Below are 388,750 nucleotides of genomic sequence, written 5' to 3'. Positions count from 1 at the left end.
CCCCCCCCCCCCCCCCCCCCCAGAGAACGTGTACCAGATCTGCCGCCCTTATCGATCATGGCGGCAACGACCGGAACGTCCGGAAATGCCGACGACAGGAGGTTGCGCACTACGGGTCGTAGTGGTGGCAACTGTTACCGGCCATCGTCGATACGCTTCACAGGTGTCGACTGACGAGAACGCGCCGCAGGTGTTCCCCAATCGGTTCGCCGACGCCGTCGGAGCCGCGCCGGATGGGCTCGATCGGGATCACTGCCGGTGCGTCGGCTATTCGAAGACGACTCGACCGGTGACCGTCTCGTTCCATAAGGACACACAAGACCAAGCGGCAGAGGGCTGGCAGCACCTCCTGGCGCTGATCGACGAGGCTGTCGAGGATGGTCGGACGGAGTTCGCGCCCTTCAGGGGGATGAGTGCCGTGGAACGGCGGCAGATCATCACGTTGCCGTCCACGATCGCGAAGCTGACTGCGGTCACGCGCCTGGTCCTGTACGGAACGAACCTGGTCCGCCTGCCACCCGAGATCGGAGCGATGACCAGCCTTGAGGTGTTCGAGCCCTATACGTCGCACCGGCTGCACTGGTACCCGTATGAACTCACCAGGTGCGCAAGTGTCATCGACAGCACGGTGAGCACCCGTGTCCTCTACGGCAACGTCAAGTTCCGGCCACCGTTTCCGGCGTTGCGGCCGGTGACCCATGCCGACCAGGCGGACTTCGCCGAGCTCGATCCGGGCGTGTGGGGCACCACGGTCGTACGGACGTGCAGCGTCTGCGACAGGCTGATCGATCGAGAACTGCATCAGGTGTGGGTTTCCCGCCGGGTCGGTACCGACGTGCTGCCGCTGCTGGTGAACGCGTGCTCCGCGAACTGCGTGGCGACGCTGCCGACGTCGGCGCAAGGCTACGTTCCGACACCTCATACCGGCGGCCCGGACATCGTCCAGCCCGCTGGCCGCTAAGGACGAACCAGAGGGCCCGGGGCGAACCCAGCTGAACTCATGCTCGAGCCGGTCCTTCGGTTGAGTCCTCGGGCGAGGCCTTTATGGACTCCGCCCGCCGCACCCGCCGCACCCGCCGCGGCAGCACGGGACTAGTCGCGTGGCCAACATCCGCTCATGCCGCTGACCGCGCTGTCGCGAGGCGCGCATGTGCCGAGTTGAGGATGACGTCGGTAACGCTGCGGGCTGGGGTATTTGGTTTAAGGCAAAGGTTCGATACTTGTATCGTCCATGGCGTGTTGTCGTGGATATGCGGGGAGTGACGTCTGTGTCGGTTGACCTGCCGGTGGTGATGGCCGGGGTTGCGCTCTACGAGCACATTCGCCGGAATCTTGATCCGTCCGGGCGGCTGCCGGCAGAGGTGGGGTTGCCGGATGACGCCAGGGTGATGTCCGATCGGCTGCGGTGGGTGCCTGGTGCCATGGATGGGGTCATCGGTCACCATGGATCCGCCGATGGCACTGACCGCGCCACTGAGGTCGCACGCTTGCTGGCGATGGCGTGCCGGCGGCCATCGGCCAGGCAGCTCCGCAAGCTCTATGCCGGTGTCATGGATGACGACGTCATGGACTACGTCGACGCGTTGATGGAAAGGCTGGGCCGCGAGCGGCTGGACGGGAGGGCGCTGCATAGGGTTGGGAAGTGGCTTGCCGTCACGGCTCCCGATCGAGGGCCGGTCAAGCTGGGTATCGCACTGCTTGGTGTTACCGGGCTCGGAGACGATGTGGCCGTCGTGCGGACGCTCGGTGCACACGAAGAGTTCACCCTTTTTTGCGCAGTGGCCATCTCCAACGGGCTACCCGCCCCGGAGTCGGAGTTGTGGGCGCTGGCCGCGTCGGTGGATGGCTGGGGCCGGATTCATTGCGTGGAGCGATTGCGGGACACGACCGATCCGGACATTCGCTCGTGGATCCTGCGTGAGGGATTCCGAAACTCCATCATGTACGAGTACTTGGCCTACATTGCCGCCACGACCGGAGGTCTGCTCGAAGCTCTGCGCGGTGAGACGGTCGATCGAGGGTTGTTGACCTCCGCTGGTGAAATTCTGGAAGCGTTGATCACGGGTGGACCGGCGGAAGACGTCGACGACTACGAGTCCGGCGCCGACGCCGTGGAGGCGTTTCTCGCCACGATGACCACCCAGGCGCAGACCCTTCAGGACTTCTCGACCGTGGCTACGATCCGCTCCTTCCTCGCCCGCGAGACCGGGTGGGACCAGCGCAGCCAGAACGGCTGGACCGCCACCCGCCGACAAGCCTTCGAGCACGCCAGTGACCAGATCCTGAGCCAGGACTCATGGATCGGCCGCATCACCGCGGGGCTGGCATCAGACGACCCCGTTGAGTTCTCCCTGGCAGACCGTGCTGCCCGTGTCCGGGGCATGGACACCTTCGACGCACACCTCGAGAAGATCAAGACCGATCCGTTCGGCAGCGGGTGGTTCCACGCTTGGCAACAGGCAGACACCGGGCGTGCTCAGCAGTTGGCGGACCTGGCGCATACCCTCCTGCCGATCGACCAGATCACGACCGGGCCAGCCGACGAGCTGGGAATGGGCCCGCAATGGCGCGCCCACAATGCGCTGGACTGGACCCTGCAAGCCCTGCGCGACCATCCCGGCACCGGAGCCGATCTGCTGCTGGCTGGACTGCACAGCCCGGTTACTCGCAACCGGAACATGGCCCTGACAGCGTTCCAACAGTGGCCGCGAACCGCATGGCCGGCCGACGCTCGCGACGTGATTCACGACCTTGCACGTTCCGATCCCAACGACAATGCACGCCGGTTCGCCCTCGAACTGACTACCGGACAGATAGAGGAGGACGAGCAGCATGATCGGTAAGACAACCACCCTCCGCTGAAAATCCACATCTCGAAGAGAACGAGCTCTCCATTCGCACGCTCATGCCGATGAGCGGATAGGTCAGCGCCGATCTGGAGCGGGTACTGGGACCCGAGCGCCCCACAACTCCTCGATCCTTCGCTTCCTGGCACACCCAGTCCAGCGCTGGACTGGGTGGCCCTGTCCAGGGCGCTCGTCACGACTAGCCCGGATCCCATCAAGGTGACAAGGACCGATCACTGCTGTTCAGGCCATATCCGCCTGGAATATCCCGGGCACTACGGCGACCCCGATACGTCACGGCGATCCCAGGTGGTGTCGGCCAGCGTCGGTGCCGTCGGGAATGTCCATCCCTTGTCGCCCTTCGGGTTGGTGCCCTACCGTCCGGGGTGTGACCGTTTCCGATGAGGACGAACGACGACAACAAGTGCTCAGTGAGCTACGGCCACTGCTCGACCGGGTTTCTCTTCCTTCTGCCGCTATACGGGTCGGTGACGGGCCTCCGGTGTCGGCGACCGGGTCATTTCTCGCCGGGTATCCCTATCTGCCCGAGGGTGCGTCGTGGCCGATGTACAACGGTGTTCCGATGTTCAGTGTCGTTCAGATCAACTTCGCCGAGGTCGGGCCGTTGCCAGGTTTCCCCACGACGGGGGTGTTGCAGTGGTTCGTCGGCGCTGACAGTGAAAGTTTCGGGCGCACCTTCGATGAGACGGAGGGAAAGGCCGGTTTCGAGGTCCGCTGGTATCCCGACACGTCGGCACCGTCGATGGCGTCTCCGACGGCCCTGACCCCATGGCAGGCGGTCAGCGACCGGCCCGGGGTGTACGCGCCGTTCACTCCTACCGAGGCACGCGCTGTGACGTTCACGATCGGCCGGGCCTTGCCGCAGATGGCCGAGTTCTATGTCGACGAGGAGGGGGATCTGGCCCGGCTGGTCCGCGAACTGGCCACGCTCAACGGCGAGCGCAGCGACTGCGCGTCCGATCTCCTGCGCAACGGATGGAGGTTCCACGTACTCGGCGCTTACAGCCCGTTCGATGATGACGACTTCGTCAGCAGGAGCTCGCTGGGCGGCAGCGCCGATTTCACCCAGGAGGACCCACGCGGGCATGGCAACTACCCCTCGATCGGTGAGCCCGCCGGTCAGGTCCTGATCACCATCGACTCGGACGTCTACACCAGAGGGTGGGGTGACCACGGCATCGCGCACCTGTTCGGTGACCCGACCGCGGTGGCCCGCGGCGATCTCTCGTCAGTGACCTACTACTGGGACTGCACCTGAGAGGCGGCCACCGAGTGGCGGCCGCCTCGTGAGGCCGGTAGGACAGACACAGGGAGGCCCGGCCGGCGACGACCGGGCCTTCCGCTCTCATCTCAGTCGGGGCAGGTTCCGAGCAGTGTCCGCAACGCGTCTTTTTCGGTGATTTGCATGGTCAAGCCCCAGCGGAACTTCGAGTGGATCCAGTGCTTGGCGTATCCGCAGTGCGCACCTGTCCGTGGGGGGACCCAGTCCGCCGGATCCCTGTCGTTCTTCGAGGTATTGACAGTACTGGTCACCGCTCGAAGCAGTGGTCCCGCGAGATCGTTGGCGAAGTCACGGCGCCTGTCGACGGTCCACGTGCTGGCGCCGGAGCGCCACGCGTCGGCCAGCGGCACCACGTGGTCGATCTCAAGTTTTTTGGGGTCGGTGTGAATTAGGCCGTCGTATTCGCTGAACCAAATACCGGACGCCGGTTGACAGCCAGCGCCTAGCTGCACCGCCCTGCCGTCACGCCGGAGCACGGTCTGCCGCGTGCTGCACGTCTTGACCTCATTCCAATGCGGGAAGGACTTCACGCGGTCGTACCCCTCCATCGACCCCTCCGGGGTCGGGACGAAAGTATCCAGTTCCAGTCGTGCCTGGGTCGTGGGGACTCCGGGCTGGGAGACGCCATCGCCACGGTGGGCGTGGTCGCTGACGCTCACCGTCCGCCAGGCCGTGAGCACCATGCCCGGGTGATGCACGTTCGCGACGTCGGAGTCGGCCCAGTTCAGGTTGTAGCTCTGGATCAGCGACCACAGGGGAAAGTCGACCACGTCCGGTGAGTGATAGCTCACCAGCGGACCGCTGGAGTCGAAGCCGGTGACGATCATCGACCGGTTCTCTTTGGTTTTGGCCTCCGGCAGGGCCAGCTGCACCACGTCGCCGAGACCGACGTCACTCAGGTATTTGATCTTGGTGACCCGGCCAGATTTTCTCGCGAACGAACTCCAGGTCTCGGCGTTGACCCAGGACCAGGTGGTGGCGCCGACCCCGTTGCCGTTCCCCGCGTTTCCCCGGTAGTACCAGTAGTTGCTGCTTTGATGATCACCAGGCGCACCGTCGGCGGGTTCGTACCATTGCCAGCCGCCTGCGGCGAGAGCCTGGCTCGCGAAGTTCGGACTGTCACCACCCACCGCGGGTCCCCGGTGGTTCCAGTTCCAGTAGTTGCTGTTGTAGTTGCGGGCATGCGTCCGGGCGTAGGCGGCGGTCGCGTTGGGGTCGAACCCGGGCGCAGGACCGATCTTCGCCGGCAGTCCGGTGTCACCCTCGAGCAACGTCTCACCCAGCGCCTTGCCGACAAGGTGGTACCGGGAAGGCTCGAACCGCAGTGACCTCACCGCTTCGAGGTGATAGAAAAAGCCACCCTTTTTCCGCGTATGTTTCGCCTGTGGATTGATCGTCGCGCCGACCGCCGGATAGTTTCTCGACGCCTTGGAGCAGGCGGCGTCTCCCTCGAACACGCCGGCAGAAACTCCCTTGTGCCGAACCTTCTCGGCGAAAAGGCGGAGTTTGGCATGCGGCTGGCAGCTTCCGTTGCTGACCACGAGTTCCGGGTATCCCGCGCGTGCTTCGAAACCGTGTACTTGGGCCACATGGGTGGGGCTCCACGTACCGCCGGTGATGTCAGGGTGCCCGGTGGTGAAGTTGGTGTGCACTTTGTGGAACAAGCTCTCGTAGCTGCGCGCCATGTCGGATACCCGGCTCTTGGGATACTTCACCGGGTCGCGCACCTCAGTGCTGTTGTAACGGTGGGTACCCGCCATCGCGAACATCTTCCCGTCCAGGTCGACGAAAGTCTTGATGCCGAACTTGGCCGACAGCTCGTCGTGAATCGGGTGGGGCGCTTCGACCGCCAGGTTGGTGGGCGCCGATGTCGCATCATAGCGAAGTACGTACAGCCCCCATCCGCGGTTGAACGGATTCACCTCATAGAACAGAAGATAGCTACGGCCAGTGACGGTGTCGGTCATGAATTCGAGCTCGTAGCCAAACTCCTCCAGTTCCCTGTCTGCCTGTATTCGCCCCTCGGGTGTGCCGGTGTTCGCCTTCTTCATCGAGGTGATGATCTTCGCGATCTCACCGGCACTCGCGGCGTTCCACTCGAAGTCGTTGGTGTTCTCCGTTGCAGGGATCCTGGCCTGGTAGGCCAGAACGATCATCTCCAGATCACCTGGGATCGGCTGGTCGTCATCGTGCTCGCCTTCCTTGCAGGTCCCATCGTCGGCGAGGTGGTACTTTCTTACGTTGGAGATCCGCCCATCGGTTGCGTGTTCCCAGCCGGCTAGCGAGGCCCAGTCCCCTTCGCAGGCGGAAATGCCATTGCTGACATATAAATTGGTTCCGAGCGTGATCTCGCGGACCGCGCAATCTTTGATATTGTCCGTATACGGCAGCGCGACGGCGCAGACCTCGATGAACTGCCCCTGGCACTTGGCGACTTGATCGTCGGTCAGTCTGACCTTCCCGAACAGTCTATTGAGTGCCACGACCGAGAATTCGGGCAGTTCCACGCTGAAGTCGCTGCTGGTGCACACCTCAGCAGCGTTCTTCCTGGCGTCTCGCTGCGCCCGAGTCGAATGTTTCCCGCTGATCAACGCTTCGCGAACCCGCACCAGCGAATCGTCACGATCCCCAGCTCCTGCCGCCGTGCCAGCGGGCGAACTGGCCGGCGGGGCGTCGGCTTCTGTGTCCTCTTCCGGAGCTTGATCGTCCGTACCGTCCGCGGTGGTCTCAGTGGCCGTCACGTCCACCGGAGTCCCCACATCAGTATCGACGAGCGGCGCCTCCGTTGTCGACGTGGAGGAACCAGAACTACTGTTCGCCGGCCGGTCGCGGTCGGGTGCCGCCGCCACCGGCGCCCCAGTGAGCACGCTCAGCGCCATGACGGCCGCGGTGAACACCGCGGCCGTCCGGCCTCTGCGTTGCCGCGACGGACGGGTTACCGCCGTCGGTCTGCCGGAACGTCTCATAACAATTCCCCCTTGTGCTCGCATGTCAATAGAACAAATCACGTATCCACACGTAACCGCGCATCTCGGACGCGGGCGCGTGTACGGAAAGTGGGCAGACTGGAGGTAGGCAAGTTTGGATACCCGATATGTGGACGTTGCCAACGAACTACTATAAATTCCGTGGTTCGTGGTCATGAACGAATTCTGAACTCGGCAAGAATAGCGCGGCGGCACTACTTGTCGCCGGACCGATGTCGACAAGGTTGCAGCGGACATCATCGCCACATAAGCGGCATGAGAAAATGCGAATGTTTCGTTGCATGAAACCCCCACCAAAGCACGCCAGGCTTCCGCGCCCGTCGCCGTCAGGCTAGCGTCGGATGATCAGCATCCGGAAGCGAGAATGTTACAGACCACTCGAATGTCTCACACATCAAGAGCCCTGCTGCGCTATTCAGCCGCCGCATTTCCGGCGTTTGGAGCCATGCCGGCCAGGCGAGATGCTCATGCCCAGTGGCGCCGCAGGCATTTACGCCGCGACCCGCTGATGCGGTCGTGGTCGCCATTCCCCTTGGAGCGGCGGATTTCCGCGTGCTGGTCGAGACACGACGTCAAGTTCCCGGTCGGCGTCGGTGTCGCGCCAGGAGCGCCGACCGTGGCGCCCTTCCCGAGTTCCCGGCCACTGCGGGTGACTGGCCGCCGCGGACCTCATCGTCGAGGCGGGTCAACGCGACGGTGATCTCGCTACCGACGCGGTCGGGGAGCGCGGCCTGGTTCTCGTAGGCAAGGCCCATGGCGGCCGGCACCGGCGGGGGCGCGAACGGCCGTTGCGGGTGATGAAGGAGACGTACTCGGCGTGGGAGTCGTCGAGGATGTCCACCCAGCTGACGATGCACCTGATGGTCTACCTCGGGGCCCGCGTCCCCGAGATCTACAACCTCGACGCCGGTGACATCGGCTACTGCGCAGACAGCGGCGGAACCGAGTTCAGGTTGATTACACTGCTGAGGAAGTGCAACAAGATCCGCGTCCGGCCGATCCCGGTCCAGCTTGCCCCGTTGCTGGGCACCTGGCTCGCCCAGCGCATCGCCGACCCGCACGACACCGCGTTACTGGTCGACCGCGGCGGGCGCCGGATCACCCGATACCAAGTCGAGTACCTCGCGACGGCCTCCGGCGTCCCCGGACCCGCGCCAACCTGCTCGCTGCGCGCACGTCGACGGTGTCAAAGCCCTCGAGTGGACCGCGAGGGACGTGACCACTGCGGCGAACGTCTCTCGCGAGACGGCCCGCCTGCTCGCCTTGGATCAGGCCGGTCACAGCTACCACCCGGAGCTGTATCGGCGCGCGAAGGACGACGTCGCCCGCCAGGGTCGATATCCTGCTTCAGAACGGGATGCCGCGCGGTGCTCAGTGGGCGAAGGTCGTGGACGGGATAGCCGCCACTGCGGTTGCGGCGAACGCGGCCATCGAGACCGCCGCGCACGCCACCGACGCCGGTCCACGCCGACGCCGCGGTCGCCGAAGCCCACCAGGAAACGCCCGGCAATGGCTCCTGGCCGCCCCAATCCCCACGCGCCGCTGCGGCCCGCTCGGCCAGACCGCCAAGGACCAGGCCACCGGAAGGCGGAAGCCAAGCCCACCCAGTCCTCGGATTTAAGTCCGGTGTCCGACAGAGTGGTGTTGCTGGCGGCCCGCCAACTCGCTGAACTTCATCAACAGACAGCAACTCAAGTGCCCGATGAGCATCCGCTCATGCCGCTGACCGGTCCTCCGCCGGGCATGTCCCGTTCGCCTGAACTCGTCGGGAGACAACGCGGGCGACCTGTGGTTCGCCAACTAGGTCCGGACAGGTTGGCGTGCGTTTGTCCGGACCTAGTTAGTGGAATGCGGCAGCCCCTCGGAAGTCGTCGCCGAGGAGCGATCAGGCCGGCGCGGTCCCCGTCGTCCGCAAGGTCCGCAGCTGCGCCAAGGACAACTCCCGCGTCCGGTCCGACACGGGCGAGGATGTCCAGTCGTTCAGATGACGATTCGCCGTCACCTGGCTCGTGTCCGGGGTGACGTCGTGACCGTCGGAGGCCACGATCTTCTCGATCATCTCAGCGAACTTCCCGGGCCCACCGCCGCCATAGCCGACGCTGTAGCCCGCGCCGGTCTTCTCGGGTAGGAAGTGCAGCTCGCCGCGGTCGTTGCGCAGCCACATGACGCCAGCGTCCTGATCGATGATCAACCGCTCCAGCACCTGGCCCTCAGGCAGCGACAACGGGGAAAAGGTCCAGTAAGTCCACTCATCGATGTTCCCGCTGACCGTGCGGTAGTGCTGCTTCACCACCGGCATCCAGGTAAGCGGATCGTACAAGGTCGTCAGGCACAGGCAGCCGTCGCCAGCGATTGCCGACGGCGAGTCGGGATCGTCGAAAACGCAGGGATGCCACAGTCGCGGAGCGTCGTCATTGGAGACCAGGGCCATGTGAAGTGGGGTCGGCCCGGTGTCCTGCAACCGGCCAATCCATTCCTCCGTGTACTGGCTGGGTTTGCGCAGTTGCTGGGTGGCGTTGAGTGCAGATCCCCACAGCGTCGGTGTTTCGCTATAGAGCACGAAGTGGAACCATCCTCGCTGCGGGTCGTAGGTCAGGTTCAACTCGCGCTCAGGCTGGTAGGTCATCAGTCGGGAATCCCTTCCGTGGTCGGTTCCGCCAGCGTCCCATTCGTCGCCGACACGAGGGTTCGGCAGACCCCGGTTGAAGGGGACTTCAGCCAATCGGCGCAACCCCGACCACGGAGCCTCGGACGGCACTGACCAGGTCTCGGTCAGCGCACCCGCCGCTGACCGCCCTCATCGGCGTACGCGAGCTCCAGCCGCACGGTCAGCATGGCGGCGCCCCGCCGGCCCCGCCATGTATTCCCAATCCGCCACGACCTCCGCCAACTAGGTCCGAACACCGCCGCCTTCGTCGAGATACGACAGGATGCACGCTCATGCCGCTTATCGGTCGATCCGGGGCAGCGGCGTTCGCCAATCGATCGCACGATAACTTGTCCCTTTTTCGCGCTACTTTCGACGGTCCCTGTGAGGCTGGCGAAGTGGCAGTCCCGCACCGACGCACGCGACTCAGTGGAGCGCTCGTAGTGAAGCGGAGGCTGGACGACCTGGAGGTGCGTCGCGTACCGCCACGCTTAATCGCGGGCAACGCCACAGCGCGGTCGAAAGCGGCCGACATTGATCATGCCATGTGATCAACATGTGCGGCCAGAATTCACGGACATAATTAGCTGTCGGTAACGCGGTCCCCTACCCCCTTTGTTTGACGGCGGGGCGTACCTGATTACACGGCGATCAGGTCATGCAACAGGGCGCGGGTTTCGGCGTCGGTGGAGTAGAGCACGGTGCCTGCGGTGGCGCGGGTGAGCAGCACACGATAGGTGCGGCGCACCCACCGATCGACGTCAGCGGCCGTCGCGCCGTCGAGGGCGTCGTCGCTGTTGGCGGCGGGGTCGGTGACCCACCGGTCGTCGCGCCATAGGAGCTCGGGGCCGAGGATGACGCCGCCGTAGTAGTACTCGAAGCCTTGCGCGCTGTAGACGTTGCCGATCTGGCCGGCGCCCGCGGGGTCGATTGCCCACAGCGGCGAGGGCGGAAGGCCGTTGACAGCGCGCTGGCCCTTCACGCTCCATGGGCGGCGCCAGTCACCGATCACGATGTCCTTGGCCAGCGGATTTCCGGGCCTCGGGTCGCTCCAGGGCCAGCACAACCCGGCCGTGATCCGGGTGCTCGCTCCGACCTCGGTCTTCGCGCGCAGCAGCTGCTCCAGCTCTCCGGGGCTGTCGGCAACCCTCAGCTCGAACCGCCGCGCGGACTCTCCGCCTGGGTTCCATGAGGTCGGCGGGCACGGTGGGTCGTCGAGTGCGAGCAGACGACGGATCCAGCTGTCGTAGTGGGCGCTGTGATGGCGGTGCTGGTTCGTCAGCTCGGCGCAGTGCACGGTGGCGCCGCTGGCCCGGGCCGCTGCCGCGAGGTAGTCGCGGCAGCCGATCTGGCCGGGGCGGATCGCCTGGTCCTCGTCGAGGAGGAACACCACGACGCGGGCGGCCTCGAGCAGCTGTGCGGCCTGGGTGCGGTCGCTGCGGCGTGAGGCGGGGGTGTAGCGGGTGTTCGAGGTTGCCCGCAGCTGGTGCGCGTCGTCGCACACCAGAAGATCCAGCCCGTCGGGCTCGGTGTCAGAGGCGGTGCCGAAGTACTGGAAGAGCTTCTGGGTGGCGCGAGAGCCGTGTCCGGCGGTCTTGCGGAGCGCGGTGGTGAACGCCTGCGAGCCGGTGGCGTGCCGGGCGCAGTAGCCGGCGCGCAGGGCCTCGCCGAGCAGAGTCAGCGCGAGGGCGCTCTTGCCCGTGCCCGCAGCGCCGGCGACCACCACTACTGCTCTTGTGTCGCCCTGGTCGGCGAGGCCCTGTCTTACGTGGTGTAGGACGGCTCGCTGATCGTCTGTCAGGGCGAGTACGTCGGCGTGGGTGAGCGCGCGGGCTGCGAGGTCGAACAGTGTGGGCGCCGCGGAGCGCGAAGATGATCCGGTGGTCGGCATGAGGATTACGGTCCTCTTCTGTGCGGGACGAACCCTGCGCCAGGTCTCAATACTCGGCTGCCGCCGCGCCAGGATGTGGCACAGGGCGCGCAAGCTGGCGTCCTGTTCGCGGGTGAAACCTAACCTAGGCCAGGTCGTACCGGGTTTCCTTGTCAGATCAATGCCACGGCCGTGCGCACCTCACCCTCGGATTTCTCAGAGCAGCGTGGAAAAGTGCCTTTCCCGGCGCAGGCCGGGTCGCACCCGCAGCTCATTGATGGCTTTGGGCGGCCAGTACTTAGCCCGATCCAGCCGAGGTCAAAGGTGCCCGCGGGGCGAATCCAAGGCCAGTGGCGAGCGTGGTCATCGTGACTCTCCTTCGACAGTCCAACGGTGCGTGACGGGATCCCAGGTGGCCGTGGTCATCAAGCGGTTAAGGTCGGGCAGGCCAGGCCCGTACACCCACCCGAACTCGATGCATTCGGCTTCCCCGGGCCACAATCCGGACCACGTGTCCTGCGGACACTGGCATGTCTCGTCGTGACCGAGGCGCTGCAGCCCGGTGGCCAGACATCGGGCTACGTCGCACCCTTCGAGGTGAACATGCCCGATCCCGGCGTGACAGTCCGGGCATGACGGCTCCAGCGCCGGGGGCATGGCCTGGGAGCTCATGCCGACTTCCTGGTCGCGTCGTGCTTGGTCTTGAAGTACTCGTTCCACTGCTGTGTTTCGGCGCCCACGTAGGTGTCCTGCAGGCGGACGTCGGGGTTCGCGAGCAGGCTCCGGTGCGCGAAGACAAGTCCGGCTCCTGCGGTGGCGACCTCGGCAAGGCGCAGGTGCATGCGTGCCCAGTCGAGGCAGCGCTTGTACTCGTTCTGGTGATACGCGCGGCTGCTGAGGTCCGGGTATATCGCCCGGGCTTGAGCGAACAGGGACTCGGCGGCCGCGTAGTGCTCGGCGGCACTGCGTGGCTCGCCCACCTCTGCGGCGGCCGGGTCAGCGGGCGTGGCGTGTGACGACATGGGGTGCCCTTTCCAAGTTTTCGATGATGAGTACGCGGTGAACACGGCGCGAGCGCGGGAAGTCGGCCAGCGCCGGATACGTGCTGTGGCGGCGGTCGTCGGCGGCGAGCACGCGTACGCCGAAGCGGAGCGGCCCGCCGGAGCGGTCGGTCCAGCCGTAGAGGGCGGGTAGCTGGGCGAGCGCGTGCGCGGGGACGATGAAATCGCCCGCGGACCGGGCTCGCCTGATCTCGCCGAGCCCACCGCCGTTCCTAATGCCGAGGCGGACCGAGCCGAGCCACTCGGCGTCCGGGCCACACCCGAGGTAGAAGTCGTGCGTCATGCTGCTCATCGGGGATCACCGCCGATGATGGGCAGGTCAGCGGGCTTCTCTCGCATCAGAGGCATCGGCACCGACGGCGACGCGGCCGGATCCCGCAACCACGCGTACAGATAGGGCGGGCCGAGCGAGTCGTCTCCCTCGGGAAACCATGGGTTGAGCGGGTCGAGGCGGTGCCAGCGGACGCCTCCGCCCACCGTGGCGAACACCGCGCTGTCGCTGGGGGTCGAAGGTGATGATCCAGCTGCTGTTGTGGCTGGAATACCACGGCCACGGCCAGCCGCCCTTGCGGTGATACACGTGTCCGAGACTTTCTTCCTCCCACACGTCGAAAGCGTCGGCCACAGCCTCGCGGAAGACGGTCTCGTCGGTCGCTGTGATCGCCAGCCGCACAGGCGGGACGGCGAGGAAGTTCTCGGGATAACACTCCCCGTGCAGAGAGCCGATCCACTCGGCCTCATCGCCGCGTCCGAGGTAGAAGTCGGTGTTGCTCGACATCGCCAAGTCCTCCCTATCGTGACGCATCGGGATTCAGGCCAACAGGCACCGGGACACAGGCGTAGGGATCAGGCGGTGGATACGGCGGAGCGGCGCCGTTATGCGTGGCATCCTGCTCATGTTCGGTGGCGCGGTCGAGGATGTAAGCCAGCACGATCACCGGTGTCCACGGGCCGGGAAGCACCACGGCCAGCACTGTCCACATGAGTCGCTTCCTGTCGTGCATGATGTGTCGTCCTCTGGAGTGGAGAGGAAATGGGGCATCAGCTCAGTCGGTGGCGGGCGTATCGGGCAGGCGGTGCACCGGGAGGGGAACCGCTGGCGCCGCACGGGGGTCACGTAGCCACCTCGCGAAGTCCGGCGGTCCACACCGCAGCGGCGGGCGCGGGTCGTCGGGGTCGAGGCGGTGCCAGCGGTCCCCGCCGCCACCTGTCATGTGCGCGGCGCCGTCGAAGTGGGTGATGATCCAGTCGTTGCTGTGGCTTGTGTCCCAGCCCCACGGCCATCCGTTCCGGGGCTCGTGCGCCGCACCGAGGCGCTCGGCCGCCCACATCAACAGGAGGTCGTTCACCGCCGCCCGGTAGGCCGACGGTTCGCGCGCGGTCAGCGCGGTCCGGCCGTGGGGATCTTTGAGTAGGTTGTCGGGGTGGCAGGCGAACTGCAGGGACCCAAGCCAGTGCGCCGTCGGTCCGGTGCCGAGATAGAAGTCGGTGCGCGTGGCCATCACGAACTCCTCTCCTAGGGCGTCACAGGTCCTCGCGGACGGGGCAGCCGGGTGTGTGTCCGACGCCGAAGGTCAGTCCGGGCGGGCACGGCACCGGGGTCCCCGTGGCCTGTGCGTCGAGGTAGCGGCCGAGCGCGGCAGGATCGTTGGCCGCGAGCAGCGGCACCTCGGCAGCGCAATCCGGGCACGGCCCGAGGACACGTAGGTCGTCCACCGTGCCGTTGCAACAGGCGAGCCGGTACTCGGTGCCGCCGTCGGTGATGGTCACCCGGAACCAGTGCCACCCGCCGTGCTGACGGTCCGGGTCGTCGGTGACCGTCACCGCCGTCCTCGGCACGCCGAACTCCTCGGCCACGTCACGCCCCAGGGCTCGGCGGAGGGCAGCGCGCTTGAGGTAGGCGGGATCGCGGCCGAGGTCGAGACGAGGGTCTTGCCGTCGAGCCCGGTCGAAGGCCGTACGCGCTCGTCCAGCGAGCGTGGTATCTCCGCGAGCCGGAGGCTGTTGGTGGCCGAGAGTGATGGTGTGCCAGTCGTTCTCGGCGTTGTCGATGGCGACGACGCATTCGGGCAAGTACAGCACTCGCCCGCCGTCAAAGGTGTATGCGCTTTCCACATGGAGGTCCTTGCGCCGCCACGTCTTCCACGTCGCGAGGTCGTGATTGCAGCCCGACACCGCTGACCCGAACCCGCACATCGACCATGCCTCGGTCAGGGTGTCCAGCGCGGCATAGAAGTCGGTCTCGGTGGTAGCGGTCAAGAATTGCCGTCCGACAGGCAGCAAGGCGACGGTCGCGGGGATGGGTGTCTTGTCCGGGTATGCGGATTCGAGGTAGCCGACGTACTGGGTACGTGGGCCCGTGCCGAGGAAGACCTCAACGCGGGAGGCCTTGCGAGGATCGTGGGGGCGTGCGGGGGTGGCGTTGATCGTGGTCATGTCGTCTCCTGGGTTTCGGTCGGTGTGGACGGTGCGGCGGTGCTGTCATCGGCACGGAGTGCCTGTGCGAGCGCGGGAATGCGGGCGAGCGCGTCGTCGACAGCCATGGTCAGCGTGATGCTCACGAGGTCACCGCTCATGAAGTAGATGCGGGCGGGCTCGGGTGCCTGCGGGAACGCGCTCTGCAGCTGATCGGCGATCGCGCGCTCAGCCTCGTACTTGCGCGTTTGGGCTTCGAGGTGTTCGCGTCGAGCGGTCCAGGCGCGATCGAGCCACTGGTGGAAGGCCGGGATCAGCCGCTGGTGGATGTCGGTCGCGACCTCCGTGGCCGGAGCACCGACTGCGAACGTGGCTACGGGGAGCGGGTCTTTGCGGTACCAGAGCCACGCGTCGGCAAGTTCTCGCGGCACGTCCCCCGGAACGAGCCAGTAGCGCCACGCGCCCGGTCCTGGTACCGGCTGGAAGCCGACGCTGACCCCGGTGGCCAAGCACTCGACGTCGGCAACCTGGTCTCGGGCCCGGCCACGGCCGACCGTCCACTTACCCGGTAGCGCGGTCGCGACGTCGATCGCGGCGAGTGCCACCCTGTCTTCTTTGCTGATACGCGCGGGTTTGTCGGCCGTCTCGACTGTGGTCGTTGTCATGACAGGGGCTCCTTTCGGTGTCCCGCACGAAGTTCCGGTGCGTGTGCGGAGTAGCGGCAGTGCGGGTGGTGGGCGGGGTCGCCGTGGAATTCGAAGGGCGCGGTTTCGGAGAAGGGCTCCTCGGACTCGGCGAGGTGGGCGCCGAGGTCGGCGAGGCCGGCGACTCGCGCGATGGGGACCCGCGGTGCCTCGCAGTCCGGGCACGGGCCGAGCAGCAGCCAGGACCACATCACGAACCCGGACAGGTCGGGGATGAAATACCAGCGGCGGCCGTCGCTGGTGACCTCGATCAAATCCCCCGGGGTGAGGGCCCCGGGGCCGTAATGGCGGTCCGGGTCGTCCCGCACGAGCACGGTGTCGACAGCGACGCCGAGCGCGGCCGCGATATGGCTTGTGGTGATCGCGCGGCGATTCCACGGCGACCGGACACCGTGACGATCGGCGAACGCGCGCGGCGCTATGGCGCGGTGAAGGCGGGCGACGGTGATCGCGCGATCGGCCAGCGAGGCGGGTGCGTCGCTGGGTGTTTCGGCGGTGGTCATCACGACCACCCCAGCGCGTCGGCGACGGGCGCGGGCACGTATCCGACCTGGTCGCTCGCGCCGAGCCACACCAGGGGCTGATCGGCGCGATCCGGGGTGCACGCGACGCGCCCGAGCAGGTGCTCCAGGGGGTAGGTGGGTTGTGTCGCGAGCCGTACGGGGGTGGCGGGGTCGTAGTGGTCGAGGGCGGCGATCAGCTCGCCCATGGTGGCGATGGTGGTGTCGGTCATGGGTGGTCATCTCCAGTTCGTGGGTGGTCGTGGGCCCGGGCGGGGCGGGACATGAGGGGGAGGGTGTCCGCCCCGCCCGGGGTCTGTGGGTGGTTAGCGGGTGGCGCGGAGTGCGGCGGTGGCGGCTTGGCCGATAGCGCGGGCGGTGGCGGCGGGGTCGGTGAGCGTGTGATTCGTGACGCCGTCCATCGGCCGATTCCATTTGCTACCGCCGGGAAGCAGCCACAGAACCGCGCATCCGCTGGCACGTAAGCGATCGAGGAGCCGCTGGCCCGGGTCGCGGGTCTCGTCTTCGAAGTCACCGTCGGAGATGACCACCAGGAGGCGGGCGGCGTTCGGGCGGGACAGTTCCAGGGCGCCGTCGAGGGCTTCGATGGCGTCGTCGATGACGTGACCTGCTAAACCTGTGCCGAATTCGGTGATCCGGGCCGGGGTGGCCCCGGGGTGCGTGACCGGAGTGACCAGGCCCGAGCCGAAGGTCACGGTCGCGGTGGTGGCGGGCACGTCGGTGTGGTGGGCGGCGTGGGCGAGGATCCATGCGGCCGAGGCGACCGGTGCCGTGTAGGCCTTCATGGAATCGGTGACGTCGCAGGCGATGCCGAGCCGCAGTGGTGGCGCGGGCACGGTTTTGCGGGTGGTGCGTGTGAACGGTTCGGCGGTGGGGATGGCGCCCGCCGCGCGTTGCGCGGCGGCGGTCATCGCCCCTCGCACCCGCAGCCGTCCGGGTGGGATGGCCGAGGTGATCGTGGTGGTAGTGCGGTCACGTACTCCGGCGGTGGTCAGCGCGCGGCCGAGTTGCCGCGCGGCGGTGCGTTCGGCCGTGGTCGGCAAGCGGGTGCCCGTGATGTGGGTGGCGTACGGGCTCATCCCGCCGCCGAAGGTCGTGCTCGCCGCGCTGACCGCGCGGGCGCGAGCGGCATCCTCGGCCGCGCGTGCCTCCATGGCGTCGGTGACGGGGTCGGAGGGCGCGGGGTCGGCGGCAGCCGCGTTGACGATGGCGATAGCGGCGGCGGTGATCGCTTGCGTCAACGGTGTCGGGGCCCCGTTCCCGCTACCGGGCTGCGCGCCCGGGTCGGCGGCGCCACGCTGGGGCGGCGGCTGGTCGGGGTCGTCGCCGAGTGCTTCGCACCAGCGGCGCCCGAGTTCGATCATGGCGGTAGCGTCGTCGTCGGCGACACGGTGCGCCGTACGCCAGATGGCCCGCAATTTGGCGAGGGTGTCGTCGCCGAGAATGCCGCGCACGACCCGTTGGACCCGGGCAACTTCCCGCCCGTTGAGGACACCGCCGTCCACGCGTGCCAGCAGCAGCGCGGCGGACTGCGCGGCATCCAGTTTCGTCATGGTCGGTGCGGCGGCTGGGTCGGTGGCGCGGGTGTCGGCGAGGATGAGCTTCGTCGCGCTCCCGCGCAGCCAGTACCGGTCCTGCGGGCGGCGCCGCAGGTGCGCGGCTTCGATGCGGGACTCTTCCAGCAGGATCGCGGCCGCCGCCGCGCCCGGTGGCACCCCGGGAGGCTTACGCCACACCGAGTGTTGCGCGTGGGCGCATTCATGGGTGAGCAGCCCCCATGCGGTGCGGTAGCGCTTGCGGTCCCCGACCCGGTGCGGTTCGACGGTGGCGGGGTCGACCCCGCTGGGGAGGTGGGTTCCGTCGACTTCGATGGCGGCGAGGTCGGGGAAGAAACACGCGGGGGCGTCGTGTCCGGCCCCGGGGGCGACGGTGACCACGAGGTCGTCTCGGTCTGCGATGGCGGGCACCTCGTCCCCGAACCGGGCGGAGAGGGTCAGCCATCCCGGGGCGGCGGGGAACACGGCGGTCGGGGTGGCGGCGGGTGCGGCGATGTGCGTGGTCATTGTTGTGTCCTTTCCGGACGGTCGCGGGGCGGCGGGAACCGGTGGGGGCTAGAACTGTTCGCCGACGGTGAGCGGGGCGACGTGGGCGCCGAAGACGTTGCGGACCACGTCGGCGACGATGTCCTGGTCTTCTTCCGGCGCTGCGGCGATCAGGTTCCCGGCGGCGACCATCGGGTCCAGCGCGGCGGCGGTGTCTTTCGCGGCGAGGAGTTCGCGCATCTGTGGCGCCCACCCGATCTCGCCCTTCTTCTGCCGTCCGGCGAGGTTTTTCGCGACCCGCACCACTTTCGGGTCGACCCCGATCCGGGCGGCGAGGTCGTAGTCGGTGGTCACCTCGATTTTGACCCGGAACCGCGACGCCAGCGCGGGGCTGAGTACCGCGCCGTGTACCCCGGGGTTGTGCCCGCCCACGACGTAGAACCCGGGGGCAGCGTCGACACGTTCCCAGTTGTTGGCCTTGATCGTGATGTGCCCGCGCCCGTCCATGACCGGGTACACCACCGCCAGCACGGGTGCCGGGATGAGGGTGAAGTCGTCGATGAAGAACGCGCGCCCCTCACGCATCGCGGTCACCAGCGGCCCGTGCGCGAACGCGTAGGTTCCGCCCGACGTGGGCACGTACCCGCCCACGATGTCGTCCACCGTGGTGTCACTGTCGCCCGGAAGGGTCACCGCGTCACCGAACGCGGCCTCGACCAGCGACGTCTTGCCCGTCCCCGGGGGCCCGTACAGCAGCGAGGGAATTTTGTTGTGCCGCAACCGCCGCAACACCGTGACGTCCGAACTCCCCGCCAGCTTGCGCGGGTGGTAGAGCTGCCCGTTCGGGCGCCGTACCGGTGCGGTCACCAGCGCGGGCGCTTTTTTCGGCCCGGGGCAGCGTTTCGGTGTGACGGGCGCGGGCGGCGTCGCGGCGTCGGCCGTCGCGGGGTCGGCGGCCCGTGCGCTGATCACGGCAGTCGCGGCGGCCGTGGGGGTGTTGGCGTTGGCGCGGTAAGCGCGGGACGGCTGCCCCATGTAGTCCGCTTCCCCGCGCGTGGTCAGGGTTTCCAAGGCGTTGCCCACCGCGCCGGATGACCGGTTCAGGAGCCGGGCGGCGGCACCCGCCGTCAGTCCGGCATTGGCGGGTTGCCGGGTGAGCAGTTCGGCCACCATGCGGCGGAGTTCGCCATTGGGTAACCGATGTGCCGCGCCCGGGGCGGCGGGCGCGGCGCCCGTGGCCGGAGTCGTGGCGTTCGTGGTCATCGTGCTGGTTTCCCTTCACAGCAATGGGTTTCGGCGGACTTGGCGCGGCAGGGACCGGGTGTTACGCGCGTCGCAACGTGGTGGTGAGCGCGAGCACGGCATGCCCTTCGCTGGGGGCGGGGTATTCGGCGCCATCAGCGGTCACCACCCGCCATTCCGATTGCCGCACGATGTCGGCCGGGAAGTAGCTACCGACGAAACGCCCGTCGGGACCGGTTACCGTGCCGTACAACAGTTGTTGACGGTCGGCGGGATCGATCAGCACACCGGTGACGGTGCACTCGTTTTCGGTGTTGGCGCGGGTCACCACTTCGGGTTGCACGTCGCGGCTCATGGTCGGGTCGACCACGTACACCACGCGTTCCGGCGCGTCGTCGGTGTCATTCATCGTTGTTGCCCCTTTTCGGTGTCGGGTGCGGCGGGCGCGGTCAGTGAGTGGCGGCGAATTCGGCTTCCGCCGCTTCGGCGTCGCGCGTGTGGTTTTCGGCGGCCGCTTCGGCGGCGTCGTGGTCGGGGCACGGGTTGGACCAACCGCAATAGCAATGCGCGGTGGCGGTGCCGTCGGGGTTGGCGGTGGTGTCGGCGTAGCACATAGCGATCCCCAATCACGTGTTTGCGGGCTTCCGCTTTCCGGGGCCATTCGCGCCCGGCGCGGTTGATTTTCGCGGTTTCCGGTTTTTCCCGGTACCCAATAAAAGTAGCTCGACCCCGGGCGCCGCACAATAGTTTTTCGGGGTCAATTTCGGGGAATTTTGCCAATCTTTCGCCGCCAACAATGCCGCATTCATTTAATTGTTTGCGCAGGCCAGGCGCCCGCCAACCATTCCAACAACGGGAGCGCCGGCCACAGGCGAGCCCGCGGACAGAAATAGTTACAAATAAAAAGAGGCCGGAGAGAACAAGGGACGGCGAGCGAAGCGGACAGGTGAGCGCTGATGAAACAAGGACGAAGCCGCGCGACATCGCCGCCGGGCCTGATGTGTTCACCTGCTTGGTGTCAAGCGAGTCTGGGATACCGATGGATCCCCCTTCAGGGGGCGTAACCTGCGAGAACGGCCGACACGGGGGGATCCGACTTAGGCGGATACCGGAGGACGAGGCTGATAGGCCGGGTCGGTGGCCCCACGGTTGGCAGTCACGCTCCGCGTCGCCGGAGGCGACGGGGGCGTCACCGAGTGACCGCGCCGACGGCCCGGACCCGGCATGCAAGGTGGGGTCGCCACGGTGGCGTCGGAGTGTCTTTATGGCGCGCGGCTCTCGCCGATAACTCTCGGCGAGAGCCGATGTCGAAGATGCCGGGGAATGCGATTGTGCGCCCACGAAGTTCTTTTTCTTTGGCCTCGATGGTTGTGCTGCCACGGTCGACGCTAGCATCGGCACGGGCGCAATCATGGCGGGAAATCGAGGTATTTCACTGTTCCACACAAATACCTTTACCGCACAGTCAACTTGCTTCGATCCCCGAATGGACAGGTCGTGGTCGCGAACCGGTGGCGTGTTCATTCATGGCGCCGTGGATCGGGAGAAGTCCTCGACCGGGATCCCGGTGTCGCGGGCGCGTAACCGCTGGGCGAGGTCGACGGTGTCCGCAGTGGGCATCGTGTCGATTTCGGCGAGGCGGGTTCGCAGGAGGTCCAGAGTGCGGGAGATGGCGTCGTGCCGGCCGAGTGTGTGTTGCAGGCGCATGATGTCGCGGTAGATCAGTTCGTTGTGCGGGTCGAATGCCCGCGCGGTTTCCAGCAGATCCAAGGTGTGGTCGGGATCGGCCTCGACACGGGAGCGGGCGAGCGCGGCGACGGCATCGAGCGCGTCGCGCCGTGTCGCTTCCCGGGCCGCGGTGAGCCAGTCGGAATCCAGGCCCTCGGCCAGGGCTCCACCGTAGTGGGCCACGATCGCCTCGTAGGCGTCACGACGCCCCTCGGCGGTGCCGGCGGTGCGGCGACGTGTCACCGCGTCGGCGAACGACCAATAGTCCACCTCCACCACAGCTGGGTCGAGCCGGTACTGACCGTGCTCAGCCAGGACAAGGTCGCCGACGGTGCCGCGGGTGGCGATGTCGAGGGCGCGACGGATTCGGGAGCGGACGGTGCGCAGCACGCTGGCGGGGTTACGGGGCGGGTCGTTCGGCCAGAGGGCATCGACGATGGCGTCCCGGGATACTCCGCCGGGATGCACCGCGAGGAAGACCAACAGTTCGAGCGGGCGGCTGCTCAGCTCGCCGGACAGGTCACGCCGCTCGGTATCGGCTCGTGCAGGTTCGGTACACCAGTGCAGGGCTGGAGTTCCGAAGACCGTCAGCGCAAGCGGCGCGGGTGTCAGCTCGTTCCTGTGTGCCGCTCGCAGGCGCGGGTCGTCACCGGGTTCGTCGCCGTGGGCGGCGGGCGATTCTGGGGCGAGTGTTCCTGCGGTGATTTCCAGGCGTTGCGGGTCGCTTCCGGAGTTTTGCTGCGGGACGGGGGAAGTCTCGTCCGGTGGTGCCGTCACCTGACGGCGCGGGTCGGAGTCGGCGGCCCCGCTGGCGGTGCTGCCGCGGAGGTCAACGGTGCGCAGGAAGGCGAGTAGGTCGCGGGTCGCGGTTTCGGGCAGGGTGAAGGCGCGGGTCCCGCGTAGCGGTTCACCAAGGCCAGGGTCGGTGGCCGAGATGATCCCGCCAGCTGTGACGTAGGCCGTCACCCCGGCACGCCACTGCCCCAGCACAAGCGCGGTGAGCCCGTGCTGGCCGTGGTTGTCGAGCAGGTGCTGCAGCCGCGCGTGCTGATCGTGCTCGCCGGGAGGGGCGGTGACGAGGACAGCGGGCCGGCGCGCGGGCGCGTCGAGGTCGGTCAACGCGGTATCCAGGTCGGCCACGACCGTGATCGCCGCCGGCAGATCGATGGACGCTCTCGGCACGCCGAGCAGGCGAGCCAGATCGGCAGCGGGCACGTACACCGACGGCGCCGGTGCGTTCTCGGGGACGGTGGTGAGAAGAGTGAGCAGCAGGGCACGGGCGGCGGCGTAGCCGCCGGGGCCGACCACACCGAGCCCGTGCACGCGGGCCAGGTCCAGGGCGATCTGGGTTCCCTCGCTTGGGGCGGCGGTGTCGTCGCGCGCGGCTCGCGTGCTCGCCGCGAGCGCGACGTCGACGACGGACGGCGGTGTCGCCGGACCGCCACCGATCACGCGGACTCGAGACCCTCGCGCCTCTCGCAGAATCGGCTCGCCACCGGATTCAGGACCTTGCTCACGCGTGGCCGGGTCGTCGTCGGTCTCGGTATTCAAGTCGAGGTCTTCATCGTGGTGCTGGGCGCGCAGGTGGGCCAGGTGCAGCTGGTACACCACTGGGGCGACAGGAAGGTCGTCGTCGCGTCGGCCGCTGCCGGGCCGGTAGCGGGCGTGGTACCGGCGTCGCGCGAGGAAGAGCAGGGCGCTAACGGCTGCGGCCAGGCCCAGGCTGACGAACACCTCACCGCCGCCCCAGGTCACCGCACCTCCGGCGGACCTGTCCCCCGCCGGGTCGGCGGCGGGCTTCGCGGCCGCGCCTCCGGACGGAGCTGGAGCCCCCGTGGTCGGCGCTGGGGACGCTATGTCGGGCGCCGGGGACACGGGCGGTGTGGGCGGGGCAGGCGGCGGGCTGGTCGTCGGGACACGGAGGGTATCGCCGGGGTGGATCAGGTTGGGGTTGGCCAGGATCCGTCCGCCGGGCTGGGCGCTGCCCTGGTTGAGCGCCCAGATCTCGGGCCAGCGATCACCGTCGCCTAGGCAGCGCTGCGCGATCCGCCACAGGGAGTCGTGGACGCCGTTCTCCGGTGGCCGGGCTTGTTCGGTCCCCCCTTCGACGCGCGGCTGCTGGTGGGTGACAGGGACGGTCGACGCGGGGGCGGTCACGGCCACGAGGGCGTGGCCCGTGGGGCGTGCGGCGTCGGCGGGAGTGAGGGGCGCGGCGGTGGCGGTGCGGCCCAGCACGGCGACGAGCAGGGCGCCGACGAGCACGGCCGCGACGCGCCGCACCGGCCCTGTCTGCCGTTTCAGGGCCGGCAGCCCGCCGCGGGCGGCGTCGACCGCGCACGCGGCGAGGTCGAGAACGAACACCAGCCACAGCAGCCAGGCCAGACAGGCGAGGACGTCGAGCAGGAACCGTGCCGACATGGGCGTCATCAGCGCCGTGCCGATCTCGTCCAGGCTCGGCAGGTGATCTGGCAACGGCCAGCCCACGCCGTGGATCAGCGTCCACGGCAATCCCGTCACCAGCGCGGCCAGTAAGACGGCGGCGAGCAGCCCTCGCGTCACCCGGCTCAGCAGCCGCGTGGCGAGTGCGAGGGGCTCGCGGCCGAGCATCAGATGCTCGCCACGCTGACCGCTACTCCGTCATGGTCGGCGGATTCCGGTGCGGTGGTTCGGGCGGCGCGCGGGTCGGTGGTCGCCGGGGTGTCCTTGCCGGGGACGCCGTTGTTCTTCGCGGTGCCAGGGCGTTTGCGTTTGCCGCCGCGGGCGGGCTTGGCTGCCTGGTCTCGCCAGCGGGTGAGGTCGGCGGCGGGGACGTCGGTGACCTCGGCGAGCTCGGGCACGTCGATGACGTCGCCGGCCGCGGTGAGGACCTCGCCGAGTTCGCGTTCAAGGCCGGCGAGCCGCCCTGCCAGGTCGGCATGCCGGCGGGCCAGCTCGCCCACGGTGCCGGCCGCCTGGGCGCGGCGCGCGCTGCGCGCGGAATCTCGTTCCTCGAGGCGGCGGGTGATCTCGTCGTCGGTGGTGACCATGCCGGTGTTCTCCCTCCAGTACGTGCCAGCCGGGGTCAGGGCTCGATGCCGGTGACCCCGCGCTGTGGATGGGCGGCGCCGCGCCCGTGGGTGTGGATGTCGTCGATCCCGGCCAGCGACAGCAGCTGTGTCCGGTAGACGGCGGTGATCTCGACGGTCACCGTGTCCTCGGTGGCCGTGACGGTGCCGGTGGCGCCGACGCTGGCCAGGTATCGCTGCGCGAGGTCACGTGCCCGCACCGGATCGATGCGAACGACCCCGTTCGCGCGATATGCGGCGAGGTCGAGCGCTTGGGCGCCGGCACGGGCGGCGGACTCGGCCTGGCCGCCGGCGCGGACTTTGCTCGCCAGGGCGAGGCCGCCGTCCAGGCACAGCCCGGTCAGGGCGAGTAGCCCGAGCAGAAGGGCGAGCACGAACGCGGTCACCCGACCTTCATCCGCCCGCCACCACCAGCGCACGCGGTACACGGACGTGCCGCTGTCCGGCGTGCTTGCGGAGTGAGCAGAATGGGCGGCGTGACCGCGCCCGAGACGGAACCGCCCGACCTGGGCGAGGATCGTGTGACCGCGTGGCATGAGGCTGGGCACGTGGTCGTCTATCTGTTGCAGGGCCGGTCGCTGCGCTACGTGACGCTGCGGCCCCGCGGCACCGGCCGCGTGGGCTTCACCGCGGTCCGGCCGCGTCGCGTCGATGTGTCGTCGGTGGCGGTCGTCGCCCACGCCGGGCCGCTCGCCCAGGCCCGTCATGTCATCGAGGTGACCAGCGAGGCCGAACGGCTGAATGAGGGCGTGACCGCGGAGGACGTTCGCCTCGGCGCCTACCTGCACGGCGGGCACGACGATCTCGCCCTGATTGACGAAGCCCGCCGCGCGTACGGGCTCGCCGTCGATCAGCCCGATCTGTGGGCCGAGATCGCGCAGGACATCGTCGACCGGCACTGGGCGGACATCAGCCGTATCGCCGAGGCGCTGCTCGAGCACCGGACGCTGACCGGCGCCCAGCTCCGCGCTCTCGTGCCGGGGCTTCCGCTCGGGCGCTGACGACGTCATCGGGCACCGCCCGGGCGAGCTTGGGATCGGTAGGTGTCCACCATTTCGCTGGCGGACGATTCCAGGGTTCTCCTGCCGGGGACGCCGAGCAGCGCGGCTTGTCCGAAGTCGACGGTGCACCTGATGTGCACGGTCACCGCGGCGGCGGGAACCAGTGTTCCCGACAGCGTGGTGGCCACCTCGCGGCACACCACACCCGCCTGGGCCAGTGCGGCGCCGGCGGTGTCACGCGCGGCGGTGGCGGCGGCCGTGGTGGTGCGGTGCAGGGTGGCGGCGCGGGCTGCCTGGTGGGCGGCGTCGTCGAGCCGCAGCCGCGCGTCGACACCACGGTGCACCACCACGGCCAGCAACACCAGCAGCATGACCAGCACCGGCGTCACCAGCACGGCTTCGGCGGTCACCGAGCCGCGCTCAGCACACCACCAGACCCGGAGCCTTCCCATCTGTCGGCTCGCTCGCCGCGTCACGACGATCCCTCCCCTGCCTGGCCGCCGGCATCGGGCGGCTTGGTCGTCGCACGGTGAGGTGGGACCAGCGTCAGCCGGGGCCACTCCGTCGATGGCCGTTCCCAGGGGAATTCCCCAGTCTGGGTGAGGTCGCGGGCCGCGGTGACGTGAGCGAACACGTTCTGCGGTAGCTCTTCCGCGGCCTGGGTCAGCCGGCGAAGGTGGTCGTGGCCGGGCAGAGCTGCCAGGACATGACCGGTTCGGTGAGTCCAGTCGGTGCGCCGCAGTTTCGCTTCCCACGCTCGGGTGAGCAGCAGGCAGCCGTGCAGATGCCGGGCGACCTCGCCCAGGCCGTGGTCGATGGTGGTGACCGCCTGGTGTGCCGCGGCCACCAAGTCCTCGCCGGCGTCGGGATCGGTGGCGAGTTCCTCGGCGAGAGTGCGCGCGTCGCGGCTGCGGTCGAGACAACACAGGGCCTGCCACACCACCCGGTGCGCCTCACCGGGCAGCGCGGGGTCGATCCAGGCGCGGGCCGATGTGCGATGCAACTCCTCGACTCCGGCCAGCAGGTCTCGCACCTGCCTCGCGGTATCGGGCCCGAGGTCGGCGAAATCCTTGCTGCGCCAACCCTCGCCGCGGCGCAAGCGAGTCCGGGGAGTGTGATCGTGCAGCCCCCGGCCCTCGCGGACGGTGCACACGGCACGCCAGCCGGCCAGTACGACGATCAGGACCGCGGCGGCGAGGATGAACTTGCCAGCGAATCCGCTTCCCGCTACAAGGGCGAGTCCTACGCCGATAGCGCTGACAAGGCCTTTCAGGACGGTTTCAGGTCGCACGGCGGCGAGGGCCAGCCGACGCGGCCAGTGGCGCGCGGTGACGGCGGGATTCAGCAGCACGGTGTCGTGCCCGTCCGGGAACACACCATCGAGCACCGGCGACACCATGCCGGAACGACTGAGGTTGCCCATCAGCAGACTCCTGTCGGTCGTACACCAAACTCGGCTCTGGATAAGGAAAAGTCAGGGTGTTGTGCCCGTATCGGGCACGAAACGCTCGACCTCGCCGACGGTTTCGGCGTGCACGTGCAGCTGCACACCAGGCAGGACAGCGGCGGCCTCGCCACGGACACTCACCGCCACCGAGGTCGCGTCACGGGTCACGGTGAGCTGGGGCTCGCGTAGCGGGCCAGCAGCGAGGTCGGCGAGCAGCCGCTGTCCCGCGGCGTGCCCGGCGCCGGCGGTGCCGTGCTGGACACGGGCCGCGGCAAGGGCTTGCGAGGCGGCGGTCTGGGCGACGTGGGTCGCGTGGGACCACACGGCGAGCTGGATGATCGCCAGCAACGCCAGCAGCAGCAACGGTGTCGCGATGACCAGCTCGACGGTGACCTCGCCTCGGTCCCCGGACAGCGCGTGCCGGACACGGTGAGCCAGCGGGCCGCGAGTCCGCCGCGGCGAGGGGTTTCGGGCCGGCATGCTCAGCCGATCCCGAGGTTGATCGAATTGGCTTTCTCGGTCAGTTTCGCGACGATGATCGCGATGATCGCGATCGCGGCGATGGCCATCAGCGCGGTGACGATGACGGTGGTGGTGATCTCGCCACGCTCGGGTTCGGCTCGCAGCACGGCGATCCTCGCCGCGATCACTGCCCACACCGTACGGATGTATTGCACCATGACTGCCCTTCCTTTCTTTGTCGTATAGGACTTTTTTCGCCACACGGGCTGGGTATTCAGCGCGCGGGATGCGACGGCTTTGACCGGCGTTCTCTTGCCCGAGCGCATCCTGACCGGGACGGACTTGTTGGAAGATGCCCTGCTGATCACGAAATGCAGTGGTCCACATGATCGGCGGCGTGGTCGAATGCGTTGGTGGGTGGAGACCGAGTTCATCAGCGTGAGCAGCGGGATGCGGCACGGCGGGCGGAGGTGATGGCACTGCCCACGGTCCGGGCGCGTCATCATGCACGGCTTGTCTCGCCGCAGCAGGGTGACGTGCGGGTGACCGCATCGGTGGGCCCTGCGGGTGAGGTTGTCGCATTGTGGTCGGCGGCCGAGGACCACCCGGCGTTGACATCGACGACAACACAACCAGGATGGGCTACGTTCCCCGACTCTCATGCGCCGCGACCAGTGGCAGCCCGCGTGACAGTGCACGCACCGGACCTGACGAGCACGACACGGCTCCCCAGTCTTTCGCTGGCGCATCCCTTGGTGCAGTCGCTGCCGAACGGCCACGTGCTTGTAGTCGGCGCTCGAAGCAAATGGCGGCCGGAGGGCGCGGACCGCAACGCGATCGTGTACGACTCCGCCGGTGTAGTGGTTGCCGAGCACACCGTCGGAGACGGCATCGAACACGTGCAGGCCACCCCTCGAGGCGAAATCTGGGTGGGCTACTTCGATGAAGGGATTTACGGCAACTACGGCTGGGGCGAGCCGGACGGCGAACCTCCCATGGGGGCTTGTGGACTGACCCGGTTCTCCGCCGCTTTCACCCAGGAATGGCGGTATCCGTCGCATGTCGACAACACGTGGGGTGCAATCAGCGACTGCGACGCTCTCAACGTCGACGGCGACACCGTCTGGACCTGCTACTACAACAAGTTCCCCATCGTCAGAATCCAGAACGACACCCTGACTGGCTGGCACAACAACGTGTATGGAGCTCGCGCTCTTGCTGTCGGCGGGTCGGGTATCGCGCTGTTCGGTGGTTTCGGGCCCGAACATGACCGGCTGGTCGTCGGTGTTCTGAGCGACGACCGGTTCCTTGTGACCAGCGAGTATCGGCTCGTCCAGCCCAGCGGACAACCACTGCCCGCGACTGCGCACGTTGTCGGCAGAGGCCCTGATCTGCACCTTTTCGTCGACGACGACTGGTCGCGGCTCAACATCGACGACCTCGCCGTCGGACTGCCACACTGAACCGGGCAAGAGCCCACCACCTGGTCGATTCTGAGAGAACACGCCGCTTCGGGAACTCCTTGCGTCGGCCGAGGCTTGCCCGAGGCCATACAAGTCCGTTCTCGTCAACGCCTGCTTCAGGTTTTGCGAACCCATGGCCTCTCAACTCCTTCCTTCAGTTCCGTTTGGTCAGCGCTTCACGAATCGCGAACTCGCGGGTCTATCTAGAGGCCATTGAGGACTTGGATGACCGCCGGGTAGGCGATGAAGGCCAGGAAGCCGAGAAACAACAGGGTGACCGGCAGGGCCATGCGTTCGGTGGCGGCCTGGGCGTCGGCTTCGGCGTCAGTGACCTGGTGGGTCCGCAGCGCTTGGGCCTTTGCCGCCAGGGAGGCTCGGACGCGAGCGCCTTCGGTGCCCGCCAGCGAGATCGAGGCGGCGAGTTCGGCGAGCTCGGCGATGCCGAGTTCCTCACCGAGCCGGCGCAGGGTGACCCATGGGGTGGTGCGGGTCAGCTGCGCGGCGTACAGAACGCGGCGGATCTTGCCGAACGCCGGGCCGGTGCCGACGGTCGCGGCGTCGCCGAGCGCGGCTTCCACCCCTGCTCCCCCGGCGAGGGTGATCCACACCAGATCCAGGAAGGCGGACAGGGCGTCCCGGAACTCACGCCGAGACCGGGTCGCTTTGGCTCGCACCTCGAGATCCGGAGTCACGAACCCGAGCGCGGCGAGCCCGAGTCCGGCCAGCAACGGCACCTCGACCCCCAGCGACGAACCGCCGAGAACCAGCAGCGCCTGGAGCAGCCACGGCGCCAGCAGCCCGGCTACGGCAAGCACGGCCTTCGACGCCAGGTGGGTGTCGACGCCGCGGCCGGTGACCCGCAGATCGGCCTCGATCGTCGTGCCGGGCAGCCCGAGCATGCGCAGGCCAGGAACGAAAACACGGCCACCGGCGCGCACCCACGCAGCGTCGCTGGTGAGGACGATCGGCGTGGCCGGCCGCCTGGCACGGACCTGGGCGAGCTGGTCGCCCAGCGCGAGGCGAGGCGGCACGGCCCAGGCCAGGAGCAGCCAGAGCCCGGCGCCAGTACCTGCGCCGAAGACGAGCGCCGGGATCATGGACGCTCACCTCCCCCGGCGGTCACGCCCCCGCCGTCTCGCGCAAGAGTCGCCTCTGGGGTGTCCAGAGCGAGGACCCGTGGTTGCCGTCCGCCGGTGGCGATCCGGGCGAGCCAGGCGAACCCGGCGGTGAACAAGCTCCCGATGAGCAGCAGGATGAGCTGGCCGGTGGCGGTGTTGTAGACGTCGAGGTAGGCCCGGTTGAACAGCACGACCCCTGCGGCGAAGGCGAGGGTGGTGGCGACGATGACCCGTACCGAGGTCCGGGTGCGGGCGCGGCCGGTCTCCACGCGCATCCGCATCGCGGCCTGTTCGCGGGCGGTGGCGGCCAGGGAGCCGAGCAGGTCGCCGAGCTGGCGGGCCTGGTGCTCGGCCGCGAGGACGAGCGCGGCGAGGACGAGGTCCGCGGTCGGGTCGTCCAGCTCGCGCGCGAGAGCCCGCAACGCGGGCGCCAGGCGCTGCCCGCTCTCCAGCCTCGCGGTGAGGGTGGTGACCTCGCCGCGGATGGCCGCGGGCGCGAGGCCGGCGGTGGCGAGGATGGCTTGCTCGAGCCCCGCCGCGGCGGACAGGACGTCGCGCAGCATCTCCGTCCAGGACGCGATGGCCTCGATCCGCGCGACCCGGCGGGCGTGGGCGCGGTCCGGGCCGCCCAGCCGAGGTAGGAACCACGCTGCCGCCGCGGCCAGCACCGCGCCGACAACCCAGCCGGTCGCGGCCCCGGTCAGTGCGCCCGCGCCGATGGCCACGGCCAGGCGGAGCAGACCCCGCCGGTCTCCGGCCCGGTCGCGTGCGGAGCGCATCAACGCGTACGGACGCGAAGACGGCGGCACAGCCGCGGGCCGGCGCCAGACGGCCACGATCAACAGCAGGCCGATGGCGGCGCCCAAGCCGAGCGCGGCGGCGATCATGGTCGTGGTGTCGATGCTCATGGCGTCCACCACCCCTCCGGACGGCTCAGCAGGTCCGGGTCGAATCCGGCTGCGGCGAGGTCGTCGAGGGTGTCGGCGCGCAAGGCGCCGGCCACCGGGACGGCGCGGCGGTCCGGGCCGCGGCGGTAGACCTCGTTGGAGATCACCGCCCCGTCCTCGGCGTCGATCACCTCGCGGATCGAGGCGATCACCCGCGTCGTCCGGTCGACGGCTCGGTCGAGATGGACCACGAAATGGACCGCGCTGGCGACGAGCAGCGCGGTGGCTTCCAGCGGTAGCCGTTCCGGTCCTTGGGCGGCGTAGGAGGCGAGGCGGGTGAACGCGATCTTCGAACTGCTGGCGTGCAGGGTGGCCATGGAGCCGTCATTGCCCTGGGACATCGCGTTGCACATCGGGATGACCTCAGGCCCGCGGATCTCGCCGACGATGACCCGGTCCGGCGACATCCGCAGGCCCCAGCGGACCAGCTCGGCCTGATCGATGGCACCCTCGCCCTCGACGTTGGGTTCGCGGGCCTGCAGGGCGGTGACGTCGGCGTGCAGCTCGGGATCCCGGTCAAGGCCGAGTTCGAAGGCGTCCTCGACCGTGACGATCCGCTCCAGCGGGTCCATCTCCGCGGCCAGGCCCCGCAGGAGCGTGGTCTTCCCGGCGCCGGTGCCGCCGGTGATCAGCACGTTCTTCCGCGCCCGCACCATCGCGCGCAAGAACCGTTCCAGACCGATGTCGAGGGTGCCGCGGCGACGCAACTGCGGAAGGGTGGCGGTGAGGTAGCCGTGCCGGCGGATCGTGCACGCCGTCACCCCGCCCGCCGTCAGGCCGAGGACAGCGAAGAGCCGCTCGCCGCCGGGCAGCTGAAGATTCAGCGCCGGACTGCCACGATCGAATCTGCGTTCTTCCGACGACGCCCGCGCCGCGAGAGTGCGGATCAGGTCGGTGAATTCCACGTCCGAGGCCGCCACCGGCGCCACCTGGGCACGGCGACCGTCGTTGTACTGCACGAACACCCTGTCGAAACGGTTGACCGCGATCGTCTCCACCGACCGATCCGCCAGCAGAGGCTGCAGACCGCCCAAGCCGAACACTTCGTCCAAAACCTGGTCGACGACCCGCTGCTCCGTAGCCGAATCCACCAAGGCACGCCCGGCCAGGAGCTCGGTTTCGCTGTGCCCGGCGACCGCGGTGTCGAGGACCTCGCGGCCGATCTCGCGACGCCGCGCCACGCTCAACCCGCCACCGCTCGTACGGGCCACAGTCTCGACCCGGCCGGGCAGGTCCGTGGTCAGCGCCTGCCGGAGCCGGGCGCGTAACCGCTGCTCGGCATCCCTCTGGCCGGTCGCGGCTGCGGGCATGGCGGAGTGGTCTGTCTGAGTCATGCGCGGGGCTCCTTCCCTGCAGGGCTGGGCTGATTGCCGTTGCGTCGCGGATTCCTCGTTTGCGGCGGCGCGGACGCAGGTTGTGGACCGTTGCTGGGCGGGGTGATGAGCACGCCACCGGGCCGGCGCACCTGCTGGGCAGGGACACCCGGGACTCCGGCCGGTGTGGTCGCCGGTGGTGAGGCGATGGGAGTGGCGGGTTCGGCCAACGTGCGAGCGAGAGCGGCGGCGTGGCGGGCGAGGCCACCGTTGTTGCCGCGGCGGCGGGCCAGCGGCTGCCGATGACCGGTCAGCGTGGCGGCAGTGGCCGGTTCGTGCGGGAGACGCCCGATCGCAGGTATCCCCAGCTCGCGCTCGACATCCACGGTCGGATAGCCATCACCGGTCAACAGCAAGCCGGGACGCGGCGTCCAGCGCGCCAGCTCCCCCAGCCGCGCCGCGGCGTGAGCGAGGTCGTCGCTCTGAGCACCAGACACCAACACCAGAGCATCGGCGCGCCGCGCGATCGCCTCGGCCGGTGATCCGGGATCCACCCGCCCGCAATCCGCGAACACCACCACACCCGCGTCACGGGCCACAACGGGCAGCAGCGGCACGTCCGAGGCCGTGACCAGGGTCGACAGCGTGGCACGCGCATGCGTGCCGCCCGGTGGGGCCACCAACGCGCGGGCGCCGCCGGGCAGGGCCTGGGTGTGGTCCCACACCACCGCAGGATCACGGGTGCGGCGTGCCGCGGCGGCGAGGCTCACCAGCCCTGGAGCGGCCGGCAAGCCGAACCGCATCGCCAGATCGCCTCCAGACGGGTCGACCTCGGCGACCAGACGACGCATGCTCTCGGCATGCGGCCAGGTCATGGCCAGCGCGACAGCCAGGGTCGTCACACCCGGCGAGCCCTTCACCGAACACAGAGCGATCAGCATCACCGCTCACCGCCCGCCGGCTGCAGCACCAACGCCAGCTGCCCGGCCGGGACCTGAGCCAGTTGTGACGCCCCAGTGGTGTCGATGTCCAGCGACACCACGGTGGTCTGCTCCGATCCCGCTGGGGTGACCCCAACGACCGTGGCACGCCAGGACGTTCCTGGTGCTTGTCCGGTGGCCGAGGTTCCTGCTGTGGTGGCGGCGGTCACGACGACGGTCACCGGCGCTCCGGCGGCCATCTCGGGCGGGGCCTGCCCAGGCTTCACGACAACCGCGACCACCGCCCGACCCACCGCCGGGAGCGCGGCAGCGCCCACCGCGTCCGGCGTCAGCAGCGTTCCCGCGCCGAGGCTGGTCGCCATCGGCCTCCCCAGCACACTCGCCGCCCGACCCGCCGGTATCAATGCCACACCCGGCCCGGCGGACACGTCGATGCTGCGCAAGTCCGCAGGCGTCAGCACATGCCCGAGCGGGGCCGGCTTCGCCAGCGCCAGCACCGGAACCCGGTCCTGGGTGCTGGTCGTCCACCACACCGCGCCACCGACACACAGCACCACCAGCAGCACCCCCGCCACCAGATGCGGCAACCGGCGCCGCCGGCCCCGGCGCGCAGCCGACCTCGACGGCGAACCCGAGGAATCCAGCCACGACACCGGCCGCGCTTCGCCGGCCGCGCTGTCACCGCCCGCGGAACTGTCAGTACTGGTCACGAGAAACCCTCCAGGCAAAGCTCACCCGCACCACGTATTCACCCGGCCAGCAAATGCCACCGCGAATACACCGTCAGGAAAGGAAAGAGAAAACTGCTGATTCAGTTGAGAACGTCGTCCGGGTTATCCGATGCCCAAGGCTTGAGCTTCGGCAACCCGGAAGGACGCCGCTGCGCTGGTGGTCATGTCCGGGAACGTGCCCGACGCCCCGGCACCCGACCACGTGATCCGCCACGACACCGTCGCCACTGCCGGAAATCGCTCTCCCGGCGCACCGGCCGACGAACGCTGGTAGGTGTGGCCGCAATCCGGCGAAGCCGCCTGCGGGTCACCCTGAGCAGGAAAAGGAGTGCCCGGTCCAGCGCACGACACGGTGCTGCCATCGCCCATTACCCAGGCCACCCCGGTCGGGGTCGCGGTCGCGGTGACCGACACCCCGGGCACCGAAGCCGTCGCCGACTGCGGCCGCCACATCGCCCGGTCCAACCACAACCACGTCGGCAGCCGCACCAACTGGGTTCCGGCCGGACTTGAGCCAATCACCGGACTCGGCAACCGCAGCTGCGACCGCGCCCGCTCGGCCAACTCTTCGGGCGAGGGCAGCGGCGCGGCACCTGGTGCCTGACCATCGGGAATCCACACCGGGGCCCGGTATAGCGCGTCCCGCTGCCCCTGACCGGAACACTGATAGAGGTACCACGCGCCGCCTGGACCTGGCCCCTGCGCCGGAACCACATCCTGGGGTCGCGGACGAAGCGGCGACACGAACTGCACCCCACCAGAGCCCCAGCGGTGTCGGTGGAAACGGATCGTCTGCACACCGTTTGCCGGTGGCTGGTAGTTGCTGCGCACGTACGAGCAATCGGCTTGGTTGCCGTTGCCGCCGACAACCCGGTCGCCAGGGGGCGGAGCGGATTTGCCCTGTTCGCCTGCCGGCGATTTCGGGCCACCAGGTTTCGGGCCGGGTACTGGGCCCGGGATGGGAGCGGAGTGGCCGCGGCGGCCAGCGCCGAGATCGCAGGACGGGTTTCCGGCTTCACCGCATTTGACGTTGCCCCAACCATCGGCCAAAGCCGGGCCTGCCACAGCGAGAGATAGGACGATCGCCGCGCCCGCTGTCAGCGCGACCCTGCTTACCCGGTGCATGATCCGACCTCGTGTACCGCGAAGGTCGTCACTTTCCAAGAGCCGTCGACGGCCTTCTTCACCAACGCCTCGATCTGCCGGCGTCCGCTTGGCCCGTCGTTGGCTGGTTGACCATTGTCAGCCCGATACTTGAGCCAGTTCGTCGAGTCGCCGCAATCGGTGAGTGTGACCGAAGTCGGGTTGTCCAGTGGCTCTACCGAAGCTGGCTTCGGGTGATTGACAGGCTGTCCTTTGGTGACCAGGCCATTGTAGTGATCGGCGTACAAACTTCGGGAAATGGTCTGCAGCGCTTCGCCTGTCGCGTTCTGAGCCAGTTTCGGTGTTTGCCAGTCGGAGGTCATCGCGGCTTCGGCCATGTCGCTCCACATGCCCAGATACGCAGCAGTGGCCTTCTGCTTGGCGATGTCGGCGGGCGAGGCGGCCGTGGTGCTGGGCGCGATTGGCGGTGCTGACGTCGCGGAAGCCGGGGTTGCGCTATCGTCCGAGCTGCAGGCGCTCAAGCCAAGTCCGGCTGCAGCGGCAAGGCCGGTCAGGGCGAGGCGGGTGCTGCGGTAGTGGGTCATTACTCTCCCCCATTTCATCGACGATCGCAGGTCAGCGTGGGCGAGCCGCACCGCCGTGACGCTCCACTGCGGCAGGTTCGCCTCAAGACCGACCTTCGTGGTGATAGTGCTCCGGGCAGCAGCTCTCGCCTGAAGTTCACCCATTGGTTTGAGAGCCCGTCGGCCGGAAGATCGGGCGGGCAGGATGGCGTACAAGGTGATCGGGCGAGGGTCGGAGGAGTTGTGCAACTGACGGCGAGCAGCTGGTGGTGGATTGGCAGCGCGGCCGTCGGCCCAGTGCTCGGTGCGGCGGCGAGCGGACTCACGCGCCGGTTCCTGCGACAGGAGCGGAGGCTGGCAGGGGCATGGTGGTTCGGGGCGGTGCTCACGGCGGCCGCCCTGGGGTTGCTGGGCTGGAGTGTGGGAGGACGCGGCGAACTCGCCGTCTACGGCTTCGTGGCCGTAATGGCGGTTCCCTTGGCGGTAATCGACTGGTGCGAACACCGGCTTCCCCGGGCCTTGATATGGCCTCTGCTTGCCGGCGCCATGGCGGGTTTCGCGGTGCTGTGTTTGGTCCGTCGCGACCCCGCGCCGGGTGTACGAGCGCTTGCCGCACTCGCCGCAGCGGGTGGACTGTTCCTGGTCCTCGCCGTGGCCACCGGCGGGGGTATCGGTGCCGGCGACGTCAGCGCCGCCGCGGTAGTCGGACTGGTGACCGGCTGGATCGGCTGGGCCCAGGTCGCCGGGGCAGTGCTGACGGCCTCGCTGCTCGCGCTGGTCATGGTCAGTGCACCCGGCGTCCGACGCCGTGATGAAGACGGCGCCGTAGTGGTGCCGTTCGGGCCATGCCTTCTGGCGGGCACGCTGGCTATGGTGCTGGCGAACGGTTAGAACGCCTGTCACCGTGTGATGTGCCTCCACGGTTGTCTGGCTCGTCATCGTTCTTCCCTGCTTCCCTGACAACGCTTGTAGCGGGACTGTCCTACTGCTGGCTTGGTTTGCTTGCGGGGTTGCCGGGGTGGCGCTTGAGGGGAGGGGCGCCACCCCGGCGGCTTCCGTCGATCCCCGATGACACCGACGGAGCGCTTGCCGCTAAGCGGCCAGTCGAGGTGCGGCGTGACGGGCCAAACTGGGGCGGAGAGCTTGGATTCCCGCCACGCCGCGTCCGGGGTGCTGACTCCCCGGAGCACCAGAGCAACCCGCCGATCAGCAAGTCCCAGGCCGGCGATGACAACTCTGGCAGTTCTCGATCACGCTGGGCCGTAATAGCCCGGAATACAGCCGAAGCCCCCATTCCACCAGGCACCAGTTACCCGCCATCTGATGACCGCCTGGAGATCGGTCGTGCCGGGTCCGACACAGTAGCGGAAGAGACCACCAAAGATATCCTCGACGTCCAGCATCACAGTGGACCCGGTACCGCCATCGCAGTGCCGATACTTTCCCCAGCCGAGAAAGCCACATCCCTCGCTGACGGTGACAGGTCCGTCAGCCGCTGCTTCCCTTGCCATAGCAGCGTTTGCAGTCACACCCGACCCCGCGACCGCGAGCGCTGCGACCGCACCAGCCAAACCGTATCGAACCGCACGAGTCCTCGAAATTCCAATCATATCCTCACCCTTTAAGAGTAACGGAACTGAATATTCGAACAATTAGCCACTGATATCCACAAAATCGAAGAAATCGATCCGCGGCGGGTTGTGCTGTTCTGCTATTCACTATCCACCGCCACAAGAGGAGCGGGAACCCATCGGGCGAGCACAACGTTGTGCCGATTCTGTGTTGATTTTGTCATGACCCCGTCAAGGCAGCAACGATTTTCATTAACCACTCAGACCTGCGTCCCTTAGGAAGAGCACGGTCGCCCGGCGCCGAAACTAGCTGAGCCGCAGCCAGATCTAGCCTGACTGGGCTCACACTGAATGCCAGAATCATGAACTCGAGAGCGCGTGCCCGCTTGGCCACGCGGTAGGCCAGATCATCGAGTTCAACCGTGACTACGAATGCTTTACCGTGCCCACGAGGGAAAGTTCAGCACTGTGCCAGCTGGCTCGTTCTTCGCTGCCCACTCAGGTTTGCCCCCCAACGCGGCGCGCGCGCGAATTTCGTGTGCCCGTGAATCGCGGAGGCTTTCCAGCATGTCGGCTGCTTTTTCGTAGGCGGCCGTGGCCTGCGGACGAAATCCCAGGGCAAGCAGGGATTCTGCTCGGGCGATCAGCGTGTCAGCGAGGTTCCATCGTTGCCACGGACGTTGCCGAAGGGAGGCCGCGGCATCGAAGTGTGTAAGGGCGGCCCTATGTTCGCCTCTGCGCTGCAGCAGGATGCCGAGGCTGTGGTGCGCGAGGCTGTGGATGCCGTCGGAGTCGTGCCTTTGGGCGAGGCGTAGCGCCTCGCGCGCGGTGTCGACGGCTCGCTCGCGATCGCCGGCTTCGTGGAAGGCAAGGGCGGATGCCGCCTGGTTCATGACGACGCCGATGCCGTGGTGAAGCGCCTGGAACCGGTCGTCCGCCGCCAGGAAGTGGGCGATCGCTTCTCCGTGCCGTTGGCAATTGGTGAGAGTAAGCGCCAAACCGTGTGCGGTCCATGCTGCGGGCAGCTCGTCACCGAGTTCAACGAAGAGCTCGAGGGCTTGCGTGAGATGCGAGATGGCGTCTGATGTCCGGCCGAGGTCACGCTCGGCCCAGCCGAGGACTTGCAGGCTACGAGCAGTGCCTGCAGTGCTTTCCGCCGTGGTCGCGGCGTCGAGCCCGTCGTTGGCGGCGATGAGCCAGTCCGTCCAGCTTCGGGTGATGGCGAAGTACGGCAGGAATGCCGTCGGCAGGACCCAGAGGAGGTACTTTGCGAGGTGGCTGCGGGTGTTCTTCGCGATTTGCAGGGCGGTCGCGACCTCGGTCTGGCACCAGGACATCGCCTCATCGAAGCTAGGGCTGCCTTGGTCGTACTCTGCGAGCAGGCTGTCGATCGTCGAGTCACGCCAGTTCGGGATGAGCGAGTTGTTGGCGGACAGCGCTCGTGCCGTGTACCACCTGAGAACCCGGTCTTGGGCCTTCTCGACGTCGCGGAGGTGTTCCTCGACCAGCGCGCGCTGGTGTGCGTATGCCCGGAGGAGGTAGTCGATGCTGTAGCGGCCGTCCGGCATGGGCGTCACCAGGTGAGCCTGCCGAAGCACGGTAAGAAGTGACTCCGCAAGGTCGGGTTCGATGTCGGCGAGCACGGCAGCGGAGTCCGCGCTGACAGTGTACGCGGGGCTGATTCCCAGCAGCCGGAACAGTCGTGCCGCGGCCGGTGGCAGAGCGAGGTAGGACAGGTCGATCACGCCATGGATGTTGACCGTGGGGTCCGGCGAGGTGAAGAGGTCCAGTCGGTGGCGGTCGGTCGCCAGCTGGGCGGCGATCTTGCCCAGCGTGCTGTCGGGACGCTGTTGGAGGTGTTCTGCGACGATAAGGACCGCCATGGGAAGCCGGCCGCAGCGCCGTACGACCGCTTCAGCGGCAACGGGGTCCGCGGCGAGGCGATGACGGCCGACGCGGCTGGCGAGCAAGGTCAGTGCGTCGGCGGGCGACAAGGCGGGCAAGTCGATCGACACGCCACCGGTCCGCAGCAGCAGGCTGGCTTGGTGCTCGCGGCTGGTAGCGACGACGACGCTGCCACCGCCAGGCAGCAGATGCCGCACCTGGCTGTAGTCGGCGATGTTGTCGAGGACCACCACGGCGGGGCGTTCGGCGAGGATCGATCGGAAGCGTGCGGCCCGGACCTCAAGTGCGCCATTCAGGTCTGCCTGACCGGCGCCCAATGCTTGCAAGAAGCCATCGAGTACTTCCTCCGGGTTCCTGGGTGCCCCGGGGCCCAACCCGCGCATATCGGCGAAGAGGCAGCCGCCGGGAAACCGATGCAGGTTTTGGGTGACCCAATGCACGGCTAGGGCCGTTTTCCCGACCCAGAAGCCTCCTTCGATCACGACTGTGTGGGCACCCCCGCTCGCCTGGCTCGCGAGTGCGGCGTCCATCGCCCGCAGAACGTCTGTGCGGCCTATGAAGCCTGGGACGTCGGCGGGCAGTTGCATCGGCTTGTCCCCGACGGCCGAGCCTTCGGAGCGTTGTCGTTCGGCAAGGCGTTCGAGCTGCCCCTTCGCGTCGAGGACCGTGTCGATCTGGCGCACGACTTCCGGCAGAAGGCGCCGGTGGCCGTGGAGCAGCTTGGAAAGGTAGCTCGGGCTGTAGCGGGCTTTCGCGGCCACGTCACCCAGGCTCATTCCCCGCTCACGGCGCAGCCGGTGCACCGCCTCGGCAAAGCTGTTGATTTGTCGCATCTGCGTCTCCCCATCCGCAGAGCAATCGATCGCGCTAGACGCGAGTCGCTCTTGCCCCGCTGCGCCGGGGCGAGCCCGGACCTGCCTCCTGCACTGGCGCCATTGCGGTCACCATCAACTTCCTCGGACCTTGAGGCTCTACGCCCGCTAGCCCACCTGGGTGGCGAACTTTCTCCTCAGTTGAGGCTTTGTGGACTCGAGACTATTCTCAGGAGAAAGTTCTTTTCAACTGAGGAGAAAGTGATCACCCGATTGGGTGTCTCAACAATGAAGACACGACGGCTGTCATGGAGGCCTGGGGTGACAGGGCAAGCGACGCGAACGCTCGCCGCGAAGCTGAACGACCTCTTCGCGACGAAGAAGCGACCGGACGCCAAGGAGTACAGCAACGAGCAGGTCGCCGAATTCATTGTTGCCGGCGGACACGCCAGGACGGCATCTCAGAGCTACATCTGGGGACTCCGTAACGGCACGAAGACCAACCCGACGAAGAGCTACCTGGAAGGGCTAGCCGCCTTCTTCGAGGTCCCAGTCGCGTACTTCTTCGATGACGACAACGAGCTGGTGCGGCAAGTCGACCAGCAGCTGGAAGCGCTGAAGGCGGAGCGCGCCAAGATGGCCGGCCTTTCCGGTGACGAGGAGATTCAGCTGCTGGCGATGCGCGCCGGGCAACTGTCACCCGAACGCCTGAAGCTGGTGAAGGACATGCTCGAACTCGTCTACCAGCAAGAGCAAGCCGAGAGGCCCCCGCCACCCGATGGAGGGCTTCCAGACGTCTAGAACGGACTGGCCATAGCGATTTCTGCGATGCTGCCTGAAGTCGCTGCTGCGAAGGGAGGGTGCGGGTGTCTGAGCGGCGCATACGCCGACAATGCCGTGAGATGCTGAGCAAGCTCGATATTCGCCCACCCCTGGACGTGACCGAGCTATGCCGTCAGATGGGCGAGATCCGCGGTAAACCCATCCGCCTGATCGCCTACCCCATCCCCGTCCCTGGCCCTTTCGGCATGTGGATCTCCACCCGAGAAGCGGACTACATTCTCTTCCAGCAGGAAACGTCCAAACTGCACCAAGACCACATCGTCCTGCACGAACTCGGCCACATCCTCGGTGGCCATCAGGGTGCTCTCGACAGTGACGTACTTCCCGACGGGCTCACAACGCCAGGCACACGGTCGCTGAGCGAGCAGTACCCGGATATCGGCGAGGACGCGGTGAAACGAGCGCTCCGGAGAACTGCCTACGACACCGACCATGAACGGGAGGCCGAAGCAGTCGCGACGATCATCCTCGAGTGGGCGTCGATCCTGAATATCGCGGCCCCGCGGCCATCTGTCGGCGCCGCGCGCGGCATGGACACCGCTCTCGGTGCCCGGATCGGCTGGCTATGAGCTGGCTCATCAGTGCCGCACTGATCAGTTGTCTCCTCGGCGGCCTGATCTGGAAGGGCTATCAGCTCAGCCGACAGCCCTGGAACCTCCCCTTACAAGGCATCGTCGGCTTCCTCGCCTTCGCGCTCATTGGGCGCATCCTGCGTGATGTCGTCGGCGACGCGTCGCTCGTGCGCGGGGGTCCGGTGTGGTCAGCGGTCGCCTGGCACGCCCCTACCTCGGCCGCGGTTCTGTCCCTGCTGTTCTTCTTCGATGCGGCAACGCTGCCTCGACAGGTGGCCAAACGCCGCACTCGCCGGAACTTACTCGTCCTCCTCGCCGCCGAAGCCGTCATGATCGGTGCCGCCGCCCTGGCGCCAGCGCCGATGTCCGTCCCGTACATGTCGGTCATCTACTTCGCCGCGAACACCTTTATGGGCTGTGCGTTGGCCGCGTGCGCGGTCTCGGCTCTGCGCTACGCGCGCCAGGCCGAACGGCGGTTGGCCTTGGGACTCCGCGTCGCGGCCGTCGGCTTCTCGTTGACGGCGGTGACCAGCGGGATATTCGCCGCGATCGACGTCGAGTACTGGCTCACTGGCACGCTGTTCATGGACATCATCGCCGTGAACGGAACGCTCTCCTTCTCTGGCATCGTCGCTATCGTGATAGGCCTGCTCTATCCAGCGGCCCGTATGCGATTGGCGGCCATTCGTATCTGGTGGCGGCAGCGCAGCGCCTACCACGCGCTTGGTCCGCTGTGGACGGCTCTCCACCACGCGTTCCCTGAAGACGAGTTTCTCCGTGCCTCCACCACGCCTTGGGACTCCCTGCGCGTGTGGGACGTTCACCGGCGTTATTACCGACGCATGATCGAGTGCCGAGACGGGCTCGTACGGATCAGCCCGCAGGTCGCGGAACTCCGCAAACACCGCGCCGCGACCACACCGCTGGCCGACCTCATCAACGAAGCTCTCCAAACCGCCCCGGCCGACCATCCCGAGCAACGACGAGCAATCCCCCTCGCGATCCCGGAGATGAACTCTCCCCGCGACGAGGTGGACGAACTCGTGGCGCTCTCCCGCAACTTCGCCGCCCGGAGCCAGCTCACTTCAGCAGGAAGGACGTCGTGACCCACCACGCGATCATCGTCGGCGGCGGCATCGCGGGATCGGCGGCCGCCATCGCCCTGCGCAAGGCGGGTATAACCGCCGACCTCTACGAAGCGCGCCACGACGGAGGCGACTACACCGGCGCCGCTCTACGACTCCCCCGCAACGGCCTCAGCGCGCTGCGGGCCATCGACGCGCACGATCTCGTCGCCGATATCTCCTACCCCATCGCCAGCACCGAACTCAGCTCAGGAACCGGCCGCCACCTCGGAACGGTCTCCTTCGCCAGCGATGGGCACGGCGAAGTCCCTCGTACGATGCCCCGCGCTCGCCTCGCCCGCACACTGCGCAGCGCAGCAGAAGCCCGCGGAGCACGTGCCTTCATGAACAAGCGCCTGAGCAGGGCCGCCACCCGCGCCGACAGCGTCATAGCAACCTTCGACGACGGATCCACCGCCGAAGGCACCGTGCTCGTCGGCGCAGACGGACTCAACTCCACAATCCGTCGGCTCGTCTCCCCCACCGCACCAGAACCCCAGTACGCCGGCACCCACCTCGTCTACGGCTACGCCCCCGCGAACACAGCCGCACCACCTTCGCCAGACGCTTTTCACATCTACTGGGGAAAGAAGGCGACCTTCGGCTATACAACTGCCGCCGGCGAGATCTACTGGTACGCCAACATCGCATCACCAGAACCACTGGTGGCAGAACAACCGCGCGACACCGAAACCTGGCGTAAGCACCTCACCAAGCTCTTCCGACGCGACCGGACGCCGGCGATGAAAGTCATCGAGGCCGCGAACGTCATAATCCCCTCCAACACGCGCACACTCGGCCCCGTGCCGAGTTGGCACACCGCCCACATGGTCCTCATCGGCGACGCCGCACACGCCGTCCCACCCGCCACAGAACAAGGTGCCGCGCTTGCCATCGAAGACGCCGTCGTCCTAGCCCAATTTCTCCGCGACCAGGACGAGACAGCAACAGCGCTCGAGGCATTCGAAGCCGCACGCCGCGAACGGGTCACACGGGCCGGAGCAAGTCGCCGCAGCCGCACGACACACCGTCGAGGCACACCACGCTGGATCGAGCAACGACGCCGCGACAAGAACGTCGCTCAAGCAGTCCGAAGCGGCGCCATGAACCCGCCCGCATGGCTGCACGACCACCAAACATCCTGGAAGTAGCCGGGAGCCAACGACAACACCGCTCGACCAAGCCAGTCATGCCAGGCCGAACGGGGTTCACGCGCCAGCATCAGGCTTCCCGAAATCTCCAGTATGGCCCATCAGAGGAAGGGCATCGAGAAGATTCTCCCACACGAATGGGTCCTTCTTTTCAGCTGGCCGAACGAGCTCATTGGGAAGAATATTCACTCTCCAACTTTTCAGCCGGGACAAGCTTTCCGCGAATGCCGGATGCGCCGCCAAAGTACTCTTCGCGTACGGCATCGCATAGGTCGGCACCTTGAAGCCGAAGGTCTCGTTCAGTAGACCAAGCGCAGAGTTATCTGAAATACCTGCCGCCCACTTGTTAACAGTATTGAACGTCACTGGGCACGCCAGGATCAAGTCCGGATCCGGCAGGACAACCGGCTCAGCACCGGGCTGGCCGTTCCTTACCGGAAATCCGGTCTGCTCGGTGAGAGCGTCCGCATCTATCCATGTGGCTGCCGTCGGAGTGGCAAAGACGCAGACGCGCCAACCCACACGGTGAAGATGGGCGATCAGAGTACCAAGATCACGAACAGGAGGCGCGGCACTACCGACCAGGTAAACCACTCTGTCAGGCATCTACACCCGCCCTCAGGGCAAGCGCACGAAGTCCCGGAGTAGCACCGTGGCGTTCTCGGTCAAGCAATACTTGGATAACCTCGCGTGCACCGGCATTACGTGAAACAGCCTGCTTGGCGACCCGTTCCGCTTCAAGTAGATGAAGTACCGCCAGACTGTCGTCCGCGACGCTCATAGCCGCTCGCCCCAGATCCAGGTGAACCTGCGAGCGGCGCCCGACTAGCACATCCGGAAGCCGGTCCGTGTCCAGAAACGAACCGAGTTCGTAGGACCGCCGCGCCTCGCCAAGTTGCACAGTGACGGACAACTCGTGGATCGCGACATTGGTCGGCCCGAACCCCGTCCACAGGAAGTTGCCCTCGCAACCCAAGTCGGCGGCGAACTCGCCCGCCTGCCGCAGCCGTCTACGCGCGTTCTGACCGGCACCACTCCGGGCAGCCATGACAGCAGCCAGCAACGAGAGTGCGCCTTGTACGGAGATTTTCACTCGCACATCGTCGCCACCCTTCGCTAACCGCAGGTCTTCGATGGCTTCTTCGACGACTTCTTCGGCATCATCAAGGTGCCCATTCAGCAACAGTGCACACGCGACTTGATAACGGGCAATTCCGGCAAGCTCGGCACTCCCGGCGTCCAGCGCTGCCAGGTTTGCACGGTCCGCGGCAAGCCACGCCAAACTGCCGCTACCGAGTTTCGTCGCCAGCTTTGCAGCAGCAACGTAGCCACAAGCCTTCTGCATAGCCACCGTAGGGCTCGGCAACTGCCCATTGAGCCGGTCTATCACTTGCGGAAGCATCTTCGCGGCCGCCTCATAGTCGGCATGTTGATAAAGCCTGTGCGCTCGATTGACGGCCTGCATGAGCTGCCTCTGATCAGACGACTTCCCGGCGAGCGCTGACCGACCGATGATCGATCGCCGTAGGTCATCCAGCAGCGAGAGCTGGCTTAGGCGCGAACCAACACCAGGATCGGTCCACGCTGATTTCGTGGCCCGATGGCTTGACTGGGCTTTGACTGTACGAAGCAGTTGGTCGAGCTCCACGAGGGACAGGCGAAGAAGCTTGGCGAGCTTAGGTCGCGTGGTCGGAAGTGGCGCACTCGTACCAGTCTCCCAGCGGCCGACCGTGCTGACGTCGACGCCCAGTGCAAACGCGAACTTTTCCTGCGTGTACCCAGCAGCCGAACGGGCACCTGCCAAAACGGAAGACTTCGTCGCCATCAGTTTCCTTATCGCCACACATCGTTACAACAACACATTACCGCAGGTCAGCTGCCTGTGCGCAAGGTTCGTGCGTGGTAATTGCGTGGTTCGTGCCCTGGTCTACGCCACGTGGCCATACCAATGTCGTGACATCACGTCCCCAAGGAGCTGATGTCTGTGACTGCCGACTGCCTCGATCCGGTTGAGCGCACATCCCGAGGCCGTGCGTTGCCGGTACGCGTCGACCCGCGCCCCGAGCGGTTTACGCCTACGCGAGCCAGCATCCTATTCTCCACCTCCTTTCCGCTGCCGATCGTCACAAACCCCAGCTTGGCGCTGATGTCGCGTGTCCGTCAGGGCTTGTGTGAGTTGCGCACGGAGCTTGCCAGCACACCCTCATCGGCAGTCACGCCAACGGTATCCGCCCTATCTGCAGGTGATGTTCCGGTGCAGAAGAAAGCATTCCCCCAGGTATCCATGCCGTGTGACCTGTGCCTGGGAGACGTGCTTGCCCTCGACTGGGAAGGGTGGAGTGTGGGCCCGGATTCGGCCCCATTCGGCGAGGTCTTCGTCTACCGGTGGCCGGATTACGCGGACGTATTGGTCGTCACGAGGCACATCTCCGCCGAGGCCTACCGAACTCCCCTCACGAAGGATGCTGATCCGTTCACGCCTGAACTGATTTGCTGGTCGTTCGGCGGCAGGACCAAGGATTCCTTGCGACGGCTCCTCGCTCTTCCGCACCCAGCTGACAGCAGGGCTCCGAATTGGGGGCAACGGTTTCATGGAACCGCTCGTGTTCCGTCGCCCTGGCGCCAGGTCTTATGGCGTCGCATCGTTTTGTCCAGCCAGCAGCCTTGCAGTTGCGAGCCGTCGTCTGAACTAGGTGTATCTCCGGATTCCACCCGGTCCCGAGCGCGGCTGGACCGCTGACTGTCGCCTTACACCACCCGATTTGCAGCCCGCTCTCGCTCAGACCATCACAGGACTCCATCATGCTCGAAAAGCTTCGGTCTTCCCCTACGTCTGACACGTGCTCGGTGACCTGTGTCATCACGAAGGTCGAGCACCAGGTGGCCAAGGATAAGCGGGCTGCGGGTCGACCGAACGTCGGGATGACCGCGCTTTGCGGGGCGGTGATCCTTCCTCAGGTCGATGACTGGCCCTCGGGACGTGCCTGCCGAGAGTGCGCCCGGGTGCTCAAACGTCCCCGGGCTCAGGAGGCCCCGGCGGCGATTCCTCTCGATGTCCGAGACCTGTACGAGCGCGAAAAAAGGACCCCACCGCGACGTGGACGGGCCGGCCATCGACGACGCTGCGCCCTTGTCCGCCTTGTGCGGCGCCACTGCTGCACCACCACAACCCGGAGCGACATACCTGTGCCGAGGACCGGGGATCCGGTGACCGCCGATACGAACGAGGCCGAATGAACCCGGACCCGTCGCCTCAATCGGAGCGCCCGCGGAGCGTCGAAGAGTGCCTCTCGCATGATCGCGCGCCATTGCCAGCGGGTTCCATCCGCTCTACCCCGGCATGGCGGATCCACTTGCCGCCGCGTGGTGGTACGTACCGGTCGGCGAGAACGACACGGACGTTCTATTCCTGCTTCCTGGCAAGCGGGCCTGCGTTCACCTCTACCTCGGAGACCGGGTGGGTAAGGGACCTCGAGCTCGCGCCCAGCCGACTGCGGGCGGCTTTGCGGACGCGGTCGTCGACGCGGTCCTGGAGTGGTCTCGCGGGTAGGGCGATCGGGCGGCCTCATGACCCGGCACCACGCCCTGGATCCGAGGAACCGGTCCTGTGACCGGCGTGGCCGGCCAGGTGATGCGCGGACCTCTCGACGGGGCCTGGCCGGAGCTGGTCGAGTACTGGTTCTTCCGCCGCGTTGTCCTGCACCGTGTCCCGCCTCGCTATCTGCGTCGACTGCGTTACGGCCGGATCACCGTGAGCGTGAGCCACTGCGGGAAGCTCTGCGGCCCACCGTTCCCCACGGGCGAGCGGACAGTCACCTGGTGCGGCGTCTGCTACCCGCCGTCATCACAGCCATAGCCCCCGGCTCCCCAGGTCATCCGAGAACTCCAAGGCTCCGTGCCACCGCTCACACCCCGAAAGGAACAGAATCCATGTCCCACCAACCCACCGACAACACCGTCCTGCTCGAGACGGTCAGTGGTCGCGACTACGCCGAGGTCTTCGCGGCCGCGGCCGCGTGGTTCGCCGACTCCGCCCAGACCGACGTGGTCGTGTGGGGCCTCAACCTGGACGAGCAAGGCCCGCTGTACGTCGAGTCCGACGACCTGTTCTACCTGGAACTGTTCTACCAGCGCTTCGACAGGCCTCGCCTCGTGCGCGAGACCCTCGAATCAGGCATAGCCGTGATCCGGCATTAGTGGCGAAACCCCGCCAGAGCGGGCGTCGTACACGACGAAGCCCTCCAGTAACGTCCCGAGAATATCACGAGGAACTGCGAGCATGAGCAGGAAAAGCATCAATTCTTTATCCACCGCGAAGAGGAGAGAGCTGGGTATCGAGCTCCTGCGAATCCGCAAGCGGGCTGGGATCGACGGAGGGACATTGGGGGAATTACTGGATTGCAACGCGTCCACTATTTCACGTTTGGAGAACGGTCTCAGCAAGGTCGAAGATGGAAAAGTTGCGCTCTATCTGGCACGAGCCAACGCCACACCCGCCGAACTCGCGGAGCTCGTGGCGTTGGATCGCCGCGCAGACGACGGCTACCAGGTCAGGCCTCACCCCTCAGGCTTCCCGGACGAACTCCCCATCATCGACATGCTCGACCGCGAAAGTCCCTCCATCACGAGCTACGAGCCCATGGAGGTACCACGTCACCTCCAGATCGAACCCTACATTCGCGACACCCTCAGCCAGCACGGGCACGACAAGCAGACACTCGGCGCAGCGGCGATGACTCGACTCTCACGCCACCCATCCTCACTTCACCCGCCAGGCTCGTTCACCTTCTACATCTCCGAGGCAGCGCTCGGCGACAACACCGCAAATCCCGCGGTCATGCAACAACAGCTGACACATCTGATGACCGTGTCCTCGCTGCCACACTTCCGCATCCATCTCGTCCCAGCGGACGCACCCCTGACGGACATTCGGACCGGGTTCACCTTCTTCCGGCACGACGAGTACCGGCCCGTGCTGCATCACCAACTCCCTACCCTCAGCCTATTCCTTGAACACGAGGCCGAAGTCATCTTCTACGAGAGTTATGAGAAACGCATCACCGGTTTCGCCCTCAGTCGCGATGAGACCCGACTCTGGATTAAAGCACGGCTCGCGCAGCTGGATCACCACCTTCGCGATTGACCTACACCGACCGGACACTATCCAAGCAACGAGAGCTGGGCTCCGAACTTCGCCGAATCCGCAAACGCGCAGGCTATCTCGCCACCCACATGGCCTCCATGCTGGGCTGGGGTGAGCCTACGATTTCACACGCGGAGAATGGCTTTCGAAATCTCCCAGATGGGAAAATTGCACTTTATCTCGCACGAGCGAAAGCGACCACCGAGGAATTCGATCGCCTGGTGGCGCTCGATCGCCACCCCGACAACGGCTACCAGGTCAGGCCGCACCCGGCAGGTATTCCCGACGCGCTTCCCGCCATCACCCTGCTCGACGCCGAAAGTACGTCTTACTCAACCTATGACGCAGTCGACATCCCCCGCCATCTGCAAATCGAGCCATATGTCCACACCAACCTCGGCAAGCATGGCCATTGCCAGGGACCCGCGCTCGACGCCGCGGCGCAAGCACGCCTTACCAGGAACCCTTCTTCCACGCATAAACCCGGACCTTTTGTCTTTTATGTTCCTGAGTCAGTGCTCCTCGGCACCCTCGAGAACCCGGTCATCGCATGCGAACAGTTGGTGCACCTGATCCTGCTGTCGTCGCTTCCCCGGTGTCACATTCACCTTGTTCCCGCTGGCGCGCCGGTAGCCGATCTCGGTACGGGGTTCACTCTGTACCGGCACGAGGACCATCCCCCTGTCGTCCACCACCAGCTACCCACCGCCAGCCTCTTCTTCGAGAAAGAACACGACGTCGCCTACTACGAGCGATACTTGGAACAGCTCGCGGCTCTGTCACTCGGCCGGCGGGAGACACGAGAATGGCTCTCTCGAACGCAAGCAGATGCCGAGCGATGTTTGGTCGAGGCCCAACCGGTCGTGCTGAGCCGTTGCGCCACTGGGGCGGCGGCCGGGACATGAGACTCCCCTACGCCATCGACGATGAGCATGCTGCTGTCATCGCGGTCGGCCAGGAAATCAACCATCCTGACACCGCACGCTGGCGAGCGATGACCGCTGAGGATGACCGGCTCCGGCAGACTTACCGCGCGCTCGGCTTGCTGATCAAACAGGTCGAGGTTTCCTTCCTTAAGCGCAAGGCCGATCTGCGCGCCTTCGAGGGCACCCGCAAGGAGTATCGGCAAGCGGCAGCCGAATATGAGCACTGGAAGTCACGAACGGTGCACTTCGCGAACCGCGCGTGTGAACGCCGAGCCGAGCTGGAGGACCGGGTCCGCCTCCTCAAGCAGAGCCACGGGTTCGACGAGATCCGGACGGCGCTGCGGACGCTAGCGCAGGCTGTAGCCGACCACCGTGACACGATCCGTCGTAGCGGACGTCAGGAGACGACTGCGGACAGGATGTTGTGGATCCGGCTCGATCTGTTGCCGGGCGGTACCTTGGCAGACCACGCCTCCGAATCCACCGCCCCTTGATCTCGACCATAAGCGGCACGACGTCAGCACACCCTGGGCGGAGGTCAGGCGTCCTGTTCGATGCGTTCGAAGATGTCGATGTCGGTTGCCTGCTGCCACTCGGGCAGGGCGTCCCAGTCCGCGACATAGGAGGGTTTCGGGTCGGGGAAGTGTTTGAAGATCTGACCGATCCAGCACAGGGCGACGAAGCGGCCCTTCTGCTCTGGCGTGAGTTTGGTCGTGGCGCCGTTGGTGGTGGCGATGAAGGCGGCAACCTGGTCGTAGACGGCTGTGGCGGCGTCGCGTTCCCAGTCCGGTGTCTCGTCCCAGGGCGTGATGTAGCCGGGTTTCGGTTCGCCGGGGTAGTGCTTGGTGACTCCGGCGATCCAGGCTTCGCGGAACACTCGGCCACGTTCGTTGGACATGGGTTTCCTCCACTATGCGGCGTGGCCGCTGACGAGGTCGGTGATCTCGGCATCGAGTCGCTGAATGCTCTGGTCGCCGAGCATAGGGACAAGGTGTGGCTGGAGGTCGCGCAGTTTACGGGCGACCACTCCGGAGCCGGTCTTGCGAGCGGTGGCCAGAACGGCGTCGGCGTAGGTGACGACCTGCTCAGGATCGGCGCGGTGGACGCCGATCATGGCCAGGTCGGTCAGGACGCCGGCTTTACGCCGGGCGGTGAGAGCTCCGTTGAGCGCATCGGTCAGGGCCGCTTCGGCCAGATCGAGCCGGCCAAGTGTCACGAAGCAGGTCCCGCGCTCCTCGGCCAAGCGCGAGCCGTCGAAGCGGAGCCAGCCGCCGTTGTGCACCTGTCCTCTTAAATGCTGAACTTCCGCGGCGGTGTCGAGCGCGCGCTGGCAGGCGTCGAAATCGCCGAGTCTGGCGAAGGTTTCCGCCTGCACGGCGGCGACCCAGTGCCGGGTCGAAAGAGCGGTGTCACCCCTGTAGGCGAGGTTGGAGGCAAGATCGAGCAGAGGTGCGGCCTCGGAGAACTTGTGTTCGTAGACGGCGATGAACGCGTGCCGGGTCAGCGCACAGGCCCATAAGTCCGGCGCTCCGGCCTCCTTACTCGCGGCCGCGGCCAGGCTATAGCAGTGGGCCGCGTCGGTGTAGCGGTCACCATCGAAATAGATCTCACCGGCCAGCTGGAACAAGTCCGCGGCCAGCTGGCACAGTCGTTGCCGAATCGCGGGTGTCTGCGACTGGCGCAGGGCGTCGGCGAGCAGGCCGAGCTGAGTGCGCACGAGCGGCAGCACTTGCCGCTTGTTTGACGCCATGCCGTACACCCGCCACAGCTGGCCCGCGAACGCGGCGAATTCCTCCGCCCCCTCCGGGTCGAGAGCGCCGCTGCTCGCCGCCGCGACAGCCCGGTCGGCATCTACGGCCACCGGCAGCGCCAGCAGCGCCCCTGTCGCGCTGAACAAGCGCAGCAGGTCGCGACGGTTCATGTCGTCGGCCTCCGCAAGATCGGGTGGGACTACGGCTGCGGTCGCTGGGCACCGCTCCGGAGCCGACGCCTGCTCTAGCAACGTACCGAGTTCGTGCAAGGTCACGCCGAGCGCCTTCGCGATCCGAGGCCTGTAGGCCGGGCTCGGCGTCGCCTCGCCCCGTTCCCAGCGGCTCACGGTGGAACACTCGACCTTCAGCACGGCCGCGAGAGTTTCCTGTGTGTAGCTCATCTTTTTTCGCCGTGCGGCAAGCGCGACTCGTCGGCTGTTCATCGACACCACCCGCCCTGTTGGTCAGCGATCACGATAGCCACCCGGGGGCCAAGGTTAATTACCTCTCGGTGAGCTGCACCCGTTCGGACTACCACCTCGACAGCGACGTTTATGCAGGTCAGACGCTACATGCCTGGTTAATGCCTAGCCGACGCCGGGTTCTTGCTCTGGCTGCCGCGAGCCAGTGAGCCGTTGACTGAACTCGCAACAGCCAACTGTCCGTTCCGACATGGGAATGCCGCCACGGGCGCGAACCGACAAGGAGAAACGCGATGGACGTGGACGTGATGTTCACCGGAGAGCTGGTGCTCGGGGTGCCTTCGATGGACGGGCTCTACGCACCGAAGATGCCCGGCGATGCCGACGGTGCCGACAAGGGCGACCACTGCGCCAGCTGACCCGCCACCCACCGCTGCGGCTCGGGCGGTGTGTACTGCCCGAGCCGCGCCGCGGAAAGGAGCTACTCCGCAATGCTCTCGTTTCGCCTGACGCTCAACTCCGACATCGCCTCGACGTGGCACTGGGACACCGACCGATGGCGCCGTGGGGACTGTTGGATTCGACCGGTCGTTCATCCGGCACTGCGGCACGACATCGACGACCGTCTGGGGACCACCACGGTCCTGGTCCGTGACGCCGCGACCCGGTTGTCATTGCCGGAGGCGAGCCGTATCGGTGGCGGTACGAGCGTGATGGGTGACGCGCGGGGAGACGCCCTGCTACTCCAGGTCCGACCAGAACAGATCACCCTCACTGCGGGCATCGGTGGAACCGTGCCGCTCTACCTGGCCGTCGACGGAGACACCCTGCGCGGCACCTGGGACCTGCCCACGCTCCGCAGGCACACACAGCGGTCCAGCCTGCTCGATCGCGCTGTGGCCCGCGTTCTGACCAGGCGGCACCGCTACAGCAGCGACACGTTGTTCACCAACGTGATGGCGCTGACCGAACGCGCGGCCGCGACGTTCACCACGTCTGGTTTGAACATCACGTACCCACCTCCAGCCAAGCACGTCACCCGGGCACGGACGCTACGGCCTGGCGTCGACACCACAGCCGCACTCGGCCATCTGCTCGCCGACGCGATGCGCCCCTGGCAGGACAGCAGCTCCACGCTGGGCCTGGAGCTGTCTGGCGGCCTGGACTCCGCCACCATCGCGGTCGCCGCCCGCATGGCGTCCCCGGCTCCGCTGCGCACCTTCGGCCTCATCGTCGACGGCGCCCTCGGCGCGGAGCAGCACCGCCGTCGCGTGACGATCACCGAACAGGTCGGAGCGGTCGACGACATCGTCTCAGCTCACGACCACGCGCCTTTCTGCGAGAGCGGCATCCGCGCCAGCGGCGCCGCGCACGACCCGCGCGGCGAATTCTACCGCGAGGCGTTCGAAGCCCTCGTCGACAGAGCAACCTGCAGCGGCGTGGAGATCATGCTGACCGGCCACGGCGGCGACGAGATCATGGCACCCCGCATCGACGAGCTACCCCCACCAGCGCCCCTGTCTCTGAGCGACGTCTCCTGGCTCGGGCCACGCGCCCGCGATGCGGTCGCCCACATCGACGACAACCTCGCGCCCTCCGCCGTGCTACCGACACCGACCCTCATGGGGTTCGCCGTCCACCACCCGGCCTACTTGCGGTCGGGAATCTGGCCAGTTGCCCCCTTCACTCATCAGCCCCTGGTCCGGTTCGCCGAGCAACTACCGTTTGAACTCCGCAGGCACAAAAAGCTTTACCGCGACTTCCTCACCCGTGCCGGCCTACCGTCCCTGGTCACCCACCCGCAGCGAACCGAGCACTTCCGAGGCCTGATGCAACACGGCCTGCGACACAACGGACTCCAGCTGGCCGAGCGTCTGCTGGCCGACGGGATGCTCCTCGCAGACCACGACTTCATCGACCCCGATTCGCTCCGCCGCACCGTGCAGCGCGCCCGCCAGAGCGCTACCGTGCCGTCCGTGCTGTGCGACACCCTCGTCCTCGAAGTCGGCCTCCGATCACTGCAGGCCCCGACCACCACGCGGGCCGCATGAACCTGGCCGCCCACAACATCGCCTACCGGCGCCCCGACCTCTACGACGCACTCACCCGCAACAGCGCCACCGCAGCGACCTGCCGGCGCCTCATCGACCAGCACGGAACCGTAGCCACCGGCAGTCTCCTCGACCTCGGCTGCGGAACAGCCCGCGACCTCGCCCAGCTCGCGACCACCCACCGCTGCGTCGGCGTCGATCTCCAACCAGCACTCATCGAACACGCACGACAGCGGTATCCCGACCTCGAACTCCATATCGGAGACCTCCGCGACCTACGACTGAACCGCACGTTCGACGTCATCACGTGCCTCGGAAACACCCTCGCTTACCTGCACCACAACAACGACATCCAGGCCGCGTTCGCCACCTTCGCCGCCCACGCGCACCCCGGCGCACTGTTGATCATCGTCACTCAAATAGCACCCACCACCACAACCACACCGAGCCACGGCCGCATCGACGCAGCAGGACTCCACGCCGACGTCACCACCGAACACGACTGGAACCCCCGTACACAGATCGCCACCGTCCACCGCACCTGGCGACTCGATGACGGCACTACCGAACACGACCTGCTCCAACGCCGTGTCCTCTTCCCCCTCGAACTCGACCTCTACGCCACCCTCGCCGGTTTCATGCCCCTCGCACTGTTCACCGACCCCCACCACCCCACCGGGCCACTGACCAGCTCCACAGCGCACTTCGTCGCCAAATACACCCCGCGTGGCGGCCACGCCCACAGCTGAGTATCCGGCCGACGGCCAGCCGGCTGACTGAGACCGCGGAAACAGCCAAACGGGGCGAACTGAAGTTTTACCTCGGAGCCGCACCCGGCGTCGGCAAAACCCCCGCCATGCTCGGCGACGCGCATCGACGCAGGCAACGCGGTACCGATGTGGTGATCGGCTATGTCGAAACACATGGCCGCACGAAGACCGCCGGCCTGGAGGTCGTGCCGCGCGAACGGATCAAGCACCGTGGTCGAGTTCACGGGGATGGGCCTCGACGCGGTCCTGGCTCGTGCGCCCGAGGTCGTGGTGGTGGACGAACTCGCCCCACCGACGTGCCCGGCTCGCGCAACGCCAAACAGTGGCCGGACGTCGAGCAGTTGCTGACAGCAGGAATCGATCTGCTGCCCACGGTCAACCTCCAGCATCTGGAGTCGCTCAATGAGGTCGTCCAGTGCATCACCGGCGTCCAGTAGCGCGAGACGATTCCGGACGAGGTGGTTCGCCGGGCCGAACAGGTGGAGCTCGTCGACATTACGTCGCAGGCGCCGCGCAGAAGGTCGACGCCGCGCTCGCCAACTACTTCTGGGACGGCAATCTCACGGCCTTACGAGAGCTGGCTCGGCAGCGGGTGGCCGCCCAAGTAGACGTAACGCTGCAGCGCTGCCGCAGCGACCGATCCTCGGTACCGGGGAACCTCGTGAACGGGTGTTTCCCGCGATCACCGGCGGTCCCGAGAACGAGCCCTGCTCCGCGGGGCCCGACGCATCGCGCTGCGCGCCGGTACCGCGAGCTGCTGGAGGTCTACGTCATGCGCGGCGACGAACAAGCCGATGCTCCCCGAACAGGACGCTGGGCCGGCATGACCGCGAGTCTCAGACCACCGGAACCTTCGGGGTCAGCAATGCAATCTACGTTCCGTAGTGAACGTAAGGCCCGCCAGTGGAACCGATCTCCGTCACGCTGGTCCATGTTCCGTCCGTGCCGGAGTTCCAGGGCCGGCTTCGCCGACACCAGAACTAGGGTGGCGGCAAAACTTTGCTGTCCAGCACTAAACTCGTCGTTTAGATTTGCGCGAGCGAATTGCCGCGCCCAGTAGGGCGCCGATCGCGGCACCGATCAGGGGAATCCCGATCGAAGGAACCTGGTTGGCCCAAAATACGACTCCTGTTCCGCCCAGCACTATCAAGAAAATGTAGCCCGCACTGTTCTTTGACATATTCGTCCAATCTGCGGCTCGGGCAGCTCAGTCTGTGCTTGTCGAAGGGAGCATAGGTTGAGCCGTTGGGATTGTTGCAGCGATAGGTTACGGCGAGGCCGACTCCGCCACCTGCCAACCCGCTGCCCACCATGCCAAAGGGGACCGTGGGCGGCAGGGAGTCAGTCCCGGTCGAGCATTCCGGGGCCAAAGACCTCGTAGTGGATGCGCTCGGCGGCTAGGCCTCGGCGGATCAGCCCGGCGCGGATTCCGTGCATGAACGGCAAGGGGCCGCACAGGTAGGCGGTGGTGTCCGGAGGAAGCGGTAGCGCGTCGACATCCATGAAACCGGGCTGCGAGCGGTCGTCGTGGCCGGACTCGTACCAGTACAACTCGTCGACCTCGCCCAGCCCCGTCGCGGTCTGGGCGCATTCGCGGCGGAATGCGTGGTGGGCGGGCGAGCGGTCGGCGTGGGCGAGGATGATCTGCCGCGTCGGCTGGATGCGGGCGAGGAGATCCAGCATGGCGGCCATCGGGGTGATCCCGATCCCGGCGCTGACCAGGAGCACCGGTCCGTCGCCGGTGTCGAGGGTCGTCTCGCCCGCGGGCGGCCCGAGCAGCAGGGTCTCGTCTTCGGTCACGTGATCGTGCAGGTGGGTGGACACCGCGCCGTCCGGAGCGCCGTCGCGGCCGCGGACCCGGCGGACGGTGATCCGCAGCGAGCCTCCCGGGGCCGTGCGACAGCGAGTACTGGCGGGGCTGGCGACGGCCGTCCGGCAGGTCGACCGCGACCGAAACGTACTGACCGGGCACGAAGTCCGGGACGGCCGCGCCGTCGTCGGGCACCAGGGTGAACGACACCGCGTCGACGGCTTCATCAAGGCGCTTCGCCACCCGCCAGCGGCGCCAGAGACCGGCGGGATCGAGGTCACCACGTTCGTAGAGGCGGGCTTCGGCGGCGATCAGCCGGCACGCGAGCAGCCAATAGACCTCGTGCCACGCCGCGGAGATCTCATGGGTGACCGCGGCACCGAGTACCGTGCCGACGGCCGTGAGCAGATGGTGACCGACGATCGGGTACTGCTCGGCCCGGATGCCGAGCGACACGTGCTTGTGCGCGATCCGCTCGGCGACGTGTTCGAACGACGCCTCGCCGTCTTCGGCGAGCAGGCTCTCGGCGAAGCCGACCACGGCCGAAGCCAGTGCGAGCTTCTGGCTGCCGTCGGCCTGGTTGCCCTGGTTGAACAGGTCGAGCAGTTCCGGATGCGCGGTGAACATCGACGAGTAGAACTCACCGGTGATTTCCACGGCGTGCGCGCGTACGACGGGCAAGGTGGCACGAACCACCACGGCGGATGCTGGGGACAGCAAGGAGTTCTCCTTCTTCGGGAAGTAGGACCAGGCCTTGCGGAGGCCCCGATGCGGCCACGGCCGGGCTCCGCTCCGATCCTGCCGGGAACGGGGTACGGCACCAAGTGATCTTCGACGTACTCGGCTGGGGACCTTGGTCCTTCGAAACTCGCCGATCGGACCAGTCCCTCGTTCGCCCGGCCATGCCATCTGTGCGCAGGCACCATCCCGCAGAACGTCGTTATGGACACTTTCGAACAGCTGACGGGGGCTTTCTGCGAGTCGCCACCTGTAACGCCCGAAACCCGAATGGCGACTATCCGGCCGGTCGAGTTAGACACACTGCGCGGTCAACGACTGAGGAGATCGGATGCGCCTGCTGCTCAGGTATATAACAGGCGGTCCTGGCCATCCGCATACGGATGCTTCGAACGAAGGTGTCAGAAATGTTCTGGCCGGGCTGGGGTGGATGCCGTCCGACGTCAAGTTCTCGAAGGTGAAGCTGGCGGAAATCATCGACAGACTGCCATCGACGATCCGTGAGCAGGTGGCCGGAGCCAATCCGGTGCTCATCAGCACCAGGCCCGGAACCTGGGGCATCGTCAGCCACGAGAACCGCAATCGCCTGCATATCCGCCTCCTGCACGACGATCTGCAGACGTTGCGCGAGGAGGCCGAGGAAGTGGTCGTCAAGTTCCCGGACGCGTTCGGCGCCGAGTTCGAGCGCGATCTGGGATTCGAGCCGGAGGTGGTCATTCGCAGGTTCGACAGCGAGGAACGAATGGTCGCGGGCAGGGTCCGGCGTATGCGTGATTACGGATTCTGGCGTTACCTCAGAGAGGAGCGCAGGCGCGAACTCATGACAATATACATTCTGGCGCTGTTCACCCTGATGACCCTGATCGGATCGATCGCACTGTTCCTCGTCACTTCTTCGACGACCAACGACTATTGGCGAGGATTCCTCGACCGGGCTAGCACGACGTTCCTCACCGCGGTCTTGACCATTCTGATCAACATGATTCTCGAGTACCGCACATGGGCGAATTCGCGGGTACGCATCAAGTGGGCTTTCGAGTAGCCTCGCACGAACCGGACAATACCTCGGGCCGAAGCGTCCACTCCAGGTCTCAGCGCGACGCCTGGCTCGCGACGGCGATCATCAACCTCGCCATCGGGCTGGTCATCAAGCCGACCCCGAAATACGCGGACGCCGGAGTGACTGACCTTGGCGCCCGGCGGGCAGCGACTCACCGATCACTCACCCGGGACTTCGGGTACTCGCACGATGCCGCTATCCGGCTCCACCGCCCCGGAGACGATCGCTTCGCCCTGACCGAAGACCGCCTCGACGACCAGGCGGTCACGATCCCCGGAACGCGGATCCGCGGTGAAGATGACTCCGGAGCGATCGGCGGCGATCATCTTCTGCACCACCACCGTGATCGCGGGCTCCCCGCTGAAACCACGCCCGGCGCGGTACCCGATCACCCGCGGCGAGAACAACGACGCCCAGCAGTCGACGATCCGCTCCCGGACGGCGTTGCCACACACACGTTGGTGAAACTGGCGTTCATCCCGGCGAACGACGCTTCCGCGCCGTCCTCTCCCGTCGCCGAGGACCGGACCGCGATCGGTGTCGACTGCCCGAACCCGTGGTAAGCCTCGATCACGTCCGTCAGGACGCCGGCCGTCATCCCCGCCCGGTGGACCAAAACACGCAGCTCGTCGCACAACCCGGACAGCTGTTCCGGCGCATCCGCCGACGCGAGCGCCTTCTCGTGCAGCTCCGCGATCTCAGCGCGCACTCCTGCTTCGTCGAGCGAGGCCAGGTATGCCTCGCGGAGCACGACGAACCCCGGAGGGACGGAAAACCCCGCAGTGATCAGCTCGCCGAGATTCGCGCCTTTGCCGCCCGCCGTTTCGGCGTCGGCGAGGCTGACCGTCGACAGGTCGCGTACGTAGCTCATCGCTTTCCCTCCAGACGTCGCCTCTTTATGGAGTCCCTGTTCACCGGTTCGCCTCGTCGTCCCATCCGAACCGGACGTGATCGACGATCTCGACGACGCCGGCGATCCGACGCACCAACGCCGCCAGCAGGACAGCTTGACTTCGTCGCTCGACCTCACCGCGCAGGGTCACGGTCCCGTTCTCCACCTCCGCCCGCACCTCACCTCGCGACGGGCGACGGGTCAGTTCCGAGATGTCCCGCAGGACCTCGTCCCGGATCTCCGCGTCCGTCCGGACGAAGGCGTGCACGAGGTCGGCCCGGCTGACGATGCCGGTCAGCTTGCCGTGGCGGTCGACCACCGGCAGCCGCTTGACCCGGTGCCCCACCATCAACCGGGCCGCCTCCACGACCGGCCGACCGGCTTCGACGATCACAGCGGGGGCGCTCATCACGTCCTCCGCGGTTCGCCCGTCCGCTTTGGACCGGATGCCCGGCACTCTCGGCCTCGACGCGGTGACCGACTCGACGTGTTTGAGCAACAGGTCCGCCTCCGAGACGACCCCTATGACATATCGGTCGTCATTCACCACGGGGACCGCGCTGATCCCACGGCCGGCAAGGATCCCGGCGATATCCGCGATCAGAGTGCTCTTCCGCACCGAGTGGACGTCCCGGGTCATGACGTCGCGGACGGCCATTCCGGTCATCGGACGCTCTTCGTCCTCTTCGGACCGTTCCTCGCGCTTCCGCGCGCGATAGGATTCCGCGGCGAAGTATCTCCGCATCGCCGCTTCCGCCAAGTCACCCGAAGAGCGATACGAGCCGGATCCGGCAGCGATCGCGTCACGTGCTTCCTTGGCCGCGCGCGCGTTCTCGACGTCGTTCATGTTCTGCCTCTTTCCTTTGGGGTTGGCGACTCGTACCCGTGAGGCCCTCAGCCAGCCGCGGTCTGCATCAGCCGCGTGGCGAGCGTGGCTCCCCATGCCTCAGCGCGTTCCTGCTCGCCGTCGCACAGGACCGTGGCGTTCTTGCCGGCGTCCACGAAGAAGCTCTCCGGCGGCACCAAGGGAACGCCACGGCGCTTCAGCAGCAGCTTCCGCGCGCCCACCGCGGCGGAACCGGTGAGCCACCGAGCCCGGGGAAGCCTCGTGTCGAAAACCGCGAAGGGAACCCTCCGCGCCGCCGGCGGCAAGGAACCCAGCCACTCCCGCAGGCCGGTCGCCGAACGAACTCCGCCCTCGCCCTGGCGACCGTTCGCGTTGGGAGTCCGAAGACCTCGATCTCGTGGGCCTTTCGGCCCAATCCCGCACCGGGCCGATTGCCCTATCAGCCGCCGGGCGATTTCGCGGTTAGACGAGGTTCAAGCGGTCGACGCAGGGAGGGGTGTCAGACGCCGGGCGTCCGCATACTCCTGCTGCCGGCGGGACTCGCCGAAGACATCGGGCCTGGGTAGCCGTCGGGAGCGCCGACCACCCGTTCACCGATGACGTGGACTTCGAAACGGCCTGGATCGTAGCCGCCTGCCTCCCAAGCCATGTCGCTTGTCTCGACGCGCCACTCATGCCCGGTGGCACGCTCTCGCACCAGCCAGCTCAGCCCGCCCACCTCCTTGACCTGTGCTTCATACCTCGATCAACCGCGCACCCTAGCACGGCAATAGAACACATGTTCGCATGCGACTGACACTGTCCCGCTGCCCAAGACAGGGCTTGGGGAGACTGTGCGGACGAGCGGCGCGGACGTGCGGTGCCATCCAAGCCAGCCCGGAGAGCCACGGCACTTTTCCACAGTGCGCGAGCGCGTCCTCAATGGACTGTTTTCGACAGGGCGCAAAGTTCTGGCCGATTCCAGCCAGTCGCCATAGCCTCTTTGCGTAGCTGCGGGTGATCGGGAGCCTGCCACCATAGAGACCACTCCGGACAAGCTCGGAGAATCGCCGACACTGGGTCGGGAGAATAGTCCAGCGTGGTCAGTTCTCGCGGTCACGTCAAGCAGTGACGCTCCCGCTCACAGTCCGGGCGGTGGAACCAAGGCCTGCAACAGGGACACCACGCCCAGCTGGACAACGGAAGGAGATCAAAGTGAAAGCACTTTGCCTGCATAGCGGATGTGGGTAAGCGGGTTCAAGACCGACACAGGGTGCCTACAGGGTCGGGTCAGCATGATGGTGCCGGTAGCAATCGGCGGGATACGGGCCTCGGACGGCCGGCGCAGGAGGAGCACAGATGTCTTTCAAGGTCCAAACAGACGCACTACGTGATTTCTTCGACTTTCTCGACGAGTATGCTGGCGACGCGCAGTTCTTGGTGAACGGCAACTTGGACATTCCCAACTTGGACGTGCACGAGCAAGGGCTATTGATGTACCTCTCCGGCGCCTACGACGAGGGGTGTGACGAGATGTACGCACGCGCGTGTGAGCTGAAAGAGATAGCGCGCCAGTCGCGCGATGCCATCGGATTGGCCGCGAGGTTTTACGACAGCAAGGACAAGTCGAACGCCGCAGCACTGGACGCCAAGTACGACCCTGTGCCGGCGGGCGAGATTGATGCCCCGCCCGACAATTCCGCGAAGGCCAGCTTCAAGTACCACCCCTTGCACGACTTGAAGCACACCGACGAGGAAGTGAAGGACCTGAAACCGAAGGGGTGGTGGATAGAAGACGACTATCGGAGTCTGACCGAAAAAATCAGTGCCATCGGGAACCTTCGCTCGTGGATGAAGACGACGTTCGGCTGGGACCCGCTCACCTGGATGAACGAACTGTTCAACGGCGAGTGGGAGAAGTTCGCGCAGGCCGCACTCGAGTGGAAGATATGTGGCGCCGTCGCGAAAGGCATGGCAGAGAACCTCAACCCAGCGCTGCTGAAGCTCCCCGACGTATGGGAAGGCAACGCCGCCGACAACGCTATCCGGTACTTCACCGAGCTGCAGAAGGCGACCGAGGTCGAGGCGGAGACCTACCAGCTACGCTACGAGCTGGTAAAACTCTACGTTGAGTACGTGTACGAGCAGCAACAGGTGCTGAACGACCAAATCAACACGGCGATCGACCTCGCGGTCGACGCGCTGCTCCTACTGTTCACCGGCGCGTCACCCCCCGCCCTCGTGGACACCGTCAACAACCTCATCATGGTCGTCAACTGTGCTCTCGACTACGCAAAGATCATCGAAACCTACGTTGCCGCCTGGAACATGCAAGACTTTCCGGAGTGCACCTTGAGGAAGCTTCCCGCGCCGGACACAGATGGAGACAAGATTAAGGCATGGGAGCACCCGGATCCTGCCGCTGCCGACGAGTTGAGCCTGTCATGACCGAGATGCCCAGCGGTACGTCATTGCCAGCCGTGAATCCGGAGAAACTCCGGCAACTGCACGAGACGGCGCTCCAAGCGGCTGCGAAGAGTCGCCATCCGGTCATCGCCGAAATGGCACGCGAGGTACTCGCCGGTCGTCTGACGCTCCGCGAGGCGGTCACCGGCGCCGCATACCGCGAGGCGTTCACCGAAGCCAGCGATCGGGCCATGGAGTCCCTACAGGGCAAGACCATCGATGACCTCCGGCGGGCCGCGACGGAGGTTCCCCACGCCACACCCGACGATGAGCCCGCGGAGGGCGGACCACTGCCGGGCGACCGGCTCGCCGGGATCGCGGAGACCGAACCGGACGACGCGTACTTCGACCAGCCGATCATGTCTGCGCCTTCGACAAAGTCGCGGGCCGGCAGTACGCCATCGAACCCCGATCACCAACCGCCAACCCGGCCTCGTCGGTCCAGGTGGTCGCGCCCGCTGCGTGAAACCCGATGATCCGGACGAGGACGATGATCACTTCACCACATCGATCATAACCACTTCGGCAAAGAGCGTGAAGGGCGTTGCCTGAGCCGAAGGCTTCCTCACCTTCGCAAGAACTAGCGCGGGATCTGTCAATTTTGGACCACCGCATCATTGTCGACGCCGACCGGACCGCACTGGGCACCGCCGCCACGGCGGTGCAACCGCCGATCCCGATCCTGGACGAATGTCTGAAGTCACAATGCCGGATCGACCGAATGTCAGGCCCTCAGCCGGAAATTCTTTTGCCAGCAAGGAAAGACCTGGGCCTCGTTCCGGATCTGGCATGGGACTGTGGCCTCTCCCTGCGCGCATTCCGTGATGCACCAGTTCCGGCGTGACGCGAAGCCCTCGCGAGGGTTCTGATCGGCGCGGGTACGGTACAGCGTCCCATTCGGGAACGCGGGCAGTTCGGGGGGTACCGGTGAGCAGAACCTCGGCGAGCGGATCCTCCGGGGCTGCTCAATCAGGTTGGCGATCAGAGCGGTGCGGGTGAGGTCGTCGCCGAGCCATAGCCCGCGGCGCTCGGCGAGGGTGGCCAGAGCCTTATCGATCAACCGGCTGCAGCCGGGCGCAGTTCCCCTGAAGAGGTTCTTAAGCGAGATGGCAACTTGGATGCTCTCGGGTTGAGACCTGATCCCGAGAACGTCGACAGATCGACCCGGCGGACAGCGGCGACCGAGGATCCCGGTTACGGCGTGGACAGTGCCCAATTCGATCGTGGCGCCAAGCCCGAGAATCCCTACCAGTACATCGAGTACCCCGACTGCCGCGCGAACGACGACGCCGCCAGGCCGATCGGCTGGATCAAGAACAGGTTCTCGTACTGCCAGAAGTTCCTGTTCCCGATCTCGTACTACGATGTCACGACCGGCCTGACCAGCACAGCTACCATCCAGAACACGATCATCGGGTACGGCAAGATCGGCCCATACCCCGGCAATCCCACGCGGCGCTTCGCCGACTTCCGCTTCACCGCCCAGGTCCTCGAACCCAACGGGATCTTCCTCGACCCGCGCAGTGAGATGGAGATCGCCGTCAAATGCGCCGGCGAATACCGGGTCGACATCGGCATCGACAACGATCGGGCCTGCTACCCGAACAGTGCCCTGGAGCGCCACGACAAGAGCTTTATCGGATGGGGCCTCGACCCGCAAGTCCACTACGAGCTCTTCTCCGAAGGACAGAGCCCCAGCGTGCAGTACGGCGAACAGCTCGCCCAGGGAGTGTTCCACTTCGAGTACGACTTCGACTTCCCCGGCGTGAACACCGACCCGACCAAGAAGACCTACGAGGGTGGACTGCGTTTCGACAGCGCGTACTACCTGTGGGACAAACAAGGCAGCATCTTCGACCGTGCCGTGCCGGGAATCGCCTATTCGAAGAGCGACCCCAAGGTCGCACGCCACGCAGTGTTCGTCGACGAGGCACGCGCCAACCCCGGAGCCTCCTGGCCCCCCAAAGCAGGCAAGCGACTACTCGGCGGCAGTCCACTGCATGCCGACTCCCTGCACCGCGTGGCCGTGGCGAAAGGCCACGACATCATCCGCGACCGAAACCGCGCCACGGCACGCGACGTGTGCTACACACGGCCGAACATGCCCCCAGCGCTCCCCGAGGAAGGCCCGGACGTCGACTGCGACGAGTACTCCTACGCCACCACCTACGAAGGAGCCGCCGGCTGGCGTGACCCGGGAGGCGTCTTCGACCCGAACAAGTACCGGGATGAGTTCGCCGTACGGCTCGTGAACAGGGCACACAATCAGGAGGCCGGCAACCGGCTGAACTCCTTTACCAAACCCACCGGATTCTCGACGTGGATCGCCTCATCCCACCGTGGAATCAGGAATTGGACCCGAACGACCAAGAACGTTTCTGGGTTCCCATCACCCCCTAGACTGCCACGGTCGCCTGACTGACAAGGCGGGTGCGTCCCGGTGCGGCCGGACGCACCCCGCCCGCACCCCATTCGGATGCACGCCGACGAGAAGGTGGCATTTGTGACTGCACCGGTCGACCAGCTATGGCAGCAGATAACGACCTTGCTCCAGGAACACGCCCCAGCAACCTCGCGGGCGATCCGCCCAGCGGGTCCCGCGGAGGAGATCCGCGGTCTCGAGCGCGTCGTCGGACTGTCCCTGCCAGCGGATCTCGTCGACTGGTGGTCACTCACGGACGGCGTCGACGACCGCCACGACCAACGAGCCGGGACTCTGGTGCCGAACCGGTTCGTCCCCCTCTCCGCGAGCCGCGCCCGCGAGGAATACCAACGACTCTCCGAGTCGACCGCCACAGACCCCACCTGCTGCGGCCCAGACCAAACACACCAGAACCAAGCAGGCGAGGACGGCAGTCCCTTCTGCTCAGCACTGGTCCCCATCAGCACCGACGGCACCGGAGCCGCCCTCTGCGTTGACCTGCGCAGCGGCGACGACCACGGCATGATCATGATCATGGCACCCGGTGACGGCTTCAGCGCGACCCACTGGGGCAGCGTGACCGACATGCTCACCGAGATCACCGAACGACTCGACTCCTACGCCCACGGAACCGACCTTCCCTACGGCGAAAAACACCCAACGGTCACCACCGAGGGCATGCTCCACTGGGCCTAGAGACATCCAGCCAGCGTCCCAAGGATCGCCAGCGCGCCGCGCTAGGGGTTCACGGGGTTCCACACCCGCGCCCCGCGCCGGAATCGGTCGAGCCTGTGAGAGAGCATGCGCGCGCCGAGACGAGCGTCTTCAACAGGGGACGCTGCGTGGCGACTGGTCCCCTGGCGCTGGCCTCGCGTGCTCATCGACGATGCGGTGTCTCTCATTCACCGTCGTGCACACCGGATGGCTGCGCCGCAGGCGGTCACCGCGTCCGCGAGGGCCCGGGCCACCCGCACCTCCAGTGCCGACAGCACCGGCTCCTGGGTGTTCACCAGCATCAGAACACCCGCCTTCGCATCCTGCGTGCGTACAGGAATCGCCGTGACCGCGGCGACACCGGCCTCCCCGGCAGACCGGTCGAACCGTGGCCACCGCGGATCTCCCGAGCCGCATCTGACCGGCCCCAGGGCTTCCCGGCTGCGCATGCTGTCCCAGCACGGCCCCTCGGCCATCGCCAGCTGCGTCTCCAGCAGATCACGGCACAGGTCGGTCGACGCGACCGTACTGCCGGCCCGTCCCCGCCTGTCCAGCTGGGTGATAGCGACAGCCTGGACGGTCAGCAGATCGCGAACGTGAACAGTGAGACCACCGAGCAAGTCCAGGGCATCGGGCTCGCCCGCCCGATGGGAGAGATCGAGTACCGCGTCAGCGATGCGCACCTCGCGTTCAGTGGCCACCGCCGCCTCCCGAACACTCCGGTCATTTCTCCACTGCCCACATCGGGCGCGGGAAACTTGCAAGCTTCACAATGAGCTGGAGGATTACGTTAATGCACTGAGCACGCGGACACCATCGACACATTCTTCACAGAATAATCTGGTGATCATCCCCGCCGAATGCCCTGTCGGCCAGCAGGATGACATCACTTGCCCCCTGAGAATCCGTTTTCTTACGCTCTGTACCCGAAGTGAGGCCTTGCACCAGCCGTCACCAGAAGGCCCGCTCGCCTGGACACCGCCTCCGAGGGCTGTCGGCACGAGCCGCCACGGTATGCCTCACTCGAGGTTGGAGGACAGGATAACAACGAGCAGGATCGACTTCGCCTTGCTGGGCGTCGATGGGATCACCACATCCGTGACGACCGCCGCCACCGTCGAGATGACCTGGTTCAGTGACGAGATCAGCGCCCGGCTCGACGATGACCAGTTCACAACAGGAGAAGGACCGGTCTTCGACGCCATCACCGGCCACCGGCCGATCCTGTGTCCCTCCCTCGCCACCACCTCCCGCTGGCCGGGGTTCACCGCCTGCGCCCTGAAACTCGGCGTGCACGCCGTCTTCGCCTTCCCCGTGCTCCACGGACCGACCTGCGTCGGGGCGATGATGTGCCATCGAGGAGAAGCAGCGCCGATGAGCGACGTCCAGGTAGCCGCCGCCATGACACTCACCGACCTGCTCCGCTCCGACGTCATGGCCTGGGACACCGACAGCAGCGACCCGGACGCCCCCTCGTTTCACCGGGCGGTGGTGCACCAGGCCGCCGGGATCCTGTTTGCACGCCTCGCCATCCCGGTCGACGACGCGCTCGCACGCCTCAGGGCGCACGCCTTCAGCCACCAGCGAGCGATCACCGACGTAGCCCACGACGTCATCACCGGACACCTGCACCTCCCCCAGGACACCGCCTGACCCCATGTTGTGCCGTTCCCCGGCCGGTGCCGTTCTGAACGGGATTTCCCGGCACCTCTTTCACCTGCACCGATGGGACTTCCCGTCCGAAGTCGTTCGGAACCCCCTGCTGCCTTGCGACGACAGGCACAGTGATTCACCGACAGAACACCGACGGCTGGAGCACTCATGACCGGCAGCAGAGACCGCAAACCCCCGTAGCCTCGTCCACACCATCATCGGCGGGGTCGTCTCAGGAGTGGTGCGTGCCGCGCTGGGATGGCCCCGTTGTGGAACACCGACACTGATCAGCAGATCGGTGCCGCCACGGGCGGCACCGGCGCCGGGCTCGCGTTCAGCCCGGACGGCCGCACCCTCGCCGCCAGAGGAAGAAGCGGGAACTGGGCTACCCCGTCACGACGCCACAGCCTGGTGTCATGAACACCAGATCCGGCGACCGTCGCTGCTCTCATAAGCACCGCACCAGCAGTTCTTGATCATACGGGCGACAGCACCTTCTCGTCCGCGGCGAAACTACGGCCTCCATTTTCGCACGAGTACCGGGGGCCAAGAAATATCGAAATTGACCCAGCTCAGCGCGACACCCGAGTTACCTCCGAAGATCTTGAGTCGCTCGAACAGCGGAAACCTGACGAGCGAGAACCCGAATCTCATGACTGCATCGACGTGCTCGACCAAGTCCGCTTCGCTCAGCGCATGGGTCCCGCCAGGCTCAGGGCCGCGTTGACGGCTTTCGACACCCTGCCCGAGGTCGGCTGGTGCTCCTTCGAACTCGTAGGTGACGAACACGCCCGGCGCGGAGTCGATCGACAAGAACGCCTGCATCTCTTCGACGACGACCGTCAAGGTCGGACCGCTTCGACGCGCAGCGCTGACCCGGACGATCTGCGGAAGATTCGAGGCCTCGCTATTGACGACCGCTTTGAACAGCCCATTGGTGGTGTGCGCCAGTGCGTTTACCTCGCGGACCAGCGCTTCAGCCCACAGACGTGACATTTCGGCCGGCGTAAGCTCGTCGTCACCCATTTCAGTAACGCTTCGGCCCCTTCATGATGTGATAGTGCCGAAACCTTTTCGGCAGCCTCGAGTACGAGATACGGAACGTGGAGTTCTTCGGGTTCTTGCCGACGCTCCAGCCGATCCGCAGCTTCCGGTGCTTGTTGTTCCACTTTCCGCCGGGAAGTATCTTGTGCATCGACTGACGAACACGGTTCGGCATGGCACTGCTGTTTCCGAACCGTTTGCTCACGAACCCGAGCCTTCGAGAACGTGACACGACACTGCCGACGATGCGAGTGTAACGGGAGACACCTTGGGTAAGTGCGACCGCGGCGAAGCTGGCTGCCCGGGCCCAGTTGCCTTGGATCGCGTTACCCGCGGCCGCGATCCCCGCGGCGACGGTTCCGATCGGGCCCGGCACCCAGGAAACCCATTCAGCGACGGGGGTCACTACCCGGGCAACCGCCTTGACACCATTCCAGAGCGAGCCCCAGAACCCATGACCGTCAAGGTCGACACTGTTGATGGGATCGCCGGCGACGTAGTCGTAGTCGTTGGCGGAGCCGCCCTCTTCGGGGTCGACAGACAAGAACCGACCGAGCAGCGGGCTGTATGGGCGTGCGCCCATCTGCACCAAAGCCAGGGCCCCAGTGTGTTCGTAGGACCGCTGGTGCTGGCCCAGCCACCCGTAGTCCATAGAACCTGGTGAGTTGTCCGGGACGTTCTGCGGATCGACAGCACCCGCAGTGGTCAGTGGCTGGCCGTACGGGTCATACGAGCGCAGGTCGCCGACCTGGTGCCCGACCGCGTCGGTGGACAGGACCAGGTCACCCCGGACCGACGGGTGGTCATACGACGGGGTGAACGCGCCGTCGTTTCCGACCTTACTGGTGTACAGAACCCCACCCGGAAGAGTAACCGACAGCGACGTGAGACGGTTCTCGGCGTTGAGGGTCAGGTCGGCGGAGTCGCCGTCGCCAGTGAAGCCGTAGCGGACGACGGTGTTGTTGTCGCAGTCACGCGGGTCGCGGCGGACGATGCGGTCGGTGGCGTCGCGGGTATAGGCGATGTCCGCGTTCAGTGCGGAGGTGGGGCCGATGGTGCGGGCGCCGGTGTTGCGGTTGGAACCGTCCCAGGTCAGCGTGGTGGTGCTGCCGTCCGCGGACTTCCAGCTGGTGATGTTGCCGTCGACGTCGTAGGCGAATCCGGTAAGAGTGGTGGCACCTTCGGTGGCCAGGATCCGGTCTGCGGCGTCGTAGCAGTAGCGGGTTTCCGCGGTTCCGGCCGCGGTTTGGTCGAGCAGCCGCATCCGGTTGGTGTTGAGGCCCGCGTTCGCCTGGGTGCCGACGGGGCAGGTCGCGGACGCGGTGGAGGTGTAGTCGTAGGTGTAGTGATGGCCGGTGACGTAGGCCTCGGTCAGTCGGCCGGCGCCGTCGTAGAGGTAGTTCGGTGCGTTCGGGCGGGCGTCGGTCCCGGCGAGGGACTCGTCGATGATCGTGCCCGCCGTGGTGCGTCCGACCTGGGAGACGATGTCCTTGTCGTCACTGGTCTTCCAGCCCAGCGACAGCGCGCGGGCGGCGTTGTCTTTGCTCACCGAGGCCAGCGAGGTGCCGTTGGCGTAGGTGACGGTGGCGAGTTCGCCGGCGTTGTCGTAGCCGACCGTGGCCAGGGTCGTGCCGTCGAGCTTCTGGGTCTGCACGCGTCCGGCGTCGTCGTAGGTGAATGAGAGAGTCCGCGACGCGTCGGCGGTGTCGGGCGGGGTGACAGTGGTCGACGTGACGCGTCCGGCCTGGTCGTAGAGGGTGCCTGTGCGGACTCCGTTGACGTCGGTGTAGGTGGTGACCCGGCCGAGCAGGTCGGACGTGGTGGTGATGGTGCCTTTGTCGTCGGAGACCGAGCGGGTGAGCGGGTCCCCGCCGACCGCGTAGTCGTGCTTGACCGTCACTGCCGGCGAGGTCGCCGACGCCGGGACACGTATCTCGACGGGACGGTCACGATTGTCGTAAGTGGTGCAGGTCCAGCCACTACCGGTGGACTCGGCCAGCACCCTGCCGGTCGCGTCGTAGACCTGCTCGTCGACCCGCGCGGGCCCGGTGGCGGGTGCGGTGGAAGTGATCAGTTTGGCCATTCCGCCCTGGTTCACTGCGGCGCTGCCGGGAACGCACGGGTTCGCGCGCGTTTCGGTGTCGCCGTAGTAGGCGTAACCGGTCTTGGCGCCAGTGGCCATCGTTTTGCCGGTCTTGCGCAGGTATCCGCTGCCCGGCTGTTCATAGCTGACCGAGCCGTTGATCTTGAGCCCGCCCGGGTTGCCCTGGCCGGAGGTGGCGAGGCCGTAGACCGGGTCGAGCCCGTTCTCGTCGAATCGGGTGGTGCCGACCTTGTCCGCCACCCCGCCGGACTCGGCCGCGGTGGTGGAGGTGGTCAGTCCGTACCGCGGCTTGAGCTGCGCGCCGGGGACGGGTTCCTGTGTGCCGGACGGGGTGGTCCAGTGCAGTTCGAGCTGGGCGGTTTGATCGAACTCGTAGTAGTCGATCCGGATCCGCTTCGCCGCCCCCGGAGTGGTGTTGTTCACGACGCCGGTGCGCCACTTCGGAGTGGTGTTGACCCAGTCGTCGATGACGATCTGGTCGTCCACCCATACGCGGACCCCGTCGTCGGCCAGCACGCGCAGGGTGTAGTTCCCGGCGGCCGGGAACACGATGTCACCAGTGGCGCGCAGGGAGAAGTGGTCCGCGGGGATGCCGTCTGCGGGCGCGGCGGTGTTCCAGTTCTTCACCAGCTGCCCGCCGGGGCCGGCGATGCCGGTGGTGTAGGTCTTCGGGGCGCCGGAAAGGCTGTCATTGTCGTGATAGGCGACGGACAGGCCGTTGATGCCCTCGTCGTAGCCGGTGTGTCCGTGCGACATCCCGCACGTGCCGTTCGGCTGCTGGCCGTTGAAGCACGACGTCGGCGCGGGGCCGTAGGAGTCGGTGGCGCGGTCGGCGTAGTCGTAGACGGTGGTCGCCTTGCGACCGGCCGCGTCGGTGGTGGACAGGGCTTGGTCCTTCGCGCCCCATTCCTGCGTCGAGGTCTTGCCCGCGGCGTCCGTGGTGGACAGTGTGCGGTCGGCCTCGTCGTAGGTGACCTTGCTGGCGAACCCGGTGGCCGGGTTCAGGCCGGCTGTGTCGGTAAAGGACGTGCGGTTGGCCGGGTCGTAGCGGTAGGTCGTTTTCGGCCGCGGCTGGCCGGGTGCCGGAGCAGGTTCGGTGACGTTGACGACCTGGGTTTTGCCGTTCTGGTCGGCGTAACCGATGGTCGTGTAATAGTCGATCAGGTTGCGGCTCGCCGGGTCGGCGGCGACCCAGTCGGTGACCAGCGGGCTGCGGACGGCGGTGACTCGACCGCCGCTGTCGTAGAGGTAGTCGTTGTTCTCCGAACCCGGGTCCTCGATCCGGGCGAGGCGGCCTTGGGCGTACCACAGGAACGTCTGGCTGCCGTCCCAATAGGACACACGGCAGAGCATCTGCGACGGCGCGAGCGTGTCAGTCCCGGCTGGCGCGTTGGTGCCGCCGTAGCAGTCGTCGCCGGCGCGGTTGTAGTGCAGGGTGTGAACTCGGCCGGAGACCGGGTCCTTGATCTGCGTCAGCCGGGACGGGGTGCCGGTGTAGATGTTCTGCAGCGCCGCCGGCTTGCGCGAATCCGTGACGGAGGCTTGGGTGTCGAGCTTGCCGTCCACGCGGAAGGTGAACACGTCACCACCGTCGCGCAGGGTGACGCGGCCGGCAGAGTCGAGGCCGAGGACGCCGTCCTCGCCCACCGGCGGGGTGTATCCGCCAGTGGACTTCTTGGTCCAGGTGTGCTTGGCGCCGGTGGCGTCGGTGAGCACGATGTTCTGGTCGGTGACCTTGGCTTCGGTGTAGCTGGTGCCGTCACCGTCGAGGTCTGCCGAAAGAGTCCAGCCTTGCGGCAGCGCGGGCAGATCGCTGGAGAACAGCCAGTCCGCCGGGACGATCTGCGGGGCGACAGTGGTGTTGTCGCTGGTCCGAACGAACAGCCGCATCTTCGCCGCGCCCGTCGCCTCGGCGTTCTCGACCTTGATCGGGACACGCTGACCGGCGGTCAGGGTGACGTTGGTGGACTGGGTCCAGTTCACGTCGCTGGGAACACCTACGTCGTAGACCTTCGCGCCGTTTATCCACACCACCGCGCCGTCGTCGTGCACCCCGGCGAACTGGTAGGTCCCGGCGACCGGGGCCTGGAAAAAGCCCTCCCAGCGGGCGACGAACCAGTCCGCGGGCAACGCTGGCGCGAACGGTGAGTCGGTGCCCCAGTCGACGTTCACCTGCGGCTCGGTGCGGGTCAGCACGGGCTGCTGAGCGTCACTGATCAACCCGTTGTGCGACAGGTCGACGAAATAGGAGGCTTTGAGGCCCTTGTTCTCCTGCTGCTGTGAGTTGAAGGTGAAGTTCAGCCCGGCGTTACCGCCGACGGTGGTGAACGACGGGGTCTGCTGTGATAGCGAGGCGTTGCCGTTGGCGAGGTTGACCGTGACCGGCCCGGCGTCGTCGGTTGGGGACGGGCCGTGGTCACCGATGCGCTGGTCGACCTTGAGGTGCCCGATCCATGTCGGGGTGATCGTGGTCCCGCCGCTCGAGGTCATCGCCTGCCAGGTGTAGGCGACGCCGTCCTGCAGGATCCCCGCCGGAACGGTCCACGTCGGCGTCGGCAGACAGCCGGACTCGACCACGACACCGGACTTGCCGTCCGCGCCGGTCGCGATGCGGAAGCAATACTTCACCGCGTCACCATCGGGATCGGTGACCGGCTTCACCGACAACGTCGGCGTCAGAGTGGTCGACACCGAGTTATCCGCAGGGCCGACAAGTGTGGTCGCGGGGGCGGGACTGCCGGTGTCGACGGTGAGGGTGGCGTTGAGGTTCTTGTAAGTCCAGGTTCCCGGGTTCTCGGCGCCGATCAGCATGAAAAACACGCTGCCGTCGCGGGCGTTCACGCGGTCCCGGATGAAGCCGGTCAAGCCTTCACCGACGAAGCTGCCGACGTCACCGACCAGGGCGCTGGTCATGTAGCCACCGACGCCGTTGAAGTTGAACGCGGACGCGTGATGCAGGTTCGCGTTCCAGGTCTTCAACGAGCCGACGACGCTGGTGTTGCGGGTCAAGTCCATGCGGGCCCCGACGACGGTCTTGCCGAACAGCGGCGTGTAATCCACGTTGAAGACACTGCGGTTGTAGGTGTCGCCCTTGGCCTGGCTGTTGCCGATCCGCAAGCCACACGCGTCACAATTCGTGCCGTCCGAACGGTACGAATGGGACTCCTTGACCCCGTAGGTGAAGGTCGGATCCACATAGACCGGGTAGACGCGCTTGGGGTCACGCAGCCAATTCGCGTCGACGGCGACGGTGAGCCACCAGTCCGTCCCGGCCTGCTCGAGGGAGTAGGTGCCGCCTGTCATCGCGGGCGCGGACTCGCCGTTGCCCGCGGAATCCCAGGTCTCGATCGGCGGCATCACGATCTTCGCCGCCCCGGTCTGGTCAGCGAGGACGACGGTGCCGTTCTCCAGTTTCGGGGTCAGGCCACCGGTGTTGAGCTTGAACTTCCACGACGACCGGCCGTCAGCGGGCAGGCGCTTGAGCTTGATGGTCTCCTTGACCGCGCCCGGCGTGACCTCGTACTCCAGATCCGTCCCGGCCGCGACCTCCGGATACGTGACGGAATCACCCTTCACCGCGGCTGTCGATCCAGCAGCCTTGTCCATCGCGAGGCTCGCGATGTGCCCACCCGACTCGACCTGCAGCACCGCACCGTCGTCGGCCTTCGTCGCCAGCGACGGGCTCAGCGGATGCTGATCCGCGTCGGCGCGCTTGGTCGCGGGATCGGTCGACAGAGTGGTCTGGACCGGCTGCCAATTCCCCGCCGCGTCCTGCACGTTCAGCGGCTGGTTCGACTGCCGCACCGACCGGGTGCCGTCGGGGTTCTCGTACTCGGTCACGAACATCGACCGTGACACCGGCTTCGACCGCTGCGGATCGAAATGACTGCCCGCACCACCGTCAAGCCGGGACCTGGCACCGAAATCCGCCGTAGACGGCGCCTGTTGCGTGACCGGCGCGGCCGGTTCGGACGGCAGGACGCCGACCTCACGCGGATCGATCCGCTCGGCCGCCGCTGCCTTCGGCGAAGCCGAGACAGCCTCCGTGCTCCCGATCACCAGGACCGCGATCAACAGGAAGATCAGAGCTCTGATCCACCGAGTTCTTTCGATCTCACGGTGCAACAGGAACACGAACGCCCCCTCCATCGCGACGGCGAACGCCGTCGACGCAGTCTCGCCTCGGCCTGTCGGGGACCGGGGCGTGATCGAGGGGATGACCCGCCCGACCGAGCCGTTCATCGTCACGACCACGGGTAGTCGTTACATCACTTCCTGAGTTGAACCTCACTCTTGCCAAGCGCCACCAAGTCCCGTAAAGACACAGCTCACAGCACACCCGGAACGCAATCGGGCAGACCGCCCAACTCCGGAACGCGTGCTCACTCACCCCGGCAGGAGATTCGTGAATCAGTACGCCCCCGCTCGTCCCGCGGATACGGATGAACTTCCGCGCCCCGCGCAGGCCCGCCTGTGGCGGCGAAGTGGCCCGGTCGCATTGTGGCTTTTCGCGGTCGTCCCGTTCGGGCTTGCTCTCTTCACCGCCGTGCGAGCTCCGAAAATGCACGTGCTGCTCGATTACTGGCATGTACTGGCGAAAATCACCGACGACAATGGCGATCTGCTGTTCGGTCAGGTGTTCACCTATCACCTCGACCAGCCCTTCGTCCTGCCTTCGCTGTTGTTCTGGGCGGACGCGGCGTGGTTCGGCGGGGACAACCGGATCCTCACCATCCTCACGGTGCTGCTCACGGCCGGGATCGTGGCCTGCCTGTACTCGATGCTCCCGGATTCTCTTTCCACTACGAAGAAATCCGTTTCTCTGGCAGGCTTTTCGTGGTTGCTGTTCACTTCCCATGCGGCGGAGCTGTGGTTGCAGGGCACCAACGGGATCAGCTGGATCCCCGCGGTGTTCTTCTGCGTGCTCGCGATCGCCTGTGCGCACCGTGGCCTGAACTGGGCAGCAGGTGTCGCTGCGGCGCTGGGCTGCCTCAGTTTCGGCGCGGCGCTGCCGATCTGGTTCGTCCTGGCACTGATCGCCTGGCTGCGCAAGGACTCCCGCCTGCGGGTCCTCATTCCCGGCACGATCGGAGTTCTCGTTGTCACGGCGTGGTTTCTGACCAAACCGTCCGGTCAGCACTCGCTGGCCACGTCGGCGTTCGACCCCGACGGCAGGCTGTCCGTTCTCGCCGCCGCGCTCGGAGGACTGTGGTCGGCCGACGTCGCGGTCGTCGCGGTGATCGCGGGCGGGATCACGATCGCCGCCCTGGTTCACTTCGCCCGAGAAGCAAGTCCTCGAGTCTCTGGCTGGATCGCGCTCGCCACCCATGCCACCTTGCTCGCGGGCATGCTGGCGCTGGGTCGTACGACCGATCAGGTGCCCGGCGGCAATGTCGGACTCATCAGCCGATATGTCGTCATCGGCGCGCTCGCCACCAGCGCCCTGCTGGCATTGGCGGCCATCAACCGTCCACAATGGTCACTACGGCACCTGCTCATCGCCACTGTGACCGTCGCACTGGTCACTCACGCCATCGGCGGCGCCAAAGCAGAGCGCGTCCGGCACGACTACGCCCCCTTGAATCTCGCGGCCATCGCCCTGCGCGTGGACGCACCCACCGTCCTCGACACACTGCACATCCAACGCACGGCCGCGCCCGCGGCGCGCTCACTCGGCGCCTACCCCTTCAACGACACCTTCACCCTCGGCTGCGGCGGACCCGAACTCGGCACCCACCTCTCGACTCCGGCCCCACTCCCCCGTGGCACCGAACCCGGGAACACACGCGGCGAAACCGATATCTCACTGGCGGGAGACATGGTCCTCAGCGGCTGGGCCACCATCGGCGGCACGCGAGCCGACTGCGTTCTCGTCGTCGATCAGAACAACGTCGTCATCGGCGGCGGCCTCATCGGCCTGCCAAGTTCAGCCGCCAGGACGAAGACTCCCGCACCGGAAGGAATGGCCTGGCAAGCCGTCGCACCAGCCGGTACCGCGATCGGCGGGATTATCGCCGTGAAGGCGGGCGCACTCTACCGACTGCAACAACAAAAGTGATGATCACCGCGTAGCCGCGTCGGGCGACTGCAGGTCCGGCTCCGATTGCGCCCGCGAGGCGCCCGCGCAGCGTCCGAGGTATGCCGTGGCGGCCACTTGCAATACCGTGTCGTTACGGTTTGAGGGTTCCATGACCTCCCATGCTGAGCGGATACAGTCAGGCTTACGCCTGGGGAGGCGCACGTCACGCGTACTTGCGCTGACCTGTCGCGCTCGCTGATGCGCTATCCGCGGCAATATGGCTTTCGTTCCTCTCGGCGGATGCGCCCTCGCCGCATCCGCCGAGCAGAACACCCCCAGCAGGTGATGACTCAGCCTGGGTAGGCGCAGACGGTCGTGTAGTTCGCGCCCGGCCGTGTCGTTTCCAATCCACCTGTCCACGCACGTGCGCCGGTACCACGGTGCCGTCCCGCTCGACGCCGCAGTCGACAAAACCGCGACCGCGGCGGTGGGGTGTCGTCGGCGGCACGGTGGATTCCGTGGCATCGGATGTCGTGCGGCCCGCGGTCCGGGACGTGGTCCAGCCATTCGCGGGCGCGGCCAGGCCCACCACCCCGGTCGTGACCGGCCACCCCGGCAAAGGCCTCTCGGCGCGCGACAATCGGACGTGCGCATGCGGGGAGCACCCGTGGCTGGTGTGGTGTCGTACATGGTTCTCCGGATCATCCCCGCGCATGCTGGGAGCACAGACCGGTGGTGTGTGAACCGCGCGGCGCTTCCGGATCATCCCCGCACATGCGGGGAGCACGTCATCTGCTGCGCGGGGACAGCCCAGCCGCCGGATCATCCCCGCGCCTGCGGGGAGCACCGGACACCGATGCCGCGGTCGTCGCAGAGCTTCGGATCATCCCCGCGCCTGCAGGGAGCACCACGTGGAGGCGTCAGCGACGATGTCGACGCCGGATCCATCCCCGCGCCTGCGGGGAGCACTGGTACCGCGGCCTCATCCAGAAGAACCCGAACGGATCATCCCCGCGCCTGCGGGGAGCACGAGCGGACGGTGAGGGCGACGTCCGGAGCCAGCGGATCATCCCCGCGCCTGCGGGGAGCACACGATGAACTGGCTGGCGATTGGTCTTGTCAGGCCACACAAGCCCGCCGCAACTAACCATCAACGCCGAACATGTCGTGGAAGCAGACCTCGACGTTCCGGCCGGGGTTGTGTCAATCGTCGGCTGCACTCAGCCGCCGCGGGCCCGTCTCCCTGGGCAGGCTGATCCTGCTTCACAGAGACGCGCATTGGAATCTGCCACGTTCCTGTGAGCCACGTCCTCGTCGACGGCACTGCCGGAGTGCTTCTCGGCGGCTGGTCCGTCCGCGTGCCGCCGAGAAGCACCTGCCGTTACGCCGCTGCCTCACGTGCGACGAGTTCCAACACCACCACTGGAATGACTCGGCGGCTGTATGCCTCGTAGTTCCGGTACACCGGGGCAAGTTCGACCATCAGCCGCCACAGTCGCTCACGCTCCGTGCCCTCCGCGGTGCGGGCCCGGGCGGCGAAACGCTCGCCGCGGATCTGGACGCCGACCTCGGGGGTCGCAACCAGGTTCAGGTACCACTGCGGATGGGTGTGCGTGATCGCTGAGCCCGACGCCACCAGCACGTACCGGCCACCGTCCTCACCGTAGAACAGACCTGTGCGGTACAGCTTTCCCGATCTGCGGCCGCGGTGGGCGAGCACGAGGTTGGTCACTCCGCCCTCGCGGTAGCCGCTCTCACCGTTCGTCGCGAGATACCTGCGCACGTGTTCGGCGACGGACGGGTCCGGGCTGTCGAGCGCCTCGACCATCTCAGTGTCCGAGCCCTTGTGCGAGGCCGCCGTCAACGGCTAGTTCGACGTTCGTGGTGAACGTCGCTGTTTCGGCCAGGAAGAGCGCCGCCGCGGCGACCTCCTCGACGGTGCCCATGCGGCGCAGCGGGGTCGACTCGTCGCCCTGCCGTTCGAACTCCCTGCGCTGCTCCTCGGTCAGGTCGGTCACACCCATCGACGGGGTCTTGATGTACCCAGGCGCCACGCTGTTCACTCGAATCTTCCTGGGCAGCAGCTCCACCGCGAGCACGTGTGCGAACGCGCGCATTGCCTCCTTCGACGCCGAGTATGCGGCGAGCCCCGGGAATACGACGTCGTTGGCGACGGTGGTGAACACCACCGCGCCGCCGTCGTTGAGCAGTGGGGCGAGCCGCTGCACAGTGAAGAACGCACCCTTGGTGTTGACCGCGAAGTGCCTGTCCCACGCCTCCTCCGTCACCTCGGCCAGTTCGGCGAACTGCGCGATGCCGTGGTTGACGAAGAGGTAGTCGACGCTGCCGAGCCGCTCGGTGACGAGCTCGCCGAGCGCGGCGATGTCGGCCATGCTGGCCGCGTCGGAGCGCACCACGTGCGCCGCCTCGCCCTTGAGCGTCGTGCGTGTCTCCTCGAGGTTCCGCTCGTTGCGGCCCGTCAGCACCACCTCGGCACCGCGCGCGAGCAGTTCCCGCACGATCGCCAGTCCCATGCCGTGGGTGCCACCGGTGACTACAGCCTTCTTCATCGTTCACTCCGTTTCGTCGCTGACGAGGTGACTGTGCTCTGGCGGGCTGTCGGTCTGCCGTCGGTTCGCTGGCGGCTACCGTGGTCGCATGCGTTTCGGGGTGTTGGGACCGCTCGCGGTGTGGACGTCGGGTGGTGATCCCGTCACCGTTCTCGAGGCGAGGGTTCGCATGTTGCTGGCGCGCCTGCTGGTCGCCCCTGGGCGGGTCGTGTCCACCGACCGGCTGATCGACGACTTGTGGGGCGAGGTACTCCCGGCCAACCCCACGAACACTCTGCAGACCGTCGTGTCGCGCCTACGTCGCGCCGTCGGCACCGGTCTCGTCGTGCACCGCCGGCCGGGTTACCTGCTGGACGTGTCGCTCGACGCCGTGGACAGCGGCCGGTTCACCGAGCTCGCCGGCCACGCGCGGCGCGCGACCGACCCGGGCAGGCAGGCGGCGCTGCTCGCCGAGGCACTCGGGCTGTGGCGAGGCGAGGCGTTCGCCGGGTTCGCTGACGAGCCCTTCGCTGCCACGGCGTCCGCCACCCTCGACGAGCAGCGCCTCGTGGTCTGGGAGGACTACGCTGAGGCGCGGCTGCGGCTCGGGGACCATGCGGCGCTCGCCGGTGAGCTGCGCGAGCTCGTCGAACAGCACCCTCTGCGCGAACGCCTCCGCGCAGCACGCCTGCGCGCACTGCACCACGCGGGTCGGACCACCGAGGCGCTCGACGACTACCGCCGGCTGCGCGTGCTGCTCCGCGACGAGCTCGGACTTGAACCGGGCGCCGAACTCACGGCGCTGCACCAGCAACTGTTGCGTGGCGATGCGCCCGCGCCACCGACCCCGCGGCCACCCATCCCGCTGCCCACGCCGGCGACCGAACTCATCGGCCGGGACGGCGCCGTCGCCAACGTGCGCACCCTGCTCGGCACTCACCGCCTGGTGACGCTGACGGGGCCGGGTGGAGTGGGCAAGACCAGGCTCGCACTCGATGTGGCGCGCGGCGTCGACGAGATGCGCCTCGTCGAGCTCGCCGGCCTGCCCCGAGAGACCACAGTGGACGGGCTGGCGGACGTCGCCGCCGCCGCGCTGGACATCCGCGACGGCGGCGGGCCGAGTGCCCCCGTCGAGCGGCTCGCCGACGCGCTACGCGACAGGCGGTTGCTGCTCGTCATGGACAACTGCGAGCATGTCGTCGAGCCAGTAGCCGCACTCGTGCCCCACCTGCTGCGGGCACCGGGCGTGCGCGTGCTCACGACAAGCCGGGAGCCGCTCGGCGTCTCCGGCGAGCACCTGTGGGAAGTGCCGACGCTCGATGTCCCGGCACCGGGCACACCGCCGGCGGACGTGCTGCGCTCAGGGGCGGTGCGGCTCTTCGCCGCGCGAGCAGCGGCGGCCTCCCCCGGATTCGGGCTGTCGGCCGACAACGCCGAGACCGTCGCCACGATCTGCCGCCGTGTCGACGGAATACCACTCGCCATCGAGCTGGCGGCGGCTCGCGTCCGCGTCCTCGGCACGGCCGAACTGGCCGACCGCCTCAGCGACCGGTTCGCGGTGCTCACCGGCGGACCTCGGGACGCGCCACTGCGCCAGCGCACGCTGCGCGCCGTGCTCGACTGGAGCTGGGAACTGCTGACCGCGGCTGAACGTACGGTGCTGCGCAGGCTCTCGATCGTCGCCGACGGCTGCACGCTCGACGCCGCCGAAACCGTGTGCTCCGCCAACGGCGTACAAGGCTCGCAGGTGCTCGACCTGCTGGCGCGCCTGGTCGACCGCTCGCTGGTGGTCGTCGCACACACCACCGACGGCCCTCGTTATCGGTTGCTGGAATCGGTGTCCGCCTACTGCGAGCAGCAGCTCGACCCGGGCGAGCGGGACCAGCTACGGCACATACACGCCATGTACTACACCTCACTTGCCGAGGAGGCTGCCTCACACCTGTGTGGCCCGGACCAACAGCGCTGGCTGCGCCGCCTCGACACCGAGACCGGCAACCTGCGCCACGCTCTCGGCGATGACCGCCTCGCGCCACGCCTGACGCGTGCGCTGACCTGGTACTGGTTCCTGCGCGGACGACTCACCGAGGCGCGGCGAGCGACGGCAGCCGCGAGCGAGGCGGTGACCGCAGCCTGGCACGCCGGGTTCCGACTACTCACCGGCGAGCCCACGGACAGCCACGCCGCACCGCACCTACGCGACGCCGTCACTGACCCCCGCGAGCACGCGATGGCGGGCTGGTTCCTCGGCTACGCCGCGACCAGGTTCGGCGAGATGCCGGTCGGCGAGACGCTCATCGGTACGGCGCTCGCCGAGTTCACCGACCTCGACGACCGCTGGGGCGTCGCGGCCGCCCTCAGCGTGCGCGCCGTACAACGCCACGTCCGAGGCGACCTGAATGAGTCCACTATGGACGCTCGACGGAGCCGCGCGCTGTTCGACGAGACCGGGGACCGATGGGGGCAGGTCCAGGCCGGGGCGGTGCTCGGCAGACTCTCCGAGATCGCGGGCGACTACCCTGCTGCGACGGCCTGGCACCGCGAAGGAGCCGAGCTGGCCGAGGAACTCGGGCTGTGGCCAGAAGTGTCCACGCGCTGGTCCGAGCTCGGCCGCATCGCACTGCTCGAGGGCGACCACATCCGCGCCGACGAGCTGCACGAACGAGGACGGGCGCTGGCCGCCGAGCACGGCGACACAGCCGGCCAGGAATTCGCCGAAGTCGGGCTCGCACTGTCCGCACGCCGCCGCGGCCGGTTCACCGAGGCCGAAACCCTGCTACGGCCATGGCTGGCATGGAACCGCCAGTTCGAGGCGGACAACGGTGCGGCCCTAATCCTCGCTGAGCTGGGCTTCGCCGCCGAACAACGCGGCGACGCCGAAGCCGCGCTCGACCTACACGCACAGGGCCTCGCCGCAGCCCAGCGCACCGGGGACCCGCGAGCGGTCGCTCTCGCCATGGAGGGACTCGCCGGCGCCCACCTGCTCACGGGCCAACCCCAGCGCGCGAATGACCTGCTCCATGCGGCGACACGACTGAGGGAATCCACCGGCGCACCGCTACCACCCGGCGAACGCGGAGACGTCGACCGCATCCAGGCGACGCTGCACATACTCAAGGACACAGCGCAGCAGAGCGCCGACCACGAGCTGCAGGAGTACCGGTAGCGGAAGGCACCAGCAGACATTGCCGGCTCAGACCAAGCGCACGCCCGGCACGGACTTGCTTCTCGCAAGACTCCGCCCTTATCTCGCGCGGGCCCCCAGCCGCACAATGGATGTCCTGGCCTGCAACCTCGGAGGCTGCGGTCACATCACGCGGACAAAACCCCTGCCCGGTATCGAATGCTGGCCGGCCGAGCAGCGCAACATCTCCCGCTACGTATTCTGCCACCCGGCCGCTCGCGACCTGTTCGCCGAACGGGACCAGGTGCTAGGCGGGTGCGTAGCCCGCCTACGCGCCCTCGCCGGCATCGAGCCCGACGCCGCGGACCTGACCCAGCTCGTCAACGAGCTACTCACCACGAGCCCAGAGCTCACCCGCCTGTGGGAACTCTACGAAGTACGGCCTCCCGCCCCGACAGCCAAGAAGATCAACCACCCCGAGGCCGGGACACTCGCCCTCAGCTTCCAGTCCATGCAGATCGAAGACACACCCAGGCATCGGCTGGTGACCTACTACGCCGACCCCGGAACACGGGACCACACCGCGATGGTCCATCTCGACCGAGTCAATGACGAACAATCCGGAGAACCTGTCCAACCACAACTCAGCTGACCTCACCCCAGGCGGACTTCGATACGCCACTCCGGCACCCGTTCGAGAGGTTCTGCCATTACCCCGGATAGCCGTCAAGATTCTCGCCGCAGGCGGTTAGATACCAGCGCAATCAACGATCAACCACACGCATGAATCGCCGGCCCACGGGAACCCGACACTCAGGCTGCCGGTCTGCCGCGGACGACCGTCAGCCCAGGCCTCGCCGGTTGACCTACCAGCCGGCGAGGCCGATCCGTTCGACGCCCCTCCCGCTCGGCCCGCAACGAGATCATGCGACGAAAGGATGGCGGCTTGGTCGCTTGTGGTAGCCCTGGCGGCCCGCCGGACAGCAGTAGCAGCGGAGGGCCATCCCGGGACCCCAACCCGGAATCCGGATGCCGCTTCGTAACAGGGGATCAGAGTGCGAAGGTCACGGCATCGCGGGCGGGCCAGATCTGGGGCCGACCGTGTTCGTGGTCGTCATGAGGACCAGGCGATAAGAAGCGAGGCTCCCGCAGGGGATGACCTCGGACCAGTGTCGGCCGTCACACAATTTCACTAAATTAGTTAGTGACTTATCTAGTAGTCTACTGTCATGACTTCCTCTGCTCGCGGCTCGCGTCGCGCCGCCATGTCGCCCACCACCGGGCGGGACCGCCTGTCTGGTCGGCGGCCGGTCGAGTCCCCTGGCGCGGGCAACGCGGTGATGGAGCGTCTGCAAGAGGTAGGGGTGCTGACGCGGGTGGTCGAGCAGGGTCTGAGTGGTGCTCTGGGGATCAATGCCACCGACCTGGCGGCGATGGAGCATCTCACTACCGACGGCCCGCTGACCGCCAAGGACCTCGCGGACCGGCTGCGGGTGTCGACCGCGGCGAGCACGCACATCGTGGACCGGCTCGAGAAGGCCGGGCATATCGTCCGCCGCCCGCACCCCACCGATCGCCGCAAGGTGATGGTCGAGCCGGTCGCGGAGTCGATGGACCGGCTCTTCGGTCACCTGCGTCCGCTGCTGCGTGGTGTGGAGGGCCTCGTCGAAGCGCTGGCCCCCCGCGACAGGGATGTCGTGGAGGCATTCCTGGCCGGAGTCGTGCAGGTCTACACGGACACGGCGGACTCCTTCCCCCAGGGCTGATCTCTCGCCGCGGCAGGCAAGCCGCCACACCTACCCAGCGGGGGCGCGTTCGTTCCGCGCGGATGTCCTCCGGCGTACGAACACGCCCTGAAAACGGGCGCTATAACCAGAATCCGGAGAAAATCATGGCTGTATCAGAGAAGACATCACCGAGGGCGGTGTGGTGGCTGCTGGCCACCGTGCTCGTCGTCGAGCTGATGGATCTGCTCGACTCGACGATCGTCAACGTGGCAGGACCGTCGCTGGAAAAGTCCCTGCGTTCGAGCCCTGTCGGCTTGCAGTGGGTGATCGGCGGCTACGCCCTGACTCTCGGCGCAGGCCTCGTGCTGGGCGGGCGGCTCGGCGACCGCTACGGACGCCGCCCGATATTCCTGTTCGGGCTCGTGGCCTTCACTCTCGCGTCGTTGCTGTGCGCGATCGCGCCGAGCATCGAAACGCTGATCACCTTCCGGCTGGTCCAGGGCGTGGCGGGGGCGATGATGCTGCCGCAGGGCCTCGGCATCCTGCGCGACAACCTGGCTCCCCGCGATCTCACCAAGGCCCTGGCGATCTTCGGGCCGGTGCTGGGGCTCGGCGGTGTCCTGGGCCCGGTACTGGGTGGCGCGCTGGTCGACTGGGACCTGTTCGGTCTCGGCTGGCGCCTGGTGTTCCTGGTCAACGTCCCGGTCGGTCTCGCGGCGTTGGTGTTCGCCTGGCGGCTGGTGCCCCGCGGCGGCGGGACCAGGACCCTGCGCGTGGACGTCGTCGGAGCCGTGTTCGTCGCCGCCGCGTCCGCGCTGCTGGTCCTTCCGCTCAACGAGGGACAGGCCGCGGGATGGCCGTTGTGGACGTGGCTTTCGCTGTCCGCCGCCGCGCTCGGCTACGTCGGATTCGCGCTGTGGCAGCGCCGGGTCGTGCGCTTGGGCCGCGATCCGCTGGTCACCCCGGCCCTGTTCGGCAAACCCACGTTCACCGTCGGGCTGGTCGCGGTCGCGTTGTTCTTCGGCGGCATGATCGGCACCCAGCTGGTGTTGACGTTCTTCCTGCAGATCGGCCAGGGGTTCACCGCCGGACAGGCCGGGCTGGGCAACCTCCCGGTCGCACTGGGAACCGCCGTCGGCGGCACGATCAGCGGAGGCCTGCTCGCCGCCAAACTCGGCCGCCGGGTGTTGCAGGCCGGAGCCATCGTCCAGCTCGCCGGTGTCGCCTGGCTGTGGCTCGCCCTTGCCGACACCACCGACTTCACGATCTGGCGGATCGTGCCCGGCAGCGCCGTCGCCGGCATCGGCTCGGGAATCGTGATCGCCGCGGTGTTCAACACCGTGCTCGGTGCCGTCGACGATGACGAGGTCGGCTCCGCCTCCGGCGTCCTGTCCGCGGTCCAGTCCATCGGCGGCTCGGTCGGTGTCGCGGTGTTCAGCACCGTGTTCTTCGCCGGCGCCCTCAGCGGCGCGGTCACCGAGAGCTTCCGTGACGCCCTCGTGGTCCAGGCGATCGTCATCGGACTGTTCCTGCTCATCTCACCGCTGTTCCCCCGACGCGCCCGCCCGGACGACGCGGACCTCGCCGCCGGTACCGACGCCACGACACCGGCGGACATCGTGGACGCGGACACCACGCTGGCGAGCGCCGCGCCAGCGTCCCGGACCGCCGAAGGCTCCCGCTGATCAAGGGCACCGGTCACCGCACCCGTGCCCATGACCAGACCCCGCCACCCCTTCGCGAGGAGGACACCCATGTCCCGCACCGTCCTGATCTCCGGCGCCAGCATCGCTGGACCCGCACTCGCCTACTGGCTCCACCAGCACGGCATGACCGCGACCGTGATCGAACGCGCACCGGAACTACGTCCTGGCGGGCAGACCGTCGACCTGCGCGGCGCCGGTCGCACCGTCATCGAACGGATGGGCCTCGAGCAGGCCGCCCGCGACCGCGTCACCCACGAGGAGGGAGTGCACTTCGTCGACGACCGCAACCGGATCCGCGCGTCGTTCGGCACCGATTCCCTTGATGGCGACGGGTTCGTCACCGAACTGGAACTCCTGCGCGGCGAACTCGCCGGCCTGCTCTACCAGCGCACCCGAGACGACGTCGACTACGTCTTCGGCGACGAGATCACCGGGCTGACCGACACCGACGACGGCGTGGACGTCACCTTCCGAACCGGCGCGGACCGGCGATTCGACCTCGTCGTCCTCGCCGACGGCCTCCGATCCCGAACCCGCGACCTCGTCTTCGCCGACATCGCCCGCACCCGCTCATTCGGCCTCTACACCGCCTACTTCACCATCCCCCGCGCCGCGTCCGACGGCCGCTGGGCCCGCTGGTACAACGCCCCCGACCGCCGCGTCGTCCTCCTGCGCCCCGACAACCAAGGCACCACCCGCGCCTCACTGTCCTTCCTGTACCCGCAAGCCGGGCTCGAACGGCTGCAAGCCCCTGCACAACAGGACTTCCTGCGCCGCCACTACGCCGACGCCGGCTGGGAAACCCCACGCGTGCTCGACACCATGGCCGACTCCCCGGACTTCTACTTCGAATCCATCGGCCAGATGCACCTCAAGAAGTGGTCACGCGGCCGCATCGCCACCGTCGGCGACGCCGCCTACTGCGCCTCCCCGCTCAGCGGCATGGGCACCAGCCTCGCCCTCGTCGGCGCCTACGTCCTCGCCGGCGAACTCAGCCGGCACACCGACCACAGCAACGCCTTCCACGCCTACGAAACCCTCCTGCGGCCCTACGTCGCACAAGCACAGAAAGTCCCCTGGATCGCACCCCGGCTGGCCTCCCCGAAAACCCGCACCGGCATCCGGCTCCTCAACACCATCGCAAGCCTCGCCACCAACCCCAAAATCAGCCGCCTCGCCACCCGATTCACCAACCCACCCTCAGACGCCATCGACCTCCCCACCTACCCCCACACCCAGCCGACCCCGCCCTGAGCAACGCACGCCCCCGCACCGGACGCCGAGACGCGTCGCTGCGATGTCGGATGCACATAGCCAACATGGGCACCGGAAGCCGGCCTGCACCTACGCTCTAAGCTTTGCAGCCGACAAAACCCTTGGCGTGCCAGGATTATCCCTCCATACGCCCTATCCGGTTGGGACTGTTCCAAGATCGGTGTTTCCGGCCCGACACGCCGGGCTGAGGGCCGGCGGGATGGGCGCTGTGAGTGATGACATCGGAGCTTGTGAGTCCACATAAGCGTGAGTCCAGGTCGGCGCGGGAGCTGTCGCCGGAGCAGGCCGCCGCGGCGGCGATGGTGGCCGAAGCGAAGGCGCGGGGCCGGCATTGACCGGCCCGGATGGCTTGCTGAAGCTATTCACCAAGAACGTGCTGGAAACCGCACTGAACGAGGAGATGACCGAGCACCTCGGGCATGAGAAGGATCAGGCCGAGCCGGACCGTGGCTCGACGAATGTCCGGAACGGTACTCGGCCGAAACGGTGGTTTCGGACGCGGCGGGCGAGGTCGGTATCAACGTTCCTCGGGATCGGGAGAGCACGTTCGAGCCACAGATCGTGAAGAAGCGGCAACGTCGGCTTACCGAGGTGGATGAGATCGTGTTGTCGTTGTATGCGAAGGGAATGACGACAGGGGAGATCTCGGCGCATTTCGCTGAGATCTACGGATCCTCGGTCAGCAAGGAAACGGTCTCGCGGATCACTGACAAGGTTGTCGCTGAAATGAACGACTGGGCTAGCCGTCCGCTGGACGCGGTGTATGTGGCTGTGTTCATCGACGCGATCCATGTCAAGGTCCGTGACGGGCAGGTCGCCAACCGGCCTGTCTACGCGGCCATCGGCGTGACCGTGGAGGGCCGCAAGGACGTCCTGGGCTTGTGGATGGGTGTCGGCGGCGAGGGCGCGAAGTTCTGGATGAGTGTGCTGATCGACCTGAAAAACGGGGCGTGCGGGACGAGTTCTTCCTCGTCTGCGACGGACTCAAAGGCCTGCCCGACGTCGTGGCGAACGTCTGGACGCAGACCATTGTTCAGACCTGCCTCGTTCACTTGATCCGCAACACCTTCCGGCTCGTTTCCCGCCGGGACTGGGATGCGGTGAAACGCGAGATCACCGGCCCCGGCGGCGGACCGAGCGATTACAGCGGTCTGGTTTGGCTGACGGAAACGGATATACGGTCGCTGTCCTCGCCGCGGCTCGAATCCGCGTACGCGATGCACCTGCGCTTGGCCGATCCAGCAGGCGCACCGGCTTTCAAGCGCTCCTTCCGGCACGGTGACGACGTCCGCCTGCACCTTCGCGCTTGGCAGGACCTGTCCGCCCAGGACGCGAAAGTGTTCAGAGACACCGAACCGACGCTCTTGTGGGCGGCTGGCTGCTCGCGATGTCCGCCGAAGCCGGGGCCGCGGTCCTGGCCTCGCATCGGGCGTCCGAGCAGACCCGCCGGGCAGGCTTGCTCAAAGCGGTCGGCGCCACCCCCGGCGTGGTCAGCACGGTCTTGCTGGCCGAATACCTGCTCCTCGGGCTGACCGCGGCCGGGCTCGGCATCGCCACCGGCAGACTCGTCACTCCCGCGGTGGCCGGCCCCAACCCGGGTCTGCTCGACACCGACCTCCCGATCACGACCGGAACGGTACTACCGGTTCTGGTCCTGGCTTTGCTCATCGCGCTGGCCGGCACCGCCGGGCGGCCCTCCGCTCGGCGCGCACCGCCACGGTGCCCGCGCTCTCCGCACCGGCCCGCCCCGTCGACCATTCGACCTGGCTCACAGCGCTCGCGGGACGGTTGCCCGTGCCGCTGTTGCTCGGGTTCCGGCTGGTCGCCCGGCGACCGGCCCGTGCCGTGCTCAACGCCACCGGCATCGCCACCGTCGGCATCGCGGTCGGTGCCGCGCTGACCCTGCGGGCGCAGCCCCCGCACGGCTACGACCTCGGCGGCATCACGCTCGTCAACCTGCGTGACGACCAGACCGAGCGCGCCGTCCTGGCCGTCACCGCGGCGCTGCTCGCCCTGGCCGTCGTCAACACGATCATCATCACCTGGACCACGGCACGGGACGCGCGGCGCTCCTTGGCGGTCGCCCGGGCCTTCGGAGCCACGCCGGAGCAGGTCACCGCCGCGCTCGCGGTCGCCCAGATCCCGTCCGCGCTGGGCGGCGCCATCTTCGGCCTGCCGCTCGGGCTGTTGCTGCACCGAACCGTGTCCGCCGGTCCCACTCTGACTTCACCGCCGGCTTGGTGGCTGGCGGCGGCCGGGGCCGGCCTCACGCTCTCCGTCGCCGCGATCGCCACCATCCCCGCCGTCTTCGACGCACGCGTCCCGGTCACTCCGGTACTCAAAGCGGAAACCGCTTAGCAGCGCCACGCGAATCGGACCCGACCACACCGAAGGCCGAGGGCCACACGCGCCTGGCTCATCCACAGGTTTACCGTCGCTGACAACGGGAACCCGAGGTAGATGGCTGGTCACGAAGCCGACCCGAACACCCACACGTGGACGATCGACGTCAGCGGCAACGGGCCGTTCGCGATGTCCCGGGTGCGCCGCTGGCTCCGCCGCGCACTTCCCCCGAGCGCCGACGATGTACTTGAGGATGTACTCGTCGTCGCGGACGAGTTACTCGCCAATGCCTATGAGCACACTCCCGGTCCGCGTGAAGTGCGTTTGACCTACCTACCGACGCCATGCCGGGTGGTGGTCGAAGTCGACGACACTTCATCCGCGCTGCCGACACTCCACAACCCCGCTCCTCAAGACCTCCGGGGGCACGGTATGCGCCTGATCAACGACCTCAGCGACGCGTGGGGCGTCCATCGTGACGACTCCACGCCTGGCAAGACGATCTGGTCCCGCATCTCCCGCAACCCCTCCATCGGCTGATCATCCCAATCGAAATCGGCCGGACGAAACTCGTCGGGTCGCTTCGCAGTACGAAGCCGTCGTCGTGGGTATCACCACGGCCCCAACACCACGATCCGCGTGCAGTCACCCATGGTCAGCGGCGACGCAATCAGCCCCCGGCTCGGGCGCGACGCACCACACGGCTTCGGTCGTCTGTGGGCTATTCGCTGAACCGGACGTCGTGAACGGCGGCGGGAGCGGCGAACTCCAGTAGCCGCAGGGCTTCGGCTTCGATTGCTTCTCGGTCGGTAGCGGAGATCGAGCGCAGCGGTACGACCAGTCAAGGCGAGGTTGCGTCCGTTCACCCGGCCGAGGGTCAGGCTGGCCACCGCGCCGGCGTGGCCGATGAGCGGCTGATCCGCAGAGCCTATTCCGGGCTCTCCCCCACCGCTGTGAGGCATTCCCGCACCACGGTCACCACGGCTCCCTTCGGATCCGCCACTTGCTGTAAACCGTACCGGTCCAGCAGCAGGCCGCCGAGGAAGACGTCGACCATCGACGCCCCTACCTCTTCGGGGGTCTGGGGCCCCTTGGGGTCGAACCAGACCCACATCCATTGCACAGAGCCGAAAAGCTGCAGGGTGGTGACGCGGACGTCGATTTTCCGGAAGAGTCCGGCGTCGACGCCCTGCTGCAGTTCGGCTTCGGTCAGGCGCTGCATCTCGCCGCGCAGTTTGCGGACTTCCTGCATCGCCGGGTCATCCGACAGCTGCACGACCTCGCGCTGGGTCGCGACGGTGGCGTGGCGATCGACGACGTGCAGGAGAACCGAGGCGTAGATGATCGCGGCCACGCGCTCTTGCGGTTTCTCCAGGCGCTCCCACATTCCGTGGACCGCGTGAAGCTGGCGGCGCATGTAGTTCTCTTCCACTTCGCGCAGCATCTGGGCCTTGGTCCCGAAGTGGTGGACGATGGTGCCCTTGGACATGCCGAGTTCGTCGGCGATGTCGCCCAGGTTGGTCTGGTCGTAGCCGCGTTCGGCGACGTGCCGAGCGAACGTCTCCAGGATCTCTGCTCGCCTGCCGACTGGTCGGGGCACCGCGTTCTCCCTGTGTCTCGCTTGGTCACCGTACGGACGGTCGATCCTGGCCAGTCTAGAAGACCGGCCAGGATTCAGGGCAGGTAGATGGATTTGTATCGCTGGTACGCGGTCAGGCCTTCCGGGCCGAGTTCGCGGCCGAGGCCGCTGGCTTTGACGCCGCCGAACGGCGCACCGGGGTCCATGGTGAAGCCGTTGACGCCGATGGTGCCGGTGGCCACCTTGCGGGCGAGGGCGTGTCCGCGGTCGGTGTCGGTCGTCCAGACGGTGCCGCCGAGGCCGTAGTCGGAGTCGTTGGCGATGCGGATGGCGTCGTCGTCATCGGTGAAGGGGATGATCGCCAGCACCGGGCCGAAGATCTCTTCCCTGGCGATGGTGTGGTCGTTGGCGACGTCGGCGAAGATCGTCGGCTCGAGGTACCAGCCGCGGTCGAAGCCCGTGGGGCGGCGGCCTCCTGTGGTGATCCGGCCGCCTTCGGCCGTGCCTGTGGCGATGTAGGCCTCGACGCTGTCGCGTTGCTTCCGACTGGCCAGCGGGCCGATCACGGTGGCCTTGTCCAGCGGGTCGCCGACGGGCAGGGACGAGGCCAGCGCGGTGAAGGCGTCGACCACTTCGTCGTAGCGGCTTCGCGGGGCGAGGATGCGGGTGCTGATGAAGCAGCTCTGTCCCTGGTTGAGCAGGCAGGAACTGAACATCCCCTTCATGCTCACCGTGAGGTCGGCGTCGTCGAGGATGATCCCGGCGGACTTGCCTCCCAGCTCGAGGGTCACCGGACGCAGCAGCCGTCCACACGTTTCCGCGATCGACCTGCCCGCTTCGGTGGAGCCGGTGAAGGCGATCTTGTCCACGCCGGGGTGGCGTACCAGGTGTGCTCCCGCTCCGCGGCCTGAGCCGGGCACGATGTTGAGTACGCCGGGCGGGAGGCCGGCGGCGATTGCGGCGTCGGCGATCAGGAGGGCGTCGAGCACCGTCTCCGAGGAGGGTTTGAGCACCACGGTGCATCCCGCGGCGAGGGAGGGGGCGAGTTTGAAGAAAGTCAGGGACTGGGGGAAGTTCCAGGGCACGATCGCCCCGACCACCCCGATCGGTTCCTTGCGGACGGCGGTGGTGCCGCTGACCAGGGATGTCCGGAGCTCTTCGGGTGGCTGCTCGCGGATCAGGCCCGCGTAGTACCGCAGGAGGTTGGCCGGGACGAGCCCTTCGGTCTGCTGTGCGATGCGAATGGGCATGCCGTTCTGGCTGCTCACGTGCCGCACGATCTCACCGCTGCGGGCCGACAGTTCGGCGGCGAACCGTTCCAGGACTTCGGCCCGTGCCGCTGCTTCCCAGGATGACCAGCCGCGAGGGTCGTCGAAGGCGCGGCGGGCCGCGGCGACAGCGGCGTCGATGTCGGCTTCCACCCCGGCGGCGACGTGTCCGAGCAGTTCCTCGGTGCTCGCGGAATGGACCGCGATCCGCTGGGAGGTCGACGGCCGCGTCCAGCCACCGTCGATGAACAGGGCCTCGGCTTGGACTGTCATCACAGCTCCTTGGTCGGGGTGGGCAACAGGACGGGTTTCACGACGGAACCGGCATGCATCGCGGCCTCCGCGTCGTTGATCTCGTCCAGGGGGAAGGTGGTGATGAGCTTGTCGAACGGGAACCGGCCCTGCCGCCACAGCGCGATGAGCCGCGGAATCAGCAGCTTGGGCACGGCGTCGCCTTCGAGGATTCCCTTGACGGTGCGGCCGAGCGCGAACTGATCGGGCCTGATCGCGAGCGCCCCGCGCTGCACTCCGAGCAGCCCGCACACTCCGCGCAGGCGGAGCACGTCGATCGCGGTGGTGATCACCGTGGGGACACCGGTGGTGTCCAAGGTGTACTCGAGACCGCCGCCCGTGAGTTTCTTCAGGTGCTGGGTCAGGTCCGGGGTCGTGGCGTCGACGACGTGGGTGGCGCCCAGTTCTTCGGCGAGCCGCAACCGTTCCGGATTGAGATCGACCGCGACGATGGTCGTCGCCCCGGCGACGCGGGCGGCCATGATCGCGGAGAGCCCGACGGTTCCGGCGCCGAACACGGCCAGGCCGGTTCCGGGTCCGAGATCGAGGGAGTTGAAGACCGACCCGGCGCCGGTCAGGACACCGCAGGCCAGCGGGCCGAGCAGTTCCAGCGGCAGCGCCGGGTCGACCTTGATGGTGTTGCGCGCCGCGACGACGGCGTGTGTGGCGAAGGAGGACTGGCCGAACCACCGGCCTTTGACGGCGTTGCCCTCGGCGTCGCGGGCCCCCGTCGAGCGGTCGGCACGCTTGCCCGACATGTTGCGGGGCCAGAACGACTCGCAGTACGCAGGCTGGGCGGCCAGGCAGTTCGCGCAGTCACCGCAGGAGTCGAAGGAGAGCACGACGTGGTCGCCGACCAGCGGGTCGGCGACGCCGTCACCGACGGCCTCCACCACTCCGGCGGCCTCGTGGCCGGCGATCACCGGTGGCTTCACGACCGGCGTGCGGGGCAGCAGGTCGGTGTGGCAGAGCCCGACCCCGGCGATCCGCACGACGACCTCGCCGCGGCCGGGGGCGTCCAGGACGACGTCTTCGAGCCGGAACGGCCCGTCCGGTGTGCGGAGCACGGCGGCGGTCGCTCGCACGGTGCCGGTCGTGATGGTCATGGATACCCGTCTTCCTCGGTGAACGGCGGAGGTGTTCCCCCTCACTGTCTACAGACCGTACGTGCGGTCAGTCAAGTTCTCCGCTACGGTCGGGTGTAGTCGGGCAGCTCGGGTTCGGCGGGCAGCTTCGGCTGAGTCAGGCCCAGGATGCCGCCGAGAGCGCTGCCGACCGTGGGAATGGCATCGGCGAGACCGAGCAGGTTCACGTTGGGCAGGAAGGGTTTCCAGCATCGGGCCTTGATGCGGCTCGCGACAGCGGGGCCGTCGTGGGTGAGGGCGTCGGCGGCGATCTGCCAGGCGACGTCGTCGGCGAGCATCGTGACGTGGTCGGCGAGGCGGCCGGGACAGAAGTCCTGGACGGTGAAGTTCGCCGCGCCGTCGAGCCGTCCCGCTTGCGGCGCCGGGGTGACGACCTCGTCGAACACGGTCTGGACGGTGGTGTAGGACGGCCCTGGAGGGAGGGGGTCACGGGTCATCCTGGTCAGCAGGTTCGAACCGATCCGGGCCTGCCAGGAAATCGCCGTGCAGGGGCCTGCGCAGACGAGGTTGCCGATCACGGTGCCGTGGAAGTCACCGGACAGTGCGACCACGTCGTCGACCTTGCCCGGCAGGTCGGGCCAGAACCGCAGGGACCACAGGATGTGCGTGCCGCCCTGGCTGTGGCCCAGGAGGGAAACCTTGCGGCCGCTCAGGTCGTGGACGTGGCGGATGGCGTGGACGAGGTACTCGTTGGCGACGGGAACGCTGATCAGCGCTCGTTCCGGCAGCGCCACCGCGCACACCGGGACCCCCAGCGCGGGCAGGGCGCGTTCGTAGTTCCAGCTCCAGGACTCCCTCGGCGTCGAGCCGGTGCCGTGCACCAGCAGCACCGGGTTGGCCTTGGCGTCCTCGATGTCAGGGGTGCACGTGACGGCCGCGTCCATCGCGGCCTCCGGCGCCGCCAGCGGCGGGCCGGGGTCTTCGGCCGCCGCCGCGGGCACCCCGAAAAGGGTCATGGCCAGGACGGCGAACACCGCCGGGATCGTGCGAGCAACCATGGTGTCTCACCCATCTCGCGCTTCGTTGCGCGGTGAGGTCGGAGCACGTCGCAGCCTTCTGAACACCTCGGACGATGTATTGACTGTACGTGCGGTCGGGCTCATAGTTGCTCAAAGTCAACGTCGACACAAGGCGGCCGTCGCGCCGATCTAGGAGAGCCATGACCGAGCCCCTGACCTTTCCCGAGGCGTTCCAGCACACCGTCTCGGTCAAGCCGGACGCCGTCTCGCTGCGCACTTTGGACGACAGCCCGGACCTCACCTGGCGCGCCTACGGAGAGGCGGTACGCCGCATCGCGGGCGGGCTCGCCGCGCTGGGTGTCCACCGTGGACAGACCGTCGCGACGATGTTGACCAACCGCACCGAGTTCCATTTGAGCGAGACCGCCGCCTCTCATCTCGGAGCGACGACGTTCTCGATCTACAACACCAGCTCCCCGGAGCAGATCGGCTACCTGCTCGGCCACGCCGGCACGAGGGTGGTGATCTGTGAACGGCAGTTCGCCGGCCGGATCAGCGTGGCGGGCGGCCCGGTCGAGCATCTCCTGGTCGTCGACGACGGCGACCTCGACCGGCTGACACCCTCCCCCGGCTTCGACTTCGAGGCTTCCTGGCGTTCGGTGCGGCCGGATGACGTGCTCTGCCTGCTCTACACGTCGGGGACGACCGGGCCCCCGAAAGGCGTCGAGCACACCCACCGCGGCGCGCTCGCGCTGGCGAGGAGCTTCAGCTCGTCTTTTCCGATGGGCGACGACGACACGGAGATCTCGTATCTGCCCGCAGCCCACGCCGCGGACCGGTTCCTCAGCCATTACTTCGCCATGCGCTACGGCGTCGAAGTCACTCCGGTCGCCGATCTGCGGCAACTACCCGCCGCGTTGGCCGCCGTGCACCCGACGACGTTCGCGGCGGTACCGCGGGTCTGGGAGAAGATCAAGCTGGGACTGGAGATGCGGCTGCAAGCCGATCCCGGACTCGCCGCGGGCTTCCGGGCCGGTGAACCACGGGTACTGGCCGCCGTACGCGCCCAGTCCGGCTTGGACAAGCTTCGCTGGGCCCTGTCCGGCGCCGCCGCGATCCCGCCCGACGTCTACGCCTTCCTCGAACTTCTCGGAATTCCCGTCAGCGAGGCATGGGGCATGTCGGAGTGCGGCCTCGGCATCGGCTCGCCGCCCGCACAGGCTCGAGCGGGAACGATCGGTGCACCCCTGCCCGGACTCGAAACCCGCCTGACCGAGGACGGCGAACTCCTGGTGCGCGGGCCCTTCCTGATGAAGGGGTACCGCAACGACCCGGCCAAGACCGCCGAGACGATCGACCCGGAAGGCTGGTTGCACACCGGCGACATCGTGACCGTCGCCGACGACGGTCACATCACGATCGTCGACCGCAAGAAGGAGCTGATCATCAACGCGAGCGGCAAGAACATGTCCCCCACCAACATCGAGAACGCCATCAGCTCAGGCTCCCCGCTCATCGGCCCGATGATGGTGGTCGGTGACAACAAGCCCTACAACGTCGCACTGATCACCCTGGACCCCGACGTCGCCGCGGCCTTCGGCGAGAAACTCGGCCTCGAACCCGACCCCGCCGTCCTGGTCAAGGACGAGCGCATCCGGCACGCGGTCCAGGACGCGGTCGACACCGGAAACGCGAAGCTCTCGCGAGTGGAGCAGGTCAAGCAGTTCACCCTGGTCCCGGCGTTCTGGGAACCCGGCGGCGACGAGATCACCCCGACGATGAAGGTCCGGCGCAAACCCATCGCCCAGAAGTACGCGACCGAGATCGCCGAGCTGTACACCCGGCGCGCGGACGGCTGACCCACCCCGAAACGACGGGGGCACGCTCTTGCCTTTTTAACTGACCGTCCGTACGGTCATCCTAGTATCTAGGCTGCGGAGGAGACATGGCAGACACCTTGCCCACCGACGAACCCCCGGCGACCTTGCGCCGGATCGGGCACGTCGCGCTCATCACCTTGAACCGGCCCCAGGTGATGAACGCCGTCAACGCCGCGATGTCGGTGGCGGTGGAGGCCGCGGTCGACGAGTTCGCCGCCGACCCCGAGCTGCGTGTCGGTGTGCTGACCGGCGCGGGCCGCGCCTTCAGCGCCGGAGCGGACCTCAAGGAGGTCGCGGCCGGCCGTCCGCTCATCACCCGGGAGCAGCGCGAACGCGGCTTCGGCGGGTTCCTCAAGCGCCGGCTGGACAAACCGGTGATCGCCGCGGTCAACGGCTACGCGTTCGGCGGTGGCACGGAGCTCATGCTCGCCTGCGACCTGGCGGTGATGAGCGACAGCGCCGAGCTCGGGCTGCCCGAGGTCACCCGCGGCATCATCGCCGCGGGTGGGGGCCTGTTGCGGCTGGCCCGGCGCGTCCCGCTGGCGATCGCCCTGGAGGCCACCCTCACCGGCGCGCCGATCACGGCCGAGTCCGCGTTGCACTGGGGTCTGGTCAACCGGGTCGTTCCTCAGGAGAAGGTGCTCGACGAGGCTCTGGCGCTGGCGAACGTGATCGCGGCGAACGCGCCATTGGCGGTGCAGGCCAGCAAACGTGTCATTCACCAGATGCTCGCGCTCGGTTCGGACTGGGAGCCTGCCGCTTGGGAGCTGTCCGACGCCGAGGCGGTCACGGTCATGAAGACCGCCGACGCCAAGGAGGGGCCCCGCGCGTTCGCGGAGAAACGTAAGCCCAGCTGGGAAGGCCGGTGACGCGCATGGGTGGGACGGCGATCGCCGGACTCGGTCTCACCGACGTCGGCAAGATCTATGACCGCAGCGCGACCGACCTGGCCGCCGAGGCCGTACGTCTGGCCGCCGTCGACGCCGGACTGGCGATGTCCGAAGTGGACGGGCTGCTCGTCACCCCCGGTGTGCGAGGAGCGCCGCGGTTGTCGCTGCAGAAAGTCCTCGGGTTGACCGACCTGTGCCTGCTCGCCGAGATCAGCGCGCTGGGCGCCGGTCCGGCGGTGATGATCGCCCACGCCGCGGCGGCGATCGAGCGTGGCGAGGCGACCGCCGTCGCCTGCGTGTTCGCCGACACGCCGCTCAAGCCGCAGGGTTCCGGCCGGGACGCGTTCGGCGGGTCCGGGCGTTCACTGCCGAAGGGTTTCGCCGGGTATCACGCGGGAATCGGGGCGGTGACCCCTAACCTGTTCTACGCCTTGGCCGCGCGCAGGCACTTCGAGACCTACGGCACGACCAGCGAACAGCTCGGCGCGATCGCCGTGGCCCAGCGCGCGTGGGCGGCGGACAACCCCGACGCTCAGCACCGCGCACCGCTGACACTGGCCGAACACCAGAACTCGCCGCTCATCGCCGACCCGCTGCGTCTGCTGGACTGCTGCCTGGTGTCCAACGGCGCCGCCGCGGTCATCGTCACCAGCGCCGGCCGCGCCCGCGACCTCGCCCAGCCCCCGGTCGGCGTCCTCGGCTGGGGTCAGGCACATCCGGGGCGGGTGATGCACCGCGACTCACGCTTCGGCCTGCGCACGGGCGCCGCCGAGTCCGGGCCGCGGGCGCTGCGCATGGCCGGGGTCACCGTAGACGACGTCGACCTCCTGCAGCTGTACGACTGCTACACCTACACCGTCCTGGTCACGCTCGAGGACTACGGCTTCTGCCCGAAAGGCGAGGGCGGGAAGTTCGTCGCCGACGGACGGCTCGCCCCCGGCGGTTCCCTGCCGTGCAACACCGGCGGCGGCCAGCTGTCGGCCTACTACCTGACCGGGTTCACCCCCATCGTCGAAGCCGTGATCCAGGGGCGCGGACAGGCCGGAGCACGCCAAGCCGCCCGGCGGGACGTGATCATGGTCAGCGGCAACGGCGGCATCCTCGAACACCACGCGACCCTGATCCTGAGCGGAGCGGGCCGATGACCGAGCACGCCTGGCCTCCCATCACCCGTGACGCGAAGAGCGGCCCGTTCTTCGACGCCGCGGCACGGGACGAACTGCTGATCAAACACTGCGACCGCTGCGCGCAGGCGGCGGCACCGGATGCCGCCGTGTGCCCGGGCTGTGGCGGTATCGAACTGAGCTGGGTTCGCGCGGCGGGAACGGCGACGTTGGTGTCCTGGACCGTCGTGCACCGTGCACCCAACCGGGCCTACACCGACCTCGTTCCCTACACCGTCGGGATCGTCGAACTCACCGAAGGCCCCTGGCTCCACACACGGGTGGACACCGCCACGCCGTCGGCCGGGATGCCCCTGCGCGCCGGGTTCGTGCACGCCGACGGCAGCGAAAGCCATCCGATCTTCACCGCGGGAGTGTGATTCCGATGCCCGAACTGGACTTGGCGTCCCTGCACGAAGCCATCGCCGCCGAACTCGGCGACGAACCCTGTGTGATCGCCGACCGCGTGGTGTCCTGGCGCGAGATGACCGACCGCACCCGCAGGCTCGCCGCGGTCCTGAGGGATCACGGCCTGGGCCGCCGCGCCGAGGACGTCGAGGCGTGGGAGACCGGGCAGGACCATCTCGGGGTGTTGCTGCACAACGGATCCGAATACCTCGAAGGGGTGCTCGGCGCGCACAAGGCGTCCGTGGCGCCCTTCAACATCAACTACCGGTACACCCAGGAGGAACTCGCGTATCTGCTGCGCGACGCACACCCGAGCGCGCTGCTGTACGCGGCCCGCTTCGCCCCCGCGCTCGCGGAGGTACTTCCCCGGCTCGACCACTCGCCGCTCCTGCTGCAAGTCGACGATGGAACACCCGGACCGCTGCTGCCGGGCGCGCTCGACTACGAGACAGCGCTCGCCGGGGCCGACCCGGCCGACGGAGCGCCGGAAACGAGCCCGGCCGACGCTCACCTGCTCTACACCGGCGGTACAACCGGGATGCCCAAGGGCGTCATCTGGCGGGTCGGTGACCTGGTCGCCGGGCCGATGGGGGTGCGCGACCGCGACGGCTCCGCCCTCACCGACGTCGAGCAGGCCGTCCGCCGGGCCCTCGCGATCCGAGGCCGCGTCCTGCCCGCTCCCCCGCTGATGCACGGCGCCGGCACCGGTATCGCGCTCGGCGGCTGGCTCAGCGGTGCCACCGTGGTGATCCAGCCCCGTCCCGAACACTTCGACGCGGCCACGCTGCTCGAGACCTGCGAGCGCCGGCACGTCACGTCGCTGGCCATCGTCGGCGACGCGTTCGGTGCTCCCCTGGTGGCCGAGCTCGAACTGCGGCCGCGGCCGTTGCCGGACCTGCGGCTGATCGTCAACAGTGGAGCGGCCCTGCGCGAGGAAATCAAGACCCGCCTGAAGGAACTGCTGCCACAGCTGCGGATCACGGACATGCTCGGCTCCTCCGAAACGGGGCTGCACGCCAAACGGGGCTCCGGCAACCGGTTCGCGGGCAAGGGCAACGCCGTGGTGCTCGCCGACGACCGCGCCCGTATCCTCGCCCCCGGCGATGACGAGATCGGCTGGCTGGCCCAGGGCGGCCACATCCCTCGCGGTTACCTCGGCGACCGGGACAAGACCGCCGCCACCTTCGTCACCGTGGACGAGACGCGGTACTCGGTGCCGGGTGACCGGGCGCGACTGCTCGCCGACGGCGGCATCGAGTTCTTCGGCCGTGAGGCCACCACCATCAACACCGGGGGCGAGAAGGTCTTCGCCGAGGAAGTCGAACAGGTCCTCCGGGCCTTGCCGGGCGTCGCGGACGCCCTGGTCGTGGGACGCGCCAGCGAACGCTGGGGCCAGGAAGTCGTCGCGCTCTACCAATCCGCCACCGAGGTCCCCCCGACCGCGGACGAGCTCGCCGCGGGCTGCCGAGAACGGCTCGCGGGCTACAAGGTCCCGAAGGAATTCATCCGGACCGACAAAGTCCACCGGCACGACAACGGCAAGGCCGACTACACGTGGGCCCGCGACGCCGCGGAGACGAGGAAGGGCGGGACGCCCGCCTGCTCGGCATCGGCGGCGGCGCGAACGAAGTCATGAACGAGACCATCGCCAAGAACCTGAACCTCGACACCATAGGGAGCGCGCGATGAAGATCGTGCTGGACAGGGGCCGCTGCACCGGCCTGGGAATCTGCGAATCGCTGGCGCCGGACCATTTCGAGATCGACGACAACGGCGATCTCGTCCTGCTCGACGAGGTCGCCGAGGGGGACGCGCTCGCGGAGGTCGAAGCGGCCGTGGCGGGTTGTCCCACCGAGGCGTTGCGGCTGGAGCACTGAGGTGGGCGGCCTTGTCGTGGTCGGCGCGTCACTGGCCGGGCTGCGCGCGGTCGAGGCCGCCCGCAAGACCGGCTTCGACGGGCCGATCACCCTCATCGGCGCCGAAGAACACCTGCCCTACGACCGGCCCCCGCTGTCGAAAGCCTTTCTGGCAAAGGAAGACACCGCGCCGCCGATGTTCCGCGACGAGCAGGTACTGCGCGACGAACTCGGCGTGCACCTGGCCCTCGGCCGGCCGGCGTCCGGTGTGGACACCCGTCGCAGGACGGTCCGCGTCGGCGACGAGGAGTACGGGTACGACGCGCTGGTGATCGCGACCGGTGCCCGCGCCCGCACCGTCCCCGGCTGGGACACGCTGCGCGGCGTGTACACCCTGCGCACCCTCGACGACGCGATCGCCGTGCGCACGGCCCTCACCCCCGGCACGAACCTGGTCGTGGTCGGGGCCGGCTTCATCGGCTCCGAGGTCGCCTCCAGCGCACGGGACCGCGGGCTCACGGTGACCATCGTGGAAGCCCAGCCCACTCCCCTGGTCCGGGCCGTCGGCGCGCACATGGGCGCGGCGTGCTCGTCGCTGCACGCACGCAACGGCACCACGTTGCGCTGTGGCGTCGGTGTGGCCGCGATCGAAGGCGACGGCGCGGTGGAACGGGTCCGGCTTTCCGACGGCACAGTGCTCACGGCGGACATGGTCGTCGTGGGAGTGGGCGCGTCCCCGGCCACCCAGTGGCTGGCCGGTTCCGGCCTGACACTGGAAGACGGCGTGGTCTGCGACGAGACGCTCCACACCGGAGCTCCCGGCGTCTACGCCGCGGGCGACGTCGCCCGCTGGCACAACCCGATGTTCTCCCGGCACATGCGGCTGGAGCATTGGACCAGTGCGGCCGAACAGGGTGCGCTGGCGGCGCGCAACGCACTGGATCCCGCCAACGCCCGGCCGTACGCGACCGTGCCGTACTTCTGGTCGGACTGGTACGGCAGCCGCTTCCAGTTCGTCGGCATCCCGGCGAGCGACGAAGTACGCGTCGTCGACGGCGACACCGACGGTGCCGGCTTCACCGCGCTCTACCGCGAAGGCGACCGGCTCGCCGGGGCACTCACCCTGAACCGGCCGCGGGACATCATGAAGTACCGCCGGCTCATCGCCGGAGAGTCCTCCTGGGACGACGGCCTCGCCTTCGCGAAGACTCGCACCACTTGACTGACCGTCCGTACGGTCATAACCTCATCCCTGCACGTCCATACGACTTGAGGAGGCGGCGTGACACTTCCCGACCTGGGCGATCCCGACACGTATCAGGACGGCTTCCCGCACGCCTTGTTCGCCCGCTTGCGCCGCGAGAGCCCGGTCGTGTGGTGCCCTGAACCGGCCACCGACGGCTTCGACGGCGGCCCCGGCCTCTGGGCCGTCACCCGTCACGCCGACGTCGTGGCGGCAGGCAAACGCACCGAGGTGTTCAGCTCCCACGAGGGCGGCACGTTCATCCGCGACAGCAGCCCCCGGGAGCTGCGCGACATGCGCCGCGCGATGCTCAACACCGACCCACCGGAGCATTCGAAACTGCGCCGGATCGTCAGCAAGGCGTTCACCCCGCGCGTCGTGGCGGGGATGAGCGAATCGATCACCCGCCATGCCCGCGATGTGGTGGACAAGCTCGGCGACGGCGGCGATCTGGACTTCGTCGAGCACGTTTCGGCCGAGATGCCTCTGCTCGTGCTCGCGGACATCCTCGGTGTCCCACCCGGCGACCGCCATCTGCTCTACGACTGGACCAACCGCATGGTCGGCTTCGGTGACCCGCAGGTCGGCGATCCCAAGTCGTATGTCTCGGCGTTCATCGAGTTGTTCGCCTACGCCGCGGAGCTGACCAAGCGGAAGCGGGCGCATCCGACCGACGATGTCTGGAGTCTGGCGGTCAACGCCGAGGTCGACGGCGAACGGCTGTCCGACGACGACCTCGACCGGTTCTTCCAGCTGCTGGTCATCGCCGGCAACGAGACCACGCGGAACCTGTTCAACGGCACCATCCTGACGCTGTCACAGCACCCGGACCAATGGCGGCGGCTGCGGGCCGACCCCGGACTGCTGCCGACCGCGATCGAAGAGATCCTGCGCTACTTCCCGCCGGTCACCCAGTTCCGGCGGACCGCGGTGCAGGACATCGAATTGGGTGGGCAGCGGATCCGGGCGGGCGACAAGGTGGTGCTCTGCTACGCCTCGGCGAACCGGGACGAGGACGTCTTCACCGAGCCCGACCGGTTCGACATCACCCGTACCGAGAACCCGCACGTGTCCTTCGGCGCCGGCCCGCACTTCTGCCTCGGCAACGCCGTGGCACGCCTCGAAGCACGGGCGCTGCTGCCGATCCTGTTCGACCGGTTCCCCACCATCGAGGTGATCGGCGAACCGGTGCGCGCGCGATCCAACTTCATCAACGGGATCAGCGAGCTCCCCGTCCGCTTGTCCACCGCAGTCGGCGCTCTCGCCTGAAGACCTAAAAGGACATCCACTATGGACATCACAGGAACCGTCGCGGTCGTCACCGGCGGCGCCTCCGGGCTGGGCCTGGCCACCGCACGCCGCATCGTGCAGGCGGGCGGGAACGTCGTCCTGCTCGACCTGCCCTCTTCTTCCGGTGAGCAGGCCGCGCGGGATTTGGGCGCCACCGCACGTTTCGCCCCCGCCGACGTGACCGACGAGACCGCGGTCGCCGCCGCGCTGGACGTGGCCGAGCAGCTCGGCCCGCTACGCGCGGCCGTCAACTGCGCCGGAATCGGCAACGCCTACAAGACCGTCGGCAAGGACGGCCCGTTCCCACTGGCCCAGTTCCGCAAGGTCATCGAGGTCAACCTGATCGGCACGTTCAACGTCACCCGGCTCGCCGCCGAGCGCATCCTCGCCCACGACGCGGTGGGAGGGGAACGCGGCGTGATCGTGTGCACCGCGTCGGTCGCCGCGTTCGACGGCCAGGTCGGCCAGGCCGCGTACTCCGCGTCCAAGGGCGGGATCGCGAGTATGACCCTGCCCATCGCCCGCGACCTCGCCGCCAAACAGGTCCGGATCATGACCGTCGCACCCGGGCTGTTCGACACTCCCCTGCTGGCCGGCCTGCCCGACGAGGCGAAAGCTTCACTGGGCGCACAGGTGCCGCATCCCGCGCGGCTCGGCGACCCCGACGAGTACGCCGCGCTGGTCGAGCACATCATCGCCAACCCCATGCTCAACGGCGAAACGATCCGGCTCGACGGAGCCATCCGCATGGCCCCGCGCTAGCGCCGTGTCAGCCCACCCGTCACGCCACCACACACCCGCTACGACACCCCCTGAGGTACATCCATGAGCCGCGAACCCGTGCGCCTCGACTGCGGGGACGGTGTCGCCCGCATCGGACTCGCCGTCCCCGAACGGAAGAACGCGATCGACCTCGAGCTCGCCACGGCGCTGGCGGAAGCTGTCAGCACGGTGGCCGCCATGCCCGATCTCGGCGCCACCGTGCTCTACGCCGAAGGTGACTCATTCTGCGTCGGCGGCGATCTCCGCACCTTCGCGGACACCACGACCCCGGGAGCCCTCGTCGGAAAAGTCGCCCACGCCGCCCACGCCGCCATTCGCGGCCTTCGTGCGCTGAAGATGCCGGTCATCAGCGCCGTCCAAGGAGCGTGTGCAGGCGGCGGTCTCGGCATCGCGCTCGCCGCGGACATCGTCATCGCCGGAAGCGACGCCCGCTTCCGCACCGCCTACACCGCGGCAGGGCTCTCACCCGACGGCGGCGTCTCCTGGATCCTGACCAGAACCCTCGGCCCCGCCCGAGCCGCCGACCTCATCCTCACCAACCGCCAACTCGACGCCGGCACGGCCGAGCGCTACGGCCTGGTCAGCCGCGTGACCGACAACCCCCTCGATGACGCCTGCAAGTTGGCCCACTCGCTGGCCCGTGGGCCACGGCAGGCGCTGGCCGCGTCCGCCCGCCTCGTCCGCGAAGCTCCGACTACGACACTGGAGCCGTATCTCGACAACGAAGCCCGTCAGATCGCCGCATTGGCCGATACCGCGGAAGGATCGGAAGGGATCACCGCGTTCCTCGAACACCGGCCGGCCGATTTCGGCAAAGCCAGAACGAGAACCCAAGCAGGGCACCGAATGTCTGAGGTACCTGGCAAGCTCAGGAAATCCTGGGATCTGGTGGAATAGCGGTCAGTCGCCCGGCTGGCTGCGTCGGGAAGGCAGAACCGCAGCGTATCGGTGGCTGTGTCCTACTGCGGGCTTTGCCCATTTCGCTGCGTCGTCGGGCAGATGCCGAGCAGGTTCGCCAGGACGGACGCCGGTGGCTGTTCGGCGAGGGCGAACGTGGCACTGTTGCCCCCAGCCATCCCCTGACTGACGGACTTGGAGTCCGGCCGGCGCACGCCGGGCGAATTGCTGCCCGGTGTCGGTGTTCGCAGGCGTGTGCACGCTGAGCTGGGCTTTCACGATGGCGTGCACGGAAGTTCGGGGCTGTGCGTTGTAGGGTCTGGTGATCGACACAGCGTCGTGGAGACGGTTCGGGAGTGGTCCATGTCGGCAGTCGTTCAGCCGGGCGGGGCGCGTGGTGTGCCGGTGGCCGTGACCACCTATGTGGGTCGTGATCGTGAGGTCGCCGAGCTACGCGCGCTGTCGAAGGCCAAGCGACTGGTGAACGTGGTCGGGCCACCCGGGGTGGGTAAGACTCGGCTGGCCGCGCGGGTCGCGACCGAGCTGGCCGGGGAACTGGCGGACGGCGTGGTGTTCGTCGAGTTGGCCGAGTTGCGCGACGCCGCACTGCTGGCGAACACGATCACGGTGGCGCTCGGGCCGGCCGGACAGGCCAGATCCGAGGAACAGGTGTTGATCAACTATCTGCGGGACCGGCAAGTCATGCTGGTACTGGACAACTGCGAGCACCTGATCGACGCGTGCGCCGACCTGGCCGCGGCGATGGTGCGGGACTGCCCGCGGGTGATCGTGCTGGCCACCAGCCGCCAGTCGCTCGGCGTCGTCGGTGAGCATCTGTACCCGCTGCCGCCACTCGCGGTACCGGAACCGGACAGCCTGCGATCCCCTGCCGAGCTCCGCGGGTTCGACGCGGTGGCGCTGTTCGTCGATCGGGCGACTTCGGTGGTGCCCTCGTTCGAGATCACCGAGGACAACTACCACGATGTGGCACGGGTGATCCGCCGCCTGGACGGCATACCGCTGGCCATCGAGCTGGCGGCGGTGCGACTACGGTCGTTGTCCGTTCGCCAGCTGGCCGAGCGGTTGACCAGGCGACTGCCGCTGCTGACCGGTGCGCCGCGGACCGCTTCGTCACGGCACCGGAGCCTGCATGGCACGCTGGACTGGAGTTTCGCGCTGTGCACGCCGGACGAGCAGCTGGTGTGGGCGCGAGCCTGGGTGTTCTCCGGATCGTTCGACCTGACCGCGGCCGAGCAAGTGTGCGGCGGCGACGGGCTCGCCCCGGACGCGCTGCTGGACGCGATCATCGGCTTGGTCGACAAGTCCGTCCTCATCCCGCGGCAGCACGCCGGGGACATCCGGTATCGCATGCTCGGCGTGTTGCGCGAGTACGGCCGAGAACAGCTCTCCGCCGGGGAGGTACTTCGACTCGGCCGACGACACCGGGACTGCTATGCCACCCGGTCCGCTCGCCTGCGCGAGGCGCGCGGGACAACGGACGCCGTGCCATCGTGTCACCGGATGCGGCCGGATCACCCGAACCTGCGGGTCGCCCTCGAGTACTGCCTGACCACGCCAGGCGAGGCCGATGCCGGACTCGCGATCGTGAACGACCTGAACCTGTACTGGCAGCTGTGGCGCCTGCGCGCCGAGGCCCGCACCTGGCTGGACCGCTTGCTGCGGAAAGCCTCGCCCGATACGCCCTTGTCGGGCCTAGCCCTGATCCACGACGCCAACTATTCGCTGTTCGAAGGCGATCTGGCCCGGTGCACCGAGTTGCTGGCCGAAGCCGACGGCGTCGTCACCCGCACGAACGAGGGATCCCTGTTGTCCAGGGCCAAAGTCTCCGCCGGCCTACTCGCCGAGTACCAGGGCGAGCCGGACCGGGCCGCCGGCATCTTCGCGGAGTTGGTGACAGAGTTCCGCGCGACGGGTGACCGGCCACGTGAGCTCGTCAGCTACTACCACCACGGCTGGTGCACCGGCTTCTCCGGCGACCCGAACGGCGCCCGGGTCATCCTGCGGGACGGCTTGGCGCTCAGCCGCGAGTACGGCGACCTGAATGCCCGGCGTTTCCTGCTGGAGGCGCTGACCATGATCGAGGCGGAATACGGAGACGCGGCCACCGCCGTCCACTGTCTGCGGGACATGCTGACGGCCGCAGGCGACGCCGGAATCGAGCTTTTGGACGGCGAAGCCCTGGCTACCGTCGGCTGGGTCGCCGACAGCCAGGGTCACCACGCTCGCGCGGCCACCCTGTACGGGATCACCGAAGCCGCCAACCGGAAAGCAGGCTACGCCCTGCACACGTCGGCCATGATCGAGGAACGACACGTCCGCCACATCCAGCGAACCCGCGAAGCCCTCGGCGACGACAAATTCGAGGCCTGCTTCACCGCTGGAGCCGCCATGTCCGAGGCGGACAGCATCCGCTACGTCTTCGGCACCCCGCAGGCCCTGCGCCCACCACCCGGCGCCGACCGGCTCACCAGCCGGGAGTGGGAGATCACCGGCCTGATCCGCCAGGGTATGACCAACCGCGAGATCGCCGAGCACCTGGTCATCTCCACACGCACCGCCGAAGCCCACGTCGCCCACATCCTGGCCAAGCTCGGCCTGAGCAGGCGCTCCCAGGTCGCGGTCTGGGCTGTCCGCCAGGACACCACCGATCCAGCCTGAACCGCGTCCCGGCCCGCCCGCAGCGCGCAGGCGGCACCGAGCACCTCGTCCGCCTGCGCGGCCGCGACGCGACCACGATCAACACCGGCGGCGAGAAGCAGTAAGCCGACAAGGTCGAGGCCGTCCTCCGCGGCCTGCCGGGCGCCGCCGACGCGGTCGTCGTCGGCAGGCCGAGCGAGAGGTGGGGCCAGGAGGTCGTCGGCCGCCGCCAACGAGTTACGCCCGCTGTGGACGCGCCGAGCCCACCGATTACAAGGCCCCAAAGCTGTTCATGTGTCGACGAGGTCAGGCGGCACGCCAACGGCAAGACCGACTACACCTGGCCGTACGGGCCTAGCGGCGTGCCCCCTCTGCCGAACGACCAGATGTCCCGGGCCGATCGGTCGAGGTCAGTCTCTGGAAGGCGTCACACGCCGTGAAGGGTTTTAGCGCGACCGCGTGCGCGTCTCCGTGTGGAAGGGATTGCCGAGATGACCTTATGACGCGTTTCTCCGCAAGGTCCTCACCGATCCTCGTCGAGCGTTACGCCTGCTTCCGTTGACGAAATCGTTGAAGCGGTCGACTGTCCAGATAATGCGAAGCCCCAACGGGCTCATCATCAGCGGGCGCGGGAACTTGGGCTTCTTCTGCCACAATCCCGCCAGGTCTTCGTGTCGCTCGCCGTCGACGATCAGGTCGGCGATGAGGGAGCCGACATAAGGGGCCTGAGCCAGACCGTGGCCGTTGCAGGCGATCGAGTAATAGACGGCGTCGTCGATCTGTCCGGCGACGGGCAGCCAGGACGGCGTGATCGCGATCCATCCTCCCCACGCGCGATCGATCGCGACATCGGACAGAGCCGGAAACCGTGTCGCGAAGGCTTCGGCGAGTTCTTCGACGAGCGCCGGGTCCGGTTCCTTCTGCGGGAGAGGGTATGTCCGGCCGCGCTCGAGCCGCCGGACGCCGAAGACGATGGTGTTACGCGGTGTCAGGTGGTAGTTCTCCATGATGTTGTGCTGGGTCACGAGTCCGGAGCGGCTGGTCCACCCCAGCGCCGTCAATCGGGCGGGGTCGATGGGCTCGGTCTCCACCTCGATGACCCAGATGGGCACGGAGAGCCGCGGCGGCGTGATGTCCCACTCCCCCGCGTACGCGTTCGTCGCCAGCACCACCTTGTTCGCCCGCACTTCACCCCGAGGGGTGGTGATGACCACCTGGCCGCGGTCGCGCGCGACGTCGGTGACCTTCGTCCGCTCGAAGACTCGCGCAGGCGTGCGGAGCAGGACACGTCGCAGCCCCAAGGTGAATCGGCCGGGATTCATGATCCCACCGACCTTTTCGCGCATACCGCCGAGGAATCCGCGAGGGATCCCGAGTTCTTCGCTCGTGCCCAGTTCCACGTCGGCGCCGGCCCGCTGAAGGATCTTGGTCACCCGGCGCACGCGGCCCAGCTGGCCACGGGACGTCGCCGCGAAGACATTGCCCGTCCGTTCGTAGTCGCAGTCGATATCGTGCTTCTCGATCAGGCTCTCGACGTGGTGTGCGGCACGCTCGGCAAGGCGGATCATTCCGGGCATCTTCTTGCGGTAGAGGAGATTCAGCAGCTGAAGATCCCCGCCCGGCGCACCCGCCAGCTGCCCGGCGTTACGGGAGCTGGCTCCGTGCCCGCAGAATTCGGCCTCCAGCAGCACCACGTCCTGCCCGCGGTCGGCCAGCCGCAGCGCCGTCGACATGCCGCCGATTCCGCCGCCGACGACCGCGACATCGCAGACGAGGTCCTCGGCCAGGGGAGGCAGGACGTCCTCGGGCGGATCGACCCAGCCACTGAAGGTGGTGTACTCGACGTTGTCGGTCTTCATCGCTCAGGCCCTCGCCACGCTCGGCCGGCTCGACTCCGGCTCGACACCCGCCGCCACGTTGTGGTCGTGCAGGGCGCGATAGGCGAAGAAGCACACGAACATCTGGAATCCCCAGGTCGCCAGCGCCGCGGTGTAGAAGAGCGTCCGGTGCGCGTCGTCGCCCGGGATCGGGAAGAAGTCATACGTGATCGCGATGACGGATCCCGCGAGGGTGACCAGCGCCGTGGCGAGGGCCAGCTTTCGGGCGCCGATGCGCCAAAGCCGCCATACGAAATAGGCGAGGAAGATCGTCGTGAGCACGTTGACCACGACGTAGAACGTCGCCGGACCGAGGTGCAGCTTGTCGGCGCGGAACTGCTGGAGGTACAGCCCGGCGGCGGCGGCGAGCGCGAACACGCCGATATCGACCGCCACGGAGGGCTTGTACCGGTGCGTCACGCGCATCAGGCCCAGGACGAGGATGAGGGTGATGCCCACGGAGCGCGAGAAAGCGTCGAAGAAGTACGCGATGGTGTAGAGAAAGCTGTCCTCGTCCCCGCCAAGGAGTGCCCACAGGAGAAAGTTCGAGCCCGACGTGGCGACGATCATCCATTCCAGGCCGAGCAGGTAGTTGCCGTAGCGCCGGATGAATTTCCAGCCGAAGAAGAAGCCGGCGAAGATCATCCAGAGATCGGCCAGCATGAAGAGCATTTCCTTCATGTCCTTGTTTCCTTCGAGTCGTGCCTTCACCTCTGAGCTGAAGGCGGTGTTCGGGCCGGCGGCCGGAGCCCTGGAGACGCTGCGCGGATTTGTGATCCGGCCCATAGCGTACGCCCCACTTAGCCATCCGATCAAGTCGCTTGACTAAGAACTTCCACTGCTAGGCTGGCGTTGACTTAATCAAGCGTCCAACTACGTGCACCGGGAGGATTTCGTGCCTCGGATCTCCGCCGCCCAACGGCGCAGCGACTTCATCAAGGCTGCTGTGGAGGTCATCGCGACCTACGGCATCGAGGGCGCGACGACCCGGCGGATCGCCGAGCAGGCTCAGGCGAACCTGGCGATGCTGCACTACTGCTACGACTCCAAAGAGGATCTCTTCGCCGATGTCTACGAGTTCGTGGCGGGCAGATACCGCGACGCGCTCGAGAACAACGACTCCCCCGGCGACGTGGCGGAGACGGCTCGACGGCTCCTGCGCGGAGTCATGGAGTGCTATCTCGAGTCGGCCAGTTTCACTATGGCGGCGATGGAACTCATCAGCTGGGCCCGGCGCCAGCACGGAGACCGCGGTATCGAGGTGTACGACAAGGCCCTCGAGACGGTGCGCACCGCGCTGCGCGATGCCGGTTCGGACCAACCGATCGAACCGGAGATCGTCGAGGAGATCGCCTTCGTCATCGCTGCCTTGGCCGACGGTTTCGCCGCGAACTGGTTGACCTACGGGGATCGCTCCGCCGCGCTGGGCCAGATGGAGCTCGCCACGTCAGTTCTCGACAGCTGGCTCGCTGCCCGGCTCGGCTCCACGCCCGTGGCACCCTCACAACGGTAAGTCGGGCGAATCGACACCGACGACCCGGTCGCCGCAGAAGACGCGCACCGACTCCGCCGGCCCATGCCCGCCGATGCCGGCCGGGCCCCAGAAGCTCTGAGCCGAGTCGTCACCGAGGTCGGCGATCTTGGCGCCGTTGACACGCACCTCGCCGGACAGGATGCGGGAGCCGACGTCTATGGCGCGATCGGTGTCGGTGCCGAACACGTAGGCGTCGAGTCCTGAGGGGCTGGCATTGGCGATCCGTAGCGCCTGTTCGTCGGAGTCCACGGCGTGCAGGGAGACGACCGGGCCGAACAGCTCGGCCGTCGCCTGAGCCGGGTCCGCGCCGACCGCGATGGTCGGTGACAGGAAGTAGCCGCCGAGCTCGGGCAGCCGAGCGGGCCGGTGGATGGCCGCCCCGAGGTTCCGCAGCCCCTCGATCCTGTTTTGGAGCGTCTGGAAGTGCGGGGCGTTGGAGATCGGGCCGATCCGGACGTCCTCGTCGAGCGAGTGGCCGACGACGAGCTTGGAGATCCGCTCGGTCAACGCGTCGAGAAGAGGTGCGACCAGGCTTCGGTGGGCGAGGATCTTGCCCGGCCCCTCACACCACTGACCGTTGAGCTTGGTCATGCCGTCGAGGATGCCGTCCGCGGTGACGTCGAGGTCGGCGTCGTCCAGTACGAGCACCGGGTTGTTGCCGCCGAGTTCCAGTTGCAGGACCTTGAAGTCCTCCGCGCCCGCTCGCGCGATGGCGCGCCCGGCGGCGGGTCCGCCGGTGAACGAGACGATCTTGACGCGCGGGTCGGCGGTCAGCCTGGCGCCGACGTCGCCCGCGCCGTGCACCAGTTGCAGGGCGCCGCTGGGCAGTCCCGCTTCGAGGAAGCACTCGACGATGATCTGCGCGCTGCCGGGCGCGTGTTCCGAGGGCTTGAGGATGACGGGACAGCCCGCGGCTATCGCGCTGGCGATCTTGGCCGCGGGGATGAAACTCGGGCCGTTCCACGGGGTGAGGATCGCGGCGGGTCCCCATGGCACTTTGTAGAGGCGGACGTCCCTGCCACCGGCCGCCAGCGCGGTGACGCGCGGGATGGTCACCAGGTCCGCCGCCGCCGCCCGGATCCGCGCGGGCAGGAAGGCCGCGACCTTGCGCGTGACGCCGATGGGCGTACCGCTGGTCAGTGAGTCCGTGCGCGCGATGTCCTCGACACGGCTCTCGACGATGTTGGCGACGCGCTCGAACATGTCAGCGCGTTCACGCCGGGCGTCCTCGTCCCAGCGACCGACGTCGTACACGCGCTCCGCGTGCCGAAGCGCGCGCTCGACGTCGTCGGGTGCCGTCGTGACAGTGCGGTGGATGGGCTCGCGCGTATTGGGGTCGAGGTTCCACGCGTCGGGGACGGTCTGGCATTCGCTCCAGTCGTCGGCGATGTAGTTCACCGGCCGGGGAATCTCGTTGCTCATCTTCACGTTTCCTTCGCTGGTCAGGACTGGAGATCGACGACGATGCGGGTCACGTCACCGGATTTCATCGCCTCGAAGCCCTCGTTGATCTCGCCGAAGGGGATGACGCGCGTGACCATCTCGTCGAGCAGCAGGCGTCCCTGCTGGTACAGGCGGGCGAGTTGCAGGATGTCCTGCCGCGCCTGCCCTGAGCCCATGTAGGAGCCGATGAGCCGCTTCTCCTCGAAGAAGAAGTCCGACGCCGGGACGCAGAGCTCGGTGCCTCCGGGCGCGATCCCGACCAGGCACGCGGTCCCCGTCGGGCGCACGAGGGCCAGGGCCGTCGCGGCGGTGCGGGCCGAGCCGACCGCCTCGAAGGCGTAGTCCACTCCGTCCCCGAGCAGGCGGTGGAGTTCCGCGACCGGGTCGCCGTCCCCGCCGTTGACGACATGGGTGGCGCCGTAGCCGCGTGCGGCCTTGAGGCGCGCGTCGTCCAGGTCGATCGCGACGATCGCCGAGGCGCCGGCGAGCCTGGCGCCCTGGATGATGGCCGATCCGACGCCGCCGCAGCCGACGACCGCGACCGTGCTGCCCGGGCGCACCTTGGCGCCGCGGAACACGGCGCCGACACCGGTGATGACACAGCAGGCCAGGAGACAGCCGACGTGCAGCGGAACGTCGTCAGGAAGCTTCACCAGCGAGTTCTCACGCATGAGGACGTGCCGGGAGAACGCCCCGATGTCGCCCAGCCGCTCGATCGGCTCGCCCGCCGTGGTCTGGAACGCGGGCCGGGGGCGACGGCGGATCTCCTCCACCCGTCCACACTGGGTCGACCGTCCCGCCTCACAGTTGGCGCAGCGGCCGCAGGACGGCGTCAGCGCGCCGACCACGCGGTCCCCGGGACGCAGCCCGGACACCTGCGCACCGACCGCCTCGACCACACCCGCCACCTCGTGGCCGACCACGACCGGCAGGCCGGTCGGCACCGTTCCGGTCATGTAGTGCAGATCGCTGTGGCACAGCCCCACGTTCGTGACCGCGACCCGCACCTCGTGCGGCTCCGGGTCGTCCACCCGGATGACGGTCAGTTCGAGCGGTTCGCCGACGGCGGTCAGCACCGCGGCCTGGGTGTCGATCATGTCGACGCCTCCTCTTTGGATTCTCTGTCAGTGGACAAAAAGCCCTCGATGCCCGCGGTCAGAAGCCCGCTCTCCCACGCCTGGGCCGCGGCGAGGTCTTCCCGGGCGAACGCCGCTTCGACGTCCTCTGCCCGCGGACGCAGGAGCGCGAGATGAAGGGCCGTCGTGTTCCCCTCGGGCGTCCACTCGATGACGATGTCGACGGCGCGGCCGATCAGGGCGCCGGGCTCGACGATCTCGTCGAGAAGGCCGATCCGTAAGGCTTCGTCGGCCGGGAGACGGGGGGATCCGAGCACCACGCGCATCGCGTGGTTTCCGACGAGCCGCCTCAACAGCACACTGGACGCGTTCGAAATCGTGATGCCCCGGCCGTTTTCCGGTTGGTAGTACTCCGTCGCCGGGGTTCCGATGCGGGCGTCGCAGCACAACGTCAGCTCCGAGGCTCCGCCGACCGCGAGCCCGTTGACGGCCGCGACCACGGGCACCCGCGTCTCCAGGATCGCGCGGGTGATGTCGTGGAAACTCGCGAACGCTTCCCGCATCTCGGCGCCCGAGGACGGCGTGCTCTGGAGATCCATTCCCGCGGAGAAGGCTCGCCCCTCGCCGGTGAGCACGATCCCGCGCACACGCTCACCGGTGCCCAATTCGCGGATGACGGCCGCCAGCCGCAGCCGGGTGGCGACATCCAGGGCGTTGAGCTTCTCGGGGCGCCGGAGTGTCAGCACCGCCACGTCCCGGACGAGGTCGACGCTGACGAATCCCCGTCGTGTGCCGAGGTCGTAGGTCACGCCGGGATCGGCCGCGGCACGGGCCTTCAGCGCCGGTTTGGAAACGCGTTCGGACGGAGTGCGGGGGAATTCGGCGACGAACTCGATGTAGCGCGGCACCTTGAAACGCGCGAGTTCCTTGCCCGCCCGCTCGACGATCCGCTCGGCCGTCGCACGACAGGAAGGCACTCCGGCCGCCAGCTGGACAAAAGCCTTGACCTCCTCACCGAGGGTCTCGTCGGGTTCGGCGACGACGGCGGCCGAGACCACCAGGTCGTCCCGCTCCAGGGCGGCTTCGACCTCGACGCTCGCGACGTTCTCGCCGCCGCGCCGGACCATGTCCTTGATCCGGCCGACCAGCCGGATTCCGTCGTCCGAGTGGCGGATGACGACGTCGCCAGTGTGGAGCCAGCCGTCCCGCAACACCCTGGCGGTGTCCTCCGGACGATTCCAGTAGCCGTTCATCATCGGCGTGCCCGCGATGACCAGCTCCCCAGCCTCGCCGTCAGGCACCTCGGCGCCATCGGGATCGACGACGCGGACCTGTTTCGTCGGCACCGGACGCCCCAGGCTCCCGCTTCCCACCGCGCCGGCGTCGGCGAAGGGGCTGAACAGGTCGATCCCGGACTCGGTCATCCCGTAGATCTCGCGCCACGGCGCTCCCCAGCGCTCCTCCAGCCGGGCGTGAAGTCCGACCGGGATTCCCGAGCAGAACACGAGACGGAGGTCGTTGTCGCGGTCTTCGGGGGTGGGCGGCTGTTTGAACAGCAGCGTCGGCATGGACCCGAGGACGTAGAAGAAGGTCGCGCGGTGCCTCCGGACGTCCGCCATGAAGGTCGACGCGGAGAACCGGGGCAGTACGACCAGCGGGGCGCCGACCGTGAGGGCCAGCGCGGTGTTCCACTGGGGATCCATGTAGGAAAACGGTTGCGCTGTAAGAAGAACGTCTTCGGGTCCGAGCCCGGTCGCCGACGCGCAGATCCAGCCCAGCCGCACCCAGTAGTCGTGGGTGAGCATGCACGCCTTGGGGAAACCGGTCGTGCCGGACGTGTACTGCAGGTTCGCCAGTGCCCCGCCGTCGATCGGCACCGCCGGAGGTGTCGCCGGAAACGGCTCCGCCCCGTCGTCGGCGACATCCACGACGCGGATGTCCTCACCGGCGACGACACTCGCGATCAGATCCGAGCGGTCGGCGTCGGTGAACACGACACGCGCACCGGAGTCCCGCAGCACGAAGGCGAGGTCGGCGCGCTGGTAGGAACTGTTGATCGGTACTGCGATCGCGCCTGCCTTCAGCGCGGCGAGCCACACCACGGGCCAGTGCACGACGTTCGGGAGCATGATCGCGACCCGGTCGCCCGGCTGGACACCGTCGACCTCGATCAGCCGGTGCGCCAGCCTGGAGGTCCAGTCGTCGATCTCGGCGAAGCTCCAGGACCACTCGCCGAACCGCAGGAACTCCCGTTCCGGGGAGTCCCGCGCCCGATGCGCCAGCAACTCGGTCACCGTCGGGACGGCGGGATCGTCGCCCGCCTGTCCGGCCGTCACTTTCGCGGTCATGGCAAGCTCCTCTGCCTCTTCGCCGCGGCCTGCACGATCCACGTCATCGCCGGGTCCTCACTCTTCATCCACTCCGGATGCCACTGGACTCCGAGCACCGGGGCACCGGGCAGCTCGACCGACTCGATCACGCCGTCACTCGTCCGCCCGGTCACGACCAGCCCGGTGCCGCAGCGGTCGACGGCCTGGTGGTGCCAGGAGTTGGTCATCGCGTGCTCGCCGAACAGGCCGGCGGCGATCGAGCCTTTTTCAAAGGACACAAGGTGATCAGCGGTGCCGTCGGTGGGCGCGGCCTCCGCCGACAGATGACTCACCCGCCCCCGTGGGAGATCGGGGACGAGTGTCCCGCCGAGGGCGACGTTGAGCACCTGCATGCCGCGGCACACGCCCAGCACGGGAATCCCCCGCCCCAGAGCGGCCCGGGCGAGCTCGATCTCATACTCGTCACGCACCTCGTCGTGGGCCATCGGGTCCAGTCTCGGATCGACGTCACGGACCACTCCCGGGTCGCCACCCCAGAACGCCGGGTGGACGTCCTGCCCGCCGGTGATCACGACCCCGGACAGCCGCTGACAGATCGCCGTCACGTCGGTGTCGTAGGACAGGTGCACCGGAAGCCCGCCGGCTTCCGCGATCCGGCTCGCGAAGTCCGACATGTAGCTGTCGAGACAACGGTCGCCGTACCGTTCGTCGGCTCCCTTGATCAGCTCCAGCCGGAACCGCCTGCCGGTGATGCCGATCAGCGGACGCGCGCTCACGGGAACTCGAAGTAGCGGGTGGACTCCCACTGGGAGAGTTCGGCGAACGGATCGCCGCCTTTGGTGTGGAACTCCATCCACTCCCATCGTCGCGACGCGACCCAGAAGTCCACGAACTCGTCACCGAGGTACTCGCGCAGCAGGGGATCGGCGTCCAGGGCGGCACCCGCCTTCGACATCGTGTCGGGAATCCGGGGCACGCCCTCGGGCAAGCACCAGGCCATGTCCGTGACCTGCTCCGGCGGCTCGATCTCCCGCTCGATGCCTGCCAGCACTCCGGCAAGCACCCCCGCCAACGCGAGGTACGGGTTGACGTCGGCACCGGGAAGCCGGTACTCGAGGCGCGAGTACTTGGAGTGGCCGGTGATGGCGCGCACCGCGGCCGTCTTGTTGTTGACGCCCCAGCTCACGGTGGTGGGCGGTCCGGTGAAGTCCACCAGCCGCCGATAGGAGGTGATCTGCGGCAACGCGAGCGAGGTGTTGCCCTCCATCGTGGCCAGCAGTCCCCCGACCGCGTGCCGCATCAGCGGGGACGGGCCGTCTTCGGCGAAGAACCGGTTCACTCCGTCGCTCTGGAGCGAAAGGTTGATGTGGGCGCCCTGTCCGTAGCCCGCCGTCGGCTTGGCCATGAAGGTCACCGTGTGGCCCTGGTCGAAGGCAACCTCGCGCATCACCTGCCGCGTACGCGCCCAGGAATCGGCCAGCGTGATCGGATCCGCGGGCGCCAGGTTCAGTTCCGTCTGGCCGGCGGCGGCCTCGTCGGTCCACGCCTCCCAGACGATGCCGACCCGATCGAGGCGATCGACGACCGCTTCCATGTAGTCGACCCAGTCCTTGGACCTCGCCAAGTGGTACGTGGCTCCCGCGCCGCCGCCCAACGGCGTCAGCTCCCGGTACCCGCGTTTTCGCGCCTCCTGAACGGACTCCTCGAAAAGCGTCGCTTCGATCTCCACGGCGATCGTCGCGGTGTACCCGAGAACCGCCAGCCGGGCCACCAGCTTCCGCACGAGGTTCCGCGGGCAGATCGGCACAGGTGTGCCGTCCTTCAGCCAGTAGTCGCCGATGACCGCATCCAGCCCCGGTTTCCACGCGACGAGGGTCGACAGGTCGGGGACCATCTGGATGTCGTAGAGATTGCCGCGCCAGTCCGGAAAAGCGTCACCGAGGACGATCTCGTTGCCCAGATCGATCGCGAACAGGATGTCGGCGAAGGCGAAGCCGGATTCTTTGCCCGAGGCGAACTTCGTCATCGACACGTTCTTGCCGAGAAAGCTTCCGTCGTGATTCGTCGCCTCGAGGCGAACAGCGCGTGGATCAGACATCGAAACGAACCCTCCAGGAAGCGGCCGTCATGACCGACATCTGCGACAACGTGCCCTTGACCCGCAGACCGGCTCCCAAGGACGCGACAAAATCGTCCGCGCCGCTGAAGACACCGGCGAGAACGTCGGGCGGTCCCGCCATCAGGTACTCGGTCGCCCCGTCGCCGAAGCGGTGCCGTTCCGGACCGCCGGGACCGTCGGCATCGACGATCAGAACCTCGGGAATTCCCGGTATTCCCCTTGTCACCGCCCAGAAATTCCGGGCGGCCTCGCGCCAGTGCGGTAGCGGCGGCGTCAACGCGCGCAAGATGCCGGTGGCCAGGACGACATCACCGGCGGGCTCCCGCGCGGAAGCGAAGCGCGCCCGCAGGTCGACCACGACCGTCGCGTCCGGCTCGGCCACGACTCCACCGGTCACCGTGATCGTCTTGCGGCCGAAGGAAATCGTCGCGGCCTGCGGTGTGTCGTGGGAGCGGATCGCCACGGTACCGGCGGATCGGCCAAGGACCTCCGGCGCGTAACCGATCCGCGCCGAGTCACGCAAGGTGCGTCCGATCAGCCGGACGACCGGACTCGCGTCGTCTTCGATCGTGATGGAGAAAGTCGAGCCCTCCCTCACGGGCGCCTCGGGGAACGTCATGATCTCGGCCATCGCGGGCCCTTTCGATCTTGGCGAGTGTCGCGTCATAGTTAGTCAAATGACTCGATCAATTGACGAAGATGATGGGCGCCTGGTCGCGCGTTGTCAACAGCCCCTTTCGGGCGAGCACCTGAACCGCCCCTTGACGAGAGATGAAAGTTGTCACACACTCGGCCAACTGACTTAATCGGATGACCTACTCGGTCAGGAGCTCTCATGAAAGTCATCCATCGGCGCTACGTCGCCTACTCCGAGGCCCACTACGCCGGCAACCTCGTCGACGGGGCGTTCGGCCTGGCGCTGTTCGGCGACGCCGGAACGCATCTCGCGATCGTCACGGACGGCCACGAGAGCCTCTTCGCGGGTTACTCGTCCGTGGAATTCCTGGCGCCGGTGCGTGGCGGCGACGTCATCGAGGTCGAGGCCCGGCTCGCGGCGAAAGGCAACCGGAGCCGGACGGTCGACTTCGAGCTGCGCGTCATCGCCAGGGCCATCGACCGCACGGGCCGAGCGGAGGTCCTCGCCGAGCCCATCATCGCCACCCGGGCTCGCGGGACCGGCGTCGTCCCTGCCCTCCCGCAGGACCAAAACCCAGAAGGAAGTGCAGCATGAAGGACACAGGCGCAATGGAGTCCGCCGACATCGTCGTCATCGGCGCCGGCATCTCCGGGATCGGCGCGGCCCGGCATCTGATGGCCGACTTCCCCGACAAGAAGGTCATCCTGCTGGAATCCCGCGACTCGATCGGCGGCACCTGGGACCTGTTCCGCTATCCGGGCGTCCGGTCCGATTCCGATCTGCACACCTACGCCTACGAGTTCAAACCGTGGCGGCACCGGAGCGCGATCGCCGAAGCGCCATTGATCCGCGAATACCTCGGCGAGACGGTGAGCGAGTTCGGCCTGGACGAGGTCCTCCGGCTCCGGCACCGGGTGACCTCCGCCGACTGGTCCACCGACGAGGCGCGGTGGACGCTACAGGTGACCGTGACCGACGAGGCCGGCACCGAACACACGAAGACCATCAAGGCCCGCTTCGTCTTCAGCGCCACCGGTTACTACCGCTACGAATCCGGGTACACGCCCCACTTCGAGGGTCGCGACGATTTCCGGGGAGACATCCTGCATCCCCAGCAGTGGCCCGAAGACTACGACCACAGCGGCAAACGCGTGGTGATCATCGGTAGCGGCGCGACGGCGGTGACGATGCTCCCGGCCATGCTGATGGGGGACGGCGCCGCGGCACACGTGACGATGCTCCAGCGCACCCCCAGCTACATCGCCTCCCAGCCGAGGGTCGACGGCATCGCCCTGAGGCTCACCAAGCTGCTCGGGGCCAAGCTCGGCTACGCGGCCACGCGCCGCAAGAACATCTGGATCGACTTCCTGCTCGTCAGCACCCTGCGCAAGTTCCCCGACTTCGGGCGGAAGGCGCTGCGCAAGTGGACGCTCAAGGAGCTTCCGGCGGACGTCGACGTGGACACCCATTTCAATCCGCCGTACGCGCCGTGGGACGAGCGCCTCTGTGTCACGCCGGACGGCGAGTTCTTCAAGGCACTCCGCGACGGCGACGCCGAGGTGGTCACCGACCGGATCGACCGCTTCACCGAGGACGGCATCCTCCTGCAGTCGGGCAAGACGTTGAAGGCCGATCTCATCGTCACCGCGACCGGCCTCGTCATGCAGATGCTGGGCGGCATCCAGCCCACAGTGGACGGTCGTCCGGTGAAGATGTCCGACGCCGTCCTCTATCGCGGCGCCCTCATCTCCGGGATGCCGAACTGGGCCATGATGCTCGGCTACACGAAAGCGTCGTGGACCCTTCGGCTGGGCAACGTGTGCCGCCTGGTCGGCGACGTGCTCCGCCGCATGGACACGAACGGCTACGACATCGCGGTCCCGGTGGTGCCGGAAGGACTCGCCACCACGGATCTCCTCGACCTCACCGCGGGCTACATGCAGCGGGCGAAGCCCGAACTCCCCCGGCAGGGCACCGAATTGCCGTGGCGGATGCACACGACGTTCGTGAAGGACAACCGGCTGTTCAAGGGACGGCTGGTCGACCGGAACATCCGTTTCTCCGTCCGGACACCCGCCGCCGACCTCACGAGCGCGGCGGCTGACTCATGACCGCGGCGAACCTTACGCTGGGCCAGCGCCTTCAGCGAGCCTTCGTCATCGCCCTGAGCCGTACCCCGGCCCCGCTCCTCAGGCCGCTGGTCCGCCCGCCGGTCAACAGCGCAGGCGATCGGATGGCCGCCGACGTCGCCTTCCTGATGAGACTCACGGAAGCCGGTGACGACTACAGCGACCTGCCGGTCACGGCCGCCCGGGAGGTGACCGAACGCGACGCCGCCTTGTTCGCCGACCGGATCGACCCTTGCGCGGTCGAGCAGGAGGTCGATCTCGGCGAGGGGTTGCAGGCGACCCGCTACAGCACCTGCACCCCTTCCCGGGGTTTGATCCTTTTCTTCCACGGCGGCGGTTTCGCACTGGGGAGCCGCGCCGGTTACGCCGCCCCGGCGCGGATGCTCGCACGGGGAACGGGCACCGACGTCCTGTCCGTCGAGTACCGGCTCGCACCCGAGCACTCGTTCCCGGCGGCGCACGACGACGCGCTCGCCGCGTGGCGGTACGCCGCCGAGCACGCGGCCGACTGGGGTATCGACCCGCACCGGATCGTCGTCGCCGGTGAAAGCGCCGGAGGGAACATCGCCGCCGTGCTCTGCCAGCGGCTTCGTGGCGAAGCCGTCCAGCCGATGATGCAGGTGCTCATCCAGCCGGTCACCGACATCTCGGAACGGCGTCCCTCTCAGCACGAGTTCGCCGGGTCGCCCGCGTTGTCGGCCAAACAGATCGCGTGGTTCATGGGGCACTACCTCCCCGATGGGACCGACCATCTCGACCCGCGGGTCTCCCCTCTACTGGCAGGCGATCTGACAGGGCTTCCCCGCGCCATCGTGACGGTCGCCGGTTTCGATCCGCTCCGCGACGACGGACTCGCTTACGCGGCCGCGCTGACGGCGAGCGACGTTCCCACCGAGGTGATCCACGAGCGCGAGCTCGTGCACGGCTACATCTCCTTCACGGCAGTCAGCCGGAGCAGCAGGACCGCCACGAGACGCCTGGTCCGAGCCATCGCCACGGCACTGACATCGACACCGGAATGGAGCAGCACATGACCGAGTCCCTTCACGAGCACGCAACGGAAGTCGTCGTGGTCGGCGCCGGAATGGCGGGATTGATGGCGGCGACCACCCTGTCCGATCGAGACGTCGTCGTACTCGAAGCCTCCGGCCGGGCCGGCGGCCGCGTGGAGTCAGTTCGCCGCGGCGACTACTGGATCAACCTCGGAACCCAGTTCACCGAAGGCACCGGAACACTGATCGAAGCCCTCGAACGCCATCAGGTCAGCATGGGTACGTTGGCCGGCAAGACGGTCGCCCTCTCGCTCCACGGAAAACAGGTCGACACCTCGAATCCGTTCGGCTTGATGTTCCGCTCCCGGATGACCTTCATGGACCGGGTCGGGCTGGCAGCCGTCGGCGCCCGCATCCTCGCGGCGACACCGTTCCTTCAGATGAACCCCGAGAACTGCCTGGCGAAACGGGTCCGCGCGAAGCTCGACACGCTCTCCGCATCATACGTACTGCGAGGAATCGGCTCCGAGGTCGCGCGGGACATGGTCCGGTCCTGGTCCGGGCAATGGATGGGATGCGAACCCGAGGAGACCGCCGCGACCCAGTTCGTCATGTCGATGGGCATCCTCCTGACCGACCCGGCGAAGGTTCCCAACCTTTCCTTGCCGGAAGGGGGAAATCAGACCCTCACCGACATCCTGGCGGCCGACCTCGGCGATCGCCTGCGGCTGAACTCGCCGGTGACGTCGGTCGAGCGGACCGAGGACGGCGTCGTCGTGGACTACGAGGACGAGAACGGGCCGGTGCGGATTCGTGCCCGCCGTGCGATCGTCACCGTTCCCGGCGACGTGGCCGTGAAGATCCTGCCGAGCCTCCCGGCCGGGTACCGCACAGCGTTCGACGACATTCGCTACGGCCGGTACGTGGTGGTGGGCTTCTTCACCCGCGAAGAAGGCCCTCAGCGGTGGGACGACTACATCGCCGTGTCGACGCCCCAGCTCTCGTTCCAGGCGATGTTCAACCACGCTGCGGCGTTGCGCGGTTCTGGCCCGCGGAAGCCGGGCGGCGCGCTGGCCTGCTTCGCGGGCGGCGCCGTGGCCGACAGCCTGTTCGAGCTCACCGACGAGGAGATCGTCAGCCGGTTCACCGCGGACCTTCTCTCGCTTTACCCCGAGCTCGAAGGCAAACTCGACGAGGGAATCGTCCGGCGTCACCACCGGGTCGTGCCGTTCTGGGCACCCGGCGGACGTGCCTCGCTGCCGACGCTGCGCCGCAATCTCGGCCCCGTCCACCTGGCCGGCGACTACCAGCTCGACATGCCCTCACTCGCCGACGCCGCCGCATCGGGTGAACGGGCCGCGAAGCAGGTCCTGGCGAGCCTGCCCCGCGGACGGTTCAGCTGATGAAGCCCACCGAAGAAGCCGAGCACAACAGCAAGACCGCGACCAGACCAGCCGCCTAGCCACCTCTACACCGGATCTCGGTTGTCACAGTGAATCGTGCTGACCCGCCTGCCTCCCAACCATTTCGCTCATGGAAGTCCAGTGGGTACCACTCTCGCTTCGGACCTGATATGTGCAGGCATGCGGGGGGACTGTAAAACGCTTGGCTCTGGCGCACTTTCGGTGGTGGTGCTGTGGATCCCTGGCCGGATGGACTGCCACCGCTACCACCAACAGACCGGCTCTCACACCAATTTTTCTGGAGCAGATCTGGAGCAGAACGCCGCCTGCAACAGCGCCCAACAACGATGATCCGCACTGAACGGAGCACAACTACGCCAGCCGACCAGCGGGTTCTCTATAACCGCAGGTCAGCGCCTTGATCGAACCTGACTGGCAGTGAGGGGGTCACGAGTGCTGTTCTTGCAGGTCAGGTGCTGTCGCTGACATCGCGCTAAAAGCATCCAAGACGGCACGCACAAAGTACTGATCGACGTCTATCACTATTGGTTGCACATAGTCGGTAGACACTGCCAAAGGATCGGCGCGGTCAGTGTCGCCCCACTAAAACCGTGTACGTCACTGGCCTCCTGCTCGAGAACACGGATCACACCCAGCCGACTGCGACCACACCCAGCTTGTCCAGCTGTGGAAGCAAAGAACTCCGGACCTGCTGAAGTCCCCACCGCAACGGCTGTGGCGAGGAGGCAAAAGTTGCTACGCCACCAACCGGCTCCGCGGAGCACTTCGCCTGCTATTGGCACACCGGAGCAAACGGAGACATAACGGAGCCCAGCCGCAATTAACGCCGAGGCGAAATTGACATCGAAGGACCAACATTCCTGCAGGTCAGCAGCGATGTTGATGTTGTGGGCCGGGTCGGGCTCGAACCGACGGCCAAGGGATTATGAGTCCCCTGCTCTAACCAACTGAGCTACCGGCCCCAACGGTGCCCTGGCACCTCCGCGGGAGCCGTCCCCGCCCGAACAGCGGGTTTGCGAACGCACAGAAGTCCCAGTTCGCTCCAAGCTATCACAGCGTTCACCTGCCCCGATCGCCTAGGCCGATCAGCTGGTTTCCGGCGCCGGGCAAAGCCGGCTCGTCTAGGTTTCAGGGACCAGCGCCGGGCGGCTCGCCGTCCGGGCCCATCGGGCAGGGAGGCGCTCGTGGCGAATCCGGTCGCCATCGGGCTCGGTGTCGTGGTCGTCATCGGCATCGTGTTGCCACTGAGGGCGAGCATCCGGGTACTGCGGCGAGCCGGTCTCCGGATCGACGTGATCCTGTCCGACGAGCTGGACGACCGGCCGCCGCAGTAGTCGATTACTTGTCCTTTTTGGACAGTCTGCCACCCGAGCCCGAACCGCCTCCCGGAGGCGTAGTGCCAGGGATAGGCGTCTCACTTGTCGGAGGCGTCGTAGTCGGCGCCTGTGTCGCGCTGGTCGGCGTCGGCTTCGGCGTTGTCGACGGCGGAAGCTTCGTCGGTGTCGGACTGGTCGTCACCGGCGCCCCGCCATAGGCCGCATAGTTGAACCAGATCGCCCCGCCCACCTTCGGCGTGGTCTGGTCGAACATCGCCCGCACCTTGAACGTGGTCGCCGTGTACGAACCCTGCACCGTGTTCAGCATGTACGCGTTGAACTGTCCCGGCGTGTTCGCCGAGACGACCACCACCGCCGGGACCGCGCCCAGCGCGTGCTGCACGGTGCACATCCCGGCGCCGTCGGTCACACACGACGTCTCCGCGGCCTGCACGCTCGGCGCCGGCGACGGGCCGACGGCGCCGGACGTGCCGGCGAACACCGTGCCCCCGGCCGCGGCGACGGCCAGCCCCGCCACGGCGAGCGCGGCCTTCTCCCTGGTCCTCATGTTCGTCCTCCCTCACTCGGAACCCGAAGGCAAGGGTCGGCGGACGCGTCGCGACCGTTACGCCACCCCGAGCCGCCGCAGCGCCGGTCGCCACCGGTTCCCGCCGGTCGCCAGCCCCAGCGCCACGAGGCCCGCGCAGTACTTGCTGACCGACTGCTCCCGGATCCGCAGTTTCGCCAGAGCCTCGGTGACGCTGTTGCGCTCGGAAGCCGACTTCACCTCCAACAGCACCAGGTCGTCCCCCGCTGCCAGACTTCGCGCGCCGGAGCGCCAGACCAGCGACGTGTCGCAGGTAATCCGCGTGTCGGCGGTGACGAGGGTGGTCCGCCGGTAGTCGGTGACCAGCGCCGGGAGCAGCGGCCGGGGCGCGGGGCGGCCGTAGGCGGCGGTGAGGGCGTCGTCCAGGAACGTCAGCGCGGGCGTGGTCAGGCCATGCGCCGCCTCGGCCGGATGCGGACGGCGGACCTTGACCGTTTCGTCGCGCCGTCCGCTGACCTTGAGCTCGCAGTAGGTGTCGGCCGAGTCGGTGTAGGTCCGCGTGCGGATCTTGAACCGGCGACGGCGATCCTGCCGGTGCGCGCGGAAGATCGCCAGATCCGGCGTGTCGAAATAGGTCGACGAGTAGCCGAACACCCGTTGCCCGCCGATTTCCAGGCAGCGGAGCGACAGCACGTCGGTGACGGCCAGGAAGTCGTTGAGCGACAGGACGTACTTGCGGTCCGTCCGGCTCATCAGCCCGCTCGTGGCGACGACTTCGGTCAGCGACAGCGAAGGAAGCTTCTTCGCCACCGCGGCGACGGTGGCCGTCCCGCGCGCGTTCACCGGTGCCCCGCCGGAGCGCCGTGGACGACGGCTGCGGTGTCCGGCCGGAACCGGACGTCGACGACGGTGACCTCGCGAACATAGTCCACTTCGGACACACTGTGCCGCACGACCGTTCCGCCGAGCCGCGCGCGCAGTTCCATCAGCATCGTCTGCTCGTCGGGATACACGGTGTCGAGCACGACCGTCCGCCGCTGCGGACCACGAGTGCGCGACGGGTGGTCGGCGACGTACATGACGGCCAGCAGCAGCACGTTGAAGACGGCGACGATCCGCCAGTCCGCGGACGGCAGCCCGTTCACCAGGCCGAGCACCAACGCGACGAAGTAGTACGCGACCTCCTGCTGGCTGATCGAATCGGACCGCAGCCGGATGATCGACAGTACCCCGAAAAGGCCGAGCCCGAGCGCGCTCGCGGTCGACACGGACAGCAGCACGGCGACCGAAACGCAGACGCCGACGTTCAGCGCGAGATAGGCACACGCGAGGTCACCACGATGATGGCGACGGGCGTAGATGCCGTAGGCGAGGATCACGGCGGCGACGAGGTCGACGGCGAGATGAAGCAGTGTCGTGGTCATGGAAACCACTGTGCCGCCCGAGAAAGAGACCGTCGTGAGAGCGCGATGAGAACCGTCTCATCAGGACTCACCGAGACGGTAGCCCATCCCCCGCACGGTTTCGATCCGCTCGGCGCCGATCTTCCCGCGCAGGTAACGGATGTAGACGTCCACCACGTTCGAGCCCGGATCGAAATCGAAACCCCAGACCCCGCCGAGCAGTTGCTCGCGGGACAGCACCTGGCCGCGGTTGCGCAGCAACGTCTCCAGCAGCGCGAACTCGCGGGCGGTGAGATCCTTCTCCTCCCCCGCCACCGAAACCCGCCGTGTGCGCAGGTCGAGGGCGAGGTCCCCGGCTCGCAGCACCGCCGGCTCGACTTCGGTATTTCCCCTTAGCCGCAACCGGATCCGCGCCAGCAATTCCTCGAAGGCGAAGGGTTTCGCCAGGTAGTCGTCGGCGCCGCCGGACAGCCCGGCGACCCGGTCGACGACACTGTCCCGCGCGGTCAGGATGATCACCGGCACCGTCCGGCCCGCCGCGCGCAGGGCCCGCAGCAGATCCGAGCCGTCGAGGTCCGGGAGACCGAGGTCGAGGACGACGAGGTCGTGCGCGCCGGTCAGCGCCTCGGTCAGGCCTTCGGAGCCGGTCTTCACCCAGCGGGTGGCGAAACCCTGCGCCCGCAGGCCTTTCTCGACGAAGGCACCGATCCTGGCGGAATCCTCCACCACGAGCACACTGGTCACCGGTCCGCACCTTCCGCGACGGGGATCTCCATGGTGAACGTCGCTCCTTCGCCGGGCACGGTGTCGAGCAGCACCCGGCCGCCGTGCGCTTCGGCGATCGCGGCGACGATCGCCAGGCCGAGCCCGGCTCCGTCGTCACCACTGGAGTTGCTGCCGCGTTTGAACCGGTCGAAGATCCGGCTCCTCGAATCCGGCGGGACACCCTCGCCGGTGTCACGGACCCAGAGCCGCGCCGTCGTCGCCGTCACCTCGGAGCCGAGGGCGATCTCCTCGCCGGGCGAAGTGTGCCGTACGGCGTTCGAGACCAGCTGCAGCAAGGCCTGCGCGAGCCGTTGCCCGTCCGCGCGGACCTTCACCTCGGCCACCGCGTCGAGCCGCCAGACGCGGTCGGCCAGCGGACGGGATTTGGCCAGGGTCTCGACGGTGAGATCGGCGAGGTCGGTCTCACCGGGTGCGAGGAAGCCGGGGTTGCCGGATTTGGCGAGCACCAGCAGATCGTCCACGATCCGTTGCATCCGCCCGAGTTCGTCGAGGACCAGCCGCCGCGTCTCCGCGTTCTCCTCGGGATCTTCGCCCATCAGCTCGATATGGCCGCGGACGATCGTGATCGGTGTGCGCAGTTCGTGCCCGGCGTCGTCGATGAAGTCGCGCTGCCCGGCGAAGGCGCTTTCGAGCCGGTCCAGCATCGTGTTGAAGGTGCGGCCGAGCGCGGCGACGTCATCCGAGCCCCGGACCTCGATCCGGCAGGCAAGGTCGGTTTCGCCGATCTGCTCGGCGGCCAGGCGCACCTCGCGGACCGGCGCGAGGATGCGGCCGGCGACCAGCCAGCCGATCAGCCCGGCCAGTACCAGCGCGGCGCCCGACATCGCGGCCATCACGCCGACGACGTCGTTGATCTCACCCGCGGCGTGGTCGACGAACTCGACGATCACCAGCGCGCCACGGCCCGGCGAGCCTTCGATGGTCACCGGGACGACGCCGTAGCGCGCGGACCCGACAGCGGTGGTGACCGTGCCGTACGCCGGGCTCGTGGCCCTGGAGAGTTCGGCGACGAATTTCGGGTCCGTGTCGAGGCGGACCGGCGGCTCGATCGCGCTCCGCCTCGACGCGGCACCGTCGCTGATCGAGAAGAACGTCTCGTACTTCTCGGGCAGGTTCCGTTCCAGGTGGCGGCCGAGGACCGCCTCGACGGTGGCGGGCTGCCCGGCCGGACGGGCATCCGGCGACGCCAGGAAGGCGCGGAGTTTGCCGGTCTCGTGCGCGATCTCGTTGTCGAGGCGCTGGTCCAGCTGGTTGTGCAGGACGGTCCGGGTCGCCAGCAGCGAACCGGCGAGCGCGAGCAGCACGACCAGCAGGACCCACGCGAGGATCCGGGCGCGGGCGCTCATCGGCCCCGCTCAGTCGTCGAGGTCGAAGTCGAAATGGTCGTCACCGTCATGGTCTTCACCATCATCGACGTCGTCGTCGTGCCCGGCCAGCCGGGGCGGGACGACGGCGGGCGGGGCGCCCGATTCCCCCGCTCCGGAGACCGCGCGGCCCGCGGGGGCCACCACGGCAGGACCGAGATCGGGCGGCGAGACCGCGGTGGCCGCGATGACGGCGAACGTGCCGGTGGCCGCCACCACGGCGGCGGCGACCCCGGCCAGGACGATGATTCGGACTCGCATACCCCCAGGCTGCCCGGACCGGGTGAGCCGCCGATGAGGGCTCGATGAGAACTTTCTCATCGAGCCCTCCCGCTCATTTGAACGCCGCCGCGTTCCGTGCCGCCCATTCGGCGAACGTGCGTCCCGGCCGGCCGAGGACCTTTTCGACGTCGGGGCTGACCCGCAGTTCGTCCTCCGTGGGCGCGCCGAGGATCGAGAGCGTGGCCTCCACGACCACCGGCGGCATGAACTCCGACATCGCGGCGCGGGCCTCGTCCTCGCTCAGCTCGGTGAATCGCAGCGGCTCGCCCAGCGCCTCGCCGAGGTCGGCCGCCTGCCGACGGGGCGAGATCGGCTCGGGTCCGGTGAGCACGTAGGTCCGGCCGTGGTGGCCGGGTTCGCGCAGCACTGCCGCCGCGACGTCGGCGATGTCCGCCGGATCGATGACGGGCAAGGCGATGTCGCCGAACGGAGCGGCGACCACTCGGTCGGCCCGGATCGCCGGCGCCCACTGGAGGGCGTTCGACGCGAAACCGCCGGGCCGCAGCACCGTCCATTCAGGACTCGACGCTTTGACCGCCTCTTCGAACGCGGGCGCGTGCCGCCCGGACCCGACACCTTGGGAAGACAGGAGAACGATCCCCGCTCCCCCGGCCGCCGCGACGATTTCCGCGACGTCACCACCCGCCGCCATGAATTCCCCTGAGGTCAACAGGAAAATCCGATCCGCGCCGTCGAAGACCTGCTTCAATCCGTCGGACCTGGCGAGGTCGGCCTGCACGGTCCGCACCCCGTCGGGCACGTCCGCCGCCGAGATCCGGCGCGACACCGCCGTCACCTCTTCTCCCGCCGCGGCAAGGGTTTCCACCAACAGCCGTCCCACGTTCCCGGTCGCTCCGGTCACCACGATCATGGTCTCTCCTCGAATCACGTTGCGTTGACGCGACCGAAGCTACCTTCCTGGAGATAGTAGGTACCTAGAGGAAAGTATTGGGTTCGTGAGCGCGATCACAACTTCGAAGACGCGAAGGTCCGCTTAGGGTCGGGCCATGTCCGAAACCGCACTCGGCCCGCTCCGCATCCTCGATTTCTCGCGGGTGCTCGCCGGCCCGTTCGCCACCATGCTGCTGGCCGACCTCGGCGCGACGGTGATCAAGGTCGAGCGGCCGGGCACGGGCGACGACACCCGCAGCTGGGGCCCGCCCTACGACGCGGCCGGTCAGGCGACGTACTTCCAGTCGGTGAACCGGAACAAGACGAGTGTGGCGCTGGACCTCGGGAATCCGGACGACCTCGCCCAGGCCCGCGCGCTCGCGCTGGAGGCCGACGTCGTGGTCGAGAACTTCCGGCCAGGCGTGATGGAGCGGCTCGGCCTCGGCCCGGAGGTGCTGCTGGCGGCGAACCCCGGCCTCGTCCTCTGTTCCGTCACGGGTTTCGGCTCGGGCGGCGGCGCCGCGCTGCCCGGTTACGACCTGCTCATCCAGGCCGTCGGCGGGCTGATGAGCATCACCGGCGACCCGGCGGGCGAGCCGCAGAAGGTCGGCGTCGCGCTCGTTGACGTCCTGGCCGGGCTGTTCGCGAGCGTCGGCATCCTCGCCGCCCTGCGCCACCGCGACCGCACCGGGCAGGGACAGCGCGTCGAGATCGACCTGCTGTCCAGCCTGCTCGCCGCCCTGGTCAACCAGGGCAGCGCCTACACCTCCGGCGGGACGGTCCCGGCGCGGATGGGCAACCGGCATCCCAGCATCGCCCCGTACGAACTCGTCCCCTGCGCCGATCACGAACTCGCGCTCGCCGTCGGCAACGACCGGCAGTTCGCGGCGCTGTGCGAGGTCATCGGCCTGCCGGAACTCGCGGAGGACAGCCGGTTCGCGACCAATCCGGCGCGGGTCGCGCACCGGACCGGGCTCCGCGCGCTGCTCGAAGACCACTTGGGCAAGCGGCCCGCGGCCGAGTGGGCGGCGGAGCTGAGCGCGGCAGGCGTTCCCGCCGGGGAAGTCAACGACGTCGCGGGCGCGTTCGCGCTGGCCGAACGGCTCGGCCTGAACCCGACGGTCGATCTCCCGCGGCCCGACGGCACCTCCGTGCGGCTGACCCGCAACCCGATCGGGCTGTCGGCGACACCACCGCGCTACGAGACGGCGCCGCCGGACGCCCCTGGGCAACTCACCCTTCCCCTGCCCGGCTGGAGCTGACGAGGAGCGGTCAGCGGACTGTCAGTGCTTCGTCAACGCCGGCCGTGAAGCTCCTGCCATGACGAACAAGACAGTCCTCATCTCCGGCGCCAGCATCGCCGGTCCCGCGCTCGCCTTCTGGCTCTCCCGCCAGGGTTACGCGGTCACCGTCGTCGAACGGTCGCCGGAACTCCGGGGCGGCGGTCAGGCCGTCGACTTCAAGGGCGCCACCCACCGCGCCGTACTCGAGCGGATGGGCATCCTCGACGAGATCGAGCGGCAGCAGACCGGCGGGCTCGACCAGACCATCGTCGACGCCGAGGGGCGGCCGCTCGCCGTCCTGCCCGGTGAGTTCACCGGCGGCGACGTCGAGATCCGGCGCGGCGATCTGGCCCGGATCCTGTACGACCGGACCTCAGCGGACTGCGAGTACGTCTTCGGCGACTCGATCACTTCGCTGACCGCGACCTCCGACGGCGTCGACGTCACCTTCGAGCGCGAAGCCCCGAGGCGGTTCGACCTCGTCTTCGGCGCCGACGGCATCCACTCGACCGTGCGACGGCTGGCGTTCGGCCCGGAAGCCGGCTACGTGCAGCACCTCGGCCACTACTACGCCCTGGTCGAGACCGGCGAAACCGACGGCGGCCCGGCCGTGATGTACAACGAGCCCGGCCGCATGGCCGCCACCGGCGGGCCCAAGGCGACCGCTTTCTTCGTGTTCGCCTCCCCGGAAATCAGCTACGACCGGTACGACACCGGCCGGCAGAAGGAGATCCTGGCCGCCGCGTTCGAGGGCGGTGGCTGGCGGCTGCCCGAGCTGATGGAGATGGTGAAGCGCTCGGACGACATCTACCTGGACTCGATCGCCCGGGTGACGATGGACGGCTACTCCACCGGACGCGTCGCGCTGCTCGGCGACGCGGCGTACGGCAACACGCTGGGCGGCTTCGGCACGGGGCTCGCCGTCGTGGCCGCGTACGTCATCGCGGGCGAACTCGCCGCGGCGGACGGCGACCACGAACTCGCCTTCCGCCGGTACGACGAGAAGTTCCTCGGCTACGCCAAGATCGCCCGCAACGCCAACGCCGGGCCGTTCCTCGCACCGCCGACCACCCTGCGGATCAAGCTGCGCGACCAGATGTTCAAGCGCCGGTTCCTGCTGCGCGGGATGCTGTGGGTGACCGACAGGTTCGCCACCGACATCACCCTCGACGAGTACCCCGCGCTCGCCCGGCAGGGCTGATTCAGAGCGGCGGCGCGGCCCCGTGTCCGCGTCCTTCCCCGGATCCGTGTTCGGCGACCTGGAGCAGAAGTCCCGCCGCCACCCGCACGATCTCGCGTTCCGCGGGGGTCAGTGTTTCGTCGAGGGCCCCGGCCAGCCAGCGGTTGCCGTCGCGGACGTGTGCGCGCAGGGCTTCGCGGCCGTCGTCGGTGATCGCGATCCGCTGAGCCCGGCGGTCGTGCTCGTCGGGACGCCGGGCCACGCGGCCTTCCGTTTCGAGCGCGTTGAGCACCCTGGTCAGGGACTGCGGCTGCAATCCCTCGATCGCGGCGAGCGCGCTGACGGTCGACGGCCCGCTGTGCCGCAGGTTCGCCAGCACCGACGCGGCCAGCCTGCTCAAGCTCCCGTCTTCGCCGGGCTGCTCGGCCCGGAGCCGGGACGACAACCGCGAAACGGCCCAGCGAACCGACTCCGCGGTCTGCGTGGCTTCATTCATGATGCAACGCTAACACTTCGCAACATCGGGCTAATTTCACCGAACGAGCGGATATAAGCAAGCGTAAGCTTCGTATATGACCCCGGACCCGTGGCGCGTGTTCTGGGGGCTGCTGGAACACGATCTGCTCATCACCCGGAAGCAGCTCGGCGGAGTGCTGGCGCAGGTGCTCATGCAACCCCTGCTGATGCTCCTGGTGTTCGGAAAGGTCCTCGGCGCGCTCGGCTACACCCCACCCGGGTACGCGCGGCTGCTCCTGCCCGGTCTGGTCGCGCTGAACGCGTTCTTCGCCGCCGCTCAGAACGCGTCCTTCCCGCTGGCCATGGAGTTCGCCACCCGCACCATCGAGAACAGGCTGCGGGCACCCGTGCCGCTCGCCTGGATCGTCGTCGAGCGGATCTTCGCGGCGGCGTCGCGGGGCCTGGTCACGGCCGTCCTCATGGTCCCGGTCGGCGCGCTCGTGCTCGGCGACCTGTCCTGGCGGGCCGCCGGTCTCCCGGCGGCGCTCGGGTACACCGTGCTCGGCGCGCTGGCGGGCGGCGCGGCCGGGGTGACTATCGGCTCCCTCGTCTCCCCCGCCCGGATCGGGATCACCTTCTCACTGGTGATGCCGCCGTTGCTGTTCACCGGCTCCGCCCAGTTCCCGTTCCCCGAGCTCACCGCCGTCCCCTGGTTCCGCGCCTTGTGCACACTGAATCCGATGACCTACGTCAGCGAGGGCCTGCGCGGCGCACTGACCCCCGAATTCGCCCACCTGCCCGCGTGGCTCTGCGCGCTCGCGCTGACCCTCGCGCTGGTCGTGCTCACTCCCGCGGGTCTCTGGGCGTTCCGCCGCCGGGCGATCACCTGACTTCGGCGTGCGCGATCCGCCGTGCCGTGGTCGGCTGGATCGGGTTTCCCGCGTGACGTTTCCGGGGAAGCGGTGTCTTAAGGGTGACCACCTGCCCGGGTGGGGTGAAGGGAGCTTCGGCATGACGGCGCTGCACAGGTGCGCTCGATGACGACTTCAGCGAGAACAGAGCCGCTCGCGGCCGGCGAAACGGTGCTGGACGACGCGACGCTGGTGGCGCGCGCCCGCGACGGCGAGATCCGCGCGTACGAGCAGCTCGTCCTGCGGTTCCAGGGGCCGATGTACCGGCTGGCGCTGCGGATGCTGGGGAACAAGGGCGACGCCGAAGACGTCGTCCAGGAGGTGTTCCTCGTCGCCTGGCGGCGGCTCGACCAGTTGCAGGAGGACGCGGCGTTCGTCGGCTGGCTCTACCGGATGACGACCAACCGGTGCCTGAACGTGATCCGCGCCAGGAAGCCGGTGGCCGACGTCGAGCTGGACCAGCAGGAGTCCACCGGTTCGGCGGGCCGTCCGGACCGCGCGGCCGAGACGAGCGCGCAGATGACGGCGCTCACCGGGGCGCTGGACCAGCTGACCGCCGAGCAACGGGCCTGCTGGCTGTTGCGCGAGGTCCACGGTCGCTCCTACGAGGAGATCGCGAAGGCGATCGGGGCGACCACCACCGCGGTGCGCGGACGCATCGCGCGAGCACGAGCACAGTTGGCGGAGGTGATGGCGCCATGGCGATGAACCACGCGACCCGCGACTACCTGCTGCCGTGCGGCCGTGATGTGGAACAGGTCTGGGAACGGCTCGACGAGGTCGACGCCGGCCGGGCGGACGCGCACGAACTCGACTGCCCGCACTGCCGGGCGACCCGCGAAAGCCTGCTGGTGCTGCGCGGGCTGACCAGGGAGCTGGCCGACGACGACGCCGAGCCGTCGCCGGACCTCACCGGCCGCATCATGTCCGCGATCCGCGCCGAGGTGCGACGTCGCGATCTGGTGCCGCTGGCGAGCCCGGAGCCGGGCGAGGTCCAGGTGAGCGATCAGGCGGTCGCGGCCGTGCTGCGGTTCGCCGCGGACTCCGTCGACGGCGTCCGCGCGCGGCGCTGCCGGGTCCTGCCCGCACCCGACATCACCGACCCGCTGGCCGTGAACGTGGAGCTGAACCTGGCGATCGCGCATGATTTCGACGGTGACTCGCTGGACGTCGTCCGCGAGCGGGTCACCGCGGCGGCGGGTGCCAGGGTCGGCGTCCGCCTGGCCCGGCTCGATCTGGTGGTGGAGGACCTCTATGACGCGTGAGCAGGCACCGGCCCGGCACCTGGTCGAGACGGTGATCGCCCCGCCGGTGATCGCGGCGGTCGCCGCGCACGCCGCGGCCCGGGTCCCCGGCGTGGTACGCCTGGAACCCGGGCTGCGCGGGCTGGCCGGTTCGCTGACCAGGATCGCGCGGCAGCGGATCAAGGGCCTCGAACCGGCGCCCACGGAAGGGGTCCGCGCGTTCGTCGAGCACGACCCGCCGGACGTGCGGGTGGAGATCGACCTTTCGCTCTCCGGCCTGGACCAGGCCGCCGCGACCGCACAGGCGGTGCAGCGGGCCGTGGGCAAGGCGGTCACCGAGGCGACCGGGCTCACCCCGTCCGCCGTCTCGGTGTCCATTTTGGACATCGAAATCCGTGGAGGACTGTTGTGACCGCACGTTCCGAACTGACCGCTTCGCTGCTCAGCGCTCTCCGCGAGATACCGGGACTGCGCGCGGCCACGCCGTCGACCACGGCCGCCGCGTCGGCGGTGCCGTGGGATCTCGACGTGATGGCCGTCGACATCTCCGAGGACGTCGTCGAGATCCGCGTGGTCGCGCTGGAGGTGCCGATCCCACCGCTCACGGAGGTCGCCGGGGCCGCGTTGCGTGCCGTGCTGACCGGAACCCCTTGGGAGAACGCGAGTCTGCGGCTCGTGGTGACCGATGTGGACGCCGCCGCGCTCGTTCCCTGACACGAAGATCGCGGTAGCCGCGCCCGAAGGCGTGGCCACCGCGATCGCCGGGGCGGGGACCTAGTTCTTGTTGGTACCCGGGGTCAGCACCTTGTCGATGACGAAGACGGTGGCGTTCTTGGTGGGGATGTTGCCGCACAGGATCTTCGCGCCGTTGACGGTCATGTTCTCGCCGGAGCCCTCGATCTTGACCGGGCCGCCCGCGGTGTTCAGGCTCTCCACGGACTTGGCGGACTCCAGGCCCTTGGCGTCGTAACGCTTGCCGACGACGTGGTACTGCAGGATCGGGGCCAGCTGGTCCGGCTTGCCGGCCAGCTCGGTGAACTTGGCCTCGCCCAAGGCTTCGAAGGCCGGGTCCGCCGGGGCGAACACGGTGATGGCCTGCTGGCTGTTGAGCGTGTCCACCAGGTTGGTGGCCTTCACCGCGGCGACCAGCTTGGTCAGCAACGGGTTGGTCGAGGCGGCACTGGCGACCGGCTGCGGGCCCATCGAGTCCAGCGAACCCGGCGCACTGCCCTGCGGCAGCTGCGAACAGGCCGGGCCGAACACGTCGGCGTTGGTGGTGACCCCGTCACCGGAAGCGGCACTGGACATCGGGGCCGACATCGACGAGGACGGGGCGGGCGCGGGGGCGCTACTGGAGCTGCCGGACGAAGCGCTGTCGTTGCTGCTGCAGGCGGCCAGGGCCAGCGCGGTGACCGCGGTGAAACCGATTCCTGCGACGCGAAGCTTGCTCACGGAAAATCACTCCATTTGTTTTTCGGACTCTTGCCGGGTATTCGGAACCACGGTGAAATCGGATTGCCACCCATTCGAGTGACGCCGATCACCGCGCGGTGAAACTGATGACGTGCCAGCCGGTCGCCCCGTCGGGAACGGTTCCGGCGCGCGCGTCGGTCTGGGTGTAGCCGGATTTGTCGACGGCCCGGACGGTGACCTGATGGCTGCCTACCGGAACGTCGAATTCGGTCCACCACATCCGCCAGGTGTTCAGCCCCACCTCACGGGAAAGCGTTGCGGGCAGCCAGCTTCCGTTCGCGCCGAGCCGGACTTCGACCCGCTCGATCCCGGTGTGCTGCGCCCACGCGACACCCGAGACCCGGACCTTGCCGGCGGGCACCGTTTCGAATCCTTTCGGACTGTCGATCCTGGACTGCGTTTTGATCGGGGCCTGCTCACCCCAGCCGCGATCGAGCCAGTACGCGCGGCGCGCTTTCCACGTGGTGATCTCCAGGTCCTTGACCCATTTCGTCGCCGAAACATAGCCATAGAGGCCGGGGATGACCATGCGCGCGGGAAATCCGTGTTCCACCGGCAGTGGTTCGCCGTTCATCCCGATCGCGAGCATCGCGCCCCGCTCCGGATCGAGCGCAGCGACCACCGGGCTGCCCGCGGTCCAGCCGTCGACACTGGTGGAGAAGATCTGCTCGGCACCGGGCAGGATCCCGGCCTCCCGCACCAAGTCCCCGAGGTCCACGCCGATGAAGTTCGCGGTGGACACGTACGTCCCGCCGACCTCGTTGGACACGCAGGTCATGGTGATCGTGCGTTCGATCAGCGGCCGGTCGCGGATGTCGTCGTAGCTGAACCGTTTTTCCTCACGCACCATGCCGTGCAGCCGGAGGCTCCAGTCCTCGGCCCGGACCTGCGGCACCGAAAGCGCCGTGTCGACGCGGTAGAAGTCGCGGTTCGAGGTGAGGAACGTCGGTGTGCCGAGTTTCGCGAAGTCCGCGTCGGCCGGAATGGGCGGCGCCGGCTCGGCGGGAACGAGCCGCCCGACGGCCGTCCGCGAGGACTCCGCGTCTCGCGTACCTGCGAGAAGCTGTCCTCCGGCTCCCGCCGCTCCTGCGGCCACGACGGCACCGGCTCCGGCCAGCAACACCGACCTGCGCGAGGGTGTGGCGCCCGCGACTTCGTCCCGAGGACCGGCCGAGGCCAGGCGATGCAACCAGAAGAAGACGCCGACCCCGGCGATCAGGCTGGCCAGCGGCGCGAGCAGCGCGACCGCCGAGAGGTCGGGCCGCAGCGCCACGGCGAGCCCGCCCAGCAGGCCGAAGGCGGCGATCAGCACGATGCCCGGAACGGGTGACCGGCGCGAGGCGATCCCGGCCACGGCGGCGGCGAGCACCATCACCACGGCCATCCCGCCGAGCAGCACGAGCTTGTCGTAGACGCCGAACGTGCGGACCGCGAAATCCTTCAGCCCGACCGGCGTCAGATCGATCGCCCCGTTGCCGACCGCGAGGTACGGCGAGGCGTTGGCGCTGATGAACCCGGCCACCAGATGGCCGGCCGCCAAGGCCGCGGCGAGGGCCACGACCCCGATCAGCGCCGCCCCGAAGAAGGGAAGGCGTGGTTGCCGAGCGGCCCGCGAAGTCTCCATGCCAGGTATTCGAGGCGGCCGGGCCGGCGGACAGGTCGCGTGGGTCGTGAGTGGCGATTCGGGTTAGAACCAACCGTGTCCTGAGTACCTACTGGCGGTCTTGCGTGACTGGATGGACGACACACGTGATCCGACGGACGACACGCGTGTCTGGACGGACGACTCACGGCGAAAGCTTCACCGCGAGCGTGTCGTCCATCTGATCACGTGTGTCGTCCGTCGGATCACACGTGCCGTCCGCCCAATCACGCGAAGCCACCGTCTCGGTACAGGTGGTCGTGAGTGGCGATTCGGGTTAGAACACGAAACGCCACTCACGACCCACGCGAGCACCCACCCGAGTTGCGCCGCTCACCCCGGCTTGCATGGTCATACACACCTATGCATATACTTCCATCATGTCCAAGGTACTCACCTCTCTGCCTGTCGGCGAACGCGTCGGGATCGCCTTCTCCGGCGGCCTCGACACCTCGGTAGCGGTCGCGTGGATGCGCGAGAAGGGTGCAGTGCCGTGCACCTACACCGCTGACATCGGCCAATACGACGAACCCGACATCGCGTCGGTCCCTGGCCGGGCGAAGGCCTACGGCGCCGAGATCGCGCGCGCCGTCAACTGCAAGGCCGCGCTGGTCGAGGAAGGTCTCGCGGCGCTGTCCTGCGGCGCCTTCCACATCCGCAACGGCGGCCGCACCTACTTCAACACGACCCCGCTCGGCCGCGCGGTCACCGGCACCCTGCTGGTGCGCGCGATGCTCGAGGACGACGTCCAGATCTGGGGCGACGGCTCCACCTTCAAGGGCAACGACATCGAGCGGTTCTACCGCTACGGCCTGCTCGCGAACCCGTCCCTGCGGATCTACAAGCCGTGGCTGGACGCCGCGTTCGTCAGCGAGCTCGGCGGCCGCAAGGAGATGTCCGAGTGGCTGCAGGCCCACGGCCTGCCGTATCGGGACAGCACCGAGAAGGCCTACTCCACCGACGCGAACATCTGGGGTGCGACGCACGAGGCCAAGTCGCTGGAGCACCTCGACACCGGCATCGAGATCGTGAACCCGATCATGGGCGTCCGGTTCTGGGACCCCGAGGTCGAGATCGCGACCGAGGACGTCACGATCGGCTTCGAGCAGGGCCGCCCGGTGACGATCAACGGCAAGGAGTTCGCCACCGCCGTCGACCTGGTCCTGGAGGCCAACGCCATCGGCGGACGGCACGGGCTCGGCATGTCCGACCAGATCGAGAACCGGATCATCGAGGCCAAGAGCCGCGGTATCTACGAGGCGCCGGGCATGGCGCTGCTGCACGCGGCGTACGAGCGGCTCGTCAACGCGATCCACAACGAGGACACCCTCGCCAGCTACCACAACGAGGGCCGCCGCCTCGGCAGGCTGATGTACGAAGGCCGCTGGCTGGACCCGCAGGCGATGATGCTGCGCGAGTCGCTGCAGCGGTGGGTCGGCGCGGCCGTCACCGGCGAGGTCACCCTGCGGCTGCGTCGCGGCGAGGACTACTCGATCCTCGACACCACCGGCCCGTTCTTCAGCTACCACCCGGACAAGCTGTCCATGGAGCGCACCGAAGACTCGGCGTTCGGCCCGGTGGACCGGATCGGCCAGCTCACCATGCGGAACCTCGACATCGCGGACTCGCGCGCCAAGCTCGAGCAGTACGCCGGGCTCGGCATGGTCGGCGGCGGGCACCCGACGCTGATCGGCGCCGCGCAGGCCGCGTCGACCGGCCTGATCGGGGCGATGGACGCGGGCGGCGCGCAGGCGATCGCCTCGCGCGGCAAGGCCTCGGGCGAGGACGAACTGCTCGACCACGCCGCGATCGAATCCGGTACGGACTGACCCGAATAGACGGGACGCGAAAGCGCCGGGCGCGCGGCATCGAAGCCGTTCGCCCGGCGCTGTTTCTTTACTTGCCGCCGAGCTGGGACCGCCGCTGTCCCAGCTCGTCCACGAGCCGGGTGATCTCGACCTGCCCGATCGCTTCGGCCAGCACGGAAACCGAGGCGATGCTCTCGATCTGGTACTGGACCGGAACGCCGCCCGACGCCCGCGACCGCGCTTCCGCGTCCGCCTTCTTCTCCGCCTCGACGGCCGAGAAGACGCTGCCGGCCCCGCCGTTGACGCAGCTGATCGAACCGGAGCCGTTCAGCGGCAGTGTGGCCGTGTTCCGGCAACTGCCCGCCGAGCGGCCGCCGATGGTGACGTTCGCGGTCATCGTGGCGTTGACCTGGCCGGTGACCTTCCCGCCACTCGCCGAGGCGGAACTCGAGACGTTCGCGGTCACCGTGCAGCCCGAGGCACTGCACGCGACCGTGGCCGCGCCGTCCATGTCGAACCGCACACCGGTATTGACGGCACCGGTCAGCTTCTTGGTGTTCGACGTCAGTTCTTCGTAGACGGCGTCGGTCTCCTGCGGCGACAAGGCGTCCACATCGGAGTCACCGAGACCGGCGCCCGACGGCAGCTGCGGCCGCGAACCCGCGCCGGGCAGGGAAGGCATGCCGCCGGGCATCTTCACGGAGTACCGGAGAAGCCGGTGCGGCGCTTCCTTCGACACGTACAGGTCACCGGCGGGCGTGCTCGCCTTGAGCGCCGGGACGTCCCGGATGTTCGGGCCCTCGGTGATCTCATCCGCCCGCTCCAGCGCCTCGCGCAACCGGGTCGCGAGTTTCTCCGGAGACTCGAACTGTTGCAGGACGGGGCCGAACAGCTCGTCCTCACCGGTGATCCACCGGTCCTTGAGCTCCTCGGCCGACTCCGCGGACGCCCCGGGCAGCATCCCGTCGGGCGCCTTGAAGAAGACCTTGCCGCCGACGACGAGGATCTCGATCTTCTTGCCCTGGAAGGACATCGTGCCGGACGTCTCGCCGTACGCCGTGGTCTTGACGTCCGTCTCGATCATCCCGCCGACCGCGGAGGTGCTGTTCCGGACGGCGGGCGCCGAGGAAAGCCCGGCCAGTGCCTGCTCGAAGGGTTCGTGGCCGGCTTTCGACGGCCACAGCAACCAGGTCGTCAGACCCGCGAGGAGCACCACCACCAGCCCGGCGATCCCCGCGAACAGCGGCCACCGGGGTTTCCGGACGGGTGGCGCCGGTACCGGTTGCGGGACCCAGCCCTGCGGCGGCGGCCACTGCGCGCCCTCGGGTGGGAATGATTGCTCCACGTCGCCCTCCATCACTGAATTCACCGAACGAACCCAAGCTATGGAGGGAGGATGAAAACTTGATGAAACGAGATCAGGTCCCCTGCCGCGCCGGGCGGACGCGGCAGGGGAAGCCGGTTCAGCCCTTGCGCGCGAACGAGATCCGGTGCAGTCCGCCGGGCTGTTCGTCGGCCAGGTACAGCTCGCCGTTCTGATCGGTGCCGAACGTGGTGGCGTCGAGCGGGAACTGGCCGATCCGGGCGCTTTCGTAAGTGCCGTCGGCCTTCTTGCGGACGGCCCACGCCGTACCCTGGCAGAAGTCGGTGGCGAGATACGTCCCGCCCGCCAGCGAGGCGTACTTCCGGCCCCGGTAGACGTGCCCGCCGATCACCGCGCAGCCCTCCGCGCCGGAGATGTAGTGGAAGACCGGTTCGGTGTAGGTCACGCCGTCCTCGCATCGCGTCTCGTCGAACACGACCGGCCCCTCCTTGCAGGACCAGCCGAAGTTCGCGCCGCCCTTGCCCTTGGCGAGGTGGTCGACCTCCTCGAAGCGGCCTTGGCCGACGTCGCCGATCCACAGCGAACCGTCGGCCGGGTCGAAGGAGAACCGCCAGGGATTGCGCAGCCCGTACGACCAGATCTCCGGCCGCGCGCCCGCAACCCCGATGAACGGGTTGCCCGCCGGGACGCAGTACTTCAGCGGACGACACGCACGGTTGACGTCGACGCGCAGGATCTTGCCCAGCAGCGTGTCCAGCCGCTGCCCGCTGGCCAGCGGATCGCCGCCTCCGCCGCCGTCGCCGATTCCCCAGTACAGATAGCCGTCCGGGCCGAACGCCAGCTGGCCACCGTTGTGGTTGGGGAACTCGGCGTGCGGCTGGGTGATCAGCTCGGTGAGCTCACCGGTGTCGAACCGGACGCGGGACAACGTCACCGCGCTGTCGGACTTGCGGGTGTACGCGACGTACGCACGCCTGTCCTTGGCGATCGCGAGCCCGAGCAGCCCGCGTTCGACGTCCGCGCCGTTCACCTTGTCACTGATGTCGAGGACCGGTTTGGCGGCGAGTCCGGTCCTGGGGTGGTAAGCCCGGACGACTCCTCGTTTCTCCACGATGAGGATCCGGCCGCTCCCGTCGTCGAGCGCCGTGATCGCGGTCGGGTTCACCAGCCCGGACGCGACCTTGGTCGCCGTGGCGGTCAGCTCGCCGAGCGGAACACCCCGCGCTTCCTGGGTCTCCGCGCTGCTCGCGGCCGGGAGCAGCGCCCCGGCCAAGGCGAGCCCGGCCACCAGGGACAACCCCCGGCGGAGGTGCCGTCGCGTCATGAAGGACTCCAATCGCCAGTGAATGGTCTGGTCCAATTCAACAGCGGTCGGCGGAGCGGCGGTACCTCCATACGCGAGGTTCTCGTGGGTTTCTTTCCGGCGCGGAGCAGTCCTCTGAGGGATGGAGTTGCGGCAACGCACTCGCGGAATGGACACCATGCGCCCGCAAGCCGTCGGCGACCCGCCGCTCTCGACCGCCACCTGCGAGTCGAAACACTCGGATAGCGGTGTGGGATCCGGCGGTCATGCCGTTGGCTGGAGGGTCGAAATGGAGCCTGGGCCACCAGGGACCTCGCGTCGGACAACGATCGATCAGCTGTGCGGGCGGCGATGATCTGATGACCGAAGAAGATGACAGCCCCGGGGAACATACCGGCGCCACCGAGCGCGGGGACGACCTCGGCTCACTGAACGATGAGCTTGTCCGTCTTTACAACGACGGCGAGACGATCGAAGGTCTCGCGGCACGCTACGCGTTGAGTTATCACAAGGTACGCATCACCCTGCTGGCCGCCGGTGTCACGCTCCGGCCGCCGAAAATCCAACTCCCGCCCACACCTCCAGGCTTGGTCAACGCCTATCTGTCGGGCCGGAGCATTCGGCAGCTCGCCGACATTCACGGCATGAGCTACAACCAGACCCGCCGAATCCTTCTCGCCGAAGGCGTTACCCTGCGCCCACGAGGGCGACAACAGTAAGTCTTGCGACCAGCCCCCGAAGCCGGATACCCCGGGCGGGCAGTGCCGCGCCCGGAGACCCGAAGCCCTACTCACAGCGCACGACTTCGATCGTCACGCAGAGTACACAATCCAGATGTAGCGTTCCATTACGCTTGCCTGCTCCTTCCACGTCTCTCTTGGTGTGCGCCCACCCGCCCGATAGGGTCGCATCTTCAGGCTTGCGAAGAGCTCATTCGCAAATTAAGCAGGCTTGGATTGAAGGTCTCCTTGTGAGTGACGAGGGCAGCCTACAGCCACTCAGTCAGCCGCTTTCAGCGCCCCGTCACACCATTGCGCAACCGTCGCAGCAACACGCCACACGATGGGCTTGACGTGCGGTTTCTCTCTGCGCACACGCAAGTTCGACCACGTTGGCGCAAACGTCGGCGCATCGGTGCCACGCGCCGCGGGCAACGGCCACCGCCTCACCGAGATGCGCATCCGTGATCTACTGATCAGTAATCGCGGAAACGGCCTAATTCACGGAATTCACTCGCCACCAAAGAGTGTATGGATCGCCACGAAAGCTGCTTTGGGTAGCATTACACGGCCGGATATCCACACGTCCGATTGTTACCCAGCGGTACCGTTTGACGTCTCAGGAACGCTGGTCGCGGACGATCCGGAGATGCGGCGGAGGCATCGCCACGGTGTCTCCGTCACCTTTACGAGCCGCCGGGACGAGCGGCCCGTGCGCGTCCAGTTCCGCCAGCAGCGTCTCGATCGCGTCCGCCTTCGCCAGACGAGCCCGCCCGCGGTAGAGCTCCGCGGCCTCCTGCCACAGTTCCCGCGCGTCGTCGGGATCGCCGTGCTCACAGAGGACGGCCGCCAGTGCGGAAAGTGCCCGGGCCCGCCCTGTCGCGTGCCGGGTCCGGTTCGCCAACGCGACCGCCAGATGCGCGTGCCGGAGCGCCGCTCGGGCGTCGCCTTCCGCGTGCCGAAGCTGAGCGAGCACCGTATTGAGCTTCATGACCGTCGGAAGATCTTGGCTCGCCTCGATCAACGCTTGCCCGGCGGCGCACTCCGCCGACGCTTCGGCGAGCCTGCCGAGGCGAACGAGCAACGCGCCGAGGGCGGCGTGTGCCCGCATCAGTTCCGTGGCATCACCGGCCGCACGCCGATGCCTCAAGGCCTCCCGGTACAGAGTGAGCGCTTCCTCGTCGTGACCGCCCACCTCGAGCAGCGCGTCGGCGAAGCGGTGCTCCGCGCTGGCGCACAACATCGGCTCGCCCAGCGCGCGGACGGCCGGAAGTACCTTCCGGTACCTTTCGACCGCTTCGGCCGCGCGACCGGCATGGAAGTGCACTCGGGCCAGGTTCAGCCTGGTCGTCACACCGCCGATCGCGATCCCGTGCGCGTCGGCCAGTTCCAGCGCGCGCAGCAGACACCGCTCGGCCGCGTCGTCGGCGCCGGCGAGCATGTGCACGACTCCGAGATCGTTCAGGCACGATGCCAGCGAGCCCTCGTCGCCTTGCGCCGTCGCGGCACGGACGGCGATGGTGAGCCCTTCGACCGCGTCGGGGTATCTCCCCTGCAACAGGAAGAATTCGGAGGCCATCGCGGGCAGGAGATACGAGATCCCGTTGAGAACGCCTTCCGACGCCGCGCTGATGGCCATCAGAGACTTTCGTTCCCGCAACACCCATTGCCGCGCTTCGGCGACGTTCCGGAACCCGGGCGTTGGCGCCGTCCGCACCATCGGAGGCAGGTTCAGCAGCTCTTTGTGCGGGAACTGCAGGCGATACGCGTCGATGACCACGCGCAGGTAGAACTCGAACATCTTCCTTCGCGCGAGGTCCACATCGGACAATTGGGTGGCCAGGGACGCGGCATACAGATGGAGAAGGTCGTGCACGCGATACCGGTCGAGATCGGCGGGGTGTTCGATCAGATGCGCGGCGACCAGTATGTCGAGTGAGCGCCGTACCTCCGATGCCGGGCGCCCGTCCGCGGCGGCGATCACCTCGGTGGTCATCTCGGCGCTCGGGTGCAGGCCGATCAGGGCGAACACGCGCCGCTCGGCGGGTTCGAGGTCCTGGTACGAAAGGGCGAAGGCGGACCTCAGGCTCATCCCCGGCCAGTCGCCTTCGTCGCCGAGGTCCAGAAACAGGTCGGCGTCGCGCAACTGGCTCGCCAAGGTCCGCATCCGCGTGCCCGCGCGGGAGATGGCGCGTTCGGCCACCAGGGTCAGCGCCAGCGGGTTGCCCCGGCACAGCCGCACCAGCTCTTCCACTCCCTCCGCGTCGTCTCGTGCGCGGTGACCGATCCGCCGGGTCAACAGAGCGGAGGAATACCGGTCGGCGAGTGGGAACACCGTGATCACCGGCGGAGTCAGCTTCGCCGACAAGGATTTCAGGCGCCACCGCGAAACGATCAGCACCGTGCACGACGACAGGACACCCAGCAGCGGCGCGACCTGATCGGAACTGCGCACGTTGTCGAGGATCACGAGCATCGAGCGCCGGGCGAGCAGCGCCGACAGTTTCGCGGCGCGGGCGATCGGATTGACCACTTGGTCGACCGGAAAATCCAGCAACGACAAGAGGGTGTCGACTATCTCGCCGGCGTCGGCCTTCGCGGCCTGGCTGTCACCGCGAAGATCCAGCATGACCGCGCCGTGCCGGTACCGCCGTTCCGCACGGTGGGCCCATTTGGCCGCCAAGGTCGTCTTCCCGACCCCGGGTCCTCCGTTCACCACCACCGCGGCCCGTTTCGGCGCGCCCGCGGAATCGGTCGTGTAAGCGTCGAGCAGCGCTATCAGATCTACTCTTCCCGCGACATCGTCGACGTCCGGCGGTAAATGCCTTATCACGTGGTCGCTTTGGCCGGCGGAATCGAGGGGGGCCGGTTTGCGCCGCGGGATGACCCGATCCGGCCGGATCAGCACCTTGTCGTTGACGGCCCGCAGTTCGTCCGCGGCCCTTGTCTCCCCCGCCTCCCGGTAACGGGCATACGTCGCCCGGAAGAAATCGGCGGCTTCGGCGGGCTGGTCGGCTTCGGCCAGCGCCCGGATCTTCAATTTCTCGAAACTCAGTTCCCTCGGATGCGCCTGTTCGAGTTCCGCCAGTTTTCGCACCGCGGCGTCGGCTTTTCCGGTCGCCAAATGCTCCGCCACGACGAACGCGTTGGCGGGTATCCACGTATTGCGCTCCCATAAGGCGCGCCATGCGTCGGCACGCTCGGTCCGGAGATCGGCCATGGGTTCGTCCCGGCACAGCCGGAGGGCCGAAAGCGCTTCGACGAGCGCGCGGTCGTGCTGACCGAGTTCACGGAACCGGACGGCCTTGTCCATCATGACCTGGAAGCCGAAGTGATCGATCAGTGCCGGCTCGATCTCCAGCAGGCAACCGGCTTTGCCCACACTCACCTTCGCGGGCACGGAATTTTCGTCGAACGCCCGGCGGAGCTTGGTCGCGTTCTGGTGAAGCGTCGAGTGGGCGTCTTGTGGCGCCTTCTCGTGCTCTTCCCACACCCAGTCGACGACGACGTCCAGCGCCAATCGGCGGTTCGGGGCCGTCAGCAACGCGGTCAGCACCTGCCTCGGCCGAGGACCCGCCCAGTTCACATCCACATTCCCGTGCATTAGCATGGCCGTCTGCCCGAGAATTCCGAAAGCGATTTCCACGAGTGCGCCCCTTCCCCATGGCGAACCCGGGTTCGCCACCCCTGTCCCGCCGGATCATTTTTCCACCCGTCCGCGCATAAGGCCAGGTCATCGGCTTAATTGTCAAACTTCGGCGATCATCGTTGATCATCTGTCAATGAACTGACAACCGGCCGAAGCCGTTTTCTCCACGATCGCTCCCATGCTGACTGCGGATACCGGAGTTCGAGCGAGGGGAATTTCATGACCGAGTCATCGTGGGTCCGCAGTCCGGTCGGCGGTTCCGATCAGCACTGGGCGACACGCAAGGGCGTCAAATCCGTACTGGTGATGATCCCGCACATCGTCGCCGGCAATCGGCTCCTCGATCTGCTTCCGCTCTTCGAGGCCGACCACCGCGTCCAGGCGACCTTCACCGTCCCGGAATGGGAATCCTGGCGTGCCACTCACGACTTCGTGGAGGCACAAGGCGGAATAGTCCTCCCCTGGGCACAGGCCCGGCGCGGCGAGTACGACCTCGTCCTCGCCGCCAGCCAGCGCGGCATCGACGAGGTCGCGGGGCCGGTACTGCTGGTCCCGCACGGCGGCGGATTCGGCCAGTACCGGCCGTCGCGGCCTCCTGGCGCCGGCCCCGGCTGGAGTCCACAGATCGGGCTCGACGCGGGCCAGTTGATGCGGGAAGGTCGGGTACGCGCCGATTCGATCGTGCTCGTCCACGACCGCGAGATGGACGTCCTCGCCGAGACCTGCCCTCGCGCGGTGCCCGCCGCCGTCGTCGCGGGCGACATCGCGCTGGACCGGCTCACCGCCAGCCTTCCCTTCCGCGATCACTACCGGCGAGGGCTCGGCGTGACCGACGACCGGCGCCTGGTGGTCGTCACCTCGACCTGGTCCGACCGGTCGGCCTTCGGTCGTCACCACGACCTGTTCGAGCGGGTGCTCGGCGAACTCCCGCCCGAGCACTTCCGGGTGCTCGGTGTCCTGCACCCCCAGATCTGGTCGCACCACAGCCTTTGGCAGATCCGCACCTGGCTGGCCGACAGCCTGCGGTCCGGGCTCGAGCTTCTGCGCCCCGAAGGGAGCTGGCGGGCCGCCTTGATCGCCGCGGACCACGTCATCGGCGACTACGGCTCCGTGACCGGCTACGCGGCGGGCATCGGCAAACCGGTGCTCCTGGCCGTGGACGGCACGGAACCGTTGCTGCCGGGCACGCCCGGCGCGGTCATCGCCGAACACGCACCCCGGTGGGCGCCTGGTAGTTCCCTCCTCCCCTTGCTGTGCGAGGCGGAGTCCTCCGGTGTGGCCGAGCGGGTCCGCGAGTTGCTCTCGTCCCGGCCGGGCCGCGCCGGCGAGATCCTGCGCGCCGAGATGTACCGCCTCCTCGGCTTGCCCGAACCCACCAGGGCGGTCCCGTTGTCCCCCGTGCCGATGGCGGAGGTGCTGCCATGCCGGGCTCTGTAGCGGACAGTTCGTTCCTCTTGGCCGACGCGAACGACGGAATCCACGCCTCCCTCGCCGATGTGCTCGTCCACTCGGGACCGTGTCCGGTCGCGGACGCCCGCGCTGTGCTCGCGAGCGACTTCGACCGGTTGCCCGGCCTCACGGTCGTCGCCGTCGCGTGCTCCCCCGGGCGCTGTCTCGTCGGCGACCGCATGGGCGACGTGATGGTCCTCCCGTGCGTGTCCGCCGAACTGGCGGGCGCGGGAGCCTATCTGTGGCTACTCGCCGGCCGTCGGCTCGGGCTGTTGCGGATGGTCGCGCCGCGCGGCCAAGGCATCCAGCCGGGCACGGGCCCGCTGTACCCGCAGCCCGCCGGTCGGGCCGCACAGGTCGAGTGCCTCGATCAGCTGGGCACGGGCGGCACCGAAATCACCCTCGAGCTCAGCGATCTCGGCGAACGCCACCAGCACATCGGACTGATAGGCGGCCGAACCTGACGCGTCGAACACCGCGGCGGCGCGGGCCAGTTCACGTTTCGCCGCGGTGATCTCGCCCGCTCGCGCGTCGATCCGCGCCAGCGACAGGGTGACCTCGGCCTCGCCCTTCACATCGCCGATTCCCGTGAACAGCTCTCGGGCGAGACGCAGATGCCGGGTGGCGTCGGCGGTCCGGCCCGCCTGCAGCAACGCCTCGCCGATCCGGCGGTGCCGCTGGGCGACGCCTCGGTCGATCCCGAGTTCCCGCTCGATCACGAGGCTCTGGCCGAAGAACCCGACCGCCCGCTCGAAGTCGCCACGGCCTTGTGCCGCCATACCCAGCTGGTCCAGGGCCACGGACTCGTTGTGGCGGCTCCCGGCTCCCCTCGCCAGGTCCGCGGCCTTCAGACATTCGGTTTCGGCCGCTTCGAAGCGTCCCAGGTCCAGGTGGGCACGGGCCAGCTGGCAGCGCAACCGTGCTTCGGCGATCGTGTGGCCGCACCGGTGTGCCGCGGCGATGCCGACCTCGTGCGTCCGGAGCCAAAGCTGATAGTGCTTGCGGTAGAGGAACAGTTCCCAGAGGGCTTCGCACAGTTGCCAGGCGAGTTCGTCCTGGCCCAGCGCGGACGTCTCTTCGAGCACCTCGATGATGTCCGGCAACCGTTCATCCAGCCAGTCAAGGGCTTCGGCACCCGTGGCGAACAACGCGGGCGCGGTCTCGTACCGGGCGCGTGCGGTACCGACCGCCCACCGCATCGGGATCACCGCCAGGTTCGCCCGCGTCATCCGGCGCAGGTACCAGTCCGCGATACGGGCGACGACTTCGAACCGTTCGTCGTCCGGCAGGGCCCGCGCGTGCAACCGCACCAGATCGTGGAAGCGGTAGCCACGCTCGCCGACCTCCTCGAGGAGGCTGGCGTCCGCCAGTTCTTGGAGCCCGTCCGCGGCCTCGTTTTCGGAGACCCGCGCCGCGGCGGCCGCCGCCCCCACTTCGATCGTCAGCCCCGGATACTCGCCCGCCAGCCGGTAAAGCCTGGCCGCGTGCGGCGACAAGGCCGAATAGGACGAGTCGAAGGTGGCCGTCAACGACGCCTCCCCCACCGGCGACAGCTTCGTCAACCGCACCCGTTCGTCACGGAGCTCCGCCACCATCCTCGCCACCGGCCATTTCGGCCGCGACGCCAATCTCGCGCCCGCCACCCGGAGCGCGATCGGCAGCCGTCCGCACAATGCCGCCAGCGTGGTCACCTCCGGAAGTTCCCCCGCCACCCGCGATTCGCCCACCGAACGTGTCAGCAGCTCGACGGCGTGCTCCTCCGGCAGAGGCGCCATGTCGACGAACCGCGCGCCCTCCGCGTGCAGGCCGTCCAGCCTCAGCCTGCTGGTGACCACCACGACGCAGCCCGACGAGGCCGGGATCAACGGCCGCACCTGCGCGGCCGAGATCGCGTTGTCCGCCACGAGCAGCAGCCGCATCCCCGCGGTGGTGGTCCGGAACAGCGCCGCCTGCTCGGCCAGCCCGACCGGGACCCGCTCCGGCGGAACACCCAGTGCCCGCAGGAACGCTCCGAGCGCGTCCTCGGGCGGCACGGCCGTCTCCGGCGAGAACCCGCGCAGATCCGCGTACAGCTGGCCCGACGGGAAGCGTCCGGCGTTCCGCACCGCCCACGTGACCGCGAGCGCGGTCTTGCCCACTCCACCGGGCCCGACCACCACGGTCACCGCGGGCGACCGGTCGAGCGAATCGTCCTCCTGACCGGCGGCGGCCGAGTCGAGCGCTTCGAGTTCGGCGATCCTGCTCGTGAAGTGCGCGGGGACCGGAGGCAACTGACGGGGAACCGGGGTACCGGAGAGTGATCGCTCGACGGTCGCCGAGCCGACGTCATCTCCCATGACCACACCTTGGCGGGCGGCGATCCGAGCGTGAATTGCGCGGTCGCGGTTCTCCACGTTCGAGAACGGACTTCCACGACGAACAGAATCGTGGGTCACGCGTCAAAGATCGCATGCTCGTGTCTCCCCACACGGCCGTTTTCTTTTGTCCGCGCAATTCCCGGACCCGAGAACTCCCGGCAATGCCCGAACCTCCCTGTCTACCTCGCCGAGCGGGTTCCCTCCCGGCGAACGAGGTACATCTACCCGAAAGAACCAAGGCATCGACCTCCGCGCCCCCCATACGCCTCGATGCAGGAGGCATCGACGACATCACCACATACAGTGATCTCGGACACTTCCATTTCCGCGAACAATCGAAACCGGCCGACAAGAAAGAACGTTATCGGAAACGCTCCGGAATACCCGGGACGGTTCCGTTTTCGCGCGATTCCCCGGCCGGACGATCATGCGGCGGACCATCAGGCGGATGGTGACCGCCACGAGGCCCGCCGGCGACGAGGTCATCTACTCGCCCAAGATCGTTTTCCCGCGGTTCACTCTTCTTTCGGGGCAATTCGGACATGAGCCATACCCCCGAGTAGCCACTTGTGTGACTTCTGTATGCTCCGCTCTCGCTCGATGGGATTAGTCATCCCCCATCCGGGCGAGCCGTTGCGGTCGGGGCCTGTGGTCGCATGCGGCACTGGGATTCGTGGTCCGTATTCGGATGGGAGACACATGCACGGCAGGTCAGTTCTGGTTCGTGGCGGGATCGCGGTCGCCACCGCGGCCGTCGCGCTGACGATGGCCGCTCCGGCCGCCCTCGCCGACGACGGCGCGGCGCGGGGCCGGGTCGTCGAGGGTTCCGGCACCGAGGGTTTCAGCGTCAACTTCGAGGGCGGGCAGCACTACGTCACGAAGCTGTTCGGGCTGAAGCTCTCCGACGGCAGCAAGCTCAAGATGTACTGCGTGCAGGTCGAGGTCGGCATGCGCACCGATCAGGACATGATCGAACGTCCGTGGAACAAGTACCCGGACGCCGCTTCGCCGTTCAACAAGAACAACTCGAAGATCAACTGGGTCCTGCACCACGGCTACCCGGCCGTCGCCGTGAAGGCGCTCGAGGGCGCGCTCGGCAAGGACGTCAAGCTGACCGACGGCCTGTCCGTCGAGGAGGCGGTCACCGCGACGCAGGCCGCCGTCTGGCACTTCAGTGACGGCAAGGACCTCGACCGCAAGAAGCCGCTGCCCTACGAGAGCGCCGAAGAGTCCGCCGACGTGCTGGCCGTCTACGACTACCTCACCGGCAAGCAGAACGTCGGCATCGGGGCGCAGCCGAAGCCGACCCTCGACATCGGCCCGGCCAAGGCCTCCGGCGCGACCGGCTCCAAGATCGGTCCGTTCAGCATCGCCACCAACGGTGACATCACCGAGCTGACGAGCAAGCTGCCCGAGGGCGTCAAGGTCACCGACGCCGACGGCAAGGAGATCAAGGCCGCCGCCATCAAGGACGGCACCAAGGTCTACGTCGACGTTCCCAAGGACGCCAAGGACGGCAACGGCTCGTTCTCGCTGAAGGTCAGCGGCCACCTCGACACCGGTCGCCTGTTCGTGGGCGAGAACTACGCCAAGGTGCCCGCCCAGTCCCTGATCGTGGCGGAGTCCGAGAAGACCTCGGTCGTCGCGAACGCGACCGCGGCCTGGAAGCAGGGTGGCGCCCCCGCCACCGACACCCCTGCGCCCACCACCCCCGGTGGCGCCGAGTCGGGTGGCGGCAACGAGCTGGCCAACACCGGTGCCTCCGCGACCATGCCGCTGGTCATCGGTGGCGCGCTCCTCGGCGCGGGTGTGCTGATGGTGCTGCTGGTGCGCCGTCGCCGTAGCGAGGCGTAAGAAGCGAACGACGAAGCGGGGCCGGTCCATTGTGGACCGGCCCCGCTTTCGCGTTCACCGGTCGTAGTGCGTGCCCGGCGTGTGCCCGAAGGCGCGGCGGAAGACGTCGATGAACGCGCTGGTGGACGACCAGCCGCAGGCATGCGCCACCGCGGTCACCGAAGTGTCCTCGGCGAGGAGGACCAAAGCACGGTAGAGCCTCAATTGCGTGCGCCACTGCGGGAACGTCATGCCGAGATCGGCTTTGAAGAGCCGGGCCAGCGTGCGGTCACTGGCCCCGACCCGGGCGCCGAGGGCGGCCAGCGTCCGGTTGTCGGCCGGATCGGCGCTGAGGATCTCGCACAGTGCGCGCAGCCGCGGGTCGTCGGGCGTCGGCAGGTGCAGGGGTTGCTGCGGCGAAGCGCGCAGCTGATCGAGCAGGACCGCGCGCAGACGGCGGCGTTCCGGGGTGTCGTCGCGCGGCGGATCGGTGTACGCGCGGATGAGTTCGCGCAGGAGCGGGCCGACGGCCAGCACGCTCGGTTCGTTCAGCCGCAACGGGTTCACGGTGGCGGGCAGGCCGACCAGCCGGAGTTCGAGGTCGCCGTGCGCCTGATGGGCGTGCACGGTCCCGGCGGGCACCCAGATCGCCCTCGTGGCCGGGGCGACCCAGGAACCCTTGTCGGTCGTGATGGCCAGGACGCCACGGGCGGCGTAGACGACTTGGTGCTCGTCGTGGCGGTGCGCGTCGACGATCATGCCGGAGGCCAGGGACCGGACCTGGGTCGGCGCCGCGGGGAGGTGGCGGATTTCCGTCATCGTTTGTCATTTTATCGGAAGCGCGACACCGGCGCCCGCGACGAGCATGGCGGGATGCCGAAGATCAAAGCGATCGCCCTGCTCTCGGCCGGGCACGCGTGTGTGGATGTGTATCAAGGTTCGGTCGCCGCGCTGGTGCCGTTCTTCGCGGCCGAACGTGCCTACGGATACGCGGCGGTGTCGGGCATCGTGCTCGCCGCGTCGCTGCTGTCGTCGGTGGCGCAGCCGTTGTTCGGCGCGCTGACCGACCGCTGGGCGATGCCGTGGCTGCTGCCGTCGGCCACCCTCCTCGGCGGCCTCGGGATCGGGCTCGGCGGGCTGGTCGACTCGTACGCGCTGACGCTCGTTTTCGTCGCCCTGTCGGGAATCGGCGTGGCCGCCTACCACCCGGAGGCCGCACGGGTCGCGAGGATCGCGGGCGGCGGCGGTCATACCGCCATGGGATGGTTCTCCCTCGGCGGGAACATCGGGTTCGCCGCCGCTCCAGTCCTCGTCGCCGCGGTCATGGCGCTGGGCGGGCTCCGGATGTCGCCGCTGCTCGTCGTTCCCGCACTGGCCGGCTCCGTGCTCTGCCTGCCCGTACTGCGCGCCCTCACGCGAAAGGCCGGCAGCGGCGACTCGCGCTCGGACGCCGTCGGCGTCGACGACTGGAGGTCGTTCGCGAAACTGTCGGCGGCGGTCGTCTGCCGCTCGATCGTGTTCGTCGGGCTGAGCACGTTCGTCTCCCTCTACGCCCAGCAGCGGACCGGCGGCGGCACGACGACGGGCAGCGCCGCCCTGTTCGTGCTCTATGTCGGCGGCGCCGTGGGCACCCTCCTGGGAAGCAGGCTGGCCGGACGCCGAGGCCGGGTCGCCGTGATCCGCTGGTCGTACCTGGCCACCGTCGGCACGGTCGCGGGAGTCGTGTTCGTGCCGGGCCCGGCCTTCTTCGCCTTCGTCCTGCTGGCCGCGGTGAGCCTGTACATCCCCTTCTCGTTGCAGATCACCCTCTCCCAGGACTACCTCCCCACGCGGGTCGGCACCGCCAGCGGCGTCACGCTCGGCCTGACGGTCAGCATCGGCGGTCTCGCGAGTCCCGTCATCGGAACGGTCGCCGACCACACTTCTCTGCAGACGGCCTTGATTCCGTTGATCGCGCTGCCGCTTTTGTGCTGGATCACAACCCGCACCCTGTCCGAGCCGTGCTCCGTCCAAACAGGAGCGGGAGAAAGGTCAATGTCGCGACAATAAATGGTGTACTGCCCTGTACATCATCGGTTACCGGCTGGTAGGTTCCGGGAATCCAAACGTGATCCACTTCATGATTCAAAGGGGAGTCATGACCCGAAAGCCCGCTCGTCTGCTGGCCGTCGCGATCGCCCTCATCGTCGGTTTCGCCGCCGCGCCCGCCGCCTCCGCCGCCCCCGCCACCGATCCGTTCTACAGTTACGACGGCAGCGAACCGTTGTCTTCGTACAGCCCCGGGACCGTGCTGAAGACCCGGACGCTCAATTACCACGTCCTCGGCATTTCCACGCCGCTCAAGGTGACCCAGTTGCTCTACCGGTCCACCGACGCGCAGGGGAAGCCGTCCGCCAACGTCACCTCGGTGCTGCGCAGCCTCACCGGCGACAGCACCAAAGCCGTTTCGTACCAATCGTTCTACGATTCACTGAATCCCGAGCACGGCCCGTCGAGGGCGATCGCCGGCGACGTCTCGCTCGGCGGCCTGATCGCCAACGCGGAGTCGCTGTTCATCGCGCCCGCGCTGCTGCTGGGCTACAACGTCGTCATCCCCGACACCGAAGGCCAGAAGGCGAACTTCGCCGCCGGGCCGGAATACGGGACGAACACGCTCGATTCCATCCGCGCCGCGACGAGGTCGCCGGGGACGGGAATGAACGACAAGACCCGGTTCGGGCTCATCGGCTATTCGGGCGGCGCCATCGCGACCGGCTGGGCGGCCGCGCTCGCGCCGGATTACGCGCCCGAGGTCAACAAGAACCTCGTCGGTTTCACCGAAGGCGGAGTACTCGTCAAACCGTCGCACAATCTCAAATACGTCAACGGCAGTGTCGCGTGGACCGGTGTCATCCCGATGGCGCTCATCGGCGTCTCGCGGTCTTTCGACATCGATCTCAAGCCGTACGCGAATTCGTACGGGCTCCAGGTGCTCAAGGACATGGAGAAGGCGTCGATCGTCGACGCGCTCGGCCGTTATCCCGGGCTGACGTGGGAGAAATTCGTCAAACCCGAGTACACGAACCCGAACAAGGTGCTGCCGTACGTCGAGGCCGTGAACAAGATCAACCTCGGTTCCGCGCCGACGCCGACCGTGCCCGGCTACATCGCGCAGGGCAACAACGGTGTCGTGGAAGGCACTTTCGGCAATCCGCCGGGGATCGGGACCGGTGACGGCGTGATGGTCGCCGGTGACGTGCGCTCGCTCGCCCGGCAGTACTGCGACACCGGCAACAAGTCGATCAAGTACGACCAGTACGACCTGCTGAGCCACGTCGGGGCGGCCGTCGCCTGGGCGCCGCAGGCCATCGGCTGGCTCAACGACCGGTTCGCGGGCAAGACAGCGCCGTCCAGCTGCGGGAAGATCGCGCCCGGCAACTCCCTCGCCCCGGAGGTGCCGGTCAGCTGACCGCTCGGTCCGTGAAGGCCTCCTTGAGGGACTCTGGGTCCCTTAAGGAGGCCTTCACGGATTTCGGGGACCGGTACGGTGCCGCACGTGACCGAGCACCGCAAGCTGCCGAAGGGGCCGCACAACCTCAGCCGCGACGAGGTCGCCGGAACCCAGCGGGCCCGGCTGATCGACGCGGTTCTGGAGAACACCGGCAAACGCGGCTACGTCGCCACCACCGTCGGCCACGTCACCGCCACGGCGGGCGTGTCACGGACCTCGTTCTACGAGCAGTTCACCGGTAAACAGGACGCGTTCCTCGCCGCCTATCGCGAGATCACCACCGAGTTCATCACGCAGGGCGTCGCCGCGGGTGCCGAGGCCGCCACTCCGCTGGACGCCGTCGCCGTCTGCTGCGATTTCCTCGTCGACTACGTGCATCGGCGTCCCACCGCGGTCCGCGCCGCGCTGCTGGAGATCTACGCGCTCGGCGACGCGGGGCTCGAAGCACGAGAGAAGACCTTGCGTGCCGGTGAGGCCGTCTTCGATCGGACGGCGGAATGGTTGCGCGCCACCGATCCGGCGCTGCCGTCACCGCCGCCGTTCACCGCGCGGACGGTCGTCGCCGCCACCATCGAGCTGATCACGCAGGCCATCTGGATCGGCACTCCGGACGCCTACGGCCAGGCACGCGAGGCCGTCCGCTACACCTGGCTGCTCGGCCTGTTCGGGCACCGGAGCGTCGAGGGCTAACGGGCGAGGCGCCGCCGTTCGAAGTCGACGATCAGTTTCGGATACCGCCGAGGGAGCAACCGGACGAGCCGGTCGACCAGTTTCGCGTCGTTTCCGACGAGCACCCGCGGTTTCCCCGCCTCGACGCCGTCGACGATGATGCGGGCGGCCTGATCCGCCGGCATCTTCAGCAGCTTCTCGTTGTACACGCGGACGCGTTCCCGCTGTTCGGCGGTGGGCTCGATGCCACGCGCCTCGGCTTCCTTCAGCGCCGCCGAGGCGATGCCGGTCTTGACGCCGCCCGGATGGACGACCGTCACCCGCACCGGATGCCTGCCCGCGATCATCTCCGTGCGCAGCGCCTCGGTGAACCCGCGGACGCCGAACTTGCTGGCGCAGTAGGCGCTGAGCGTCGGCTGGGCCATGAAACCGTTGAGGCTGGAGATGTTCACGACCTGGCCGTCACCGGAGTCGATCAGATGCGGCAGGAAGGCCTTGGTGCCGTTGATGACGCCGAAGAGGTTGACCGCGAGTGTGCGGTCGTACAGCTCCCATTCGGCGTCGAGCACGGTCTGCCCGCCGCCCGCGATCCCCGCGTTGTTGTAGATCTGGTGCACCACACCGAATTGCCCGGCGACGGTGGTCGCGTACTCCTGCACGGCCGCCCGGTCGCTGACGTCCAGTGCGGCGCCCTGCACTTCCGCGCCGAGGGCCTTGACCTCGGCGACGGTCTCGGCCAGCCCGCTTTCGTCCACATCGGACACCGCGAGCCGCGCTCCGCGCCGGGCGAGTTCGAGCGCCAGCTGACGGCCGATGCCGGAACCGGCGCCGGTGACGACGGCGACCTTGCCGCGAACGCTGCTCATCGGGTTTCTCCTGCCGGATCGAGGGCCACTTCGGCGGTGAGCTCGACGAGCCGGTCGACGAGACCCAGGGCGATGTGGTGGCCCATGCCCGGGATTTCGACGTAGCGGGAGCCACTGATGGCCTTGGCGGTCGCGCGACCGCCGCTGTGGTGGACCATCCGGTCGGTGTCGCCGTGGACCACGACCGTCGGGCAGGTGATGCGGGCGAGTTCGGCGCCGCGGTCGCCGCTGGCCTGGATCGCGCCGATCTGGCGGGCGATACCGCTGCGGGCGCGCCGTCCCCCGGCACGTTCCCACAGCCCTTCGGCCCAGGCCGTTTCGACGTCCTTGTCCAGCGGGAACGTGGCCGAACCGAGGTGGCCCATCAGCGACAGGTGCCCCACCACGGATTCCTCGACCGTCCGGGCGGGCCGCCTCGCCATGCGCACCAACGTCGACTTCGCGGGCTGCCCGACACGGCGATGTCCGGTGGTGGAGAAGATCGACGTCAGCGACAGGACGCGGCCGGGATTCCGGGCGGCGACGGTCTGGGCGATCATGCCGCCCATCGACATACCGACCAGATGCGTCTTCCCGATGCCCAGGTGGTCCAGCAGGCCTACGGTGTCCGCCGCCATGTCGCCGAGGTCGTACGCGCCGGGCAGCGGTTTGGCCAGCAGTTGCCGGAGTTTGCCCGGGTTCGGCGCCTTGATGCGATCCGAACGGCCCGCGTCCCGGTTGTCGAACCGGACGACCCTGAAGCCGCGGCGGGTGAAGCCGTCGATCATTTCCCGCGGCCACGACGTGAGGTCCAGGCCGAGGCCGGCGATCAGCACCAGCGGCACCCCGTCGGCCGGGCCGTCCTCGCGGTAGCAGAGCCGCGGGCCGCCGGGGAGGTCGGCGAAGCTGTCGGTCACGAGCCCACCGCCTCACGGACCTTGGCACGGGAGAAGTGCAGCTCGGGATCGGTGATGTCCTCCGCGCGCAGCAGTTTGATGTCCGAGTGGTAGCTCATCGAAGTCAGCCACGGCATGCGGTCACCCTGACGCGGGAGCTGGTCGAGAGCGCGCTGCACGTATCCCGCGGCGAAGTCCAGGAACGGCTTCGTCGGCATGTCCGGATCGGCGAGGACGGGACGGCAGACGTCGTAGCCGTGGGTGTCCATATGCGTCAGCAGGCGGCAGAAGTGCTCGCACAGCAGGCCGATCTTGAGCGTCCACGACGAGTTCGTGTAGCCGATCGCGAAGGCGGCGTTCGGCACGTCGGAGAGCATCATTCCCTTGTACGCGACGGTTTCCGGCAGGATCACCGGTTTCCCGTCGACGCTGAGCTTCGCCCCGCCGAACACCTGGAGGTTCAGGCCGGTGGCGGTGACGATGATGTCCGCCTCCAGCTCGCGCCCGGATTCGAGCAGGATGCCCTTCTCGGTGAACGTCTTGATCTTGTCGGTGACGACGTCGGCCTGCCCCTTGCGGATCGCGGCGAACAGGTCGCCGCCGGGCACCGCGCACAGCCGCTGGTCCCACGGGTCGTACGGCGGGTTGAAATGCTCGTCGACCGGATAGTCCTTGGGAAGCTGCTTCTTGTTGACGTACCGGATGAGGCCGCGGGCGGTCTTCGGGAACTTCTGGCAGAACTGCCAGACCGCGAGTCCCTTGCGGATGTTCTTGCGGCGGGTGAGCGCGTACGCCCGCTCGTCGCCGAGGATCTTGCGCAGGCCGTTCGCGATCTTGTCCTCGCGCGGCACCGGCATCACGTACGTCGGGGTGCGCTGCAGCATCGTCACGTGCGCCGCGGTGCCCGCCATCGCCGGGATCAGGGTGACCGCGGTGGCGCCGCTGCCGATCACGACGACGCGTTTGCCCGCGTAGTCGAGGTCCTCCGGCCAGTGCTGCGGGTGCACGATCGTGCCGGCGAAGCGGTCGCGGCCTTCGAAGCGCGGGGTGAAGCCCTCGTCGTAGCGGTAGTAGCCGCCCGCGTTGAACAGCCAGCCCGCGCTGAGCCGAGTGCGCTCGCCGGTGTCGGTCCGCTCGATCTCCAGCAGCCAGCGCGCCTCGTCACTCGACCAGGCCGCCGAGAGCAGCTTGTGGTGGTAGCGGATGCTGGGCTCGATGCCGTTCTCGGCGATCGTCTCGCGCAGGTACGACAGGATCCGGGGCGCGTCGGCGATCGACTGCTTGTCCCGCCACGGCTTGAACTCGTAGCCGAAGGTGTGGAGGTCGGAGTCGGAGCGGATACCCGGGTAGCGGAACAGGTCCCAGGTGCCGCCGGACGTGCCGCGGGCCTCCAGGATGGCGAACGTCTTGCCCGGGTTCTCGGTCTTCAGGTAGCGCGCGGCCCCGATCCCGGAAATCCCGGCACCGATGATGACCACGTCGAGGTGCTCGACGGGTGTGCTCGTCGTCATGCGGTACTCCAGCCTCGTCTCGGTTCTCTCCACGATGCGGGGCGGACGTGGAGTTGCGCTAGCGCTATCTGCACCATCATGCTGCACTCATGGTGCAAAGTGCCGCATCGCCGTGGCCGACCCTGTCGCCCGAGGCCCGTGACCTCTTCCGGCAGGGCGCGGAAATCGTGCTGCATCCGCGCGCCGAATGGATCGAGGAGCTGCACGAAGCCTCCCTCGGCGGCGACAGCATGCGAGCGGTCGCCGAGGACCCCGTGCTCACCGAGGGGACCAAACGCGCGAATCTGGCGAATCTGCTGCACTGGGCGGCCGCCAACGTGCAGCATCCCGGCAAACGCGTCTCCGCCAACCTGAACCAGGAGGTGCTCGACGGCGCCCGCGACATGGTGCGCCGCGGCTTCGACTCCGGCGGCCTCGACGCCTACCGGCGGGCGCAAGGAGTGGCCTGGCGCCGGTGGATCGAGATCTGTTTCGACCTCACGTCGGATCCGGTCCTGCTCCGCGAACTGCTCGACGTCTCGTCGCTGTCCATCACCACGTTCATCGAGGACACCGTCGCCGCGGTGTCGGAACGCATGGCCGCCGAACGCACGGAACTGACCCGCGGCGCCCACGCCGAACGGCGGGCGACGGTCACGCTGCTGCTGGAAGGCGCGCCCATCAGCCGCTCGCGCGCCGAAGCCCAGCTCGGCTACCCGCTCGCCGGTCCGCATACGGCCGCGATCGTCTGGAGCGGCTCGGTCACCCCGTCGTCGCAGCAGCTCGAAACCGCCGCGGAAACGCTCATGCGCGCCAGCGGCGCCTCACACCGGCTGACCGTCGTCGCCAGCGCCGCCGCGTTGTGGGTCTGGCTGCCCGGCCGGACGCCGCCGCGCACGGACCGGCTCGCCGAAGACCTCGCGCCGCATCCCGACGTCCGGGTCGCCCTCGGGCGGCCAGGCAGCGGGATCGACGGCTTCCGCCGCAGCCACCTGGACGCCGCCGCCACCCAGCGGATGCTCGCCCGGCTCACCTCACCGCAGCAGATCGCGCGGTACCAGGACATCCAGCTGCTCGTGCTGCTCACCGGTGATCCGGCGCAGGCGGGCGAGTTCATCGCCGACACCCTCGGCGAACTCCGGCACGCCGACGCCGAGACCCGGGAGACCGTGCGGACCTACGTGCACGAACTGGGCAACACGACGCGGACCGCGGAACGGCTCTACACGCACCGCAACACCGTCGTCCGGCGGCTGGCGCGGGCCGACGAACTGCTCCCCCGGCCGTTGGCGGAGAACGCGGTGGACGTCGCCGTGGCGCTGGAAACGTTGCGGTGGCTGGGAAGCGGGGCTTGAGCCGTCACGATAACGGCAGGTCGAGGTTCCGGATCATGGCGCGTTGTTCCGCCGTCAGCTCGCCCTCGACCGTGATGGTGAACGGCGGCGGTTCCTCGCGGGAGCGCAGGAAGTTGCCCCAGGCGATCCCCAAGTTCGCCAGCCCGGTCAGGGAGCCGATGGACATGCAGATGACCTCGAAGAACTCGGGGTTCCGCGACCCCGCGAGGCTGATCGTCGCGGACCGCGTCACGTCGGCGTCGTCGCGGAGCCAGCTGTAGAACTCGGTCAGCGCTTGTTCGTCGCCGGCGGCGTTGATCGTCAGCTCCATGGGGCCTCCCTCGAACGTGCTATGCCTCCCAGTCGTGGCCTCGGCCCGGCGCGTAACAGAAATCCTGTCCTGAGATCTGACCGGTGGTCCCCGTTGACCATCCGGTGACGAAACCCGGATCATCAAAGGCATCCCAGCTCCGGCGCACGGCCGAACCCGAGGGCGGACAACGATGTCATCGCTGATCCATCTCGCGCTTTGCCTGATCCTGACGGCGATTCCCGCACCGGCGGGGAAACCGGTGACCACAGCGGCGGTGGTCTGTGTGCTGTCTTGCGACACCCTCGACCCATCCCGAGCCGGGGAGGACACCTTTCCGGTCCCGGACGCACTGATCAACGGAAGGCTGCTTCGCCTCCACGTGTCCGATGCGGACGGCATGGCCTGGGGCAGTATCGATCGGGGTACGGCCGGGGACGCGGTCTGGCTCGACCGGTCCTGGGACGGCGGCGCGACGTGGGAAGGGTTGCTGGGCAAGGCGAGCATTCCCGGCACCTGGACCGGCACGAGAACGTTGATGTACAACGTGACCGATCCCGGGAACCACCGGCGCGGCCTGATCCGCGCGTGCGGGGACGCCGCCGGAATCGTCTGTACTCAATGGATATACCCGAAGGTCTGCGATGTCGTCTGCGACGGCTCGACGCAAACGGACGGGGACACTCAGCCGGTTCCGCCGACGACGTTGTTCGGGCGGACGATCCGGCTGCACGTCGACCGGAACGCGATGGCCTGGGGCACCATCGAATCCGGCGCGCGGGGCGACGAGATCTGGCTGGACCGCTCCTGGGACGCGGGCGTGAGCTGGGCGGGCGGTTCCTCGCTCGGCCGGACGTCGGTCGCCACGGGGGCGAGCACCGGACGGACGGCGTCGTTCGCGACCCGAGATCCCCGCGGCCGCCACCACGGCGGCGCGGTCCGTGCCTGCGGGCGGGAAGCCGGGCACCAGGAAGGATCCTGTACGGCGTGGGCCCGTCCGGCGCCGTCCCGCGCGCAGGCAGCGGCCGACGCGCTCCTGTACTCCTACGATCCGTATCCGGGCTGGTGGCCGAGCAGCTGGTGGAATTCGGCGGCGACCTTGACGGCGGTCATCGACCACGCCAGGAGCACCGGGGATCGCCGATACGACTGGATCATCGCGCGGACCTTCGAGCGGAACCGCGGTGTCTTCGCCGCCGGTGAGCGGAGTTCCGATGCCATCGAAGGGAATTTCGCCAGCCGCGCCATCGACGACAGCGCCTGGTGGGGTCTGGCATGGGTGGCCGCCTACGACCACACCGGCGATCCGCGGTATCTCTCCATGGCGACCACGATCGCCGCCTACGTGCACCAGTACTGGGATCCGGGTACATGCGGCGGCGGTGTCTGGTGGGACCGGGAACGGACCTACAAGAACGCCGTCACCAGTGGTCTGTACCTGCGGCTCGCGGCTTCGGTCCACCGCCGGACGCCGGGCGACTCCTTGTGGCTGCAACGATCGCGGACCGCCGCGGACTGGTACCTCGCCAGCGGGATGATCAACGCGGCCGGGCTGGTCAACGACGGCCTGACACGCGACTGCCGCAACAACGGCCAGACGGTGTGGACCTACAACCAGGGGCTGGGCATCGGCGGTCTGGTCGAGATCTGGCGAGCCACCGGCGAGACCCGCTGGCTCGACGCGGCCCGGCGGCTGGGCGACGCGGCGGTGAACGGCACCGTGCTCACGAAGAACGGCGTGCTCACCGAATCATGCGACATCGGCCAGAATTCCTGTGACGACAACCAAAAGCAGTTCAAGGGCAGCTTCATGCGGTTCCTCGCCGATCTCGCCGCCGCGACGAACTCCACGGCTTACCGTGACTACACCCGGCGGCAGGCCGACACGCTGTGGGCGTCGGCCCGGGACCCGCTGAACCGGATCGGTCAGCGCTGGGCCGGCGGGACACCGACTCAGGTCGATTGGCGGACGCAGGCGAGCGGGCTCGGCGCTCTCACCGCCTCGTCGTGAGGCGGGCGAACCTCTAGATTGGAGGCATGGTTTCCACCGCCGAGAAGGCCACGCGGCTGCAGGAGTTGCACGCCGCCCCCGAACTGCTGCTCGTCGTCAACGTCTGGGACGCGATCACCGCGAAGGTCGTCGCCGAAACCCCCGGTACACAGGCGCTCGCCACGCCGAGCCACGGTATCGCCGCCGCCCGCGGCTATCCCGACGGCGAGGTGATCCCCCGCGACGAGATGATCTCCGAGGTCGCCCTGGTCGTCCGGGTGGCGGGCGATCTGCCGGTCACCGCCGACCTGGAAGCGGGTTACGGCGACCCGGGCGGCACGGTCGCCCGCGCGATCGAGGTCGGCGCGGTCGGCTGCAACCTCGAAGACCAGATGAAGCCGCTGGCCGAATCCGTCAAGGCCGTCGAGGCCGCGGTCGCCGCCGCCCAGTCCGCCGGGGTCGACTTCGTCCTCAACGCCCGCACCGACGCCTTCCTCCGGGCGGGCGACCGTGACCCCGAGGAGGTGCTTGCCGACGCGATCGCCCGTGGCCGCGCGTATCTGGACGCGGGCGCGTCGAACGTCTTCGTGCCCGGCAAACTCGACGAGAGCCAGGTCGGCAGGCTGGTCGAGGCGCTGGGCGAGCGCAAGGTGAACCTGATCGGCGTCCCGGGTTCGATCCCGCTGGCCACCGCGCAGAAGCTCGGCGTCTCCCGCGTGTCCTACGGGCCGTTCAGCCAGAACGTCGCGCTCACCGCGCTGGCGAAGCTCACCGAGGACGTCTACGCCGGCGGCGGTCTGCCCGCCGACATGCGCAAGCTGAACTGAGCGGGCCGGAGTCCGTCGAAGTAGGGTCCCTTCCATGGTGCGCGGTGTCGGCCGGACGGAAGGGACCCTGCTGACAGGCGCGGTGCTCGCGGCACTCGTGGCGACCGGCGTCCAGGCGAAATCCCCCGGCACGTGGCTGCTGGAAGTCGTCTGGGTGCTGATCGGGCTGCCGCTGGTGGTCGCGCTGCGCAAGCGCTTTCCCTTGACCCGTTTGCTGTGCTGGCTGCTGGTGCTGCACGCGTTCGTGCTGTGTTACGGCGGTCAGTACACCTACGCCGAGACGCCGGCCGGAGAGTGGTTCCAGGCCTGGATGGGCACTCAGCGGAACAACTACGACCGGTTCGCCCACTTCGTCCAGGGTTTCGTCCCCGCGGTCGCCGTCCGCGAGGTGCTGCTGCGACGGACGCCACTGCGCCCCGGCGGCTGGGTCGCGTTCCTGACCGTCTGTGTCTGCCTGTCGATCGCCGCCGGCTTCGAATTCGTGGAGTGGTCCAGCGCACTCCTCGCCGGCTCGGGCGCGGACGACTTCCTGGGCACCCAAGGGGATGTCTGGGACACCCAGTGGGACATGTTCCTCTGCCTGTGCGGCGCGGTGGTGTCCTTGCTGGTCTGGCGCAGGGTGCACGACCGGCAGCTCGACGGGCGATAGCCGGGCCCGGGGGCTTTCGAGGCGGCAGATACGGTCGTCGTCATGAATTTGCGAGCCGCGGCGGTGCGGCGTAAACCGGTCGCCGACCTGATCACCGAGGGTGATCACGGCACGCTGAAGCGCTCCCTCGGCCTCGGGCAGCTGACCATGCTCAGCATCGGCGCGACGCTGGGCAGCGGGATCTTCGTCGTACTCGGTGAAGCGGTTCCCGTGGCGGGCCCCGCGGTCGTGCTGTCGTTCGTGCTGGCCGGTGTCACCGCGCTGTTCTCGGCGCTCTCCTACGCCGAACTGGCCGGGATGATCCCGGTGTCCGGTTCGTCCTACTCCTACGCGTACGCCACGCTCGGCGAACTGGTCGCTTGGGTCTGCGGCTGGTGCCTGGTGCTCGAGTACGGCGTCTCGGTGGCGTCGGTCGCCGTGGGCTGGGGGCAGTACCTCAACGAACTGCTGCGGCTGACGTTCGGTTTCGCCATCCCCGACGCGTTGAGCCAGCCGCCGGGGTCGGGCGGGATCGTCAACGTCCCGGCCATCGTCGTCGTGCTGCTCGCCATGTTCCTGTTGTTGTCGGGCGCGAAGGAGAGTGCGCGGGCCAACGCGATCATGGTCGTGATCAAGGTCGGCACGCTGGTGTTGTTCTGCGCGATCGCGTTCTCGGCGGTGCGGGCGGCGAACTTCACCCCGTTCCTGCCGCTCGGCCTGGCCGGGCTGAGCGCGGGCGCCGCGAAACTCTTCTTCTCCTACATCGGTTTCGACGCCGCGTCCACGGCGGGCGAGGAGGCGAAGAACCCGCAGCGCGACCTGCCTCGGGCGATCCTGCTCTCGCTCGCCATCGTCACCGTGCTGTACTGCCTGGTCGCCGTGGCCGCGGTCGGCGCGTTGCCGTGGCAGGAGTTCGACGGCCAGGAGGCCGCGCTCTCGCATGTGCTCGGCGTCGTGGCGGACAACCCGTTGTGGGCCGGGCTGCTCGCGGTCGGCGCGATCGTGGCGATCTCCAGCGTGGTGCTGACCGTCCTCTACGGACAGACGCGCATCCTGTTCTCCATGTCGCGCGACGGCCTGGTGCCCGCCGCGCTGTCCAAAGTGGATCCCAAAAGCGGCACGCCCCGGATCAACACCCTCGTGGTCTCCGGTTTCGTCGCGGCGCTGGCCGCGTTCATCCCGCTCGGGAAGCTGGCCGACGCCACCAGCATCGGCACGCTCTTCGCCTTCGGGCTGGTGAACGTCGCCGTCCTGCTGCTGCGACGGCGGCAGCCGGAGGCACCGCGCTCGTTCCGGGTGCCGTTCTCCCCCGTCACGCCGATCCTGGGGGTGCTGTGCTGCGGTTACATGATGCTCAGCCTCGACGGCGCCACCTGGATCGTCTTCGCCGGTTGGATGGCGCTCGGCCTGCTGATCTACTTCGGTTACAGCATGCGCCGATCCCGGCTGGCCGCGGAATAGCCCGTTCGCCGCCATAATTCCTAGCCTGTCCAGCCGCAGTACGGGCCGGATCATTGAAGTGACGGTGATCGATAGGGGACACTTCCGTCCGACCACGGAAAACCCTACCGTGAACCGAGGAATTCATGCGCCGAAATCGCATTACCGTGCTGACCGCGTGCCTCGTCCTGTCCCTCTCCCCATTCCCCGTGTCCGCCGCCGCGCAAGAGACGGCGGCCCCCTTCTGTTATGAAGAACCCGTCCAGCCGAAAGCCGATGTAAGTGACATAAAGGCCGGTTTCCAGTCCACGAAGTGGCTTCAGACGATCCAGGCCGTGTACAAGCGGCGCTGGCCCAGCGGCGAAGGCCTCGCGACCGCCCAGGCCAAGGACAAGTACTTCAGCCAGTTCGTGAACAAGACCAGCTTCAACGCGCTCGCCGAGTCCCTGATGGTGGCGATCCACGAAGAGACCCACATGTGGGATCTGGATCCTTCGAGAACCTCTTGGGACGTCTATGTCTCCGCCTGGATCGACGCTTCCCGCAAGGCGATGAAGGTCCCGATCCACGGCGGATTCCCACGCCGCGAAATACTCCCGCTGATCACGGACGATCTCACGCGGTCGATGGACGACATCTACCTGCGCGACCAGCAGCAGGGTTCGTACCGGATCCAAGGTGTCATCGCGGAACTCAACGCCGGGCTCATGGGATTGCCCGCGGCGACCGTCGTCGCCGACTACATCCAAGGAGTGGGCGCGAGCAATTCCCGCGACATCGCGGCCACGAACATGCGCTACCTCCAGCTGTACCTGCGCGTCGCCAAGACGAAGCATCCCGATTACTGGGCCAAGATCAAGGCGCAGCCCGAATTACGCGAATTCGTGCTCATCGAGTTCCTTCGGACGGCCTACTGGCTGGATCAATCCGCGCCCCATGCCGCCAAACTCGGCAGTGCGGACGTGGCCAAGATCGTCGCCAAGAACTACGCCCCCGAGAACATCGCGATCATCGAGGAGTTCACCGGCGCCAAGGTGAACACCGGCACGGCCAGGAACTGCACGGTCTGACGCCGCACCCGGCTCGCCGGTGACGGGGCCCGTCACCGGCGAGCCGCCGGCGTCACGGCACGAACACCGGCTGGTCCAGCGCCCACAGCCAGGAGCCGTCCGGCTGACGGCGGGCGACCTCGACGGTCATCTCACCGGTGGTCAGCGTGGACGCGGTGAGCGCGAGGTCCCCGCTCACCAGCGCCGGGTGCTGCCTGCCCGGCAGGAGTTCCGGCGCGGCCGCGACGAACTCCTCGTACGCCTTGCGGATCTCCGCGTGCCCGGTCGCGACGTTGCCCGGCGGGAACGCCAGCACCGCGTCCGGTTCGTACAACGCCACCAGCCCGTCGACATCGCCCGCGTTGCCTCGTTCGATGAAGAATCTGCCCAGATCGTTCGGCTCGGTGGCCACAGTCCTGCTTGTCATGGGGATGAGCTTCGCAGCGAATACACGACATCCTGTGTCGTGTATTCCGCTAGGGTTTTCGCATGCGCGCCGACCGGCTGGTCTCCCTGGTGTTGCTGTTGCGGCACCGGGGCAGGCTGTCCGCGACCACGCTCGCCCGCGAGCTGGAGGTCTCCACCCGCACCGTGCTGCGCGACATCGAGGCGTTGTCGGCGGCGGGTGTCCCGGTGTACGCCGAACGCGGCAGGCACGGCGGTTTCGCGCTGCTGCCCGGTTTCCAGACGGAACTCACCGGGCTGAACCACGACGAGGCGCTCGCGCTGCTGATCGCCGGGTCGCGGCGTGGCGCGCAGGCGTTCGGCCTCGGTTCCGCGCTCGCGTCGGCCATGCTCAAGGTGATCGACGCGCTGCCGGAGGGCCAGCGGGACACCGCGGCGGGCGCGGCCCGGCGCCTGCTCATCGACCCGGAGACCGATCTCCTCTCGCGCCGGGTGGCCGGCGAGGAGGTGTCCGACGCCATCGTCGCCGAGGTCCGGCGCGCGGTGTTCTCCGGGCGCAAGCTGCGCATCCACTACGCGGCCTCGGGCCAGGCGGCTCGGTGGCGCACGGTGGACCCGATCGGGCTGGTCACCGTCCGGGATCAGGGTTATCTGCTGGCCACGAGAGCAGGCGAGGACCGTACTTACCGGCTGTCCCGGCTGCGGGCCGCCGAGGAACTCCCCGAACCCGCGGAACGACCGGAGCGCGTCGATCTGGACCGGACATGGCAGGAACGCAGCACGAGGTTCCGGACCGGCGGGGACCAGGTCGCGGTCGAGCTGCGGGTGGATCCGGCACGGCGGGACCAGCTGGTGGGCACCGCGCTGGCCGTCCTCGCGGAGGAAACCGACGAGGACGGCAGGCTGCGGCTGGAGGTGACCTTCCAGGACGCGCGGCACGCCGAATGGGCGCTGTGGAACCTCGCCGCGGACGCGGAAGCCCTTGCCCCGCCTTGGTTACGCGATTCCTTGCGGGACAGGGCGGTGGCGATCACGGCCCGCTACCCGTGAGACAAAAGTCAAGTTGAGCCCGCAGGTCGGGGCGGGATAATCCGATCATGACGAACGCCGCCCCGGGCCGGGCAGCCACGAGTTTCCGCGTGCTGCTGAAGGGTTACCGCGTCCGCGCCGACCTCACACAGGAGGAGCTCGCCGAGGGATCCGGGGTGAGCGTCCGCGCCATCAGCGACATGGAGCGGGGGATCGCGAAAAGCCCGCAACGCCGGACGATCGAAGCACTCGCCGCGCCGCTGTCCTTGACCGACGAAGAGCTGACCGGCTTGCAGAAGGCCGCGAGGCGGGGCCGGGCCCCCTCCCCCGGCATCCCCAAGACCCACCTGATCGGCGTCCTCCCGGCGGACGTCGACGACCTCACCGGACGCGAGAGCGATCTCGACGCGTTGCGCGCCCTTTCTTCGGATCTGTCCGACGGACGACGCCGGTCGGGACGGGTCGCGATCCTGAGCGGACCGCCCGGGACCGGCAAGACCACCCTCGCGGTCCGCGTGGCGCACAACCTCGCCGAGGAGTTCCCCGACGGCAGGCTTTTCCTGAAGCTGCGCGGCATGTCCGCCGAACCGGCGAACCCGGCGGACGTGCTGCACCTGATCCTGCGTTCGCTGGGTGTCGACGCCGTGCGCATCCCCGCCGATCCGGAAGACCGCGCGGGCCTGTGCCGGTCGCTCCTGCGGGATCGGGCCGTCCTGATCGTCTTGGACGACGCGGCCGACGAAGCCCAGGTCCGCCCGCTGCTGGTCGGCGGACCGCGATGTCTCACCCTGGTCACCGGACGTCAGATGTTGGTGGGGCTGGAATGCGCGAGCAGGCTCCCCCTCGACGTCTTCGGCGAGCACGACGCGGTCGCCCTGCTGTCAGCCGTCATCGGGGCGGACCGCGTCGCGCGTGAACGGCAAGCGGCACTCGAACTGGTCGAATTGTGCGGCAGGCTGCCGCTGGCGCTACGGATCGCGGGCAACCGGCTGGCGAGCCGTCCGACGTGGCCGCTGTCGCGCCTGGTGGAGCAGCTTCGCGACCGCGGCCGACGGCTGACCACACTGACCGCCGGCGATCTCTGCGTGCGCAGCGTGTTCGAACTGTCGTACCGCCAGCTCAGCCCGAACGCCGCCGCGATGTTCCGGCGGCTGTCGCTCGTCCCGGCCGCGGATTTCCCGGTGGGTGCCGCGATGACGCTCGTCGAAGCCTCCGACGAGGACGACGCCGCCGTCTTCCTGGAGGAACTGGCCGACGCGAGCCTGCTGCAGACGTCTCAGGAGAACGGGCGATACCAGTTCCACGACCTCCTGCGGGTCTTCGCGACCGAACGGCTCGCCCGGGAGGAATCCCCCGAAGTCGTCGCCTCGGCGGAAAAGCGGCTGAGCGACTGGCTGGTGCGCACCGCGACGGCGGCGGGCCGCTACTTCCACCCGACCGACGGGGTCAGCCCGCTCCCGGTCGCCACGCCGTCGTTCGGTGACCACACCGGCGCGGGCAGATGGCTCGAAGTCGAGCTGAAGAACTGGCTCGCCGCGGTCAAAAGCGTCGCCGCACGCGGTGACCATCGGCCGGTCCTCGACCTCGCCGAGTCGATGCACTGGTATTCGGAGATCGGCGGGACCGCGAGCGTCTGGTACGACGTGTTCGGGCTCGCGGTGAACTCGGCCATCGCGCTCGGCAGCAAACGGGACGAGGCGGTGCACCGGAACTATCTGTCCTGGGTGCAGGCTTCGCTGCACGACCGCGCGGAAGAATCGATCCGGATGGCCCGGCTGGCTTGGGACGCCGCGGTGGAGGCGGGCGACCGGCGCGAACAGGGCTGGGCGCGGGTGTACCTGACGAGCGCCCATGCCCGCGACGCCGACGCCACGACGTCACCGAAGCTCTTCGACGAGGCGGCGCGTCTGTTCGAGGAGGCCGGCTACCCGCTCGGAGTCCACGTGGCGCGGACGATGCGGGCTTCGTACTGGTACCGGAACGGCCGGTTCGCCGACGCCGCCCAGGAGTTCGACGTCTGCGTCCGCTACTTCGCGCAGGAGCACGGCGGCGCGCGGACCCCGGTGGACGACACCAACTACGCGTACGTGCTGCTGCGTTCGGCGCAGAACCTGGCCGCGCTCGACGCACCCGATCGGGCGCTCACCCAAGGCGAAACGGCGCTCGCCCTGTTCCGGCGGCACGGAGCCGCCATGGGCCAGGCTCGCGCGCTGCAGGAGACGGGACGGTTCCTGCGCCGTCAGGGCGACCACGCGAACGCGCACCGCCGCTTGTCCGAGGCCGAGGAACTCTACGAACGCATCGGGCTGACGCAGGCTCAGATCGACACACTCGGCGAACGAGCGGCTCTGGCGGACGAGAGGGGCGATCCGGCGTCGGCACGCGCGGACCGGGAACGTGCTCGTGGTCTCGGTGATCGGCTCGGCGGGGTCCCGTGAGGTGTGGCACGCCGTGGCCGGATCGTTGGTTCCGGCTCGGAGCCCGATGGCCGTGTCCGGGGCCATCGGGTCCGCGTCGCCGCTGAACGGCTGGTCCAAACGTAGGCCGGTGTGCGGGGCGGGGACCAGGCAGGTTTTCCGGCAGAACCGGGTGGGGATTTCTGCTGGTTTCGGGGTCAGCCCGGCAGCGGATGTCAGGTCGACTGCTTCGCGGATTCTCACTGCCTGACAGATGATGTTCCGAGCGCGATACTGGCCTTCATGACTCCAGCGAACCGCCCGGACAAAGTCCACTTGAGGGCGTTCACCGAGGCCGACCTCGCCTTTCTCGACCGTCTCTGCACGGATCCCGATGCGCTCGGCGAGTTCGAGTGGCCCGGATTCGGTGATCCGAGAGCACGCCGCAAGCGCTGGGAGAGCGACGGGTACATCTCCGCCGAGTCCGCGGCGGTCGCGATCGCGCGGGCCGACGACACGGTCATCGGCATCGTCAGTTGGAAGCCCCGCGGCTTCCCTTCGGGCGTCACCTACGAGATCGGTGTGGGGGTGCTACCCGAGCATCGTGGACAGGGGGTGGGCACCGTGGCACAGAGGCTGCTCGTGGACTACCTGTTCGGCCGCACGACTGCGAACAGAATCGAAGCCCTCACCAATGGCGGTAACCTCGGCGAGCAGAAAGCCCTCGAACGCCTGGGGTTCCGCCGGGAAGGGGTCATGCACGGCAGATCCTTCTACCACGGCGAGTACGTCGATGTGCTCGTCTACGGTCTGCTCCGCTCAGAGCATCGTCCCGGAACGCCATGAGCAACCTGTTCAGAGTGAGGTTGGAAAGGCTCAGTCACCGGCGCCGGGCATGACGAGGGGCCCGTCGCCGGTGTGGCTGGCGGGCTCCTCGGGTTCAGACGTGGTGCAGGGTGTTGCGTCTAGGTTTTCGGAGTGGGTCTCGGTATTGGGGTGGGATGAATTCCGGTAACCCGTCGGCGGCCATCCGTACTTCCCAATCACCGTGGTGGATCAGCCGATGATGGAAACCACACAATAGGACCAGATTCCGGAGATCGGTGGGCCCGCCGTCTGCCCAGTGCTCAATGTGATGAGCGTGGCAATTCTTCGGCTTCCGATGACACCCGGGGAAGGCGCAGCCACCGTCGCGGATGTTCAGCGCTCGGCGTTGACCTGGGGTGACGAACCGTCTCAGCCGCCCCATATCCAGCGGCTCACCCGAGGCACCCATCACCACCGGCACCATCAGGCAATCGCAGGCGGCGAGCCGGGCTTCCCGTGCCGTCATCGTCCCCACGAAGTCGTGGCAGGCGGTGCCGAGGCCGGATTTGAGTTCCTCAAGTCCGATGGTGACGTGCACCAAGGTGCGGTAGCCGCTGGTTCCGGGCTGATCGGGGCAGGCGATGGCCAGGTCGAGCAGTTCGGCCCAGGCGTCTCCCATGCGTTCGCACTTCATCCGCAGATCCGCCTGCCCGAACTCATCCACCGGCCGCGGCTGGGCGTGTGCTTCCAACGCGGCGGCGGTCCGGGCCCCGGTCTCGTCATCGAGCAGGCCGGTCAGCTTCCAGAAGCCGTCCTTGCGCCGTTCCAGGGTGATTTCCCGCCGTGGTTCCTTCGGCTCGGGATCTTTGGGTTCCTTGCCGTCGGGGTTCAGCAAGCCCTGCAGGTTCGCTTCAGCCTTGGCAAGCTGCCGGGGACCGGCACTCGGAGCGAGATTGCCGAGGATCTGCTCCGCACCCGCCCGCTCCTCAGCCGAAATGTCGGTGGGGAGGTTTTTCAGGATCTCCAGGATCTGATCGATCCGCTCATCCCCGACCAACCCCTGAGCAGCGACCGCAGCAGTCGCGGGCGCGACCGGCGGAACCTCCGTGCCATCCAAAGCACGCGTCGGGTTCAGCGCGATGGCCCGCTTCACGATCGGACCCGCCTCACCCCGCGACAACCCCGCAATCTCCGCGAGCCAGCTCGCCGTACTCCCATGCCCGTACAAGTCTTTGGCGCCCCGAGACTCGATCTCCGCCAGAAACCGCCCCAGACAAGCGGTCGCTATCCGGATCACCTGCAAGGACTGCTGCACGCCATGGGCAAGCTCCAGCTTGCCGGCGCGCCACAGCTCCTGCGGCAACTCGGGAAGGAAGGTCTCGGACACCCCTCCATAATACCCGAAGAAATCGAACACGTGTTCGTAATTTTAAGCAACAAGCCAACTCGCATCGACAACACTGAAGGGTGAAACAGTCGCCAACGCCGCATCACCCTGAGCGACTCGCATTTAGTCGACTAAATGCGAAGAGGACTCCCGCGCATCGACGGCCGCTTCCTTGCGTCGCCGATATTCGGCGACGCAAGCCTCCTGCACCAGCCCGCGAGAAACCCTCAACTCCCAGGCGCCGCACTACCGGTGTATTCCCCAAGCCCCGCAACCAACTCCGCCACATCCGGCACTTCCTCGAACCGTCGCCGATGCACGTCGGCGATCTTCGCGCCGATCTCCGGATCCGGATCGTCGGTGACGTCGTAAGACACGAACCGGTCGATCAGCGGCAACCCCGCCCGGTCCATCGCGAGATGCGCCGGGTGATTCATGTACTGCTCGTACCCCTCGATGTCTTCGAGCACGGTGACGGCGCCGTAGTCGAATTCACCGCCGAAATCGGGACCGACGACGCGTGCTTTGATCGCGGGAATCGCGTTGATGTGTTCGCCCATTTGCGCGAGACCCGCCGCTTTTTCCTCTTCGGAGACTCCGGGCTTGAGCGTGAACCGGATGCAGTGGTAGATCATCGGGCGGCCTCGAAGGCGGCGGCGTGGTCGCGGGCGAAATCGGTGACGTCACGCGCGGGGTGTCCGGTCAGGTCGGCGACGGACGTGTGCACTTCGGCGGCTTCGCCTCGGGCGTAATGGGCGTAGTCCTCGATGAGGCCGTCGAGCTGCCACGGCGGGAGCAGGCCGCTCAGCGCGGCGGCGAACTGATCGGCGGACGTGTCGTGGAAGACGACGCTCCGGCCCAGAACCGCGGAAAGTGCGTGGGCGATCTCGGTGTGGGTCACGGCGCGCGGGCCGGTCAGCGTGTACGTCCGGCCGGCGTGTCCCGGATCGGTCAGCACGACCGCGGCGGCGTCCGCGATGTCCCTGGTGTCGATCGCGCTGACGGCGGCGTCGCCGATGGGCGCGGCGATGAAGCCCTGCGCGATGGTGCGGGAGAAGGCGAGCAGCGCCTGCAGGTACAGGTTGGGGCGCAGGACGGTGTGGGCGATCCCGAGGTTTCGGACGTGTTCCTCGACTTCGGCGTGCCAGCGCAGGAATCGTACCGGCGAGTCGGCGTTCGCCGCGTACTGCGAGAGCAGCACGAGCCGGTTCACGCCGGCGTCCCGGGCCAGGTCGGCGAACCGGATCTGGTGTGCGGCGGCGTCGGCCGCGGACGGGCTGTTGAGGAAGGCCGCGTCGACGCCTTTCAGTGCCGCGGCGACGGATTCCGGATCACCCAGATCGGCGACGACGGTTTCGGCGCCGGGAATCGAGCGGCCCGGGTCCCGGGTCATGGCCCGGACGGCGACTCCGCGAGCTCGAAGGGCGGGGATCAAGGCGGATCCGATGGTTCCGGTCGCGCCGGTCACCAACACTGTGTCCATTGTGGAGTGTCCTTTCTAGCCGAGATCAACGTTTGGCGGAGGCGAGCGACACCGCGAGTGCGATGACGACGAAGGCTGCCTCGCCGAGGAAAGCGGTCGTGAACGAGATGTCGCCGTGTGTTCCGGCGGCGCCGATGGCGATTCCGGCGAGCGCGGCGAGGCCGACCGCGCCGCCCAGTTGCTGCGCGGCGTTGACCAGTCCGCTGAGCAGCCCCGCCTCGCCGTCCGCGCTGTCGCGGACCGCCATCGCGGTGGCGTTGACGGCGCCCAGCCCGAGTCCGGTGCCGATCAGGAGGAACGCGCCCAGCAGACTGACCGAGAAGCCACTGGTCGTCGGATCCCAGGCCAGCCACAGGAAACCGGCGAGCAGGACGGTGAGGGCGGTCGGCAGCGCGCGGCCGGGCCCGACGCGTTTCGCCAGTATCGGCGCGAGGACACTGCCGACGATGATCATGACGGCGAGCGGGAGCTGGGTCATGCCGGTCGCCAGCGGGCTCATCCCGAGCACGTCCTGCTGGTACTGGGGCAGGAAGAAGAACAGGCTCGTCAGAGTGCCGCCGATCAGCACCATCACCAGATTCGCGGTGACCACCGGCTTCCGGCGGAACACCCCCAGCGGGACCAGTGGCCGCGCTGAACGCCGCTCGACGACCACGAACGCCGCCAGCGAAACGAGACCCGCGGCGAGCCCGACGACCGTGCCGGGCGCGGTCCAGCCGGCGTCCGAGGCGGAGACCATGCCCAGCGCGAGCCCGGAGATCCCGATGGTGATCGTGACGGCGCCCAGCGCGTCGAACCGGCCTGGCCTGCCAGGCACCGGCGCCACCGCGCGCCACACGGCGAACGCGCCGAGGACACCGAACGGCACCGGCGTCACGAACACCGCCTGCCAGCCGAGCAGTTCGGTCAGTGATCCGCCGAGGAAGACACCGACGAGGCTGCCCGCCCCCGCGACGGCACCCCAGATCCCCATCGCCCGGGTGCGTTCCGCGGGCGACGGGTAGAGGCCGAGCACGAGCGAAAGCGCGGCGGGCATCAGGACCGCGGCCCCGATCCCCTGCCCGATCCGCCCGGCGATCAGCATCCCGCCGCCGGTGGCCAGCGCGCAGAAGGCCGTCGCCGCGAGATAGCCCGCCATCCCGGTCAGGAACACCTTCCTGGCCCCGAGCACGTCGGCGAGACGGCCGCCGAGCAGCAGCAGACCGGCGAAGGTCACCAGGTAGCTGTCCACGACCACGGTGAGCTCGGCGGGGCTGAGCCCCAAGCCCTGCCGGATCCTGGATCCGGCCAGGTTGACCATCGCGGCATCGAGGATGACCAGGAACATGGCGCTCGCCAGGCCGGCCATCGCCACCCCGCGCGAGATCCGTTTCGTCTCTCGTACTGTCATGCCGCAACGATCGCGCGGACCCGCCTCCGCTCGCGTCGGCGACAATCACCTAGTTCGCATCGCTAGGGTTCGGAGCATGCCTACGACGTCCTCCCGTCCGCTCGTCGGCAGGCGTGACGAGATCGATCGCCTCCTCGCCCTGGTCCGAGCGGCAGGCCGGGGCGAAGGCGGGGTGCTCGTCCTCCGTGGTGAGCCCGGCATCGGCAAGAGCGCGCTGCTCGACCACGTCGGGCAGGCCACGGCCGGGGAGTTCCAGCTCATCCGCGCGTCCGGGTCGGAGTTCGAGGGAGAACTGCCGTTCGCGGCTCTGCATCAGCTGTGCGTTCCGGCGCTGGCGCATCTCGACACGCTGTCGGCTCCGTACCGCGAGTCCCTCCTCGTGGCCTTCGGGCTGGCCGACGGCGCGCCGGACCCGTTCCGGGTCGGCCTCGCCGCGCTCGAACTGCTGTCGACCGCCGCCGGGACGCGTCCGATGCTGTGCCTGATCGACGACGCGCATTGGCTGGACACCGCGTCGGCGAGGGCGTTGACGTTCCTGGCGAGGCGGATCGCGGCCGAGCCGATCGCGATGGTGTTCGCCGCCCGCGACCGGGATCCGATCCGCGGCCTGGACGAACTGCCCGGGCTGACGGTCGGCGGCCTGACCGACGCGCACGCGCGCGCCTTGCTCGCCGGGGAGAAGACCGCGACGCTGGACGAGCGGGTCCGCGACCGGCTGCTCGCCGAGGCACGCGGCAACCCGCTCGCCCTGATCGAACTGCCGAAAGCGGGTGGCTTCGCGCTGCCGGAGCCGTCGCCGGTCGCGAGCCGGATCGAACGCAGTTTCCTGGCCAGGATGGCGGAACTGCCCGTGGACGCGCGAAGGCTGCTGATCCTCGCGAGTGCCGATCCCACCGGCGATCCCGGTCTGCTGTGGGCGGCCGCGCGGCGGCTGGACATCGAAGTGCCCGCCGCGAGCGCCGCCGCCGAGGCGTCCGGGCTGATCCGGTTCGACACACGGGCGCGCTTCTGCCATCCGCTGGCGCGGTCCGCCGCGTACCGGGCGGCCGAGCCGGAGCAGCGCCATGCCGCGCATCGGGCGCTGGCCGAGGTCACCGACGCGGAAACCGCCGGGGACCGGCGGGCCTGGCACCGTGCGCAGGCCACCACCGGACCGGACGAGGAGGTCGCGGCGGAGCTGGAGCTGTCGGCGTCGCGGGCGCAGGCGCGCGGTGGTGTGGCGGCCGCCGCCGCGTTCCTCGAACGGGCGGCGGCGCTTTCGCTCGATCCCGCCAAGCAGACCGAGCGCACCCTCGCGGCCGCGCGGACGACGCTCGAAGCGGGTGGGACGGAGGCGGCGGCGGATCTGCTGGCCAGCGTCGACACGGAGACTTTGGACGTGCCGCAGCACGCGTCCGTCGACCTGCTGCGCGGGCGGATCGCGTTCGTCCAGGGCGCCGAGGGCGCCGTCCGAGGTCCGGCGCTCATTTTGCGGGCGGCACAACGGCTCGCCGCCGTCGATCCGGAACGATCACGCGAGTTCTTCGTCGCGGCACTGGAAATGGGGCTCGTCGTCGGCAGGGCCGCGGGAGTGCTGGACCGCGTCCTCGACGCGGCCCGCTCGGCGCCTCCGGGGCCGCCGGACCTCCTCGACGCGCTCGTGCGGCTGACCGCCGAGGGACACCATGCCGGCGTGCCCGCGCTTCGCCAGGTGCTCACCGGCGACGACGCCGGCTGGACCAGGACGCCTGCCTTGGCCACCGTACTCGCGGGCGAGCTGTGGGACATCGAGCTGCACTCGACGATCGTCGACTGGCTGGTGCGGACCGGTCGCGACACCGGATCGCCGATGACCATCCGGCTCGGCCTCTCCCAGGTGGCGCTGCACGCGGTGCTCACCGGGAACTTCGGCCGGGCGATGGCCGCGATCGCGGAAGAGGAGGCGATCGCGGACGCCGTCGGCGACGCGCCGCAGCTCTACCCGCGAGTGCATCTGGCGGCCCTGCGCGGCCGTCGTGAGGAAGTGCTCGACCTGTTCGCCGAGGCGACGACGCGGGGCAACGGCCAGCTGACCGCGAACGCCCACTGGGCGACGGCCGTGCTGTACAACGGTCTCGCCGAATACCCGGCCGCGCTGGACGCGGCGACGCGTGCCGTGGCGAGCGGTGATCTCTTCCTCGCCGGCATCGCGCTGCCCGAGCTCGTGGAGGCCGCGGTCCGGTGCGGGGAGCACGCCGTCGCCCGATCGGCGCTGGGCTCCTTGACCGAACGCACGGAACCCGCCGGAACCGCGTTCGCCCTCGGGATCGCGGCGGCCGCGCGGGCCTTGGTCAGCGACGCGGAGGCCGATCACCTGGAAGCGTTGGGGCAGCTGGAAAACGGCCCGCTCTCGGTCCATCTCGCGCGGGCGCGTCTCCGGTACGGCGAGTGGCTGCGCCGAGAGGGCCGCCGTCGTGAGGCACGCGAACACCTGCGCACCGCGCACGAACGGCTCTCGGACATCGGGCTGGAGGCGTTCACCCGGCGGGCCGCCGACGAGCTGCGGGCGACCGGGGAGGTCGCCCGCAGCCGCACCGGGCATTCCTACGACCACCTGACCATGCAGGAGACGCATATCGCGCGCCAGGTCGCCGCGGGTGCGACCTCGAAGGAGGTGGCCACGCGCCTGTTCCTCAGCCCCCGCACGGTGGACGCCCACCTGCGCAACATCTTCCGCAAGCTCGGCATCACGTCGCGCAGGCAGCTGAGGGGCATGCCCGATCTGCTCGACGCGGGGGTCGCCTCTTGACGTTCACACCGCTCAGACCGGGATGTCGCCCGCTGTCCCCCATTGGGTGGTGAACAGGTTCAGGCCGTACCAGGTCCCGTTCGACGGACGCCACACCACGAAGTCCGCCCGCGGGTCGCCGCCGAAATCGCCGCCCAGGGGCACGTCGCCCGCCACCCCCCATTGCTGGGTGGCGATACCGAGCACGTACCAGACGCCGTTACCCGGCCGCCAAACGGCGAAATCGGCCCGGCCGTCCGCGTTGAAATCGCCCGCCACCGGAATGTCGCCCATGGTGCCCCATTGCTGGGTCGCGATTCCCCGTACGTACCAGACGCCGTCGCTCGGCCGCCAAACGGTGAAGTCGGTTCGGCCGTCCGCGTCGAAATCGTCCGCGACCGGAACGTCACCGGCAACACCCCATTGCACGGTGGCGATACCCAGCACGTACCAGGTCCCATTACCCGGCCGCCAGACGGCGAAATCGGAGCGGCCGTCGGCATTGAAATCGCCGGTCAACGGAACGTCGCCCGCCACGCCCCACTGCTGGGTCACGACCGCGCCGTTGCTGCTCTGGATGATGTACCAAATACCGTTGCCCGGCCGCCACACGGCGAAGTCGGCCCGATGGTCGCCGTCGTAGTCCGCGGCGACCGGCACGTCACCCGAGACACCCCACTGCTGCGTCACCACGCTGCCGTCGCTGCTGCGGATGACATACCAGACACCGTTGCCAGGGCGCCAAACCGCCTTGTCGGCGAACCCGTCGCCGTCGAAGTCCGCCGCGGTCTTCTGCGACGGTGGCGAGGCGGCGATCCGGACGTCGCCCTCGTCCGCGCCCGCCGCGGGTGCCACGAGCAGACCGGCCACCAGACCCGCCAGCGCCGTCCCCAGCCGAATGGATCTTCGCATTTTGCTCGAACCTCTTTCCGTTCGGTGGATGCACTCTTCCCAGTTCGCGTTTTTTGACCGAAGATACGCACCGGGACCGTTCCACCCTGACACCGACGTGTTGGCCTTGTCAGCAAGGTTTCCGTCCAGTGGACCGCGCGAGGGGATTTCAATGGAGACCAAGAGAAGACCGAGAAGCGTCCTCGAAGGCGCTTTCACCCTATTGGATGCCTTGGTACGACATCAAGGTGAAGCGGGATTGACCCAGCTGGCGAATTCGTGCTCGATACCGAAAGCGACGGCACATCGATTACTCGAGCAATTGACCGCGCTGGAGGTTGTCCAGCGCAGCGAAAACCGCTATCGAGTCGGCGCGCAGGCATTCCGGCTCGGCCAATCGTGGCAACCCTATCCGCGCCTGCTGGACCTGGCCCGCGGCGAGCTGCGGCGCCTGACCGCGACGACGCGAGCCAGTTCGGTGCTCGCCGTGCCCTGCGACGGTCATATCCTGATCGCCGCCGCCAGCCTCGCCCGACCGGAGGATCACCTCCTTTTCCGCCCTGGATCCACCGTGCCGCAGCGCATCGGCCGTTTCTGCCCCGTCTGGCAGGCGGAACACGAACTCGTCGCCATCGAAGCGGCCATCAGGTTGCCGACCGGCCGGGCGGTCGGTTCGATCGCGGCCGTGCTCGCGCCGCCGCAGCCGCTGGCCGCGCTGTCCGACACCGTCGCCCGCACCGCCCGCACGCTCGGTGCGGCGCTGGTGCGCAAGGCCGACGCCGTGTCGCCAATGTCCCTTTGAGCGCACAACGCGGTTTTCGGACGTCCGAGCCGCTTGCCCATTCGGGCAGACTTGCCCCGCCCCACCGGCGATCCCGGCACAGGGCGCCGGATCCGGCCGCGGTCGTGATGATTGAATGACAAGGTTGTCACCCCGGCGTCCCGATCACCTTGAAGCGAGGCAAGTCACGTGTCCAATCCGTTGATCGCGCCCACTCAGGATTCGACGAAGTGGTTCACCGGCGTCTCGTTGCTGGAGACCGCGGACGGCCTGAAGACGGCGATCGAATCCGGGGACTGGGCCGGCGTCGCGATGGGCGCGGTCGGGACCGCGCTGGACGCGCTGTCGATGGCGCTGGACCCGTTCGGGGCGATCCTGGCGGCCGGGGTGTCGTGGCTGATGGAGCACGTCGGCCCGCTCAAGGACGCGCTGGACGCGTTGGCGGGCAACGCCGACGAGGTCCAGGCGCAGGCGCAGACGTGGGCGAACGTGGCCAAGGAACTGGGCGAGGTCAGCGAGGAGCTGACCGTCCTGGTCAAGAAGGATCTCGAGTCGTGGAAGGGCGAGGCGGCGGACGCCTACCGCAAACAGGCGACCGACACCGCCACCGTCATCCAATCCGCGCAGAAGGGATCCGAGGGCGCGTCGTCCGGGGTGAAGACCGCGGGCGAGGTCGTCGCCGCGGTGCGGACCCTGGTGCGCGACATCATCGCCGAGCTGATCGGGCATCTGATCTCGTGGGCGCTGCAGGTGGTGTTCACCCTCGGCATCGGGCTGACCTGGGTGGTGCCGCAGGTGGTGGCGGCCGTGGCGAAGACGGCGGCGAAGATCACCGACCTGACGACCAAACTGGTGAAGGCGCTCAAGGCGCTGGTCCCGCTGCTGAAGAAGGCCGGGGACCTGTTCGACGACGCGGCGAAGGCCTTGAAGAACCTCAAGGGCGGCAAGGTCACTCCCTCGGGCAAGCCGAAGGACCTGGACACGAAGCCCAAGGGACCGCCCAAGGACAAGGACAAGGGCGGCGACGATTCCACCACGCCGTCGGGCGACCACTCCTCCCCGAAGAACGACCCACCGAAGAACGACCCGCCGCCCAAGAACGACCCGCCACCGAAGAACGATCCGCCGGACGGCTCGCGTGGCCTCGACGGTTCGCACGGCGACGGCTCGACCACCACCTCCGGCGCGAAAGGCGGTGGAGGCAAACGGGATCGGACCGAGACCAACGAACCGGGTTGCAAGGAAGGCAGCGGTGACCCGATCGACGTCCAGAGCGGGGACGTGCTGGTCACCGAAAGCGATCTGGTCGTGCCGGGACCGCTGGGCCAGCTCGTGGTCCGCAACCACGTCTCGTCCTACCGGGGCGGGCGCTGGTTCGGCCCGTCGTGGGCGTCGCTGGTGGACGAGCGGCTGACCGTCGCGAACGGGACGGTCACCTACTACTCCGCCGACGCGATGATCCTGCGGTTCCCGGTGCCCGCGCCGGGAACGGAGGCCACCGCCGTGCACGGCCCGCCGCGCCGGCTGCGCGGCGAGGGCGCCGAGTACTTCCTGACGGATCCGGGACGCGGCACCGAACGCCGGTTCGTCCCGGCCGAAGGCGACCCGGATCTGTTCCTGCTCAGGGAGATCCGCACCGAAGAGCACGCCTACGTCGAGCTGGAGCACGATGACGACGGCGCCCCTGCCAGGCTCAGGCACTTCGGCGGCGCCTGGATCGCCTTCGACGTCTCCGAAGGCCGGATCCGCGCCATCCGCGCGCTGGGCGATGCCACCGAAGTCCCCGTCGCCCGCTACGACTACGACACGCGCGGACATCTCAGTGCCCGCACGAATTCCTCGCCCCTTCCGGCCCGCTACAGCCACGACGCCGAGGGCCGGATCACCGGCTGGACCGACCACAGCGGCGCCTGGTACCGCTATGTCTACGACGAGCACGGCCGCTGTGTCCGGGGCGTCGGGGATCAGGGCTACCTCGACACCTCGCTCGGCTACGGCGAGCGGACCACCACCGTCACCGACTCCTTCGGCCTTCGCACGGTGTACGAGTTCGACGAGGACGGGAACACCGCGGGGCTGACCGACCGGCTCGGCGGCGTGATCCGGAGCGAGTACGGTCCGCGCGACGTGCTGCTCAACCGGACCGACCAGCTCGGCAGGCGGACGGAGTTCGAGCACGACGCGACCGGTCGGCTCCGCTCGGTGCTCCGCGCCGACGGCTCGCGCGTGGTGCTCACGGAATGGACCCACACCGAACTCGCGATCGAGGTGGCCGACGGCGACCGGGTGTTCCGGCGGCGGTACACGGCCCCGAACGTGCCGGATCCGTACACGGACCCGCTCGGCGTCACCGAGGACCAGCACCTCGAGGACTCCTACGTCGACGATCCCACCCCGGGTGAAGAGGTGCCCCGGCTCGAGGTCGATCTCTTCGGGCGGCCGCGCGCGGTCGAGGAGGCCGGCGGCCGGACCACGTACGCGTGGACGGTGGAAGGTTCCCTGCGGGAGGTCGTCGCCGCGAACGGGACCCGCCGCCAGTGGGCTTTCGACGGCGAGAGCCGGGAAACCGCCCGCACCGACGAACTCGGCAGGACGTCCCGTACCGAGAACGGCCCGATGGGCACGATCACCGCCACGATCGATCCCGGCGGCGCGCGCACCCTTTGGCGCTATGACACGGAATTGCGGCTCGTCGCGGTGACCAACCCCGCCGGGCAGACCTGGCACTTCACCTATGACGCCGAAGGACGGCTGCTCACGCAGCAGGATTTCGCGGGCCGGATCACCCGGTGCGATTACGACGCCGCCGGGCAGCGGGTGCGGCGGGTCAACGCCGCCGGTGAGACCGTCGAGTGGCGGTACGACCTGCTCGGCAACCCGATCGAGCGGATCAGCCCGTCGGGCACCGAGACCTACCGCTACGACCCGGTGGGACGCCTCGTGCGCGCCACCGGCCCGGACGGTGTCGTCGAGCTGGAACACGACGAGGCGGGCCGGGTCGTCCGCCAGGCGAGCACGGCCGGAGACACCGCCGTCGGTTATTCCACCGACACCAAGACCATGCGCACTCCGTCCGGAGTGGACGTCCATTGGGGACAGACCGAGGACGGGGCGGAGCTGCTGCGGATCGCGGGTACCGAACTGACCCTGCGCGAAGACGCCGCCGGTCGCACGGTCGCCGTCTCCGCCGGGGTGAACCCGTTGCTGCGGCAGGAATTCGACCCGGCGGGCAAGCTCGTCGCGCAGCACACCCCGGCCGGTACCAAGCGCTACCACCGGCGGCCTGACGGCAGTGTCGCCGCGCGGGAGGACCCGGCGGGCGGAGTGCGCTACGAGTACGACCACACGGGCCGGGTCACCGCGGCGCACCATCACGGCGCGGCCGAGCACTACGCCTACGACGTGCTCGGCAATCTGCTCTCGTCGTCGCTCGGCCCGGGCGTGGCGCGTTACGTCCACGACGGGCAGGGCAGGCTGATCCGGCGGACCCTGCCCGCGCCGGACGGGACCGAGCTGACCTGGGTGTTCGGCTGGGACGCGCACGACCATCTGGTCACCGTGCACACGCCGGACGGCGCCCGGTGGCGCTACCGCTACGACGCGCTGGACCGGCGTGTGGCCAAGGAGCGGCTGGACTTCGCGGGCGCGGTCGCCGAACGGGTCGATTTCACCTGGGACGGCAACGATCTCGTCGAAGCCCGGCACACCTTCGGCGGTGCCCCGGTGGAGACCCTGACCTGGATCCGTCATCCGTACGGGGACCGGGTGGTGGCGCAGGCGCGCACCCTGCCCGACGGGCGGACCGAGGTCGCCGCGGTGATCACCGACGAGATCGGCACCCCGACGGAGCTGGTCGGCCCGGTGGACGGCCGGGTCAGCCTGGTCCGGACGAGCGTCTGGGGCCTCGTCGCCCCCGGCACCCGCCCGGAAACGCCGCTCCGGTTCCCCGGCCAGTTCCACGACGCGGAAACGGGGCTGTACTTCAACCTCTTCCGCTACTACGACCCCGTCAACGCCCGCTACATCTCGCCGGACCCGCTCGGCCTGACCCCCGGGCCGAATCCGGAGACCTACGTCGACGATCCGTTCCTCGAAGCCGACCCCCTCGGCCTGACCAGGAACTCCGGCAAGCAGACCAACTACGCCGACGACCCGTACGCCTACCTCGACGACGACGCGACCTTCAACGCCCCGGCCCCGTGCAGAACGGCCAAGCGGCCCGCGGCGAACCAGAACCCGGGAGCGGGTAACGCGGGCAACGGCGCCGGTTCCGCCAAGAAGCCCAAGACGGGCAGGCACGAACCCCCGATCACCGGCGACGCCAACAAGTCGCACGGCAAGTCCGACCGCACGGTGATGGAAGGCGGCGGAAAGGAGGGCAAGGGAACGCTCGACGGCTCCGGAAAGGGCGAGTACCCCGGCGGAACCGACCCCGCGGGCAACCACCTCACCGACGTCGACGGCCTGAACGGCAAGGGCCACTCGAACTACGATCCGCGCCTGCGGGCCGAGCTCGACAAGCTGCGTTCGTCCGATCCCAACGACAAGATCGGCTACAAACCCGACCACCCCAACGGCTACTTCATCAAGGGGCACCTGCAGAACCAGGTGCTCGGCGGCTCCGGCACCGCGGACAACATGACCACCCTGTCCCGCAAGGCGAACGCCCAGATGTCGGGCAACTTCGAGGGGAAGCTCAAGGAGGCCGACATCAAGATCGGCCAGGTGAAGGAAGCCGTCGGCGGGATGAAGGACCCGGAGCTGCAGCGAAAGCTGGACGCGCTGGGCATCGACAAGACCCCGGCGCAGTTCCGGCAAGAGGCCAAGGGCCTGGAGGTGGACTACTCGGTCACCGCCAGCGACAAGGTCAAATGGCCGGACGCCGTCAACCCGGAGGAGCGCGGCATCCGGGACCACGTCGTGCTCAACGCCGAATACAAGAACCTGACACCCGATCTGCAGAAGTTCATCGATTTCCGGATGAAGGACGACTTCCTGACGAAATTCCCGCCCGTGGGCACGAAGATGGACACGATCAGCGGCAAGTTCGACCCGCCGCTGTGACCCTCGCAGGTTCCCGCGTCCCGTAGCATTCACTCCGGTAAGTGGAGGGAGCTCGGATGACGGAAGCCCGCAAGACGCGACAGCGCCGCGCGAACGGCGAGGAGTCGCGCCGCCGGATCCTGGACGCGGCCGCCGAGATCGCCGGCGAACGCGGCTACGACGGCACCAGCATCGCGCAGGTCAGTGAGCGCTGCGGGCTGCCGGCCAGCTCGATCTACTGGCACTTCCGCGACAAGGACGAGCTCATCGCCGCGGTCATCGAGCGCAGTTTCACCAGCTGGCTGGGCGCGTTCACGCTCCCGGCGGACGGCACGCGTCTCACGCTCGAAGCGTTCACCGAAGTCGCGACCCAGGTCGGGAAGACCCTTCTGGCCACGCCGGACTTCCTGCGCCTCGGCTTGATGCTGGCGCTCGCGCGACGCCCGGAAGAGCCGACGGCGCGCCGGAAGTTCCTGGAGGTCCGGGAGATCGCGCTTCGCCGGGTGGAGTCGGCCTTCGCCGCGTCCGCGCCCTGGCTGACCGAAGACACCGTGCGCCTGGTCGCCCTCTACGCGCTGGCCGCCGTCGACGGTTTCTTCGTCGCCAAGGAGATCGGCGGGGACGACGTCGACCTGCACCGGTTGCTGGCCTTGCACGCGCGGGCCGTGTTCGACCTCGTCGAGGGCGACCGGCCTTCGTGATTCATCCTTTCAAGCGTGGGAACAGCGCTTCGGAGTTCCCACGATCGATGGCGGCGCGCAGACCGGGATCGAGCGGGTATTTCTCGAATTGCTTGTTCAGGAAGCCGATCGCGACGGGCGGCGCGAACGGGAAGTCGCTGCCGTAGGTGATGTGGTCGGGTGAGGCGACTTCGAGCAGGCTGGGCAGCGCGGCCGGGCTCGCCGACAGGGCGACGTCGTAATAGAACCGCTTCAGCACCGAAAGCTGTTTGGGCACCTGGTGTTTCTGGTCGAGCAGCGTCCAGGCCTGCTGCGCCTTGTTCTTCTCGTTCAGCATGGCGAGCAGGATCCGGTAGGCGATGTAGGGCACGAATCCGCCCGCGTGGGCGAGGATGAACTTGATGCCGGGGTACTTCTTCATCGAGCCCGACAGGATCAGGCTGATCGCCGTGCGGGTGGTGTCCAGCAGGAAATCGGCGGTGAACGTCGGGATGCCGGGGACCTCCGGGGCGGGCAGCTCGCCGGGATGGACGAAGACGACGGCGCCGCGTTCGTGCAGGAACCGCAGCAGCGGCTCGAAGCCGGGGTCGCCGAGGTAGCGGCCGTCGTTGTTGGCCAGCAGCACGATTCCGTCCGCGTGCAGCACATCGAGCGCGTACTCGGCCTCGGCGACGGCCCCCTCGACGTCGGGAAGGGTCAGGGTGGCGAAGAACCCGAACCGGTCGGGCTCTCGTGCCACGACCTCGGCGCTGAATTCGTTGATCTCCCGCGCCCAGCGCCGCGCCTCGGCGACGTCCCCGAAGTAGACGCCCGGCGTCGACAGTGACAGCACGCCGGTCTGGATGTCGTTTCCGTCCATGAACTTCAGTGCGGCCCCTTCGGACCACGCGGGCAGGTCCACTCCTCCGGGGCGGATGCCTTTCTCGTGCATCCAAGCCGCGTAACGCGGCGGAACCAGGTGCTGGTGGGTGTCGATCCGGCGGGCACGGCTCATCGGTTTCCCCTTCCTTGACGTTTCGTCGCCTCGAGCTTACCGTAGCGATCGCTCCAATTGTATCGATCACTACAGGAGTGACGTATGACCTCGACTCGCACGGTCCGCGCCGGCGCCCGCGACGTCTTCCTCGCCGACGTGTCGCCCGAGGGCGGCCACGACGCACGGCGTCCCCCGCTGCTCCTGCTGCACGGAGGCGGGCCCGGGGCCACCGGTCTGTCGAACTACGCGCGCAACGTCGACGCGCTGGTGACGGCGGGACATCGGGTCCTCGTACCGGACATGCCCGGCTACGGACAGTCCACAAAGGACCTCGATCAGGGCGATCCGTTCGGCGATCTCGCGATCTTCGTTCGCGAACTGCTGGACGCGCTCGATGTCGAGAAGGCGCACGTGGTCGGCAATTCCTACGGGGGTGCGGCCGCGTTGCGGCTCGCGCTGGACCGGCCCGACCGGGTCGCGTCGCTGGTGCTGATGGGCCCCGGCGGTATCGGCACGACCCGGAAGCCGCCCACGAAGGGCCTCAACGCGCTCCTGGACTACTACGCCGGGAACGGCCCGAGCCGGGCGAAGCTGGCGACGTTCATCCGTGACTACCTGGTGCACGACGCCTCATCGGTGCCGGACGAGCTGATCGAATCCCGCTACCAGGCGAGCATCGACCCCGCCGTGATCGCCGCCCCGCCGTTGCGGCGGCCGTCCGGCCGCGACGCCCTGCGCACCCTCTGGCGGATGGATTTCACCCGCCAGAAGGCCCGGCTCGAACGCTGCGCGATCCCGACGCTGGCCGTCTGGGGAACCCTCGACAAGGTGAACCGGCCCTCCGGCGGGCCATGGCTCGCACGCACCCTGCCCCGCTGCGATCTGCATCTGTTCGCCCGGACCGGTCATTGGGTCCAGTACGAGCAGGCGGACCGGTTCAACCGGCTGCTGCTCGACTGGGTGAGCGCGGCATGACCCGCCCCGACATCTTCGGCGCCGCGCGGCTGGGCTACGTCGTCGTCGAATCCCGGCGGCTGACCGAGTGGAACCGGTTCGGCGCCGACGCGATCGGCCTGCACGTCGACGCGCTGACCCGCGACACGCTCCGGTTCCGGCTCGACGACCGCGAGTGCCGTTTCCTGATCCAGCGCGGTCCCGCCGAGGACGTCACCGCCGCGGGCTGGGAGGTCGACGACCACACGAGCTTCGAGGTGATCCTCGGCCGGGCCACGGCGGCCGGCCTGCCGGTCACGGAAGGAACTGCGGAGGAAGCGGCACTCCGCGGCGTCGAACGGCTCTGGCGTTTCCCCGGCCCCAAAGGCATCGCCACCGAGATCTTCACCCGCGCCCGCACGAGCACGACGTCGCCGCGGATGCTCAACGCCGCCTTCGTGACCGGGCGGAGCGGCATGGGCCATCTCGCGATCACCACCACCCGGCCCGAGCGGCTGCACGCGTACTGGGACGACCTGCTCGATCTGCGGTTGTCCGACCGGATCGTCGAACGGATCGGCCCGGCCAGGCTGAACATCCGGTTCCTGCGCAGCGGGCGACGCCACCATTCGATCGCGGTCGCCAACGTCGCGGGCCTCGCGATCGACCCCATCCGCACCTCGGTGCAGCACGTGAACATCGAGATCGCCACCCTGGACGACCTGCTCGCGAGCTTCCACCGGGTCACCGAACTCGGCTTCGCCATGGCGTGGTCGATCGGGCAGCACACCAACGACCGGGAACTGTCCTACTACTGCGTCACGCCATCGGGTTTCGAACTGGAGGTCGGCTGGAACCCCGTCGTCGTCACCCCGGAACTCGAACGCACCTGGGAACCGGCGACCTACGACGGCATCTCGATCTGGGGCCACACCCCCGCCGGCGTGCGCGTCGCCACCCTCATGTCCCGATTCCAGGCCGCGGTGCGGTCCCTTCGCGAAGGCTAGGAGGCACGACGCCGTGTCCGGTATTCCGCAGTACGACGTGGCCGTCATCGGCTACGGCCCCAGCGGGGTCACCGCCGCCAACCTGCTCGGCGCGCGGGGGCTCTCGGTGGTGGTGATCGAACGCGAGCCCGAGGTCTACGGCCGGGCGCGGGCCATCTCCACCGACGAGGAGGTCGTGCGGATCTGGCAGCAGACCGGGCTGGCCGACGAACTCACCCGCGACATGCTCGCCGGGCTGCCGATCGATTTCGTCGACGACCACGGCGTACCTTTCCTCAGCGCGGCCTTCGAATCCGCGGGGCACGGCCATCCCCCGCAGCAATTCCTGTACCAGCCCGCGTTGGAAGCCGTTCTCCGTTCCGGTGTCGCCCGCTTCCCGAACGTGGAACTGCTGCTGGGACACGAAAGCCTGCGCGTCCGGCAGGATTCCGACGGTGTGGAACTGCTGCTCACCGACGGCGACCGGCTCGACCGGGTCCGCGCCTCCTGGGTGATCGCCGCCGACGGCGGCTCCAGCGCCACCCGCGGTCAGCTCGGTATCGGCTTCGACGGCCGCACCTACGAAACCCGCTGGGTCGTCATCGACACCGCGGTCGAGAAGGAATGGCCGGATATCGGGCGGTTGCGCTTCCACTGCGATCCGCGCCGCCCCGCCGTGGACTGCCCGACGCCGCTCGGGCATCACCGCTGGGAGTTCCCGGTGCTCGACGGCGAGGACGAACGCGAACTCGTCACCGACTCCGCCGTCGGGAAACTGTTGGCACGACAGGGAATCACCTCGGAGCACGTCACGGTCCTCCGAGCGGTGGTCTACAACCATCACGTGCGCATCGCCGCGCGCTGGCGTGCGGGGCGGGTGTTCCTCGCCGGGGACGCGGCGCACGCCATGCCACCGTGGATCGGCCAGGGCATGGCCGCGGGCGTGCGCGACGTCGCCAACCTGTGCTGGAAACTGGCCGCCGTCGTCCGCGGGGAACTCCCCGAATCGGTACTGGAATCCTATGAGGCGGAACGCAAACCGCACGTTCGCGAAGTGACCCGCCGGGCCGTCCTGGTCGGCGGCCTCATCACCCAGCGCCGCCCCGTCGCCACTCGGCTGCGCAACGCGGTGCTCCGCCCCCTCGCCCGCCGCCGCTTCGTGCGCCGGACGCTGGTCAAGTACTCGTGGGTGCCGGAAGCCCGGTACCGCGACGGATTCCTCGGTCCCCGCACCACTCCCGCGGTCGGACGCAAGATCCCGCAACCGTGGGTCCTCGATTCCGGCGGCACCCGCCGTCGTCTCGACGACGTCCTCGGCGGACGGTGGGCCGTGCTGACGACCGGCGACGTGCCGCTCGACTGCGAGCGGGACGCCGTCCGGCTCACCGTCCTCCCGCCCGGCACGCGCCCGGCCGACGGCGGTGTGATCGACATCGACGGAACCCTGCTGGCGTGGCTGCGGCGGCATCGGTCCGGCGCGGTCGCGCTGCGGCCGGACGGCTTCGTCCACACGGCATCGGCCGGAAAATGACCGTACGCTTGGCCGTGACAACCTCCGCCGCCCGCGAACGTCTTGTCCCTCAGGAAGAACCACTACCGAAAACCTGGGGAACGCATGAAGAGACTTTCCGCCGTCCTGACCGCGATGCTGGTGGTACTCGCCTTGACACCTGCCACGCCCGCGGGCGCGACGACCCGTTTCGACCGGGAACTCCAAGCCCGCATCATCCGCGCCCAGGCCTACGCCGACAGCAGGCCCGGTGACACCGGGATCGTCCTGCGGGACCGGTGGACCGGCGCCGTCTACCGCAGCGCGGACGCCGGGACCCTCATTTGGGCCTGCTCCACGCCGAAGCTGGCGATGGTCGTCGACCTGTTGCTGCGCAACGATTCCGGCGCCGTCCAGCTGACCGCGGAAGACCGCGACCTGATGCACCGCATGCTCAACTCCAGCGACGACGCCGCCGCTCACACCCTGTGGACCCGCTACGGCGGAGAGGCCGAGTTCGCCAAGCGCTTCCCGTCCTACGGGATGACCGACATGCGGTTCACCGACCAGCACCCGCATCACTGGGGCTGGATCCTGACCACCGCGAACGACCTGGACCGGCTGGTCAACCATGTCCTGACGAAGCTCCCCCGCCATCACCGCGACTACATCGTCCACGAGATGCGCACCGTCGACGTCAACCAGCAGTGGGGTGTCTGGGGCGCCGGGCCCGCCGCCCGCCCGGGCAACAAGGACGGCTGGTCCGACGACAACGACGACGGCTCCTGGATCATGAACTCGGTCGGCTTCGTCGGGCCGCACGAGCGGTACACCCTCGCGTTGATGAACAACACCAAGGTCATCCAGAACGGCTTCGAAACCGGGCAGGAGACCACCATCAAGATCAGCGAGATCCTGTTCAAGGGCTATTTCAAGGGCTGACCGCGCCGCGCACGAAACCCGCGATGCGCGGCGTGACGACGGCGGTGCCGTCGTCGATCATGCCGCGCATTCCCGCGAGCACCCGCTCGTCCGGCGAGCCGTGCACCTGGAAGTCCACCACGGTGCAATGCGCCGACACGGCGTTGATCTGGTCCTCGGAAATCCGCCAGTGCTCGAGAACCGCGGCCGAATCCGCGTACATCTGGTAGCTGTAGGCCAGCATCCGATCGGCGTCGACGAAGGTCTGCACCATCACCTGCGGCGCGTTGTGCTCGACGAAGTCGATGGCTTCGCGGACCGCGGCGGTGAATTCCTCCAGGTGGCCGTCGGTGATCCGCATGGTGTTCCGGAACAGGAGCATTTCGTCCGCTTCGAGAGTCATGTCCCCATCCTTGAACCTCGACCGGACTAGAGGTCAACCCGCCTTGACTCGTGTCAGCATCCTGACATACCCTCGTCTATGTCAGGATGCTGACACGACGAAAAGGAGCACGACCATGCCCGCCACCGGCCCGGACTTCATCTCGCTGCAAGCGCGTGACCTCGACGCGTCGCAGGCGTTCTACGAGCAGTACCTCGGCCTGGTCCGCTCACCGGCCGGACCTCCGCACGCCGTCGTCTTCGAGACGAAACCGATCGCTTTCGCGCTCCGCGAGGTCGTTCCCGGCACCGATCTCGAATCCGTCGCGCAGCCCGGCATCGGCGCCGCGATCTGGCTCCACGCCACGGACGTCCAGGCGATTCACGACGCGCTCGTCGCCGACGGACGCACCATCGTCTCCGCGCCGATCGACGGCCCCTTCGGCCGGACGTTCACCTTCGCCGACCCCGACGGCTACCGGATCACCCTCCACGACCGCGGCTAAGACGCCGTCCAGTCGCGGAACGCGCTGACGAACTCCTCGGGCGCGTCGGATTCAACGTAGGTGCCGGCGCCTTCGACGATCACGGTCGTGTGGTCGATGAAGGTGGCTTCCAGACGTTCGCGTTCCTGGGGGCGGAATGCGATGTCCTTGTCGCCCCACACGATCAGCGTCGGGAAGTGGGCGATACCCGGAAGCCCGGCCTCGATCTCGGCGAAGAAGGCCCGGCTGGCGAGGACCCGATGGGGGAACATGGCGGAGGCGCGGCGTCGCTCAGGGATGTCCATGGGCCGCCGAAGACCCGGGCAAAGTACTCGAAGTGGAAGACACCGCTGACCGGCCAGGCCCAGGTGTTGGCGAGCACCAGCCGGATGAAGACGTCCGTCCACCGCTGCACATGCACCTTGTGCCGCCGAATCTGATGAGCGGACGTCGGCTGACTCCGGCCCCGAATCCGGGTCAGCCCCCTCGCACGAAGCAAACGTGACACGAGCCGGTCAAGTCCTAAGCCCACAGGCCCCCTTCCTGCCCCGGGCATACCAGCGCCAGGAACCACGTCTCCATAAGATCCTCGACCGGCTATATGCCCTGACTCCTATTCACGTACTTGCGCCATCGCTGACCCCGTTCAAAGCTGCCGCCTGGCCGACCGCGGCCGCGAACTCAACTCCCAAATCAGCCTCACCGAATCGGGCCATCGCGTCTTGCACCAACTTCGCCAGGGCGTCGAATTGGTCGCTGGTTAACTTCTCACCGAACTCCAAGAGTTTCTGAGCCGCTACGACCCAACCCGACCCAGGCGCCCACTGCGACACGACCTTGACGACCTCTTCGGGATCCACCAAGGGCATACCTGCGAGCCGCGGTGACGGTGGTATCAGTGAGAAGAGACGCGCGGCACCGGGATCTTTCAGGCACACGTCACGCAGAAAGTCCATGCGGGCTTTGATCTGCCGGTAAGCCAAAGCGTCGAGATGGATCTCGTGCCGGGCATGCTCTGCCTGACGAGCTGCTTCGAGCAAACCTACCGATATGTCGACGGTTACCACGGCATCGTGGATTTCGGCACCTGGGACCGCGAGCGGCAGCCTGTCGAGCAAGTGCGAGTACATTAACCGCCGGACGCGATTTTTCTGCAGGAGTGAGTGCGCGAGGGCGATTCCGTCGAATGCCCCACCGATCTTGTCCCCCACGGCCTCAGCCGGAGAGACAGCGGACCGGGCGTCAAGGTCCTTGGGGTAGCCGAGCAGCTCGATGGTCACGTCGAAGCTCAAGCCATCGTCTCTGCTCGGCAGATGATCCTCGTAACGCCAGACTTGCATCCGCGCTTTCGGCCGCCGCCACATCAGGTACACCCCAGGTGCAGGTCATCGGCACGGCCACGGAGGAAGTCGTCGTCAAGCCGCCGCGTAATACGGAAGTACAGTGCCTCTTTGGCCTGGTTTTCGCCATCCGCGGTACACCACTTGCGGGCGAGACCGGTGAGCCGAAAACGCTCTGACTCTTGCCCAGCGACCTCAGGTACCTGGGCAGCACGTGCCAGAACCCCGACGATGATGTCCTGCAGATGAGGCCGTGCCAAACCGGCATCGAGCCAGCGGGACAAGGTGGGCTCCAATTCCACATCGCCGTACGCCGGATTGAGCAGAGTGTTCCAGCCGTCGGCCAGGTCGGACTCAGTGGCGGTGTAGGCGTCGCCTGCCGATTCATCGACCAATAGCCAGGGACGTTCCGGCTCCGCGGGGTCGAACGCGTTGGCGAGGGTCGCGAACGAACGACGCCCGACGGCGGCCGTATCCGGCTCCCTGCACCAGGCGATCACCTCCGCGAACAGAGCCTGCCGTACCGAAGCGTCCCGCCAGAGCGTGAGCACAGCGGCTTGAACAGCCTCGATGACGTCGGTATCCGGTGATCCGGCGGCATGTTTCAGCCTCCGCAGGGCTTTGCCTGTGTGCTTGGACCCGAACTCCCTCGAGCAGACCTCGGCGACAGCCTGAGCTCGCGCCGGCTCGCCGGATTTCGCCCACCGCAGAAGCATCTCGTGGAGGTAGCCCGTTGAGGTCGGCTGTACCGCCGCGAGGTCCAACGTTGCGATGAACGTCTGCCATACCGGTTTACCGCGCCAAGTCTCCGCGACCGCCTCCAAGGGGAGAGCGCGCTTTTGCCGGACGGCCCACTGCACGGCCAATTGCGCGATCCGTGCCGCCAGCTCCTGACGCTGAGATTCGGTCAAGGATTCCAAGGCGCCTTGTTCCCGGGGCTTCACCACCGTACCGGCGAGCCACTTGAGGAACTTCGCACGCGAGAGGGGGCGATCGACCCAGAAGTACTCGAGCACGGCGTCGTCCCAGCCGACACGGTCGAATTCCACCGTGTCTTTGTCGGTCAAGTCGGCGACCGCCGCGTCGACCAGGTCGATGACACCGGGGTGCACCTGTGTTTCGAGCGGCTGCCCCTTGCCTTCCCCCAGCGCCTCTGCCAGCCGGACGGTGCCGGCGTAGACGTGTGCGACTGGCGCACCCGGTTGCGCCGCCGCCGATACCAGAAAGTTCCGCTGGAAACTGGTCCGGCCGTCCGCTCGGTGCCAGTCCAGCAGTTGCCTTCGCCAGTTTCGACGTGCGGCAACCACAGTCGCCACACGTCGGGAGAAGAACCGGTCACCAGTGTCGACGAGCGCCTCCCCCGATATCCGACGGTCGTCGTCACCGGCCACGGTGGGATCGTCCCTGCCGATCAGCTCACTCGGGTCAGCGTGCTGCGCCTTGAGCATCAGGTCGACGACTTCCTGCACTTCGGAAGGCGGCTGGCCGTTCAGGAGGCTGCTGATCTCACGCGTGCGAAGCCAGCGCTCGACCGGGAAGCCCTTGTCGCGGACTCGCAGAGCCCGTTCCGCTATGTCCAGTGGTTCAGCATCACCGAGTTGCGCGAGAAGGCCGTCCGGGGCCTGGGAGCTTGCTTGGAGCCACTGTTGCGGAGTCATCAGCATGACCATCCAACAGGGCTTGCGTTTGAGCGCATCCTGCAGCTTGGCCAAGCTCGAGCCGAACGACGAACTGAGCTTGAAGTCCTCTTCATTCGGCGGCACCTGGACCACGTAGGCCCACCCCTCCGGCAAAGGGAGCCTACTGGCCTTGAACTCCGTCCCACCACCGAATGGCAGAGCACCCACGGACACGTTCTCGCCACTCCACTTGCGGAGAGCAGCCAGGAAGGCGTGCCCGATCATCACCTGACCTGTGTCGGATTCACGAGCCACGACCAGCAAATGTGTGTCGTTTCGCCCCTTCTCCAGAGCGGAGTCGAAACCAGTGGGTGGCGCGAAGAGCTGCCGCGTCAGTTCCAAGTACTGATCGTTGGCTTCCAGATGCTCCAATGAATCCTGGAGGTAGTTGACGACCTTGAGCGCGTTGACGTCGCCACCGTGGTGGTTCTCCACCAACGCCGTGGCCTGGAAACTGCTGGTCGCGGCCATGGACGGCGGCAGATGACGCTCAGCTTCGGGATACTCGGCAGAGTTCGCCTGTCCCGTAGTCGTCGACTCCCCCTCACTGTGTTGCTCCAAGTGGCGGCTACCGCTGCGGCCGTCATCCGCCGGGCCGACCCCGACCGGGTCGTGGTCTTGCTCGTGCCCCTGGTTCTCGAACATCGTCATCCCAGGGTTCCCTCGATCCACATGCCGGTGACCTCCGCACCACGCTTGACGTCACGGTTCCGCACTTTGACGTCGGCGCTACCGCCTGCCGCGACGTCACCGACCCGCAAACCGGTGACCCCTCCGGTGACGTCGTCGTTTTCGACTTCCACCCGCACGCCTGGCCGACATTCTTTCTCCAGGTCGATCGGCTCGCCGAGAATTTTTTCGAGTTCCGCATGCACGTCTTCGAGGAGTCCAACGAGTCCAGCATCCTCCTTACTCAACGTCAGATTGTGCTCGCGATAGACGTTCAGCGCACGCATCGCCTCCTGGAGCTTGGCCAGCTCTTCCGGGGCATCCTTCGCCTGGTCTTGCTTCGAGTCGCCCTTCTTGGCCTCAGCTCGCCGATCCAGCACAGCGCTGGCACGATCGAAAAGAAACTTGAAGGAAGCCGTAAGCATCGAAGCGGTCATGGAAGCGAATGACAGAGAATTAGACATTACGTCGACGACACCTATTCATTCGGGAAATTCGACGGAGACGCAATATTCCCAAGGGTTCACCGCTGAAACAAGACTCAGATTCAAGATCCACCTGAGCGGTGTATTCCACGTTAAGTCTTGATCAACTGCGTATCTGCGTCAAACTTCAGCGCACAGCACATGCAGGCCGCCCCGGACGCATCGCGAGAAACAGGATTTCGCATCCCAGAGTGCGCAGCGAGCGCACTTCCAGTCAGTACACCGGCCGACAGGACGACGCGGTGAACTACGACACCCCTTGACCAATGTTCAAGCAGGATGCACACCCGCCCTGACTGCACCGACCGCCGACACGCCATCTTCGCCGCAGCAGGACTCCTTACCGAGGCCGCACCCGAGGCCTTGGGCTGTGATTTTCAACTCCTACGAACCCCGATGCTTGGCACACTGGGTTGAGCTCGCTACGCATTGCGATCGCCTGACTGAGAGATTCTTTCCGACACGCAAGTCGATCCAGCCCTCTTCAACGCATACAGCCGTGGGTTTCGCCACGCCAGACGTCCGCCAGGCCGCCCGCTCCCCTCCACCTAACGCCCCCGTGCACCAAGACAGCCAAGCCACTTAGCCGGCAAGCTCGGCCGTGGCTACAGCAAGCACAGAGTCGCCGCAGGTCACCAGCCACCGATTCGGCTTTGCTCACGAATCCAGGACCACCAGGCGACCGCCACCGAGCGTTGTATTTGCAGCTGTAGCGAACTACGCCCGTCACACGACTCCGTGACATGAACTCTTCCCGAGCCACTCTCGGACATACGCACGCTCGTTCGCCCTTGGTGGCGTCCAACCGCAGACACGCCCCCAAATGACTACACAGACAGTCGCTGGTCGCATCCCTCAACTGAGTCAAGTTGCCACGTCTTGCAACCAGTATTGACCACGGCTTGCCTGTGCAGGTGCACGTGCACGGGACGGAGGGTATAAACTATGAGTTGCAGACACACTGAGTGCGCACCACGTTACGGGGGCACGACATCCCGAGATGGCCGCTTTCTCACCGACATGACGCCAGAGCGTGATCGCACCTGCTAATGGGGTCCACCAGGAGTGAAAGTTGGTTACAACTCGCAAGTCGGTCCCAATAGCCTGAAACCGCTGGTTCGGATTTCTGCGCTAGGTCGCGTAAGTTAGGGTGCTCACAGTTGAAAAACTCAACTATGGAGTGTGACCGGCGACGCACGGTAGGGTTGCTAGACGGAAGCAACAACCGTACGGCGTTGGATCACTCGATCGGGGAGCGAGCGGATGGGCGCTGAGCCAGGGCCACCTGAGCCCGCCGGTTCTGCTGACGAATCCTCCGCTCTTGCGGATCAGGAAGTCAGCGCCGCACTTCCTTACTCCCTCGCGGATACGCCCAGGCAGCTACCTCCACCACCGCACAGGTTCGTCAACCGGACCAGCGAGCTCAAGGCCATCACAGACCGGGTCCAAACGCCGCAACAAGATCGAGCAGCCGTCGTAGTGATGAGCGGCCTTGGTGGTGTTGGGAAGACCGCCCTGGCTTTGCAGTGGGCACACAAGCACCTGAGCCTTTTCACCGGCGGGCAGTTGTACGTGGATCTCGCGGCCTATCGCCGACCGAATGGTGTGGAACTCGCCGAGGTCTTGGGGAGCTTCCTCCGTGCACTTGGGGTCAGCGAGGATTACATCCCGATCTCGTTGCCCGAGCGAGCAGCCCTGTTCCGGACCCGCACTCAGGCAAGGCGACTGCTCATTGTCATTGAGAACGCCGAGCAGGCTGCACAGGTGCGACCGCTGATCCCAGGCTCGCAACACAGTGTCGTGCTCGTGACCAGCAGACACAAGCTCGGCGGCCTGATCACCGAGGGAGCCACGTTCATCGCGGTCTCCCCCTTGGGGCCGTCCGATAGCACGCTGCTGGTGGCGCAGATGCTCCCCGTGCGCGCGGGGGCGCCTGAACCGACCGCGGTGAAAGAACTTGCTCAATTGTGCGGCGGTCTACCCATCGCCCTGTGCATCGCCGGCGCTCAACTCGCTCAGCACCGCACGTGGTCTGTACCACGACTCGTACGTTATCTGAACGACGATCACCGGCGCCTGGATCGCCTGTCCGTGGATGGCGAAACCGGACTTCGGCGAATGTTCGACGCGGTGTACGCCGATCTTCCTCCCGCAGCCCAGCGGATGTATCGACTGGCGGCATTGCACCCTGGGAGAGATTTCGCGGTAGGGATCGCGGCCGCTGCCGCGAACACGTCACCCGATGCGACCGACGACATCTTGGCGATCTTGTCCGACGCCAATCTCGTTGAAGAACTCTATGAAGAGCGCTACCGCTTCCACGATCTGGTGCGCCTTCACGCGCACCAGACAGCGTTTCGCGATGAATCCGGAGACGAACTAGACGCCGCTACCAGGCGGATGATCAGCTGGTATTTTGATCGGACAGCCGCTGCAGATCGCGCCATACTCGGCGATGGGCGTTGGCGGATTTCGAGTTACAAACCTATCTCGAATTTCGAAGAAACGGACCCCGCAGAGCCGATGAAATGGCTTGAGGTCGAGCAGACAAATCTGGTCCGCGCGGTGAGAATCGCATGGGAGCTGGAAGATTTCGAGCAGGTCTGGGCTTTTTGCGAATTCCTGTGGGCTTACTACCACAGTCACAAGGTATATCCAGACTGGGTGGAAACTCATCAATTAGGTGTTCAAGCCGCGTCGAAGTGCGGAAACCGGGTCGCCGAGGCTAAAATACGTAATCAGCTGGCTCGTGCTTATATCGAGCTACGTGATTTCGACTCCGCCGCCACTCAACTGAACGCCGCCGATGAGTTGGCTACGGATGACCTCTGGTCACAAGCGGTCGTTTCCGAGTCACTAGGTCTTCTCTACCGGGAACAGGAACTCTTCGACGAGTCCGCGGAGAAGCTCAAACGTGCCCGCGTGCTCAACGAGAAGCTCGGAAGTGCCCGTGGGGTCGCTATCCAGTCATATCAACTCGGCGACGTTCTGGTCAGAGCGGGCAAGGCCAGCGACGGCCTGCATCTACTAGTAGAGGCGCTTCAAGTAGCGCGCCGGATCGAGGACGAACTTTCGGCCGCCAGGGTCGGCATAGCGATGGGCCGTGCATACGAAAAGCTGGATCAATGGAACGCGGCTCAAGAGATCCTCGATCGAACAGCGGCTACGATGCGCGAGCGCCGCCAGCCGGTAAAGGAGGCTCAAGCTCTTGAATTACTCCTTGTCGTCGCACGCCACGGAGACGATCGCGGACAGTTCCACAATTACGCGGAAAGGTTGCTTCAGCTTTACGAGACCACCGGCAACCCTCGGAGCACGACCATCAGAAGCTGGCTCGACGACGAGGATCGATGGGTGAGCGCTTGAGGGGCAGCACCTCGATCGCCGAATTATGCTTCGAGCGGAGACATGTCGAGTTTGATCAGTTCCCCTCCGACGTCGACCTCCACCGTGAACGGCAAGTCGATCGGCAACTCCTCCTCCCGCCAGCGGTACGCAGCCGCCGCGGCGATGAGCACATCGCCGTGAGCGACGAAGAGCCCGGGTCCGTCGATCCACCTCAGCATGCAACCACCATTACCGACATAGCCGGCAAGCGTGGCAGTACGTCCAGTGAAGATTTCTGATGCCCACTGCTCGCCGTCCGCGGTGCGGAGGGGCCCCATGTGCAGCATTACATCGGTATTGTCACGGCATGCCCGATCTACCTCGTCCTGAGCCGTGACCGTCAGGTAGTACTCCGCCGCGTCGGCAATGCGCAGGGTTCTCTCTCGATAGGCGTCGACTTCCCTGGCGACGATCTTGGGCAAGCATCTGATTTCGATCACGGGATTGTTTTCGCGATACGCGAGTTTGGGTGACACTTTCCATGCGGTGAGGGACCGACTGGGGGACGGCTCTGGATCGTCGACGCGGATCATCCGGGGCCGCCCCTTGGGCAGAGGCCTCGCCGCGGCTTGGAGGATGGCATTCCGGAAGATCTCCCAGGAGCGGTCTTGTTCTTGGAACATCGCCTCGGTAATGGCAGCCGCTTTGGCCGGGTCGTGGGTGCTGAACGCGCGGTCGATCTGCGGTAGCAGATCCTTCGTGAGGTCGAGATGGTCACCTTCGCGGCACAGCCTCGCCGGCGGGGAAGCCGGGTCGAGCTCCTGGCTCCCGTCCGCGATCAGCAAGAGGGGTCGCCCCAGGGCGGCACCGTAGTACGACACACTTCCGTGGTCACCGAGCACGATGTCCGCCGCGATCACGGCTGCTTCCCAAGGGGTGCGCGGGGGGATGTAGACCAGCCCAGCGTCGCAGTAATCCTCCAGGAAGAGCTTGATCTCGGCGGGAGTGTGCCCTGCCCAGATGTTCGGGTGCAGGATGGCTGCCAAGCGGTACTCGTGGACAGGCAGCTGCACGAGCAGCTGGGGGATCAGATCGTCGTGACTGCCCAGCCCGCCATAGGGCCCCCAGGTCGAGCTGACCACCACGAGCTTCTGACGTCCCGTCAGCTCGAACCGCTGCCGAAATCGGTCCCGGGCAAACTCTGATTCCTTGATTCGATAGAAGACGGGGTCACCCAGGACCACCGCCCGCTCGGCGGCTTCAGGGCAACCGAGCCGCAACCGATCGATCTGCTCGGCATGCGAGACGAAGATGAGGTCGGGAATCACCTCACCACCTACCATGAGCTGGTCGCGTACGAGGCCCGTCGCGACGGTGTCGCTTCCGGTGGATTTCGGTACGAGCCTGTTATACCCCGCACCGTGCGCGCAAACGATCTTGAAGCCGTGCAGTTCGGCGAGGCGTTTCGAAGCCTGAGTAGCCAGGATCACATCGAAGTGTTCGTCCGTAGCCTCCTTCCACGAGAGAACCTCGAACCCCAAGCTCTCGATATGGCGCTGTAGCCCGAGGTCGAAGCTCGAGCCGGCGTCGATCGTGAACCGGATCTCGGGCACGTCCGCCCTGAGCACCTGCAACAGGCTGAGCGTCCGGTCCAGCGTTGCCCCGTTACGCACTACGAGCAGCAAGCGGTAGGGAGGCTTCCGCGTCCAACGACTGACGCGGTCACTTCCTTGATCACCCACAGGCTATGTCCCGATCCGTACGACCGTCGCCCGTTTGGTTGCTACCGGGCGGTATCTAGTGGTACTCCTTTACAGTGATTCCAATCTGCCATATAGCTGTCTGCCTGGTGGCTGAGAGGCCATGTGGCGTAATGCTAGCTGCCCGGACCATTGAAGCCTAGTGCGAGAAGGTGTCCTTCATGCCCAGGGGACGTAACCCGGTCGCTGCCCAGCGGAAACTACGCAGCGAACTACGCAGACGACGCTCCGTGAGCAAGCTGACGCAGAAGGAAGTGGCGGACGCGCTCTCCTGGTCGATGTCGAAGGTTATCCGCATGGAGACCGGCGTCGTCGGGGTGTCCATCACCGACCTCTGGGCTCTACTGAACCTCTACGGCGTGACAGACCCCGTCACGGTCAAGGAGATCGAAGACCTCGCCCGCATGGCCCGCGAGAGGGCGTGGTGGGACGACTACCATGAGTACGCATCGGCGGAACTGATCGAGTTCATCGCGACCGAGGCTTCGGCAGTGAAGATGGCTCAATACCAGTCGTTCATCGTGCCCGGGATCCTTCAGACCCCGGAGTACATCCGAAGCCTTGGCGTGGCTTTCGATTGGAGCGACGAGGACATCGAGCAAGGCATCAAGATGCGAACCTCGCGTCAGGAGTTGCTTACCGACCCGGACGGCCCGAAGGCTTCCTTCATCCTGGACGAAGCATCGATCAGCCGCTCCATCGGCTCACCCCACGTGATGCGCGAACAGTTCGACCATCTGAAGCATCTAAACCGGCTGCCGAACGTTGACATCCAAGTCGCCGCGTTCGCCAACGGCGTGACACATGGCATGCAGGTCCCCTTCACGATCTTCACGTTCGATGACGACCGCGAGGCGCCGCTTGTATACCTTGACCAGTCATCGGGTCCCACTCTCGCCCGAGGCAATGCAGTCAGTCGGCACCTTCGCATCTTCGACAACCTCCTCCAGCCCGAGCACTCCTCCCGGCCGGAACAACTGGACGAGGAACTGGACCGCGTCGGCGGAAATATCGGCATTTGAACCTGATCGTGCTCACCGCTTCACCTTCTTGGCCCAGATCAGCTCACCCAACCGTACGAAAATTCGCCCGCCCAGGCCATTGATCACCGAGTAGAATCGGACACTCCGGAACTCTGGGAGTGACTGGTCCGGGAGCCTGCGCTCCTGCACCGGTACTGCGGGTCGGGAGGGCCTAATGACCGGAGACATTCAAAGCGCCTTGGGTGACGCCGAAGGGGAAAAACTCACGTGGTTCAAGAGTTCACGGTGTCATCCGCGAACCGATCCGAACTGCGTAGAGGTCGCCTTCAGTTCAACCACCGTCCACATACGAAATTCGCAGTATCCAGACGGTGAAAAGCTCGCAATCTCACATCAAGCGTGGCGAGCACTCATCGCGACGCTAAACACGGACAGCTCGAAGAAGTAGCCTTCAGCCCGTGCACGAGGACGCGCAACCAAGCTGGCGTCCCTCCTTCGAAGGCGAATTCAAGTGTGAAGAACACTCAATGTTCACTGACGCCCACACCACGTCACATCGTGCTGTTCGACGGCAACGCCGAGGGCTCCGCCCCGCTTCGGCGTTGCCTGCGGCGCGCAGCGTCGAATCAACCCCTGTGGACACCCGGGTGACAGCCCTGTCACCTCAGCAGAAGCGACCCGATCGACCTCGATCGGACAGACGCCTTTAGCACGAGGCTTTCATCACCGCCATTGCGAACTGCCCGTTCCCAGCCGCAGGGCGCTCCGATCAGAAGTCCGCGCTTTGAAAGGGATCTCGAAAGTATCGAAAAGATGCACTATATGCGGACATAGCCGGGCAAAAGAGACTTGATCGTCCGCGCTGCACCGGTGATCTGACAGCCGGGGAGAATCTCGAACGCGACGTAACCATGAAGGCGTGAGCTTAATTCCCGAAGTCCAAAGGTACACGCAATCCGGCCATGGACGAGCCTCACATGCCCATCCAGATTCCGCATTTCCTCGATCTCAGCGGCCACGACGTCGGCTATACCGGCGCCTAGCCGGGATCTCGAAGCTCATGGAAGTACCCGTCTTTGAACGTCGCTTGGTCTTCACCTGAATGCCAGGCACTGCTTGCGTAGATGCCAATGCGCAGGTGCCGTACGCAGCGACGAAGAAGCTCAAGTGAGAAATTCGCCCCAAGGTAAATGATATCGGTTCGGTCATCGCAATCCCGGGAGATTCGTCCACATCCCGACAAGATGGATATTCGAAATCGACGAACGTAAGGCTATTACCAATGCCCGCAGCATGATAGGCCTTCGTATGTCACAATTCTATGCGCCGTACGAGTGCCCGCACTCCCATACTGAGCCGACAATAGCCTGTCGACGACGTGGTCGCGAAGATCAGACCGCCGAGCTGTTCAGGAGCCCAGACTGACGCCCATCTAACGCGACGCGGACCGTGGCAAGCCCCCGGAGACTCGGATACTTCCATCGGGCTGGCCTAGCATCGCGCGAATATCCCGGTCCGCTCGGCGATTCAGCCGTCGTGAAGGGCAAACCTCCGTTCGATCTCGCGGTTATCGATGACTTCTCCAGGCGGGCGGGTGAAGACTGTCATCAACCCCACGACGAGAGGTTGCTCGGGCGAACCGACCCATAACGCGCTCCAAGTACTTGACAGCTACATAGCGGACAGGAGCGATCAGTCGACTAGCTGCCCGCGCGGCAAACCACGGTAAATTGTCACATGTCAACAACGCATGCCCCCGTAAGGCAGCTTTGCGAGGCCGGTCCTACAAGACCGCCGGATCCGGATTGCCTATCGGCCCACCGCACTCCAGCGAGGAGTCCTGACGGCACTACTAAGCGTTATTTCTCCATGTCCGACACGATTGCCGCCCATCAAGAGGTTCTATTGCCTGACGCAGCCATATAAGTGCTCGGGCACCAGAGCGAGGCCTCGTGCCAAGCGTGACCCAACATTCCCCGAGACCTCGGTTGCGGAACGTCGGCAGATCACACACCGGCGACCATCCCGGGAGAGGAGCGGCTCAGCTGCCGATGACATTGGGCTGCGACCCGCGGTCAGCAGCACGACGAAGACGGCGTCTACCTGCGGACATAGGTCAGGTGAAAACCGCCGACCAGAACGCACCGAATCGCCCCACGACCCCGGACACGAAGAAGGCCCAGGTCGATGACCTGGGCCTTGTGCTCCCCCGCTTGGACTCGAACCAAGAACCCTCCGGTTAACAGCCGAATGCTCTGCCAGTTGAGCTACAGGGGATTGTGCTCCGTACCAGCCGGATCGCTCCGACCGATGAGAGAACTTTAGCCCATGCCCTCCGGCGGCCGCACACCCACCCCCCACTTTCGACATCACCTCGTCAAGCTCGCGTTTTGAGGGACAATGACAGCCGGAGCAAGATCGAACGGAGGCGTGGACTCGGATGAAGATGTTCCTGCTGGGTGCGGCCGCGGGCTATGTGCTGGGCGCGAAGGCCGGCCGCGGGCGGTACGAGCAGATCGTGCGGACCTACCGCAAGATCGCCGACCACCCCATGGTGCAGGGCGCCGCCGGGGTCGCTCGCGCCAAGGTCGGTGAGCGGTTCGGGCGGCCTCAGCGCTGATCCTGGGCCGAAGGGGCCTTTCGCCGCGTCTGACGTGGCGAAAGGGCCCTTAGCCCACGACGGCGACCACGAAGACGCGCCGGAACTCGAACCAGGTGGTCCCGTCGGGGCGTGGCGGGTAGGCCTCGTCCAGTTTGCGGGCGAGCTGCGCGCGGAAACGGTCCCAGTCGTCCCCGCGCAAGGCCTCCTTGACCGGCCGCAGCGCGGTTCCGGTGATCCATTCGAGTACGGCGTCTTCCCCGGCCAGCCGCTGCAGGTACGTCGTCTCCCAGGCATCGACGGCGCAGCCCGCGTCGGCGAGCAGGTTCCCGTAGCCGAGCGGGCTTTCGACGGCACCGTTCTCCCGCAGGACGACGTCGGCGAGGCGCGTGGCCCACTCTTCGGTGCGCGCGAGGGCACGGATCAGGGCGTGCGACGGGGCATCGAAGTTGCCGGGGACCTGGAACGCGAGCGTCGCCCCGGACGGCAGGAGCTCCACCCAGCGGCGGAGCAGGTCACGATGTTCCGGGACCCACTGGAGCACGGCGTTCGAGATGACGACGTCGGTGTCCGGTTCGGGCACCCAGTCGTTGACGTCGAGCACTCGCGCGTCGACACCCCGGGATCGTGCGGCTTCGACCATTTCGGGTGAACTGTCGCTCGCTTCGATGATCGCGTCCGGCCAGCGTTCCGCCAGGCCGGCGGTCAGGTTTCCGGGCCCGCAGCCGAGGTCGACGACGCGGCGGGGCGCCTCGGCCGGTATCCGCCCGACGAGGTCGTGGAACGGCCGTGCCCGCAGGTCGGCGTAGCCGAGGTATTTGACCGGATCCCACACAGTACGAGCGTACTGCTAACCGTTCGGCTTCGCCAGCTTCTTGGCCGCTTCCTCGGCAATCGCCTTGACCAGGTCGACGTCGGTGCCCGGATCGGGCCGTACCTGCAGCACCGTGCCGTCCTGACCGGGGACCTTGCGCTCGACGAACCACGCTCCCCTGGTCCCGAAGTCCTTGCGGTGCCGCCCTCGGACCGAGCCGTCCACGCGCTGCCGCACGAGGATCGGGACCTTGCCGGGCCGGGCGAGCTCGAACCGGACCGGCGTCTTGTCGGCCAGCAGCACGGCGTCCCCCGCCATGCCGGTCTCCTCGGATTCGGTCAGCGTCAGCACGCCGGTGGACCACGCCGCCTTGCCGACCAGATGCCAGCCGACCCGGCGCGGCCCCGGGATCCACAGTCCCAGCGGCGTGACCAGCAGATATCCGCCGCCTTCGACCGCCGCGCTCCCGACGACGTGCTCGCCGTCGGCCAGCGTGCCGTCGAAATCCGCCGGGACACGGTCACCCAGCAGGTGACGCAGCCAGCCCATGCTCAGTCCAATCCGCCGATGGCCTGTTCCTTCAGCGCCTTCCGGTACTGCTCGAGCGCGACGAGGTCGCCGAACAGCGCGCGGTAGTCGTCCGGCGCCTCGACCGGGGAAAGCCGCTGGAGTTTCGACTTGATCTCGTTGATCTGGCGGCCGACCAGGCTTTCCTGCACCGCCGCGAGCTGCGCGGAGATGTAGCGCGAGTCGACCTCGCCCTTGGCGCGCAACGGTTCCACCGAAAGCTCGCTGAGCACGCGCCGCACCGTGCCCTGCGGGCAGTGCGGCGCGGCCGCGTCGAGCAGGGCGGGGCCGGTCAACCCGGAGCCCGCTCCCCCCGCGGACAGCAGCGCCTTGTGGATGGCGACGTAAACCGGATGGGTGAACGCGTCCTCGGGCAGCGCGTCGTACTCGGCTCCGGCGATCATCGGCTGCTGCAGTGCCGCCTTGAGCGCCTCGCGCTGCGCGATGAACCGCGGATCGCCGGGTGCGGGCCGGGGCAGGTCCTCCTCGGCGGTGGCGGTCGCGGTGGCCGCGGCGGCCGGCCGCCGGACCTCGACGGTGGCGGAGCGTTTCGCCGCCGCCCCGGCGCTGCCGCGCACCCGGTTCACCACCTGCGCCGCGTCCTGCCAGCCGACCCACCAGGCGAGTTTCGACGCGTAGCCGTCGCGGCTGGCGCGGTCCTTGATCCCCGCGACCATCGGAACGGTCTTCTGCAGCGCCGCGACCTGGCCGTCGACGGAGTCGAGGTCGAAGGCCTTGAGCATGCTCTTGATCGCGAACTCGAACAGCGGGATCCGCCGCGCGACCAGGTCCCGCACCGCGGTGTCGCCCTTGGCGAGCCGCAGTTCGCACGGGTCCATGCCGTCGGGCGCGACCGCGATGTAGGTCTGCCCGGCGAAGGTCTGGTCGCCCTCGAAGGCCTTCAACGCCGCCTTCTGCCCGGCTTCGTCACCGTCGAAGGTGAAGATCACTTCGCCGCGGAAGGCGTCGTCGTCCATCATCAGCCGCCGAAGAACCTTCATGTGGTCCTCGCCGAACGCCGTCCCCGAGGACGCGACGGCCGTCGGGACCCCGGCGGCGTGCATCGCCATCACGTCGGTGTAGCCCTCGACGACGACGACCTGGTGCCGCTTCGCGATCTCGCGTTTCGCCAGGTCGAGGCCGAACATCACCTGCGACTTCTTGTAGATCGGCGATTCCGCGGTGTTCAGGTACTTCGCCGAGACCCGGTCGTCGTCGTAGAGGCGCCGCGCGCCGAACCCGACCACCTCGTTGCCGACGTCGCGGATGGGCCACAGCAGCCGCCGGTTGAACCGGTCCATCGGCCCGCGCTGCCCCTCCTTGGCCAGCCCGGCCGTGAGCAGTTCCTTGACCTCGAAGCCGCGGTTGAGCAGATGTTTGGTGAGCTTGTCCCAGCCCGCCGGCGCGTACCCGCAGCCGAACGTCTGCGCCGCGGCCGAGTCGAAACCCCGTTCCGACAGGAAGTCCCGCGCCGCACGCGCGTCCGGGGTGAGCAGCTGCTCGGCGTAGAACTCCTGGGCCGCGCGGTGCGCCTCGATCAGCCGGGCGCGGGTACCGCGATCACGCTGGACGCTTCCGCCGCCGCCTTCGTAGGTCAGCCGGAAACCCACACGATCCGCGAGCCGCTCAACGGCCTCCACGAACGAGATCAGGTCCATCTTCTGGATGAACTTGATCACGTCACCGCCTTCGCCACAGCCGAAGCAGTGGAAGGTGCCGTGGGTGGGGCGCACGTTGAACGACGGGGTCTTCTCGTTGTGGAACGGGCAAAGCCCTTTCAGGCTGCCCCCGCCCGCGCTGCGCAGCGCCACGTAATCACCGATGACCTCGTCGATCCGGTTGCGCTCGCGCACCTCCGCGATGTCGCTCTCCCGAATCCGTCCTGCCACGCTCATCACTCTAGTTCCCGCTCCCGGAGCGGTGTGCGGCACACTCGGGGAATGAGCACCGCCCTGGACGAACTCGCCGGGAACTTCGCCGCGCTGCGGCCTCATCTGGTGTCGGTCGCCTACCGGCTCACCGGCACGCTGTCCGACGCCGAGGACGCGGTCCAGGAGTCGTGGCTGCGTCTGAGCGGCATGGACGAACGCCGCCGCGCGGCCATCGAAGACCACAAAGGCTGGCTGACCACCGTCGTCAGCCGGATCTGCCTCGACCGGCTGCGGTCCGCGGTGGTGCGCCGCGAACGGTACGTCGGGGAATGGCTGCCCGAACCGGTCCTCGGCCCGCTGGGCACCCCCTCGTCGGAGGACCCGCTGGCCGTCGCCGTCCGCGACGACGGCATGCGCATGGCGGCGATGGTGGTCCTCGACCGGCTGACGCCGGAGCAGCGTGTCGCGTTCGTGCTGCACGACGCGTTTTCGGTGCCGTTCGGCGAGATCGCCGAGATCCTGGGCTGCACGACGGACGCCGCGCGCCAGCACGGTTCCCGCGGCCGCCGCGCGGTCGCCGACGCCGATCCGCCGCCGCGGACGGCGCTCGCCGAGCAGCAGCAGATCATCGAGAAGTTCATGGCGGCGATGCTGACCGGGGACATCCAGGCGGTGGCGGAGGTCCTGCATCCCGACGTCGTCCTCGTCGGCGACGGTGGCGGCAAGGCGCGCACCGCGGTGCACACGGTCGCCGGGTTCGACAAGGTCACCCGGCTGTTCCAGGGTCTCATGCGGATGTACGACCCGGCGGGGATGGACCAGGCGAGGTTCGCGCTGGTCAACGGCGACCTCGGGGTCTACCTGCCGCCGCAGCCCGGTTCCGAGCGGTACCGGGCGCTCGACGAGCACGTCGACGCGTTCTCCATCCGCGACGGGAAGATCGTGGCGATCTACGACATGGCGAACCCGGACAAGCTCACCGATGCGCGGACCCGCGTCGGCCTCTGACCGCGTTTAGTCCTCTGAATGCGCCTGGGCGCATTCAGAGGACTAAACGCGGGTGGTTCAGGGGAGCGGGATCTTGCAGGCATCGCCCGACGTGAAGCCCTGCGCGGTGATGTCGAGTGCGCTGTTCATCCGGGCGCGCATGTTCTCGAGGCCGATCTGGTAGGTCAGCTCGATGACGCCCTTGCGGCCGAATTCGCGTTCCAGTTCGGCGACCTGCTCGTCGGTGGCGGTCACCGGGCTCGCGGTCATCGCGTCGGCGTATGCGAGCGCGAGCCGTTCCTGGTCGGTGAAAGCGGGCGACTTCGCGTAGTCGTCGATGTTCTTCAGCCGTTCGATGTCGAGCCCCTCGTGCAGTTGCAGCATGGTCCCGAAGTCGATGCACCACGAGCAGCCGAGCTGGGTCGCGACGCGGTACACGGCCAGCTCGCGCACGTTCGACGGCAGCGTCTTGCTGGCCTTCTCGGCCATCATCTCGTGCATGCCGTTCGCCCGCAGCAGGGCGGGATGGTGCGCGTAGACGGCCATCGGCTCGGGCACGGCGCCGAAACGCTTGCCGGCGAACTTGTAGAACAGCTTCAGCAGGAAGCCGGCTTCGGCGGTCTTCACGGCGGGAATGCGCGGCATGGTGTCCTCCTCGTGCGAGTGCGTTCACCGACTGGACGAGGCGGCCCGCGCGGACGTGACAGCACCGTCGGTGACGCGCGCCACCCTCACTTTTTAGCCTTTTCGCCGGAACCGCCAGTCGATCATCAAAGGTACGCTGGTGAGCCGGCACTTTTCCTTCCACCGAGGAGGACCATGCTCGCCGTCGAGGATCCCGCCACCGGACAACGGATCACGGACGTCCCCGACTGCGGGCCCGCCGAGGTCGACAAAGCGGTACGCGCCGCGGCGGCCGCCTCCCCCGCCTGGCGCGCCACGGACCGGCGCGCGGCCTTGATGTCGTGCGCGGTCGTCGTCGAGGAGGCCGCGCCCGTGCTGGCCCCCGTTCTCACCGAGGAGCAAGGGAAACCGCTTCGCGAAGCCGAGGCCGAGTTCGCCGGGGCGGCGGCACGCTTCCGGTACTTCGCCGGGGTTCGGCCCGGCTCCCGGGTCGCCGGTGACGGGCCGGTCGCCGCTCTCACGCCGTGGAACTTCCCCGTGCAGCTGGCCGTCGCGATGCTCGCACCGGCGTTCGCCGCGGGGAACACGGTGGTGCTCAAACCTTCACCGCGCACACCGCTCACCACGCTGCATCTGGGGCGGATGCTCGCCGAAGTGCTGCCGCCGGGCGTGCTGACCGTGCTCACCGGCCAGGATCCCCTCGGCGAGCTCCTCATCGCCCATCCCGGGATCCGGCAGGTCGCCTTCACCGGCTCGGCCGAAACCGGGAAGCGGATGGCGGCCGCGCCGGAATGGCGACAGCTGGCGCTCGAACTGGGCGGCAACGATCCCGCGATCGTCCTTCCGGGCACCGACCCGGCAGCCATCGCGGAACGGCTCTTCTGGAGCGCTTTCGCCAACTGCGGGCAGATCGGCGTGGCGGTGGAACGGATCTACGCCGTCGGGCCGGTCTACGACGGTGTCGTCGAGGCGCTGGCGGCCGTGGCGACGGAAGTCGTGGTGGGCGACGGAAGGACGCCGGGAACGCAGATCGGCCCGGTGAACAACCGGCCGCGCCACGACCGCGTCACCGGTCTCACCGACGAAGCGCGGGCGAGCGGCGCGCGGATCGTCACCGGCGGACCGCTCGACGGGCCGGGGTACTTCTTCGCACCGGCGATCCTCGCCGAGGCGCACGACGGGATGCGGGTGGTGACCGAAGAGCAGTTCGGGCCGGTGCTCCCGGTCGTCCGATGCTCCACAGTGGACGAAGCCGTCGGGCTCGCGAACGCCACGGCGCCCGGCTTGTGCGGATCGGTGTGGGGCGCGGACGAGGAGCACGCCGCCGAAGTCGCGGCACGGCTCGTCTGTGGCACGGTCCGGGTCAACGAACACCGCGCCGACGAACCGTTCGCCGGCTCGCGGTGGTCCGCGAGCCGGGCGGGGCTCAGGGCGTGATCGTCCGGACGTCCCACACCCAGACGCCGTCGACGAATTCGGCGGGCTTCCGCAGCAGAAGGTCCACTGTGGTCCGGAAAGCGTCCTGGTGTTCGCGTGGGATCAGCACGAGTACGTCGGCGTTCCAGTACCGCAGATCCGCCAGAGCCTGCACCCGCTGCGACTCGGTGATCGTCGCGGGCACGCCGGTCTGCTTGATCTGGTCGAAGATGATCGACGTCGGCCGCTGGATGGCGCCATAGCGGCCGCGTTTGTCGTCGGGACCGCTCGGGCCCACGAAGTAGCCCTCCGGCATCGAGTAGCCGAGCCCCGCGTCGATCTGCCAGTGCAGCGGTTCGGATTCGCCGGAACTCGGCAACGGCACGGGCACCACGGTCCCGCCGGGCGCGACATAGCTCCGCCAGGTGCCGTCGGCGAGGAATCTGGGTGTCTGCGGCCGTTCCTTGACGATCAGCTGGGTCGGCGCGATCGGCAGCAGGACCGCGATGACGACGCCGATCCACACCAGCCGCAACGGGAATCGCCGCTCCCCCGGCACTTCGGGCAGTTTCGACGCGACCGTGTAGACGCGTTCGGTCGCCAGCGCGAGCAAGGCGCCGATGAGCGGGATGCAGCCCATCGCCAGCCGCGATTCCAGCAGCGACTCGAACAACGGCAGTTCCGAAAGCAGCTTCCACGGCCCCGGGATCCCGGTCTCCTCGTGCACCACGATCAGTTGCACGCCAAGGGAAAGCCAGGCCATCACGAACATGGAGATCGCCAGCGCCCGCGCGAACACCTCGCGCCACAGCCACGCGGTGATGACCACCATCAGCACGATCAGCGGCCAGCCGAAGAAGGCGTTCTCCTCGGTGCGGTTCATCGACACGTCGGCGGCGGCCTGCGGCTGCCCGGCGACGGACTGCGTCGCGAACCGGGTGAACGCGGCCGTGTCGTTCCCGACCGGGCCGTGTTCGATCGCCTGATAGCTCTGCGGGCCGAAGAACTGCCACCACAGCGGGAAAGCACACAGCACGAGCGCCACGAGCACCCCGATGCCGACGCCGATCCCCAGCGGTTTCGCCATCGGCGGGAACTCGCGGTAGTTCGTCGCGAAGTAGGCGATGGCGAAGATCGCGAACGCCATCGCGAAGATCAGCAGCGGTTCCTCGCCGAGGAAGATCTGGTACGCCGCCAGCAGACCGAGGAAGATCCCGTTGCGGACCGGGCGTTCGCCGCGCGCGATCTTGAAGACCTTCAACGCGATGAACGGCAGGACGAACCACGCGACGAAGTTCGGGTGCGCGTTGCCGTGCGAGATCATCGGCGGGGCGAAGCCGACGAACGCGCCGCCGATGGCCGCACCGACCCGGTGGGTGACCAGATGCCGTGAGAAGACCCAGTACCAGGCGGCCGCCGTGCCGGCGAGACCGCCGGTGAGCGCGATGGCCCAGGTGACCGTCGGTCCGAATGTGAGCGTGACCGGCGAAAGCGGGATGCCGATGCCGAGCATGGCCGTGTTGGCCATCAGGTTCACGCCGAGCGGATGGTTCTGGAAGTGCGAACTGAGCGGGTTCCTCAGGTGCAGCACGTTGTCCGCGGTGACGGAGAAGAACCACTCCCACAGGTTCTGATCCGACGCGCTGTTCCAGAGATAGCCTTCCTTGAGGTCGAGCCAGAGCCCGTTGTAGAGCAGGAAGGCGAACAGCAGGAAGCCGCCCATGATGGCGGCGTCGGCGGCGGCGAACCGGCGGGGTCTCGTGGGAGCCTTCCCGGCTTCCACATTCGCCGCCTCAGCCTGGAAAAGGCTCACTGACCGTCCTCACGGCTCGACTACGCGGGCGAGAAAGTAGATCACACCCGTCGAGGCATGCCTCACGAGCAGAAGGAAGGGCCGATCGACGGCGACTTCCAGGGGTTCGTCGACGATGAGCGACGTCAGCCGCATCAGCACCGCCGTCGCGGCGGCGCCTTCGAGGCCCTGCTCGTCGATGCGGAGCACGGACTGGTGGAGCACCTCGGACACTTCGAGCCGGTCGTCGTCGGCGAGCCCGGTGAGATCGGCGCCGGCGGTGAACATCGTCCGCACGCCGAGATCCTGGAGCTTCGCCGTCAGCGGGCTGTCGACGTCGAGGTCGAGTTTCGGCAGGGACAGCGCGATCGTCTTGGACCGCGTGTTCTCCAGCAGCCGCGCCAGCTTCCCCGCGTCGAGTTCGGCGTCGTCGAGATCGCCGTCGGGGAGCAGGACGATCGCCTCCACCCCGCCCTCGGCGCCGAGGCGGACGACCTGCCAGCCGTCCTCGTGGGTGTGGTCGAGCTGTTTTTCGAGCCACATCGTCGGCACCGTACGGGTGCCGGACGGCGCGTGGAAGTCCGCGGGCGCGGTGTTGTCACGCGAGAACGGGTTGGTCCAGGCGGTTTTGAGATACAGGGCGTTGACGATCGCGGCGACGGTGTCCTGTGCGACGGTCCCCGGCTTCAGGAGTTCGGGGATCAGCTCGCGGGTGGCCCGCGCGACGTCGGCGTTGATCAGCGCTCGCGCGGCCTCCGGATCGTCGCCGAACGGGGCGCTCTCGACCTTCCCGCCCGGCCAGGTGGCGAGTTCCTCGCGGAAGGAGTCTTCGAGCGGGAGCCCGTCCCAGGCCCAGAGCGTGTTCGCGACCGCGAGTTCGGGACCGTCTTCGAGCAGTGACGAGGCCTTGCCCAGCAGGTCGGCGAGCTCGTCCGGGTCGTCGAGCAGCGCGATCAGTTCTTCTCTGGTCTTCCCCTTGGCGGCCTGCGTCACCAGGCCGAGCGCGCTCGCGATCGAGTACGGCGAGAAGCACGCGTTCTCCGCGCGGCTCGCCAGCACCCGATAGAGGTCCAGACCAAACCGGAGGTGGCTTTCGACAGCTCCCATGCCGCAGACCGTACCGTGCACGGGCCCGTCCGTCTCCTGTCCGAAGGTAGGTGCCGTTTCGGTTCGGCGGTCGTGCGTGTGTGAGGGGACGGCGCGTGTGATCAGACGGACGACACGCGTGACTGGACGGACGACACACGCGTAGCCGGAGCCGATCCCCGAGCCGTCCGGCTGATCACGCGTGGCGTCCGGCTGATCACACGTGCCGGTCGTCCAGTCACGCGACACCGCCGTGGCGGCCGGTGTGCCAGGCGTGCCACGCGTACGCCTGCGCGTCCGTGAGGGACGCCACCTGGTCGACGACCACGCGCAGGCGGGCCGCGTCGTCCGCGGCGGCCTCCCAGGCCGGCAGGAACACGCCGTCGAGCGCGTCCGGGGCGCGGCGGCACAGCGCGCCGACCAGTTCGGCGAGCGTCTGACGCTGACCGTCCTGCATCGCGAGGCGCCGTTTGTCGCTCATCACGTACCGCAGCGCGAGCGCCTTGAACAACGCGACCTCGGCCGCGACCTGCTCCGGGATGACCAGGCGCGCGGCGTAGCGGCTCAGCGGTCCTTCGCCGTGCACCTCCCTCGTCGCGCCGACCACCGCCGTCGCGAACCGGCCGACCAGCTCACTCGTCAGCCGTTTCAACGCGACCTGCGCCTTGAGCGAGCCGTCGAGCCCCGGTTCGGTGAGTTCCGCGACCACGGGCAGATCGAGCAGTTCCTTCGCCGCACCTTCCAAAGTGGACTGGGACTGATGCGAAAACCTGCGCGCCGCCTCGGCCACCGCCGCGCGTTCCTCCGCGTCGGCCAGTACCCGCAACGAGATCCGGCCCGCCAGCACCCCGTCCTCGACGTCGTGCACGGAATACGCGACGTCGTCGGACCAGTCCATGATCTGCGCTTCCAGACTGGTGCGGCGCTCCGGCGCACCGGCCCGCACCCACGCGAAGACCTCGGCGTCGTCGGCGTACACGCCGTACTTCGGGTTGCCTTCTTCACGGAGCCACGGGTACTTCGTCGAGGCGTCGAGACAGGCGCGGGTGAGGTTCAGCCCGCCGGCGGCCCCGCCTTCGAGCAGGACCTTGGGCTCCAGCCTGGTCAGGATCCGCAAGGTCTGCGCGTTGCCCTCGAAACCACCGCACGGCTGCGCGACCTCGTCCAGCGCGCGCTCGCCGTTGTGCCCGAACGGCGGGTGCCCGATGTCGTGCGCAAGGCCGGCGGTGTCCACCAGATCCGGGTCCGCGCCCAGCTCGTCCGCGATGCCCCTGCCGATCTGGGCGACCTCCAGCGAATGCGTCAGCCGCGTGCGCGGTACGCCGCTGACCTCGGCACCTTCACCCGGGCCGACCACCTGGGTCTTGCCTGCCAGCCGCCGCAGGGCCGCCGAGTGCAGCACGCGTGCGCGATCACGGGCGAAGGCGCTTCGCCCGTCTTCCGCGCCCTCCAGCGCCGCGCCCTTGGGCCGCTCGGGCAGCAGACGCGCCCTGTCGGCCTCGGTGTAGGTGTCGCTCACCAGCCAAGCTTATGCGCGATCACCGACACTTATCGGGTTCAGACGTCCGCGGGGAACCTGGTGAGGCGGTAGTACAGCAGCGCGCCGGTCTCGCGGACGATGTAGCGCGCCTGCGTCTCGCGGGTCTGCACGATCGGGCCGCGGTGCGTGGGCGACGTCCAGGCATCGAGTCCGAGGTCGTCGGCCATCACCCGCGCGCGGAACGAGTGCCAAGGGTCGCTGACCAGGACGGCGGTCTTCCAGCCCCGCTGCTGCACCTGTTCGGCGACCGCGCGGAGGCTGCGCAGGGTGTCGCTGCCCTCGCCGACCGGCAGCGTCGCCGACACGGGCACACCCCGTTTGCGCAGCCATTGCGCGCCCGCTTGCCCCTCGGTGAAGTTGTCGTCGGCCTTCTTGCCGCCCGCGGTGACGATGACCTTGGCGACGCCCTGGTCGTACAGCGTCTTCGCCTTGGCCAGCCGGGCCTCGAAGATCCCCGACGGCCTGCCGTTGTACTGGGCCGCGCCGAGCACCACGATGACGTCGGCGCGGTCGCGCACGTCCTCCCGCGCCACCTGCCAGACCCGGAACGCCGTTCCGCCGATCAGCGCGACGACGATCAGCAGGAACCCCGCCAAGGTCCGGCGCACCCAGTTCGCGCGGGTGGGTTTGGTCCGTTCGGCGGTACTCACGGGGGTGATTCTCGCAGAGCCGCGAGGTGATCTCAGAGCCAGCCGTGCTCTTCCGAGAGCCGCACCGCCTCGGCCCTCGTCCTCGCCCCGGTCTTGCCCATCGCGGCCGAAAGATGGTTGCGCACGGTGCCTTCGGAAAGGTGCAGCGCGCGGGCGATGTCGGCCACCGTGCTGCCGTCCTTGGCTGCCTTGAGGACGTCGTGTTCGCGTCCGGTGAGCGGGCTCGCGCCGGTGGCGAGCGATTCCGCGGCGAGTGCGGGATCGACCACCCGGAGCCCGCCGTGGACCCTGCGGACGGCGTCGACGAGCTGCTCCGGCGGAGCGTCCTTGACCACGAATCCCGCGGCACCCGCCGCCATCGCCCGCGACAGGTAGCCGGGGCGGCCGAAGGTGGTGCAGATGATGATCCGGCACAACGGGAGCGCGCCGTGCAGTTCGGCGGCGGCTTCGAGACCGTCCTTGCCCGGCATCTGGACGTCGAGCAGCGCGACGTCCGGGGCGGTCTCCTTCGCCCGCTGAAGCACTTCGTCGCCCGAGCCGACCTGGGCGACCACCTCGATGTCGGCTTCGAGGCCGAGCACGGTGGCCAACGCCCCGCGCACCATCGCCTGGTCGTCGGCGAGCAGGACCCGGATCACGCGCAGCCTCCAGTGGGTTCGGAGAGCGGCGCAGCCACGTCGCTCCGCAGGGCGGACTCGGGTACGTCCGCCCGGACGAGCCATCCTCCCCCAGGTGGCGTGGTGGCGGTCAAGGTCCCGCCGACCGCGTCCAGCCGTTCGGTGAGGCCGCGCAGGCCGTTGCCCGCCATCGCCTCGCCGCCATCGCCGTCGTCCTCGACTTCCAGCCAGGTCTTGCCGAGACGGACCTTCACGCGCTTCGCCCCGGAATGCCGAAGCACGTTGGTGACCGCTTCCCGCAGCACGTAACCGAAAGTGCGCTGCAAGGCGGGAGCGACGTTGTCCACCGCGTGCGGCAGGTCCGCGTCGATCTCGGCCGCCCGCAACGCCGCCCGCGCCCCGGCGACCTCCGCCGACAGCGACACCTCGCGATATTCGGAGACCGTGGCGCGGATGTCCGAAAGCGCGCTGCGGGTCAGGCTCTCGACCTCGCGGATCTCCTGCAGGGCGCGGGAGTCGTCCTTGCCGCTCTCCAGGATCCGGCGGGCGAGCCCGGCCTTCACCGTGATGGTGGTGAGGCTGTGGCCGAGGATGTCGTGCAGATCCCGCGCCAGGCGCTCGCGTTCACCCGCCACCGCGAGCGTGGCGATCTCCTGGTTCGCCGCCTCCAGTTTCCGCACCGCACGGACCAGATTCGCCATGAAGAACATCGCCGCCGTGATCGAGATGACCGCGATGAGATCGCCGAAGTCGTATTTCCCGACCACTAAATGGACGGCCAGCACCACCAGCAGGGCGCCGCCGTCGAGGATCAGCGACCACGCCGGCGGCAGCGTGAAGGCCAGCACCGCCGTCGCGTAGATCAGGATGTACGGGTTGTTGTCGTGCAGGAACACCAGCGCGAGACCGATGAGCAGCATCAGCACCGAGAAGACGTAGGTCGTCTTCCGCCGGGAAGGCCGCAGGCTGAGCGGGAACAGCACGTAACAGGAGCCGTAGAAGAGCAGGAGAACGGCGATCACCAGCTCTTTCGCGGTCGCCCCGTCGGTGGCCAGATCGACCGCCGCGGGGACGAAGCCGGGCACGATGAAGGCGAGGCCGAAGAACACCCACCGCCTCGGCCGGGGACCCCGGCCGGTTCGCGGCGGCATGTCCGCCCACCAGTTCTCCCGGCTGTTCAAGCCCGTCTCGACCTTGCCCGGGTAGTCGCTCACCGGTTCACCCATCTCTCAGACCCGCGCACTGTCCTTACGGTAACGCCTGATCACCAGCGCCCCGAGGACCGCGGTCCACGCCGCCAGCACGCCGAGCGCGACCGGAAGACTCACCGTGAGATGGTCGGTGACCACCGGACGGACCAGCTGGATCAGCCAGTACGTCGGCGTCACCTGGGCGACGTCGGCCATCCACGACGGCATCCCGTCGATCGGGATCCACAGGCCGCCCAGGAAACCCATGCCCATCATGACGATCATGTTCAGCGGCTGCATCGACTCCGGCGTGCCGAACTGGCCCAGCAGCAGGCCGAGCAGCACCAGCGGGATCGCACCGAGCCAGCAGCCGAGCACCAGCCGCAGCCAGCCGGCGGCGTCGAGGTGGACACCTTCGAACAGGACGCCGATCAGCGGGACGACGAGCAACGACGGAAGCGCGACGAGCATCGCCGAGAGGGCCTTGCCGCCGAGATAACCGGCGCCGGTCAGCGGGGTCAGCCGCAACTGGCGCTGCCAGCCCGTGGACCGCTCGATGGCCAGTTTCGCGCCGCTCGTCATCGCGGCGGAGAAGGTGCCGAAAGCCATCATGTTCACCATGATCACGCCGGCGATGTTCATTTGGCCCGAGGCGAAAACGTTGGCCTGCAACAGGAACATCAGCACCGGGAAGGCGACGGCGAAGAGCACGAACCGGGTGGAACGGAAGGTGCGGACGATCTCGGTCTTGAGATAGGTCGGGTTCATCGGACGGTTTCCTCGGTGGCTTCGGTGGTCAGGGACAGGAACGCGCCTTCGAGGCCGACAGCGCCGATCTCGATGTCGTGCGCTTCGGGGATTTCGGCCAGCAACGCGCGCAGCGTGGCGTCGGAATCGGAACTGGAGATCGCGGCGCGGCCGCCGCGGAGTTCGAGCCCGGTGACCGCGGGCAGCCCCGCGATCACCGGCTCCGCCGCCGCGGGCACCACCGCGCGGATCGTGCGTCCCCCTGCCAGCGCACGGACCTGCGCGACCGAACCGTCCGCGACGATCCGCCCCGACCGCATCAGCACGACACGGTCGGCGAACTCTTCGGCCTCTTCGAGATAGTGGGTGGCGAACAGGACCGTGCGGCCGGTGTTCGTGTACGCGTACATGGACTTCCAGAACTCGCGGCGCGTGCCGACGTCCATCGCGGCGGTCGGCTCGTCGAGGATCAGCAGATCGGGATCGCTCACGAGCGCGACGGCGAACCGCACGCGCTGCTTCTGCCCGCCGGAAAGCCTGGTGGAGCGCCGGTTCGCGAGATCCTCGATCCCGGCGCGGCGCAACGCGTCCCGCACCGGCATCGGCTTGCGGTGCAACGCCGCGACCATGCCGACGGTTTCGGCGACCGTGAGATCTTCGACGAGCGCGCCGCCCTGCAGCATCGCGCCGATCATCCCGTCGCCGACCGCGTCCCCCGGCTCGCGGCCGAACACGGTCACGGTGCCGCTGTCGGGCACGCTCAGGCCCAGGATCATGTCGACGGTGGTGGATTTGCCCGCGCCGTTGGGGCCGAGGAGCGCGACCACCTCACCCGGCGCGATCGTCAGGTCCACGCCGTCGACGGCATAGACGTCGCCATAGTGCTTACGCAGCCCGGAAAGCCGTACCGCCGCCCCCGCGGTGATGTCTTGTTCTCGCATGCTTAGAGCTTGTCGCGGGAGAGGGTCGCGGACGTGGGCCGCGCGTCACGACCTGAGGGTGACAGTTGTCAGGGGTGGCCCACCCCCGAACGCCATGAAAGGTCCTTTCCTTGCAAATTTCGCAAGGAAAGGACCTTTCATGGCGTTGGCGAGGGCAGTGCGCACGGGCTGAAGGGGCCCATCACCGCATCCGATGCGGGGAAAGCTCCCCTCGCCCAGCTCTTGCGCTCACGCCCGCTTCAAGTGTCATGAAAGGGTCGTTCAGGACAAGAAACGTCCTGAACGACCCTTTCATGACATTGGCCCGGCGGGCGGCGCGAGTACGTGAAGGCCCCCTTCACTGCGCTAGACGCAATGAAGGGGGCCTTCACGTACTTCCCGAAAGCGGAACTCAGGCGCCGATCAGCCGGCCCGCCAGGTACGCCTCGAGCTTGTCGATCGCGACCCGCTCCTGCGCCATGGTGTCGCGCTCGCGCACGGTCACCGCGTGGTCGTTGAGCGAGTCGAAGTCGACGGTGACGCAGTACGGCGTCCCGATCTCGTCCTGGCGCCGGTAGCGGCGGCCGATCGCGCCGGCGTCGTCGAAGTCGACGTTCCAGTGCTTGCGCAGCGCCGCCGCGACGTCGCGCGCCTTCGGCGTGAGGTCGGCGTTGCGGGACAACGGGAGGACGGCGACCTTGAACGGCGCGAGCCGGTAGTCCAGCTTGAGCACCGCGCGGGTGTCGGTGCTGCCCTTGGCGTTCGGCACCTCTTCCTCGTGGTACGCGTCGACGAGGAACGCCATCATCGACCGGCCGACACCGGCCGCGGGCTCGATGACGAACGGGCGGAACCGCTGCTTTGTGGCCTGGTCGAAGAACGACAGGTCCACCCCGGAGTGGTTCGAGTGCGTCGTGAGGTCGAAGTCGGTGCGGTTCGCGATGCCTTCGAGCTCGCCCCATTCCTGGCCTGCGTTGAACGCGAAGCGGTACTCGATGTCGACGGTGCGCTTCGAGTAGTGGGAGAGCTTTTCCTTCGGGTGCTCGTAAAGGCGGAGGTTGTCCGCCTTGATGCCGAGGTCCTTGTACCACTCGGTGCGCGCGTCGATCCAGTACTGGTGCCAGGTCTCGTCCTCGCCCGGCTCGACGAAGAACTCCATCTCCATCTGCTCGAACTCGCGCGTGCGGAAGATGAAGTTGCCCGGCGTGATCTCGTTGCGGAACGACTTGCCGATCTGGCCGATGCCGAACGGCGGCTTCTTGCGCGCCGCGGTCTGCACGTTGAGGAAGTTGATGAAGATGCCCTGCGCGGTCTCCGGGCGGAGGTAGTGCACGCCTTCCTCGGACTCGACCGGGCCGAGGTAGGTCTTGAGCATCATGTTGAAGTCACGCGGCGCGGTGTACTGGCCGCGGGTACCGCAGTTCGGGCACGGCACCTCGGACAGGTCGTCCTCGGACACCTCCTTGCCCGAACGGGCGGAGAAGTCCTCGGCCAGCTGGTCGGCGCGGAACCGCTTGTGGCAGGAGAGACACTCGATCAGTGGGTCGGTGAAGACGTCCAGGTGACCCGACGCGACCCACACCTGGCGGGGCAGGATCACCGACGAGTCGAGGCCGACGACGTCGTCGCGGCTCTGCACGACGGTCTTCCACCACTGGCGCTTGATGTTGTCCTTGAGTTCGACACCGAGGGGCCCGTAGTCCCACGCCGACTTGGTACCGCCGTAGATCTCTCCACACGGGAAAACGAAGCCTCGACGCTTGCACAGGCTGACGACGGTCTCAATGGTGTTGGCGGGCACTCCACGCTCCGAAGCATGCGGGGACGGGTATGGGCTAGAAGGACAAGACTAACCGCCCGTCCCCGCGCGACCTCCGGCGAGGTCGGACCGCTCAGGGCCTGCTGACCAACGAGGCGGTGACGATGCGGTTGTCCTCGTAACCGTCGGTCCCGCCGACGTACTCGCCACCGCAGGTGACCAGCACCAGCCGGTGCGGCCCGTCCGGCCCGAACAGCTTCTCCGACTGTTCGGCGAGCTTCGTCTTGTGCACGGTGACGATCTCGCCGATCTTGTACACCCACTTGCCGCCGTCGGTGTCGACGACGTTGACCTCCTGGCCGGTCTTGAGCCGCCACAATTCGTCGAACGGGCCCTTCTTCCCCTTCCAGTTCACATGCCCGGAAAGCAGGGAAGCGCCCTGGTCGGCGCCCAGTTTCGCGCCCCACCAGGTGGCTTCGTCGAGTCCCTCGGGGATGGGGAGGGTCCCGTCCGCGGTCAGTTCCTTGCGGATCAGTTTCGCCGTGCCGCCGCCGGGGAGTTTGACCGTGCCGGGCGCCTGGCCCGTGTCGGCGGACGGTCGGGGTGTCTGCTCCGCCGAGGTGGCCGTCTGGTCCTGCGCGGCCGCGACGACAGGATCACTCTTTCCAGTGAAAACCAGCACCGCGACCACGGCCGCCACCACGAAGATCGCGGCACCGATGAGGATCAACCCCAGGCTGGAGCGCTTTCTCGGCTGCTCCTCGCTCGCCGTACCGTCGTCGAACTGTCCCACCATCGGGTATTACTCCTTGCTCGCGTCTGGCCGCCGGAGCGGCCGGTGTCGCTAGACACGCGACGCGAACGGAGAGAGGTTGCACCGACTTCCGCGGGGTCAGGCGGGCGGGCCGGAAACGGGGGTCGCGACGATCACCCGGTTGTCCCGGTAGCCGTCGGTCCCGCCCAGGTAGTCGCCGCCGCAGGTGACCAGGACCAGCCGATGCGGCCCGCTCTGCGCGAACAGCTTCGCCGCCTGCGCGGGCAGGTCGTTCTTGTGCACCGTGACGACCTCCCGCACGCGATAGACCCAGATGCCGCCCGCCGCGTCGCTGACGGCCACCTCCTGGTCCTCGTGCATCCGCCACAACTCGTCGAACGGCCCTTTGACACCGCCCCAGTTGACGTGCCCGGAGATCAGGGCCGTACCCGCTTCGGCGCCGAGCCGCGCACCCCACCAGGCCGCGTCGCCGAGCCCTCGCGGGATCGGGAGGACGCCGGTGGAGTTGACCTCGGAGCGCACGAGCCTTGCCGATCCGCCTTCGGGCAGGCGGATGGTGCCGGGCCGCTGCCCGCGTTTCGAACTGTCGGCGGGCAGCGCCAAGGGGGCGCCGTCCTCACCGGGCAGGACCGCGGGTTCCGCGAACGACACCGTCTGTTCCGGCGGGATCCAGGTCAGCACGATCACGCCCGCGGAGATGGCGAGCGCCGAGACGACGGCGGACAGTGCCGCCAGCCATGGCCGCACGGGGCCGCTACTTCTCCCGCACCGGAACGGGTTTGCGACGGCGGAGGAGCAGCATGGCCGCGGCGCCGATCACGATGCCGCCACCCAGCAGCCCCAGCCCGACCACGGTCCGCGTCGAGTCGGCGGCCTGCGGCGGGATACCGCCCGCGGGCACCGTCCCCGGCACCGCGGGCTGTTCGGGCGCCGCACCCGGGCCGGTACCGCCGGCGGGTTTCGCGACGAAGTTCTTCGGGATCGAGCAGCTCACGCCGCCGAGCACGAGCGTCGTGCGGGCCTCGCGCAGATCCTTGCCCGCGTCGTCGCGCACGTGCGTGACGATGTCCACCTTCCAGCCCGCCACCGCGGTCACGTCGCCGTTGCGCCAGCCGTCCTGCCGGATCAGCTGGTCGAAGGCGGTCACGCGGGACACGGTCAGGTCGGAGGTGGTCTCGTCCTTGCCGATGTTCTCGTTCTTGATGACCGACGGCGGGCCGAGCTTGAGCCCCTTGACGTCGACGCCCGAAGCGCCGGACGGCTTGAGCGCGCCGGTTTCGTCCCGCACCCAGATCTTGCCCACGCTCGTAGACGACGTCGCCTTGCTCGGCGACGAGCAGTCGACGGCGCTCTTCGCGCCTTCGAGCACCAGCACGGTGTTGTCGGCGGGCTTCGCGCCTCCGCGCCCGTTGTCGAGCAGGGCGTAGTTGCTCTCCGCGACCGCCGTCGGGACCGTGGTCTGCTGCAGCGCGGCGAGCACGTTGTGGTCGCGGCTGGCGATACCGGGCGGGAACGGGCTCTGGGCGCCGAAGCGGCCCAGGTTGACGGCCCATTTGTCGCCGAAGGTGTTCTTCTCGCCGTCGTCACGCGGGACGACGGTGCGGTCCGGGGAGAGTTTCGACTGGCCGGGCGTCAGCGGCGAGCGCTGGGTCTCGGTGATCAGCGATCCCGGGTTCCCGATGCGCACCGACGCCACATTCGCGAACGACACGGGGCCGGTCTTCTCATCGACGGCCTGCGTCGTCTGCGCCGAGGCGAGCCCCGGAACCGACGCCAAAGCGACGGCCGCCGTCGCGGCGGCCAGCTTCGTCACGAAACGAGTCATGTCTCCCCACTGCCTCTCCGGGCCCTCAGAGCGCGGTCGTCAGCGTACGAGAAGCGACGAAACGCTCCGCGACAACCTTGCACCGTTGGCGACCACATGCGAAGTGGAATGGTCATTTCTTTGCTAAGTCACCCGAATGGAGCAGTAACATCGCCGCCAAGTGGTCGCCCGGTCGGCGAACAGACCACCGGGGGCGGGAACACTAGGATGGGCAGGACTGTTACTGGCAATGACTTCGGAAATCATGATGGACATGGAGGCGGCGATGGCTACGGTGACCCCGGACTCTGCCGCCCCCGGCCTCTCGGAGGACCCCGGGCCGCATTCGTCGGCCCGTCCCCCCGCCGAACCCGCGACGTCGGCCTCGCCCGCCGTCCTCGCGGACGCCGGCGACCTGCTCAGGGCGCTCGCCGCGCCCGTGCGCATCGCCATCGTCCTGCAGTTGCGTAACGCGGACAGGTGCGTGCACGAACTGGTGGACACACTCGATGTCGCGCAGCCGCTGATCAGCCAGCACCTGCGGGTGCTGAAGACCGCGGGTGTCGTACAGGGTGAGCGACGCGGCCGTGAGGTGGTGTACCGGCTGGTCGACGATCACCTTGCGCATATCGTGGTGGACGCCGTAGCCCACGTTCAGGAGGGGAAGTGAGCATGAGTCCGACGACGGCCAACAGTTCCGCGCCGGTGCCGGGACGCCGGTCGACGAAACAGCGGGCCGCCGTGGTCGAGCTGCTCAAGGAGATCGACGACTTCCGTTCCGCCCAGGAACTGCACGACGAGCTGCGCAAACGCGGCGACGGCATCGGGCTCACCACGGTGTACCGGACGCTGCAGTCGCTGTCGGAGGCCGGCGAGATCGACGTCCTGCGCACGGACACCGGCGAGGCCATCTACCGGCGTTGCTCGTCGCACCACCACCATCATCTGGTGTGCCGTCTCTGCGGCAGCACGGTCGAGGTCGAGGGCCCCGCGGTGGAGCGGTGGGCCGAGAAGATCGCTTCGGAGCACGGCTTCTCCGACATCAGCCACACCGTGGAGATCGTCGGGACCTGCTCGAACCACTGACGAGCGCTATGAAAGGTCCTTTCCTGGCAAATTTTGCAAGGAAAGGACCTTTCATAGCATCCGGGTCAGCCCACAGTGAACCCGCCGTGGCCGGAAGTCTCGCGGAGCCAGGTGAGCCAATCCCGCCAGAGTTCGTCGGCCTCCAGTTCGGAGCGCAGCATCGCGGGCGCCGTTTCGTAGCGTTCGAGCGCTTGTCCGGTCTCCTGGTCACCGACGATCCACGGCCCGTTGCTCATCAGCTTGAACTCCGGGATTCCCACCATTCCCGCGACGGTCTGCGCCGAAGCGGCGCGCTCGGCGCGGTCATACTCGTCGCGACGGTCCTGCGCCGCGGACAGCCAGTCCTCGGTGTCGGCGAAAGGCCAGGCGGGAAACGGACGGTATTCCGCTTCGTAGGTCATCGCCGTACGTCGCATCCCCTCCCGGCACGCTGCCATCCCCATGATGTTCAGGTGGAACTGAAACGGCTCGGCCAGTTCGAAATACGAGCTCGAGCAGTGGGGGACGTGCACACAGCGGACAACACAGGCCTCGAAACGGTCCCGGGCGGCCGCGGCCGGCTCCGGTAGGTCTACCCACTCCAGGTCGTAGCCCATGACATCCGGCTCAGTACTCGTAAGGGTCCTTCGGCGCCGGCACCTGCCGCACCGAGGTGAGCGTCAAATCCGGCATGTAGCTGTTCTCCCGCACGGCGGTCCCCGGAACGACCGTCCCGGTGACCTCCAGCCAGGTGTCGTTCCCGAAGCCCGACACGCCGTCGCCCACCATCCGCACGGTGATCGGGAAGGCGTCGGCCGCGCAGCAGCCGATGACCATCCGCGCCAGCATCGTGTTGCCCTCGTTGTGCACGACGAAGCCGGACAGCCGCACCGTGCGCCCGTTCAACGAGCCACTGGAATCCCACCCCGCGCGGCTGACGAACTCGTTGACCTCCAGCGGGACCACGTCCCCGGCGGGCAAGGGCGGGAAGGCGGCCGCGTTGCTCGCCGAAGCGCTCTGTGGCGCCCTGGCCTCGGTGCGGGTGACCGAATCGGCGCCCAGCGCGGGCGGCGCGACCAGGAACACGGCCAGCACGGGCACCATCAGCAGCCAGGCCGAGCGGGTGTTGTGGTCGTGCGCGTGGACATCGCCGGACACGACGGCGGCGGCCCGCGCGGCCAGCAGGTCGCGGACGATCGCGACCGCGCCCAGCGCCACCATCACCGCGCCGCCCGCGATGATCCACGGCTGCTGGGCGGGTTTGACGTAGCGCAGGTAGTCGCCGTTGATCGTGATCTTCAGCAGCGCGCCGCCGAGCAGGATCAGCAGGATGTTCTGGGTCTCGCGTTTCACGCGCCACCTCCGAGGATCAGCACACCCGACACGACGGCGCACGACAGCGCGACCACGAACGTCACCGGCGCGAACCGGAGCGCGAAGGACTTGCCGAAGGTGCCGGTCTGCAGGGCGAACAGCTTCACGTCGATCGCGGGCCCGACCACCAGGAACACCAGTTTCGGCAGTAGCGGCATCGCGGTCAGCGACGCGGCGACGAAGGCGTCGGCCTCACTGCACAGGGCCAGCACGACGGCGAGCACGGCCATCACCAGCACCCCGAGCACGATCTGCTCCCCCAGCACCCCGAACCACTTGGCGGGCACCAGCACGTTCATCGCGGCGGCGATCATCGCGCCGAGCACCAGGAAACCGCCCGCCTCGACCAGATCCGCCCGCGCGGTCTCGGCGAAGGTCTTCCAGCGCGAACCGTGCTGAACCTCCGGAAGCCGCCGCAAAGCCCGCTCCGCGATCCAGTCGAGCTTGCCCCACTTCGCCCACAGCCAGCCCATCACCATCGCGGTGGCGAGCGAACCGGCGAAGCGGGCGAACACCATTTCCGGGTTCCCGGGGAACGCCACCGCCGTCGCGACCAGCACCACCGGGTTCACCGCGGGCGCGGCGAGCAGGAAGGTCAGCGCGGCCGCGGGCGCGACGCCCTGGCCGATCAAGCGCCGCGCGACCGGCACCGACGCGCATTCACACCCCGGCAGGGCGACCCCGGCCAGCCCCGCGACGCCGACGGCCGCACCGGCCCGGCGAGGGAGCACCTTCTCCAGCACCCGCGCGGGCACGAACGCCGCGATCGCGCCGCTGATCAGCACCCCGAGCACCAGGAACGGCAGCGCCTGCACGCAGACGGCGACGAACACGGTCGAGCCGGTCCGCAGCGCGGGCACGTCGAACACCTGCTGGAGCCAGCTCTGCCCGAGGATCGCGATCAGCAGGATCGCGCAGAGCACCTCGATCGAGGTGATCTTGAACCGCCGGGCCGGCTTCTTCTCCGGGGCGCTTCTGGAAATGGTTTCCATGCGCGCGATGATGCCAGGTGACCGTGCGTTCCGGCGGTCACTCCCCTCCAGCGGTGCCCAGCAGGTCCGAACGCAGCTGCGACGCGGTCGAGACGACCAGCATGAGCAGCGTTCCGAGCGGCGAGGGATCCATGCCCTCGGCCGGGAACGCGTACCTCAGCGTGATGTCGATGCCCTTCTCCGAACGCACGACCCCGAGCGTCCCGAACAGGCCCTGTCCGGCGCGTTCCGCCGCCGAGGCCGCGATCGCCGGGTCGTCCGGCAGATCCCAGGCCACCACGCAGGTCAGGCTCAGCACGGTCAGCCCTTCGGCCAGCCGGGTCGCCTGGATGACGCACGGGACGTCCGCGTGCGAGAAGGTCAGCGCGCCGTCGTCGTCGACGTGGACTTCGAGATAGCGTTCGAGCGCTTCCCGCGCGGAGGTGAGCAGGGCCGCCGTGTCCGCCGCCTCGGTATTCATGCCGCCTCCGCGGGAAAAAGTACGTCGGCGGGGGTCATGGAGTTCCTTCCGAAGCCTTGTCGACGGCCCCGCCGAAGCGGCGGTCCCGTTTCGCGAATTCGAGGCACGCCCGCCACAGGTGGGTGCGGTCGAAGTCGGGGAAGAGCGTGTCCTGGTAGACCATCTCGGCGTAGGCCGACTGCCAGAGCAGGAAGTTCGACGTCCGCTGCTCCCCCGACGGCCGCAGGAACAGGTCCACGTCCGGCATGTCGGGCTGGTACAGGTACTTGCCGATGGTCTTCTCGGTGACCTTGTCCGGGTTCAGCTTCCCGTCGGCGACGTCCTGCGCGATCCGGCGCATGGCGTCACCCAGTTCGGCGCGGCCGCCGTAGTTGACGCACATCGTCATGTTCAGCGCCGTGTTGTGCTTGGTCTTCTCCTCGGCGACCTGGAGTTCCTTGATGACGCTCGCCCACAGCTTGGGGCGACGGCCCGCCCAGCGGATGCGGACGCCGATCGAACCGAGGTAGTCGACCTGGCGGCGGATGGTGTCGCGGTTGAAGCCCATCAGGAAACGGACCTCCTCCGGGCTCCGCTTCCAGTTCTCGGTGGAGAACGCGTACACCGAAAGCCATTTGACGCCGAGCTCCACGGCGCCGCTGGCGACGTCGATCATCACCGCTTCACCGCGTTTGTGGCCCTCGATCCGCGGCAGGCCCCGCTGGTTGGCCCAGCGGCCGTTGCCGTCCATCACCAGCGCCACATGCTTCGGGAGGAGTTCCTTGGGGATCTCCGGCGGCCGGGCACCGGACGGATGCGGCTCCGGCGCGCGAAGTTCGAATTGTGACGCCTTGTTCTCGCGTCCCCTGCGCAGCACCTTCGAGCCTCCTGAACGAGTGAACCTGTGCCTGCGACCCTACTGCGCCGGAGTCGTGGTCTCCCGCGCACGCCTCTCCACCAGCGGCAGCGACCGCAACTGGCGCTCCAGATGCCACTGCAGATGCGCCGCGACCAGGCCGGACGCGTCCCGCCGCGGCACCGGCAGCGACGCCTCGGCCACCGGCCACTCGCCGTGCAGGAGCGCCGCGAGCAGCGTCAGTACCTCCTGGGAGGGGTGGACACAGCCCGGAACCCGGCAATCCGGGCACATCGAGCCCCCGGCGGACACGCTGAACGCCTTGTGCGGGCCGGGCAGGCCGCAGCGGGCGCATTCGGTGATCGCGGGCGCCCAGCCGGCGTAGGCCATGGCCCGCAGGAAGAAGGCGTCGAGGATGAGGGAACTGTCCCGTTCGCCGCCCGCCAGCGCCCGCAGCGCTCCGACGACGAGCATGTAGAGCTTGAGCACCGGCTCGCCTTCTTCGGCGGACAGCCGGTCCGCGGTCTCGGCGATGGCGCTCGCGGCGGTGTAGCGCTGATAGTCGGCGACCAGCGGCAGCGCGAAGGCGTCGACCGTCTCGACCTGGGTGATCACGTCGAGGGAGCGGCCGGTGTAGAACTGGACGTCGACGTGCCCGAACGGCTCCAGGCGCGCCCCGAAGCGCGATGACGTCCGACGCACGCCCTTCGCGACCGCACGGACCTTGCCGTGCCGCCGCGTGAGCAGGGTGACGATCCGGTCGGCCTCACCCAGCTTGTGCGTCCGCAACACCACTCCGGTGTCGCGATAGAGGTTCACCACCCCGACATCGTCCCACCTGGGACCGACATCGGGGTGGTGCGCCCCGGAATCAGCAGTAGCGGCCGTAGCAGCTCGGCACCGACGCTGCCGCGACGATCGAGATGATGATCATGACGATGGCGAACAGGCAGCCGAGGCCGCCGATGATCGACGCGATCATGCACATGGTCCGCGTGGACCTCGACGCGTCCGCGGCGGCGGCGTAGTTGCCCTGCATCTTGTACGTGTTGACCTCGTTGGACTTCATGATCGCGAAGATCGCGATGATCCAGCAGAGGAAGATGCAGCCGATCGCCCAGCCCTTGTAGTCCTTGATGGCGTTGATGTCGCCACCGCCGCCGGGCATGCCGCCCGGCGCGCCGTAAGGGGAAGGCTGGCCGTACGGAGCAGGCTGGCCGTAGGGGGCGGGCATGCCACCGGACGGCGGCCCGTAGCCAGGCTGCTGTCCGTAGGGCTGCTGCTGGCCGTAGGGGTTGGTCATGAAAGTGGTCCTCGTTGTTCTTTCGGCTACGGGTCGGGCTAGATGCTCGCGGCGACCAGGATGATCCAGAGAATGGAGAACAGGCAGCCGACACCGCCGATGATCGAGGCGATCATGCACATGGTCTTCGTCGACTTCGACGCGTCCGCGGCGGCGGCGTAGTTGCCCTGCATCTTGTACGTGTTGACCTCGTTGGACTTCATGATCGCGAAGATCGCGATGATCCAGCAGAGGAAGATGCAGCCGATCGCCCAGCCCTTGTAGTCCGGGATCGAGTTGATGTCACCGCCGCCACCGGGCATGCCGCCCGGCGCGCCGTAGGGCGCGGGCTGACCGTACGGCGCGGGCTGGCCGTAAGGCGCCGGCTGGCCGTACGGCATCGGGTTCGGGCCGGAGGGCTGGCCGTACGGCGCGGGCGTGGCGCCGGACGGGGGTCCGTATCCGGGCTGAGGCTGCTGGCCATAGGGCTGCTGCTGGCCGGGGCCGGGCTGCTGGCCGTACGGGTTCGTCATCGGGGTTCCCCACTTTTGTCGCATTTGCCGACGGGTGGATCCCGCCGGTTTTTCCTTACTGTTGCGGTGTTCCGGGCCCGTTCGGCCCATCCGCTCCGGGCAACTGCTGCCTCAGCTGCTCCGGGGTGATCTTCTGCGTCGGCTCGGCTTCGTCGAACCCTGACGGTGCCTGCTGAGGCTGCTGCCCCGGGCGGAGGACCTGGGTCGGCTCGGCCTCGCCCAGAGCCGGCTCAGGCTGGGACTCCGGTGACGGCGCCGCGGTTCCCTGCGGCGGCTGTCCGAAGGGCTGGGAAGGCTGCTGCCCGAACGGCTGCGGCTGCTGGGGCTGCTGACCGAACGGGGACTGCTGCTGCGGCGCGCCGAACGGCTGCTGCGGCTGTTGTTGCGGCTGGCCGAACGGGGCGGGCGGCGCGGGGAAGGACGGCGAAGACGACGGCGGCGCCGGGAATCCCGGGGTCTGGCCGAACGGTGCCGACGCGGCCGCTTCGCCCGGCACGACGACGGTGCTGAGGATCTTGTCCGCGAACGTCTGCTTCTTCTCGTCCCACAGCGGCCAGAGGTAGCCGAGACCGCAGACCCAGCCGTCCAGGTTGTGGCACAGGTCCCGGACGAACGCCATCAGCGGGCCGATCGGCTGGCCGTCGCTCTCGCGGACGAGCTTGATCTTCAGGATCTTCTTGCCGAGCGACTGGCCGGTGGTGCCCATCTTGAGCCACCGGTTGTAGACGGTCCAGGCGAACCCGGCCAGATAACCGAGACCGGCGATGAACAGGCCGACCGTGTCAGGCCCCACCGCCGAGATGATCATGCCGATGATCGGCAGCACGACGATCGGGCCGAAGTCGATGAGCGTCGCGCCCGCGCGCAGACCCCAGTGGGCGTAGTCGGTCCGCGGACCGAACTGGGAAGCCTGGTCGAACGGCGAGGCCTGACCCTGCTGCCCGAACGGGGACTGCGGCTGCGCGCCGAACGGTTGGCTCGGCTGCTGGCCGAACGGCGAAGGCTGGTCTCCCGACGGCGGCTGCCCGAACGGCGACTGCGGCCGCGGTGACTGCTGCTGCCCATCCCCGGATCCGGGCGGCGGCTGCTGTCCCGGCGGCTGCTGGCCGTAGGGAGTGGTCATCGAAATCCCCTCGCTGGTTCCTCGCCCCTGGCGCACGGGGCCTCTGCGGCGACCCGGGCTGAATGTACGGCATGGGTACACACCGAGCAGACCGGTGCGCGGGAGCGTACTCGGTACCACCGACGATCCGGGCCTCGGCCCGGCACTCACACGTAAAGCGAGGTGAACGGGGCGAAGGGCAGGTTACGGATGACGAACCAGACGACGAACACGACACCGAACGCGAGCGGCGTCCAGCGCCAGTGCAGCCAGCTGTCCACCGCGCGGCCGCGGAGCCTGCCGACCGCCCAGGCGGCGGTGCTCCAGATGAGCAGCAGAACGACCACAAAGGACACCGCGTTGTAGTGCAGTGCGGCGGGGATGTCCCCGTGCAGCGCGCTGTAGACCATGCGCATACCGCCGCAGCCGGGACAGGCGATGCCCAGCAGGGCCTTGGTGGGACAGACCGGAAGCGGCCCGCCCGGAGTGGTGGGATCACCCAGCCAGAGGACGACACAGCCGAGGCCGGCCCCGGCGGCGATGGCCAGGGGCGGCCCCAGCGCGCGGGCCTTGGCTTTGAACCCGCGCGCCGGGAATCCCGTGTAGACGGACGTCGTCACGGCGTGAAGCTTCCCGCCGACGCGCCGATGATGATCATCACCACGATGAAGATGATGTACAGCAGGAAAAGACCGCCGGTGGCGATCGCTCCCCACATGGACCACTTCTTCGCGTCGTCGGCGGCCTTCTGGGCTTCGGCGTGGAAACCCTGCGCCCACAACGTCTGCACCTGGCTCGACTTCACGATCGCGACGATACCCAGCGGCAGGCAGCACAACACCGTGCAGAGAATGGCCCACACCAGGTTGTTGTCCGGCGGGGGACCGTAGTTCGGCACGCCGCCGTAATACGGCTGCTGCGGCGGTGGCCCGCCCGGAGGCGGGTAGTTCGGGTACTGGTCGGTCATGAGGTCTCCCCCTCGAGCGCCGGGATCAGCGGTAGTTGTTCACGTCCACCGAGGCCGCGAAGACGCCCAGGACGACGACGAGGACAACGTACAGAACGATGATGACGCCACCGACGATCGCCGCGATGATCGACCACTTCTTGGCGGCGTCGGCCGCTTCCTGCGCGGCGGCGGGCTGGCCCTGCGCCCAGAGGGTGTTCACCTGGTTCGCCTTGACGATGGCGACGATGCCGAAGGGCAGGCAGCACAGGATGGTGGTGAGGATGGCCCACACCAGGTTGTTGTTGGGCGGCGGGCCGGGGTTGTTGAAGCCGCCACCGCCCTGAGGGTCGCCGGAGTAGTTGGGCAGGCCCTGGTTGTCGGTCATTTACCGCTTTCCCTTCACGAATGAGATGTCGAACTCCGACCCGGGCGCGCCGCCCGATCAGCGATCCCCGGAGTCAAGGGTTGAGACTCTAAGGTCACCCGTCCGGTTCCACATCATCAACCGGTCTCCGCGACCGAATCGAGACATTCCGTTCAGTCAGAAGCCCAGCCGTCGCAACTGACGGGGGTCGCGCTGCCACTCTTTGGCGACCTTGATGTGCAGATCGAGGTAGACCTTCGAACCGAGGAGCCCTTCGATCTGCTGCCGGGCGCGCGCGCCGACGTCCTTGAGCCGCTCACCCTTGTGCCCGAGGATGATGCCCTTCTGGCTCGGACGTTCCACATAAAGGAACGCGTGCACGTCGATCATGTCGTCCCTGCCCTCGTGGGGCAGCATCTCTTCGACGGTGACGGCGATCGAGTGCGGGAGTTCGTCCCGGACACCCTCCAGCGCCGCCTCGCGGATCAGCTCGGCGACCAGGGTCTGCTCCGGCTCGTCGGTGAGTTCGCCGCCCGGATACAGCTGCGGCCCCTCGGGAAGGTGCCGCACCAACAGATCCGAGAGCGCGCCGACCTGGAAACCGTCCACAGCGGACACCGGGATCAGCTCCGCGAACTCCATGACCTCCTGCAAGGCGAGCAGCTGCTCGGCGACCTGCTCGGGTTTCACGAGATCCGTCTTGGTGACGACGCCGATCACCGGGGTTCGCTTGGCGATCTTCTTGAGTTCGGCGGCGATGAACCGGTCGCCGGGGCCGACCTTTTCGTTGGCGGGCACGCACAAGCCGACAACGTCCACTTCGGACCATGTCGAGTGGACGATGTCGTTCAGCCGCTCGCCGAGCAGCGTCCTCGGCCGGTGCAGACCCGGTGTGTCGATGATCACCAGCTGTGCGTCGTCGCGGTGGACGATGCCGCGGATGGCGTGCCGGGTGGTCTGCGGTTTGCTGGAGGTGATCGCGACCTTGCTGCCGACGAGCGCGTTGGTCAGCGTCGACTTGCCCGCGTTGGGCCGCCCGACGAAGCAGGCGAAACCGGAACGATGCGGCTCGGCCATCAGTTCAGCACCTTGCCACTGGGGTCGGCCAGATAGATCGGGGCCTTTTCGGCGATGTCCCGGACCGCGTGCACGGACGCTTCCTTGAGCAGACCTTCGGCGGTGACCACGACCGCGGCCTCGATTCCTTCGGCTCCGCTCGAAACGGCGGCGGCGACGGCGGCCTGCAGCGCGGTGAGCTTGAACGACGGCTGGTCGACCGTGCTCGCCGCGTACGTGCGGCCGTCGGTGTCGCGGAGCGCGGCGCCTTCGGCGGCCTGGGTGCGGGCTCGCGCGGACCTGGCCAGGGTCACCAGCTTCTCGTCCTCGGCGTCCAGCTCAGGCATGTTCGACACTCCTGTCACTTTCATCGGGCTGCGGGACCCGGGTCCGGCGCCTGCCCTGGGCTGCGTCGGTCACCGCGTCCGCGTCGGCGGGGTGGACGACCACCGTGGTGATCCGCATCCGCCCGCGCCGGTCCTTACCGCCTTCGGCGAACAGCCGAAGTCCGGCGACCTCGGCTTCGGCCCCCGGCAGCGGGACCCTACCCAGTCGCTCGGCGAGCAGCCCGCCCACGGTCTCCACGTCGTGGTCTTCGAGGTCGATCCCGAACAGTTCACCCAGGTCGTCGATCGAGAGCCGGGACGAGACGCGGACCGCGCCGTTTTCGAGTTCTTCGACCTCGGGGCGTTCGTCGGCGTCGGATTCGTCGGTGATCTCGCCGACGATCTCCTCGAGGATGTCCTCGATGGTGAGCAGGCCGGCGGTGCCGCCGTATTCGTCGACGGCGATCGCCATGTGGTTGTGCGAGACCTGCATCTCCTTGAGCAGATCGTCGAGCCGTTTGGAGTCCGGCACGAAACTCGCCGGGTTCATCAGCTCCTCGACCTGCCGCTGCGAGCCGCCCTCGGCCATGTACGCGGGCATGAGGTCCTTGATGTTGACCACGCCCACCACGTCGTCGACGGAGTCGCCGATCACCGGCAGCCGGGTGAACCCGGTGCGCAGGGCCAGCGCGAGCGCCTGGCGCACGGTCTTGTCGTGCTCGATCCAGACGATCTCCGTGCGCGGCACCATGACCTCGCGCGCGACGGTGTCGCCGAGTTCGAACACCGAGTGGATCATCTCGCGCTCGGATTCCTCGACGACGCCGCGCTCCTGGGCGAGGTCGACCAGTTCACGCAGTTCGACTTCGGAGGTGAACGGGCCTTCGCGGAAGCCGCGGCCCGGGGTGATGGCGTTACCGAGGACGATCAGCAGCCTGCTGAGCGGGCCGAGGATCGACCCGAGGACGCGGACGGGACCCGCGACCACGAGCCCGATCCGGTACGGGTGCTGGCGGCCGAGGGTGCGCGGGCCGACACCGATGAGCACGTAGCTCACCACGACCATCACCCCCGCGGCGACCACGATGGCGAGCCACAGCGGCCGGATCCAGCCGAGGATGTCGACGGTGACCAGCACGGTGGCGGTCAGCTCGCAGGTCATCCGCAGCAGCAGGATCAGGTTGATGTGGCGGCGGCGTTCGGCGATGACCAGCGACAGCTGACGCGCGCCGGGGCGGCCGAGCCGGACGAGACCGTCGGCGCGGGCCTTGGAGACCGTGCTGACGGCGGCGTCGGCGGCCGCGAACACCCCGGCGAGCAGGATCAGCGCGATCGCGATGACCAGCAGGGCCGTGGGACTACCCATGTCCGCGAACCGCCTAGGCGGGGGGCTCTTCGGCGGGCGCGGCGGCGTCGAGGCCGGCGGTGCCGAGGAGCCTGTCGTCCGCGGAGCGCTGCGCGTCGCGCTTGTTGTGCGCGGCCACCGCGGCCTGGAACTCGCCGAGGATCCGCTTCTGCAGACCGAACATCTCGCGTTCCTCGGCGGGTTCGGCGTGGTCGTAGCCGAGCAGGTGCAGCACACCGTGCGTGGTGAGCAGGTGCAGCTCGTCCATCAGCGCGTGCCCGGCCGTCTTGGCCTGGTCCTTCGCGAACGCCGGGCACAGCACGATGTCGCCGAGCAGCGCGGGCGAGGCGTCGGGCGCGTCGGGGCGGCGCGACGAGTCGAGCTCGTCCATCGGGAAGGCCATCACGTCGGTGGGACCGGGCAGGTCCATCCACCGCTCGTGCAGGTCCTCCATCACCTCGAGGGTGACGAGCAGGATGGACAGCTCGGCGAGCGGGCTGACCTCCATCTTGTCGAGCGCGAAGCGGGCGGCCGACACGATCGAGGTCTCGTCGACGTTCACGCCCGATTCATTGGCGATTTCGATGCTCATGAACGGCGCTGACCCTTCCAACCGCTGCCCTGGTCCTTGCTGTCCTGCAGCGCCTGCCACTTCTCGTACGCGTCGACGATGTCGCCGACGAGCTTGTGCCGCACCACGTCCTGGCTGGTGAGCTGGGCGAAGTGCAGGTCCTCGACACCTTCGAGGATGTCGCGGACCACCCGGAGGCCGCTCTTCTGGCCGTTGGGGAGGTCGACCTGCGTGACGTCGCCGGTGACGACGATCTTGGCGCCGAAGCCGAGCCGGGTGAGGAACATCTTCATCTGTTCCGGCGTGGTGTTCTGCGCTTCGTCGAGGATGATGAAGGCGTCGTTGAGGGTGCGGCCGCGCATGTACGCCAGCGGCGCGATCTCGATGGTGCCCGCCTGCATCAGCCGCGGGATCGACTCGGGCTCGACCATGTCGTGCAGCGCGTCGTACAGCGGGCGCAGGTACGGGTCGATCTTCTCGTTGAGCGTGCCCGGCAGGTAGCCGAGTCGCTCACCGGCTTCGACCGCGGGGCGGGTCAGCACGATGCGGGTGACCTGCTTCGCCTGCAGCGCCTGGACGGCCTTGGCCATGGCGAGGTACGTCTTGCCGGTACCGGCGGGGCCGATGCCGAAGACGATCGTGTGCTTGTCGATGGCGTCGACGTAGCGCTTCTGGTTGAGCGTCTTGGGCCGGATCGTCTTGCCGCGCCGGGAGATGATGTTCATGCTCAGCACTTCGGCCGGTGACTCGTGGTCACCGGTGGAGAGCATGCCGACGGTGCGGCGGACGGTGGCCGGGTCGACCTGCTGGCCGCGTCCGGCGAGCGTCACGAGTTCGGCGAAGACACGTTCGGCGAAGGCGACGTCGGCGGGGGCGCCGGTCAGGGTGACCTCGTTGCCCCGGACGTGGACGTCGGCGGCGAGGAGCTCTTCGGCGACGCGGAGGTTTTCGTCCCTCGAGCCGAGCAGGCTGAGCGCGGCGGCGTCGGGGATGGGGAATCGGGACTGGGCCGCTTCGGTGATGGCGGCTTCATCAGCCTTCGTCGGGGTGACGTCCGCGGGAACGTCGGGTCGGGCGGCTTCACCCGGTACGGTTCCGGCCACGTGGCCTCGGGCCTACTTCCTGCGCTTACGCTGCGATTTTCAACGACAGTGACGAGTTCGATGTTACTGGTTGCGGGTGGCGGCACGCAGTCCGGTTTCCGCAGGCCGCGCGCCTCAGCGCCCGAAATGCCCCAGCTGCTCGCCGCCGAGCACGTGCGCGTGCACGTGGAAGACGGTCTGCCCGGCGTCACCGTCGGTGTTGAAGACCACCCGGTAACCGGACTCCGCGATCCCCTCGATCTCCGCGACCTTGCGAGCCGTCAGCGCGACGTCCGCGAGCAACTGCGGGTCGGCGGCGGCCATTTCACCGACGTTCCGGTACCGCTTCTTCGGCACCACGAGAACATGCACGCGAGCCTGCGGCGCTATGTCCCGGAACGCATACGTCGTCGCGTCCTCGTACACCTTGTCGGACGGGATCTCCCCCGCGATGATCCGCTCGAACAACGTCTCCGCGTCACTCATCCCCCCACCCTATCGCCCACGAGAGCCCCACGCGGGCGGGGCGAAGGGAACTTTCGCCGCGTCGCATGCGAGGAAAGTCCCCTTCGCGTCCACGCATCTCGGTCGGGGTGGCCGGGGTGGTCGTGAGTGGCACCCGCACTCACGTGATCGAAGCCGGAACTCGCGTGAGTGAAGCCGGAACTCGCGTGATCAGCGGCGGAACAGCCTGAGTGCGGCCTCCAATCACGCGAGTCACGTCCCTGATCACGCGAGTCACGCCGAAACCGAAGACCACCCCGCCGACCTCACCGTGGGGGCTCGGCCCCGATTCAACACGCGGCGGCGCGGATCTCGGGGCGCGGCAAGGAGCGAAGCGTCTTGCGAAGGGCCGGAAATGAAGATGCCGCGGCGCGGTGGGCCCTGGGGGTCGGCCCACCGCCGCCGCGGCTCCGCCGGACCGAGGGGGGAGGTGCCCGGCGGGGATTCACGCGCGCGACCGGGCTTCATCCCCAGTGGCGCGCCGAAACCGTGTGTTGCGCGTCAGTTAACGAGAGTAACGGCTGTTTGCGTGATCGCGCCATAACTCGCCGCAAATTAGTGGGGTGTTTTTTCACTTCCAGCGGTCGGTGAGAACCCCCAGTGCGCCGAGTGCCACGGCGGCGGCGGTGGAGGTGCGCAAAACGGTGGGGCCCAACCGGATGGCGGTGGCGCCGGCGTCGGTGAGGGTGTTCAGTTCTTCGTCGGTGATGCCGCCTTCGGGGCCGACGACGAGAAGGATGTCGCCTTGTGCCGGGAGTTCGATCTCGGTGAGGCGGGTGGTGATGCCGGATTCGAGGACGAGTGCGCGGGAAACGGTCTGCGCGAGTTCGGCGAGTTCGCTCGTGGTGGCGGGTTCGGCGACTTCGGGGACGTGGGCGCGGCGGGCTTGTTTGGCGGCGGCGCGGGCGGTGGTGCGCCAGCGGGTGAGGGCCTTGTCGCCGCGGGTGCCTTCTTCCCAGCGGGCGACGCTGCGGGCGGCGCGCCAGGGGACGATGGCGTCGGCGCCGGCTTCGGTGGCGAGTTCGACGGCGAGTTCGCCGCGGTCGCCTTTAGCGAGGGCCTGGGCGACGATGACGCGCAGCGCGGGCGGGTCCTCGATCCAGTGCTCCTCGATGGCCAACGTGAGCGCCGCGTCCCTGCCCGCCTGGACGGCTTCGACGACGCAGCGCGCCATGCCGCCTTCGCCGTCGGAGAGCACGAGACGTTCGCCGACGCGCAGACGGCGGACGGTGGCGGCGTGCCGGGCTTCCTCGCCGTCGAGGGTGGTGCGCCCGGAGCCGGGCAGCGCGGCGGTGAGGAAGACCGGCAGTGTCGTCTCGGGCACGGGTTACCGGTGGTTCTTGGTGCGCAGCTTGGAGAACAGCCCGCCGGGCTTAGAGCCGTTCGACGACAGTGAAGGCACGTCTTCGCCGCGCTGCTGGGCGAGTTCGACGAGGAGGTCGCGCTGGGCGTCGTCGAGTTTGGTCGGCACGACGACGTCGATGTGGACGTGCAGGTCGCCGCGGCCGTCGACGCGGCCGGAGGACCGCAGCCGCGGCATGCCCTTGGCGGTCAGCACGAGTTCAGTGGCGGGCTGGGTGCCCGGCTCGATGTCGAGTTCGTAGTCGCCGTCGACGAGGGTCTCGATGGGCACTGTGGCGCCGAGCGCGGCGGTGGTCATCGGGATGCGGAAGTTGCAGTGCAGGTCGTTGCCCTGCCGGACGAACACCTCGTGCGGCGCCTCGTCGATCTCGACGTAGAGGTCGCCGGCGGGACCGCCGCCGGGGCCGACCTCGCCCTGGCCGGAGAGGCGGATGCGCATACCGTCGCCGACGCCCGGCGGGATCTTGGCGGTGACGTTGCGACGGGCGCGGACCCGGCCGTCGCCGCCGCACTGGCGGCAGGGGTCCGGGATGACCTCGCCGAAGCCGCGGCAGACCGGGCAGGGGCGGGCGGTGACGACCTGGCCGAGGAACGACCGCTGCACGGACTGGACCTCGCCCGCGCCGCCGCAGGTGTCGCAGGTCTTGGTGCCGGTGCCTTCGGCCGCGCCGGCGCCGCGGCACAGGTCGCAGACGATGGCGGTGTCGACGGTGATCTCGCGGTCGACGCCGGTGGCGCACTCCTCGAGGGTCAGGCCGAGGCGGATGAGCGCGTCGGAACCGGGCTGCACGCGGCTGCGCGGGCCACGACCGCGGCCGCCGCCACCACCGGCGGCGCCGAAGAACGCGTCCATGATGTCGCCGAGGCCGCCGAAGCCCGAGAACGGGTCTCCGCCGCCACCGCGGGCGCCGCCGTCCATCGGGTCTCCGCCGAGGTCGACGACCTTGCGCTTCTGCGGATCCGACAGCACCTCGTACGCGGTGGTCACCTCGCCGAAACGGTGCTGGGCGTCCTCCGACGGGTTGACGTCGGGGTGCAGTTCACGGGCCAGTTTGCGGTACGCGCGCTTGATCTCCTGATCCGTCGCGTTCTTCGCCACCCCGAGAATGCCGTAATAGTCCCTCGCCACCGTCTTCGCCTTCTCCTTCTGACTTCGACCTCACCGTCGCGTTCAGCGACCGGAGAGGATCTGCCCCACGTAGTTCGCCACTGCGCGCACCGCGGCGATGGTGTTCGGGTAGTCCATCCTGGTCGGCCCGACGACGCCCATCCCGCCCAGCAGCAGGTCGTCCATTCCGTAGCCGATGGACACCACCGAGGTGCTGCGCATCTGCTCGTCCTCATTTTCCTCACCGATGCGCACCGTGATCGCACCGGGGTTGCGGGCGGCCGCGAGGAGCTTGAGGACGATGACCTGCTCCTCGAGCGCTTCCAGCACCTGCCGCAGCGATCCGGGGAAGTCCGAGACGTTGCGGGTGAGGTTGGCGGTGCCGCCGAGCACGAGCCGCTCCTCGGGGTGCTCGACCAGCGATTCCACCAGCACGGTGCACACGCGGGTGAGGTTGTCGCGCAGTTCGCCCGGCGACTTCTCGGGCAGTTCGGCGACCGCCGCTGCGGCCTCGGAGAGACGGCGGCCGGCCAGTGCCCCGTTGAGCACCGTGCGCAGCCTGCTCACGTTCTCCTCGGTGATGACGTCCCCGAGGTCGACGGTGCGCTGGTCGACGCGGCCGGAATCGGTGATCAGCACGAGCATCAGCCGGGCCGGGGTGAGCGGCACCACTTCCAGGTGACGGACGGCCGAGTTGGTCATCATCGGGTACTGGATGACCGCGACCTGCCTGGTCAGCTGCGCGAGCAGCCGGACGGACCGGCGCAGGACGTCGTCGACGTCGGTACCGCTGTCGAGGAACGCGGTGATGGCCCGGCGCTCGGCCGCGCTGAGCGGTTTGACCTCGGCGATCCGGTCGACGAACAGCCGGTACCCCTTGTCGGTGGGGATCCGGCCCGCACTGGTGTGGGGCTGTGTGATGTAGCCCTCTTCCTCCAGCGCCGCCATGTCGTTGCGCACGGTGGCGCTGGACACACCGAGGTTGTGCCGGTCGACGATCGCCTTGGAGCCGACGGGCTCCTGGTTGGACACGTAATCGGCGACGATCGCGCGCAGCACTTCGAAGCGGCGCTCTTCCGCGTTGGCCACCTGCACCTCCCTCGCTCGTCCTCACAACGAGTTTACGGAAGGTGGAGTGCCCGGCGAGCCACCGGACTTCTTCGGGCCCCTCAGCCGCGCCCCCGGAAGGAGCGCCGCCGCGGCTCCAAGGGCCTCCGGATCACCTTCACCGAACCCCACCAGGCGAAACCCGTGACGCGCAGCACCGGCGCGCCCGGCTCCGGACGCCGTCGCCCGGTCCCGCGGCCGGTGCCGAATCCGCCCATCAGGCCGAGTCCCCGGACGTCGAGGGCGAAGTCCTCGGGAACGACGATCTTGACGCCGCCCATCACCGCCACCGCCCTGATCGTGCAGGAGCCGGCGGCGATCCGGGCCCGCCGCAGATCGAGGCGCACACTGCCCCAGAACGCGCGGCTGACGTGACGGGACGGGAGCGGTCCGTCGAACCGTCGCGTGGTGCCGGACATGACGGCGAACGAGCGTCGTCCGCCTTGCTCCTCATCGCCGGTATGGGACAGGGCGAGCGCCCCGCCGGGCGACAGATCCGCGACGACGGGTTCGAATTCCGCGAAGGTCTTGGCCGCGTAGACCGCGTCCAGTCTCGTTTCCAGTTCACCGGCGGTGATCCGTCCCGCGCCCATGGCTTCGTACAGCAGTTGCGCGACGTTCTCACGATCGGAATCGGCCACTCGCATCGCCGACCGCTTCGGTTCTGACATGACGGCGACGATAACCGTGATCGGCGAATTCCGGAAAGCGCACGACCGCCGCACGGAAAGCCATGAGTGAAATCGGTTTCGCCACTCTGACGGGAATGACAATTCGACGACCGGCCATTGACCGTCCAGTGCCGGAAGGTCTTCCATCTAGGTCCCATGCGGAAGTTTCGTCCACCGGCCTCACTTTCCGACTCAGCGTGGAGCGCAGTAATGACTTCTTCCTTTCGCCATGTCCTGATCGCCGCCATGACCGTGACGTTGGTCGCGGTGGGCGCCCCGGCCGCGACCGCGGACTCCGATTCGGTATACACCACCTCTTCACCGCTTCCCGCCGGCGAGAACGGTGACATTGTCAAGTCGCAGCCCTCGACCTACAACGGGGCGAAATCGACCCGGATCCAATATCTTTCCCGGGACAACAAGGACAAGCAGGTCGCCGTGAGCGGCACCGTCCTGGTGCCGAACAATCCGTGGAACGGTCCCGGCGAACGGCCGATCGTGGCCTACGCGCCGTTCACCTTCGGCATGGGCCCGGACTGCGCTCCCTCGAAGACCCTCGCGGGCGAGGGCTCCTCGGATCTGGTCTCCGGTTTCCAAGGCGGTTTCGTCAACGCGTTGCTGGGCGCCGGATTCGCCGTCGCGCAGACCGACTACATCGGACCGTGGGTGGAAGGCGGCGGCGACCATCCGTACGTCGTCCGGCTGTCCGAGGCGCACACCGTGCTCGACGTCATCCGCGCCGCGCAGCGGCTGCCCGGAACGGGTCTGCCCGCCGACGGCCCGGTGGGCATCGCCGGCTACTCCGAGGGCGGCAGCGCCGCCGCGGCCGCCGCCGAACTGGCCGCCACCTACGCGCCCGAACTGAACGTCAAGGGCGTCTACTCCGGCGCGGCGCCCGCGGACAAGGCCGCGCTGTCCAAGTCGCTCGACGGCGGGATGTACGCCGGGTTCCTCGGTTACGCCCTGATCGGCATCAACCAGGCCTACCCCGAGGCCAGGTTGATGGACCTGGCCAACCCGGCCGGGGCCGACCTGTTCCTGAAGGCCCGGCAGACCTGCACGCTGAACGCGGTCTTCCAGTTCATGTACAAGCAGACCAGTTCGCTGACGAAGGAGGGCAAGCCGGTTTCCGCCTACCTGTCCCAGCCGCCGTTCGACGCGATCGTGGCGGAGAACCGGATCGGCACCGTCAAGCCCGCGATGCCGGTGCTGATCGAACACAGCCCGATGGACGACGTCATCCCGGCGGCCGTCGGGAAGCAGATGGCGAAGGACTGGTGCGGCAAGGGCGCCAACGTCCAGTGGAAGGACCTGCCGACGTTCACGCCGTTCTTCTCCCACGCGCTGGGCATGACGACCGCTTCGACCGACGCCGCCGAGTGGCTGAAGAGCGCGTTCAACGGCCAAGCGGGCAGCGGCAACTGCGGCCGGTTCTGACCCGCGCCGAAGTACATGAAAGCCCCCTTCCTTGCGCCTGGCGCAAGGAAGGGGGCCTTCATGTACTTCGGGAGCGAGGCGGCGTCAGCTGTTGCGCGGGAACCCGAGGTTCACCCCGCCCTGCGAAGGATCGGGCCACCGCGACGTGACGACCTTCGTCCGCGTGAAGAAATGGAACCCTTCCGGCCCGTAGGCGTGACTGTCCCCGAACAGCGAGTCCTTCCACCCACCGAACGAGTAGTAGCCGACCGGCACCGGGATCGGCACGTTCACGCCGACCATCCCGACCTCGACCTCGTTCTGGAACCGCCGCGCGGCCCGCCCGTCGTTGGTGAAGATCGCGGTGCCGTTGCCGTAGGGGTTGGCGTTGATCAGCTCCAGCGCCGCGTCGTAGCCCTCGGCCCGCGCGACCGCCAGCACCGGACCGAAGATCTCGTCGGTGTACACGGACATGTCCGGGGTGACCTGGTCGAACAGCGTCGGGCCGAGCCAGAAGCCGCCGTCCTCGCCGTCGACCTCGATGCCGCGGCCGTCGACGACGAGCCGGGCGCCCGCTTCGACCCCGGCCTCCACATAGGACTCCACGCGTTCGTGGTGGGCGGCGGTGACGAGCGGCCCCATCTCCGAGGTGGGCCGCATCCCGTCGCCGACGCGCAGCCGCTTGATCCGCTCGGCGATCTTCGCGACCAGTTCGTCGCCGACCGGGTCGACCGCGACCACGACCGACACCGCCATGCACCGCTCCCCCGCCGAGCCGAAACCCGCCGAGACGGCCGCGTCGGCGGCGAGGTCGAGGTCCGCGTCCGGAAGGACGACCATGTGGTTCTTCGCGCCGCCGAGCGCCTGCACGCGTTTCCCTTGCCTGGTCCCGGTTTCGTAGACGTACTTCGCGATCGGCGTCGACCCGACGAACGAGATCGCCTTGACATCGCGGTGTTCCAGCAAGCCGTCGACGGCCACCTTGTCGCCGTGCAAGACATTGAGGACGCCGTCGGACAGGCCCGCCTCGGCGAACAGTTCCGCGATGAACACGGCCGCGGACGGGTCCTTCTCACTCGGCTTGAGCACGACGGTGTTGCCGCACGCGAGCGCGTTCGGCACGAACCACAGCGGGACCATCGCCGGGAAGTTGAACGGCGAGATCACGCCGACCACGCCCAGCGGCTGCGAGATCGAGTACACGTCGACACCGGTCGAGGCGTTCTCGCTGAAACCGCCCTTGAGCATCTGCGCCGCGCCACAGGCGTACTCGACGTTCTCGATCGCGCGCGCGACTTCGCCGGCGGCGTCGGATTCGACCTTGCCGTGTTCGCTGGTGACGATCTTCGCCAGTTCGTGACGCCGCGCCGAAAGCAGCTCACGGAAGGCGAACAGCACCCGGGTCCGCCCCGCCAGCGACGTGCCGCGCCAGCCCGGCAGCGCCCGGGACGCGGCCGCGACTGCGGCGTCGACGTCGTCCTGCGCCGCGAAGGCGACCGTCGCCCGCACCTGGCCGGTGGCCGGATCGAACACGTCACCCGATCGTTCGCTCACGCCTTCGCACGGTTTGCCATCGATCCAGTGGTTGATGCGGTCGGTCACGGGTTCCGCCTTCCTGGTCCTGATACCTGCTCCCGGTCGAGTCTGGGTGCGCGCGCCACACCGACGCCATCGTCAACGTGTACGGACTCCCGGTCCCGCCCGTACAGTCTGTCTCCAGCGTTGTCGAACCGGGTGGGAGGCCGATGTACCCGACCGTCGCCGAGGTGCTCGCGCTGCCGGTGCTGCGTCAGGGCAGGCCCCATGTGGTGGCGGGGGCGGCGGGGCTGGACGCGCCGGTCCGCTGGGCGCACGTCGCCGAGGTCGCGGACATCGCCCCGTTGCTGCGGGGCGGGGAACTCGTGCTCACCACCGGGGTGGCGCTGCCCGACGACGGAGCCGCGCTGGCCAGGTACGTCGGTGATCTGGCGGGGATCGGGGTCGCCGGGATCGTCGTCGAACTGGTCCGGCATTGGAGTGAGAAGCTGCCGCCCGCGCTGGTCGACGCCGCGGACCGCCACGGTGTCCCGCTGATCACCCTTTCGCGCGAGACGCGTTTCGTGTCGGTCACCGAGGCGGTGAACGGGCTGATCGTCGACGCCCAGGTCGACGAACTGCGTGCGGCCGAGCGGGTCCACGAGACCTTCACCGCGCTCACGATCGCCGGCGCCGAACCGGGCGAAATCCTGCGGGAGGTCGCGAGGCTCACCGAACATCCCGTCGTGCTGGAGACGCTGTCGCACGAGGTCCTCGCCTACGACACGGCGGGGACCGATCCCGGCGAACTGCTGCCCGGCTGGCCGTCCCGGTCGCGCCCGGTGCAGGTCGGCGAGCGGACCGGCTACCACCAGGGCGCGGGCTGGCTGATCACCGTGGTCGGCGCGCGCGGGCACGACTGGGGACGGCTGGTCGTCGTCTGCGGGGATCAGCCGCCGCACCGGCACGTCGTGGTCGCCGAGCGGGCGGCGTCCGCGCTCGCGGTGCACCGGCTGGTCGCGAAGGACACCGACAGCCTCGAACGCCAGGCGCACCGCGCGATCCTGACCGAACTGCTGGCGAACCCGGTGCCGCCCGCCGAACTGACCGCGCGGGCCTCCGCGCTGGGTGTCCCGCTCACCGGGCGGCTGCTCGTCGGGGTCGCCGTGCGGCCCCGGATCACCGTGACCGCCAAGACCGCGCAGTCCACTCCGGTACTGCTGCGGGAACTCGCCGAGGCGACGGTGCTCGCCGCGCGGCACGCCAAGGTGTCCGCGCTGGTGGCCACCGACGACACGCAGGTGCGCGCGCTGATCGCGCTCTCGCCGGAGGCGGGGGTCGACGCGGTCCTGCGACGGCTGGCCACCGACGTCCACGAGGCCCGCGCCGGCGCGCCCGCCGTGGTCGCGGTCGGGACCACGGGGAGCGGGCCCGCCGAAGCACGGCGGACGCTCGTCGAAGCCGCGCAGGTCGCCGCCGCGGCGCTCGCCGAGAACGTCGAACGGGTGCTCCACCGGCTCGACGACGTCCGGTTGCGCGGACTGCTGCATCTGCTGGCCGGCGACGAACGGATCACCGCGTTCGCCGCGCGGGAGCTCGGCCCGCTGCTGAGCCGGGACGCCGCGCAGGGCAGCAGACTCGTTCAGGCGTTGAGGCATTACTGCGAGCACGGCGGCAACAAGTCCGCGGCGGCCGCCGCCGCGCACACCTCCCGCACCGCGTACTACCAGCAGCTGGCCCGGATCGAGCAGGTCCTGGGCGTGCGGCTCGAAGATCCGGAGTCGATGCTCTCGCTTTATGTCGCTTTGCTCGCCCACGACATTCGAAAAGCGGACGACCACACGTCCGGGTGAGTAAATCTCACCCGAGCGTGGAACACAGTGATCGGGCCACGTCAGCCGATAGGGTTGATATGGCTTTCTTCGAACCGATCGGCGCCTGCGTGCTCGCGTTGGCCTGTATGGCCCCGGCGCAACCCGCCGAATCCACGTTTCAGCTGACCAGCCACGACACCAGGGGCCGGATCGGCACCGTCTCGCTCACCTGCGGGCCCACCGGGGGTTCCCACCCCTCGCGCGGGAACGCCTGCGGCAAACTGTCCGAAGTGGACGGAAAGTTCGACAGGCTCCGCCCCGAACCTCGGGCCTGCACCCTCGAATACTCGCCGGTGGACGTCTCCGCGGTCGGCAAGTGGCGCGGCGAACCGGTCACCTTCCGCACCTCGTACGCCAACCGGTGCGTCGCCGACGCCGAGTCGGCCGGCGTCTTCACCTTCTGACCGAGGCACTTCCGTCGAGGTGACCGCCGGACCTCCCCCTCGGTGGCCCGGCGGCGCCGTTCACCGCCGCCTTGATCGCCCTCACCCCCAAAGAGGGCGATCAAGGCCGTGGGTCACGGCTCAAGGACGGATCACGTACCGGCAGCCGGTCCCGTCCTTCGCGGTGACGGGGGTCTGACGCGCGAGGGACCGGCTCAGGTTCCATTCGCGCCAATCATCTTCCGGGATTTCCCGCACGACCGGTCCGAGCACACAGGACCGCAGCGGCTCGGGGAGCCGGTCGGCCGACGGCACCACGTCGGCGGAAAACCGTGACAGGTAAGTGGTGTCGAGTGTCTTGCCGTGCGCGAGCCGGTCGATGTTGCGATCGGCGATGAACCGTTCCGGATCGAGCACGGCCAACCCCAGCAGCGCCGCGACGGCCGCTCCGATGGCCGCGCGCGGCAGCCAGGCCGACCGCAGCGGGATCAGGGACGCGAGCACCAGCACGAAGATCAGGCCGATCCAGAGCTCGCAGACCTCGACCAGCAGCCGCAGCACGGTGAACCCGTACGCCTGCTGGTATGTCCACATGCGACTCAACGCCGACGCGACCAGCACCAGGCTGAGCACGCTCAACGCGCCGAGCAGTCCGCGCTGCCAGGCCCGATCGGCCACCGAGGTCTTCGGCGCCCAGCGCAGCGCGGCGGCGACCAGCAGCAGCGTCAGCACGGTGATGGCGGATAGCTGCCAGAACCCGCTCCTGGCGTACTCGGCCGCCGTCAGGCCGCTCGTGGCCAGCAGGTATTCGGTGCCGCCGAACAACACGACCAGGCGGACCACGACGAAACTCGTGAACAGCAGTACCAGCACACCCAGCGGCAACGTCCATTCGAGCCGGTGCGCGAGCCGTTTGCGCGGTGCGTCGTCGGCGGCGGGCAGCGGGGGCGCCGCCAGCAGGTAACACGCCCCGGTGACGGCGAACGCGGCCACCACGAACAGGAAACCCCAGCGCACGAAGGTTCCCGGGTTCAGTTCGGGGATCACCGCGTCGACGACGCCCGCGAACGCGGCGTCCGCGCCCCGCAACAGCGGGACGAACACCAGCAGCAGCAAGGCACTCGCCAGCACGGGCACGAGGAACCTCGGCCGTGTCCGGCCTTCCTGTTTCTTGCCGAGCTTCGTGAGCCCGCGCCCGACCCACGGGATCGAAAGCAGCGCTTCGATGGGGACCGCGAAGACGTCGTAGACGATCGTGTTCACGGTGCGTTTCCCGACCACAGCGAGGGATCCCGCGACGAAGGCCGCCAGCACGCACAGGACGTTCAGCCACAACGACGCGCGGAACATCCCGACCGCGAGCAGGCCGAGGGCGGCCGCCGCCCAGACCGCGTTGACCAGCCCGAAATGCGGTTTGGCGTCGCCGCGGGCGCGCTTGTCGGCGAAGTAGACGGCCGCCGCGAAGGCGAGCCCCGCCACGAACCAGCCCGCGCCGGGGTCGTCCGGCATGACGAAGGCGGCGACCAGCCCGGCCGCGACCGCCGCGGGCAGCACGGAGGCGGGCAGCGGGACGATCGCCGACTTCGGCGGTACCCGCGGCCGCATCAGTATCGGCACCTGCGACACCGGCGGGGCGGGCGGCAGGGTGGTCGTCGCCGAGGGCGGCGACGCGTGCGCCTGCTTCTCCTCTTGCTCTTCGCTCATCGAATCCTCCAGTTTGCGAAAGCACATATCGTGGGGAAGGGGCTGAAAGCGTCCTTCGCCTCATGTCATGCGGTGAAGGACGCTTTCGCCCCATCGCATGCGGGGAAAGTCCCCTTCAGCCCCTACGGAACGGGGATCACGACGCGGATGACACAGCCCGGCCGTCCTTCGGGGGTGACGACGGCGATGCTGCCGTCGTGCAGGTCCACCACCCACCGCGCGATCGCGAGCCCGAGGCCGGTGCCCCCGCCACCGGCCCGCTCACCGCGGGTGAACCGCTCGAACACGCTGTCCCGCTCCCCCGGCGGGATCCCGGGGCCTTCGTCCTCGACCTCGATGACGACGTCGGCCTCGCGGGCCTCCGCCCGCACCCGGACCTCTCCCCCGGCGGGTCCGTGCCGGACGGCGTTGTCGAGCAGGTTGACCACGACCTGGTAGAGCCGGCCGCGGTCGGCGACGGCGGTCGCGCCGGGCGGCTGGACGTCGACGGAGAACCGCACGCCGCGACCGGTGACCCCGGCCTCGGTGGCGACCTCCTCCAGCAGCAGTTCGAGATCGAACTCCTCCAGCTGCAACGGGAAGGCACCCGCGTCGATCCGGGAGAGATCCAGCAGTTCCGAGACCAGCCTGCCGAGCCGTTCGGTCTGCTGCAGCGCGGTCTTCAGCGTCGCCGGATCGGGTTCGGCGACCCCGTCGACCAGGTTCTCCAGCACCCCGTTCAGCGCGGTGATCGGGGTGCGGAGCTCGTGGGAGACGTTCGCGATCAGCTCGCGGCGGCGCTGATCCGAGGCGTCCAGGTCGGCGGCCATCTGGTTGAAGGCGTGCGACAGCTCGCCGACCTCGTCGCGGGCGGTCGCACGGACCCGCCGGGTGTAGTCGCCCTTGGCCATCGCGCGGGCCGCGGCGGTCATCTCCCGCAGCGGCCTGGTCATCCCGTGCGCCAGGATCTGCGAGGTGACCACGGCCAGCACCATGGCGGCGATCGTGGTCCGCGGCGGCAACCAGCCGATCTGCCAGTTGAAGAAGGCGAACGCGATCCCGCCCGACGACACCAGCAGGATCGCGAGCTTGAGCTTGATGGAGCGGACCGGGTCGAGCGGTCTCGGGAGCGCGTCGACCACGCGGCCGAGCAGCGGGCGGAGCTTCACGATCCCACCTCCAGGGCGTACCCGACGCCGTGCACGGTGCGGATGAGGTCGGCGCCCAGTTTGCGGCGCAGCGCCTTGATGTGGCTGTCGACCGCGCGGGTGCCCGAACCGGTACCCGCGACGTCCCAGTCCCAGACCTCGCTGAGCAGCCGTTCCCTCGGCTGCACCGCCCTCGGGCGTTTCGCGAAGTGGACGAGGAGGTCGAACTCGATCGGCGTCAGCTGGGCCTGGGTGCCCGCCCGCGTGACCCGCCGCTGGTCGACGTCGATTTCGAGGTCGCCGAGCACGATCTTCGTGCCCGCGTCCTCGCCTTCGGCCCGTGCGGACCGTTCGACGCGGCGCAGCAGCGCGTGCACCCGCGCCGAGAGCACCCGCATCGAGAACGGTTTGGTGAGGTAGTCGTCCGCGCCGACGCCGAGGCCGATCAGCATGTCCGTCTCGTCCGAGCGGGCGGTCAGCATGAGCACCGGGACCGGGCGGCGGGCCTGGATCCGGCGGCAGACCTCCAGCCCGTCGAAGCCCGGCAGCATCACGTCGAGCACCACCAGGTCCGGCTCCCGCTCGGCGTCCGCCTCGACACCGGAAGGGCCGTCGTGCGCCAGGTCGACCGAGAATCCTTCGGCCCGCAAACGCGCGGCGATGCTCTCCGCGATGGTCACGTCGTCCTCGACGACCAGCACCCGGCGTCCTCCCAGTTCCATGGGGATGACTGTAGGCATCGGCCGTGGAGACCATCCGGGTGAGCTGTGGAGATCCTGTGGAGATGTTTCGGCCGGTTTGCCGGATTACTACGTCCGTGTGTGTGACGCAGGTCATGCACCAGTGGCCTTCGAACGCAATCGACAGTCTGCGTTCCGACACCCTCAACAGTGAACAGTCTGCCAGTCCCACCCGCGCGGCGCGGGCGAGCACGATTCCGCAATGGAGCCGACGGCACGCGGTACGCAGCACGTGCATCCTGATGGCCGGGTGGAACTCGGCGAGGTCGAGTCCTTGAAGGACAGCCGCTTCTACAACGAAGAACTCGCCCCGGTCCCGGTCGAAAAGCGGACCTGGACCACGTACACCTACTTCGCGCTGTGGATGGGCATGGCGCACAACATCCCGTCCTACGCGCTCGCGGCCTCGCTGATCGCGCTCGGCATGGACTGGGTGCAGGCGCTGCTCACCATCACCATCGGCAACCTGATCGTGTTGATCCCGATGCTGCTCAACAGCCACGCCGGGACGAAGTACGGCATCCCGTTCCCGGTGTTCGCCCGCGCCTTCTTCGGGATGCGCGGCGCGAATCTGGCGGCGTTGCTGCGGGCGTTCATCGCGTGCGGCTGGTTCGGCATCCAGACCTGGGTCGGCGGCGAGGCGATCTACATCATCGTCGGACGGCTGGCGGGTTCCGGGTGGAAGGACTCCGCCGTCGTCCTCGGCCAGCACTGGACACTGTGGCTTTCGTTCGGCCTCTTCTGGCTGTTCCAGATGCTCATCATCTGGCGCGGGATGGAGGCGGTCCGCCGGTTCGAGAACTGGACGGCCCCGCTGGTGTCGGTCGGTTTCCTGATCCTGCTGGGCTACGTGCTGGTCAAGGCGGGCGGGCTCGGCCCGATCCTGTCCGAACCCGGGAAACTCGGCTGGGGGCCGGACTTCTGGAAGGTGTTCGCGCCGTCGCTGATGGCGATGATCGCGTTCTGGTCGACGCTTTCGCTGAACATGCCGGACTTCACCCGGTTCGGCGGCAGCCAGGGCAAGCAGGTCCGCGGCCAGATCCTCGGCCTGCCGACCACGATGACGTTCATCGCGATCGTGGCCATCCTGACCACCTCGGGCGGCAGCGTCCTCTACGGCGAGCAGATCTGGGATCCGGCGAAACTGGCCGACCGGTTCGATTCCCCGGTCGTCGTGGTGGTCGCGCTGGTCGCGCTGGTGCTGGCGACCGTGTCGGCGAACCTCGCGGCCAATGTGGTCAGCCCGTCCTACGACTTCTCCAACGCCTTCCCGAAGAAGATCACCTTCGCGGTCGGCGGGCTGATCACGGGCATCATCGGCATCGTCATCCAGCCGTGGCGGCTCTACTCCGACCCGAACATCTACATCTTCGCGTGGCTCGGCTTCTACGGTGGCCTGCTCGGCGCCGTCGCCGGGGTGCTGGTCGCCGGCTACTGGGTGGTCAACCGCACCAAGCTGCGCCTGCGGGATCTGTACACCGAACGCGGCATCTACTGGTTCAACGGCGGCTGGAACTGGCGCGCGCTCGTCGCGACGCTGGTCGGCGCCGTGCTCGCGGTCGGCGGCGCGTACGGCGGGCCGTTCCCCGCCGACGGGCTGATCCCGTTCCTGAAGCCCCTCTACGACTACAACTGGGTCGTCGGCCTGGCGGGCGCCTTCGTCGTCTACCTGCTGCTGTCCCTGCCCGAACGCAAGCGCACCACCGATATCGAGGAGGATGCAAGTGAGCGACGTGGTCCGAGCCGGATTGATCCAGCAGCGGTGGACGGGTGACAAGGAGTCCATGATCGCGAACGCGGTCGATGCCATCGGCAAGGCCGCTTCGCAGGGCGCGCAGGTCGTCTGCCTGCAGGAGTTGTTCTACGGCCCGTATTTCTGCCAGGTGCAGGACACCGACTACTACTCCTACACCGAAGGCATCCCCGACGGGCCGACGACGAAGCTCATGCAGGAGGTCGCCGAACGCCACGGCGTCGTGCTGGTCGTGCCGATGTACGAGGTCGAGCAGCCCGGCGTGTACTACAACACCGCCGCGGTGATCGACGCCGACGGCACCTACCTCGGCAAGCACCGCAAGAACCACATCCCGCAGGTGAAGGGTTTCTGGGAGAAGTTCTACTTCCGGCCCGGGAACATGGGCTACCCGGTGTTCGACACCGCCGTCGGCCGCATCGGCGTCTACATCTGTTACGAACGGCATTTCCCGGAGGGCTGGCGCGCGCTGGGCCTGGCCGGGGCGAAGATCGTGTTCAACCCGTCGGCGACCAGCCGGGGTCTTTCGGAGTACCTGTGGCGGCTGGAGCAGCCCGCGGCCGCCGTCGCGAACGAGTACTACGTCGGCACGATCAACCGTGTCGGGGTGGAACCTTTGGGCGACAACGACTTCTACGGCCAGTCGTATTTCGCCGACCCGCGCGGCCAGCTCGTCGGCGAAGCCGCGTCCGATACCGAGGAGGAGATCGTCGTCCGCGATCTCGACATGGGCAAGCTCGCCGAAGTGCGGGATCTGTGGGCCTTCTACCGGGACCGGCGTCCCGACAGCTACGGACCCCTCGCGGAGGCGTGATGACCACCCTCATCAGCGGCGGGCGGGTGCTGTCCACGGCGGGCGCTTCGGCGGCGGACGTCCTCGTCGACGGCGAGACGATCTCGGCCGTCGGCGCCCCCGGCACGCTCGGGCCCGCCGACTCGGTGATCGACGCCACCGGGAAGTACGTCATGCCCGGCGGGATCGACGCGCACACCCATATGGAGATGCCGTTCGGCGGAACGCATTCCGTCGACACCTTCGGCACCGGGACGACGGCGGCGGCGTGGGGCGGGACGACCACGATCATCGACTTCGCCGTCCAGGCCAAGGGCACCTCACTGCTGTCCACTATGGACAAATGGCACGAGAAGGCCGACGGCAACTGCGCCATCGACTACGGCTTCCACATGATCGTCTCCGACGTCAACGACTCGTCGTTGAAGGAGATGCAGGCCTGTGTCGACGGCGGGGTCGGCAGCTTCAAGATGTTCATGGCCTATCCGGGGGTCTTCTACTCCACGGACGGCGAGATCCTGCTGGCCATGCAGAAGGCGCGCGAGATCGGCGCGACGATCATGATGCACGCGGAGAACGGCATCGCGATCGACCAGCTGGCCGCGCAGGCGTTCGCGGCCGGGAAGATCGACCCGGTGCAGCACGGGCTCACCCGCCCGCCGGAGCTGGAGGGCGAGGCGACCTCGCGCGCGATCCAGCTGGCCAAGGTGACCGGGGCGCCGCTGTACATCGTGCATCTCTCGGCGTCGCAGGCGCTGGCGGCGGTCGCGGAAGCGCGTGACGACGGGCAGAACGTCTTCGCGGAGACGTGTCCTCAGTATCTGTATCTGTCCATCGAGGACTTGGCGAAACCCGATTTCGAGGGCTCGAAGTACGTCGCCTCTCCCCCGCTGCGCGAGAAGTCGCATCAGGCGGATCTGTGGCGAGGGCTGCGGACCAACGATCTTTCAGTGGTGTCGACGGATCACTGTCCCTTCTGTTTCAAGGACCAGAAGGAACTCGGCCGCGGCGACTTCCGCGCTATCCCCAACGGGATCCCCGGCGTCGAGCACCGGATGGACCTGCTGCACCAAGGGGTCGTGGCGGGCGAGCTCACGCTCGGACGCTGGGTCGAGACCTGTTCGACCACTCCGGCGCGCATGTTCGGGCTGTACCCGCGCAAGGGGGTGATCGCGGCGGGTTCGGACGCGGACATCGTCGTCTACGACCCGGCGGCGAAGCAGACCCTGTCGGTCGAGACACATCACATGAACGTGGACTACTCGGCCTACGAGGGCATGGAGATCACCGGCAAGGTCGACACCGTGCTCTCGCGCGGGCGCGTGGTGGTGTCGCCGTCCGGTTTCTCGGGCAGTACGACGCACGGGAAATTCCTCTCGCGCGACCTGAACCAGTACCTGAACTGAGGCGGTGGCCATGGACTTCGGGATAGTTCTCCAGACCGATCCGCCCGCGCGCGACCTCGTGCGGCTGATGAAGGCGGCAGAGGACCAGGGTTTCCGCTACGGCTGGACGTTCGACTCGTGCGTGCTGTGGCAGGAACCGTTCGTCATCTACTCGCAGATCCTCGCGGCGACGTCGTCGATGATCGTGGGCCCGATGGTGACCAGCCCGGCCACGCGGGACTGGTCGGTGATGGCGTCGACCTTCGCCACGCTCAACGACATGTACGGCAACCGGACGGTGTGCGGGATCGGCCGCGGCGACTCGGCGCACCGGGTGGTCGGCATGCCACCGTCCACTTTGGCCACCGTGCGCGAGTGCATGCACGTGGTCAAGGAACTGGCCGAAGGGCGTGAGGTCCTGTTGCGGGACAAGCCGGTGCAGATCCCGTGGATCCGCAACGGCAGGCTTGAGATGTGGATGGCGGGTTACGGGCCGAAGGCGCTGAAGACCGTAGGCGAACACGCTGACGGCTTCATCCTGCAGTGCGCCGATCCCGCGATCGCCCGGTGGACCATCGGTTCCGTCCGCGAGGCCGCACGCGCGGCGGGACGGGATCCGGCCGGGATCACGATCTGCCTCGCGGCCCCGGCGTATGTCGGCGACGATCTGGCGCATCAGCGGGAGCAGCTGCGCTGGTTCGGCGGGATGGTCGGCAACCACGTCGCGGATCTCGTGGCGCGGTACGGCGATTCCGGGCCGGTGCCGCACGAGCTGACCGACTACATCCGTGAGCGGCAGGGCTACGACTACTCGCACCACGGGCGGGCGGGGAATCCGTCGACCGACTTCGTCCCGGACGAGATCGTGGACCGGTTCTGCCTGCTCGGGCCGTCGTCGGCGCACGTCGAACGGCTGGAGGAGCTGGCTTCGCTCGGTGTCGACCAGTTCTCGCTGTACCTCATGCACGACCAGCGCGAGGAAACCCTGAAGCGCTACGGCTCGGAGGTCATCAACCGCTGACACCCGCATTTCGTCCTCTGAATGCGTTCTTCCGCATTCAGAGGACGAAATGCGTGGGGTCAGGCGCCGAACCAGGTGGCGAGGGACTCACGCAGGCCCTCGGCGTCGTCGCCCGCCCAGGCGACGTAGCCGTCCGGGCGGATCAGGAGGACGTCGGCGGGCCTGTCCTCGGCCTTCGCGGTGTGGACGTCGGCGCGGCCTTGCGCGAGTTCACGCAGATCAGGCCTGCCCGCGAGGTCGAGCAGCACCGGCCGCGCCCCACGCAGCAGCTCGGCGACGCTGGTCGCGCCGTCGTCGGTCTGCAGCGCGAGGTCCGGGACGAACATGCCGACGAGCGCGTGCGAGGAGCCCGGCATCGGGTAGCGCGTGTCGGTCCCGGCGACGTGGGACGCCAGCCGTCGCGCGGCCTGCTCGTCGTCCAGCAGTTCCTGGAAGACCGCGCGGAGCGCTTCGGCGGCTGCGTCGTGCCCGCGCCGCAACCCCACCTGCGCCCGGGACTGCAGCAGCGCACGCGCACCGGCGGCGTGCCGTTCCGCGTGATAGGTGTCCAGCAGCCCTTCCGGTGCCCGGCCCTGGATCTCGGCGGCCAGCTTCCAGGCGAGGTTGACCGAGTCGGACATGCCGACGTTGATCGCCGTGCCGGTGGAGGGCAGCAGGTGGGCCGCGTCGCCCGCCAGCAGGATCCGGCCTTCGCGGTAGCGCTCCGCCTGGCGGGCGGAGAACTGGTAGCGCGAGAGGCGGACCGGCTCGCCCAGCGGGACGTCCCCGCCGAGCACCCGGCGGATGCTGTCCCCGAGTTCGGCCAGGGTCATCGGCACGTCGTCGTCGACCTCACCGGGATCGTCCTCCGTGGTCTGGATGAACAGGATCCCCGGCGTCAGCGAACCGAGCGCGAACACGCCGGTGTCGGTGCGCGTGAAGCCCGCCTTGATCCGGCCCAGCTCCGGCGTCTCGATGTCGCCGTTGTCGTGCACGGTCAGTCCCTCGGGGATCTTGACCTGCCCGATCCGGTTCACCTCGGGATAGGTGGTGCCGGGGAAGCCGATCCCCGCCATCGACCGGACGGGACTGCGCCCGCCATCGCACCCCACCAGATACGGGGCTGTGATCTCGTACGTCCCGTCCGGGTCGCGCACCTCGGCGGTCACCGACACGTCGTCCTGACGCACCCCGACGACCTCGTGCCCGCGACGCACTTCCGCGCCGAGTTCCGTGGCGTGCTCCTCCAGCAGCCGCTCCAGCGACTGCTGCCGGACCGAAAGCGCCTTCAGCGGCGGCTCGTCGAACTGGGTGAGGTCGACGTGGACCCCGCCGAAGGGAAAGCGGTGCGGCGGCACGGGATCGGTGACGAGCGCCCGTACCTTCTCCAGCAGGCCGCGATGGTGCAGCAGGTCCAGGATCTGCCCGCTGAGGCCGTGGGCCTTCGGAGTCTTCCCCTGTTCCGGCCGCCGTTCCAGGACCAGCGGGCGCGCACCGGCCAGCCGCAGTTCGGCGGCCAGCATCAGACCGGTCGGGCCGGCACCCACGATGATCACGTCGACGTCCGTCAAATCTTCACTCCTGTTCGGCCTGTTCTGGCTACGGCCGAGGATTCTGCGGTACCACCGGGGTCTTGCCGCAAGCCCCCCGGTGCGCTATATGTTGAACATGGAGGGGCGTACCCCACCATCTTTCCGGGTACGAGCACCAGGGATCGCGCGCCCGCGAGGCGAGACGCTGGTCCGGTGACGAGAATCCGCATCGCCGCCGCACTCACTCTTTCCGCACTCGCCGCCCTCACGATCACGCCCGCGGTTTCGGCCGCGCCGAGAGGTCTCGCCTGGGGCGCCTGTCCGTCCGGCTCGCCGCCGGGCTACGACTGCGCCGAGATCGAGGTCCCGTTGTCCTATCAGGACCCGGACGGACCGCGGATCACCCTCGCACTGGGCCGTCTCCCGGCGACGGACCGGAAGCACAAACGCGGCACCCTCTTCACCAACCCCGGCGGCCCCGGGAACCACGGCCGCTTCAGCAGATTCCAGACCCCGTCCCTGCACCGGCAATTCGACATCGTCGGCTTCGACCCGCGCGGCGTCGGCGCCAGCACACCGGTCCGGTGCTTCACCAGCGACGCGGAAACCGCTCCCCTCAAACGCATCCTGGGCACGTTCCCGATCACCGCCGAGCAGGAGTCCCGGCATTTCGCCGACGCCCGCGAGGTCACCGCCTCCTGCGGCCGCAACGCCGGGCCGCTGCTGAACCACCTGTCGACCGCGAACGTCGCCAGGGACCTGGACAGGATGCGCCAAGCCGTCGGCGAGCCGCGTCTGCGTTACTACGGGCTTTCCTACGGCACCTACGTCGGCGAGGTGTACGCCAACCTGTTCCCGCATCGGGTCGGCGCCTTGGCACTGGACGCCGTCGACGATCCGATCGCCTGGTCCACCGGGCACCGCCCGGAGGACGCGAACGTCCCGTTCAGCACCAGGCTCGGCGGTTTCCGGGACGCGGACCGCGCGCTGCAGGCCTTCCTCGACACGTGCGCGGCCGACGTCCGGTGCGCGTTCCGCGAACCGGGGACGGATCTGCGGGCCAAGTACGACGCGCTCCTCGACCGGCTCGAAGCCACACCGGGACCGATCACCTACCAGGAGGTCGTCCGGCGTACCCACAACGCGCTGACCGACGAGGCCAACTCCCCAGCGCTGGCGGAATTCCTCCAGTCCGCGACGAAAACCGTCGCGGCGAAGGCCATCCCGACACCGTTCGATTCCGCGATGGGTGGCGGCGGGACGATCTGCGCGGACACCGCGAATCCGCGTGACCCGGCCGCCTGGCCCCGGGCCGCCCGCGCGGCCGACCGGGAAGGCCGCGGTTTCGGTTCGTACGACACGTATCTCTCCCTGCCGTGTGCCTTCTGGCCCGCTACCGACAACGCGCGGTACACGGGTCCGTGGAACCGGCCGACCGCGCCGATCCTGTTGCTGGCCAACGGCAAAGGCGACCCGGAAACGCCGTACGCCGGGGCGAAACGCACCGAACGCATCCTCGGCAACGCCCGGCTCCTGACGCTGGACGCCTGGGGACACGGCGCGTTGAACCGCAGTGCCTGTGTCGACGCGGCCGTCGATGCCTACCTGACCCACGGACACCTACCGGCACGCGGCACCGTCTGCGCCCCGGATCACGTGCCTTTCGACGCCAGGTAGGCGGGCTTCCCCTCAGTCGATCAAGGCCTGATACACCAGGTTCCTCAATTCGACGCGGATCGGGTAGGTCGACGACGGCAGCAATTGGGTGAAGAACAGGACCGTGATGTCCTCGTCCGGATCGACCCAGAACGCGGTGCTCGCCGCGCCGCCCCAGGCGAACTCGCCCGCGCTGGCGAGGGTCTTGGCCTTCACCGGGTCGTCGAGGACGGAGAAACCGAGCCCGAAGCCGAAACCGTCGTACGGCGCCTCGGAGAACCCGGTCCGTCCGCAGGTCTCCAGATCCACGCCGCCGGGCAGGTGGTTGGTCGCCATGAGCCGGAGCGTGCGCGGGCCGAGCAGGCGGACGCCGTCGAGTTCGCCGCCACGCACCAGCATCTGGGCGAACCGGTGGAAGTCGCCCGCCGTGGAGACCAGCCCTCCGCCTCCTGAGAAACACGTGGGCGCGACTCGGCCGAGGGCGCCCATCTCGTCGTGACGGAACGGCTCCTTGGTGACCGGATGCGGCACGTAGAGCGCGGCCAGCCGGTCGAGATCGCCGGCGGCGGCCTGGAACCCCGTCTCGTGCATGCCGAGCGGCGTGAAGATCCGCTCGGCGAAGAAGACGTCGAGCGGCTGACCGGAGACGACCTCGATCAGCCTGCCGAGGATGTCCGTCGCGACCGAATAGTTCCATTCCGAACCCGGTTGGAACAGCAGCGGCAGCCGCGCGATCGCCTCGGAGACACCGGCCAGGTCGAGCCCTGGCGCGGTGCCGAAGTCGAAGCCGGCGTCGCGGTAGGCCGCGTCGACCGGATGCGTGCGGTGGAACCCGTAGGTGAGCCCCGCGGTGTGGGTGAGCAGATGCCAGAGGCGGATCGGTTCGGTGGCGGGCACGGTCGCCTGCTTCACCGACGAGCCTCCGGCGAAGACGCGCGGCTCCGAGAACTCCGGCAGCCAGCGGGAGATCGGATCCTTGAGGTCGATCAGTCCCGCTTCGACGAGCATCATCGCGGCGACCGACGTGACCGGCTTGGTCATCGAGTAGATACGCCAGATCGTGTCGGTCTCGACCGGCAGCCCGGCTTCGATGTCGCGCTGCCCGTTCGCCGCGAGATGCGCGACCTTCCCGTTCCTGGTCACCACGGCCAGATACCCGGGAAGCCGGTTTCGCTCCAGGTATCCGTCGAAGTGCTTGTCGATCCGGCGCAGCCGCTCCGCGTCGAAACCCACCTCGGCCGGGTCGACGTCCACCTTCAGCTCGATCATGCGACCGAGGCTACGCGTTCCGTTCGGCTTGTTTCTCCAGCCGCCACGCCTCGTCGGTCTTCCCGATCCGCCAGTATCCGGAGATCGACAGCAGGTCGCGCCGCATCCCCCGGTCGTCCAGCAGATGACGCCGCAGATCCCGGACGAACCCGGCCTCGCCGTGGACGAACGCCTGCACGACACCTTCGCGCCAGTCGAGCGCGCGGACGGCGGCCGCGAGGTCGTCGCCCCGGCTCCGGTGCAGCCAGGTGATCCGCGCGTCGCCCTTGGTGGTCAGCGACTGCTCTTCGGCCGAGTCCTCCACGAGGATGAACGCGTGCACGGGAACACCCGCCGGCATCGCCTCGAGGGAGGCGGCGATCGCAGGCAGGGCGCTCTCGTCACCGGCGAGCAGATGCCAGTCCGCCTCCTCGCCCGGCGCGTACGCCCCGCCGGGTCCGGAGATCAGCAGCTCGTCGCCGGGTTTCGCGGCGGCGGCCCACGGTCCGGCGACACCCTCGTCACCGTGGTGGACGAAGTCGAGCACCAGTTCGCCGAGATTCGGGTCGAACGCCCGGACGGTGTAGGAGCGCATCCGCGGCCACTGCTCACGCGGCAGCTCTTCGCGGATCCGCGCCAGGTCGAACGGCTCGGGATAGGTGACGCCGGGCACCCGGAAGTGCACCTTGACGTAGGCGTCGGTGAAGTCGTTGGGCTGGAACGACGCGATCCCTTCGCCACCGGCGACGATCCGGACCATGTGCGGGGTGATCCGCTCGGTGCGCAGCACCCGCAACCGGGTCGTCGACACCGCTCTCCGCGCCTCGGCCATCCACACTCCCTTTTTGTGACTTAGGTGAACCTAACCGAGCGTACGCCTCTCCCCGCCCGCCGGGGCGCCCGCGGCCGGATCGCTCACCCGGGTGTTCTGGAAGGACGCGACCCGCCAGCCGCCGGACTCCTCGACGAGGACGTACGTCAGCGTCGATTCCCGGCCCGGCTCGGGTGCCCCGCCCGAGAGCGACGATCCGCCGCCGGACACGACGATCGCGACGTCCGGCCGGACGAACCGGACCTTCGGCTCCCCGCCGCCCGAGACCAGTTTCGATCCCCGGAGCGGTCCCTCGAACAGGGCACGGTGCGCGCTTTCGATGATGGCGCGGCCCGGCATGTTCATCCCGAAGAAGGTCACGTAGTCGGCGTCTTCGGTGAAGTGCGAGGCGTACGCGGCCGCGTCGCCCTCGTTCCACGCGTCGGCGAGCTCGCCCAGCACGGCCAGCACTTCGTTCTGTCGTTCGGTCATGGCTTCCTCCAGTTAGACGAACACCGTTCGTTTGACGAACACCGTTCTACAGACGAACGGCGTTCGCGTCAAGTAGAGTTCCCGGCGAACCCCGGATCAGGAGGCGAACGAAGTGAGCAGGCCCCGGCGTCGCGCCGAGAAACCCGTGCTGTCCCAGGAGCTCGTGGTGAAGACGGCACTGGACCTCCTCGCCCGCGAAGGGCTGGAGGCGGTGAGCATGCGGTGTGTGGCCAAGGCGCTGGAGACCGGCCCGGCGTCGCTCTACGCCCATGTGGCGAACAAGGAGGAGCTCCACGAGCTGATGGTCGACCACGTCCTCGCCTTCGGCCCGTTCCCCGAGCCCGACCCCGATCGCTGGGTCGAACAGGCGAAGGATCTGCTGCGCGACAACGTGCGCGCGCTGACGTCGGTCCCGGGGATCGCCAAGATCGCGTGGGCCATCCCCGTCCCGGTCGGCGCGAACGCCCTGCAGCAGGCCGAAGCGATGCTCGCGGTCCTGCGCGCGGGCGGCCTCGACCTCAAGCGGGCCCTGTTCGCCGCCGACGCTTTATGGCTCTACGCCAAGGCTTTCGCCTACGAAGGCGCCGGCTGGCAACACGGCGACATCGACCTCGCCGAGCAGGAACAGCGCGGCAGGCGGATGGTCGAGTACATGACGTCGTTCCCGCCCGGCGCCTTCCCGAACCTGCTGGGCGCGGGCGAGTACTTCACCGCGGAGACCGCGCAGGAGCGGTTCGAGTTCGCGATCGACCTCTTCCTGCGCGGTTTGGCCTCCGCCGCCTCGTGAGCCTCAGAGCAGCGCGACCGCGGCCGCGTACTGCGGCACCAGACGCGCCCCCAGCGAGGCCTTCATCTCGGACATCTTCTTGCCGAACACCACCTGCGGCCGCCCGGCTTCGAGCGCCCAGCGCACGGCTTCGCCATAGAAGTGGAAGTAGAGATCGGGCCGTCCGCCGAGTTCCCGCGGCAGCGCCGCCCAGTGCCGGGCGACCGGCAGCGTCGGATGGTCGAGCAGGGTCGCGACGGCGACCGCCCGGCCGGTGGCGGTCTCGCGGTACTCGATGACCTGCACGTCCGGTTGCCGCAGCAGCCTGCCGAGATAGCCCACGAACGCCGGCAGCGGCACGATCGGCACGTCGTGGTGTTTGGTTTCGTTGTACCGCAGCAGTTCTGCGATCTCGACGGGATCGGCCTCGGCGCCCTGCCGAACGCGCACTTCGAGCGACTGATCGGCGTCGAAGGTGCGGAAGATCTTGCGCAGGTTCTGTTTGCGTTTCCTGGCCAGCGAGTGCATCCAGTCGTCCCGGCTCGAGAACGGCGTGACGTCGAGGACGGCGACGTCCTCCGTGCGGCGCACCATCTTCGGCCCGCCACGGACACTGTCCACTCCGGACTCGCCGACCTGGCGCACCAGCAGCGCGCGCAGGCCGAACCCGAGTTCCTCGCGTATGGCGGGGACGAAGGTGTCCAGCAGCCTGCCGACGCCGCCGTCGTCGTCCTCGCCGTCGAACCACCAGCCCGGCAACGCTCCCGAGCCCGGGGAGCGGACGTCGAGCCCGCCGAGCCGCCCTCGCCCCGCCGCGCGGGCGAACCGGTGCCGCCGGGTGAGCCCGGTGACCCACGCGGAACTGACCACGCCACGCGGTTCGCCGTCTTCGAGCAGGACCGTGACCGGCTGTTCGGTTCGTGCCGCCCACGCCTGGGCGGTGAGCACCTCCCAGCTCCAGTCCGCGCGCAGTCCCGCCTTGCCCCGCAACGACTTCCAGTACGCGGGCTCCGGGTCGCGGCGGGGATCCAGCACCTCGATCACCATCGCGTCACCGGTCTCGGCACGATGACCCCGAGCAGCGGGACCGGCTGGAAACCGAGCGTCGCCTTGAGGTCGGTCAGGCCCCGGCCCATCGACAGGGATTTCCGGTTGCCCTCGATCATGTAGCGCACGTTACGGACGACCGCCTCGAAGTAGAGGTGCTTCGGGCGTCCCTCCTCCGGGGCGAGCGCGGCCCAATGCTGGTGCAGCGGCGCGACGGGGTGGTCGAGCACGTTGGTGAACGCGAGCAGCCTGCCTTCGCCGTCGTGGTAGGTCGAAGTGATGACATCCGGCCTGCGCACGAGTTCACCGAGGTACTCGGCGGTGACCGGACCGCGCCGGTCGAATTTCACCGGCCCCATCCGCTCGCGGTGCTCCCGCAGCATGGTGGCCAGTTCCAGCGCGTCGAGGTCGGTGCGGCCGGCTTCGGTGCGGACCACGACATCCGGGTCGGCGGCGATCTTCTTCGACTGGCCGCGCAGGCTCAGCCGCCTGCTGCGGCGCAGGGACGCCAGCCAGCCGTCGACGTCGACGAACCGGTTCTCCAGCACCGACGTCGGCATCGTGTCGCGAACGGGCCTGCCCCGTCCGGCCAGCATGTCGAGCGACTCCGGTGGGACGGTGCGGTAGACGACGCCGAGGCAGCCCGGCCCGGTGAAGCGGCCGACGGCCCGCTCGAACCGGCGCATGATCTCCCGCCGGTCGGCCGCGTCGAGGCCGTCGGCGAACAACCACGGCGGGTATCCGGAAAGCCACGCGTGCTGCACCTCGACCCAGCGCGGACCCAGCCGCGCCATACCGCGCACGGCACCGGGACCTGACGGGGAGATCGGGGCGCACAGCATCGCCAGCACCGCGGCGACGATCTCGCCGCCGTCGCTGATCACGGTGAGCGCGGTGGGGCTGGGCGAAAACCGGGATTCCACCCGCAGCAACCCATAGTCCCACGGGACCGGGGCCTGCTGCGCATCGAGGAATCCGGACCAGCCCTCGGGTTCCGGATCGGTCCGCGGGTCGAGCACCCGCACGTCCCAGGTCATCGGCCCAGCACCGGTCTCGGTACGGCGACCGACACCAGGGACCTGGTGCCGAAGCCGAGCGGGGTCTTGTTCTCCAGCATCGCCCGGCCTGCGGTCAGTTCGGGGCGCCGATGCGTGATCATGTGTTCCACTCCCCTGGCGTAGAAGTCGACATAGAGCCCTTTCCGTCCGCCTGCCGCGCTCGGCAGCGCGGCCCACTGGTGCAGCGCGCATCCGTCGTCGGCGTCGAACAGCGTGCCGAAACCCAGCAGCCGTCCGGATCCGTCACGGTAGGTACGGGTGACGACGTCCGGGCGACGGATCAACGCGTCCAGATAGGACGGTGCGATCGGGCTCCGGGTGTCCATGTGCAGTCCGCCGAACCGCGACCGCTGCCCGCCCGCCCAGGCCCGGTCGTCCTGCCTGCTCCGGTGGGCGTTGAGCAGGACGGCGAGTTCGTGGCGGTCCAGGTCCCGGCGGGCGGTGGCCGCCTCGGTGCGCAGGTCCCCGTCTTCCCGCAGCTCGTGCAGTGTCTTCCGGGGCTCGTCGCCGAGCACCCGTTCCCAATCGTCCACAGTGGAGTACTCGTTGGTCAGCACGGCGGCCGGGTCGATCTCCCGGGACATCCGGCCCCGGCCTTCCAGGGCCGGGAGGAGCTCCGGGTTCATCGCCCGGTAGATCAAGCCCAGCAGTCCCGGGCCGAGGTGGGCGCACAGTGCCCGTTCGAACCGGCGCACCACTTCCCGCCGCTCGGCCTCGTCGAGCCGCTCGTCGAGCACCCCGGCGGGATAGCCGCTGAGCTGCCAGAGGTAGGCCTCGGCCCAGCGCGGACGGAACCGTCCACCGAGGACGGACAACGGTGCGAAATCGCCCGCGCGCCAGCTCCGGCACACCATCACGGTGAACGCGCCGACGATCGTCCCGTTCCGGCGCAGCACCGCGAGCACCGCGGGGTTCTTCGCCATCCAGGCTTCCCGGCGCAGGACGTCGTACTCCCAGACCGGCCACAGCTTCGCCCGCCGCTGGAAGCCGCTCCAGCCCTCGGGTTCGGCCGCGGTCCTCGGATCGAGCACCTCGGCCTCGAACACGGTGCTTCTCGCCGCCACCTTCATCGTCACCATCCCAGTACCGGTCTCGGCACGGCCGCGGCGTACACGGGGCGCGCCCGGAAACCCAGCGTGGCCTTGAGTTCGGGCAGCCCGCGCCCGGCGGTGAGCTCCTTGACCCCGCGCCGCGTCGCGTACCGCATGGCGTGGATGTAGGAGTCGAACAGCAGTCCCTGCCGCCCGCCTTCGTCCACCGGCAGGGTGCCCCAATGCTGTTTCGCCGGGCTGTCCGGATGGTCGAGCAGCGTGTTCACCGCGAGCAGCCTGCCGTCCGCGCCGGTGTAGGTCAGCGTGTGCACGTCCGGCCGCCGGAGGAACCGGTGCAGGAACGCGGCGGAAGGCGGCGTCCTGGTGTCGAGCGGGAGCTTGCCGTGCCGGTCGCGATGCCCCTGGATGAGGGTCGCGACCTCGGCGCTGTCGAGGTCCTCCCGGCCGGCACCACCGACGACCACCACACCCGGATCGTCGGCGATCCGGCGCCGCTGCCGTCGCAGCCCGCCCCGCCGCGACTTGGGCAGCGAGGCGATCCATTCGTCTTCCGAAGCGAAACGGTTTTCCAGCACCGCCACGGAATCAACGGCCTTCACCAGCCGCCCACGGCCCTGGAGGTCCTGCGCGAAATCCTGCCCCAACGCCCGGTACAGCACTCCGAGCAGGCCGGGGCCGAACCTCCGGCGCAGGGACCGTTCGAAGTCCCGGATCAGCGGACGACGATCGGCGGCGGCGACCTCCGGCGCGAACGCGAGCCCCGGGTAGCCGCTCAGCCAGGGCTGGCACACCTCGGCCCAGAACGGGCGCAGCAACCGCTGTCCCGGTGTCGGCGCGAAGCGGTGTCGCAGCCGGGGACGGCACACCAGCACCGAAAACGCCGCGAGGATCTTGGCACCGTCCGAGACGGTGGCGAGCACCGGTGGGTTCCGCGCGGTCCAGGCGTCGAGCCCCATCAGGTCGTAGTCCCACACCGGATGCAGGCGGGCGGCGCGGAAGAACTCCGGCCAGCCGACGGGAACGGGATCGGTGCGGGGATCGTGGAAACCCGTCTTCACGTGAGCACGACCGGCGTCCCGTGTCGCGGGCACGGCGCGATCTCACCACGGACGCCGCCGGCCGGGAGCACGTCCACGAACCGCGGGGAATCCTGGCGCAGCAGCGTGAACGCGAGTCCGCCGGTCGTCGGGCGCGCGTAGACACGCTGCCAGTCGAGGTGCCAGCGGCCGCATTCCTCGATCGCGCCCAGATACCCCAGCGCCGGATCGTGGAGCACCCCGTACGGGCCGGTGTCCATTGTGTCCAGTTCCCGTCGCGGTACGGATTCGACCCGGTACGCACGGTCTTCAGGCAAGGCGGCAGTGAAGACGGCCAGCTGCTTGTCGTCGCCGACCGCGAGCACGCGACGGCCGCGGCGAAGCGCAGCGGACACCTCCGCCAGCACGCTCGGCGCCGGGACGTCGGGATCCACCACACAGCAACGAACTCCGCGCGGCAGGTCCGACGGCGGCCGCGTCCCGTCCCCGCCGAGCACGACGACCAGCGCGTCCCCGCTCACCGAACGTGCCTTACGCAGCACGGGGCCCAGGCCCCGGCTCGGCTCGATCCGTTGCGCCCCACCGGCGAGCGGTACCAGATCGACGATCTTGTGCACCGCGTCGGCCAGTGGCGCCGCACCCGAATCCGTCCCGGTGCGACCGGGCACCAGCACGGGATCCGTTCTGCCGTCCAGAGCCCAGCGTTCCCGGTAGAACGGCACCGTCGCGAAGGCCGACCGCACCGACCGCCGATAGGCGGCCCGCCAGGCAGCATTCACCCCCACAGTCCACATGGCGCGCAAGCCTGCGTCATCGCCGGCGGTTTGGGAATACCCCGCGTCGGATTCATCCGGTTTTCGCCCGACTTCCCACCTTTTCGACTGAGCTGAAAGGACGAACTTGCGGATTCCGCTAGCGGCAGCAAAGCGAGTCTGCCTATAACACGGGAACTTTCGAGCCGGCACGACCTGCCGGACGCCTGGGGCCAAGGGGACTCATGAACCGTGAAAACACAACGCGTGACGCTACGAACACAATAGCGCACTCACCGCAGGGATTCGACAGATGAACCGGTCGACCCCCGGACCGGTGGAAAGTGGACTCACCGTAGTCGTCCCGTGCTTCAACGAAGTCGACAACGTCGAGCCCTCCTACCGGGAGATCGTCGCCGAGTTGGGAAATCTCCCCCTCGAACTGCTCTATGTGGACGATGGGAGCACGGACGGGACCCTGGACGTCATCCGGGCGCTCGCGCACACCGACCCCCGGGTGCGCTACCTGTCCTTCACCCGGAACTTCGGGTTCGAAGCGGCCTTTTCCGCCGGTTATCGGTACGCCGGGAAACCGTGGCTCCTGCACATGGACGCCGATCAACAGTTCCCGGCTTCCGAGGTGGAGAAATTGATCATGGCCGCCGAGGCGGGCAACGACGCTGTTTTCGGCGTACGCACCAATAGGCAAGATCCCTTACTAAGACGGTGGGGAACCGCCGCATTCCATTTCGTCGGCCGCCGCGTCCTGCGCATCGAAATCCCGCCCGGCGCGACGGCGTTCCGCCTGGTGCGCACGGAGCTCGCACGCAAGATCGTCGATCTCCGGCTGGGCACCCCGTACTTCCTCGCCACCGTGCCGAGGCTGACCAGCCGCTACACCACCGTCCAGGTGGCACACCGGGCCCGCGAACGCGGTGAGTCCAAAGTGGGCTTCGGCTTCCTTTCCTCGCACGCCATCGAGTTGTTCGTCGGCTTCACCCGGCGGCTGACGACGATGGCCTCGACCACGGCGGTGCTGACCGCCGGGCTCTCGGTGCTCGCCGGGATCGCGGCCGCCACCGGGCTGCTCGGGCTCACCGCCGCGTCGACGCTGACGTTCGTCATGTTCTCCGTGCTGCTGACCGTGCTCGCATTGTCCGTCCGCTACCTGGTCGTGGTCGGCGCGGGGCAGGCGCGGCCACGGCAGTTCTACATCAGGGAAGCCAATTTCCCGGTCGACGAGGACGACCGGCTCTACGCCTCGGCCATGGCCGAGATCCATCCTGGGGAAAGGCAAGCGGGAGTGAAGAACACCGAAGACACGGCGGCGGTACGGAGCCTGGTGATCCTGGGCGGCGCCGACGGTTCGGTCAGCACGTATCACCGGGCGCGGGAGCTCGGTTTCCGCACCATCTGCGTGGACGTCCGCGCGAGCGCGCCCGCGGTGGCGCTGGCCGACGAGTTCGTCCAGGTCAGCGTCCGCGCGCCGGAACAGATCGCGGCGGCGCTCGAGGGACGGGACGACATCTCCGGGGTGCTCTGCCCGGCCAGCGACGTCGGGCTGCCCGCGCTCGCCTGGCTCACCCGGCACTGGAACCTGCCCGACCCGTTGCCCGAAGCCGCCGTCGGCGCGTCCGTCGACAAGTCCGTCTTCCGCGAACTCTGCGACCGGCTGCGTCTGCCGACCTATCGCAGCGTCGGCGGGAAGCCCGGCCCGGACCTCGCGCTCGCCGCGCAGCAACTGCGGTTCCCGACGCTGGTGAAACCGGTCGACTCCTCCGGCAGCCGCGGTGTCGTCTCCTGCGCGAGCCCCGGCGGCCTCACCACCGCGTTCTCCGACTCCCTCGCGTTCTCACCGTCCGGCAAGCTGGTCGTCGAGGAACACCTCGACGGCTCGCACTACACGATCGAAGCACTCGCGGTCGACGGCCGGATCGTGTTCCACGCGGTCACCCGGCGCACGTTGACACCGCCGCCGTTCTTCGTGACGGCGTCGCATCTGCTGCCCGCCGGACTGCCGCCGGCCCTCGACCGCGCGCTGCCGGTGATGCTGGCCGCGTTGTGCGCCGAACTCGGTTACCGCACCGGGCCGCTCACCCTCGACGCCGTCCTGGGCCGGGACGGGAAGTTCTACCTCATCGAGATGGGCGCACGGATGGGCGGGAACGGCCTGGCCGAGGCGATCGAGCACAGCACCGGCGTCGACCTGATCGCCGCGGGGATCGCCGCCGCGACCGGCGGCGAGGTCGTGCTCTCCCCGCGCGACCCGCGGCCGACGCTCATCCACATCCTCGCCTCCGACCGCGGCGGCCGGATCGTGCGCATCGAGGGCGTCGACGAGGTCCGCGCCATGCCCGCGGTGCACAACCTGGAACTGTTCGCGGAGGAGGACTCCTACGTCAAACCGTACGAGCAGGCCGGCTACAAGATGGGGTACGCCGTGCTTTCGGCGCCGACCGTGCCCGACGTGCTCGCGGCGGAGGACGAACTGCGCGGCACGCTGAAGTTCCTGCTCGACGAGCAGGGTGCGGCGGTACCGCTCCCTTGACCGGCACTTCGCTCACCGGCGCCGGCACCGCGTCCATCGCGGCGCCGAAGCCGTCGATGGTCCTTCGCCTGCTCGCCGGGCGGGGCGTGTTCCGGCTGGCGATCCAGGCGATGGGCCTGGTGCTGGTCACCGCGTGGGGCGCGCACGACTACGGCCGGTTCGCCACCGCGCTCGGGCTGATGACGTGGCTCAACTTCGTGCCGTCGGCGGCGGAGAAGTCGGCGTTGAAATGCCTGCCGCGCCTGCGGATGACGCGGGACGCGGTCGCGGCGCTGGCCGTCCGCGTCGCCGTCGTCCCGGTGCTGGTGGTACTGGCGGCGATGGCGGTCGCGCTGATCGTCGCGCCGGATTCGGACGCCGCGCTGTACCTGACGGCCGCGGGCTGGTCGATCTCCGGTGGCCTGCTGATGACCGTGTCGGGCCTGCATCGGTTCACCGGAAAGTCCACTTTGGACGCTCTGGCGTTCACCGCGGGCGCGCTGGTGGTCGGTGCGGTGACGGTGGGGACGTGGTTCGTCCGCTGGTCGCCGTTGACGCATCTCGGCCTGTTGCTCGGCGGGATCCTGCTCATCCTCGGCGTCTCCGCGGCGCTGCTGCCGAAGAAATGGCTGCGGGTGGAGAGGGTCGACGGGCACCGGCTCCTGCCCGCCTTCGGCCGGACCACCGTGCTGCTCGGGCTGACCGAGGTGCTGGACGTCCTCGCGACGTCGACGGTGTTCGGCGTGCTGGCGCTGGCCGGGCGGACCGTCGACAGTGGACCGTTCTACGTCGCCTTGCTGGCCAGCAGCGCGTTCTGCTCGCTGCTGTTCTATCAGCTTCGCGTGCACCAGCCGACGATTTCGGCGCGGCTGCGCGGTGGCGGGGCAGCGGCGGGCCGGTCCCGTGCGGTCGAACTGCTGAAACTGGTCGAACGGGGCGCGCTCGCGTTCCTCGTCCTGGTGGGGATCGCCCTCGCGATCCCGGCGGCCCGCGCGGTGCTGACCGCCGAAGACACCGTCGGCGCGTACGTGGTCCTCGGCGTCTTCGTCCTGGTCGAAACGGTGCTGTTCGCCGTCCGGCTCTACGCGGGCTTCCTGATCGAAAACACCAACAGCAAGGTCCTCACGCTCACGGCGTCGGCCTCGATCGCCGGGCTGGTCGCCACCCCATTGGCCGCCGCCGCGCTCGTCCCGGCGATGGGACCGGTCGGCGGATTCGCCGCCCTCGTCTTCGCCATCGGCGTCCGGGCGACCGTCCTCCGTCGGCTGCTGCGCCGCCACCACCCCGAACTCTGAACGTCGCACTGGAGAAGGAACATGTACGTACTGGGAATCAGCAGGGTCCACGACTCGGCGGCCGCGCTCGTGCGCGACGGCGAGATCATCGCTTTCGCCGAAGAGGAACGCTTCACCCGCAAGAAGCACGACGGGGACTTCCCCGCGGAGGCGATCAAGTTCTGCTTGGAGCGCGGCGGGATCACCCTCGCCGACGTCGACCACGTCGCCTACTACTGGCAGCGCTGGCGTGAGGGCATCCACGCGGCGAAGGTGTTCGCGAAGTACTTCCCGGCCACGCTGGAGGTGTTCCGCAACCGGAACGGCGACGAGGGCGGTTCGTCGGCGGGCATGGTGGAGACGTTCAAAACCGGTGGCGGCAAAGGGGTCGACGACTACCACGTCGGCGGCGCGGTGCTCGCGCACATCAAGCGGTCCTTCACCCTCGAACGCGACGTGAAGGAGGCCGTGGGCTGGACCGGCCCGACGAAGTTCAAGACGCATCTGGTCGACCACCACAAGGCGCACGCCGCCAGCGGGTACTTCATCTCGCCGTGGGAAGAGTCGGCCGTGCTCACCTTCGACGGTATCGGCAGCGACGGCACCGCAACCTATCTGGGGCACGGCAAGGGAAACCGGATCATCGACATCCGGCGGATCAAGTTCCCGCATTCGCTCGGCGCGATGTACGCGGGCGTCACCGGCTATCTGGGCTTCTACCCCACCCGTGACGAAGGCAAGATCATGGGGCTGGCCCCGCTCGGCAACGACACCTACGTCGACGCGTTCAAGCAGCTGATCCACCTCGACGACGACGGCGGGTACGAGCTCGACCTGAGCTTCTTCGGGCACCACCGCACCGGCAAGCACGTGATGGCGAAGAAGTTCACCGACCTGTTCGGTCCGGCGCGGCCCAAGACCCGGGTCACCGCGGAGAACCCGGTGCCGCAGCACTACTGCGACATCGCCTACGCGCTGCAGGTCACCCTGGAAGAGGCCGGGCTGCACATCGCGCGCTGGCTGCAGCGGGAGACCGGGTCGCGGCGGCTGTCCGTCGCGGGCGGCGTCGCGCTGAACAGCGTGATGAACGGGCGGATCCTGCTGGAAACCCCGTTCGAGGACTTCTTCGCCCAGCCCGCGGCGGCCGACGACGGCTGCGCGCTCGGTTCGGCGCTGGAGGTGTCGGTCGGCAAGTACGGCAAGCCCCGTCCTCGCGACGGCTACACCTACACCGGCCCGGACTACACCGAGGCGGAGATGGAACTCGCGCTGCAGGACGCCGGGGTCCGCTACACCAAGGTCGACGACATCGCCGCGCACACGGCGAAGAAGATCTCCGAGGGCAAGATCATCGGCTGGGTGCAGGGCCGGATGGAATGCGGGCCGCGCGCGCTCGGCAACCGTTCGCTGGTGGCCGACCCGCGCGACCCCGACTCGAAGACGCGGATGAACGAGAAGGTCAAGCACCGCGAGGCTTTCCGGCCGTTCGCGCCGTCGTGCCTGGCGGAACGCGCGGGCGACTGGTTCGTCAGCGACTACCCGTCGCCGGTCATGCTGCTGGTGTTCGACGTCCTGCCGGACAAACGCGACGAGGTCCCGGCCATCACGCACGTCGACGGCACGGCCCGCGTGCAGACGGTGACCGAAACGGACAACCCGTTGTACTACCGGATGATCAGCGAGTTCGAGAAGCTCACCGGCGTGCCGATGGTGGTCAACACCTCGTTCAACGACAACAACGAACCGATCGTCGCCAGCCCGGCCGACGCGGTGGCCTGCTACCTGAAGACCGACGTCGACGCCCTCGCCCTCGGGCCGTTCTGGGCAGAGAAGGACGACCTGTGACCGCCACCCTGCCCGAAACCGACGGCTGGATCCCCGCGCTCTACCGGCGGCGCAAATGGCTGTGGCTGGTGGCCGCCGTCCCGGCCGTGGTGACCGCACTGCTGATCATGGTGATCCTGCCGCCGGACCAGACACTGGACAACGTCGCGGACTGGGCGTTCAAACTGTGCCCGTTCGTCTTCGCGGTCGTCACGGTGGCACTCTTCCCCCGCACCAAAGGGGGTCCGGCGCTGATCGTGCTCGCGGTGTTCGTCTACATGTCCTATTTGGACACCGAGCTGATCATGCGGATCCAGGCGTTCGCCAGGAACGCCGCCACCGACGAGGACGCCTTCCAGCCGGTGTACCAGTTCGAGCTGTTCATCGTGACGTTCATCGTCCTGTTCGGGCTGATGGCGTACCGGCTGGGCGGCGGCCGGACGGCGAACGTGCTCAAGGCCGGTGTCGCGTCGATCCTCGTGGTGATCTCGGGTGCGAACGACCTGACGTTCTGGGCGCTCAACGACGTCTGGTCCGCCGGGACGAAACCGACCGAGCTCAAATGGGCCTCGCATATGATCGTGTTCCTCGGCGGGCCGCCGAGTGTCCCGGTCGCGGTGCTGTTCATGCTGGTGCATCTGGCGCTGGCGGCGATCGTGGTGGCGCTGCCGGTGGGCCGATGGGTCGACCGGGCGCTGGGGCTCAGGTGAGCCGGCGCACCAGACCGTCGGCCAGCAACCGCCCGCGGTCGGTCAGCACCGCACGACCCTGACCGTCCAAAGCGGACTGTTCCAGCAATCCCTCGGCGGCGGCGGCACGGGCTTCGGCCCTGCCGTCGTCGTCGAGCGCGTCGAGCGGAAGCCCTTCGGACAACCGGAGTTCCAGCATCACTCGTTCCAGATGCCGGTCTTCGTCGGTGAGCAGTTCACGGCCCGCGGCCGGTGATTCACCGGCCGCGAGGGACGCGGCGTAGCGAGCGGGATGCTTGACGTTCCACCAGCGGACGCCGCCGACGTGGCTGTGCGCGCCCGGCCCGGCACCCCACCAGTCGCCGCCGCGCCAGTAGCCGATGTTGTGCCGGCAGCGGGCTTCCTCCGAAGTCGCCCAGTTGGACACCTCGTACCAGCGCAACCCCGCCGAGGCGAGGACGCGGTCGATCATCTCGTAATCGGCGGCCAGCACGTCGTCGTCCGGCGCGGGCAGTTCGCCGCGGCGGATGCGGCGGGCGAGCGCGGTGCCTTCTTCGACGATCAGCGCGTACGCCGAGACGTGGTCGACACCGGCGGCCAGCACCGCGTCCAGTGAAGCCTGGAGATCTTCGGTCCGCTCCCCCGGCGTGCCGTAGATGACGTCGAGGTTGACGTGGTCGAATCCGGCGGCGCGCGCCTCCTCGGCTGCCGTGACCGGACGGCCGGCGGTGTGCACGCGGTCGAGGATCTTCAGCACATGCCGCGCGGCCGACTGCATCCCGAGGGAGATCCGGTTGTATCCGGCGTCACGGATGCCCGCGAAGAACTCGGGCGAGGTGGACTCCGGATTGGACTCGGTCGTCACCTCCGCGTCCGGCGCGAGCCCGAAGGTGTCGCGAACGGCGTCGAGAACGCTTCGGAGCCCGTCTGCGCCGAGAAGAGACGGAGTGCCGCCGCCGACGAAGACGGTGTCGACCGCGGGCGGCGCCTTCAGCACACGCGCGGCCAGGTCGAACTCGCGCTTGAGGCCTTCGAGCCACGACTGCGGCGACGAATCGCTGTCCAGCTCTCCGGCGGTGTAGGTGTTGAAGTCGCAGTAGCCGCACCGGGTCGCGCAGAACGGGACGTGCACGTAGACGCCGAACGGTCGCGTGCCGAGCCCCTCCAGCGCGCTCTCGGGAAGCGCGGATTCGACGGGCGTGGTGGTTTCGGGCAGCAACGCGGGCACACCCCAGTGTCCCCCACGCCGTGAAGGCCTCCTTCCCGGGGGAAAGAGGCCTTCACGGAACGCGTCATCGGTCGGCGATGCGCACCTTGACCGAGGTCGACCGGGTGCCGTCGTCGAACCGCACCCAGACGAGGGTCTCCATGTTCAGCGAGTAGTCGTTGACCACGTGGTCGACCGACCAGTCGCCGTGCTCGTCCGTGACGGCGTCGCGGCTCATGGCGACCTCGACCAGCACCGTATGGGACAGGTGTCCCCGGGCGCCCGGCGAACAGCCGACCGCCTCGAACCGGTACGAGTCGCCCTTGTGCAGCACTGCCCCTTCCTCGGGCGAGACCAGCCTGCAGCCCTGTTGAGCCCCGGAAGCGGTGCCCGGGATCAGCAGGGACGCCAGCACCATCGCGGCGACCACCCATCGGCGCATGCGCAACTCCTCCGTCCTCTGTGGATCGGAGACCGAAGCTAGCGGCGACGGCGGCCCCGCGCGGCCCCACTCACCCGAAGCGGTATTAAGCCAGCCCGTTAGCGGCCAGCCACTCCGCGGACGGCGGGATGGCCTCGATGATGTCGATCAGGAAGCCGTTCAGGTCCTCGACGTAGAAGTGCCGCTGGCCGAATTCCTCGTCCACGAGTTCCGTCACGATCTTGACCCCCTCCGCGCGCAGGCGCTCGTACTCGCCCGCGGCGTCTTCGACCATGAACCCGACCATCGATCCAGCGGCTTCCTGCGCCCGCCATGGCGCCGGCGTGGCCTTGTGACCGCGCTTCACGAAGCTCATCTCGTAACCCGGCACTCCGGCGTTGAGGCTGGAGAACCAGTCCAGCTCGATCGTCACCGTCAGTTGCAGGTGCCGCTTCCACCAGGCGGTGGTCTCGGCGATGTCCTCGACGACCACGCAGGCGCCGAAACCGTTGAGTTGCATCCGGTGTTCCTCCCAGTTCGAACCACTTGATGCGTAGTACTATAGACATAGTGGTTTGACTGAGGCAAGGAGAATGTCCCGATGCGACAGAACCCGGAGCGCCGGACCGCGCTCACTGACGCCGCCATCACCGTCCTCGCCCGCGAGGGTGCACGCGGCCTCACCTACCGCGCCGTGGACGTCGAGGCGGACGTGCCGCCGGGAACGACGTCGAACTACTTCCGCAATCGGGACCAGCTGCTCGGCGAGGTCGGCGTCCGGGTGCAGGAGCGGCTGTCGGCGCCGGCCGAGGTGATGGCGAATCCGCAGGCCGAGTCGCCGTCCCACGACCGGGTCGGGGTCCTGCTCGGCGAGCTCATGGGACGGCTGACCGGCCATCGGGAGCCCTACCTCGCCTTGCTCGAGCTCCGGCTCGAAGCCACCCGGCGCCCGGATCTCTCGGCCGCACTGACCAAGACCGTCCGTGAAGGCATCGACATGAGCGTCGACTGGCACGTCGCGGCGGGAATGCCGGGCGGGCGGGCCGAAGTACTGCTGATGTACCTCGCACTGACCGGGCTCACCGTCGAACGGCTCACCCTTCCGGAGGTGCTCGCGGACGTCACCGACGAGGAGGTCATCCGGATCATCGTGGACCGCGTACTGCCCTCGTGAGCCGCGCGCGTTCTGCGTCACAATGCCGGGCCGCGAACCCGGGATTGACCCGCGAAGCATGCCCTTGACCAGGGAAAACAGTCGCCTTCGGACACTTTTCCCAGTATTCGGACCGGCCTAGACCACATAGTGGGCGCGTGGCACGCTGAATGAATGACCCGCGCCGGAATCAGCCTCGTGGCACGCCGCCACGTGGACCTCCGTCGTGTGGCGAGCGCGCTCTGTGCGACGAACCGCTGACTCCCCGCCACCACCACGATCAGCCGGAGGATTCCCATGTCGTCGCCCACGCGCGAGACCCCTGCCCGTACGCCCCGGGTCAAACAGAAACGGGGCGAGGGACAGTGGGCACTGGGGTATCGCGAGCCGTTGAACCCCAACGAGCGGTCCAAGAAGGACGACAACCCGCTCAACGTCCGGGCGCGGATCGAGAACATCTACGCCCGCGGCGGTTTCGATTCGATCGACCCGGGTGACCTCCGCGGCCGGTTCCGCTGGTTCGGTCTCTACACCCAGCGCAAGCCGGGGATCGACGGCGGCCGTACCGCGACGCTGGAGCCCGAAGAGCTCGACGACCGCTACTTCATGCTGCGGGTGCGGCTCGACGGCGGCGCGCTGACCACCGAGCAGCTGGCCGTGCTCGCCGAGATCTCGCAGACCCACGCCCGCGACACCGCCGACATCACCGACCGGCAGAACATCCAGTACCACTGGATCCAGATCGAGGACGTCCCCACGATCTGGTCGAAGCTCGAGAACGCCGGGATGACCACGTTGGAGGCGTGCGGCGACAGCCCGCGCGTCATCCTGGGCTCCCCCGTCGCCGGTATCGCCGCCGACGAGATCATCGACGGCACCCCCGCCATCGACGAGATCAAACGCCGCTACATCGGCGACCCGCGCTACTCGAACCTGCCGCGCAAATTCAAGACCGCAGTCTCCGGGCAGCAGGACGTCGCACACGAGATCAACGACGTCGCCTTCGTCGGCGTGAACCACCCCGAACACGGCCCGGGCTTCGACGTCTGGGTCGGCGGCGGCCTGTCCACCAACCCGATGATCGGGCAGCGCCTCGGCGCGTGGGTCTCGCTCGACGAGGTCCCGGACGTCTGGGAAGGCGTGATCAGCGTCTTCCGCGACTACGGCTACCGGCGGCTGCGCGCCCGTGCGCGGATCAAGTTCCTGGTGAAGGACTGGGGCGCCGCGAAGTTCCGTCAGGTGCTGGAAGACGAGTACCTCAAGCGCAAGCTGACCGACGGCCCGGCTCCCGAGGTGCCCGCCACCCAGATCGACCACGTCGGCGTGCACCCGCAGATCGACGGCAAGTTCTACGTCGGCGCCGCGCCGGTCGCGGGCCGCGTCTCCGGTGCCACCCTGCTGGCGGTCGCCAAGGCCGCCGAGCGGGCCGGGTCGAACCGCGTCCGCCTCACCCCGCACCAGAAGCTCGTGGTCCTCGACGTCCCCAAGGCCGAGGTGAACGGGCTGAAAACCGAACTGGCCGAGCTCGGCCTGCAGACCGAGCCTTCGCCGTGGCGGCGCGGGATCATGGCCTGCACCGGCCTGGAGTTCTGCAAACTCGCGATCGTCGAAACGAAGGCCCGCGCGATCGAACTGGTCACCGACCTGGAGAAACGTCTCGCCGACATCCAGGCCGAGATCGAGAACCCGGTGACCGTGCACCTCAACGGCTGCCCCAACTCCTGCGCCCGGGTCCAGACCGCCGACATCGGGCTCAAGGGCCAGATCGTCACCGACGAGGACGGCAAGCAGGTCGAGGGCTTCCAGGTGCACCTCGGCGGCGGGCTCGGCCTGGACGCCGGGTTCGGCCGGAAACTGCGCGGCCACAAGGTGACCGCCTCGGACCTGACCGCGTACGTCGAGCGGGTCGTGCGGGCGTACATCGCCGGCCGCGAACCCGGCGAGCGGTTCGCCCAGTGGGTCCTGCGGGCCGACGAAGGCGTCTTGCAATGACCGAACGCGCGACCCCGTACTACTGCCCTTTCTGTGGCGATGAAGACCTCCGGCCGGAGGAAGGCGGCTCATGGCTGTGCTCGGGCTGCCGCCGGGTCTTCACCGTGAAGTTCCTCGGACTGTCCTTTCCGGAGGTGTCGCAAGGATGACCGCCACTGCCGACTACAAGACACTCGCCGAACGAGCCTCGAAGGAGCTCGCGGAGGCGACCGCGACCGAGGCCCTGCGCTGGACCGCGGAGACCTTCGGCGACGACTTCATCGTCGCGTCGAACATGCAGGACGCCGTCCTGATCGATCTGGCCACCCAGGTCAAACCCGACGTCGACGTGCTGTTCCTGCAGACCGGCTACCACTTCCCGGAGACCATCGGCACCCGCGACGCGGTGCAGGCGGTGTACCCGGGCGTGCGGATCGTCAACGCCGAAGCCGAACAGAGCGTCGCCGAACAGGACGCGGAGTACGGCCCGAAACTGCACGAACGCGACCCGAACCAGTGCTGCCACCTCCGCAAGGTCGTGCCACTGCGGAACACGCTCGCGAAGTACTCGGCGTGGGTGACCGGCGTCCGCCGCGTCGACGCGCCGACCCGCGCGAACACCCCCATCGTCACCTGGGACGACCGCAACGGGCTGGTGAAGATCAACCCGATCGCGCCGTGGTCCGACGACGAGTTCAACGGCTACATCAGCGAACACGGGATCCTCGAGAACCCGTTGGTGTCCATCGGTTATCTGTCGATCGGCTGCGCGCCGTGCACCGCGAAGGTCGCTCCGGGCCAGGACCCGCGCAGCGGCCGCTGGGCCGGGCAGGGCAAGACCGAATGCGGCCTGCACGGGTGAGAAGGGACGAAATGACCACGCTCGAACCGGCCGCTGACGCCGCCCAGGACAATCTGGCGGCGCTGGAATCCGAGGCCATCCACATCTTCCGCGAGGTGGCGGGTGAGTTCGACCGGCCGGTGATCCTCTTCTCCGGCGGCAAGGACTCCACACTCCTGCTGCACCTGGCGATCAAGGCCTTCTGGCCCGCCCCGGTGCCGTTCCCGTTGCTGCACGTCGACACCGGGCACAACTTCGACGAGGTCATCGACTTCCGCGACCGCGTGGTCGAGCAGCACGGGCTCCGGCTGGTCGTGGCGAAGGTCCAGGACTGGATCGACGACGGCAGGCTCGAAGAGCGCGCCGACGGGATGCGCAACCCGCTGCAGACCACGCCGCTGCTCGACACGATCGCCGAGAACAAGTTCGACGCGGTCTTCGGCGGCGGGCGCCGCGACGAGGAACGCGCCCGCGCCAAGGAGCGGATCTTCAGCCTGCGCAACGCTTTCGGCCAGTGGGAGCCACGTCGGCAGCGACCGGAACTGTGGAACCTCTACAACGGCCGTCACCGCCCTGGCGAGCAGGTCCGCGTCTTCCCGCTGTCCAACTGGACCGAGGCGGACGTCTGGAACTACATCGCGCGGGAGAAGGTCGAACTGCCGTCGATCTACTACGCGCACCGGCGCGAGGTCTACCAGCGCGACGGCATGTGGCTGGCCGAAGGTCCGTGGGGCGGCCCGCGGCCGGACGAGGTCGTCCGGGAACTGACCGTGCGCTACCGGACCGTCGGCGACGGTTCGTGCACGGGCGCCATCGAATCGACCGCCGCCACGGTGGACGAGGTCATCGCCGAGGTCTCGGCCTCCCGGCTCACCGAACGCGGCGCCACCCGTGCCGACGACCGGATGTCGGAGGCGGCGATGGAAGACCGCAAGCGGGAAGGGTACTTCTGATGTCCAGCCTCCTCAGGCTCGCGACCGCGGGCAGTGTGGACGACGGGAAGTCGACCCTGGTCGGGCGGCTCCTGTACGACACCAAATCCGTCCTCGCCGACCAGCTGGACGCGGTCACCCGCGCCAGTGTCGACAAAGGACTGTCCACTCCGGACCTCTCGCTGCTCGTGGACGGCCTGCGCTCGGAACGCGAGCAGGGCATCACGATCGACGTGGCGTACCGGTACTTCGCGACGCCGAAGCGCAGTTTCGTGCTCGCGGACACGCCGGGCCACGTGCAGTACACGCGGAACACGGTGACCGGGGCGTCCACCGCGCAGCTGGCCGTACTGCTGGTCGACGCGCGCAAGGGCGTCATCGAGCAGACCCGCCGCCACGCCGCGGTGCTCGCGCTGCTGGGCGTGCCGAACCTGGTGCTGGCGGTGAACAAGATCGACCTCGTCGGCTACGACGAAGCGACGTTCACCGTGATCGCCGAAGAGTTCGCCGAGCACGCCGCGTCACTGGGCTACGAACGGGGTTCCGTGCTCGCGGTGCCGGTTTCGGCGCTGGTGGGCGACAACGTGGCCGAGAAGTCGGACAAGACACCGTGGTACTCCGGCCCGACCCTGCTGGAGCATCTGGAAACCGTTCCGGTGGCGCCGGATCCGCACGATTCGGCGTTCCGCTTCCCGGTGCAGTACGTGATCCGGCCGCGCACGGCCGACCATCCCGACTACCGCGGGTACGCCGGGCAGATCGCGGCGGGCACCGTGCGGCCGGGTGACGAGATCGTCGTGCTCCCGCAAGGGATCCGCAGCCGGGTCGAGGCCATCGACACCGCCGACGGGCCGCTCGCCGAAGCCGGCGCGGGCACCTCGGTGACCCTGTTGCTCGCCGACGACGTCGACATCTCGCGCGGTGACCTGATCGCCGCCGCCGACCGGCAGCCGACGGTGACCGACGAGATCACCGCGACCCTGTGCTGGCTCTCGGCCAAGGCGCTCAAACCGGGCGCACGGGTGCTGGTGAAGCACGGAACGCGGACGGTGCAGGCCCTGGTCGGCGAACTCCACGCCCGTTTCGACGAGCAGACGTTGTCCAGTGTGGACGATCCGGCGACCTTGGAGCTCAACGACATCGGCCGGGTGACGTTGCGCCTGGCCGAAGAGATCGGCGTGGACGACTACGGCGTCAGCCCGCGGACGGGCGCGTTCCTGGTCATCGACCCGAAGGACGGCGACACCCTCGCCGCCGGACTCGTCGGCGAAAGGTTCGCATGACGCCACCCCTTCTCGCCGTCGCCCACGGCAGCCGCGATCCGCGGTCCGCCGCGACCATCCGCGCCCTGCTCGACGTCTCCCGCGGGCTGGCACCGGGCCTCGACATCCGCGAGTCCTTTTTGGATCTTTCGGAGCCGCTGCTCACCGATGCCCTTCGCGGCCTGTACGCCGAGGGGCACCGCGAGGTCGTCGTGGTGCCCCTCCTGCTCGGCGTGGCCTACCACGCCCGGGTCGATCTGCCCGCGCTCGTCGCCGAGGCGACCGCGGACTGCCCGGGCCTCGACGTGCGGGTTTCCGGGGTGCTGGGCATCGACCCGCTCATCGAGACGGTCGCGCTGGATAGACTCACCGACGCGGGCGCCGATCTGGACGACCCTGGCCTCGGTGTCCTGCTGGCCGGTGTCGGCTCGTCGAACGTGGCGGCGAACGACGCCGTCGCCGGGATCACCACCCGCTGGCACCTGCGGCGCGGACTGCTCGCGACACCCGCCTTCGCCAGTGCCGCGCAGCCGGACGTGCCTGCCGCCATCGCACGGTTGCGGCTCAACGGCGCACGACGGCTCGCGGTCGCGGGCTGGTTCCTCGCGCCGGGACTGCTGCCGGACCGGATCGCGCGCCTGGCCCGCGAAGCCGACCCGTCGGTGATCGTCGCCGGACCGCTGGGGCCGGATCCGCGGATCGCTGGCCTCGTCCTGGACCGCTACGACGCCGCCGCCGCCCGGCTCGCCGCCTGAGTAGCATGCCGTGTCCCATTCGGACACTTGATGCCGATTTTCGGTGGGTTCCGTTCCCAGTTCCGTGACGCCCCGCGTATGGGAACGGAGATTTCTTGACGAGTTACTTAACTTGCCGGTAACTCTCTAATCGCTGCGCAGCTCCCTTTCTCCCCATCGAACCCCCAGGTAGGTGGAACATGAAGGCTGCCATCCGTGCCCTCGTCTGCGCTTCGGCCGTACTCGTCCCGATCGCCGGTCTGGCCGCGCCGGCTTCCGCGGCGACCACTGTCGTCTTCGACTGCGAGGCGAAGCCGCCGCTCGTCGGCAACAAGTACCTCAAGCTGAACCAGGACGCGGACGTCACCGCCCCGGCCACGGTCGCTCCCGGTGCCGCGCTCGACATCGTCATCGACCCGGCGCCCAACACCGTCCCGGCCGAGGTCAGCGGCTACCAGGTCAAGAACATCAAGGACTTCTCCCTGAAGATCCCGATCCCGGCGAACTCGACCTGGGTGAGCGCCGACCTCGCCGGCGGCTCCGGCATCGGCTCGACCCCGCCGAAGATCACCGTGTCCGGCAGCGTCGCGACGCTGAGCTTCCCCGGCCCGATCGCGGGTGGCTCGACGTTCGAACTGCCGACCGTGACCGCGCATCTCACCGCGGGCTCGTCCGGCACCATCGAGACGAAACTGGGCGGTTCCAGCTACAGCGACCCGGGTCTGACGTTCACCGCCGTGGTCAGCGCCGGTTTCGACGTCTCCGCCCCGACGGCGTGTTTCCCGAACCCGAGCCCGACGTTCACCACGACGACGATCGGCTGACCCGTGCCTGCGCCACCGTCGTGACGATGGTGGCGCAGGCCACTGCCCGGCCCGACTTCGCCCGTGCGAAGGTGGGGCATGGCTGACGAACTGGTGCACTACGACGTGGTGGGCGGCACCGCCACGATCACCTTGGACTCCCCGCACAACCGCAACGCGCTCTCCGCCCAGCTGCGGCGTGAACTGAGCGAATCGCTGGACAAGGCACAGGCGGACGACGCGGTGCGGGTCATCGTGCTCACCCACACCGGTCCGGTGTTCTGCGCGGGTATGGATCTCAAGGAGGCCCGCGGCGCCGGTGCGGGCGCCCAGGGCGTGAACGAGTTCCCGAAGATCCTCGAGCAGCTGTGGACCAGTCCCAAGCCTGTCGTGGCGAGGCTCGCGGGCCCCGCACGGGCCGGCGGGATCGGCATGGTCGCCGCGACCGACATCGCCGTCGCCGTACCCGAAGCGACCTTTGCCTTCTCCGAGGTGCGGATCGGCGTCGTCCCCGCCGTCATCTCGCTCACCGTGCTGCCGCGGCTCAACGCCCGCGCCGCGCACGAGCTGTTCCTGACCGGTGACACCTTCGACGCGAAGCGCGCCGTCGAGATCGGCCTGCTGAACTCGGCCGTCCCCGCCGACGAACTCGACGACGAGGTCGCCCGCTACGTCAAGGCGCTCGCGCTCGGCGGCCCGAAGGCGCTCGCGGCGACGAAGGAACTGCTCAGCAAGCCGCGCCCGGCGACACCCGCCGAAGGCTTCGAAGCCATGAACAAGCTGTCCGCCGGGTTCTTCGCGAGCGAAGAAGGCCAGGAGGGCATCACGGCCTTCGCGCAGAAGCGCAAGCCGAACTGGGTGCCGGAGGCATAGGCCGTGTCCTAGTCCGGCAGGACGACGGTGAGGCGCCGGGAGTCCGTCCGATCGCCGGACGGCCCCAGCGCCCGCTGCGCGTCGGAAAGCACGCTGCGGACGGCCAGGTACGCCTTCGGATCACGCTCCCGGAGCCCCGAGGAACCGGCCCAGATCAGGACGTGCTCGCCGGGCGGGAGCCAGGACAGGTCGGTGAGGCAGTCGTAGAGCGCGTCGAGGTTCTTCCCGAAGTAGTCCGGGAACGACAGCGCCTCCGCGATCGCGTCGAGCGCCGAGTCCTTGTCGACCGTCCGCGCGCCGTCGATCAGGTGCGGATACGCGCCGCGGGCGAACGCCTTGTCCGCCGCGTCCTTGCCCGCGCTCATCGGCTGGGGTCCACTACGACGAAGGACTTGTAGTGGTCCTCGGTGTAGTACAGCTCCTTGCCGCTCCCGGTCACGAGCCGCCTCGCCCCGCGATCCTGGCTGCCCGGCGTCTTCACCGTGTACTCCCGGTAGTAGCCGGAACCCTTGGCGGGCAAGACCTTCTCCCGGTTCTGGAAAGTGACGTCGTCATTGCGCGGGTACGGGTACGGCCCGCCCGCTTGGATGAGCTTCCAGGTGTCGGACGCCTGCGAAGGAAGCTTCGTCAGCGGCTTGACCGGGAGACCGGAATCCTCACCCGCGACCTTGCCCTTCGCCGCGGCGTCGCCCGACGGCGCGGCCGAAGCGGACGAACTCGCCGGAGCGCTCTTCGTGTCGTCACCGCTGATGCCGTCCTTGACGAACCAGCCTGCGAGCACCAGCACGATCAGGCCGATCAGGGCGGCGGTGATCCGCCTACGGTTGAACATGGTGTGCCAGCTTAGGACGGCCGGTCGGAGTCGTTCGCATCGCGGGCGGTGCCGAAGCGCCGGGCGACCTTTCCGAAGACCGTGTCGAGCACCCAGGCCGCGACCAGGCACAGCGGCACCACGACCGCCATGACCAGCACGAACTGCACGGGGAACGGGGCCTGCGCGAGCCACAGTTCGACGCCGTCCCACCAGTCCGCAAGCCCGTTGAACACAGTGTGAGCCTACGCTCGCATCCAGTGCCGTCACCCGTCAGGCCATGTAAGTTGCTGCCATGTTCGCCGTTTACGCTTCCGAACCCAACGCCGAAAAGCCGCTGGACTCGCTGGTGATCGGCGAGCGGCCCGAACCCGAGGTCCCCGAAGGCTGGGTGCGGGTCAACGTCAAGGCCGCCAGCCTCAACATGCACGACCTGTGGACGTTACGCGGCGTCGGCATCAAACCCGAGCAGTTCCCGATGATCCTGGGCTGCGACGGCGCGGGCACCCTCGACGACGGCACCGAGGTCGTCGTCCATTCGGTGATCAACGCCCCGGGCTGGCAGGGCGACGACACCCTCGACCCGAAGCGCACCCTGCTCACCGAGAAGCACCAGGGCACCTTCGCCGAGCAGGTCGTGGTCCCGGCACGCAATGTCGTTCCGAAGCCGTCGGGCCTGAGCTTCGCGGAAGCCGCGACGATGGGCACGGCATGGCTGACCGCGTACCGGATGCTGTTCGTGAAGTCCGGGCTGCGGCCTGGACAGACGATGCTCGTCCAGGGCGCCTCCGGCGGCGTCTCGACCGCGCTGATCCAGCTCGGGCGTGCGGCCGGATTCCGGGTCTGGGTCACCGGGCGTAGCGAAGAGAAGCGTGCGCTCGCCGAGAATCTGGGCGCACATCAGACCTTTGAGTCCGGCGCGCGGCTGCCGGAGCGGGTCGACGCGGTCTTCGAAACCGTCGGCAAGGCGACCTGGTCCCATTCGGTGAAGTCGCTGAAGCCGGGCGGCATCATCGTCGTCTCGGGTTCGACCAGCGGCCCGGACGCTCACGCGGAGTTGCAGCGCGTGTTCTTTCTGCAACTACGCATCGCGGGTTCGACCATGGGGACCAGGGACGAACTGAACGATCTCCTCGCCTACCTGGAGCTCACCGGGGTCCGTCCGCAGATCGGCGCCGAACTGCCGTTCGCGGAAGCCGAAACCGGGTTTAAGAACATGCTCGACGGGGAAACCTCCGGCAAGGTGGTCTTCACGCATTGATCGGAGGGGTGGGTTCGCCCCCTCGTCGTGATCAAGCGCGCACACAAGCGCACGTCCGCGCGTTCCACGCAGGTCAAACAGCCATTTCGCGGTCTTGTCAAGTGTCAAGAACGTTATGACTTGGCGAGCTTCTTACGACCAAAGTTCGACCAAAATCCGACCTCTCGCGGTTAGCCTGGAACCATGACCGCATCGCAGCGGCCCGAACCGGCGGACCCGGGGGGCCGGACCACCACCGACACCGACCCGATCCGCGTCTCGTTCCGGCGCTACGCCGGTGTCCGCACCAGAGTGCTCGAAGTCGGGCCGCAGCCGGTGGAATCCACCGACCGCAGCCCTCGGCGGATGCTCGGCAAACGGGCCACGGCGCGCGGGCAGGTCAAGCCGACCGCGCCGAGGCTGGTGCTGCTGCACGGCTACTGCGACAGCGCCGACACCTGGCGCCCGGTTCTGGAGCTGCTCGCGGCCGCCGGTGTTCCGGCGGTCGCGGTCGATCTGCCCGGATTCGGTGACGCTCAGCCACTGCGGCCGGGCCCGATGCTGCCGCAGCTGGACGCGTTCACCGCGGCCGTGGTCAAGGAGCAGGCCGTACTCGGCACGGTGGTCCTCGCCGGCAACTCGCTCGGCGGCACGATGAGCCTGCGTGCCGCGGAGAACCACCGGCTGCCGGTCGCCGGCGTGGTGTCGATCGCCGCGCCCGGTTTCGTGGACAGCTGGCTCATCCGCACCGTGGCCCGGTACCCGCTGCCGCTGCGGATGTACTCGGCCCTGCCGCTGCCGATCCCCGGCTTCCTCGTGCGCGCCGTCGCCGAGCAGGTCGTCCCCCGGCTCCTGTACGCCGACTCGGCCGCCGCCGACGCCGACCAGGTACGCCGGTTCACCTCGCTTTTCCCGGACTACCGCTCCACCACCACCAGGCTCGAGCAGGCGAGGCAGCTCGTCGAAGAGCTGGCGAACGCGTACCGCCTCGAAGAGGTCCGTGTCCCGCTCCTGGTGGTCGTCTGCGGCAAGGACAAGCTGGTCAGCGCCGCCTCCGGACGGCAGCTGCACGCGCTGGTCCCGCACAGCAGGCTGATGGTGCGCGAGGACTGGGGCCATTGCCCGCAGCTGGACGACCCCGTCGAGATCTCGGAGCTGCTCACCTACTTCTCCACCGGCGCCTCCAGGCCGTCGAAGATCGCCGCTCGCGTGGCCGCCGAAGTGAGCGAGGACACCGTCGCCGGATAGGTGCGAAGTCCCGACTCCCGCTACGGTGCCCTTCGGACTGTGACCCAGTCCGAAGGGCACAACCTGTTGGGAGACGACGATGTCCGCACCGCGCAGTCTGGGCTCGGGATCCGGGATATTCCGCCGCAAACCGATCGATCAGATCCAAGAACTCAGTGGAGGCGGAGGGCTCCAACGCACGCTGGGCCTGCGGCAGCTGACCGCGATCGGCGTCGGCGGCATCATCGGCGCGGGGATCTTCTCGCTGGCCGGCGCGGTCGCGAACAAGACGGCGGGCCCGGCCGTGCTCATCTCGTTCCTCATCGCGGGTATCGCCAGCGCCGCCGCCGCGTTCTCCTACGCCGAGTTCGCCGGCCTGATCCCCCGCGCCGGGTCGGCCTACACCTACGGCTACACCGTGCTGGGCGAGATCGTCGGCTGGTTCATCGGCTGGGACCTCCTGCTGGAGTACACCGCGATCGTGGCGGTGGTCGCGATCGGCATCTCCGGCTATTTCAATGAGCTACTCGGATACCTGAACATCGAACTCCCGACCTGGATGCTGGGTGCTCCGGGCACCGAAAAAGCCGGTGTAGAACCGGGCTCCTACAAGATCAACCTGTTCGCCGTGCTGCTGTGCCTGCTGATCGCCTTCATCCTCAACCAGGGCATGAAGAACGCGGCCCGGTTCGAAACGCTGCTGGTCTACCTGAAGGTCGGCCTGGTCCTGCTGGTGATCGTCGTCGGTGTCTTCCACATCAACACCGACAACTACTCGAACTTCTTCCCGTTCGGCCTCAGCGGCGCGTTCACCGGAGCGGCGACGGTGTTCTTCGCGGTCTTCGGATACGACGCCATGTCCACCGCGGCCGAGGAATCGACCGACTCCCAGAAGCACATGCCGAAGGCGATCATCTACTCGCTCGCCATCTCGATGGTGCTCTACGTGCTGGCCTGCCTGGTCCTGACCGGCATGGTCAACTACAAGGACATCGACAGCGAGGCCGCCTTCTCCAGCGCCTTCGCGGGCCTCGGGATGAAGTGGCTCGGCCTGATCATCGCCGTGGGCGCGATCATCGGTATCACCACGGTGCTGTTCACCTTCCTCATGGGCGCGAGCCGCGTCGGCTACTCGATGAGCCGCGACGGCCTGCTACCCAAGTGGTTCGGCAAGACCCACCCGGTGCGCAAGGTGCCGAGCCGGATGACCTGGGTGCTCGGTATCGCGTCGGCGGTCATCGCCGGACTGCTGCCCATCGGTGAGGCCGCGGAACTGACGAACATCGGCATCCTGCTCGCGTTCGTCGTCGTCTGCATCGCGGTGATCGTGCTGCGCTACAAGCAGCCGGACCTGCCTCGTACGTTCAAGACGCCGGGCATGCCGATCGTGCCGATCATCGGTGTCGTCTTCTCGATCTGGCTGATCACGTTCCTGAACCCGGAGACCTGGCTGCGGTTCGCGGTCTGGTTCGGCATCGGCCTGATCATCTACTTCGCCTATAGCCGCCGTCACTCGGTGATGAACGCGAACAACGGCGACGCGAAGCAGGTCAGCGGAGACGACCCAACCGCGTAGCGGCTTCGCGGGCTTCGGTCTGGAGGCGCTCGACGATCGACGCCGCCGGGCCGGAGCCCGCGAGTTCGTAGGTCTGCCCCGCGTAGAGGGACATGATCTCGGGGTCGCCCGCCTTGCCCGCCGCCGCCCGGATCGGCTTGGTCAGGTTGTTGACCTCCGGATACGCCGACGGCGCGGTGGCCGAGAAATCCGCGACCGCGCGATTGACCAGTGACCGGGCGGGACGTCCGCTGAACGCCCGGGTGAACGCCGTCGGCCTGCCTCCGTCTGCCAGCGCCTGCCGATGCGCGGGCTGGGTCCCGGCCTCGTCCGCCCGCAGGAACGCGGTGCCCAGCTGTGCCGCGACGGCCCCCGCCGCCAGCACCGCCGCGATGTCGGCGCCGTGCACGAGCCCGCCGGTCGCGACGAGCGGCAGATCCGTCCGCGCCGAGACCAGCCTGAGCAGGCTCAGGACCCCATACTGCGCACCCCCGCCTTCGGCTCCGGGCTCGTCGGTGAAAAGCCCTCGATGCGCTCCGGCCTCGAATCCCTGGACCACGAGCGCGTCCGCGCCGACGGCCACGGCCCGATCGGCCTCCGCCGGGCTGGTGACCGTGACGGCCACCTTGCTCCCGTTGGCGTGCAAGCGTTCGACGTCCTCGGCCGAAGGCGTGCCGAAGGTGAAGGAAACGACCGGCACCTTCCGCGCCAAGACGACCTCGAGCTTCGCGGCATAGGCGTCGTCGTCCCAGCGCGGCTCGCCGGGCTCGACGCCGAGGCGCTCGGCCTCCGCGCGCCAGCGCTCGATGTGCGCACCGAGTTCCACGTCGGCGGCGAAGCCACCCGATACGAAGAGGTTCACGCCGAACGGTTCAGCGGTCAGCTCGGCCGTCTTGGCGATCCGGTCCGAGAGGGCGTCGGCGCTCAGATAGCCCCCGGCCAGGAAGCCGAATCCACCCGCCGCGGTCACCGCGGCCACGAGCTCGGGAGTGGTCGGCCCGCCCGCCATCGGGGCCGCGATCAGGGGGAAACGCAGGTCTTCGAACACGTTTCCGACGATAGTCCCCTCTCGGTGACACGCATTGTGACGTTCGAGTCACTCCAAGGTTCGCTCATGGTGGTCTAGACCTTTAACGGCGAAGATGCGACGATCGGACGGCCGTGACGCGCGTCACGCCCTCGTCCCCCTTGGAGGCCCCGGTGAAGACCTTGAGAGCGCGGCTCGGTCGCGCCTTCGTGGGGGTGGCGCTGCTCGCCGGCGCCACCACCGCTGCCGCCCCGGTCGCCGACGCGGCCACCCCGCCGCTGCAGGCGATCGTCCCGGTCCCGGTCTCGGCCCAAGCGGTCACCGGCTCCGACCACACCTTGACCGCGAACACCAAGATCTACACCCAGGCCGGGTCGGCGCAGGCCAAGGCCGTCGGCGAGTACCTCGCCGGGATCTTCCGCACGTCCACCGGCTTCTCCCTGCCCGTCGCCGACGCGCCGTCGGGCACACCGGCCGACGGCATCTCGCTCCTTCTGTCCGGTGCGGACACTCGCGTCGGCGACCAGGGCTACCAGCTGAACTCCACGTCCGCGTCGGTCATCCTGCGCGCGACGACGGCACAAGGCCTCTTCGGCGGCGTCCAGACGCTGCGCCAGCTGCTGCCCGGCAAGATCGAAAGCCCCACGGTGCAGCAAGGTCCTTGGACGATCCCGGGCGCGAACATCCTGGACTACCCCCGCTTCGGCTACCGGGGCGCGATGCTCGACGTCGCCCGGCACTTCCACCCGGTCGCCACGGTCAAGCGGTACATCGACCAGCTGGCCCAGTACAAGATCAACAACCTGCACCTGCACCTCGCCGACGACCAGGGCTGGCGCATCCAGATCGACAGCTGGCCGCGGCTGACCACCTACGGCGGCAGCACCCAGGTCGGTGGCGGCGCCGGCGGCTACTACACCAAGGCGCAGTACACGGAGATCGTGAACTACGCGGCCTCGCGGTTCATCACGGTCATCCCGGAGATCGACATGCCGGGCCACACCAACGCCGCCTTGGCGTCGTACGCCGAGCTGAACTGCAACAACACCGCCCCTCCCCTGCGCACCGACACCGCCGTCGGCTACAGCTCGCTCTGCATCTCGAAGGACATCACGTACACCTTCGTCGACGACGTCATCCGTGAGGTCGCCGCGCTGACGCCCGGACCGTACTTCCACCTCGGCGGAGACGAGGCCCAGGCCACCAGCGACGCGGACTACCGCACGTTCATGAACCGGGTGCTGCCGATGGTGGCCGCCGCGGGCAAGCAGGTCGTCGGCTGGCACGAGATCGGCAAAGCCTCCCTGCCGGCCACCGCGACCCCGCAGTTCTGGGGCACGACGACGTCCAGCACGGAGGTCTCCAACGCCGTCGCCCGCGGCAGCAAAGTGATCCTGTCTCCGGCGAACAAGGCGTACCTGGACATGAAGTACAACTCCAGCACGCCGATCGGGCTCTCGTGGGCGGGCTACATCGAGGTCCAGGACGCCTACAACTGGAACCCGGGCGCGTACCTCTCCGGTGTGCCCGAATCCGCCGTCCGCGGCGTCGAATCCCCGCTGTGGACCGAAACCGTGGTGACCCCGGCGAACATCGACTACCTCGCCTTCCCCCGGCTCCCGGCGCACGCCGAACTCGGCTGGTCGCCGTGGTCGACGCACGACTGGAACACCTTCCGGGTGCGCCTCGGCGCGCAGGCGCTGCGCTGGCAGGCGCAAGGCCTCGACTACTACAAGTCGAGCCAGGTGCCTTGGGAAACCGGATCCGGCAACCCCGGCACCTGCACGCTGCCGGCGTGGGACCGTGCTTCGGTCTACACCGGTGGAGCGACCGTCTCCCACAACGGCCACAAGTGGACGGCCCAGTGGTGGACGCAAGGCGAAGAACCCGGAACGACCGGCCAATGGGGTGTCTGGCGCGACAACGGCACCTGCTGACCCCCGCCCCGTAGTCCCGCTCGGCCCCTTCACCAGCCGAGCGGGACTACGGTGGTCCCATGGCCGCAGACCTCGAACTCGTCCGCACTCTTTCCTTGCGTGAAAACGGACTCGCGACCGTCTCGACGGTCCGCGCGGACGGCACCGTCCACTCCTCGGTGGTGAACGCCGGGGTCTTCGAAGACCCGGTCACCAAGGCACCGGGAGTCGCCTTCGTGGCGATGGGCGGAGTGAAGAAACTCGACCTGTTCCGCCGGGCGGGCCACGCCACGATCACCTTCCGGCGTGGCTGGGAGTGGGCGGCGGTCCAGGGAAGCACCCACCTCATCGGCCCGGACGACCCGGACCCGGACTTCGACCCCGCCGGTCTCCCCAAGCTGCTGCGCGAGGTCTTCATCGCGGCGACGGGGACCCACGACGATTGGGACGAGTACGACCGTGTGATGGCCGCCGAACGCCGTGTCGCCGTCTTCGTCACCGCGAACCGGGTCTCCGGGAACCGTTGACACGAAAAGGCCGCCCGGACGGTGATCCGGGCGGCCTTCGCGAGTATCGGTTACTTCTTCTTGCTGCCGGCGTCCTCAGTGGACAGAGCCGCGACGAAGGCCTCCTGCGGGACCTCGACCCGGCCGACGGTCTTCATCCGCTTCTTGCCTTCCTTCTGCTTTTCCAGCAGCTTGCGCTTACGCGAGATGTCACCGCCGTAACACTTCGCGAGCACGTCCTTGCGGATCGCGCGGATGGTCTCGCGGGCGATGATCCGCGACCCGACGGCCGCCTGGATCGGCACCTCGAACTGCTGCCGCGGGATCAGCTCGCGCAGCCGCGTCGCCATCCGGTTTCCGTAGCCGTACGCGGCGTCCTTGTGCACGATCGCCGAGAAGGCGTCGACGGTCTCCCCCTGCAGCAGGATGTCGACCTTGACCAGATCCGCGACCTGGTCGCCGCCCTCCTCGTAGTCGAGCGACGCGTAGCCGCGCGTACGCGACTTCAGCGTGTCGAAGAAGTCGAAGATGATCTCCGCGAGCGGGATGTTGTACCGCAGCTCGACGCGGTCCTCGGAGAGGTAGTCCATCCCCAGCAGCGTGCCGCGTTTGGCCTGGCACAGCTCCATGATCGTGCCGACGAACTCCGACGGCGCCAGGATGCTCACCTTGGAAACCGGCTCGTGGACCTCGGAGATCTTCATCCCGGACGGCCAGTCCGAGGGGTTCGTCACCACGACCTCGCTCTTGTCCTCGAGCACGACGTTGTAGATGACGTTCGGCGCGGTCGAGATCAGGTCGAGGCCGAATTCGCGCTCGAGCCGGTCCCGCGTGATCTCCAGGTGCAGCAGGCCGAGGAAGCCGCAGCGGAACCCGAACCCGAGCGCCACAGAGGTCTCCGGCTCGTAGGCGAGCGCGGCGTCGTTGAGCTGAAGCTTGTCCAGTGCCTCGCGCAGTTCGGGGTAGTCCGAGCCGTCGACCGGGTAGAGGCCGGAGTAGACCATGGGCTTCGGCTCGCGGTAGCCCGCGAGCGGCTGCTCGGCGCCCTTGCGCTCGGAGGTGACGGTGTCGCCGACCTTCGACTGACGGACGTCCTTCACCCCGGTGATGAGGTATCCCACCTCGCCGACCCCGAGCCCCTTGCTCGCCTTGGGCTCCGGCGAGATGATCCCGACCTCGAGGAGTTCGTGGGTGGCGCCGGTGGACATCATCTTGATCCGCTCGCGCGGCGTGATCTTGCCGTCGACGACCCTGATGTAGGTCACGACGCCCCGGTAGGTGTCGTAGACCGAGTCGAAGATCATCGCGCGAGCGGGCGCGTCCGCGTCGCCCACCGGCGGTGGCACCTGTTTGACGCATTCGTCCAGTAGCTCGGTCACGCCCATGCCGGTCTTCGCCGACACGCGGAGCACGTCCGAAGGCTCGCAGCCGATGATGTGCGCCAGCTCGGCCGCGTACTTGTCCGGATCGGCCGACGGCAGGTCGATCTTGTTCAGCACCGGGATGATGTGCAGGTTCTTCTCGAGCGCCAGGTAGAGGTTCGCCAGCGTCTGCGCCTCGATCCCCTGCGCGGCGTCGACCAGCAGAATCGCCCCTTCACAGGCCTCCAAGGCCCGGGAGACCTCGTAGGTGAAGTCCACGTGGCCGGGGGTGTCGATCAGGTGCAGGACGTGGTCCTGGCCGTCGACCTTCCACGGCAGGCGCACGTTCTGCGCCTTGATGGTGATCCCGCGTTCCCGTTCGATGTCCATGCGGTCGAGGTACTGAGCGCGCATGGCCCGCTCCTCGACCACGCCGGTGAGCTGCAGCATGCGGTCGGCCAGGGTCGACTTGCCGTGGTCGATGTGCGCGATGATGCAGAAGTTCCGGATGAGCTCCGGGGGCGTGAAGGTCGTGTCGGCGAACGTCGTCAACGGGTTTCCTCGCGAAGGTCGGGGTGTGCCACCTCTATGGTCCCATGCCGCTCCGGGTGCGAGTGGGGGTCATCCCCGATGCGGCCCGTGATGAGCTGTGGTGCCCTCGAAGTATGAGTACTTCACTGTCCCAAATGCTCGACCGGACGTTCGGCCATCCCCGCGGACTGCTCGGCCGGTTCGGTGGGCGGGCGATGGCGCACGGCAATGCCGCCACCGAGCTTCGGGTCGTCGAGCTGGCGTCGATCGAGTCCGGCGAGACCGCCCTGGTCGTGGGCCCCGGCCCGGGAATCGGCCTGCAGGCCACGGCCGAACGCGCGGGCCGGGCGATCGGCGTCGACCCCTCGCAGGAGATGCTCGCCCGCTCTCGCCGCCGCTGCGGCGACAAGGTGGAGCTGCGACAGGGCACCGCGGACGCCACCGGTGTGCCCGACGGCAGCGTCGACGTGGTCCTGAGCGTCAACAACGTGCAGCTGTGGGACGACCGGGCGGCCGGGTTCGCCGAACTGTTCCGGGTGCTGCGCCCCGGCGGCAGGCTGCTGCTTTCGTCGCACGAGAAGTGGTTGCCGGTGTCCCGGCACGAGCTGGCCGACGAAGCGGCCGCCGCCGGCTTCGTCGACCTGCAGACCTGGACCTGGGACCCACCGGGCTTCGCCGCCTCCCTCGCCGCCCAGCTGCGCGCGATCAAGCCCCTCGCCTAGCGCGGATCAGTGCGCAGCGGGTGCTCGCGCGGTACTTCGACCAGCACGATCCTGGTGCCGTCCGGGTCGGCGATCCACGCCTCGTCCAGCCCCCAGGGCTCGCGCCGCGCGCCGCGAACCGGCTCCAAGCCCTTCTCCGCGAGTTCCTGGAGCGCCGCGGCCAGGTCCCGGACCTGGAGCCACAAGGCGACGTCAGGGGTCGGGCCGGTCTCTCCGGTACCGACGATCTCGATCGACCCGTTCCCGGCGAAGAAGACCGTCCCGCCGGGGAACTCCTTGTCGATGGCCAGGCCCAGGGTGTCCCGATAGAACGCCGTCGACACGTCGAGGTCCTTCGGGTGGATCAGCACCCTGCTGCTCAGCACGTCCATGGCTCAATCCCTACCGGATGGGTTCAGGCCATCGCAATCGCGGCGATACCCGCCAGCACCACCACCGACCCGGCCAGCCGGCGGACGGCGTTCGCCTCCCCCAGGACCAGCCAGGCGGCGACACCGCCCAAGACGATGCTCAGCTCTCTCGCGGGCGCGACGAGGCTCACTGGGGCGACTTGGAGGGCGTAGAGCACCAGGAGGTAGGCGACGGGTGAGAACACGCCGACGATGACGACCTCACGCCTGTGCTCGCGCCAGAGCCACGAGATCTCCTCGCGGTCCTTCAGCGCGTACGGCGCCATCAGCAGGCTCTGCACGATCGCGCCGGTTCCGAAGTACACGATCGGCGGGACACCGAGACCGGTGACCGAATGCGCGTCCCACAGCGTGTAGGCGGCGATCGTGAGACCGGTCAGCAGGCCGTAGAACAGGCCTTTGCGGCGAGCGACACGGTCGGCGGCGTCGGCGTGGGCCGGCGCCCGCCCGCTCCCGATCACCAGCACCCCGGCGACCACGAGGAAAGCGCCCACCAGGCCGAGGATTCCGGGCCGCTCGCCGAGCAGCAGGACGGCGGCGAGTACCGAGATCAGCGGCCCGGTACCGCGGGCGACGGGATAGACGACGGACAGATCGCCGACGGCGTATCCCCGTTGGAGGACGATGCCGTACGTGACGTGGAACACCGCGGTGACCACGGCGGCGAACAGCCAGGTCCACTGTGGACGTTGTGGTTCCACGGCCAGCGAGACCGCCATGACGGGGACGAGCAGGATCGCGGAAAGGCTGTAGTACGCCCAGACGAACCTGGCTCCGCCGCGGCGGATCCGCTTGGCGGCGAGGTTCCAGCCCGCGTGGATGACGGCGGCGATGACGACGAAGGACAGAGCGGTGGCGTTCACAGCGGACCTTTCACGTTTTCCGCGCATGCGGAAAACCCGGTCCTCCAGGCTTTTGTCCCGTCAGATGAACGGCGGTGCTTCCGGCTCCGCCGATGGTACCGCTCGGACCGGTCCCGTCTGCCCTGATTGTGTGTTTCGCTGAACGGGCAGGCGGCGGAACCCTAGGCACTACGATCTTCACCGTACCGCAAGCAGCCCGCCCGAGGCTGGCGCGAGCCGCGCCGGGACGGCTGTTAAGCTTGCCCTTCACCGTCGTGTGGCATTCCGTCATGGAGGAAACCCGCGCCGCTCTCACGAGCACGCAGGGCCGGTCACAGCGCGGCGGTGAAACCACCGAGAGATTCAAGAGGAGCGCCCCCGTGGCCAACATCAAGTCGCAGATCAAGCGCATCACCACCAACGAGAAGGCGCGTCAGCGCAACCAGGCGATCCGGTCCTCGGTGAAGACCGCGATCCGCAAGTTCCGCGAGGCCGCCGACGCCGGTGACAAGGCCAAGGCCCTGGAGCTGCAGAAGGACGCGGCCAAGAAGCTGGACAAGGCCGTGACCAAGGGCGTCATCCACGCCAACCAGGCCGCCAACAAGAAGTCCGCGCTCGCGAAGCGCGCGAACTCTCTCTGATCGGCTTTCGAAGGGCCCCGGCGACTCACGTCGCCGGGGCCCTTCGCCGTTCTCAGCGGCTTGTGCCGTGGGCGTCGACGACCTCCAGGACAGCCCGCTCCAAGGCGTACTCCGGATTGGCCGCGACCCCCTTGACCTCGGCGTTGAGCCTGGCGACCACCCTCATCGCGGTGGCCAGACCGTCCTGCCCCCAGCCGCGGGCCTGCCCTTGGGCCTTGCGCACCTTCCACGGCGGCATCCCCAGCTCGCCCGCCATCTGATTCGGGTTCCCGCGACCGGCGCCGGACACCCGCGCGATCGTGCGGACGGCGTCGGCGAGCGCGTCCGCGACCAGCACGTGCGGTACGCCCAGCTGCATCGCCCAGCGCAGCGACTCCAGCGCCGCCGCCTTGTCACCGGCGACGGCCTTCTCGGCGACGGCGAAACCGTTCACGTCCGCGCGGCCACGGTGGTAGCGCCGGACGGCCTGCTCGTCGACCGCCCCGCCGGCATCCGCGACGAGCTGGGTCGCCGCCGACGACAGCTCACGCAGATCCGAGCCGACGGCGTCGATCAACGCCAGCACGGCCGCACCGTCGATCTTCCCGCCGACCCGGCGGACCTCGTTACGGACAAAGGATTCCCGCTCGGCGGCCTTGGTCAGCTTCGGGCACTCGACGACCTCCGCGCCCGCCTTCTTCAAGGCGGCTGGAAGCCCTTTCGCGGCCTTGCTCCGGCCGCCTCCGCTGTGCACGACGACGAGCACGATGCCGTCGGCGGGCGCCTTGACGTAGGCCATCACCCCGTCGGCGAGCTCCTGCGAGATGTCGTGCGCGGATTCGAGGACGATCACCCTGCCCTCGGCGAACAGCGAGGGGCTGACCATTTCCGCGAGCGCCGGGACTGTGAGGTCCGACACCCGAATCCGGGTGAGATCCGCCGTCGGATCGGCCGCTTTGGCCGCGTCCGAAGCACTGCGGACCGCACGTTCGATCAGCAGCTCTTCCTCACCGAGAACCAGGACCAGCGGCGATGGGGCGGAAGCTTGCGTCGTCACGGTGACGATCCTGCCACTCCTCCTCTCGTGTGCTTTGTCCGGTGATGTGTTCCGGGCACGGTGGCCCCACCTGAGGCTCATGTCGTACGGTGTTGGCGAGGCGACGCGATGACACGCGTGCCGACAATCGAATACCGCTCATCCAGAGGGGCAGAGGGAACGGCCCGATGAAGCCCCGGCAACCGGCGTCAGCCTGTCATCCCGCGATCGCGGGATAGCTGACGAACACGGTGCCAATTCCGGCCCGCCACCGGCGGGGCAGATGAGGAAAGGAACCTCGCGATGACCGCAACCCTCGGCACGACCTCCACCACCAAGACCCCGGATCTCGGACCGGCCGTAGAACTGGTGTCGAAGGAAGAGGGACACCGGCAGCCGCTCGCCCCCGAATTCGTTTCCGCCGAGGACTTCTCGCCGCTCGAGGTCGCCTACGACTTCGGCCGCGTGCGCCGCGAGGACATCGAAGCCGGGCCGAAGAACATCTGGCGCTACAAGAAGCTCCTTCCCGTTCCGTCGAACGTCGAAGAGATCCCCAACACCGAACCCGGCGCCACCCGGCTCATCCAGGCCGACAGGCTCGCGAAAGCCTTGGGCGTCAAGAAGGTCTGGGTCAAGGACGACACCGGGAACCCCACCCACTCGTTCAAGGACCGCGTGGTCGCCGTCGCGCTGGCCGCCGCCCGCGAATTCGGGTTCGACGTGCTGGCCTGTCCGTCGACCGGCAACCTGGCCAACGCCGTCGCCGCCGCGGCGGCCCGCGCGGGCTGGCGGTCGGTCGTCCTGATCCCGAAGACCCTCGAACGCGCCAAGATCCTCACCACCGCCGTGTACGACGGCGACCTGATCGCGGTCGACGGCAACTACGACGACGTGAACCGGCTCGCCACCCAGCTCGCCGCCGAGCAGGAGAGCTGGGCGTTCGTCAACGTGAACGTCCGGCCCTACTACTCGGAAGGCTCCAAGACGCTGGCCTTCGAGGTCGCCGAACAGCTCGGCTGGCGGCTTCCCTCCCAGATCGTGGTGCCGATCGCCTCCGGTTCCCAGCTCACCAAGGTGGACAAGGGTTTCCGCGAGTTCGGTCAGCTCGGCCTCGTCGACGAGACGCCGTACAAGGTGTTCGGCGCGCAGGCCACTGGCTGCTCCCCCGTCTCGGCGGCCTTCCGCGCCGGGCACGACGTCGTCCAGCCGGTCAAGCCGGACACGATCGCCCGGTCGCTGGCGATCGGGAACCCCGCCGACGGTCCCTACGTCCTCGACGTGGTCAACCGCACCGGCGGCGCGATCGAAGACGTCACCGACGAAGAGGTCGTCGAGGGCATCCGGCTGCTCGCCCGCACCGAGGGCATCTTCACCGAGACCGCGGGCGGCGTGACCGTCGCGACGGCCAAGAAGCTCATCGAGACCGGCAAGCTCAACCCGGACGAGGAGATCGTCCTGCTGATCACCGGCGACGGCCTCAAGACCCTCGACGCCGTCGAGGACAAGATCGGCCCGAAGGCCACCGTCAGCGCCTCGGCCGACGCGGTCCGCGAGGCTCTGGGTATCTAAAGCTCGGGCATCTCAGTTCCCGCCGGCCCGCCTCAGGAACGAGGCGGGCCGCGGGGCTCACCCCGGCGTACCAGGGCGAGGCCTCGCCCGTCCGCGACCACCGCGGTGTCGCCGTCCGTGTCCGTCCTGGCGACCGACGCGCCGACGGCCACCAGGCTGTCCAAAGTGGACTTGTTCGGATGACCGTAGGTGTTTCCGGCACCGACGCTCACCAACGCGGCCCGCGGTGCGACGGCGTTGAGGAAGTCCGGTGCCGTGTAACGACTTCCGTGATGCGGGACCTTCAGGATCTCGGCACGCAGATCGGCACCCTCGGCCATCAGGTCGGACTGCGCGGCGAGTTCGATGTCGCCTGTCAGCAACAACCGGCCCGCCGGGGTCCCGGCGCGCAGGACGACCGAACCGTTGTTGATCACCGTGCCGTCCTGTTCACGAACCGAGCGCCGGGTGACATAGCGCGGCCCCAGTACGTCGATTGACAACGCCTGCCATTCCAGCCGTTGTCCGATCTCCAGCTCCAGCAAGGGAATCCCGCGGCGCGCCGTCTCGTCCGCGACCTGCTGCCACGCCCAGGCCGGAGCCCGTCCCGGGCCGACGGCGACCGCTCCGACCGACCGGCCCTCGAAGACGGATCCGAGACCGCCGATGTGGTCGGCGTGCAGATGACTCAGCACGATCAGCGGCACGCGGTCCACGCCGAGCCTGCTCAGGCATTCGTCCACCGGTCCCGGTTCCGGCCCGGTGTCGACCAGGACCGCCCTGCCCTGCTCACCTGTGGCGAGGACGACGGCATCGCCCTGTCCGACGTCACAGGCGACGGCGTTCCACGCCGGCGGTGGCCACGCCGGTGCCAGCACCCGCACCGGTACGAAGACGACCAGCCCGGTGGCCAACGCGATCGCCAGCAGGATCCGGCCGTGCCGCAACCGGATGACGACGAGCAGCACGGCGAGCAGTCCGGCCGCCAAAAGCCCGCCCCACCAGCCATCCGGCCAGTCCACCACGGCTCCTGGTGCCCGGGCGCCGTGGCGGGCCACGGTGATGAGCCAGCTCGCCTCGGGTTCGGTCAACCGGACCAGCAGCCGACCCGCCGACGGCCACCACGGTCCGACGGCGGTGGCGAGCACGCCGAACACGGTGGCCGGGGCGACCACCGGTGCGGCGAGCACGTTGGTCAGCACCGAGACGAGACTGACCGATCCCGCCATGCCCGCGATGACCGGCGCCGTCATCACGAACGCGGCCAGCGGGATGGCCAGGCCCTCGGCGTAGCCGGCCGGAACACCGCGTCCGACCAGCCACTCCGCCCATTTCGGTGCCAGCAGTACGAGCCCGGCCGTGGCGAGCACCGAAAGCGCGAACCCGAAGTCGGCGGCCATCGCCGGATCGGCCACCACGAGCCCGGCCACCGCGAACGCCAGCGCGGGCAGCGCCGAACCCCGGCGCCCCAGTGCCAGCGCCAGCAGCCCGACCGCCCCCATCACCCCGGCGCGGAGCACGCTGGGCGCGGGCCCGGCGAGGACCACGAACCCGGCCAGCCCCACCGCGGCCGCGGTGGCGGAAGTCCGCGGCCCGACCCGGAGCACTCTCAGCAGCAGGAGGATCGAGCCGCAGACGATCGCCACGTTCCCACCGCTCACGGCCATCAGGTGGGACATGCCGGAGTCGGTGAACTCGTGTTCCACCCTCGGGGAGAGCGTGCTCGTGTCCCCCACGACCAGTCCGGGCACGAGACCGGCCTCTTCCTCCGGGAGGACGGTGCAAAGCTCCCGGAGCCCGGTGCGCAGCGATTCCGCGGCTCGCTGCCACCAGGGCGCCGGTCCGGCGTCCGACGGCGGGCCTCGCACCGAGAGGACCGCGACCGTCAGTTCGGCCCCCTTCGCCGGCGCGAGCCGCCCAGAGGCGGTGACCTGCTGCCCGGGCAGCAGGTCCTTCCACCCCTCGGCGGGAGCGAGCAGGAGGATCCGGCCGGCCGAATCCACCGCCCGCTCACCCGTCACCGCGGCGTCCACCGTCGCGGCGACGACCACCAGGCGGGTGCCCGCCCGGCGATCGGCGTATCCGGCACCGCGGACCGGACGTGGCCGCTCGGTGACCACCACCCTCGTGGTGGCGTCGCTCCCCCGTGCGGCGGCGGCACGGAGGTCGTCGTGCTCGGCGGCCCGGATCCGCAGCGCCACCGGGCCGGCGGTGAGCACGCCGAGGACCGCCAGGGCACCCAGGCCCGCCACCCACCGGGACGCCGTCCGGCGGGCACGGACACCGGCGATGATCGCGAGCACCACGGCGGCCGCACCGCAGAGCATCGTGATCCACCAGCCGGCGAGAAGTCCGGAAAGAGTGCCGAGCCAGGCCGTCGCCGCGGCCGGTAACAGCCGCAGGTCCTGACCTCGCCACGACGCGGTGTCCACTTCGGACGGATCGGCGGACGGGTTCATCCGACGGACACCAATTCCCGGAATTTTCGATACTTGCTTTCGCCGATCCCTTCTACGTCACGGAGTTGCTCGACGGTGGTGAACCCGCCGTGCCCGGACCGCCAGTCGATGATGCGTTTCGCCATCACCTCGCCGACCCCGGGCAGCGTGTCGAGTTGCTCGGCCGTGGCCGTGTTCAAGTCGAGCTTCCCCGCCGGTGCCGCCGTTCCGGCCGCGGCCGGAACGGGGACACCGACGGCCACCTGCTCACCGTCGGTGAGCCGCCGGGCCAGATTCACTCCGGTCAGATCCGTTCCGGGCTGTGCCCCACCGGCCGCCGTGAGGGCATCGGCGACCCGTGCGCCCGGAGGGATCGTGACCAGGCCGGGTCTGAGTACCCGGCCGACGACGCTGACCACTAGAGGCGCCTTGCCCGCCGCGGCGGGGACGTCTCCGGCGGCCTTCGCCGACGGCAGGGGCGGCACGGTCTCCGCCCCTGGCCGGTGTCCGACAAGGCGATCGCTCCGGCCACGATCACGGCCACCGCGATCAGCACGGCCACCACGGCGAACCACCGCCGGTTCACCGGAATCCCGTCCGCCGTGAACCGGGCGGGCACCCAGCGGCGTACGAGCCTGCCCGCGGGCGGGCCCTGGGTGGGCGACGACAGCTGCGCGGCCAGCCACGCCAGCCTGGCGTTGACGGAGGGACCCGGTGACCGGGCGGTTTGGTCGAACACGTGAACGACGCTACGGAGCGGGGACGGCGGGCGGCAGTGGAGAATCCCGAGGCTGTGGACAAGTGGGGTGTTGTGGACAACTCGGCCGCGGCCGAGGCCGGATCACCGTTTTCCGTCGGGACCGTATGGGACGCTGGCGGGTTTCCCTAACCCGCTCGCTGGATCACCACACCGAGCACCCCGGGTCCGGTGTGGGCCCCGATGACGGCGCCGATTTCCGAGACCACGCACCCTTCCGGGCAGTCGATGGACTCCTCGAGCCGGTTGGCCAGCTCGACGGCACGCTCGGGCGAAGCCAGATGGTGGACGGCGATGTCGGCGAGCCCGCCTTCGGCCGCCTTGACGGCGAGTTCGACCAGCCGCGCCACCGCGCGATTCATCGTCCGCACCTTTTCCAGGGGCTGGATCCGGCCTTCGGACATGTGGAGTACCGGTTTCACCGCGAGCGCCGTGCCGAGCAGGGCGGCCGCAGGGCCGATCCGCCCGCCGCGGCGCAGGTATTCCAGGGTCTCGACGGCGAACAGGGTCTCTGAGCGGCTCACCGCGTCGACCGCGGCCGCCTCCACCTCGGCCGGATCCGCTCCGTCCGCGGCGGCGCCCGCCGCGCGCAACGCGGCGAACCCGAGCCCCATCGCGGTGCTGCGCGAATCGACCACGCGCACCTTGTCCGGTCCGACCTCCTGGGCCGCGAGCACCGCCGCCTCCCAGGTCCCCGACAGCTCCCGGGACAGGTGGACCGACACGACGGCGTCCGCGCCGTCGGCCAGCGCCGCCCGGAACTCCTTGACGAACTCGGCGGGTGTCGGCCGGGAGGTCGTCACCAGGCTGCGTTTGCCGAGCGCCTCGGCCAGGGCCGCGGGCCCCATCTCGACGCCGTCGAGGAAGACGACGCCGTCCACGAGGACATGCAACGGGACCACCCGGATCCCGTTCCGTTCGGCGAAGCCTTCCGGCAGGTGGGCGGTGGAATCCGTGACTACGGCGACCGACACGGCAGCCAGCCTACGTTGCCGAGGGGCGGAGCACCGGGGCCATCAGGCGGGCCATTTCCGCGCCGACGGCGGCATGTCCTTCCCACCCCCAGTGCATCCCGTCCGGATTGCCCCGTCCGCTCAGCACGTGGTCGCCGACGACGGCACCGAGATCCAGCAGCGGGACGTCCGCGCGACGACCCCACGCGGCGATCGCGGCGGCGGCACCGGCGCGGGCGGTGTGCACGCGGCCGTAGGCGTCGGACCGGTGGACGGACGGCAGGATGCCGAAGACCGGCAGGTCCGGTCGCAGCGCCCGTAAGGCCCCGACGGCGGTGTCGAGGTACTGGACCGTGAGCTTCGACGGCAGGACCGCCGGCCGTCCTCGAAATGCGATCGCGAGCCGCGGCTGGGCGGCGAGATACGCCTTGCGCGCCACTCGCCGCAGCGGGTCGGGCCGCAGATACCGCAGTCCGGTGCGCAGATAGGTGGGCAGCGGCGAGGGCAGCGTGTCCATGCTCCCGACGGCCAGGACGACGGCGTCGACGTGATGGAGGTCCGCCCAGACGCGCGGGTCGCCGATCAGCGACCACCAGGCGTCACGGGCGGTCCAGCCGAACCCGGCGACGAGATCCACGCCACCACCACCGAGTGCTTCGGCGGCGACGTTGGGCCACAGGCGCGCGTCGTCGGCGGCGTGCGGGCCGTCCGGGCCGTGGAAACTGAGGGAATCGCCGAACACGAGCAGGCGCGGGGCCATGGATCAGCCGGTGATTCCCGCGTTGTAGGCGGCCAGGCGCCAGTTGCCGTCACGCCTGGTCAGCTCGACCCAGTGGCAGTTCGCGATCCCGCCGAGCGACGGCCACGACTCGACCGGCAGGCCGAGCAGTTTGGCGGTCAGCGCGATGATCAGGCCGCCGTGCGTGGCCAGCAGTACCGCGTCACCGGCGTCGGAATTGGCCTGATCCAGGTCCGCGACGACCTCGAGCGCGCGTTCGGCGACGTCGACCCGTGACTCGCCGCCGGGCGGCGCCCAGGTCGCGTCGACGCGCCAGCGGGCACGTTCGCCGGGATACGCCTCGTCGACCTGCTGGCCGGTGAAGCCCTGCCATTCACCCAGATGGGTTTCCCGCAGGCGCTTGTCGATGCGCAGCGGGACGCCGATGGCCTCGGTGAGCACCGTGGCCGTGTCGGTCGCGCGGCGCAGATCCGAGGCGATCACCAGATCCGGGGAGAACCGGGCGAGCGCGGGAACGGCGAACCTGGCCTGGTTCCAGCCGACCTGGGTCAGCGCGGAGTCCAGATGCCCCTGCATCCGGCCCGCCGCGTTGTAATCGGTCTCGCCGTGGCGCCAGAGCACCAGCCGCCGCGGGCTCACGAGGCGCCTTGCGCGTCGGCGGGGTCCTCCTCGGCGGGTGTCTCCAGACCGGCGACCTCGATCCGCGGGCAGTCCTTCCAGAGCCGCTCGAGACCGTAGAAGGAGCGTTCCTCCTGGTGCTGGACGTGGATGACGACGTCGACGTAGTCCAGCAGGACCCAACGGCCCTCGCGGGCGCCCTCACGGCGGACGGGCTTGTGCCCGCCGAGCCGCAGCTGCTCCTCGACGTTGTCGACGATGGCGCCGACCTGGCGTTCGTTGGGCGCGGACGCGATGACGAAGGCGTCGGTGATGACAAGCTGGTCGGACACGTCCAGCACGACCACGTCGCTCGCCTTCTTGTCCGCCGCCGCATGGGCGGCCGCTACGGCCAGCTCTCGTGCCTCGGACGTGGCTGTCACAGTTCTCCTCAAACAGATGGCTTTACTCGCGGGTGCGCCCGACGAGGGTACCCGGTGGGGAACCCCGGTCTTTGCGATAGAGGTCCTTTTTGGCGATGTAGCGCACTACGCCGTCAGGGACGAGGTACCAGACGGGCTCCCCGCCTTCGACTCGTTCACGGCACGCGGTGGACGAGATCGCCATCGCGGTCACCTCGACCAGGCTCACCTTCCCGCTCGGCAGATGCTGCGAGTTGAGGCGGTAACCCGGCCTGGTGACGCCGATGAAATGCGCGAGGTCGAACAGCTCGTCGGCGTTGCGCCAGGTGAGGATCTGTTCGAGCGCGTCCGCGCCGGTGATGAAGAACAGCTGGTCGTCCGGGTATTCCGCGCGCAGGTCGCGCAGGGTGTCGACGGTGTAGGTCTGCCCGACGCGGTCGATGTCGACGCGGCTGACCGAGAAGACGGGGTTGGACGCCGTCGCGATCACCGTCATCAGATAGCGGTCCTCGGCGCGGGTGACCACCCGGTCGGACTTCTGCCACGGCTGACCGGTGGGCACGAAGATGACCTCGTCGAGCGCGAACCGCGACTGGACCTCACTGGCCGCGACGAGGTGCCCGTGGTGAATGGGGTCGAACGTGCCGCCCATGACCCCGATCCTGCGTGGTGACATGGGTCGTGAGCCTATACAGCGCGCGAGGCTCCACGCTCGGGTCGCCGGACCCACCGAACAGGCGTGATCTGGATCACATTACAGTCGGTTCCATGGATGAACGGTCCGTTCACGACTTCCCGGTCGCGACTTCGTCGGTGGCATGGGGTAGAGGTGGGGACGTGGACACATCGACTCTCCGGGATCGTGCCGAGACCCTCCTCCAGTCGTTGGCGGGCGAGGGCGCCCGGCTGCGTGACGACCAGTGGACGGCCATCGAGGCGCTGGTCGCGCACCGCCGTCGCGCGCTCGTCGTGCAGCGCACCGGGTGGGGCAAGTCCGCGGTGTACTTCCTGGCCACCGCGTTGCTGCGGGAGCGGGGCAACGGCCCGACCGTGATCATCTCGCCGCTGCTCGCGCTGATGCGCAACCAGATCTCCGCGGCGGCGAGGGCGGGCATCCACGCGGCGACGATGAACTCCGCGAACCCGCAGGAGTGGGATCAGGTCCAGGCCGCGATCGCGGCGGGCGAGGTCGACGTCCTGCTGGTCAGCCCGGAACGGCTCAACAACCCGGACTTCCGGGACACCGTCCTGCCGAAGCTGACCGCGAGCGCCGGCCTGCTCGTGGTCGACGAGGCGCACTGCATCTCGGACTGGGGGCACGACTTCCGGCCGGACTACCGGCGGTTGCGGACGCTGCTGAAGGATCTGCCCGACGGCGTCCCGGTGCTCGCCACCACCGCGACCGCGAACGACCGCGTGGCGACCGACGTCGCCGAGCAGCTCGGCATCGGCAACGGGGGCGACACCCTCGTCCTGCGGGGCAGCCTGGACCGCGAAAGCCTGCACCTGTCGGTGGCCAAGCTGCCCACGTCACAGGCCCGGCTCGCCTGGCTGGCCGAGCATCTGGAGGAGCTGCCGGGCTCCGGCATCATCTACACGCTCACCGTCGCCGCCGCCCACGACGTGGCGGGCCTGCTGACCGAACGCGGCTATCCGGTCGCCGCCTACACCGGGAAGACCGACCCCGCGGACCGGCAGGCGGCCGAAGACGATCTGTTGAACAACAACGTCAAGGCACTGGTGGCCACTTCGGCGCTGGGCATGGGGTTCGACAAGCCGGATCTGGGCTTCGTCGTCCACCTCGGGGCTCCGTCCTCCCCCATCGCGTACTACCAGCAGGTCGGCCGCGCCGGACGTGGCGTCGATCGCGCCGAAGTGATCTTGTTGCCGGGCCACGAGGACAAGGACATCTGGGCGTACTTCGGCTCGCTCGCCTTCCCGGACGAACTGCGGGTGACCCAGGTGCTCAACGCCCTGGCGTACGCGGACCGTCCACTCTCGACACCCGCGCTCGAACCGTTCGTCGAGCTGTCCCGGTCCCGGCTGGAGATGGTCCTCAAGGTGCTGGACGTCGACGGCGCCGTCCGCCGGGTGAAGGGCGGCTGGGAAGGCACCGGCGAGGAGTGGCGGTACGACAAGGAACGGTATGCGCGGGTGAGCGCGGCGCGGACCAACGAGCAGAACGCCATGCTGGCCTACCTCGAAACCGACGGCTGCCGGATGGAGTACCTGCGGAAGCAGCTGGACGATCCGGAGGCGACGCCCTGCGGACGGTGCGACAACTGCACCGGTAAGCATTGGGACACCACGATTTCCGACGACGTCGTCGACGCCACCCGGCAGCGGTTGCGTCGTCCGGGGGTCGAGGTCGCGCCGCGGAAGATGTGGCCGACCGGGATGGCGGGGCTGGAGGTCCCGCTCTCCGGACGACTGCCGGCGGGCGAGCAGGCCGAAACCGGCCAGGTCGTCGGGCGGGTGACCGACGTCGGCTGGGGCACGCGGCTGCGCGAGCTCGTCGGACCGTCCGCAGTGGACACCGAACTCCCCGATCCGGTCTTCCAAGCCTGCATCGAGGTGCTCAAGGGCTGGCAGTGGTCCGAGCGTCCGGTCGCGGTGGTGGAGGTGCCGTCCGCCACCCGGCCCCAGCTGGTCCACAGTCTGGCGACGAAACTGGCGTCCATCGGGCGGCTGAACTACCTGGGCGCCATGACTTCGACGGGGCCGCCCCCGCGTCAGGCGAACAGCGCGCAGCGACTGGCCGACCTCTGGAATCGCCTCGACCTTTCCGAAGGGCTCGCCGCCGAAGTCGCCTCGGCGGAAGGCCCGATCCTGCTGGTCGACGACCTGATCGACACCGGATGGACGATGACCCTGTCCGCACGCTTGCTCCGCCAGGCCGGGGCTCGCGCCGTTCTGCCGTTCGCTCTCGCGAGCACCTCGTAACCGAGGATCCCGATCCCGACATTCGACAGGTTCTTTCCCGCGCGGGAACTTTCTGGCAAGGTTCCGTCCACGCGCGAGTACGGAGGTGCCGATGGCGGACGCAACGACGGAGCGGCTGAGGCATCGGCTCCCGGTGAAGAAGTTGTTCGCCGCCAGTGTCGGGAACGCGCTGGAATGGTTCGACTGGACCATCTACGCGACCTTCAGCATCTACTTCGCCAGCGAGTTCTTCCCGAAGGGCAATGAAGCGCTGGCGTTGATCAACACCTTCGCCACGTACGCGCTGGCGTTCTTCTTCCGACCGCTCGGCGGGATGTTGCTCGGCCGTTTCGCCGACATCAAGGGCCGGAAGCCCGCGATGATCCTGACCATCGTGCTGATGGCGGGTGGTTCGGTGGCCATCGGTCTCCTGCCGACGTTCGACCAGGTCGGCTGGCTGGCCCCGATCCTGTTGTTGCTGGCGAGGGTGGCGCAAGGACTGTCGCTCGGCGGCGAGGTATCCAACGCGTCGGCGTACCTCGGCGAGATCGCGCCACCCGCCCGCCGCGGGCGGTACTCCGCCTTCTTCTACATCTCGACCGGTTCCGCCGTCCTGATCGCCTCGATCCTCGGCTTCGTGCTCGCAAGGACGATGTCGAAGGCGGATCTGACGGCGTACGGCTGGCGGATCCCGTTCCTGCTCGGCGGCGTTCTCGGCATCATCGGCCTGTGGCTGCGCCGCAGTCTCGCCGAGACCGAGATCTTCGAGGAGAAGAAGTCGACGGCGCGCCGGGTCGAGCGACCGCTGCGCACCACCCTCCGCGAGCACCCGCGGGCCGTCGTGCAGCTCGTGGGTTTCTCGATGCTGTCGACCCTTTGCTACTACACGTTCTTCAGCGCGCTGACCTCGTTCGCGGTCAAGACCCGCAAGGCCGACGACGTCGACGTGTTCCTCGCGTTGTCGATCGCGACGGCGCTGTTCGTCGCGCTCCAGTACCCGATGGGCGCCCTGTCCGATCGCTTCGGCCGCAAGCCACAGCTGCTCGTCTGGGCGGCGGCGACCGCGATCCTCATCGTCCCGCTGTCCACTTTGGTCCGGCCGGGCCTGCCGGGTCTGCTGGTCGTGTTCTGCGTCGGGCTCTGCCTGTACACGGCGATGACGTCGATCGCGCCCGCGATCATGAGCGAGCTGTTCCCCACCGAACTGCGTGGCCTGGGCATCGGCGCCTGGTACAACCTGACCGTCGCGTTGTTCGGCGGGACTGCTCCCCTGGTGCTCACGGCGCTGTCCGACGCCGGGCTGTCGACGCTGTTCTTCTGGTACGTGGCCGCCGGAGCGGTGATCGCGTTCTTCGTCATCCGGACCCTGCCGGAGACCAAGGGCAGCGACCTGCGCTGAAACTCCGTCGCCGACGACGCGGGTAGTGGCTACCCTCGCGCTCCTACGACGAGCGCGAAGGAGGGACACCGTGTTGTTCGGCGATGTAAGCGAGGAATTGGCGCGACGCGTGGTGAAGGCCCTTCGCCACGTCACCGACTTCGAACCGCCGTCCGCCCTGGTGCGGGTCTCCGCGCAGAGTGGCGTCGACTATCAATGCGATCTCGCGATGAGCTTGGGCAAACGCCTCGGCAAGCCGCCGAGGGAGATCGCCGCAGACATCGCGGCACGCCTCGACGTCGCCGATCTCGCCGAACCACCGGAGGTCGCGGGGCCGGGCTTCCTCAACTTCACCCTGCGCTCGTCGTGGCTGGCCGAACGGACGACCGCGCTCAACGGCGACCCACGGCTGGGTGTCCCGGTGACGCCGCGGCCCCGGCGGATCGCCGTCGACTACAGCAGCCCGAACGTGGCGAAGGAAATGCACGTCGGACACCTCCGGTCGACCGTCATCGGCGACGCGATCGTCCGGCTGTCACGCTTCGCCGGACATGAGGTCGTCCCGCACAACCATCTCGGCGACTGGGGCACTCCGTTCGGCATGCTGATCGAGCATCTGCTCGACGAACGCCCGTCCGGCCCGTACGCGATCGGAGACCTCAATGGCTTCTATCGAGCCGCCCGGGCGAAATTCGACACCGACGACGGCTTCGCGACCCGCTCGCGCGAGCGGGTGGTGCTCCTGCAAAGCGGCGACGAGGAAACGCTGTCGTTGTGGCAGCGTCTCGTCGACGAGTCGACACGGCATTTCACCCAGGTCTACGACCTTCTCGGGATCGGCCTGACGCGCGAGGACGTCTACGGCGAGAGCTTCTACAACCCGTTGCTCGCCGCTGTCGTGGACGATCTGGACACCGCCGGGCTGACCGAGATCAGCGACGGCGCGGTCTGCGTCTTTCCCGACGGTTTCCGCAACCGGGAAGGCGATCCGCTGCCGCTTATCGTGCGGAAGCGGGACGGCGGTTACGGCTACGCGGCCACCGATCTCGCGACCCTGCGGTACTGGACGGAACAACGCGAGGTCACCGATCTGCTCTACGTCGTCGGCACGCCGCAAGCACAGCATTTCGCGATGGTGTTCGCCGTGTGCCGGGCCGCCGGCTGGCTCCGCGAGGAGCACCGAGCCGAGCACGTCGGGTTCGGCTCGGTACTCGGCGAGGACGGCCGCGCCATGAAGACCCGGGCGGGCGAGTCGGTCCGGCTTTCCGATCTGCTCACCGAAGCGATCTCCCACGCCGCCGAAGTCATCGACGACCGGGCCGACCTCTCCCCCGAAATCAGGGAAGAGGTCGCCGAGGCGATCGGGATCGGCGCGATCAAGTACGCCGACCTTTCCGGTGATCGCGAACGTGACTACGTCTTCTCCTGGGACCGGATGCTCGCCAAGAGCGGGAACACCTCGGTCTATCTGCAGTACGCCAACGCGCGGATCCGTTCCGTGCTGGCGAAAGCGGATCAAGACCTCGCCGGCGCGCGGGTCCTGCTCGGCCACCCCGCGGAGCGTGCTTTGGCACTCGCGCTGACCCGCTTCCCCGAAGCGGTCGGCGCGGCGACCGCCGGACATCTCCCCCACAAACTGTGCACGTATCTGTACGAAACCGCGGTCGTCTTCTCGCGGTTCTACGAACAGTGCCCGGTGCTGGACGCCGAAGGCCCCGGCGTCCGCGACTCACGCCTGCTGCTGGCCGAACTCACCTCGAAGACGCTGACGCTGGGCCTGTCCCTGCTGGGCATCTCCACTCCCGCCCGGCTATGAGTCGCCGTGGTCGCTGAAGACCTTGCGCTTCAGCGGAGGGACCGCCTGGAAGAAACGGAACATCCCTCGTGCCATCGTGCGGCCCGCCCGGTTCTCCGACACGAACTGGCGGGCGCTGCGCTCCGAGTCGCGCACCGCCGCGAAACCGTAGTCACGCATCCTCTGCTCGTAGTCGGCGACCGCGGAGCGCACCCCGCCGGTCTTGCGGGCTTCGACGAGGTTGCGGCACAACAGTTGCGCGTCCCGGAGCGCGGTGTTCGCACCGATCCCGCGGAACGGTGTCATGCTGTGGATCGCGTCGCCCAGCAACGTGACGTTGCTCGTCGGCCATGGCTCGACGGGCTTCGAGGTGAAGATCGGCAGCCGGGACACCGCCTCCTCGGGCGAACCGGCGACCAATTCCTTGAACGCGGGATCCCAGCCGTCGATCAGGTCCAGCACCAGGGCGCGCAGCGCGGCACCGTCCAATGAGGACAGGTCGCTCGGGTAACGCCGGTCGTCCGCCGCATACGCCCACATGACGTAACTCGAGGTGTTGTCGAACAGAACTGGGTCGTGGGCCGCCGTTTCGTCGTTCACCGACGAGGCTCCGGCCAGCTCGTGCGGCGCGGTGAACAAGCCCGCCCCGGTGCGCGGCATCACCATGCTCGGACCGTCGGTGAGCCGGGCGGGCAAACGCTTGCGGGTCTCTTCGGTCAGCGGGTGCTTGCCCGCGATCGCGATGATCCCCGTGTCCACTCGCTCGGCGCCGGGAAGAAACTGTTCGCGCACGCGGGAATTGGCCCCGTCGGCGCCGATGACCAAGTCGGCTTCGACGATGCTGCCGTCGGCGAACTCGCAGACGACCACCTCGCCTTCGCGGCGATAGCCGACGAACTCCTTGCCGTGGTGCAGAACTCCTTCGAGCCCGTCGGACAGCACCTGGTGCAGGCTGATCCGGCTGACCGAATGATGGTCCGACGCGGGATCGGGGCTCGACGTGAGCTCGGCGTCGATCACCATCAGGTCCCGCAGCCGCTCGGTCACGAAGGAGAACGGGCCACCCGTGGTGCCGGTGGTGTCCAGGAACCGCTGCCAGAGCTCGGGCGGCAGGCATTCGTGCAGGGCCGCGGCGCCGTGCGGGTTGATGTGCACGCGATAGCCCTGCAGACGTTCGGTCCGGGTGCGGCTGCGTTCGTGAACGGATACGTCGATTCCCGCCTTGCGCAGCCCTTGCGCCAAGCAGAGACCGCCCGTTCCGCCGCCGATGATCGCGATTCTCGTGGTCATGGGGTTTCTCCTCTCTCCGCCGACAACTATCAACCATACGGATGATAGTGTCAACCGTACGTTTGAAAGAGTCAGCGGCTAAGCTGAACCGCATGTCCGAAGCCGCCTCGCGCAGCCCTCGCCGCGCCCCCGTCGAACGCCAGCGCGATCCCGAGCGCACGAAGGCCCTGCTTCTGGAGGCGGCGAAGGCCGAGTTCGGCGCGAAGGGCTACGCCGCGGCACGCGTCAGCGAGATCGCCGCGAAAGCGGGCGTGAACAAGCAGCTGATCTCGTACTACTTCGGCGGCAAGGAAGGGCTGTACAACGCGCTGACCGCGACGATGTACGGCGACTACGCCGCGGTCGCCGACCATGAGAAACCGTTCGCGGAGGTCGTCCGGTTCTTCGCCAGGTCGGGAGTCCGGGACCACGACCTCGCCAAGCTGTTCCTCTGGGAGAACCTGACCGACGGCGCCCCCGACGCGATCGGCGTCGAGGGGCAGCGCGAATTCCTCCAGCGGCAGGTGGAGTACGTGCGAGCGCGTCAGGCCGCGGGCGATTTCCCCGCCGACCTCGACCCGGCTTTCCTGCTGGTGATCTTCATGGCCGCGTCCAGTGCCGCGCTGGCGCTGCCTCGGATCGTCCGGGCCGTCTCGGGCCAGGACCCCCAGTCGGCCGAGTTCGCCGAGGCCTACGGCGAACAACTGGCGCGCCTGGTCGGCCACCTCGCCGATTCGCCCTGACGCCGGGCCTGATCCCCTAGCGCCGCAGGGGAACGAGATCGTCCGCGTGGACGACCTCACGACGCTGCTCCGCGGGCAGGTCGTGACTGGAGCGGCCGATGAGGTCGGGAAGTTCGCCCGCGTCGAAGGCCACGACGCCGCGCGCCACGGTCCGCTGCCGGAGATCGACCAGATCGACGACGTCGCCCGCCTGGAAGTCGCCGTCGACGCCGGTGATCCCGGCGGCCAACAGTGAGCGACGGCGGCGGACGACGGCCGCGACCGCGCCGTCGTCGAGGTGCAGCTTCCCGGACGCGCCCGCGGCGTAACCCAGCCAGAACCGGCGGGCCGACAGCCGGGAGTCCGCGGCGGCGAACGCCGTGCCGACCTCGGCGGTGGTCAGGGCGCGGGCGGCCTCGGAAGCGGCGGCGAGCAGGACCGGGATCCCTGCGCCGGCAGCGGTGCGGGCGGCGGCGAGCTTCGACACCATGCCGCCGGTACCGAGCCCGGAGCTCGACATGCCGACGGTGATTCCGTCCACATCGGACTCCCCGGCGACTTCGGCGATCTTGCGGGTCGCGCCGTCACGGGGGTCCCCGTCGTACAGACCGTCCACATCGGACAAAAGAACGAGCGCGTCGGCGCCGATCAGGTGCGCCACCAGCGCGGCAAGCCGGTCGTTGTCACCGAAGCGGATCTCTTCGGTGGCCACGGTGTCGTTCTCGTTGACCACGGGAACGGCGCCGAGGGCCAGCAGCCGGGTGAACGTGTTCTGCGCGTTGCGATAGTGCGCACGGCGCACGACGTCGTCCGACGTCAGCAGAACCTGGCCCACTGTCAACGAAAACCGGCCGAACGACTCGGCGTAGGCGTGGGCCAGCGCGAGCTGGCCGACGCTGGCCGCGGCCTGCTGGGTGGCGAGGTCACGCGGTCGTTTGCCGAGCGAGAGCGGCGCGAGTCCCGCGCCGATCGCACCAGAGGACACCAGCACGATCTGCGTGCCGCGGGAGACCCGGTCGGCGATCGCGTCCACCAAGGCGTCCAGCCTGGCCACGTCGAGACCGTCGCCGGCGGTGGTCAGTGCGGAGGAACCGACCTTGACGACCACACGCTTCGCGTCGGCGATCGCCACCCGGGTTGAGCTCACTCGTCGTCCATCTCGTCTTCGTCTTCGACGCCGTCCGGACCGTCACGACGGATCCGGCGGGCTTCCTTACGCTCGGCGGCACCGATCCGGCTGGTGTTCTCCAGCCGCACGTCCGTGCCCCGGCCCGACAGGTGCACCGCGACCCCGGCCGGGGTCGAAGGCTCCCACTCGAACTGGACGTCGCCGATGGTGACGGGGCTGCCGGGTACGGCGCCCTTGCGTGCCAGTACTTCCTCGACACCCAGCCGGTTGAGCCGGTCCGCGAGGTAACCCACGGCTTCGTCGTTGCCGAAGTTGGTCTGCCGGATCCACCGCTCCGGACGGGAGCCGCGGATGATGAACGCGCCTTCCTCCTCCGGGTCGAGTTCGACGGTGAAGCCCGCGTCGTCGACGGCCATCGGCCGGAGCACGACCTTCGCCGGCTCGGGGGCGGGCTGTTCGGCGCGGTACTTCTCGACGACGGCGGCGAGCGCGTAGGTCAGTTCCTTCAGCCCCTGCCGCGACGCGGTCGAGATCTCGAACACGCTGAGGCCGCGGGCTTCCAGTTCCGGGCGCACGAACTCGGCGAGTTCGGCGGCGTCCGGGATGTCGATCTTGTTCAGCACCACCACACGCGGCCGGTCGGCGAGGTCGCCGCCGAGGCTCGGGGTGTAGCGGGCCAGCTCTTCTTCGAGGGCGTCGATGTCGGACAGCGGGTCACGACCGGGCTCGAAGGTGGCGCAGTCGACGACGTGCACCAGTACGGCGCAGCGTTCGATGTGACGCAGGAAGTCGAGGCCGAGGCCCTTGCCCTCGCTCGCACCCGGGATCAGCCCCGGCACGTCGGCCATGGTGAACACGGTCGATCCGGCGGTGATCACGCCCAGGTTCGGCACCAGGGTGGTGAACGGGTAGTCGGCGATCTTCGGCTTGGCCGCGGACAGCACCGAGATCAGCGACGACTTGCCCGCGGACGGGAAGCCCAGCAGCCCGACGTCGGCGACCGAACGCAGCTCCAGGACGAGGTCGCGGGTCTCCCCCGGCTCGCCCAGCAGCGCGAACCCGGGCGCCCGGCGGGCCTTGGAGGCCAGCGCCGCGTTGCCGAGGCCGCCACGGCCACCCTGGGCGGCGACGAAGGTGGTTCCCGGCCCGACGAGGTCGGCCAGGATCTCGCCGTCCTCGGTCATCACGACGGTGCCGGACGGGACGCGCATCTCCAGCGTCTCCCCCGCCGCACCGGCGCGGTTGCCGCCCTGGCCCAGTTTGCCGTTGCCGGCGCGGGCGTGCGGGCGGAAGTGGAAGTCGAGCAGCGTGTGGACGTTCGGATCGACGATCAGCAGCACGTCGCCGCCGTTGCCGCCGTTGCCGCCGTCCGGGCCGCCGAGGGGCTTGAACTTCTCGCGGTGCACCGAGGCGCAGCCGTTCCCACCGTCACCGGCGGCCAGATGGATCACCGCTCGGTCCACGAACCGGGACGCCATGACTTGCCTCTATTCACTCGCGGAAGAAAGGGGGATATACAAAACAAACGAGGGGTGGGCCCGGATATTCCGGCCCACCCCTCGTCAGAGGTCTAGCTTGAAGCCGAAATTCAGGCTTCGGACGGCACGATGTTGACCGTCTTGCGGCCACGCTTCTCGCCGAACTGGACCGCACCGGCGGCCAGCGCGAACAGCGTGTCGTCGCCACCACGGCCGACGTTCACGCCGGGGTGGAACTTGGTGCCACGCTGGCGGATCAGGATCTCGCCCGCGTTGACTTCCTGGCCGCCGTAGCGCTTGACGCCCAGTCGCTGCGCGTTCGAATCGCGACCGTTGCGGGAGCTGGACGCACCCTTCTTGTGAGCCATGGCTCAATCCTCTTTCTGACGAAGATCCGGAGAAAGTCCTACTTGGAGATGCCGGTGACCTCGACGCGGGTCAGCTTCTGCCGGTGACCCTGGCGCTTGTGGTAGCCGGTCTTGTTCTTGAACTTGTGGATCCGGATCTTCGGACCCTTGGTCTGCTCGACGACCTTGCCGGTGACCGAGACCTTCGCCAGCGCGTCGGCGTCCGTGGTGACGTCGCCACCGTCCACGAAAAGGACTGCGGGGAAGGTGTGCTCGGTACCCGGCTCGCCTTCGAGCTTCTCGACCTCGACGACGTCGCCGACGGCCACCTTGTACTGCTTGCCGCCAGTCTTGACGATCGCGTACGCCGACACGGAAGTCTCCTGCTTACTCGACAACGGGTGGGGGCTTGCGTGATCGGCCCACCAGGAAAGTCTCGGTGGTCCAGATGCTGCGCAAGGTGCCCGCTCTAGGTGGCGGGCCGTTCTACAGGTTACGTGGGGCTCCCCGGTGCGATCACACCGGGGTGCCCCTAGGTGTTCACTAGCTCTTTTCCGATGCCTTGACCGGCGGACCGGCCGGCCGCGAGGCCGCCCGTCGCGGACGACGGCGGGTGGTGGAGCGCACGGCCGGGGCCGGAACGTCCACCTCGGGCTCGGTCTCCTCCTGAGCGGAAGGAGTCTCGGGCTCGGAAACCTCTTCTGTCACAACAGCCTCAGGAGTCACCGGCACCTCGGGCGCTTCGGGCTCCGGGCCCGTTTCCGCGACGACGGCGATCTCCTCCTCACGCACGGCCGGAGCCTCGTCGTCCGGAGTCGTCACCGGCTCACCGGCGAGTTCCGTCGCGGGCGCCTCGGCGACCGGCTCGGAGACCGGCTCAGCGGCCGCCTCGGCCGCCTGTTCGACGGCCGCTTCGGCAACGGGCTCCGAAGCCTGCGGGGCGTGCCCGTTCAGCGCGGCACCCTCGACGTTCTCGGTGACCTCGTGCGGGTGCTCACCCTTGGCTGCCTTCGTGGCGTTGGCCACGGCCTGGACCGCCGAAACCACCGACTCGCGCTGGGCGGGCGGAGGCGTCTCGGCCTTGGCCGCGGCGGGCTCGTTCTGGCTCTGTCCCTGGTCGTCACCCTTGCCCCGGCCGCGGGACCGGCGGGAGCCCTGCTCCTTGCCGCCACCGCCGCCGTTGCCGTGGTTGTGACCGTTGCCGCCGCCACCGGTGCGCTGCGGCTCGGTCGAGACGACCACGCCGCGGCCCTTGCAGTGCTCGCACGGCGTCGAGAACGCCTCGAGCAGCCCGGTGCCGATCTTCTTGCGGGTCATCTGCACCAGGCCGAGCGAGGTGACCTCGGCGACCTGGTGACGCGTGCGGTCGCGGCCGAGGCATTCGGTCAGCCGTCGCAGCACGAGCTCACGGTTGGACTCGAGCACCATGTCGATGAAGTCGATGACGATGATGCCGCCGATGTCCCGGAGCCGGAGCTGGCGGACGATCTCCTCCGCCGACTCCAGGTTGTTCCTGGTCACCGTCTCCTCGAGGTTGCCACCCGATCCGGTGAACTTGCCGGTGTTGACGTCGATGACGGTCATCGCTTCGGTGCGGTCGATGACCAGGTAGCCACCCGAGGGCAGCCAGACCTTGCGGTCCAGCGCCTTGGTGATCTGCTCGTCGATGCGGTGGTCGGCGAAGGCCGAACCGGTGCCCGTGTACCGCTTGACGCGATCCGCCAGGTCCGGCGCCACATGCTGCACGTAGTTGTAGATGGTGTCCCAGGCCTTGTCGCCCTGGATCTCCAGCTTGGCGAAGTCCTCGGTGAACAGGTCGCGGACGACCTTGACCAGCAGATCCGGCTCTTCGTAGAGCATGACCGGGGCGCTGTTCGTCTTGCCGCCGTTGCCGGCTTCGGCCTTCTCCTTGATGACGTCCCACTGCGCCTTCAGGCGGCGGACGTCCCGGTCCAGCTCCTCCTCGCTGATGCCCTCTGACGCGGTGCGGATGATCACACCGGCGTCCTCGGGGACGATGCGCTTGAGGATGTCCTTCAGGCGGCGGCGCTCGTTCTCCGGGAGCTTCCGGGAGATACCGGTGGCGCCGCCCGCGGGCACGTAGACCAGGAAGCGGCCCGGCAGCGAGATCTGCGTGGTCAGCCGGGCGCCCTTGTGCCCGACCGGGTCCTTGGTGACCTGGACCAGCACGGAATCGCCGGTGGAGAGCGCCTGCTCGATCTTGCGGGCCTTGCCCTCGAGACCGGCGGCGTCCCAGTCGACCTCGCCGGCGTAGAGCACGGCGTTGCGGCCGCGGCCGATGTCGATGAAGGCGGCCTCCATCGACGGCAGCACGTTCTGCACGCGGCCGAGGTACACGTTGCCGACGATCGAGCCGGTGCCCGACGACGTCACGAAGTGCTCGCACAGGACGCCGTCCTCGAGCACGCCGATCTGCGTGGACTCGCCCTTCTCGGCGACGACCATGGTGCGCTCGACCGACTCGCGGCGGGCGAGGAACTCGGCCTCGGACAGGATCGGCGCACGACGACGGCCCGCCTCGCGTCCGTCCCGGCGACGCTGGCGCTTGGCTTCGAGCCGGGTCGAGCCGCGCACGCTGCGGACCTCGTCCCGCGCGGGGCGCTCGGTCTCGGCGGCCTTGGCCTGGCGCACGTGGACGACCGTGTTGGGCGGGTCGTCGCTGGTGGCCTCGGCGTTGTCGTCGTCCCCGCCCTTGCGACGACGGCGGCGACGGCGACGCTTGCTGCCGCCGTCCGAATCGCCGTCATTGTCCGAATCGGACTCGGTGGACGCTTCTTCGGTGCTCTCGGCGCCGGCCTCTTCGGTGTCGGCGTCCTTGTCCTTCGCGCGCTGCTGACGGCCGCGCGGGGCTCGCGCCTCTTCGGGCTGGTCGTCCTCGTTCTCGGACTCGGCCGAGCTCTCGTCGCCGCCCTTGCCCCGGCCACGACCACGGCGTCCGCGACGACGGCGGCGACGGCCGTTGGCGTCGTCACCGTCCTCGTCGGTGCCCTGGCCTTCGGCCTGCTCGCCCTGCGTCTCGTCCTCGTCGGAAGCGGGTTCCTCGGTCGGCGCGAAGGCGGGCTCCGGCTTGCGGGCGGGCTTCGCCGCGACGGGCTCCGGCGGCAGGAACACCGGCGACGGCGCGGCGAACACCGGGACGTGCACGGCGGCCTTCGCGGGCCTGGTGGTCGGCTGCGGCGGCTCCGGGGTCACCGGGGCGGCCAGAGCGGGCGGAACGCGCCGCGAAGGGGCCTCCACCTGCGGAGCGACGGGCTCCGGCTGTGCCTTGACCTCGGGCTTGACCTCGGCCTCGACCTCGGGCTCGGGAGCCGCGGGGGTCTCGGCGACGGGCTCTTCGGCGGTTTCGGGCTCGTCTCCACCCGTGAGGGCTTCGGCGAGCTTGAGTGCCACTTCGCGGGTGACGCTGGACTGCGCGCTGCGTACGGTCTCGCCGAGCTCACCGAGCTTGGCCATCAGTTCACGGCTGTTCGATCCGAGCAGCTTCGCCAAGGCGTGCACCCGGATCCGGGGCGGCAGTTCGGCCAGCTGACCTGCGATGGGTGTGGCGGTATTCCCGCCGGTGACGGCGGGTGTGTCCGCGTTCGACATATATCTCCTCCGCCCCCGGGCGCGTCGGCTGGCTCACACCGGCTCGACGCGGCCGCGCAGGGGCCCCTTTCTGTTCGTTCCGCCGTGGTGGTCACCAGCAGCGGGAATCCTTGCCCGGACCGCGACGGCGCCGGGGTTGTCCGGGCGCCGCGTACGGCTGAAGGTCTGCTCGGCGGAGCGCTGGCCACGTTCGCGACATCGGGCCGCCCGCCACGTCGTCGAGCCGCATACAGCGGCGACGCGTGTGGAGGATGTGCAGCACACCACCGGGCCACGAGACCGCGAGCGCCACCTCTCACGTGTGCCCGTCGGCCAGCGGCCACCGCGAGTATCCCACACCCCGGCCCCACTCCGGTGTACTCGGTGCCACAGGGCTGGCTCCCGGGCGCGCCGCGGCCACCGGCCGAGCGAACTTCGCGGGAGAGCTTGTCGACCCGGCCGAGGGTGGCTAGCGTGCCGCTCGGGGGTACTGACGCGTAGGCAGCGGTGCCCCCGTCGTCCGATGTTCTCCGGTGGGAGGTCCGGTGTCCCTGCTGGGGCGGTCCCTGCGAGCGGCCGTGTGCGCCTTGGTGGTGCTCTGCGGTTCGGTCGCCGCTGTCGCGACGGCCGAGGCCGAGTCCTCGTGTCATCCCCAGGGACGAGCCCTGCGTTACGTCGTCGCCTTCGACAAGGGCACCTCCGAAGCCGAGGCCAGGGCGGCCGTCGCCGAGGGCTGTGGCAGCACGACCGTCTACTACCCGCAGATCGCCGTGGCCGTGGCGACCTCGGCCGACCGGGATTTCGCCGAGCTGGTCCGGCCCGCCGCCGCGTTCAGCGCGCAGGCCGAACGGCTGGCCGTGCAGCGGGCCAACGGCACGTCACCGGCCAGATCCGCGCCCGCCCGCGCCGAGCTCGAACCGACGGATCCGGCGAAGGTGCCCTCCGCCGACCGCACCGGCGAGCAGTGGGACATGCGCGCGATCGGCGCCGACCGGGCCCACGCGATCGAACCGGGCAGCCCGGACGTCGTCGTCGGCGTCCTCGACTCCGGCGTCGACCCCACCCACCCCGACCTGGCGAACGCCCTCGACCCCGGCAAGTCCGCGGGCTGCCTGACCGGCGCGCCCGACCGGAACTGGGCCGCGACGACGTCGGTGCACGGCACCCACGTCGCGGGGGTCATCGCCGCCGCCGACGACGGCAAAGGGGTCACCGGAGTGGCGCCCGGCGTGCGGATCGCCTCGGTGAAGGTGATCGACGACCGTGGCTACGCCGACCCCGAAGCCGCCGTCTGCGGGCTGATGTGGGCCGTTTCACAGGGCATGGCGGTGACGAACAGCAGCTACTTCGTCGATCCGTGGTCGCTCTCGTGCGCCCACGACGACAAACGGGGCGTCGTGAACGAGGTGATGGCTCGCGCCGTCGAGTACGCGACCTCGGCAGGCACCCTCAACATCGCGGCGGCGACCAACGAAGCCGCCGAGCTGGTGCCGTCCCCGCGTTCGGGTGCCCGGCGCCAGGCGGAAGGCTGTCAGGCGCTGCCCGCCGGTCTGCGTGACGTCGTCGCGGTGTCGTCCGTGAGCGAAGAGCGGGTCAAGGCCGGGTACAGCTCGTACGGACTCGGCGTGATCGACGTGACCGCTCCGGGCGGCGAGGCCGGGCAGTGCGTGCTTTCGACCGTTCCCGGCGGGTACACGCCGCTGTGCGGGACGTCGATGGCGGCGCCGCACGTCGCCGGTGTCGCGGCGTTGCTCGCTTCGAAGCATCCCGGCTACAGCGCCCGCCAGCTGCGGCGGACGCTGGACGCCCAGGCCACGCCCATCGCGTGTCCCGCCGACTACGACCTGACCGGCGACGGCTCGCAGGACGCCTACTGCACCGGGTACGCGGGGTTCAACGGCTTCTACGGGCACGGCCTGGTCGACGCGCTGGCCGCAGTGGCGCCCCGGCGGACGGGCTCGAACCCGGCCCGCTGACGGGTCAGCGCAGCAGGAGCTTGCCGAACCGCTTCGAGGACGCGTAGATCCCGACCGCCGCCAGAGCCACCAGGTACGCCACGTTCCCGACCATGCCCCACGACAGGACGCCTGCCGAGAGCCCGCGCATCAGCTCGATGCCGTGGTACAGCGGGAAGATCTGCACGATCCACTGGATCCCCGCCGGGTACACCGAAAGCGGGTAGAACGTCGTGGAGAACAGGAACAGCGGCATCAGCACGAGGTTGATGTAGTCGAACTGCGACACCGACCGCAGGAAGGTCACCAGCACGATGCCGATGGCCGAGAACGCCATCGCGATCAGCAGCGCCGCCGGGATCATCAGCAGCGCCCACCACGACCCGGGCAGCCCCATCACGGTCATCACGCCGAGGAAAGTCGCCGAGTAGATCCCGCCGCGCAGCACCGACCAGCCGACTTCGCCGAGCGCGATGTCCAGCGGCCCGATCGGGGTGGCGAGCATGGCGTCGTACAGCTTGGCGTACTTCAGCTTGAAGAACAGGTTGTACGTCGAGTCGAGGATCGCGCCGTTCATCGCCGACGCCGCGAGCAGGCCGGGCGCGACGAACGCGACGTAACTCATCGCCTGGCCGCCGGGCCCGACGACCTCGCCGACGAGCTTGCCGAAGCCGAGCTGGAAGGCCATCAGGTAGAACAGCGGCTCGAAGACGCCGGACACGAACAGCATCCAGGCGTGCGAGTACGTCAGGAAGGTCCGCTCCAGTACCGCCGTCGACCGGCCGCTGTACAGCGCGGACGGCAGGATCCGCAGCAGCACCCCGCGACGTGGGGCTTCGGTGAGCACCGCCATTTCAGACCACCAGCCGTCGGTAGAAGTACTTGTGCGCCAGCGCCCAGCCCACGCCGGCCAGGACGACCAGGAAGGCGAGGTGGCCCAGCGTGGCGAGCGGGCCGACGGTGCCGAGGCTGACCGCCCTGGCGGCCTCGTTGCCGTGCCACAGCGGGGAGATCCACGCGATCCACATCAGCGGGGCCGGCAGTTCGGAGATGGGGAAGAACGTGCCGGAGAACAACGTCATCGGGATCAGGATGAACCGGAACACCAGGCCGAACCGGGTGCCCTCGTCGTAGGTGGTCGCGGCCAGCGCCATCACCGGGGTGCCGCACGCGATACCGGTGAGCGTGCCGATCAGGATGACGGCGAGCACGCCGAAACTCGTCCACGAACCGAAGAGCGCAGCGATGACGGCGTAGATCGTGCCCGCCAGGGTCAGCCGCAGGCTCACCCACATGATCTGGCTGCCGAGCACCTGCCCCGGCGTGATCGGGGTTGCGGTGACGGCGATGTAGTCCTGCTGCCATTTGAACCCCGACAGCACCGGGTAGCTCGACTCCCCCACCGCCAGCTGCGCGGCGCCCGCCACGAGCAGCGCCGGGGCGACGTACTCCAGGTACGAGAACCCGCCCGTGGCCGCGCCCGCCTGCACCTGCGAGCCGAAACCGAGCCCCATCGCGGCCAGGAACAGCACCGGCTGCAGGCCCGTCGAGTACAAAGTGGACACCCAGTACCGGCGGTACCACATCCAATGGCCCTCGACCCGCAGCCAGGCTCCCGCCCAGCGCGAGACCACGCGGCCCGTCGACGCCTTCGTCTGCGCTGAGGTCATCAGTCCACCAGCGTCCGGCCGGTGAGGCGGAGGAAGACGTCCTCCAGCGAACTGCGGCGGACCAGGCTCGACAACGGACGCAGCCCGCGGGCGTGCGCCTGTTCGAGGGTGGCCTCACCGGTCATCGTGTAGAGCAGGACGCGGTCCGGCAGCACCTCGACGCGTTCGGCGAGGCCTTCGATCCGCTTCGCGGCCGCCTCCTGCTCGCCGTTCGGGAAGCGCAGCTCCACGACCTCGCGGGTGGAGTACCGGCTGATCAGGTCCGCGGGCGAGCCCTCGGCGGCGATCCGGCCGTTGTCCATCACGACCAGCCTGTCGCAGAGCTGTTCCGCTTCGTCCATGTAGTGCGTGGTGATGATCAGCGTGGTCCCGTCGGCCTTGAGCCGGAACAGCCTGTCCCACAACAGGTGCCGGGCCTGCGGGTCGAGACCCGTGGTCGGCTCGTCGAGCAGGAGCAGCTCCGGGTCGTTGACCAGGGACCGCGCGATGGTCAGCCGCCGCTTCATCCCGCCGGAGAGCGAATCGACCTCCGCGTTCGCCCGGTCGGTGAGCTGGGCGAACTCCATCAGCTCCTCGGCCTTGCTCCGCACGTGCGCGCGGGAAAGCCCGAAGTAGCGGCCGTAGATCTGCAGGTTCTGCCGGACGGTGAGCTCGGTGTCGAGGTTGTCCTGCTGCGGCACCACGCCGAGCCGGGCGCGGATCTTCGGCCCCTCGACGTCCGGATCCATCCCGAGGACCCGCAGGTCACCGTCGGTGCGCGGGGAGACGCTCGCGATCATCCGCATGGTGGAGGACTTGCCCGCGCCGTTGGGCCCGAGGAAGCCGAATGCCTCCCCCGGGCGGACCTCGACGTCGATCCCGCGTACGGCCTCGAAATCGCCGAAACGCTTGACCAACGCCTTCGCCTGCACCATCGCCGGTTCGTGCTCCGAGTCACCCACGGTAGGCACCCTAGGACCTGCCACCGACAAAATTCGACCGGTTTATCCGGGCCCTTGTCGGCCGTTGCCCGCTCGTCGATACTCACCGACCATGAGTCTCAAGCCCAAAATCGCCCTGTTGTCCGTTTTTGTCAGCGCCGGGCTCCTGGTGGCGCCCGCCGCGCAGGCGGCCGAGACCCGTGCGGCCACTGTGGACCCTCGGCCGTCCACCGCGAAGCTGGCCTTCGAACTGCACAAGCTGGCGGCGCTCAGCCACGGCAAGATCCGCGTGGACAAGATCGGCCGCAGCAACGAGGGCCGTCCGGTGTGGGCGGCCAGGGTCGGCCACGGCAAGACCCGGATCCAGTACGTCACCCAGCAGCACGGCGACGAGCCGCTCGGCACGCCCGCCGCGCTCGAGTTCCTGCGCGAGGTCGGCGTCGGGAACAGCGCGTGGGCGCGGAAACTGCTCGCGAAGGTGACCGTCGACATCGTCGTGCGCGCCAACCCCGACGGGCACGAGCGCGACTGGCGCTACAACTACGACCCAGACGCCACTCCCGAATACGGCGAGAAGGGCAAGGGCTACGACATCAACCGCTACCACGACCCGGCCGTCGCGCCGAAGGACAACCCGGCCACCGAGGCGGGCCTGATCCAGCGGCGGAACGCGGCGTTCAAGCCGGACATCATGGTCGACTACCACATGCAGGGCCGCTACCAAGACGGAGGAGGCAAGGAGATCACGGCTTCCACGCTGTGGCCGACGAATCCGGGCGTCAAACCGTCCGATGTGGACTTCGCGAAGCAGATCGCGGTGGTGGTGCAGCGGTCGATCGACGGTAACGGCGGCTACGTCTCGCAGTATCCCGGCGGCTCGTATCAGGGCATCGCGCGCAACGGGTACGGGCTGCTCGGCAACGGCAGCGTGCTGATCGAGCTGAGCCTCATCCCGGAGCGGGAACAGCAGCAGATCCAAGACGCGCGGGCCTCGATGCTCGCGATCGCGCGGGCCGCGGCCGACGGTTCGGTGCGGACGGTGGACCCGGCCGACGCCGACGCGATCCCGCCGCGGGGTCCGGCGCTGCCGGGTACGGTCGAAGAGGCGCACGAAGCCGCCTGACGCGTGCAATGAAAGGTCCTTTCCTTGCAAATTTTGCAAGGAAAGGACCTTTCATAGCACTAGCGGACGGTGACCGAGAGGCTCTTCGTGACCCCGTTGACGGTCACCGAGAGATTCGCCGTCCCCGGCCGCAACGCGGTCAGCACCCCGCTCGCCGGATCGAACGACGCGACGTCCCACGGCATCGCGGGCAGGAATCCGCCGGCGACATGCGTGCCCCAGCCGCCCTTCCAGTCCGCGCTCACCGGGTACGAGACCGGAACCTGACGCGCTCCCTGCGTCACCACGGCCCGGACGTCCGCCTTCTCCCCGCGCGCCAGCGAAGAGGGCCCGGACAGCGTCAGCGCGTCGACGTTCGGCCGCGTCTCGAACCGCACCGGCTGCGCCTTGTCCCCCGGCTCGAAGCGGACCATCGTCCAGCCGACGAACCCGCCGTCACCCGGCGCCGCCGCGGGCGACTTCCCGGAGTTGCCGTTCACCAGATACGGCACGCCGTCGACCCTCGACAGGCTGAAAACGCCCGCATGTGAGGCGATCGCGGCCGCCTGCTTGCCCGACTCGCGTTCGAACGCGGTCAGCCAGCCGGTCAGCATGGAGGCTTCCTTGCGGTCGGCCAGCTGCGAATTCCCGGCGGGGCTGGGGTCCTTCACCGGATGGTGCATCGCGACGACCACGCCGCGGATCCGCCGGTCCGCCTTCGCGCCGTCGAGCGCCTCGCGCAGCATCCGGATCTGGTCGAATCCGCCCGCGCGCAGCGACCCGCGCGAGGAATCCATCAGCACCAGCCGGATTCCGGCGACGTCGGCGACGCGATGGGTCTCCCCGAACGCCGCCTGGAACTCCGCGAGCCCGTGCCCGCCGTCGGCTTCGTGGTTGCCCGGAACGTAGTACCAGGGCGCCTTGCCGACGAGCTCTTCATCGATGATCGAGCGGGCCAGCACGAAATCGGCGGCCGTACCGCGGTCGACGAAGTCGCCGTTGATCAGCACGAGATCGGGTTTCGCCGCCACCGCCTCGCGCAGCGCGCGGCGCGCCTGGGCCACCAGCGGGCCGTTCGGCTGGTCGGCGGTGAACTGCGCGTCGCTGACCTCGGCGATCCGCAGACCGCCGGTCGCGGCGCCGTCGGTGATCAGCGCCGGGTCACGCGGTGCCGGGTCGGCGGGGACGGCGGCCGCGGGTGCGACCTCGAAGGTGAGGTCGTCGAAGACCAGCCGTCCTTCGTACTGCTGGTCCGGGACGTTCTCGACGGCGTAGAACTTGGTCAGCCGCTGCCCGTCGGGGAGCCCGGCCGGGATCGCCGCGCGGACGTAACGCCAGCCCGTCCAGTCGACGCTCAGCGACAGGTCCACGACGGACGGGACGTTGGCGGCGTCACGGAGTTCCGCGCGCAGCCAAGCGCCCTTCGCGTCGCCGTTGACCCACAGGCCGACACGCTGGGTGCCGGGCGGCAGCGGAAGCGGCGACGCCGAATTGACGTAGGCCGCTCGCGTGGCGTTGGTCCCGTTCAGCCGGTAGTCCAGCGCGAGACCGCGTCCGCCGTCACGACCCGGCGCCTCGGAAAGCGCGGCGCCGACGACGGCCGGGAAGACGCTGGCGTTCCAGCCGACGGGGCCGTCCAACGGGGCCGCGACCCGGGATTCCGTGCCGACCGAAGCCGCCAGATGCGTCACCTTCCCGCCGGCGGTGGCGGTGATCGCCGAAGCGCCGGACGCCTTCAGCGCGGTGACCGCGAACCCGTCACCGGAGGGTTCGATCTTCACCACGGCGGGGTCGTAGTCGAGTTTGACGTCGTCGGGCTCGATCCACGTGCCGTAACCGTCGGCGTCGTAGCCGAAGACCTTGAACGTGCTCTTCGCGCCTTCTCCGGACAGCGCGACCTGCTCGGTGCTCGTGCCCAGCCGGACGGGTGAGCCGAGGACGTTCAGTGTGGCCTTGCCCATGACGCCGCCGCGTTTCGCCAGGACGTCGACGTTCGCGGGCGCGTCGGGCCGGAGCCGGTCGGCGTGCGCGGTGAACACGCCACCGGTCACGGTGCCGCGGAAGGGATTCGTGCTGAGCCACTGGACGCGCGCGTCGACGGCGGCGCCTGTCTCGTCGTGAGCACCGGCGACGAGCTTCCGCGTGAGCCCGGAAAGCACGCGGGTCGCGTCGTCGGTGTCTTGCGCGGGTGCGGGCGCGAATCCGGTCAGCCGCCCGCTTCCCGGCACGGTGGCGACGCCGATCCCGTTGGGCACCAAGCGTTCCCCGCCGTCCGACGGCGCATTGCGCACCAGCGGCGACTTCTCGCCCTCCTCGCGGGCGAGCATCGTCGAGGAGCCGCCGCCGTCGAGGTTGAGGGCGTCGTCCGCGCCGAGCGATTTCATGTGCCGGGCGAGTTCGAGTTCGGTCATGCCGCGGCTGTCCGCCTGACGGCCGTCGACCGTGGCCAGCCACATCTTCGTGCCGTCGGCGGAGAACCCGACCGCGGTCCGGGGGTGCATGGCGACGTTGTCGACCGGCTGGACCGCGCCGTCACGCAGCAGGACCTTGTTCCCGCCGACCGAGACCGACAGCTTGCCCGCGTCACTCTTCGGCGCGTACGCGACGCCCACCTTGTCGCCGGGCTTCAAGCCGGACAACGCGTCGACGCCGCCGTCACGGGCGAGCAGGATCGTCGCCCCCGCGGCGATCGGACCGTCGGCGGGCTGCGGCCGCACCTGGGTGACCACGCCGTCGGAGACCTCGACCTCGACGACGCTCCGGGCGCCCGCGACCGAGGTCCGCCGCGAGGACGCGCCCCACAACGGCGTGTAGACGCCGATCGCGTCGCCGCTCAGCACCGGGCTGTTGAAGTTCGAGGCGGGCACGACCTTGCCGTCGGGCAGGGTCACGGACGCTTCGAGGAACACCTCCGCGAGCCGCGCCTTGCCTTCTTCGGTGATCGACGCGGTCAGGTTGTGGCCGCGCGCGGGCGCCGTCTGGAGTTTCCCGGCGTCGACGCCGACGCCGATCGGCGCCCCGCTGGCGTTGATGTCGAAGAAGTCCCCGTTGACCCCGGCGACCGCGCCGGCCCTGGCGACCTGCTGCGAGAGCGGCGTCCGCGCGGAAACCGTGCCGGGGCTGAGGTACGTCGGCTTGAGCGTCTTGCTGGTGAGATCGACGGCGAGGGTGTCGCCGCGGATCCAGCCCGCCGGGTCGTACCGGTCGAACTCGGTGAGACTCAGGCCCGGCGCCACGCGCGAAGTCGCGCTGGTGGTGACGAGACCGTCGTCGGGCGCGGCCACGGCGTACGCGGACGGGCCCTCCTTCGCCGAAGAGGCCGCCGGAGCGGCTTCGACGGGCACCGGACCGAGCGGAGCGGCCAAGGGATCGGCGTACGCCGGTATGGCGACGAACGATCCGGGCAGCAGGGCAGCGAGCAGCAACAGGCGTGAATTTCTCACGAATTACCCCACGATCGAGTGATAGGCAGCATCGCTCAGCACAGCGGACGCGGACCGCCAGGAGAAGACCCCGAGGTGAACGTGAACCGAACGGCGTAGGGCGCGAAGGTCAGGGCGTGAAAGGCCCGGCGAGGAAGGTCTTCGCCGCCGCGGCGTCACCGGTGATTTCGATACCCGCCCCGTCGAGCTCGATCCGTTGCCACAGCAGCAGATCCAGCGCTTCCGCGGTGCCTTCGACGACGGCACCGGCCGCTTCGGCGGGATCCGCCTGCCGCGAGCCGGGGACGTCGGTTTCACCCGGCGGTGTGATCAACCAGGCGTGTCCGGTGTCGGATGTCTTCAGCAGCAACGGAACGGTGACCACGGGCGGGGTGTGCCAGCGCTTCACCTTCGGCAGCATGCCGAGGAGGACCTCGTCCGCGCCGTCGGCGGCGATGGACGGGTCGAGGGTGTATCCGGTCCCTGCCGCGCGGTGGGCGTCGAGCAGGTGCACCGCGGTCTCGTGGACCTGGCGGCGGAACCAGAAGGCTTTGGTCTTGGCGGCGGCGGTGAAGTTCCAGGCGCCGTCTCCGGGAGATGCCTCGCGCAGTGCCTCGATGAGCTCTTCGGCGCTTTCGCGGTACCAGGCGGCGAGGTCCGCGCCCGGATCGGCTTCGAAGATCTGCGGGGCGGGGTCGCCGGTGCGCACGATCCCGGCCGCCCAGAGGTGGACGTTGCCGAGGTGGACGACCAGGTCACGCAGGCGCCAGTCGCCGCAGCACGGCACGGGCGCGGCGTGGTCCCCGGTGCGCGCCACCCGCGCGAAACCGGCGGTGAGTTCCCGCAGTCGCGCCAGGTACTCGTCCGGTGTCATCGACAACCCCCAGATCCGTGGGTGACGCGGTCTTCCCGCGCCACCCACGAGTGTGTCAGACCTCGGGGAACCAGAGCTTGAGCTCGCGCTCGGCCGACTCCGGGGAGTCCGAACCGTGCACCAGGTTGTACTGGGTCTCCAGCGCGAAGTCACCGCGCAGGGTGCCGGGGGTGGCCTTCTCGACCGGGTCGGTGCCGCCGGCGAGCTGGCGGAAGGCGGCGATGGCGCGCGGGCCCTCGACGGCGATCGCGACCAGCGGGCCCGAGGTGATGAACTCGAGGAGGTCGCCGAAGAACGGGCGCTCCTTGTGCTCGGCGTAGTGCTCCTCGGCGACCGAGCGCTCGACGGTGCGCAGTTCGAGGGCGGCGAGCTTCAGGCCCTTGCGCTCGATGCGAGCGATGACCTCGCCGACGAGGCCGCGCGCGACGCCATCGGGCTTGACGAGGACCAGCGTGCGTTCAGTCACGGCGGTATTTCTCCTTGGGTGGGATTCGTGCTATTCGCCCGGAGCCTACTGGGTGCTTCTCCGCTCACTTCACGTCGGACCAGGGAATGGCCTCGATGCGCTCGAGGTGCTCCTCGCCCCACTCCCCGAGCGCGGCCATCGCGGTGTTGAGGGAATCCCCGAACTCCGTCAGCGAATACTCGACCTTCGGCGGAACCTGGTGGTACACCTCGCGATGCAGCAGTCCGGTGGTCTCCATCTCGCGCAGCTGCAGGATCAGCACCCGTTCGCTGATGCCGGGCACCGCGCGCCGCAGCTCGCCGAAGCGCACCGGGCCGTCCTGGAGCGCGAACAGGATGAGCCCTTTCCATTTGCCGCCCATGACGGCGATCGCGGCGTCGAGGCCGCAGGTGAACGTGCGGTTCTTGGTCATCGTGTCACTTACCTTTTTGTCGGTACCCGGCAAAATAGTAGGTACTTGATCGAATGTACGCGACCACCCAGCATGGAGTCATCCCGAAGATTTCCTTTGACTGGAGCGAAAAATGCCGAAGACACCGCTGACCGTCGTGGGCCTCGGCTCGATGGGCTCGGCCCTCGCGGGCGCCTTCCTCGCGGCCGGGCATCCGACCACCGTGTGGAACAGGACGGCCTCGAAGGCCGATCCTCTCGTCGCACGCGGAGCGCGTCTGGCCGCGACGGCCGACGACGCGGTGCGGGCGAGCCCGTTGACCATCGCCTGCCTGACGACATACGAAGACACACGCGCGGCTTTGGAAGCGGCCTCACTGACCGGACGTGCTTTGGTCACCCTGAACAGCGGCTCGCCGGTGGAAGCACGCCGGATGGCCGCATGGGCGACGGGTCGCGGCGCGCGCTACCTCGACGGGGCGATCAAGAACGTGCCGTCGGCCGTGGGAGCGCCGGACACGCTGTTGTACTACGGCGGCGACAAGACCGTCTTCGACGAGCACCGGGAAACGTTGCGGGTGCTGGGCGGCGACACCGTCCATCTCGGTGAGGAAACCGATCTGGCCGCGCTGTACGAAACGGCCGTCGGCGGCACCCTGTTGCCCGCGCTGGTCGGGTTCTTCCAGGGTGCCGCCGCGTTGCGGTCGCGCGGGCTCGAAGCCGAGACGCTCCTGCCGTACGCCACCAAATGGTTCGAGATGATCATCTCGGTGCTTCCGATGTACGCCAAGGAAATCGACAGCGGCGACTACTCGGATCCAGCGGCCTCGGTGAACATCTTCCACGCCGGCGCCGCCGCCGACCTCGGACTGGCCGAGGAAGGCGTCGACGTCGGCTGGCAGCGGCCGATGCACGACCTCGTGCGGCGGGCCGCCGAGGCCGGGCACGGCGATCTCAGCATCGCGGTGCTGACGGAACTGCTCAGCGTTGGGGCCGCAGGGTCTTCGACCACAGAGAAGCGCCCGTAGCGTCCCTCAGGTCGACCGTGAGCGCGCCGCTCCGCCCGTCGATGTTCACCTCGCCGAAGTGCTGGAAGCCGTCGGCGGGCGAGGTGTTCGCGGCGGGCGGGGCGTGCACGAACACCGCTTCCGGCCCGAAGGTCGGGTCGAGCTTGTTCGGACCGAACGCGCCGGCGTTGAGCGGACCGGAGACGAACTCCCAGAACGGGTCGAACTCGGTGAAGGAAGCGCGATCCGGCGAGTAGTGGTGCGCCGCGGTGTAGTGCACGTCGGCGGTCAGCCAGACGACGTTGCGCACCCGGCGCCGCGAGATCTCCCGCAGCACCCAGGCGAGCTCGGTCTCGCGGCCGCCGGGAGCGCCGGGCAGGCCGTTGGCGACACCCTCGATGGCCTTGCCGTCCGGAACGGTGAGGCCGATCGGCAGGTCGGCCTGGATGATCTTCCAGGTCGCGGTGCTGCGGTCGAGCGCGTCGACGAGCCAGCGGGCCTGGCGGTCGCCGAGGATGCGGCCCGGTTTGGTCTGGTCCGAGGTGTTGGCGTCCTTGTAGGTCCGCATGTCCAGCACGAAGACCTCGGCGCGGGAACCGTGCCGGAAGTTGCGGTGGACACGGCCGTCGACGGCCTGACGACGGTCGATCGGGTGCCATTCGTGGAACGCCTGGAACGCGCGGGCGGCGAGGACGTCGACGCGCTTCTCGGTGTATTCGGGGCGGTCGTTGAGGATCTCCCCCGGGTACCAATTGTTCACGACTTCATGGTCGTCCCACTGGACGTAGGCGGGCACGTTCGCCGTGAAGCGCTTGAGGTTCTCGTCGAGCATGTTGTAGGCGAACTGGCCGCGGTACTCGTCGAGCGTCTCGGCGACCTTCGCCTTCTCCGGGGTGACGATGTTGCGCCACACCCGCCCGCCGGGCAGCGCGACGGTCTCGGTGAGCGGCGCGTCGGCGTAGACCGTGTCTCCACAATGGAGGAACAGGTCCGGACGGCGCTCGGCCATCGCGCGGTAGATCGTCATACCGCCGAGTTCGGGGTTGATGCCCCAGTTCTGCCCGGCGACGTCACCGGACCACAGCAGCCGGACGTCGGAGCGGCCGACGGGGGCGGTCGTGAAGCGGCCGGTGAGGGCCTCGCTGCGAGTGCGGCCGTCGAGGTCTTCCGCGGTCACGCGGTAGTGGACTTCGGTCCCGGGCATGAGCCCCGCGACGCGAACCTTGCCCGTACCACCGGTCTCCGGGCTCATCACCGGACCGCGCACGCGGCGCGCGTGCCGGAACGACGGATCCCGGGAGACCTCCACGATCAGCCGCGACGGCCGGTCGGCGCGCGACCAGACGATGCCGGAACCGGTGGTGACGTCGCCGGACTGGACACCGTGGGTGAGCACCGGGCGGTCGCGGCGGAGCAGCGGAACCGGGTTCGCGGTCGCGGTTCCCGGGAGGAGCAGGCCGCCCGCGACCGCTCCGGCGCCGGTGAGACCGGCTTTGAGCAGCGTGCGGCGGTTGTGGTGGGTTGCGGTCATGGCGCGGTTCTATCCCGCGGCCACGGCCGGTGGGCCAACGGCGGTTTGCGCGGTGATGAACGAACGGACGGTAGCCGTTCCGGCGGTTTCCGCGACTCTATTCGACTTGGCGTGCTTCGCGCGTTAAAGAATGCTTCGCGCGACAAAGAGCCCACCGAGGAATATGAACAAATTTTCGCGTGTTTTGCTAACTTTTGATTCGAATCTTTGTTCGATTCCCTGGTATTCTTGTGGGGTGTCCGGACAACGAATCCTCGAGCCGCCGCAGGAGTTGTGGCGTGCCGGTGCGCGGGAGCTGGCGCATGGTGTGGTGGAGCGGTTGTCGGTGGCACGGCAGGCGTTGGCGGAGGTCGGGCAGTTCCTGGTCGAGATCGAGTCCCGGGGTCCGATGGAACTGTTCGGCCATGGTTCGACTGCGGGTTGGCTCGCCGAGACGGCGCGGGTCAGTCCGAACGAGGCCCGTGACACCGTCACTCGCGCGTTGGCTGTGAACGAGAGCCGGAACCTGGACGGCACCCCCGCCCCTGCTTTCGCGCCGATCGCCGGAGCCGCGGCGGCGGAGGGTGACCTGGGGCATCAGCAGCTGGATCCGATCCTCGCGGTGCTGAAGAAGATCCCGGCCGACGCCTCGGCCGATGACCGGACCGGCGCCGAGCAGATCCTGGTCACCTTGGCCCGTCACGCCGGGCCACAGGAGATCGCCAATGTCGGCGCCGACCTCTTGGCCCATCTTGACCCCGATGGGAACGAGCCCAAGGACGAGGACCTGAAACCCCCGTCACGCGAGGTGCACCTGCACAAGCGTGACGACGGGTGGTGGCGGCTCAACGGCCTCCTCGACCCCGAGTTCGGGGCCCGCGCGAACGCCCTGTTCGAAACCTGGGGACAGCGAAGACCCGTCGACGAGGACGGCAACCGTGATCCGCGCACCCCGGGCGAGCGCAACGGGGACGCACTGTTCGACGCGATCCACTATGCGATGACCAACGACAAAGCCCCCACCCTCTCCGGAGACCGCACCACCGTCGTGGTCACCATCCCGCTGGACACACTGACCTCCGGGCTGGGGGCGGCCTGCGTGGACGGAGTCGCGCAGATCACCGCCCGGCACGCCCGCATGCTGGCCTGCGACGCCAAAATCATCCCCGCCATCCTCGGCAGCGAAAGCGAACCCCTCGACATCGGACGCGCCGCCCGCAGCGTCACCCCCGCCCAACGACGCGCCTTGAACCTGCGCGACCACGGATGCGCGTTCCCCGGCTGCCGGCGAAGACCCAAACACTGCGAAGCCCACCATATTCTGCCGTGGGGGCAGCTCGGCGACACCGACCTCAACAATCTCTGCCTGTTGTGCCGCTACCACCACATGGTCATCCACGGCCAATCCGGCTGGACAGTCCACATCACCAACGGACGACCCGAATTCATCCCACCGCAGTATTTGGACCCGCTCCAAACACCCCGCCGCAACCACCGCTGAACCCGAGGAAGCCCGCCGACCAACTTGGCGACGGGCCCTTCGGCATGCACGGAAATCAAGACTCGACGACACCGCAACACTGTTCGATCCGGCCCTGATACAACGGCCCGCCCAACGTCGAGGCCACGACCTCACGCACAGAGGCCGAGGCGGCCACTTCGCGCAGACGCTCCGGGAAGTGATCACTCACCAAGGCCGGATCCAGGATCCCGGCGACCGAAGACGGCTCCGCCTCCAAGTGATCGAAAAGATCCGGCCAGCGGACACGGACGACACACCACAAGGCCAGCGTGTCGGTTCCGACCGTGTTGCCTTCCAGGGTCCTGATGGCCCGATGAGCGGTGTAGGTGTTGACAAACTGATTGAATCCGCGTGGCGTATCACTGATCAACGGCGCGAACTTCCGCAGCCAGTGTTCGGTTTGTTCGCGCACCACGGGCTGCGCGAGCGCACGGGTGGCGTCACCGACCAGTTCCGCCTTCGCTGCTGCCGACGCCTCGTCGAGAATGTCGAGGATCTCTCTTTCCCTGCCGGCTTCACCGCGCAGACGACCACGAAGCAAAGCCGCCTCGCTCGCGATTTCCGAGTCCCCGCCTTCGGAGATCCGCAGAAGCCGATCGATGTAGAGCCGCCGCAGCGCGGTCGTGAACGACGGCATGGGAACCGTTATCTGAAAGAGCTTCTCGAGAAACAGGTAGCCGAGTGACTTACCGGGACGGGCGACACAATGCTCGAACACCGGATACTTCGACTCATAGCTCTTGCGAAGCCAAGCTCCGTCCGCGGCGACGACGAACAAGGGCGCGCTCGCCGCGCCCGGCGCGTTACGGAAGACGGTCTGGACGGTGTCGAGCAGGCCGACGACCTCCTCATACCCACACCGGTCCAGATCATCGATGAGGAACAGCAACGGTTTCCGCGTACGGCCCAACAGCCAGGAGAAGTGTGCGGACACCTCCGCCATCGGGTTCGTTCCCGACTCTTCGAAGAGTTTCGCGCCACGAGCCGAGTTCCAGAGCAGAAAGCGGCTCACGACGAGCGCGCCCGCCCAGAACGGGATCATCGCGGCCACCACGGTGCCGACGACCTTGGCCGCCTCGCTCCAGCCCCCGGCCGTGCCCTGTCGCGGCCACAGCCAGAATGCGAGACCACCGACGAGCAGTACCAGGACCAGGACCGCGAAGGCATAAGGGGCACCGGTCCGGCGCGCTCTGGCGAAGACTTCGGCCGACCGGAGCCATCGCCTCCCCCACCAACCTCGATCCGCGGCGATCGCGTCCCTGGCCGCGGTCAGCAACGTCCACCACGGACGCCCCAGGCGAGCCTGCCGCCACGCGTCGAACTCGACGAGCAGGAAAGTGCCGTCCAGCCTCCGCCTCAGGAAACCGAGCAGCGTCGTCTTTCCCGTTCCCCATGCCCCGTCGACGTGGACCAGGAAGGAAACGTCCGGTCGGCGCATCCGAGCGTCGGTCAGCCGGAAGGCGAGCACTCCAGCGAGTTCGTCGCGATGCAGGAAGTCCTCGCGCGCGGTCGCGTCGGCGGCCCACTCGACGTCGGAACCCGGAGTCGTGCCGTGCACCGCAGGACTGCCGGCCACTCGGAGGTGCTCGGCCGCAGGCGTCACGTGGTACATCGTCTGCTGCACCGGCGTCACCGCCTCTCGCCCCAGGAACGCCCCGAACTCCTCTGCCGTCACCACACCGTCGCGATCGGCGTCGGCCCGGCCGGTACGGAGGCCGTCGACGAGGGCGTCAGCGAGGACACCGGCGCTCCAGGAAGGCCCCTTTTCATGCTCTCGCAAGGCATTCGTGGCGGACACGGCCACGATCGCCCGCTCTCCCGGAAAGTCCTCTCCGACCCACATGACCGACTCGGCGAAGGCTCCGGAGAAAGGGAAGTCGAAGATCAGCACGAACTTCCGGCAGTCGCTGGTCTCTACGTAGTGGCGGAGCGCCCTCGATGACAACGCGCTGGTCGCGGCGTACCGCGCATCGGTGTCGGTCGAGGCGAAATACCACTCACCCTGCCCCTGGACCCCGCCGCCGATGAGATACAGCAGCAAGACGTCTTCCGGCCCCGCCGCGTCGAAGAAGCGGGCGATCACGCTGAAGACCGTGGTGTTCGACTGATCGGAAAGCGATGCCACCTCGAAGCCACCGATGGCTTCGTCTCCGAACACCGCGGCCACTGCCGCGGCCTCGGTCGTGACGTCCAACCCCTCGAACGAGGGATCGGTGAAGCGGGAACTCCCGACGATCAACGCTTTCCTGGCCATCCATGGCTCCCGTCCCGGTGAACATCCACCGAGTCGGCCTGGATGGCGACGCCGTTACTGCGGTTGCTGCTGCTGACTCGGCAACGTCCCCGCCGCCATCCGCCGCGCCACGTCCCGCCGCAGCCACAGCAGCCACAGCCAGATCCCGAGGAAGATCACCCCGAGGATCGCCACGGCGGGCAGCGCGACGAAGAACGCGATCAGCGCGACCTGCAGCACGAGGACGGCGGGCACCGCCCAGGGCTTCTTCAGGAAACCGCACAGCACGATCAGCGCGACCGCGATCACGATCACCGACCAGCCGGTGAGCGAACCGACGCCGCCGCCGAGTTTCGCCACCACCGGCAGCGCGAGCGCGACGGTGATGCCCTCCATGATCAGCGAACCGGCCATCACCCCGCGGAAGGACTTCATCGGGTCCTTGGCGGGCGGCTTCGGGGTCTCGTCGGTCACGCCGGCTCCTTACCGAACAGGGTCCTGGCCTCGCCCGCGGTGACGACGGAGCCGGTGACCAGCACGCCGCCGCCCGCCAGCGGTTCCTCGGGGTCGTCGCTCTGCTCGACGAGGCCGATGGCGGTCTCGATCGCGGCGTCGAGGCTGGGCTCGGCCACGACGCGGTCTTCGCCGAAGATCGAGATGGCGACGTCGTTGAGTTCGTCGAGCGGCATCGCGCGCGGGGACGAGTTCTTGGTGACGACGATCTCGGACACCACCGGTTCGAGCGCGTCCAGGATGCCGCGAGCGTCCTTCTCCGCCATCACGCTCACCACGGCGGCGAGGCGGCGGAAGGCGAACTCCTCGGCGACGGTGGTCGCGAGCGCCTTGGCGCCGTGCGGGTTGTGGGCGGCGTCGAGCAGCACGGTCGGAGCGGCGCGGACGCGCTCCAGCCTGCCGGGGGTCTCGACCTCGGCGAAGGCCTCGCGGACGGCCTCGATGACCAGTTGCTTGTCCTTGCCCGCGCCGAAGAACGCTTCGACGGCGGCCAGCGCAAGAGCGGCGTTGGCGGCCTGGTGCGCGCCGTGCAGCGGCAGGAAGATCTCGTCGTAGACACCGCCGAGGCCCTGCAGTTTCAGCATCTGCCCGCCGACGGCGACCTCGCGCTCCAGCACGCCGAACTCGCTGCCGGCGCGGGCGACGCTCGCGTCGACCTCGATGGCGCGTTCCAGCAGGATCTTCTGGACTTCGGGCTCCTGCTCGGCGATGACCACGACGCTGCCGGGTTTGATGATCCCGGCCTTCTCCACCGCGGCTTTGGCCGGGGAGCCGCCGAAGTACTCGACGTGGTCGACGCCGATCGGCGTGATGACGGCGACGTCGCCGTCCACGACGTTGGTGGCGTCCCAGGAGCCGCCGAGGCCGGTCTCGATGACCGCGGCTTCGACGGGCGCGTCGGCGAAGGCCGCGAACGCCATCCCGGTCAGCACCTCGAACTTGCTCATCGGCACCGCGTCCTGACCGCCGGCGTTGTCCACCATGGTCACGTACGGAGCGACGTCGCGGTACAGGTCGACGTACGCGGCGGCGGAGATGGGGGCGCCGTCGAGCGCGATCCGCTCGGTGACCAGCTGCAGATGCGGGCTGGTGTACCGGCCGACGCGCAGGCCCATACGGGTCAGCAGCGCGTCGATCATCCGGGTGGTCGAGCCCTTGCCGTTGGTCCCGGCGACGTGCAGCACCGGGTAACCGCGGTGCGGTTCACCCATGAGATTGACCAGGGCCGCGATCCGGGCGAGGGACGGCTCGATCTTCGTCTCGGGCCAGCGCTGGTTCAGCTCGGCCTCGACGGCGAGCAGCTCGCGGCGCGCCTGCTGCCCGTTGGGGTCCGACGGGGCGAACTCGTCACCCTGGTCGTCCAGTTCGTGCAGTTCGACGTCCTCCGGGGCGACGAGGTCCGGCACGGGGCCGAGCGCGAGGTTGTCCCCCAGCTGCCCGATCCCGCCGATACCGCCCCGTGCGCCGCCGCCCGCCTGGTACGCGGCGTCGGGTGCGTCCAGATCCGGGTCGGTGTCGTCGGACGGATCGTGGGCGCGAGCCCCCAATTCGTCGACACCGGCGAAACTGTCCAGATCTGCCAGGTCCGGGGATTCCCTGAAATCTTCGGAATCCCGGCCGTCACCTCGCGGCACGAACTCTCCTCTTACCCTTGCTGCCTGTCACGCCGAGTCTACGTGCGGCTTTTCCTGGCACTCTCGACGCATGGGGTTCAACCACAACGACCACTATCACCCGCTGCTGCTCGACCAGCTGCCTCCCGGCCCCGGCGTGGCGCTGGACGTGGGCTGCGGCAGCGGACGGTTCGCGCGGCGGCTCGCGGCCACCGGGATGCACGTCGAGGCGATCGACCGGTCCGGTCCGATGATCGACCTCGCCCGCGCCGCCGGCTCGCCGGGCCCCGGCACGATCTCATACCGGCAGGCCGACGTGGTCGCCGAAAAACTGCCGGACGAGGCGTACGACTTCATCTCCTGTCTCGCGATGCTGCACCACGTGCCGTTCGACACGGTCACCAGGCTGCGTGACGCGCTGGTCCCCGGCGGTGTGCTCGCCGTCCTCGGCCTCGGCAGGCCCAGCACGGTCGCCGACTACGCGCGCGCTCTCGTGGCCTCACCGGTCAACGCGCTGGCCAGGGTGGTCGTGTACGCGGGTGAGCGGCTGAACGGCGGCGCCGACCCGCTGCCGACGGCGCCGATCGTGGAGACCTTCCCGCCGATGAGCCGGATCCGGCGCGACGCGGCCGGCCTGCTGCCCGGGAGCAAAGTCCGGAACCTGCTCTTCTACCGCTATCTGCTGGTCTACCGCCGACCGGAAGACGATCACCCGATGTGACACCCCAAGCGGGTGAAACCGGCGCTCGACCACCCGATCGGCGGCGCCGACCGGGCCAGATCCGGTTCATTTTTGAGAGGCCATCCAGTCCGGAGATCGGGGTCCTCATGCGCTACAGACGCGTCCTGTTCGCGGCCGTCTCGACCGTCGTCCTGCTGATCGCCTCCGCCACGGCGGCCACCGCCACCACGCGGTCCTACCGCAACTACGTCGCACTGGGTGATTCCTACACCTCCGGACCGCTCATCCCGCTCCCCCGCCTCGACCCGCTCTTCTGCGGCAAGTCGACGCAGAACTACCCGTCGATGCTCGCCGCGGCGCTGCGGGTCCGCTCCTTCACCGACATCAGCTGCGGCGGCGCCGACACCACGAACATGACGCAACGCCAAAGCGTGACGCTCGGCAGCAACCCGCCCCAGTTCAGCGCCCTGCGCGCGAACACCGACCTGGTCACGGTCGGTATCGGCGGCAACGACTACGGCGTCTTCGGCACGCTCGTCGGCACCTGCCCGTCCCTGCGCGCGAGCGATCCCACCGGGAACCCGTGCCAGGAGCGGTTCACCGTCGGTGGTGTCGACACCATCAAGGCCAAGATCGCCGACACCGGCAAGAACGTCGAGAAGGTGCTGGCCGGAGTCCATACCCGCTCTCCGCGGGCCGACGTGCTCGTCATCGGCTACCCGCGGATCGCGCCGGAACGCGGCTACTGCCCGAAGATCCTGCCCTTCGCCGAGGGCGACTACGCCTGGCTCAACGACGTCGAGAAGGCGCTGAACTCGGCGATCGAGAAGGCCGTCGCGGCCGACGGCAAGGCGACCTTCATCGACACCTTCGGACCGTCCGCCGGGCACGACGCCTGCGCGCCGAACGGGGCCGCGTGGATCAACGGGCAGCACACGAAGCTGCTCGCCGCGGCGGCTTACCACCCGTATCGCACGGGGATGGCGGGCGTGACCGGAGTGATCCTCCGTCACCTTCGCTGAATGCAAGGAACGGTCCTTTCCTTGCAAATTTTGCGAGGAAAGGACCGTTCCTAGCGTTCGTCAGGAGGCGGGAAGGGCGGCCAACCGGGCGTTGATGCGCTCGATGTCCGCGACCGCGGTCTCCTTGCGGGCCCGGATCTTGCCGATCACCGGCTCCGGCGCCTTGTCGATGAAGGCCTGGTTGCCGAGTTTGGCCTCGGCCTGCGCCAGTTCCTTCTCCGCCGCGCCGAGGTCCTTCTGCAGGCGCTTGCGCTCCGCGGCGACGTCGATCGTGCCGGACAGGTCCAGCTCGACGGTCACCACACCGGCCGACAGCCCGACCTCGAGCGACGCGCTCGGCGCGAAGCCCTCTTCGGGCTGGGTGAGCCGGACCAGCGAGCGGATCGGCTCGTCGTGCCCGGTGAGCTCGGCGAATCCGTCGCCGGACAGCCGCGCCGCCACCTTCTGGCTGGGCTTGAGGCCCTGGTCCGCGCGGAACCGGCGCACCTCGGTGACCAGTTTCTGCACGTCCGCGATCCGCTTGTCCGCCACGGCGTCGGCGTACGAGGCGTCGGCCACCGGCCACGGGGCGATCACCAGCGACTCGCGGCCGGTCAGCGCCGTCCACAGCTTCTCGGTGATGAACGGGATGAACGGGTGCAGCAGCTTCAGCACGGTGTCGAACACGTGCCCCAGCACCGCGCGCGTCGCCGTCACGCGGGCCTCGTCGCCCTGGAACACCTGGACCTTCGACAGCTCCAGGTACCAGTCGCACAGCTCGGTCCAGGTGAACTGGTAGAGCGTGTCGGTGGCCTTCGCGAACTGGTAGTCAGCGAGGTATCCGGTGACCTCTTCGACGACGTTGCCGAGCCTGCCGAGGATCCAGCGGTCGGCCTCGGTGAGTTCGGCGGCCGGGGGCAGCGGGGCGTTCGCGTCCGCGCCGTTCATCATCGCGAACTTGGTGGCGTTCCAGAGCTTCGTGGTGAAGTTCCGGGAGCCGGCGACCCACTCCTCGCCGATCGGCACGTCGGTGCCCGGGTTCGCGCCCCGCGTGAGGGTGAAGCGCAGCGCGTCGGTGCCGTATTTGTCCATCCACTCGATGGGGTCGACGCCGTTGCCCGCGGTCTTCGACATCTTCTTGCCGAACTGGTCACGGACCATGCCGTGCAGCGCGATGGTCTTGAACGGCGCCTCGCCGGTGGCGTAGAGGCCGAACATCATCATCCGCACGACCCAGAAGAACAGGATGTCGTAGCCGGTGACCAGCACCGACGTCGGATAGAACTTGTTCAGGTCCGGGGTCTTCTCCGGCCAGCCGAGGGTGGAGAACGGCCACAGGCCCGAGGAGAACCAGGTGTCGAGGACGTCCGGGTCCTGGGTCCAGCCCTCGCCCGAGGGCGGCTCCTCGTCCGGTCCGACGCAGACGACCTCGTCGTTCGGGCCGTACCAGACCGGGATGCGGTGGCCCCACCACAGCTGACGCGAGATGCACCAGTCGTGCAGGTTGTCGACCCAGTCGAAGTAGCGCTTCTCCATCTCCGGCGGGTGGACGTTCACCCGGCCGTCGCGCACCGCGTCGCCGGCGGCCTTCGCGAGCGGACCGACCTTGACGAACCACTGCAGCGAAAGCCGCGGCTCGATCGGCTCCTTCGAACGCTCAGAGTGCCCGACGCTGTGCAGGTACGGACGCTTCTCCGCGACGATGCGGCCCTGCTCGCGCAGCTTCTCCCGCACCGCGACGCGGGCCTCGAAGCGGTCCATGCCGTCGAACTCGGTGCCGGTGCCGTCGATGCGGCCCTGCTCGTCCATGATCGTGATCATCGGCAGGTCGTGCCGCTGGCCGATCTCGAAGTCGTTCGGGTCGTGCGCGGGGGTCACCTTGACCGCGCCGGTGCCGAACTCCGGGTCGACGTGCTTGTCCGCGACGATCGGGATCTTGCGCCCGGTCAGCGGCAGCTCGACCTCGGTGCCGATGAGGTGGGTGTAACGCTCGTCGTCCGGGTGGACCGCGACGGCGGTGTCGCCGAGCATCGTCTCCATCCGGGTGGTGGCCACGACGATCGCGTTCTCGCCGTCGCCGTAGCGCATCGAGACGAGCTCGCCCTCGACCTCTTCGTGCTTCACCTCGGCGTCGGACAGCACCGACCGCAGCTCCGGCGACCAGTTGACCAGGCGCTCGGCGCGGTAGATGAGGCCGTCGTCGAAGAGCTTCTTGAAGATCGTGTTGACGGCCTTGGACAGGCCGTCGTCCATGGTGAACCGCTCACGGGTCCAGTCGACGCCCTCGCCGAGGCGCTTCATCTGGGCGAGGATCTTGCCGCCGTGCTCGTTCTTCCACTGCCAGACGCGCTCCACGAAGGCCTCGCGGCCGAGCTCGCGGCGGCTGGTGCCTTCGGCGCGGAGCTGCTTCTCGACCAGCGCGTGGACCGCGATGCTCGCGTGGTCCATCCCCGGCAGGTACAGCGTCTCGTCGCCGAGCATGCGGTGGTAGCGGGTGATGGCGTCGATCAGGGTGTGCTCGAACGCGTGCCCGATGTGCAGCGAACCGGTCACGTTCGGGGGCGGGATGACTACCGTGAACGGCGGCTTGTCCGACGTGGGGTCGGCCGTGAAGTAGCCGGCGTCTACCCAACGCTGGTAGAGCGAGGCTTCTTCGTCGGCCGGGTTCCAGGTACCCGGAAGGTCGGTCTGCTGCGGCTGGGCGTTCTCGGTCACAGTTGACAAGTCTACGAACCCCCTCTAGCGACTTCCTCACCGGCCGTAACGCCCGCCGTTCCCAGCCGATGAGGGGATGTCGTGACGCACTGGGGAGGGGCGGGTTCGTGGAGGACGCGCGGTTGGAGACGCATCCGGATCTGATGGATCCGGAATGGCGCAAACGAGCCGAACGCGAGGCTCGGCACGGCGCGAAGAAGGACCGCAAACGGCGGCGGAAGCAGCGGCCGCGCCGCCGGTTCCGGATGACCCGCGGGGTCGTCGTCGGCCTGTTCGTGATCGGGACCGTGGCATTGCTCGGGGCCGCGGCGGTCGTCATGCACCAGATGCGGGGAAGCGCCGATCCGGGGCCGCAGCCTCCGAAGGCGGCCCCGGTGCTCACCGGCGTCGACCTCGACCGGCCTTTCGACCGCACTCCCGCCGCGAACTGGCGCGAAGGGACGGCCGGGATCACCGTGCCGCCGGGGCAGGCCGTCGGTGGCTTCAGCGCGCAGGAGGTCGACGCCGCGTACCGGAAGGTGACGGAGGCCATCGCGGCCGCGCGGCTCGGGTCCCGGGCGCTGCGGGACCACGACGGTTCGGAGCTGCTCGCGCTGCTGGCCCCGAACGAGCGCACCCGGCTCGAACCGAAGCTCACGAGCGCGGCGACCATCGACAGGAGCCAGTACCTGATCCTCATCGGAACGAACCGGCTGCTTCCGGTAAGTCCGCGCATGACCGGGTCTCTCACCACCAAGGCCGGGGAGAACGGCGAACTGACCATTCACGCGAGCTACACGACCGCGTACGCCTTCGAAGCACGTCCTGGCGAGGCCAGGTCCCCGGAAGACATCGTCCCGTTCGTCCGGGACGAACAGGACTACGTGATCCGCAAAGCGCCACCGTTCGCGAAGGCCGACGCCGGGCTCAGCTTCGGGGAGGGCGCGGGCTACAACGCACACATGGCCTGTGACGCGGCCAGGGCCGGGATCCTCGCGCCCCAGTACGCTGACAAGGACAGCACCGTCGCCGGCACACCTCCCGTCGACGAGACCAGCACCTACGACCCGACGAAACCCCTCCCGTCGAGGGACACCTGCCGGTAGTCGGCCGAATCCTGGGGAAGAGGACCGAGATGGACGAAGAGGATCGGCGGATCGAGACCCATCCGGATCTGATGAACCCGGACTGGCAGAAACACGCCGAACGCGACGCCTGGCTGGGTGCGAAGAAGGAACTCAAGAAGAAGCGTCGTAAGCAGCAGAAGGCCGCCGCGAGCGGCTACTCAGCGCCAGGGACGAGCCGGTGGCCGGGCATCGCGGCGCTCGTCGGCTTGATCGTGCTGGTCGTGGCCGCGGTGACGGTGAACGCGGTGCAGGAACGCGGCGTCAACGAGACACCTTGGTTCCCGCTCGACGAGGCGCAGATCAGCCGGATCGTCACCAACGCCTGACCCCTCGGTCGCGCACGAAGACGGCAAGGCGCACGATGGGGTCATGACCCGCGAAGCACCCGCGAACGACGTTGACGAGACACAGCTCGAGGTCGGGAAACCGAAGAGCTGGGCGGCCGGGATCCCCGGTGTCGCCGTCTCCCTGATACGCGGCATGGAGCAGATGGGCGCCGCACGCACCGTGAAGACGCTGCGCCTGCTGAACCAGCGCGACGGTTTCGACTGTCCCGGTTGCGCCTGGCCGGAGCCGCGCGAGGTCGACGGCGAGCACCGCAAGCTCGCCGAGTTCTGTGAGAACGGGGCGAAGGCCGTCGCCGAGGAGGCGACGAAGCGCCGGGTCGGCCGTGAGTTCTTCGCCCAGCACTCCATCCACGAGCTGGCGGACAAGACGGACTACTGGCTCGGCCAGCAGGGCCGCATCACGGAGCCGTTCGTGCTGCGCGAAGGGGCTTCGCACTACGAACCGATCTCCTGGGACGACGCGTTCACGCTGGTCGCCGACGAGCTGCGGGCACTGAGCGACCCGAACGAGGCGATCTTCTACACCTCCGGCCGCACCAGCAACGAGGCCGCCTTCCTCTACCAGCTGCTCGTGCGCTCCTACGGCACCAACAACCTGCCGGACTGCTCCAACATGTGCCACGAGTCCTCCGGCGCGGCGCTCGCGGCCACGACCGGGATCGGCAAGGGCTCGGTGTCGCTCGCCGACATCCACAAGGCGGACCTCATCGTGGTGGTCGGCCAGAACCCGGGCACGAACCACCCGCGCATGCTGTCGGCGCTGGAGGAGGCCAAGGGCAACGGCGCGAAGATCATGGCGGTCAACCCGCTGCCCGAAGCCGGTCTGATGCGGTTCAAGAACCCGCAGAACGTCCGCGGCGTGGTCGGCAAGGGCACCCCGCTGGCCGACGAGTTCGCGCAGATCCGGCTCGGCGGCGACCTCGCGCTGTTCCAGGCGATCGGTCATCTCCTGCTGCAGTGGGAGCAGGAGACCCCCGGCACGATCGTCGACCACGCGTTCATCGAGTCGTCCTCCGAGGGGTTCGAGGACTACGCCAAGCATCTGCGGGAGATCGACTGGGACGAGGTCGGCGTCGCGACCGGCCTGCCTCGTGAGCAGATCGAGCGGCTGGCGCGGATGATCGCGACCTCGAAGCGCACCATCTACTGCTGGGCGATGGGGCTGACACAGCACAAGCACGCGGTGCAGACCATCTCCGAGATCGCGAACCTGGCGCTGGTGCGCGGCATGATCGGTGAGCCGGGCGCGGGCCTGTGCCCGGTGCGCGGGCACTCCAACGTCCAGGGCGACCGGACGATGGGCATCTGGGAGAAGATGCCGGAGTCGTTCATGGACAGCCTCGACGCGGAGTTCGGCATCAAGGTGCCGCGAGACCACGGTCACGACACCGTCGCCGCGATCCGCGCGATGCGGGACGGGCACGGCAAGGTCTTCTTCGCCGTCGGCGGCAATTTCGCTTCCGCCACACCGGACACGGAGCTCACGGAGAAGGCGCTCAAGTCGTGCTCCCTGACCGCGCACGTGTCGACGAAGCTCAACCGCTCGCACGTCGTACCCGGTAAGACGGCGCTGATCCTGCCCACCCTCGGCCGCACGGAACGCGACCTCCAGGCCGGCGGCGAGCAGTTCGTCACCGTCGAGGACTCGATGTCGCAGGTGCACACCTCACGCGGCAGGCTGGCCCCGGCCAGCGAGCATCTGCTGTCCGAGGTCGCGATCATCTGCCATCTCGCGGAAGCCCTGCTCGGTGCCGGGCACGCCGTGCCGTGGCGGGACTTCCACGCCGACTACGACCTCATCCGCGACCGGATCGCGCGCGTCGTCCCCGGCTGCCACGACTACAACGCCCGGGTGCGCGAGCCCGACGGGTTCGTCCTGCCGCACGCGCCGCGCGATTCCCGGCAGTTCAACGGAACCGCGAACGGCAAGGCGAACTTCACCGTCTCCGAGCTCGAATATCCGCAGGTGCCCGAAGGCAGGCTGCTGCTGCAGACGATGCGCAGCCACGACCAGTACAACACCACCATCTACGGCCTTTCCGACCGTTACCGCGGCATCGAGGACGCGCGGCGTGTGGTGCTGGTCAACCCCGACGACCTGTCCGAGCTCGGGCTGGCCGACGGCGCGATGGTCGACCTGGTCTCGGAATGGCGGGACGGCGACCGCCGGGCCCCGCGGTTCCGGGTGGTCTCCTATCCGACGGCGAAAGGCTGCGCGGCGGCGTACTTCCCCGAGGCGAACGCCTTGGTGCCGCTGGACGCGGTCGCGGACAAGTCGAACACCCCGGTGTCGAAGGCGGTCGTGGTGCGGCTGGAGCCGGTGACCGCACCTTAGGCTGCCCGCTTGGCGGTGCCGCGCGGCGCCGGACGGGGTCCACCGTGGAAGGGCCAAACCCTTTCGCGGAAAGGCCTTGCCATGTCACGAAGATCGACCTCGCGTTGCTTCGCCGCCCTGGCCTCGCTCCTGCTCGTCGCGGTGCTGCCCGGCGCGGCCACCGCCGCTCCGGGCGCACCGCCGCCGCTGCCGTTCGTCTCCCAGCTCGACCTGTCCTGCTACAAGACCGAAGGCTACAAACCACCGCCGACCGAGCTCACCCTCAAGCACCTCAACCCGGTACTCGGGAAACTGCCGCTGGAGACGGTCAAGCTCGGTGAACGCCTGCAGCTGTGCGTGCCGGTCGCTAAGAACGGCGTGATCCCGCCGCCGGGGATCGTCGACTACGTCCGCTGGGTGGATCTGTCGTGCTACCGGATCGAAGGCCGCTCGGTGGACTTCCCGCTGACGCTGAGCCATCTGAATCCCGTCGTGCAGAAACTCGGCATCCAGGATTCGCACGTGACCATGTTGTCGCCGGAGCAGTTGTGCGTCCCGGTCGCGAAGAACGGGAAACTGCCGCCGCCGGAGATCCTGTCGTTCGTGCGGCATATCGATCTCGAGTGCTATGCCCTGCGTGTCCTCGGCATTCCGACCATCCCGTTCCCACTCACGCTCGGGCATCTCAACCCGGTGCTGGCCGACCGGCCGAAGGTGGACGTGAAGGTCGGCAACGCGCGGCAATTGTGCGTCCCGGTGGCGAAACGCGGTGACGAGATCCCGCCGGAGGTGCTCGGCACCGTCCAGTGGCTGGATCTGGCGAAGGCGGACGTCAGCACCGCGCCGAGCGTCGTCGGACCGCTCACGCTGAAGCTGACCCACCTGAACCCGGTGTTGTCCCACCTTCCCGGCGAAGCGGCCGTCATCACCGAGCCGGTTCAGCTCGGCCTTCCGGTGGCGAAGAACGGGAAGATCCCGCCAAGGGAGTGACGCGGCTCAGTCGATGCAGTCGGCGCCATCGGCCGTGATCGGCGGCTCCGCCAGCGCCCCGATCGCGCCCCCGCCCGCTGAGACGCCCGGTCCTTTGTAGACCTGGCCGAGGACGACCTCGATCTTGCCCGCCGCGACCGAATCGGCTTTCTGGACGTCCAGTCCGCCGAGCAGTTTCGCGATCTCCGCGGCGGGCCCGGCCGCGTCGCTGAACCGGACGACCGACGTCCGCCGTCCGGCCTCGGCCTTCGTGTCGCCCTTGCCGAAACCCTTCTCCGCCAAGAGATCCGAGACGCGGGCGGCGAGACCGTCCTTGCCGCTCGCGTTGACGACGTCGACCTTGGGTCCGGCGGGCGCCTGCGGGGTGGTGGGCTGGACCCCGATCAGGGAGGCGGCGAACGCGCGCACCTGGGCGGGATCGACCTGCACGGCGGTCCAGGTCGGATGCCGGGGGTCGTAGCGGTAGTCGGGGTTGACCACCGGGATGGTCTCGAACGCGATACCGCCGCCGGACACCCCGCGCATCTGCCGCACGAAGTCGAGCAGGTTCCACGAACCGTCGAGCACGACCGAACGCTTCACCGCGTCGATCAGGTCGGACACGCGCGCCGGGTTGGCGAGGGTCCCGCCGGAGAGCACCTGCTTCGCCAGTCCCGCGAGGAACACCTGCTGGCGGCGGACGCGGTCGAGGTCGCTGCGGGGCAGGTTCTTGCGCTGCCGGACGAAGGCGAGCGCGTCGGCGCCCGCGATCGTCTGCCGCCCGGCGGGGAAGTCCGCGCCCGAATCGCGGTCCTTGGTGGCCTTCTTCAGGCAGACCTCGACGCCGCCGACGGCCTTGCTGATCTCGTAGAAGCTCAGCAGGTTGACCTCGGCGAAGTGGTCGATCTTGACGCCACTGAGCTCCTCGACGGCCTTAAGGGTCGCCTTCCGCGCCGCGGTGATCGCCTGCTTGTTGATCTCGGCCTTGTCGGTCTTGCCCGCCGCGCGCTGCTCGTTCGCCGAGGCGAACTTGGTCCGGCCGAAGATCTCGTTGATCTTGCTCTTGTCCTTCGTGCCCGGCTGCGCGACCCACGAGTCACGCGGGATCGAGAACGCCTTCACCGTCTGCTGGCCGTTGGGGATGCGGAGCACGATGAGCGTGTCGGTCAGGTCGTCGCCGTTCGCCCCGGCCCGCAGTTCCCGCAGGATCTCCGGCGGAAGCGGCCGGTCCTGGTTGTCGGTGCGCGCGTCGCGTCCGACCAGCAGGATGTCCAGCGAACCGTCGGCGGGCTGCTCCCCCGGATCCGGCGCCTCGATCACGTCCTCGCGGGTGATGCCGTCGAGCGACTCCAGCGTCGTGTATCCGTACGCGGTCCCGCCGAACACCGCCACCGCGAGCGCGGCGACCAGGACCTTCCCCAGCTTGTGCACGTCCCATAGACGCGCGGGAAGCCGTCACCGCTGCATCAGTGATCCAGTTCACATCCTGAGATGCGACGCGCCGTTCAGGTCGAGGATCGCCCCGGACGCCCACGCGGCCTCGCCGGAAGCCAGGTAGAGCACCGCGGCCGCGACCTCCTCCGGCGTGCCGACCCGGCCGAACGGGCTCTCACCCCGCGCGCCTTCGACCTTCGCCGCGACCCGGTCCGTCGCGGTGAAACCGGGCGCGACCGAGGTCACGGCGATCCCGTGCGGGGCGAGGGCGACGGCGAGCGACTGCCCCAGCGAGTGCAGCGCCGCCTTGCTCGCGCCGTACGCCGGGAACTCGGGTTCGCCTTTGAAGGCTCCCCGCGAGCCGATGTTGACCACGCGGCCGGGCGCGCCGCGGTCGATCATGTGCCGCGCCACGCAGTAGGTCACGTTCGCGGTGCCGAGCACGTTGACGTCGAGCATCCGCCGCCAGACCCGCTGCCAGTCCTCATAGGACACTTCGGCGACGGGATGGGCCGCACCCGCGGAGGGCGCGAAGGCGGCGTTGTTCACGAGGACGTCCACCCCGCCCACCAGTGCCTCTGCCTCGTCGGCGACCCGTTGTGCCACTTCGGGTTCCGAAAGATCACCTTGGATCAGGCCGTGCCCGGAACCGGGCAGCTCGCCGAGCGTCCGCTCGGCTTCCTCCCGCTTCGAGGCGTAGTGGACGGCGACACGGTCGCCCTTTTCCGCGAAGGCGCGGGCGATCGCGCGGCCGATGCCGCGCGACGCCCCGGTGACCAGAACTCCCACGGAGCCGACCCTACTTCAGCCGCCGAAGAGCTGGACCACCTTGCGGAACAGTTCGTAGACGCCGTAGGCGAACGGGAGCGCGACCCACAGCCACGCGAAGACCATCAGCCCGGTGCGGCGGCGTTCGGGAGCCTGTTCGGTCATCGGGCCTCACTCCTCGCGGGCTCACCGGACGACGCCGGCTCGTGGTACTTCGGGTTGACCGGGCGCACCAGCTCGTTCGCGACGAAACCGACGACCAGCAGGCCGATCATGATGAACAGCGACGTCGAATACAGATCCGGGCCCACCTTGCCCGCCGACTTCTGGCTGTCGGCGATGGCGTTGACGATCAGCGGCCCGAGCACGCCGGCCATCGACCACGCGGTCAGCAGCCTGCCGTGGATCGCGCCCACCTGGTAGGTGCCGAAGAGGTCCTTCAGATACGCCGGCACGGTCGCGAACCCGCCGCCGTAGAAGGACAGGATCAGCATGGCGCACAGGACGAACACGAGCTTCGAGGCGTTGGTGGTCAGCGCGATCACCAGGTACAGCAGGGCGCCGACGCCGAGGTAGAGCCGGTAGATGTTCTTGCGCCCCACCAGGTCCGAAGTGGACGACCAGACGAACCGGCCGAGCATGTTGGTCAGCGAGAGCAACGCGACGAACCCGGCCGCGGCGGCGGTGCCGACCGGCGTGGAGGTCTCGCGGAAGAAGTCCGCGATCATCGGCGAGGCCTTCTCCAGGATGCCGATCCCCGCGGTCACGTTGAAGCACAGGACCACCCAGAGTAGCCAGAACTGCGGCGTCCTGATGGCGTTGCGCGCCGACACGTTCGCGGTGGTGATCATCGCGTTGCCGTGGTCGGTCTTCGGTTCCCAGCCCTTCGGCTTCCAGTCGTCGGCGGGCACCCGCACCAGCAGGATGCCGAGGGTCATGAAGACCGCGTAGACCAGGCCGTGCACGAGGAAGGCCGTCGCGACCGTCCCGATGGACCACGGCGCCGTGCCCAGCATCTGCGAAGACCACGGGGAGGCGATCAGCGCGCCGCCGCCGAAGCCCATGATCGCGATGCCGGTGGCCATGCCCGGCCGGTCCGGGAACCATTTGATCAGCGTCGACACCGGCGAGATGTAGCCGATCCCGAGCCCGATGCCGCCGATCCCGCCCCAGCCGAGGACGACGAGCCAGTACTGCGACGTCGCCACACCGAGCGCGGAGAGCAGGAAACCCGAGCTGAAGCAGACCATCGAGACGAACATCGCCCAGCGCGGCCCGTTGCGTTCGACCAGTGTCCCGCCGAAGGCCGCCGACAGCCCGAGCATCACGATGCCGAGCTGGAACGGCAGCGCGCTCTCCGTCCCGGTGAGGCCGAGGGTCTTCTCCAGCGGCGGTTTGAAGACGCTCCACGCGTACGCCTGCCCGATCGACAGGTGGACGGCCAGCGCGGCGGGCGGCACCAGCCAGCGGCTCCAGCCCGGTGATGCGACGATGCGGGAACGGTCCAGGAAGCCGACAGCCATCCGGCGCCTCCGTACTCTGAGGATGTGCACTGGGAATGTATTACTTAATTCCCGACGTTGCAGTATCCGAGTGTCGAACAAACCGGTCAGAAGGGTGGACAAGTGGGCAGGGTGACGGTGCGGCGTCCGGTGCGGAAGATCTCCGCGACCAAGGACGTGCGGCGCCCCGACGCGCTCGCGGCCGAAGAACCGCTGGAGATCCGCGTCGGCGGCAAGGCACTCGCGGTCACCATGCGGACACCCGGCAACGACGTCGAACTCGCGCACGGGTTCCTGTTGTCCGAAGGCGTGCTCGCCTCACGCGAGGACGTCGCGGTCGCGCGGTACTGCGACGGCGTCGACGACCAGGGCCGCAACACCTACAACGTCCTGGACATCGCACTGGCCGAAGGGGTCGCCCCGCCGGAGACCGGCGTCGAGCGGAACTTCTACACCACGTCCTCGTGCGGGGTCTGCGGCAAGGCCGCGCTCGACGCGGTGAAGCTGAAAAGCCGGTTTTCCCCGGAGAAGTCCGAATTCGCGGTGAGCACCGACGTGCTGGCGAAACTCCCGGACACGCTCCGCGCCCACCAGAAGGTGTTCTCCAGCACCGGCGGCCTGCACGCGGCCGCCCTGTTCGACGGCGACGGGAACCTCGCCGTCGTCCGCGAGGACGTCGGCAGGCACAACGCCGTCGATAAGGTGCTGGGCTGGGCGCTGCAGGAGGGCCGGATCCCGGCGGCGGACACCGGGTTGCTGGTGTCCGGCCGCGCCTCGTTCGAGCTGGTGCAGAAGGCCGCCATGGCCGGGATCGGGCTGCTGGCGGCCGTCTCCGCGCCGTCGTCGCTGGCCGCGGAACTGGCCGAGGAGAACGGCATGACCCTCATCGGTTTCCTGCGCGGCGACAGCATGAACCTCTACAGCGGCGAACAGCGGGTGCTCGGCCTCGGCTGAGCCGGGTCAGCCCTGGTTGCCCACCCAGTTGCCGTGGAAACCGTTCGGCACCCGGTCCGGCAGATGCACGGCGCCCACGGTCTCCAGCGTCCCCGCGTCCAAAATGGTCAGATCGCTCTTCTGCGTCGCGGGATCGTAGACGAACCCCATCAGCACGCCCTCGTCCTCGCCCGCGTCCACCGAGGACGGGACGAACACGAACTCCCCCACCTGCGCGCCGTCGCCGAATTCCCGTGACCGGACCGACCGGTTCCACAGATCGTGCTTCAGCAGGGAGCCCGACGACGCCGAACCATCCTTTGTGGACACCGAGTAGCCGAACCGGTGCGGCCGCCCGACCAGTCGCTCGTCGACGCGCGGGAACTCCTGGCCCTGGTCGTCGAGACGTTCCTCGACGACCTTGCCCGCGGCCAGGTCGACGGTCCAGCGGTCCAGGGTCGGCGGCCCCTCGGCCGGTCCGAGCAGCTCGGTGTCGAACATCTTCGGATGCCGGACGACGTCCAGCACGATGGTGTCGCCGTCGTCGTAGGCGTTCATCGGGTGGAACACGTAGCACGGCTCGACGTCGAACCAGCGGACGTCGCCGTTGCCGCCCTCGCGCGGCATGACCCCGATCCGCGCCGGATACTTCGGGTTCCAGCGGTACGGCAGGCCGGCGTTGCCCGAGATCCGCTGACGCAGCTTCGCCCCGAAGGGATCCGGCACCTTCACCTTGCCCACCAGCGCGGACATCACGAGCCGCGCGGGGGTGCGCAGCGCCGTCGGGACGGACGCGGCGACGGCCTGTTCCGAATCGAAGGCGACGGGGAGGTCGTAGAAGACGACGTGCTTCTCGGTCAGGGAGAAGTCGTGCATCATCGGCGAGCCGGTGACCTCGACGTCGACCGTGCGCCGCGCGCGCCCCTGCGCGTCGATCACCGAGTACTGCACCTTGTTCCCCGAGCCGAAGAAGTACGAGACGGCGTGCAGCTCACCGGTTTCCGGGTCCCGCTTGGGGTGCGCGGTGTAGCCGCCGGGCAGGGTGCCGTCGAAATCGCAGGCACCCACGGTGTCGAGTTCGTCGGTCAGTTCGAAACTCGTGGCGCCGCCCTCGATCAGGGCGAGGGTCTTGCCCGCGTGGCCGATCACGTTCGTGTTGGCCCCCAGGCCGGCGGCCGCGCCGCCTTCCCAGCGTTCACCGAGCTCCCGCGCGAGCCGGGGATTGCGCACCCAGCGGTTGCGGTACCACTCGGCGCGGCCGTCCCGCAGCCGGACGCCGTGCACCATGCCGTCGCCCATGAACCAGTGGTAGGTCGCGGGGTCCACTTCGGACAGCGGGTTCGGCCCGTTCCGCAGATAGCGCCCGTCCAGGTACTCCGGGATGTGCCCGGTGACGCTGAGTCCGGTGATCGTGTGCTCACGGTTGACCGGGGCGAAGTTGCCCTCGAGGAACTTGTTGCCCATCACAGACCCCTACCCTGGAATAACGATGTTATGTTCTCATTTATAACAGGGTTATGAGACACTGGCAAGCATGGCACCGAAACCCTCCGCCGCCGAGGTCAAGGGCAAGCTGATCGAGGCGGCGATCCGGCTGCTCGCGCACGGCGGCCCGGAGGCGCTCCAGGCGCGCAAGCTGGCGGCCGAGATCGGCGCGTCCACCATGGCCGTGTACACCCATTTCGGCGGGATGGGCGCGCTCGTGGACGAGGTCGCGCGCGAGGGATTCCGGCGCCTGTCGGCGAATCTGGGCCGGGTCGAGGAGACGGACGACCCGGCGGCCGACATCCTCACCCTGGCGCTGGCCTACCGTCGGACCGTCGTGGACGACCCGCACCTCTACGCGGTGACCTTCGGCCAAAGCCAGCCCAGCGGGCAGAAGGCGACCCTCGGCGACATGACCAACGAGGAGACCCGCCGGAACGCCAGCGAAGAGGGCATCGAGGCCTTCGGCTACCTGGTCCGCGCCGCGAAGCGGGTGATCGACGCCGGCCGGTTCCGCCCTGTCCCGGAGTTCGAGGTCGCCGCCCAGCTCTGGAGCGCCGTGCACGGCTACATCACGCTGGAGGTCGCCGGTCATTTCGGCGACGGCGAGAATGGTGTGGACCACATCCTGATTCCCCTGGCCACCGCCCTCGGCGTGGGCCTGGGCGACACTTACGAGGCCGCGACGCGGTCCGCCCGCCGCTCGATCGAGGCCTGGCGCGCGAAAGAGGGAAACATCGGCACCTGATCCGGCGATACCTCGGTCACAGGTCGGTGAATCGTGCAACCTTCGAGCGGAAACGCGCGTCTGACCTGGTGGAAGCTCAACAGGGGGATCGGGGATCGGTGAACGAGGACGACCAGGGGCACACGACGCTGCCGGGGGTGGACGGCGCCCGCCGGTGGCTGAGCCGTCGTTCCGTGCTGATCGCGGGTGCCTCCGGCCTCGGCGTCGCCGGTCTCGCCGCCGGAACGGCCACCGGAGCCCTGCCGTTCAGCGAAGCGCTCCAGCGGGCGCTCGGTGTCGCGTCGCCGACCCCGGCCACCCAGCTGGGCAGCCCGCGTGTCGAACGCGTCTACTCCGAAGCCCGCGGCCGCGAGGTCGATCTCGTGCTCATGCTGCCGACCAAGGCACCGCCCAAGGGCCTGCCGATGTCGCTGATGCTGCACGGCCTCCACGGCACCGCGCGGCACGCGGCCCCGACAGGACTGCTGAAACAGCTCGGCAGCGAGGTCGCCCGCAAGGCGGTGCCCCCGTTCGGATTCGTCGCCGTCGACGGCGGAGACCACTACTGGCACGAGAACAAGCCGGGCGACAACCCGATGGCGATGCTGCTCGAAGAGGTCCCCCGCTGGCTCGCCGCCCGCGGCCTCGGCGGCCGCGACGGGCAGCCGTTCGCCGCCACCGGGCTTTCGATGGGCGGCTTCGGCGCGCTGCTGTACACCCGGCGCCGTCTGGAACGCCGTCGCCCGCCCGCCGCGGTCGCGGCCCTCGCGCCCGCGCTCATCACGTCGTGGGCCGAGATGAGCAAACGGCGTGCGTTCCGCGACGCCGCCGACTGGGGCTCGCTGGACCCGCTGCGGCACATCGACGTCACCAAGAAGGTGCCGACCGGGATCTGGTGCGGGACCGAAGACCCGTTCATCGGCGGGGTGCGGAAGTTCATCTCCGAGGCGCGGCCCATGGTCGCGCATACGGCACGCGGCAAGCACGGCGACGCCTTCAACCGCACGGTCGTGCCGAGCCTGATCGCGTTCCTCGGCAAACACGTCCCGAAGAACGCCTGAGCCGCTCAGACGCGGAAGTAGATCCTGGTCACGGTCGACCCCGGTCTCAGGTACTGCCGGACCAGGTCGGCGACCTGGTTCACCAGCACCAGGCCACGTCCGCCGATCTGTCCCGGCGACGCGGGACGGCGGCCGGCCAGCGGATCGCTCAGCGTGCCTTCGTCGATGACCTCGCAGAGCACGTAGTCCTCTTCGCGCCAGACGCGGACGACGCCGTGGCCCGAACCGTGCAGCACGCTGTTGGCGGACAGCTCGGCCACGGCGAGCACCAGATCTTCCACCCGCTCCAACGCGAGCCCGTACTCCTCGGCCCGGTCCTGCGCGAAACTCCGCACCGCGCCGAGCCGGGCGAGGTCGAAGCGGAACGCGTCGGCGGCCCGCGGTTCGGGCAGCGGCAGGTTGTACTTCTCGACGACCGCGTCGGGGGCGTATCCGGCGCTCGGGCGATCTCCCCCGGCGCCGGACAGCGTCGGATGGGTCCGCTCGGCGTCGGCGATGACGTCGTCTTCGAGCCGGTTGCGGTCGTACGGGCAAAGGATGCTCAGTTCGCGGTCCCCGAAGGCGAAGTTGATCAGCGCCTCGTGCTGCGCGCACGCCGGGTACTCGAGGGCCGACCGGCCCGCCCAGATCGGTTCGCCGATGATCCGCACCGGACCCGGGCGGTTGTCCGCGAACGCGAGCAGCACGCCGGGAAGGATGCGGCCTGGATTGCGGCCCGCCTCGGTCATGTCGATGAACTCGATCTCGGCCGCGGAATCGCCCAAGGCCGCTTCGATCAGCGCCAGATTCCGGCCTGGGACGGCCACGGCGACGGGCTCACCGAGCTTCAGACCCTCCCGGATGTACGGAACCGTACCGTTCAGGTACTCGGCGTCACCGGAGTAGAGCAGGCCCACATGGGAGAAGAGGCCCGCGGTGACTGTCACGGTGTCGTCTTACCCCGTGGAGACGATTCTGAAACCCTGCTAACGGAGGGAAATCGCGGAAACAGTGCCGGGCCGATCAGCCGAGCCAGCGTCCCGCCATCGAGATCAACCAGAATCCGGCGAGCGTCGCACCGGTGAACAGACCGGTCCAGGCGACGAGCGATCGGTTGGCCTCCGCGCTTTTCGCCGCCTTGAGCCGGACGAGCGCGTACGCCGAAACGGCGAAGAACGGCAGCGGGATCAGCGGCAGCGGCGACAAGCGGACCACCCCGGCCACCAGGCAGGTCGCCACCAGCACGCCCAGTGCGATCGTCAGCGCGCGCGGGATCCACGGATGCCCGCGGTAGGCCCCGACGACGATGCGTTCGGTGAGTTCGACGAGTCCCCTGACCTCGCGTGGACTCGCGGCTGCCAGCTCGGGAGCCTCGTTCTCGTCCTTCGTGGGAGTCAGCGGCACCTTCGCATCCTATCCCGGTCCGGTCACCGGCCGGACCGGGCCGGAGAAAGCGATGCCCCGGCTGGAAGGATCCGGCCGGGGCATCGGTGACGAAACAGCTCCGTCAGGCGGACTTCTCGCCGCGCTCGCTGCTGCGACGGCGTGACGGCTGACGCGCCACGATCGTCGGGTTCACGTTCTCGCGGACGGTCTGCTCGGTGATGACGACCTTCGCGACGTCGTCGCGGCTGGGGATGTCGTACATGACCGGCTGCAGGACCTCTTCCATGATCGCGCGCAGGCCACGGGCGCCGGTGCCGCGGAGCACGGCCTGGTCGGCGATGGCCTCGAGCGCGGTCTTGGTGAACTCCAGCTCGACGTTGTCCATCTCGAAGAGCTTCTTGTACTGCTTCACCAGCGCGTTGCGCGGCGTGGTCAGGATGCTGACCAGCGAGTCCTTGTCGAGGTGGGTCACCGTCGCCACGACCGGGAGACGCCCGATGAACTCCGGGATGAGCCCGAACTTGATCAGGTCCTCCGGCATGGTGTCGGAGAAGATGTCGCTCTCGTCGATCTCGGCCTTGGTGCGGATCTCCGCGCCGAACCCGAGGCCGCGCTTGCCGACCCGCTCGTTGATGATCTTCTCCAGCCCGGCGAACGCGCCGGCCACGATGAACAGCACGTTCGTCGTGTCGATCTGGATGAACTCCTGGTGCGGGTGCTTGCGGCCGCCCTGCGGCGGCACCGAGGCGGTGGTGCCCTCGAGGATCTTCAGCAGCGCCTGCTGCACGCCCTCGCCGGACACGTCGCGGGTGATCGACGGGTTCTCCGACTTGCGGGCGATCTTGTCGACCTCGTCGATGTAGATGATGCCCGTCTCGGCGCGCTTGACGTCGTAATCCGCCGCCTGGATCAGCTTGAGCAGGATGTTCTCGACGTCCTCGCCCACGTACCCGGCTTCGGTGAGCGCCGTGGCGTCCGCGATCGCGAACGGGACGTTCAGCATCTTCGCCAGGGTCTGGGCCAGATAGGTCTTGCCGCAGCCCGTCGGCCCCAGCATCAGGATGTTGGACTTCGCCAGCTCGACGGTCTCGTCCTTGGAATCCTTCGGCCCGGCCTTGTCGTCGGACTGCACACGCTTGTAGTGGTTGTACACCGCCACGGCCAGCGAACGCTTGGCGTCGTCCTGGCCGATGATGTACTGCTCGAGGAACTCGTGGATCTCGGCGGGTTTGGGCAGCTCGTCGAGCTTGACCTCACCGGCCTCGGCCAGTTCCTCTTCGATGATCTCGTTGCAGAGATCGATGCACTCATCGCAGATGTAGACCCCGGGGCCGGCAATGAGCTTCTTCACCTGCTTCTGGCTCTTGCCGCAGAAAGAACATTTCAGCAGGTCGCCGCCGTCACCGATCCGTGCCATGGCCGTTGACCTCGTCCCCTCCGGCGCGATACGCGCCTGACTGTCTTACCGCCCCGGTCACGGATGACCTCTCGGAGCCTCACACACTGCCACTGACGGTACCCGTCCGATGCCGCCGACGGGAGAACCAACGTCACATCTGAGCACGCCAGAAGCTGACCATAGACCAGGGGTCCGGTGCGTGTCGTCTCCCGACACGCACCGGTCCCCTCGCCCGATCAGCTGCTCGAAGCCTTGCGGTACTCGAGCACCTCGTCGACGATCCCGTACGCCTTGGCCTCGTCGGCCGTCAGGATCTTGTCGCGCTCGATGTCCTTCTTGACCTCGTCGGCGTCCTTGTTCGTGTGCTTCGCCAGGATGACCTCCATCTGGCGCCGCACCCGCTGGATCTCGTTGGCCTGGATCTCCAGGTCCGACACCTGGCCGTACGTGCCCTCGGTGGCGGGCTGGTGGATCAGCACGCGCGAGTTCGGCAGCGTGAACCGCTTGCCGGGGGTACCGGCGGCCAGCAGCACCGCGGCGGCCGAGGCGGCCTGGCCGATGCACATGGTGACGATGTCCGGACGGACGTACTGCATGGTGTCGTAGATCGCCATCAGCGCGGTGAACGAGCCACCGGGCGAGTTGATCAGGATCATGATGTCGCGGTCCGGGTCCTCGTGCTCGAGGTGCAGCAGCTGGACCATCACGTCGTTGGCCGACGCGTCGTCGATCTGCACGCCGAGCATGATCTGACGCTCTTCGTACAGCTTGTTGTACGGGTTCGATTCCTTGATGCCGTAGCTCGTGCGCTCGACGTACGAGGGCAGGACGTACCGCGACTGCGGCAGCTGGAGCCGCGACTGCATCCCGGGCGCCTGCGACCCGATCGGAAGCTGGAAGTTGCTCATTGAATTCTCCTGTGTGCCGGGCGCGGATCAGCTGTTGGGAAGCGGGTTCTCACGAGTGAGGACCTGGTCCACGAAGCCGTAGTCCTTCGCCTCCTGCGCGGTGAACCAGCGGTCGCGGTCACCGTCCTTGACGATCTGCTCGACCGTCTGGCCGGTCTGCTCGGCGGTGATCCGGGCCAGCTCCTGCTTCCACTTGCCGAACACCTCGGCCTGGATGGCGATGTCGGAGGCCGTGCCGCCGACACCCGCCGAGGGCTGGTGCATGAGGATGCGCGCGTGCTGCAGCGCGTACCGCTTGCCGGGCGTGCCGGAGGAGAGCAGGAACTGCCCCATCGACGCGGCCAGGCCCATCGCGTAGGTCGCGACGTCCGGGCGGATCAGCTGCATGGTGTCGTAGATCGCGAAACCCGCGGTGACCGAGCCACCGGGCGAGTTGATGTAGAAGCGGATGTCCGACTCGGAGTCGTCTGCGTCGAGCAGCAACAACTGGGCGGTGATCCGGTTCGCGACCTCGTCGTTGACCTCGGAGCCGAGGACGACGATGCGCTCCTGGAGCAACCGCTCGAAGACCGAGTCGGTGAGGTTGAGCCCTGCGGTACCGGTCCGCGCCTGGGGCGTGTGCTGCGTCACGTCATGCCTGCCTTTTCGCCGACGGCGGCGGGTGGAACGTTCGCCGCCGCGTATGTCCAGATGCTTGAGGATCTTGCAACCGACCCTAACGAACTTGGGCGGTGCAGAATGCCTGACACCGCCCAAGTTCGCTTACAGCTTTACGGTCCGTTTCGACCGGACCGGATATTCCCTACTCGGCCGCAGTCTTCGCGGTCTCCTCGGTGACCTGCGTCTCCTCGGCTGCGGGGCCGAAGAGCTCTTCGAGGTCGACCGTGGCGCCGGAGGCGTCGGTCACGGTGGTCTTGCGGACCACCGAGGCCAGCGCCTTGCCGCGGCGCACGTCGGCGTAGATCGCGGTCAGCTGACCGGACTGCTGCGCCCGCTGGACGTACTCGTCCGGGCTGACGCCGAAGCGCTGCGCCTGGTAGATGATCCGCTCGGTGAGCTCGCCGTCGTTGACCGACGTCTGCTCGGCGTCGGCGATGCTGTCCAGCAGCAGCTGCGTGCGGACCGCCTTCTCCGACTCCTCGCGGACCTCGGTGTCGAACTCTTCGATCGTGCGGCCTTCGGCCTCCAGCGCCTTCGCGAACTGCGCCTCGTCGTGGTCGAAGGGGTGGATCGCGTCGTGCTTGCGGTTCTCGATCTCGGCCTCGAGGACCTTCTCCGGGATCGCGACCTCGGTGCGCTCGAGGAGCTCCTCGAGGACCTTGTCGCGGGCCTGGACGCCCTGCTGCATCTTCTTGACGCGGCCGAGGCGCTCGCGAAGGTCGCCCTTCAGCTCGTCGATCGTGTCGAACTCGCTCGCCATCTGGGCGAACTCGTCGTCCGCCTCGGGCAGCTCGCGCTGCTTGATGGTCTGCACGGTGACGGTGACGTCGGCGTCCTTGCCGGTGTGCTCGCCGGCGACCAGCTTCGTGGTGAAGGTCTTGGTCTCGCCGGCGTTCGCGCCGATGATCGCCTCGTCGATACCGTCGACGAGCTGGCCGGAGCCGATCTCGTAGGACAGGCCGGTGGTCGAGGCCTCCTCGACCTCCTGGCCGTCGACGGTGGCCGCGAGGTCGATCGAGACGAAGTCGCCGTTCTCGGCCGGGCGGTCGACACCGGTCAGGGTGCCGAAGCGGGCGCGCAGCTCGTCGAGCTGCTCGTCGACCTCGGCGTCGGTCAGTTCGACGTCGTCGACGCTGACCGCGAAGCCCTCGAGGTCGGGCAGCGAGATCTCCGGGCGGATGTCGACTTCGGCGGTGAACTCGAGGACCTCGCGGTCCTCCAGCTTGGTCACCTCGAACTCGGGCTGGCCCAGCGTGCGGACCTCGCCCGCGCGCACGGCTTCCATGTACTTGGCCGGAATGACCTCGTTGACGACCTCGTCGAGCACCGGGGCTCGCCCGATCCGGCTTTCCAGCACGCGAGCCGGCGCCTTGCCCGGGCGGAAGCCGGGGATGCGCACCTGCTGGGCGATCTTGCGGTAGGCGCGGTCGAAGTTCGGCTTGAGCTCGTCGAACGGCACCTCGACATTGATCTTGACTCGCGTCGGGCTGAGCTGCTCGACGGTGCTCTTCAACGTATTCTCCTCGAGCGGTAAACGATGTGTTGGGGCATCCGCATGTCGTCGACGGCGGATGTGCCCTGGTCACCTTGCAGACCGGGCCGTCCGAGTCTAGGCCGTGTCCCTTCCCGGCCCGGTCCCGGGGCCATCAGCCCGCCCTCGCCCGCCGGTCACAGGTTTCGAACCACGTCGGACCATCAGGCCCCCGACCACCCGATCGGACCAGTTTTCGGTTCTTCTCTGTTACGAACCGGCCCTTTCCTGGACACGGATGCGTGCCACGCTTCACCATCGGACGCCGTGACGAGGCGTTTCGGCGATCGGATGAAGTTTACAAACCAGTACTAATTGTCTACGGTATGCGAGCTTGTCCCGGTAGCCATCGACCGAGGGGAACGATCGATGACCGTCGCCGTAACCCGGTCCGAGGACACGGGGGAATCACCCGAGAGAAGACCGAGACGCGGTGTGCCCAATCCGCGGCTGCCGCTGCCGCTGGTCTCGGTGCCGACCGTGCTGCTGTTCACCGGCGGCGCCATGGTCTGGACGGGCGCCACCTGGCTGGTCGTCAACGAGGCCGCGCCGCTCTGGGTGACCATTCCCCTGCACGCGCTCGTCACCTTCACCATGTTCACCGTGCTGCACGAGTCGACGCATCACGCGGCCGGGCGGCTCACCTGGGTCAACGAACTGCTCGGCAGGCTCGCGATGCCGTTCGTGGCGGCCTACGGCTCCTTCCCCCTGGTGCGCTACATCCATCTGGAGCACCACCGCAACACCAACGAGGACGCCCACACCGACCCCGACGCCTGGACCGCGCACGGCCCCTGGTGGCAGTTGCCGCTGCGCTGGCTGACCATCGACTTCTGGTACGCCCGCTTCTACGTGGCCCGGCAGCGCACGCGGCCGCCGTCGGAGCGGATCGAGACCGCGGCCGTCGTCGCGCTGAGCCTCGCCGCGTTCGCCTGGCTGACCGTGAGCGGCCACGGCTGGGAACTGCTGATGGTCTACCTGATCCCGCAACGCGTCGGGCTGGCCGTCCTGGCCTGGTGGTTCGACTGGCTGCCGCATCACGACCTCGGCGCGCAGCGGCAGAACCGGTTCGGCGCCACCCGCGTCCGCGTCGGGCTCGAATGGCTGATGACGCCGATCATGCTGTGCCAGAACTACCACCTGGTGCACCATCTCCACCCGGCGATCCCGTTCTACCGGTATCTCCGCACGTGGCGGGACAACCGCGACGCCTACCTCGCCAGGGACGTCCCGATCGCGACCCCGTGGGGCCGCGAGCTGACGGCGGCGGAGTACCGCGAATGGCGGCGGCTCACCGGCTCGTTCGACGAGGAGCCGCCCGCGCCGCAGCCGCTGCGGCCGAGCCGGTTCCACTCGCTGCGGGTCGCCGAGGTCCGGCCGCTGTGCGAGGGCGCCGTCACCGTGACGTTCGAGGTGCCGGAGCGGCTGCGCGAGACCTTCCTGTTCACCCCCGGCCAGCACCTCGTCATCCGCGCGGAGGTCGACGGGGAAGAGGTGCGGCGCGCCTACTCGATCTGCTCGACGCCGGACTCCGGTGAGCTGCGGATCGCGATCAAGCACCAGCTCGGCGGCGCGTTCTCGACGTTCGCCACCACGGAACTCGCGGCGGGCGACGTCCTGGACGTCCTGCCGCCGGACGGCGAGTTCACGCTGACCCCGGAGCGCGGTCGCGCCGGTCGTTACGTCGCGCTCGCCGCGGGCAGCGGGATCACGCCGATCCTGTCGATTCTTACCGCGACCCTGCGGAACGAGCCGAACAGCAAGGCGACCTTGCTGTACATCAACACCTCCGGCGCCAGCACGATGTTCGCCGACGAGCTCGGCGCGCTCGCCACCCGGCTGGGCGGACGGCTGCACGTCGTGCACTACCGCACCGACGAACGCGACCCGGACCTGCGCACGCAACGGGTCGAGAAGCCGTTCGACATCGTCGGCGAGGCGCTGGCCATCTCGCACGAGCGCTACCAGCGCGGCCGTCTCGACGGCACCCGCCTCCGCGCGCTGCTGCAGGCACGGCTGCACCCGGCGAAGGTGGACGACTGGTTCCTGTGCGGCCCGCGCGACCTCGTCGACATGGCCCGCCGGACGCTCGCCGAGCGGGACGTCCCGGAGGAGAACGTCCACTTCGAACTGTTCCAGGGCGCGCTCCCGGTCCGCCCCTCGCGGCGCCCCGGCCCGACGCTGACGGTCACCGCGGGCGGGAAGACCGTCGAAATCCCCGCGACCGTGGGCGAAACCGTGCTCAGCGCCGCGCTCCGGCACGGCGTCGACGCGCCGTACGCGTGCGTCGGCGGCGCGTGCGGCACGTGCCGGGCGACCGTGGTGCGGGGCAGCGCGCGGATGGACGTCCATTACGCGCTCGGGGACGACGAGGTCGCCGCGGGCCGGATCCTGACCTGCCGGGCGGTGGCGACCTCGCCCGAACTCGCCGTCGACTACGACCGCTGACCCCGGCCCGGCCACAACGGTCGATGGGGTCGTGAGTGGCGACTCGTGTTCTGGTGAACCTGTATTTGCTCACCCACTCGGCTCGCCCCCGTCCTGCTGCCGTGGCGGAGCCGATGTCGGCGAGTGGGGAGGATCGGGGACGTCCAGTGTCCGGAATCTTCCCCGCTCGGCATGACCTTGATCAACGGAGGATTCGGGACACTCAACGTCCCCGATCTTCCGTTGATCAAGCTCCTCGACCCGAGCAACCCCCTCGACGATGCAGGAATTAGGACACTCGGACGCGACCGGTCCTGCCGCGAGGCGTCCGGCTGGACACGCGTGTCGTCCATCGCATCACGCGTGTCGTCCGTCTGAGCACACGTGCTGTCCGACAGCGCGAGTGCGGCATGGCGGCACACAGCGGGCTCACAGGTGGGACACAACGCGCGCATACGACGGCGGCGCACGCTCGGGTCATGGCATCCGGACCGACCGCCGGCCCGCGCCGGTGGACCCGGCCCGGGCGGCTTTCCCTGCGCGCCAAGCTGACCGGCTCGATGGTGCTGCTGCTCACGTTCGTCTGCCTGGTGATCGGCGTCGCCAGCGAGATCGCGCTGCGGTCGTTCCTCACCCGCCAGATCGACGACCAGCTCTCGGCCGCGTCGTCCCGCGCCCACGACTTCGCGAACCGGCCGCCGGAGGACGGGCTCGGTCCCAATCCGCTCAACGCGCCGGGCCAGGCCTCCGGGACGCTCAGCGTGCGGGTCTCCGGCGACCGCGTGCTCTACGCCGGAGTCCTTACCGTGCAAGGGCTTCCGCAAGGATTGTCGGCCGAGCAGGAGGCCGGGCTGTTCTCGATTCCGGCGGATCGTCCGCCGATGACGCTGACGATCGGCGGGCTGGGCGACTACCGCGTGCAGGCCGCCTCGATCCCCGGTGTCGTGGTCGTCACCGGGCTCCCGCTCGGGCCGATGCAGGACACGCTGGCCACCGTCGGGTGGATCCTGTTCGGGGTCGCGGCGGCGGGCGTCACCGGCGCCGGGTTCCTCGGCGCGTTCGCCGTCCGGCGCACGTTGCGCCCGCTCGACCGGGTCGCGGCGACCGCGGGCCGGGTGTCGGCGATGCGGCTCGACCGCGGGCAGGTCGCGCTTTCCGTGCGGGTGCCCGAGATCGACACCGATCCGCGGACCGAGGTCGGCCAGGTCGGTTCGGCGCTGAACCTCATGCTCGGGCATATCGCGCGGGCGCTGGAAGCCCGGCAGGCCAGCGAGACCCGGGTCCGCCGGTTCGTCGCCGACGCGAGCCACGAACTCCGCACGCCGCTCGCGGCGATCCGCGGGTACGCCGAACTCGCCGGCCGCGGCAGCGCGCTGGCGCCGCCGGAGGTCGCGCGTTCGATGTCGCGGATCCAGTCCGAGGCGGCCCGGATGACGACGCTGGTCGAGGATCTCCTCCTGCTCGCGAGACTCGACGCCGGTCGCCCGCTCGAAGCGGGCGAGGTCGACCTCACCCGGCTGGCCGCGGACGCCGTCGGCGACGCGCACGTCGCGGGCCCGGACCATCGCTGGGAACTCCGGCTCCCGCCGGTTCCCGTCCTCGTCCGCGGCGACGTCCAGCGCCTGCACCAGGTGCTGGCGAATCTGCTGTCCAACGCGCGCACGCACACCCCGCCGGGCACCACGGTGATCACCGCGCTGACCCGCTCGCACGGCGGGGCCGCGGTGCTCACCGTCACCGACGACGGCCCCGGGATCGCCCCGGAACTCCTGCCGAGCGTCTTCGAACGCTTCGCCCGCGGTGATTCCTCCCGCTCACGGACCGCGGGCAGTACCGGGCTCGGGATGGCGATCGCGTCGGCGATCGTCGTGGCCCATCACGGCACGATCGAGGTGCACAGCCGTCCGGGTCGCACCGAATTCGCCGTCCATCTTCCGGTGATCGGATCCTCACAGCGGGTGCACAGCTTCGGCACAACCACCCCCCAGGTCGGCCCCCGACGCTGAGGCCATGACCCTCCTCGCCTCCCGCGACGAAGCCGATCGAACCGCTCCCCCCGCCCGAGGCACGCCGGCCGATCCGCGCTGGGTCCGGCCGTCGCTGGCCGCGCTTCTGCTCGCGACCGCCGTCCTGTACCTGTGGAACCTCGGGGAATCCGGCTGGGCCAACGCCTTCTACTCGGCGGCCGCGCAGGCGGGATCGCTGAGCTGGAAGGCGTTGTTCTTCGGATCCAGCGACGCCGCGAACGCGATCACGGTCGACAAGACACCGGCCGCGTTGTGGGTGATGAGCCTGTCCGCGCGCCTGTTCGGGGTCAACGCCTGGAGTGTCCTGGTGCCGCAGGCGTTGATGGGCGTCGGCTCGGTCGCGGCGCTGTACGCCGCGGTGCGCCGGACGTCCGGCCCGGCCGCGGGGCTGCTGGCGGGCACCGTCCTCGCGCTCACCCCGGCCGCCGCGCTGATGTTCCGCTTCAACAACCCCGACGCGTTGCTCGTCCTGCTCCTGACCGCGGGCGCGTACTGCGTCGTCCGCGCCCTGGAGAAAGCGAGCCCGCGCTGGCTGGCGCTGGCCGGGGTCGCCGTCGGTTTCGGCGTCCTCGCGAAGATGCTGCAAGCGTTCCTGGTGCTGCCCGCGTTCGGGCTCGCCTACCTGATCGCCGCGCCGGCCTCGCTGGGCAAACGCCTGCTGCACCTACTCGGCGCTTTGGGCGCGACCCTCATCTCCGCGGGCTGGTATCTCGCCGTCGTCGCGCTGTGGCCCGCCGCCGACCGGCCCTACATCGGCGGCTCGCAGGAGAACAGCCTGTGGGAGCTCGCTTTCGGCTACAACGGCCTCGGCCGCATCACCGGCGACGAGGTCGGCAGTGTCGGCGGGAGTCCCAACGGCGGCTGGGGAGGCACGGGCTGGGACCGGTTGTTCGGGAACGAGATGGCGGGCGGGATCGCCTGGCTCCTGCCCGCCGCCGCCGTCGCGCTGGCCGCCGGGCTGTGGTTCACGCGCCGTGCCCCGCGCACCGACGGCGGCCGGGCTGCGCTGATCCTCTGGGGCGGCTGGTTCGTGGTGACCGCCGTCGTGTTCAGCTACATGGGCGGCATCATCCACGCGTACTACACGATCGCGCTCGCCCCGGCGGTGGCCGCGCTCGTCGGGATCGCGGGCACGCAATTGTGGCGCGCACGGGGGAATCCGGCCGCCGCGGGCACGTTGAGCGCGGGGATCGGGCTGACCGCGCTGACGGCGTATCTCCTGCTGGCGCGGCAATCCGACTGGCTTCCCGGGTTCGCGATCGCGGTCCTCGTGGCCGGACTCCTGTGCGCCTTCCTGGTGTTCTTCGCCTCGCGTTTGCCTGACGTGGCAAGGCGTCTGGTCGCCCTCGGCGCACTGGTCACGGTTCTCGCAGGCACCGGCGTGTACACGGTCGCGACCGCGGCCACCCCGCATTCCGGCGCGCTCCCCTCCGCCGGGCCGGATACGGGCCGGGGCATGCGGATGGGCGGCGGCGGGTTGCTCGGGACGAGCCTGCCCGGCGACGAACTGGCCGCGCTGATCCGGCGGGACAGCGCGAACTACACCTGGGCGGCGGCGACCGTCGGCTCCAACAACGCCGCGGGTTATCAGCTCGGCAGCGGCGCGCCGGTGATGGCCGTCGGCGGGTTCAACGGCACGGATCCGGCCCCCACGCTCGAACAGTTCCAGGAATACGTCCGAAAAGGACGGATACACTACTTCCTCGGCGAAGGCATGATGATGCGCGGGGAGACCGGCAGCGACGCCGCCGAGCGGATCGCCGCCTGGGTCGCGGACACCTACGAACCGACCACTGTGGACGGTGTCACCGTCTACGACCTGAGCCGGTGAATCCCGTGACAGGACACAGCGACAGCACAGCTCGGGCACAAGGCGACCTCAGCGCGATGGCCGAGATTGACGTCATGACAACCGCGATCCTCTCCGGCGCCGAAACCGGCCGCCGCCCCGCCATCGCCCCGGACGGCTCCCCCGTGCTCGACGTCGTCATCCCGGTCTACAACGAGGAGACCGACCTCGAACCGTGCATCCGGAGGCTGCACGCGCACCTCGTGGAGCAGTTCCCGTACCCGTTCCGGATCACCGTCGCCGACAACGCCAGCACCGACGGCACACTGCACGTCGCGGAACGGCTGAGCCGCGAGTTCGATTCCGTCGAAGTCCGGCACCTCGAAGAAAAAGGCCGCGGCCGCGCGTTGCGTGCCGTTTGGTCCACTTCGGACGCTCCGGTGCTCGCGTACATGGACGTCGACCTCTCGACCGATCTGGCCGCGCTCGGGCCGCTGATCGCGCCACTGCTGTCCGGCCACTCCGACCTCGCCATCGGCAGCAGGCTCGCCCGGGGCGCGCGGGTGGTGCGCGGGCCGAAGCGGGAGTTCATTTCCCGGTGCTACAACCTGATCCTGCGCGGCACGCTGGCGGCGAGGTTCAGCGACGCGCAATGCGGTTTCAAGGCGATCCGTGCCGACGTCGCCGAACGGCTGCTCCCCCACATCCAGGACACCGGCTGGTTCTTCGACACCGAACTGCTCGTGCTGGCGCAGAAGGCCGGGCTGCGGATCCACGAGGTCCCGGTCGACTGGGTGGACGACCCGGATTCGTCGGTGAACATCATCGCCACCGCCACCGCCGACCTCAAAGGCATCGCACGGCTGACCAAGGCCACGATGACCGGCCGGATCCCGATCAGCGGCCTGCGTGAGCAACTCGGCCGCGCGCCGATCCAGGTACAGGCGCCGGGGGTGGCGCCGAGCCTGGTGCGGCAGCTGGTGCGGTTCGCCGCCGTCGGTGTCGCCAGCACCGTCGCCTACCTCGTGCTTTTCCTGCTGCTGCGGACGTTCACCGGCGCGCAGGCGGCGAACCTCGTCGCGCTGCTGGTGACGGCGATCGGCAACACCGCGCTCAACCGGCGCCTGACCTTCGGCATCCGCGGCAAGCAAGGCGCCGGGCTGCACCAGTTCCAGGGACTCATCGTGTTCGGGCTCGGGCTCGCGCTCACCAGTGGCGCGCTGGCGCTGCTGCACACGATGACCGCGCCGGGGCTGACGCTGGAGATCACCGCGCTCGTGCTCGCGAACCTCGCGGCCACCGTCCTGCGTTTCCTGCTGCTGCGGGGCTGGGTGTTCCGCCGCCGCCCCGCCACCGAGATGGAGAGCTGATCGATGACCACCGCACTCGCTTCCCGGGCCGAACCCGGCCACGCCGGGGAAACCGCCACGAAACCACCCGGCCGATGGGTCCGGCCCGCCGTGTTCGGGCTGCTCGCCGCCACCGCGCTGCTGTACTTCTGGAACCTGACCGCCTCCGGCTACGGCAACTCGTTCTACGCGGCGGCCGTGCAGTCGGGCACCCAGGACTGGAAGGCGTGGCTGTTCGGCTCACTCGACGCGGGGAACGTCCTGACGGTCGACAAACCCCCGGCCGCACTCTGGGTGACGACGGCGTTCGCCCGGATCTTCGGTTTCTCCAGTTTCACCGTGCTGGCACCGCAAGCGCTGATGGGCGTGGCTTCGGTCGGCCTTCTCTACCTGACGGTGAAACGGACTTCCGGACCGATCGCCGGCCTGTTCGCCGGGGCGGCGCTCGCCGTCACGCCGGTCGCCGCGCTGATGTTCAAGTTCAACAACCCGGACGCGTTGCTGACGCTGCTGCTGATCGCCGGTGGGAACTGCACGATCCGCGCGATCGAAAAGGCGAGCCCGCGCTGGCTGGCGCTCGCCGGGGTCGCCATCGGATTCGGCTTCCTGACCAAGATGATGCAGGCGTTCCTGGTGCTGCCCGCGTTCGGGCTCGCGTACCTGATCGCGGCGCCGACGTCACTCGGCAAACGCCTGCTGCACCTGTTCGGCGCCGTGGTCGCGGTGGTCGTCTCGGCGGGCTGGTTCATCGCGCTGGTCGATCTGTGGCCGACCGATTCACGGCCGTACATCGGCGGCTCGGACGGCGACAGCCTGCTCGAACTCGCCTTGGGCTACAACGGTCTCGGCCGGATCTTCGGCATGGGCGGCGGTGTGATGGTCGGCGGTCCCGGCGGTTCCGTCGGCTCCGGTGGCGGGAACGTCGGCTTCGGCGGCGAGAGCGGCCTGACCCGGATGTTCGGCGCCAGCTTCGGCGGTGAGGTGTCGTGGCTGCTGCCCGCCGCACTGATCGGGCTGGTCGCGGGGCTGTGGTTCACCCGGCGGGCGGCCGGGACCGACCGGACGAGGGCCGCGTTGATCGTGTGGGGCGGCTGGATGCTGGTCACCTCGCTGGTGTTCAGCTTCATGAGCGGGATCGTGCACCCGTACTACGCCGTCGCGCTGGCGCCGTCGATCGCCGCGGTGGTGGCGATCTCCGGGACCTCGCTGTGGCGCGGCCGGGCGCATTTCGCGCCCCGGATGTTCCTGTCGCTGATGATCGCGGCCAGCGCCGTGTGGGCGTACATCCTCCTGGACCGTGACGCGGACTGGCTGCCCGCGTTGCGCTGGATCATCGTCTGCCTCGGCCTGGTGACCGCGACCGTCGTGCTGGTGGGTGTCCCGCCGCTGCGCAAACTCGTCGCCATCGTCGCGACGGTCTCCGTGCTGACGATCGGCCTCGGGACCACCGCGTACGGCATCGAGACCGCTTCGCAGTCGCACTCCGGCTCGATCCCGATCTCCGGCCCGTCCACCGGGGGAGAGCGCGGAATGGGCATGGGCATGGAAGAGGGGTCCTCGGCCGAGATCGGGGCCGTGCTCGCGGCGACCACGACGAAGTGGGCGGCCGCGACGTCGAGTTCGCAGTCGGCGGCGAACCTGGAACTCGCGAGCGGGAAGTCGGTGATCGGCATCGGCGGTTGGAGCGGCGGAGATCCCGCACCCACCCTGGCCGAGTTTCAGCAGTACGTGGCGAACGGCGACATCACCTATTACGTCGAAGGCGGCCGCGGCGGCGGGCCGGGCGGCGGTTCGAACGAGATCTCCGAATGGGTCGCCGAGAACTTCACCGCCACCACGGTCGGCGAACAGACGGTGTACCACCTGCTCTCCTGAAATTGCGTCGACAAACCTTGGGGCGCACGGGAATCCTGGACGGCGTGAATCGGCCCTACCGCTGGGATCTCGTGCGCCCCGACCAGCTCGGGACGCTACTGGAGCGCGCCGAAGAACCGTCGTTGTGGTTCCTGGACGAATTGATCGAATGCGCCGCGAAGGTGATCGCCCGGGCGGGAGACGCGGACCTCTACTTCGTCGGCCGCTCCGCGGACAGCGTGCACGATCTGCTGAGCGGAACCCCTTGGCGGGAACGGATCCACCAGTTGCCGCTGTCGTTCGCGGGGACCCGGTCCGGACTGGCCGAGTCCGATGTAGACACTCTTCGCGGCTATCTCGCCTCGGCGGGCCTGAGCCCGCACGACCTGGCGCGCGGACGGCCGAAGGTGTTCGTCGACCTCGTCTACACAGGACAGACGTTCACCGACCTGTACGGGCTGCTGCGGCAGTGGATCGACGACGAGCGCGAGGCGTGGAGCATCATCCGCGGACGGCTCCGGTTCCTCGGGATCACCATCCGCGAGGACACCACGCCGTCGGCGTTCCGCTGGCAGCAGCATTTCGGCTGGCCCGCCGACCTGCCCGCGAACGGCGTCCGGAACATCTCGCTCGACGAGCCGGTCTGGCTCTACTTCGGGAACACCCAGCCCAAGCTGACTGCGTCGTTCCCGCGGCCGCGCTGGTCGGACGAGAACGGCCGGGCACCGGAGCATTCGGAGAAGCGGCTGCGGGGGCTCGCCGAGGCGGTCGCGATCGTCGAGGCGGGGCGCTCGAAGGCGGGGCGGGACCTGCTCGTGCGGCATCTGCGGAAGGAACCGGCGATGGCGGAGAGCTGGCTGCGGACCCTGATCACCCGCCTGCGCTGACCGACAGCTGCCTTTCACCTCCCCCTCAGGTCACCCACAGGATTCGGGCGGATCCTGGAAGCAGGGCATCACCCAGGGGTGAGGAGTAGACGATGAGGGAGCTTCCGCACTGGCACACGGCGAGCGCGCGGGGACCGCGCGAGTACAACGCGGACGCCGTCGCGGCGTACGCGGCGGCGGGCGGCCGCGGGATCGTGTTCGCGCTGGCCGATGGAGTCGGAGATCACCCGAATGCCGCACACGCGGCGCGCACGGCGGCATCGGCGGCGGCGAGGACACCGGTCGATCAGGGGGCGGTCGGGGCCGTTCTCGCTGCTCAGCGGGCCGTGCTCGCCCTCGGCGGGGCCGGTGACTGCGTACTCGTCGTGGCCGTCCGGACCGGCGAAGGGTATGGCATCGCGTGGGTCGGGGACGCGCGGGCGTACGCTTGGGACGGTTACACCGTGCGGCAGGTGACGAAGGACCATACGCTCGCGCAGTACTTCCGCGACCACGACCAACCCGTGACACCGCGGATGGAACACGTCGTCACCACCAGCGTCCGCACGGCCGGTGCGCACGAGATCGGCACCGCCACCGTCACGACCGGCGGGCTTCTGCTCACCAGCGACGGTGTGCACAAGACGCTCAGCGGTCCGGCCATGCTCGACATCCTCGGGATGCCGGACGGGGCGGCCGCGGAGCTGGTGCGGACGGCGATCTCGCTCGGTGGCTCCGACAACGCCACCGCGATCGTGGTGGATCCGCCCGGCGCGGAGGTCACCACGGAAAAGTTTCGCGTCGCGGCCTGAACCGGGCGGTCAGGCCGCGACGCGATCCCTCTTCAGCTGACGGTATTCACGCAGCACCAGCACGACGATCAGGACGTCGAGCGCGGCGAAGAACGGCAGCGCGAGCGAGTGCGTGTGGATCGCGCGGAAGATCTCGTAGACCACGAACGCCGAGAGCACCACGGCGGCCACGGGGTAGGCCCGCATCACCTTCTTCGCGAGCGCCCACACCAGGCCGAGCTTGATGAGGCCGTGCGCGACGAGGTACACGACGGCGAACGTCCGGCCCTCGGCGAAGTGGCCGGCGGCGAGTTCGAGGTGCCGGGCCAGCGTCCCTTCGGGGTCGCCGAGCAGGTCACGGGTGACCACGGCGTGCGCGAAACCGGAGATGACCGTCGCCGGCACGATCATCAGCACCAGCCCGCCCACCAGCTGCAACGCGCCGTCGAGTCCCTTCAGCGCGATGGCGATCCGGAACAGCTTCTCGGTGCTCATGTCACTCACCCTGCCGCACCGGGCCGCCGCCCGCAGCCACCGTCACCGGAACAGGCGGTCCCGGCAGGTCGGGCACCGTTCGTGCCGGGCGGTCCGGCCGGACGGGTCCCTGCCGTAGAACGGGAAGCACGGCGCCCCGCAGACGGCGAGATAGATCCGTCCGCACCGCAGCGGCCGCTCGCCGACGTGATGGGCCATGACCAGCGCCCGATGGCGCTCGCCCGCTTCCGGCAGCCAGCCGTCGTCGGGCAGCTTCGCGAGCACATCCGCGTCGACGTCGTCCGAACGGGCGAGCAGCGCCGTGCCGAGGTCGGTCAGCCGCTCCCCGAGATCACGAAGGACGTCGGCGCGCGGCGCGTCGTCCTCGACCATCCGGGTGACGAAGGTGATGTCGGTGCCCAGGGAGCCGTGGAGATCCCGGAGCCGGTCGAGAAGGCGGTGATCCATGCCCTTCCATTAAGGCGTTGCACCCCGGCAAGAAAAGGGTCACGACGCGTAGGTGACCCGGCCGTTCATGACGGTGGCGGTGACGGGGATGTCCCGCAGTCCGGCCGGGGACAGGCGCACCGGATCCACCGCGGTGACGACCAGATCCGCGACGTCGCCCACGGCCACCCCGGTCCGGCCGCCGGACGACGCCGCGAGCGCGGCCTCCAGCGGCATGGCCTGCTCGGGATGCCACGCCGGACGGTCGTCGTCGGTGCGGCTGACCGCCGACGCGATCGCGTCCCACGGGTCCAGCGGCGCGACCGGCGCGTCCGAGCCGAACTCCAGGCGTACCCCGGAGCGGTGCAGCGCGCCGTACGGGAACGCCCGATCGGTCCAGCCGTGCCAGTGCCGGTCGGCGACGTCGCGGTCGTCCGGCTGATGGGCGGGCTGCACACTCGCCACGACCCCCAGCTCGGCGAAGCGGGCGACGTCCTCGGAACGCAGCAGTTGCGCGTGCTCGATCCGGCCCGCGCAGCCGACGTTCGCGAACGCGTCGAGCGCGATCTTGTTGGCGTGGTCGCCGATCGCGTGCACCGCGGGTGAGAGACCGTGCTCGGAAGCCTTGCGCATCAACGGCTCCAGCTCCTCGGGCGGCAGTTCGAGCAGCCCGTGGGACTCGGTTCCGGCGTAGTGGCCCACGCAGTACGCGGTGCGCGTGTTCAGCGAACCGTCGACGAACAGCTTGAACGGGCCCACGGTGAGCAGCCCGCCGCTGCCCTCCAGGACGTCACCGGAGCGGTGGCCGCGTTGGATGGCCGTGTCGAGCAGGTACTTCGCGATCACGCAGGAAACCCGGACCGGCAGCGGTTTCCGCGCCAGCCGTCGCCGCCAGTCGGTGACGGTGTCGGCGTATTCGTAGTCGACGATCCGGGTGACGCCGCGAGCGGCCGCCGCGTCGAGGGCGTCGGCGACCCAGCCGTCGATGACATCGTCGGGGGCGACCGGGAGTTCGGCCGTCGCGCTCATGCAGTCGTTTTCCAGCAGCACCCCGGTGGGATGCTCGCGGCCGATGAGCTTCAGCGCGGCGGGGCTGAGCCACAGCGTGTGGAGGTCGGCGCTGAAGAGCGCGACCGGATGCCCGGGCAGCGCCTTCTGCAGCAGATCCTTGTGCGGGGCGTCGGACCAGAGACCGTCGCGGAACCCGGCGCCGAGCACGAGTTCGCCGGGCGGCGCGGGATTCGCCAGGAGATGGGCGAGCACGAGCTCGACCGTGTGCGCGGCGGAGGTCGCCTCCCCCAACGGGATCCGGCGGCGCGCGGCGGACCACTGGGCGGTGTGCACATGCGTGTCGACCAACCCGGGCAGCAGGGTGCCGCCGTGCCCGTCCAGGGTCTCCGACGCCTCACCCGCCTGCCCCGGGCCCGCGATGGCCGCGACCCGGCCGCCCTCGATCCGCACGTCCGACAGGGAACCCGCCAGGCCGACCCGGACCCGGCGCAACAGAAGATCGTCCACGCCCTCACCTTGCCAGCCCGCCCGCGTTTAGTCCTCTGAATGCGGTCCATGCGCGCGCAACGATCGCATTCAGAGGACGAAATGCGGGAGGGTCAGGAGCGGGCGAAGGTGAGCTTTCCGAGCGCGGCGACCAAAGGCGCGAGTTCGGGGAGTTCCTCGGCGGCGGCGAGCGCGTCGGAGAGGACGGTGTCGTGCGTCGGCCGCGCGGCCGCGAGCAGCTCCTGCCCCGACGGCGTGACCTCCGTGTAGATCCCCCGCCGGTCGTCCGCGCACAGGTACCGCTGCAGCAGCCCCCGGTCCTCCAGCCGCGACACCAGCCGCGTCGTCGCCGACTGGCTGAGCACGACGGCGTTCGACAGCTGGTTCATCCGCAGGTGGAAACCGTCCTGACGGGCGAGCACGTCCAGCACGGTGTACTCGCTCACGGACAGCGAGTGCTGCTGCGCCAGCGCGCGCTCGAGCGCGTCCTCGATCCGCGCGTGCAGCGCGGCGAGGGTCCGCCAGCCCTGCGCGCGTGCCTCCACGGCGTCGTCGGCCAGTGACACGGTTCACCTCTTCCCCGGTTGCCCGAGCTTCGTTGCGTCATGCATCATCAAGCGTGTGCAATATACGGCGCGTGCAACTATTTCAGACGCCCGTAGTTGCCAACGCCAGCCAACACCACTCTACGGGAAGAAGTGAGCCTCCAATGCCTGCCGCTCTGCTCGCACTGGCGATCAGTGCCTTCGGTATCGGCACCACCGAGTTCGTGATCATGGGGCTGCTGCCCGAGGTCGCGGGCGACTTCGGCGTCTCGATCCCCTCCGCCGGGCTGCTGATCTCCGGCTACGCGCTCGGCGTCGTGGTCGGCGCGCCGCTGCTGACCGCGCTCGCGTCGCGGGTGCCGCGCAAGACGGTCCTGGTCGGCCTGATGGTCCTGTTCATCGCCGGCAACGTCGTGTCCGCGCTGGCCCCCACCTACGGCCTGCTGATGACCGGCCGGGTGGTCGCCGCGCTGTCGCACGGCGCGTTCTTCGGCGTCGGCGCGGTCGTCGCCGCCTCGCTGGTCGCGCCGACCAAGCAGGCGGGCGCCATCGCGATGATGTTCACCGGCCTGACCGTCGCCAACGTCCTCGGCGTGCCTGCCGGGACCGCGCTCGGCCAGGCACTGGGCTGGCGCTCGACGTTCTGGGCGGTCAGCGCGCTCGGCGTGATCGGCCTGATCGGGATCCTCGCGCTGGTCCCCGTGCAGGCGACGACGCAGAGCGCCGGGCTGCGCAGCGAACTGGCCGTGTTCCGGCGCCCGCAGGTATGGCTCGCGTTGGCGATGACCGCGCTCGGCTTCGCCGGGGTGTTCGCGTCCTTCACCTACATCGCCCCGATGATGACCGAGGTCGCGGGCTTCTCCCCCGGCGCGGTGACCTGGCTGCTGGTGCTGTTCGGCGGCGGCCTGTTCGTCGGCAACCTGCTCGGCGGCAAGGCGGCCGACCGGTCGCTGATGCCCAGCCTGTACGTCATCCTCGCCGTGCTCGCGGCCGTCCTGGTCGTGTTCGTCTTCACCGCGCACGCCCAGCTCCCCGCCGCGATCACCATCGCGGTCTTCGGCGCCGCCGGTTTCGCGACCGTCGCACCGCTGCAGGCCCGCGTCATGAACAAGGCCGAAGGCGCGCCCGCACTGGCTTCGGCGGCCAACATCGCCGCGTTCAATCTCGGCAACGCCGGGGGCGCGTGGCTCGGCGGCAAGGCCATCGACGCAGGTCTCGGCTACACCGCGCCCAACTGGATCGGCGCCGCGCTCGCGCTCGCCGGACTGCTGGTCGCGGTCATCTCAGGCATGCTCGATCACGGGCGGCGAAAGGCTCGTCGCGCCGAACTGGCCCCCGCCGCCTGAACCGGAAACACCCATGAAAGGAACGCAAGTGACCGACATTCCCACCGTCAAGCTCAACAACGGGGTGGAGATGCCGCAGCTCGGGTTCGGCGTCTTCCAGGTGCCGGACGAGGAGACCACCGCCGCGGTCAAGGCCGCGCTGGACGCGGGCTACCGCAGCATCGACACCGCCGCCATCTACGGCAACGAAGCGGGCGTCGGCAAGGCACTCGCCGAGTCCGGGATCGCCCGCGACGAGCTGTTCATCACCACCAAGCTGTGGAACAGCGAACAGGGCTACGACGCCACGCTGAAGGCGTTCGACGCCAGCCTGGCCAAACTGGGCCTGGAGCACCTGGACCTCTACCTCATCCACTGGCCGACGCCTGAGCGCGATCTCTACCGCGACACGTGGAAGGCCTTCGAGAAGCTCTACGCCGACGGCCGGGTGCGCGCGATCGGCGTGTCCAACTTCCAGCCCGCGCATCTCGACCGGCTGGCCGACGCCGGTTCCGTGACCCCGGCGGTCAACCAGGTCGAGGTGCACCCGTACCTGCAGCAGGCCGAGGTGCGCGAATACGACGCGAAGCACGGCATCGCGACCGAGGCGTGGAGCCCGCTGGCCAAGGGCGGCGACCTGCTCGGCGAGGACGCGGTGAAGGCGCTGGCGTCGAAGCACGGCCGCACGCCGGCGCAGATCGTGCTGCGGTGGCATCTTCAGCTGGGCAACGTCGTGATTCCGAAGTCCGTGACCCCGTCGCGGATCAAGGAGAACCTCGACGTCTTCGGGTTCACGCTGTCGGAGGAGGACATCGCTTCGCTGACCGTGCTGGACCGGGGCGAGCGGACCGGGCCGGATCCCGACACCTTCAACGTCGCGTAGTCACAAGTCCGTGAAGGCCTCCTTGAGGGACCCAGGGTCCCTCAAGGAGGCCTTCACGGACTTTCGCAGGTAGCGGGCGTAGCGCTTTGTTCTCGCACGAGCCCGCTGCGTAGCCGGTTACTATTCGGCCGCACAGACGGCACTTGTGCGAAAAGAGGTAACCGACGATGCAGGCCCGAGGACGCGCCGTCCTCGCGACACTTCTGCTCGTGGCGTTCCCGGTGGTGGTCGTCGCGGTGGGTGTCGCCAGTGTGCTGGCGGGCCTGCGGATCCAGGGCAAGATCGGCACCTACGTCATGTTCGGCGGGCTGGCGATCATGGTCGCGCTCGCCTTCGGGCTGCTGAGCGCGTTGCGGGCACGGCGTCCCCCGATCGAGGGGCCGCGGCTGGACCGCGACGCCCATCCCGCGTTCTGGGAGATGATCGACGACCTCGCCGCCCAGGTGAAGACGCGGCCGCCGGACGAGATCGTGCTGATCGGCGAGATCAACGCGGCGGTCAGCGAGGACGCCCGGTTCCTCGGTCTGCGGCCGGGCCGCCGCACGATGCTGATCGGGCTGCCGCTGCTGGCGGCGATGAGCGTGAGCGAGCTGCGGTCGGTCCTCGCGCACGAACTCGGCCACTACAGCGGCGGCCACACCCGCCTGCTCGCGCTGACCTACCGCGGCACCCAGACACTCGCCTTCACCGTCGACAGGCTGGACGGCGGTCCCGCCAGGGCCTTGCTCTCCGCCTACTCGAAGCTGTACCTGCTGGTCGCGCGGTCGGCGAACCGGCGGCAGGAACTGCAGGCCGACGAGGCGTCCGTGCTCGCCGCGGGCAGCCGCACGGCGGCCGCGGCCCTGCGGAAGGCCGCGACGCTGAGCCCGCTGTGGAAGGACTACGCCGAGCGCTATCTCTCGCTCGGCGCGGCGGCGCGGCGCACTCCCCCGGTGCTGCTGGGGTTCCGCTCGTACCTCAACCACCCCGTCCAGCGGGACTGGGTGGCCGAGTACGCCGAAGACGTCATCGACGGCGAAGAGCTCTCGAAGTACGACAGCCACCCGCCCACGAAACGGCGTATCGCCGCACTGGCGGGCGTCCCGGACAACCCGGTGAAGCCGGACGCGCGACCAGCCTGGTCGCTGCTGGGCGCGCCGAAGGTCGACGTGCCGGAGGCGGAGCTGGACGTGCTGATCCGCGACGTCGGGCCGCGCGCGGATTGGGACGAGGTCGTCAAACGCGCGGGCCGCGCGTCGGTGGCGGAGGGCGCGCGGCTGCTGACCGCGGCCGGGATCGAGAGCAGGCTGGCGCCGCGCGGCACGATCGGCGAGGTCGTGCGGGTCCTGCGTGACGGCGACGCCGACGCGCTCGCGAAACCCCTGCGGGCCCCGTCGCGCGAAGAGGGCCTGGAACTGCTGACCGAGCTGTTCGCCGACACCGTCACCGCCGCGATGATCGACAACGGTGTCGCCGCGCACCGCCTGAACTGGGGCGGCGGCTGGGAACTGTGCCTCGGCGACGGCGAGCCGTTCGACGTCGCCGAACTGGTCGGCGCGGCGGTGCGCAGCCCGCGCGCGGTCGACGAACTGGTCCACAACCTGCAGCTGCTGAGCGTGCCCGCCGCCTACTTCTGCAAACAGGAACCCCAGCCGGAACCGGATCCCGCCGAAGCCCGCATGCTCGGGCTGTTCACCGCGTTGAAGGCCAAACGGAAGCTCTACGACCTGATCGTCTGCGACACCGAGGTGGTGCTGCTGCCGATGGCGCGTTCGGTGCTGATCCGCCGCGGCCTCGCCGGCCTGATCGGGGCGCGCGGGGTGTCCGACCGCAAGCGGATCCGGAAGCTACGGGAGCGCGGCCTCGACGATCTGCGCGCCGAACCGGGCGCCCGGCGGATCCCGTTGTCGAACATCGTCGCGGGCGGTTTCCCGCGCCGGAAGCTGACCACGTACCTGACACTGGAACTGTCCGACGGCGAGACCCTGGAACTGGCGATCACCGGCAACACCGAGGATTTCGGCGCCGCTCACGACGAACTGACGGCGTTCTTCGGCTCGTTGAAAGCCTGACGCCGTTAAGGCTTGATCCCCACACCACCGAGGCTCAGGTGGTTCAGTTCCGTCAGCGGAGCGAGACGCGGCCCCTCCGGCCACCACTCGTGCAGGTGCACCACGCCGGGTTCGAGGATCTCCAGCCCGTCGAACAGCGACTCGATCTCATCTCGCCCGCGATGGACCGTGCGGTGCCCGGTGCCGGCCATCAGATCGTCGAGCTTCCGGGCGAGTGCGCCACGCGAGCCCTCGCCGGGTGTGAAGTCGTGCGTGATCAGCACATAGGACCCCGGCGCGATCGCGTCGACGTAGGCGCGCACGACGGCCCGCGCCTTGTCGAGGTCTTCGATGTGGTGCAGTACCGAGTTCAGGATCACCGCGACCGGGCGGTCGAGTTCGATGTGCTCGGCGACCACCGGATCGGCGAGGGTCCGCGCGGGATCGGTCAGATCCGCGCCGCTCACGTGGACGAGGTGGTCCTCCAGCAGCGCCAGGCCGTGCGCCTGGACCACCGGGTCGTGGTCGACGTACACGACCAGCGCGTCCGGGTTGTACCGCTGCGCCGCCTGGTGGGTGTTCTCCGCGGTGGGCAGCCCGGAGCCGAGATCGAGGAACTGGTCGATACCGCGGGCGTCGGCGAGGAAGCGGACCACCCGGTTCGCCCAGGCGCGGAACTCCTTGGCCATCGCGGCGGCGTCGGGGGCGAGGGCGAGCAGGTCCACGACGGCCTGCCTGTCGACCTCGTAGTGGTCGTGCCCGCCGAGCAGGACGTCCTTCATCCGGGCGAGATTGGGCTTGCTGTAGTCGAGGGGGAGCGGGCGCCTCGGCACAGACCGGACCTCGTCCGAAGTCATGGACACGTTCCACCCTTCAGCCGCGCACAGGCCACGCGAACGTGCCCACGGCTCCCTCGACATCGACGGACCGTACACAGATTACGACATGGCGTGCACCCCCGTGAACCTCCCCAAGGGCCTTGGCTACCTGCGACGATCACCCGAAGCCGAGTTCGCGCCAGGTGCGTCCGCCGTCGGTCGTGCGGTACACGGCGGACCCGCCATCGGCGTCCGGCAGACCGTCCACGACCACGCCGACCCGTTCGTCCGGGAAGTCCAGATCGTTGAGGCAGACCCCGCGGCCGCTGAGCACGGTCGTCGTCCAGGTCGTGCCGCCGTCGGCGGTGCTGTGCAGGAAGCCGGTGCCGCCGCCTTCCGCCGCGACGGTCGCCGCCGTGGGTGAGGCGGCGCTGAAGCTCTGGTTGATGCCGAGGGTCGGCGCCTGCGCCGTCCCGGTGAAGTGCCCGCCGAGTTTCGGCGCGCGCCACAGCCGCCGGACGGTCGCGCCCGGCTGCGGTGTCCCCGGTCCCCCGCTGCACAGCGCGAGCACCTGTCCCCGCCGGACTCCGCTCAGCGAAGCCGAACTGTCCGCCGGGCAGGGCGGCGGCGCGGTCGCGAAGGTCAAGCCGTCCGAAGAAGTCCAGTACTTCTGAACGCGGTAATCCGCCCCCATCGACACCTGGACCCCACCGCTCGTGGCGATGTCGCCGTAGGTCGTGGCGCCGGTGACGGTGAATCCCGGGACCGGCAGGAGAAGCCGCGTGCCGGAGATCCCGGCGTACAACGTCGTCGTCGACGGGCTGCCGAAACCGGTGACCATCGCGAACACCCGAGGGCCCGCTTCGGTGATCTTCGAAATATAGAAGGGTTCCCGAACCCCGGCGAGCCTGACCTCGGACCAGTTGCCGCCACCGTCGCGGCTGGCGAGCAGCCTGGTGCCGTCGGAAAGGAAGACGTCGCGCTCGTCGATCACCGTGAGCTTGACCTGATTGTGGTTGTCCGGCAACGAGATCGGCGGTTCGCCCGCGCGCCGCCACCGCTTCCCGCCGTCGGTCGTCGACAGCAGGGACGCGCACCATCCCGGTTTCCCGCACGGCGAGAACCCGAGGACGAATCCGCGCGACGGCCCGGTCCAGCTCGTCGACGCTGGGGCGAAACCCTTGGGCACCAGCGGTTCGGCGGCGGCGGGCGGGGTGAAGACGGCCAGGGCGGTCAGTGCGGCGGCGGCGAGCGCGGCCCACCGGTTCGGCTTCATGACCACGAGACGTACGGCCCGCGCCGGGGTTGCCCGCCGTTCGGGGTGAACCCGCGGATCTTCTCCGGTAGGCTCCCCACCCTTGTTTCGCCCGGGGCCGGACCGGGTATACGGCGTTCGGCCGGTGAGACGGAGGTAGCACCGATGGACGACGCGGGTTCGCGTGCTGGCGGTGACGAGGAGGAGGAACCCGATGCCGGGACCACTCAACGCCGGTTCAGCCTGAACGTCCACGACCCGGACCATCTCCCGCGCAAACTCGCCGGCCGCTACGAGGTCGGCGAGCTGCTCGGACGCGGCGCGACCGCACGCGTCTTCCGCGCCCGCGACCTGCTCGAACAGCGTGAAGTGGCACTGAAGCTGTTCCACGCCGACACGATGACCCGGGACGAGCGCCGCCGCCAGCAGGAGATCCAGACGCTCAGCGCGGTCCGCCACCCCGGGCTCGTCCCGCTGTACGACGCGGGCACCGACGACGGCTACACCTACCTCACGATGCGCCTGGTCGACGGGCCGAACCTGGCCCAGCGGCTGCGCTCCGGCCCGCTCCCCCAGGACGAGGTCGTCGAGCTGACCGCCCGGCTGGCCGACGCGCTCGCGCACGTCCACGCGCACGGCATCACCCACCGTGACCTCAAACCGGCGAACATCCTGATCGCCGACGACGGCCCGCTGATCGGCGACTTCGGGGTGGCGCACGCCTTCGACGCGACCAGGGTGACCGAGACCGGCGGTGTCGTCGGCACGGCGGCGTACATGGCGCCCGAACAGGTCCGCGGCGAGAACGTCGGACCGCCCGCCGACGTCTATTCGCTCGGCCTCGTCCTGCTCGAATGCCTGTCCGGGGAACGGGAGTACACCGGGACACCGGTCGAGGCCGCGGTCGGACGGCTGCACCGGCCGCCGCGGATCCCCTCCGGACTGTCGGCCACCATGACGACGCTGTTGCGCGGGATGACGGCGCGGAAACCGTCGCAGCGCCCGACGGCCGCGGCGATCTCCCGGATCCTGCTGGAGGATTCCACCGGTACGAAGGTCACCCATCTCGCGCCCGCCACCCGCAAACGGGCGGCCGTGGTCGCCGCCATCAGCGCACCCGCCGCCGCGATCACCATCGGGGTGCTGCTCGCGATGAACCAGGCCCCGGCGGATCAGCCGGTCCAGCCGGGCGGCCTGATACCCCCCGCGGCGACCGGCTCGTCCGCCCCGGTGGCGGGCCAGGGGCCGCGGTCCTCGGAGGCGGCCGAGGTGGACACCCACGGCCCGAAGGCGAGCAACGCCACCGTCGTGGTGACCGAAGACGTGCCCGCCTCCGCGGATCCGTCCGGTGCCACCGAAAGCATCGACGCCACCTCGACCCCGAGGGACACGACCGCCGCCAGCGAGCGGCAGAGCACCTCGGGCAAGCCGAGCAAGACCCGGCCGAGCCCGCCGACGAAGAGCAAGCCAGGCCCTCCCGGCTGAGCGACCGCCCGGCCGGGTGTCCACAGTGGACGATGATGGGAGACGGCGATGACCTACATCAACGACCCGCGTGAGCCACCGGAAGAGATCGTCGAACAGACGCCCGCCAGGATCCGTGTCGTGCGGATCGTCAACGCCCTCGTCCACGCGATCTGCTGGATCTTCGCGCTGGTGCTGATCGTGCACATCCTGCTGGTGTTCGGCGAAGCCAATCCGGGGAACGGGTTCGCGCAGCTGATCGACCAGTGGTCGCGAGCGGTCTCGCTCGGACTGCGGAACCTGTTCACCCCGGAAGGGCTCAAACCCCGGACACTGTTCAACGACGGTCTCGCCGCCCTGCTGTGGCTGATCATCGGCGGCGTGGTGACCGATCTGGTGTCGCGGATCGGCCTGCCCGGCCCCAAGCGGGTCTGGTACCGGCGACCGCTCAGTTGAGCGAGCCCGGTCTCGCTTCCGGAGCGTCACCGGCCTGGGCTTGCTCGGCCTGGGCGTCGGTGACCTCCGGGGCGGCCTCGGTCTCGGCCGACGGCTGCTCCGGCTCGTGTTCGGTCTCGAAGTGCTCACGGCACCAACGGCCGTAGCGTCTGGCATGCACGGTCATCGCGGCACCTCCTCCTCTGCCCACCACGATCCCCCATCATTGTGACGCGCGCCACTCGTTTATCCGGCGAATCGGGCCACGATCGCGGCGCAGAACGCGGGCAGGTCGCCGGGATTCCGGCTGGAGATCAGGCCGTTGTCGTCGACCACCTCCTGGTCGACGACGGTGCCGCCGGCGTTGCGGATGTCGGTGCGCACACTCGGGTACGACGTGAGCGTGCGGCCGCGGACCACGTCGGCCTCGACCAGCGTCCACGGCCCGTGACAGATCACCCCGACGGGCTTTCCGCTGTTCACGAAGTCGCGCACGAAGCGGACCGCGTTCTCGTCCACGCGCAGATTGTCCGGATTCATCGTGCCGCCGGGCAGGACGAGCGCGTCGAAGTCGTCGACCGTGACGTCCTTGACGACCCGGTCGACGGTGAACTTGTCCGCCTTGTCGATGTCGCCGTTCATGGCCTGGATCTCGCCGGGTTCCAGCGAGACGATCTGGGCGGTGGCCCCGGCGTCCGTGACCGCCTTGCGGGGTTCGACCAGTTCGACCTGTTCCACGCCGTCCGCGACGAGGATGGCCACGCGGCGTCCGTTGAGCGATGTCGTCATCGGTTCCCTCCTGAAGTCGTGTTCGCCCCCGGCTACCCCGCGGCGGCCCCGCCGAACCATGGGCATGAACCGCGATCACCGGGGGTATTCGCCGCGCATGCGATTGCGGCGAGCGGATCTGGGCTCCCCCGGTATCGGGAGGCGGCGAAGAGGCCGGGGTTTCGGCTACCTGACGCCGGACGGCGAACCGCTGAAGGACGAGGAGACGATCGAGCGCATCGAGGCGCTGGCGATCCCGCCCGCGTGGCGGCGCGTATGGATCGCGCCGCACGAGAACGCCCACATCCAGGCCGTCGGAGTCGACGACGCGGGCCGGAAGCAGTACCTGTACCACGGAGAATGGCGACGGGCCCGCGACGAGGAGAAGCACGAGCGGGTCCTCACGCTGGCGCGGCGCCTCCCCCGGCTGCGCCGGACCATCCGGGAGGATCTCGCTTCCCGCGGCCTCACCCGCGAACGGGTCCTGGCCGGCGCGCTCCGCATGCTCGACCTCGGCGTGTTCAGGACCGGTGGCGAAAGCTACGCCGACGAGAACGGCACGCACGGGGTGGCGACCCTGTTGTGCGAGCACGTTTCGATCCGGGAAGGCTGCCTGCTTTGCGACTATCCGGCGAAAGGCGGGATCCAGCGGAAGGTCCGGCTGCGGGACGAGGGCCTCGTCCGGCTGATCCGCTCGCTCAGGCGTGCCCGCGGTGACGAGGTGCGCCTGCTCGCCTACCGGAACGGTCGCGGGTGGCAGGAGATCCGGGCCGAAGACCTCAACGAGCGGTTCAAGGAACTCACGGGCGACGACTTCACGGCCAAGGACCTGCGCACCTGGAACGCCACCGTCCTCGCCGCTTCCGCCTTCGCGGAGACCGAAAAGCCTTCCAGTAAAAGAGGATTGAAGCGGGTCGAGAAGGCCGTGATGGCCGAAGTCGCCGAAGGACTGGGCAACACGCCGGCCGTGGCGCGACGGTCCTATGTGGACCCCCGCGTGATCACCGCCTACCGCCGGGACCGGACGATCGCGCGGGCGACGCGACGGGCGGAGAAGATCTCCGATCCCGACGAGGCCCGCGACATCGTGGAGCGTGCGGTGGTGCGGCTACTGAACGGGTCGTGAGGCCTCGATGGCCAGGACGGCGATGTCGTCGTGCGTCCCGCTGCCAAGCCATTCCCGCACCGCGGAGCGGACCCGGGCGACCACCTCGCGGCCGGACATCCCCTGGCAGCCGACCAGCAGTTCCCGCAACCGCTCGTCGCCGAACAGGTCCGACGGACGCTCATGGTGACGCGCTTCGGTGATGCCGTCGGTGTAGAGCAGGCAGACGTCGCCCTCGCCCAGCCGGATGGCCGTCTCGGCGAACCGCGCCTGCGGCGAGATCCCGACCAGTGTGCCGGGCAAGGTGATCTCGTCGACGCCGCCACGACGGCGCACCACCAGCGGCGCGGGATGGCCCCCTGAGGCCAAGGTGACGCCGAGACCGTCTTCGTTCGCCAGCACCGAACCGAGCACCAGCGTGGCGAACCGGCCGCTGCCGCCGGTGATGAGCAGGGAGTTGAGCAGGCTCAGCAACGTGGTGTTGTCGTGCTCGACGAGGTCGAGCGCGGCGAGGGTCTGCCGGACCCGGCCGGTGAGCGCGGCCGCCTCGGCGCCCTTCCCGCAGACATCGCCGAGGACGAACATCGCGCCGCCGCCTTCGCGCGGCAGGACGTCGTAGAAATCGCCGCCGACGTCGAGCAGACCGCCCGACGGCTCGTACCAGACGTCGAACTTGACGCCGTGGACGTCCGGCGGCGGGGTCGGGCGCAGCGTGGTCTCCAGGCCGCGGGTGGCCTCTTCCTGGCGGGCGTAGCGGTGCGCGTTCGCCAGCGCCGTCCCTGCCGCGCGGGCGAATTCGGTCACCGCGCGCGGGTGGTCCTCGCCGAACGCGGGCGCGCCGCGCCTGCCGAGCACCACCGCCCCGGTGACCCCGGCGCCGCCGTCGAACCCCAGTGAGACCACGGTCACGGACGGATGGACGGCGAGCCGTTCCGCGACGATCGCGGGCAGCGTCGCGATCTCCTCCTCCGGCACCGCTTTGGCTTCGAGTTCCTCGGTGGAGGCGAAGGTGCCGGCGAGCACCGGCGCGAGCTGGGCCGGCACCCGGCGGATCCGGCCGTGCCCGTGATTGGTGCGGTGATCGCAGCTCCACCATTCCCACCGGCCACGGGTGGTCGGCAGCAGCACGAACACGCAGTCGGCGAGTTCGGCGGCGGCGACCTCGGCGATCACCTTCGCCGTGCCGTGCCGCCCTCGCGCGGAGGCGAGCCTGGGTGCCGAAGCGGCGAGGAAACCGTCCACGCGGGGACCGTCGGCCGCGACCGCGGAGGTCACCGTCCACGCGTGCCAGCCGCCGGGCAGCGTCCGGATCCGGGCCGGGAACCGGCGGCCGGTGTGCTCGACATGCCCGACGTCGGGACCTTCGGCGGTCAGTATCGGGCGCCCGCCGCCGAACAGCTCGCGGGCGGCGGGATTCGACCAGCGCAACGCGCCGCCGACGTCCTGCACGAGCACCGCGTCACGGACGTCTTCCAGCAGCTCACGCCAGAACCGCCCGGATTCGGGCAGCGCGCCCTCGCTGGTCGCCGTCGACGACTCCGAGGGGAGCGACGTCGAGGCCGGGGCCGGCCGTGACACCATTCCCGGACCTCCTCCTGCCTGGCGGGTAGCGCAGTGTGAGCGGGCGGACTGGCTCGAAGTGTAGGTCGAATCATGGCACGCTGATGCGACGACCATGGCTTGGCATGCGTGGTGGAGAGGGTCGACACAGATGACACAGCACTCCCAAAGGGACCGGATCCCCGTGGAAGGTGGTGGCGGCCAGGTGGACGAAGCGACCCTGGAACGCCTGCTCGCGGCGGCTCGTGACCTCGGGGACGGCAACTTCCGGCGGCGGCTCGTGGCGCACGGCGACGGGCTCGCGGCCCAGCTCGCGGGCGCCTTCAACGACATCGCCGAACGGAACCAGCGACTGGTGACCGAACTCCTGCGCGTCCGCGAGGCGGTCGGCAAGGAAGGCAGGCTAACCGAGCGCGTCGCGGCCGAGATCGGTCCCGGCGGCTGGGCCACCGCGGTCGACGTCGTCAACGGGCTGATCGAAGACGTGAGCAGGCCCACGGCCGAGCTCAACCGCGTCCTCGGCGCGGTCGCCGAGGGCGATCTGTCCGAGCCGATGCCCTTGGAAGTCGGCGGCCGGCCGCTGCAGGGCCAGTTCGCCGAAGTCGCGAAAACGGTCAACGGGCTGATCAAGCAGCTTTCGCGGTTCGCGACCGAGGTCACCAGAGTCGCCCGCGAGATCGCCACCGAAGGACGGCTCGGCGGTCAGGCCGAGGTCCCGGGGGTGGCGGGCACCTGGCGTGATCTCACCGACAACGTCAACGTGATGGCCAGCAACCTGACCGACCAGGTGCGCAACATCGCCCAGGTGACCACCGCGGTGGCGCGGGGCGATCTGACCCAGAAGATCAACGTCGACGCGCGCGGCGAGATCCTGGAGCTCAAGAACACCGTCAACATCATGGTCGACCAGCTCTCGTCGTTCGCCGACGAAGTGACCCGGGTGTCACGCGAGGTGGGTAGCGAAGGCCGTCTCGGCGGTCAGGCGCAGGTCCCCGGCGCGGCGGGCAC

At 68.5% G+C, this 388,750-nt stretch carries 349 protein-coding genes, 2 tRNA genes, 5 pseudogenes and 1 riboswitch (1 of these 357 only partly in view); of the genes and pseudogenes, 157 read left to right on the top strand and 199 right to left on the bottom strand.

Annotation, left to right across the window (positions count from 1 at the left end):
• Positions 1–163 precede the first annotated feature (163 nt).
• From AMK34_RS21955 to AMK34_RS21945, 3 genes are all read left to right on the top strand, one after another.
• Positions 164–961 carry a leucine-rich repeat domain-containing protein gene (locus AMK34_RS21955; protein WP_241832829.1) on the top strand — a complete coding sequence of 266 codons (798 nt, stop codon included), beginning with the start codon at positions 164–166 and terminating at the stop codon, positions 959–961.
• A gap of 307 nt (positions 962–1,268) precedes the next feature.
• On the top strand, positions 1,269–2,843 hold the full coding sequence (locus AMK34_RS21950; protein ID WP_143202549.1) for a hypothetical protein: 1,575 nt from the start codon (positions 1,269–1,271) through the stop codon (positions 2,841–2,843).
• Positions 2,844–3,234: 391 nt separating this feature from the next.
• Complete coding sequence (locus tag AMK34_RS21945; protein ID WP_158073298.1) at positions 3,235–4,125, top strand: DUF1963 domain-containing protein; 891 nt, start codon at positions 3,235–3,237, stop codon at positions 4,123–4,125.
• Positions 4,126–4,217: 92 nt separating this feature from the next.
• Here AMK34_RS21945 and AMK34_RS42280 read toward each other — a convergent pair whose 3' ends face one another.
• The 19 genes from AMK34_RS42280 to AMK34_RS21850 form a co-directional block, all read right to left on the bottom strand.
• Entirely contained in the window at positions 4,218–7,046 is a 2,829-nt protein-coding gene (locus tag AMK34_RS42280; RefSeq protein ID WP_158073297.1) for an amidase domain-containing protein, read from the bottom strand.
• A gap of 1,975 nt (positions 7,047–9,021) precedes the next feature.
• Complete coding sequence (locus AMK34_RS21930) at positions 9,022–9,762, bottom strand: hypothetical protein (protein ID WP_073846622.1); 741 nt, start codon at positions 9,760–9,762, stop codon at positions 9,022–9,024.
• A 661-nt stretch (positions 9,763–10,423) separates the two neighbouring features.
• Positions 10,424–11,674 carry a DNA/RNA helicase domain-containing protein gene (locus AMK34_RS21925; protein WP_083649947.1) on the bottom strand — a complete coding sequence of 417 codons (1,251 nt, stop codon included), beginning with the start codon at positions 11,672–11,674 and terminating at the stop codon, positions 10,424–10,426.
• 647 nt (positions 11,675–12,321) lie between these two features.
• Positions 12,322–12,675 carry a hypothetical protein gene (locus AMK34_RS21915; RefSeq protein ID WP_073846619.1) on the bottom strand — a complete coding sequence of 118 codons (354 nt, stop codon included), beginning with the start codon at positions 12,673–12,675 and terminating at the stop codon, positions 12,322–12,324.
• On the bottom strand, positions 12,650–13,006 hold the full coding sequence (locus AMK34_RS21910) for a hypothetical protein (RefSeq protein WP_073846618.1): 357 nt from the start codon (positions 13,004–13,006) through the stop codon (positions 12,650–12,652). Before AMK34_RS21910 ends, AMK34_RS21915 begins: the two co-directional genes overlap by 26 nt.
• 27 nt (positions 13,007–13,033) lie before the next feature.
• A complete protein-coding gene (locus AMK34_RS42270) occupies positions 13,034–13,492 on the bottom strand; it encodes a hypothetical protein (RefSeq protein WP_241832828.1) in 459 nt (152 codons plus the stop codon).
• A 13-nt stretch (positions 13,493–13,505) separates the two neighbouring features.
• Positions 13,506–13,697, bottom strand: a complete 192-nt coding sequence (locus tag AMK34_RS42750) for a hypothetical protein (RefSeq protein ID WP_143202546.1) — start codon at positions 13,695–13,697, stop codon at positions 13,506–13,508.
• A gap of 63 nt (positions 13,698–13,760) precedes the next feature.
• On the bottom strand, positions 13,761–14,219 hold the full coding sequence (locus AMK34_RS21900; RefSeq protein WP_443111209.1) for a hypothetical protein: 459 nt from the start codon (positions 14,217–14,219) through the stop codon (positions 13,761–13,763).
• Positions 14,220–14,238: 19 nt separating this feature from the next.
• Positions 14,239–15,150: a hypothetical protein gene (locus AMK34_RS21895; RefSeq protein WP_073846615.1), complete on the bottom strand. Its 912-nt coding sequence runs from the start codon at positions 15,148–15,150 to the stop codon at positions 14,239–14,241.
• Positions 15,147–15,794 (bottom strand): hypothetical protein, encoded by a 648-nt coding sequence (locus AMK34_RS21890; RefSeq protein ID WP_073846614.1) that lies wholly within the window; start codon positions 15,792–15,794, stop codon positions 15,147–15,149. Before AMK34_RS21890 ends, AMK34_RS21895 begins: the two co-directional genes overlap by 4 nt.
• Positions 15,791–16,336, bottom strand: coding sequence for a hypothetical protein (locus AMK34_RS21885; protein ID WP_143202545.1), 546 nt, complete (start codon positions 16,334–16,336; stop codon positions 15,791–15,793). The genes AMK34_RS21890 and AMK34_RS21885 overlap by 4 nt, the downstream gene beginning before the upstream one ends.
• Positions 16,336–16,566, bottom strand: a complete 231-nt coding sequence (locus tag AMK34_RS21880; RefSeq protein ID WP_073846612.1) for a hypothetical protein — start codon at positions 16,564–16,566, stop codon at positions 16,336–16,338. Before AMK34_RS21880 ends, AMK34_RS21885 begins: the two co-directional genes overlap by 1 nt.
• Positions 16,567–16,659: 93 nt before the next feature.
• Positions 16,660–18,417 carry a vWA domain-containing protein gene (locus tag AMK34_RS21875; protein WP_073846611.1) on the bottom strand — a complete coding sequence of 586 codons (1,758 nt, stop codon included), beginning with the start codon at positions 18,415–18,417 and terminating at the stop codon, positions 16,660–16,662.
• 48 nt (positions 18,418–18,465) lie between these two features.
• A complete protein-coding gene (locus tag AMK34_RS21870; protein ID WP_073846610.1) occupies positions 18,466–19,659 on the bottom strand; it encodes an AAA family ATPase in 1,194 nt (397 codons plus the stop codon).
• Positions 19,660–19,720: 61 nt separating this feature from the next.
• Entirely contained in the window at positions 19,721–20,047 is a 327-nt protein-coding gene (locus AMK34_RS21865; RefSeq protein ID WP_073846609.1) for a hypothetical protein, read from the bottom strand.
• Positions 20,048–20,087: 40 nt separating this feature from the next.
• Positions 20,088–20,252: a hypothetical protein gene (locus AMK34_RS43025; protein ID WP_158073296.1), complete on the bottom strand. Its 165-nt coding sequence runs from the start codon at positions 20,250–20,252 to the stop codon at positions 20,088–20,090.
• 910 nt (positions 20,253–21,162) lie between these two features.
• Entirely contained in the window at positions 21,163–23,973 is a 2,811-nt protein-coding gene (locus AMK34_RS21860) for a BTAD domain-containing putative transcriptional regulator (RefSeq protein ID WP_073846608.1), read from the bottom strand.
• Positions 23,973–24,392: a hypothetical protein gene (locus tag AMK34_RS21855; protein WP_073846607.1), complete on the bottom strand. Its 420-nt coding sequence runs from the start codon at positions 24,390–24,392 to the stop codon at positions 23,973–23,975. The genes AMK34_RS21860 and AMK34_RS21855 overlap by 1 nt, the downstream gene beginning before the upstream one ends.
• 35 nt (positions 24,393–24,427) lie before the next feature.
• Complete coding sequence (locus tag AMK34_RS21850) at positions 24,428–24,817, bottom strand: pilus assembly protein TadG-related protein (protein WP_073846606.1); 390 nt, start codon at positions 24,815–24,817, stop codon at positions 24,428–24,430.
• A gap of 72 nt (positions 24,818–24,889) precedes the next feature.
• On the opposite strand from AMK34_RS21850, the gene AMK34_RS21845 reads away from it, so the two are divergent.
• Positions 24,890–25,432: a hypothetical protein gene (locus AMK34_RS21845; protein WP_143202544.1), complete on the top strand. Its 543-nt coding sequence runs from the start codon at positions 24,890–24,892 to the stop codon at positions 25,430–25,432.
• Between the two features lie 5 nt (positions 25,433–25,437).
• On the opposite strand, the gene AMK34_RS21840 is transcribed toward AMK34_RS21845, so the two are convergent.
• The 4 genes from AMK34_RS21840 to AMK34_RS21825 are packed head-to-tail and all read right to left on the bottom strand — an operon-like array spanning position 25,438 to position 27,559.
• Positions 25,438–25,884: a TadE/TadG family type IV pilus assembly protein gene (locus AMK34_RS21840; RefSeq protein ID WP_073846604.1), complete on the bottom strand. Its 447-nt coding sequence runs from the start codon at positions 25,882–25,884 to the stop codon at positions 25,438–25,440.
• Between the two features lie 20 nt (positions 25,885–25,904).
• Positions 25,905–26,855, bottom strand: a complete 951-nt coding sequence (locus AMK34_RS21835) for a hypothetical protein (RefSeq protein WP_073846603.1) — start codon at positions 26,853–26,855, stop codon at positions 25,905–25,907.
• Positions 26,856–26,906: 51 nt separating this feature from the next.
• The gene (locus tag AMK34_RS21830; protein WP_073846602.1) at positions 26,907–27,359 is read right to left on the bottom strand and encodes a TadE/TadG family type IV pilus assembly protein; all 453 of its coding nucleotides are present in this window, start codon (positions 27,357–27,359) and stop codon (positions 26,907–26,909) included.
• A 2-nt stretch (positions 27,360–27,361) separates the two neighbouring features.
• Positions 27,362–27,559, bottom strand: a complete 198-nt coding sequence (locus tag AMK34_RS21825; RefSeq protein WP_073846601.1) for a hypothetical protein — start codon at positions 27,557–27,559, stop codon at positions 27,362–27,364.
• Positions 27,560–28,027: 468 nt separating this feature from the next.
• On the opposite strand from AMK34_RS21825, the gene AMK34_RS21820 reads away from it, so the two are divergent.
• Entirely contained in the window at positions 28,028–28,804 is a 777-nt protein-coding gene (locus AMK34_RS21820) for a hypothetical protein (RefSeq protein WP_143202543.1), read from the top strand.
• Between the two features lie 203 nt (positions 28,805–29,007).
• Here the strand turns inward: AMK34_RS21820 and AMK34_RS21815 are convergent, their stop codons facing one another.
• The 5 genes from AMK34_RS21815 to AMK34_RS21800 are packed head-to-tail and all read right to left on the bottom strand — an operon-like array spanning position 29,008 to position 33,833.
• Positions 29,008–29,901 (bottom strand): type II secretion system F family protein, encoded by an 894-nt coding sequence (locus AMK34_RS21815; protein ID WP_073846599.1) that lies wholly within the window; start codon positions 29,899–29,901, stop codon positions 29,008–29,010.
• Entirely contained in the window at positions 29,898–30,830 is a 933-nt protein-coding gene (locus AMK34_RS21810; RefSeq protein ID WP_073847148.1) for a type II secretion system F family protein, read from the bottom strand. Before AMK34_RS21810 ends, AMK34_RS21815 begins: the two co-directional genes overlap by 4 nt.
• Positions 30,827–32,203: a CpaF family protein gene (locus AMK34_RS21805; protein WP_198941712.1), complete on the bottom strand. Its 1,377-nt coding sequence runs from the start codon at positions 32,201–32,203 to the stop codon at positions 30,827–30,829. The genes AMK34_RS21810 and AMK34_RS21805 overlap by 4 nt, the downstream gene beginning before the upstream one ends.
• On the bottom strand, positions 32,200–33,123 hold the full coding sequence (locus AMK34_RS43235) for a carbon monoxide dehydrogenase maturation protein (protein WP_198941710.1): 924 nt from the start codon (positions 33,121–33,123) through the stop codon (positions 32,200–32,202). The genes AMK34_RS21805 and AMK34_RS43235 overlap by 4 nt, the downstream gene beginning before the upstream one ends.
• A complete protein-coding gene (locus AMK34_RS21800; RefSeq protein WP_241832827.1) occupies positions 33,123–33,833 on the bottom strand; it encodes an SAF domain-containing protein in 711 nt (236 codons plus the stop codon). The genes AMK34_RS43235 and AMK34_RS21800 overlap by 1 nt, the downstream gene beginning before the upstream one ends.
• A 349-nt stretch (positions 33,834–34,182) precedes the next feature.
• Here AMK34_RS21800 and AMK34_RS43020 point away from each other — a divergent pair, with 349 nt between their 5' ends.
• Positions 34,183–34,458, top strand: a complete 276-nt coding sequence (locus AMK34_RS43020; RefSeq protein WP_158073295.1) for a hypothetical protein — start codon at positions 34,183–34,185, stop codon at positions 34,456–34,458.
• A gap of 508 nt (positions 34,459–34,966) precedes the next feature.
• On the opposite strand, the gene AMK34_RS43520 is transcribed toward AMK34_RS43020, so the two are convergent.
• A complete protein-coding gene (locus tag AMK34_RS43520; protein ID WP_241832826.1) occupies positions 34,967–35,686 on the bottom strand; it encodes a hypothetical protein in 720 nt (239 codons plus the stop codon).
• Between the two features lie 78 nt (positions 35,687–35,764).
• Between AMK34_RS43520 and AMK34_RS21785 the strand changes: the two genes are divergently transcribed.
• Positions 35,765–36,412 (top strand): prepilin peptidase, encoded by a 648-nt coding sequence (locus tag AMK34_RS21785; RefSeq protein WP_073846595.1) that lies wholly within the window; start codon positions 35,765–35,767, stop codon positions 36,410–36,412.
• Between the two features lie 359 nt (positions 36,413–36,771).
• On the opposite strand, the gene AMK34_RS43515 is transcribed toward AMK34_RS21785, so the two are convergent.
• Both AMK34_RS43515 and AMK34_RS21780 read right to left on the bottom strand, forming a co-directional pair.
• The gene (locus AMK34_RS43515) at positions 36,772–37,032 is read right to left on the bottom strand and encodes a DUF6355 family natural product biosynthesis protein (RefSeq protein WP_241832860.1); all 261 of its coding nucleotides are present in this window, start codon (positions 37,030–37,032) and stop codon (positions 36,772–36,774) included.
• A gap of 497 nt (positions 37,033–37,529) precedes the next feature.
• Complete coding sequence (locus tag AMK34_RS21780; RefSeq protein ID WP_073846594.1) at positions 37,530–39,830, bottom strand: helix-turn-helix domain-containing protein; 2,301 nt, start codon at positions 39,828–39,830, stop codon at positions 37,530–37,532.
• Positions 39,831–40,070: 240 nt separating this feature from the next.
• Here AMK34_RS21780 and AMK34_RS21775 point away from each other — a divergent pair, with 240 nt between their 5' ends.
• The 4 genes from AMK34_RS21775 (at position 40,071) to AMK34_RS21760 (ending at position 43,499) form a co-directional block, all read left to right on the top strand.
• Positions 40,071–40,610 (top strand): XRE family transcriptional regulator, encoded by a 540-nt coding sequence (locus tag AMK34_RS21775; RefSeq protein WP_241832825.1) that lies wholly within the window; start codon positions 40,071–40,073, stop codon positions 40,608–40,610.
• A gap of 65 nt (positions 40,611–40,675) precedes the next feature.
• Complete coding sequence (locus AMK34_RS21770; protein WP_073847147.1) at positions 40,676–41,221, top strand: hypothetical protein; 546 nt, start codon at positions 40,676–40,678, stop codon at positions 41,219–41,221.
• Positions 41,218–42,330 (top strand): MAB_1171c family putative transporter, encoded by a 1,113-nt coding sequence (locus tag AMK34_RS43015; protein WP_073846592.1) that lies wholly within the window; start codon positions 41,218–41,220, stop codon positions 42,328–42,330. The genes AMK34_RS21770 and AMK34_RS43015 overlap by 4 nt, the downstream gene beginning before the upstream one ends.
• The gene (locus AMK34_RS21760) at positions 42,327–43,499 is read left to right on the top strand and encodes an FAD-dependent monooxygenase (RefSeq protein ID WP_073846591.1); all 1,173 of its coding nucleotides are present in this window, start codon (positions 42,327–42,329) and stop codon (positions 43,497–43,499) included. Before AMK34_RS43015 ends, AMK34_RS21760 begins: the two co-directional genes overlap by 4 nt.
• Positions 43,500–43,556: 57 nt before the next feature.
• Here the strand turns inward: AMK34_RS21760 and AMK34_RS21755 are convergent, their stop codons facing one another.
• Complete coding sequence (locus AMK34_RS21755) at positions 43,557–44,105, bottom strand: flavoprotein (protein WP_073846590.1); 549 nt, start codon at positions 44,103–44,105, stop codon at positions 43,557–43,559.
• Entirely contained in the window at positions 44,098–45,324 is a 1,227-nt protein-coding gene (locus AMK34_RS21750) for a helix-turn-helix domain-containing protein (protein ID WP_073846589.1), read from the bottom strand. Before AMK34_RS21750 ends, AMK34_RS21755 begins: the two co-directional genes overlap by 8 nt.
• Before the next feature lie 1,782 nt (positions 45,325–47,106).
• Here AMK34_RS21750 and AMK34_RS42745 point away from each other — a divergent pair.
• The 5 genes from AMK34_RS42745 to AMK34_RS21730 all read left to right on the top strand — a co-directional run bounded on the left by AMK34_RS42745 (position 47,107) and on the right by AMK34_RS21730 (position 50,062).
• A complete protein-coding gene (locus AMK34_RS42745) occupies positions 47,107–47,355 on the top strand; it encodes a hypothetical protein (RefSeq protein WP_143202541.1) in 249 nt (82 codons plus the stop codon).
• 74 nt (positions 47,356–47,429) lie between these two features.
• Positions 47,430–47,696 carry a hypothetical protein gene (locus AMK34_RS21745; protein ID WP_073846588.1) on the top strand — a complete coding sequence of 89 codons (267 nt, stop codon included), beginning with the start codon at positions 47,430–47,432 and terminating at the stop codon, positions 47,694–47,696.
• A gap of 82 nt (positions 47,697–47,778) precedes the next feature.
• Positions 47,779–48,642, top strand: coding sequence for a helix-turn-helix domain-containing protein (locus AMK34_RS21740; RefSeq protein WP_073846587.1), 864 nt, complete (start codon positions 47,779–47,781; stop codon positions 48,640–48,642).
• Complete coding sequence (locus AMK34_RS42740) at positions 48,639–49,547, top strand: helix-turn-helix domain-containing protein (protein WP_073846586.1); 909 nt, start codon at positions 48,639–48,641, stop codon at positions 49,545–49,547. The genes AMK34_RS21740 and AMK34_RS42740 overlap by 4 nt, the downstream gene beginning before the upstream one ends.
• Positions 49,544–50,062, top strand: coding sequence for a hypothetical protein (locus AMK34_RS21730; protein ID WP_143202540.1), 519 nt, complete (start codon positions 49,544–49,546; stop codon positions 50,060–50,062). Before AMK34_RS42740 ends, AMK34_RS21730 begins: the two co-directional genes overlap by 4 nt.
• Positions 50,063–50,106: 44 nt before the next feature.
• On the opposite strand, the gene AMK34_RS21725 is transcribed toward AMK34_RS21730, so the two are convergent.
• Positions 50,107–50,466: a hypothetical protein gene (locus AMK34_RS21725; RefSeq protein WP_073846584.1), complete on the bottom strand. Its 360-nt coding sequence runs from the start codon at positions 50,464–50,466 to the stop codon at positions 50,107–50,109.
• Between the two features lie 12 nt (positions 50,467–50,478).
• Positions 50,479–51,762, bottom strand: a complete 1,284-nt coding sequence (locus AMK34_RS21720; RefSeq protein WP_073847146.1) for a helix-turn-helix domain-containing protein — start codon at positions 51,760–51,762, stop codon at positions 50,479–50,481.
• A gap of 272 nt (positions 51,763–52,034) precedes the next feature.
• Between AMK34_RS21720 and AMK34_RS43755 the strand changes: the two genes are divergently transcribed.
• From AMK34_RS43755 to AMK34_RS43510, 4 genes are all read left to right on the top strand, one after another.
• The gene (locus AMK34_RS43755; RefSeq protein ID WP_274534443.1) at positions 52,035–52,160 is read left to right on the top strand and encodes a hypothetical protein; all 126 of its coding nucleotides are present in this window, start codon (positions 52,035–52,037) and stop codon (positions 52,158–52,160) included.
• Between the two features lie 72 nt (positions 52,161–52,232).
• The gene (locus AMK34_RS21715) at positions 52,233–53,792 is read left to right on the top strand and encodes an asparagine synthase-related protein (protein ID WP_073846583.1); all 1,560 of its coding nucleotides are present in this window, start codon (positions 52,233–52,235) and stop codon (positions 53,790–53,792) included.
• Complete coding sequence (locus AMK34_RS21710; RefSeq protein ID WP_083649942.1) at positions 53,789–54,541, top strand: class I SAM-dependent methyltransferase; 753 nt, start codon at positions 53,789–53,791, stop codon at positions 54,539–54,541. Before AMK34_RS21715 ends, AMK34_RS21710 begins: the two co-directional genes overlap by 4 nt.
• A 107-nt stretch (positions 54,542–54,648) precedes the next feature.
• Entirely contained in the window at positions 54,649–54,999 is a 351-nt protein-coding gene (locus AMK34_RS43510; RefSeq protein ID WP_073846582.1) for a hypothetical protein, read from the top strand.
• Between the two features lie 904 nt (positions 55,000–55,903).
• Here the strand turns inward: AMK34_RS43510 and AMK34_RS21700 are convergent.
• Positions 55,904–57,092 (bottom strand): annotated as a pseudogene (locus tag AMK34_RS21700) (globin domain-containing protein).
• Between the two features lie 349 nt (positions 57,093–57,441).
• Here AMK34_RS21700 and AMK34_RS21695 point away from each other — a divergent pair.
• Positions 57,442–58,152 (top strand): hypothetical protein, encoded by a 711-nt coding sequence (locus AMK34_RS21695; protein WP_143202539.1) that lies wholly within the window; start codon positions 57,442–57,444, stop codon positions 58,150–58,152.
• A 176-nt stretch (positions 58,153–58,328) separates the two neighbouring features.
• On the opposite strand, the gene AMK34_RS43750 is transcribed toward AMK34_RS21695, so the two are convergent.
• From AMK34_RS43750 to AMK34_RS21675, 5 genes are all read right to left on the bottom strand, one after another.
• Positions 58,329–58,562: a PEP/pyruvate-binding domain-containing protein gene (locus AMK34_RS43750; RefSeq protein ID WP_274534442.1), complete on the bottom strand. Its 234-nt coding sequence runs from the start codon at positions 58,560–58,562 to the stop codon at positions 58,329–58,331.
• Entirely contained in the window at positions 58,559–59,041 is a 483-nt protein-coding gene (locus tag AMK34_RS21690; protein WP_274534441.1) for a PEP/pyruvate-binding domain-containing protein, read from the bottom strand. The genes AMK34_RS43750 and AMK34_RS21690 overlap by 4 nt, the downstream gene beginning before the upstream one ends.
• Positions 59,042–59,081: 40 nt before the next feature.
• Positions 59,082–59,909 carry a CBS domain-containing protein gene (locus tag AMK34_RS21685; protein WP_083649941.1) on the bottom strand — a complete coding sequence of 276 codons (828 nt, stop codon included), beginning with the start codon at positions 59,907–59,909 and terminating at the stop codon, positions 59,082–59,084.
• 47 nt (positions 59,910–59,956) lie between these two features.
• Positions 59,957–60,130, bottom strand: coding sequence for a hypothetical protein (locus AMK34_RS43505; protein ID WP_241832824.1), 174 nt, complete (start codon positions 60,128–60,130; stop codon positions 59,957–59,959).
• A 278-nt stretch (positions 60,131–60,408) separates the two neighbouring features.
• Complete coding sequence (locus tag AMK34_RS21675) at positions 60,409–60,558, bottom strand: hypothetical protein (RefSeq protein WP_241832823.1); 150 nt, start codon at positions 60,556–60,558, stop codon at positions 60,409–60,411.
• Between the two features lie 689 nt (positions 60,559–61,247).
• Here AMK34_RS21675 and AMK34_RS21670 point away from each other — a divergent pair.
• The 5 genes from AMK34_RS21670 to AMK34_RS21650 all read left to right on the top strand — a co-directional run bounded on the left by AMK34_RS21670 (position 61,248) and on the right by AMK34_RS21650 (position 65,472).
• On the top strand, positions 61,248–62,336 hold the full coding sequence (locus tag AMK34_RS21670; RefSeq protein ID WP_073846580.1) for a hypothetical protein: 1,089 nt from the start codon (positions 61,248–61,250) through the stop codon (positions 62,334–62,336).
• Positions 62,333–62,830 carry a hypothetical protein gene (locus tag AMK34_RS21665; RefSeq protein ID WP_143202538.1) on the top strand — a complete coding sequence of 166 codons (498 nt, stop codon included), beginning with the start codon at positions 62,333–62,335 and terminating at the stop codon, positions 62,828–62,830. The genes AMK34_RS21670 and AMK34_RS21665 overlap by 4 nt, the downstream gene beginning before the upstream one ends.
• 68 nt (positions 62,831–62,898) lie before the next feature.
• Entirely contained in the window at positions 62,899–63,198 is a 300-nt protein-coding gene (locus AMK34_RS42735) for a hypothetical protein (RefSeq protein WP_143202537.1), read from the top strand.
• A 357-nt stretch (positions 63,199–63,555) separates the two neighbouring features.
• Positions 63,556–64,776: a hypothetical protein gene (locus AMK34_RS21655; RefSeq protein WP_073846577.1), complete on the top strand. Its 1,221-nt coding sequence runs from the start codon at positions 63,556–63,558 to the stop codon at positions 64,774–64,776.
• 54 nt (positions 64,777–64,830) lie between these two features.
• A complete protein-coding gene (locus AMK34_RS21650; RefSeq protein ID WP_241832822.1) occupies positions 64,831–65,472 on the top strand; it encodes an SMI1/KNR4 family protein in 642 nt (213 codons plus the stop codon).
• A gap of 206 nt (positions 65,473–65,678) precedes the next feature.
• On the opposite strand, the gene AMK34_RS21645 is transcribed toward AMK34_RS21650, so the two are convergent.
• Positions 65,679–66,191, bottom strand: a complete 513-nt coding sequence (locus tag AMK34_RS21645; RefSeq protein WP_073846576.1) for a GAF domain-containing protein — start codon at positions 66,189–66,191, stop codon at positions 65,679–65,681.
• Positions 66,192–66,588: 397 nt separating this feature from the next.
• On the opposite strand from AMK34_RS21645, the gene AMK34_RS43010 reads away from it, so the two are divergent.
• Complete coding sequence (locus AMK34_RS43010) at positions 66,589–67,143, top strand: ANTAR domain-containing protein (RefSeq protein WP_158073294.1); 555 nt, start codon at positions 66,589–66,591, stop codon at positions 67,141–67,143.
• Between the two features lie 513 nt (positions 67,144–67,656).
• Here the strand turns inward: AMK34_RS43010 and AMK34_RS21635 are convergent.
• Together AMK34_RS21635 and AMK34_RS21630 are read right to left on the bottom strand one after the other, a co-directional pair.
• Complete coding sequence (locus AMK34_RS21635) at positions 67,657–68,169, bottom strand: hypothetical protein (protein WP_073846574.1); 513 nt, start codon at positions 68,167–68,169, stop codon at positions 67,657–67,659.
• Between the two features lies 1 nt (position 68,170).
• The gene (locus AMK34_RS21630; protein ID WP_241832821.1) at positions 68,171–74,545 is read right to left on the bottom strand and encodes a PA14 domain-containing protein; all 6,375 of its coding nucleotides are present in this window, start codon (positions 74,543–74,545) and stop codon (positions 68,171–68,173) included.
• Positions 74,546–74,696: 151 nt separating this feature from the next.
• Here AMK34_RS21630 and AMK34_RS21625 point away from each other — a divergent pair, with 151 nt between their 5' ends.
• Positions 74,697–76,349, top strand: coding sequence for a DUF2079 domain-containing protein (locus AMK34_RS21625; RefSeq protein ID WP_073846573.1), 1,653 nt, complete (start codon positions 74,697–74,699; stop codon positions 76,347–76,349).
• Positions 76,350–77,691: 1,342 nt separating this feature from the next.
• On the opposite strand, the gene AMK34_RS21620 is transcribed toward AMK34_RS21625, so the two are convergent.
• Both AMK34_RS21620 and AMK34_RS21615 read right to left on the bottom strand, forming a co-directional pair.
• On the bottom strand, positions 77,692–78,138 hold the full coding sequence (locus AMK34_RS21620) for a nitroreductase family deazaflavin-dependent oxidoreductase (RefSeq protein WP_073846572.1): 447 nt from the start codon (positions 78,136–78,138) through the stop codon (positions 77,692–77,694).
• A 1-nt stretch (position 78,139) separates the two neighbouring features.
• The gene (locus AMK34_RS21615) at positions 78,140–78,880 is read right to left on the bottom strand and encodes an SDR family NAD(P)-dependent oxidoreductase (protein WP_073846571.1); all 741 of its coding nucleotides are present in this window, start codon (positions 78,878–78,880) and stop codon (positions 78,140–78,142) included.
• Positions 78,881–78,968: 88 nt separating this feature from the next.
• Here AMK34_RS21615 and AMK34_RS21610 point away from each other — a divergent pair, with 88 nt between their 5' ends.
• From AMK34_RS21610 to AMK34_RS21570, 9 genes and pseudogenes are all read left to right on the top strand, one after another.
• Entirely contained in the window at positions 78,969–82,025 is a 3,057-nt protein-coding gene (locus AMK34_RS21610) for a BTAD domain-containing putative transcriptional regulator (RefSeq protein WP_038516847.1), read from the top strand.
• Positions 82,026–82,044: 19 nt separating this feature from the next.
• Positions 82,045–82,635 (top strand): MmyB family transcriptional regulator, encoded by a 591-nt coding sequence (locus AMK34_RS21605; RefSeq protein ID WP_051972621.1) that lies wholly within the window; start codon positions 82,045–82,047, stop codon positions 82,633–82,635.
• A 577-nt stretch (positions 82,636–83,212) separates the two neighbouring features.
• Positions 83,213–83,749 (top strand): MarR family winged helix-turn-helix transcriptional regulator, encoded by a 537-nt coding sequence (locus tag AMK34_RS21600; protein WP_241832820.1) that lies wholly within the window; start codon positions 83,213–83,215, stop codon positions 83,747–83,749.
• Positions 83,750–83,874: 125 nt separating this feature from the next.
• Positions 83,875–85,395, top strand: a complete 1,521-nt coding sequence (locus tag AMK34_RS21595) for an MFS transporter (protein WP_083649938.1) — start codon at positions 83,875–83,877, stop codon at positions 85,393–85,395.
• Positions 85,396–85,464: 69 nt separating this feature from the next.
• On the top strand, positions 85,465–86,670 hold the full coding sequence (locus AMK34_RS21590; protein WP_038516849.1) for an FAD-dependent monooxygenase: 1,206 nt from the start codon (positions 85,465–85,467) through the stop codon (positions 86,668–86,670).
• Between the two features lie 394 nt (positions 86,671–87,064).
• Positions 87,065–87,746: pseudogene (locus AMK34_RS21585) on the top strand (IS256 family transposase); the annotation flags it as partial.
• A 332-nt stretch (positions 87,747–88,078) separates the two neighbouring features.
• Positions 88,079–88,309, top strand: a pseudogene (locus tag AMK34_RS43965) (FtsX-like permease family protein); the annotation flags it as partial.
• Between the two features lie 101 nt (positions 88,310–88,410).
• Entirely contained in the window at positions 88,411–89,049 is a 639-nt protein-coding gene (locus AMK34_RS21575; protein WP_083649937.1) for an FtsX-like permease family protein, read from the top strand.
• Positions 89,050–89,151: 102 nt separating this feature from the next.
• Positions 89,152–89,574 carry an ATP-binding protein gene (locus AMK34_RS21570; RefSeq protein ID WP_073846568.1) on the top strand — a complete coding sequence of 141 codons (423 nt, stop codon included), beginning with the start codon at positions 89,152–89,154 and terminating at the stop codon, positions 89,572–89,574.
• A gap of 388 nt (positions 89,575–89,962) precedes the next feature.
• Here AMK34_RS21570 and AMK34_RS21565 read toward each other — a convergent pair whose 3' ends face one another.
• The 4 genes from AMK34_RS21565 to AMK34_RS21550 all read right to left on the bottom strand — a co-directional run bounded on the left by AMK34_RS21565 (position 89,963) and on the right by AMK34_RS21550 (position 94,315).
• Complete coding sequence (locus AMK34_RS21565; RefSeq protein ID WP_038516852.1) at positions 89,963–90,634, bottom strand: TetR/AcrR family transcriptional regulator; 672 nt, start codon at positions 90,632–90,634, stop codon at positions 89,963–89,965.
• A 74-nt stretch (positions 90,635–90,708) separates the two neighbouring features.
• Positions 90,709–92,154: an aldehyde dehydrogenase gene (locus AMK34_RS21560; protein ID WP_073846567.1), complete on the bottom strand. Its 1,446-nt coding sequence runs from the start codon at positions 92,152–92,154 to the stop codon at positions 90,709–90,711.
• Positions 92,154–93,278: an NAD(P)-dependent alcohol dehydrogenase gene (locus AMK34_RS21555; protein ID WP_083649936.1), complete on the bottom strand. Its 1,125-nt coding sequence runs from the start codon at positions 93,276–93,278 to the stop codon at positions 92,154–92,156. Before AMK34_RS21555 ends, AMK34_RS21560 begins: the two co-directional genes overlap by 1 nt.
• An 83-nt stretch (positions 93,279–93,361) precedes the next feature.
• A complete protein-coding gene (locus AMK34_RS21550) occupies positions 93,362–94,315 on the bottom strand; it encodes an esterase/lipase family protein (protein WP_038516856.1) in 954 nt (317 codons plus the stop codon).
• 161 nt (positions 94,316–94,476) lie between these two features.
• Here AMK34_RS21550 and AMK34_RS21545 point away from each other — a divergent pair, with 161 nt between their 5' ends.
• From AMK34_RS21545 to AMK34_RS21490, 12 genes and pseudogenes are all read left to right on the top strand, one after another.
• Positions 94,477–96,135 carry an AMP-binding protein gene (locus AMK34_RS21545; protein WP_073846566.1) on the top strand — a complete coding sequence of 553 codons (1,659 nt, stop codon included), beginning with the start codon at positions 94,477–94,479 and terminating at the stop codon, positions 96,133–96,135.
• Between the two features lie 86 nt (positions 96,136–96,221).
• Positions 96,222–97,025, top strand: a complete 804-nt coding sequence (locus AMK34_RS21540) for a crotonase/enoyl-CoA hydratase family protein (protein WP_038516860.1) — start codon at positions 96,222–96,224, stop codon at positions 97,023–97,025.
• A gap of 5 nt (positions 97,026–97,030) precedes the next feature.
• Positions 97,031–98,191 (top strand): thiolase family protein, encoded by a 1,161-nt coding sequence (locus AMK34_RS21535; RefSeq protein WP_038516862.1) that lies wholly within the window; start codon positions 97,031–97,033, stop codon positions 98,189–98,191.
• A complete protein-coding gene (locus tag AMK34_RS21530; RefSeq protein ID WP_038516864.1) occupies positions 98,188–98,589 on the top strand; it encodes a Zn-ribbon domain-containing OB-fold protein in 402 nt (133 codons plus the stop codon). Before AMK34_RS21535 ends, AMK34_RS21530 begins: the two co-directional genes overlap by 4 nt.
• A 5-nt stretch (positions 98,590–98,594) precedes the next feature.
• On the top strand, positions 98,595–100,253 hold the full coding sequence (locus AMK34_RS21525; RefSeq protein ID WP_038524017.1) for an AMP-binding protein: 1,659 nt from the start codon (positions 98,595–98,597) through the stop codon (positions 100,251–100,253).
• A gap of 49 nt (positions 100,254–100,302) precedes the next feature.
• Entirely contained in the window at positions 100,303–100,494 is a 192-nt protein-coding gene (locus AMK34_RS21520) for a ferredoxin (protein WP_038516866.1), read from the top strand.
• A 1-nt stretch (position 100,495) separates the two neighbouring features.
• A complete protein-coding gene (locus AMK34_RS21515) occupies positions 100,496–101,695 on the top strand; it encodes an NAD(P)/FAD-dependent oxidoreductase (protein ID WP_073846565.1) in 1,200 nt (399 codons plus the stop codon).
• A gap of 60 nt (positions 101,696–101,755) precedes the next feature.
• Entirely contained in the window at positions 101,756–102,985 is a 1,230-nt protein-coding gene (locus AMK34_RS21510; RefSeq protein WP_038516870.1) for a cytochrome P450, read from the top strand.
• A 21-nt stretch (positions 102,986–103,006) separates the two neighbouring features.
• Positions 103,007–103,768: a 3-hydroxyacyl-CoA dehydrogenase gene (locus AMK34_RS21505; protein WP_038516872.1), complete on the top strand. Its 762-nt coding sequence runs from the start codon at positions 103,007–103,009 to the stop codon at positions 103,766–103,768.
• A 63-nt stretch (positions 103,769–103,831) separates the two neighbouring features.
• Positions 103,832–104,686, top strand: a complete 855-nt coding sequence (locus AMK34_RS21500; protein WP_073846564.1) for an enoyl-CoA hydratase/isomerase family protein — start codon at positions 103,832–103,834, stop codon at positions 104,684–104,686.
• Positions 104,687–105,049: 363 nt separating this feature from the next.
• Positions 105,050–107,365 (top strand): ATP-binding protein, encoded by a 2,316-nt coding sequence (locus AMK34_RS21495; RefSeq protein WP_073846563.1) that lies wholly within the window; start codon positions 105,050–105,052, stop codon positions 107,363–107,365.
• A gap of 122 nt (positions 107,366–107,487) precedes the next feature.
• Positions 107,488–107,784 (top strand): annotated as a pseudogene (locus AMK34_RS21490) (hypothetical protein); the annotation flags it as partial.
• A gap of 57 nt (positions 107,785–107,841) precedes the next feature.
• Here AMK34_RS21490 and AMK34_RS21485 read toward each other — a convergent pair.
• Positions 107,842–109,203, bottom strand: a complete 1,362-nt coding sequence (locus AMK34_RS21485) for an NAD(P)/FAD-dependent oxidoreductase (protein WP_038516879.1) — start codon at positions 109,201–109,203, stop codon at positions 107,842–107,844.
• Positions 109,204–109,206: 3 nt separating this feature from the next.
• Complete coding sequence (locus tag AMK34_RS21480) at positions 109,207–109,902, bottom strand: hypothetical protein (protein ID WP_038516881.1); 696 nt, start codon at positions 109,900–109,902, stop codon at positions 109,207–109,209.
• Between the two features lie 214 nt (positions 109,903–110,116).
• On the opposite strand from AMK34_RS21480, the gene AMK34_RS21475 reads away from it, so the two are divergent.
• Entirely contained in the window at positions 110,117–110,734 is a 618-nt protein-coding gene (locus AMK34_RS21475) for a TetR/AcrR family transcriptional regulator (RefSeq protein WP_038516884.1), read from the top strand.
• Here AMK34_RS21475 and AMK34_RS21470 read toward each other — a convergent pair.
• Genes AMK34_RS21470 through AMK34_RS21445 form a run of 6 tightly spaced genes read right to left on the bottom strand, consistent with a single transcriptional unit; the run spans position 110,723 to position 118,354 of the window.
• A complete protein-coding gene (locus AMK34_RS21470) occupies positions 110,723–112,177 on the bottom strand; it encodes an aldehyde dehydrogenase family protein (protein ID WP_038524020.1) in 1,455 nt (484 codons plus the stop codon). The two genes, AMK34_RS21475 and AMK34_RS21470, sit on opposite strands and share 12 nt — an antisense overlap.
• 20 nt (positions 112,178–112,197) lie before the next feature.
• On the bottom strand, positions 112,198–113,295 hold the full coding sequence (locus AMK34_RS21465) for a Zn-dependent alcohol dehydrogenase (protein ID WP_038516885.1): 1,098 nt from the start codon (positions 113,293–113,295) through the stop codon (positions 112,198–112,200).
• Complete coding sequence (locus AMK34_RS21460) at positions 113,292–115,622, bottom strand: AMP-binding protein (RefSeq protein WP_073846561.1); 2,331 nt, start codon at positions 115,620–115,622, stop codon at positions 113,292–113,294. The genes AMK34_RS21465 and AMK34_RS21460 overlap by 4 nt, the downstream gene beginning before the upstream one ends.
• Positions 115,619–116,380, bottom strand: coding sequence for a gamma-glutamyl-gamma-aminobutyrate hydrolase family protein (locus tag AMK34_RS21455; RefSeq protein ID WP_038516889.1), 762 nt, complete (start codon positions 116,378–116,380; stop codon positions 115,619–115,621). The genes AMK34_RS21460 and AMK34_RS21455 overlap by 4 nt, the downstream gene beginning before the upstream one ends.
• Complete coding sequence (locus AMK34_RS21450) at positions 116,377–117,702, bottom strand: glutamine synthetase family protein (protein WP_038516891.1); 1,326 nt, start codon at positions 117,700–117,702, stop codon at positions 116,377–116,379. The genes AMK34_RS21455 and AMK34_RS21450 overlap by 4 nt, the downstream gene beginning before the upstream one ends.
• The gene (locus AMK34_RS21445; RefSeq protein ID WP_038516893.1) at positions 117,695–118,354 is read right to left on the bottom strand and encodes a hypothetical protein; all 660 of its coding nucleotides are present in this window, start codon (positions 118,352–118,354) and stop codon (positions 117,695–117,697) included. Before AMK34_RS21445 ends, AMK34_RS21450 begins: the two co-directional genes overlap by 8 nt.
• A gap of 204 nt (positions 118,355–118,558) precedes the next feature.
• Here AMK34_RS21445 and AMK34_RS21440 point away from each other — a divergent pair, with 204 nt between their 5' ends.
• The 4 genes from AMK34_RS21440 to AMK34_RS21425 are packed head-to-tail and all read left to right on the top strand — an operon-like array spanning position 118,559 to position 122,884.
• Positions 118,559–118,954, top strand: a complete 396-nt coding sequence (locus AMK34_RS21440; protein WP_038516894.1) for a hotdog fold domain-containing protein — start codon at positions 118,559–118,561, stop codon at positions 118,952–118,954.
• Complete coding sequence (locus AMK34_RS21435) at positions 118,951–120,471, top strand: flavin-containing monooxygenase (RefSeq protein ID WP_038516896.1); 1,521 nt, start codon at positions 118,951–118,953, stop codon at positions 120,469–120,471. The genes AMK34_RS21440 and AMK34_RS21435 overlap by 4 nt, the downstream gene beginning before the upstream one ends.
• Positions 120,468–121,523 (top strand): alpha/beta hydrolase, encoded by a 1,056-nt coding sequence (locus AMK34_RS21430; protein ID WP_073846560.1) that lies wholly within the window; start codon positions 120,468–120,470, stop codon positions 121,521–121,523. The genes AMK34_RS21435 and AMK34_RS21430 overlap by 4 nt, the downstream gene beginning before the upstream one ends.
• Positions 121,520–122,884 (top strand): flavin monoamine oxidase family protein, encoded by a 1,365-nt coding sequence (locus AMK34_RS21425; protein ID WP_073847141.1) that lies wholly within the window; start codon positions 121,520–121,522, stop codon positions 122,882–122,884. The genes AMK34_RS21430 and AMK34_RS21425 overlap by 4 nt, the downstream gene beginning before the upstream one ends.
• Before the next feature lie 909 nt (positions 122,885–123,793).
• Here the strand turns inward: AMK34_RS21425 and AMK34_RS21420 are convergent.
• Positions 123,794–123,867, bottom strand: a tRNA-Ile gene (locus AMK34_RS21420).
• A gap of 222 nt (positions 123,868–124,089) precedes the next feature.
• Here AMK34_RS21420 and AMK34_RS43220 point away from each other — a divergent pair.
• The gene (locus AMK34_RS43220; RefSeq protein ID WP_198941709.1) at positions 124,090–124,239 is read left to right on the top strand and encodes a hypothetical protein; all 150 of its coding nucleotides are present in this window, start codon (positions 124,090–124,092) and stop codon (positions 124,237–124,239) included.
• Positions 124,240–124,243: 4 nt separating this feature from the next.
• Here the strand turns inward: AMK34_RS43220 and AMK34_RS21415 are convergent, their stop codons facing one another.
• From AMK34_RS21415 to AMK34_RS21385, 7 genes are all read right to left on the bottom strand, one after another.
• On the bottom strand, positions 124,244–124,789 hold the full coding sequence (locus AMK34_RS21415; RefSeq protein ID WP_073846559.1) for a hypothetical protein: 546 nt from the start codon (positions 124,787–124,789) through the stop codon (positions 124,244–124,246).
• A 57-nt stretch (positions 124,790–124,846) separates the two neighbouring features.
• On the bottom strand, positions 124,847–125,611 hold the full coding sequence (locus AMK34_RS21410) for a polyphosphate polymerase domain-containing protein (protein ID WP_073846558.1): 765 nt from the start codon (positions 125,609–125,611) through the stop codon (positions 124,847–124,849).
• Positions 125,608–126,192 (bottom strand): DUF4956 domain-containing protein, encoded by a 585-nt coding sequence (locus tag AMK34_RS21405; RefSeq protein WP_038516902.1) that lies wholly within the window; start codon positions 126,190–126,192, stop codon positions 125,608–125,610. The genes AMK34_RS21410 and AMK34_RS21405 overlap by 4 nt, the downstream gene beginning before the upstream one ends.
• A gap of 60 nt (positions 126,193–126,252) precedes the next feature.
• Positions 126,253–126,915, bottom strand: a complete 663-nt coding sequence (locus tag AMK34_RS21400) for a response regulator transcription factor (RefSeq protein WP_073846557.1) — start codon at positions 126,913–126,915, stop codon at positions 126,253–126,255.
• Positions 126,912–128,303, bottom strand: a complete 1,392-nt coding sequence (locus AMK34_RS21395) for a sensor histidine kinase (protein ID WP_073846556.1) — start codon at positions 128,301–128,303, stop codon at positions 126,912–126,914. The genes AMK34_RS21400 and AMK34_RS21395 overlap by 4 nt, the downstream gene beginning before the upstream one ends.
• A gap of 9 nt (positions 128,304–128,312) precedes the next feature.
• A complete protein-coding gene (locus AMK34_RS21390; RefSeq protein ID WP_073846555.1) occupies positions 128,313–128,582 on the bottom strand; it encodes a hypothetical protein in 270 nt (89 codons plus the stop codon).
• A gap of 73 nt (positions 128,583–128,655) precedes the next feature.
• The gene (locus AMK34_RS21385; protein WP_073846554.1) at positions 128,656–129,474 is read right to left on the bottom strand and encodes an NAD(P)H-binding protein; all 819 of its coding nucleotides are present in this window, start codon (positions 129,472–129,474) and stop codon (positions 128,656–128,658) included.
• A 136-nt stretch (positions 129,475–129,610) separates the two neighbouring features.
• Here AMK34_RS21385 and AMK34_RS21380 point away from each other — a divergent pair, with 136 nt between their 5' ends.
• Both AMK34_RS21380 and AMK34_RS21375 read left to right on the top strand, forming a co-directional pair.
• Entirely contained in the window at positions 129,611–130,756 is a 1,146-nt protein-coding gene (locus tag AMK34_RS21380; protein ID WP_073846553.1) for a CaiB/BaiF CoA transferase family protein, read from the top strand.
• A 58-nt stretch (positions 130,757–130,814) separates the two neighbouring features.
• A complete protein-coding gene (locus tag AMK34_RS21375; RefSeq protein WP_073846552.1) occupies positions 130,815–131,978 on the top strand; it encodes an FAD-dependent monooxygenase in 1,164 nt (387 codons plus the stop codon).
• A gap of 1 nt (position 131,979) precedes the next feature.
• Here AMK34_RS21375 and AMK34_RS21370 read toward each other — a convergent pair whose 3' ends face one another.
• Positions 131,980–132,453, bottom strand: a complete 474-nt coding sequence (locus AMK34_RS21370; protein WP_073846551.1) for a MarR family winged helix-turn-helix transcriptional regulator — start codon at positions 132,451–132,453, stop codon at positions 131,980–131,982.
• 76 nt (positions 132,454–132,529) lie between these two features.
• On the opposite strand from AMK34_RS21370, the gene AMK34_RS21365 reads away from it, so the two are divergent.
• The 5 genes from AMK34_RS21365 (at position 132,530) to AMK34_RS21345 (ending at position 135,282) form a co-directional block, all read left to right on the top strand.
• The gene (locus AMK34_RS21365) at positions 132,530–133,303 is read left to right on the top strand and encodes an ABC transporter permease (protein ID WP_073846550.1); all 774 of its coding nucleotides are present in this window, start codon (positions 132,530–132,532) and stop codon (positions 133,301–133,303) included.
• 147 nt (positions 133,304–133,450) lie between these two features.
• Positions 133,451–134,032 carry an RNA polymerase sigma factor gene (locus AMK34_RS21360; RefSeq protein ID WP_038524026.1) on the top strand — a complete coding sequence of 194 codons (582 nt, stop codon included), beginning with the start codon at positions 133,451–133,453 and terminating at the stop codon, positions 134,030–134,032.
• The gene (locus tag AMK34_RS21355; RefSeq protein ID WP_073846549.1) at positions 134,023–134,589 is read left to right on the top strand and encodes a hypothetical protein; all 567 of its coding nucleotides are present in this window, start codon (positions 134,023–134,025) and stop codon (positions 134,587–134,589) included. Before AMK34_RS21360 ends, AMK34_RS21355 begins: the two co-directional genes overlap by 10 nt.
• Positions 134,579–134,980 (top strand): Asp23/Gls24 family envelope stress response protein, encoded by a 402-nt coding sequence (locus tag AMK34_RS21350; protein WP_038516917.1) that lies wholly within the window; start codon positions 134,579–134,581, stop codon positions 134,978–134,980. The genes AMK34_RS21355 and AMK34_RS21350 overlap by 11 nt, the downstream gene beginning before the upstream one ends.
• Positions 134,977–135,282: a hypothetical protein gene (locus tag AMK34_RS21345; protein ID WP_073846548.1), complete on the top strand. Its 306-nt coding sequence runs from the start codon at positions 134,977–134,979 to the stop codon at positions 135,280–135,282. Before AMK34_RS21350 ends, AMK34_RS21345 begins: the two co-directional genes overlap by 4 nt.
• A 60-nt stretch (positions 135,283–135,342) precedes the next feature.
• Here AMK34_RS21345 and AMK34_RS21340 read toward each other — a convergent pair whose 3' ends face one another.
• Positions 135,343–136,020 carry a fasciclin domain-containing protein gene (locus AMK34_RS21340; protein WP_037342949.1) on the bottom strand — a complete coding sequence of 226 codons (678 nt, stop codon included), beginning with the start codon at positions 136,018–136,020 and terminating at the stop codon, positions 135,343–135,345.
• An 88-nt stretch (positions 136,021–136,108) separates the two neighbouring features.
• Positions 136,109–137,665, bottom strand: a complete 1,557-nt coding sequence (locus AMK34_RS21335) for a molybdopterin-dependent oxidoreductase (RefSeq protein WP_073846547.1) — start codon at positions 137,663–137,665, stop codon at positions 136,109–136,111.
• Positions 137,666–138,063: 398 nt separating this feature from the next.
• On the opposite strand from AMK34_RS21335, the gene argG reads away from it, so the two are divergent.
• Complete coding sequence (argG, locus tag AMK34_RS21330) at positions 138,064–139,512, top strand: argininosuccinate synthase (RefSeq protein ID WP_073846546.1); 1,449 nt, start codon at positions 138,064–138,066, stop codon at positions 139,510–139,512.
• A 67-nt stretch (positions 139,513–139,579) separates the two neighbouring features.
• On the opposite strand, the gene AMK34_RS21325 is transcribed toward argG, so the two are convergent.
• Together AMK34_RS21325 and AMK34_RS21320 are read right to left on the bottom strand one after the other, a co-directional pair.
• The gene (locus AMK34_RS21325; protein ID WP_241832819.1) at positions 139,580–140,836 is read right to left on the bottom strand and encodes an SON protein; all 1,257 of its coding nucleotides are present in this window, start codon (positions 140,834–140,836) and stop codon (positions 139,580–139,582) included.
• Positions 140,837–140,954: 118 nt separating this feature from the next.
• Positions 140,955–142,139: a PQQ-dependent sugar dehydrogenase gene (locus AMK34_RS21320; protein WP_073846544.1), complete on the bottom strand. Its 1,185-nt coding sequence runs from the start codon at positions 142,137–142,139 to the stop codon at positions 140,955–140,957.
• A gap of 338 nt (positions 142,140–142,477) precedes the next feature.
• On the opposite strand from AMK34_RS21320, the gene AMK34_RS21315 reads away from it, so the two are divergent.
• Entirely contained in the window at positions 142,478–142,837 is a 360-nt protein-coding gene (locus tag AMK34_RS21315; RefSeq protein ID WP_073846543.1) for a helix-turn-helix domain-containing protein, read from the top strand.
• A 619-nt stretch (positions 142,838–143,456) separates the two neighbouring features.
• Here the strand turns inward: AMK34_RS21315 and AMK34_RS21310 are convergent.
• On the bottom strand, positions 143,457–146,483 hold the full coding sequence (locus AMK34_RS21310; RefSeq protein WP_073846542.1) for an AfsR/SARP family transcriptional regulator: 3,027 nt from the start codon (positions 146,481–146,483) through the stop codon (positions 143,457–143,459).
• A gap of 222 nt (positions 146,484–146,705) precedes the next feature.
• Here AMK34_RS21310 and AMK34_RS21305 point away from each other — a divergent pair, with 222 nt between their 5' ends.
• On the top strand, positions 146,706–147,923 hold the full coding sequence (locus tag AMK34_RS21305) for a hypothetical protein (RefSeq protein ID WP_073846541.1): 1,218 nt from the start codon (positions 146,706–146,708) through the stop codon (positions 147,921–147,923).
• 257 nt (positions 147,924–148,180) lie between these two features.
• Here AMK34_RS21305 and AMK34_RS21300 read toward each other — a convergent pair whose 3' ends face one another.
• Positions 148,181–150,271 (bottom strand): tetratricopeptide repeat protein, encoded by a 2,091-nt coding sequence (locus tag AMK34_RS21300; protein WP_083649934.1) that lies wholly within the window; start codon positions 150,269–150,271, stop codon positions 148,181–148,183.
• Positions 150,272–150,991: 720 nt separating this feature from the next.
• Here AMK34_RS21300 and AMK34_RS21295 point away from each other — a divergent pair.
• Positions 150,992–152,146: a thioester domain-containing protein gene (locus tag AMK34_RS21295; RefSeq protein WP_038516932.1), complete on the top strand. Its 1,155-nt coding sequence runs from the start codon at positions 150,992–150,994 to the stop codon at positions 152,144–152,146.
• Positions 152,147–152,200: 54 nt separating this feature from the next.
• On the opposite strand, the gene AMK34_RS21290 is transcribed toward AMK34_RS21295, so the two are convergent.
• A complete protein-coding gene (locus AMK34_RS21290) occupies positions 152,201–152,944 on the bottom strand; it encodes an AraC family transcriptional regulator (protein WP_073846540.1) in 744 nt (247 codons plus the stop codon).
• Positions 152,945–152,998: 54 nt separating this feature from the next.
• On the opposite strand from AMK34_RS21290, the gene AMK34_RS21285 reads away from it, so the two are divergent.
• The 3 genes from AMK34_RS21285 (at position 152,999) to AMK34_RS21275 (ending at position 156,305) form a co-directional block, all read left to right on the top strand.
• Entirely contained in the window at positions 152,999–154,174 is a 1,176-nt protein-coding gene (locus tag AMK34_RS21285; RefSeq protein WP_073846539.1) for an MFS transporter, read from the top strand.
• 88 nt (positions 154,175–154,262) lie between these two features.
• Positions 154,263–155,573 carry a lipase family protein gene (locus AMK34_RS21280; RefSeq protein ID WP_038516938.1) on the top strand — a complete coding sequence of 437 codons (1,311 nt, stop codon included), beginning with the start codon at positions 154,263–154,265 and terminating at the stop codon, positions 155,571–155,573.
• Between the two features lie 87 nt (positions 155,574–155,660).
• Positions 155,661–156,305, top strand: a complete 645-nt coding sequence (locus AMK34_RS21275; RefSeq protein WP_241832818.1) for a TetR/AcrR family transcriptional regulator — start codon at positions 155,661–155,663, stop codon at positions 156,303–156,305.
• Here AMK34_RS21275 and AMK34_RS21270 read toward each other — a convergent pair.
• The 3 genes from AMK34_RS21270 to AMK34_RS21260 are packed head-to-tail and all read right to left on the bottom strand — an operon-like array spanning position 156,302 to position 159,536.
• On the bottom strand, positions 156,302–157,150 hold the full coding sequence (locus tag AMK34_RS21270) for an SDR family NAD(P)-dependent oxidoreductase (protein WP_073846537.1): 849 nt from the start codon (positions 157,148–157,150) through the stop codon (positions 156,302–156,304). The genes AMK34_RS21275 and AMK34_RS21270 overlap by 4 nt on opposite strands.
• Positions 157,147–158,046, bottom strand: coding sequence for an alpha/beta fold hydrolase (locus AMK34_RS21265; RefSeq protein WP_073846536.1), 900 nt, complete (start codon positions 158,044–158,046; stop codon positions 157,147–157,149). The genes AMK34_RS21270 and AMK34_RS21265 overlap by 4 nt, the downstream gene beginning before the upstream one ends.
• Positions 158,043–159,536, bottom strand: coding sequence for a flavin-containing monooxygenase (locus AMK34_RS21260; RefSeq protein WP_073846535.1), 1,494 nt, complete (start codon positions 159,534–159,536; stop codon positions 158,043–158,045). Before AMK34_RS21260 ends, AMK34_RS21265 begins: the two co-directional genes overlap by 4 nt.
• A gap of 89 nt (positions 159,537–159,625) precedes the next feature.
• Between AMK34_RS21260 and AMK34_RS21255 the strand changes: the two genes are divergently transcribed.
• Positions 159,626–160,870 carry a PucR family transcriptional regulator gene (locus tag AMK34_RS21255; protein WP_073846534.1) on the top strand — a complete coding sequence of 415 codons (1,245 nt, stop codon included), beginning with the start codon at positions 159,626–159,628 and terminating at the stop codon, positions 160,868–160,870.
• A gap of 4 nt (positions 160,871–160,874) precedes the next feature.
• Here AMK34_RS21255 and AMK34_RS21250 read toward each other — a convergent pair whose 3' ends face one another.
• Positions 160,875–161,180 (bottom strand): effector-associated constant component EACC1, encoded by a 306-nt coding sequence (locus AMK34_RS21250; protein WP_073846533.1) that lies wholly within the window; start codon positions 161,178–161,180, stop codon positions 160,875–160,877.
• A gap of 172 nt (positions 161,181–161,352) precedes the next feature.
• Here AMK34_RS21250 and AMK34_RS21245 point away from each other — a divergent pair, with 172 nt between their 5' ends.
• The 5 genes from AMK34_RS21245 (at position 161,353) to AMK34_RS21225 (ending at position 167,114) form a co-directional block, all read left to right on the top strand.
• The gene (locus AMK34_RS21245; protein WP_073846532.1) at positions 161,353–163,170 is read left to right on the top strand and encodes a glycoside hydrolase family 76 protein; all 1,818 of its coding nucleotides are present in this window, start codon (positions 161,353–161,355) and stop codon (positions 163,168–163,170) included.
• A gap of 26 nt (positions 163,171–163,196) precedes the next feature.
• Positions 163,197–163,976, top strand: a complete 780-nt coding sequence (locus AMK34_RS21240; RefSeq protein ID WP_038516954.1) for an isocitrate lyase/PEP mutase family protein — start codon at positions 163,197–163,199, stop codon at positions 163,974–163,976.
• 34 nt (positions 163,977–164,010) lie between these two features.
• Entirely contained in the window at positions 164,011–164,625 is a 615-nt protein-coding gene (locus AMK34_RS21235) for a DUF2238 domain-containing protein (protein WP_073846531.1), read from the top strand.
• A gap of 42 nt (positions 164,626–164,667) precedes the next feature.
• Positions 164,668–166,065, top strand: coding sequence for an amino acid permease (locus AMK34_RS21230; protein ID WP_038516959.1), 1,398 nt, complete (start codon positions 164,668–164,670; stop codon positions 166,063–166,065).
• A gap of 314 nt (positions 166,066–166,379) precedes the next feature.
• The gene (locus AMK34_RS21225) at positions 166,380–167,114 is read left to right on the top strand and encodes a hypothetical protein (RefSeq protein WP_073846530.1); all 735 of its coding nucleotides are present in this window, start codon (positions 166,380–166,382) and stop codon (positions 167,112–167,114) included.
• Positions 167,115–167,166: 52 nt separating this feature from the next.
• On the opposite strand, the gene AMK34_RS21220 is transcribed toward AMK34_RS21225, so the two are convergent.
• Positions 167,167–167,505 (bottom strand): YybH family protein, encoded by a 339-nt coding sequence (locus AMK34_RS21220; RefSeq protein WP_073846529.1) that lies wholly within the window; start codon positions 167,503–167,505, stop codon positions 167,167–167,169.
• A gap of 77 nt (positions 167,506–167,582) precedes the next feature.
• On the opposite strand from AMK34_RS21220, the gene AMK34_RS21215 reads away from it, so the two are divergent.
• The 3 genes from AMK34_RS21215 (at position 167,583) to AMK34_RS21205 (ending at position 171,769) form a co-directional block, all read left to right on the top strand.
• Positions 167,583–168,548 carry a helix-turn-helix transcriptional regulator gene (locus AMK34_RS21215; protein ID WP_073846528.1) on the top strand — a complete coding sequence of 322 codons (966 nt, stop codon included), beginning with the start codon at positions 167,583–167,585 and terminating at the stop codon, positions 168,546–168,548.
• A gap of 47 nt (positions 168,549–168,595) precedes the next feature.
• A complete protein-coding gene (locus tag AMK34_RS21210; protein ID WP_073846527.1) occupies positions 168,596–170,965 on the top strand; it encodes an ATP-binding protein in 2,370 nt (789 codons plus the stop codon).
• Between the two features lie 294 nt (positions 170,966–171,259).
• Positions 171,260–171,769: a GNAT family N-acetyltransferase gene (locus AMK34_RS21205; protein WP_051972627.1), complete on the top strand. Its 510-nt coding sequence runs from the start codon at positions 171,260–171,262 to the stop codon at positions 171,767–171,769.
• Between the two features lie 94 nt (positions 171,770–171,863).
• Here the strand turns inward: AMK34_RS21205 and AMK34_RS21200 are convergent, their stop codons facing one another.
• The 4 genes from AMK34_RS21200 to AMK34_RS21185 form a co-directional block, all read right to left on the bottom strand.
• Positions 171,864–173,117 (bottom strand): HNH endonuclease signature motif containing protein, encoded by a 1,254-nt coding sequence (locus AMK34_RS21200; RefSeq protein WP_073847139.1) that lies wholly within the window; start codon positions 173,115–173,117, stop codon positions 171,864–171,866.
• 227 nt (positions 173,118–173,344) lie between these two features.
• The gene (locus tag AMK34_RS21195) at positions 173,345–173,752 is read right to left on the bottom strand and encodes a Dabb family protein (protein WP_038516973.1); all 408 of its coding nucleotides are present in this window, start codon (positions 173,750–173,752) and stop codon (positions 173,345–173,347) included.
• The gene (locus AMK34_RS21190) at positions 173,749–174,600 is read right to left on the bottom strand and encodes an SDR family oxidoreductase (protein ID WP_073846526.1); all 852 of its coding nucleotides are present in this window, start codon (positions 174,598–174,600) and stop codon (positions 173,749–173,751) included. The genes AMK34_RS21195 and AMK34_RS21190 overlap by 4 nt, the downstream gene beginning before the upstream one ends.
• Positions 174,601–174,625: 25 nt before the next feature.
• Positions 174,626–175,990: an MFS transporter gene (locus AMK34_RS21185; protein ID WP_073846525.1), complete on the bottom strand. Its 1,365-nt coding sequence runs from the start codon at positions 175,988–175,990 to the stop codon at positions 174,626–174,628.
• A gap of 76 nt (positions 175,991–176,066) precedes the next feature.
• Between AMK34_RS21185 and AMK34_RS21180 the strand changes: the two genes are divergently transcribed.
• On the top strand, positions 176,067–178,757 hold the full coding sequence (locus tag AMK34_RS21180) for an ATP-binding protein (protein WP_073846524.1): 2,691 nt from the start codon (positions 176,067–176,069) through the stop codon (positions 178,755–178,757).
• 12 nt (positions 178,758–178,769) lie between these two features.
• Here the strand turns inward: AMK34_RS21180 and AMK34_RS21175 are convergent, their stop codons facing one another.
• The gene (locus AMK34_RS21175) at positions 178,770–179,648 is read right to left on the bottom strand and encodes an FG-GAP repeat domain-containing protein (protein WP_073846523.1); all 879 of its coding nucleotides are present in this window, start codon (positions 179,646–179,648) and stop codon (positions 178,770–178,772) included.
• Between AMK34_RS21175 and AMK34_RS21170 the strand changes: the two genes are divergently transcribed.
• From AMK34_RS21170 to AMK34_RS21160, 3 genes are all read left to right on the top strand, one after another.
• Positions 179,635–180,429, top strand: a complete 795-nt coding sequence (locus tag AMK34_RS21170; RefSeq protein WP_338020565.1) for a helix-turn-helix domain-containing protein — start codon at positions 179,635–179,637, stop codon at positions 180,427–180,429. The genes AMK34_RS21175 and AMK34_RS21170 overlap by 14 nt on opposite strands.
• A 168-nt stretch (positions 180,430–180,597) precedes the next feature.
• A complete protein-coding gene (locus AMK34_RS21165) occupies positions 180,598–185,472 on the top strand; it encodes an RHS repeat-associated core domain-containing protein (RefSeq protein WP_241832816.1) in 4,875 nt (1,624 codons plus the stop codon).
• A gap of 56 nt (positions 185,473–185,528) precedes the next feature.
• Positions 185,529–186,152 (top strand): TetR/AcrR family transcriptional regulator, encoded by a 624-nt coding sequence (locus tag AMK34_RS21160; RefSeq protein WP_073846521.1) that lies wholly within the window; start codon positions 185,529–185,531, stop codon positions 186,150–186,152.
• A 1-nt stretch (position 186,153) separates the two neighbouring features.
• On the opposite strand, the gene AMK34_RS21155 is transcribed toward AMK34_RS21160, so the two are convergent.
• The gene (locus AMK34_RS21155) at positions 186,154–187,125 is read right to left on the bottom strand and encodes an amidohydrolase family protein (protein WP_037342899.1); all 972 of its coding nucleotides are present in this window, start codon (positions 187,123–187,125) and stop codon (positions 186,154–186,156) included.
• 84 nt (positions 187,126–187,209) lie between these two features.
• Between AMK34_RS21155 and AMK34_RS21150 the strand changes: the two genes are divergently transcribed.
• From AMK34_RS21150 to AMK34_RS21135, 4 genes are all read left to right on the top strand, one after another.
• The gene (locus tag AMK34_RS21150; protein ID WP_073846520.1) at positions 187,210–188,082 is read left to right on the top strand and encodes an alpha/beta fold hydrolase; all 873 of its coding nucleotides are present in this window, start codon (positions 187,210–187,212) and stop codon (positions 188,080–188,082) included.
• A complete protein-coding gene (locus tag AMK34_RS21145) occupies positions 188,079–189,047 on the top strand; it encodes a VOC family protein (protein ID WP_073846519.1) in 969 nt (322 codons plus the stop codon). Before AMK34_RS21150 ends, AMK34_RS21145 begins: the two co-directional genes overlap by 4 nt.
• A 13-nt stretch (positions 189,048–189,060) precedes the next feature.
• Positions 189,061–190,557: a bifunctional 3-(3-hydroxy-phenyl)propionate/3-hydroxycinnamic acid hydroxylase gene (locus tag AMK34_RS21140; RefSeq protein ID WP_073846518.1), complete on the top strand. Its 1,497-nt coding sequence runs from the start codon at positions 189,061–189,063 to the stop codon at positions 190,555–190,557.
• Between the two features lie 84 nt (positions 190,558–190,641).
• On the top strand, positions 190,642–191,457 hold the full coding sequence (locus AMK34_RS21135; protein WP_073846517.1) for a serine hydrolase: 816 nt from the start codon (positions 190,642–190,644) through the stop codon (positions 191,455–191,457).
• Here AMK34_RS21135 and AMK34_RS21130 read toward each other — a convergent pair.
• The gene (locus AMK34_RS21130) at positions 191,447–191,839 is read right to left on the bottom strand and encodes a hypothetical protein (RefSeq protein ID WP_073846516.1); all 393 of its coding nucleotides are present in this window, start codon (positions 191,837–191,839) and stop codon (positions 191,447–191,449) included. The two genes, AMK34_RS21135 and AMK34_RS21130, sit on opposite strands and share 11 nt — an antisense overlap.
• Before the next feature lie 115 nt (positions 191,840–191,954).
• On the opposite strand from AMK34_RS21130, the gene AMK34_RS21125 reads away from it, so the two are divergent.
• Entirely contained in the window at positions 191,955–192,323 is a 369-nt protein-coding gene (locus AMK34_RS21125) for a VOC family protein (RefSeq protein ID WP_073846515.1), read from the top strand.
• Here AMK34_RS21125 and AMK34_RS42250 read toward each other — a convergent pair.
• The 4 genes from AMK34_RS42250 to AMK34_RS21105 form a co-directional block, all read right to left on the bottom strand.
• On the bottom strand, positions 192,320–192,607 hold the full coding sequence (locus AMK34_RS42250; RefSeq protein WP_241832815.1) for a hypothetical protein: 288 nt from the start codon (positions 192,605–192,607) through the stop codon (positions 192,320–192,322). The two genes, AMK34_RS21125 and AMK34_RS42250, sit on opposite strands and share 4 nt — an antisense overlap.
• Positions 192,608–192,919: 312 nt before the next feature.
• Positions 192,920–193,582, bottom strand: coding sequence for a hypothetical protein (locus AMK34_RS21115; protein WP_158073293.1), 663 nt, complete (start codon positions 193,580–193,582; stop codon positions 192,920–192,922).
• A gap of 83 nt (positions 193,583–193,665) precedes the next feature.
• Positions 193,666–195,972: a hypothetical protein gene (locus AMK34_RS21110; RefSeq protein WP_073846512.1), complete on the bottom strand. Its 2,307-nt coding sequence runs from the start codon at positions 195,970–195,972 to the stop codon at positions 193,666–193,668.
• On the bottom strand, positions 195,969–196,427 hold the full coding sequence (locus AMK34_RS21105; protein WP_073846511.1) for a hypothetical protein: 459 nt from the start codon (positions 196,425–196,427) through the stop codon (positions 195,969–195,971). The genes AMK34_RS21110 and AMK34_RS21105 overlap by 4 nt, the downstream gene beginning before the upstream one ends.
• A 1,311-nt stretch (positions 196,428–197,738) precedes the next feature.
• Between AMK34_RS21105 and AMK34_RS21100 the strand changes: the two genes are divergently transcribed.
• A complete protein-coding gene (locus AMK34_RS21100; protein WP_073846510.1) occupies positions 197,739–199,841 on the top strand; it encodes an ATP-binding protein in 2,103 nt (700 codons plus the stop codon).
• A 23-nt stretch (positions 199,842–199,864) separates the two neighbouring features.
• Here the strand turns inward: AMK34_RS21100 and AMK34_RS21095 are convergent, their stop codons facing one another.
• On the bottom strand, positions 199,865–201,487 hold the full coding sequence (locus AMK34_RS21095; RefSeq protein WP_073846509.1) for a hypothetical protein: 1,623 nt from the start codon (positions 201,485–201,487) through the stop codon (positions 199,865–199,867).
• Positions 201,488–201,723: 236 nt separating this feature from the next.
• On the opposite strand from AMK34_RS21095, the gene AMK34_RS21090 reads away from it, so the two are divergent.
• Together AMK34_RS21090 and AMK34_RS21085 are read left to right on the top strand one after the other, a co-directional pair.
• Positions 201,724–202,584: a helix-turn-helix domain-containing protein gene (locus tag AMK34_RS21090; protein ID WP_143202532.1), complete on the top strand. Its 861-nt coding sequence runs from the start codon at positions 201,724–201,726 to the stop codon at positions 202,582–202,584.
• A 175-nt stretch (positions 202,585–202,759) separates the two neighbouring features.
• Positions 202,760–202,993 carry a DUF397 domain-containing protein gene (locus AMK34_RS21085; protein ID WP_073846507.1) on the top strand — a complete coding sequence of 78 codons (234 nt, stop codon included), beginning with the start codon at positions 202,760–202,762 and terminating at the stop codon, positions 202,991–202,993.
• A 1,756-nt stretch (positions 202,994–204,749) separates the two neighbouring features.
• On the opposite strand, the gene AMK34_RS21080 is transcribed toward AMK34_RS21085, so the two are convergent.
• A tRNA-Asn gene (locus tag AMK34_RS21080) sits at positions 204,750–204,822 on the bottom strand.
• 163 nt (positions 204,823–204,985) lie between these two features.
• Between AMK34_RS21080 and AMK34_RS21075 the strand changes: the two genes are divergently transcribed.
• Entirely contained in the window at positions 204,986–205,165 is a 180-nt protein-coding gene (locus AMK34_RS21075) for a hypothetical protein (RefSeq protein ID WP_007031230.1), read from the top strand.
• 49 nt (positions 205,166–205,214) lie between these two features.
• Here AMK34_RS21075 and AMK34_RS21070 read toward each other — a convergent pair whose 3' ends face one another.
• From AMK34_RS21070 to dnaG, 3 genes are read right to left on the bottom strand one after another with little or no spacing between them, the layout of a single operon-like run.
• Positions 205,215–205,979 carry a trans-aconitate 2-methyltransferase gene (locus AMK34_RS21070; protein ID WP_073846506.1) on the bottom strand — a complete coding sequence of 255 codons (765 nt, stop codon included), beginning with the start codon at positions 205,977–205,979 and terminating at the stop codon, positions 205,215–205,217.
• Positions 205,980–205,994: 15 nt separating this feature from the next.
• Positions 205,995–206,507, bottom strand: coding sequence for a hypothetical protein (locus tag AMK34_RS21065; protein WP_073846505.1), 513 nt, complete (start codon positions 206,505–206,507; stop codon positions 205,995–205,997).
• A gap of 2 nt (positions 206,508–206,509) precedes the next feature.
• The gene (gene dnaG / locus AMK34_RS21060) at positions 206,510–208,420 is read right to left on the bottom strand and encodes a DNA primase (RefSeq protein ID WP_038517006.1); all 1,911 of its coding nucleotides are present in this window, start codon (positions 208,418–208,420) and stop codon (positions 206,510–206,512) included.
• A 45-nt stretch (positions 208,421–208,465) separates the two neighbouring features.
• On the opposite strand from dnaG, the gene AMK34_RS21055 reads away from it, so the two are divergent.
• Positions 208,466–209,404 (top strand): sigma-70 family RNA polymerase sigma factor, encoded by a 939-nt coding sequence (locus AMK34_RS21055; protein ID WP_073846504.1) that lies wholly within the window; start codon positions 208,466–208,468, stop codon positions 209,402–209,404.
• A 57-nt stretch (positions 209,405–209,461) separates the two neighbouring features.
• On the opposite strand, the gene AMK34_RS21050 is transcribed toward AMK34_RS21055, so the two are convergent.
• On the bottom strand, positions 209,462–210,028 hold the full coding sequence (locus AMK34_RS21050; RefSeq protein WP_037342876.1) for a carboxymuconolactone decarboxylase family protein: 567 nt from the start codon (positions 210,026–210,028) through the stop codon (positions 209,462–209,464).
• A 174-nt stretch (positions 210,029–210,202) separates the two neighbouring features.
• Here AMK34_RS21050 and AMK34_RS21045 point away from each other — a divergent pair, with 174 nt between their 5' ends.
• Positions 210,203–211,444: an aldehyde dehydrogenase family protein gene (locus AMK34_RS21045; RefSeq protein WP_073846503.1), complete on the top strand. Its 1,242-nt coding sequence runs from the start codon at positions 210,203–210,205 to the stop codon at positions 211,442–211,444.
• On the opposite strand, the gene AMK34_RS21040 is transcribed toward AMK34_RS21045, so the two are convergent.
• From AMK34_RS21040 to AMK34_RS20985, 12 genes are all read right to left on the bottom strand, one after another.
• Positions 211,434–213,236, bottom strand: coding sequence for a glycosyl transferase (locus AMK34_RS21040; protein WP_073846502.1), 1,803 nt, complete (start codon positions 213,234–213,236; stop codon positions 211,434–211,436). The genes AMK34_RS21045 and AMK34_RS21040 overlap by 11 nt on opposite strands.
• 9 nt (positions 213,237–213,245) lie before the next feature.
• Positions 213,246–214,322, bottom strand: a complete 1,077-nt coding sequence (locus AMK34_RS21035; RefSeq protein WP_073846501.1) for a serpin family protein — start codon at positions 214,320–214,322, stop codon at positions 213,246–213,248.
• Between the two features lie 217 nt (positions 214,323–214,539).
• Entirely contained in the window at positions 214,540–215,820 is a 1,281-nt protein-coding gene (locus AMK34_RS21030) for a deoxyguanosinetriphosphate triphosphohydrolase (RefSeq protein WP_038517019.1), read from the bottom strand.
• Positions 215,821–215,858: 38 nt separating this feature from the next.
• On the bottom strand, positions 215,859–216,491 hold the full coding sequence (locus AMK34_RS21025; protein ID WP_038517022.1) for a YdcF family protein: 633 nt from the start codon (positions 216,489–216,491) through the stop codon (positions 215,859–215,861).
• 32 nt (positions 216,492–216,523) lie between these two features.
• Complete coding sequence (locus tag AMK34_RS21020) at positions 216,524–217,129, bottom strand: response regulator transcription factor (protein ID WP_038517024.1); 606 nt, start codon at positions 217,127–217,129, stop codon at positions 216,524–216,526.
• Positions 217,126–218,322, bottom strand: coding sequence for a sensor histidine kinase (locus AMK34_RS21015; protein WP_073847137.1), 1,197 nt, complete (start codon positions 218,320–218,322; stop codon positions 217,126–217,128). Before AMK34_RS21015 ends, AMK34_RS21020 begins: the two co-directional genes overlap by 4 nt.
• 15 nt (positions 218,323–218,337) lie before the next feature.
• Positions 218,338–219,066, bottom strand: coding sequence for an ABC transporter permease (locus AMK34_RS21010; protein ID WP_038517026.1), 729 nt, complete (start codon positions 219,064–219,066; stop codon positions 218,338–218,340).
• Positions 219,063–219,986: an ABC transporter ATP-binding protein gene (locus AMK34_RS21005; RefSeq protein ID WP_073846500.1), complete on the bottom strand. Its 924-nt coding sequence runs from the start codon at positions 219,984–219,986 to the stop codon at positions 219,063–219,065. The genes AMK34_RS21010 and AMK34_RS21005 overlap by 4 nt, the downstream gene beginning before the upstream one ends.
• Positions 219,987–220,377: 391 nt before the next feature.
• The gene (locus AMK34_RS21000; protein ID WP_073846499.1) at positions 220,378–221,766 is read right to left on the bottom strand and encodes a glycine--tRNA ligase; all 1,389 of its coding nucleotides are present in this window, start codon (positions 221,764–221,766) and stop codon (positions 220,378–220,380) included.
• 91 nt (positions 221,767–221,857) lie between these two features.
• Positions 221,858–222,520, bottom strand: coding sequence for a class F sortase (locus AMK34_RS20995; RefSeq protein ID WP_073846498.1), 663 nt, complete (start codon positions 222,518–222,520; stop codon positions 221,858–221,860).
• Between the two features lie 96 nt (positions 222,521–222,616).
• Positions 222,617–223,246: a class F sortase gene (locus AMK34_RS20990; protein ID WP_038517035.1), complete on the bottom strand. Its 630-nt coding sequence runs from the start codon at positions 223,244–223,246 to the stop codon at positions 222,617–222,619.
• A gap of 7 nt (positions 223,247–223,253) precedes the next feature.
• On the bottom strand, positions 223,254–224,324 hold the full coding sequence (locus tag AMK34_RS20985; protein ID WP_038517036.1) for a hypothetical protein: 1,071 nt from the start codon (positions 224,322–224,324) through the stop codon (positions 223,254–223,256).
• 265 nt (positions 224,325–224,589) lie between these two features.
• Here AMK34_RS20985 and AMK34_RS20980 point away from each other — a divergent pair, with 265 nt between their 5' ends.
• Both AMK34_RS20980 and AMK34_RS20975 read left to right on the top strand, forming a co-directional pair.
• Positions 224,590–224,973 (top strand): ArsR/SmtB family transcription factor, encoded by a 384-nt coding sequence (locus AMK34_RS20980; protein ID WP_038524048.1) that lies wholly within the window; start codon positions 224,590–224,592, stop codon positions 224,971–224,973.
• A gap of 2 nt (positions 224,974–224,975) precedes the next feature.
• On the top strand, positions 224,976–225,389 hold the full coding sequence (locus tag AMK34_RS20975; RefSeq protein WP_020629376.1) for a Fur family transcriptional regulator: 414 nt from the start codon (positions 224,976–224,978) through the stop codon (positions 225,387–225,389).
• Positions 225,390–225,454: 65 nt separating this feature from the next.
• On the opposite strand, the gene AMK34_RS20970 is transcribed toward AMK34_RS20975, so the two are convergent.
• The 22 genes from AMK34_RS20970 to AMK34_RS20865 all read right to left on the bottom strand — a co-directional run bounded on the left by AMK34_RS20970 (position 225,455) and on the right by AMK34_RS20865 (position 242,391).
• Positions 225,455–225,790, bottom strand: coding sequence for a hypothetical protein (locus AMK34_RS20970; RefSeq protein ID WP_073847136.1), 336 nt, complete (start codon positions 225,788–225,790; stop codon positions 225,455–225,457).
• Positions 225,791–225,995: 205 nt separating this feature from the next.
• Positions 225,996–226,721, bottom strand: a complete 726-nt coding sequence (locus AMK34_RS20965) for a TIGR03943 family putative permease subunit (protein ID WP_038517042.1) — start codon at positions 226,719–226,721, stop codon at positions 225,996–225,998.
• Entirely contained in the window at positions 226,718–227,734 is a 1,017-nt protein-coding gene (locus AMK34_RS20960) for a permease (protein ID WP_016332474.1), read from the bottom strand. Before AMK34_RS20960 ends, AMK34_RS20965 begins: the two co-directional genes overlap by 4 nt.
• A 37-nt stretch (positions 227,735–227,771) precedes the next feature.
• Positions 227,772–228,194: a hypothetical protein gene (locus AMK34_RS20955; protein ID WP_038517045.1), complete on the bottom strand. Its 423-nt coding sequence runs from the start codon at positions 228,192–228,194 to the stop codon at positions 227,772–227,774.
• Positions 228,195–228,228: 34 nt separating this feature from the next.
• The gene (locus AMK34_RS20950) at positions 228,229–229,050 is read right to left on the bottom strand and encodes an isoprenyl transferase (protein WP_038517047.1); all 822 of its coding nucleotides are present in this window, start codon (positions 229,048–229,050) and stop codon (positions 228,229–228,231) included.
• Between the two features lie 39 nt (positions 229,051–229,089).
• Positions 229,090–229,851 carry a DNA repair protein RecO gene (gene recO / locus AMK34_RS20945; protein WP_038517050.1) on the bottom strand — a complete coding sequence of 254 codons (762 nt, stop codon included), beginning with the start codon at positions 229,849–229,851 and terminating at the stop codon, positions 229,090–229,092.
• A 49-nt stretch (positions 229,852–229,900) separates the two neighbouring features.
• Entirely contained in the window at positions 229,901–230,332 is a 432-nt protein-coding gene (locus AMK34_RS20940; protein WP_038517052.1) for a CD225/dispanin family protein, read from the bottom strand.
• A 38-nt stretch (positions 230,333–230,370) separates the two neighbouring features.
• Positions 230,371–230,844 carry a CD225/dispanin family protein gene (locus tag AMK34_RS20935; RefSeq protein ID WP_038517054.1) on the bottom strand — a complete coding sequence of 158 codons (474 nt, stop codon included), beginning with the start codon at positions 230,842–230,844 and terminating at the stop codon, positions 230,371–230,373.
• A 55-nt stretch (positions 230,845–230,899) separates the two neighbouring features.
• The gene (locus AMK34_RS20930; protein ID WP_073846497.1) at positions 230,900–231,967 is read right to left on the bottom strand and encodes an RDD family protein; all 1,068 of its coding nucleotides are present in this window, start codon (positions 231,965–231,967) and stop codon (positions 230,900–230,902) included.
• A gap of 146 nt (positions 231,968–232,113) precedes the next feature.
• Entirely contained in the window at positions 232,114–232,566 is a 453-nt protein-coding gene (locus AMK34_RS20925) for a DUF2752 domain-containing protein (RefSeq protein WP_073846496.1), read from the bottom strand.
• The gene (locus AMK34_RS20920) at positions 232,563–232,913 is read right to left on the bottom strand and encodes a CD225/dispanin family protein (RefSeq protein ID WP_020629387.1); all 351 of its coding nucleotides are present in this window, start codon (positions 232,911–232,913) and stop codon (positions 232,563–232,565) included. The genes AMK34_RS20925 and AMK34_RS20920 overlap by 4 nt, the downstream gene beginning before the upstream one ends.
• Positions 232,914–232,938: 25 nt before the next feature.
• Positions 232,939–233,280, bottom strand: coding sequence for a CD225/dispanin family protein (locus AMK34_RS20915; RefSeq protein ID WP_038517060.1), 342 nt, complete (start codon positions 233,278–233,280; stop codon positions 232,939–232,941).
• A 156-nt stretch (positions 233,281–233,436) separates the two neighbouring features.
• Positions 233,437–234,336: a GTPase Era gene (era, locus tag AMK34_RS20910; RefSeq protein ID WP_016332464.1), complete on the bottom strand. Its 900-nt coding sequence runs from the start codon at positions 234,334–234,336 to the stop codon at positions 233,437–233,439.
• Entirely contained in the window at positions 234,336–234,662 is a 327-nt protein-coding gene (locus AMK34_RS20905; RefSeq protein ID WP_038517063.1) for a cytidine deaminase, read from the bottom strand. Before AMK34_RS20905 ends, era begins: the two co-directional genes overlap by 1 nt.
• Positions 234,655–236,007, bottom strand: a complete 1,353-nt coding sequence (locus AMK34_RS20900) for a hemolysin family protein (protein WP_073846495.1) — start codon at positions 236,005–236,007, stop codon at positions 234,655–234,657. Before AMK34_RS20900 ends, AMK34_RS20905 begins: the two co-directional genes overlap by 8 nt.
• A gap of 13 nt (positions 236,008–236,020) precedes the next feature.
• Positions 236,021–236,578, bottom strand: coding sequence for an rRNA maturation RNase YbeY (ybeY, locus tag AMK34_RS20895; protein ID WP_038517068.1), 558 nt, complete (start codon positions 236,576–236,578; stop codon positions 236,021–236,023).
• Entirely contained in the window at positions 236,575–237,660 is a 1,086-nt protein-coding gene (locus AMK34_RS20890; protein ID WP_037342828.1) for a PhoH family protein, read from the bottom strand. The genes ybeY and AMK34_RS20890 overlap by 4 nt, the downstream gene beginning before the upstream one ends.
• Positions 237,661–237,774: 114 nt before the next feature.
• Entirely contained in the window at positions 237,775–238,125 is a 351-nt protein-coding gene (locus AMK34_RS20885) for a histidine triad nucleotide-binding protein (protein ID WP_073846494.1), read from the bottom strand.
• A gap of 589 nt (positions 238,126–238,714) precedes the next feature.
• Positions 238,715–239,467, bottom strand: a complete 753-nt coding sequence (locus tag AMK34_RS20880; RefSeq protein WP_073846493.1) for a 16S rRNA (uracil(1498)-N(3))-methyltransferase — start codon at positions 239,465–239,467, stop codon at positions 238,715–238,717.
• A 3-nt stretch (positions 239,468–239,470) separates the two neighbouring features.
• Positions 239,471–240,634, bottom strand: coding sequence for a molecular chaperone DnaJ (gene dnaJ / locus AMK34_RS20875; protein WP_037342822.1), 1,164 nt, complete (start codon positions 240,632–240,634; stop codon positions 239,471–239,473).
• A gap of 42 nt (positions 240,635–240,676) precedes the next feature.
• Positions 240,677–241,702: a heat-inducible transcriptional repressor HrcA gene (gene hrcA / locus AMK34_RS20870; protein WP_073847135.1), complete on the bottom strand. Its 1,026-nt coding sequence runs from the start codon at positions 241,700–241,702 to the stop codon at positions 240,677–240,679.
• Between the two features lie 80 nt (positions 241,703–241,782).
• Entirely contained in the window at positions 241,783–242,391 is a 609-nt protein-coding gene (locus AMK34_RS20865) for a DUF1707 SHOCT-like domain-containing protein (protein WP_038524056.1), read from the bottom strand.
• 210 nt (positions 242,392–242,601) lie between these two features.
• Between AMK34_RS20865 and AMK34_RS20860 the strand changes: the two genes are divergently transcribed.
• On the top strand, positions 242,602–243,828 hold the full coding sequence (locus AMK34_RS20860) for a lipase family protein (protein WP_073846492.1): 1,227 nt from the start codon (positions 242,602–242,604) through the stop codon (positions 243,826–243,828).
• Between the two features lie 84 nt (positions 243,829–243,912).
• Here the strand turns inward: AMK34_RS20860 and AMK34_RS20855 are convergent, their stop codons facing one another.
• Positions 243,913–245,409 (bottom strand): CoA-acylating methylmalonate-semialdehyde dehydrogenase, encoded by a 1,497-nt coding sequence (locus AMK34_RS20855; RefSeq protein WP_073846491.1) that lies wholly within the window; start codon positions 245,407–245,409, stop codon positions 243,913–243,915.
• A gap of 143 nt (positions 245,410–245,552) precedes the next feature.
• On the opposite strand from AMK34_RS20855, the gene AMK34_RS20850 reads away from it, so the two are divergent.
• Positions 245,553–247,175, top strand: a complete 1,623-nt coding sequence (locus AMK34_RS20850; protein ID WP_038517080.1) for a PucR family transcriptional regulator — start codon at positions 245,553–245,555, stop codon at positions 247,173–247,175.
• A gap of 59 nt (positions 247,176–247,234) precedes the next feature.
• A complete protein-coding gene (locus AMK34_RS20845; RefSeq protein WP_038517083.1) occupies positions 247,235–247,600 on the top strand; it encodes an SSI family serine proteinase inhibitor in 366 nt (121 codons plus the stop codon).
• Between the two features lie 120 nt (positions 247,601–247,720).
• Here the strand turns inward: AMK34_RS20845 and AMK34_RS20840 are convergent, their stop codons facing one another.
• From AMK34_RS20840 to AMK34_RS20830, 3 genes are all read right to left on the bottom strand, one after another.
• Positions 247,721–249,283, bottom strand: coding sequence for a DUF4153 domain-containing protein (locus AMK34_RS20840; protein WP_073847134.1), 1,563 nt, complete (start codon positions 249,281–249,283; stop codon positions 247,721–247,723).
• Between the two features lie 122 nt (positions 249,284–249,405).
• A complete protein-coding gene (locus tag AMK34_RS20835; RefSeq protein WP_073846490.1) occupies positions 249,406–250,431 on the bottom strand; it encodes a HAMP domain-containing sensor histidine kinase in 1,026 nt (341 codons plus the stop codon).
• Complete coding sequence (locus AMK34_RS20830; protein ID WP_038524060.1) at positions 250,428–251,111, bottom strand: response regulator transcription factor; 684 nt, start codon at positions 251,109–251,111, stop codon at positions 250,428–250,430. Before AMK34_RS20830 ends, AMK34_RS20835 begins: the two co-directional genes overlap by 4 nt.
• A 241-nt stretch (positions 251,112–251,352) precedes the next feature.
• On the opposite strand from AMK34_RS20830, the gene AMK34_RS20825 reads away from it, so the two are divergent.
• From AMK34_RS20825 to AMK34_RS20810, 4 genes are read left to right on the top strand one after another with little or no spacing between them, the layout of a single operon-like run.
• The gene (locus AMK34_RS20825) at positions 251,353–252,924 is read left to right on the top strand and encodes an NCS1 family nucleobase:cation symporter-1 (RefSeq protein ID WP_073846489.1); all 1,572 of its coding nucleotides are present in this window, start codon (positions 251,353–251,355) and stop codon (positions 252,922–252,924) included.
• Complete coding sequence (locus tag AMK34_RS20820) at positions 252,875–253,717, top strand: nitrilase-related carbon-nitrogen hydrolase (protein ID WP_073846488.1); 843 nt, start codon at positions 252,875–252,877, stop codon at positions 253,715–253,717. Before AMK34_RS20825 ends, AMK34_RS20820 begins: the two co-directional genes overlap by 50 nt.
• Complete coding sequence (gene hydA, locus AMK34_RS20815) at positions 253,717–255,102, top strand: dihydropyrimidinase (protein WP_073846487.1); 1,386 nt, start codon at positions 253,717–253,719, stop codon at positions 255,100–255,102. The genes AMK34_RS20820 and hydA overlap by 1 nt, the downstream gene beginning before the upstream one ends.
• 10 nt (positions 255,103–255,112) lie before the next feature.
• Positions 255,113–256,102 carry a TIGR03842 family LLM class F420-dependent oxidoreductase gene (locus AMK34_RS20810; RefSeq protein WP_038517097.1) on the top strand — a complete coding sequence of 330 codons (990 nt, stop codon included), beginning with the start codon at positions 255,113–255,115 and terminating at the stop codon, positions 256,100–256,102.
• A gap of 59 nt (positions 256,103–256,161) precedes the next feature.
• On the opposite strand, the gene AMK34_RS20805 is transcribed toward AMK34_RS20810, so the two are convergent.
• Complete coding sequence (locus AMK34_RS20805; protein WP_073846486.1) at positions 256,162–257,652, bottom strand: FAD-dependent monooxygenase; 1,491 nt, start codon at positions 257,650–257,652, stop codon at positions 256,162–256,164.
• Positions 257,653–257,826: 174 nt separating this feature from the next.
• Between AMK34_RS20805 and AMK34_RS20800 the strand changes: the two genes are divergently transcribed.
• Positions 257,827–259,290 (top strand): alpha/beta hydrolase, encoded by a 1,464-nt coding sequence (locus AMK34_RS20800; RefSeq protein WP_073846485.1) that lies wholly within the window; start codon positions 257,827–257,829, stop codon positions 259,288–259,290.
• A gap of 12 nt (positions 259,291–259,302) precedes the next feature.
• Here the strand turns inward: AMK34_RS20800 and AMK34_RS20795 are convergent, their stop codons facing one another.
• Genes AMK34_RS20795 through AMK34_RS20785 form a run of 3 tightly spaced genes read right to left on the bottom strand, consistent with a single transcriptional unit; the run spans position 259,303 to position 261,820 of the window.
• On the bottom strand, positions 259,303–260,538 hold the full coding sequence (locus tag AMK34_RS20795; RefSeq protein ID WP_073846484.1) for a serine hydrolase domain-containing protein: 1,236 nt from the start codon (positions 260,536–260,538) through the stop codon (positions 259,303–259,305).
• Between the two features lie 10 nt (positions 260,539–260,548).
• Positions 260,549–261,349, bottom strand: a complete 801-nt coding sequence (locus AMK34_RS20790) for a siderophore-interacting protein (protein ID WP_073846483.1) — start codon at positions 261,347–261,349, stop codon at positions 260,549–260,551.
• Positions 261,350–261,379: 30 nt separating this feature from the next.
• A complete protein-coding gene (locus AMK34_RS20785; RefSeq protein ID WP_073846482.1) occupies positions 261,380–261,820 on the bottom strand; it encodes an SgcJ/EcaC family oxidoreductase in 441 nt (146 codons plus the stop codon).
• A gap of 112 nt (positions 261,821–261,932) precedes the next feature.
• On the opposite strand from AMK34_RS20785, the gene AMK34_RS20780 reads away from it, so the two are divergent.
• Positions 261,933–262,607, top strand: a complete 675-nt coding sequence (locus AMK34_RS20780) for a TetR/AcrR family transcriptional regulator (RefSeq protein ID WP_125737406.1) — start codon at positions 261,933–261,935, stop codon at positions 262,605–262,607.
• Between the two features lie 3 nt (positions 262,608–262,610).
• Here the strand turns inward: AMK34_RS20780 and AMK34_RS20775 are convergent, their stop codons facing one another.
• From AMK34_RS20775 to AMK34_RS20755, 5 genes are read right to left on the bottom strand one after another with little or no spacing between them, the layout of a single operon-like run.
• Complete coding sequence (locus AMK34_RS20775; protein ID WP_143202530.1) at positions 262,611–263,633, bottom strand: GNAT family N-acetyltransferase; 1,023 nt, start codon at positions 263,631–263,633, stop codon at positions 262,611–262,613.
• Positions 263,627–264,670, bottom strand: coding sequence for a hypothetical protein (locus AMK34_RS20770; protein WP_038517110.1), 1,044 nt, complete (start codon positions 264,668–264,670; stop codon positions 263,627–263,629). The genes AMK34_RS20775 and AMK34_RS20770 overlap by 7 nt, the downstream gene beginning before the upstream one ends.
• Positions 264,667–265,770 carry a hypothetical protein gene (locus AMK34_RS20765; RefSeq protein WP_073846481.1) on the bottom strand — a complete coding sequence of 368 codons (1,104 nt, stop codon included), beginning with the start codon at positions 265,768–265,770 and terminating at the stop codon, positions 264,667–264,669. Before AMK34_RS20765 ends, AMK34_RS20770 begins: the two co-directional genes overlap by 4 nt.
• Positions 265,764–266,801, bottom strand: coding sequence for a GNAT family N-acetyltransferase (locus tag AMK34_RS20760; protein ID WP_073846480.1), 1,038 nt, complete (start codon positions 266,799–266,801; stop codon positions 265,764–265,766). Before AMK34_RS20760 ends, AMK34_RS20765 begins: the two co-directional genes overlap by 7 nt.
• Positions 266,798–267,523, bottom strand: coding sequence for a hypothetical protein (locus tag AMK34_RS20755; RefSeq protein ID WP_073846479.1), 726 nt, complete (start codon positions 267,521–267,523; stop codon positions 266,798–266,800). The genes AMK34_RS20760 and AMK34_RS20755 overlap by 4 nt, the downstream gene beginning before the upstream one ends.
• A 322-nt stretch (positions 267,524–267,845) precedes the next feature.
• On the opposite strand from AMK34_RS20755, the gene AMK34_RS43865 reads away from it, so the two are divergent.
• The 4 genes from AMK34_RS43865 to AMK34_RS20735 are packed head-to-tail and all read left to right on the top strand — an operon-like array spanning position 267,846 to position 273,867.
• A complete protein-coding gene (locus AMK34_RS43865; RefSeq protein ID WP_073846478.1) occupies positions 267,846–270,080 on the top strand; it encodes a glycosyltransferase in 2,235 nt (744 codons plus the stop codon).
• Positions 270,077–271,354, top strand: a complete 1,278-nt coding sequence (locus AMK34_RS20745; RefSeq protein ID WP_073846477.1) for a hypothetical protein — start codon at positions 270,077–270,079, stop codon at positions 271,352–271,354. Before AMK34_RS43865 ends, AMK34_RS20745 begins: the two co-directional genes overlap by 4 nt.
• 21 nt (positions 271,355–271,375) lie before the next feature.
• A complete protein-coding gene (locus AMK34_RS20740; RefSeq protein WP_073846476.1) occupies positions 271,376–273,178 on the top strand; it encodes a carbamoyltransferase family protein in 1,803 nt (600 codons plus the stop codon).
• The gene (locus AMK34_RS20735; protein ID WP_073846475.1) at positions 273,175–273,867 is read left to right on the top strand and encodes a hypothetical protein; all 693 of its coding nucleotides are present in this window, start codon (positions 273,175–273,177) and stop codon (positions 273,865–273,867) included. The genes AMK34_RS20740 and AMK34_RS20735 overlap by 4 nt, the downstream gene beginning before the upstream one ends.
• Here AMK34_RS20735 and hemW read toward each other — a convergent pair.
• The 3 genes from hemW to AMK34_RS20720 all read right to left on the bottom strand — a co-directional run bounded on the left by hemW (position 273,860) and on the right by AMK34_RS20720 (position 275,994).
• Positions 273,860–275,074: a radical SAM family heme chaperone HemW gene (hemW, locus tag AMK34_RS20730; RefSeq protein WP_073846474.1), complete on the bottom strand. Its 1,215-nt coding sequence runs from the start codon at positions 275,072–275,074 to the stop codon at positions 273,860–273,862. The two genes, AMK34_RS20735 and hemW, sit on opposite strands and share 8 nt — an antisense overlap.
• Before the next feature lie 64 nt (positions 275,075–275,138).
• On the bottom strand, positions 275,139–275,495 hold the full coding sequence (locus AMK34_RS20725; RefSeq protein WP_073846473.1) for a hypothetical protein: 357 nt from the start codon (positions 275,493–275,495) through the stop codon (positions 275,139–275,141).
• Between the two features lie 85 nt (positions 275,496–275,580).
• Complete coding sequence (locus AMK34_RS20720; RefSeq protein ID WP_073846472.1) at positions 275,581–275,994, bottom strand: VOC family protein; 414 nt, start codon at positions 275,992–275,994, stop codon at positions 275,581–275,583.
• Between the two features lie 81 nt (positions 275,995–276,075).
• Here AMK34_RS20720 and AMK34_RS20715 point away from each other — a divergent pair, with 81 nt between their 5' ends.
• The 10 genes from AMK34_RS20715 (at position 276,076) to AMK34_RS20675 (ending at position 284,043) form a co-directional block, all read left to right on the top strand.
• Entirely contained in the window at positions 276,076–276,648 is a 573-nt protein-coding gene (locus AMK34_RS20715) for a TetR/AcrR family transcriptional regulator (protein WP_038517139.1), read from the top strand.
• Between the two features lie 153 nt (positions 276,649–276,801).
• Positions 276,802–276,888 (top strand): putative leader peptide, encoded by an 87-nt coding sequence (locus tag AMK34_RS43960; protein ID WP_350573702.1) that lies wholly within the window; start codon positions 276,802–276,804, stop codon positions 276,886–276,888.
• A gap of 36 nt (positions 276,889–276,924) precedes the next feature.
• A complete protein-coding gene (locus AMK34_RS20710; RefSeq protein WP_073846471.1) occupies positions 276,925–278,619 on the top strand; it encodes a nitrite/sulfite reductase in 1,695 nt (564 codons plus the stop codon).
• Positions 278,616–278,768, top strand: a complete 153-nt coding sequence (locus AMK34_RS43490; protein WP_034316341.1) for a hypothetical protein — start codon at positions 278,616–278,618, stop codon at positions 278,766–278,768. Before AMK34_RS20710 ends, AMK34_RS43490 begins: the two co-directional genes overlap by 4 nt.
• Positions 278,765–279,460: a phosphoadenylyl-sulfate reductase gene (locus AMK34_RS20700; protein WP_073846470.1), complete on the top strand. Its 696-nt coding sequence runs from the start codon at positions 278,765–278,767 to the stop codon at positions 279,458–279,460. Before AMK34_RS43490 ends, AMK34_RS20700 begins: the two co-directional genes overlap by 4 nt.
• 11 nt (positions 279,461–279,471) lie before the next feature.
• Positions 279,472–280,392 carry a sulfate adenylyltransferase subunit CysD gene (cysD, locus tag AMK34_RS20695; RefSeq protein WP_037342770.1) on the top strand — a complete coding sequence of 307 codons (921 nt, stop codon included), beginning with the start codon at positions 279,472–279,474 and terminating at the stop codon, positions 280,390–280,392.
• Positions 280,392–281,654, top strand: coding sequence for a sulfate adenylyltransferase subunit 1 (locus AMK34_RS20690; RefSeq protein WP_038517152.1), 1,263 nt, complete (start codon positions 280,392–280,394; stop codon positions 281,652–281,654). Before cysD ends, AMK34_RS20690 begins: the two co-directional genes overlap by 1 nt.
• Entirely contained in the window at positions 281,651–282,388 is a 738-nt protein-coding gene (locus tag AMK34_RS20685) for a sirohydrochlorin chelatase (protein WP_073846469.1), read from the top strand. Before AMK34_RS20690 ends, AMK34_RS20685 begins: the two co-directional genes overlap by 4 nt.
• A gap of 179 nt (positions 282,389–282,567) precedes the next feature.
• Positions 282,568–283,191 carry a hypothetical protein gene (locus AMK34_RS20680; protein WP_038517155.1) on the top strand — a complete coding sequence of 208 codons (624 nt, stop codon included), beginning with the start codon at positions 282,568–282,570 and terminating at the stop codon, positions 283,189–283,191.
• A 78-nt stretch (positions 283,192–283,269) separates the two neighbouring features.
• Positions 283,270–284,043, top strand: a complete 774-nt coding sequence (locus AMK34_RS20675; protein WP_016332418.1) for an enoyl-CoA hydratase family protein — start codon at positions 283,270–283,272, stop codon at positions 284,041–284,043.
• Between the two features lie 8 nt (positions 284,044–284,051).
• On the opposite strand, the gene AMK34_RS20670 is transcribed toward AMK34_RS20675, so the two are convergent.
• From AMK34_RS20670 to AMK34_RS20660, 3 genes are read right to left on the bottom strand one after another with little or no spacing between them, the layout of a single operon-like run.
• Positions 284,052–284,408, bottom strand: a complete 357-nt coding sequence (locus AMK34_RS20670) for a barstar family protein (RefSeq protein WP_038517158.1) — start codon at positions 284,406–284,408, stop codon at positions 284,052–284,054.
• Positions 284,405–284,875, bottom strand: coding sequence for a ribonuclease domain-containing protein (locus AMK34_RS20665; RefSeq protein ID WP_038517162.1), 471 nt, complete (start codon positions 284,873–284,875; stop codon positions 284,405–284,407). Before AMK34_RS20665 ends, AMK34_RS20670 begins: the two co-directional genes overlap by 4 nt.
• A gap of 11 nt (positions 284,876–284,886) precedes the next feature.
• Positions 284,887–285,090: a CDP-alcohol phosphatidyltransferase family protein gene (locus AMK34_RS20660; protein WP_038517165.1), complete on the bottom strand. Its 204-nt coding sequence runs from the start codon at positions 285,088–285,090 to the stop codon at positions 284,887–284,889.
• Positions 285,091–285,149: 59 nt separating this feature from the next.
• On the opposite strand from AMK34_RS20660, the gene AMK34_RS20655 reads away from it, so the two are divergent.
• The 3 genes from AMK34_RS20655 to AMK34_RS20645 all read left to right on the top strand — a co-directional run bounded on the left by AMK34_RS20655 (position 285,150) and on the right by AMK34_RS20645 (position 288,897).
• Positions 285,150–286,115 (top strand): zinc-binding dehydrogenase, encoded by a 966-nt coding sequence (locus tag AMK34_RS20655; RefSeq protein ID WP_037342758.1) that lies wholly within the window; start codon positions 285,150–285,152, stop codon positions 286,113–286,115.
• 183 nt (positions 286,116–286,298) lie between these two features.
• The gene (locus AMK34_RS20650) at positions 286,299–287,342 is read left to right on the top strand and encodes an alpha/beta hydrolase (RefSeq protein ID WP_073846468.1); all 1,044 of its coding nucleotides are present in this window, start codon (positions 286,299–286,301) and stop codon (positions 287,340–287,342) included.
• Positions 287,343–287,421: 79 nt separating this feature from the next.
• Complete coding sequence (locus AMK34_RS20645) at positions 287,422–288,897, top strand: amino acid permease (protein ID WP_073846467.1); 1,476 nt, start codon at positions 287,422–287,424, stop codon at positions 288,895–288,897.
• Here AMK34_RS20645 and AMK34_RS20640 read toward each other — a convergent pair.
• Positions 288,872–289,924: an NAD(P)H-dependent flavin oxidoreductase gene (locus AMK34_RS20640; protein WP_073846466.1), complete on the bottom strand. Its 1,053-nt coding sequence runs from the start codon at positions 289,922–289,924 to the stop codon at positions 288,872–288,874. The two genes, AMK34_RS20645 and AMK34_RS20640, sit on opposite strands and share 26 nt — an antisense overlap.
• Positions 289,925–290,076: 152 nt before the next feature.
• Here AMK34_RS20640 and AMK34_RS20635 point away from each other — a divergent pair, with 152 nt between their 5' ends.
• Both AMK34_RS20635 and AMK34_RS20630 read left to right on the top strand, forming a co-directional pair.
• Positions 290,077–291,840: a family 20 glycosylhydrolase gene (locus tag AMK34_RS20635; RefSeq protein ID WP_073846465.1), complete on the top strand. Its 1,764-nt coding sequence runs from the start codon at positions 290,077–290,079 to the stop codon at positions 291,838–291,840.
• Positions 291,841–291,899: 59 nt separating this feature from the next.
• Positions 291,900–292,346, top strand: a complete 447-nt coding sequence (locus AMK34_RS20630; protein ID WP_073846464.1) for a pyridoxamine 5'-phosphate oxidase — start codon at positions 291,900–291,902, stop codon at positions 292,344–292,346.
• Positions 292,347–292,396: 50 nt separating this feature from the next.
• Here AMK34_RS20630 and lepA read toward each other — a convergent pair whose 3' ends face one another.
• The gene (gene lepA, locus AMK34_RS20625) at positions 292,397–294,238 is read right to left on the bottom strand and encodes a translation elongation factor 4 (RefSeq protein WP_038517181.1); all 1,842 of its coding nucleotides are present in this window, start codon (positions 294,236–294,238) and stop codon (positions 292,397–292,399) included.
• Positions 294,239–294,351: 113 nt separating this feature from the next.
• On the opposite strand from lepA, the gene AMK34_RS20620 reads away from it, so the two are divergent.
• A complete protein-coding gene (locus tag AMK34_RS20620) occupies positions 294,352–294,939 on the top strand; it encodes a class I SAM-dependent methyltransferase (RefSeq protein WP_073846463.1) in 588 nt (195 codons plus the stop codon).
• Here AMK34_RS20620 and AMK34_RS20615 read toward each other — a convergent pair.
• Both AMK34_RS20615 and AMK34_RS20610 read right to left on the bottom strand, forming a co-directional pair.
• A complete protein-coding gene (locus tag AMK34_RS20615) occupies positions 294,936–295,310 on the bottom strand; it encodes a VOC family protein (protein WP_038517183.1) in 375 nt (124 codons plus the stop codon). The genes AMK34_RS20620 and AMK34_RS20615 overlap by 4 nt on opposite strands.
• Positions 295,311–295,333: 23 nt before the next feature.
• Positions 295,334–296,239 carry an EamA family transporter gene (locus AMK34_RS20610; protein WP_073846462.1) on the bottom strand — a complete coding sequence of 302 codons (906 nt, stop codon included), beginning with the start codon at positions 296,237–296,239 and terminating at the stop codon, positions 295,334–295,336.
• 332 nt (positions 296,240–296,571) lie between these two features.
• On the opposite strand from AMK34_RS20610, the gene rpsT reads away from it, so the two are divergent.
• Positions 296,572–296,832: a 30S ribosomal protein S20 gene (rpsT, locus tag AMK34_RS20605; RefSeq protein WP_005158599.1), complete on the top strand. Its 261-nt coding sequence runs from the start codon at positions 296,572–296,574 to the stop codon at positions 296,830–296,832.
• A gap of 52 nt (positions 296,833–296,884) precedes the next feature.
• On the opposite strand, the gene holA is transcribed toward rpsT, so the two are convergent.
• The gene (gene holA / locus AMK34_RS20600) at positions 296,885–297,868 is read right to left on the bottom strand and encodes a DNA polymerase III subunit delta (protein WP_016332404.1); all 984 of its coding nucleotides are present in this window, start codon (positions 297,866–297,868) and stop codon (positions 296,885–296,887) included.
• A 135-nt stretch (positions 297,869–298,003) separates the two neighbouring features.
• Positions 298,004–298,137, top strand: a riboswitch (SAM riboswitch).
• A gap of 13 nt (positions 298,138–298,150) precedes the next feature.
• Between holA and thrC the strand changes: the two genes are divergently transcribed.
• Positions 298,151–299,416: a threonine synthase gene (gene thrC / locus AMK34_RS20595; RefSeq protein WP_005158594.1), complete on the top strand. Its 1,266-nt coding sequence runs from the start codon at positions 298,151–298,153 to the stop codon at positions 299,414–299,416.
• Between the two features lie 32 nt (positions 299,417–299,448).
• Here thrC and AMK34_RS20590 read toward each other — a convergent pair whose 3' ends face one another.
• From AMK34_RS20590 to nadD, 7 genes and pseudogenes are all read right to left on the bottom strand, one after another.
• Positions 299,449–301,854 (bottom strand): ComEC/Rec2 family competence protein, encoded by a 2,406-nt coding sequence (locus AMK34_RS20590; protein WP_073846461.1) that lies wholly within the window; start codon positions 301,852–301,854, stop codon positions 299,449–299,451.
• Positions 301,851–302,572: pseudogene (locus AMK34_RS20585) on the bottom strand (helix-hairpin-helix domain-containing protein). The gene AMK34_RS20590 and the pseudogene AMK34_RS20585 overlap by 4 nt, the downstream one beginning before the upstream one ends.
• A gap of 146 nt (positions 302,573–302,718) precedes the next feature.
• On the bottom strand, positions 302,719–303,564 hold the full coding sequence (locus tag AMK34_RS20580) for a DegV family protein (RefSeq protein WP_073846460.1): 846 nt from the start codon (positions 303,562–303,564) through the stop codon (positions 302,719–302,721).
• A gap of 10 nt (positions 303,565–303,574) precedes the next feature.
• Positions 303,575–304,303, bottom strand: coding sequence for a diglucosylglycerate octanoyltransferase (octT, locus tag AMK34_RS20575; protein WP_037342735.1), 729 nt, complete (start codon positions 304,301–304,303; stop codon positions 303,575–303,577).
• Between the two features lie 3 nt (positions 304,304–304,306).
• Positions 304,307–304,921, bottom strand: a complete 615-nt coding sequence (locus AMK34_RS20570) for a histidine phosphatase family protein (protein ID WP_037342734.1) — start codon at positions 304,919–304,921, stop codon at positions 304,307–304,309.
• Entirely contained in the window at positions 304,918–305,322 is a 405-nt protein-coding gene (gene rsfS, locus AMK34_RS20565; RefSeq protein ID WP_016332398.1) for a ribosome silencing factor, read from the bottom strand. Before rsfS ends, AMK34_RS20570 begins: the two co-directional genes overlap by 4 nt.
• A 22-nt stretch (positions 305,323–305,344) precedes the next feature.
• Entirely contained in the window at positions 305,345–305,977 is a 633-nt protein-coding gene (nadD, locus tag AMK34_RS20560) for a nicotinate-nucleotide adenylyltransferase (RefSeq protein ID WP_073846459.1), read from the bottom strand.
• A gap of 161 nt (positions 305,978–306,138) precedes the next feature.
• On the opposite strand from nadD, the gene AMK34_RS20555 reads away from it, so the two are divergent.
• The 3 genes from AMK34_RS20555 to argS all read left to right on the top strand — a co-directional run bounded on the left by AMK34_RS20555 (position 306,139) and on the right by argS (position 311,417).
• The gene (locus AMK34_RS20555) at positions 306,139–308,244 is read left to right on the top strand and encodes a RecQ family ATP-dependent DNA helicase (RefSeq protein WP_073846458.1); all 2,106 of its coding nucleotides are present in this window, start codon (positions 306,139–306,141) and stop codon (positions 308,242–308,244) included.
• A gap of 91 nt (positions 308,245–308,335) precedes the next feature.
• Entirely contained in the window at positions 308,336–309,622 is a 1,287-nt protein-coding gene (locus AMK34_RS20550) for an MFS transporter (RefSeq protein WP_038517199.1), read from the top strand.
• A gap of 70 nt (positions 309,623–309,692) precedes the next feature.
• Positions 309,693–311,417, top strand: a complete 1,725-nt coding sequence (gene argS, locus AMK34_RS20545; protein WP_073846457.1) for an arginine--tRNA ligase — start codon at positions 309,693–309,695, stop codon at positions 311,415–311,417.
• Here argS and AMK34_RS20540 read toward each other — a convergent pair.
• A complete protein-coding gene (locus AMK34_RS20540) occupies positions 311,412–312,686 on the bottom strand; it encodes an FAD-dependent oxidoreductase (protein ID WP_073846456.1) in 1,275 nt (424 codons plus the stop codon). The genes argS and AMK34_RS20540 overlap by 6 nt on opposite strands.
• A 92-nt stretch (positions 312,687–312,778) precedes the next feature.
• Here AMK34_RS20540 and AMK34_RS20535 point away from each other — a divergent pair, with 92 nt between their 5' ends.
• Entirely contained in the window at positions 312,779–313,408 is a 630-nt protein-coding gene (locus AMK34_RS20535; protein ID WP_073846455.1) for a TetR/AcrR family transcriptional regulator, read from the top strand.
• Positions 313,409–313,424: 16 nt separating this feature from the next.
• Here AMK34_RS20535 and proB read toward each other — a convergent pair whose 3' ends face one another.
• The 5 genes from proB to AMK34_RS20510 all read right to left on the bottom strand — a co-directional run bounded on the left by proB (position 313,425) and on the right by AMK34_RS20510 (position 319,950).
• Positions 313,425–314,534, bottom strand: a complete 1,110-nt coding sequence (proB, locus tag AMK34_RS20530; protein WP_037342725.1) for a glutamate 5-kinase — start codon at positions 314,532–314,534, stop codon at positions 313,425–313,427.
• Positions 314,531–315,994 carry a GTPase ObgE gene (gene obgE / locus AMK34_RS20525; protein ID WP_038517209.1) on the bottom strand — a complete coding sequence of 488 codons (1,464 nt, stop codon included), beginning with the start codon at positions 315,992–315,994 and terminating at the stop codon, positions 314,531–314,533. The genes proB and obgE overlap by 4 nt, the downstream gene beginning before the upstream one ends.
• A gap of 110 nt (positions 315,995–316,104) precedes the next feature.
• Positions 316,105–316,362, bottom strand: coding sequence for a 50S ribosomal protein L27 (gene rpmA, locus AMK34_RS20520; RefSeq protein ID WP_003067129.1), 258 nt, complete (start codon positions 316,360–316,362; stop codon positions 316,105–316,107).
• 38 nt (positions 316,363–316,400) lie between these two features.
• Complete coding sequence (gene rplU / locus AMK34_RS20515) at positions 316,401–316,715, bottom strand: 50S ribosomal protein L21 (RefSeq protein WP_005158538.1); 315 nt, start codon at positions 316,713–316,715, stop codon at positions 316,401–316,403.
• Between the two features lie 169 nt (positions 316,716–316,884).
• Positions 316,885–319,950, bottom strand: a complete 3,066-nt coding sequence (locus AMK34_RS20510) for a translation initiation factor IF-2 N-terminal domain-containing protein (protein ID WP_073846454.1) — start codon at positions 319,948–319,950, stop codon at positions 316,885–316,887.
• 524 nt (positions 319,951–320,474) lie between these two features.
• Here AMK34_RS20510 and AMK34_RS20505 point away from each other — a divergent pair.
• Entirely contained in the window at positions 320,475–321,905 is a 1,431-nt protein-coding gene (locus tag AMK34_RS20505; RefSeq protein WP_073846453.1) for a S8 family peptidase, read from the top strand.
• Positions 321,906–321,909: 4 nt separating this feature from the next.
• Here AMK34_RS20505 and AMK34_RS20500 read toward each other — a convergent pair whose 3' ends face one another.
• The 3 genes from AMK34_RS20500 to AMK34_RS20490 are packed head-to-tail and all read right to left on the bottom strand — an operon-like array spanning position 321,910 to position 324,468.
• The gene (locus AMK34_RS20500; RefSeq protein ID WP_037342719.1) at positions 321,910–322,737 is read right to left on the bottom strand and encodes an ABC transporter permease; all 828 of its coding nucleotides are present in this window, start codon (positions 322,735–322,737) and stop codon (positions 321,910–321,912) included.
• A 1-nt stretch (position 322,738) separates the two neighbouring features.
• Positions 322,739–323,554 carry an ABC transporter permease gene (locus AMK34_RS20495; protein WP_073846452.1) on the bottom strand — a complete coding sequence of 272 codons (816 nt, stop codon included), beginning with the start codon at positions 323,552–323,554 and terminating at the stop codon, positions 322,739–322,741.
• Positions 323,554–324,468 carry an ABC transporter ATP-binding protein gene (locus AMK34_RS20490; RefSeq protein ID WP_073847132.1) on the bottom strand — a complete coding sequence of 305 codons (915 nt, stop codon included), beginning with the start codon at positions 324,466–324,468 and terminating at the stop codon, positions 323,554–323,556. Before AMK34_RS20490 ends, AMK34_RS20495 begins: the two co-directional genes overlap by 1 nt.
• A 118-nt stretch (positions 324,469–324,586) precedes the next feature.
• Between AMK34_RS20490 and AMK34_RS20485 the strand changes: the two genes are divergently transcribed.
• Positions 324,587–325,597, top strand: coding sequence for a M14 family zinc carboxypeptidase (locus tag AMK34_RS20485; protein ID WP_073846451.1), 1,011 nt, complete (start codon positions 324,587–324,589; stop codon positions 325,595–325,597).
• 59 nt (positions 325,598–325,656) lie between these two features.
• Here the strand turns inward: AMK34_RS20485 and AMK34_RS20480 are convergent, their stop codons facing one another.
• The 4 genes from AMK34_RS20480 to AMK34_RS20465 all read right to left on the bottom strand — a co-directional run bounded on the left by AMK34_RS20480 (position 325,657) and on the right by AMK34_RS20465 (position 330,750).
• Complete coding sequence (locus AMK34_RS20480) at positions 325,657–329,001, bottom strand: phosphodiester glycosidase family protein (RefSeq protein ID WP_073846450.1); 3,345 nt, start codon at positions 328,999–329,001, stop codon at positions 325,657–325,659.
• Positions 329,002–329,128: 127 nt separating this feature from the next.
• Positions 329,129–329,872: a maleylpyruvate isomerase family mycothiol-dependent enzyme gene (locus AMK34_RS20475; protein ID WP_073846449.1), complete on the bottom strand. Its 744-nt coding sequence runs from the start codon at positions 329,870–329,872 to the stop codon at positions 329,129–329,131.
• A 55-nt stretch (positions 329,873–329,927) separates the two neighbouring features.
• The gene (gene ndk, locus AMK34_RS20470) at positions 329,928–330,338 is read right to left on the bottom strand and encodes a nucleoside-diphosphate kinase (RefSeq protein ID WP_005158515.1); all 411 of its coding nucleotides are present in this window, start codon (positions 330,336–330,338) and stop codon (positions 329,928–329,930) included.
• A gap of 64 nt (positions 330,339–330,402) precedes the next feature.
• Positions 330,403–330,750 (bottom strand): winged helix-turn-helix transcriptional regulator, encoded by a 348-nt coding sequence (locus tag AMK34_RS20465; protein WP_038517231.1) that lies wholly within the window; start codon positions 330,748–330,750, stop codon positions 330,403–330,405.
• 112 nt (positions 330,751–330,862) lie between these two features.
• Here AMK34_RS20465 and AMK34_RS20460 point away from each other — a divergent pair, with 112 nt between their 5' ends.
• On the top strand, positions 330,863–331,756 hold the full coding sequence (locus AMK34_RS20460; protein WP_073846448.1) for an NAD(P)-dependent oxidoreductase: 894 nt from the start codon (positions 330,863–330,865) through the stop codon (positions 331,754–331,756).
• Here AMK34_RS20460 and AMK34_RS20455 read toward each other — a convergent pair.
• A complete protein-coding gene (locus tag AMK34_RS20455; RefSeq protein WP_073846447.1) occupies positions 331,710–333,266 on the bottom strand; it encodes an alkaline phosphatase D family protein in 1,557 nt (518 codons plus the stop codon). The genes AMK34_RS20460 and AMK34_RS20455 overlap by 47 nt on opposite strands.
• A 235-nt stretch (positions 333,267–333,501) precedes the next feature.
• On the opposite strand from AMK34_RS20455, the gene AMK34_RS20450 reads away from it, so the two are divergent.
• Positions 333,502–334,746: an HNH endonuclease signature motif containing protein gene (locus AMK34_RS20450; RefSeq protein ID WP_073846446.1), complete on the top strand. Its 1,245-nt coding sequence runs from the start codon at positions 333,502–333,504 to the stop codon at positions 334,744–334,746.
• A 55-nt stretch (positions 334,747–334,801) separates the two neighbouring features.
• On the opposite strand, the gene AMK34_RS20445 is transcribed toward AMK34_RS20450, so the two are convergent.
• From AMK34_RS20445 to folC, 3 genes are read right to left on the bottom strand one after another with little or no spacing between them, the layout of a single operon-like run.
• On the bottom strand, positions 334,802–337,021 hold the full coding sequence (locus AMK34_RS20445) for a P-loop NTPase fold protein (protein ID WP_143202529.1): 2,220 nt from the start codon (positions 337,019–337,021) through the stop codon (positions 334,802–334,804).
• A gap of 54 nt (positions 337,022–337,075) precedes the next feature.
• On the bottom strand, positions 337,076–337,474 hold the full coding sequence (locus tag AMK34_RS20440; protein ID WP_034316250.1) for a DUF4233 domain-containing protein: 399 nt from the start codon (positions 337,472–337,474) through the stop codon (positions 337,076–337,078).
• On the bottom strand, positions 337,471–339,147 hold the full coding sequence (gene folC / locus AMK34_RS20435) for a bifunctional tetrahydrofolate synthase/dihydrofolate synthase (RefSeq protein ID WP_073846444.1): 1,677 nt from the start codon (positions 339,145–339,147) through the stop codon (positions 337,471–337,473). Before folC ends, AMK34_RS20440 begins: the two co-directional genes overlap by 4 nt.
• Before the next feature lie 70 nt (positions 339,148–339,217).
• Here folC and AMK34_RS20430 point away from each other — a divergent pair, with 70 nt between their 5' ends.
• Both AMK34_RS20430 and AMK34_RS20425 read left to right on the top strand, forming a co-directional pair.
• Positions 339,218–339,847 (top strand): class I SAM-dependent methyltransferase, encoded by a 630-nt coding sequence (locus tag AMK34_RS20430; RefSeq protein ID WP_073846443.1) that lies wholly within the window; start codon positions 339,218–339,220, stop codon positions 339,845–339,847.
• Positions 339,848–339,954: 107 nt separating this feature from the next.
• Positions 339,955–340,830 (top strand): SGNH/GDSL hydrolase family protein, encoded by an 876-nt coding sequence (locus tag AMK34_RS20425; RefSeq protein WP_073846442.1) that lies wholly within the window; start codon positions 339,955–339,957, stop codon positions 340,828–340,830.
• Positions 340,831–340,890: 60 nt separating this feature from the next.
• Here the strand turns inward: AMK34_RS20425 and AMK34_RS20420 are convergent, their stop codons facing one another.
• Positions 340,891–343,524 carry a valine--tRNA ligase gene (locus AMK34_RS20420; RefSeq protein ID WP_038517245.1) on the bottom strand — a complete coding sequence of 878 codons (2,634 nt, stop codon included), beginning with the start codon at positions 343,522–343,524 and terminating at the stop codon, positions 340,891–340,893.
• Positions 343,525–343,631: 107 nt separating this feature from the next.
• Between AMK34_RS20420 and AMK34_RS20415 the strand changes: the two genes are divergently transcribed.
• The 4 genes from AMK34_RS20415 (at position 343,632) to AMK34_RS20400 (ending at position 348,281) form a co-directional block, all read left to right on the top strand.
• Entirely contained in the window at positions 343,632–344,609 is a 978-nt protein-coding gene (locus AMK34_RS20415; RefSeq protein WP_083649931.1) for a hypothetical protein, read from the top strand.
• A gap of 29 nt (positions 344,610–344,638) precedes the next feature.
• The gene (locus AMK34_RS20410) at positions 344,639–344,956 is read left to right on the top strand and encodes a hypothetical protein (protein ID WP_073846441.1); all 318 of its coding nucleotides are present in this window, start codon (positions 344,639–344,641) and stop codon (positions 344,954–344,956) included.
• Between the two features lie 43 nt (positions 344,957–344,999).
• Positions 345,000–347,312, top strand: a complete 2,313-nt coding sequence (locus AMK34_RS20405; RefSeq protein ID WP_073846440.1) for an FdhF/YdeP family oxidoreductase — start codon at positions 345,000–345,002, stop codon at positions 347,310–347,312.
• An 81-nt stretch (positions 347,313–347,393) separates the two neighbouring features.
• Entirely contained in the window at positions 347,394–348,281 is an 888-nt protein-coding gene (locus AMK34_RS20400) for a hypothetical protein (RefSeq protein ID WP_073846439.1), read from the top strand.
• 6 nt (positions 348,282–348,287) lie between these two features.
• Here AMK34_RS20400 and AMK34_RS20395 read toward each other — a convergent pair whose 3' ends face one another.
• Genes AMK34_RS20395 through AMK34_RS20385 form a run of 4 tightly spaced genes read right to left on the bottom strand, consistent with a single transcriptional unit; the run spans position 348,288 to position 351,985 of the window.
• A complete protein-coding gene (locus AMK34_RS20395) occupies positions 348,288–349,691 on the bottom strand; it encodes an LCP family protein (protein WP_073846438.1) in 1,404 nt (467 codons plus the stop codon).
• A 48-nt stretch (positions 349,692–349,739) separates the two neighbouring features.
• Positions 349,740–350,483, bottom strand: a complete 744-nt coding sequence (locus tag AMK34_RS20390) for an SDR family NAD(P)-dependent oxidoreductase (RefSeq protein ID WP_073846437.1) — start codon at positions 350,481–350,483, stop codon at positions 349,740–349,742.
• A gap of 15 nt (positions 350,484–350,498) precedes the next feature.
• Positions 350,499–350,627 carry an MFS transporter small subunit gene (locus AMK34_RS43745; protein WP_255355414.1) on the bottom strand — a complete coding sequence of 43 codons (129 nt, stop codon included), beginning with the start codon at positions 350,625–350,627 and terminating at the stop codon, positions 350,499–350,501.
• Positions 350,624–351,985 (bottom strand): L-lactate MFS transporter, encoded by a 1,362-nt coding sequence (locus tag AMK34_RS20385; protein ID WP_038517259.1) that lies wholly within the window; start codon positions 351,983–351,985, stop codon positions 350,624–350,626. The genes AMK34_RS43745 and AMK34_RS20385 overlap by 4 nt, the downstream gene beginning before the upstream one ends.
• A gap of 102 nt (positions 351,986–352,087) precedes the next feature.
• Here AMK34_RS20385 and fdhD point away from each other — a divergent pair, with 102 nt between their 5' ends.
• Positions 352,088–352,918: a formate dehydrogenase accessory sulfurtransferase FdhD gene (gene fdhD / locus AMK34_RS20380; protein ID WP_016332361.1), complete on the top strand. Its 831-nt coding sequence runs from the start codon at positions 352,088–352,090 to the stop codon at positions 352,916–352,918.
• A 6-nt stretch (positions 352,919–352,924) separates the two neighbouring features.
• Here the strand turns inward: fdhD and AMK34_RS20375 are convergent, their stop codons facing one another.
• The gene (locus AMK34_RS20375) at positions 352,925–354,361 is read right to left on the bottom strand and encodes a carotenoid oxygenase family protein (RefSeq protein WP_038524082.1); all 1,437 of its coding nucleotides are present in this window, start codon (positions 354,359–354,361) and stop codon (positions 352,925–352,927) included.
• 70 nt (positions 354,362–354,431) lie between these two features.
• Here AMK34_RS20375 and AMK34_RS20370 point away from each other — a divergent pair, with 70 nt between their 5' ends.
• Entirely contained in the window at positions 354,432–355,130 is a 699-nt protein-coding gene (locus AMK34_RS20370; RefSeq protein WP_073846436.1) for a TetR/AcrR family transcriptional regulator, read from the top strand.
• 98 nt (positions 355,131–355,228) lie between these two features.
• The gene (locus AMK34_RS20365; RefSeq protein WP_038517265.1) at positions 355,229–356,170 is read left to right on the top strand and encodes an alpha/beta hydrolase; all 942 of its coding nucleotides are present in this window, start codon (positions 355,229–355,231) and stop codon (positions 356,168–356,170) included.
• A 5-nt stretch (positions 356,171–356,175) separates the two neighbouring features.
• Here AMK34_RS20365 and AMK34_RS20360 read toward each other — a convergent pair whose 3' ends face one another.
• The 6 genes from AMK34_RS20360 to tig form a co-directional block, all read right to left on the bottom strand.
• The gene (locus AMK34_RS20360) at positions 356,176–357,096 is read right to left on the bottom strand and encodes a sensor histidine kinase (protein ID WP_274534440.1); all 921 of its coding nucleotides are present in this window, start codon (positions 357,094–357,096) and stop codon (positions 356,176–356,178) included.
• Between the two features lie 76 nt (positions 357,097–357,172).
• Positions 357,173–357,553 carry a hypothetical protein gene (locus tag AMK34_RS20355; RefSeq protein WP_038517271.1) on the bottom strand — a complete coding sequence of 127 codons (381 nt, stop codon included), beginning with the start codon at positions 357,551–357,553 and terminating at the stop codon, positions 357,173–357,175.
• A 103-nt stretch (positions 357,554–357,656) separates the two neighbouring features.
• Positions 357,657–358,952, bottom strand: a complete 1,296-nt coding sequence (clpX, locus tag AMK34_RS20350; protein WP_016332355.1) for an ATP-dependent Clp protease ATP-binding subunit ClpX — start codon at positions 358,950–358,952, stop codon at positions 357,657–357,659.
• A 218-nt stretch (positions 358,953–359,170) separates the two neighbouring features.
• Entirely contained in the window at positions 359,171–359,842 is a 672-nt protein-coding gene (locus AMK34_RS20345) for an ATP-dependent Clp protease proteolytic subunit (RefSeq protein ID WP_016332354.1), read from the bottom strand.
• A gap of 27 nt (positions 359,843–359,869) precedes the next feature.
• Positions 359,870–360,472 carry a ClpP family protease gene (locus AMK34_RS20340; RefSeq protein WP_016332353.1) on the bottom strand — a complete coding sequence of 201 codons (603 nt, stop codon included), beginning with the start codon at positions 360,470–360,472 and terminating at the stop codon, positions 359,870–359,872.
• Between the two features lie 172 nt (positions 360,473–360,644).
• Positions 360,645–362,015 (bottom strand): trigger factor, encoded by a 1,371-nt coding sequence (tig, locus tag AMK34_RS20335; RefSeq protein ID WP_038517274.1) that lies wholly within the window; start codon positions 362,013–362,015, stop codon positions 360,645–360,647.
• Between the two features lie 453 nt (positions 362,016–362,468).
• On the opposite strand from tig, the gene AMK34_RS20330 reads away from it, so the two are divergent.
• From AMK34_RS20330 to AMK34_RS20300, 7 genes are all read left to right on the top strand, one after another.
• Positions 362,469–364,481, top strand: a complete 2,013-nt coding sequence (locus tag AMK34_RS20330) for a fatty acid desaturase (protein WP_038517276.1) — start codon at positions 362,469–362,471, stop codon at positions 364,479–364,481.
• Between the two features lie 458 nt (positions 364,482–364,939).
• Positions 364,940–366,466, top strand: a complete 1,527-nt coding sequence (locus AMK34_RS20325) for a sensor histidine kinase (protein WP_073846434.1) — start codon at positions 364,940–364,942, stop codon at positions 366,464–366,466.
• A gap of 4 nt (positions 366,467–366,470) precedes the next feature.
• Positions 366,471–368,318 carry an ArnT family glycosyltransferase gene (locus tag AMK34_RS20320; RefSeq protein ID WP_083649930.1) on the top strand — a complete coding sequence of 616 codons (1,848 nt, stop codon included), beginning with the start codon at positions 366,471–366,473 and terminating at the stop codon, positions 368,316–368,318.
• A gap of 74 nt (positions 368,319–368,392) precedes the next feature.
• Positions 368,393–369,646 (top strand): glycosyltransferase, encoded by a 1,254-nt coding sequence (locus AMK34_RS20315; RefSeq protein WP_241832814.1) that lies wholly within the window; start codon positions 368,393–368,395, stop codon positions 369,644–369,646.
• Positions 369,647–369,649: 3 nt separating this feature from the next.
• Entirely contained in the window at positions 369,650–371,500 is a 1,851-nt protein-coding gene (locus tag AMK34_RS20310; RefSeq protein WP_073846433.1) for a glycosyltransferase family 39 protein, read from the top strand.
• A 44-nt stretch (positions 371,501–371,544) separates the two neighbouring features.
• Positions 371,545–372,366 (top strand): hypothetical protein, encoded by an 822-nt coding sequence (locus AMK34_RS20305; protein ID WP_241832813.1) that lies wholly within the window; start codon positions 371,545–371,547, stop codon positions 372,364–372,366.
• Positions 372,367–372,458: 92 nt separating this feature from the next.
• Positions 372,459–373,157: a PP2C family protein-serine/threonine phosphatase gene (locus AMK34_RS20300; protein WP_073846432.1), complete on the top strand. Its 699-nt coding sequence runs from the start codon at positions 372,459–372,461 to the stop codon at positions 373,155–373,157.
• Between the two features lie 9 nt (positions 373,158–373,166).
• Here the strand turns inward: AMK34_RS20300 and AMK34_RS20295 are convergent, their stop codons facing one another.
• From AMK34_RS20295 to AMK34_RS20280, 4 genes are all read right to left on the bottom strand, one after another.
• Positions 373,167–373,631, bottom strand: coding sequence for a DUF2127 domain-containing protein (locus AMK34_RS20295; RefSeq protein WP_038517294.1), 465 nt, complete (start codon positions 373,629–373,631; stop codon positions 373,167–373,169).
• 42 nt (positions 373,632–373,673) lie between these two features.
• Positions 373,674–374,078, bottom strand: a complete 405-nt coding sequence (locus AMK34_RS20290) for a hypothetical protein (RefSeq protein WP_073846431.1) — start codon at positions 374,076–374,078, stop codon at positions 373,674–373,676.
• 39 nt (positions 374,079–374,117) lie between these two features.
• Positions 374,118–375,575 carry an amidohydrolase gene (locus AMK34_RS20285; RefSeq protein ID WP_073846430.1) on the bottom strand — a complete coding sequence of 486 codons (1,458 nt, stop codon included), beginning with the start codon at positions 375,573–375,575 and terminating at the stop codon, positions 374,118–374,120.
• A 92-nt stretch (positions 375,576–375,667) separates the two neighbouring features.
• Positions 375,668–376,120: a MarR family winged helix-turn-helix transcriptional regulator gene (locus tag AMK34_RS20280; RefSeq protein WP_038517304.1), complete on the bottom strand. Its 453-nt coding sequence runs from the start codon at positions 376,118–376,120 to the stop codon at positions 375,668–375,670.
• 143 nt (positions 376,121–376,263) lie between these two features.
• Between AMK34_RS20280 and AMK34_RS20275 the strand changes: the two genes are divergently transcribed.
• The 3 genes from AMK34_RS20275 (at position 376,264) to AMK34_RS20265 (ending at position 380,358) form a co-directional block, all read left to right on the top strand.
• Positions 376,264–377,445, top strand: coding sequence for an MFS transporter (locus AMK34_RS20275; protein WP_037347598.1), 1,182 nt, complete (start codon positions 376,264–376,266; stop codon positions 377,443–377,445).
• 28 nt (positions 377,446–377,473) lie between these two features.
• A complete protein-coding gene (locus AMK34_RS20270; protein ID WP_038517307.1) occupies positions 377,474–378,307 on the top strand; it encodes an aldo/keto reductase in 834 nt (277 codons plus the stop codon).
• A 167-nt stretch (positions 378,308–378,474) separates the two neighbouring features.
• Positions 378,475–380,358, top strand: a complete 1,884-nt coding sequence (locus tag AMK34_RS20265) for a M48 family metalloprotease (RefSeq protein WP_073846429.1) — start codon at positions 378,475–378,477, stop codon at positions 380,356–380,358.
• 5 nt (positions 380,359–380,363) lie between these two features.
• Here AMK34_RS20265 and AMK34_RS20260 read toward each other — a convergent pair whose 3' ends face one another.
• Together AMK34_RS20260 and AMK34_RS20255 are read right to left on the bottom strand one after the other, a co-directional pair.
• A complete protein-coding gene (locus AMK34_RS20260) occupies positions 380,364–381,194 on the bottom strand; it encodes an SAM-dependent methyltransferase (protein ID WP_073846428.1) in 831 nt (276 codons plus the stop codon).
• Between the two features lie 139 nt (positions 381,195–381,333).
• Positions 381,334–382,431, bottom strand: a complete 1,098-nt coding sequence (locus tag AMK34_RS20255; RefSeq protein ID WP_083649993.1) for a sialidase family protein — start codon at positions 382,429–382,431, stop codon at positions 381,334–381,336.
• 144 nt (positions 382,432–382,575) lie between these two features.
• On the opposite strand from AMK34_RS20255, the gene AMK34_RS20250 reads away from it, so the two are divergent.
• Both AMK34_RS20250 and AMK34_RS20245 read left to right on the top strand, forming a co-directional pair.
• On the top strand, positions 382,576–383,895 hold the full coding sequence (locus tag AMK34_RS20250; protein WP_073846426.1) for a serine/threonine-protein kinase: 1,320 nt from the start codon (positions 382,576–382,578) through the stop codon (positions 383,893–383,895).
• A gap of 48 nt (positions 383,896–383,943) precedes the next feature.
• Positions 383,944–384,330: a hypothetical protein gene (locus AMK34_RS20245; protein WP_038517317.1), complete on the top strand. Its 387-nt coding sequence runs from the start codon at positions 383,944–383,946 to the stop codon at positions 384,328–384,330.
• On the opposite strand, the gene AMK34_RS43215 is transcribed toward AMK34_RS20245, so the two are convergent.
• Positions 384,323–384,496 carry a hypothetical protein gene (locus AMK34_RS43215; protein WP_198941707.1) on the bottom strand — a complete coding sequence of 58 codons (174 nt, stop codon included), beginning with the start codon at positions 384,494–384,496 and terminating at the stop codon, positions 384,323–384,325. The two genes, AMK34_RS20245 and AMK34_RS43215, sit on opposite strands and share 8 nt — an antisense overlap.
• A 59-nt stretch (positions 384,497–384,555) precedes the next feature.
• Positions 384,556–385,098 carry a type 1 glutamine amidotransferase domain-containing protein gene (locus AMK34_RS20240; protein ID WP_073846425.1) on the bottom strand — a complete coding sequence of 181 codons (543 nt, stop codon included), beginning with the start codon at positions 385,096–385,098 and terminating at the stop codon, positions 384,556–384,558.
• Positions 385,099–385,195: 97 nt separating this feature from the next.
• Between AMK34_RS20240 and AMK34_RS20235 the strand changes: the two genes are divergently transcribed.
• Positions 385,196–386,203: a DNA topoisomerase IB gene (locus AMK34_RS20235; protein WP_073847127.1), complete on the top strand. Its 1,008-nt coding sequence runs from the start codon at positions 385,196–385,198 to the stop codon at positions 386,201–386,203.
• Here AMK34_RS20235 and AMK34_RS20230 read toward each other — a convergent pair.
• Positions 386,186–387,763: a SpoIIE family protein phosphatase gene (locus AMK34_RS20230; RefSeq protein ID WP_038517323.1), complete on the bottom strand. Its 1,578-nt coding sequence runs from the start codon at positions 387,761–387,763 to the stop codon at positions 386,186–386,188. The two genes, AMK34_RS20235 and AMK34_RS20230, sit on opposite strands and share 18 nt — an antisense overlap.
• 184 nt (positions 387,764–387,947) lie before the next feature.
• On the opposite strand from AMK34_RS20230, the gene AMK34_RS20225 reads away from it, so the two are divergent.
• Positions 387,948–388,750, top strand: partial view of a HAMP domain-containing protein gene (locus AMK34_RS20225; RefSeq protein ID WP_038524094.1) — the 5' portion only. It continues 3,823 nt past the right edge of the window; only the first 803 of its 4,626 coding nucleotides appear in the window; it begins with the start codon at positions 387,948–387,950; its stop codon lies beyond the right edge, outside the window.

The sequence above is a fragment of the Amycolatopsis sp. CB00013 genome, from assembly GCF_001905755.1.
Taxonomy (GTDB): domain Bacteria; phylum Actinomycetota; class Actinomycetes; order Mycobacteriales; family Pseudonocardiaceae; genus Amycolatopsis; species Amycolatopsis japonica.
Note: the sequence above shows the minus strand (reverse complement) of the source record. Positions and strands in the feature narration are given on the sequence as shown.

Bases quoted from the DNA above. Each gene is read 5' to 3' on its own strand.
- AMK34_RS21930 (WP_073846622.1), bottom strand. From the start codon at position 9,762: ATGACCTACCAGCCTGAGCGCGAGTTGAACCTGACCTACGACCCGCAG.
- AMK34_RS21925 (WP_083649947.1), bottom strand. From the start codon at position 11,674: ATGCCGACCACCGGATCATCTTCGCGCTCCGCGGCGCCCACACTGTTC.
- AMK34_RS21915 (WP_073846619.1), bottom strand. From the start codon at position 12,675: ATGTCGTCACACGCCACGCCCGCTGACCCGGCCGCCGCAGAGGTGGGC.
- AMK34_RS21910 (WP_073846618.1), bottom strand. From the start codon at position 13,006: ATGAGCAGCATGACGCACGACTTCTACCTCGGGTGTGGCCCGGACGCC.
- AMK34_RS42270 (WP_241832828.1), bottom strand. From the start codon at position 13,492: ATGTCGAGCAACACCGACTTCTACCTCGGACGCGGCGATGAGGCCGAG.
- AMK34_RS42750 (WP_143202546.1), bottom strand. From the start codon at position 13,697: ATGTGGACAGTGCTGGCCGTGGTGCTTCCCGGCCCGTGGACACCGGTG.
- AMK34_RS21895 (WP_073846615.1), bottom strand. From the start codon at position 15,150: ATGACCACGATCAACGCCACCCCCGCACGCCCCCACGATCCTCGCAAG.
- AMK34_RS21890 (WP_073846614.1), bottom strand. From the start codon at position 15,794: ATGACAACGACCACAGTCGAGACGGCCGACAAACCCGCGCGTATCAGC.
- AMK34_RS21885 (WP_143202545.1), bottom strand. From the start codon at position 16,336: ATGACCACCGCCGAAACACCCAGCGACGCACCCGCCTCGCTGGCCGAT.
- AMK34_RS21880 (WP_073846612.1), bottom strand. From the start codon at position 16,566: ATGACCGACACCACCATCGCCACCATGGGCGAGCTGATCGCCGCCCTC.
- AMK34_RS21875 (WP_073846611.1), bottom strand. From the start codon at position 18,417: ATGACCACGCACATCGCCGCACCCGCCGCCACCCCGACCGCCGTGTTC.
- AMK34_RS21870 (WP_073846610.1), bottom strand. From the start codon at position 19,659: ATGACCACGAACGCCACGACTCCGGCCACGGGCGCCGCGCCCGCCGCC.
- AMK34_RS21865 (WP_073846609.1), bottom strand. From the start codon at position 20,047: ATGAATGACACCGACGACGCGCCGGAACGCGTGGTGTACGTGGTCGAC.
- AMK34_RS43025 (WP_158073296.1), bottom strand. From the start codon at position 20,252: ATGTGCTACGCCGACACCACCGCCAACCCCGACGGCACCGCCACCGCG.
- AMK34_RS21860 (WP_073846608.1), bottom strand. From the start codon at position 23,973: ATGCTCGGCCGCGAGCCCCTCGCACTCGCCACGCGGCTGCTGAGCCGG.
- AMK34_RS21855 (WP_073846607.1), bottom strand. From the start codon at position 24,392: ATGGTCACCACCGACGACGAGATCACCCGCCGCCTCGAGGAACGAGAT.
- AMK34_RS21840 (WP_073846604.1), bottom strand. From the start codon at position 25,884: ATGGGAAGGCTCCGGGTCTGGTGGTGTGCTGAGCGCGGCTCGGTGACC.
- AMK34_RS21835 (WP_073846603.1), bottom strand. From the start codon at position 26,855: ATGGGCAACCTCAGTCGTTCCGGCATGGTGTCGCCGGTGCTCGATGGT.
- AMK34_RS21830 (WP_073846602.1), bottom strand. From the start codon at position 27,359: ATGCCGGCCCGAAACCCCTCGCCGCGGCGGACTCGCGGCCCGCTGGCT.
- AMK34_RS21825 (WP_073846601.1), bottom strand. From the start codon at position 27,559: ATGGTGCAATACATCCGTACGGTGTGGGCAGTGATCGCGGCGAGGATC.
- AMK34_RS21815 (WP_073846599.1), bottom strand. From the start codon at position 29,901: ATGATCCCGGCGCTCGTCTTCGGCGCAGGTACTGGCGCCGGGCTCTGG.
- AMK34_RS21810 (WP_073847148.1), bottom strand. From the start codon at position 30,830: ATGAGCATCGACACCACGACCATGATCGCCGCCGCGCTCGGCTTGGGC.
- AMK34_RS21805 (WP_198941712.1), bottom strand. From the start codon at position 32,203: ATGACTCAGACAGACCACTCCGCCATGCCCGCAGCCGCGACCGGCCAG.
- AMK34_RS43235 (WP_198941710.1), bottom strand. From the start codon at position 33,123: ATGCTGATCGCTCTGTGTTCGGTGAAGGGCTCGCCGGGTGTGACGACC.
- AMK34_RS43520 (WP_241832826.1), bottom strand. From the start codon at position 35,686: ATGGGTGAACTTCAGGCGAGAGCTGCTGCCCGGAGCACTATCACCACG.
- AMK34_RS43515 (WP_241832860.1), bottom strand. From the start codon at position 37,032: ATGGCAAGGGAAGCAGCGGCTGACGGACCTGTCACCGTCAGCGAGGGA.
- AMK34_RS21780 (WP_073846594.1), bottom strand. From the start codon at position 39,830: ATGCGACAAATCAACAGCTTTGCCGAGGCGGTGCACCGGCTGCGCCGT.
- AMK34_RS43015 (WP_073846592.1), top strand. From the start codon at position 41,218: ATGAGCTGGCTCATCAGTGCCGCACTGATCAGTTGTCTCCTCGGCGGC.
- AMK34_RS21755 (WP_073846590.1), bottom strand. From the start codon at position 44,105: ATGCCTGACAGAGTGGTTTACCTGGTCGGTAGTGCCGCGCCTCCTGTT.
- AMK34_RS21750 (WP_073846589.1), bottom strand. From the start codon at position 45,324: ATGGCGACGAAGTCTTCCGTTTTGGCAGGTGCCCGTTCGGCTGCTGGG.
- AMK34_RS21745 (WP_073846588.1), top strand. From the start codon at position 47,430: ATGTCCCACCAACCCACCGACAACACCGTCCTGCTCGAGACGGTCAGT.
- AMK34_RS21740 (WP_073846587.1), top strand. From the start codon at position 47,779: ATGAGCAGGAAAAGCATCAATTCTTTATCCACCGCGAAGAGGAGAGAG.
- AMK34_RS21730 (WP_143202540.1), top strand. From the start codon at position 49,544: ATGAGACTCCCCTACGCCATCGACGATGAGCATGCTGCTGTCATCGCG.
- AMK34_RS21725 (WP_073846584.1), bottom strand. From the start codon at position 50,466: ATGTCCAACGAACGTGGCCGAGTGTTCCGCGAAGCCTGGATCGCCGGA.
- AMK34_RS21720 (WP_073847146.1), bottom strand. From the start codon at position 51,762: ATGAACAGCCGACGAGTCGCGCTTGCCGCACGGCGAAAAAAGATGAGC.
- AMK34_RS43755 (WP_274534443.1), top strand. From the start codon at position 52,035: ATGGACGTGGACGTGATGTTCACCGGAGAGCTGGTGCTCGGGGTGCCT.
- AMK34_RS21715 (WP_073846583.1), top strand. From the start codon at position 52,233: ATGCTCTCGTTTCGCCTGACGCTCAACTCCGACATCGCCTCGACGTGG.
- AMK34_RS21710 (WP_083649942.1), top strand. From the start codon at position 53,789: ATGAACCTGGCCGCCCACAACATCGCCTACCGGCGCCCCGACCTCTAC.
- AMK34_RS43510 (WP_073846582.1), top strand. From the start codon at position 54,649: ATGCTCGGCGACGCGCATCGACGCAGGCAACGCGGTACCGATGTGGTG.
- AMK34_RS21695 (WP_143202539.1), top strand. From the start codon at position 57,442: ATGCGCCTGCTGCTCAGGTATATAACAGGCGGTCCTGGCCATCCGCAT.
- AMK34_RS21690 (WP_274534441.1), bottom strand. From the start codon at position 59,041: ATGAGCTACGTACGCGACCTGTCGACGGTCAGCCTCGCCGACGCCGAA.
- AMK34_RS21685 (WP_083649941.1), bottom strand. From the start codon at position 59,909: ATGAACGACGTCGAGAACGCGCGCGCGGCCAAGGAAGCACGTGACGCG.
- AMK34_RS21675 (WP_241832823.1), bottom strand. From the start codon at position 60,558: ATGGCTTGGGAGGCAGGCGGCTACGATCCAGGCCGTTTCGAAGTCCAC.
- AMK34_RS21670 (WP_073846580.1), top strand. From the start codon at position 61,248: ATGTCTTTCAAGGTCCAAACAGACGCACTACGTGATTTCTTCGACTTT.
- AMK34_RS21665 (WP_143202538.1), top strand. From the start codon at position 62,333: ATGACCGAGATGCCCAGCGGTACGTCATTGCCAGCCGTGAATCCGGAG.
- AMK34_RS21650 (WP_241832822.1), top strand. From the start codon at position 64,831: ATGCACGCCGACGAGAAGGTGGCATTTGTGACTGCACCGGTCGACCAG.
- AMK34_RS21635 (WP_073846574.1), bottom strand. From the start codon at position 68,169: ATGGGTGACGACGAGCTTACGCCGGCCGAAATGTCACGTCTGTGGGCT.
- AMK34_RS21620 (WP_073846572.1), bottom strand. From the start codon at position 78,138: ATGGTCGAGGCGCTCGACAGCCCGGACCCGTCCGTCGCCGAACACGTG.
- AMK34_RS21615 (WP_073846571.1), bottom strand. From the start codon at position 78,880: ATGAAGAAGGCTGTAGTCACCGGTGGCACCCACGGCATGGGACTGGCG.
- AMK34_RS21610 (WP_038516847.1), top strand. From the start codon at position 78,969: ATGCGTTTCGGGGTGTTGGGACCGCTCGCGGTGTGGACGTCGGGTGGT.
- AMK34_RS21600 (WP_241832820.1), top strand. From the start codon at position 83,213: ATGACTTCCTCTGCTCGCGGCTCGCGTCGCGCCGCCATGTCGCCCACC.
- AMK34_RS21595 (WP_083649938.1), top strand. From the start codon at position 83,875: ATGGCTGTATCAGAGAAGACATCACCGAGGGCGGTGTGGTGGCTGCTG.
- AMK34_RS21590 (WP_038516849.1), top strand. From the start codon at position 85,465: ATGTCCCGCACCGTCCTGATCTCCGGCGCCAGCATCGCTGGACCCGCA.
- AMK34_RS21570 (WP_073846568.1), top strand. From the start codon at position 89,152: ATGGCTGGTCACGAAGCCGACCCGAACACCCACACGTGGACGATCGAC.
- AMK34_RS21560 (WP_073846567.1), bottom strand. From the start codon at position 92,154: ATGACAGTCCAAGCCGAGGCCCTGTTCATCGACGGTGGCTGGACGCGG.
- AMK34_RS21555 (WP_083649936.1), bottom strand. From the start codon at position 93,278: ATGACCATCACGACCGGCACCGTGCGAGCGACCGCCGCCGTGCTCCGC.
- AMK34_RS21550 (WP_038516856.1), bottom strand. From the start codon at position 94,315: ATGGTTGCTCGCACGATCCCGGCGGTGTTCGCCGTCCTGGCCATGACC.
- AMK34_RS21545 (WP_073846566.1), top strand. From the start codon at position 94,477: ATGACCGAGCCCCTGACCTTTCCCGAGGCGTTCCAGCACACCGTCTCG.
- AMK34_RS21540 (WP_038516860.1), top strand. From the start codon at position 96,222: ATGGCAGACACCTTGCCCACCGACGAACCCCCGGCGACCTTGCGCCGG.
- AMK34_RS21535 (WP_038516862.1), top strand. From the start codon at position 97,031: ATGGGTGGGACGGCGATCGCCGGACTCGGTCTCACCGACGTCGGCAAG.
- AMK34_RS21530 (WP_038516864.1), top strand. From the start codon at position 98,188: ATGACCGAGCACGCCTGGCCTCCCATCACCCGTGACGCGAAGAGCGGC.
- AMK34_RS21525 (WP_038524017.1), top strand. From the start codon at position 98,595: ATGCCCGAACTGGACTTGGCGTCCCTGCACGAAGCCATCGCCGCCGAA.
- AMK34_RS21520 (WP_038516866.1), top strand. From the start codon at position 100,303: ATGAAGATCGTGCTGGACAGGGGCCGCTGCACCGGCCTGGGAATCTGC.
- AMK34_RS21505 (WP_038516872.1), top strand. From the start codon at position 103,007: ATGGACATCACAGGAACCGTCGCGGTCGTCACCGGCGGCGCCTCCGGG.
- AMK34_RS21500 (WP_073846564.1), top strand. From the start codon at position 103,832: ATGAGCCGCGAACCCGTGCGCCTCGACTGCGGGGACGGTGTCGCCCGC.
- AMK34_RS21495 (WP_073846563.1), top strand. From the start codon at position 105,050: ATGTCGGCAGTCGTTCAGCCGGGCGGGGCGCGTGGTGTGCCGGTGGCC.
- AMK34_RS21485 (WP_038516879.1), bottom strand. From the start codon at position 109,203: ATGAAGACCGACAACGTCGAGTACACCACCTTCAGTGGCTGGGTCGAT.
- AMK34_RS21480 (WP_038516881.1), bottom strand. From the start codon at position 109,902: ATGAAGGAAATGCTCTTCATGCTGGCCGATCTCTGGATGATCTTCGCC.
- AMK34_RS21470 (WP_038524020.1), bottom strand. From the start codon at position 112,177: ATGAGCAACGAGATTCCCCGGCCGGTGAACTACATCGCCGACGACTGG.
- AMK34_RS21465 (WP_038516885.1), bottom strand. From the start codon at position 113,295: ATGATCGACACCCAGGCCGCGGTGCTGACCGCCGTCGGCGAACCGCTC.
- AMK34_RS21460 (WP_073846561.1), bottom strand. From the start codon at position 115,622: ATGACCGCGAAAGTGACGGCCGGACAGGCGGGCGACGATCCCGCCGTC.
- AMK34_RS21450 (WP_038516891.1), bottom strand. From the start codon at position 117,702: ATGTCTGATCCACGCGCTGTTCGCCTCGAGGCGACGAATCACGACGGA.
- AMK34_RS21445 (WP_038516893.1), bottom strand. From the start codon at position 118,354: ATGGCCGAGATCATGACGTTCCCCGAGGCGCCCGTGAGGGAGGGCTCG.
- AMK34_RS21440 (WP_038516894.1), top strand. From the start codon at position 118,559: ATGAAAGTCATCCATCGGCGCTACGTCGCCTACTCCGAGGCCCACTAC.
- AMK34_RS21435 (WP_038516896.1), top strand. From the start codon at position 118,951: ATGAAGGACACAGGCGCAATGGAGTCCGCCGACATCGTCGTCATCGGC.
- AMK34_RS21430 (WP_073846560.1), top strand. From the start codon at position 120,468: ATGACCGCGGCGAACCTTACGCTGGGCCAGCGCCTTCAGCGAGCCTTC.
- AMK34_RS21425 (WP_073847141.1), top strand. From the start codon at position 121,520: ATGACCGAGTCCCTTCACGAGCACGCAACGGAAGTCGTCGTGGTCGGC.
- AMK34_RS21415 (WP_073846559.1), bottom strand. From the start codon at position 124,789: ATGAGGACCAGGGAGAAGGCCGCGCTCGCCGTGGCGGGGCTGGCCGTC.
- AMK34_RS21405 (WP_038516902.1), bottom strand. From the start codon at position 126,192: ATGACCACGACACTGCTTCATCTCGCCGTCGACCTCGTCGCCGCCGTG.
- AMK34_RS21395 (WP_073846556.1), bottom strand. From the start codon at position 128,303: ATGAGCGCCCGCGCCCGGATCCTCGCGTGGGTCCTGCTGGTCGTGCTG.
- AMK34_RS21390 (WP_073846555.1), bottom strand. From the start codon at position 128,582: ATGCGAGTCCGAATCATCGTCCTGGCCGGGGTCGCCGCCGCCGTGGTG.
- AMK34_RS21385 (WP_073846554.1), bottom strand. From the start codon at position 129,474: ATGATCGTGGTGACCGGAGCGACCGGGAACGTGGGACGGCTGTTGGTG.
- AMK34_RS21380 (WP_073846553.1), top strand. From the start codon at position 129,611: ATGTCCGAAACCGCACTCGGCCCGCTCCGCATCCTCGATTTCTCGCGG.
- AMK34_RS21375 (WP_073846552.1), top strand. From the start codon at position 130,815: ATGACGAACAAGACAGTCCTCATCTCCGGCGCCAGCATCGCCGGTCCC.
- AMK34_RS21370 (WP_073846551.1), bottom strand. From the start codon at position 132,453: ATGAATGAAGCCACGCAGACCGCGGAGTCGGTTCGCTGGGCCGTTTCG.
- AMK34_RS21365 (WP_073846550.1), top strand. From the start codon at position 132,530: ATGACCCCGGACCCGTGGCGCGTGTTCTGGGGGCTGCTGGAACACGAT.
- AMK34_RS21360 (WP_038524026.1), top strand. From the start codon at position 133,451: ATGACGACTTCAGCGAGAACAGAGCCGCTCGCGGCCGGCGAAACGGTG.
- AMK34_RS21355 (WP_073846549.1), top strand. From the start codon at position 134,023: ATGGCGATGAACCACGCGACCCGCGACTACCTGCTGCCGTGCGGCCGT.
- AMK34_RS21350 (WP_038516917.1), top strand. From the start codon at position 134,579: ATGACGCGTGAGCAGGCACCGGCCCGGCACCTGGTCGAGACGGTGATC.
- AMK34_RS21335 (WP_073846547.1), bottom strand. From the start codon at position 137,665: ATGGAGACTTCGCGGGCCGCTCGGCAACCACGCCTTCCCTTCTTCGGG.
- argG (WP_073846546.1), top strand. From the start codon at position 138,064: ATGTCCAAGGTACTCACCTCTCTGCCTGTCGGCGAACGCGTCGGGATC.
- AMK34_RS21320 (WP_073846544.1), bottom strand. From the start codon at position 142,139: ATGACGCGACGGCACCTCCGCCGGGGGTTGTCCCTGGTGGCCGGGCTC.
- AMK34_RS21315 (WP_073846543.1), top strand. From the start codon at position 142,478: ATGACCGAAGAAGATGACAGCCCCGGGGAACATACCGGCGCCACCGAG.
- AMK34_RS21305 (WP_073846541.1), top strand. From the start codon at position 146,706: ATGACCGAGTCATCGTGGGTCCGCAGTCCGGTCGGCGGTTCCGATCAG.
- AMK34_RS21300 (WP_083649934.1), bottom strand. From the start codon at position 150,271: ATGGGAGATGACGTCGGCTCGGCGACCGTCGAGCGATCACTCTCCGGT.
- AMK34_RS21295 (WP_038516932.1), top strand. From the start codon at position 150,992: ATGCACGGCAGGTCAGTTCTGGTTCGTGGCGGGATCGCGGTCGCCACC.
- AMK34_RS21290 (WP_073846540.1), bottom strand. From the start codon at position 152,944: ATGACGGAAATCCGCCACCTCCCCGCGGCGCCGACCCAGGTCCGGTCC.
- AMK34_RS21285 (WP_073846539.1), top strand. From the start codon at position 152,999: ATGCCGAAGATCAAAGCGATCGCCCTGCTCTCGGCCGGGCACGCGTGT.
- AMK34_RS21280 (WP_038516938.1), top strand. From the start codon at position 154,263: ATGACCCGAAAGCCCGCTCGTCTGCTGGCCGTCGCGATCGCCCTCATC.
- AMK34_RS21270 (WP_073846537.1), bottom strand. From the start codon at position 157,150: ATGAGCAGCGTTCGCGGCAAGGTCGCCGTCGTCACCGGCGCCGGTTCC.
- AMK34_RS21260 (WP_073846535.1), bottom strand. From the start codon at position 159,536: ATGACGACGAGCACACCCGTCGAGCACCTCGACGTGGTCATCATCGGT.
- AMK34_RS21255 (WP_073846534.1), top strand. From the start codon at position 159,626: ATGGTGCAAAGTGCCGCATCGCCGTGGCCGACCCTGTCGCCCGAGGCC.
- AMK34_RS21250 (WP_073846533.1), bottom strand. From the start codon at position 161,180: ATGGAGCTGACGATCAACGCCGCCGGCGACGAACAAGCGCTGACCGAG.
- AMK34_RS21245 (WP_073846532.1), top strand. From the start codon at position 161,353: ATGTCATCGCTGATCCATCTCGCGCTTTGCCTGATCCTGACGGCGATT.
- AMK34_RS21240 (WP_038516954.1), top strand. From the start codon at position 163,197: ATGGTTTCCACCGCCGAGAAGGCCACGCGGCTGCAGGAGTTGCACGCC.
- AMK34_RS21235 (WP_073846531.1), top strand. From the start codon at position 164,011: ATGGTGCGCGGTGTCGGCCGGACGGAAGGGACCCTGCTGACAGGCGCG.
- AMK34_RS21230 (WP_038516959.1), top strand. From the start codon at position 164,668: ATGAATTTGCGAGCCGCGGCGGTGCGGCGTAAACCGGTCGCCGACCTG.
- AMK34_RS21215 (WP_073846528.1), top strand. From the start codon at position 167,583: ATGCGCGCCGACCGGCTGGTCTCCCTGGTGTTGCTGTTGCGGCACCGG.
- AMK34_RS21210 (WP_073846527.1), top strand. From the start codon at position 168,596: ATGACGAACGCCGCCCCGGGCCGGGCAGCCACGAGTTTCCGCGTGCTG.
- AMK34_RS21195 (WP_038516973.1), bottom strand. From the start codon at position 173,752: ATGATCTACCACTGCATCCGGTTCACGCTCAAGCCCGGAGTCTCCGAA.
- AMK34_RS21190 (WP_073846526.1), bottom strand. From the start codon at position 174,600: ATGGACACAGTGTTGGTGACCGGCGCGACCGGAACCATCGGATCCGCC.
- AMK34_RS21185 (WP_073846525.1), bottom strand. From the start codon at position 175,990: ATGACAGTACGAGAGACGAAACGGATCTCGCGCGGGGTGGCGATGGCC.
- AMK34_RS21180 (WP_073846524.1), top strand. From the start codon at position 176,067: ATGCCTACGACGTCCTCCCGTCCGCTCGTCGGCAGGCGTGACGAGATC.
- AMK34_RS21170 (WP_338020565.1), top strand. From the start codon at position 179,635: ATGGATCTTCGCATTTTGCTCGAACCTCTTTCCGTTCGGTGGATGCAC.
- AMK34_RS21175 (WP_073846523.1), bottom strand. From the start codon at position 179,648: ATGCGAAGATCCATTCGGCTGGGGACGGCGCTGGCGGGTCTGGTGGCC.
- AMK34_RS21160 (WP_073846521.1), top strand. From the start codon at position 185,529: ATGACGGAAGCCCGCAAGACGCGACAGCGCCGCGCGAACGGCGAGGAG.
- AMK34_RS21155 (WP_037342899.1), bottom strand. From the start codon at position 187,125: ATGAGCCGTGCCCGCCGGATCGACACCCACCAGCACCTGGTTCCGCCG.
- AMK34_RS21150 (WP_073846520.1), top strand. From the start codon at position 187,210: ATGACCTCGACTCGCACGGTCCGCGCCGGCGCCCGCGACGTCTTCCTC.
- AMK34_RS21145 (WP_073846519.1), top strand. From the start codon at position 188,079: ATGACCCGCCCCGACATCTTCGGCGCCGCGCGGCTGGGCTACGTCGTC.
- AMK34_RS21135 (WP_073846517.1), top strand. From the start codon at position 190,642: ATGAAGAGACTTTCCGCCGTCCTGACCGCGATGCTGGTGGTACTCGCC.
- AMK34_RS21130 (WP_073846516.1), bottom strand. From the start codon at position 191,839: ATGACTCTCGAAGCGGACGAAATGCTCCTGTTCCGGAACACCATGCGG.
- AMK34_RS21125 (WP_073846515.1), top strand. From the start codon at position 191,955: ATGCCCGCCACCGGCCCGGACTTCATCTCGCTGCAAGCGCGTGACCTC.
- AMK34_RS42250 (WP_241832815.1), bottom strand. From the start codon at position 192,607: ATGGACATCCCTGAGCGACGCCGCGCCTCCGCCATGTTCCCCCATCGG.
- AMK34_RS21110 (WP_073846512.1), bottom strand. From the start codon at position 195,972: ATGACGATGTTCGAGAACCAGGGGCACGAGCAAGACCACGACCCGGTC.
- AMK34_RS21105 (WP_073846511.1), bottom strand. From the start codon at position 196,427: ATGACCGCTTCGATGCTTACGGCTTCCTTCAAGTTTCTTTTCGATCGT.
- AMK34_RS21100 (WP_073846510.1), top strand. From the start codon at position 197,739: ATGGGCGCTGAGCCAGGGCCACCTGAGCCCGCCGGTTCTGCTGACGAA.
- AMK34_RS21090 (WP_143202532.1), top strand. From the start codon at position 201,724: ATGCCCAGGGGACGTAACCCGGTCGCTGCCCAGCGGAAACTACGCAGC.
- AMK34_RS21085 (WP_073846507.1), top strand. From the start codon at position 202,760: ATGACCGGAGACATTCAAAGCGCCTTGGGTGACGCCGAAGGGGAAAAA.
- AMK34_RS21075 (WP_007031230.1), top strand. From the start codon at position 204,986: ATGAAGATGTTCCTGCTGGGTGCGGCCGCGGGCTATGTGCTGGGCGCG.
- AMK34_RS21065 (WP_073846505.1), bottom strand. From the start codon at position 206,507: ATGGGCTGGCTGCGTCACCTGCTGGGTGACCGTGTCCCGGCGGATTTC.
- dnaG (WP_038517006.1), bottom strand. From the start codon at position 208,420: ATGAGCGTGGCAGGACGGATTCGGGAGAGCGACATCGCGGAGGTGCGC.
- AMK34_RS21055 (WP_073846504.1), top strand. From the start codon at position 208,466: ATGAGCACCGCCCTGGACGAACTCGCCGGGAACTTCGCCGCGCTGCGG.
- AMK34_RS21050 (WP_037342876.1), bottom strand. From the start codon at position 210,028: ATGCCGCGCATTCCCGCCGTGAAGACCGCCGAAGCCGGCTTCCTGCTG.
- AMK34_RS21045 (WP_073846503.1), top strand. From the start codon at position 210,203: ATGCTCGCCGTCGAGGATCCCGCCACCGGACAACGGATCACGGACGTC.
- AMK34_RS21035 (WP_073846501.1), bottom strand. From the start codon at position 214,322: ATGGGAGCTGTCGAAAGCCACCTCCGGTTTGGTCTGGACCTCTATCGG.
- AMK34_RS21010 (WP_038517026.1), bottom strand. From the start codon at position 219,066: ATGAACCCGACCTATCTCAAGACCGAGATCGTCCGCACCTTCCGTTCC.
- AMK34_RS21005 (WP_073846500.1), bottom strand. From the start codon at position 219,986: ATGCGAGAACAAGACATCACCGCGGGGGCGGCGGTACGGCTTTCCGGG.
- AMK34_RS20995 (WP_073846498.1), bottom strand. From the start codon at position 222,520: ATGGTGGGACAGTTCGACGACGGTACGGCGAGCGAGGAGCAGCCGAGA.
- AMK34_RS20985 (WP_038517036.1), bottom strand. From the start codon at position 224,324: ATGACTCGTTTCGTGACGAAGCTGGCCGCCGCGACGGCGGCCGTCGCT.
- AMK34_RS20980 (WP_038524048.1), top strand. From the start codon at position 224,590: ATGGCTACGGTGACCCCGGACTCTGCCGCCCCCGGCCTCTCGGAGGAC.
- AMK34_RS20975 (WP_020629376.1), top strand. From the start codon at position 224,976: ATGAGTCCGACGACGGCCAACAGTTCCGCGCCGGTGCCGGGACGCCGG.
- AMK34_RS20970 (WP_073847136.1), bottom strand. From the start codon at position 225,790: ATGACCTACGAAGCGGAATACCGTCCGTTTCCCGCCTGGCCTTTCGCC.
- AMK34_RS20960 (WP_016332474.1), bottom strand. From the start codon at position 227,734: ATGGAAACCATTTCCAGAAGCGCCCCGGAGAAGAAGCCGGCCCGGCGG.
- AMK34_RS20955 (WP_038517045.1), bottom strand. From the start codon at position 228,194: ATGAATACCGAGGCGGCGGACACGGCGGCCCTGCTCACCTCCGCGCGG.
- AMK34_RS20940 (WP_038517052.1), bottom strand. From the start codon at position 230,332: ATGACCAACCCCTACGGCCAGCAGCAGCCCTACGGACAGCAGCCTGGC.
- AMK34_RS20935 (WP_038517054.1), bottom strand. From the start codon at position 230,844: ATGACGAACCCGTACGGCCAGCAGCCCGGCCCCGGCCAGCAGCAGCCC.
- AMK34_RS20930 (WP_073846497.1), bottom strand. From the start codon at position 231,967: ATGACCACTCCCTACGGCCAGCAGCCGCCGGGACAGCAGCCGCCGCCC.
- AMK34_RS20920 (WP_020629387.1), bottom strand. From the start codon at position 232,913: ATGACCGACCAGTACCCGAACTACCCGCCTCCGGGCGGGCCACCGCCG.
- AMK34_RS20915 (WP_038517060.1), bottom strand. From the start codon at position 233,280: ATGACCGACAACCAGGGCCTGCCCAACTACTCCGGCGACCCTCAGGGC.
- era (WP_016332464.1), bottom strand. From the start codon at position 234,336: ATGGCCGAGCCGCATCGTTCCGGTTTCGCCTGCTTCGTCGGGCGGCCC.
- AMK34_RS20905 (WP_038517063.1), bottom strand. From the start codon at position 234,662: ATGCCTGAGCTGGACGCCGAGGACGAGAAGCTGGTGACCCTGGCCAGG.
- AMK34_RS20900 (WP_073846495.1), bottom strand. From the start codon at position 236,007: ATGGGTAGTCCCACGGCCCTGCTGGTCATCGCGATCGCGCTGATCCTG.
- ybeY (WP_038517068.1), bottom strand. From the start codon at position 236,578: ATGAGCATCGAAATCGCCAATGAATCGGGCGTGAACGTCGACGAGACC.
- AMK34_RS20885 (WP_073846494.1), bottom strand. From the start codon at position 238,125: ATGAGTGACGCGGAGACGTTGTTCGAGCGGATCATCGCGGGGGAGATC.
- AMK34_RS20865 (WP_038524056.1), bottom strand. From the start codon at position 242,391: ATGTCAGAACCGAAGCGGTCGGCGATGCGAGTGGCCGATTCCGATCGT.
- AMK34_RS20860 (WP_073846492.1), top strand. From the start codon at position 242,602: ATGACTTCTTCCTTTCGCCATGTCCTGATCGCCGCCATGACCGTGACG.
- AMK34_RS20850 (WP_038517080.1), top strand. From the start codon at position 245,553: ATGTACCCGACCGTCGCCGAGGTGCTCGCGCTGCCGGTGCTGCGTCAG.
- AMK34_RS20845 (WP_038517083.1), top strand. From the start codon at position 247,235: ATGGCTTTCTTCGAACCGATCGGCGCCTGCGTGCTCGCGTTGGCCTGT.
- AMK34_RS20840 (WP_073847134.1), bottom strand. From the start codon at position 249,283: ATGAGCGAAGAGCAAGAGGAGAAGCAGGCGCACGCGTCGCCGCCCTCG.
- AMK34_RS20825 (WP_073846489.1), top strand. From the start codon at position 251,353: ATGGAGCCGACGGCACGCGGTACGCAGCACGTGCATCCTGATGGCCGG.
- hydA (WP_073846487.1), top strand. From the start codon at position 253,717: ATGACCACCCTCATCAGCGGCGGGCGGGTGCTGTCCACGGCGGGCGCT.
- AMK34_RS20810 (WP_038517097.1), top strand. From the start codon at position 255,113: ATGGACTTCGGGATAGTTCTCCAGACCGATCCGCCCGCGCGCGACCTC.
- AMK34_RS20795 (WP_073846484.1), bottom strand. From the start codon at position 260,538: ATGATCGAGCTGAAGGTGGACGTCGACCCGGCCGAGGTGGGTTTCGAC.
- AMK34_RS20790 (WP_073846483.1), bottom strand. From the start codon at position 261,349: ATGGCCGAGGCGCGGAGAGCGGTGTCGACGACCCGGTTGCGGGTGCTG.
- AMK34_RS20785 (WP_073846482.1), bottom strand. From the start codon at position 261,820: ATGACCGAACGACAGAACGAAGTGCTGGCCGTGCTGGGCGAGCTCGCC.
- AMK34_RS20775 (WP_143202530.1), bottom strand. From the start codon at position 263,633: ATGGTGATCGAGGTGCTGGATCCCCGCCGCGACCCGGAGCCCGCGTAC.
- AMK34_RS20770 (WP_038517110.1), bottom strand. From the start codon at position 264,670: ATGACCTGGGACGTGCGGGTGCTCGACCCGCGGACCGATCCGGAACCC.
- AMK34_RS20765 (WP_073846481.1), bottom strand. From the start codon at position 265,770: ATGGTGACGATGAAGGTGGCGGCGAGAAGCACCGTGTTCGAGGCCGAG.
- AMK34_RS43865 (WP_073846478.1), top strand. From the start codon at position 267,846: ATGAACCGGTCGACCCCCGGACCGGTGGAAAGTGGACTCACCGTAGTC.
- AMK34_RS20740 (WP_073846476.1), top strand. From the start codon at position 271,376: ATGTACGTACTGGGAATCAGCAGGGTCCACGACTCGGCGGCCGCGCTC.
- AMK34_RS20725 (WP_073846473.1), bottom strand. From the start codon at position 275,495: ATGCGCCGATGGGTGGTCGCCGCGATGGTGCTGGCGTCCCTGCTGATC.
- AMK34_RS20720 (WP_073846472.1), bottom strand. From the start codon at position 275,994: ATGCAACTCAACGGTTTCGGCGCCTGCGTGGTCGTCGAGGACATCGCC.
- AMK34_RS20715 (WP_038517139.1), top strand. From the start codon at position 276,076: ATGCGACAGAACCCGGAGCGCCGGACCGCGCTCACTGACGCCGCCATC.
- AMK34_RS43960 (WP_350573702.1), top strand. From the start codon at position 276,802: ATGACCCGCGCCGGAATCAGCCTCGTGGCACGCCGCCACGTGGACCTC.
- AMK34_RS20710 (WP_073846471.1), top strand. From the start codon at position 276,925: ATGTCGTCGCCCACGCGCGAGACCCCTGCCCGTACGCCCCGGGTCAAA.
- AMK34_RS43490 (WP_034316341.1), top strand. From the start codon at position 278,616: ATGACCGAACGCGCGACCCCGTACTACTGCCCTTTCTGTGGCGATGAA.
- AMK34_RS20700 (WP_073846470.1), top strand. From the start codon at position 278,765: ATGACCGCCACTGCCGACTACAAGACACTCGCCGAACGAGCCTCGAAG.
- cysD (WP_037342770.1), top strand. From the start codon at position 279,472: ATGACCACGCTCGAACCGGCCGCTGACGCCGCCCAGGACAATCTGGCG.
- AMK34_RS20690 (WP_038517152.1), top strand. From the start codon at position 280,392: ATGTCCAGCCTCCTCAGGCTCGCGACCGCGGGCAGTGTGGACGACGGG.
- AMK34_RS20685 (WP_073846469.1), top strand. From the start codon at position 281,651: ATGACGCCACCCCTTCTCGCCGTCGCCCACGGCAGCCGCGATCCGCGG.
- AMK34_RS20680 (WP_038517155.1), top strand. From the start codon at position 282,568: ATGAAGGCTGCCATCCGTGCCCTCGTCTGCGCTTCGGCCGTACTCGTC.
- AMK34_RS20675 (WP_016332418.1), top strand. From the start codon at position 283,270: ATGGCTGACGAACTGGTGCACTACGACGTGGTGGGCGGCACCGCCACG.
- AMK34_RS20670 (WP_038517158.1), bottom strand. From the start codon at position 284,408: ATGAGCGCGGGCAAGGACGCGGCGGACAAGGCGTTCGCCCGCGGCGCG.
- AMK34_RS20665 (WP_038517162.1), bottom strand. From the start codon at position 284,875: ATGTTCAACCGTAGGCGGATCACCGCCGCCCTGATCGGCCTGATCGTG.
- AMK34_RS20655 (WP_037342758.1), top strand. From the start codon at position 285,150: ATGTTCGCCGTTTACGCTTCCGAACCCAACGCCGAAAAGCCGCTGGAC.
- AMK34_RS20650 (WP_073846468.1), top strand. From the start codon at position 286,299: ATGACCGCATCGCAGCGGCCCGAACCGGCGGACCCGGGGGGCCGGACC.
- AMK34_RS20645 (WP_073846467.1), top strand. From the start codon at position 287,422: ATGTCCGCACCGCGCAGTCTGGGCTCGGGATCCGGGATATTCCGCCGC.
- AMK34_RS20630 (WP_073846464.1), top strand. From the start codon at position 291,900: ATGGCCGCAGACCTCGAACTCGTCCGCACTCTTTCCTTGCGTGAAAAC.
- AMK34_RS20620 (WP_073846463.1), top strand. From the start codon at position 294,352: ATGAGTACTTCACTGTCCCAAATGCTCGACCGGACGTTCGGCCATCCC.
- AMK34_RS20615 (WP_038517183.1), bottom strand. From the start codon at position 295,310: ATGGACGTGCTGAGCAGCAGGGTGCTGATCCACCCGAAGGACCTCGAC.
- AMK34_RS20610 (WP_073846462.1), bottom strand. From the start codon at position 296,239: ATGCGCGGAAAACGTGAAAGGTCCGCTGTGAACGCCACCGCTCTGTCC.
- thrC (WP_005158594.1), top strand. From the start codon at position 298,151: ATGACCGCAACCCTCGGCACGACCTCCACCACCAAGACCCCGGATCTC.
- AMK34_RS20590 (WP_073846461.1), bottom strand. From the start codon at position 301,854: ATGAACCCGTCCGCCGATCCGTCCGAAGTGGACACCGCGTCGTGGCGA.
- octT (WP_037342735.1), bottom strand. From the start codon at position 304,303: ATGGCCCCGCGCCTGCTCGTGTTCGGCGATTCCCTCAGTTTCCACGGC.
- nadD (WP_073846459.1), bottom strand. From the start codon at position 305,977: ATGTCACCACGCAGGATCGGGGTCATGGGCGGCACGTTCGACCCCATT.
- AMK34_RS20550 (WP_038517199.1), top strand. From the start codon at position 308,336: ATGGCGGACGCAACGACGGAGCGGCTGAGGCATCGGCTCCCGGTGAAG.
- AMK34_RS20540 (WP_073846456.1), bottom strand. From the start codon at position 312,686: ATGACCACGAGAATCGCGATCATCGGCGGCGGAACGGGCGGTCTCTGC.
- AMK34_RS20535 (WP_073846455.1), top strand. From the start codon at position 312,779: ATGTCCGAAGCCGCCTCGCGCAGCCCTCGCCGCGCCCCCGTCGAACGC.
- obgE (WP_038517209.1), bottom strand. From the start codon at position 315,994: ATGGCGTCCCGGTTCGTGGACCGAGCGGTGATCCATCTGGCCGCCGGT.
- rpmA (WP_003067129.1), bottom strand. From the start codon at position 316,362: ATGGCTCACAAGAAGGGTGCGTCCAGCTCCCGCAACGGTCGCGATTCG.
- AMK34_RS20510 (WP_073846454.1), bottom strand. From the start codon at position 319,950: ATGTCGAACGCGGACACACCCGCCGTCACCGGCGGGAATACCGCCACA.
- AMK34_RS20500 (WP_037342719.1), bottom strand. From the start codon at position 322,737: ATGGCGGTGCTCACCGAAGCCCCACGTCGCGGGGTGCTGCTGCGGATC.
- AMK34_RS20495 (WP_073846452.1), bottom strand. From the start codon at position 323,554: ATGACCTCAGCGCAGACGAAGGCGTCGACGGGCCGCGTGGTCTCGCGC.
- AMK34_RS20490 (WP_073847132.1), bottom strand. From the start codon at position 324,468: ATGGTGCAGGCGAAGGCGTTGGTCAAGCGTTTCGGCGATTTCGAGGCC.
- AMK34_RS20485 (WP_073846451.1), top strand. From the start codon at position 324,587: ATGAGTCTCAAGCCCAAAATCGCCCTGTTGTCCGTTTTTGTCAGCGCC.
- AMK34_RS20475 (WP_073846449.1), bottom strand. From the start codon at position 329,872: ATGACACCGGACGAGTACCTGGCGCGACTGCGGGAACTCACCGCCGGT.
- AMK34_RS20465 (WP_038517231.1), bottom strand. From the start codon at position 330,750: ATGACCAAGAACCGCACGTTCACCTGCGGCCTCGACGCCGCGATCGCC.
- AMK34_RS20460 (WP_073846448.1), top strand. From the start codon at position 330,863: ATGCCGAAGACACCGCTGACCGTCGTGGGCCTCGGCTCGATGGGCTCG.
- AMK34_RS20455 (WP_073846447.1), bottom strand. From the start codon at position 333,266: ATGACCGCAACCCACCACAACCGCCGCACGCTGCTCAAAGCCGGTCTC.
- AMK34_RS20445 (WP_143202529.1), bottom strand. From the start codon at position 337,021: ATGGCCAGGAAAGCGTTGATCGTCGGGAGTTCCCGCTTCACCGATCCC.
- AMK34_RS20430 (WP_073846443.1), top strand. From the start codon at position 339,218: ATGGGGTTCAACCACAACGACCACTATCACCCGCTGCTGCTCGACCAG.
- AMK34_RS20425 (WP_073846442.1), top strand. From the start codon at position 339,955: ATGCGCTACAGACGCGTCCTGTTCGCGGCCGTCTCGACCGTCGTCCTG.
- AMK34_RS20410 (WP_073846441.1), top strand. From the start codon at position 344,639: ATGGACGAAGAGGATCGGCGGATCGAGACCCATCCGGATCTGATGAAC.
- AMK34_RS20405 (WP_073846440.1), top strand. From the start codon at position 345,000: ATGACCCGCGAAGCACCCGCGAACGACGTTGACGAGACACAGCTCGAG.
- AMK34_RS20400 (WP_073846439.1), top strand. From the start codon at position 347,394: ATGTCACGAAGATCGACCTCGCGTTGCTTCGCCGCCCTGGCCTCGCTC.
- AMK34_RS43745 (WP_255355414.1), bottom strand. From the start codon at position 350,627: ATGACCGAACAGGCTCCCGAACGCCGCCGCACCGGGCTGATGGTCTTC.
- AMK34_RS20385 (WP_038517259.1), bottom strand. From the start codon at position 351,985: ATGGCTGTCGGCTTCCTGGACCGTTCCCGCATCGTCGCATCACCGGGC.
- AMK34_RS20375 (WP_038524082.1), bottom strand. From the start codon at position 354,361: ATGGGCAACAAGTTCCTCGAGGGCAACTTCGCCCCGGTCAACCGTGAG.
- AMK34_RS20370 (WP_073846436.1), top strand. From the start codon at position 354,432: ATGGCACCGAAACCCTCCGCCGCCGAGGTCAAGGGCAAGCTGATCGAG.
- clpX (WP_016332355.1), bottom strand. From the start codon at position 358,952: ATGGCACGGATCGGTGACGGCGGCGACCTGCTGAAATGTTCTTTCTGC.
- AMK34_RS20345 (WP_016332354.1), bottom strand. From the start codon at position 359,842: ATGAGCAACTTCCAGCTTCCGATCGGGTCGCAGGCGCCCGGGATGCAG.
- AMK34_RS20325 (WP_073846434.1), top strand. From the start codon at position 364,940: ATGGCATCCGGACCGACCGCCGGCCCGCGCCGGTGGACCCGGCCCGGG.
- AMK34_RS20320 (WP_083649930.1), top strand. From the start codon at position 366,471: ATGACCCTCCTCGCCTCCCGCGACGAAGCCGATCGAACCGCTCCCCCC.
- AMK34_RS20315 (WP_241832814.1), top strand. From the start codon at position 368,393: ATGACAACCGCGATCCTCTCCGGCGCCGAAACCGGCCGCCGCCCCGCC.
- AMK34_RS20310 (WP_073846433.1), top strand. From the start codon at position 369,650: ATGACCACCGCACTCGCTTCCCGGGCCGAACCCGGCCACGCCGGGGAA.
- AMK34_RS20300 (WP_073846432.1), top strand. From the start codon at position 372,459: ATGAGGGAGCTTCCGCACTGGCACACGGCGAGCGCGCGGGGACCGCGC.
- AMK34_RS20295 (WP_038517294.1), bottom strand. From the start codon at position 373,631: ATGAGCACCGAGAAGCTGTTCCGGATCGCCATCGCGCTGAAGGGACTC.
- AMK34_RS20290 (WP_073846431.1), bottom strand. From the start codon at position 374,078: ATGGATCACCGCCTTCTCGACCGGCTCCGGGATCTCCACGGCTCCCTG.
- AMK34_RS20275 (WP_037347598.1), top strand. From the start codon at position 376,264: ATGCCTGCCGCTCTGCTCGCACTGGCGATCAGTGCCTTCGGTATCGGC.
- AMK34_RS20265 (WP_073846429.1), top strand. From the start codon at position 378,475: ATGCAGGCCCGAGGACGCGCCGTCCTCGCGACACTTCTGCTCGTGGCG.
- AMK34_RS20260 (WP_073846428.1), bottom strand. From the start codon at position 381,194: ATGACTTCGGACGAGGTCCGGTCTGTGCCGAGGCGCCCGCTCCCCCTC.
- AMK34_RS20255 (WP_083649993.1), bottom strand. From the start codon at position 382,431: ATGAAGCCGAACCGGTGGGCCGCGCTCGCCGCCGCCGCACTGACCGCC.
- AMK34_RS20250 (WP_073846426.1), top strand. From the start codon at position 382,576: ATGGACGACGCGGGTTCGCGTGCTGGCGGTGACGAGGAGGAGGAACCC.
- AMK34_RS20245 (WP_038517317.1), top strand. From the start codon at position 383,944: ATGACCTACATCAACGACCCGCGTGAGCCACCGGAAGAGATCGTCGAA.
- AMK34_RS43215 (WP_198941707.1), bottom strand. From the start codon at position 384,496: ATGACCGTGCATGCCAGACGCTACGGCCGTTGGTGCCGTGAGCACTTC.
- AMK34_RS20240 (WP_073846425.1), bottom strand. From the start codon at position 385,098: ATGACGACATCGCTCAACGGACGCCGCGTGGCCATCCTCGTCGCGGAC.
- AMK34_RS20235 (WP_073847127.1), top strand. From the start codon at position 385,196: ATGCGATTGCGGCGAGCGGATCTGGGCTCCCCCGGTATCGGGAGGCGG.
- AMK34_RS20230 (WP_038517323.1), bottom strand. From the start codon at position 387,763: ATGGTGTCACGGCCGGCCCCGGCCTCGACGTCGCTCCCCTCGGAGTCG.